This is a genomic window from Psychrobacter sp. 1U1 (genome assembly GCF_051847535.1).
Taxonomy (GTDB): domain Bacteria; phylum Pseudomonadota; class Gammaproteobacteria; order Pseudomonadales; family Moraxellaceae; genus Psychrobacter; species Psychrobacter saeujeotis.
Map to the genome: position 1 here is coordinate 57,672 of NZ_JBPYDD010000004.1, position 370,080 is coordinate 427,751.

General features: G+C 42.7%; 316 protein-coding genes, 2 tRNA genes and 2 pseudogenes (1 of these 320 cut by a window edge). 129 read left to right on the forward strand and 191 right to left on the reverse strand.

The genetic code is table 11. The features are described from left to right. A protein-coding gene (locus ACS8FB_RS06935; protein WP_439261694.1) for a UTRA domain-containing protein crosses the window boundary here: on the reverse strand, positions 1–553 show its 5' portion. Its footprint begins 242 nt before the window's first position; 553 of the gene's 795 nt are visible here — the first part of the coding sequence; it begins with the start codon at positions 551–553; the stop codon falls past the left edge of the window. A 444-nt stretch (positions 554–997) separates the two neighbouring features. On the opposite strand from ACS8FB_RS06935, the gene hutU reads away from it, so the two are divergent. The 5 genes from hutU to hutI all read left to right on the forward strand — a co-directional run bounded on the left by hutU (position 998) and on the right by hutI (position 8,685). Then, positions 998–2,713, forward strand: a complete 1,716-nt coding sequence (hutU, locus tag ACS8FB_RS06940) for a urocanate hydratase (RefSeq protein WP_439262131.1) — start codon at positions 998–1,000, stop codon at positions 2,711–2,713. A 67-nt stretch (positions 2,714–2,780) separates the two neighbouring features. Further along, complete coding sequence (locus tag ACS8FB_RS06945) at positions 2,781–4,172, forward strand: YjiH family protein (protein ID WP_439261695.1); 1,392 nt, start codon at positions 2,781–2,783, stop codon at positions 4,170–4,172. A gap of 138 nt (positions 4,173–4,310) precedes the next feature. After that, positions 4,311–5,873 (forward strand): histidine ammonia-lyase, encoded by a 1,563-nt coding sequence (hutH, locus tag ACS8FB_RS06950; protein WP_439261696.1) that lies wholly within the window; start codon positions 4,311–4,313, stop codon positions 5,871–5,873. A 101-nt stretch (positions 5,874–5,974) separates the two neighbouring features. Next, entirely contained in the window at positions 5,975–7,078 is a 1,104-nt protein-coding gene (locus ACS8FB_RS06955) for a formimidoylglutamase (RefSeq protein ID WP_439261697.1), read from the forward strand. A 290-nt stretch (positions 7,079–7,368) separates the two neighbouring features. After that, positions 7,369–8,685 (forward strand): imidazolonepropionase, encoded by a 1,317-nt coding sequence (hutI, locus tag ACS8FB_RS06960; RefSeq protein WP_439261698.1) that lies wholly within the window; start codon positions 7,369–7,371, stop codon positions 8,683–8,685. A 123-nt stretch (positions 8,686–8,808) separates the two neighbouring features. Here the strand turns inward: hutI and ACS8FB_RS06965 are convergent, their stop codons facing one another. Beyond that, positions 8,809–9,426: a PepSY domain-containing protein gene (locus ACS8FB_RS06965; protein ID WP_439261699.1), complete on the reverse strand. Its 618-nt coding sequence runs from the start codon at positions 9,424–9,426 to the stop codon at positions 8,809–8,811. Between the two features lie 239 nt (positions 9,427–9,665). Between ACS8FB_RS06965 and ACS8FB_RS06970 the strand changes: the two genes are divergently transcribed. Next, the gene (locus tag ACS8FB_RS06970) at positions 9,666–10,499 is read left to right on the forward strand and encodes a hypothetical protein (protein ID WP_439261700.1); all 834 of its coding nucleotides are present in this window, start codon (positions 9,666–9,668) and stop codon (positions 10,497–10,499) included. Positions 10,500–10,676: 177 nt separating this feature from the next. Here ACS8FB_RS06970 and ACS8FB_RS06975 read toward each other — a convergent pair whose 3' ends face one another. The 5 genes from ACS8FB_RS06975 to gdhA form a co-directional block, all read right to left on the reverse strand. Then, a complete protein-coding gene (locus tag ACS8FB_RS06975; RefSeq protein WP_439261701.1) occupies positions 10,677–11,642 on the reverse strand; it encodes a glycosyltransferase family 2 protein in 966 nt (321 codons plus the stop codon). 45 nt (positions 11,643–11,687) lie between these two features. Then, the gene (locus ACS8FB_RS06980; protein WP_439261702.1) at positions 11,688–12,965 is read right to left on the reverse strand and encodes a hypothetical protein; all 1,278 of its coding nucleotides are present in this window, start codon (positions 12,963–12,965) and stop codon (positions 11,688–11,690) included. Positions 12,966–13,160: 195 nt separating this feature from the next. Beyond that, positions 13,161–14,366: a glycosyltransferase gene (locus ACS8FB_RS06985; RefSeq protein WP_439261703.1), complete on the reverse strand. Its 1,206-nt coding sequence runs from the start codon at positions 14,364–14,366 to the stop codon at positions 13,161–13,163. Between the two features lie 107 nt (positions 14,367–14,473). Continuing rightward, the gene (locus ACS8FB_RS06990; protein ID WP_439261704.1) at positions 14,474–16,246 is read right to left on the reverse strand and encodes a glycosyltransferase family 2 protein; all 1,773 of its coding nucleotides are present in this window, start codon (positions 16,244–16,246) and stop codon (positions 14,474–14,476) included. Between the two features lie 709 nt (positions 16,247–16,955). Next, the gene (gene gdhA / locus ACS8FB_RS06995; protein ID WP_439261705.1) at positions 16,956–18,302 is read right to left on the reverse strand and encodes an NADP-specific glutamate dehydrogenase; all 1,347 of its coding nucleotides are present in this window, start codon (positions 18,300–18,302) and stop codon (positions 16,956–16,958) included. Between the two features lie 674 nt (positions 18,303–18,976). Between gdhA and ACS8FB_RS07000 the strand changes: the two genes are divergently transcribed. The 6 genes from ACS8FB_RS07000 (at position 18,977) to ACS8FB_RS07025 (ending at position 23,222) form a co-directional block, all read left to right on the forward strand. After that, positions 18,977–19,339 (forward strand): roadblock/LC7 domain-containing protein, encoded by a 363-nt coding sequence (locus ACS8FB_RS07000; protein WP_058369317.1) that lies wholly within the window; start codon positions 18,977–18,979, stop codon positions 19,337–19,339. A 49-nt stretch (positions 19,340–19,388) separates the two neighbouring features. Continuing rightward, entirely contained in the window at positions 19,389–19,883 is a 495-nt protein-coding gene (locus ACS8FB_RS07005; protein ID WP_439261706.1) for a PAS domain-containing protein, read from the forward strand. 3 nt (positions 19,884–19,886) lie between these two features. Beyond that, the gene (locus tag ACS8FB_RS07010) at positions 19,887–20,642 is read left to right on the forward strand and encodes a phosphate/phosphite/phosphonate ABC transporter substrate-binding protein (protein WP_439261707.1); all 756 of its coding nucleotides are present in this window, start codon (positions 19,887–19,889) and stop codon (positions 20,640–20,642) included. Positions 20,643–20,684: 42 nt separating this feature from the next. Continuing rightward, complete coding sequence (locus ACS8FB_RS07015) at positions 20,685–21,362, forward strand: hypothetical protein (RefSeq protein ID WP_439261708.1); 678 nt, start codon at positions 20,685–20,687, stop codon at positions 21,360–21,362. A 96-nt stretch (positions 21,363–21,458) separates the two neighbouring features. Then, positions 21,459–22,073, forward strand: coding sequence for a hypothetical protein (locus ACS8FB_RS07020; protein ID WP_439261709.1), 615 nt, complete (start codon positions 21,459–21,461; stop codon positions 22,071–22,073). A gap of 483 nt (positions 22,074–22,556) precedes the next feature. Next, positions 22,557–23,222 (forward strand): class I SAM-dependent methyltransferase, encoded by a 666-nt coding sequence (locus ACS8FB_RS07025; protein WP_439261710.1) that lies wholly within the window; start codon positions 22,557–22,559, stop codon positions 23,220–23,222. Between the two features lie 140 nt (positions 23,223–23,362). Here the strand turns inward: ACS8FB_RS07025 and ACS8FB_RS07030 are convergent, their stop codons facing one another. Then, positions 23,363–23,926: a GNAT family N-acetyltransferase gene (locus ACS8FB_RS07030; RefSeq protein WP_439261711.1), complete on the reverse strand. Its 564-nt coding sequence runs from the start codon at positions 23,924–23,926 to the stop codon at positions 23,363–23,365. Between the two features lie 767 nt (positions 23,927–24,693). Here ACS8FB_RS07030 and ACS8FB_RS07035 point away from each other — a divergent pair. From ACS8FB_RS07035 to ACS8FB_RS07045, 3 genes and pseudogenes are all read left to right on the forward strand, one after another. Continuing rightward, positions 24,694–34,620: pseudogene (locus ACS8FB_RS07035) on the forward strand (YadA-like family protein); the annotation flags it as partial. Positions 34,621–34,734: 114 nt separating this feature from the next. Further along, complete coding sequence (locus tag ACS8FB_RS07040; RefSeq protein WP_439261712.1) at positions 34,735–35,190, forward strand: outer membrane protein assembly factor BamE; 456 nt, start codon at positions 34,735–34,737, stop codon at positions 35,188–35,190. A 194-nt stretch (positions 35,191–35,384) separates the two neighbouring features. Further along, positions 35,385–35,624 carry a hypothetical protein gene (locus ACS8FB_RS07045; protein WP_439261713.1) on the forward strand — a complete coding sequence of 80 codons (240 nt, stop codon included), beginning with the start codon at positions 35,385–35,387 and terminating at the stop codon, positions 35,622–35,624. 19 nt (positions 35,625–35,643) lie between these two features. Here the strand turns inward: ACS8FB_RS07045 and ACS8FB_RS07050 are convergent, their stop codons facing one another. Further along, positions 35,644–35,979 carry a GlpM family protein gene (locus ACS8FB_RS07050; protein WP_439261714.1) on the reverse strand — a complete coding sequence of 112 codons (336 nt, stop codon included), beginning with the start codon at positions 35,977–35,979 and terminating at the stop codon, positions 35,644–35,646. 213 nt (positions 35,980–36,192) lie between these two features. After that, positions 36,193–37,044, reverse strand: a complete 852-nt coding sequence (locus ACS8FB_RS07055; protein ID WP_439261715.1) for an SDR family NAD(P)-dependent oxidoreductase — start codon at positions 37,042–37,044, stop codon at positions 36,193–36,195. A gap of 293 nt (positions 37,045–37,337) precedes the next feature. On the opposite strand from ACS8FB_RS07055, the gene ACS8FB_RS07060 reads away from it, so the two are divergent. Next, entirely contained in the window at positions 37,338–37,892 is a 555-nt protein-coding gene (locus tag ACS8FB_RS07060) for a carboxymuconolactone decarboxylase family protein (protein WP_439261716.1), read from the forward strand. A gap of 66 nt (positions 37,893–37,958) precedes the next feature. Next, the gene (locus tag ACS8FB_RS07065; protein ID WP_439261717.1) at positions 37,959–38,627 is read left to right on the forward strand and encodes a DsbA family oxidoreductase; all 669 of its coding nucleotides are present in this window, start codon (positions 37,959–37,961) and stop codon (positions 38,625–38,627) included. Position 38,628: 1 nt separating this feature from the next. Here ACS8FB_RS07065 and ACS8FB_RS07070 read toward each other — a convergent pair whose 3' ends face one another. Further along, the gene (locus ACS8FB_RS07070) at positions 38,629–39,243 is read right to left on the reverse strand and encodes a TetR/AcrR family transcriptional regulator (protein ID WP_439261718.1); all 615 of its coding nucleotides are present in this window, start codon (positions 39,241–39,243) and stop codon (positions 38,629–38,631) included. 156 nt (positions 39,244–39,399) lie between these two features. Between ACS8FB_RS07070 and ACS8FB_RS07075 the strand changes: the two genes are divergently transcribed. Continuing rightward, positions 39,400–40,095, forward strand: coding sequence for a haloacid dehalogenase type II (locus ACS8FB_RS07075; protein ID WP_439261719.1), 696 nt, complete (start codon positions 39,400–39,402; stop codon positions 40,093–40,095). A 184-nt stretch (positions 40,096–40,279) separates the two neighbouring features. On the opposite strand, the gene ACS8FB_RS07080 is transcribed toward ACS8FB_RS07075, so the two are convergent. Continuing rightward, positions 40,280–41,389: an S-(hydroxymethyl)glutathione dehydrogenase/class III alcohol dehydrogenase gene (locus ACS8FB_RS07080; protein WP_439262132.1), complete on the reverse strand. Its 1,110-nt coding sequence runs from the start codon at positions 41,387–41,389 to the stop codon at positions 40,280–40,282. A 210-nt stretch (positions 41,390–41,599) separates the two neighbouring features. On the opposite strand from ACS8FB_RS07080, the gene ACS8FB_RS07085 reads away from it, so the two are divergent. Together ACS8FB_RS07085 and ACS8FB_RS07090 are read left to right on the forward strand one after the other, a co-directional pair. Continuing rightward, positions 41,600–42,496, forward strand: coding sequence for a LysR family transcriptional regulator (locus ACS8FB_RS07085; protein ID WP_439261720.1), 897 nt, complete (start codon positions 41,600–41,602; stop codon positions 42,494–42,496). 183 nt (positions 42,497–42,679) lie between these two features. Next, positions 42,680–43,198, forward strand: a complete 519-nt coding sequence (locus ACS8FB_RS07090) for a DUF302 domain-containing protein (RefSeq protein ID WP_439261721.1) — start codon at positions 42,680–42,682, stop codon at positions 43,196–43,198. Positions 43,199–43,294: 96 nt separating this feature from the next. Here the strand turns inward: ACS8FB_RS07090 and ACS8FB_RS07095 are convergent, their stop codons facing one another. The 17 genes from ACS8FB_RS07095 to ACS8FB_RS07175 form a co-directional block, all read right to left on the reverse strand. After that, positions 43,295–43,585, reverse strand: coding sequence for a DUF4031 domain-containing protein (locus ACS8FB_RS07095; RefSeq protein WP_439261722.1), 291 nt, complete (start codon positions 43,583–43,585; stop codon positions 43,295–43,297). Between the two features lie 75 nt (positions 43,586–43,660). After that, a complete protein-coding gene (locus ACS8FB_RS07100; protein ID WP_439261723.1) occupies positions 43,661–44,752 on the reverse strand; it encodes an NAD(P)-dependent alcohol dehydrogenase in 1,092 nt (363 codons plus the stop codon). Between the two features lie 60 nt (positions 44,753–44,812). After that, positions 44,813–45,676 carry a universal stress protein gene (locus ACS8FB_RS07105; protein ID WP_439261724.1) on the reverse strand — a complete coding sequence of 288 codons (864 nt, stop codon included), beginning with the start codon at positions 45,674–45,676 and terminating at the stop codon, positions 44,813–44,815. A 194-nt stretch (positions 45,677–45,870) separates the two neighbouring features. Next, the gene (gene modB, locus ACS8FB_RS07110; RefSeq protein ID WP_439261725.1) at positions 45,871–46,569 is read right to left on the reverse strand and encodes a molybdate ABC transporter permease subunit; all 699 of its coding nucleotides are present in this window, start codon (positions 46,567–46,569) and stop codon (positions 45,871–45,873) included. Positions 46,570–46,619: 50 nt separating this feature from the next. Continuing rightward, on the reverse strand, positions 46,620–47,447 hold the full coding sequence (gene modA / locus ACS8FB_RS07115; protein WP_439261726.1) for a molybdate ABC transporter substrate-binding protein: 828 nt from the start codon (positions 47,445–47,447) through the stop codon (positions 46,620–46,622). A gap of 31 nt (positions 47,448–47,478) precedes the next feature. Beyond that, complete coding sequence (locus ACS8FB_RS07120; protein ID WP_439261727.1) at positions 47,479–47,970, reverse strand: molybdenum cofactor biosynthesis protein MoaE; 492 nt, start codon at positions 47,968–47,970, stop codon at positions 47,479–47,481. A 52-nt stretch (positions 47,971–48,022) separates the two neighbouring features. Continuing rightward, positions 48,023–48,331, reverse strand: coding sequence for a MoaD/ThiS family protein (locus ACS8FB_RS07125; RefSeq protein WP_439261728.1), 309 nt, complete (start codon positions 48,329–48,331; stop codon positions 48,023–48,025). A gap of 76 nt (positions 48,332–48,407) precedes the next feature. Continuing rightward, positions 48,408–48,929 (reverse strand): cyclic pyranopterin monophosphate synthase MoaC, encoded by a 522-nt coding sequence (gene moaC, locus ACS8FB_RS07130; RefSeq protein ID WP_439261729.1) that lies wholly within the window; start codon positions 48,927–48,929, stop codon positions 48,408–48,410. Between the two features lie 20 nt (positions 48,930–48,949). Continuing rightward, on the reverse strand, positions 48,950–49,747 hold the full coding sequence (mobA, locus tag ACS8FB_RS07135; RefSeq protein WP_439261730.1) for a molybdenum cofactor guanylyltransferase: 798 nt from the start codon (positions 49,745–49,747) through the stop codon (positions 48,950–48,952). A gap of 24 nt (positions 49,748–49,771) precedes the next feature. Then, entirely contained in the window at positions 49,772–50,302 is a 531-nt protein-coding gene (moaB, locus tag ACS8FB_RS07140; RefSeq protein WP_439261731.1) for a molybdenum cofactor biosynthesis protein B, read from the reverse strand. Positions 50,303–50,368: 66 nt separating this feature from the next. Next, on the reverse strand, positions 50,369–51,484 hold the full coding sequence (moaA, locus tag ACS8FB_RS07145; RefSeq protein WP_439261732.1) for a GTP 3',8-cyclase MoaA: 1,116 nt from the start codon (positions 51,482–51,484) through the stop codon (positions 50,369–50,371). Positions 51,485–51,607: 123 nt separating this feature from the next. After that, the gene (locus ACS8FB_RS07150) at positions 51,608–52,903 is read right to left on the reverse strand and encodes a molybdopterin molybdotransferase MoeA (RefSeq protein WP_439261733.1); all 1,296 of its coding nucleotides are present in this window, start codon (positions 52,901–52,903) and stop codon (positions 51,608–51,610) included. Positions 52,904–52,971: 68 nt separating this feature from the next. Further along, a complete protein-coding gene (locus ACS8FB_RS07155) occupies positions 52,972–53,703 on the reverse strand; it encodes an NTP transferase domain-containing protein (protein WP_439261734.1) in 732 nt (243 codons plus the stop codon). Next, positions 53,700–55,037: an XdhC family protein gene (locus ACS8FB_RS07160; protein WP_439261735.1), complete on the reverse strand. Its 1,338-nt coding sequence runs from the start codon at positions 55,035–55,037 to the stop codon at positions 53,700–53,702. The genes ACS8FB_RS07155 and ACS8FB_RS07160 overlap by 4 nt, the downstream gene beginning before the upstream one ends. Before the next feature lie 122 nt (positions 55,038–55,159). Beyond that, positions 55,160–57,655, reverse strand: a complete 2,496-nt coding sequence (locus tag ACS8FB_RS07165; protein ID WP_439261736.1) for a molybdopterin cofactor-binding domain-containing protein — start codon at positions 57,653–57,655, stop codon at positions 55,160–55,162. Positions 57,656–57,657: 2 nt separating this feature from the next. Next, the gene (locus tag ACS8FB_RS07170; RefSeq protein ID WP_439261737.1) at positions 57,658–58,650 is read right to left on the reverse strand and encodes an FAD binding domain-containing protein; all 993 of its coding nucleotides are present in this window, start codon (positions 58,648–58,650) and stop codon (positions 57,658–57,660) included. After that, positions 58,647–59,318 carry a 2Fe-2S iron-sulfur cluster-binding protein gene (locus ACS8FB_RS07175; RefSeq protein WP_439261738.1) on the reverse strand — a complete coding sequence of 224 codons (672 nt, stop codon included), beginning with the start codon at positions 59,316–59,318 and terminating at the stop codon, positions 58,647–58,649. Before ACS8FB_RS07175 ends, ACS8FB_RS07170 begins: the two co-directional genes overlap by 4 nt. Positions 59,319–59,839: 521 nt before the next feature. On the opposite strand from ACS8FB_RS07175, the gene pstS reads away from it, so the two are divergent. From pstS to ACS8FB_RS07205, 6 genes are all read left to right on the forward strand, one after another. Beyond that, complete coding sequence (gene pstS, locus ACS8FB_RS07180; RefSeq protein ID WP_439261739.1) at positions 59,840–61,003, forward strand: phosphate ABC transporter substrate-binding protein PstS; 1,164 nt, start codon at positions 59,840–59,842, stop codon at positions 61,001–61,003. A 207-nt stretch (positions 61,004–61,210) separates the two neighbouring features. Beyond that, positions 61,211–62,164, forward strand: coding sequence for a phosphate ABC transporter permease subunit PstC (gene pstC / locus ACS8FB_RS07185; RefSeq protein ID WP_439261740.1), 954 nt, complete (start codon positions 61,211–61,213; stop codon positions 62,162–62,164). Positions 62,165–62,228: 64 nt separating this feature from the next. Further along, positions 62,229–63,131, forward strand: coding sequence for a phosphate ABC transporter permease PstA (gene pstA / locus ACS8FB_RS07190; protein WP_439261741.1), 903 nt, complete (start codon positions 62,229–62,231; stop codon positions 63,129–63,131). Positions 63,132–63,334: 203 nt separating this feature from the next. After that, positions 63,335–64,255, forward strand: a complete 921-nt coding sequence (pstB, locus tag ACS8FB_RS07195; protein ID WP_439261742.1) for a phosphate ABC transporter ATP-binding protein PstB — start codon at positions 63,335–63,337, stop codon at positions 64,253–64,255. A 241-nt stretch (positions 64,256–64,496) separates the two neighbouring features. Next, positions 64,497–65,282, forward strand: a complete 786-nt coding sequence (gene phoU / locus ACS8FB_RS07200; protein WP_439261743.1) for a phosphate signaling complex protein PhoU — start codon at positions 64,497–64,499, stop codon at positions 65,280–65,282. A 74-nt stretch (positions 65,283–65,356) separates the two neighbouring features. Then, positions 65,357–65,734: an MliC family protein gene (locus ACS8FB_RS07205; RefSeq protein ID WP_439261744.1), complete on the forward strand. Its 378-nt coding sequence runs from the start codon at positions 65,357–65,359 to the stop codon at positions 65,732–65,734. A 174-nt stretch (positions 65,735–65,908) separates the two neighbouring features. On the opposite strand, the gene ACS8FB_RS07210 is transcribed toward ACS8FB_RS07205, so the two are convergent. The 20 genes from ACS8FB_RS07210 to ACS8FB_RS07305 all read right to left on the reverse strand — a co-directional run bounded on the left by ACS8FB_RS07210 (position 65,909) and on the right by ACS8FB_RS07305 (position 88,291). Next, positions 65,909–67,195, reverse strand: a complete 1,287-nt coding sequence (locus ACS8FB_RS07210; RefSeq protein WP_439261745.1) for a RidA family protein — start codon at positions 67,193–67,195, stop codon at positions 65,909–65,911. 206 nt (positions 67,196–67,401) lie between these two features. Beyond that, positions 67,402–68,001, reverse strand: coding sequence for a HupE/UreJ family protein (locus tag ACS8FB_RS07215; RefSeq protein ID WP_439261746.1), 600 nt, complete (start codon positions 67,999–68,001; stop codon positions 67,402–67,404). A gap of 137 nt (positions 68,002–68,138) precedes the next feature. Next, positions 68,139–68,777, reverse strand: a complete 639-nt coding sequence (ureG, locus tag ACS8FB_RS07220) for an urease accessory protein UreG (protein WP_058369267.1) — start codon at positions 68,775–68,777, stop codon at positions 68,139–68,141. A gap of 97 nt (positions 68,778–68,874) precedes the next feature. Continuing rightward, entirely contained in the window at positions 68,875–69,597 is a 723-nt protein-coding gene (locus tag ACS8FB_RS07225; protein ID WP_439261747.1) for an urease accessory protein UreF, read from the reverse strand. Then, complete coding sequence (gene ureE / locus ACS8FB_RS07230; RefSeq protein ID WP_439261748.1) at positions 69,572–70,174, reverse strand: urease accessory protein UreE; 603 nt, start codon at positions 70,172–70,174, stop codon at positions 69,572–69,574. Before ureE ends, ACS8FB_RS07225 begins: the two co-directional genes overlap by 26 nt. 21 nt (positions 70,175–70,195) lie before the next feature. After that, on the reverse strand, positions 70,196–71,899 hold the full coding sequence (ureC, locus tag ACS8FB_RS07235) for an urease subunit alpha (RefSeq protein WP_439261749.1): 1,704 nt from the start codon (positions 71,897–71,899) through the stop codon (positions 70,196–70,198). Next, positions 71,896–72,249, reverse strand: coding sequence for an urease subunit beta (locus ACS8FB_RS07240; RefSeq protein ID WP_439261750.1), 354 nt, complete (start codon positions 72,247–72,249; stop codon positions 71,896–71,898). The genes ureC and ACS8FB_RS07240 overlap by 4 nt, the downstream gene beginning before the upstream one ends. An 11-nt stretch (positions 72,250–72,260) precedes the next feature. Further along, complete coding sequence (gene ureA / locus ACS8FB_RS07245) at positions 72,261–72,563, reverse strand: urease subunit gamma (protein WP_058369263.1); 303 nt, start codon at positions 72,561–72,563, stop codon at positions 72,261–72,263. A gap of 142 nt (positions 72,564–72,705) precedes the next feature. After that, on the reverse strand, positions 72,706–73,614 hold the full coding sequence (locus tag ACS8FB_RS07250) for an urease accessory protein UreD (protein ID WP_439261751.1): 909 nt from the start codon (positions 73,612–73,614) through the stop codon (positions 72,706–72,708). Positions 73,615–74,032: 418 nt separating this feature from the next. Then, complete coding sequence (locus ACS8FB_RS07255) at positions 74,033–74,521, reverse strand: M48 metallopeptidase family protein (protein ID WP_439261752.1); 489 nt, start codon at positions 74,519–74,521, stop codon at positions 74,033–74,035. A gap of 198 nt (positions 74,522–74,719) precedes the next feature. After that, positions 74,720–76,765 carry a choline BCCT transporter BetT gene (betT, locus tag ACS8FB_RS07260; RefSeq protein ID WP_439261753.1) on the reverse strand — a complete coding sequence of 682 codons (2,046 nt, stop codon included), beginning with the start codon at positions 76,763–76,765 and terminating at the stop codon, positions 74,720–74,722. A 330-nt stretch (positions 76,766–77,095) separates the two neighbouring features. Next, complete coding sequence (gene betA, locus ACS8FB_RS07265) at positions 77,096–78,796, reverse strand: choline dehydrogenase (RefSeq protein ID WP_439261754.1); 1,701 nt, start codon at positions 78,794–78,796, stop codon at positions 77,096–77,098. Between the two features lie 117 nt (positions 78,797–78,913). Beyond that, complete coding sequence (gene betB, locus ACS8FB_RS07270; RefSeq protein ID WP_439261755.1) at positions 78,914–80,428, reverse strand: betaine-aldehyde dehydrogenase; 1,515 nt, start codon at positions 80,426–80,428, stop codon at positions 78,914–78,916. Positions 80,429–80,551: 123 nt separating this feature from the next. Further along, positions 80,552–81,133 (reverse strand): TetR/AcrR family transcriptional regulator, encoded by a 582-nt coding sequence (locus tag ACS8FB_RS07275; RefSeq protein ID WP_439261756.1) that lies wholly within the window; start codon positions 81,131–81,133, stop codon positions 80,552–80,554. Between the two features lie 31 nt (positions 81,134–81,164). Then, the gene (locus tag ACS8FB_RS07280) at positions 81,165–81,509 is read right to left on the reverse strand and encodes a DMT family transporter (protein ID WP_439261757.1); all 345 of its coding nucleotides are present in this window, start codon (positions 81,507–81,509) and stop codon (positions 81,165–81,167) included. Positions 81,510–81,853: 344 nt separating this feature from the next. Beyond that, complete coding sequence (locus tag ACS8FB_RS07285) at positions 81,854–83,053, reverse strand: globin domain-containing protein (RefSeq protein WP_439261758.1); 1,200 nt, start codon at positions 83,051–83,053, stop codon at positions 81,854–81,856. Positions 83,054–83,481: 428 nt separating this feature from the next. Beyond that, positions 83,482–84,498 (reverse strand): Csu type fimbrial protein, encoded by a 1,017-nt coding sequence (locus ACS8FB_RS07290; RefSeq protein ID WP_439261759.1) that lies wholly within the window; start codon positions 84,496–84,498, stop codon positions 83,482–83,484. Next, positions 84,498–87,050 carry a fimbria/pilus outer membrane usher protein gene (locus ACS8FB_RS07295; RefSeq protein ID WP_439261760.1) on the reverse strand — a complete coding sequence of 851 codons (2,553 nt, stop codon included), beginning with the start codon at positions 87,048–87,050 and terminating at the stop codon, positions 84,498–84,500. Before ACS8FB_RS07295 ends, ACS8FB_RS07290 begins: the two co-directional genes overlap by 1 nt. Further along, positions 87,001–87,687, reverse strand: coding sequence for a fimbrial biogenesis chaperone (locus tag ACS8FB_RS07300; RefSeq protein WP_439261761.1), 687 nt, complete (start codon positions 87,685–87,687; stop codon positions 87,001–87,003). Before ACS8FB_RS07300 ends, ACS8FB_RS07295 begins: the two co-directional genes overlap by 50 nt. A 79-nt stretch (positions 87,688–87,766) precedes the next feature. After that, complete coding sequence (locus tag ACS8FB_RS07305) at positions 87,767–88,291, reverse strand: spore coat protein U domain-containing protein (RefSeq protein WP_439261762.1); 525 nt, start codon at positions 88,289–88,291, stop codon at positions 87,767–87,769. Positions 88,292–89,092: 801 nt separating this feature from the next. Here ACS8FB_RS07305 and ACS8FB_RS07310 point away from each other — a divergent pair. Further along, positions 89,093–89,866 (forward strand): sulfite exporter TauE/SafE family protein, encoded by a 774-nt coding sequence (locus tag ACS8FB_RS07310; RefSeq protein WP_439261763.1) that lies wholly within the window; start codon positions 89,093–89,095, stop codon positions 89,864–89,866. Positions 89,867–89,985: 119 nt separating this feature from the next. Here ACS8FB_RS07310 and ACS8FB_RS07315 read toward each other — a convergent pair whose 3' ends face one another. Further along, complete coding sequence (locus ACS8FB_RS07315) at positions 89,986–90,711, reverse strand: GntR family transcriptional regulator (protein WP_439261764.1); 726 nt, start codon at positions 90,709–90,711, stop codon at positions 89,986–89,988. A gap of 324 nt (positions 90,712–91,035) precedes the next feature. Between ACS8FB_RS07315 and ACS8FB_RS07320 the strand changes: the two genes are divergently transcribed. The 4 genes from ACS8FB_RS07320 (at position 91,036) to ACS8FB_RS07335 (ending at position 95,717) form a co-directional block, all read left to right on the forward strand. Continuing rightward, positions 91,036–92,325: an SLC13 family permease gene (locus ACS8FB_RS07320; RefSeq protein ID WP_439261765.1), complete on the forward strand. Its 1,290-nt coding sequence runs from the start codon at positions 91,036–91,038 to the stop codon at positions 92,323–92,325. A gap of 299 nt (positions 92,326–92,624) precedes the next feature. Then, a complete protein-coding gene (locus ACS8FB_RS07325; RefSeq protein WP_439261766.1) occupies positions 92,625–93,656 on the forward strand; it encodes a Bug family tripartite tricarboxylate transporter substrate binding protein in 1,032 nt (343 codons plus the stop codon). A gap of 97 nt (positions 93,657–93,753) precedes the next feature. Continuing rightward, entirely contained in the window at positions 93,754–94,209 is a 456-nt protein-coding gene (locus ACS8FB_RS07330) for a tripartite tricarboxylate transporter TctB family protein (protein ID WP_439261767.1), read from the forward strand. 5 nt (positions 94,210–94,214) lie between these two features. Continuing rightward, positions 94,215–95,717, forward strand: a complete 1,503-nt coding sequence (locus tag ACS8FB_RS07335) for a tripartite tricarboxylate transporter permease (protein ID WP_439261768.1) — start codon at positions 94,215–94,217, stop codon at positions 95,715–95,717. A gap of 335 nt (positions 95,718–96,052) precedes the next feature. Here ACS8FB_RS07335 and ACS8FB_RS07340 read toward each other — a convergent pair. The 8 genes from ACS8FB_RS07340 to epmB all read right to left on the reverse strand — a co-directional run bounded on the left by ACS8FB_RS07340 (position 96,053) and on the right by epmB (position 106,906). Further along, positions 96,053–96,129: transfer RNA gene (locus ACS8FB_RS07340), tRNA-Val, on the reverse strand. A gap of 176 nt (positions 96,130–96,305) precedes the next feature. Then, positions 96,306–98,558: a transglutaminase family protein gene (locus ACS8FB_RS07345; RefSeq protein ID WP_439261769.1), complete on the reverse strand. Its 2,253-nt coding sequence runs from the start codon at positions 98,556–98,558 to the stop codon at positions 96,306–96,308. Then, entirely contained in the window at positions 98,555–99,643 is a 1,089-nt protein-coding gene (locus tag ACS8FB_RS07350) for a DUF58 domain-containing protein (protein ID WP_439261770.1), read from the reverse strand. The genes ACS8FB_RS07345 and ACS8FB_RS07350 overlap by 4 nt, the downstream gene beginning before the upstream one ends. A gap of 49 nt (positions 99,644–99,692) precedes the next feature. Then, positions 99,693–100,733, reverse strand: a complete 1,041-nt coding sequence (locus tag ACS8FB_RS07355; protein WP_439261771.1) for an AAA family ATPase — start codon at positions 100,731–100,733, stop codon at positions 99,693–99,695. A gap of 186 nt (positions 100,734–100,919) precedes the next feature. After that, complete coding sequence (locus ACS8FB_RS07360; RefSeq protein WP_439261773.1) at positions 100,920–101,480, reverse strand: c-type cytochrome; 561 nt, start codon at positions 101,478–101,480, stop codon at positions 100,920–100,922. A gap of 313 nt (positions 101,481–101,793) precedes the next feature. Beyond that, positions 101,794–103,878: an EAL domain-containing protein gene (locus ACS8FB_RS07365; protein ID WP_439261775.1), complete on the reverse strand. Its 2,085-nt coding sequence runs from the start codon at positions 103,876–103,878 to the stop codon at positions 101,794–101,796. Positions 103,879–103,987: 109 nt separating this feature from the next. Further along, on the reverse strand, positions 103,988–105,772 hold the full coding sequence (locus ACS8FB_RS07370) for a hypothetical protein (RefSeq protein WP_439261777.1): 1,785 nt from the start codon (positions 105,770–105,772) through the stop codon (positions 103,988–103,990). A 99-nt stretch (positions 105,773–105,871) separates the two neighbouring features. Further along, entirely contained in the window at positions 105,872–106,906 is a 1,035-nt protein-coding gene (epmB, locus tag ACS8FB_RS07375; RefSeq protein WP_439261779.1) for an EF-P beta-lysylation protein EpmB, read from the reverse strand. 231 nt (positions 106,907–107,137) lie between these two features. Here epmB and efp point away from each other — a divergent pair, with 231 nt between their 5' ends. Further along, positions 107,138–107,710, forward strand: a complete 573-nt coding sequence (gene efp, locus ACS8FB_RS07380; RefSeq protein ID WP_299217444.1) for an elongation factor P — start codon at positions 107,138–107,140, stop codon at positions 107,708–107,710. A gap of 111 nt (positions 107,711–107,821) precedes the next feature. Here efp and ACS8FB_RS07385 read toward each other — a convergent pair whose 3' ends face one another. The 10 genes from ACS8FB_RS07385 to ACS8FB_RS07430 all read right to left on the reverse strand — a co-directional run bounded on the left by ACS8FB_RS07385 (position 107,822) and on the right by ACS8FB_RS07430 (position 119,615). Then, positions 107,822–109,591, reverse strand: a complete 1,770-nt coding sequence (locus ACS8FB_RS07385; RefSeq protein ID WP_439261781.1) for a GAF domain-containing hybrid sensor histidine kinase/response regulator — start codon at positions 109,589–109,591, stop codon at positions 107,822–107,824. Positions 109,592–109,622: 31 nt separating this feature from the next. Next, positions 109,623–110,357, reverse strand: coding sequence for a tRNA threonylcarbamoyladenosine dehydratase (locus ACS8FB_RS07390; protein WP_299217996.1), 735 nt, complete (start codon positions 110,355–110,357; stop codon positions 109,623–109,625). Positions 110,358–110,603: 246 nt separating this feature from the next. Further along, the gene (locus tag ACS8FB_RS07395) at positions 110,604–111,617 is read right to left on the reverse strand and encodes a TatD family hydrolase (protein WP_439261783.1); all 1,014 of its coding nucleotides are present in this window, start codon (positions 111,615–111,617) and stop codon (positions 110,604–110,606) included. A gap of 280 nt (positions 111,618–111,897) precedes the next feature. Continuing rightward, positions 111,898–112,074, reverse strand: coding sequence for a hypothetical protein (locus ACS8FB_RS07400; protein ID WP_439261785.1), 177 nt, complete (start codon positions 112,072–112,074; stop codon positions 111,898–111,900). Between the two features lie 76 nt (positions 112,075–112,150). Next, positions 112,151–114,409 carry a type II secretion system secretin GspD gene (gspD, locus tag ACS8FB_RS07405; protein WP_439261787.1) on the reverse strand — a complete coding sequence of 753 codons (2,259 nt, stop codon included), beginning with the start codon at positions 114,407–114,409 and terminating at the stop codon, positions 112,151–112,153. A 132-nt stretch (positions 114,410–114,541) separates the two neighbouring features. Beyond that, positions 114,542–115,510 carry a type II secretion system protein N gene (locus ACS8FB_RS07410; RefSeq protein ID WP_439261789.1) on the reverse strand — a complete coding sequence of 323 codons (969 nt, stop codon included), beginning with the start codon at positions 115,508–115,510 and terminating at the stop codon, positions 114,542–114,544. Next, positions 115,511–116,308, reverse strand: coding sequence for a type II secretion system protein N (gspN, locus tag ACS8FB_RS07415; protein ID WP_439261791.1), 798 nt, complete (start codon positions 116,306–116,308; stop codon positions 115,511–115,513). It lies immediately after the preceding gene. Between the two features lie 228 nt (positions 116,309–116,536). Beyond that, a complete protein-coding gene (locus tag ACS8FB_RS07420) occupies positions 116,537–116,860 on the reverse strand; it encodes an H-NS histone family protein (RefSeq protein ID WP_299217465.1) in 324 nt (107 codons plus the stop codon). Positions 116,861–117,525: 665 nt separating this feature from the next. Then, positions 117,526–118,143: a single-stranded DNA-binding protein gene (ssb, locus tag ACS8FB_RS07425; RefSeq protein WP_439261793.1), complete on the reverse strand. Its 618-nt coding sequence runs from the start codon at positions 118,141–118,143 to the stop codon at positions 117,526–117,528. 107 nt (positions 118,144–118,250) lie between these two features. Continuing rightward, entirely contained in the window at positions 118,251–119,615 is a 1,365-nt protein-coding gene (locus tag ACS8FB_RS07430; RefSeq protein ID WP_299217471.1) for an MFS transporter, read from the reverse strand. A gap of 853 nt (positions 119,616–120,468) precedes the next feature. Here ACS8FB_RS07430 and uvrA point away from each other — a divergent pair. The 3 genes from uvrA to ACS8FB_RS07445 all read left to right on the forward strand — a co-directional run bounded on the left by uvrA (position 120,469) and on the right by ACS8FB_RS07445 (position 125,773). Further along, entirely contained in the window at positions 120,469–123,375 is a 2,907-nt protein-coding gene (gene uvrA / locus ACS8FB_RS07435) for an excinuclease ABC subunit UvrA (protein ID WP_439261796.1), read from the forward strand. A 127-nt stretch (positions 123,376–123,502) separates the two neighbouring features. Further along, positions 123,503–125,347, forward strand: a complete 1,845-nt coding sequence (locus ACS8FB_RS07440; RefSeq protein ID WP_439261798.1) for a P-loop NTPase fold protein — start codon at positions 123,503–123,505, stop codon at positions 125,345–125,347. A gap of 75 nt (positions 125,348–125,422) precedes the next feature. Further along, positions 125,423–125,773 carry a hypothetical protein gene (locus tag ACS8FB_RS07445; protein WP_439261800.1) on the forward strand — a complete coding sequence of 117 codons (351 nt, stop codon included), beginning with the start codon at positions 125,423–125,425 and terminating at the stop codon, positions 125,771–125,773. Positions 125,774–125,864: 91 nt separating this feature from the next. Here ACS8FB_RS07445 and ACS8FB_RS07450 read toward each other — a convergent pair whose 3' ends face one another. Next, positions 125,865–126,146 carry a DUF503 domain-containing protein gene (locus ACS8FB_RS07450; protein ID WP_439261802.1) on the reverse strand — a complete coding sequence of 94 codons (282 nt, stop codon included), beginning with the start codon at positions 126,144–126,146 and terminating at the stop codon, positions 125,865–125,867. 127 nt (positions 126,147–126,273) lie between these two features. Here ACS8FB_RS07450 and ACS8FB_RS07455 point away from each other — a divergent pair, with 127 nt between their 5' ends. The 4 genes from ACS8FB_RS07455 (at position 126,274) to ACS8FB_RS07470 (ending at position 129,658) form a co-directional block, all read left to right on the forward strand. Then, positions 126,274–127,074, forward strand: coding sequence for a threonine/serine exporter family protein (locus ACS8FB_RS07455; protein WP_439261803.1), 801 nt, complete (start codon positions 126,274–126,276; stop codon positions 127,072–127,074). 1 nt (position 127,075) lies between these two features. Continuing rightward, positions 127,076–127,528: a threonine/serine exporter family protein gene (locus ACS8FB_RS07460; RefSeq protein ID WP_010201359.1), complete on the forward strand. Its 453-nt coding sequence runs from the start codon at positions 127,076–127,078 to the stop codon at positions 127,526–127,528. 277 nt (positions 127,529–127,805) lie between these two features. Then, positions 127,806–129,161 carry a glutathione-disulfide reductase gene (gorA, locus tag ACS8FB_RS07465; RefSeq protein ID WP_439261806.1) on the forward strand — a complete coding sequence of 452 codons (1,356 nt, stop codon included), beginning with the start codon at positions 127,806–127,808 and terminating at the stop codon, positions 129,159–129,161. 254 nt (positions 129,162–129,415) lie between these two features. Then, positions 129,416–129,658, forward strand: a complete 243-nt coding sequence (locus tag ACS8FB_RS07470; RefSeq protein ID WP_299217489.1) for a hypothetical protein — start codon at positions 129,416–129,418, stop codon at positions 129,656–129,658. A gap of 29 nt (positions 129,659–129,687) precedes the next feature. On the opposite strand, the gene ACS8FB_RS07475 is transcribed toward ACS8FB_RS07470, so the two are convergent. Both ACS8FB_RS07475 and ACS8FB_RS07480 read right to left on the reverse strand, forming a co-directional pair. Next, complete coding sequence (locus ACS8FB_RS07475; RefSeq protein ID WP_439261808.1) at positions 129,688–130,284, reverse strand: GNAT family N-acetyltransferase; 597 nt, start codon at positions 130,282–130,284, stop codon at positions 129,688–129,690. A 92-nt stretch (positions 130,285–130,376) separates the two neighbouring features. Further along, positions 130,377–132,050 (reverse strand): FAD-dependent oxidoreductase, encoded by a 1,674-nt coding sequence (locus ACS8FB_RS07480; RefSeq protein WP_439261810.1) that lies wholly within the window; start codon positions 132,048–132,050, stop codon positions 130,377–130,379. Between the two features lie 376 nt (positions 132,051–132,426). Here ACS8FB_RS07480 and truD point away from each other — a divergent pair, with 376 nt between their 5' ends. Beyond that, a complete protein-coding gene (gene truD, locus ACS8FB_RS07485) occupies positions 132,427–133,704 on the forward strand; it encodes a tRNA pseudouridine(13) synthase TruD (RefSeq protein ID WP_439261811.1) in 1,278 nt (425 codons plus the stop codon). A 41-nt stretch (positions 133,705–133,745) separates the two neighbouring features. Here truD and ACS8FB_RS07490 read toward each other — a convergent pair whose 3' ends face one another. Together ACS8FB_RS07490 and ACS8FB_RS07495 are read right to left on the reverse strand one after the other, a co-directional pair. Then, positions 133,746–135,272, reverse strand: coding sequence for a GGDEF domain-containing protein (locus ACS8FB_RS07490; protein WP_439261813.1), 1,527 nt, complete (start codon positions 135,270–135,272; stop codon positions 133,746–133,748). Positions 135,273–135,622: 350 nt separating this feature from the next. Beyond that, entirely contained in the window at positions 135,623–136,507 is an 885-nt protein-coding gene (locus ACS8FB_RS07495; protein ID WP_439261815.1) for a PHP domain-containing protein, read from the reverse strand. Positions 136,508–136,696: 189 nt separating this feature from the next. Here ACS8FB_RS07495 and ACS8FB_RS07500 point away from each other — a divergent pair, with 189 nt between their 5' ends. The 6 genes from ACS8FB_RS07500 (at position 136,697) to ACS8FB_RS07525 (ending at position 141,474) form a co-directional block, all read left to right on the forward strand. Next, positions 136,697–137,248, forward strand: coding sequence for an inner membrane-spanning protein YciB (locus tag ACS8FB_RS07500; RefSeq protein WP_299217503.1), 552 nt, complete (start codon positions 136,697–136,699; stop codon positions 137,246–137,248). Positions 137,249–137,343: 95 nt separating this feature from the next. Beyond that, positions 137,344–137,673, forward strand: a complete 330-nt coding sequence (locus ACS8FB_RS07505) for a YciI family protein (protein WP_439261817.1) — start codon at positions 137,344–137,346, stop codon at positions 137,671–137,673. Continuing rightward, positions 137,670–138,098 (forward strand): hypothetical protein, encoded by a 429-nt coding sequence (locus ACS8FB_RS07510; protein ID WP_439261819.1) that lies wholly within the window; start codon positions 137,670–137,672, stop codon positions 138,096–138,098. Before ACS8FB_RS07505 ends, ACS8FB_RS07510 begins: the two co-directional genes overlap by 4 nt. 34 nt (positions 138,099–138,132) lie before the next feature. After that, positions 138,133–140,220 carry an FAD-dependent 5-carboxymethylaminomethyl-2-thiouridine(34) oxidoreductase MnmC gene (gene mnmC / locus ACS8FB_RS07515; protein WP_439261821.1) on the forward strand — a complete coding sequence of 696 codons (2,088 nt, stop codon included), beginning with the start codon at positions 138,133–138,135 and terminating at the stop codon, positions 140,218–140,220. A 103-nt stretch (positions 140,221–140,323) separates the two neighbouring features. Next, positions 140,324–140,761 (forward strand): secondary thiamine-phosphate synthase enzyme YjbQ, encoded by a 438-nt coding sequence (locus ACS8FB_RS07520; RefSeq protein ID WP_439261823.1) that lies wholly within the window; start codon positions 140,324–140,326, stop codon positions 140,759–140,761. A 77-nt stretch (positions 140,762–140,838) separates the two neighbouring features. Beyond that, positions 140,839–141,474 (forward strand): hypothetical protein, encoded by a 636-nt coding sequence (locus tag ACS8FB_RS07525; protein WP_439261824.1) that lies wholly within the window; start codon positions 140,839–140,841, stop codon positions 141,472–141,474. 102 nt (positions 141,475–141,576) lie between these two features. Here ACS8FB_RS07525 and ACS8FB_RS07530 read toward each other — a convergent pair whose 3' ends face one another. From ACS8FB_RS07530 to ffh, 7 genes are all read right to left on the reverse strand, one after another. After that, on the reverse strand, positions 141,577–142,245 hold the full coding sequence (locus ACS8FB_RS07530) for a DUF4112 domain-containing protein (protein ID WP_439261826.1): 669 nt from the start codon (positions 142,243–142,245) through the stop codon (positions 141,577–141,579). Further along, positions 142,238–143,155 carry a 4-hydroxybenzoate octaprenyltransferase gene (gene ubiA / locus ACS8FB_RS07535; RefSeq protein WP_439261828.1) on the reverse strand — a complete coding sequence of 306 codons (918 nt, stop codon included), beginning with the start codon at positions 143,153–143,155 and terminating at the stop codon, positions 142,238–142,240. Before ubiA ends, ACS8FB_RS07530 begins: the two co-directional genes overlap by 8 nt. Positions 143,156–143,213: 58 nt before the next feature. Then, complete coding sequence (locus ACS8FB_RS07540; protein WP_439261830.1) at positions 143,214–143,462, reverse strand: hypothetical protein; 249 nt, start codon at positions 143,460–143,462, stop codon at positions 143,214–143,216. 76 nt (positions 143,463–143,538) lie between these two features. After that, positions 143,539–144,435 carry a class I SAM-dependent methyltransferase gene (locus tag ACS8FB_RS07545; protein WP_439261832.1) on the reverse strand — a complete coding sequence of 299 codons (897 nt, stop codon included), beginning with the start codon at positions 144,433–144,435 and terminating at the stop codon, positions 143,539–143,541. Between the two features lie 49 nt (positions 144,436–144,484). Then, positions 144,485–145,327 carry an undecaprenyl-diphosphate phosphatase gene (locus ACS8FB_RS07550; RefSeq protein ID WP_439261834.1) on the reverse strand — a complete coding sequence of 281 codons (843 nt, stop codon included), beginning with the start codon at positions 145,325–145,327 and terminating at the stop codon, positions 144,485–144,487. 119 nt (positions 145,328–145,446) lie between these two features. Then, positions 145,447–146,148: a tRNA (adenosine(37)-N6)-threonylcarbamoyltransferase complex dimerization subunit type 1 TsaB gene (gene tsaB, locus ACS8FB_RS07555; protein WP_439261836.1), complete on the reverse strand. Its 702-nt coding sequence runs from the start codon at positions 146,146–146,148 to the stop codon at positions 145,447–145,449. Positions 146,149–146,611: 463 nt separating this feature from the next. Continuing rightward, on the reverse strand, positions 146,612–148,159 hold the full coding sequence (ffh, locus tag ACS8FB_RS07560; protein ID WP_439261837.1) for a signal recognition particle protein: 1,548 nt from the start codon (positions 148,157–148,159) through the stop codon (positions 146,612–146,614). Between the two features lie 382 nt (positions 148,160–148,541). On the opposite strand from ffh, the gene ACS8FB_RS07565 reads away from it, so the two are divergent. Further along, positions 148,542–149,306, forward strand: coding sequence for a cytochrome C assembly family protein (locus ACS8FB_RS07565; protein ID WP_439261839.1), 765 nt, complete (start codon positions 148,542–148,544; stop codon positions 149,304–149,306). Between the two features lie 50 nt (positions 149,307–149,356). Here the strand turns inward: ACS8FB_RS07565 and purU are convergent, their stop codons facing one another. Both purU and ACS8FB_RS07575 read right to left on the reverse strand, forming a co-directional pair. After that, positions 149,357–150,286 carry a formyltetrahydrofolate deformylase gene (purU, locus tag ACS8FB_RS07570; protein ID WP_439261841.1) on the reverse strand — a complete coding sequence of 310 codons (930 nt, stop codon included), beginning with the start codon at positions 150,284–150,286 and terminating at the stop codon, positions 149,357–149,359. A gap of 202 nt (positions 150,287–150,488) precedes the next feature. Continuing rightward, the gene (locus ACS8FB_RS07575) at positions 150,489–156,164 is read right to left on the reverse strand and encodes a beta strand repeat-containing protein (protein ID WP_439261842.1); all 5,676 of its coding nucleotides are present in this window, start codon (positions 156,162–156,164) and stop codon (positions 150,489–150,491) included. Between the two features lie 488 nt (positions 156,165–156,652). Here ACS8FB_RS07575 and rpmB point away from each other — a divergent pair, with 488 nt between their 5' ends. Next, complete coding sequence (gene rpmB / locus ACS8FB_RS07580; RefSeq protein WP_075100488.1) at positions 156,653–156,889, forward strand: 50S ribosomal protein L28; 237 nt, start codon at positions 156,653–156,655, stop codon at positions 156,887–156,889. Between the two features lie 38 nt (positions 156,890–156,927). Continuing rightward, positions 156,928–157,083 carry a 50S ribosomal protein L33 gene (gene rpmG / locus ACS8FB_RS07585; protein WP_010201403.1) on the forward strand — a complete coding sequence of 52 codons (156 nt, stop codon included), beginning with the start codon at positions 156,928–156,930 and terminating at the stop codon, positions 157,081–157,083. Positions 157,084–157,215: 132 nt separating this feature from the next. On the opposite strand, the gene ACS8FB_RS07590 is transcribed toward rpmG, so the two are convergent. The 12 genes from ACS8FB_RS07590 to ispH all read right to left on the reverse strand — a co-directional run bounded on the left by ACS8FB_RS07590 (position 157,216) and on the right by ispH (position 169,041). Continuing rightward, a complete protein-coding gene (locus ACS8FB_RS07590; protein ID WP_439261844.1) occupies positions 157,216–157,527 on the reverse strand; it encodes a hypothetical protein in 312 nt (103 codons plus the stop codon). Positions 157,528–157,700: 173 nt separating this feature from the next. Continuing rightward, positions 157,701–158,012 carry a hypothetical protein gene (locus tag ACS8FB_RS07595; protein WP_299217542.1) on the reverse strand — a complete coding sequence of 104 codons (312 nt, stop codon included), beginning with the start codon at positions 158,010–158,012 and terminating at the stop codon, positions 157,701–157,703. A 127-nt stretch (positions 158,013–158,139) separates the two neighbouring features. After that, on the reverse strand, positions 158,140–158,490 hold the full coding sequence (locus ACS8FB_RS07600; RefSeq protein ID WP_439261846.1) for a hypothetical protein: 351 nt from the start codon (positions 158,488–158,490) through the stop codon (positions 158,140–158,142). Positions 158,491–158,541: 51 nt separating this feature from the next. Beyond that, the gene (gene rpe, locus ACS8FB_RS07605) at positions 158,542–159,234 is read right to left on the reverse strand and encodes a ribulose-phosphate 3-epimerase (protein WP_439261848.1); all 693 of its coding nucleotides are present in this window, start codon (positions 159,232–159,234) and stop codon (positions 158,542–158,544) included. A 196-nt stretch (positions 159,235–159,430) separates the two neighbouring features. Then, positions 159,431–159,679, reverse strand: a complete 249-nt coding sequence (locus ACS8FB_RS07610) for a TIGR03643 family protein (protein ID WP_439262134.1) — start codon at positions 159,677–159,679, stop codon at positions 159,431–159,433. Positions 159,680–160,055: 376 nt separating this feature from the next. Continuing rightward, on the reverse strand, positions 160,056–160,946 hold the full coding sequence (gene fghA / locus ACS8FB_RS07615) for an S-formylglutathione hydrolase (RefSeq protein ID WP_439261850.1): 891 nt from the start codon (positions 160,944–160,946) through the stop codon (positions 160,056–160,058). A gap of 216 nt (positions 160,947–161,162) precedes the next feature. Further along, positions 161,163–162,668 (reverse strand): C13 family peptidase, encoded by a 1,506-nt coding sequence (locus ACS8FB_RS07620; RefSeq protein ID WP_439261852.1) that lies wholly within the window; start codon positions 162,666–162,668, stop codon positions 161,163–161,165. A gap of 211 nt (positions 162,669–162,879) precedes the next feature. Continuing rightward, the gene (gene htpG / locus ACS8FB_RS07625) at positions 162,880–164,898 is read right to left on the reverse strand and encodes a molecular chaperone HtpG (protein WP_439261854.1); all 2,019 of its coding nucleotides are present in this window, start codon (positions 164,896–164,898) and stop codon (positions 162,880–162,882) included. Positions 164,899–165,146: 248 nt separating this feature from the next. After that, the gene (locus ACS8FB_RS07630; protein WP_439261855.1) at positions 165,147–166,667 is read right to left on the reverse strand and encodes a catalase; all 1,521 of its coding nucleotides are present in this window, start codon (positions 166,665–166,667) and stop codon (positions 165,147–165,149) included. 240 nt (positions 166,668–166,907) lie between these two features. Next, positions 166,908–167,723 carry a thioesterase family protein gene (locus ACS8FB_RS07635; protein WP_439261857.1) on the reverse strand — a complete coding sequence of 272 codons (816 nt, stop codon included), beginning with the start codon at positions 167,721–167,723 and terminating at the stop codon, positions 166,908–166,910. Between the two features lie 105 nt (positions 167,724–167,828). Next, a complete protein-coding gene (locus tag ACS8FB_RS07640) occupies positions 167,829–168,074 on the reverse strand; it encodes a hypothetical protein (RefSeq protein WP_439261859.1) in 246 nt (81 codons plus the stop codon). Between the two features lie 10 nt (positions 168,075–168,084). Then, positions 168,085–169,041, reverse strand: a complete 957-nt coding sequence (ispH, locus tag ACS8FB_RS07645; protein ID WP_058369368.1) for a 4-hydroxy-3-methylbut-2-enyl diphosphate reductase — start codon at positions 169,039–169,041, stop codon at positions 168,085–168,087. A gap of 303 nt (positions 169,042–169,344) precedes the next feature. Between ispH and gmk the strand changes: the two genes are divergently transcribed. The 8 genes from gmk to ACS8FB_RS07685 all read left to right on the forward strand — a co-directional run bounded on the left by gmk (position 169,345) and on the right by ACS8FB_RS07685 (position 180,429). Further along, positions 169,345–169,974, forward strand: a complete 630-nt coding sequence (gene gmk, locus ACS8FB_RS07650) for a guanylate kinase (protein ID WP_439261861.1) — start codon at positions 169,345–169,347, stop codon at positions 169,972–169,974. Between the two features lie 170 nt (positions 169,975–170,144). After that, entirely contained in the window at positions 170,145–170,405 is a 261-nt protein-coding gene (rpoZ, locus tag ACS8FB_RS07655; protein WP_058369370.1) for a DNA-directed RNA polymerase subunit omega, read from the forward strand. Between the two features lie 464 nt (positions 170,406–170,869). Further along, entirely contained in the window at positions 170,870–173,056 is a 2,187-nt protein-coding gene (locus ACS8FB_RS07660) for a RelA/SpoT family protein (protein WP_439261863.1), read from the forward strand. A gap of 125 nt (positions 173,057–173,181) precedes the next feature. Beyond that, positions 173,182–173,562 carry a RidA family protein gene (locus ACS8FB_RS07665; RefSeq protein ID WP_299217568.1) on the forward strand — a complete coding sequence of 127 codons (381 nt, stop codon included), beginning with the start codon at positions 173,182–173,184 and terminating at the stop codon, positions 173,560–173,562. A 187-nt stretch (positions 173,563–173,749) separates the two neighbouring features. Then, entirely contained in the window at positions 173,750–176,023 is a 2,274-nt protein-coding gene (locus tag ACS8FB_RS07670) for a primosomal protein N' (protein WP_439261865.1), read from the forward strand. Positions 176,024–176,340: 317 nt separating this feature from the next. Further along, on the forward strand, positions 176,341–177,525 hold the full coding sequence (locus ACS8FB_RS07675) for a cation diffusion facilitator family transporter (RefSeq protein ID WP_439261867.1): 1,185 nt from the start codon (positions 176,341–176,343) through the stop codon (positions 177,523–177,525). 247 nt (positions 177,526–177,772) lie between these two features. Beyond that, positions 177,773–178,477, forward strand: a complete 705-nt coding sequence (locus ACS8FB_RS07680) for a hypothetical protein (protein ID WP_439261868.1) — start codon at positions 177,773–177,775, stop codon at positions 178,475–178,477. A 62-nt stretch (positions 178,478–178,539) separates the two neighbouring features. Further along, positions 178,540–180,429 (forward strand): monovalent cation:proton antiporter-2 (CPA2) family protein, encoded by a 1,890-nt coding sequence (locus tag ACS8FB_RS07685; protein WP_439261870.1) that lies wholly within the window; start codon positions 178,540–178,542, stop codon positions 180,427–180,429. Positions 180,430–180,531: 102 nt separating this feature from the next. On the opposite strand, the gene ACS8FB_RS07690 is transcribed toward ACS8FB_RS07685, so the two are convergent. After that, positions 180,532–181,461, reverse strand: coding sequence for a DUF2628 domain-containing protein (locus ACS8FB_RS07690; RefSeq protein ID WP_439261872.1), 930 nt, complete (start codon positions 181,459–181,461; stop codon positions 180,532–180,534). Positions 181,462–181,871: 410 nt separating this feature from the next. On the opposite strand from ACS8FB_RS07690, the gene trmB reads away from it, so the two are divergent. The 3 genes from trmB to ACS8FB_RS07705 all read left to right on the forward strand — a co-directional run bounded on the left by trmB (position 181,872) and on the right by ACS8FB_RS07705 (position 185,864). Further along, on the forward strand, positions 181,872–182,609 hold the full coding sequence (gene trmB, locus ACS8FB_RS07695) for a tRNA (guanosine(46)-N7)-methyltransferase TrmB (RefSeq protein ID WP_439262136.1): 738 nt from the start codon (positions 181,872–181,874) through the stop codon (positions 182,607–182,609). Positions 182,610–183,664: 1,055 nt separating this feature from the next. Continuing rightward, entirely contained in the window at positions 183,665–184,723 is a 1,059-nt protein-coding gene (gene recA / locus ACS8FB_RS07700; RefSeq protein ID WP_439261873.1) for a recombinase RecA, read from the forward strand. Positions 184,724–184,763: 40 nt separating this feature from the next. Next, positions 184,764–185,864, forward strand: coding sequence for a regulatory protein RecX (locus ACS8FB_RS07705; RefSeq protein ID WP_439261875.1), 1,101 nt, complete (start codon positions 184,764–184,766; stop codon positions 185,862–185,864). A gap of 125 nt (positions 185,865–185,989) precedes the next feature. On the opposite strand, the gene ACS8FB_RS07710 is transcribed toward ACS8FB_RS07705, so the two are convergent. The 6 genes from ACS8FB_RS07710 to ACS8FB_RS07735 form a co-directional block, all read right to left on the reverse strand. Then, positions 185,990–186,706 (reverse strand): YidB family protein, encoded by a 717-nt coding sequence (locus ACS8FB_RS07710; protein ID WP_439261877.1) that lies wholly within the window; start codon positions 186,704–186,706, stop codon positions 185,990–185,992. Between the two features lie 217 nt (positions 186,707–186,923). Continuing rightward, positions 186,924–187,400, reverse strand: coding sequence for a hypothetical protein (locus ACS8FB_RS07715; protein WP_439261879.1), 477 nt, complete (start codon positions 187,398–187,400; stop codon positions 186,924–186,926). A 17-nt stretch (positions 187,401–187,417) separates the two neighbouring features. Beyond that, complete coding sequence (locus ACS8FB_RS07720) at positions 187,418–187,699, reverse strand: FAD assembly factor SdhE (RefSeq protein ID WP_439261880.1); 282 nt, start codon at positions 187,697–187,699, stop codon at positions 187,418–187,420. A 68-nt stretch (positions 187,700–187,767) separates the two neighbouring features. Then, positions 187,768–188,673, reverse strand: a complete 906-nt coding sequence (folP, locus tag ACS8FB_RS07725; RefSeq protein ID WP_439261882.1) for a dihydropteroate synthase — start codon at positions 188,671–188,673, stop codon at positions 187,768–187,770. A 219-nt stretch (positions 188,674–188,892) separates the two neighbouring features. Next, positions 188,893–190,785 (reverse strand): ATP-dependent zinc metalloprotease FtsH, encoded by a 1,893-nt coding sequence (gene ftsH / locus ACS8FB_RS07730; protein ID WP_299217600.1) that lies wholly within the window; start codon positions 190,783–190,785, stop codon positions 188,893–188,895. A 270-nt stretch (positions 190,786–191,055) separates the two neighbouring features. Beyond that, positions 191,056–191,688 (reverse strand): RlmE family RNA methyltransferase, encoded by a 633-nt coding sequence (locus ACS8FB_RS07735; protein ID WP_439261884.1) that lies wholly within the window; start codon positions 191,686–191,688, stop codon positions 191,056–191,058. Between the two features lie 460 nt (positions 191,689–192,148). Here ACS8FB_RS07735 and ACS8FB_RS07740 point away from each other — a divergent pair, with 460 nt between their 5' ends. Continuing rightward, positions 192,149–192,460, forward strand: a complete 312-nt coding sequence (locus tag ACS8FB_RS07740) for a YhbY family RNA-binding protein (protein ID WP_439261886.1) — start codon at positions 192,149–192,151, stop codon at positions 192,458–192,460. A 144-nt stretch (positions 192,461–192,604) separates the two neighbouring features. Beyond that, entirely contained in the window at positions 192,605–193,366 is a 762-nt protein-coding gene (locus ACS8FB_RS07745; RefSeq protein WP_439261888.1) for a DOMON domain-containing protein, read from the forward strand. 181 nt (positions 193,367–193,547) lie between these two features. Here ACS8FB_RS07745 and ACS8FB_RS07750 read toward each other — a convergent pair whose 3' ends face one another. Next, positions 193,548–194,276: a CHAP domain-containing protein gene (locus ACS8FB_RS07750; RefSeq protein ID WP_439261890.1), complete on the reverse strand. Its 729-nt coding sequence runs from the start codon at positions 194,274–194,276 to the stop codon at positions 193,548–193,550. Between the two features lie 151 nt (positions 194,277–194,427). Here ACS8FB_RS07750 and ACS8FB_RS07755 point away from each other — a divergent pair, with 151 nt between their 5' ends. Then, positions 194,428–194,943 carry a DciA family protein gene (locus tag ACS8FB_RS07755; protein ID WP_439261892.1) on the forward strand — a complete coding sequence of 172 codons (516 nt, stop codon included), beginning with the start codon at positions 194,428–194,430 and terminating at the stop codon, positions 194,941–194,943. 299 nt (positions 194,944–195,242) lie between these two features. Here the strand turns inward: ACS8FB_RS07755 and lpxC are convergent, their stop codons facing one another. From lpxC to ACS8FB_RS07815, 12 genes are all read right to left on the reverse strand, one after another. Further along, entirely contained in the window at positions 195,243–196,160 is a 918-nt protein-coding gene (gene lpxC, locus ACS8FB_RS07760; RefSeq protein WP_439261894.1) for a UDP-3-O-acyl-N-acetylglucosamine deacetylase, read from the reverse strand. A gap of 349 nt (positions 196,161–196,509) precedes the next feature. Continuing rightward, the gene (gene ftsZ, locus ACS8FB_RS07765) at positions 196,510–197,706 is read right to left on the reverse strand and encodes a cell division protein FtsZ (RefSeq protein ID WP_299217620.1); all 1,197 of its coding nucleotides are present in this window, start codon (positions 197,704–197,706) and stop codon (positions 196,510–196,512) included. 281 nt (positions 197,707–197,987) lie between these two features. After that, complete coding sequence (ftsA, locus tag ACS8FB_RS07770; protein WP_299217622.1) at positions 197,988–199,280, reverse strand: cell division protein FtsA; 1,293 nt, start codon at positions 199,278–199,280, stop codon at positions 197,988–197,990. A gap of 159 nt (positions 199,281–199,439) precedes the next feature. Beyond that, entirely contained in the window at positions 199,440–200,237 is a 798-nt protein-coding gene (locus ACS8FB_RS07775; protein WP_439261896.1) for a cell division protein FtsQ/DivIB, read from the reverse strand. Between the two features lie 400 nt (positions 200,238–200,637). Beyond that, positions 200,638–201,732, reverse strand: coding sequence for a D-alanine--D-alanine ligase (locus tag ACS8FB_RS07780; protein WP_439261898.1), 1,095 nt, complete (start codon positions 201,730–201,732; stop codon positions 200,638–200,640). Positions 201,733–201,761: 29 nt separating this feature from the next. Beyond that, positions 201,762–203,201 (reverse strand): UDP-N-acetylmuramate--L-alanine ligase, encoded by a 1,440-nt coding sequence (gene murC, locus ACS8FB_RS07785; RefSeq protein ID WP_439261900.1) that lies wholly within the window; start codon positions 203,199–203,201, stop codon positions 201,762–201,764. Between the two features lie 90 nt (positions 203,202–203,291). Further along, positions 203,292–204,377, reverse strand: coding sequence for an undecaprenyldiphospho-muramoylpentapeptide beta-N-acetylglucosaminyltransferase (gene murG / locus ACS8FB_RS07790; RefSeq protein ID WP_439261902.1), 1,086 nt, complete (start codon positions 204,375–204,377; stop codon positions 203,292–203,294). A gap of 237 nt (positions 204,378–204,614) precedes the next feature. Beyond that, positions 204,615–205,580 carry a glutathione synthase gene (gshB, locus tag ACS8FB_RS07795; protein WP_439261904.1) on the reverse strand — a complete coding sequence of 322 codons (966 nt, stop codon included), beginning with the start codon at positions 205,578–205,580 and terminating at the stop codon, positions 204,615–204,617. Between the two features lie 152 nt (positions 205,581–205,732). Then, a complete protein-coding gene (gene pyrE, locus ACS8FB_RS07800; protein ID WP_439262138.1) occupies positions 205,733–206,449 on the reverse strand; it encodes an orotate phosphoribosyltransferase in 717 nt (238 codons plus the stop codon). A 76-nt stretch (positions 206,450–206,525) separates the two neighbouring features. Next, positions 206,526–207,563: a hypothetical protein gene (locus ACS8FB_RS07805; RefSeq protein WP_439261906.1), complete on the reverse strand. Its 1,038-nt coding sequence runs from the start codon at positions 207,561–207,563 to the stop codon at positions 206,526–206,528. Positions 207,564–207,726: 163 nt separating this feature from the next. Then, a complete protein-coding gene (locus tag ACS8FB_RS07810) occupies positions 207,727–208,566 on the reverse strand; it encodes an SDR family oxidoreductase (RefSeq protein ID WP_439261908.1) in 840 nt (279 codons plus the stop codon). Between the two features lie 9 nt (positions 208,567–208,575). Then, positions 208,576–210,693 carry an Lnb N-terminal periplasmic domain-containing protein gene (locus ACS8FB_RS07815; RefSeq protein WP_439261909.1) on the reverse strand — a complete coding sequence of 706 codons (2,118 nt, stop codon included), beginning with the start codon at positions 210,691–210,693 and terminating at the stop codon, positions 208,576–208,578. A gap of 207 nt (positions 210,694–210,900) precedes the next feature. On the opposite strand from ACS8FB_RS07815, the gene ampD reads away from it, so the two are divergent. The 3 genes from ampD to ACS8FB_RS07830 all read left to right on the forward strand — a co-directional run bounded on the left by ampD (position 210,901) and on the right by ACS8FB_RS07830 (position 213,996). Next, positions 210,901–211,500: a 1,6-anhydro-N-acetylmuramyl-L-alanine amidase AmpD gene (gene ampD / locus ACS8FB_RS07820; protein ID WP_439261911.1), complete on the forward strand. Its 600-nt coding sequence runs from the start codon at positions 210,901–210,903 to the stop codon at positions 211,498–211,500. A 153-nt stretch (positions 211,501–211,653) separates the two neighbouring features. Continuing rightward, positions 211,654–213,204 (forward strand): murein biosynthesis integral membrane protein MurJ, encoded by a 1,551-nt coding sequence (gene murJ / locus ACS8FB_RS07825; RefSeq protein ID WP_439261913.1) that lies wholly within the window; start codon positions 211,654–211,656, stop codon positions 213,202–213,204. A gap of 147 nt (positions 213,205–213,351) precedes the next feature. Then, positions 213,352–213,996 carry a hypothetical protein gene (locus ACS8FB_RS07830; RefSeq protein WP_439261915.1) on the forward strand — a complete coding sequence of 215 codons (645 nt, stop codon included), beginning with the start codon at positions 213,352–213,354 and terminating at the stop codon, positions 213,994–213,996. 22 nt (positions 213,997–214,018) lie between these two features. Here ACS8FB_RS07830 and ACS8FB_RS07835 read toward each other — a convergent pair whose 3' ends face one another. Then, positions 214,019–214,645: a GNAT family N-acetyltransferase gene (locus ACS8FB_RS07835; protein WP_439261917.1), complete on the reverse strand. Its 627-nt coding sequence runs from the start codon at positions 214,643–214,645 to the stop codon at positions 214,019–214,021. A 203-nt stretch (positions 214,646–214,848) separates the two neighbouring features. On the opposite strand from ACS8FB_RS07835, the gene ribF reads away from it, so the two are divergent. After that, positions 214,849–215,892 (forward strand): riboflavin biosynthesis protein RibF, encoded by a 1,044-nt coding sequence (gene ribF, locus ACS8FB_RS07840; RefSeq protein ID WP_439261919.1) that lies wholly within the window; start codon positions 214,849–214,851, stop codon positions 215,890–215,892. Between the two features lie 78 nt (positions 215,893–215,970). Here the strand turns inward: ribF and ACS8FB_RS07845 are convergent, their stop codons facing one another. The 4 genes from ACS8FB_RS07845 to ACS8FB_RS07860 all read right to left on the reverse strand — a co-directional run bounded on the left by ACS8FB_RS07845 (position 215,971) and on the right by ACS8FB_RS07860 (position 220,812). Further along, the gene (locus tag ACS8FB_RS07845) at positions 215,971–216,210 is read right to left on the reverse strand and encodes a DUF2789 domain-containing protein (protein WP_299217662.1); all 240 of its coding nucleotides are present in this window, start codon (positions 216,208–216,210) and stop codon (positions 215,971–215,973) included. Between the two features lie 208 nt (positions 216,211–216,418). Next, the gene (locus ACS8FB_RS07850; RefSeq protein ID WP_299217665.1) at positions 216,419–217,402 is read right to left on the reverse strand and encodes a malate dehydrogenase; all 984 of its coding nucleotides are present in this window, start codon (positions 217,400–217,402) and stop codon (positions 216,419–216,421) included. A gap of 294 nt (positions 217,403–217,696) precedes the next feature. Beyond that, on the reverse strand, positions 217,697–218,518 hold the full coding sequence (locus tag ACS8FB_RS07855) for a T2 family ribonuclease (protein ID WP_439261921.1): 822 nt from the start codon (positions 218,516–218,518) through the stop codon (positions 217,697–217,699). Between the two features lie 257 nt (positions 218,519–218,775). Beyond that, positions 218,776–220,812 (reverse strand): lytic transglycosylase domain-containing protein, encoded by a 2,037-nt coding sequence (locus ACS8FB_RS07860; RefSeq protein WP_439262140.1) that lies wholly within the window; start codon positions 220,810–220,812, stop codon positions 218,776–218,778. A gap of 628 nt (positions 220,813–221,440) precedes the next feature. Between ACS8FB_RS07860 and miaB the strand changes: the two genes are divergently transcribed. Further along, positions 221,441–222,922: a tRNA (N6-isopentenyl adenosine(37)-C2)-methylthiotransferase MiaB gene (miaB, locus tag ACS8FB_RS07865; RefSeq protein ID WP_439261923.1), complete on the forward strand. Its 1,482-nt coding sequence runs from the start codon at positions 221,441–221,443 to the stop codon at positions 222,920–222,922. 111 nt (positions 222,923–223,033) lie between these two features. Here the strand turns inward: miaB and ACS8FB_RS07870 are convergent, their stop codons facing one another. The 4 genes from ACS8FB_RS07870 to ACS8FB_RS07885 form a co-directional block, all read right to left on the reverse strand. After that, a complete protein-coding gene (locus tag ACS8FB_RS07870; RefSeq protein ID WP_439261925.1) occupies positions 223,034–223,765 on the reverse strand; it encodes a LysE family translocator in 732 nt (243 codons plus the stop codon). 124 nt (positions 223,766–223,889) lie between these two features. Further along, entirely contained in the window at positions 223,890–225,125 is a 1,236-nt protein-coding gene (argE, locus tag ACS8FB_RS07875; protein WP_439261927.1) for an acetylornithine deacetylase, read from the reverse strand. 31 nt (positions 225,126–225,156) lie between these two features. Further along, the gene (locus ACS8FB_RS07880; RefSeq protein WP_439261929.1) at positions 225,157–225,639 is read right to left on the reverse strand and encodes a nucleoside deaminase; all 483 of its coding nucleotides are present in this window, start codon (positions 225,637–225,639) and stop codon (positions 225,157–225,159) included. Between the two features lie 84 nt (positions 225,640–225,723). Then, positions 225,724–226,377 carry a UPF0149 family protein gene (locus ACS8FB_RS07885; RefSeq protein WP_439261930.1) on the reverse strand — a complete coding sequence of 218 codons (654 nt, stop codon included), beginning with the start codon at positions 226,375–226,377 and terminating at the stop codon, positions 225,724–225,726. Between the two features lie 212 nt (positions 226,378–226,589). On the opposite strand from ACS8FB_RS07885, the gene ACS8FB_RS07890 reads away from it, so the two are divergent. Together ACS8FB_RS07890 and ACS8FB_RS07895 are read left to right on the forward strand one after the other, a co-directional pair. Further along, on the forward strand, positions 226,590–227,030 hold the full coding sequence (locus ACS8FB_RS07890) for a hypothetical protein (RefSeq protein WP_439261932.1): 441 nt from the start codon (positions 226,590–226,592) through the stop codon (positions 227,028–227,030). 107 nt (positions 227,031–227,137) lie between these two features. Beyond that, positions 227,138–227,596 carry a cell division protein ZapA gene (locus ACS8FB_RS07895; RefSeq protein ID WP_439261933.1) on the forward strand — a complete coding sequence of 153 codons (459 nt, stop codon included), beginning with the start codon at positions 227,138–227,140 and terminating at the stop codon, positions 227,594–227,596. A gap of 16 nt (positions 227,597–227,612) precedes the next feature. Here ACS8FB_RS07895 and ACS8FB_RS07900 read toward each other — a convergent pair whose 3' ends face one another. The 4 genes from ACS8FB_RS07900 to ACS8FB_RS07915 form a co-directional block, all read right to left on the reverse strand. Continuing rightward, positions 227,613–227,867: a hypothetical protein gene (locus tag ACS8FB_RS07900; protein WP_439262142.1), complete on the reverse strand. Its 255-nt coding sequence runs from the start codon at positions 227,865–227,867 to the stop codon at positions 227,613–227,615. A gap of 270 nt (positions 227,868–228,137) precedes the next feature. Then, on the reverse strand, positions 228,138–230,231 hold the full coding sequence (gene glyS / locus ACS8FB_RS07905) for a glycine--tRNA ligase subunit beta (RefSeq protein WP_439261935.1): 2,094 nt from the start codon (positions 230,229–230,231) through the stop codon (positions 228,138–228,140). A gap of 9 nt (positions 230,232–230,240) precedes the next feature. After that, positions 230,241–231,236: a glycine--tRNA ligase subunit alpha gene (gene glyQ / locus ACS8FB_RS07910; RefSeq protein ID WP_439262144.1), complete on the reverse strand. Its 996-nt coding sequence runs from the start codon at positions 231,234–231,236 to the stop codon at positions 230,241–230,243. A 421-nt stretch (positions 231,237–231,657) separates the two neighbouring features. Beyond that, complete coding sequence (locus ACS8FB_RS07915) at positions 231,658–231,870, reverse strand: PspC domain-containing protein (protein ID WP_299217695.1); 213 nt, start codon at positions 231,868–231,870, stop codon at positions 231,658–231,660. A gap of 605 nt (positions 231,871–232,475) precedes the next feature. Between ACS8FB_RS07915 and nadR the strand changes: the two genes are divergently transcribed. The 3 genes from nadR (at position 232,476) to ACS8FB_RS07930 (ending at position 235,001) form a co-directional block, all read left to right on the forward strand. Further along, positions 232,476–233,531 (forward strand): multifunctional transcriptional regulator/nicotinamide-nucleotide adenylyltransferase/ribosylnicotinamide kinase NadR, encoded by a 1,056-nt coding sequence (gene nadR, locus ACS8FB_RS07920; RefSeq protein WP_439261937.1) that lies wholly within the window; start codon positions 232,476–232,478, stop codon positions 233,529–233,531. 107 nt (positions 233,532–233,638) lie between these two features. After that, positions 233,639–234,382, forward strand: coding sequence for a nicotinamide riboside transporter PnuC (gene pnuC / locus ACS8FB_RS07925; protein WP_439261939.1), 744 nt, complete (start codon positions 233,639–233,641; stop codon positions 234,380–234,382). Positions 234,383–234,554: 172 nt separating this feature from the next. Further along, the gene (locus ACS8FB_RS07930; protein WP_439261940.1) at positions 234,555–235,001 is read left to right on the forward strand and encodes an Mpo1 family 2-hydroxy fatty acid dioxygenase; all 447 of its coding nucleotides are present in this window, start codon (positions 234,555–234,557) and stop codon (positions 234,999–235,001) included. Between the two features lie 152 nt (positions 235,002–235,153). Here ACS8FB_RS07930 and ACS8FB_RS07935 read toward each other — a convergent pair whose 3' ends face one another. From ACS8FB_RS07935 to ACS8FB_RS07945, 3 genes are all read right to left on the reverse strand, one after another. Beyond that, entirely contained in the window at positions 235,154–235,765 is a 612-nt protein-coding gene (locus ACS8FB_RS07935; protein ID WP_439261942.1) for a nitroreductase family protein, read from the reverse strand. Positions 235,766–235,971: 206 nt separating this feature from the next. After that, positions 235,972–236,910, reverse strand: coding sequence for a pirin family protein (locus ACS8FB_RS07940; protein WP_439261944.1), 939 nt, complete (start codon positions 236,908–236,910; stop codon positions 235,972–235,974). Positions 236,911–237,115: 205 nt separating this feature from the next. Next, entirely contained in the window at positions 237,116–237,829 is a 714-nt protein-coding gene (locus ACS8FB_RS07945) for a pirin family protein (protein ID WP_439261946.1), read from the reverse strand. 281 nt (positions 237,830–238,110) lie between these two features. Here ACS8FB_RS07945 and ACS8FB_RS07950 point away from each other — a divergent pair, with 281 nt between their 5' ends. Beyond that, a complete protein-coding gene (locus tag ACS8FB_RS07950; RefSeq protein ID WP_439261948.1) occupies positions 238,111–238,446 on the forward strand; it encodes a GNAT family N-acetyltransferase in 336 nt (111 codons plus the stop codon). A 206-nt stretch (positions 238,447–238,652) separates the two neighbouring features. Here the strand turns inward: ACS8FB_RS07950 and ACS8FB_RS07955 are convergent, their stop codons facing one another. The 3 genes from ACS8FB_RS07955 to ACS8FB_RS07965 all read right to left on the reverse strand — a co-directional run bounded on the left by ACS8FB_RS07955 (position 238,653) and on the right by ACS8FB_RS07965 (position 240,442). Then, positions 238,653–239,450, reverse strand: a complete 798-nt coding sequence (locus ACS8FB_RS07955) for a YoaK family protein (protein ID WP_439261949.1) — start codon at positions 239,448–239,450, stop codon at positions 238,653–238,655. Continuing rightward, on the reverse strand, positions 239,413–239,967 hold the full coding sequence (locus tag ACS8FB_RS07960; RefSeq protein WP_439261951.1) for an NADPH-dependent FMN reductase: 555 nt from the start codon (positions 239,965–239,967) through the stop codon (positions 239,413–239,415). Before ACS8FB_RS07960 ends, ACS8FB_RS07955 begins: the two co-directional genes overlap by 38 nt. A gap of 70 nt (positions 239,968–240,037) precedes the next feature. Beyond that, on the reverse strand, positions 240,038–240,442 hold the full coding sequence (locus ACS8FB_RS07965) for a DoxX family protein (protein ID WP_439261953.1): 405 nt from the start codon (positions 240,440–240,442) through the stop codon (positions 240,038–240,040). Positions 240,443–240,974: 532 nt separating this feature from the next. Here ACS8FB_RS07965 and ACS8FB_RS07970 point away from each other — a divergent pair. The 5 genes from ACS8FB_RS07970 to ACS8FB_RS07990 all read left to right on the forward strand — a co-directional run bounded on the left by ACS8FB_RS07970 (position 240,975) and on the right by ACS8FB_RS07990 (position 246,203). Then, positions 240,975–241,583, forward strand: a complete 609-nt coding sequence (locus ACS8FB_RS07970; protein WP_439261955.1) for a YceI family protein — start codon at positions 240,975–240,977, stop codon at positions 241,581–241,583. 166 nt (positions 241,584–241,749) lie between these two features. Then, entirely contained in the window at positions 241,750–242,655 is a 906-nt protein-coding gene (locus tag ACS8FB_RS07975) for a LysR family transcriptional regulator (RefSeq protein WP_439261957.1), read from the forward strand. Positions 242,656–242,776: 121 nt separating this feature from the next. Beyond that, positions 242,777–243,916: an MBL fold metallo-hydrolase gene (locus ACS8FB_RS07980; protein WP_439261958.1), complete on the forward strand. Its 1,140-nt coding sequence runs from the start codon at positions 242,777–242,779 to the stop codon at positions 243,914–243,916. After that, a complete protein-coding gene (locus ACS8FB_RS07985) occupies positions 243,916–244,719 on the forward strand; it encodes an SDR family NAD(P)-dependent oxidoreductase (protein WP_439261960.1) in 804 nt (267 codons plus the stop codon). The genes ACS8FB_RS07980 and ACS8FB_RS07985 overlap by 1 nt, the downstream gene beginning before the upstream one ends. Positions 244,720–244,946: 227 nt before the next feature. Then, positions 244,947–246,203: an amidohydrolase family protein gene (locus ACS8FB_RS07990; RefSeq protein ID WP_439261962.1), complete on the forward strand. Its 1,257-nt coding sequence runs from the start codon at positions 244,947–244,949 to the stop codon at positions 246,201–246,203. Positions 246,204–246,346: 143 nt separating this feature from the next. Here ACS8FB_RS07990 and ACS8FB_RS07995 read toward each other — a convergent pair whose 3' ends face one another. Then, on the reverse strand, positions 246,347–247,138 hold the full coding sequence (locus ACS8FB_RS07995; protein ID WP_439261964.1) for a glucose 1-dehydrogenase: 792 nt from the start codon (positions 247,136–247,138) through the stop codon (positions 246,347–246,349). Positions 247,139–247,424: 286 nt separating this feature from the next. Then, positions 247,425–247,499: transfer RNA gene (locus ACS8FB_RS08000), tRNA-Gly, on the reverse strand. 424 nt (positions 247,500–247,923) lie between these two features. On the opposite strand from ACS8FB_RS08000, the gene ACS8FB_RS08005 reads away from it, so the two are divergent. From ACS8FB_RS08005 to ACS8FB_RS08020, 4 genes are all read left to right on the forward strand, one after another. Then, the gene (locus ACS8FB_RS08005; protein WP_439261965.1) at positions 247,924–248,736 is read left to right on the forward strand and encodes a M48 family metallopeptidase; all 813 of its coding nucleotides are present in this window, start codon (positions 247,924–247,926) and stop codon (positions 248,734–248,736) included. A gap of 196 nt (positions 248,737–248,932) precedes the next feature. After that, on the forward strand, positions 248,933–249,253 hold the full coding sequence (locus ACS8FB_RS08010; protein WP_439261967.1) for a BolA family protein: 321 nt from the start codon (positions 248,933–248,935) through the stop codon (positions 249,251–249,253). Positions 249,254–249,327: 74 nt separating this feature from the next. Further along, a complete protein-coding gene (locus ACS8FB_RS08015) occupies positions 249,328–249,687 on the forward strand; it encodes a SirB2 family protein (RefSeq protein ID WP_439261968.1) in 360 nt (119 codons plus the stop codon). A gap of 158 nt (positions 249,688–249,845) precedes the next feature. Continuing rightward, positions 249,846–250,247: a hypothetical protein gene (locus tag ACS8FB_RS08020; protein ID WP_439261970.1), complete on the forward strand. Its 402-nt coding sequence runs from the start codon at positions 249,846–249,848 to the stop codon at positions 250,245–250,247. A 118-nt stretch (positions 250,248–250,365) separates the two neighbouring features. Here the strand turns inward: ACS8FB_RS08020 and trxA are convergent, their stop codons facing one another. The 3 genes from trxA to ACS8FB_RS08035 form a co-directional block, all read right to left on the reverse strand. Further along, positions 250,366–250,803 carry a thioredoxin gene (gene trxA, locus ACS8FB_RS08025; protein WP_439261972.1) on the reverse strand — a complete coding sequence of 146 codons (438 nt, stop codon included), beginning with the start codon at positions 250,801–250,803 and terminating at the stop codon, positions 250,366–250,368. Positions 250,804–250,910: 107 nt separating this feature from the next. Beyond that, positions 250,911–251,093, reverse strand: a complete 183-nt coding sequence (locus ACS8FB_RS08030) for a YgaP family membrane protein (protein WP_299217738.1) — start codon at positions 251,091–251,093, stop codon at positions 250,911–250,913. Positions 251,094–251,149: 56 nt separating this feature from the next. Further along, positions 251,150–252,019, reverse strand: a complete 870-nt coding sequence (locus ACS8FB_RS08035; protein WP_439261974.1) for an MBL fold metallo-hydrolase — start codon at positions 252,017–252,019, stop codon at positions 251,150–251,152. Between the two features lie 183 nt (positions 252,020–252,202). Between ACS8FB_RS08035 and ACS8FB_RS08040 the strand changes: the two genes are divergently transcribed. The 5 genes from ACS8FB_RS08040 to ACS8FB_RS08060 all read left to right on the forward strand — a co-directional run bounded on the left by ACS8FB_RS08040 (position 252,203) and on the right by ACS8FB_RS08060 (position 256,551). Then, positions 252,203–252,658 carry an ArsR/SmtB family transcription factor gene (locus ACS8FB_RS08040; RefSeq protein WP_439261976.1) on the forward strand — a complete coding sequence of 152 codons (456 nt, stop codon included), beginning with the start codon at positions 252,203–252,205 and terminating at the stop codon, positions 252,656–252,658. A gap of 84 nt (positions 252,659–252,742) precedes the next feature. Further along, positions 252,743–254,461, forward strand: coding sequence for a SulP family inorganic anion transporter (locus ACS8FB_RS08045; RefSeq protein ID WP_439261978.1), 1,719 nt, complete (start codon positions 252,743–252,745; stop codon positions 254,459–254,461). Between the two features lie 208 nt (positions 254,462–254,669). Continuing rightward, a complete protein-coding gene (locus ACS8FB_RS08050) occupies positions 254,670–254,996 on the forward strand; it encodes a protein tyrosine phosphatase family protein (RefSeq protein WP_299217749.1) in 327 nt (108 codons plus the stop codon). Positions 254,997–255,128: 132 nt separating this feature from the next. Continuing rightward, a complete protein-coding gene (locus tag ACS8FB_RS08055) occupies positions 255,129–255,461 on the forward strand; it encodes a protein tyrosine phosphatase family protein (protein ID WP_439261980.1) in 333 nt (110 codons plus the stop codon). A gap of 229 nt (positions 255,462–255,690) precedes the next feature. Then, entirely contained in the window at positions 255,691–256,551 is an 861-nt protein-coding gene (locus ACS8FB_RS08060) for a bile acid:sodium symporter family protein (RefSeq protein WP_439261982.1), read from the forward strand. A gap of 63 nt (positions 256,552–256,614) precedes the next feature. On the opposite strand, the gene ahpF is transcribed toward ACS8FB_RS08060, so the two are convergent. Continuing rightward, on the reverse strand, positions 256,615–258,192 hold the full coding sequence (gene ahpF / locus ACS8FB_RS08065) for an alkyl hydroperoxide reductase subunit F (protein ID WP_439261984.1): 1,578 nt from the start codon (positions 258,190–258,192) through the stop codon (positions 256,615–256,617). Positions 258,193–258,696: 504 nt separating this feature from the next. On the opposite strand from ahpF, the gene ACS8FB_RS08070 reads away from it, so the two are divergent. Continuing rightward, a complete protein-coding gene (locus tag ACS8FB_RS08070; protein ID WP_439261986.1) occupies positions 258,697–258,945 on the forward strand; it encodes a YdcH family protein in 249 nt (82 codons plus the stop codon). Positions 258,946–259,075: 130 nt separating this feature from the next. Here ACS8FB_RS08070 and ACS8FB_RS08075 read toward each other — a convergent pair whose 3' ends face one another. Next, positions 259,076–259,942 (reverse strand): SDR family oxidoreductase, encoded by an 867-nt coding sequence (locus tag ACS8FB_RS08075; protein ID WP_439261987.1) that lies wholly within the window; start codon positions 259,940–259,942, stop codon positions 259,076–259,078. 268 nt (positions 259,943–260,210) lie between these two features. Then, positions 260,211–260,777, reverse strand: coding sequence for an alkyl hydroperoxide reductase subunit C (gene ahpC, locus ACS8FB_RS08080; protein WP_439261989.1), 567 nt, complete (start codon positions 260,775–260,777; stop codon positions 260,211–260,213). A 293-nt stretch (positions 260,778–261,070) separates the two neighbouring features. Here ahpC and ACS8FB_RS08085 point away from each other — a divergent pair, with 293 nt between their 5' ends. Both ACS8FB_RS08085 and ACS8FB_RS08090 read left to right on the forward strand, forming a co-directional pair. Beyond that, the gene (locus ACS8FB_RS08085; protein WP_299217766.1) at positions 261,071–261,979 is read left to right on the forward strand and encodes a hydrogen peroxide-inducible genes activator; all 909 of its coding nucleotides are present in this window, start codon (positions 261,071–261,073) and stop codon (positions 261,977–261,979) included. Positions 261,980–262,026: 47 nt separating this feature from the next. Beyond that, on the forward strand, positions 262,027–262,695 hold the full coding sequence (locus tag ACS8FB_RS08090; protein WP_439261992.1) for an HD domain-containing protein: 669 nt from the start codon (positions 262,027–262,029) through the stop codon (positions 262,693–262,695). Here the strand turns inward: ACS8FB_RS08090 and ACS8FB_RS08095 are convergent. The 7 genes from ACS8FB_RS08095 to ACS8FB_RS08125 all read right to left on the reverse strand — a co-directional run bounded on the left by ACS8FB_RS08095 (position 262,676) and on the right by ACS8FB_RS08125 (position 271,286). Next, positions 262,676–263,278 (reverse strand): methyltransferase domain-containing protein, encoded by a 603-nt coding sequence (locus ACS8FB_RS08095; RefSeq protein ID WP_439261993.1) that lies wholly within the window; start codon positions 263,276–263,278, stop codon positions 262,676–262,678. The genes ACS8FB_RS08090 and ACS8FB_RS08095 overlap by 20 nt on opposite strands. Positions 263,279–263,386: 108 nt before the next feature. Continuing rightward, the gene (locus ACS8FB_RS08100; protein ID WP_439261995.1) at positions 263,387–263,974 is read right to left on the reverse strand and encodes a M48 family metallopeptidase; all 588 of its coding nucleotides are present in this window, start codon (positions 263,972–263,974) and stop codon (positions 263,387–263,389) included. 197 nt (positions 263,975–264,171) lie between these two features. Continuing rightward, positions 264,172–265,686, reverse strand: coding sequence for a DUF1513 domain-containing protein (locus ACS8FB_RS08105; protein WP_439261997.1), 1,515 nt, complete (start codon positions 265,684–265,686; stop codon positions 264,172–264,174). 3 nt (positions 265,687–265,689) lie between these two features. After that, a complete protein-coding gene (locus tag ACS8FB_RS08110) occupies positions 265,690–266,838 on the reverse strand; it encodes an imelysin family protein (protein ID WP_439261999.1) in 1,149 nt (382 codons plus the stop codon). 135 nt (positions 266,839–266,973) lie between these two features. Beyond that, positions 266,974–268,605, reverse strand: a complete 1,632-nt coding sequence (locus ACS8FB_RS08115) for a di-heme oxidoreductase family protein (protein ID WP_439262001.1) — start codon at positions 268,603–268,605, stop codon at positions 266,974–266,976. 258 nt (positions 268,606–268,863) lie between these two features. Then, positions 268,864–270,315, reverse strand: coding sequence for an imelysin family protein (locus ACS8FB_RS08120; RefSeq protein ID WP_439262003.1), 1,452 nt, complete (start codon positions 270,313–270,315; stop codon positions 268,864–268,866). 314 nt (positions 270,316–270,629) lie between these two features. Next, positions 270,630–271,286: an OmpA family protein gene (locus ACS8FB_RS08125; RefSeq protein ID WP_299217780.1), complete on the reverse strand. Its 657-nt coding sequence runs from the start codon at positions 271,284–271,286 to the stop codon at positions 270,630–270,632. A gap of 666 nt (positions 271,287–271,952) precedes the next feature. Between ACS8FB_RS08125 and ACS8FB_RS08130 the strand changes: the two genes are divergently transcribed. The 5 genes from ACS8FB_RS08130 to minE all read left to right on the forward strand — a co-directional run bounded on the left by ACS8FB_RS08130 (position 271,953) and on the right by minE (position 276,635). Continuing rightward, entirely contained in the window at positions 271,953–272,915 is a 963-nt protein-coding gene (locus ACS8FB_RS08130) for an acyltransferase (protein WP_439262005.1), read from the forward strand. A gap of 39 nt (positions 272,916–272,954) precedes the next feature. Beyond that, the gene (locus tag ACS8FB_RS08135; protein WP_439262007.1) at positions 272,955–274,049 is read left to right on the forward strand and encodes a hypothetical protein; all 1,095 of its coding nucleotides are present in this window, start codon (positions 272,955–272,957) and stop codon (positions 274,047–274,049) included. 218 nt (positions 274,050–274,267) lie between these two features. Then, positions 274,268–275,098: a septum site-determining protein MinC gene (minC, locus tag ACS8FB_RS08140; protein WP_439262009.1), complete on the forward strand. Its 831-nt coding sequence runs from the start codon at positions 274,268–274,270 to the stop codon at positions 275,096–275,098. Between the two features lie 431 nt (positions 275,099–275,529). Further along, complete coding sequence (gene minD / locus ACS8FB_RS08145) at positions 275,530–276,342, forward strand: septum site-determining protein MinD (protein WP_058369466.1); 813 nt, start codon at positions 275,530–275,532, stop codon at positions 276,340–276,342. A gap of 2 nt (positions 276,343–276,344) precedes the next feature. Further along, complete coding sequence (gene minE, locus ACS8FB_RS08150; protein ID WP_299217788.1) at positions 276,345–276,635, forward strand: cell division topological specificity factor MinE; 291 nt, start codon at positions 276,345–276,347, stop codon at positions 276,633–276,635. 118 nt (positions 276,636–276,753) lie between these two features. Here minE and ACS8FB_RS08155 read toward each other — a convergent pair whose 3' ends face one another. From ACS8FB_RS08155 to pilG, 9 genes are all read right to left on the reverse strand, one after another. Beyond that, a complete protein-coding gene (locus tag ACS8FB_RS08155; protein WP_439262012.1) occupies positions 276,754–277,281 on the reverse strand; it encodes a cytochrome b in 528 nt (175 codons plus the stop codon). A 147-nt stretch (positions 277,282–277,428) separates the two neighbouring features. Then, a complete protein-coding gene (locus ACS8FB_RS08160; protein WP_439262014.1) occupies positions 277,429–278,007 on the reverse strand; it encodes a hypothetical protein in 579 nt (192 codons plus the stop codon). After that, positions 278,004–279,005 carry a chemotaxis protein CheB gene (locus ACS8FB_RS08165; protein WP_439262016.1) on the reverse strand — a complete coding sequence of 334 codons (1,002 nt, stop codon included), beginning with the start codon at positions 279,003–279,005 and terminating at the stop codon, positions 278,004–278,006. Before ACS8FB_RS08165 ends, ACS8FB_RS08160 begins: the two co-directional genes overlap by 4 nt. A gap of 7 nt (positions 279,006–279,012) precedes the next feature. Next, on the reverse strand, positions 279,013–286,095 hold the full coding sequence (locus ACS8FB_RS08170) for an Hpt domain-containing protein (RefSeq protein ID WP_439262018.1): 7,083 nt from the start codon (positions 286,093–286,095) through the stop codon (positions 279,013–279,015). An 18-nt stretch (positions 286,096–286,113) separates the two neighbouring features. Continuing rightward, positions 286,114–287,115 carry a CheR family methyltransferase gene (locus tag ACS8FB_RS08175; protein ID WP_439262020.1) on the reverse strand — a complete coding sequence of 334 codons (1,002 nt, stop codon included), beginning with the start codon at positions 287,113–287,115 and terminating at the stop codon, positions 286,114–286,116. Positions 287,116–287,122: 7 nt separating this feature from the next. Further along, entirely contained in the window at positions 287,123–289,225 is a 2,103-nt protein-coding gene (locus ACS8FB_RS08180; RefSeq protein ID WP_439262022.1) for a methyl-accepting chemotaxis protein, read from the reverse strand. A 232-nt stretch (positions 289,226–289,457) separates the two neighbouring features. Continuing rightward, entirely contained in the window at positions 289,458–289,985 is a 528-nt protein-coding gene (locus tag ACS8FB_RS08185; RefSeq protein WP_439262024.1) for a chemotaxis protein CheW, read from the reverse strand. A 3-nt stretch (positions 289,986–289,988) separates the two neighbouring features. Continuing rightward, positions 289,989–290,351 (reverse strand): response regulator, encoded by a 363-nt coding sequence (locus tag ACS8FB_RS08190; protein ID WP_299217801.1) that lies wholly within the window; start codon positions 290,349–290,351, stop codon positions 289,989–289,991. Positions 290,352–290,532: 181 nt separating this feature from the next. Beyond that, a complete protein-coding gene (pilG, locus tag ACS8FB_RS08195) occupies positions 290,533–290,913 on the reverse strand; it encodes a twitching motility response regulator PilG (RefSeq protein ID WP_299217802.1) in 381 nt (126 codons plus the stop codon). 385 nt (positions 290,914–291,298) lie between these two features. Between pilG and ACS8FB_RS08200 the strand changes: the two genes are divergently transcribed. From ACS8FB_RS08200 to ACS8FB_RS08225, 6 genes are all read left to right on the forward strand, one after another. Then, positions 291,299–292,552: an HlyD family efflux transporter periplasmic adaptor subunit gene (locus tag ACS8FB_RS08200; protein ID WP_439262027.1), complete on the forward strand. Its 1,254-nt coding sequence runs from the start codon at positions 291,299–291,301 to the stop codon at positions 292,550–292,552. A 344-nt stretch (positions 292,553–292,896) separates the two neighbouring features. Beyond that, positions 292,897–293,619 carry a response regulator transcription factor gene (locus ACS8FB_RS08205; protein ID WP_299186927.1) on the forward strand — a complete coding sequence of 241 codons (723 nt, stop codon included), beginning with the start codon at positions 292,897–292,899 and terminating at the stop codon, positions 293,617–293,619. 132 nt (positions 293,620–293,751) lie between these two features. Beyond that, positions 293,752–295,857: an ATP-binding protein gene (locus ACS8FB_RS08210; protein WP_439262029.1), complete on the forward strand. Its 2,106-nt coding sequence runs from the start codon at positions 293,752–293,754 to the stop codon at positions 295,855–295,857. Between the two features lie 303 nt (positions 295,858–296,160). Continuing rightward, positions 296,161–296,931 carry a methionine ABC transporter ATP-binding protein gene (locus ACS8FB_RS08215; RefSeq protein WP_439262032.1) on the forward strand — a complete coding sequence of 257 codons (771 nt, stop codon included), beginning with the start codon at positions 296,161–296,163 and terminating at the stop codon, positions 296,929–296,931. Between the two features lie 19 nt (positions 296,932–296,950). Continuing rightward, complete coding sequence (locus tag ACS8FB_RS08220; RefSeq protein WP_420884158.1) at positions 296,951–297,637, forward strand: methionine ABC transporter permease; 687 nt, start codon at positions 296,951–296,953, stop codon at positions 297,635–297,637. A 136-nt stretch (positions 297,638–297,773) separates the two neighbouring features. After that, the gene (locus tag ACS8FB_RS08225; RefSeq protein WP_439262034.1) at positions 297,774–298,736 is read left to right on the forward strand and encodes a MetQ/NlpA family ABC transporter substrate-binding protein; all 963 of its coding nucleotides are present in this window, start codon (positions 297,774–297,776) and stop codon (positions 298,734–298,736) included. 162 nt (positions 298,737–298,898) lie between these two features. Here the strand turns inward: ACS8FB_RS08225 and ACS8FB_RS08230 are convergent, their stop codons facing one another. After that, a complete protein-coding gene (locus ACS8FB_RS08230) occupies positions 298,899–300,155 on the reverse strand; it encodes an amidohydrolase family protein (RefSeq protein ID WP_439262036.1) in 1,257 nt (418 codons plus the stop codon). 337 nt (positions 300,156–300,492) lie between these two features. Here ACS8FB_RS08230 and ACS8FB_RS08235 point away from each other — a divergent pair, with 337 nt between their 5' ends. Then, positions 300,493–301,341 (forward strand): aldo/keto reductase, encoded by an 849-nt coding sequence (locus ACS8FB_RS08235; protein WP_439262038.1) that lies wholly within the window; start codon positions 300,493–300,495, stop codon positions 301,339–301,341. 80 nt (positions 301,342–301,421) lie between these two features. Here the strand turns inward: ACS8FB_RS08235 and ccmE are convergent, their stop codons facing one another. The 5 genes from ccmE to ccmA form a co-directional block, all read right to left on the reverse strand. Further along, the gene (gene ccmE, locus ACS8FB_RS08240) at positions 301,422–301,922 is read right to left on the reverse strand and encodes a cytochrome c maturation protein CcmE (RefSeq protein ID WP_299217813.1); all 501 of its coding nucleotides are present in this window, start codon (positions 301,920–301,922) and stop codon (positions 301,422–301,424) included. A gap of 253 nt (positions 301,923–302,175) precedes the next feature. After that, positions 302,176–302,397, reverse strand: a complete 222-nt coding sequence (ccmD, locus tag ACS8FB_RS08245; RefSeq protein ID WP_439262040.1) for a heme exporter protein CcmD — start codon at positions 302,395–302,397, stop codon at positions 302,176–302,178. 16 nt (positions 302,398–302,413) lie between these two features. Then, on the reverse strand, positions 302,414–303,202 hold the full coding sequence (gene ccmC, locus ACS8FB_RS08250; protein ID WP_439262042.1) for a heme ABC transporter permease CcmC: 789 nt from the start codon (positions 303,200–303,202) through the stop codon (positions 302,414–302,416). Positions 303,203–303,397: 195 nt separating this feature from the next. Beyond that, positions 303,398–304,144, reverse strand: a complete 747-nt coding sequence (locus tag ACS8FB_RS08255; RefSeq protein WP_439262044.1) for a heme exporter protein CcmB — start codon at positions 304,142–304,144, stop codon at positions 303,398–303,400. Positions 304,145–304,174: 30 nt separating this feature from the next. Further along, complete coding sequence (gene ccmA, locus ACS8FB_RS08260) at positions 304,175–304,804, reverse strand: heme ABC exporter ATP-binding protein CcmA (RefSeq protein ID WP_439262046.1); 630 nt, start codon at positions 304,802–304,804, stop codon at positions 304,175–304,177. A 132-nt stretch (positions 304,805–304,936) separates the two neighbouring features. On the opposite strand from ccmA, the gene ACS8FB_RS08265 reads away from it, so the two are divergent. From ACS8FB_RS08265 to ACS8FB_RS08280, 4 genes are all read left to right on the forward strand, one after another. Beyond that, a complete protein-coding gene (locus ACS8FB_RS08265; RefSeq protein ID WP_439262047.1) occupies positions 304,937–306,049 on the forward strand; it encodes a hypothetical protein in 1,113 nt (370 codons plus the stop codon). 64 nt (positions 306,050–306,113) lie between these two features. After that, on the forward strand, positions 306,114–307,022 hold the full coding sequence (locus ACS8FB_RS08270; protein WP_439262049.1) for a YbjN domain-containing protein: 909 nt from the start codon (positions 306,114–306,116) through the stop codon (positions 307,020–307,022). 265 nt (positions 307,023–307,287) lie between these two features. Further along, entirely contained in the window at positions 307,288–308,205 is a 918-nt protein-coding gene (locus ACS8FB_RS08275; protein WP_439262051.1) for a histone deacetylase family protein, read from the forward strand. A 53-nt stretch (positions 308,206–308,258) separates the two neighbouring features. Next, positions 308,259–308,465, forward strand: a complete 207-nt coding sequence (locus ACS8FB_RS08280; protein WP_439262053.1) for a DUF2905 domain-containing protein — start codon at positions 308,259–308,261, stop codon at positions 308,463–308,465. 171 nt (positions 308,466–308,636) lie between these two features. Here ACS8FB_RS08280 and ACS8FB_RS08285 read toward each other — a convergent pair whose 3' ends face one another. Both ACS8FB_RS08285 and coaBC read right to left on the reverse strand, forming a co-directional pair. Then, positions 308,637–309,437, reverse strand: a complete 801-nt coding sequence (locus ACS8FB_RS08285; RefSeq protein WP_439262055.1) for a TSUP family transporter — start codon at positions 309,435–309,437, stop codon at positions 308,637–308,639. 33 nt (positions 309,438–309,470) lie between these two features. Beyond that, entirely contained in the window at positions 309,471–310,892 is a 1,422-nt protein-coding gene (coaBC, locus tag ACS8FB_RS08290; protein ID WP_439262057.1) for a bifunctional phosphopantothenoylcysteine decarboxylase/phosphopantothenate--cysteine ligase CoaBC, read from the reverse strand. 139 nt (positions 310,893–311,031) lie between these two features. Here coaBC and radC point away from each other — a divergent pair, with 139 nt between their 5' ends. The 3 genes from radC to ACS8FB_RS08305 all read left to right on the forward strand — a co-directional run bounded on the left by radC (position 311,032) and on the right by ACS8FB_RS08305 (position 316,898). Then, the gene (gene radC, locus ACS8FB_RS08295) at positions 311,032–311,712 is read left to right on the forward strand and encodes a RadC family protein (RefSeq protein WP_439262059.1); all 681 of its coding nucleotides are present in this window, start codon (positions 311,032–311,034) and stop codon (positions 311,710–311,712) included. Between the two features lie 323 nt (positions 311,713–312,035). Then, positions 312,036–314,945 (forward strand): acyl-CoA dehydrogenase, encoded by a 2,910-nt coding sequence (locus ACS8FB_RS08300; protein ID WP_439262061.1) that lies wholly within the window; start codon positions 312,036–312,038, stop codon positions 314,943–314,945. Positions 314,946–315,521: 576 nt separating this feature from the next. Beyond that, positions 315,522–316,898, forward strand: a complete 1,377-nt coding sequence (locus ACS8FB_RS08305) for a dicarboxylate/amino acid:cation symporter (RefSeq protein ID WP_299217831.1) — start codon at positions 315,522–315,524, stop codon at positions 316,896–316,898. A gap of 164 nt (positions 316,899–317,062) precedes the next feature. Here the strand turns inward: ACS8FB_RS08305 and ACS8FB_RS08310 are convergent, their stop codons facing one another. After that, positions 317,063–317,818 carry a TSUP family transporter gene (locus tag ACS8FB_RS08310; protein ID WP_058369498.1) on the reverse strand — a complete coding sequence of 252 codons (756 nt, stop codon included), beginning with the start codon at positions 317,816–317,818 and terminating at the stop codon, positions 317,063–317,065. Between the two features lie 588 nt (positions 317,819–318,406). On the opposite strand from ACS8FB_RS08310, the gene nhaA reads away from it, so the two are divergent. Together nhaA and ACS8FB_RS08320 are read left to right on the forward strand one after the other, a co-directional pair. Next, complete coding sequence (gene nhaA / locus ACS8FB_RS08315; protein ID WP_439262064.1) at positions 318,407–319,606, forward strand: Na+/H+ antiporter NhaA; 1,200 nt, start codon at positions 318,407–318,409, stop codon at positions 319,604–319,606. Positions 319,607–319,749: 143 nt separating this feature from the next. Next, the gene (locus ACS8FB_RS08320) at positions 319,750–321,105 is read left to right on the forward strand and encodes an oxygenase MpaB family protein (protein ID WP_439262066.1); all 1,356 of its coding nucleotides are present in this window, start codon (positions 319,750–319,752) and stop codon (positions 321,103–321,105) included. A 234-nt stretch (positions 321,106–321,339) separates the two neighbouring features. Here the strand turns inward: ACS8FB_RS08320 and ACS8FB_RS08325 are convergent, their stop codons facing one another. Continuing rightward, positions 321,340–322,077: an NUDIX hydrolase gene (locus ACS8FB_RS08325; protein WP_439262068.1), complete on the reverse strand. Its 738-nt coding sequence runs from the start codon at positions 322,075–322,077 to the stop codon at positions 321,340–321,342. 195 nt (positions 322,078–322,272) lie between these two features. On the opposite strand from ACS8FB_RS08325, the gene ACS8FB_RS08330 reads away from it, so the two are divergent. Both ACS8FB_RS08330 and ACS8FB_RS08335 read left to right on the forward strand, forming a co-directional pair. Then, the gene (locus ACS8FB_RS08330) at positions 322,273–322,788 is read left to right on the forward strand and encodes an HPP family protein (protein ID WP_439262070.1); all 516 of its coding nucleotides are present in this window, start codon (positions 322,273–322,275) and stop codon (positions 322,786–322,788) included. Between the two features lie 393 nt (positions 322,789–323,181). Then, positions 323,182–323,745, forward strand: coding sequence for an NUDIX hydrolase (locus ACS8FB_RS08335; RefSeq protein ID WP_299217841.1), 564 nt, complete (start codon positions 323,182–323,184; stop codon positions 323,743–323,745). Between the two features lie 90 nt (positions 323,746–323,835). Here the strand turns inward: ACS8FB_RS08335 and ACS8FB_RS08340 are convergent, their stop codons facing one another. Continuing rightward, on the reverse strand, positions 323,836–326,913 hold the full coding sequence (locus tag ACS8FB_RS08340; RefSeq protein WP_439262072.1) for an insulinase family protein: 3,078 nt from the start codon (positions 326,911–326,913) through the stop codon (positions 323,836–323,838). 301 nt (positions 326,914–327,214) lie between these two features. Here ACS8FB_RS08340 and ACS8FB_RS08345 point away from each other — a divergent pair, with 301 nt between their 5' ends. Both ACS8FB_RS08345 and ACS8FB_RS08350 read left to right on the forward strand, forming a co-directional pair. Continuing rightward, the gene (locus ACS8FB_RS08345; protein WP_439262074.1) at positions 327,215–327,676 is read left to right on the forward strand and encodes a universal stress protein; all 462 of its coding nucleotides are present in this window, start codon (positions 327,215–327,217) and stop codon (positions 327,674–327,676) included. Between the two features lie 179 nt (positions 327,677–327,855). Further along, positions 327,856–328,323, forward strand: a complete 468-nt coding sequence (locus ACS8FB_RS08350; protein ID WP_299217846.1) for a universal stress protein — start codon at positions 327,856–327,858, stop codon at positions 328,321–328,323. Between the two features lie 119 nt (positions 328,324–328,442). On the opposite strand, the gene ACS8FB_RS08355 is transcribed toward ACS8FB_RS08350, so the two are convergent. Next, on the reverse strand, positions 328,443–329,384 hold the full coding sequence (locus tag ACS8FB_RS08355) for a LysR substrate-binding domain-containing protein (protein ID WP_439262075.1): 942 nt from the start codon (positions 329,382–329,384) through the stop codon (positions 328,443–328,445). Positions 329,385–329,539: 155 nt separating this feature from the next. On the opposite strand from ACS8FB_RS08355, the gene ACS8FB_RS08360 reads away from it, so the two are divergent. Continuing rightward, complete coding sequence (locus ACS8FB_RS08360) at positions 329,540–330,625, forward strand: YeiH family protein (protein WP_439262077.1); 1,086 nt, start codon at positions 329,540–329,542, stop codon at positions 330,623–330,625. Between the two features lie 242 nt (positions 330,626–330,867). Here ACS8FB_RS08360 and cspE read toward each other — a convergent pair whose 3' ends face one another. From cspE to ACS8FB_RS08395, 7 genes are all read right to left on the reverse strand, one after another. Next, positions 330,868–331,077 (reverse strand): transcription antiterminator/RNA stability regulator CspE, encoded by a 210-nt coding sequence (cspE, locus tag ACS8FB_RS08365; RefSeq protein WP_075102704.1) that lies wholly within the window; start codon positions 331,075–331,077, stop codon positions 330,868–330,870. 239 nt (positions 331,078–331,316) lie between these two features. Beyond that, positions 331,317–331,742 (reverse strand): YbaN family protein, encoded by a 426-nt coding sequence (locus ACS8FB_RS08370; RefSeq protein WP_439262079.1) that lies wholly within the window; start codon positions 331,740–331,742, stop codon positions 331,317–331,319. Positions 331,743–331,988: 246 nt separating this feature from the next. Continuing rightward, positions 331,989–332,477, reverse strand: coding sequence for a hypothetical protein (locus ACS8FB_RS08375; protein ID WP_439262081.1), 489 nt, complete (start codon positions 332,475–332,477; stop codon positions 331,989–331,991). A gap of 464 nt (positions 332,478–332,941) precedes the next feature. Further along, entirely contained in the window at positions 332,942–334,243 is a 1,302-nt protein-coding gene (locus ACS8FB_RS08380; protein WP_439262083.1) for a VWA domain-containing protein, read from the reverse strand. Between the two features lie 175 nt (positions 334,244–334,418). Beyond that, the gene (locus ACS8FB_RS08385) at positions 334,419–335,252 is read right to left on the reverse strand and encodes a DUF4435 domain-containing protein (protein ID WP_439262085.1); all 834 of its coding nucleotides are present in this window, start codon (positions 335,250–335,252) and stop codon (positions 334,419–334,421) included. Then, positions 335,249–336,694 carry an AAA family ATPase gene (locus ACS8FB_RS08390; RefSeq protein WP_439262086.1) on the reverse strand — a complete coding sequence of 482 codons (1,446 nt, stop codon included), beginning with the start codon at positions 336,692–336,694 and terminating at the stop codon, positions 335,249–335,251. The genes ACS8FB_RS08385 and ACS8FB_RS08390 overlap by 4 nt, the downstream gene beginning before the upstream one ends. A gap of 261 nt (positions 336,695–336,955) precedes the next feature. Next, positions 336,956–339,913, reverse strand: coding sequence for a valine--tRNA ligase (locus ACS8FB_RS08395; RefSeq protein ID WP_439262088.1), 2,958 nt, complete (start codon positions 339,911–339,913; stop codon positions 336,956–336,958). A 287-nt stretch (positions 339,914–340,200) separates the two neighbouring features. Between ACS8FB_RS08395 and ACS8FB_RS08400 the strand changes: the two genes are divergently transcribed. Then, the gene (locus tag ACS8FB_RS08400) at positions 340,201–341,304 is read left to right on the forward strand and encodes a formate/nitrite transporter family protein (RefSeq protein WP_439262090.1); all 1,104 of its coding nucleotides are present in this window, start codon (positions 340,201–340,203) and stop codon (positions 341,302–341,304) included. On the opposite strand, the gene ACS8FB_RS08405 is transcribed toward ACS8FB_RS08400, so the two are convergent. The 5 genes from ACS8FB_RS08405 to ACS8FB_RS08425 all read right to left on the reverse strand — a co-directional run bounded on the left by ACS8FB_RS08405 (position 341,301) and on the right by ACS8FB_RS08425 (position 345,105). Next, on the reverse strand, positions 341,301–341,780 hold the full coding sequence (locus tag ACS8FB_RS08405; protein WP_439262092.1) for a YbjQ family protein: 480 nt from the start codon (positions 341,778–341,780) through the stop codon (positions 341,301–341,303). The two genes, ACS8FB_RS08400 and ACS8FB_RS08405, sit on opposite strands and share 4 nt — an antisense overlap. 64 nt (positions 341,781–341,844) lie before the next feature. After that, on the reverse strand, positions 341,845–342,288 hold the full coding sequence (locus ACS8FB_RS08410) for a YbjQ family protein (RefSeq protein WP_299217865.1): 444 nt from the start codon (positions 342,286–342,288) through the stop codon (positions 341,845–341,847). Between the two features lie 28 nt (positions 342,289–342,316). Beyond that, a complete protein-coding gene (locus ACS8FB_RS08415; protein ID WP_439262094.1) occupies positions 342,317–342,874 on the reverse strand; it encodes a UPF0149 family protein in 558 nt (185 codons plus the stop codon). A gap of 296 nt (positions 342,875–343,170) precedes the next feature. Continuing rightward, on the reverse strand, positions 343,171–343,413 hold the full coding sequence (locus ACS8FB_RS08420; RefSeq protein WP_299217869.1) for a PA3496 family putative envelope integrity protein: 243 nt from the start codon (positions 343,411–343,413) through the stop codon (positions 343,171–343,173). A gap of 177 nt (positions 343,414–343,590) precedes the next feature. Beyond that, positions 343,591–345,105 (reverse strand): hypothetical protein, encoded by a 1,515-nt coding sequence (locus ACS8FB_RS08425; RefSeq protein WP_439262095.1) that lies wholly within the window; start codon positions 345,103–345,105, stop codon positions 343,591–343,593. 347 nt (positions 345,106–345,452) lie between these two features. Between ACS8FB_RS08425 and serB the strand changes: the two genes are divergently transcribed. The 6 genes from serB to hemJ all read left to right on the forward strand — a co-directional run bounded on the left by serB (position 345,453) and on the right by hemJ (position 351,111). Beyond that, on the forward strand, positions 345,453–346,670 hold the full coding sequence (gene serB, locus ACS8FB_RS08430; RefSeq protein WP_439262097.1) for a phosphoserine phosphatase SerB: 1,218 nt from the start codon (positions 345,453–345,455) through the stop codon (positions 346,668–346,670). Between the two features lie 42 nt (positions 346,671–346,712). Next, positions 346,713–347,753, forward strand: a complete 1,041-nt coding sequence (locus ACS8FB_RS08435) for a DUF368 domain-containing protein (RefSeq protein WP_439262099.1) — start codon at positions 346,713–346,715, stop codon at positions 347,751–347,753. Positions 347,754–347,972: 219 nt separating this feature from the next. Continuing rightward, positions 347,973–348,362, forward strand: coding sequence for an AciT family ciprofloxacin tolerance protein (aciT, locus tag ACS8FB_RS08440; RefSeq protein ID WP_299217874.1), 390 nt, complete (start codon positions 347,973–347,975; stop codon positions 348,360–348,362). 329 nt (positions 348,363–348,691) lie between these two features. Next, on the forward strand, positions 348,692–349,198 hold the full coding sequence (locus ACS8FB_RS08445; protein ID WP_299217876.1) for an SCP2 sterol-binding domain-containing protein: 507 nt from the start codon (positions 348,692–348,694) through the stop codon (positions 349,196–349,198). A gap of 215 nt (positions 349,199–349,413) precedes the next feature. Further along, entirely contained in the window at positions 349,414–350,568 is a 1,155-nt protein-coding gene (gene bioB / locus ACS8FB_RS08450; protein WP_439262102.1) for a biotin synthase BioB, read from the forward strand. Between the two features lie 108 nt (positions 350,569–350,676). Beyond that, positions 350,677–351,111, forward strand: a complete 435-nt coding sequence (gene hemJ / locus ACS8FB_RS08455) for a protoporphyrinogen oxidase HemJ (RefSeq protein WP_439262104.1) — start codon at positions 350,677–350,679, stop codon at positions 351,109–351,111. 134 nt (positions 351,112–351,245) lie between these two features. On the opposite strand, the gene ACS8FB_RS08460 is transcribed toward hemJ, so the two are convergent. The 5 genes from ACS8FB_RS08460 to ACS8FB_RS08480 all read right to left on the reverse strand — a co-directional run bounded on the left by ACS8FB_RS08460 (position 351,246) and on the right by ACS8FB_RS08480 (position 357,957). Beyond that, complete coding sequence (locus tag ACS8FB_RS08460; protein WP_439262106.1) at positions 351,246–352,151, reverse strand: hypothetical protein; 906 nt, start codon at positions 352,149–352,151, stop codon at positions 351,246–351,248. A 255-nt stretch (positions 352,152–352,406) separates the two neighbouring features. Continuing rightward, positions 352,407–352,898 (reverse strand): hypothetical protein, encoded by a 492-nt coding sequence (locus ACS8FB_RS08465; protein WP_439262108.1) that lies wholly within the window; start codon positions 352,896–352,898, stop codon positions 352,407–352,409. 109 nt (positions 352,899–353,007) lie between these two features. Further along, complete coding sequence (rph, locus tag ACS8FB_RS08470) at positions 353,008–353,724, reverse strand: ribonuclease PH (RefSeq protein ID WP_439262110.1); 717 nt, start codon at positions 353,722–353,724, stop codon at positions 353,008–353,010. Positions 353,725–353,991: 267 nt separating this feature from the next. Next, positions 353,992–355,716 (reverse strand): AMP-binding protein, encoded by a 1,725-nt coding sequence (locus ACS8FB_RS08475; RefSeq protein ID WP_439262146.1) that lies wholly within the window; start codon positions 355,714–355,716, stop codon positions 353,992–353,994. Positions 355,717–356,226: 510 nt separating this feature from the next. Then, complete coding sequence (locus tag ACS8FB_RS08480; RefSeq protein ID WP_439262112.1) at positions 356,227–357,957, reverse strand: AMP-binding protein; 1,731 nt, start codon at positions 357,955–357,957, stop codon at positions 356,227–356,229. Positions 357,958–358,427: 470 nt separating this feature from the next. Here ACS8FB_RS08480 and parC point away from each other — a divergent pair, with 470 nt between their 5' ends. Together parC and ACS8FB_RS08490 are read left to right on the forward strand one after the other, a co-directional pair. After that, complete coding sequence (gene parC / locus ACS8FB_RS08485) at positions 358,428–360,719, forward strand: DNA topoisomerase IV subunit A (RefSeq protein ID WP_439262114.1); 2,292 nt, start codon at positions 358,428–358,430, stop codon at positions 360,717–360,719. A gap of 81 nt (positions 360,720–360,800) precedes the next feature. Continuing rightward, positions 360,801–361,919, forward strand: a complete 1,119-nt coding sequence (locus ACS8FB_RS08490) for an SEC-C metal-binding domain-containing protein (protein WP_439262115.1) — start codon at positions 360,801–360,803, stop codon at positions 361,917–361,919. Between the two features lie 35 nt (positions 361,920–361,954). Here the strand turns inward: ACS8FB_RS08490 and ACS8FB_RS08495 are convergent, their stop codons facing one another. Both ACS8FB_RS08495 and ACS8FB_RS08500 read right to left on the reverse strand, forming a co-directional pair. Beyond that, entirely contained in the window at positions 361,955–363,256 is a 1,302-nt protein-coding gene (locus ACS8FB_RS08495) for an MATE family Na+-driven efflux transporter (RefSeq protein WP_439262117.1), read from the reverse strand. Positions 363,257–363,369: 113 nt separating this feature from the next. Beyond that, positions 363,370–364,014, reverse strand: coding sequence for a hemerythrin domain-containing protein (locus ACS8FB_RS08500; RefSeq protein ID WP_439262118.1), 645 nt, complete (start codon positions 364,012–364,014; stop codon positions 363,370–363,372). 376 nt (positions 364,015–364,390) lie between these two features. On the opposite strand from ACS8FB_RS08500, the gene ACS8FB_RS08505 reads away from it, so the two are divergent. Both ACS8FB_RS08505 and ACS8FB_RS08510 read left to right on the forward strand, forming a co-directional pair. Then, positions 364,391–365,245: an HAD family hydrolase gene (locus ACS8FB_RS08505; protein WP_439262120.1), complete on the forward strand. Its 855-nt coding sequence runs from the start codon at positions 364,391–364,393 to the stop codon at positions 365,243–365,245. Positions 365,246–365,329: 84 nt separating this feature from the next. After that, positions 365,330–366,160 carry a Cof-type HAD-IIB family hydrolase gene (locus ACS8FB_RS08510; protein WP_439262121.1) on the forward strand — a complete coding sequence of 277 codons (831 nt, stop codon included), beginning with the start codon at positions 365,330–365,332 and terminating at the stop codon, positions 366,158–366,160. A 146-nt stretch (positions 366,161–366,306) separates the two neighbouring features. Here ACS8FB_RS08510 and ACS8FB_RS08515 read toward each other — a convergent pair whose 3' ends face one another. From ACS8FB_RS08515 to ACS8FB_RS08525, 3 genes are all read right to left on the reverse strand, one after another. Then, positions 366,307–367,926: an AbgT family transporter gene (locus ACS8FB_RS08515; RefSeq protein ID WP_439262123.1), complete on the reverse strand. Its 1,620-nt coding sequence runs from the start codon at positions 367,924–367,926 to the stop codon at positions 366,307–366,309. Positions 367,927–368,233: 307 nt separating this feature from the next. Then, the gene (locus ACS8FB_RS08520; RefSeq protein WP_439262125.1) at positions 368,234–368,497 is read right to left on the reverse strand and encodes a hypothetical protein; all 264 of its coding nucleotides are present in this window, start codon (positions 368,495–368,497) and stop codon (positions 368,234–368,236) included. Positions 368,498–368,659: 162 nt separating this feature from the next. Next, positions 368,660–369,457 (reverse strand): 3-oxoacyl-ACP reductase, encoded by a 798-nt coding sequence (locus tag ACS8FB_RS08525; protein WP_439262127.1) that lies wholly within the window; start codon positions 369,455–369,457, stop codon positions 368,660–368,662. A gap of 263 nt (positions 369,458–369,720) precedes the next feature. On the opposite strand from ACS8FB_RS08525, the pseudogene potD reads away from it, so the two are divergent. After that, positions 369,721–370,080: pseudogene (gene potD, locus ACS8FB_RS08530) on the forward strand (spermidine/putrescine ABC transporter substrate-binding protein PotD); the annotation flags it as partial.

The window sequence follows — 370,080 nt, forward strand, 5'->3', positions numbered from 1 at the left end:
TGAATTCTGGTACTTTTGTCGCATCAACCCAGCGCTCTTCGAACTGTATCGGCTGACCATCCGCAAAGTGAATGATTTTTACTTCATATAAAACAGCTGCCTCAGTGCTATCAGTATTGCTATCAATGCTATATGAGTCAACGTTCTTTGCATTAGTGGCCTTAGAGTTAGAGGGCACGACTGCTTCATCAATACCAAATTTACGGCGCATTTCATCATCTAACATACTCGCGGTAATAGCGCGTTTGCTCACCACTTGTGCCTGATAGTCACGATTGGCCGATTTTAAATCTTGCGCGATATTACGCACTTCCACAAAGGTATGATTGAACTGCTGCTGTGCAACAAACGTCCCTGACCCTTGCCTGCGCTCTAATACTCGCTCCTCGCTTAGCTCTTTTAGCGCGCGGTTGACTGTCATGCGCGATACTTCAAACTCTTCTGCCAACGCCATTTCGGTGGAGATAGCCTCGCCCGCCTGCCACTTTCCAGAATGGATATTATCTAGTATGGCGTTTTTAATCCGCTGATATGCTGGAACTGTTTTTGTCATGTCACGCTTCACCTTTGTCATGCTCGTCTCTAACCGTTGATTCCAACTATAGCCAGTCCAATATGAAAAAGATACAGCGGAACTGGGATGAATTTTTTGCAGCCTCTGTCGGCGTAGGCACAGCAAGCTAGAAAAATTTATACCCGTTTCGCGTTATGAAATAACGTATTCATTTTATTTAGTATCAACTATATGTGACTGTGCAGCTATAAAAGTGCTGACATAATATCACGACAGTTATGACAATCACCATGAGAACACCTTATCTGATGCAGTTACTTCACCCACACCGTAGCTATTTATAAAAAAGTGCTTGCATAAGAAAATAATCTTTGATAATTTGTATATACAACTTATGTTATACCAAATAATGCTACTACTAAAATGTCACCAGCAAACTGTATAGATAATCACAAGGATATGATCATGACTACCGATAATAAAATGAACAACAACGGCACCAGCAACCGCAATGTTTTTACGCGTCGTGATGAGAGCCGCAACATTGCTGCACCGACTGGCAGTACATTAAATTGCAAAAGCTGGCTGACCGAAGCGCCTTATCGCATGATTCAAAACAATCTACACCCTGACGTGGCCGAAAACCCAAAAAGCTTGGTTGTGTATGGCGGTATCGGACGTGCAGCCCGTAACTGGGAAAGCTATGATCAAATACTCGCGTCACTCAAAGAATTAGAAGACGATGAGACCTTATTAGTGCAATCAGGCAAACCAGTTGGCGTCTTTCAAACTCATGAAAATGCGCCACGTGTACTCATTGCCAACTCCAACCTTGTCCCGCGCTGGGCAACGTGGGAGCATTTCAATGAGCTTGATCGCAAAGACCTATTTATGTACGGCCAAATGACTGCCGGTAGCTGGATTTATATCGGCACCCAAGGCATCGTCCAAGGTACTTATGAGACTTTTGTCGAAGCCGGTCGCCAGCATTATGATGGCAGCTGGGCAGGACGTTGGATATTGACTGCAGGTCTTGGCGGTATGGGCGGCGCACAGCCACTAGCGGCAACCTTTGCTGGCGCCACTTCTCTAAACATCGAATGCCAACAGTCGAGCATTGATTTTCGACTGCGTACTGGTTACGTCGACAAGCAAGCTGACAATCTTGACCATGCTTATGAGCTGATTAAACAGCATACCGACGCGGGTGAGGCCGTCTCAATCGCGCTACTTGGTAATGCGGCAGATATCTTGCCTGAAATGGTCAAGCGTGCCAATGCAGGCGAGATAAAACCTGATTTGGTCACTGACCAAACCTCAGCGCACGACTTAATCAATGGCTACTTGCCAAGTGGCTGGAGCGTTGAAGAATGGAGGGCAGCTCAAGAAAACCCAGAGCAACATGCAACATTAACCAAAGATGCCGCCGCGTCTTGTGCCGTACACGTACAGGCGATGCTAGATCTACAAGAAATGGGGGTCCCAACGACTGATTATGGTAATAACATCCGCCAAGTTGCCTTTGATGAAGGGGTAAAAAATGCCTTTAACTTCCCAGGTTTTGTCCCTGCTTATATTCGTCCGCTGTTTTGCCAAGGTAAAGGGCCATTCCGCTGGGTCGCATTATCAGGCGATCCAGAAGATATCTATAAAACCGATCAAAAAATTAAAGAGCTGTTCCCTGAAAATACCCATATTCATCGCTGGCTAGACATGGCAAAAGAGCGCATTCAATTTCAAGGCTTGCCAGCGCGTATCTGCTGGTTAGGTCTTGGTGAACGTGATAAAGCAGGCTTGGCATTTAACGAGATGGTGAAGAATGGCGAGTTAAAAGGCCCTATCGTTATCGGCCGTGACCATTTAGATACTGGTTCTGTTGCCAGCCCAAACCGTGAAACTGAGAGCATGAAAGACGGCTCAGACGCGGTGTCGGATTGGGCGCTATTAAATGGCATGCTCAATGTCGCAGGCGGTGCCACTTGGGTGTCACTCCATCATGGCGGCGGTGTGGGCATGGGCTACTCGCAGCACTCTGGCATGGTCATTGTCGCTGATGGCACAGATGCCGCTGCCAAGCGCTTAGCACGAGTACTGGTCAATGATTGCGGCTCAGGTGTGATGCGTCATGCGGATGCAGGCTATGAGCTGGCCATCAAAACAGCGAAAGACTACGGCTTAAATCTACCAATGATTAAATAGCTTGTCCTTGTCCTTATATGCTCAAGTGGTATAAGGACATTATCAACACTTTATCAAGGACGATAATATGTCTGAACGTGATATTTTGCCCCCAGGTAGCTCTGTGCCTAGAACGCCTCTAGACAGTCCAGCACCTGCTAGCCCGCCGCCTGAAAAGCTGCTGTCCAAACCTGTCGCGCTGATACAGCTAATCGTATTTAGTGCTATTGGTCTGGTGATGTTCTTTGTGCCTTTTACTATTGGTGAAAAGAGCACCATCTTATTTGATCATGGGGCAACTTATCTGGTCACTCAGCAGCACACCCTTGCGGTATTTTTGCTATTTCTACTGATGATTTATGGCGTTGGCAAACCCATTTACGATGGTTCATGGCGTAAAAATATTACCAATATGATATTAACCGCCTTTAAGATTATCAGGCTAGTACTTGCCATCCTGTATATCACTGATATGGCGCCTGCTATCATCATGGAAAAGGACATGTTGCCGTTTTTGTTTGAAAAACTGGCATTACCAGTCGGTATGATTGTCCCTATTGGCGCATTAATCCTCGCTTTTTTGCTCGGTTTTGGCTTGCTGGAGATGTTTGGGGTACTCATGCAGCCTATTATGAAGCCGATTTGGAAAACGCCCGGCTCATCAGCGATTGATGCGGTTGCGTCCTTTGTTGGCAGTTACTCTATTGGGCTACTTATTACCAATCGGGTCTTTCTGCAAAAGCAATATTCGGTCCGTGAAGCCGTCGTTATTGCTACTGGGTTTTCTACGGTATCGGCGGCCTTTATGGTCATCGTTGCTAAGACCTTAAGCTTAATGGCGTTTTGGAATCTGTTCTTTTGGTCGACCCTGATTATTACCTTTATTGTCACTGCCATTACTGCCCGTATTCCGCCTATCCGGGGTTTTGATGATAGTGCCAGCCGTCCAGATTTGGACAACCAACAAGGCAATCGCTTAGCAGCAGCTTATCATTTAGGACTAGCTACCTCACGCCGTGCGACTGACCTCAAACAAATTATGTGGTCGAACTTTCGCGATGGGGTGACGATGGCGGCAGCGATTGTGCCTTCTATCATCGCAGTAGGGTTGACAGGCCTTTTACTAGCCAAATATACGCCCGTCTTTGATGCATTAGGTTTGCTCTTGTATCCATTCACTTGGGTAACCGGTATGCCCGAGCCACTAGTTGCTGCTAAAGGCATGTCAGCGGGATTGGCTGAGATGTTCTTGCCTGCCCTATTGCTAACGGAAGCTGAGGTCTTAACCCGCTATGTGGCAGGCGTGGTTTCGATTAGTAGCGTGCTGTTTTTTTCAGCGATGATTCCTTGTGTATTGGCAACTGAGATTCCGTTGTCAGTCCCTAAGATGGTCATCATTTGGTTTGAGCGCGTAGTACTTAGCATTCTCATCGCCGCACCTTTTGGACATCTAGCGATATATCTAGGCTGGTTCGGTTAGACCGACTGAAACAGGCGGGATTAGTTAAAGAAATTTAGACAGCATAGCTTTTAGCGGTTTATAAACAACAAAGCATAAACTAAAATGTATAGACAAAAAAATACAATTAATATAGCTCATAAAATTAGGATAACTCGCATGACTGATATCAAAAAACTAACCCTACACCCACGCCAATTAAGCTTTGAGATGTTGCGCGATATTTATGAGCGACCTGTCATATTGACGTTACCCGACAGTGCTTATGAAGCGATAGATGCCTCACACGAAGATGTACGTACCATCATTGCGCGTGATAAGAGCGCTTATGGCATCAATACCGGTTTTGGCCTGTTAGCAAAAACCCGTATCAGTGATGATCAGCTTGAGCTACTCCAGCGTAACCTTATCGTTTCTCACTCAGTAGGTACTGGTGAGGCGCTACCAGACAATGTGGTCAGGCTGATTATGGTGATGAAAGTTGCCAGCCTCGCGCAAGGCGTCTCTGGCGTCCGCCGCGCTGTGGTCGATAGCCTACTTGGCTTAATCAACAATCAAATTACCCCAAACATTCCTGCCAAAGGTTCTGTTGGTGCTTCTGGTGACTTAGCACCTTTATCGCATATGACGCTGGCGATGATGGGCGAAGGCGACGTCTATGTTGGCGGCAAAAAAGTACCTGCTGCTGATGCGTTAGCGCAGCATGGTCTTGAACCCATTACCCTAGCAGCCAAAGAAGGTCTTGCTCTTATTAATGGCACCCAAGTATCCACCGCACTGGCATTGCGCGGTTATTTCTTAGCAAGAGATTTATTAGAGACCGCCACCATCGTCGGCTCTATGTCTATCGATGCCGCCAAAGGCTCGGATGCGCCATTTGATGCCCGTATTCATGAAGTGCGTGGCCATCACGGTCAGATACAAATTGCACAAGCCCATCGTCAATTAATTAAAGGCAGTGCTATTCGCGCCTCCCACGATGGCGAGCAAGACGATAGAGTACAAGACCCGTATTGCTTACGTTGTCAGCCGCAAGTCATGGGCGCTTGCCTTGATATCATCAACCAAGCAGGCAAGACTTTATTAATTGAATCTAATGCGGTGACCGATAACCCGCTTATTTTTAACAATGATGACGGCCCAGTAGCTATCTCAGGGGGCAACTTCCATGCCGAGCCAGTGGCATTTGCCGCAGACATTTTAGCCTTAGCGATTGCTGAGATTGGTTCTATGTCTGAGCGCCGTGTGGCTTTATTAATTGATGCAACCTTATCAGGCGGCTTACCACCATTCTTAGTTGACAATGCTGGGGTAAACTCAGGCTTTATGATTGCCCACGTGACCGCAGCGGCGCTAGCCTCAGAGAACAAGTCTATCGCCCATCCTGGCAGTGTCGATAGCATTCCAACCTCTGCCAACCAAGAAGACCATGTATCGATGGCCACTTATAGCGCCCGCCGCCTATATGAAATGGCGCACAACACGGCTACCATCGTTGGCATTGAGCTATTGGCTGCTGGTCAAGGTATCGACTTCCATCGTAATCTTGCTACTTCCGAAGCATTACAGGCCGCGCATCAAAAATTGCGCGAGAAAGTGACTTTTTATGACAAAGATCGCTACCTAGCGCCTGATATTGAAGCCGCAAAGCAAATAGTATTAGATGGTACGCTCACCGAATATTGGCAGTCACTGCGTAGTGATTGGTATGAGTCTAAATAGCAAAATTTTATATATAAAACCCACTCTCAACCATCTAGCTTTATTGGCGTAAGCCATACTAAATTGAGAGTCAGGTTTTATATTATGAAAGGAGGTCAACAATGACAATAGCCGTAAGCCATACTGCAGCTGATATGAGTCGGTGGACAGGACGTGCAGAGCCGTTTGAGTCTGCGCGCGCCCGCTACTGGTATCAAATAGCCCAGCCTTATGCCTTTCATAGCACCAGTCAGCAAAACGGTCAGCGCATTGGACTGGTTGGGTTCGCTTGTGACCAAGGTGTCAGACGTAATCAAGGACGCGTAGGTGCACGAGCTGCGCCGCCTTTGATTCGTCAAGCTTTTGCGGCGCTACCAGTCATCGCTGAGTTACAACAACGCTTTGATGGTCAATTGCCAACCCTACTGGGTGATGCGGGTGATATCCATTGTCATGATAATGATGATTTTGCCGAGCGTACTCTGGAGCAAGCTCAAGTAAAGTATGCCGATAAAATTAGTCATATTATCCAGCAAGGCGGGCTACCTATCGGACTTGGCGGTGGTCATGCCATTGCTTATGGCAGCTTTTTGGGATTGTGGCAAGCGCTGTCATCAGAAACCAACAAACCTACTAATGACGTTAGCACTGTTAAAAGTAATATTGAAAATGATGTTAAAAGCCATGCGAGCACAATGCCTAGCATCGGGGTGATTAATTTTGATGCGCATCTAGATATTCGTCAGTCTGATGTCGCGACGTCTGGTACGCCCTTTCGCCAGATTGCCGAGCACCTTGATGAACAGAGTCAGCCATTTCACTATTGCTGTATCGGCGTCAGCCGGTTTTCCAACACAGCCGCGCTCTTCGACCGTGCTGAGCAGTTAGGCGTACACATTATCAGTGACGAAGATTGCACCAATAAGAAATGGAAAAAAATTGCGGCTCAAATAGAAGAATTTATCAACGACGTTGATGTGGTCTATTTAACCATTGATATGGATTGCTTGCCATCGAGCGTCGTTCCTGGTGTCAGTGCGCCCGCCGCCTATGGTATTGAGCTGAGCTTCGTTGAGCGCGCGGTCAAACGTATTATGGCATCAAACAAAGTAAAAATGGCTGACATTGCCGAGATTAACCCGACCTTTGATGTTGATGGACGCAGCTGTAAAGTCGCGGCTCGCCTCTTAGCAACTATTATCGAGCAGCATTTACTTTTAGTATAAATAAATCGATACAGAATAAAAGTGTTATGAATATTTATACAAGTGACTGGGATGAATTTTGCGAAGCCTTTGTCTCGCTTGCGCACAACAAGCGAGTAAAGTTTGTACCAGTCACGCTATAACATTTTTAAAATAAACCAACCATACAAGGCTACTGAAGTAAATTTTGCACATCCTCTGTCAGCAGCACCACAGCAAGAAGCGTTTTTACCAACGACACAATGTCTATTTTAAAGTGAACGGACTATGGATGGCTGCACTAAATCTATACTAATAAGTAGGAGCACATCATGACTAATACAATAAATTCTACAGACCAAACGCCTATAAACGACTCCGCCCTAATATCATTTGACTACATCATTATCAATGCCAATCTCGCCACCTTTTCAGAGCAATACGGGTTTGATATTTATAGCGAAAACCAAGAAAAAAGCACCTCTTATGGTCAATTAGAAAGTGCCGCTATCGGTATCAAAGACGGCAAAATTGCATGGGTTGGTACGCATGAGCAAATAAAACCGCACCTTACCCATTATAAAAACGATCAAATCAAAGATGTTGATGGCAACTGGGTAACGCCTGGACTCATCGACTGTCATACTCATATCGTTTATGGTGGCAACCGCAGCAATGAGTTCGAAGCGCGATTGCAAGGTGCCAGTTATCAAGATATCGCGGCACAAGGTGGCGGCATTGTCTCAACTGTTAGCGCCACCCGCGCAGCGAATGAGGAAGAATTGTTTGCGCAAAGTGAAAAACGTCTACTCGCGCTCATCAAAGAAGGCGTGACCAGTGTCGAAATCAAATCTGGCTATGGACTGGACTTAGACACTGAACGCAAAATGCTGAAAGTCGCCCGCGCGCTCGGTGACAAACACAATATTCATGTCAGCACCACTTATTTGGCCGCCCATGCCCTACCGCCTGAGTACAAAGACAATGCCGATGACTATATAGAGCAAGTTTGCCAGTGGTTACCAATCTTGCATAGCGATGGTTTGGTCGATGCGGTCGATGGCTTCTGTGAAAACATCGCCTTTACTGCTGAGCAGATTAAGCGCGTCTTTGAAGTCGCTCGTTCATTAGACTTACCAGTGAAGTTGCATTCCGAGCAGCTCTCAAACATAGGTGCTAGTGCTTTGGTAGCAGAATACCAAGGATTATCAAGCGACCATCTTGAGCACTTAGCAGAAGACGATATTAAAAAAATGGCCGCAAGCAACACGGTAGCGGTGCTATTGCCAGGTGCTTTTTATACCTTGCGTGATACCAAGTTGCCACCGATTGAAGCCTTGCGTAAACATCAGGTGCCGATGGCCATTTCAACCGATTGCAATCCTGGTACTTCCCCATTAACCTCGCTGTTATTGGCGATGAACATGGGCTGTACCCTATTTTATCTCACTACTGAAGAAGTGTTGGCAGGGGCGACCGTACATGCAGCGCAAGCGTTAGGTCTCGCCAAAAAAGGTAAAATAGAAGTAGGCTGTGATGCTGATTTGGCATTATGGGACATCGCCCGCCCCGCTGACCTTGCGTATCAAATAGGATTGAACCCTATTGCAGGTATCATGGTACAAGGCAAATGGCGCGAGACAGTATAGCGAATTCATATAGACACTTAGCATAACTAAAGAAAGCCCCAACCATTGAATGATTGGGGCTTTCTTATTGTCTATCGATAGAAGTTAACCAAAATTTAATACAGTAGATAAACTTTAAAAGTGTTATAACTCGACTACCGTCATATCTGGCATAGCGTCTATATCATCAATTGAATTTTCAAACACTGCACCCGTCTCTGCGTCTATATTTAATTCAAATATTTGATTGTCTTTTAACACCTTAACTTCATAATAAGTTGGATGGTCCATCTCATCATCGTCACTCTCAAATTCAATCTCTAGAGTATGACCGTTGGTTTGTTTTTCAGCAATATCAATGGCATCCGTCATGTTTATCTTGGCTTGTTGCTGAACCTTATAATCGTCGATATCCTCTTTATCAAGTTGCTCGGTTTCAGACGTTACAATCTTACCCGTCGTGGCATCGACTTTTATCTCGTAGCTTGTCGTATCAGTACTGAACTCTAATTCGTAGACACTATTACCATTTTGGGCATCGCTATCATTATCGTCCAGCTCTGCGCTGACCAAAGAACCAGCAGCTTCTTTACTTGCTGTAGCAACGGCCTGTTTCAAACTGACTTTAGTTGCTTGAGCCATACTTACTTCATCAGAATAGTTTGCCGCAATAACAGCAGTACTTAATGCCCCTGTCGTCAATGCCAAAGTCAGGCAAGCACCCAATGTCGTTAGTTTAAAACTCTTAAATGTCTTTTTCATAAATTCATCCTTCTAATTATGATTTAGCTGCTCTTATGGTACGGATATATAAAAAAGACTCTAAGGTGAAAAGGTTGCAAAATGTAGCATCTATGTATTACAAAACATTGTCTAATACTCGGTTTTTTACTATATTTATCATAACCTTAGGTGATGTTATTTTAATAGACATACGTTATAATGTTTCTCCGTTTTTTATAATGTTAATTCTTCTTTCTATTTAGGTCATTTAAGCTTCTATGCTACATACGTCCCAGCCAACAGACTCATTGTACGACAACATTTATCACTCTATAGGTGACTTTGATTTCAATATTGCTACCGATGAAAATATGATATCGGCTTTGGCTTTTGCAAGCTTACCGCTTATGATTCAAGAGTCATTATTACAAAGTGAGCGGATCATATTGATAGCTAACAATCCGTCGATAGATACAGCGAGCTTAGAAGCACTATTACAGCCTACTGATATGCTGGTGTTATTCAATGACTTTATTCATGCAGACTTCTTTGTCCATCATCCGCTAGCTAAAGATTTACCAAAGCTACTGTTTTTTAGACAAATCGGTGACAGTAAGCTACATTTTGGCCTGCCGCCGCGTAGTAATAACTTAACAGCGATGCTAGATATGGCAAAGCAAGCGCCACTTGGTATTTTGTTTGGCAACACTGACTATAAGTTCCCATTGCCATCTGATGACCCAAGTCCTCATGATGACCCCATAACGGCTGACCGAGTGTTAGAGATTTCAGAGGCGCTTGATAAACTATTACGCAGTGATGAGTATTGCCGCGTATTGTCAGAACAACATGAAGTAGTAGCAGACTATCCTATCTTTGCTGATATTCATTCATCTGCGCCAACTTCAGGGTTTTTATTATATCGGTTACTTTTATCTGCACGCCTGCATATTCAGCAAAAACAGAAAGCTAAGACGCTGCTATCAATAGTGATGTTAGGTTTTAATAATGATGATAAAACCGCGCATTTTTGGGAAGGTCATAACTGGGCGTTTGAAAGACAAGAACTTGCCACACCGCCTAAAGATGTCGAAATTATTCGTCAATACTAATAGAACACTACTAATAAGATTAAACACTTATAGTTGATTCAGTTTAAAACTGATGTAGCGAGACTGGGATAAATTTCTTGCAGCTTCTGTCTACGCAGGCACAGCACGCAAAAGCAATTTGTACCAGTCTAGCGTATCAATGCCGTATATCTATTTTATTTAGTATCGACTCTATATCTACACATAAGGCGCATCTGGACAATGCGCGGCATTAATCTCCGCTTTACTGGGTTGCCGATCGATAACAATGGGCACTGTCTGCGCCTCCTGCCAATCAATCAATTGCCGCTGTGCAAACTCTACAAGCCAGCCTGCCATCGGCCAATGTTGCCATTTTTCATAAAAACGGTTGGCATTAATCACTATGCTATCGAGATGATTGAGCGGCGGCCGATAGACGCTGTGCTGCTGATGGTAAACCACGTCGTTGGTCAAATAAAAATCAATGTCTAAAGCACGTGCCATAAAAGCAAAATCCGTATCTTCAGCGCCATAACCAACATAATCGGTATCAAAGCCACCTACCCGCTCAAATTGACTGCGCATAATTGCAAAACAAAGACTCCAAAATGCGCCATAATCTTGCGTCTGTTTAATAGATTGACCCTGATGCTGTAAATCAAAGTTATCGCGATAAGGGTTAAATACGGACAGCTCATCTAAAAAGTTGACTGCCAATTTACCTTGTTGTAGCTGATTACCCTCATCATCCGTCAAAGGACGTGTCAGATAACGTGGTTGACCCATTAGTAAGGCATGGGGACGTGCTTGCAGCTTACTATGTAATTGCTCAATAAAAGTTGGCGCGACGATACAATCCACATCCAAGAAAATCATGGCCTCATGTGTGGCACGCGCAGCGCCAAGATTACGATTATGACCAATATCAAACGAGGTGCTACTTGCCAGTCCCTTCTCAGTCGCTGTAGTCGTTGCTATCTTAATAATATTTAAATCGTAGTCTGCCAGACGTTCAGCCTCAGCATCGTCATTAACGATAATAACCTCGCTTGGTTTGACGCTACCCTGCGCCAGGCTACCAAGTAGATTGTAGAGATGCCGATTGCGTCCGTAACAGGTCGTTATTACACTCACGGGAATGGTGTTGTGTGCAGCGTTTGCTACTTGGGGTATGGTAGTCATAAATATCTTCTTTACTTTTATTATTATAAGTTTCTTTGTTACTTCTTATTTCTCAGGTTTTAAGTCCAACTGCGGCAATAGCCATTCTGCAAACCAAGCGTTCACAGAAATATAGTCAGCGATGCTATTCATAAAGTTTTGCGCCGCCATAGTGGGGTTTTTGACCAAAGCAGTCTGCTCATTGCTCATGGTTTTATCGCTCATTGATAAAAAAGACGTTCCATTCTGACTGTCTATATAGGAAGTTTGAGCCATAAACTGTGCCCAACTTAAAGCACGCCCTTGCTCAATTAAGGCTTCTGCCATCACTTCTTGCTCACGATGTGGACGCACATCAGGCAGCACCACAAGCGGCGTTGGGTAATCATAGACTTGCGCGATACCATTGAGACCACAGGCCATCAACAGCAAATTACTATAGGCGATAAATGGCGTCACATCATCCACATGGGCGGCGATATCAACACAATGTCTTACTTCTTCATTAATAGGGCCAAGAGAGACAATTATAGTGTCTGGTAACAGTTGGCGCAGCTCTGGCAGCTTGGCATCAATAGCTTCATGACCACCATAACCTTTAATCACAGTGGCTATATGAGTTTTAACACTGGTTTTTGGATTAGTTTTTGGATTATTTTCAGCATTGGTTTTATCATGATCATAGATTGCTTTATCAGCACTTGAGTGCGAGCATAGCTGTTGTTTAGTAGCGTCATTTTCGCTGAGCGTCATGAGCTTATCTATAAACTCGCTAAAGCTGGGCAGACTTTGGGCTTTGTTTGGCAAAAAATCAAGATATAGTGTTTTTTGGCGTACCCAGTCTGGCGTTGCTGCCGCTTCAAGCATCTTTGGATAAGGGGCTAATAATCCAAGCGCGCCAGCAAAGGCGTTTAAATGCGGTATGTCATCGCGCTCGCCTGCCAGCCTCACATACAAATAAGGTACGCTAACGGTACGGCACAGCATAGCGACTTCGACACTGACATCGACAATCATCAAATCAATCCGGCGCTGATAAATAGCATCAAGCAGCTGCCAACTGCGCTTTTGAATATTTTCATTACCCACTGGCGAATAGTGCAAACTGTTTGGCTGCCAGTATTTTCCAGCGCGCCCTGGTAGTACATCATCTGGCAGCTCATCCTCAGCACTCAAACGTACGATTTGCTCATCAGTTATCGTACTGAAGTGATAAGCGTCATTAGGCAAACTTGTAAACACCGTCACTTTCTGACGCAACTCTGATGGTAGCAAGGCGGCCAGTTTATCTGCTTGGCGGCAGTGCCCCGAGCCATGGTGATGAGCATAATAGCCGATACGCATTATAAAAAGTTCCTAACAGGTTAAGGCAGTCACTGATATAGTTAATCCTAAATAAAAAGAATACAGCTATGCCAGCGTGCTACTGGTATAAATTTTGCGCAGCCTCTGGGTACGCAGCACGCAAGGAAAATTTATACCAGTAGCGCTATGTTTTTTTATAGTGGATCGACTATAGTAACTAGAGAATAAAAAGAACTAGACAAACGCCTCTTGAATGCTGTCGCTATCATCGACCGTTACTGCTTGCTCATATAAGCGCAGATAACCATCGACCATCGCAGCGACTGAACAAAACTGCTCAGCGCGAACGCGACATGCCTTGCGTGATATGTGTTTGATACCATCAAAGGCTTGAATAAAGGCATCTTTATCCATTTTGGGTACGATGACGCCTGTCTTTGGCGTGACAATCTCAGCACTTGCACCAACATCAAAACCAATCACGGGTGTACCACAAGCTAAGCTCTCAGCTAGTGTCAAGCCATAAGGCTCATCCCACGTACTGGTAAATAGCATGGCTGTGACTTGACTTAAGCGCTCATTGATTTGATCTTTACTCAGATGACCGACGTAATCGAATAAAGACTCATCGTTTTTGTCTTCTTCTAGTAGCGGTGCTACATATTCCTCAAAGTATTCCTCATTGCTTTTAGGTCCCGCAATAATAAGACGCTTACCTGCCGCTTTACAGTACTCCATTGCCAAATGCGTGCCTTTCTCAACACAAATGCGCCCGTACCAAAAATATACTTCGTCATCAATTGGGTTTGTATTGGCATTAAATGACTGCACATCGATACCATTATAGACTACATGCGACGGTACAAATTCATCAAACAGCTGCTGCTGATGACCACTAATCGCCGTAAACTGGGTTTGCGTGCCATGACGTAGCGTCAATAATGCCAAACGCAGCTGCGGAAAAATCGGTGTATGAAAGGTGGTAAAGAAGCGTGCACCAAACGTTTGACCCATTGTCATCGGTATATGGTGCAAGCTGTGGTTATGTACCACATCGATCATACCTTGTTCATCACGGCTAATAATATCGCGCATGGCTTGCTGATAAACCAAATACTGATATAGCTCTTCGCGGCTCATCCCTAACGAATCATGTTCGTTGGGATAAACCGTGTTATCAAACTCATCACGAGTCATAAATGGCACCAATGTCGCCCTCGTTTGACTATCGGTATGGGCATAAAGCAATACCTCATGACCTTGAGCCACCAACTCATCACAGATCAGTTGAGTAATCATCTCAAGACCGCCTGCATAAGGCTGTGCAATGGGATATAAAGAATGCGCGATAACCGCAATACGTAGTACGGAAGCATACTTTGGTTTTGCATCACTATCATCAGTAATATTTGTTATATCGACAGTAGGGCTAGATAGCATAACGAGTCCAACATAAGTTAAGGGGCTATAAATCGACTATGGCAGCAGACAAAATCATAGCCATCAAAATTGACAATGTCTAATGGCTAGATGTGAATAAGCTGGCGCTAAAAATTTACAGTATTATCATCTTCAAACGATTTTTTTTCGTTAAGACGGACTATGCGCGAATGAGACAGGTTTTTAGCGAAGGTATTCTTAACCGTTACAGCTTTATTAGTTGCAGAGCGCTTCTCATAACCATAATTGACTAACATGACTTTGGCCGACCATATCTTTAAAATACAAATCACTAGTGCACAGCTAAATAATAGCGGTGAGTACAGCAATGAAAATGGCGATACAATGATAGCTGTGGTTATATTTAGCATTAGTAGCGCTTTGGGCATTGCCATCAGGTTAGCAGCGTAAACGGACGTGCGTGTACGTACAAGCGCTTGCTTAGGTGTACAGATAAAAGGCTTTTTTTGACCCCAAAGCACAGGCCACCACGACAAGGCACCAAGCTCCCAAAAATTCAGATGTAACGCCCAAGCTCGAAGTCGACTGCCTAAGCTTGGTGCCACGCCATCGTCAGTTTGCTGATTAAGCGGAGCATTATCTTGCATATATGCCCATAAGCGCCTACCCAAAAATACTGCATAGCTTGCGTACACCGCATATAAAGGCATAAGCAAAGCATGAATATTGAGACTGGTACTGAACAGTAGCACACCTGTAATGATAAGTAGCGTCAACAACTGCAAGACAATAAATATCCCTGTAAAGTTCACCCATGCGCTCAGTTGTGATACATGTGCACCCATATAGGCTAGGCGCTCACTAAGTTTCTTACTTGTAGATGAGCTTGGTGTAGATGAATTTGATACCGTAGAAAAGTAAGTGTTTAGCACCTGCATATTACCGTAGATCCAACGACGACGCTGACTCATTAAATCATGTAAGGTAGTCGGTAACAGACCTGTGGCAATGACCTCAGGTATAAACCGAGTACGCAAACCGCGACCATGCATCAGCACTCCCATCTGTGCATCTTCGGTAATCGACGCACCTGACCAGCCGCCCATCGCTAGCAGCGCACGACGACGAATAACGGCATAAGTACCTGTCGATAGTGCACGCTGACGGTTAAATGAACGATACAAATGATGGTTGAAATAATGGTTTAATTCGCTATGGACATCTTCTTTTCCCGCATCACGATAAAACTGTGGAAACTGCAATAGCGCATGGTCTGGGTAACGCTCAATGGCCTTTGCAATAGATACACGCGCCTGCGGTAATGCTTGATAGTCACTATCGACTACAACCACATGACTACATTCAGGGTCCATAAGACCCAGTGCTAGGTTAAGCGCACCTGCTTTAAAGCCTGCCACCGCATCGATATGATAAAAATGCACATTGTGATGCGCATCGAGACTGGCACAAAACTGTGCCAAAGGCTCATATAAAGACGTTTGGGTATTGTTGTTATCGACAATTAAGATCTCATCGTCGTCCGCTTTGATTGCCAATAACGACTTAATAGTATCAATAACCATGTTCGCCGGCTCAGCACGAGTCATTAGCTGAAAGCTCAAACGTACTAGAGCATCCGTACTGCTCTGTTTGTTATTATTTAATGCGCCTTTATATATTCGATTATTTTTCTTATTTAAGACGGTCTCTTTATAATTATTATCTCTAAAAACATTACTGTGCTCTTCTCTTGCCTGTTTATTGATCGGTGTTTCAAAGCTATCTGTCTCAAAGCTATCTAATTTATAACCAGTTGAACGATCAATTTTTGATATATTATTCTTAGTTAAATCTAAACCAGTCGCATTTTCTTCTACGTCCCTTATACCAGTATGGCGATTGGCAGCTATTTTTTTCATACCAGCTCTCCTTCTTATATCTTTTGCTATAGCATTCCTCTTTATAGCACTCTGTCTGATGACCTCCTCACTTACAGATAACGGCGTTCTTGTAGCATAGTTTGTATTGTTAATGCTCATGTCTTGTTCCTGTGTTCACCCATCAACTTAAAAAAGATTAAGACAAAAATAGAAACGTTTCGGTCTCTATTGTTGTGGTAATGCATTTACGAGTTAGAGGGTCAACGCCTGTATATATATGTACTTAATTGACACTCAGCTTTTACTGATATATAAATTTTTCTGAGCAATATTTGTAGTTATTCTTACTATTTACTTGTATGAAGTTTTATAATAGTTGAAATAAATAGTAGAGTTTACGTATGAAATGTACATAACAACCTAGTAGTGTAACGTCACGTAATTATTGTAAAAGTCTCGCTTTATTAGCTACTTAGCGTCCATATAAACTCATTTATCGTCTTTATAGTATGGATAGTCTTGTTTGATTATTAGCTTTTATAAACGATAGTAAACGTCGTGTTGAATCTCATACGTTTGATGTTATTAAAAAATATCGTGACGACATTTAATCTGTAGAGAATCCGCTTGGCGGGTTTATTTTGTACAAAAAAATACCGCAACTATCAGACATAGTAGCGGTATCTAGATTTACTGTCGCTTAACCAAACAGAGCTGGTTTGTAGCTCAAGTTAGCTTATCTTATAAATTAGTTTAAAATGCCATACGCCACAAGGGCATCAGCGACGCGTTTAAAGCCTACGATATTGGCTCCTGCCATATAATCAATATAGCCATCATCAGTCTGACCATATTTCTCTGATGCGTCAGCTGCACAATCATGGATGTCTTTCATAATAAGCTTTAGACGCTCATCGATTTGCTCAAAACTCTTATATTGACGGACCGAGTTCTGTGACATCTCAAGCGCTGACACAGCGACTCCTCCCGCATTGGCGGCTTTTCCTGGCGCATAATGTACGCGATGTAGACAAATGTAGTCTGCTGCCTTAGCAGTCAATGGCATATTAGCGCCTTCAACAACATATTTGACGCCATTTTCGACCATAAGTTTGGCATCATCTTCATCAACCTCGTTTTGAGTCGCTGATGGTATCGCAATATCTCCTTTGATACCCCACGGCTTTTGACCCTCGAACCATTCGCCGCCATGGACATCGACATAATCAGCTAGCGGTTTGCTTTGTTCTTTCTGGTTTTTTAGCCAATTAATTTTTTCTTGATCAAAGCCTTTTTCATCATACAAAGTGCCCTTTGAGTCAGACACCGTGATTGCGATGCCTCCGAGCATACAGACTTTTTCAGCGGCATGTAGTGAGACATTGCCCGCGCCTGATATTAATACCTTTTTACCTTTAATATCTTCATTTTGCGCTGTGAGCATATTTTCTAAGAAGTAGACAGCACCATAGCCTGTGGCTTCTGTACGCATTAAGCTACCACCAAAACCCACACCTTTACCAGTCAACACGCCGCCATGCTCATGAGTCAGATTTTTGTACATTGCAAACATGTAGCTCACTTCACGCCCCCCAACACCAATATCACCAGCTGGTACGTCAACGTCTTTATTTACATAGTGATGCAGCTCACGCATAAAGGCATAACAAAACCGGCGAATCTCGCTATCTGATTTTCCTTTAGGATCAAAGTCCGAACCACCTTTACCGCCGCCCATAGGCAAACCAGTTAAAGCATTTTTGAAAATTTGTTCAAAGCCCAAGAACTTCAACACGGATTGGTTGACAGTAGGATGGAACCGTACGCCACCTTTATAAGGGCCTAAGGCATTACTAAACTGTACCCGCCAGCCACGATTGACTTGAACCTCACCTTTGTCGTTCTCCCAATTGATACGAAAAGCGATAACACGATCAGGCTCTACTAGGCGCTCAAATATTTTGAATTTTTCGTATTGAGGATGAGCATCATATAAAGGGGTAATGGTAAGAGCAACTTCCTTAACCGCTTGAATAAATTCAGGTTGATGGGCGTAGCGTGATTCGATTTTTTCGATGACCTGACTAATACTCATATATCTTCCTTAACTATAGAACGTGTGGTCGTGCTGAATTACATCCCTACCATGTCGTCTTTAAAAGACGATCATATTGTAGATACTGATGCAGGATTGGCTTTTTTACAGTAAATAAAAGGCTAGCGGATTTAATAACCCATAAGTTGAGCAACCGATAGGCGTTATGACATTGATAGATTAGATCTACTACATATTATTTTGAGACTACGGTTTGAAAATACTGATTGTGCATAGATAGGATAGATATGACAAAGACAGTAATTATAGTGCGCAGCATATGCGGTCAGAACGATAGATTGCTTGATAGCTCTTATTTAATTTACCTTGCTACTGAAAAAAGTCAATCCCGTATTGCAATATAAATGCTACCAATTATGAATGACTATAATTTTAAACCCACCTGTCACCATATAACTCTTTGATTCTTATATCATATTAAAACAGATAACGGTATCAGCGGTATCAAAAACAAAACAAAAGGTAAAAAAACCGGCTTAATTCTAATAATTCTATATCAATATAAAGAGTATGGGTTTATAATAATCCACATTGCTAGTAGGGTATTATAATCGTTTACCTGAATACATCGTTTACCCGAGTACAAGACTCCTTTTTAACTTTACCAACGAATGGCATATGACCATTTAACTATAAGGGATTGTGAGATATCTATGCGTACAGATACGTTCCAACAAATACTAGAAGACCTTAATAGCTCATCAGCAGATGTCGAAGCGTCTGCTCTAATCTCAAATGATGGCTTGATGATAGCGTCAGCGTTACCGACAGGCATCGATGAAGACCGCGTTGGTGCTATGTCGGCTGCGCTTTTATCACTAGGTGATCGTGCCGGTCGCGAGTTGGCTCGGGGCAGTATTGACCGAATTATGATTCAAGGTGAAAAAGGCTATGTAATCACCACTTCATCAGGTGATGAAGCAGTCCTTACGATCATGGCCAAGCCAAATGCCAAACTGGGATTGATTTTTTTGGATATTAAGCGTGCATCAGAAGCACTAGCAAAGCTCATCTAAACAGACTTAGATAACCAAGAATTTAGAACAGTAAATATAGGAAATACTTATGGGCTCTCCACTTTTAGATGCTGCAAAGCCTGACATGCCAGCTAAAGAAGTTAGCATAACCTATCATGACGGTGTCTCACGCACGATTTATGATTCGGGGATCGAGCGTCCCTACCCTGATGGTAAGCTTATCGTCTCACGTACTGACTTGGATGGTCATCTTACCCATGTAAACGATGCTTTCGTCGAAATCAGTGGCTATACGATAGATGAGCTGATCGGTCAACAGCACTATATCTTGCGCCACCCTGATATGCCAAGTGCCGCCTACCAAGACTTATGGCAGACGGTAAAATCAGGACAAAAATGGCACGGCTACGTCAAAAACCTGTGCAAAGATGGTAGCCACTATTGGGTGTATGCAACGGTCGTTCCTAACATACGCCGCGGACAGACCGTCGGTTATACCTCTGTACGCCGTCAGCCGTCACGTCGCAAGATAGAAGCCGCGATCACGCAATATGCTCAAATGAAACAGAATGAGGAAGGTTAAACCATGAACGAAAAAACCTATAACCTATTAATCGCTCCTGATTTTTCGCCTGATCATTTTGCAGGCTGGCACATGTTTAATACCTTGATTCAAAAGCGTGCTGACATTCACTTGCATCTCAATACGCCCACCTCTCATGCTGAGCAAGAAGAGATGGTCAATGCTGGTAACATACATATTATCTATGCCAACCCCTTTGACGCTGCTGCTTTGATTCGCGAAAAAGGCTATCGCGCCATTGCGCGTCCCATCGGCAAATCAGATGAAATGGTGATTGCAGCGTCCGCCAATAGTGATATTAAGTGCTTAGAGGATTTGACCAAAGGCGCGTCTGTCGCTATGGCAGACAACCGTGATGTAAAGCTTATCGGTCTGCGCTTATTAGAAGCAGTAGATTTAGAAGAGTCTGATCTTATCTGGGAGGTAACCGAAAACTATCAAGCGGCAGCAAGGCAGGTCATCAAAGGTGACGCTCAAGTGGCGTTTTTCTTAGCAGAAATCTTTCACAGCTTCTCACGTTTGACTAAAGCACAACTGTCAGTGCTGATCGAAAGTGATCTGGCAGATATTAGCCATATATTACTGATTAAAGATGACTTCGCTGATGCACAGGCTTTGAGTCAGGCGTTACTGACCTTTCATCAAGATGATAGCGGTAAAGAAGCACTGACCGAGCTTGGTATGCCACAAGGATTTGAAGCAATGAGTGAAGAAGATGGCGAGTTTATGTTAGATCTGATGGAAACCTTGCTCGATTAAGCGTCAAAACCTAACATTCCTTTTTATATTTAGGACACCGTCATGGCTGATTTATCTGCAACTGAAGACTCGTCGTTGTATAAAGATAGCGAGATGACTGCACGTCATACGTATCGTTATTATGCGCGAAAGATCTTTATCGATCCTAGCAACCGCTACTATCACGAACAGCGTATTAATGCTGCGTTGCTACTTAACGAAAAAGAACCGCTACAAGGCGCGGTCGCCGACTTTTTCTTTGGCTGTTGGTATGACATTCCTTACGATGTCAAAGATATCTTTGCCCGTATTCAAGGTCGCCTGCATCCGCAGATAGAACACGCCTTTCATAACTGTATTAACAAGCTCGATTACATCAAGTATAGCAGTGAGTTTGCAACGCGCTGGAGCGTGCTGGTGACACCATCGTTAAACGTACAAACCCATCGTCTACGCATCAGTAGCGACGATGCAAAAGAAATCGCCAAAAACATTACCACTGAGCTTATGAGTGCGCGTGCTGCTGAAGATTGGCATACAATTGAACAAGTTGAACGTGAGTTTTTTGCGCACTGCTTGGCCTGTAATGATCGTTTGGCTTTTTCCATCGTTTGGTTTGGTTTGGGCAAAAGCGATTGGCAGTTTGATGAGCGCTGGTGTGATTGCCAACAGCAATTAGAACAAACTGGCTCTACCGTCCTAAAAAATACGCAAAACTTAGACACTCAATCAAGCGTGTAGCGGTTACTTACCCAACAGTTACCTGCCGCATTGAGCATTGCTGTAGCCACTTACTACTTATTCATTTTTACTTATTCTGTCAACGAGAACGTTTTTATGTCCATTTTTGATAATGCTGACAAAACCTATATTACTCTGACTCCTGCTGGTGTATTCGAGGCTTTTTCCCAACAGCAACCGACCGCACAGCAGCTAGCACTACAAGCGCTCCTATCATATCGCGAGACGATGCTGGTCGCAGGATGGTTAGAGGAGTACTCAGAGCGATGGCTAAATAGCTTCGTTGAGCAAGGGTTTATCGAAAAGCTATCTACCTTTTTGCCCGCACCTAACTTACCACTTGATCAGTTTTTGCCGTATGTGGTCGCAAGCTTGTCTGGCAAGCGCCGTGCTGCTATCGCCTCAGATGAAGGATTTTGCCTAGCGCGCATTGGTTATAGTCAAGAAGAAGCAGATATGCTGAGCGTAGCAGCTGCGGATTTTTCTGGATTTATGCTACGCCAAAAGCAGCGCGGCTGGGCGATTGAAAGCCAAGCGATATCGTTCTTTCAGCAAGTAGATTTATTAATACCTGAGACCAGCTTTGTATTTTTGTGGATCGATGGTGGCGGCTACGCTCTCATTATCGATGGCGAACCACTGACTAACAATCGCGCCTTTGTGGAACTCATCTGGGGAATCAAAACCTCTGGGCTACGATTTGATAACTAAAGCCTTTTATCTCAAAAAACGTCAATGCAAGGGATAACTTTGTATTGAAAACCTCCTGTATTAAAGCAATCGCGCACCTATCTATTTACCAACTCCAACCTAAGTGAACGCTTATAGCCCATTCACTCTAAAAGCCAGACAGTGCTGCTTACTGTAATAAATTTTTGCAGCCTCTGTCATGCTTGCGAACGCAAACAAGAAAAACTTAAGCTCTTACCATATGTCTTATAGAAGACTCCTTTTGATAGCAGGCTCCTTTTAAAAAACTAGCAACATCAGTAAGACTAGTAATATTAATGACCTGCGAAATAACAATAACTCACCAAGCTATCAGGCATAATATTATCTAGTTAATTTTAAATTAGTTAAACCCTACCTCTTTATACAAGCTGTGATTCAGTTTTTCCTACCATTTTTATCCAACTCCCGCCAGTGGCAACCTCTGCCAACCCTTGCACTCTTGCTCATTTTTTAGGACAGTTTATGACTTCGCTTACTACTGTGCGCGTGCGTTATCAAACGATTGAAATTGGCAACACCGATATTCACATTTGTACTTTACGCGACAATCAACAATTCAGTGACCCTGATGATGAGGCGCTCAATTTAGGTATTTGCTCGGCATCTTGGCCGCTGTTCGGGGTGATATGGCCGTCAAGCTTGGTGCTGGCTAATCATATGCTCGATTATGATATCGCGGGCAAGCGTATATTGGAGGTCGGCTGCGGGATGGCACTATCCAGCTTACTACTTAATCATCGGCATGCGGACATTACCGCGACGGACTATCATCCGACGGTCGAGTACTTCCTTGATCGCAATACCACGCTCAATAATAATAAAGAGATTAACTTTGAGCGCTTAGATTGGGCAGAAGACAATAGTCATCTTGGACGCTTCGATATGATCATCGGTAGCGACCTACTCTACGAAGATCAGCATATCGATATATTGGCCGCATTTATTGAGCGCCATGCTAGCCCTAAATGTGAAGTCATCATCGTTGATCCAGGTCGCGGACGCAAAAATAAACTTACAGCAAAAATGATTGAGTCAGGGTTTAGTAGTCAACATATAAAACCTGAAGATACCACTTATTTGGATCTACCGTTTAAAGGGCATATTTTGACGTTTTCTCGAAATGGTTAAGCTTTTTGAAAGATTTTGAAAAAACTGACTTAAAATTATAAAGTTACTTTATTAAATTTCTAACAAAAATGTTTCTAAAGTGTAAACAATATTTCTACTAACCAATATGGTTTGTGTTTTTCACCTTTAGAGTTTGTTCATCAACTATTAATAGCTTCTTGCCATTCCTGCTGCGTAATCTTATATAAGACATGCTCAGCTAGAGGATGGCTAGGATCAAGCATGGGGTGATCAAAGTTGTCTTGTGTATTACTCATACTAATGCGCTGCATAATTAGCTGTGAGTGCGTGTTAACAACGGCAGTAAAGGCAACGACCTCATCAAGCTCTAATTCCTCAAATGCAAACCTCAATGAAGCCCGCGCCGCTTCTGTAGCATAACCCTGCTCCCAATAATCCTTATGCAGTCGCCAACCAATCTCCACACTGGGCGCAAAAGGCATGTCAGCATGTGCTTCATTTAAGCCAACCATCCCAATAAAAGCATCGCTCTCTTTTAGACACACTGCCCAAAACCCCCAGCCATTATCTTCAATAAGCTGCTGGCATTTATGGGCTATTGCATCGCTGAGTGTGGGCGTTAAGAGCTTGGGAAAGTATTTCATAACCTCAGGATCTGCATTCATCTTAGCAAACACGGCCAAATCACTTGGTTGCCATTGCCTAAGAACAAGCCGTTCTGTTGTTAGCACTCTTTGCCTCATGATATTTTGCCTGCTTCATTCAATGTATAACTTTACTGACGTGTAGTACATTCTGCACTATTGATATGTTCTACCATTATACTCTAAATCATACGCCTGATTATCAGTCTCCCATTACAATATCGTATATCTATTTAAAAACTTATCTGAAACGAAATTTACATTTTAATAATTTAATTTATTGCACTTAAAATAAAACCATAAATATACTAATTTTTATGTATTATTAAGATCTTACTTTTTAATTATATTTTAATTAAAATATAATATAATAAATTTTTATATTATATTTTAATGAAATAATTAATATTCTTTAAAAATTTTATATGAAATAAACTTTAAAATAAACTGTTCTCATTTTTATAGTTATAGATTGAGTGACTAGCAGTCACTTAAGACTACCTGCACCCCTCCCTATACAGACTACTACCCTATATTAAAAAACAAAATTCTCGTCATATGTTCTATAACATTTTATATTAAATAACAACTACCATCAATATTCGTTTTAATGAATTTTTATATTCATAAAAATAAATATATAGATGAATGAATATATTCTTTTAAGTTAATATATATCCTGCTTGTTATTTTATAATTATTATTTTTATTAACTTCACTTTTATTTATTTTTGCATTAACATTAATTAAATTTTATTTAATAAACCATAAATTGGTTTTTCGTGATGTCAATTTATTGTCAGCAGGTTTTACTGTTACTAGGCAGGGTTTTGACCAATACAGGATGTTAACTTATGAATCGCAATTATAAAGTTATTTGGAATCAGTCATTAAACTGTTTTATGGCAGTCGCAGAATATGCAAAGAGCCGAGGAAAATCATCAAGTACCGTCGTAAGCTCTAACGCTGCAAATGTCTCCAATGGCACGACAACAGGAGGTGCGCACTTGTTGCGTTTAAGTGCGTTGTGTATTGGACTTGCGAGTGCTGGGTTTAGTATGCATGCGATGGCTGTCGTAGGACCTAATTCAATAGATACTGAAGTTTGTGATGCTACTAGCAATCCTAGTAACGCAGCAGATAGATCTACTGGTGATATCGCTATTGGCTGCGGTAGCGATGCTAGTGGTAGAAACAACATAGCGATAGGCGGCAACGCAATCACTAAAGTAGACGCAGGAGAAACTCAAGGCGCACAGAGCATCGCGATAGGTTATGACTCTCAAACAAAGGGCGATCAGTCTGTAGGGATAGGTGCTAATGTTCGCGCTGGCGGTAGCTCGTCTATTGCTATTGGCGGTGATGACTTAAACTCAGCATCCAGTAGAAATATAGATGGTACATCTAATAACGGTTTAAATAGTGGCGATGTCAATGAAGCCTTTAAAAAGTTTGCCGGTCGCGATTTAGTCTACACAGATGCAAACGGCGCAAACGACCCAAATATTCCAGACGTTAATAGACGTCAGTACATCGGTACAGAAACTGCAGGTCCTGCTTCTGTCGCTATTGGTGTGCAAGCGCAGTCTATTGGCGCTCTATCAACAGCGTTTGGTACTCAAGCAACATCTATTGGTGTGGGTTCTGCCGCTTTTGGGGTATCAGCTACAGCTACAAAGTCAGGTTCTGTAGCATTGGGGGCAGGTGCTCAGACCGATAATGATGCCACGTCCGAAAAAACAGTGGTTATAGGTGGCAAGACTTACAACTTTGCTGGTAGTGTGCTTGACGGTACAGAGGTCAAGACAGGTGCGCAAGTCTCTGTTGGTATGACAGGGCTTGAACGGCAAATAAAGAATGTTGCTGGTGGTAAAATTAGTGCAGACAGCACCGATGCGATTAACGGTAGTCAATTAGCGGCTACCAACTCAGCACTCGAAGCTACTAATAACAACATTGTAGGCTTAACCAATGGCTCCGTAGGCCTTGTTCGTCAAGATACTGGCACTGGTCCAATCACCGTTGGTGCTCAAACGGGCGGTACCAGCGTTGACTTTAGTAACTCAGCAGATAATGACCGTACACTAACCGGCGTAGCTGCAGGTACGGCTGACAATGATGCGGTGAACGTGGGTCAGCTAAACCAAACGGTTGCAGACAATAAAGTCAAGTACTTCAGCGTGAATTCCACAGGTGGTGGTAACGTAAACAATAACGGTGCACAAGGCACCAATGCAATAGCCATTGGTAAAGATGCTAAAGTTGCTGATGGTCATAATAGCTCTATCGCTATGGGGCTTGGGGCGAAGGTTGACAGGGGACCCGATACAGGAGCTGCGCTACCATTCGGTGCAGTTGCTATTGGTAATAAAGCATGGGCTAGGGGGACTAACTCTGTTGCCCTCGGTACTGATGCGACAACATCCGTCTTTGATAGGGGGCTTGCCATTGGTAATAAAGCTGAGTCATTAGGCTCTGATGCAACGGCGATAGGCAGCGAAGCTGTTGCAGCCTCTGTTGGGGTGGCGCTTGGCAATAAAGCTAAGGCACACAATACCCGCAGTATTGCAATTGGTGACAACGCTGTAGCGGGTGTTGTTGGTGGTGATTTTGCTGACGGTGCAAGCTCTTACGGAATTGCTATCGGTCAACGGTCAACAGTCAAGGGTGAAGCTAGTATTGCCATAGGTCGACTGGCAAACACTTCAGGTAAAGATGCATTGGCTATTGGTCGAGAATCTATTGCAGCTGCAAATGGTACTGCTATTGGCGCAGGAGCTAAAGCAAATAAAGCAGGTGGTGTTGCCATTGGTGCAGGCTCTATAGCTAATATAGAAGCAGGTATTAAAGGCTTTGACCCTTCTACGGGTGGCGCAACTACCAAAACATCAAATGTGTGGCAATCTACTCGAGCAGCTGTAGCTTTAGGAGATAGTGATAATGGAGTCACCCGTCAATTAACTGGATTGGCAGCAGGTACCAATGATTCTGATGCGGTAAACGTCGCGCAGCTCAGAGTCACCAATGACAGAGTGACCACCAACACTGATGACATCGCTGACATTAATGCTGGCCGCACCGGTATTGTTCGTCAAGACGCAGGCACAGGCGCGATTACCGTTGGCGCTCAAACGGGCGGTACTAGCGTTGACTTTACCAATTCAGCAGGTGATGACCGTCAACTAACAGGCGTTGCTGCCGGTACGGCTGACAATGATGCGGTGAACGTGGGTCAATTAAATACTACCAATAGCAATGTTGCCACCAATGCCAGCAACATCACTGATAACGATAACCGTTCTACTGGCAACTTAGCTGCCTTGGGCGGTGACGCTGCTTATGATGCGGCAACTGATACCTATACTGCCCCAACCTATACCTTGGATGACGGGACTAATACTGGCTCCAATACCACGGTCAACAACGTTGGTGGCGCTCTTAGTAATTTAGATACTCGTACCACTACGAATACCACTGATATTGCAAAGGGCTTTGATATCAGTGCGGCTGGTGGTACTAATGATAACGTTCAACTTGGTGAAAGCGTCAACTTCACAAATACCGACGGCAACCTAGTTGTGACCAATACTGTCGATAATGGCATTAACTACGACTTAGCAGAGAACATTAGTGTCACCCAAGCAACTATTGGTGATGCCACTAATAATACGGTATTGACCAGCACAGCTACTGGTTTAGATGTAGGCGGTGATAAGATCACTAACTTATCCAACGGCACTGTCGTTGCTGGATCAAGTGATGCAGTGACGGGTGATCAATTAAACACTACCAATCAAAACGTTGCAGCCAACAGAACAGATATTGATACCAACACCAGCGATATCGACGACATCAACGCTGGTCGTACCGGTATCGTCCGTCAAGATGCTGGTACAGGTGCGATCACTGTTGGTGCTGCTACTGGTGGTACCAGCGTTAACTTTACTGGCACTGATGGCGTGCGTACCTTGAGTGGCCTTGCAAATGGTAACGTTGCCACAGGTTCAACCGAAGCGGTGACTGGTGATCAGTTAAATACTACTAATACTAACGTTACTGCTAATAGAACAGACATTGATATCAACGCAGGCAACATTACCGATAACAGCAATCGTTCTACTGGCAATCTAGCTGCTCTAGGTGGCGGCGCAGCTTATAATGCAATAACTGACACTTATACTGCTCCAACCTATACCTTGGATGACGGGACTAATACTGGCTCCAATACCACGGTCAATAACGTTGGTGGCGCGCTAGGTAACTTAGATACTCGTACTACCACCAATACAGCTGACATCAATAAAGGTATTAGCTTTGGGAATGGCACGACAGACAATAATTTTGCGCTAGGCGATACTATTAACGTCACTGGTGACAGTAATATCATTTCTACTACCACCGCTGATGGCGTACAAGTTAGTTTAAATGAGAGCGTTGATCTTGGAGTAAATGGTAGCGTTAGAACAGGTAATACTACCGTCAATAGATCTGGTATTACTTTAACCGGTGGTACAAACCAAACAGTGACTCTAAGCAATGAAGGTCTTAATAACGGTGGCAATCGTATTACTAAAGTTGCCGACGGTATCGTAGCTGATGACGCGGTGAATTTCGGTCAATTAGATGCAGCAGCAGGGGCTGCTGATACCAAGACTGATGCGCTAGGCAATAGTACAGCGAGTAACCTAGGTGGCGGCGCGAACTATAACGCAGCCACTGGCGTAGTTGAAGCGCCCACTTATACCTTAAATAACGGCGATAACGATGGTAACACCACAGGCTATAACGATGTCGATAGCGCACTAGGCAACTTAGATGGTCGCACCACTGCAAACACTTCTGGTCTTGCAGATCTGGCCTCAGGTAAAACTGGTCTGGTTCGTCAAGACACAGGCACAGGCGCGATTACCGTTGGTGCTCAAACGGGTGGTACCAGCGTTGACTTCAGTAATTCAACAAATGAGAACCGTAAACTGACAGGCATTGCTGCCGGAACAGCCGACAATGATGCGGTGAACGTGAGTCAATTAAATACTACCAATAGCAATCTTGCCACTAATGCTAGCAACATCACTGATAACGATAACCGCTCAGCAGGCAACCTAGCTGCATTAGGCGGCGGCGCTGCTTATGATGCAACAACTGATACTTATACTGCTCCAACTTACACCCTAAACAACGGTAATAATGATGCGACCACCACAGACTATAACGATGTCGGTAGCGCGCTAGGTAACTTAGATACTCGTACCACTACGAATACCACTGATATTGCAAAGGGCTTTAACATCAGTGCCGACAATGGCACTCAAGACAACGTGCAGTTAGGCGAAGCGGTTAACTTTACCAATACAGATGGCAACCTAGTTGTGACCAATACTGTCGATAATGGCATTAACTACGACTTAGCAGAGAACATCAGTGTCACCCAAGCGACTATTGGTGATGCCACTAACAATACGGTATTGACCAGCACAGCTAATGGTTTAGATGTAGGCGGTGATAAAATCACTAACCTATCCAACGGCACTATTGCTGCTGGATCAAGTGATGCAGTGACGGGGGATCAATTAAACACTACCAATCAAAACGTTGCAGCCAACAGAACAGACATTGATACCAACACCAGCGATATTGACGACATCAACGCTGGTCGCACCGGTATCGTCCGCCAAGATGCTGGTACAGGTGCGATCACTGTTGGTGCTGCTACTGGTGGTACCAGCGTTAACTTTACTGGCACTGATGGCGTGCGTACCTTAAGTGGTCTTGCAAATGGTAATGTTGCTGCAAATTCTACTGAAGCGGTGACTGGTGATCAGTTAAATACTACTAATACTAACGTTACTGCTAATAGAACAGACATCGATATCAACGCAGGCAACATTACCGACAACAGCAATCGCTCTACTGGCAACCTAGCTGCATTAGGCGGCAATGCTGCTTATGATGCAGCAACTGATACCTATACTGCCCCAACCTATACCTTGGATGACGGGACTAATACTGGCTCCAATACCACGGTCAACAACGTTGGTGGCGCTCTTAGTAATTTAGATACTCGTACCACTACTAATACCGCTGATATTGATAAAGGTATTAGCGTTGGGAATGGTACGACAGATAATAACTTTGCGCTAGGCGATACTATTAATGTCACTGGTGATAGTAATATCACTTCTACTACCACCGCCGATGGCGTACAAGTTAGTTTAAATGAGAGCGTTGATCTTGGTGCAAATGGTAGCTTCACCGCCGGTAACAGTGTCTTAAACAACACCGGTCTGACCATTACGGGTGGACCGAGTATCACCAGTGCTGGTATCAATGCCGCCGGTAATAAAATAACCAACGTCGATGACGGTACGGACGCAGGCGACGCAGTGAATTTCGGTCAGCTAGAAGCATCAAGCAATGCTGCTGATACTAAGACCGATGTCTTGGGCAACAGTACAGCGAGTAACCTAGGTGGCGGCGCGAACTATAACGCAGCCACTGGCGCAGTCAGTGCTCCAAGCTATACTTTAGATGATGGGACTAATGCTAGTGTCAACACTACGGTCAATAACGTGGGCGCTGCCCTCACCAACCTTGATGGTCGTACCACTACTAACACTAGCGATATCGACGATATCAACGCTGGTCGCACCGGTATCGTCCGTCAAGATACTGGCACAGGCGCGATTACGGTTGGCGCTCAGACTGGCGGTACAAGCGTTGACTTTACTGGCAATGATGGCGTGCGTACCTTAAGTGGCCTTTCTAATGGCAACGTTGCCGCAGGTTCAACTGAAGCGGTGACTGGTGATCAATTAAACACTACTAATACCAATGTCACCGACAACAGCAATCGCTCTACTGGCAACTTAGCGGCATTGGGCGGCAATGCTGCTTATGATGCAGCAACTGATACCTATACTGCCCCAACCTATACCTTGGATGACGGTACCAATACGACTACCAATACCACGGTTAACAACGTTGGTGACGCGCTAGGTAACCTAGATATACGCACTACCACTAATACCGCTGATATTGATAAAGGTATCAGCTTTGGGAATGGTACGACAGATAATAACTTTGCGCTAGGCGATACTATTAATGTCACTGGTGACAGTAATATCACTTCTACTACCACCGCAGGCGGTGTACAAGTTACTCTGAACGATAATATTGATGTTAATAGAATCACTGCTGGTAACAGTACATTAAATAATGCTGGTGTTACCATTGTTGATGGTCCTAACAATACTGTTACCCTTAGCGGATCTGGACTCAATAACGGTAATAATAGAATTACCAACCTAGCTGATGGCATTGCACCAAATGACGCAGCAACTTTCGGTCAATTAACAGACACCAATAATATTGCAACAGGGAACTTGTCTGCCCTTGGCGGCGGTGCAACTTATAATGCTGTAACTGATACCTATACCGCGCCGACTTATACACTAGATAATGGTAGCAATATCGGTACCACCAGCGACTTTGATAACGTCGGTAGTGCACTAGGCAACCTAGATGGTCGTACCACTGCGAACACTTCTGGTCTCGCAGATCTGGCCTCAGGTAGAACTGGTCTGGTTCGTCAAGACACAGGTACAAGCGCTATCACCGTTGGCGCTCAGACTGGCGGTACAAGCGTTAACTTTACCAATGTAAGTGGCGATGCTCGTCAACTAACAGGCGTGGCAAGTGCAGGTGATATAAGTTTACCTGCCAATGCAAATACTGCGGTGAATGCTGGTGACGTGAATGCAGCGGTTACAGGCTTGACTAATGCTGGTCTAAACTTCCAAGGCGACGACGGTACATTGATCGATCGCAACCTTGGCGACACACTCAGGGTTACAGGTAGCGCAACTGATAACTTAACCACTGGCAATATCGGTGTGGTAGCAGACGGTACAGATGGTCTAAGCGTCCAGTTGGCTGAGAACATTAACCTTGGTACTGATGGTAGTGTGACGACTGGCAACACCCTAATGAACAATACAGGGCTTTTAGTTAATGATGGCGCAGGCAATGCAACCACCATCACCACCGCTGGCACAAGCGTGGTCGATGCTGATGGTAACAATGCGGGCTACACAGCAGCCGGCTCAAGCTTAAGTGATGACCAAGGCAACACCAATGTCAGCACCGCGACAGGCAATACCATCACCACTGGCAACAACGTCACTACAATAGGCGCAGGTAACATCAGTGTCAGCGGTGTTGACAACACTGACCCTGCAAACCCTGTATCCAACACCTTAGTATTAGATGGCAACACAGGACAGATCAGCGGTGTAGCTGACGCAACTGCAGCTGACCAAGCCATTAACAAAGGTCAACTAGACGCGATAGCAAGTGCAGGTAACACTAAGACAGATGCTCTAGGGAACAGCACAGCAAGCAACCTTGGCGGCGGTGCAAGCTATAACGCTGCAACAGGTGTAGTTAGCGCCCCAACCTACACCTTGGACAATGGCGCTAATACTGGCACCGATACCACGGTTAACAACGTCGGATTGGCACTTGAGAACCTAGATGGTCGCACCACGGCAAACACTTCTGGCCTCGCAGATCTGGCCTCAGGTAAAACTGGTCTGGTTCGTCAAGACACAGGCACAGGCGCGATCACCGTTGGTGCTCAAACGGGCGGTACAAGCGTTAACTTTACCAATGTAGGTGGTGATGCTCGTCAGTTAACAGGTGTGGCTGATGGCACCAATGCCACAGACGCTGTGAATAAAGGTCAGTTAGACGCTATTACTGGCAACATAAGTGCAAGTGGCGTTCAGTATGATCGTAATAATGACAATACAGTAAACTACGATAGAGTTAGCTTTGACGGTACACAGGCTGTTATTGGCAAAGATGATAGTGATAACGATATCGTCGTCAGTGGTGGCACGACGCTTACCAACGTTGCCAATGGTGTCAATGCTTCCGATGCAGTCAATAAAGGTCAGCTCGACAGCGCTACCAAAGTTAAAGTCTTTGATAGCAGCGGGGACGAAGTGACCATTAATGTCGCTGAGCAAGTCGCTAACACTTCTGTAGATAATGATAATTTAGATTCATTGTTCTTAACTTACGATAAAACAGGCCAAGAAGTCACAGACCGCCTAACCATTGGTCAAACCGTACAAAAGATGAACACTGAAGGCGTAAAATTTGCTCACACCAATGCTAGAGATAATGGTGCAGGTGGCGTCGGCATTACCAACGACTCAAGTGCCGGCGGCTTTGATTCAACAGCCATTGGTGTCAATGCCATTATCAAAGAAGGCGCTGATAGCACGGTTGCTCTAGGGCACGACACCGAAGCGACAGAGACGGCTAAAGACTCTGTGGTCATTGGTAAAGGCTCAAAAGTATCAGGCGCCTCCTCTGTTGCCATCGGTGATAACGCTCAAGCCAACGGCACGCAGTCCATTAGTATCGGTACAGGTAACATCGTAAATGGCGATAACTCTGGTGCCTTTGGTGATCCAAGTACGATCAATGGTAATAACAGTTACTCAGTGGGTAATAACAATACGATTAACAGTGATGATACTTTCGTAATCGGTAACGGCATTACAGCAAACCAAAATGGCTCAGTAGTACTAGGTCTTGGCTCTGCAGCTACAACAGGTACTGGTATTGTAGGATTTGGCGCCGCTAGTAATGCCGCTATTGCTGCCACAACCAGCACTACAGGCGCAATTGCTGTAGGCGATGCGGCTAATGACGTATATCGTCAAGTCACTGGTGTTGCCGCTGGTACTGCAGACTCTGACGCCGTCAACGTCTCGCAGCTAAAAGCAGTCAGTGACGCACTTGGTGATAGCAATGCATCTCTCAATAATGCAGCGGTTCAGTATGACAAAAACCCAGATGATACGGTCAATAAAGGCAGCATCACGTTAGGTGGCGGTGCTGAAGGTACCACGATTACTAACGTAGCCAATGGGGTTCAAGCATCAGATGCTGTTAATAAAGGTCAGTTAGATAATCTTGGTAGCGGCGTCGCCGGCATTATCGGCGGCGATGCTAGCTATGATGCTGATGGCAACCTCACTGCTAATAACATCGGCGGTACTGGTCAAGGTAACATTAGTGACGCCATCGCTGCTGTTAACCAAGGCAACGCGCAGGCCAACGAAGATATCCAAGCCAATAACGAGCAGATCACAGACAATACTGGTCGTCTTGACGCAGGTATCAGCTTTGGCGCGGATAACGGTGACAATATCAGTCAGAGCATCGGCGGTAACAATGGCAGCATTCAATTTGAAGGCGGCAATAACATTACCACCAGTACTGCTAACGGTGATATTCAAATTGGCCTAGATGGCAACATCGAAGTCGACAGCGTCACTACTGGCAACACAGTGGTTAGTGACAATGGCGTCACGATCAAAGATGGTCCTAGCATGACAACTGAAGGCTTTAATGCCGCCAACACTGTCATCACTGGAGTTGAAGCTGGCAGAGTTGCAGCGGACAGTACTGATGCGGTTAACGGTGGTCAGCTACATGCTCTTGATAAAAAGCTTGGCGATAGCGTCAACGCCCTAGGCTACAGAATTGGTGAAGTCGAAGATGATGCCAATGCTGGTATCTCAGCGGCGATGGCAATGTCTTCATTGCCACAAGCGTATATCCCAGGTAAGTCGATGGTCGGCGGCGGTATCGCCTCGTACAATGGCGAAAGCGCAGTGGCCGTTGGTGTGTCTAAAGTGTCTGACAACGGTCGCTGGGTAATTAAAGTGAATGGTACAGCGGATACACAAGGGAATGCTGGCGGTGCCATTGGTGCAGGCTTCCATTTCTAGTACAAGCACCTTACCTCATGGCAGCGTTTGTCTATAGATAGCTTTTATAAATAGATAAACGTTGTCAAATGACACACAACATATATTAAGGAATGGATCATGAAAAAATCTGCTTACCGTTACGGCTTGTTAGCCACTACTGCTCTACTATTTGCTATGACTGGCTGTACCCAAAAAAACATAACGCCAACGTGGCATTTGACCCCTGGTGCTCAGCACGGCTCTGTTGATACCGATGACTTGGTGTTCCCAGATCCAAACAAAGCGTGGCAAAAAGGCGGTAGTATCGTCAGTCAGGACGATGTTGCCAAAATCAAGGTGGGTACTACTAAAGATGAAATCTATAAACTAATTGGCACCCCTCATTTTAGTGAGGGCTTTAACGCTCGTGAATGGGATTATATCCTCAAATTTTACAGTACTGATGACAGAGTCGAAACGTGTCAATATAAGATCATCTTTGACGACAGTTATGAAGGTCGTCTACGTGATGATGAATTCGTCGCTACTGAGTTTTATTGGCTACCAGCCTCTTGTGCTAAGTATGGACATTAATTCGTTGATTCAATGAACGGTCTAAGTTAACTAAAAAGCAAGGCAGCTACTGTCTTGCTTTTTTGTATGGAAGCATAAAAAATTACGTTACAAAACGTATTCATCGTACCCTACCTTATGGTATTTCACCTTATATTCGGCTAAAATCATATATTAACATTACCGAATATAAACAAATATACAAGTAGAAAGCTATGATAAATACGGGCGACACACTACTCTGTACGGCTGGCAATACCTTTTTTGCAACAGGTAATACCTATGTTGTAGGCGACTTTGTGAATGAAAAGTATTTTCAAGTGCTTACAGGGTATAACGATGAGCATTGGTATGCGACACTAAATAATGAAAAAATATACGTGCACTTTGATTCTGCTACTGCTGCCTATGACGACGCTTGGTTTGATTGCATGAATAAAAAAAGAAGCGCTTAACGTACTGATTCATTCTTTGTTATATTTGCAGATGTTGCCATGCAAATACCAAAATAGCAGCAGCGATTAACCAGCCTGCAATACCTAGTAATAACGCCTTATACAGCCCAATGTGGCTAAAACTAAAAAACACAATCAGCGTATAAATAAGATGCGGTATCACACCTAGCATACTAAATATCAGTGCAACCTTAAAATCTGTAGCACTACGCTGAGTACTGACTAAAAAATGACTGATCAAAGTAAAAGTCGGAAAAAGTGGCGCAAGTGCAGCCAAATAAAAAAAACGACTTTGAGCGAACAGTTGAATCAATAATACCACCAACGCGCCAACAAGCATTTTTAGCCAAATCATAATGGGTTATCTCCTGTTGGACTCAAACTAGCTACGCTCTTATCGATTTTTAGCTATCATTAAACACTTAATGAATGTGCCTAGCTTATGAAAAATCATGAAGCTTAAGTCGTAAAACTTAAGTCACTTAAACACAGGTCATAAAGATATAAAAGCTAAAGTGATGGATTATATCATTAGATAGAGCTAACAAATTATTCAAAAATCGATAACTTATAGAAAAAGCGTCTGTAATACTACTTGAGTTTGTTGCTCAAGCTCTGCAACGGCTTCTTCATTTAAAGCATCTGCATGCGGTTGTCCGAACTCCCCTCTTGCATCACCATGTGAGCCATCCTTAATATCATTATCAAAGTACTTGCCAGTATCATTAGCGAACTCATCTGAGATGGCAAGCTCGGTTAGGATATTTGCCCCTTTATCCGCCGGTGACCAATATTGACCATAAGCCTTATCGACCATTTTAGTATTTAGTAGCGAGCCTGGATTGACAGCGATGACATTGATATCATCTGCCGCGACTGTGGCAGCTAAATCCATACTCCACATCGTGAGCGCCAGCTTGCTTTGAGCATAGGCGTCTTTATCGGCGAGACGCTCTTGTCCTGCCAATGCTTTGTAGGATATCGACGCTTGCGCCGCCGAACTTAAATTAATGATGCGGGATTCATCCGACTCTTTGAGTAGCGGTAATAAAGCATTGGTTAACTCGTAAGGCGCCAAGTAATTGACCACAAAACGTATGTCCAACCCATCTTTGGTTGTTGCCGATGCGGTGGTATAAATCCCTGCGTTGTTGATGAGTACATCGAGCTTTGGTAGCTTTTCGCTGACTTCTGCTGCCATTTTACGTACCGCATCTAAATCTGAAAAATCAGCCACAAATCCATCAATGTTGTCTACTGCTGCGCCTGTCGCGACAGCGTTGACCTCTGCAATGACACTGGCAAGTTTGTCCGCATTTCTACCATGCAAGTACACTTGATGTCCCGCTTTTGCCAGTTTTAAAGCAGTCAATTTACCAATGCCATCAGTACTGCCAGTAATCAAAATAGTCTTAGCCATGAGCCGTCCTTATTATTTGAGTTGTTATTTACGCTATTACTTAAGTTTTAAATGTGTTCTATTTTATCTGTCATAAAACAGCACATTGTAATGAAAATGTTGTGCTTCAAACAATTGCTCAATCAAACTTGAACGTTCGCTCAAAATGATTTATAGTGATCGTAGTTGAATGACTCGAAAACGCATTACCTATTAATTTGAGCAATCACTCAAATATAGTCAATTTAATATAAAAGCATTCATCACCAAACCATCAACAACTAACTATTAGCACCTATTATAAGGATTCTTATATGACTGACTTTACTCTACATGACAAACAAAGCGCCCCAGAGGATAGCAAAGCGTTGCTGAATAACTCTATCGATGGCTTTGGTATGATTCCAAATCTACATGCTGTCATGGCCGAAGCACCAGGGCTGTTAGAAGGCTATCAACGTTTGCATCAACTGTTTTTAGACAGTAGCTTCGATGATGAAGAGACCACCGTTGTATGGCAAACGATTAACGTTGAGCACGATTGTCATTACTGCGTGCCAGCACATACTGGCATTGCCAAAAGTATGAAAGTAGATGATGCTATCACCGAAGCATTACGTAATGAAACGCCACTACCGACTGATAAGTTGGAAGCGCTACGTAACTTTACCCTCTCTGTCGTCCGTGATCGTGGTAATGTTAACGATGACGCTGTACAAGCATTCTTAAATGCAGGTTTTACTAAGCGTCAAGTTTTGGAAGTCATCCTTGCAGCCGCGCAAAAAGTGATGAGTAACTACACCAATCATCTCGCTAACACGCCAATTGATAAGCCGTTCCAAAAGTTTGAATGGCAAAAGGCTGACTAACTACCTAAGCTAACACGCAGCAGTTTTGGAAGTTAACATTATAAATAATAGCTAACGAGAGGTCATATGGAACATTCAAAGCAGTTATCATCAGATCAGCCGTTGCGCATAGATATTGTATCGGACGTGGTTTGCCCTTGGTGTGTCATCGGCTATCGCCAACTGGCACAAGCGCTTGAGCGAACCGATACCGACTATGAGATACATTGGCATCCGTTTGAGCTGAACCCTAATATGCCAAGCGCTGGTCAAAACTTGCGTGAGCATATCATGGAGAAGTATGGCTCAAGCAAAGCCGAGTCAGATGCGAGCCGCATCAGAATGACTGAAGCTGGTAGTGAGGTGGGCTTTACCTTCAATTTCGATGATGACACACGTATGCACAATACATTTGATTTGCATCAGTTGTTGCATTGGGCGGATCAACAGGGTCGTATGCACGACTTAAAACAAGCTTTGTTCGCCGCGCACTTTACTAATGGTCGCAACATTTCTGACAAAGAAGTACTTGCTGATATCGCAGCGGAGATTGGGTTAGACCGTAGCGAGGCGCTGACAGTGTTAGAAGATCAACGTTTTGCAAAAGAAGTACGAGAGACTGAGCAGCACTGGCAGCAGCAGGGTATTCAAAGCGTACCAGCCATCATTTTTAATGAGCGTCATCTGGTTAGCGGTGCTCAAGGGGTTGAAAACTATACTCAAATTCTAAAGCAACTGGCTGACATGGCTGATTAAATTATATCGATTCTGTGGCGCTATCATTACGCAAGGCTTCTATTGATTGCGCCATATCTTCGGCAAGCTCATGTACGGCAGCACTATCTACATCGCGCTGTGCAAAAGCGCGCAGCCCCATTATCTCCGCTTGCAAACGCCGAGCCAGCCTCACAGGGTCAAGCTCACTATCAAGCTCTCCTATGCGCTGAGCTTCTGTAAAGCAGTCAATAAATCGCGCTTCCATTCCAGCCAGCATTGCCTCAACCTTTTGTAAGGCTGATTGCTCACGAGCGCCAAGCTCCAACAAGCTTTTTACCAGCATACAAGCGCGACTTGGCAGCCCCTTATCGAGAATTCCACCAAGCTGTCGCAAGTAGGCAGCTAGCCCCATCAATGGCGAGCTATGGGTCTTCAAAGTATACTCTAACTCAGCCAATGACAGACGAGCATAGTACTCTAATACTTCTTGGAACAGTCCATCCTTGCTACCAAAAGCGGCATAAATACTCCCCGGTCGCATGTCGAGTGCTTTTTCTAAATCTTTTAAAGACGTCGCATGAAATCCCTTTTGCCAAAAAAGCTGTAAAGCTCGCTCTAAAGAGTCTTGTCGGTTATAAAGCGTCGTACGAGACATATCTAATTCCAATATTCAGTCTGTGCCAAGCTGCAATCAGATGCAGCAAAGTTGTAAAACAATATTAATTTGAGTGATTGCTCAATTTTATCTTGAACAACCTCTCAAGTCTAGTTAAAGTTAGACGGTACTCATAGCTACTAAAAAGGAGTTTTTATGTCCAACAATCTATCACCCTCGATTATCGTCTTCGATGTCAATGAGACACTACTCGACATTACTACTCTTGAACCATTATTTGCGCGCCTGTTCGGTGACAAGCACATGCTAAGAGAATGGTTCGCCCAATTGGTGCTTTATTCGCAGACCATGACTTTGTCAGGACTTTATACGCCTTTTGGTGAGCTTGGCGTCGGTGCGTTACAGATGACAGCTGATATCCATGAAATCACGCTGACAGATGACGATATTAATGAGTTAAAAGAGCGCATGAGCAAAATGCCTGCTCATCCTGATGCAATACTATCCTTGACCAAACTACGTGACGCAGGGTTTCGACTGGTGACATTGACCAATTCAGCCAGTAGTGCTTCTCCTACGCCACTTGAAAAAGCAGGATTGAGTGAGTTCTTTGAGCAGTCTTTTAGCGTTGAGCAGGTTGCAAAGTTCAAGCCTGCGCCTGAAACTTATCAAATGGTCGCTAAAGAGCTGGCTGTTGAAATGTCAGATTTGTGCCTTGTCGCTTGTCATCTTTGGGATACGATTGGCGCGCAAGCTGCTGGCTGCCAAGGGGCATTTCTCACTCGGCCCTATAATGCCATGTTGCCCGCCTCCAATGTACCGACGCCAGACTTTATGGCCTCAGATCTGGTCACGCTTGCAGAGCAGATTATTCTTGACACTCAAGGCTAACCGTTATTTATAACTCTATAGTCAAAATATCCTAAAAACGCTACGGTGTTGCTGATATATCGATATTACTTTTCACTGACTATATTTTTAATGCTAAAAAAATGCCGCTCCTATATAAGGGCGGCATTTTTATAAATACTATGACACGAGACTCATTTTAAAACTGCTATCTACAGATTAACTTCTAAAAATGAATAACGGTACGAATACTCTCACCTTTATGCATCAGATCAAATGCTTCATTGATGTCCTCTAATGGCATAGTGTGAGTGATAAAGTCATTTAATGGGATGTCACCTTGCATATAACGATCAACGTAGCCGGGCAATTCGGTGCGACCTTTGACACCGCCAAATGCGGAACCTTTCCAGACTCGACCGGTCACCAACTGGAATGGACGGGTTGAGATCTCTTGTCCTGCACCAGCAACACCGATGATAACCGACTCGCCCCAACCTTTATGGCAACACTCAAGTGCTGAGCGCATCACATCGACATTACCAATACATTCAAAAGAGTAGTCTACGCCGCCATCCGTCATCTCAACGATGACCTCTTGGATAGGCTTGTCGTAGTCTTTAGAATTGATGCAATCAGTCGCGCCAAGCTTCTTAGCCAACTCAAACTTATCTTCGTTAATATCAACGCCGATAATACGACTGGCTTTGGCCATTTTTGCACCAATAATGGCGGCAAGGCCAATACCACCAAGACCGAAAACAGCGACGGTAGAACCCTCTTCGACTTTAGCCGTATTCATAACTGCGCCCATACCTGTAGTGACGCCGCAGCCAAGTAAACAAACCTTTTCAAGCGGTGCATCAGCGTCAACTTTGGCCAATGAAATCTCTGGTAGGACGGTATACTCAGAGAAAGTTGAGCAGCCCATGTAATGGTAAATCGGCTCACCATCTTTATAAAAACGCGTGGTTCCGTCTGGCATTAAACCTTTACCTTGAGTCTCACGTACCGCAGAGCATAGGTTGGTTTTGCCTGATAAGCAGAATTTACATTCACCGCACTCTGCAGTATATAAAGGAATGACATGATCGCCAACTTGGACGCTGGTCACGCCTTCACCGATTTGCTCAACGATACCGCCACCTTCATGACCTAAGATAGCTGGGAATACACCTTCTGGATCTTCACCAGATAAGGTAAACGCATCGGTATGACACACGCCACTGGCGATGATTTTTACCAATACTTCGCCTTTTTTGGGCAGCATGACATCTACTTCTTCGATAGACAGTGGCTCATTTGCTGCCCAAGCAACAGCGGCTTTCGATTTAATAAATTTATCTGACATAGTATTCTCTCTTTTAACTGGTTTTATCGATTATTGAACACAGACCTACTCATCTTATAGTGCTGACTTAATAGAGGCAAGCTACCGTTGTACCAGTCTGTGAAGCGTTAAACTTTATACTGACCATTATAGTCTTTTCTGGAACGATAACAATGTGCTATATTTGCAAATATCTTTTACATAACGGTAATAATCATGCGTTGGGATGGTATTAGCGAGTTCGTTTATGTGGCGGAGTACGAGAGCTTTACCCGCGCCGCAAAAGAGTTGGGCATCTCAACCGCGCAGGTCAGTCGGCAGATAAGCGCCTTAGAGAAGCGCCTCAGTATTAAATTGCTGTATCGCACAACGCGCAAGGTATCACTGACAGAAGAAGGTCGCGTGTTTTATCAGCACTGCCGCAGCGTGCTCGATGGTTTGGATGCTGCTGAGCAAGCGGTGAGTAACTTACAATCAAAGCCGCAAGGCAGGATCAAACTGACCGCCCCTGTCACTTATGGCGAGCAACAATTATTGCCACTGGTCAATGACTTCATGGTGCAATATAGTGATATCGAAGTGACAGCATTTTTGAGTAATCAAAAAATTGACTTGGTTGATGGCGGTTATGATTTGGCGATTCGTATTGGCAAATTAAGCGATTCGACGATGATGGCAAAAAAACTTAGCCGTCGTACCAACTTCGTCTGTGCCGCACCCGCTTATCTCAAGAAACACGGCATACCGAATACGCTGTCCGATCTAAGCCAACATAACTGTCTGCTTGGCACTCGTGACTATTGGCATTTTATAGATCTTAAAAAAACAGATTCTGGAAAAGATGCTGATAAAGAAAAAAACCTGCGCGTGTCTGGCACTGTGCAATACAACAGTGGACACAGTCTAGTCGATGCTGCGTTAAAAGGTTTAGGTATTGTGCAGCTACCTGATTATTATGTGCAACAATACTTAGCATCAGGTGAGCTTGTCAGCTTATTAGATAACTATAGAGAGCCCGAGGAAAGTATCTGGGCCGTCTATCCGCACAACCGTCATTTATCGCCAAAGATTCGATTGCTCGTAGATTATCTGGCAGAGCGTTTGGCTTTGTAATTGGTTTTGGCTTAGTCATTCTTTAAGAGGTGTTGTCATGCGACCCTTTACTATGCGCAGTTTATTACGCACAATACTATGAAGCACAATGTTATGAAGCACAGTATTATGGTTCACAATGAATATTCGATGTTGTCAGCCATCACTCACTGAATAAACAACCACAATAAAAAAGGAATTTTTATGCTTAAAATTATCTCTATCGCTGCCCTAACTGTGGCCGTATCCTCTTGCGCCAGTGTTGAAAATATTTTAAACGCGCCAGATAAGGTGCAATCGACGCCAGAAACAATGACTGCTATCAATGCTGATAAGGGTTTGGTGACGATGCAAAGTAATCATTCTGTTCAAGATACCGCTGAAAAGCTGGCGGCGATTATCGAAAGCAAAGGTATGAAAGTATTTGCGCGCGTCGATCATCAGAAAAATGCGCAAGGCGCTGATTTAACCTTAAGACCGACGCAAGTGATTATGTTTGGTAATCCAAAAGCGGGTACGCCATTGATGAATTGCGAGCAAAGCGTCGCTATCGATTTGCCGCAAAAAATCCTCATCAGTGAAGACGCTGATAAAAAAGTATGGCTGTCGTACAATAATCCTGAGTATCTAAAAGAGCGTCATAATATCAAAGGTTGTGATACCCAGCTTGCTAATATTGCAAAAGCCCTTGAAGGCGTTAGTAAAGCAGCTATTGCAAAGTAACTATTAATAAACATTGAAAATGGTCATATTTAGAGCAATAAAAAAGGTGGAATGCAAAAGCATGGTCCACCTTTTTTGTCTCTCTACCAGATTCACTTATTGGCGATTCTCAGATCGCGCTATTTGCTCATGCAGCTCCACTTTTAATTTTTTAGCGCACTCGATAATTTTTCGTCTATTAGCAGGTATAGCACCATACTTAATCGCTGTCTCTCGCATCTGTACTGTTACATCATAGTGCGGATAGCTGGCATTACGGTGAAATAGGCGCGCATCTACTTCAATCAATTCGGCAAACTCATGCAGCTCTTGTAGGGTATCGGCCAGCATATGGCACCATTTATAGCCTTTAAATTCTATTTGCATAAAATCCACGTATATCGCCATTAATATGTACCTTTGAAATTTAAAAAATAAACTACTTTTAGGATGATGAAAAACCAATTTAACTTTGCGTTTTGCTTATGATCCTACTCTCAGAATCGGCTTAATGGTAATGCCACTTGCCGAATCTTCAAACGCTTGGGTGATGTCCTCAAAATCGTAAAATTTAACCAGCTTATCAAATGGGAATTGACCCGTTTTAAAGTAAGCAATCAGCTGCGGGATAAATACGCGCGGAATAGAGTCACCTTCAATGACGCCGATCATGCTCTTACCTTCAGCCATCAAATCATTATGGACATCGATATTCATCTCTGGTGTAATACCAACGATTGCCACTGTCCCCAAAGGACGCAAGGCATTTAATGATTGCTTGACTACTATAGGGACGCCTGTGGTCTCTACCGCATAGTGACTGCCACCATCCGTTATCTTTTTGACTTCTGTTACGACATCAACGTTTTCACCATTTAGAGTATGGGTCGCGCCAAGCTTTTTTGCCAGCTCAAGACGACTATTGTGCACATCAACGGCGATGATATGCTGACAGCCAACAATCTTAGCTGCCATCACTGCACTGAGGCCAACGGCGCCAGCGCCATAAATCACGATGCTAGAACCAAACTCTGGCATCAAGCGATTTAACACTGTTCCTGCACCAGTCTGAATACCACATCCTAACGGTCCAAGTAGCGCTAAATCGACTTCTGGATCGACTTTTACGGCGTTTCTAGACTTGGCTATCGCATAAGTGGCAAATGAAGATTGTCCAAAAAAAGTCGCCAGCGTCTCTCCGTTTTGCGCAAGCCTACGGGTGCCATCGTCCATGGCACCGCCAAAGTTCAGCTCATTAAAAGTGTCGCAAACGGTTGGATGACCCGTCAGGCAATGCCCGCAATTACCGCAGTGCGCAAACGATAGCACTACAGGATCACCGACTTGCAAATCAGTTACCCCTGCGCCGACAGCATCCACTATCCCAGACCCTTCATGACCCAGTACGATAGGAAATGGCGCGATGCCCATATCACGCGCGACCACATCAGTATGACAAACGCCTGTCGCAATGACTTTTACTCGTATCTCATCAATCTCAGGCGTGGCAAGCTGTACAGTCTCTAATTCAAAAGCCGCGCCTTGGTTTTGAGTGACTGCTGCTTTAATATCCATTATATCCACCTTGTTTACTAGCAAAATTAAATGTCGTTTATAAAAGGTTATTTCGCTGTTTTAGCGCACTAAAATTACTGGCGACACTGTGCTGGCGATGATTTCTGTAGTAGTGCTACCAAGAAACAAGCGCTGCAATTTAGAATGACCGTAAGCACCGACTACAATAATATCGACACCATTATCTATCTGAAACGACAATAATCCATCAACTGCATCAAGCTCAGGCAGATGATGCGCCTCTACCTCAAAGCCCGCTGACGTTAGATGATCTACAGCATCAGTAAGGCTCTTTTTGGTGGCTTCTTTGTCATTACCTACCATCACGATATAACCTTTTAATCCTCGCAACAGATCGCTCTTTGCTACCATCTGTGTGGCTTTGATGGCTGTTTTACTACCATCAAATGCGACCATGTAGGACTTAGGCGCTTCAAATTCTTCTGAGCAAATTAAAACAGGTATACTTGATGCTCGTGCAACGGTTTCGATTTGGCTACCGATGTTGATGCGGCTGTTCTTATGATCTTCACCGCGACGCCCCATAACGATGGCACGATTTTCTTCTTTAAAGTGTTCGATAGCCGGTAATAGCTTACCGCGGCGTTGATAAATATGGACGTCCACTTCCTTAAAGCTACTTTGCAAATAGCTTTTTGCATCCTGTGTCAATGCATTAGTATAACTATTGACAACCTTGGCTCTTTTTTCATCTAATTCTGTTAACTCTTCTAGCAAAAATTCGCGACTATTGATTCCTATCGCTCCTGATAAGTCGCGTCTGGTCGACGCCGGAACATCGCTGACATGGAGCAGCCCAACCGGCAACCCTAACCTACTGGCATACCATGCTGCATAATCACAAACCGACTTAGTAACCGCTGAGCCATCAATACAGGCTAAAATGTGCTGTTCTGTTTTCATGATTCATCCTTAATTTTTAACGATGGCTGCCACCTTTTTGTGCAGCTCGACTGGTCGATCTACGCCTGTGATTATTACTATGCAGCAACTTAAAAACCTAGAAATCGAAAACTTAGGCGATGATCATACTATTTAGCATATCACCTCTCACAGTGGATAACCGTTTCAAGATGTACTTTTAGGATTGATACAGATTAACGCTGGTTCAGCTTATTTATGCTCGCAATGAGCGCCACCATAATCATCCCTATAATAATAAGAACGCCTGACATCATGTGCGCCGCTTCATAATTGAGCGCCTCGACTTGCTCATATATGGCGATCGATACCACTTTGGTCTCACCTGCGATGCTACCCCCTATCATTAGTACCACGCCAAACTCACCAATGGTATGAGCAAAACTGATAAGACTACCCAAAATGATACCAACTTTTGCTTGTGGTAACGCCACTCTCATAAAGCGCTTAAGACGGCTTGGCTCTAATAACCCTGCCATATCCATCACGCTTTTGGGAATACGTAAAAACTGAGCATAGACAGGCTGAATATAGAACGGTAGGGAGTAAATAATAGAGCCGATGACCAGACCTTCAAAGGTAAAGATTAAGGGGCTAATGTTATGTTCACTAAGCCATTTGCCAATACCCGAGCTAGGGCTTAGCAATAATAATAAGTAAAACCCAATAACAGTAGGTGGCAGTACCAGCGGCATGGCAATAACGCCCATCATTACCACTTTGACACGTGCCACGAAGTGTCCACGACTTGGTTTGGCAAGCCAATATGCCACAGGCGTGGCAAAGAGTAATAAACATAAAGTGGTAATAGTAGCCAGCTTAAGGCTGACTAAGAATGGACTGAGCATGTCGGACATAAAGGATGGGTCTATCATAACGCCGTTGCTCATCATATTAGTAAAGGTGTGTTCTATCCCACCAATCATTATTGAGCGGTTAAATATCCTGCTTGTAAAAAGTGCTGTTGCCCTGCTGTTGATAGCAGATAATCACTAAAGTCTGTCGCCATAGCAGAGTCACCAATGACGATACCATCTTGTAAAATAGCAGGGTAAGACGCTGGTGCTAAAGTAATAAATTGCTCAGGTTTGGCGTTGATAGCAGTGAGTTGTGATTGCGCCACAAAGCCATAATCGACATTGCCCGTATGCACGTATTGAAAGGCCTGACCGATATTTTCTGCTTGTATTAAGCGTTTTTGCTGCTCTAAAGTGTTATATATCTTTTGCGCCTGCAGATAGGATTTTGCCGATGCGCCATAAGGGGCAAGCTTAGGATTAGCGATAGTGATTTTGGCCGTAGTATCGCTCATCAGGCGCTCGGTCAGCGCTGTAGGGCTGCGCTCAGCCAAAGGTTTGGTCACGCTATATAATGCCAGTTGGCCTTGCGCATAAGTAAAAGGCTCATGAAACGTTACGCCTTGCGCGCTTGTATCAGCAAACTTGGCAGGAAATTCTTGATTGGCCGATAAAAATATATCATAAGGCGCGCCTGCTATAATCTGCGCGTATAATTTGCCAGAGGACGCATAAGTGACATCTATGTCATAGATATTTTGCACGGGTAGGTTATTGTCTTTTTTATAGCCTGCTATAATCTTAGGCAATACGTCAGACAAATTGGCAGCAGCAGCGATACGCAGCGTTTGAGCTTGCTCAGTGTCAGCAGCAGATGCTTCACTGACCGTACTCTCTTGCGTACAGGCATTAAGCATCAATATTGCCCCAACTAAAGCCGCTATCTTAACCATCATTACTTGACCATTATCAGTTAGCTATCATTACTTAACCATTATTACTTAACCATTTAGAAGAGTCATCTTCATAATACTCTTGCTTCCACACAGGAATATCTGCCTTAATGGTATCAAGTATCCAGCGACAAGCGTCAAACGCCGGATAACGATGGGCAGAAACCACTCCAACCCATACTGCTACATCACCAATCTCTAATGCGCCGATACGATGAATAGCAATAGCATGGGTAATTTCAAAACGCTGTTTGGCCTCTTCGATAATGGCACGGCCTTGATTGATTGCCAAATCTTCATAACCATAATATGTGAGACGATCCACACTGGTGGCATTATTATGATTGCGCACGCGACCTTCAAAGCAGACAAATGCACCGCAGCCGTCATCATCAAGGGTGCTTTTGAGCCGGTCTTCATCTATGGCGATATCTAATAAGGCAAAGCCATCGCGTTCAGCAATTGTGTATACTTCATCAACGCTGCGTTTGATGGTCATTGAATGGCTATGGACGTTGTCTGTCATCTTTTCTCTCTACTTAATGTTTTTAGCTATATAGCCGCTAACAAATACTTATTTAACCACCAGCAACTGGGGTGATAAACACCACGCTATCGCCATCATGGATTTGTTCTGTCCATTTAGCGAAGTAATCATTAACGGCGACCCGCAGCTCAGCTTGCGGACGACTAAATCCGTGCTTTTGACGCAGCTGATCGTATAGCTCGCTCAATGAGGTTGACTGCACCACGCTAACGATCTCTTGCTGGCGCCCAGCTTCATCGGCAAGGCTAGCAAAGTATAAAACATTGATATCCATAGCGGTATCAACGTTGGTTGCTGTTTTAGTTTCTGGCTCAACGATTTTTGGTTCGATAGTGTTCATCACACTCTCCATTTTTTATCATCTACTAGGCTTTGTGTCTTTGCACTTGCCAACTCTGCAGATAATATTTCTTATCTTAAACGTGGCTATAATCTGACTTACCACCCGTCTTTTTTAGCAAATGTACATTATCAATGACAATATCATGCGATAGCGCTTTGGTCATATCATAGATGGTCAAACAAGCAATACTTACCGCCGTCAAGGCTTCCATCTCGACACCTGTTTTATGCGTGACTTTAACAGTACCGCTGACGGTTATGCTATTGCAGGTATCATCGTACTCAAAAGTTAGGCCAATCTTATCTAATGGCAGCGGATGACACAGCGGAATCAGATCATGGGTGCGCTTAGCCGCCATTATGCCTGCAATATGCGCGGTCTGAGTGATGCTGCCTTTTTTGGTCATGCCATCAGCGGCTTTGATCTGCTCATAAATCTCGCTCGGAAATCGCACTTGTCCCGCCGCATTAGCCTCTCGTGTTGTGGCAGTTTTACCACTGACATCGACCATAGTAATATCGCCGTCGCTGTCTAAATGCGATAAAGTGGATTGGGTGGCAGTAGCTTGGTTATTTACTTGACTGTTGCTGTTCATTTATCCATTCTCTTGCGTTTTTATAAATTACATAATGATGTGCAGGCACGCTCAAAATCTATTGGCGTATTAAAGTTGGTCAAATGCTGCCAGTTACTTGTTAACGGCACAGCGTGCGTCATAGGCTGAATAAAGGCCATCACTCGCCGCTCGCCACTATTAATATAAACCTTTAAATCAGGCTCAATACTCAACTGATAAAGCCCTAACAACGGATACAAATGGCTATTATCGGTTAAGCAAATCACCTTTTTATCAGCTTCTTGATTTTTGTTTATTTGAGTCGTTACAGGCTGCAACTTTTGCCATAACATCGTAGCAGGTATCAGACTATCACAGCTAATCACCATTAACCAAGATGACTGGTTTTCCGCTATAGCCTCTAGCGAGCGAGCCTGTATCACAGTTTGCAGAGCTGACTCGATAGCGACCAATGCACCGCCCGTGTGAATTTGGCTGTTGCTAATCTGACCGTTACTATTTTGGCCAGCGCTATTTTGTCTATCAGCATTCTGGTCATTAATCGTATCAGCGCCATAATCAGCAATATGCATAACAGGCGCTTGTGAGTCGCTATCCATCAGCTCTGAACCAACATGAAAGCCACGCCCATTATCAGCAATCATAATAGGTATGTCTTTGTTATTGCCAGTATGAGCTTGAGCTAAATCCAGCGCATGCCGGACATGATAATCCAGCAGGCACTCCCCTGTTGGTAACATAAGCGCCGCTTTGGCTATGCCCATTCGTTTGGAAGCACCGCCTGCTAAAATAACAATACCAGCCAAGCTGTCTAAGGGTTTCAAACCATTTATCATAGACGCACTTTACTTATCATCATCTCAGTCATGGCTTGGGTTTTGTGCCATAAAGTGTGGTACAAAGTTGCACGGCCGCGTACGGCTATCAAACTGCTCTTTGAGGATGTTCTCCCAGCCTGTACGGCACGCGCCTGATGAGCCTGGCAAACAAAAGATACCCGTGCCGTTTGCCATGCCTGCAACCGCGCGCGACTGTACCGTTGACATGCCAATCTCATCTTTTGAGATCAGACGAAACATCTCACCAAAGCCGTCGATAGATTTATCAAACAATACATTTACTGCCTCTGGCATACTGTCTCTAATAAAAAACCCTGTACCGCCCGTGGTAATGACCGCGTGCACATTTGGATCAGCAATCCAGCCACTAATCACCGCTCGTATCTGATAAATGTCGTCGGTAATCAGCTTGCGATCTGCCAAATGATGACCTGCGTCGGTTAAGCTATCTGCTAAATACTGGCCTGACGTATCTTCTGCCAGCGTCCGACTATCAGAAACGGTCAATACGGCAATATTAAGTGGGGTAAACTTGGTAGCAGGTTTGCTCATAGGGATTCCTCAAAAATACAGTTTTTATAATTTAAATATAGTTTTTATGATTAGAGTACAGTCATGCTAACCACCAATAATCGATAAGTTGTGCATAATGCCGCTATTAGACTCATGCAAATGATGGTGTTCAGGTTTGATCGGCATAAAGCTGTGCAAAGTCTCAACCAAACCTTGTATATCCCCTGTTTGCAGATGCTGACGAATATCGTAGTTGCCTTGATCAAACAAGCACAGATGCACCTTGCCTTGGCTACTGACTCTCAGGCGGTTGCAGGTATCACAAAAATGCGCAGCATAAGGCGCAATCATACCGATGCGACCCACATAGTCTGGATGACTATACTCTACTGCTGGGCCATCGCTACTACCTCTTACGTGTGGCTGCCAGCCATGCTCAGTCAGATAATCGATGATGGTATCGGAATGGGCATGCTGGGCAAAAAACAGATCACTATTATCACTGGTTTGCATAAATTCAATAAATCGGTAAGTGACGGGTCTGTCTTTGACATAGTCGATGGCGTCCATCAAGTTCTCAAAAGCAGTCTCTGCCATCAAAACACTGTTTATTTTAAGCTTGATATCGGTAGTTTCTAATAAGGTATCCATATCAGTAAGCAGTTGCGGTAAGGTATTAAAGCCAGTCATCTTATGAAAGGTGTCGGCATCAAAGCTGTCCATGCTGATATTTAATTGATTTAGGCCAGCTGCTTGCCAATTGGCCAAGTGTTTACCAAGCTTATAACCATTACTGGTCATGGCGACAGTCTCAATGCCCGGTGTCTGTTTAATGGTGTTAATAATCTCGACTACATCACGGCGAATAGAGGGCTCGCCGCCTGTGATTCTTACCTTTTTGGTGCCAACTTGCGCAAACCCGCGAATGAGTGTCGCAATCTCAGGCACACTCAATTCATCATCAGGACGCTTGCCTTGATAACCATTTGGTAGGCAGTATTCACAGCGAAAATTACAAAAGTCAGTAATAGACAGACGCAGATAGGTCAGGCGACGAGAGAAACCGTCAGTTAAAGGCTGATGGGCATCAATCGTACTAGCAGCAGGTGCAGTTACAGATGACGCTCTATAATTATCAAACGTAGTATGTGCTGAGGTAGGCGAATACATCTGAGCACTGCCTATCTGAGCATTACCTATTTTAGTATTGTCATCATTCATAATTTACTGCCATTAGTATTGCTGGTTATCAGCATTACTTTTCTATTCGGATTTATCAACCTATTGTAGCGTTTATTTTGGTTTTTCTTGTAGTCATCTTATAGTAAATTGGCAAGCGCTTAATCAACTATGTAGCCAAGGAAAAGGCTGTACGGTCACGGTACTGTCCGCTGCCACATCGCCGCTATCCTTATCTAATACAATAAAGCAATTGGCATGGCTCAGCTGTTTGATTCTGTGTGATTGCTGACTTAAAAAGCACTTAACTTGATAGCTGCCTGCTGCATTTTGCGACACTACACCGCGCTGAAAGTCTTTGCGACCGACTGATTTTTTCACATCATTCATCAATATCGCTTTGACGTTCAGTTGAATAGGTTGCTCTGACAAACCAGCACCTGACATCTGCCATAGTGCTGGTATCACAAACTGCAGCGCTCCGACAACCGTAGATAATGGATTGCCAGGCAAGCCAAAATATAATACAGGTTTATCAAGGTCTTTATTTAATTCGCCAAACACAAAGGGCTTGCCAGGCTTCATCGCCACCTTATAATGGTTAATTTGCCCTAACTGCTCAATGACGGTGGTTAGAAAATCATAATCTCCCACCGACACGCCAGCGGTTGAGATCAGCACATCACAGTCTTGCATGGCTTCGTTGACAGCCGCAGTCGTCTTGCCTAAATCATCAGCAATGATGCCGTAGTCGCGAATCGTAATCGGTAAGTCTGCGAGCAAGCTTTTGAGGGTTGGGGTATTGGAATTATATATTTGTGCAAGGCTTGTCAGCTCATCACCTACAGCGACAAGCTCGTCGCCGGTTGCCAGCAACCCAACGATAAGCGGCTCAAAGACGCTTACTTCACCGACCCCTAAGTTTGCCAGCAAGCTAATATCAGCAGGATTAATGCGTTTGCCTGTTTTTAGTACCGCTTCACCTGACTCAATCTCTTCACCCTGGCGGCGAATATTGCTATCGATCTCAGCAGTTTGCGATAGCGTAATAGCATAAGGCTTTGATTTATCAAGCGTGTCTTTTATTTCTGCAAAATTGGTATTCTCTTGCATGATAACCGTATCACAGTCACTTGGCACGACTGCCCCAGTAAAAATGCGTACACCCTGTCCCGCTACAAGCTGACCTGTATAAGCGCTGCCCGCTTGCGATTCGCCGACTATTTTGACAGTACTGTCTTTTGATAGCGCACTGCCTTGCGCAATTGCATAGCCATCCATCGCTGACAGGTCTTGTCTTGGTATATCAAAAGGTGAGCTTATATCTTGCGCTAATATTTGATTTTGGCTATCTAGTAGCTTGCAAGTATCAATGACTCTTTGTTGACGCGTAAAGTCGTTATTATTGTAATTGTCTACGCGCAGCTTTATCGCTGACTGCAATTCTTCCATAGTAATCATAAAGGTCTACTCTTTTTATTCACGTTATTTGTAAGATGAAAGGATTGCGACGTAAGAACCCTCTTAACTCAACCATCAATCCATCTTCGTGCTCTAGCATGAGCAAGTTGGCTTGGCGTGTCAATATCATAACTGAGCTGATGATTATTTACGCTACTTATTTGGTGAGACGCCAGCCCTCTAATTAAGTGCCGTAGTCCCTTATCCCCTGTCAGCAAGGCTTGCCATTGTGTCAGTAGCTCATAATCGATTTTTAGAGGCAGGCCAACGATATCATTTCTAAGAGGATCACTAGTGGTTATTTGATTGGTGGTTGTCTCATGAAACGCAGTTTTCTCGCTCAAGTCCTGCTCGTCGCTCCAATTGTTCAAACTACTATATCTACTAGCAACCACATCCTGCGCGCCTGTCATCAACGCGATTAGATGCGACTTATCAAGCAATACTTGATCAATGCCCATGATTAATACGCGACTGACTAAAAGATCATCGCAGTCAATATCATTGCGTAATGCCTCGATACCCAAATACAAACTGTGCGCCATACCAGTTTTGGGAGCTGTATTCATAACCGTATGAATGGCGGCATACTGTGCTGCCAGCTTAGCCACCACATCTGCTATTAATGAATGATCACTAGGAATAACCACGACAATAGCTTGTGGCTGAGTCGCTAATGCTAGCTTAATCATGTAGCCGATCAATGGCTCACCATTTTTATGAAGTAGCTGCTTTGCTTGACCAAGGCGCTGACTGAGACCACTTGCCAAAACAATAACGGTATGATTTTGCGTCATCATGCGTGGCTCATCATAGTTACATCACTATTGGCCAAATCTACACATTGAGCTGATGGCGTTTGTCCATGCATGACTGCATTAATCTGTGCCATGATACTAAGTGCTAAGGCTTCGGGTCCATCGCCGCCTAGCTTATAGCCGATTGGATAATGCAGTTTATTAATCCCTGCATTTAAAACGCTAGGATCAGCTTTGGTCACGCTAATTTCATTAATCAAACGCTCAGTACGATAGCGTGGCCCCAATTGGCCAAGGTACTTATAATGATGAGCATGCTCTAGTAAGGTTGCAAGGCGAATACGGTCTTGCGACAAACTATGTGACATAAGCGCCACTGCCGCATTTTCGCTGAGCGCCAGTAGCTTGTCCGTCGCATCAAGCGGCAACTGCATCACCCTATCTGCCTGAAAAAAACGTGAGCGAGTTGCATATCCTGACCTACTGTCTACAACGGTGACGTGCCAATCTTGCAGCTTTGCCATGGTGACCAGCGCTGACACATCGTCACCTGCCCCGCAAATCAGCAAGCGGATTTGTGGCTGTATACTTTGTACGAGCCACTCGGTTACTAAGTTAGCGTTGTCGTCATTTTCATCATTGTTATCATGTTCATCATCTTTTACAACAATATACTCGGCATTTTTATCGATAAGTGCATGTTGTGCTAATTTTTCAACCGTATCCGCAATCGTATTTGAGGTGTTAGCGCCAGCTTGATTTGACTCGCTATTGATACCGCTGTTATCAGTGCCAATAGTCGTGATTTGTCCCGACTCGGTATAATTATCCAAATCAAGACGCATACTGATTTTAAGTTTAGAGCTTGAATCTTGATGATTAGCAAAACGAATGAGGGTTGCAATTTTTTTTGGCTGCTGAGTTGCACGCACTTGCCGAACGATATCTAATAAAGCCGTAGCCGACGTTAGTCGCTCAAACAGTATGTGTATGCGCCCATTACAACCTAGACCAAAATTTAATTCGTCCATCTCATGATATAAATCGTCATGTGGATCGTCGCTCACATCGTTTTGCGTCAGCTCAATGTCAGGTTTAGCCCTGCCATCCTCAGTATAGCCAATATCGTCGCCGGTTTGGTAAGCTTGCACGCATGCGCCGTGACGAGTGAGCCAAAACCCGCGCTTGATAATATGCGGCTCAAGGCAGCCGCCACTGATCATCCCCACTGAACGCCCATCTTCAAGGATGAGCATCATGGCGCCAGCCCGGCGATATGCTGAGCCTTCAGTACGGACGACCGTTGCGAGTACGGCATCGATTTTTTGCTGTTGAGCCTCGTCTGCCAGTCTAAGAATGTCAGCAATTTGATTCATAATATGCTTCTTATATTAAAGAAATAATCATTTTGAAGAAAGAATAACCCGCTTTAGCCAATATCTAAAGCGGGTTCTTGAGGTGAAAATGATAGGTTTTGATAAAAATCTATCAACAGCCCTTACTCTGGCATTTCAGCAAGCAGCTTATCAAGCGTAATTGGAAAATCATAAACACGCACACCGACCGCATTATAGATAGCATTCGCAATAGCTGCCGCCGATCCTGAAATGGAGGTTTCTCCAATCCCTTTAATATGCATAGGGTTGGTATAAGGGTCATCTTCTTCTAACAAAATCACATCCAACTGCGGTACGTCCGCGTTGACCGGCACATGGTACTCGGCAAGGTCATGGTTACATAAGCGGCCATCGTGCTTGTCATGAATGACCTCCTCCATCAAAGCGGAACCAATGCCAAATATCATACCGCCGTAACACTGTGAAGTTGCAAGCTTATGGTTGAGAATACGGCCCGCTGCATACACGCCAGTCATACGCTTGACGCGAATCTCACCGGTGACTTTATGTACCGCGACTTCAGCGAAGTTGGCCCCAAACGAGGCTTGGCGAAGATTTTTGCCATTTTTGCCCGGCTTGATCTGGCCTTTGGCGCTGATTTCTTGCTCGTCAAACTCAGCGATGATATCGGCTAGTGCATAAGACTGATTATCATCAAAATCATATTGCTCGGTTGCTGTTTTCAGATTTGATGCCGATTCTGGCAGCGGTATACCCGTTTTCTCTGACGCTATATCCATCAAATCTACGGCTTTATCCATCAAGCCTGAGACTTTATTAGCCAATTTTTCATCAACCAGCTCTGTGACTTTTTCTTTACCTGCATCAATGGCTACTTCTACTTTACTAGGCTCGTGCTCACCTGATTTTTTGATTTGACCGTTATCTATACGAATCGTATCGGCATGTAGACCTACCTTTTTGGCTAACATGGTGCGTAGCTGCTCACAAGCCAAATAAACCCCACTACCAGCACTGGCCGCGCCAAAACTACCGCCAGAACCTGAAGCTGGCGGTAAATCACTGTCGCCAAGCTTCATCTCGATATGATCGATAGGCAGACCTAATAAGTCGGCTGCGACTTGAGTAAATACGGTGTAAGAGCCTGTCCCAATATCTGTCATATCCGTTTCGATAATGGCTTTGACGCCAAGCTCTTTTGAGTCATCGACTTGTAGTATCGCCCGCGCTTCAGAAGGTTGTAACGTGTTGCCACGAGAAGTGCCAGACATACCGGTACCTATCCACCAGTCGCCTTCTAGTCGGCTGGCAGGTTTGGGGTTATGCTCGTCCCAACCAAATGCTTCAGCGCCTTTTTCCATACAGGCGACCAGCTGACGCGTGGAGAACGGAATCTCTTCACTAGGGTCTTCTTCAGGTTCGTTACGGCGGCGCAGCTCAATAGGGTCGATCTCAAGCTTGTTCGCCAGCTCATCCATCGCACATTCAACAGCGATCATACCTACCGCTTCACCAGGAGCACGCATAGAGCCTGATAATACGTGATTCATATCTACCATCTGATAGCTGACGCGGCGATTCTCTCCGCGATACAAAAAGTGAGTGGATAACGCTGTTGGTTCAAAGAACGCCTCGCCTGGCAAATTGCTGGTCGTGGTATCGTGAATAAAGGTATTAATAATACCCTCTTCATTACAACCGATAGCGATACGCTGACGGGTATTTGAGCGTCTTACCGTCGCTTCCATCACTTGCGGGCGCGTCATAGTAATCAGTACTGGACGACCGACTTCTTTAGAAGCAATAGCGGCAGCAATAGATTCTGGTGCAATACCAAGCTTACTGCCAAAACCGCCGCCCACATAATAGGAGATCAACTCGACTTGATCTTTATTCAAATCTAATGCGTCCATTACTTGCTGCTTACAAGAGGCGATCATCTGGTTTGAAGTATATAAGACAAGCTTGTCATCTTCCCAATGTGCCAAAGTAACGTGCGGTTCCATTGCAGCGCTATTTTGACTTGGGGTATGGTACATACTATCGAGGGTTACCGCCGAATCCGCAAGGCCTTGCTCTGGATCTCCGTGCTTGGCATTCTTATCCGAGCCTTTTTTCTCATTTACCTCGTGGGCGTTAGGTAGCTCTTTAGTAAAATCCAAAGCCGCTTGATCGGTTTCGTCTTTATAAGTGACTTTAAGGGCCTTGGCGCCTTCGGTCGCCGCTTCAAAAGTTTCAGCGACAACAACAGCGATGGGCTCACCATGATAAAAAACCTCGCTTACGCCCTGAGTCGGTGCTTCGGTCTCACCGCCTTGCTGTGCATTACGTAAGAAGCGCTTAGGATCAGTAACGACTTTAATAATACCTGGAATATGTGCAATCGAGTCGTTATCGATCTTTTCGACTTTTCCTTTAGCAACGGTTGAGCCCACCAAGACACCATACAATTTATTGTCTAGTTGAATCTCTGCCGAATAATGAGCTTGACCGCTAACCTTTAACGAGCCCTCGACGCGGTTAATCGGTTTACCCACCAAATTACTTGCTGTTTTGTCAAATAACGTTTCAACAGGCTCATTCATTTTTTCTTTATTGGTAGGCTCTGACGGTAATACTGAATCTAATAATGACATGATTATGCTCCCTCGCCCGCTAGTGCACGCTTAATGACTTGTTTTAGCAAACGGCGTGTTAGTGGTATTTTAAAATCGTTTTGACCGCTACCTTTGGCATCTTTTAACAACAGATCTGCTGCCTGATTGATAGTGTCATCGTCGCCCTGCGTATCCGTCAATAGATCTTCCACGTCCTCATTGCGCCATGGCTGAGTACCAATTCCGCCAAATGCTAAGCGTACTGTCGCCAAATTACCATTATCATCAGCGTCTATCACAGCTGCACAGGATACAAGCGCAAAAGCGTAAGAGGCGCGGTCACGCACTTTGTCATAAGTGTGCATACCTTTAATAGGTGCTGGCAGCACAACATACGTAATAAGCTCACCGGACTCTAAAACGTTTTCGATATGGGGGGTATCTTTTGGCAGACAATAAAAGTCTTTTACCGGAATCTGCCGAGTCGAGCCATCGGTTTTGGCAGTCTCAATCGTTGCATCAAGCAGACGCATAGCGACCGCCATATCGGATGGGTGCTGAGCAATACAAGATTCGCTGGTACCCAAAATAGCCAAAGAGCGGTTCTCACCATCAATTGCAGGACAGCCAGTGCCCGGTTCACGCTTATTACAAGGGCTATCGGTATGATAAAAGTAGTAGCAGCGCGTACGCTGCAGGAAGTTACCGCCAGTCGTCGCTTTATTGCGCAGCTGACCAGTTGCACCAGCTAATATGGCGCGAGACAATACTGGATAATTGGCAATCACACTAGGATGCGCGGCCAAATCACTATTGCTCACTAAAGTCCCAATACGTAGACCGCCATCAGCAGTGTCTTCAATCTGTTCAAGCTCTAAGCGTGTCACATCAACCAGTTTGGTTGGCGTTTCAATCTCAAACTTCATCAGATCGAGCAAATTGGTACCGCCTGCGATAAATGAGGCCTCTTTAGGAGTAGCAAACATTACCGCTTGCTGCGGTTCGAGGGCACGGATATATTCAAAGCGTTTCATGAGCGGCCTCCTGCTGTGCTACTGGCAGTTTTATTATGGTTTACTGATTGGTTACCAAGTTGGGACTGACTGGGCGGCGGTGACCAAATACCTGTTACGGCCGAGTCTTGCAGCGAACTTGTATTCGTCTTTTCACTAGAAGAAGCCCGCTTACCTGACACTTCGCTTTCAAGCACTTGTGAGATGGCATCAACGATGTTGGGATAAGCAGAACAGCGACAAATATTGCCACTCATGCGCTCAGCGATCTCTTGGACTAATAGCCCATTAGGGTTTTTGAGATCTGTCGTCACATAGCTTGGCCAATTTTGCTTGACCTCTTCTATTAAGGCAGTCGCTGAACAAATTTGCCCCGGGGTACAATACCCACACTGAAAAGCATCGTGATCTTTAAATGCTTGTTGCAAGGCTGATAACGATTCGGGCATACCAATGCCTTCGATTGTCGTGATTTCATCACCGTCGTGCATCACGGCTAAGGTCAAACAGGAATTAATACGCTCACCATTGATGAGCATCGTACAAGCACCGCATTGACCGTGGTCACAGCCTTTCTTGGGTCCAGTGATTTGTAAATGTTGGCGGCAGACATCGAGCAATGTCGTGCGCGGATCGAGATTATCAAGCTGATAATCCTGCTTATTAATCGTTAACGTCAAAGTAGACATGCTGGCTTCTCGCTGGCAGATGATAAGAATTTGCGGATGATTTTTTATCCATCCATCTAGTTATTTAGTATTGATTATTTAATATTAAGACGTATTGGACATTTAGCTTTGACGCTACTACAGACCGTTTTTATGCCTTTAATATGCGCTAATGTCATCATTAATATAGAAAAATACAATCGAAACAATCTATACATTAATATGCTCAGCGAAACTTACGATATTGTTTTTTTGTAGTAGATAGGCAAAAAGTGTTAACGCTCAGGCAAATCTGCCTATTTCTCATTTGCGCATACAGAATTAAAACTCCAACTTACAACTGGTTTAATTCAACCTCTTATATAACCATTTTATATAGTCATTAATTTATAACGACCAATCTAAAATTTCACTGCTAATAAGATAAATTTCCCATTGTCATCAAACTGTCATGAAAGCTTGGCAAACTACGACACATCTTCCAAACAGTTATTTTTGCTTTTTATCAAATTTGCTTTGTTGTCAAACTTTAGGAGTCTTACATGCGTTATTCGTTATTAGCAGTCGCCGTTAGTTGTACCTTATTACTCACCGCTTGTAATAAATCGACTAATACTACAGAGTCGGCTACTGATAGCAGTAGCGCTGTAACAGCGGCTGAAACCACCACTAATACAGCGTCTACTACAGCAACTGATTTTAAATCTGCTGAAAACATCGCCATGAACATCACCGGTGCAGGCGCTTCGTTCCCGCAACCTATCTATGCCAAATGGTCTTATGACTATAATGCCGCGACTGGCGGTCAGGTGAACTACCAATCAATTGGCTCCTCTGGTGGTATCAAACAAATCGAAGCAAAAACTGTAGACTTTGGCGCTTCCGATGCACCGATGACCCCTGAAGAGTTGGACGCAGCAGGACTTATTCAGTTTCCGACCGTCATCGGTGGCGTCGTACCGATTGTCAACATCAATGGCATAGAGCCAGGTCAGCTGAAATTGGACGGCGCAACGTTAGCGGACATCTACTTGGGTAAGATTAGCAACTGGAACGACCCTGCTATTACTAACCTAAACCCAGACTTAACCCTGCCTGATGCTGCTATTACCACCGTATTCCGCTCAGATGGTTCAGGTACGACCTTTAACTTTACCGATTATCTGGCCAAGGTTTCAACTGACTGGAAAGACAGCGTTGGTGTCGATAAAACCGTCAAATGGCCGACCTCTGCGACTGGTGCAGGTGGTAAAGGTAACGAAGGGGTTTCAAGTTACGTCAATCGTATGAAAAACTCTATCGGCTACGTCGAGTACGCTTACGCCAAGCAAAATAACATGTCACATACTGCACTAAAAAATGCGGCTGGCAACTTTGTGCAGCCATCTGCTGAGACCTTTGCAGCGGCAGGTGATATCGACTGGTCACAGCAAGCAGGCTTTTATAAAGTCATCACCAACTCTGAGACTGAGCAAGCATGGCCAATCGCAGCGGCGACCTTTATCTTGGTACATAAGCAGCCAGAAAATCCGCAGCAAGTGGCTGGCGTCTTAAACTTCTTCGACTGGGCTTACGCTCAAGGCGACGATGATGCCTTAGCCCTTGATTATGTGCCGTTTTCTGATACCGCTGTTGCGCTCTTTAAAGCGCAGTGGAATGAAGTCAAAGGCAGCGATGGTCAACCCGTCTACAAACCAGCTCAATAGTATTTAAAAACCAGTAATGATTCTCGAGTCACCCTTTCAAACAGCTATTCTCCGGTAGTTGTTTGAAAGGTTTTATCACAACAAATTTAAAAGTAGCGTTATTAATTACCGTTAGTAGCGCTACTGATTAAAATTTAGTTTGCTGTGATAAGACCTGATTAATCTTTTGAATCTTTTGATTTAACCCTATTTGATGCTGAGACACTTATGAATGACCTAAGGTCCCAACTGGCTAAACAAAAACGTTACGACGCGCTATTCGTTAATGCAACTAAGGCTTTTGCCATCCTCGTTCTCTTATCCTTGGGCGGCATTTTGGTCTCATTAATCATCGAGGCTTGGCCAAGTATTCAAGCATTTGGTCTCGGCTTTTATACCAGTAATAACTGGGATACGGTTGCCAATGAGTACGGTGCGCTAGCGCCTATTTATGGCACGCTTGTCACTTCGTTTATCGCGATTTTAATCGCCGTGCCAGTCAGCTTTGGTATTGCGATATTTCTGACCGAGATGTGCCCGAATTTCTTAAAAAAGCCACTTGGTATCGCCATTGAACTACTGGCAGGTATTCCCTCTATCATTTACGGTATGTGGGGATTGTTTGTATTTGCGCCATTTTTTGGCGATCACATTCAGCCGTGGTTTATCGAACACGTCGGTCCACTGCCTATCATCGGTAAGCTATTTGTGGGTGCACCAATGGGACTCGGTATGTTTACCGCTTCACTGGTACTTGCCATTATGATTATTCCTTTTATCGCGGCCACCATGCGTGATGTCTTTTCCGTGGTGCCGGATTTATTAAAAGAATCGGCTTACGGCATGGGTGCGACGACTTGGGAAGTTATGTTTAAGATTATCTTGCCCTATACCAAAGCGGGCGTCGTAGGCGGTGTCATTTTGGGATTGGGTCGTGCATTGGGTGAAACGATGGCCGTGACCTTCCTCATCGGCAACGCCTTTAATATCAGTCCAAGTCTATTTACTTCTGGGGTCACCATTACCTCTGCCCTTGCCAATGAATTCGCCGAAGCCTCTAGTGAGCTACATCTGGCGTCGTTATTACATTTAGGCTTAATTCTATTTGTCATCACTTTCATTGTGCTGTCTTTGGCTAAGCTCATGCTGATGCGCATGGATCATAAAGCAGGTAATCGATAGTAGCTGGATTTTTGATAGATTTTAATGGTTATTGGTACTGATAAGAATATGGGAAATGAGTGTTATGCCTACTAATGCTATGAATTCAGCGTTACCTGTTAAGACAAGCTTTGAAGATCGTTATAACAAGCGCCTTTATAACAAGCGGCGCTGGGCCAACAAGCTCGGTTTGGGTTTTGCCATGTCAGCGATGGTTTTTGGCTTGATTTGGCTGTTTTGGATATTGGTAACGCTTTTTGTAGAAGGCTTTCAAGGCATGGTGCAAATGCCTATCTTTACCGCCGACACTCCGCCGCCAATGAGCGCAGGTGGTTTACGTAACGCCATTGTCGGTTCCGTGATGTTGGCATTTTCGGGATTGTTTATCGGCGCGCCTATTGGCTTGATGACAGGGATTTATTTGTCTGAGTTCTCTCATGGCAGCATGCTTGGCAAGGTGACGCGCTTCTTAAACGATATTTTGCTCTCTGCACCTTCGATTGTCATTGGTCTCTTTATTTATGCGTTGATGGTAAAAGGCCAAAGCTTTTCTGGTTGGGCCGGCGCACTGGCATTGGCACTCATTGTCATTCCTGTTGTCGTGCGTACGACTGAGAACATGCTTAACTTAGTGCCCAACAGTATTCGTGAAGCGGCCTATGCACTGGGTACGCCTAAATGGAAAATGGTAACGCAAGTCACTATTAAAGCGGCTCGAGCAGGGCTGACCACTGGTGTGCTGTTGGCCTTTGCCAGAATCACGGGTGAGACAGCGCCATTACTATTTACGGCATTAAACAACCAATACTTTAGTACCGATATGAGTCAGCCAATTGCTAACTTGCCTAATACCATTTATCAGTTTGCGATGAGCCCTTATGACAATTGGCATGCACTTGCATGGGCCGCTGCACTGCTCATTACCGCTTCGGTATTGGTCCTAAATGTCTTGGCAAGATTCATCGGTGGTCGCAGCTCCAGCAAATAGCAGACAAACCAAATAAAAGCAGTTACTAAATAAAAATGATGCGTTTTTGACATGTGTTGCTGGAATAAATTTCACTTGCGTGCTGTGCCTACGCCGACAGAGGCCGCGCGAAATATATTCCAACAACACTGGGTCGTTTTTAAAGTAGATCAACTACACCATTTACTTAAATTTATATTCATTAAGCTAGGTTGGATAACATTATGAATGACGTCATAAGCAAAGTCCGTACAACAACTAATACGAATAACTTCAAGACGCCGACAGGCAATCTACTAAATAGGCCAATGTCGACGGCAGCGCAAATGCAGCAGCCAGATGCGGCAAACCTAACTAAGCAAACACTGCATGATATTCCCAAAAACATGCCTGCAGCAAAAATGCAGATTCGTGATTTAAGCTTTTATTATGGTGATTTTCAGGCACTAAAAAACATCAATATCGACATTCCTGATAAAAAGGTCACTGCCTTTATCGGCCCGTCAGGTTGCGGAAAATCGACTCTGCTACGTACTTTTAATCGTATGTATGACTTATATCCCGGCATGCGTGCAGAAGGCAATATCAATCTTGATGGCAAAAACATCTTAGGTAAAGACGTCGATGTCAACCTACTACGCGCGCAAGTGGGCATGGTGTTTCAAAAGCCAACCCCGTTCCCGATGTCCATCTATGACAATGTCGCCTTTGGTGTGCGTCTCTATGAAAAATTAAGCAAAGCTGAGCTCGATAATCGTGTGGAATGGGCGCTAAAAAAATCGGCATTATGGCCAGAAGTAAAAGACAAGCTCAAAGCTTCAGGCTTGTCTTTATCAGGCGGACAGCAGCAACGACTGTGTATCGCTCGTAGTGTCGCTACCAAGCCTGAAGTGCTGTTACTTGATGAGCCAACCTCTGCACTTGACCCACTCTCGACAGGCGCCATTGAGGATTTGATTGAAGACCTAAAAAACGACTACACCATTGCCATCGTTACTCATAACATGCAACAGGCTGCGCGAGTGTCAGACTATACAGTCTATATGTATTTGGGCGATATGATTGAGATGGGCGAGACGGACCAAGTATTTACCACGCCTACGCAAAAAGCGACGGAAGACTACATTACTGGTCGTTATGGTTAACGCTGTGCAAATTAAAAGTACAGCAGACTAAAGCTATTTACACAAATTAAAAAACATATCTCGTTATAGTCGTTTCATTTTAAAAAGATATATGTACTGCTGGGGTGAATTTTGCGAAGCATCTGTCTGGCCTGCGCACAGCAAGCGAGGAAAATTTATCCCAGCAGCACGCCATTAACAGTGCCCTTCTTTTAGGTTGAACTGACTACACTAAAATACAGATATTTAGGAAATACCTCTTATGCAAAGTGACAAGCACATCTCCAAAAGTTTTGATCAAGATTTGGATGAGGCGATTCGTCTGTTTTTAGTGATGGGCGACCATGCAGCTAGCCAAGTTGCCAAAGCCATTCACGCCCTTATCGACAAGGATGACACACTGGCGCAAGAAGTCATCGAGATGGATTTTGAAATCAATCGGCAGGAGGTCGAGCTTGATGAGCATATCTTGTTATTGGTCGCCAAGCGTCAGCCAGCGGCCAGTGATTTGCGCTTGGTAATGTCCATCAGTAAAGGCGTGGTAGATCTGGAGCGCATCGGCGATGAAGCGGTCAAAATCGCCAAAATGGCCAATAAACTTGCAGCACAAGGCAAATCATCATACGGTTACGCTGAGGTTCAACATCTCAGCAATCAGGTTCGTATCATGCTACATAATGCGCTAGAAGCCTTTAGTCAGTCGAATGCTGAGCAGGCATTTGAAGTGATGCGCAATGATGATGTGGTCAATGAGGAATATCAGTCAGCGATTCGTGCCTTGATGACTTATATCATGGAGGACGCGCGCCACGTCTCCAAGGTCATCAATATCGTGTGGGTGTTGCGCGCGCTTGAGCGTATTGGTGATCATGCGCAAAACATCGCTGAGCTGGTTATCAACTATATCAGCGGACAAGATGTACGCCATTCGGACTATGCGCTGGTCGAAAAAGCGGTGCAAGAAGCCAATGATCGGATGGCGGCGCGCCGAACTAACGACGTGCCAGTGGCAGATATCGGCACAACAAATGATAATAGAAGCCAATAAAATAGACACAACTTATTGTAAGATACGTCTCGCATTGCTACCCTTATCAGCCCGTAGTGCTATCGAGAAATATCATGAAAAAATTACTGGTTGTAACCCCTACTATTTTATTATTAGCAGCATGTGCGACTAATGCACCAATAAATAATGGCCATAGTGGGCATAAGCCTCAAATACAAAAATCTTATGCTTTTAGCTGTGAAGATAATAGTAAGGTGACTGCTATTTATTCAGCGAATGGCAAATTCGCTAACTTAAGCTTGACCCTTCCTAAGCTTGGCTTACGCAATAAAAGAGTTAATCTTAAACGAGCAGTATCAGGTTCTGGTGCTCGTTATGTTAAGGAGTCAAGCTCTAAAGCCAGCTACGAATGGCAGACTAAAGCCAATGTTGGCGTCCTGAGTATCCGCTCAGTAAACGATCGTAAATACAGCGTTACTTGCCGACTATAAAAGCCATCATATTATTTTTTAAACCGTTCTCTTTTCAAACAGCTCGCCTTTTTAAATAACATTTTTTCTAAATAAACCCTCTTCATATTACTAGGAAGATCTAAAAAAAGTGCCCGTCGTTGAAATGACTGGCACTTTTTTCTTAAAAAGTCCTGTTATCAACAATTACTATTCTCAAGCTGGTGGCGTACCCTCGGCATTAGATATGACAGTGTCAATCTGTATCAAAGCATCCATAGGAATAGCGGCAACACCAATCACTGTTCTGGCTGGCAAGTCGTTATTGAAGAAGGTCTTATAAATATCATTTACCGCATCGATATCCGTGATGTCTGTAAGTTGGATGGTCATTTTTACCACATCGTCCATAACATGATCGATACTTTCTACAATGGCTTTGATATTTTCTAAGCACTGTTTGGTCTGCGCTTTTATATCACCATCGATTAGTTTGCCGGTTTCAGGATTGATAGGTAATTGACCTGAGAGATGGTTGTAATGAGAGAACGCTACCGTTTGTGTCGATAACGGGTTCTTCGGCGCTTTATCGGTATTGTTAGCCTTAATAGTGATGCTATGTTTATCTTCAGTGGCTTGTGGCGGTGTGCCATTTCCATGAGACACGATAGCATCAATCTGTACCAAAGCATCTAGCTGTAAATCTGACGCTATCACCATCGTCAGTGCCGGTAAATAGGCCGCGCTTCCATCACTGGTTGACTCTGGAAAGAATTCTTTATAAACGTCATTTACCACGTCCACATCGGCAAGACTCTTTAAAAAGATATTTACTTTGACAATTTCTTGAAGAGGAACGTCGATACTTTCTAAAATCGCTTCAATGTTTTGTAGGCATTGCTGCGTCTGCTCTTTGACACCACCAGCGACCAGCTTACCAGTTTCAATATCGACAGGCAGTTGCGCTGAGATATTATTGTAATGGGAAAAAGCGATCGTATGCGGCGATACTGAATCTTTTGGTACTTGTTCATTGTTTTTTGGTACTTTTACCAGCTCAACGGGTGCTTGCGGATACGTACCTTCACCGTTTGAGATAACAGCGTCCATTTGTACCAAAGCATCATCCATGGGTAGTGCTGCTACTGCTATGACCGTCCGTGTCGGCAGATAGCCTTGAAAAAATGCGGGGTAAATCGTATCGATGTCTTTAATGTCTTCGATGTTTTTTAAAAATATATTAATTTTGATCACATCATTCATGTCATGATCGATGCTTGCTACAATGGTTTTGATATTTTTTAGGCACTGCGCGGCTTGGACTTTTATATCGTTCGCAACCAAATCACCGGTAGTAATATTGACAGGTAATTGCGCTGAGATATAGTTGTAATGCGAAAAAGCAACAGTTTGCGTAGACAGTAAATTTTGCGGAGCAATGTCCGTGTTTCTTGATACTTTTATGATAGTGTCATTAATAGCGTGATTAGTAGTGTCATTCATATCGGTATTCCCTATTTGATATGTGTTTTTATATAAATCTCAGTTTGATACAGTTTTATCGTTTTCTATAAAAAGCTAGCTATGGAACAAGACGAGAAAATTAAACTCAAAAAGCCGCAAGAAATCTGTGCGGCTTTTTAGATTTATCATGATAACTGGGTTGCAGCACTAGTAGAGACTAGCTAGTGAAGATCAGCTAGTAGCGATTAGCCAGCAGCCAATACCCCACCAATGATAGCAACCACGCCGCCTAATGCACGAGTAATACGGTTATCGGCTTTGAGCATCATGGTGCCGAGACCGCGACCGACAAAGGTAATGGCTAAGGTTGCGACTACGAAGCCAGCCATATAAAGCAGTAAGCTTGAACCTTGGGTCATCTCAGTTCCGTGAGCATAACCGTGGGCGACCATAAACAGCGCAACCAAAGTGCCACCAACAGCAGTCGGCAGTTTTGCAAGCGTCGCGATTAGTACACCGACTAGCAAGACTGACATGGCAATGCCTGTCTCTATCCCAGCCAAACTAACACCAGCCCATGCGAGGCCTGCGCCCGCTATCATGCCACCGACGACAAATAAAGGCGTGCCACGTTTCATCGTAGTGTTTTGGCGAATACTCCAAAAACCAATCGCACCCATGGCCAATAAGTGGTCAAGACCCATTAATGGATGCAATAAACCACTAAGAAAACCATTGCTCACATGCTCGCCATGGCCAGGATGGGCAACGGCTAAAGTGGCCGTCAGCATCAGCCCGATGGTCATTAATAGTTTCGCCACTGGCAACTTAGTCATTTTATTCATGGTATTCTCCCTCTGTTCTTTTTGTTTATTGTTAACTGGTATATAACTACTTTTTATATCTTGCTTGTACTATAAAGGCGTTTAAGCACTGATAGTTAAGCACTGGCAGTTAAGTATTAATAATTAAGCACTTATTCTTAAGCATCAGCGCTTAGCTTTCCAGGACGACGCTCAGGTAACATGCCCTGCTTTAAAATAAAGCTAATGATTTCTTCTACGCCTACACCGTCATACAAGTTGGTGAATATAAATGGACGCTCGCCGCGCATTTTTTTCGAGTCACGTTCCATCACATCTAGGGAGGCGTGTACATATTCAGCGATATCAATTTTATTGATAATTAGCAAATCTGATTTGGTAATACCGGGGCCGCCTTTACGAGGGATTTTGTCACCAGCAGCGACATCGATGACGTATAGAGTTAAATCAGAAAGCTCTGGGCTAAAGGTCGCGGCTAAGTTATCGCCGCCAGACTCTACTAACACTAGCTCTAGATTAGGATGACGCGTTTGCAAATCATCGATTGCGGCCAGATTCATAGAAGCGTCTTCGCGGATGGCCGTATGCGGACAGCCGCCTGTTTCCACACCAAGAATACGATCAGCAGGCAAGGCGTCGTGCTTAAGTAAAAAGTCAGCATCTTCACGGGTGTAGATATCGTTGGTAACCACGGCAATGTCGTAGTGATCTTTTAAGGCGCTACATAACTGGCGTAATAAGGCCGTTTTGCCAGAACCAACTGGTCCACCGACACCTACTCTTAAACAATGTTTCATGGCTATTTTTCCTTATATATTAGTCAAAATGTATGAGTCAAAGCGGTTATAAAATCGAAGAGGTTATAGCATTAAAGCGATCGTAAATAAAAAACGATTAGCTTCTAAATAATCTTGAATATTGGGTTTCGTGCTGGGCACTACCGAGCGCTAAGCCCGGTAAAATCGGACCTAACTGCTCATCGGTTAAAGCCAGCGCGGTATCAACGGCAGCGACCAGTTGCGGGCGTAGTTGCTCGTTTAAACGCTGTGCGGCAGTATGACCTAATGGCATCGCTTTACAGGCAACCGCCAGTTGGTTTTCCAGCCAGCCCCAAGCAAAGCCGAGTAAACTCTGGCGTATCGGTACTTGTCGCTGATGGGCAGTCCAAGCAAAAACGGTCACGTAACCGGGATCTTCTGGTAACTTCGCATGACCTAAGGCTGTCTGCGGCTGCAACTCTAAACTGTTGAGCAAGCGCATCAGTGCTTGTCCCAAACGTATGTCTTCGTCGCTCAGCTCAGCGGTCTCACGGTTGGCATGTATCCAGTCATTCCAAAAGGCCAGACCTTCACTGTCACCATTCTCCCAGCAGGTTTGCAAGCGTGCCAGTACTGGTAATTCGCAGCGAGACAAGCCATCGTCAAGTACGCCCTCTAACCACTCGCCAAGCTCAGTCTCATTACATACCCAGCCAAGCTCAAATGCACTCTCTAGGCCCTGCGACCAAGCGAATGCACCGATTGGCAATGCAGGGCTAATCAGTTGCATCAGTCCCAGCAGCGCCAGATCGCTGGTTGCTTCTGGCTGTACATCAGTGTGCATGGTTATGGTCGTCATTATGGGAATGTCCATGGGCATGATGGTGTTCGTGAGAGTGGTCATCCGCGTGTTCGTGAGAGTGGTCATCCGCGTGTTCGTGTGAATGAGAATGGGCGTGTGCATGTTCATGGGCATGAGAATGTTCACGGCCAGCTTGCGCATAAGCACCAGACTCTGGATCAAATGGCGCCTGGTGATGGCTCAAGGTAGCTCCCAGCAGAACTGCCAATTCTTCTAACACATGATCTGGCGGGAACCGCACCCAATAACGTCCCTCTTCATCACGACCAAGGGCGAGCGATACATGACGATTACCTAAGTGATAGCCAAGTCGTCCCAATGCCAAACCGCTCTCAACATAAGCGGTAGTAACTGGTTCATCAGCGGCAAACACTTGGACGATCTCACCGCTGCTCGCTTGTAGTAAATTACCATGACGCAGTACCGGACCACGATCAAGGAACAAGCCAACATCGAGGCCACTATCAGTCACTGCTTTTAAGCGGCCACGTATGCGCAGCTCATAAGGTAGCGTTAGGGTGTCGTGTACATCGGCCTGAGTGCTGCCGTCGATTCTTTTTATTAATTCAAGCATATTGATATCCTTACAAGTGCTCTAAAACAAATGATAGCGTTGGGCTAATGGCAATTCTGACAGGGGCTCACACGTTAATAACTCGCCATCTGCGCGAACTTCATAAGTTTGTGGGTCTACTGTCAGCTCTGGGCAGGCATCATTGAGCTTCATATCGCTCTTACGCATTTGGCGAACGTTTTTACATGCAACCAGCCTGCTCTTTAGACCAAGCCGTTCTTCTAAGCCTGTATTCATTGCCGCTTGACTGACAAAAGTGATTCGAGTGGCAGCGGCAGCACGACCAAGTGCACCAAACATACGGCGATAATGCACTGGTTGCGGCGTAGAAATAGCCGCATTGGGATCACCCATTGCAGCGCCCGCTATCATGCCGCCTTTGAGGATAATTGATGGCTTAACGCCAAAAAAGCCCGGCTTCCACAATACCAAATCTGCCAGCTTATCCACTTCGATAGAACCAACTTCATGACCAACGCCATGAGTGATGGCTGGATTTATAGTGTATTTAGCAATGTAGCGCTTCACACGGAAGTTATCCGTCCCGCGTTCCTCATCTTCTGGTAACAGACCACGTTGTAGGCGCATTTTGTGCGCAGTTTGCCAAGTGCGGCACACTACTTCGCCAATACGGCCCATCGCTTGTGAGTCAGATGAAATCATCGAAATCACCCCCATATCATGGAGGATGTCTTCGGCCGCAATAGTCTCGCGGCGGATACGCGAATCGGCAAAGGCGACGTCCTCTGGGATACTTGGGTCTAGATTATGGCACTCCATCAACATATCGAGATGCTCATCAACGGTATTAATCGTATAAGGGCGTGTCGGATTGGTAGATGATGGTAAGACGTTGGGCAGGCTACAAGCGACGATAATATCGGGCGCATGACCACCACCAGCACCTTCAGAATGGTAGGTATGAATACAGCGATCTTTAAACGCCGCTACTGTATCTTCTACAAAGCCTGACTCATTTAAGCTATCGGCATGAATAGCAATCTGTATATCATAGCGATCGGCCACATCTAAGGCATTGCTAATAGAGGCTGGAGTCGCGCCCCAATCTTCATGGATTTTTAGACTCATTGCGCCCGCTTCTACTTGTTGCACCAGCGCTTCTGGCGTGCTAGCACTACCTTTACCAAGAAAACCAATATTAATGGGCAGGTCATCCACGGCTTGCATCATTTTGCCTAGATGCCAGGGACCTGGGGTATGAGTGGTCGCGATTGAGCCAGTCGCTGGTCCCGTACCGCCGCCAATCATAGTCGTTAGGCCACTCATTAATGCTTCGTCCACCTGCTGCGGACAAATATAATGCACATGAGTATCGACAGCACCTGCCGTCAAAATCTGACCTTCACCGGCTATAATTTCGGTACCAGGGCCAATGACGATATCGACATCAGGTTGGGTATCAGGGTTGCCGGCTTTTCCTATAGCAGCGATGTGGCCATTTTTTAGACCCACATCGGCTTTCACGATACCCCACCAGTCGATAATGATAGCATTGGTAATGACGGTATCCATCACGGCATCGTCGCAGCGCTGACTTTGCCCCATACCATCACGAATCACTTTGCCACCACCGAACATAACCTCTTCACCATAATGCGTGTAGTCTTTTTCGATCTCAATCCACAGCTCAGTATCGCCTAAACGAATTCTATCGCCAGTCGTTGGACCATACATATCTGCATAAGCTTGGCGAGTAATTTTCATAAGTTCGCTCCTGAGTCTGAGTTTTGGTTCTGACCCTGATCCTGATCTAAGGGACCCATTACCTCACCACGGAAACCATAAATATGGCGTAAGCCTGAAAAAGGAATTAAGGGTACATCACGGTGTTGACCCGGCTCAAAACGTATCGCCATACCTGCCGCAATTGCCAAGCGGTGCCCGTAAGCTTTTTTTCGGTCGAAATCTAGAGCTGCGTTGGTCTCGGCAAAGTGATAGTGAGAGCCGACTTGGATAGGACGGTCACCCGTGTTTGCGACGTTGATAGTGATAGGTTCACGATCGACACATAACTCAATGTCATCGCTCTTTAGCTGATATTCACCAGGAATCATAGCAAGTCTCCTCAGACAATAGGGTTATGAACGGTCACAAGCTTTGTGCCGTCGGGAAAGGTTGCCTCAACTTGCAGGCTTTCGATCATCTCAGCGATACCATCCATGACGTCATCTCGGGTAAGGATTTCGCGGCCTGCACTCATCATCTCTGCCACGGTACGGCCTTCACGCGCGCCTTCCATAATGGCGCAACTGATCAGCGCTATTGCTTCAGGATAATTCAGTTTGAGGCCTTTAGCTTTGCGGCGCTCAGCAAGTAGCCCTGCGGTAAACAATAGCAATTTATCTTTGTCTCTTGGCGTTAATTCCATCGCTGACTCCTTCTTATATTATGGTTATCGTTATTGTTTTATTAAAAGCCTATGTCATTAGAAGGCTTATGTTATTAATTATTAATAAATAGACAGATAAAAGCGTTTGGCAGCCCCCAAGCAAATGCTTGGGCATCAATCGTTAAGTCAACCAAATTCGTGGTGTGATAGCGTTGTGTCCGGTCAATCGCGGACGTAGCACTTCTCGCGCTTGCTGGAATAACTCCCACGCTTCGTTACGCTCTACGCCTAAATAGCGTAGCAGCAATACGCCGCGACGATAGGTAACTGCCCAGTGATCGGCAGCGGGTATATGCTCACGTAGTGCAGTGATGGCCTCTAACGGATCGTCCATTCCAACCGCCCATAATGTCGCATGCACGGTGGCGCCGCCCTGCCCCCACATGCCAGCGAATCTGGGATGATCTGGATCTATGCATTGGCGCTCTATCCATAATGGACGACCATTACGAGTAAGTTGAAAACGCTGTTCGAGGCGACCACTGACGAAAGGCAGCTTGCTGGCAGGGCGACCAAGACCGAGAATCTCCCACCCCAAGCATTTAGCATTGTCTTCTAAATCAATGATGATGGTCTGCTCGCCGCGAGAGCCATTAAAAGCCAACGTTTCTTGTGGTAGCCATTCTAAAGTAGCGTCATTAGCAATTTTTAGATAGGTATGCTGATTCCAAGCAACGCCATTGCTATCAGCTTTATAAAGCTTATTGGCAGCAGTTGTCGTTAGCAAAGTATGCGCGTTTGACGCTACAGTGACATCGATGTTGAGCGTATCACCGCTAGCGATACCACCTGGTGGATGTAGCAGATAGACATGACAGCAACCATCGCGACCTTCAGGGTAGAATGGTCTTTGGACACGTAAGGGACCATAATGGCGCGCTATATTCATACGAGTGATATGGGTATCACCATCAGCATGAGCCCCAAACCCCAACGTCAAAAATGCTGCCCAATGACGGTTGGCATCGAAGTGGTGTCCTGAGTCTGTAGCGGTTTGTTGTATTGTAGAACTATCGGATAATGTCATCATTCCATCAATTCCCTTTTTATAAACCCAGCGCGACATATATCGCTGAATCGTCACCTAATCGTCCTGATAGGCAGGTAATGAACTTAAGCAAAATGATCAAAATCGTTCACGTGCGCAGGTAAGGTTGACAACACTGGCTTAACAGCCATTAATGAATGTCAAAGTATAGGCATTGATTGCCTCAAAACTGTAAAGTAATAATCGTCAGATCAAACATCAAAATATTAGATATATCCTTTAGTATGTTTTGGCGTTGATTATTCTATGCGTAAAAAACGCTTATGAAATAGCCTATACTCTATAACTCTTATAGGCCATTCGTATAGGCTTGTCAAGATAATACTGGGAATATAGCGAAGGGTAAACTATGGTTGAATCTAAGTCATATCAATGAGTTAAATCGGTACAATTAATCAAATCACAACTCACGCCAGTGCAACCACAAGCGTGTGTCCAACTCAAACTGATGATAATCTGGCTCCATGTGGCAGCATAATTGATAAAAAGCCTTGTTGTGCTCATGCTCTTTAAAATGCGCCAATTCATGAACGACTATCATGCGTAAAAACTCAGGTGGCGCTTCTTTAAATAAGCTCGCTACCGTAATACTGTTATGCGATTTTAGCTTACTGCCTTGTACGCGAGACTGGGTAGTATGAATACCCAGCGCATGCTTAAGAACTTTTAACTTACTGCTATAACTGACATTCGATAATGGGCCAATTTTGCGCATAGATTGGTTTTTTATGTCGTTTATATATTGATACAGCGCCTTATCGCTTTGCACTTGGTGCTGATCAGGGTATTTATTTTCTAGGTACTCTCCTAGCCTGCCCTCACTGATGAGCAGTGCCGCTTGAGTTTGAATTTGCTCAGAGTAATGAGCAATGTACTTGAGTGTGGTCACAAATTTATCCTTTGCTAATGCTTATTTTTCTAATATTTTATTTGCCACTATTTTGCAGTTTCTCTTTATCGATTCTATCTTATATCTCCTATTGACCTATAGCCAGTTCATAAATAAACCCCATAAGCTGCATTCAACTTATGGGGTCATATAAAAGACAATCTCGTCACTACATATAGCCAGTTAACATCTAGCCAATTAACGCTCTAAATGTAGATACTGTAGATGGCACTCGTACTGATGTAGAATATCGACCAGCACTTGCTCCTTGGTGTAGCCAACCAAGTCATACTCTTGCGAACCATCACTCAAGAACACTTCAGCACGGTAGTAAAATTCTGCATGCTTGGTCGAAGTATTCAGCGTAAAGTTAGGACGCTCAGCTTTGATGAGATTAACTTCATACACAAAGTCATCTTCATCGCCATGACCGACACGCAGTTTTACGCCATCTATCTGACCTTCATCTTGACCCTTACCAGCATCTATACTTTCACTGATATTATCAAGATTACGAATATCTAAAGAAGTGTTAAGACCGCCTGCTTTCAGCTCTTTTTCAACCTCGGTCATCGCTGGCATGACAGTATTTTGCAAAAATCTTTCAACTTGTGCGTGCCCTGGGAAGCTGACAATACGTTGCAGACGTGCTTTCCAGCTCTTACCGCTATCTAGCACGTTTGCAGTGCCAAGGGTGCTGGCTTTACGTTTATTACCTTCTTCTTTTAATGAGGTCCACATCGACATCATGTAAAGAACTAAAATAAGCGAGAACGGCAAACCGGCAATCACAGAAACGGACTGTAATGATGCAAAGCCACCTGCGAACAGTAAGCCTAGGGTAATCAAACCCGTTGCCGCCGCCCAAAACAAACGCAGCCATACAGGCGCGTCAGTATCATTGGTCATGCCTCTCGAGCTTAGGTTCGCGAGTACCAAAGCGCCGGAGTCAGCTGAAGTCACAAAGAATATAAGACCAATAACCACGCCAGCAAATGATAAAATATCACTGTAAGGAAAGTACTCAAACAAGGCAAACATGCCCATCGCTGCATCATTGACTGCAATTTCGCCAAGCTCAGTTGCACCATTGGCGACTAGGTCTATGGCTGAATTACCAAAGATAGAGAACCATGCAAAGATGAAACCTAGCGGGATAAACATCACGCCAAATACAAACTCGCGCAAAGTACGACCACGGCTAATACGCGCAATAAATAAGCCTACAAACGGTGCCCAAGCAACCCACCATGCCCAGAAAAATATCGTCCAGCCTGATTTCCAATCGGCACCAGCAGTACCGTCATAAGCATAGACATCGAATGTTTTGAAAACGATGGTTTGGAAATATTGACCGATACTTTGGGTAAAAGTGTTGAGCAAATAAATCGTATTACCCAGCACCAATATGGCAATCAATAGCAAAATTGACGCCAGCATATTGAATTCAGATAGACGGCGTACACCTCGCTCTACACCAGTCATGGCAGAGATAGCGGCAGCAGCGACCACGCCCAAGATAATCAGGCTCTGCACCATTTTGCTCGACTCGATACCGAAGACATGGGTCAAGCCTGCATTGGCCTGCAACACGCCGATACCTAAGCTAGTCGCAATACCCATCAGCGTACAGACGACACCAAAGGTATCAATACCATCGCCCAGCCAGCCCTTGATTAGGCGCTCGCCAAAGACAGGGGTTAGCGGTGAACGTAGCGCTAACGGCATGTTTTTACGATAAGCAAAGTACGCCAATGCCATCCCGATCAAGGCATAAATGCCCCAGCCGTGCAGACCCCAATGTAAAAAAGTCTGCGATAGCGCTTCACGCATAGCCGCCTCACTGGCAGGCTCGAGTCCCGTATGCGGCGTCAAATAATGCATTAATGGCTCAGAGGCACCAAAGAACAATAAATCAATGCCGATACCAGCAGAGAACAGCATTGCCGCCCATGCTAAAAAGGGAAACTGGGCTTTTTCGTGGTCTTGACCTAACTTGATGTCGCCGTATTTTGAAAAACCAACAAACAAGGCAAATATACTATAAGCGGCGACCACTAGCATGTAATACCAGCCAAAGCTCTCTGATACCCATGCCATGCCATTACTTAGTAATGTCTCACTATAATCTGGAAACGCTATCGTCCAAATAATTAATAAAATAGAAACTATTGCTGAGCCCAAAAAAACGGTCTTATTTAGACTCAGAGATTTCGTCGCATCTTCTGATGGCGAACTGTACATAAAAGACCTCAATAGGTAAATGAAACACAGTCTGATATTGCTTTGTCCGTCATAAACTGACGACTCATCGCCACATTATGTCTCCATAAATGCATGACGCACAAAGCAGTACCAATCAATAACAATTTGCTAAGCAATGAAATCCACCCTTAGCAAAACCTCAAAAACTAACAATACAAACTGAAATAACGGTCACGCTATAATCCGGTAAAAATAGGAAAGACAGAAAAGATATAGCGCGAACAGAGTAGCACTGATAAAAAAGACCTTTACTTTGAAAGGCCTTCTTGTTGAAATTATCCAATAGTGTCCAATAGCTTAGACAGTCGTTTAAACAACAGAGCTGTAATCACGCATCGGCTCGGCTCTTAGCGGAGCGCCATTGGCGACATAATAATCTGCCGTCGAGCGCGGTAATTGCTTGCCGCGCATCTTATCAACGATTTTTTCTGCCAGCATAATCGTGGTCGCGTTAAGGTTACCACTAATTATATTTGGCATGATAGAAGCATCAACGACTCGTAAGCCACTAATACCATGCACCAGCCCTTCTCCATTGACTACCGAATCATTGCCTTCGCCCATCGGACAAGTACAAGATGGGTGATACGCCGTCTCACTGTGGTTACGAACGTACTCATCCAACTGCGCATCGGTCACCAAATCATCGGTCGGCGCAATAGCACGTCCGCGATAAGGATCGAGTGCTGGCTGATGCATAATCTCACGAGTGATACGCATCGCAGCGCGGAACTCCTGCCAGTCTTGCTCATGAGACATATAGTTAAATAAGATACTCGGATGAGCGCTTGGATCTTTTGAGGTCAACTTGACGCGGCCACGACTTGGCGAGCGCAATGAACCTACGTGTGCTTGAAAACTATGAGAGTTCACCGCACTGCGGCCATCGTAACGCACCGCTAACGGCAAGAAATGATACTGGATATTAGGATGGGTAAACTTCTCATCAGTACGGATAAAGCCGCCACCTTCAAACTGATTGGAGGCGCCAAGTCCCGTCCCCATAAACAACCATTCAGCACCAATCGCTGGCTTATTCCACCATTTATTGGCAGGTGCGATCGAGACCGGCAACTTACATTCGTACTGCATATACAGCTCTAGATGGTCTTGTAAATTATTACCGACACCCGGTAAATCTAAAATCTCAGTCACGCCTACATCTTTAAGCCATTGACCAGGACCAATACCTGAACGCTGCAACAGTTGCGGTGAAGCAATCGCGCCAGAAGAGACAATCACTTCACGAGATGCGTAAAAGTTTTTGGTTTGACCTTGGTGTTCTACTTTAACGCCTACGGCACGCTTGCCATCGAACAAAATCACATCGGTCAATGCACCAGTTAAAATGGTGATATTGCTACGCGGTTTGGCACGGTCAAGATAACCGCGAGCCGTTGATGCGCGGCGACCATTGGGCGTCACAAAACGATCCATTGGCCCAAAGCCTTCTTGCTGATAACCGTTTAGATCATCTGTGCTTGGATACCCAGCTTGCACGCCCGCTTCAATCATCGCTTCAAACAGCGGATTGACTCCTGGCTTTGAAGTGGTCATCTCAACCGGACCACCGACGCCATGATAATCATTCTCGCCAGCGTCGCAGTTTTCTAGCTTTTTAAAGTAAGGCAGACAGTCTGAATAAGTCCAATCTTCTAAGCCTTTGATTTTCGCCCAATCGTCAAAATCGAGCGCATTACCACGGATATAGCACATACCATTAATCAATGATGAGCCACCAAGCCCTTTACCGCGACCGCAGTCCATCACGCGATTATTCATATTCGGCTCGGGATCGGTTTTGTATCCCCAGTTATAAGTGGTGCCTTGTAACGGCATCGCGAGCGCTGCTGGCATCTGGGTGCGAAAGTCTAGGCGATGGTCTGGACGACCCGCTTCTAACAGCAACACCTTAATGTTGGCATCTTCGGTCAAGCGCGTGGCCAGCACATTTCCGGCTGAGCCTGCACCGACAATGATGTAGTCATATTCAGGTGTGGTTGTTGTCATAAAATGCTCCATAATATTGAAAAATAAATCATTTAATATCAGTAAAATTGAATCAAAAGGACAAATTAGCCCAAATGAATCAATCTTACTGATTAAGAATTTTCTCAATACAGTTTATTAAAATACCGATTCAAACGCACCCAACTCTACTTGGATAGATTTGGTCTGTGTATAGTGCTCAAGGGCTTCAATACCATTCTCACGGCCAATACCCGAATGCTTATAACCACCCACTGGCATTTGCGCAGGTGATTCACCCCACGTATTTAGCCAGCAAATACCCGCTTCAATCTGACCGATTACTCGATGTGCGCGAGTCAAATCAGCGGTCACGACCCCTGCTGCCAAGCCGTACTCGGTATCATTGGCACGGCGAATGACTTCTTCTTCGGTCTCATAAGTCAATATCGACATCACTGGGCCAAAGATTTCCTCGCGTACAATAGTCATATCATCGCTGCAATCGGTGAACACAGTTGGTGCGACAAACGCGCCATTGGCAAGTTCGCCTGAGGTGATACGTTCGCCGCCAGTCAATACACGCGCGCCGCCCTCTTTACCTTGCTCGATATAGCCAAGCACTCTCTCCATGTGCGTAAAGCTGACCATTGGACCCATATTGATGTTCTCGTCCATTGGATCGCCGAGCTTAATACGCTCAACACGCGTTAAGATAGCTTGCTCAAACTTGGCTTGTAGCGCTTTAGGGATAAACACGCGCGTGCCATTGGTACAGACCTGACCACTGCTATAAAAGTTCGCCATCATTGCGATGTCAGCAGCGGTATCGATGTCAGCGTCTTCAAATATGATTAATGGTGACTTACCACCAAGCTCTAAGGTCACGTCTTTAAGCGACGATGATGCTGCGCTCGACATGACTTTTTTACCAGTCGGCACACCGCCCGTAAACGATACTTTGGCGATATCAGGATGCTGGGTTAATGCTTCGCCCACTTCGTAATTACCTTGCACGACGTTAAAAACGCCATCTGGCAAACCCGCTTCGGTAAATATTTCTGCTAGTTTTAAAGCAGTTAATGGCGTGACTTCTGATGGTTTAAAAATCATCGCATTACCTGCGGCCAATGCAGGTGCAGCTTTCCACATGGCGATTTGAATAGGATAGTTCCACGCACCAATACCGGCGACGACGCCGAGTGGCTCCTGACGCGTATAAACAAAGCTGCTATCACGCAGCGGAATCTGACGACCTTCAATCATTGGTGCAAGCCCTGCATAATATTCAACGACATCAGCACCGGTTACGATATCGACATACTTGGTCTCAGAGTAAGCTTTACCCGTGTCTTTGGTCTCAAGTAACGCCAGAACATCATTACGCTCGCGCAATATCTCAACTGCCTTTGACAAAATACGGCCGCGCTCAACTGCTGTCATCGCTGCCCATAGTTTTTGGCCTTGTTGCGCCGCTTTTACCGCTTCATTAATCTGCTCAGCAGTCGTTTGCTGAATGGTCGCCAGCACCTCACCAGTCGCTGGATTAATATCGTCAAAGGTAGTTAACGAGTCGTCGACAGCCAGATAACGACCGTTAATATAAGCGGTCTGCGTTTGTGTTAAATCAATAATGTCTTGTAAATTATTTACGTTTGTCTGAGTAGTTGTCATAAGTTTTCCTTAGGGCGACTGAAGCTTTATAAAAAAGCGTTAAGTAAATCATGCCGTCATGGGTTAAAGGTTAAATTTTCTGCGTGCGTGTTATTGATCAAAGCTGTTTGTCAAAATCAGTTATCAAGGCTGTTTATCAAAGTCTTGCTGCGTCATATTTATCAGGCGCTTACGCAATGAGATTTTGTCCGAGATATCGATACCTGAAAAGTCCGAGAGCCAAATACCATCGGCAACCAGACGCACCATACATAGCGTTTCAGTATTGTCGGTATCAGCGTGCTTTTTTAGCTGCTCATTTGACCACTCAGCCCAACGTTCACGCAGCATCCGATCTCCTAGCATCAGCACATACAGCGTGGCTTGGCTATTAAACTCGGCTTGGCCTTTTTCGCCCAAGCTAATCGTGGCATCGATATAAGCGCGGGTAAAAGAGCCATAGCGGACAGGGTCCTTTGCCATGGCTTGATTAACTTCTGCCTCAAACTTGGCCATCGCGTCATAAAACACCTCCAAGATAAGCGCATCTTTGGTAGCAAAATGATGCATCACTCCGCCTTTGGTCACGCCGACAGCATCCGCCACCGCTTGAAAGGTCACTTTAGATAAACCCTGCTCTAGCGTGATACGTGCTGCCTCATCAAGCAGCGCCCGCCGTACGAGTTCTGGCTGTTTTTTACGTTTATGCGCGTTCTGTATTTCCATTTTTATTTCCATGTTCATTTTCCCCTACCTGTCAGTGCACCACAGAATTAGACAGTAAGTTCATCACCACCACACCACCAACAATCATCGCAATGCCTACCACTGCTGCTGTATCAAGGCTTTGCTTAAAAAATACGATACCAACGAGCGAGGTCAGCACGATACCCAGTCCACCCCACAGCGCATAAGCGATGCCAAGTGGAATGGTCTTGAGGGTTTGGGTCAATAAATAAAACGAGATGGCATAAAGCACACCCATAATCAGGGTTGGCACCAAACGCGTAAATTGCTCTGACTTGACTAAAAACGTCGTGCCAACCACTTCACAAATGATAGCAATCGCGAGATAACCGTAAGCAATAGTGGTAGGACTCATAATTAAATTACCTGTTTTAAATCAAGCATATTCTCTCGATTGAGCGTAAAAGGGCCAATAATAAAATGTATCAATACATTTTAAAGAAACCATACAGACGGTATTTTATACAAATATTCCAGTAATGTGAAGGGTAAGTTTTTATCATTTGTCATTTATACAGCAGATAACGACGTACATTTAAAATGAGCAGAGAAAAATACGCTTCTCAAATATTACGCGAGTTAAACAAAAAATAGAGTCATACCTAAACGTGGATGACTTTAATACCATCCAATAAACCGTTTAAATATCACTCTATTATTTTATATAGTAATGTAATTAGTTATATTTTATCTACAAAACTAAGCCAGCTCTAAGCTCATCTTAGGACCGAATGGCTCATAACGAACATTGTCTACTCCATGCTCGAGTTTCATCAGCCCATCAATCATACTTTCCATAAATGGCATCGACCCGCACACATAAATATCAGCAGGCTTTGGTAGAGTAGCAAGATAACGTTCATCAAGTATTTGTCCCGCGTCAAAATAGAAAATATTTTTTTCAACGTTTGCTGCTGACTCTAAAAGCTTATCAACCTCAATATCAAAGGCGTGATGATGTTTATTTTGGCAAGCATATACCCAAATGATAGGTCGCTGTGAGTTCGCAGTTACTTGCGCCTCTAACATCGATAAGATGGGCGTAACACCAACGCCAGCACTAATCAGTACTAATGGCACATCGTTTTGCTGCACCATATCTTGGTTGAGCTCAAAGTCACCAGCAGGGGCAGATAATAAAATGGTATCGCCGACCTCTACCTCATCATGTAAATGGTTGGAGACCAAACCATAATGCTCATTGCGATTGTCGCGTCTGACGGCAAACTGAATGCCTGTATCAGTGTTGGCAGAATATAAAGAGTAATGACGTAGTGCAACATGATCACTGTCTTTTGGATCTGTTTTTACCGTGATATATTGACCAGCAGTAAGGTTGAGCTTACTTAGGTCAATGTCTTGACTGTCCTCTGCATTATCATTGACAGGAACGACGGTAAAGGCGGCGATATCGGTGGCTGCAGCCACCTTTTCAACGACCTTAAAGGGCGCAAAACCTTCCCACATTTCTTGCTTATACATGCTCTTTTCGAGCTGAATAAAGACGCCAGCAATCTCATCATAAGCTTCAGTCCAAGCGTCGATGATGTCGTCATTAGCCGCCTCCCCTAACACTTCCTTTATCGCGCCAAGTAGATGCTTACCTACGATCGGATAATGCTCTGGCAAGATCTGTAAGGCGCGGTGCTTATGACTGATTTGGGTTACTTGCGGTAGCAAAATAGCCAAGTTTTCAAGGTGCTTGGCAGCGGCCAAAACTGTGGTCGCAAGGGCAGTCTGCTGGCGACCTAGCTTTTGATTGGTCTCGTTAAAAATGTCTAACAGCTCAGGATGCTCTTCAAACATATTATGATAAAACACGGTGGTAATCGCAGTGCCATGCTCTTCAAGCACAGGTACGGTTGCTTTTACAATCTCTATCGTTTTTGGTGACGCCATGATATTTTCCTTGATGTTTCATTATATTGATAAGTTGAGGTACTGACACCGGTAACAGCGCCTAAAGTTTTGAGTATTAATCAAATCTTGTTAGAACGATTACTCAAAGTATAATTCGCCTATTTCTTAAAAGTTCATTTAAAATGAATCTTATATTATTTCTATAAAAATATCAATCTGTATTGCGGTCATGTCTGCTTCTACTTTTACTACAGCTCATGTTTATAGGCATAAAAAAAGCCCCAATCTTTAAAATTAGGGCTTTCGAATCTGGTAGGCGTAACTAGATTCGAGATAGCGACCTCTACTATGTAAAGGTAGGTCAAGTAACCGCTCTTAAATGATAGAATGTTACCTATACTGCTTATAAGCTTCTAGATAACGATATATTGATAATATGTTAATGTACATTAAACCGTAAGTAATGGTTAATAATTTACGTTAATGGTTACTATGTCAGAATAAACATCAGGTTTTACATCGGTATTTGGTACAGTCACGTATACAGTATGTGTTTGGGATGTGCCATTGCCTTGACCTGCGACGCCATTGGTTAAAGTAGCATAAGTGTTACCATTATTGCCCCATACCGTACCACTCTCATTCGATTGAAGTTGATAATGTACCACATCAATATCACCTCTGGTTCCCCTCATGGCTCCAACACCATTATTATTGACTACTCCCTTATACGCAGCAGGCGCTAAACCAATGTTGTAGGATGTCTCATTAGTGCAGTTGACATTGATAAGATTAGATGCTGTTCCTGATATAGGTGTAGTGGTCGCAGCAACTCTACCAAGATTTAAAGCTCCCGTTGTAGTAACAGCACAGTATGCATTAACAGAAGCCTTACTGTCATACGGAAACTCATAGGTTGAAGTTGAGTTGTCTACGGCAATACAATTGGCTGGAGCTCTCCTTCCCTCTATTGAATTGACGGTCATAACCACTTGGTTCTGAAGCGCGTAATTACCTGCAATAAGCTTGGTTTGTCCAGCAACAACCTGAGCATATACCGTAATACTACCAGTAATAGTCGTGTTGTTACTTCTCGTCAATATCAATTGTAGCGGTTCATCATCTGTAATTGGCTTAGTGAAGTTTGGGTCAGAGAATAAACTGAAAGCTAATAATGAATTACTTGGTCCGAGCAGTTCATAATGACGGTTGGAATTTAAAGGTCCAAAAGTGTAGCAAATTCGAGCAGTTGAATCACGTCCCTCACTCCCTTTGCATTCATAATTAAGAGTTGTCGAAGTCGTAGCCGAACTGGATAAAGGATCAACGACACCAAAATTTAAACTGTTGATGTTGTTTACACTACCTGACTGGGTACAACTAACGGGTCCAGAGCCAATATCAGCGAATGTAGTTGCAGGCTTAGCTAGGAAAAATATAACCAATACCATAAGAAGTATGTAATACCATTGCAGTCGTAACATTACTGTACCTTATGGCAGACAAGAGGACCTATGAGCGGAATCTCGCCACCTTGCTTGGTATAACGAAATTTTACTGTGCAAATACCATTAGAAGGCGTAGTAATCTCCAATATATTTTCCTCATCTAAAGTGTCTAGATATACTTCTCCATCAAAACCTATCACTGACGTCTGAGCCTCATCATTAGACAGTATTTTCACTTGACTACCAAGCGCAATCGGCTGATACGCGCTGTCTGTTAAAATGATAGTTGCGGAGCGGACCGGTGCAATATCAAAGGCTACCATCACTCCTGTGCAATCCATCGGCGTTGCTTCAATACTCACTTTATTGATACGCGTATCAGCAGGCAACTGCATAGGGTCAATACCAATTTTATTGTTTTGATAGGCATTAAGTGACGTTACTAGTAAGAGTCCCTGTTTATTGGTAGTACCGACGGGGTTATTTTGTAACAGAACGGGCACATTAGCGATATCTCCTGTAGATACTACGGCAAAACCATTATCTATTTGGCGAGCAGGAAATATACCGCCACCCATCATTACTAATGATCCTATACCACTGGCATAAGTAGCATACTGATTATCAATACTGCTGATTCCACCTTGTACTCGTCCGTATCGTCCAAGATAACTTAACTCAGCCAATGCACTAACACTATTATAATTTTCTATGTTTTTATCTAAAAGTGTAGCAGAGTTGGTAGCTGCGCTACGCCTTACCTGCGCACGCCAGTCAATACCGCCTGATCTTTCGACTGATTTTGAAATATCAGCAATCAAGACGTTATGCTCGTCTGTGTGTTGCATACTACTACTTATCGACATATTGCGATCCAGAGATAAAGAGGCCCCAATGGAAATATTACTATTAGCAGAATGATTAAGATCATGATTGTAATTCATGTTTAGGCTCATGCTCTGACCAAAGGCTTTAGACCAATAGGCACTAACGAATTTTGTAGACTCCATCTCAGCTTGAGCAGTCTGATTATAACTTAACCCAAAACTTCCTAAGGACTGTGAACTATAGCCAGTTGAGATTTGCTCGCTACGTCTTACAGGTGCAGCGCCATACTGTGAGCCCACATCACGGTATACACCATGAGTACCCAATGCGTTAAAACCCATACTAAATCTATTGTTATTCCAGGAATAGTTAGTACTATATTGTATACCGTTCTCTCCCTGACTCTCGCTACCAGCTATCGAAGCAAACAAAATACCACCTGCGCGTCCTAGTAGCCAAGTCCCACCAATACCTGCATTACTAAGTCCATGAACTACCTCGGCATGGGCTTCTGCGGTAAAATTATTGTTTATTCCATAACGCAATGTACCACTGGCAGCAATATTGTCATCATAATCAAAAGAGTCAATCCCATAACTTTCACGAACTGCTCCAAGCTCTAGTGACCAGTCAAGTAATTCTGGTTGTAGCAAACGATGAGTATCATATAAAGAATAATTAAGAGTCGTGCTCTGACCTAGTGCATCTGTCACCACTAGTTGAGCAGTACCGGCACCACTAATGCTAGGTGCAGATTTTAGCTCAAAAGGACCTGCGGGTACTTGGCCGCTATAGTGTTCAAGGCCATTGACATACAATTCCACCTTGGAAGGTAAGGTAGCTGACCCAAAAAATGACGGCAAAGGTGTGGTTGATCGATAGGGTTGTAGATCAAAGTTGGTACCAATCTGCAGACCTCCCAAACGTGTAGAACGCGTCCAAGACAGTGCACCTGTGAGAATATCACCTGCACGAACTGTCAGTAACTTGTCAGGGAACGACTGACTCCAGCTCGTATCCAACCTTACCGTTTGACCTTTCCATTCACCGTCAAGACTGACACTATCAGCAGAACGATTGCCAGTAGTTAAAGCAGTAGAACTAACTACACCGTGGGCATTAAACGCGCGCAATTCAGTATAAGCGCTTAGATTTTTGGCATTTTGATGGTTTTGAGTGGCATGAACATTATAGTTCAATAGAAGACCAGGTGATACGGTTGGTATCGGACGCTTGTTAGTCCGCGTATTACGAATAGTAGTATCTAAATTCAGCATACTAAGAGGCGCAATAAGCTCAAGCGACTGCCGACGCATGTCATAATCAATTTTGAGGTCAGGCAAACTATTAAGTGGAATAGTATCGTCAACATCTTGTGGTAAGATAAAGCCAAGTTGTTGTAGGATAGCAGTAGTTGCCCAAAGGCGATCGTCATGGTAGACAAAGTGAATCAGACCTTTACTTGCACCATTTAGCGTAACGTCCAAATACAAATCCAATCCAGAACTATCGTCAGGGTTATAGTGCTTCGAGTCAGGCTGTACCAGTTTATTATCGTTACTATGTAAATCGTTGGTATTGAAATTTGGGGTGTCTATAGAAGGTTTAGGTGAAAAAGCAGTGTCTTTAACAACACTGCTAGTAGAGATACCTTCAGTTGGAATTGCAGCGTGAATAGTAGAAACTGCATTACTCTGTAAAAAAAGGATTTTAGCGAGCAGTATTATCCAATGTGACGTCGGGTGTCGTCTTTTTACCATTCAGTATAACCTTGAATGTACCCTCTGAGGTTAGAACAGAGGGTGATATTTTCAGTGTCCAATACATAGTTGCACCGGGTAACACATACCCTAGCAAACCTTGATGGAGATCAAGGCTATTGCCAGCTGTATCAACAAAACTCAGACCAGACAGTTTTGCATGCCCATTACCAAGATTACTAACACGTATTTTAATCTGCTCGTTATCCGGCTGCGGATGCATACTCCACTGCAACTGCGGACTCGTCTTGTTAATTCCCAAGGGCTGTACAAACACTGGTAGTGAGTAGCTTAAAGCAAACTGTAGGCCACTCGTTTGTTCTGGTAATTTGACTGGTATCTCATTAATCAAAATCCGATAAGAACCCTCTACAGCATCTGTACCTTGTGGCGGTGCTTTGGCACGGATAATACGCACCAACTGCTGCTCACCTGGTTTTAGCTCTGTCATAGGTGGACTCACTAATAACTCTCGCGAAGGAACGAGTTGATCACCTGTATCGTCTTGCATCCATCGATGTATCCGCACTTGTGCGTTTATCACATGATTACTAGAGTTACTTAGTGTCAAACCACTAGCATTCTCTCGAGCTTGTAAGCTTAAAGAGATAGGAGAGACTTGAAGACCAGCTGCCATTGCCATACCAGAATAAAGTATGGCTCCTGCAAACAGAGTTGGGCGTACTATACGACATAACCGAAGAGCTAACATGGTATTAATAGGCTACTGATACGTTAATAGTGTCACTATAAACACCAGGTATTACGTCAGCGTCATCAGTCACTGTTAGATATATAGTGCTAGTAATACCAGTCTTGTAGTCAGTCGCTGCAGCAGTGGTAAGTGTATTACCAGTACCTCCCCAAGCAGCGCCTTCAGCTGAGCCAGAAGTCAACTTATAAGCAATTAGTTCTCCTGCAAGTTCTGAATTTCCTAAATTACCAGTACCATTGACGCTATTAGTTGATGATGGTATTAAGCTAATAGTAGCAGAGTCACCTTTAGAACAATTTACAGTTAAATCAGTAGATTGTGTTACTGCGGCAGTCGCTTGACCCGCTTCAGTATTATTAAGCGTAACAGCTAGAGGTGCTGCACTTATAGTACATATAGACTCAACCTCCATGTTAACGTCAAAGCTACTGGTTGCAGGGCTGGAAGCAGCATTCGCACTAGTAATAGCAGCTACGCTACCGAATAGAAATAAAGTTGCAGTTTTTGCAAATTTCTTAAATTGCATGGTAAATCTCCAGATATTATAAATCTTGTGGTATAAAAATAATATATAAAAACAAATAATTGTTTATTATATTCATTTACAATCGTAATTTACTTTTTATCTTACTGTAACCTTATAGTACAATTAATATACTTTAAAAGTACAAATAACATATATTTAGTTTAATAAATATACAAAAAAGCATTATATCTTGCTATTTGTGTCTATATTGTAACGTACTCTGTATACACTTGCATACTGAAATTTTCAGTTATTATTCGTCTTTTGTTTATAGTAGATTATTAGCATGATTAATATCATAAATAATGACCAGAAAACAATTTGAATATATTTTTGACAATAATACCCCTCATATACCCTTTATCTTTTATATATAACTAAACCGATGCACCTGAAATTTGAATTCGCTGAGAAAACTGCAAAGATAAATTTGTAGGTTAATTGCTTATTTAGGTTTTTGTCATGAGTAAGAAAACAAAATATTGTAAAAAGGAGTTTTTAATGGGATTTGCAGGTAGCGATATTAATGTAAGGAATGCTGTTGTATAACTAAGGTATGCAGTACAAAGTATTATTTAACTTTTTAGATGTCTTAAAGATAAATAAATTTTTATTATCATAGAGTGTCACGAAAGAACTTTCCGCTACAACCCATATTTTACAGACAAAAAAAGCCCCAATTATAAAGATTAGGGCTTTCGAATTTGGTAGGTCAAGCAACTACTCTTAAACAACATAATGCCGTACATTGATTATATTAAAAATCATCAATTGGTGTAATGCTTGAAATAGGATTTCATAGTGTCTATCGTTTTGAATATATTACAGACTATACCAAACTGGCACTTAGTAGGCTTATTTGCCGCTGGTATGATTGCTTTTATCATCTCTACTGTATCTGGTGGTGGCGGTGCCATTTTGCTGATACCAGTTACCTCTTCGATGATAGGGACAGCAGTTGCGCCCCCTGTCATTAATTTGGCTACCCTTATTAGTAACGCCTCACGGCTTTATTTATTCTGGAATGATATCGATTGGTCGTTGACCAAATACTATGTACCAAGTGCCATCGTAGGAGCATGGCTGGCAGCACTGGTCTTTAGTCGTTTAGATGCTGACTGGATTCAGTTATTGGTTGGGGTATTTTTAGTATCTACTATCTTCCAATATAAATTTGGTAAAGTAGATAAAACTTTTGATATGCCAAAAGTAGGCTTTATACCGTTGGGCTTTATCATTGCTTTTATGAGCACGTTAGTAGGTGGTCTTGGACCTATACTTAACCCTTTTTATATGAATGCTGGGCTGGAAAAAGAGAAGTTGATTGCCACCAAAACTACTAATTCCTTTTTTGTAGGTATCGTACAAATCGGTAGCTACGCTTTTTTTGGCGTATTTACTGTCAAACTTTGGGTGTATGGTCTCGTATTAGGACTAGGTGCGGTCGTTGGTAATATCATTGGCAAACGCTTTTTAACAGGAATGAGTATTAGTCAGTTTAGGATAATGCTGCTCATGCTAATGGTAATCAGTGGTCTCATCATGATTATAAGAAACATTAATGTGCTGTTCTAATAAATAATCTAAACCTAGGGGAAGCGTCTTCATCAGCTGTGAGTTAGCTCTTCACTTATTGAGTACTGCCCATTGAGCATCCTATGTTGCTTAGCTTAACTGATGACACACCATAACTATCAAATGATATTGATCTCATAACTGAACTTTTCTGCCAGTCCAAATGACTCTCTATACTCAATAGGATCACCTTCTAAATTCTTAGCAATACGGCATACCTTCACTAAGTTTTCTTGCTTAGTATTGTCCAAATAAGGGTCGATGTGATTGGTTATAAAAAACAAGGTCTCAACGGCAGATGACACAAACTGACCACATTTTGTATAGTAAAACGGATAAAGAAGGTTCTCAAAATCTTCGGGCTCTAAGGTTACAAAAGCTTCGTAACGACTTTTAGGTAGCCAAATTTTTTCACTCAGTAACACGTCATCTTCGACAACACGAACGCGCTCTATATAAATTAGCGCTTTATTTTTACCTATATCTAGTTTTTGATTAATATCATCGATAGCCTCTATCACCATGATTTTTTTGATGATACCGGTCGGCGTTACATAACCAGATTCTTTGTCACGGAACTTAAAAAACCTTAATAATGAACTTCCAAAATCTGGGCGTTTTAAAAAAGTCCCTCTACCTTGCTGCTTTATCAAAACCCCTTCGTCGACAAGTTTTTCAACCGCTTTACGCACGGTTCCTACCGATACTTGGTACTTATCAGCGAATTCTTGTTCACTAGGTAAAGGAGTGTTTTCGTCCCATTTACTCTCTGTTAGTAACGTTTGTATGTGCCATCTTACCTGCTCATATCGTGGCATTTTAAAATTCTTGAAATTATCTATCATTTATTCACCATTATGGAATTTTTATTAAATTTCTCAACTCTTCAAAACATTTTTATTACTTTAAAAAGAAGAATGTGCGCAGTTATTTTTTAAGCTCTAAACCATTTTCATGTTAATCACTTTGATATTAGCGCTAAGCTAAATTTTTCAGTCAATCTTATCTAATTCACGTTACCTTTTTTGTTATCATTCTATGCGATTAGATATGATTCTGAAGATGGACGGTTTTCTAGTGTAGAAAGCTATTTGCCCATACTTGGTCATGTTCTTTAATCTACAAACTGTATATAGCTCTACATCTACTGTTAGGACCAAGGAAAAGCCGTGACTCTCTATATTCTAGCAGCCATAGTGATATGTATTATTTTGGGCTATACCACTAAGATCAATATTGGTCTGTTTGCTATTGCATTTTCCTACCTGATCGGTTGTTTTGGTATGGGACTGAAAGCTTATGAGATTATTGAGCTATGGCCACTCAAAATCTTCTTTGTGATCTTTGCTGTGACCCTCTTTTATAACTTTCCTCTTGCTAACGGCGCTTTAGAAAAGCTGTCTAGTCATCTAATTTATAGGTGTCGCCATTTTCCAGAATTCTTGCCTTTAGTTATATTCTTTGTTGCTACGATCGTGGCAGGCTTAGGCGCCGGTTATTACACTGTCTTGGCCACGATGGCACCTATGATTCTGCTATTGTCTAAACGCACTAACTTAAACCTTGTCATTGCGACCTTATCTGTGAATTATGGCGCGCTCGCTGGTGCTAACTTTATCACTTCACAAAGTGGGGTTATCTTCAGGGAGCTGATGCGCGATGCAGGGGTTGCCAATGACAATAGCTTTACTTATGTTTTAGGAGTGTTTGCCGCTACTTTTGTAATACCTGTGATTCTACTGGGCGGCTATAGCTTGTTCAATGCCAAAAATAGCAAAATCGCGATTCAAACGACGGTGCCAGAGCCTTTTGATAGTAAACAAAAAAAATCTATTGTGCTTATTTTTATCATGATAGCTACTGTGCTTATTGTGCCCATTCTCAATCTACTCATGCCGCAAGTATCGGCGATTGAGTTTTTGAATGCTCGGATTGATATTGGTTTTATCGCTGTTATTTTTGCTTTGATCAGCCTATTTTTAAAGTTGGGTGATGAAAAAGCAGTGATTGCACTCATACCTTGGAACACGCTCATTATGATTTGTGGCGTCGGTATGCTAATTCGCCTCGGCGTAGAAGTCGGTGTCATTTACGAACTGACAGAATGGCTCAGTACCAACGTTCCTATCTGGTTAATACCGATGTTGGTCTTCGTTATCAGCGCTATTATGTCGGTATTTGCTAGTACACTTGGCGTCGTTGCTCCTACTCTATTTCCTATAGTGCTTCCCTTAGCCGTTGCCTCTGGGCTCAGTCCCTTATTGCTGTTTACCTGTATTGTTGTGGGCGCACAAAGCTCATCACTTTCTCCTTTCTCATCAGGAGGTAGTCTAATGTTAGGCGCCTCGCAAGTCGTTATAGAAAAAAACAAGCTTTTTAGTTCCCTACTATTTAAGGCTGTACCTCTAGATATTAGCGTTGGAATAATAGCCATTTTAGTAATCCAGCTTATATTCTAAAGGCTTATAAACAAGAACACCTATCAAAATTTTTTCTATATCTGACTGCAAGGTATTAATAAAAACGATGGTAAGTAGTTTTACGCCTCTCTATAATACAATAAAATTCATACAGACATACATATGTTTCTTGTCATTTCTAAAGTATTCTGTTACTTTTATGCAGTGTTAGAAAAACATATTTTGATGAAGTCTAGTAACTTTTCTAATCTGATCATAATTTCAAGCGTTAATAATTGATTATTTTGATCAGAATTCTATTGAATTTTGAGTGTGCAAATACACACAAGGAGTGTCGTGTGAAAAAGCTTTCCTATCTGGCTCTTGGCCTATCTATTCTATCTCTGACTGCCTGTAACAATGCAAACGAAACGGCTAGTACAGATGCAGCTGCGACAGATGGCTCGGGCGAGTTTACTGGGCCTTCACGTCCAGAGTGTATTGCCCCAGCAAAACCAGGTGGCGGTTTTGATTTGACTTGTAAGCTTGCTCAAGCAGGCTTAAAAGAGACTGGCATTCTAGAAGATCCTATGCGCGTGACCTATATGCCAGGCGGCGTAGGCGCTGTTGCGTATAATAAGATTGTGGCTAATGATCGCGACAATGAAGATGCCATTATTGCCTTCTCTACTGGTTCTATTCTGAATTTATCGCAAGGTAAATTTGGTAAATTTACGGAAAAAGACGTGAAATGGCTTGCAGGTGTTGGTACCGATTATGGCGCTGTTGCTGTAAATGCTGACTCAGACATCAAGTCTTTAGACGATTTGGTTGAAGTTCTAAAAACAGATCCAAAGTCAGTCAGCTTCGGTGCAGGCGGTAGTGTTGGTGGTCAGGACTGGATGCAAACTGCTATGTTAGCCAAAGCAGTTGGGGTCAATCCTAGTGATATGACTTATGTCGCAATGGAAGGTGGCGGTGAGGCAATTACAGCGGTCATGGGTAATCATATCACTGCGGTTAGTGCCGGTATTGCAGAGCTAATGCCACAAGCTAGTGCTGGTAAACTACGCGTGTTGGCTGTGTTTGCAGATGAGAGACTAGATGGCAGTATGAGCGATATTGCTACTGCCAAAGAGCAAGGCTACGATGTCACTTGGCCGGTGGTTCGTGGTTACTATATGGGTCCGGATGTGAGCCCTAGCGCTTATAACTGGTGGAAAGAGACTTTTGATAATGTCCTTGCTGATCCAAAATTTGCTGAAATACGCGAGCAGCAAGAGTTACTACCATTCTCTATGACTGGTGAGGAACTACAAGAGTACGTATACAAGCGTACTGGTGAGCTGCGCGAGTTGTCGGCTGAATACGGTCTTGTTGAAGCCCAATAACCATGGACTAAATACTAAGCATTTATAGTATTTTTCAAAGGCTAACAATGTATGCAGTTGTTAGCCTTTTTGCCTCAAAACGCAAGGAGTGTTCCTTATGACGATGGAACGTTTATTTTCTGGGCTAATGGCATTATTTAGCTTATTTTTAATCTATTTGGCTATGAGTTATGTTGCCCCTATCGCTTATGATCCTATAGGACCTCGCCCTTATCCTATTCTGATTTTCTCCCTTATGGCGTTTCTGACTTTAGTGATTGCTTTTCGCCCCGCTCGTTTTACCAAAAAAATTATTTTAGGTTACGACAAAACCGTTATTAGAAATCTAATTTTGTGCATCATTGCATTGACTGTTTATAGTCTGATATTTGAATTTTTAGGTTTTATCCTTGCAACTATACTCATGTGTTTCGCAGTCGGTCTATTATTTGCTGGTAATCCTATTAAGAGCCTGATTTTTTCAATTGTGATCAGTATCGCCTTATACGTTTTGTTCGACATGGTATTAGATGTCGTGTTACCACTTGGATTATTATCAGGGATAATGGGATAGCTATTATGGAAACCTTTAATTTTTTAATGCATGGCTTCGCTGTCGCCTCTACACCCGAAAACTTGATGATAGCCCTGGTCGGTGCTTTTATAGGTACCGTGGTCGGTATGTTGCCTGGACTTGGTCCTATTAATGGCGTGGCGATATTACTTCCCTTTGCCTTTGCGCTTGGCTTACCTCCAGAGAGTGCGCTAATTTTGCTATCGGCAGTGTATCTTGGTTGTGAATATGGGGGGCGTATTTCTGCGATTTTGCTAAACGTTCCAGGATCTGCTGCTGCTGTCATGACCTCATTGGATGGTAACCCTCTGGCTTTACAAGGTAAAGCAGGCATTGCGTTATCAATATCAGCCGTGGCTTCATTCGTTGGGGCTACTATTGCTACTATCGGTGTAGTGCTGTTTGCACCACTATTAGCTAACTGGGCAGTATCTTTTGGTCCTGCTGAATATTTTGTACTCATGGTATTTGCCATCACTTGCTTGAGTGGCTTAGTTGGCGATCAACCTATTAAGACAGCCGTTTCAGCGCTCATTGGTTTGGGTCTTGCTACGGTTGGTGTTGACGCGGTGACTGGCGTGTACCGTTTCACTTTTGACTCGGTGAATCTGTCTGATGGTATTCAATTTACCACGATTGTGATTGGCTTTTTTAGTGTCAGTGAGATTCTAATCTTGCTTGAAAGAACCTCTACTGGGCAAAAAGTTGTCGAGCAAGGTAAGCGTAGTTTATTTAACTTAAAAGAGCTGTTATTCAGCTTAGGTGCGATGTTGCGTAGTGGTGTTATGGGCTTTGTTGTTGGTATTCTGCCAGGCGCAGGCGCGACTATCGCTAGTGCTATGACTTATACCAGTGAACGTAAAATTGCTGGCGAAACTGGTAAATTTGGTGAAGGTGATCTTCGAGGTTTGGCATCTCCAGAGGCTGCGAACAATGCTTCAGCCTGTGGTTCATTTGTACCGATGCTGACTTTGGGTGTGCCAGGTTCTGGTACGACAGCCGTTATGATGGGTGCACTAACCTTATATAATATTACGCCAGGTCCACAGTTATTTACTGAGCAGCCTGATATCGTTTGGGGCTTAATTGCCTCTTTATTTATCTGTAACGTTATTTTGCTCGTAATGAACATCCCTTTAGTACGCTTTTTTGCCAAACTACTTGATGTGCCAAACTATATATTGATACCGTCTATCGCAGCGGTTAGTTTCATTGGTGTTTATTCTATCAACAGCACAACTTTCGACCTAGTATTTATGGTAGCGCTAGGCGTGTTCGGTTACTTTTTACGCAAAACAAACTTCCCATTGTCAGCGCTTATTTTGGGCTATGTACTAGGCGAGTTGATGGAAGATAATCTAAGACGCGCTTTGTCTATATCTCAAGGCGAGCTGAGTATCCTATGGAGTAGTAATATTTCGATAGTGCTATGGATATTGGCTATCTTGATGGTATTTATGCCAATAATACGTAAACTCTATCGCAGAAAATTTAGACCAGCCGTTTAGGTTTTGCTACTTTTCTTGAAATATTTTGCTATGGTGGTTGTACTTTTAGTATGGCCATCATTTTTCTAGGCTGAGTTATTGTATATCTTATAAATAACATATCCCTAATATAACCACTGTATGGCCTTAAGAAGGGACAATCGTCTCCCAATTATCAAATCCAGCAATGTAAGTACAACAGCAAACGACACTATATTGGTAACTTTATTCTTATCAAGATTGCGTTAGCCGTAGCACCATACATTATCTTCTTTATAAAAGTAGAAGCTCTCCCACTACACCCCATATTTTACAGACAAAAAAAGTCCCAATCATAAGATTGGGACTTTCGAATTTGGTAGGCATAAGCAGATTCGAACTGCTGACCTCTACCATGTCAAGGTAGCGCTCTAACCAACTGAGCTATACGCCTATTTAGGTTGAGCATTTTAGCAAGTTTTTGAGACTTTGCAAGTGTTTTCTCTCTAAACCAGAAGTTATTTTTAAATAAGCACTATTTCATCGTCAAATTCTTTTTATGGTTCTTAGTTCTGTATCTAAAACCATAGCAATTATGGGAAACTCCATTAGGGAGCGCACTACTCATATTTATGACAATCTGCGCGTATTCTCTTTAAGCTTTTTAAGTACTTGCTGATATTTAGCATGACTTACATCAAGCGTACTCAGTCGCCCATAACGTAGTTGCCGATAGTCCTGTTTAATATCGTTGACATACTGTTGAGTTAGTTTGAGATTGTCGGTGACAAGCCGACTATCAGTCTCTGTAAGGCTATCTACTAGCCGCTCAAGCCACGCTAGTTGTCCTTCATTATCATGGCGAGCGAGTGCCTTATCCTTTTTACCTAGTCGTTTAGATAACTTGATTAAAGGCAAGTCTGCTGAATGCCAACGCTTACGTCGTCGTTGCCATAGTATAAATGTCACTATAGATATCACTGTGATGGCACCAGCAGCTAACCAAACGATTTGTTGCATAACTGAGCTGATGTTGAACCATTTTAATAATGAGCCTACTTGCTTGTCTTGATCATAGCCGACGATGTCTTTTTGCCAGTAATAACTGGCTTGGTCAGAAAACCGCCTCAACGTTTGTAACATCTGATACTGCTGATAGCTAATCTGCGCCCCTGCTCCATCGCCAAACAACGCTGCTCCTTGAGATTGAGACAGTGCGTCCATTCCTTGCTCGACACGCTCTGGTGCCACAAATGCAGTCGGATCAATACGTACCCATCCTTGTCCCTCAAGCCACACTTCAGTCCATGCATGAGCATCCATCTGACGTACTTCCCACACGTCACCGCTGCGACTTGGTTCGCCGCCTTGATAACCAGCCACAATGCGCGCAGGAATGCCAGCCGCCCGCATCATAAAAGCAAAGCTTGAAGAATAATGCTCACAAAACCCAGCTTTGGTATCAAACAAAAACTCGTCGATGCGGTTATCATTTAGCCGTGGCGGCGATAATGTATAACGAAAATCTGTTTGATTAATCCAGCGCTCAAGTGCTTGCATATAGCGCACAGGATCTGAACCCGATTGCGCAAACAGCTGCTGAGCAAGTGCACGTGCTTGTGGGTTGCCATCTTTAGGTAGTGTCACGTTAATACGACGTGAATCCTCATCAAGTACAGGATCGATACGCATGGGTGCAAAACGCAGGACGTTGTAACGTAGCTGCTGGGTCACCGGACTGTCTTTTAATAAAGTAAATTCCGATGTGATACTGACATCTGTACGCTGGGTAAATGGATAATCAAGCCCAAATAGCCAGTTTTGCTGGGTTGGCTCTAAAAGTATCTCATACTTATCGGGTGCAAGCTGCACACTATTAGGAACAGTAGCAATCGCACGCTCAATCCATACAGGAATTTGTCGCGCTGGCTGCCACTGCTGCCGGCTACTACGATTCGGTTGCCATGTCACACCGTCAAAATCGCTAAATACCAAGCCGCGCCAATACAGATCGCTTTGCGGTGGACGTTTATCTGCAAATTCAACTCTAAAAGCCAGTGCAGTGGATTGGCTCAGACTGGCAAAATCGCCAGGTGACATGCTGTCTGAGACACCAGTAGTTGCTTGTTGTCCTGATAATTGCACTGACCATAGTGGCGGCAGACGCGGAAAGAACAAAAACAGCACCACTAATAACGGTAATGCCCCTACCCCTAATATACCAAGTGTACGCAGGCGTCCATCACCGCGTATATTGCCGTCATCATTGAGCGCAATAAATGCTAGCAAGATGACAATCGTACCTATGATGACCTCTAAAGTAGTGACCAATCCTTGATCCATTAAAAATAGTGCAGCAAGCACAAACAATGATAAATTCAACACTACATAAGCATCACGGCGTTTATACAATTCCCAAAGCTTACTAATCAAGCACAGCACTAAAAAAGCCACACCCATATTCAGACCAAAGCTTGTGTTATAGGTCAACCACAAGCCTACCAATCCTAATAAAAACCCAAGCATTTGTATGCTTTGATACATGCGTTTGAGATGGCGAAGCTGCTTAAACCTCTGTCTAAACTTGGCTTTAATGTGAGGCAATTGGGCAATGATAGTGATTAAAGCAAAGAGCATTAACCATAACGGCAGATGAACAGCATGGGGAAATATAACGAGAATTTGAGTCAGCAACACCCAATAATAAGCCGGTAGCGCTAGCAGTTTGCTGTACCATTTTCTGTTTGGGTCATGGCTATTGTTAGCAGTATTTCCCAATGCCAGATTCTCAAAACTTGCAGGCGAGGTTACCGCTGCAAAAGCAGATGAGTTAGGCAAAGATAGGCTAGAAGAAGGGTTGCGAGCGTGCTTAGAGTCAATCATGATGACTGTGCCAATCGTAGTAAACACGCCTGCGCAAAAGCCTCACTGTGTCCAATCGTTGACTCTGTATGGCTCTCGTTAGGCAGTTGCATGGTAAAGGGCACTCCAAGACTGCCAAGCGTGATCGCGCCATGAGCCAGTTGCGCAAGCTTTTGTTCATGATAGGCAGCTGGCATATCGGCATAATTGAGGCTCTGCTCATGACCGATAGAATCGGCAAAATGCTTGGTAAGCATCCCCTGCCCACGTGCCACATGCGCCCACGAGACTCTGGCTAGTGATTCACCTTCAATATAACTATCAAGACGTTCAAAATCGTCTTGGCCTTGAATGTGCTGACTATATTGCCCACCTGTCGGCAAGTCGTCTAAACTTGCAGTTACATATTGCGTCTGCCAGTCAAAAGCCAATGGTTTTGGATAGACCCAAGCAGTACGCGCAAAATAGATGTACGACCAGGCACGCATAATACCAAGTGGATAAACCGTACTGACTGTTAATTTAGGAAGCTCAAGCTGACCACGTTTATAGGTCATAATAGGTAAACGAATAATTTGTTCATCTTGTACGCGTGGTAGCAGTACCTGCAGCTTGGGATCGTTGTTGAGCAATTTACGGCTACGCTTGCTGTTGCGCTTATATTCATGCTCGCTATTTTCTTGATTGTCCAATTGATGTTGCTCAAACCTAAACATCAATTGTCGTCTTGGTTGGCGACTCTCACTACGCACTTGCAGGGTCACCCAGACTGGCGCCCCTACTTCTGCCATAGTGACTTCTAACAATTGAACATGCAGGCCAGATATGTGCAAAAAGGTCACATGAAAGCTAATCAGCCATATACTAATAAGGTAAAAACAAAGCCCCAAAACCAAGTTATTACCGTAATTGATACCAGCAATAAAGGTAATTATCAATAGTATGGCAAAAAGTAGCCCTTCACGTCGGAAAAAAATATAGACGTTGCGCAAATTAAGAGTAGCACTGTCACTTTTAGGAGCACGTTTGGCAAACCAGCGCGCCAAGGCTTGCGTTATTGGCTGAGTCAAAGTACGTGGTAATAAGGTACGTGGTAATAAAGTCATAACTGTCTTATCATTATGGTTACACTATAGCGTGCGCTCAAACCTTAGTTTAAACAATTACTGGTACCTCATGCATAATTCGCTGAGCAATAGTCTGTGAGCCTTGCCCGCCAACGATGTGCGATGGCACAAATCGTTGGCCTAACCTATGATCTGTAACCGCAGCAAAAACAGCTTGAATGTCCTCTGGTGTGACCTCTTGGTGACCTGAGACATAGGCATGAGCCTGAGCGGCACGCTGTAGCGACAATACACCGCGAGGTGACAGTCCATGGTATTCTTGGCTAACTCGAGTCTTTGCAACCAATCGCTGTAGATAATCCAATACGACATCTGCTACATATACCTGTTGAACACTTTGGCGTGCAAGTAATACAGCATCTGTCTCAAGCACCGCCTGTAAGCTTGCAAGTAACTTACGACGATCTTGGCCCCGTAGTAACTCTCGCTCGGCAGCTGGTGAAGGATACCCAAGCGATAGGCACATCAAAAATCGGTCCAACTGGGACTCAGGTAAAGGATAGACACCTGCTTGTTGCATGGGATTTTGGGTAGCTATGACGAAGAACGGTTGAGGTAAACGGTAAGTCTGCCCATCTTGGGTGACTTGATGCTCTTCCATTGCTTCTAGTAACGCACTTTGGGTCTTTGGACTAGAGCGGTTGATTTCATCAGCAAGTAATAGCTGAGTGAAAATTGCCCCTTTACGAAACTCAAAGCTTTGAGTAATTTGATTATAAATGCTCATACCCAGAATATCGGCTGGCAGCATATCATTGGTAAACTGCACACGATTGTATGACAAGCCCAGTAACTGTGCCAGCCCTTGAGCCAAGGTGGTTTTGCCCATACCAGGTAGATCTTGTAAGAGCAGGTGTCCACCTGCCAGCACACAGCTCAGTGCCAGCTTGACCACTTGCGGCTTATCAAGCACGATTTGATTTAATTGAACAAGCAATTGTGCCACTTGACGCTGATTGGCTAAATAATCGCCAGTAACATCGTTTGAATCCTTTAAGACAGCGTCTGACTCTAATGGAGATACAGTATCTGTGTGAGATGCGACATCGTAAGCATGGCTTTGGTGCATAATAAACTACCGACTGTATTAGTGCGTACTGAAATATTGACACATTGACTCGTTTGGAGTGGTCAGTAATAGCCAATACACCTATTTTAATAAGATAAAAACGACAAGTAAAAACGCTCTATTAAATATAGTAACTATAAAAAGCAATAAAGTTGAAAACAAACCAAGCTTGAATAATTGCTGTGATTAGAAACTGGCTGCAGGTTGATTTTCTACGCCGTCTTCTATCTCAACTGGCTCATCACTCATTTGTGTATGCTCAGTATCTATGGGTTTTCCATCGCTATCGATAGCAGGAGCAGCCATACGCAAAGTAGATAGGTAAGCGATAATATCAGCGCGTTCACTAGCATCTGGCATCGGGTCTGACAGCATTTTTGACTCCGGCATTGCTTTTTGAGCATCAGCAATATAAGGGTCTAAAGTTTTTGCATCCCATACCCAGCCTGATTTAGTTAGCGCTGCACCGTAGTCATAGTCTTCTAGTTCAGCTGCTGGTGCCCCATATATATTCATCAATTGTGGGCCTTTTTTATTGCTTCCTGGACTTAACTGATGGCATTGGCCGCAAGCTTCTTCATAGATGATAGCACCATTATCAGCGTCTCCTGCGCTATACACTGGCATGGTAACAGGATCACGATAATCAGGCGGGGTGCGCTCACAAGCAGTAATCACTGTCAGGATCGTCAATACAAGCACTGCAATTAATGTACCACTGAATGAAATATTGGCGTTGATCGGCATGTTTATATATTCTTTATGTCTATGGATTGGAAAGGTTTGGTCAGCCTAACGAAATAATAGCAGATGTACGATGGTATTTTAGAAATGGTGGTATGCTTACAAGCGTAGATTGATACATTACATGAGTACTTAATTACTGAGTAATAAGCCATCCTCGATTTATTTTAAAATCGATATAGTGCGGCTAGGATACATTCTTTGCAAAGCTATGATAGCAGTAAGGTAAAAAAGTTTATCTCAAAAAAGATCTTTGTTGAACATACCGCCGTTATCTTAAGCAAATGGCAAATAGCTTAAGATACATAGAGAGCTTTTAGACGACATTCATTGCTTTACTTGGCATTTCTAGATAATACCCTTGCAAATAACGCGCACCGACACTCCAAGATACCGACATCGTAGCAGCCTCCTCAATATAAGGCATCAATACATCAATATTAAGCTCATTAGTGCGTACGATTAAAGATTTAATCGCCTCTAAATTATCAGGTTTATTAATCTCATTTACATAATCGCGTGCAAGGCGCGTCATATCAGGCGCTACAAATTCAGCAATCTCAATCGATTTTGCAGAAGTACCAAAGTTATGAATACCTATTTTGCAACCTATATCGCTTAAAGCAGCAAACTGAGATTTGGCAATCGTCAGATGATTGGCCACATCTTGCTCATTAAACTGTAGTGTCAATGCCCCAGATACGCCCCCCACCGCTTTTATCAACTGGCCAGCCACACTTGGCAGCTTTTTATCAACTAATGACGCGCTGGTCAATTGTATCAACACGCGCGCTTCAGGATGAGTCTTGCGCACCTCATTTAATTGTTTGCAGGCATTGATTAATATCCAGCGATCTATTTTTTCGCGTAAGTGGTGCGTCTTGGCGACTGTCATAAACTTGTCAGGTGTCAGTACCGTATTTTCAGCATCGGCTAATGGTAGACGCAGGTAAACTTCAAAGAAGTCACTACGATCTTGATTAATATCATAGATTGGCTGAAAAAATAGCTCAAAGCGATTGTGGGTGATCGCGCTGACTAGATATTCAGCTAAAGCGCTATCATCACTGTTTGCATGCTCACTTGGATCATACAAGTGATAAGCGTTGCCCTGATTTGCCGTTTCAACTCTGATATGGTTGATCGCATCAACTGCACGATCAAACAAGACTTGCGGTTCAGCGGCATTGGATTCTATTTTGACGATACCAATACTCACAGTCGTACTGGTTGTGCGTTTATCGACTTCGATGAGCATATCGCTGATATGCCGGCGGATACTCTCAGCAAGATCGACCAGCGCTTTAGATGATAAATCTTCAATTAACACTGTAAATGCTGTGTCACTAAAGCGGCTAATGTGCCCCTCTGCTACCGTTTGCTCAAGCATACGAGCCACTTGCTGAATGGTCGTATCCACCCCTTGCAAGCCTAAGCTACTACTGATTTTACCGATATTATCTAGCTGTATATATAATAAGGCTGCGTGCGCTTTGCCTGCTACTACCGATTGGTGCAAGGCTTCAAAACGCTCTTCAAAGCCGCGGCGGTTGTATAGTCCTGTCAAGCTGTCCTGACGCTCGGCTGCGGCCAAACGCTTGGCAATCTCAGCGCTGTTATTATTGTTTTGTTGAATGATAATCTGGGTGACTGGTTCACCATCTAGCGTAGCGACAGCGAGTTGTAGCTTTGCTTCAAAAGTACTACCGTCCATACGCTTACTGTCAAAGTTAAATTCAACTTGCTCACGGTGACCTTTATCGAACTGACGTAAAAACTCCTTAAAACCTTTGACATTATCTTTACCGGCAATAAAGTCAATAACTGGCAGACCAATAATATCGTCCATCGACTCAAAGTTAAACAACTTTAAATAGGGCTCGTTGGCAAAAATATGAATGCCTTGATCGATATAAGCAACCGCACTCTTAGAGTTTTTGATTAAAATATTGGCACGCTGCTCGGCTTCGGAGAGTACATGACGCAAGCTATTAAGCTGTCGTAGGCTACGCAAATTGGCATGTTGTAGGCAGATTGCCATTACCACTTGTACTTCTTTATCTGCGAGTAAAGCCTTTACCATCACTCCATCTATGACTGAGGGCAAACCATCGTCATTACGACCAGTACTCGCCATCTCATCACTCATCAGACCAATGATGGGGAGATCAAGGTTTTGCTCTTGCACGATACCAACGACATCGGTGAAGCTTAAGTCATAGGCGCGCCCAAATACCAAGACGTCCCACTGTTGACGTAGTGACTTTAATAGCTCCTCTCTATCATCCAAAAACCCAAGATTAACTTCATCGTAGTAAGCAGATAATAAGCTGACTAAACGCTCGGCATAAAGCTGATCTTCGTCTATAACTAGGAGATTTAGGACAGATTTGGTACGCATAATAGGCCTTTTTATTCTTATAACCGTCGTGACAGTATACTAGATTATGATTGGACTTGAGCAATGCTTAATTTTGTATAAAAGTATTGATTGTAGCAATCTTATCCAGCTAAATCTGTATCACTTTATACTGACTAAACTCTTCACTATTTAGTAAACATTGCTGTAAACAGAGTGTTTTTTGTTTGTCATTGATACGCAGCATGACTTTGTCATTGGTTTGGAAATGATGAGAAGGCACTATAATGCTAAACTCTGTCTGTAAGCTCTCATCGCCAGCCACCATGAAAGCTGGCATAAAGCTTTGGCCACGATGGTCTCTAATATCCAAACGTAAAGCGCAAGCTGTCAGTACATGCCCAAGTACCTGCCATTCAACCTCAATAGGTTTATTATCAAGATTGAGCCAGCGTACCATACCCATTGACCATTTACACTTGCTGTCATTATGTGAATATTGCAACAATAACAGACTCATAAAACTAAGTGGTGGCGGTGCTATATTAAGTGTGTCGCTACTGTCCGTCTCGGCGTCTAATATGTCTGCTTTGGGCAAGCTTGATCGTTGTCCTTTCGCCTCATCATCTGTCTTTGACAGTGGCACCACTAAATCTTCTGGAGACAATAAATGTAAGACTCTCATCTGTGATGCTATGTCTGTGCTATCAATTACCTCTACTTCAAGGACACCCTGTGTATCGCCCTTCTTGGGCTGTGTATCATAGCGTGGCAGCTGCTCAACTGCCAACTCTCTGGCAGCTATCAAGTCTACTAAGCTCTTTGCACCAGCCACTTTATAATGAATGTTATTAAAACCACCAATGACAGTTGCACGCTGTCTTGTATGATACTTGGTCGGTAATGTCATTGCTCGCTCGACATAACGATGTTTCATGGCCATTAATACTTTATTAACCAGCTGATATTCAATCGCAGCGTTATTACTATCAACCAACGCCTGCTTGCGCTGCTGTAAGTATGTTATCAATGGTCCAAGTTCGATAAATAAACAACGATGGTGCGCTTCATAGGGATTGATAGCGGAGCTGGCAGTGAGATAATCAGGCGGACTGCCGCTTTGTAAGTCTACAAAGATACGCGTCTCAGTCTGCGGCTCGATAGCAGCATGGACATGAGTTGCCCATAACGGTAGTAGACGCTGGATTAATAGCATATTGGAGCGGCGCATGGCACGGACATTCAATAAACTCTGCAAGCAAATCTGTACATATAAGCCGTGAATACTGTGTGCCTGCTTGGCAATTACTTGCGTGCTCAAATCAGTATGTGCCACATTTATCTGACAAGCTAGGTCATATAGCTCATTAAACGCAGCCCATAAGTGTGGTGGTGATGGTTGGTAAGATACGTCGTGCTCACTCAATAATTTTTGATAAATGGTGAGTGACTGGTAAATAGCAGCAGCCAAAACAAGCGGTGATGTTTTAGCTAACGTCAAAAAACGCGTCCAACCTCGGCCTGTTGTTGGACCTCGCTGATTAGTTAAAGTCAGACTCTTGCGTTGTATGATATTGTCGTAGGCCAGTATGGTCGAGTAGTATAGTGATTTGACTTGATCCACATATACTCGCTGCGTCTTGCTAAGCGCTCCTAACTCATAATGATAATGCTTGTGCAAAGAGGTGATCAAGCGCTCGGATGCACAAGCAACAATAGTCAAAAGCTTAAGACGTAGTTTGTCATCTAAGTCTGCTGCGGCAAGCTCAGTCAACACCTGCTCTATTTGCACGGCCTGCTGAGCTTCAGTTTGTGTTGGTAAACTTGCTGCCCATCGACCCAGCTGCTGTTCTTGTCCATCCCCATATTTACGCGAAGAGTGTTTTAGTGGTGCTTTATGTGATAGATGATCCTGAAAATCTGACAACGTTATCATAAGCCCTCTTTAGTAAAACCTCTATTCTCAAATGAACAGTCGCGATATTACTTGTGTGTATGTGCGTTACAGAGCGCTACTAATGTTCAGCAAAACATATTACCACAACTTACTATCCTGCATACCTTGACTGTCTTTATAAATATCAATTGGCACCTTAAATGGTCTGTTTGGCAACTCTTTTACCAATTTTGGCACAAGATACCCAGGAAGCTTAGCCAACAACGACCAATATAAGTCAACAGCGGACTGCTCATCGTTATCAAAATGAGCGGCGCCTAAGACCTTATCGAGTACGTGTAAGTAATAAGGCAAAACACCTGCTGCAAACAAACGCTGACTGAGGGCAGTTTGAGTTTCGACACTGTCATTGATACCCTTTAATAATACGGCTTGGTTTAACAGCACAATACCAGCGACCCGTGCACGCTGCAAATATTGAGCCGTGTTCGTATCAATTTCATTGGCATGGTTGCAATGAACAACCAGCACGATGTTGCAGCGACTTTGACTAAAGCGATCTAGCAAAGCATCATCTAAGCGCTCAGGAATTACTAACGGCAAGCGTGTATGCAAGCGAATAGTGGTCAGTTGCGGTATCGCCTCTAAGGTATCAAGCCAGGCAAATAGTCGCCGATTAGAAACACTCAATGGGTCGCCACCACTTAAGATAACCTCATTGACCTCAGGGTGCTCTTTAATGTAGGAGGCAATCGCTAAGTGTTCGGTGGAAGTTGGCATATTGGCGTTATAATCAAAGTGCTGACGAAAGCAGTAACGACAATGGATGGCGCACGCACCCGTCACAGTTAATAGTATCCTAGATTGATACTTATGTAGCAGACCTTTAATTGGATTTTGGTCGTTTTCAGCCAAGGGGTCAGTGATATAACCTGTCACAGCGATTTGTTCTTGTCTGTCTGGTAACACTTGCTTTAATAAAGGATCATGCGCATCACCCACCGCCATTTTGGCGACAAAGGCACGCGGGACACGTAAAGGAAAGTGCGCTGGAGCATAAACTTGCGCTTTCATCGTCTCAAGGTTGAGTATCTCTAGTAACTCATCTATCGATGTGATTGCTTCAGATAGTTGTGTTTGCCAGTTTTTTTGTGTGATTAAATGGTTTATCATGACAACCTAATGCGTGTGCCTAAAAACCGACATTATACGCTGTAAATCAGCGTACTATCAAAGCATGCCAAGCAAACATTATGGTTTATACCTATTTACCCTTGCCATTCATAGACTTTGGCCCATATGATAGGTATTCCAGTATAAGTAACACCGTGTCAGGTTTGGCAACGCGTCGATAATCAATCAGTAACCTATCAATATAATTACTACAACCCTTAGGAGTCTCTTGTGGCAAGTTTTTCTACCAATGAATTTAAAGCCGGTTTAAAAGTCATGCTTGATGGCAACCCTTGTGCCATTCTTGAAAATGAGTTTGTCAAACCTGGTAAAGGCCAAGCTTTTAACCGCGTTAGACTGCGCAACCTTCGTAGTGGTAAAGTACTCGAGCAAACCTTTAAATCAGGTGATAGCTTAGAAGCGGCCGACGTGTTGGATACTGAAATGAACTATCTATATAATGATGGTGAGTTTTGGCATTTTATGCACCCTGAAAGCTTTGAGCAGCTACAAGCGGACAAAGCGGCTATTGGCGATGCGCCAAAATGGTTAAAAGACAACAGTAACGAGCTTTGCGTGATTACCTTGTTTAATGGGGTGCCATTGTCAGTCACACCGCCAAACTTCGTTGAATTGCAGATTACCGAAACCGATCCTGGTGTACGCGGTGATACTTCAGGCGGCGGTGGTAAGCCTGCAACTTTAGAGACAGGTGCAGTCGTACGTGTACCATTATTCGTCCAGCAAGGTGAAATCGTTCGCGTTGATACGCGCACAGGTGACTATCAAACTCGAGTTAGCTGATACCGTCAGACCTATAAAAAAAGCTCGACCATCATAACAATGGTCGAGCTTTTTTATTATTACTATCAGATTTTTACTTGCTATTCGATACTTGATACCGGCAGCTATCTGCTATGATGACTCTTTTAGGTCTCTACTACTGACCTGTTTTTTTGTTGCTTGTTGGTGCATAAGCCAATACTGTACCAACGCGTTGAGCTGTTCTTTTTTAAAAGGTTTGGTGCAATAGTCTTGCATGCCAACTTTCAGATATTTTTCGCGCTCGCCATCCATAGCATTTGCCGTTAGCGCAATGATTGGTGGTAGTGTTTCTGGGTCATAAATCTCATGCAGCTTGATCGTTGCTTGTATCCCATCCATGATCGGCATATGGTGATCCATAAGTATCACATCAAAGCGCCGCGGGTGTGCTGAAAACTGATCAATGGCTTTTTGTCCGTCAGTCACGTGAGTGACCTTGTGCCCATTATTACACAATGCTTTTTTGGCAATCATAGCGTTAACATTATCATCTTCAACCAATAATATATGACCAGAATACTCAGAATTGGGACTAATCTCTATGATGTTTGAGCGTTGCCAGTCATCATACTTTTCTTGGCTTATAGACCTTAGAGGTAACAATACCTTAAACGTCGTTCCCTCTCCCACGACACTGTTTGCCCAAACATGTCCGCCCATCAAATTAACCAAAGACTTGCAAACAGACAGACCCAGACCTGTACCACCGTATAAGCGATGGGTAGATTTGTCTGCTTGGTTATAAGCGTCGAAAATAGCATCCAGTGATTCAGGCTTAATACCAACGCCTGTATCTTTGATATCAATACAGACCGTCATATCATGGCAAATGATCTCATCTGTTTTTGCACCTAAGCTTCTACACCCACCCTTTTTACAATGCGGCGCATGAGTGACATTAATACTGACATGCCCACCTTCACGAGTGAACTTAATCGCATTATTAACTAGATTAGCCAAAATCTGTTTTAGCCTTACAGGATCACCTTGCATATAAGGCGATAGTTTTTCACTATAATTGTAGTCCAGTATGAGTCCACGCTGACGAGCTTTGACCGCAAATAAACTGACAACTTCATCACATAATAATGACAAGTCCATAGGTATGTCATCAACAGTCATCTTGCCTGACTCAACTTTAGATAAGTCTAGGATGCCATTAATAATCGCAAGCAAATGCTCTGTTGACAGTTTTATGTTGTCGACATAGACTTTTTGCTCAACGTTCAAATCAGTATCGTCAAGCATCTCAACCATACCAATAATACCATTCATGGGAGTGCGTATTTCATGGCTCATGTTTGCCAAAAATTCAGACTTCATTTGATTGGCATGTTTGGCGCGATGTTGATTCTTTTGTAACTGCAATGCATCTGCCGCCATTTCAGCGAACTGTAAAAGCAGTCTAGCCTTATCGTCATCAAATGTATTGTTGGGCTTGGTATCGAACAAACAAAGTGATCCTAAATGATACGTCTTGTTCTCCTCTGTTAGAGTAATTGGCGCGCCTGCATAGAAACGTAGATGAGGGTCTTCTGTCACTAATGGATTGTCGACGAAACGCTCATCAAGTGATAGATCTGGTATAGTAAAAACACTATTAGATAATACTGTGTAATTACAAATCGCCACGCCGCGCTTGGTCGTACATAAATCACCGAATCCATGCGGCGATTTTAGATACTGTACGTGTTCATCCATGAAAGTAATAGCCACCATGGGCACACCAAAGAACAATTTAACCAGTTCAGTCAAACGCGAAAATGCAGGCTCATTACAAGTGTTAAGCACGTCGTATTCATGTAGCTTAGCGATACGTAAATGCTCATCTAACGCCAGCGGATAAGTATGAATAGACAAAACCGTCTCCAAGTTAATAAGAAGTAATGGGTCAGACCCCAGCTTGTTTGCTCAGCATTTGTAATGCCTCACTAACCATAATCATTGCCACTACAGAGGTTACCGCAACTGCAGAGCCATAGCCGCCACATTGTAACCCGCCTGTCTGACAGCTTTTGTCTACGCGCGGCGGCTCAGTTGAGTATACGCACCTAATACCGAATTTATCTTTTAGAGCGCTATTGATGCCTTTTTCATGGCGCAGCTTGTTACGTAACCGCGCTAACAATGGATCTTGATAACTGTCCTTTAGATCGCTGACTGTAATCTGAGAAGGGTCTATCTTGCCCCCTGCCCCACCTGCACAAACGAGCTTTAGCTTATTAAAACGGCAATGTAATGCAATAGCCAGTTTGGCACTCATATCATCTACGCAGTCCAATATCACAATCGGCCTTTGCTCAGCTGCGGCAGCTTTTGCCTCACTCCGATTGGGTAATAATGTAGAGACATTCTCAACTGTTAAAAAGTCATCTACCAAGTGCAAAGTGAGCTTTGGGTTAATCTCTTGCAAACGTGCGCCCAGTGCTGCTATCTTACTTTGCCCAAAGGTACTATCAAGCGCAGGTAGCTGCCGATTGACATTGGAAGCCACCAATACATCTAAATCAACTAACGTAATATTGCCTACTGCGGTACGCGCTAATGCTTCAGCAGCCCAAGAGCCTACGCCGCCCACTCCAATCACATAAACATGTGCTGCAGCAAAGACATCGAATGCTGCCATACCATACAATGTCTGCGTCCCCTGAAAGCGTCGCTCATATTGTAAATCTGTATTGACAACCTCACTTACTGTATGAGTCGTTGCATTTAGTGTGCCATGTTCTAAAGTCGATTCAGTATTGGCCGATTTTTGCTCGGTTTTTGTGAGTTGCATTTGTTGATTCATAATGAATGAGAAGCTCTGATGATTGATGACACTATGGTCAATAGTCTTTTGATATTCTTGACGTTTTTAATTGCTCATGTCTTATTTAGGGTAAGGCCAAGAAGTTTGCAAGGCATTGCAACTATTTTGCCACAATTGAGGTGCAAGTACTGCAAGTTCTACAGAAAGCAACTCACTTAGACCTTTCAATACCCAAGGCAAATTAGCAGGTACGTTACGATTGTGTCCGTCTGCGCCGTACCATTCGTTATCTGGACTTTGTCCCGCTGTTGATTGATTGGCTGATTGACTGTCTAGTTGAGTGTCTTTTGCTTTTTGACACATCATAGGCATCATATCAGGACAATCAGTCTCTAGAACTAAACACTCTATGCCATAACTATCAACAGCAGCTTTGATAGCACGGCGTAGCTTTTTGGCGTTATGGTTGGTAATTTGACCAGTAATACCAAGCTTAAAACCCAATTTAACAAAAGCTTTGGCCTCTTGCTCGCCGCCACTAAAGCTATGAGCAATACCGCCTAATTTATGCGCATCATAGCTATGTGCCTTTAATAACGCCAATGCCTCTGCATGAGCCTTACGAATGTGCAGCATGACAGGAAGCTTATGTAGCACAGCAATATCCAGTTGCGCTGTAAAAAAACGCGCTTGCTTAGCAAAAATCTCAGGTTGTTTCATGGCATCCGTATAAGTATCCAACCCTATCTCACCAATTGCTAACGGGCGCCGCTCTTGGACCATTTGCGCCATGCTAGATAGATGCGCGTCGGTATGCTGTTCGATATAAAAAGGATGTAAGCCAAGTGCAATGTGCGCTACAGGATACACGTCTCTACGATCAGTTTTATCCTTATCCTTAGACAGATGCATCTGCTCGATTGTCTGCTGCGTATCATAGAGTCTAGAAAAATATCGCTGCAAATAACCCACCAACACCAAGTGCCGAACACCCTGCATATAAGCCTGCTGCGTCTGTGACTGTCTATCACCATCAAAGACTGGCGCATCAAAATGAGTATGAGTATCGATCAGAGGATATATAGCAGGCAGTGGGGTATGATCTAGCGCTAGATGTGAATTTGTATGAAACATAATCCGTCTTTATAGTTGATTCTTAATGGTTGGTAAATATGTGCTGCGTAAGCAGTTAGGTGATTATGATAATAGAGTATTTTAATTTTGAATGTTTAGCAGCTTTGTATCTATATGCTGATACAAAACTGTAATACAGCGTGTGATATACCGCTTTGGTGAAGTATGCTGCGCCGCTAAACTGTCTATTAGGTGCATTATATTGAGCATAATATGCAAGTATAAAGAGCGTGCAAGTATCAAAATCGTACAAGTATAAAAGTTGTTTCTTAACCCTTTATTAATCCTTGTCACAGTTTTGATATTGCAGGTCTGTATGCTGAGGATTGATGTTTTTTGAGTGGTCTTTTTTTGACAATTCTTTAGCATGGGGAGTCTGTTGCCAGCTGCTACGTCTTGGTAATAGCAATAAAGCCGTCCCGACAATGCCTAATGTCAGCCATTTTTGTTTATTCATCGTTTTTACTCCCGCCACTTTTATATCTGTCTATCACAGTTGTAGATCGCCAAACGACAAACTTAACCGCTATATTCTAACGCTTTAACGGATATGTCTTAATGCCTGCACTTGGAGCATCTACCTTAGTAAACCCTTGCGCTGTAGGTTTTGACTTTTGATCGCGCTTGGGTACAAGTGGGTTTAGTGGCATCAATTCATAGTTAGCATCAACCTTACCATCCCAGCCTTCAGTGCCGCTAAGTGGCAGCTGTTTGATCGTCCCATTTTTATCGATGACCAACTGTAGTACGCGCATCTGATTGTATTTGCGCTCAGTGACACTTGCAACTGCACCACCATCACGTAGGATAGTTGGCTGTAAAAATATAATCAAATTGCTCTTTTGAGTGCTATCACTATCAGAGCGGAATAGCCGCCCGATAATAGGCACGTTACCTAAACCTGGGACTTTTTGTTGGTTGCTGGTCGTGTTGTCGCGCATCAAACCCCCAAGCGCGATGGTCTGTTGATCATCCGCTAAAATAGTGGTGTTGATTAAACTTTTATTGGTGATAAGCCCACTGGCATTACCGACACTACCGGGTACGACCGAAGATACTTCTTGCGAGACTTCCAAGCGTACCGTGCCATTGTCACCAATATGTGGAATGACATTAAGATTGATACCAATATCTTGGCGGTCGATGGTTTGAAATGGATTTTCAGACGAGTTACCGCTGGTTGTATAAGAGCCTGTTACAAATGGTACGTTTTGACCAACCAAAATACTGGCCTTTTCATTATCCAAAGTCAAAATAGAAGGCATGGACAATAAGTTAGCACTGGTAGAAGAGTCTAATGCTTGTAAAATAGCACCGTAGAACTGTGTATTTCCATCACTGTCTGTACTACTATCCCCAATACCAAGTAACGCACCAGCAATAGAGCCTGCCGCAGAGCTAATACCTGACGCGCCTCCAGACAGTACCGCGCCTGCAAGTGATGCCGCGCTTGCGCCAACGTTATTGAAGTTCACCACTCCATAGCCGCTGTTCGCATTGCCAAGCGCCCACTGTACACCGAGTTGGGCGGCATCATCCCCTGAGACCTCAACGATAGCCGCTTGAATAAGCACTTGCGCACGGCGATTATCGAGCTGATTGACGGCCGTCTCAATCTCAAACATAAGCTCGGGAGCTGCATTGACAATAACGGAGTTTTGCGTCTCATCAGCGATAATGCTAAAGGGTCGACCGCCAGTACTGGTGCCTGTCCCGCCTGAGCTGGACGCAGAAGCTGACACCGAGTTATTAGCTCCAGTTGAACTATTGCCATTTAATGTATCATTGCTATTATTGCCCAGCGTACTACCTGTACTGCTAGCACTATCTAGTGAGGCTGACTCTAAGGTCGATGTCGCCCCAGTACTATTAATAGACTGATTGGCAAGTAAGCCGCGTAACATCTCTGCGATATGACCAGCACTTGCATACTTTAAGCGAAAGACTCGTAAGCCACTTAAGCGACGTGACGGCGTGGTATCAAGCTGATTGACCATTTCTTGCACTTTAGCAATCATCTCAGGACTACCTTTGACCAGCAGTCTGTCACTAGAAGTATCAGCGATCACTTTGAGCTGATTGCCGCCTCCTTGTGCCTGTTCACCTGCACTTAAAACCAAAGCACTGATGAGATCCATCATACGCTCAGCATCTACATGGCGCAGTGGTATGACTTGTAAGCTATCATTGACATTGTTGTCCAAATCACGAATTAGGGTGGTTAACTGATTCAAACTATCAGCGCGATCAGATAATACCAGTGCATTGACACCAGGCACGGCAGCCGCATGAGCAGACTGCGGCATCAGTGGTCGAATAACGCCTAGTACTTCAGCGGCCTGCGTGTTGGTCAAATAAATAACGCGAGTTGCCAAGGCTTCACCCACGCTATCACCACGCAGATCAACTTCGACACCAGACTGCTTTGCGATATTATCAGGAACGAGCTTGATCGTTGTTCCTGAGTCGATCGCTGCAATACCATTGACCTGCATGACACTCAAAAATAGCTGATAAATCTCATCACGAGACAACGCCTTGTTAGAAATCACAGTGACGTTGCCATTGATACGCGGATCAAGGACAAAGTTTTGATCGGTAATCGTTGCCACTTCGTTAATAAAAGCTTTAATGTCTGCGTCTTGCAAATTTACCTTCCAGCTTTCAGCACTGGCAAACCCAAACGTTGCCGCCCATAACGGCAGTGCTAGACACAATGGCCGACATATATACAGCAAACGCTGCAGTGAATGACGTAGAGGTGTTACTGAAAATTTATAAAAACTTATCATGGTTATCATTACCCATTGTGATATCACTCACTGTAAACTGAAACGTTGCTAATATAGCGCTAACAATATTGTTATATGGTCGAGATAATGGTGGTTAGAGCAAACCGTATTATTTAAATACCATCAAATCCCTTAGAACTGCTGACGAATCGTAATCACTTGCTCTCCACGTTTTACTTCAATCTGAGCTTCGCCTGATTGTTGTACTTGCTTTAACAAACCAGCGTCTTGTGTAGGATCACTACCGATGTTTTGGCCATTTACCTTAAGTACTCGATCGCCCGGCTCTAACCCCAATCGATTACGTATTCCAGCTGGCATTGCAGCGGTGACTTGATAGCCTTCACCAGCTGCCATCACCCCCATGCGACTCAAATAACTGGCTGGACTGTCTTGTAATGCAGTGACAGCTTCATCAATAGCTGAGCTTGAGCTGGCTGCACCATTGCTATCATTTGTAGAATCACTGTCTGTTGAGTCATTGTCAGAGCCATCATTGGAGCTAGTAGCCGCATTGACAACATTGTCATTCGGTATTGCATTAGGTAATGGCATCGGCTGCAAGTCATCGACCGGTTCATTACTTGGCAAGCGCTGATTACTTACATTCCCTGCTATCATATCGCTTTGATCAAGTGGCATAGAGTCCGCCATGCTAATGACTGTCTCCCTGCCACTAGCATCAGCAATAACGACAGCGTTCCAATCGACAGCAACCAGTATATACCCGCTGTCTTGCAAGCTTTCATTAATACGGTAATTTTTAACTTCGCCCTCTACATCCAATAATGCAGATGACATACTCTCTGGTATCGCCAATAGCACCCCTTTTAAATTTACATTAGGCGGCGGCTTTGTAGCAGCGACAACAGGCTCAGGATCGGCAAATATTGCAAACAAACTGCTGTTATCGATATTGGATGCGGCATTATTCTGCAATGGCTGTACCTGCAATGCAGGCGCAGTAGGTGGCGCTAATATCAACCATAATAGGCGCGCGGCAGTCCAAGCTAGCCAACCAAGTGCCAATAATAGTAGCCATACCGAAAATCGGTTTAAGTTATCTACCACTGGTTTTAGGCGTGCTGGAATACTTGTCATTTAACGCGCCCCCAAACCTGTCAGAAGTGGTTGGCGAACACTTACTACCGCTGTATCTTTTGGTGCTTGCCCTTGGTATTCAGGCATATTTTCTAACAATCGCTGCGTCAGGCTCACATCTAGCATATTATCACCATCGAGATATAGATCCCCTAAGCGCTTATCTTGATTGTCTAATAGGTTAATATGCAGCAAATTTTTATCGTTTTTCTGTTCTGTATTTAGCTCAGCACGTGTTGCTGGCATCGTAATATAAAACACCTTGCCACCACTTGGATAACCAACTTCGCCGCCTACCCAAGTGAGCTGACCATCTGCTGTTGTAAAGCCAGTCATTTTTGAGCTTGATTGGCGGTGCAATGAGACGGCATTTACTTGAATGGGCGTATTTGGCAGCTGCCAATCAACCACACTAGATAGCGTATCAGAAGCAATCTTGCCGCTCATATCATCAACCTGCCAAGAGTGACGCCCTATGTTGACTTGGCCATCAAGACGGGTTTGTCCCGTAGTAATATTAACATCAGCGCCTATTTTACCCAGTAACAGTTGCCACGGCTGCCAAGACCACTTAGCAGACCCCGTCAGTGGCACAGTCGCTACTGGTAGTTGCCAAATGGCTGAACCTTGCCACAGATTACCTGAAACATGTTGTACATAAGTTGAATCAGGAGCGTACTTCTCAACGACCCAAGATGCTGGCATTTGCAACAACGCAAATAGAGCAAACAAAACAAATCCAACCAGCCACCACAGCTTACGGGGACGCTTATGAGACGAAGCAGATGCTTTGGACACAGTTAGATTACTCTTCTTGGAGGTAAAAATGATATTATGATAACAAACTATTACCTATAGATGACAGCAAAAAAACCAGTATCTTTAAGCAAAGATACTGGTTTTTAGAATCTAATCAGCTGAGTGGTATTATCGCTCTATTATATAACTCGTTTATAAATAGCTCGTACAACTAATGCAATATAATAATCACATTCACTATAAACACATGGTCAGATTAAAGTAGATTTATACAGCAAAATCTTCAAGATCACGACCCGCTGCCAATGCATCCACCAACCATGTAGGCTTACGACCACGGCCAGTCCAAGTTTCTTGATGATTGTCAGTATTACGATATTTAATACTACGTTTCTTTTCTAACTTCTCACCAGCTTTTAAGATTTCTTCAATTGTACTATTACTATCTTCCGCGATTTTTTCAAACTGCATATACGCATCATATAAACGCTGATGCTGTTTTTGGGTAATAAGTTGTTGGGCATTCTCAGTGATAGCACGTAGCTCGTCTACATCTAGATTATCTAAATCAATTGTCTTGTTCTTATTCATAATAACCTCAGTCTTAAAAATAGAGATAAGCTCAATATGGTTTTACAACCTATTAAGCGAAGGATAGGTATTTAGCAATACTGCTTTAACACTATTATTGTCTTTTGAAATTACCCATCAAACCAGAAATAAAATAGATCGATTTGATTTATGTGATAATTTTCGCTGTCTGATTAACTAGCGATAGCAACTGTGCGAGATTAACATAATTTTATTGTTTAATGAATAAATAAATATCAATAATATTGTTCAAGTTTTTTAATAGTTAGGTATGACATTGTCATGAAGACATGAAAAGTCGTATTTTTATACAATAACTATATCTTACATAAAAAATTTTTTATAGACATAAGTTTATTTAGGATAGTAATTCTGTATTCTTACTATTTTTCATATAAACAGTGAGTTTTGATATCAGGTTTAAACGATTGGTTTGAGGTAAGGCGATGCGTTAGACATTTAATCATTTAGTCATGATATTTTATTTGTATTATTTTTTCTTAGCTAATCTATACCTTACACTTCTTTATGATATAAAAACTTCATTTAAGAGACACTATTTTCTTTTAAAATTGAAACACCTATAAAAAACATTGCACATTAAAAAGAGCCTATCGATATAGGCTCTTTTTAATGTTTTTCTACCCTATTAGTTCAGGTATATCCTAGAATGGAATGTCATCATCGACAGGACCATCTGGCATTGCGGTAGGTTTTTGTGTTGGCGCTTGATTTGGTTGATTAAACTGGTTTTGCTGAGCAGGTGCGCTTTGGTTGTTAAAACTGTTTTGTTGGCCACCTTGAGCTGCTACGCCGCCCGCCTGATTATAACCACCTTGTTGATTATTGGCTTGTTGACCAAAGTTGTTTTGGTTGTTTTGTCCGCCTTGATTACCATAGCCGCCACCTTGGTTTTGACCACCAAAGTTATTGTTATCTTGACCACCACTTGCGCCATCTAGCATTTGCATTTGTTCAGCACGAATTTCAGTAATGTAGCGATCTTGGCCATTTTGATCTTGATATTTACGCGTACGCAAACTGCCCTCAATATAGACCTTACTGCCTTTACGAAGATATTGCGCGGCAATCTCTCCTAAACGGTTAAATAAAGCAATACGGTGCCACTCTGTCGCTTCTCTTTTTTCACCGCTTTGTTTGTCTGTCCATTGCTCTGACGTTGCAACCGAAATATTGGTCACGCTACCGCCATTGTTAAATTGACGTGCCTCAGGGTCTGCTCCAAGGTTACCGATAATGATAACTTTATTAACTCCGCGCATGATACCGTCCTTTTACTTATGAATAATTTAATGAATCGTACAAGCTATTATTGATTGAAACCAATTCATACTATCAGTAATTTGATTTTACTTTAACCAATTTTTGTTTAAATATCTAGGGGGCTTTGTGCCAAATGCGACAGCTCTTGTCGCGAAGTATCTGTCAGCTGGGTCTTGTCTAGCTTAAGATACGCTACTTGCTCCTTTGCCATCACGACCAGCTCATCGACACCATCTACTGCCAACACCTGCCGCGACCAATTTTGTATGTCGATATTTTTGGGGATGGTGACGGTCGTACTCGACAAGTAAGGCGGCTGCGCAATCGGAATAATGATCAGCAGAGCTGCGCCCATAATAAGTGCTAGTATGCCCCACGCCAATAAATTTGGCTGTGTCAATAGTAAGCCGCCCATGGCCCCGCCAACAAAAGCTCCAAAAAACTGACTGGACGAATTAAGTCCCATTGCCGTCGCTTTATTTGCCACTGGCGCGCGCTTAGATATCCAAGACGGAATGGTAGCCTCAAGTAAATTAAAACCCATGAAGTAGAACAACAAACCTAGGATAATCCCGACTCCCAGTTGACTGCCCAAGGCCAATAATGCAAGCGCCGCCGTCATCAAGACAATCGCGCCCAAAAATACTTGACGCATTTTGCGTTTCTTTTCGGCGATGATAATAAAGGGAATGGCCACGGCAAAGCCGATAAATAATAGCGGTAAATACACCAAGCCCTGCTGACGTACTGATAGACCTAATACGTCAGAGAGCTGGTGCGGTAAAATCACAAAGATCGCTGTCATGGTCAGATGTAGGGCAAAGATACCGATATGCAAACGGTTTAAATCGCCAATTTTTAACACGCTTACCAACTGCTGACCAATCGATTTATTGTCTAAATTATGCTTGAGCACACGTAGCGGCGTCGGTACGACAAAAAGTAGCATCATTGCTAAAACCGCAAAACCCGATGTCAGCCAAAACAGGCCTGAAATACCAAGCGAACCCACCAGTAGTGGGCCAAAGGCAAAAGCGAGCATAATGGAGGTGGCGATGGTCAATCCCATCGTTGCCATTGCTTTAGTGCGCATCTCTTCTCGTGTCACATCAGCTAACAATGCCATCAGCACCGCCGAGACCGCACCGCTCCCTGCCAGCGCCCGGCCGATAATAACCTCATAAATATCTGTCGCGTTGGCCGCGATGATACCGCCCAAAGCAAATAATATCAGACCCAAAAAGATAATCGGCTTACGCGGGAATTTATCGGCAGCAAGGCTCATCGGTATCTGAAAAATCGCTTGCCCAAGCCCATAAATACCAACGGCCAAACCAATCAAAAACGGCGTGGCATGGGCATAGTTGTCACCATATACAGAGAAAACAGGCACAATCATAAACAAGCCAATCATCCGCAAGGCAAATATACCACCGACCCCGAGAATTGCCCGTTTTTCTACGCTATTCATACTTGCCTCACTGATATTATCATCGCTGATCTGACCTTTTTGTCTGACTGTCGATTATATAGCGCCATCGATACAGGCTCATGCGATCAGCTTCACTTGTCAATCAAGCCCCACAGTATAAAACATTCGCTACTTGGTTGCCGAAACTTTTACCTTTTCAATAACGTGCCCTATAGTTAACCCTCTTCAAAAGACAATCAACCATAGGCTGCTATTTGCAACTTGCTTATTTTACTAGACAGTTTTGTTACTAAGTGCATCTAATGCGCAGTCATACCTTGAATAATGTCATCTGAATGACAATAAAGTAAAACGTCATACAAAATATGATAAAAAACTCTCTAAATAGAAAAACCTCATATATGTAAGCAATGTTATCGTAATCTGTATTGCCCAGCGCTTAAAAAGGCTTAAAAACATAGATGCGATCTACTGATGAAAGAATTTACTCATATATCTTTAACGCAAGTCTATCTTTTTAAAATATTAACTGGTTACCTGATACTGATTTTAAAACTGACATAAATATCAGAAAACAACAAAAACTTAGCCAACAAGTAACTGTTTCACTAATTCTATTTAATCTAGACTTTTGTTAATTTTTAACATTAACGGTTTTATAAATAGAATGACATAATATGTGAATGCACAGTTGATACAGCTGTTTTTATGAACACCACTATAAAACTTTATAACTTATCATTAAACGTATCGTATTTAAATGAAGTAGCCTATGGCTATTAACATACCGATTTCATTTAAAGCTTACTATATATCACTTACTTTAGGTTTTATAACCATACGCACATAGTTTTTTTAATAACGCTTTTAGAAAATAGGAAACCTGTAACCGATGGCAAATGACCACATTGCAATACGCGGCGCACGCACTCACAATCTAAAAAACGTTGATCTCGATATTCCACGTGACAAATTCGTGGTAATTACTGGCTTATCTGGCTCAGGAAAGTCATCTTTGGCTTTTGATACGCTATATGCTGAAGGACAGCGTCGCTATGTCGAGAGTCTGTCCGCCTACGCCCGTCAGTTCCTCTCACAAATGGAAAAACCAGAAGTCGATAGCATTGAGGGTCTCTCTCCTGCTATTGCCATTGAGCAAAAATCAACCAACCATAACCCACGCTCAACAGTCGGTACGATTACTGAGATCTACGATTATCTACGCCTGCTCTATGCGCGTATCGGTACGCCATACTGTCCTGAACATGGTGAGCCGATGGTCGCACAATCGGTGACAGAAATGGTTGATCAGGTGATGGCATTGCCTGTTGATACCAAGCTAATGATTCTGGCACCAGTGGTTCGTGAGCGTAAAGGCGAGCATACCGTATTGCTTGAGCAGCTGATTGGGCAAGGTTTTGTGCGCGTGCGCGTCGATGGTGATGTCTATGATACAGACGAGCTACCAACGCTTGATAAAAAGAAAAAACATACTATTGAGGTTGTGGTTGATCGCTTTAAAGTCCGTGATGACTTAGGTAACCGCGTCGCTGAAAGTCTCGAGACTGCTCTGCGCTTGGGTCAAGGTTTGGTTACGCTGCACTTTATGGATGGCAATCCAAAAGAAGGTGGCGATGAAAACCAAGTCATGTCGTCCAAGCACTCATGCCCTGTCTGTGATCGAGCAGTGCCTGAGCTTGAGCCGCGGATGTTTAGTTTTAACAATCCATACGGTGCTTGCCCAAGCTGTGATGGTTTGGGTAAACGTCAATATTTTGCCGCTGAAAAACTGATTACCCATCATGAAAAATCGCTCAACCAAGGTGCGATCAACGGTTGGGACAAGCGTCATGCCTATTATTTTGGCCTGCTCTCTACTGTCTGCAAGCACTTTGACATTGATATGGATACGCCTTGGCAAGACCTGAGCAAAGCGCAACAGGACCTTATTATGCATGGTTCAGGTAAAGAAAAGCTCTCCTTTAACTTTACCGATGAGCGTGGTCGTAAGACCAACAAGACGGTACCATTTGAAGGCGTATTGCCCTATCTTGAGCGTCGTTATGCCAAGACCCAAAGTAACCTTGTGCGTGATGAGCTGGCAAAGTATCTGGCTGACACTACCTGTAATGTCTGCGATGGCGCGCGTCTCAATGAAATCTCACGCAACGTGCGTGTCGATGAGCAAACCATCGCTGAGATCGTTAAGCTATCTATCGGTGATGCTGCTGATTATTATAAGACCTTAAAGATTGGCGGTCATAAAGGCGAAGTCGCAGAAAAAATCTTTAAAGAGATTAATGAGCGCTTAAACTTCCTCGTCAGTGTCGGGCTAGATTATCTGACCCTTGCTCGCTCTGCCGAGACGTTATCAGGCGGTGAAGCGCAGCGTATCCGTCTTGCCAGCCAAATCGGAGCGGGGCTGATGGGCGTGATGTATGTACTCGATGAGCCGTCAATCGGTCTGCATCAGCGTGACAATGATCGCTTGCTCAAAACCTTAACTCGTTTGCGAGATTTGGGCAATACTGTCCTTGTCGTCGAGCACGACGAAGACGCCATACGTCAAGCCGATCACGTCATCGATATCGGTGTCGGTGCGGGCGTACACGGCGGTCACATCATCGCGCAAGGTACGATCGATGAGATCATGGCGACCCCAGACTCGCTGACCGGACAATATATGTCTGGTGAGAAAAAAATTGAAATTCCTACCATTCGTCATAAGGCTAAAACAGTAGAAGTTGAAGCTAAAGGTAAAGCCAAACCCAAAAAAGTACCAATGACGATTGAGCTAAAAGGCGCATCCGGCAATAACCTACATGATGTAGATTTGACCATACCCGTTGGCATCATGACTTGTGTCACTGGTGTCTCAGGCTCAGGCAAATCAACTTTGATCAACCGTACCTTGATGCCGATCGCCGCCACGCAGTTAAATAATGCTTCTACCCTTATTGCAGATAAGCATGAAAGTATCAGTGGCCTTGAGCACTTGGATAAAATGGTCGATATCGATCAAAGCCCAATCGGTCGTACGCCGCGCTCAAACCCTGCAACTTATACAGGCGTCTTTACCCCTGTACGTGAAATGTTCGCCCAAACACAAGAAGCCCGCGCGCGTGGTTATAAGCCAGGTCGCTTTAGCTTCAATGTAAAAGGCGGACGCTGTGAGATGTGCCAAGGCGATGGCCTCATCAAAGTTGAGATGCACTTTTTGCCTGATATGTATGTGCCGTGTGATACCTGCGAAGGCAAACGCTATAATCGCGAAACCTTAGAGATTCATTATAAAGGCAAAAGCATCGCTGAAGTGCTCGATATGACCGTTGAAGATGCCACTGATTTCTTCTCAGCGATCCCAGCGATCTATCGCCGTCTACAAGCACTCATGGATGTCGGTCTTGGTTATATTCGCTTGGGTCAGTCTGCGCCGACGCTGTCTGGCGGTGAAGCACAGCGGGTCAAACTGGCGCGTGAGCTTGCCAAACGCGATACCGGACAGACGCTGTATATCTTGGACGAGCCGACCACGGGTCTGCATTTTCATGATATCGATAAGCTGCTCAATATCTTGCATGCGCTACGTGATAAAGGTAATACTATCGTGGTCATCGAGCACAATCTTGACGTTATCAAAACGGCGGATTGGGTGATTGATCTAGGCCCTGAAGGCGGTAAAGGTGGCGGACTCATCATCGCGAAAGGCACACCTGAAGAAGTGGCAGAAGTGAAAGGCTCGTATACGGGTGAGTTCTTAAAGCCGATGCTAAAGCAAGCGATGAAAGAAGTGAGTTAATTAGGTAATAGTTAGAGAATGATTGAAAGGCTACTCCTTCGGGAGTGGCCTTTTTTTTGTTGGGTGGGGTTTTAGATTTAGTGCTAATATAATTATTATTCTAAGAACATCTGTAAGGTTATCAGCAATGGCAAATGTCGAAAATATCGAGAAGAGAATTTTAAAATTAGTTGATACTGACAGTCCTTGTGCTATTGCGTTAACTGGTGAATGGGGAGTTGGTAAAACGCACTTATGGAAAAAAATTCGTGATGAAAATAAAAAAGTCTTTGCTGGAAAAAAGTATGCTTACATTTCTTTGTTTGGTTTAGATTCGCTAGAGAGTCTCAAATTAGCCATTGCTACTGAAGTGCATATAGAAGCAGCTGATGACTCACTGTTAAACGTTGATGTCTCAAAACATCTTAAGAAGTTATTTGGCTTTGTTGGTGGAGGAAGTGCTGGTACCTCAGGCGATATGCGCTTTGGTATTAATATTGGCAATAAACTCGTTACCAATATCATTATGTCTCATCTAAAAAATACATTAGTTTGCTTAGATGATATAGAAAGGAAGTCAGATAGTTTACCAATTTCAGAAATATTGGGTTTGGTTAATTATTTAAGAAATGAGCGTAAATGCCAAGTATTGATGATAGCGCATGACGAAGAGTCAGAAGATAAAAAGTATTTTGACAAATATAAAGAAAAGGTATTTGATGAAGTCCTAACTTTAGATGACTCGTTATCAATTATTAAAGATCCAATTAGTAATGTCGAGACATTCCCTATCTACGAAAAATTCTATCAGACTATGGGCGTCAAGAACTTGCGTTTTTATCAGACCGTACAAGACAATTACGAGCAAATAACTAAGCATTCTAATTCTTTATCGCAGCTGAGTAAGGAAGAAATACTTAAACAGTTATTAATTATAACATCTGTACATGATATGCCTGATTTACTCGGTATTGACATGGAGCTATTTCAAACATACTTCTCTAGTTATAATTTAGACAAGCGTTTTGAGGCCAGAAGATTTAGTAGTAAAGAAGAGGTGTTAGAATTAGAAAATAGAATTGAGAAAGCACAGAAAACTATAGAAAAGTTTCATAAAAAATTTAGACTAGAAAGCTGGGCTAATGTTGTTATTGATGCACTTACAAACTTAAGTATAGATGAAGATATTTTTGGAAGGCTAGCAGAAAGAGATTTGTTAGAACATACTAGACTAGATATAGAAAGACGGCTGTTTGATTTAGACGTTGAATTCCGAAGTTTAGTACCTAAAACCGACTATAATCAACGGCTTTTTCAAGCGGTAAAAGACGGTATATATACGCAAAATTTAAATACCTTAAGTCGTCATTGTAATGCGTTGAGATATAACGGTGAACCAGCTCTATCAGATGAACTGATTGACTTAGTAAAAACCTTCATCCACTCTAAAGTCTCCCAAGACGCTAACAATTACAACGAATCTTACTGGTATCCATCAGGAGTCGATAATGATGATATTTTTTATGACCATCTTAGTAAAGCTTTATCATCTTGCTCTTCTAATATAGACAATAAAAATAAATATTATAGATTGTTCGATGATTATTTCCATAATAAAATTTATGATGAGAAATCTTTTGACCACGATCTTTTAAATATAAACAAATCAGAACTCAAGGATATCCTATGGAAATCACTAAGCGATGAGAGAGATCGAAAGTCATATATTGCTCATGTTTTACGTTATCCATTATTTAGACACCGTGTGATTTCTTTAGATTTTAAAGTAGATTTGAGTACCCTACCATGGAAGTATTCAAACAAGCATATAAGCTTGGTAATTATTCTCAGCATTCCCATTTATGTCATCAAGAAAGATATACTACGCCGATGGATATTAGAGTTGCTACAAGAGAAAATAGAAGAAAACCCTAATAGTCGTGCGCCAATTGAAATGTGGTTGAAAGCCACAGATAACTTAAATATTATCTAGCAGCTGACCATACAGTTTTTTAATTTGTGTTAATTGTCATGTAATTCATTCAACATACATAATATAGAGGTTAGAATGGGTCCTGACCCAAGTGACGGTATCATCACTAACATCGATAGAACATTAGGTATCGTCTACGTTCAAGATACATACGAAGATACAATGTTCCACTATGAATTATGTAGTTATAGAGGCAAGGATATCTTATTGGTAGGCACTAAAGTCGCGTACTATAAACTTTATAACGAAACCCCAATAGCAGTTGCATTATTTACTACAAAAGAATTAGATAATACTGAAACATTTGAGAGCCATGATGAAAAATACCATGATTTAAGTCGTTTTAAGATTTCCAAGTATAAATTTTTATTCTTTGGAATATGTTTTCTATTAGGTATTATTTTAGGATTACTCGAATTATTTTAAATTTTACAAGTAAGCTGAGGATGAATAAATAAGAAAATATAGATCAATCGTAATGCTTAATTAATAATATTAATCTCAAATCCCACTTAATTTAGATAAACTCCCGCTCAACATTCATCATTCGCGCATCTACCATACGTTCTATTTTCTCCTCGATTTGACTACACTGCGATTCGACCTCTCGTTTGGACAGTCCAACGATCACAAACGTCCACTCGCTGGCATCATGCCGATCACGCTCGCCGCTCTCACAGACCGCCACGCTTGGCGTATTGCCAAATCGTGCATGTAACCCGCCCATCCGTTGGCGTTTTTCTTTGAGTGAGCTACAGCCAGGTAGCGCAAAAGTCAGCGTTAAGATAGCGATATGCATTTTATGCTCCTTACCAAAAAAGTTTATACTTTATAGTAGCATCAAATATAATGTCCGATAATGCCTGCGCGTCATCTAGACCCTTTATAATAGCGTACCAATACCAACCAACATACGTATCTCGCCCATGACCTCTATCAGCTACGTACAGCAGCAGCGCATCACTCGACTATGCGTGCGCTGCGGATTACTTCTTATGCAGTACGGCGCTGAGTCTGCCGTGGTGGTGGACTTGTCTAAACGTTTGGGATTTGCTTTGGGGATGAGCAGCGTAGAATGTTCGCTTAACTTTAATGCCATTACCTTGACGACCATCTGTAATGAGCGCTGTATCACCACTACCAGAGACACCATCAATCAAAGCATTAATGTCAATTTGCTGGTACAAATCCAGCAGATCGTTAATAAAACCGAAGCCGATAGAAATACTGACAAGCTAAAGTCTGAGCTGACTGACCGCACCACCCATGCCTTTGATGAGTTAGATAAAACGGTTTATCCAACATGGCTAGTAGGCATATTTGTTGGTGCATCTTGTGCCGCGTTTGCCAATCTTAATGGTGGCAGCTTATCGATTACCGCCGTGACCTTTATCGCGGGCATGGTAGCGATGTTTACGCGCATTTATTTAGCCAAGCATCATTTTAATCCTTTTATTACCGTCATTGTGACGGCTTTTATCGCCTCTTTAATTGGCGCGACAACCTATTATTTTGATATTGGTAATAATGCCGATATTGCGGTTGCCTCTAGCGTTTTGCTACTGGTGCCAAGCTTTCCTTTGATTAATTCTTTCTCAGACATTCTAAAGGGCTATGTCAATATCGGCGTTGGACGTGCCGTGTTTACGTATATGTTGACTTTGTCAGCGTGCGTTGGCATCGTGATGGCACTGGTTTTATTGCAAATACAGCACTGGGGGTTTTGACATGTGGTTCATTGAAACCGTGGTGCTGTCATGTATTATTACCCTTGGTTGGACGCTGATGTTTAGCGTACCCAAACGCTACATTTTGCCGTGTTTGCTGATGACTGCGTTTGGCTTTGGGCTAAAAACAGCGCTTGTCTATCAGCACGTACATCTGGTGGTTGCCAGCTTTTTTGGCGCGATGCTTGCCAGCTTTTTGGGTGTTTATTTTTCTAAAAAATATACCCTACCACCCAAGGCTCTTATTTCGCCAAGCGTCATCTGTATGATGCCAGGCATCGCCGCTTATAAGGCGATGGTCAGTATGGTACAGATCGGTTATTTTGGCTTCTCAGACGAGTTATTTAGCCAAATGATGGTGTATTTGTTTGAGGCCCTGTTTGTGACCTCAGGATTGGTACTGGGCTTGTCTATTCCCGGACTGTTATTTTATAGACGGCGCGCCATTGTCTAAATAGATTTAAATGGTGTCTATTTTACTTAAAGACTTTTATAAATTGAGCCTTAGCTCTCAACTTGGGTGAAATGTTGGGCTAAAACCCAGCCTACGCCAATAAAAATAAGAAAAATAAATAATTGAGATTGGATTATTAATGCTACTTGGCACGCCTTAAGCATGAAAAAACTTGTAAGATGTATTCTCATACCCATTACAGTAAAGTTCACAATAAAACTAAAAAACAATCGCGTTCATACTATTCATCGCAAGCATTGATTAAAGAGACTTAACCATGACAAAACATTATGACTATACCGCCATTGGTGGCGGTAGCGGCGGCATTGCCTCAATCAACCGCGCGGCAAGCTATGGCAAAAAATGCGCTATTATCGAAGCGGAGCAGTTAGGCGGTACTTGCGTCAATTGGGGCTGTGTGCCCAAAAAGGTCATGTGGTACGGCGCGCAAGTGGCCGAAGCCATCGAAAAATATGCGCCTGATTACGGTTTTGATGTCGAGTTAAAGGGCTTTGATTTTCAAAAGCTAGTCAACAGTCGCCAACAATATATCCAAAACATTCACCGCGCTTATGATAATAACTTGGCCAAAAATGGCGTGGAAGTGATAAAAGGCTTTGCCAAGTTTGTCGATACCAATACGGTCGAAGTCAATGGCGAGCATATCACGGCTGATCATATTTTGATCGCAACGGGCGGTCATCCTATTAAACCAAATATTAAAGGTGCAGAATACGGTATTGATTCTGACGGTTTTTTTGCCTTAAATGCTTTGCCAAAACGGGTAGCCATCGTCGGGGCAGGATATATCGCCGTTGAAATCGCTGGCGTGCTCAACAGCTTGGGTGCTGAGGTGCATCTGTATGTCCGTCAACACTCGCCGCTACGCTCCTTTGACCATACCATCGTGGAGACCTTGCTGATAGAGATGGAGCAGGATGGCATTCAATTGCACACCGATACCACACTAACGGAAGTCCATAAAAAAGAAGATGGCTGTTTAGAGTTATTTACCAAAGACGGCGCTCTTGATACCGTAGATTGTTTGATTTGGGCGATTGGTCGCGCGCCTTCTACTGACGGTATTAACTTGGAAGTGACAGGTGTAGAGACGACTGATAACGGTAAAATCAAAGTCGATAAGTTCCAAAATACCAACGTTGAGGGCATTTACGCAGTCGGTGACATTATCGAAAACAGCATTGATTTGACCCCTGTTGCTATCGCGGCGGGTCGTAGACTATCTGAGCGCTTGTTTAATGACAAAACCGATGAGCATTTGGTTTATGACTTGATACCGACGGTTATCTTTACCCATCCGCCTATTGGCACGATTGGCTTGTCTGAGATTGATGCGGTCAATCACTTTGGTAAAGACAACATTAAATGCTATACCTCAACATTTACTTCTATGTATAGCGCCGTGACTCAGCACCGCCAAAAGTGCGTGATGAAACTGGTGTGCTTAGGCGAAGATGAAAAAGTCATCGGCTTGCACGGCATTGGCTTTGGTGTCGATGAGATGATTCAAGGCTTTGCGGTGGCGATCAAGATGGGCGCGACCAAGGCTGACTTTGACAATACGGTCGCTATTCATCCTACTGGTTCAGAAGAGTTTGTGACGATGCGTTAATTTGTTAGATATAATCAATCCACTATAAAATAAATACAGTGTTACTGGGATAAATTTTGCGCAGCCTCTGTCAGCGTAGACACAGCAAGCAAGTAAAATTTATATCAGTGACACGTTATAATGTTTGGACTCTTTTTATTTAAGACTAATGATAGTAATAGCAAAAAGGCTGTTCTTTATAGAATAGCCTTTTTTATTGCCTATTTTTGATTTAGCGTAGCGTCAGATACAGACAGCACAATCATGATACTGCTATGATGCGCTTAATAGAAGCCGTTTGTGAGATGACTGTGTGGCAAGTATACCTCTATATTTTACCAATTGGCCTTGGGATTATGACGTTGGCAGCAAGCTTACTGTGCTTGTTTGCATACCTCATGTCGGATGACAATGCCACGCGTCTGCCAGCTTTTAACTGGTTTAAGCGTTTAATTATTGTGGCATTTATTCTACTAAGCGTTGGGCTGTTTATGACCTTTGGGCATTTTTGGGGTTAGCTCAAGTCTGTTACAATTAAAGCCAACCTTTATGAGCTAACGATTTTCTCTAATTCTAATAATGCTAAGTCTTGACGCTTCGGTTCGCCATTATTGCCGTCATCTGGGAACGGCATCTCGTTACCATTCAACTGATAGCCGCGGCGCTGATAATAAGCCAATAGCTCGGGGCGATGACTTAAAATAGACATGGTCAGACGACTTGGTTGATCATTACCTTGTAGATGCCGCTCTGCAAAAGTCTCAGCTGCCTCTAATATCACATTTCCCACACCGCACCCTTGCAAGTCTGGATGTACCGCAAACATACCAATATAGGCTTTTTCATTTGCGTCAGCGTCGATTTTCATGTCAACGGCAATACAACCCAACAGCTCGTCAGTTTCATCGCCATCCTGAGCGCCAGTCGTCGTTTTTGGATAAACGAACAGATAATGTTGTGGGTTATCAATAATGCTCGCCAGCTCAGACTGAGTAATACGAATGCCACCGACCAAGTCGGCTTCATTGGTCCAGCCTGCTGTTTCTCGATAACAGCGATTTAACAACTGCTCAATTGCGCCAATATCATCCGCTTTTGCTTGCCGTAAAAACACAGCGTCTTTGTTTAGAAGGTTATTATTCATCTTATAAGGTGTCCTTTTATTATTGCTATATAAAAAAGCTGACTTGGATAACCAAGCCAGCTTTAATAGTAAACCTTATGTGCCTTTAAATGCTAGCGCGATAATGCTTGGGCCTGCTCGATAATATCGAATCCAGTATTGATCTGCGCGCGCGTCGGCGCGTGACCACGACGCAGCAGCTCACTAAAAGCGACCAACTCTTTATCACGCCCTAAAGTACTTGCAGCACTTGCACGAGTATCTTCTCCCTCATCATCGAAGTAGTACTCGATATAATCGAGCGTGTCAGGCGAGCCAAGTAAGATATTATTATCTGGTGAGGCTGCATGTCCGCTGTAGCGTAGGCTCTTGCCATATTGCATCGTCCAGAAGAAAGGAATGCGCGCTTCTAACGAATTGACATTATCATCGTTTAATATCGCTGCCGCTGTGACCATGCCATGCTGTAAAGCCACGCGCCAATGTTCGATACGCATACGTCCCATCTGACCGGATGCTTTTGCAATGTCGCCAAGCGCATAAACCCCATCGCGCAGCTGCAGATGACTGTCGACTTGCACACCATCTGGATCATTCACCTCGTTTAAAACCTCTGTACGCGGTGCCACGCCCGTACCCAAAATCACAATATCGGTATCGATATGCTCGCCATTGGCAAGCGTCACACCGCCTACTTGTGAAAAGGTTTTATCATGTTTAGGATGCTCAGCCTTACTTTCAACTTTAGTGATTTTATTGACAGTGGCATTAAACACAAAGTTTATGCCGTTGTCTTTATGCAGCTTAATCAACGCATTGCTTACGGTTTTTGATACGATATTGCCCATTACCCGATCGTCCTGTCCAATCACCGTGATCGAAGCGGTCGTACCTGCTTGTGCCAATGCAGAAGCAACCTCCATACCGATAAAGCCTGTACCCACAATCACCACACGCTGATCATGACTGGCCGCTTTAATCAACTTGGCATCCTCCATGCTACGCAAGGTATAAACGCCATCCAAATCAGCTCCTGTGATAGGCGGTATGTTTGGCTCAGCACCTGTCGCTACCACTAAAAAATCTGCAGTCTGTCGCTCACTATTGCCGCTATCATTGGTGATAACGACGGTAGACTCATTGGGTAGTACTTCGCTAACCGTTTGATTGAGGCGTAAATCGATATCGTTATCACTGGCCCACTTTGCACCGCATAGTAACAGCTTGTCTTCCTCCATATTCCCCGCTAAAAAGGCTTTTGATAATAAAGGACGATTATAAGGGGCTTTATTTTCTTTGCTGATCAAGGTAATCTTGCCACCATAGCCCGTATGACGCAGCTGATTGGCCGTCATAAACCCTGCACCGCCACCACCAACGATAATAGTATGAGTATCGATCAGCTTGTCATTGTCCAAGTTTTGATTCATTTTTGCTGAGGTATCGACGCTCAAGCTCTCGCCCTCATCTGTCAGCTGATATTGAGTCAATCCGCGCATGGCAACTGGCTCTAATAGCGTCCCATCACGATTGTCAAAAGTTGCATGATGCCAAGGACAGACGACTCGACTACCGCAGCGCAACCCTGTGCCCAAATCTGCGCCAGCATGCGGACACTTGCCATCAAAGGCAAAAAACTCATCCTCATCGCGAGTGATTAAAATGATACTATCATCATCTTGTTTATATGATTTCATGCCACCATTTGGAATATCAGATTTATTGATGGTCACGATATTCTCGGTATGAATGTTATTATCGGCTAGGTTGTTATTCATCTGGCTCATAGGTCATCCTTAACAGTTATAATTATGTTCTGTATAAAACGTACCGTAATGGTCGATATACTTTAAAAGAGACAAGGTTACTGCGAACTACCGAGCGTGACTAAGATGATTTTTACAAAGCTTCTGTCAGCGTAGGCACAACAAGTGAGGAAAATTTGTACCAGTAACGCACTATAATATCCTGTATCCATTTTAGTTTGTATCGACTATACATTTAAAAAACAGCTCTATTGATAGTAACAAGCCCACTTAACGTACGCTGTTTATTTGTACGTTCGCTGCGTTGCAAAACGTAACTGATTAATATTTACTAGCTCTAATTAATTGGCCTTACCCTTTCAACCCAAAACTTACCATTAAAATACAAGACCACTTTATGACTTCTCAAGATAACTATAAAAAAACGACAGATAACTTTAATGCTCAATCTGCCTTAGCTCAATCTGACTTAGACAGTCAGCCAACTCATAACGAGCAGCTTGATATCGCAAGCTTTGATATCGCAAGTTTCGATATCAAAGCGGCGACAGATACCGAGCAGCTCCCTCAGCCCATACTGCCACCTTTAAAGCAGGCAACCTACAAAACATATAACACAGACTTTATCGTTAACGAGATATTGCCGATTGACTTCACTGGCGAAGGCGAGCATCTATGGTTACATATCAAAAAGTCCGGTGTAAATACTGCTTATTTAGCCAAATTACTGTCCGAGTGGGCAGAGATTCCATTACGTGATGTTGGTTATTCAGGACTCAAAGACCGCCATGCACTGACAACGCAGTGGTTTAGCCTGCGGATACCCAAAAAGCAATTGCCAGAGACTAAATTTGCACCAATAGATATCGGTGACAACGAATCAGTCACCATCCTTACGCAGCACTGGCACAATAAAAAGCTTAATCGCGGTACACATAGGGCTAATCAATTTATTATCACCTTGCGAGATATTGAATTGGAAGATAACGATAAGTCGTCTGTAGAGCAGCATTTGCAAAATATCAGCGCAACTGGCGTACCCAATTACTTTGGTCCGCAGCGTTTTGGATGGCATGGTAATAATATAACAGAGGCGTTAAGGCTGTTCGCACGCCCAGCACCAAAAGATCGTCCGCAAACAAAAAAGAGTAAACGTAAACGTGCGCCGCGTGAGCAACACACGATGGAGTTGTCTGCCGCGCGTAGTTTACTATTCAATGAGATATTGGCAGCCAGAGTACGCGACGGCAGTTGGAATACCGGACTTACCGGTGAAGTATTTAACTTAGATGGCTCAGGCTCGATATTTGCTAGTGAAGAGGTAGACGAGTCGCTACGTGCGCGTGTTGCCAGTGGGGATATTCATCCAACTGGTGTGCTGTGGGGCGTAGGTAACGATAAAGTCAGCGGCATAGCAGCCCAGCTCGAAAACGATATAGTACAGTGCAATCCATTATTAGCACAGCTAGCAGTGGGTCTAGAAAAACGCGACGTCAAAGCCCAACGACGAGCACTACGATTACCCGTTGAAGCGATGCGTTGGACGTGGCAAGAGGAACAAACAGATGGTAAGCAAACGCTCGTATTAAATTTTACTTTGACGACTGGCAGCTTTGCTACTAGTGTACTGGCAGGTTTGGTACAACAGCTAAGCAGCTCATCATCGAAGGTGTAAGGCTTTGTAGCTTTGTACTAAGTTATCCTGTTCATAACCGATTATGCATCTGTTTTTTGGCCGCTGGTTTTTTGACTGCTGTATAACTGCCCAATGCTGTCTTTTGCTACTGTCATCTCGTTGGCACTGACCACTTGATTGCGACCACGATCTTTGGCTTCGTACAATGCTTTGTCTGCGACTCTAATCAAACGCTGACAAATATCACTAGGCAACTGAGCATATCGCAGCTCTGACACTGGTATAGATGCGCGTTTGCTCTTACGAGACTTAATTGTCGGCAGCTTCGATAATGATGATGTCGCCACTGTTTCTTTGGATTTTATGGATGCATATCTTTGTCTGATGCAGGCGCGCTCAGCATGAGTCAAGGTATAAAGCCCTAGACTCGCCGTTATCTTAAAGCTTAGATTATGGTCTATTTGAAACACATGGGTAGCAATATCGCAACGCAGCTGTTCGGCAATAGCCATCGCTAGATCATGCGCTATATCAGGCAGAACAATTAAAAATTCCTCACCTCCATAACGACTGACAATATCAGTCTCAGTGAGCTTGTCTGTCAATATATTTGCAACTTCTTTTAATACATGATCGCCGACATCATGACCGTAATTGTCATTGATGTCTTTAAACAAATCTAAATCGAGTAAGATAACAGTATAGTCTTGGCTTTTAGTGAGTTTAGCGAGCGTTTGACGCATTTTAGTGAGGCCGCAGCGGCGGTTTTTCAGACCTGTCAGCTCATCATGATTGGCATGCTGCACGATTTGTTTTTTGCTATTGTCCAAAATTAGTAGCAGCGTACTAAAAATATATACCATAAAAATGGCTTTGGGCAACGCTAAATACATATGCGTCACACGCCAAAAGAATACTGAGGAGCGCCGAATCTCATTGATACTATCCCAGCTAAGCGTACCATCTTGAAAAATAGTGGCTTCTATCGCATTCTCAATACTTGTCATCTCGCTATAGGTTTGATAACTGTACGTACCAAGCGGTAATGAGGGGATATTTAGTTGGCGCATGCTAGGTAAAGTCACACCCAAATAAGGCAAAATCGCCATCAGGACAATCAAATAAACTTGAATCAAGAACGCATACCAAATGTAACGCCGGCGTACTAGCATCATCGCAAGCATCGTACCGCCAACGAGCGATACACCTGAGACTAAACTGCTGTGACCCATTACCAAAACGACAACGGCAATATATAACCCATATACACAAATGAGTACGATTTGCCAATTATGTAGGCGCTTAGAGTCGTCTCTAATATGAGATAAGTGACCTACCATCCAGCAAAAAAATATCCCTATGAGCGTTATAACAGCCCATATGGGATACAAGAGAGCCATGTCCACATAGCCCTCTAGTGCCTCTTGTCGTAACCAAACAAACAGACACCATAACCAATGCATGGTGATTTCCATCACGATGAATATGGCTAACAATGATGCTCTATCCGCAGCTTGCCACTCAAAAATCATCTGAGAGAGTTTTTTGTAGCCTGCCCGGTATATCGGTGTAACCATATACGCGTTACCACGTGCATATTTGTTCATTCTGTCATCAAGACCAATACAAACGTTGTGGTTTGTAAATAGGTGCTAACAGACTGATAGATGAGTTTAAAGTAACAAAGGTCTTGTGCCTTGATTACTACATTAGTACTGAACTTAGGATATGGCAGATGACGATACTTATTGGTTTAAATCTTAAACGTTTGATATGCATTACAATTTTAAATAAGCCGTCGATTGACGCAGCACTATACTCGTTTTTGTGAACGTAATTCTTACCTATATAATTCTAGTATGTTTATTATTGATTTTGGCAACTTTCAAATCATTTGGCAATATTATTGTTGTCAATGGTCTCTATATACGACATATGGTTAATAACTGTCCAATAATCAATGATTGCTATGTTGAAAAAGTTGCCAAACGCCACGCTGTTCAGTTGACAGGGTTGGCACGTCTCCAATACGGCGCCATGGCATATTGCTACCGTGAAAGTCGCTGCCAATTGAAGCCATAAGTCCATGTTCAGCGATACTACGATCAACCATTCTTCGGGTACTGATAGGCTCACTAGTTGCTGGCAACTCACAAGCATCGCCGCCAAGCTCAGCGAACTCAGCGATAAGCTTACGTACGCGCGTGGCTGACAGTTGATAGCGCGTTGGATGTGCAAGAACTGCTTTACCGCCGCATGCATGAATCAGCTCAATACCTCTCGCCATACTAAGTGCGTCAATCGCGACGTAAGCGGCTTTATTGTCGGCCAAATATTTATCAAAGGCTTTTTGTACGGTCTTGACATCACCGCGCTCAAACAACACCTGACCAATATGCGCTCTTCCAACCGCTTGCGAGTTACCACCTGCTTTATCGAGTATCGCTTGCCATAGCTCCTCATAGTCGGTATCTAATAGTTCACTCAGCTTTTCGGTAATTCGTTGACCACGAGTGGCACGGCTGTCTTGTAGCTGCTGTAGCGTTGCATGCATTCTATCTAAATCGGTAAAATCAAGCCCGACGATGTGAATGATCTTGTTGGTCGATTTATTTTTGCCATAACCGCCAGTTAGCGTATGTTCGCAGCTGATTTCAACACCATTAATAAGTGTCATTCCGCACGCTGTGGCTGTCGCTCTAGCTTCATCAATACCTAGTAGCGTATCGTGATCCGTCAATGCCAACACATCGACACCAGCTGCGTGCGCACGCTGTACAACATCTGCTGGAGCATAAGTACCGTCTGAACAGGTACTGTGACAATGTAAGTCGATTTTCATAACGTTAACCTTAGATGTTGATCAAATATATGGGTTTATAAAGGGCCAATAATGGCTTAATAGAAAACAATAACAAGATTGTCTAGCACTTATACTTATTATCAATATGTTTATGATGTTGATTGCTTTTTTTTGCCTCAGTAGACGTGTAAACTACTCACTACGTTTTTGTTGGACATTCCACTTGTTATGAAAGCATTACTAGACTTCATTCCTTTGATTGCTTTTTTTGTTACTGCTCGTCAAAGTGGTATTTTGGCAGCAGCAGGCGCTTTGCTTATTGCAACTATCGTTGTTTATGCTATTCACTTTGTGCGTCAAAAAGGCAAATTTGATAAACAGCAATGGGTTGTATTAATACTGACCATTTTATTTTGTGGGGGTACGCTACTTTTGCGTGATGATATTTATCTGCGTTGGAAATCGCCGATTATCAACGGTATCTTTGCGTTAACGCTGATTATCAGTGCTGCGATTAATAAACCCTTGATGCAGCTTGCCATGAAAGAGGTCTTTTCGCTTACTATGAGTGGCTGGAAAAAGCTTACTATCGCTTGGGCACTGTTCTTCGCCTTTATGGGCTTTTTACATTATATCACGGCATTCACGATGTCTGATGAGGCATGGATTAACTTTAAGACCTATGGCTGGATTCCGATTATGCTGGTGTTTGTTGTCGCTCAATTTGCGGTATTAAAAAAGCATTTAAATCCAGCTTTAACTGATAAGTCTGCAAAATAAAAAAGTATTGCGATAATAACCAACCCTTATTGTCAAATTGACATTATCATTATAAATCATCATTTTTTATTTTTACTATTCATAAAGGAAGGGTCATGTCCTTATTTGCCATCATCGGTCACGACGTCGCCAATAGTACAGCACAGCGTCAAATCACCCGCGCTGAACATGTTGAGCGCTTACAGCGGTTAATTCAAGAAAACCGTCTTATTATCGCAGGCCCTACGCCTATCGAGCACGGTTTAGAGGCGATGTCAGGTAGCCTAATTATCGCTGACTTTGACTCTTTAGAAGCAGCGCAAGCATGGGCAAACGATGAGCCGTATTTACGGGATGGCGTATACAGTCACGTAGATATCAGACCCTTTATCCATACCTTACCAAAAGCAGATGATAACGCCTCGAATAAAGTAGTAAAGTCGTGAATCAGCGAATATCCTTATCAAAAAATCGCCGCTATCAACATGGCCTGGCTAGTACGTTTTTGCTCATCGCCATGTCAGCGCATGCGGCGCCATCAGTGAGCAATACTGATTCCGTAGCAACGTCGTCTGCCACCAATCAAAACACTTCTGTCCAGTCAACATCAGACCAAACATTGTCAGCTAGCAATACTTTAGCCGCACAAATTCAGCCTTCAGATAAAGCCTTATCTGAGGCCAATCAAGCGCTACTTAGTCGCAATGCGCAACTGCAAAGACAAGTAAATGATTTGCAGACACAAGTAAACGTTTTGGTTTATGAGAGCAAAGGTCAATTGTTTTTATACGGTGCGTTTACTGTTTTGATGAGCTTGCTTGTCGGTATTTTTATCTCATGGCTGGTGTTTGTCCGCCGTGAGCGCTGGTAGCTCTTTGTTATTGCCTTCTCTAATGTGATCGCCTATGTCTAACGCCTCTTCAAAAAATAGTAGCGCTGCCACGATACCTATGCAGCACCCTACCACACCGAATATCCACGCATCAGCTATCACACCTGCCAAGATCAACTGGCAGATGGACGATACGGGTAATAAAGTGCCGGTATCAGGTGAGTTTGATGATGTGTATTTTTCGCATGCCGATGGCCTTGCAGAGTCGCGTTATGTGTTTTTGGCACACAATCAGTTGGTTGAGCGACTGACTAATCTTGCGCCAAGGCAATGCTTTAGCATCGCAGAATTGGGCTTGGGTACTGGGCTAAATTTGTTGGCAACGTGGCAGCTATGGCGAGAGCTGCGTCATGCCCATCCACACTTGGCAACAGCGAAGCTACACTTTATTACCACAGAAAAACATCCGATACCGCTCACAGATCTTACCCAAATCTTAGCTTTATGGGCACAGCGTGCGCCTGAGCTGTCTGTGCTGACTGCGCAGTTTTTAGCGGCTTATCCGCCTCTGATCGCAGGATGTCATCGTCTAAACTTCCTCGATGATAATTTGACTGTCGATATGTGGTTTGGTGACGCAGCTGATAGTTTGTCCAAATTGGCATTAGACGCCTCTATCAAGCCAGCACCCTACATTGACGCATGGTATCTGGATGGCTTTGCCCCTTCTTGTAATAGTACATTGTGGGCTGAAAACATCTTCGCACAAGTACAGCGTCTCTCCTACCTTGGCACGACCGCAGCTACTTATAGCTGCGCAGGTATCGTCAAACGCGCACTAAAAGACTGCGGCTTTGAGATCAAAAAAGTTAAAGGCTTTGGCCGTAAACGTGAGATGCTCACCGCCATCATGGCTGAGTCTACCGATTTGTCAGATAACCGTAGTGATGCTCATGACTATCCTGATAATCAAGCTATTAATAGCGCCCATAGTATTGTCATTGGCGCTGGTGTCTCAGGCTTAATGACAGCATGGTCGCTAGCCAATCGCGGTATTAATGTCACTTTGCTAGATAAATCAGCGCCTCTAGCAGGTGCATCAGGCAATCCTCGCGCCCTACTCGCGCCTAAGATGACACCGATTCATCATGTTGATGAGCATTTGCATAGCATCGGTTATCTCTATAGCAGCCGTCTATATCGACAGCTTAATAAAAAGGCTGCAAAGCAAAATACAGCGCCCGTACTTGAGTTAACTGGCGCACTAGATTTGCTGATAAAAGCCAATATCGGCACAGAACAAATTGCAGACTATCCGAACGAGATGGCAACCACGCTATCGCTTGCGCAAGCACAAGAGACTACCGGATTAAAAACGCAAAATTTATCAGAGAATTTGTACTTACCACAATCCGGTTTGGTCAACCCTCAAGCATTAAAAAATATAATACTGACCCATCCGCTCATCTGCTTTCAGCAATTAGACGTTAGCAATATTAACGAGATGGAAAGCTGTGTTCGTATTGAAGGCAGTAATCAGGACAAAGGCGTGATGACTATTAGTGCCGATAATGTGGTGGTTTGCGCCGCTTATGAGAGTCACAAAATAGATCAGCGTATTTTTGATTGTCGTAAAATTCGTGGTCAGCTTTCGTGGTTCACGCCAACCACCAAACAGCTCACAAACCTACCTAAAATACCGCTTAAATATAGCGGCTACTGTGCCGTCTTTACCGCGCAAGCTGATGATAAAGAGTTGAATGATGTGGTAGAAGGTGCAGCGCATCTATTATTAGGCGCTAGCTTTATACGCAATGATACAGACACTGATATTCGTAATGAAGAGCACCATATTAGTCGTGAAAAGCTCGTCTCTGCCATTCCTGAGATGGAATCGGTTATTCCAGCCGATAGCAGTCTATGGCAGGGGCGCGCCGGCGTTCGAACTCAAACCCCTGATTATCATCCTATCGTAGGACGATTAGCACAAAGCCGGCGTACTTGGGTTATGAGTGCGATGGGCGCTAAAGGCTATGCGTTAGCGCCCATATGCGCTGAAACGCTTGCAGATATGATGCTAGGATCTTTTGCACCATTGTCAGCAGCGATGCGCGCGCGCCTGTCGCCCAATCGTACGCGCTTACAGACGCCGCTTAGTTAACATTCAAACCTGGTTTCAGCTTTGTTATGACTGAGCTTTTCACATTCTTGGCTATTTTATAGTATGAAGCTATAAAGTTGTTTCTAATAACGAGAGGTATGTAATGCCCTACCACCAAACCACGCTGACCCTGCCTGCCTATGCGCGCGGCATTCATATCATAACGCCAATGATTGAAGATGCGATTCGTAAGCTAATACCTAATTCATCTCAAGTAGGTCTAGTGCACCTATTTTTACAGCATACCTCTGCCAGTCTCGCGATTAACGAAAATGCTGACCCAGATGTCAGACTAGATACTGAAGATTGGCTGAATAAAATTGCGCCTGCTAATCAACCCGAGTACCGTCATACATTAGAAGGTTCGGATGACTTGCCAGCCCATTTTAAAAGTATAATGCTTGGGGTCAGTTTAACCATCCCACTTAGCAATGGCGTATTGGGACTTGGCAGGTGGCAAGGCGTATATTTATGCGAGCATCGAGATAACCTTGATAAGTATGGCGGACAGCGACAGCTCGTTATTACCGTAAGTACTTAGCAATATGTTGTTATCCAACAGCAGATGACAGCTCACTATGCTCAAATAAACCCTTTTAATGGAATAATAACCTTACTATGAAAGCCCTTGCTATAGCGTCACTAAAATCCAAGTCCTACTTGCGTGTTTTTCCCGCCTTTCTTTTTAGTGGGCTGATACTGACTGCTTGCCAAAAGACACCAGAACCTGAAGCAGCTAATGAGCCACAAGCTGAAACGACCACCGTTCAAACTACGTCTGTTAATAATGACAGTGATAGCAATGACAATAGTGCACCTATAGACAGCTCTCAAAACTCGGTTGATTCCACCGAAAAGTCAAAGAACGATGTTAGCGTAAACGAGCTTGAAAACGATATCGAAACCGTAGAAGTAGAACCAAATACAGCAGACCTGACTCCTAATCCAGAACAAGCTATTAAAGGCGCACAAATCACTGATGTCATTTACAAAAACGCGGCAGGTGAAACGTTATCCGTCGTCTTTGAGACCTCAGCAGCAGGCGTACTCAATGCCCTTGTCACTTTGCCTAACAAACCGACTATGATGCTCAGCGCACCCGAAGGCCAAGGCAATAATCCAACTTATCGTTCTACAGATGGTCATATGCAGCTGGTCACTCACGCAGGTGGTGGTAGCATCGACCTTATTAAAAACAATAATGTCACAAGCTTCGATGCTATCAGCGCTGATGCTGAAGTCGTCACTGAGTAAATTGTGAAAAGACACATAGCTTAAGCCTCTTAAAAATAATATTTTAAGCAATAAAAAGGCGGCACACGTTACTATCGTGTACCGCCTTTTTATTGCTTTCTTTTAGCCAAAACCCGTTGTTTTACCAAACATAGCGACCAGCCAGCTCATCACGGCCCACAATCCCCAAACAACAAATATCAAAACGACTAGCCCTAATATGTCAGGTATATGCAGATAGAGCCAAGCCACGATAGGATTGCGCCAAAAGCGACTTTGCCGCTGCTTGTCTTCTAATGATTGATGTAAAAATGGCCGATCCATATGCATGGTTTCAGTGATGCCATACTCATCTTGTAGGTGCTGATGTACGATGCCCAAGGTCTTACGACTAGGACGTATAAAGATATCCAGCAGCGTCCCAATACCAGGTACAATGCCAACCACCATATCAATTAGCGCCAGTCTGACTGCTGGCGTCATCTTATGTGCTGGGACGCCTAGCTGACGACCTAATATAAAAGCATAGCTGGTCAACGCGAGTCCCGCCAAATCTCCTGCTAGTGGAATGGTCGAAAGCGCCGCATCAGCGCCCATCCCTTGCTTAGTAAACGGCACGCGCACGAGCGAATCCATAGTGTTGGCAAACTTCGCCAATTTACGTTCGGTAGCAATGACTTGCTCGCGAGTCAAACCATGCTCAGCCAGCTTTGCCTGATAATCGACGCTTGGACCATTGAGGTCAACCCGCTTTCTCGCTTTTGACTTTGAGAGCTTCTTGAATTTATCCATTAAAAGTCGTCCATAAACAAGCAATTGCGATAAGCGCAAAGACGTAGCGCCCGACCCATATATTGGCTAAAAATGCCTGAAAGCAAGACATCGCATGACGAGTGGCACAGGCGCTGTTTTGCTTAGCAAACATCATTGCGACCAACGCTAGTCCAAATACTGGAGTGATGCCCAGCGATGTCGGCGCAAAATAATGCCACATTACCACGCCCATAATGAGCAAAAACAACATTTGCAGTAACGAGATGATAACGACATCATAGCGGCCAAAGAGTATTGCCGTAGATTTGACTCCAATCTTTAAATCATCCTCACGATCCGCCATGGCATACTGGGTATCATAAGCCACCGTCCAACACATATAAGCTATAAACAACAACCAGCACCAAATGTCAGGCGCACCTTGCACCGCTACATACGCCATTGGTATCGCCCAGCCAAACGCTGCAGCCAAAAACACTTGCGGTAAGTGCGTAAAACGTTTCATAAACGGGTAAATAAAGGCCAGTATGACTGCTCCTAAAGACCAATAAAATACTTCGATGGGCAAGAAAAACAATAGACTGGCACTCAATAATACCAACACTAAAAATGCAGCAATGGCCTCTTTAGCAGATAAACGTCCATCTGCTAAAGGGCGACCTTTAGTACGACTGACATGACCATCGACTTTACGATCGGCAAAGTCATTAATCGCACAACCTGCCGCCCGCATAAAAATCGCGCCCAGTGCAAATAATATAAATACCTTTAGGCTGGGCAGACCTGCCGTTGCCCCTTGCTGCTGCGCATGGCCCATAGCAGCCAGCATCACGCCCCAAAGTGTGGGCCAAAGTAGCAGCTCTATACCGACTGGCTTATCAAAGCGTGTCAGCTGCAAATAGGCGTGTAGTTTGTCTGAAAATGTCATGGTATTTTAATTATCATCAATAAAAAGTTATGTATGCGGCTTATGTTTTTGGTTAAGATTACTGGACTTGCTGCCATAATTTATTGGCTTCAATCAATGATAGCTCAGGGTATTTTTTACGCAGCGCCTTGATGGCTGCCACTTTATTATTTTGCGTTGTTTGAGCTTGCTTATGCAGATAAGTTAAATACTCTTGTGAGCCTCTTAGTGCTTTAAGAGACGCTTCAAGCCGGAGAATCCGAGTACGCAGTATGATATTTATCAATAATAACCCTGCTCCCATCACCCATATGATTAACGTCGACATTCCTTGCTCCTAAATCCATGAGTCCTAAATATATTCCAGCAGCACGGTAACGTTCTAAAACTGGATTGCCTAGATATCAAACAAAATAACCATCAAAACGTACCGCTTCATTATGCCAACTCTCACTTGGTTGTTGATTGGCAAGTGGCGGTGCAAGCTGTGGCCGTTTTACCACCACGCGGCCTTGTTTGTCGCTATTTCTGACGATAGCTTGCGCACTTTGTAGTAGTTGACACTCTTCGTCCATTGTCGGCGGACGAGCCAATTGGTGTAAGGCTTGCATATGCTTGCCGACTTTGGCGCCTTTGCCCGTCTTACTATCTTGATAGCTGTCTTCTGGAAACATCGGATCCAAATATACAACGTCAATTGACTGTTGACTGGCGGCTGTCATCTCTGCATTTGACTGCGTAAAATAACTTAGCGCATCGGTATTGATGATTTGCAGACGGCTCATCAGCTTTTGCCAATTCGGTAGTGCATTCATACGCTGCTGCTCTACTAGTAGTAGCAACGCCATTAAAGGTTGCTGCTCAAGCATAGTGACTTGAGCACCGGTGCTGGCCAATATCAAGCTGTCGTGACCAAAGCCTGCTGTTGCATCGATAACGCGGCTGTCCGATGTAACTTTAGCCGCTTGCAGCAACAGCTCAGACTTACGTCCAGCGCTTACCACACGGCGCTGCAATTTATCCCATTCTGGGGTAACGCTCAATCCATCACTCAACCACGACAGCTTGTCTTTTTCATCCAATAATAAAATGGGTAAAGTGGACATTTGACTTAATTGCTTGCGACGTTTTTGATTGAGCTTTTCGGCAAACAATTTAGTCATTAGGCTGATGGGGAGTTGATGCTGTTCTATCAGGACGTGCAGGCGCTCAATCTGGGCTTGCTGATGCTCGCTGACATAAAGCAGTTGGCAATGACTTTGCGCACTAAGATTGTTAGCTGCTGGTAGCGACGCGCTCATGACTGCCCTTCTCTTAACGATTGATAAGACCATAAATCATAGTGCATGTTTAACCTGCCATTTGATAACCAAACAACCAAGACGCCAACAATACTACCACCCCAGTAATAATACGTAACCATGCAAAAATCGTAAAGTCACGGCGGCTTACCCAAGCGACAAGCCAGCGAATACAAAGTAGCGCTACAATAAAAGATACTACTGTGCCTACGCCTAACACCAGCCAATCTTCGCTACTGGTCAACACATTGCCATGCTTAAGCAAATCTAGTAATGCGGCACCAACGATGACCGGAATCCCCAAAAAGAATGAAAATTCTGCTGAAGCTTTACGTGAAACGCCAAGCCAGAGCGCACCAATGATAGTCGCACCTGAACGTGATGTACCTGGTATCAGCGCCAGACACTGAAACAAACCAATCATCAACGCTGTCTTTAGACTGACGTCTTCGGCCTCACGAGCAATGATCGTTTTGGGACGTTTTTCAACATAAAATATCAGCAGACCACCGATGATGAGCATGATAGCAACAGTAATAGGATTAAATAAGTAGGTTTTGATCTCATCAGCAAAAGTAAAGCCTACAAGCATCACAGGAACAGTAGCGACAATCAAGCTCAGCCCCAGCTGTCTTGGGTTACTCATACCGTCAGCTTTGCCCGTCAGCAGACCCATCAACGCTTGCCACAGCCTACCCCAATAGTCATAAATGACTGCCAAAATAGCACCAAGCTGTACCACCACCACAAACAAATCGACTTTATCTTTAGTCCAAAAATTCATTAAATCGGCAGATAGAATTAAATAACCCGTGCTAGAAATGGGTAAGAATTCAGTAATGCCTTCAACGATACCCATGATGACAGCTTGAATTAACAAGAGTATATCCACAATTATTTTCCTAAAAACAGACCTATTGGCCGTCCTATATTGTCGTTGCTTTTATAATAAGTTACACATAGCTACTATTGCCCATCTATATGCATTCTCTTAAATGAATATATTAAGAGCTATGCTTTACCTTGCTCTTTTAAGGTTTTCCATGCCTGATTGCGCAGATACTCTGGTAGCGCTTGCGCAGCCTCTGTACCGCCAGTACTCATAAATTGAGCAATACCTAATTGACCAATCACCACTGCAGTAGGCCAGACATCATCATGACATACTTGTCCATCATACAGTGTTAAGAGCGGTGCACCATTACCAACGATAGCAAGATTAAGCGCTGTCTGACTGTCATAATCCAGCAACCGCTCAGTACTATCGCTATTATCGACTGACACCGGCTGCATTATGGCAACGGGGTATTGCTCTGTTTCTTCTATTTTATATTGGCCAAAATAGACTTGTTGCATACGTGCGTCGAGGGCACTATATACGTGCGTCACGCCGTACTGCTGATACGCACACTGGGCTATGGCTTGTAAGCTAGACACACCTACACAAGGCAAATCATGTGCCACAGATAATGCTTGTACCACTGCAGTATTAATTCGAATACCGCTGAATGCACCAGGGCCACGGTTAAAGATTAATGCTTGTAGGTCAGCAAGATTGAGATTTGACTCAGACAGCGCTGCATCAATCATCGGCAAGATTTGCTGGGTCTGCTGACGTTTACCCGTCTCTGTATGGCTCGACAGCACTTGCCCACTCGCATCTAAGATGGCGATCGAACATTGATCAAACACGGTATCCATTGCTAAAAACATTGTAACCTCGGTTTATACTTTTGGCACTATAGTCAGTCCGCTATAAGATATTATAGCGTCTCGTTTGCAGTATTACCTCTACACTCGGTTGCTTTATAACAGTTTAAACTTATACTACTTCTATAAAAAATCAACTATAATCGATTAGATCTAAGAATAGATTAGCGCTGCTGGGATGAATTTTGCGCCACCTCTGAGACAACAGTACGCAAGTAAAATTTATACCAGTAGCACGTTTAAACTTATAACAATTTCACTTTGGACGACTATATCAAAAACACCCAAATAAAATTGGGCCTATCATAGCATTTAGAATAAGCCATTTTATGACTTTCTACGTTTTTCATACTTTATTCATCAAAAAATTTGCCTACAGTTTTCATAAAAAAAACCCAAAACTGCCTTAGCTTTGGGTTTTCATCAAAAAGAAAACTTACAATAACAGAAACTTGTCACTGGTCTATTAAAAACGCTTTTTAAAATTCTTAGGCGTCTGGTTTTGCAGCTCTTGCATCTGTTTTTGCATCTCTTCGGTGCTAGGCATATTATTGGGATCAAGGCCCATTTGCTTCGCCATTTGTTGCGGGTTCACATCTTTGGGACCGCCCTGCTGACCGCCACCGCCAAATAGAGGACCACCGCCCCCAGCTCCGCCGCCACCGCCCATTAATCCTTGCATCGACTTCATCATCTTACTGATACCTTCAGGCTTTGAGATCATTTTCATCATTTTTGCCATTTGTTTATGTTGCTTTAGCAAACGGTTGACGTCTTGAATCTCACGGCCAGAGCCTGCGGCGATACGGCGCTTACGGCTTGGATTGATCTTATCTGGATTTTTACGTTCAAATGGCGTCATAGAATTAATCAACGCTTCCATTTCACGTACCTTTTCCTCAGGCTTAGCGTCTTCGACTGCCTTTTGCATGTCTGATCCACCCATACCAGGCATCTTATCAAGAAAGCCCGACATACCGCCCATATTTTTCATTTGTTGAAACTGAGTCAGTAGATCCTCAAGGTCGAAATCACCGCCCTTTTGCATCTTTTTCGCCATTTTTTCGGCTTTGTCGCGGTCGATTTTTTGCTCGACTTCTTCAACCAAACTTAGTACGTCACCCATACCAAGGATACGCTGGGCTATACGCTCAGGATGAAAAAGATCTAATGCGTCTAGTTTTTCGCCGCGACCTAAGAACTTAATCGGTTTACCTGTAATCGCACGGACAGAAAGTGCAGCACCGCCACGTGCATCACCGTCGGTCTTGGTGAGGACCACACCAGTTAATGGCAATGCGTCGTTAAAGGCTTTGGCAGTATTGGCCGCATCTTGACCCGTCATCGCATCGACCACAAACAAGGTCTCAGATGGATTAACCGCCGCCGTCAGCGCCTTAATCTCATCCATCATAGTGTCGTCAATGTGCAAACGACCAGCCGTATCGATGATTAAGATGTCTTGATACTGGATCTTGGCTTCTTCAATGGCGCGCTTAGCAATATCAATAGGGTTTTCATCAATGCTTGAATTGACAAACTTGGCATTTACTTGACCGGCGACCTGCTCAAGCTGTTTGATCGCTGCTGGACGATATACGTCCGCTGAGACTAACATGACTTTTTTCTTTTGGCGCTCTTGTAGATATTTGGCTAATTTACCTGCAGTAGTGGTTTTACCTGCACCTTGCAAACCTGCCAGCAAGTAGACTACAGGCGGTTTACCTGTCATCTCAAGCTGCTGATTAGCGCTGCCCATCATCTCGGTCAGCTCATCATGGACAATCTTTACAAAGGCTTGTCCTGGTGCTAGCTCTTTGAGTACTTCCGCTCCGAGCGCTTGCTCTTTGACGCGTTTGACAAAATCACGGGTTACTGGCAAGGCGACGTCAGCCTCTAACAGTGCCATGCGCACTTCGCGCAAGGTGTCTTTAATGTTGTCTTCAGTCAGTTGTCCTGTGCCAACGATATTGCGTAGGCTTGACGACAGACGTTCTGTTAAGGTATCAAACATAAATAACTCTCAGTTAAACAGTTAAAATATTTTTATCAAAAGGCTTTTTATCAAAATATATACAGCCAAAAAGCACTTTATTAATGAGGGACTAAATAAAATAGTTTGGAATACTACTCACTTAATTTGTGTACAATTTATCCAAAAACCACCACTTATTGATACTAGCGTATAATTTACGCTTTTAGCATTTGTAGGTTTGGTAACAACTGCCTTAATAGTCATAAAGAATAATGAAGATGATTCTCAATTAGCCTTCATTTTATGATAAATTGAACGATTATTCTAATAATACCACTTTAGCAATAAATTGAGCGGCGATTTTGCGCTCATTATGGGATGAGGTTTTTTACCAGTGCACCTTGTGTTTATCGTTGCCAGTATGGCTTATATATTGGTCAGTATCCATATCAGTTGGGCACTGACAAAAAATCACCTTATACATAAGGGTTTAAGCCTAGGTTTATTAACCGTTGGTATGCTTGCCCATGCCGCGCTATTGTACCCGTATGTCGTTACGTTATATGGATTAAATTTTAACCTATTTAATATAATCAGTCTCATCAGTCTATTTTTCTTATTCTTTTACGTACTCTTTTGCCTGTATCGCCCTATTCTTAGTCTCGGTATTTTAGCGGCGCCGTCGGCACTTATCGGCATGACGATAGGCTATGTTGGCCGCGCACCCTATCAACCGTTAACTGATGTAAGCATCGGACTTGAAGCACATATTTTATTGTCACTGGCCGCCTATTGTGTCCTGCTAATGGCTGCCCTACAAGCGCTATTTTTACGTCTGCAGATCCGTGAACTTAAACACCACACCATTCATCGCTTTTGGGTGAACAAACTACCGCCTCTACAAAGCATGGAAAGCCTATTGTTCGATATGATATTGGTAGGCTTTATCATACTAAGCATTGCGCTAGGCATTGGCTTTATCTACGTACAAGATTTAATGGCACAGCACATTGTACATAAAACAGTCTTTAGCTTGCTGTCATGGATATTGTTTGGCGTACTATTGATAGGTCATTGGCGCGCAGGCTGGCGTGGCAAGCGAGCGGCTAACATTACCTTTTATGCTTTTATCTTATTAGCAGTGGGCTTCGTTGGTAGCAAGTTTGTTTTAGAGCTGGTGTTATAAAACACTCTCTTTATCAAAACTATTTAATCACCAATTACCGACAATCTTTTTTAATTAAAAACCACTGTTTTATTACCTGTCACTATAACTCGGTTTTGCACATGCCAATTTACAGCGCGAGCCAATACATTGCGTTCAATATCACGGCCAATAGCACGTAACTCTATCACACTTTGGCGATGAGTCACACGGTGCACATCTTGCTCAATAATGGGTCCTTGATCAAGCTCCGCAGTGACATAATGCGCAGTCGCTCCAATCAGCTTAACGCCTTTTTCATAAGCCTGACGATATGGGTCAGCCCCCACAAATGCGGGCAAAAACGAATGATGAATATTGATAACCTGCATCGGCCAGCGTTCGATAAAGTCAGATGATAATATCTGCATATAACGCGCCAATACTAACAAATCATTACCTGCCATCAATGTATGAATCTGCTCTTCTGCCTCTACCTTATTATCTTTAGTCACTGGTACATGATGAAACGGTATACCGAAGTTTTCGACCGCTTGGCGCAAGTCAGGATGGTTACTCACTATCGAGGTAATCTGACAATCGAGCAAACCTCGCTGATGACGCCATAACAAATCTAATAATGCATGATCAAACTTCGATACCAAGATACCAACTTTCGTCTTAATTGCATTGTCATGTAGACGCCAAGTCATGTTGTGGCGCTTGGCAACAGTATGTGCAAAGCTGGCCTCAAAGTTTTCAATAATCTCACTTAAACCTGCTAATGCAAACTCCAGACGCATAAAGTATTGCCCGCCTTCATGAGCGGTAGAGTATTGGTCAAGGGAGATAATATTGCCGCCATAGCGATGAATGAATTCTGATACTGCCTGTACAATGCCTGCTTGATCGCGGCACTTAATCAATAATGTAGCGGTATCAATAGCATCGAGAGGGAATGATGCATTAGACACAGCGTGCGATAAAGCACTTGATGAAGTCGTCGTTTCAGTATCTGACATAGAGCACCCAACCTAAAATAGAATAATTGCTTTTTGTATTTTAATAACCACTAAGAGCGTAGCAAATTCACTATTCTAATTGTTTTTACCACTTTTTGCTGAATGTATTTCGTTATTGAGATTATGTATGAATGTAAAAACCCCCAACGCGAGGTTGGGGGTTTTATTAAATGTTAATTACTTGAACAATATTTGTTAACTACTAATCAACTTTAAGCACTCTTGAGAAACTAAAACCATTATTACTAACATCAATTGTAGAGCCTATATCAAATGCTTGATCAAAATCTACAAAGAAGGATTCAGTACTTGTGCTTGGAGGATTACTAGGCACACCGTTAATGGAAACGGCGTAGCCTGGTTGATAAGGGGATAAAGATACGGTGGTTTTGTTAGTCTGATCGTTAACGCTTACGCTCATACTGTTAACACAAGTAGCTCCGCCAGTGCCAAATGGACTGCTACCACCTATCCAAGGGTTAAACAAGTTCGATCCTTCAACTCTCAGATCGTCTGCTAGATATGGCAAACCATAATTAATACTTTGTGTGTTTTCACTACCGTTTAAGAATGTAGAGGCATCAAAACGTACTTTCACCCAGTTCGAGTAGCGAATAGGATAGCGAATCTGAAAATCAGCACGACCTTCTTTATCAGTGATAAACGAATAACCATCGTCTGATACTTGACCACCAATGATAGCGACTGGATTAATGGTCTCTAGACTTTCATTATTGTTGATATCATCATCTTTATCTAAGGTATAGTTATAGTCAGGATCCTCTGTAGGCTTCCAGCTAGATTCAAATATAATCGGTACTTGTTCAGTAAAGGTACTGTTTATAAAACCTAAGTCTGTATAAGAAATATTGCTATCTAATAGACATACTCTGCCTTGTGCATATTCGATAGCATAAGACTTAATCGATACTTCGGTATCAGTGACCGCACGGCCCGAACCATCCATAACAGAGATTGAGCCCTGTACTGTGTAATAGATATTGTCAGAAGATAACTTATTACTGAACGCTAGGGTAGTATAGACCGCCTCTTCTGAGACCGTAATCTTCGCCTCTTTGGTACCAATTCCTGCATTGTCATTCAATAAGCGCGCATTGACTATAACGCCGCCAATAGGTGAGCTGGCGTTTGCTAGATACACCACACGCGCCTCACCTTTGCTATCAGTCACTGCTGTAGCTGCAGATAGACGACCAGCTGATAAGTCAGCAGCCCGGCTAAAGACGACCGTTTGACCTTCTACAGGAACATCATTTCTATCCTTAACCGTAGCAACAACTTCAGTGCTACCGCCTGGGGTAATAACGGATTTTACTGCTTGGAACAGCATTTTTGCAGGCGTTGTCGCTCTAAAACGAGTATCTACTGTTGTTTGGTACTTTAGCCCGCCGCTAGTACCATTACTAAATATATTTAGCACTCTTGCTTGCAGTACAGCCGTACCTGCAAATTGCGACTCTAAAGTGACAGGAACTGTAATGATATTGCCGTTGATATTACTAGTTGTAATGTTTTTAGTAGTAATAACGGTATTATTAGTAAACTTGCCTAATGTTGTTTGCACCTCTACTGCTTCACCGATAAGAGCTGCCGCTTGTTCTGCAGTATCAGTACGGACTTGAATGCTGACCGTCTGAGGCTCATTTACGTCGTAAAACTCTTTGATATCGACAAAACTGATACCTGCACGTGAGATTTTGACGAGGTCGATACTGTTGGCGCTACGCTGCGTAATTAATTGACGCTCGCCTACTGCCCTAGCAAATACTCGCAGATTACCATTATTATCAAAGCTTAAAGCAGTTTCCCGAACGTTGAAGCTGGCTTCTCCGTTAGCATTAGTAATAGTAGCATTAGTAATAACTTCTCCATCACTATTTACTAGCTCCATATTAGCATTGCCAATGGGCAAGCCTGCTCCGTCTATTAACGTAGTAGTGATAACTGTACTACCACCATCTGCAAGCTGAGTTGCTGACGCAGCAAGCGTAATCTCTGTGCCAACTGCTGATAAGCTTAACGACTTCTCCTCACGCACTTGCATACTAACATTACCATCCTCGTCATATTGCGGCGTGACGATTTTGGCGTTAATCACGACACTATGGTTAAGGCGTGCATTGACATTATTAGCCGTTAGTAACACACCAACATTTATCAAACCGCTAGCATCAGTGGTTACCATGCTTGGCGTAGATAGAGCAGCGCCGCTAGCTGCTAAGTTTTCTATACTTAATTGAACTGGCACCCCTACTAAGATACCACCACTGCTATCGGTTACGCGGAAAGTGGCGCTAGTTTGATCGCCACCGGTGTTTAAAGTAGGTTTGTCAGAAGAAGCTAGAATTTGATAGCTATCAATACTAGTAGAATCTACAGCTACAATGTAGTTTTGCTCCAACTCAACTTTTTCAACAGTTGTTGTCTTGGCAGTTAAGCGAATACCAGCTTCTTCTAAAATAGCTTGGTTGACGCTAGCACCGTCTGTGAGTGTAAGATCAAAACTAGCGACGCCATCGTTGTTAGTCGTGGCTTTGCCATTAGCAATGCTCACGCCAGTCTTAATAGGATCATCGACATTTAAGCGCACTTCACGTCCTGCGATACTACCTTTTTTATCAGTCACGCGTACAAAGACTTTGAACGTATCCCCTTGAGTGTTAACTACTTTGTTTGCACCAATGCTCAAGCTCTCTTTGGTACCCGTTGGTGTAACGGTGTTAACGGTAACGGTTTGCGTAGCGATATTACTACTAGAGTCAGCAGCTGATAATCCCACGACGAAGCTACTACCAATAGCCGCCTTTTGCTCAGTGGTTAAGTCGTTGGGTACAGCAATGCTAAATGTCGCTTTGCCTGAGTTGTCAGTGGTCTGGTTACCACCAGAGACCAAAGCAACTCCTTGACGAACAATAGAGGCTGGAAGAGCAAGGAATACTTTTTGTCCATCTACAATATTGCCTTTACTATCCTTTGCAATAACCTCAATCTGACTCTCACCGCCATTTAAATTAAGTGGTTTTAATGCACTGCCTAGTAAAGAGATAGCGGCGGTCATAGATTGTACTTTAATTTTGACCTGCTGCTGCTTTCCAGTTAATGTTTCTGTTAAGGTAGCAGTTAATACTGTTTTGCTAAGCGCCTCTTTTTCTGCATCTGTTAATCCGCCTCCTACCACAACATTAAAATCAACCAATCCATTGTTATCTGTATTAGCAACAATATTTGATGAGCCAGTTTGATTATTGATGGTTAATAAACTTGCCAACGACTTATCGTCGAGGGTAAGTTTGACTGGTTGATTGGCTACTTGTTCGCCAGATGACTGGTTATTGAGCTGAGCCTGTATTTTAGCAACACTACCAGCATTATTAAGAATATAGCCTGCTTGGTTATCAATATTATTTGTTGCATTCAAAATGTTTAGAGAAACGGTAGGAGTAACGATATTAACTTTCTGTATTTCAGACTTATAAGTAATATTATTTTCAACATAAAATAGTTGATAATTGATTCCAACACTTTTGAGATCAGCGCGCTGCTTGGCAGTTAGGTCATCTGGTATTTGAACGGCGAAAGTTGCATCACCGTTGAAATCTGTGGTCGCCGTCTCTTGAGCAATAGTGACACCATAAGTTTGTGCTTTAGCGCCTAGTTGAATATTAACTTTTTGGTTTGCAACGGCCTGCGTTTTATTGCCTTTAGACGTCAGCCTAATATTAATATTACCGTTACCACCAAGCTCGCTAATCGTTGGGGTAGTAATAGAGGCGAACTCAATACTGGTGTCTGGTTGTTCAACCTTGATGGCCTGAGTAATTTTGGCTTGAGTACCATCTTCATCAGTTAAGACAGCAGTATAACTGATGCCAGACTTTATCAATTGGTCACGCTGAGCGGCTGTCAAGCTTTGATCAATTTTGACCGTGAATGTCGCTACGCCAGCATCGTTAGTATCCTGCTGATTACCAACGATAGTTACGCCTGCGCCTTTATTGATAATTAGCTTTACTGAGCGAGCATTTGCAGCGCTACCATCTTTACGTTTACCAATAACCTGTAGCTTAAACTGCTCATCTAAGACGCTAACGATCGCTGGTACGCTTTTGGCTGTCAATGTTATATCACTTTGTCCAATGTCCGAGCCAATAGTAATGCTTTTACTACTTGCCGTACTGCTAACGCCAGAATCTTCCACAGCGTTAATACTTAAGACAAAGCTTGCCGCTTTTTCTAATGATAATTTTTGTGCTTCATTCAGTCCTGAAGGTACACGCACTATATAGCTTACAATACCCTTATCATTAGTAGCTTGTTCAGCACTACCGTCAATAGTCAATAAGCCTTTACTAGTCAAAGCCGTTGGTAGAGTCGCTGAAACCAATTGATTGGCTACTGCTCCTCCATTTTTACTATTGACTCTAAAACTAATCACTGCACTACCACCAGAGCTTGAGATTTGTTTTTTGTCACTTCCTTCAAAACTCACTACGTTCTTTGCAACTGGTATTTCAACTGAACTTTTAAATGTTTTAGGAGTGATTGAACGATTGGGTTCCGACAATGTCACTGTATAGCTGATGCCATCTTCAGCGAGCATTTTTCGTATAGACTCCTTAAGGTTAGGTGCTATCGTCAACGCAACAGTCGCTTGACCTTTATCATCTAAAGTCAGCTGATTGGTTGCCAGATTCACACCATTAGGTGCATCATTAAGCTTGACAGTGACTTTAGCGCCGTTAATATTGGTTGATACGCTACTATTTTTTGGCTTAGCAGTAAAAGTCAGCTGTTGTGTATCACCATAAGCACTAAGTGGCTCTGCGCTATTGGTCATGCTTAACTCATAGTCAGATACAGGCAACGCTATAGGTAAATAGCCTGTATCTTGTTTGGTAGCACCATTTTGCTCTTGGATACTGATAGCATATGCAATTCCTTCACCTTCGAGCAATGCAGTAAGCTCTTCTTGCAATGCCTCAAGCTTATCCGCATCTTCATCTGTCCAAATATTCTCTTCTATTTTAATATTAAAGGTTGCCATGCCATTAGCATCAGTAACTTTACCATTACCCCCTACGATAGATATACCCTTAATACTATCAATACCGAGTCCAACTTTTACATCTTGAACACGAGCACCATTGTTGTTTTTAGCAATGACAGTCAGCTGGGCATTATCTCCATAAGGGTTTAGAGTATTATTAGAAACTGAAATTGTGCTTAATGAAGAGGTGATTTCAAGCTTACTTTCAGTGACTTGTGTACCATCGCCACTGCCTTCTTTGCTTACTGAAACCTTCAACTCTTGCGGTGCAACAGCTGTACCATCTGCTTTCTCAGCAGTAGCCAATAAAGTAAAGCCTTTATTTATCAGTTCGTCTTTGTCATCAACTGCTTGCGGATTGAGCTTGAGCGTATATACAGCATTACCGTCATTATCGGTAGCTTGAGTACTCTGACCTTCGATAGTAATGCCGTTGGTTTCAGAGTCATTTACTTTTAAAGTAACTGCTTTGCCAACCATTGCTCCACCAGAGTTTTTCTCAACGGCTTTAACAGTAACAGTAAAGAGAGTTTCTTCATCCGATAGCTCAATAATGGATGGTAAGGTAGTAAGCTTTTGCAAAAAGAAATCAGGTTCAGTATCTGGAACTTGTTCGCCCCCACCATTATTCCCATTACCCCCGTTACTACCACCTGATCCTGGCTGCTCAATACCTAAATCAGGTGCAGGTGCAACAGAATCTACTGTGTCACCATCACCCCCTCCACCACAACCTGCTAATGCCAATGCACAAGTCAAAGAAGTAAGTTGAAACAGCTTAGAAGTAAAAGGTAGCGAGCTATGTGACATGTTTTGGACTCCGAATCCGAATCAGCTAAGATATGTTCAAAAATACGAGCAAGAATCGTACCCAATCTATAAATGCATAATAAAAATAGATAAAGTTACATTCTGTTTACTCTATATATATAATGTATTAAAATTATAACGGTAACCTTACTGACTTTTGTTGTAACTTACAACTAAAAATTATACCTATAAGTTAAGTAATCAATCACATAGCAGTGTCAATTCAAGGTATAATGACGCTTCTATAAGACGATGTTTATCGTAAAATGATTTGAGTATTTAATGATTTTATGGTATAAATGTCGGCTTTAAAATTTTCTGAATTGGTCACTCTGTTATTTGCCTTTATATGACAGTAAAACCAGCTCAACCTTCATATAGTTTTGTTTGGTGCAAAGCTGCTGCTTGCTGTGTCCATGCCGCAAATACGCGCAACTTGCCCAGACTGGTATGAGAATCCCTCATACCGCATAGATTAGGAGTTCGCCATGTCTAGAGTTTGCCAAGTGACTGGAAAGCGCCCTATGGTGGGTAATAATGTTTCGCACGCAAACAACAAAACCCGTCGTCGCTTTCTACCAAACCTTCATAACCATCGTTTTTGGGTAGAGTCAGAAAACCGTTTTGTTCGTCTACGTGTGTCTACCAAAGGTATGCGCATCATCGACAAAGTTGGTATTGATAAAGTGTTAGCAGATTTGCGCGCACAAGGTCAAAAAGTTTAAGCCACGCGCTTATCACCACCATCTAAAGGAAAGCTATCATGAGAGATAAAATCAAGTTGGTATCGACTGCTGGTACTGGGTATTACTACACTACCACCAAAAACAAGCGCACAATGCCTGGCAAAATGGAGATCAAAAAGTTTGATCCTAAAGTACGTCAGCACGTGATCTTTAAAGAAGCAAAAATCAAGTAATAGTGATTGCCTTATTATTTGACCATAAAAAAGGGTTTATCAATTGATAAACCCTTTTTTATGGTCTGTAATTTAGCTTTTTATGAATAAACTGCTTTAATTTCGTTCATGGCGCATTTAATAATCTAAACCCTAACTATAATGCGTGGGTTCTTTATCATAAACATGCGCATGCCATTGACTCATCTGTTTTTGCATGATGACCTGAATCGCAGCATGAATCATATGTTGACCGATCGCTTGAGTATCACTACCGAGCAGCTCTTTGAGCTTGTCCGAAAAATCAATCGTCATCAATGGGATGTCGTCCTGCTCAGCATCACGTAACAACAATCTGCCGTCATCACTTTCTACCAATTCAAGAGTCGTTTCTTTACCAAATCCTGCAAACTTATCTTGGTTGTCGTTGTCTACTTCTATCTCATTATCGATATCGTATGGCATTTAATATGTCCTCAATTATACTGTCTCATCGTTGCATAGAATTTTTCGTCTCAGGACAATATGAGTAAATGTATCATACTCATACAATGGACGCTTCGACGCTATAATTCAAGGGCAATAATGCAACTCCTGTGCAATAACAAACATTCAAAGGGATTATACTAGCCCACTAATTAACGCCAATAGCGTAACTTTGCTAAGGTAAATAGCAAAGCGACAAACATACCAAGGTAATACATCAGCTTAAGCTCTAACGCTGGATCACGGTATTTGAAAGGTAAAGCAATGGTGGCAGTAGCAGTAGGTATAATAATGAGCATCAATAGCCAGCTTTCAAAAACGTGTAACCAGCCTTGCAACCCTGTACCATGACTTAACGACGCCAATCCTAATAATAGACAAGCAATGATAAGACTGGTAAACAAAACGTTGGGCAGATCTTTTGGGTAAATAATATTCGCAATACGGGTGGGCATAATTTGCATATAAAATTCCAGTCAAGACTAGGGTATATCCTCAATCTGAACGAGTGAACCTCTGATAAGCTAAAAATGAGGACCCGCCCTAAGATCATGACTTAACAATGATAAAAACCTATAAATGGTATGAAATCTAACTATAAGTACCCATCAACCATAACATTGCAATACAGGAAGTCAGATAACCTAGACTTATCGCATTCCAGCCTGCAATGTCAGTACCATTAACCTTGTTAAATACACGCGCGCCAAGCCAAAAAAGTAACGGAATACCAACTACAAAAGCAGGGACTATCACCGCAGCATGGCGTAACACGTCTCCGACATCATCCCCCACCATTAAGCGAAAACCATATCCAGCAAGGCTTAGTATCAACGAAAATACTGCTAGGCCAATGGTGATTCCTTTGGGTACTAAACTGCGTTTTTGTTGCTTGTCAGGCGAATTCTTATCGCTTGTTACTGGTGAAGTTGGCTTATCCATAATATACCCTTATGTGAGGTAAAAATATTCTTACCAGTATCTTTATGACGGCTAGTTTGCGCTATTTACTAAAGACAACTCTTGACGCATGGCCGTGATAGCAGCTTGATAATCATCTTGATTAAAGATAGCAGAACCTGCCACAAACATATCCGCACCAGCTTCAGCGATAGCACGAATATTGCTCGCTTTAATACCACCATCGACCTCTAATCTAATATCATGGCCGCTCGCATCAATACGCTGACGGACTTCGCGCACCTTATCTAGTGTGCTTTCAATAAACGACTGCCCACCAAATCCAGGATTGACGCTCATCAGTAAAATTTGGTCGACTTTATCCATCACATAATCTAAATAATGCAGTGGCGTAGCCGGGTTTAGTACCAAACCACATTTCGCGCCGCCATCTTTGATTAGTTGCAAGGAGCGATCAACATGCCCACTAGCTTCTGGATGAAAAGTAATAACGCTAGCGCCCGCCTCCAAGAACTGCTCAATCATACCATCGACTGGGCTAACCATCAGATGTACATCAATGGGTGCATCAATACCATAATCACGCAACGCCTTACAAATCATACTACCAAAGGTCAGGTTCGGTACGTAATGGTTATCCATTACATCAAAATGTATGACGTCGGCTCCCGCTTTTAAGACAGTATCCACTTCTTCGCCCAAACGCGCAAAGTCAGCAGATAGTATTGAAGGGGCGATTAGATATTGTTTAGACGGGCTAATCATAATTGAGCTACCTAGTTAATGTTTTGATGAATTGATAAGTTTGGTAAATTGATAAAAACGAGAAGGCTTACCTCAACATTATTAATGCTAGATAAACCGATAAACTTTCTATTCTAAAAAATAATGTCTTGAAAGCTTATGCTTTGAAAACTATACCTCTAAAACTGATGACTTTAAAATTGCTGTCTTAAAACTACTATCGTGGCTTGTATTGGGTTTTACAATAGGCACGGCCTACTTCAAAAGATCGTTTTGCTTCATGCTTAGTGGCGCGACCGGTTACACGTTGACGCCATAAACGAAAAGATGAGGGTTTTAGCTGTTGACGCATCAACTTGATAACATTAGCTTCACTAAGTCCATAAGTGTGCTCTATAGCGCCAAAAGGCGTTCTATCTTCCCATGCCATCTCTATCACACGTGATATTTGCGCGGCATCCAGTATTTTATCAACCGCTAGAGTATCTGATCTTGACTGCAACTGATCTGAGCTCACAATATCTAATCTAAGCGTGTCTTTGGCCTTATTATTGGTTGCTTGTTTTTTTCGTAAAGCTGTATCTATGTCAGCCTGCATAGTAGCAAGTGATGATTGAACATGCTGCTGATTATTTAAGCGCTCACCTATGGATGACGCTTGATGATATACCATAAACTCTTACCTTTTATGCATGAAGCATTTATTTAACCAAGCTCTATTTTACATCAATAATGGAGCTTGGTTGAACTATCCGCTAAGCCATCTATCTACAGTACAGTCACAAAAACTGCTTTATAAATAATAGTTTAGAGTAAATTTAGAGATAAAGGTAAGTAAGTAACTAACTCAGCTGCGCCATGCGCCAATGATGTTCAATATGATCATTGATTACGGTTTGGATAAAGTAATAGCTGTGATCGTGACCTGCTTGATAGCGTAGTGTTAACGGCTGTTTGGCCTCTTCACAAGCTTCTTGTAGCTTAGGCGTTTGTAGCTGCCCTTCTGCTAAGAAGTTATCAGCGGCACCTTGGTCAACTAAGAGACTTGAATACTTACGACCGACGCTTTTGATCGTTTGCGTTGCATCAGCTTGCGTCCACTGCGCTTTGTCATCGCCAAAGTATTCTGTATAAGCGGCCTCCCCCCATGCTGACTCACTGGCCGCGCTTACTGGAGACAATGCCGACACACTGACAAACTTACTTGGAAATTTAAAACCGAGTAATAATGCGCCATGACCACCCATAGAATGGCCTGTGACACCGATACTGCTAATAGGAAACTCAGAACGAAGCAGATCATATAACTCATCAACGATATAACTTTGCATGTTAAAGTTTTTAGCCCATGGCGCACAAGTTGCATCGACATAATAGCTTGCGCCTTGACCAACAAAATAACGCTCATCGTTTGGCACGTCATCATCTTCGCTACTTCTAGGAGAAGTGTCTGGCGCGATAAATATCATGCCAAGCTCGCTACATCTTTGTTGAAAATGCGCTTTATGAGTGACGTTGTCAGCATTACAAGTCAAACCTGATAGATATAAGATGGCAGGACAATCCTTTCCTGCTAGCGCCTCATCTGGCAAATAGATACTAAACGTCATTGACGTTTTGGTCGCTGTCGATTGATGACTGTAATAATGCTGTTCGCCATCAAAGCAGCGATTCACGCTTTTTTGTGTGAGCTGAGTATTAGTAGATAAACTGTTGTTATAAGAATTGTTCATAATGACTATCCTTTTTTATTGAACTTAAAATAAATCATGCTTTATCGCGTCAACCAATAAGACAATGATAACATTTTCAGAAATGACGGACGTAGTGATAAGTAAAACGAAAGATACGTCATTGTGAGCAAAATCAAACGCGCGATCACATAAGATGATAATAGTGGCGAGCATAGTAGATCGCTACTATGACTTAAACAAAATGACGCTTATTCATTACTTTGCGCCGGACATAGCAGTGCTTTTATTACTATTGATAGCATCATCATTGATGGCATTATTATTAATAGTATCTTCAAGCATTGCGCCGCTGGCTTCCGTATTATTAGTAAGATGCTCTACCGAGGAGCGCGTTTTATCAAACAATACTTTTTCAAACGCTGGTAATGCTGTCTCCATCAAACTACCGACGACCATTTGCGGGTCTGATGACTCAAAGCCCATAAAGTTTTCGCGCTCGCTAACACGTAGACGCGCATCCTTAAAGGCTGCAGCAAAACTGGTGTTTTCACGTAAACTTTCTGCAAAAAATGCTTGACCAAAGTAGGTCATCTCAGCCGTATTGGTACAGCCAAACGACATCTTATCAGCAGCTGAGGCAGTAATTATCACGGTAGTTGGCGAAGCCAACTCATTAATAAACGAACCAGAGTAGCAAGCGGACACTACAATCACACGCCAGCGAATACCCGAAGCGTCAAGCGCCTCTCGTAGCCACGTAGCATCTAAATTATCCATCTCAAGTGGCGGGTTAGATAAATGAATAAAGTCTTGGTCACCATGTGAAGATAACGCCATGAATAGAACATCTTCGTCAGCATCCATTTGCTGACCGATTGTTTTTAATCCCTGTAAAATACTAGTCTTAGTCGCGACTGGCTCGTCCAGCCAGCTATAAGTATTGTTGATGAGCGCCAATGATTGACCACTAGTGCCAAAGCGCACATCAAACAATTCTCGCACCTTATTTATTTCAGAACGAAAAACGTTTTGCTCAGAGAACCCTGCCACTCCCATAAAGTACCAGTCATTCTTGCCAGCTACATTTGGATCAATACTTGTTAATGCTTGTTGTAATAGACGTGGCTGCTCATACAGTGCTGCCTCCTCTAACACAGGCTGTATGGGTATCTGCTTAAAAATAGGTTGATCTGCGACATTACGCTGCCAAATGGTTAGTAATGCTACCGCTCCCAATAAAATAGTAATGCGCTCCCACCAGGGGGTACGCTGTCTTCGGGCAAATATCCATAACAATGCTAATGTTTGCCACAAGAACAACACTAAAAACAATATCGGTAGAAAAGAATAGCTCCAATCCGGTAACCACCCATGACTACCCAAAACCTGTACGATGCTCTGCAGCAGCGCAGATAATGTGTCAGCTACCAACCATAGCACCACTGGTACAAACACCAAGGTATGATTACCAGAACGCCGCGCCAGAACGATACCGACCAAAGAGATAATAGCAGGCCAAATTAGATAACTGACCAATCCTTGCTCATTAAAGACACTACCAGCTTCAGCAGCCAACCAAGAAAATAAAACGTTGCTGCCTAACGCTAATAAGGCAAATAGCACAAATTGTATAAATGTTGGCTTTACCCAAGAAAACGCACGCGTTGACCCTACCAACATCCAAAGAGCAGCAATAATATTGGCAGCGAAGTTGAGTGAAAAGCGCTGAAGGGAAACGGTTTTTAGCGACGAGAGTGGCAAAGACTTAGACCTCTATCTAGTCGAGACAAATGGTTACCATCATATTGATAACATAACCTCATAGTTTATCTTGCTAATCTATCGCGATTGTAACGGATTGTCAGCTAAGACGATAAGCATGATTTGTAAAATACCCTATAAAATACTGAATTAAAAATCAAACAAAAAAAGGCCTTGAAACCAAGACCTTTTTTAATTCAATTAATAGATATTATTTCATCAATAGCTCATTGACGCGTTTAAGATAAGCCGCTGGATCTTCAAGCTGACCGCCATCTGCTAATAACGCTTGATCAAAGATCACTTGCGCAAGGTCATCAAATTGCTCGCTGCTCTCAAGCTTTTTGATTAGCGGGTGCTCAGGGTTCACCTCAAGCGTGGGCTTGCTCTCTGGTACTTCCTGCCCCATTTGCTGCAGCATTTGAATCATTTGTGGCGACAACTCACCCTCACCTACGACCAAACAAGCTGGACTATCGACCAGACGCGTCGATACTTTGACATCCTTAGCTCGATCACCAAGCGTCGTTTTTAACTTATCGACAACTGGCTTCATGGTTTCTTGTGCCTTCTCAGCCTCTGCTTTTTCTTCATCGTCCTGCAAGTCGCCTAAATCTACCGCACCTTTTGCAATGTTCTGCAATGGTGTTTCATCAAACTGCGTCAAGAAGTTCATCGCCCATTCATCAACGCGGCTGGTCATCAAAATAACTTCGATGCCTTTTTTCTTAAATAGCTCAAGTTGTGGGCTATTTTTTGCAGCAGACAAATTGTCGGCTGTTAGATAGTAGATGGCTTTTTGTCCATCTTTCATACGCGCTTTGTAGTCCTCAAAGCTGGTCGCAACCTTATCGTCAGTGCTGGTTGCATAACGCAGCAATTTAGCAATACGCTCTTGGTTACCCATGTCTTCGCCAAGACCTTCTTTGATCACATCGCCAAACTCACTATAGAACTGGGCGAACTTTTCTTGCTTGTCATTATCTTCGCTATTGGCAAGGCTTGCGAGCATGGTGAGGATTCGGCGCGCGTTACCATCACGGATAGATTTTACATCACGCGACTCTTGTAGCAGCTCACGGCTGACGTTCAATGGTAGGTCTGCTGAGTCGATAACCCCTTTCACAAAACGCAAGTACATCGGTAGCAACTGCTCAGCATCATCCATAATAAAGACGCGTTTGACATACAGCTTAAGACCATGCTGCTGCTCACGCGTATACAAATTCATCGGCGCTTTTTTGGGAATATAAAGCAGTTGCGTGTACTGTACACGGCCTTCAACGCGGTTATGCGTCCAAGTTAGTGGCTCATCCATGTCATAGGTGATGTTCTTATAGAAATCGACGTACTCATCATCTTCAATCTCAGATGCTGAGCGCGTCCATAGTGCACTAGCCTTGTTGATGGTTTCCCACTCATCAGTAAGTACCATTTCACCGCCAGCAGGTGCGCTGTTTTCTTCTGAATCGTCACTGTCATCAGCGACATCTTCTTGCCAAACTTCTTTACGCATCTGAATGGGCAAGCTGATATGATCTGAGTATTTATTGACCAAACGCTTGATTTTACCGCGATCAAGGTAATTGTCTTCGCCTGCGCTATATTCTTCTTTTAAGTGCAAAGTGATGGCAGTGCCACGCTGTGCTTTGTTGATTGTCTCAACGGTAAAGCTACCAGTACCGTCTGATATCCAGCGCACACCTTTATCCGCAGGCTCACCTGCTTTACGTGATTCAACGCTAATCTTATCTGCCACGATAAAGCCTGAGTAAAAACCAACACCGAACTGTCCGATCAATTGACCATCTTGCTTTTGCGACTCAGACAGCTTATCTAAAAATGCTTTGGTACCCGACTTGGCAATCGTTCCTAAGTTTTCGATGGCATCGGTTTCATTCATACCAATACCGTTATCAGTAAAGGTAATGGTTTTAGCATCGGTATCGACTGCGATACGGATTTTTAATTCCCCATCGTCTTCATAAAGGCTGTCATCATTGGTTGCTTCAAAACGCAACTTATCACAAGCATCAGAGGCGTTTGAGACCAGTTCACGCACAAAGATGTCGGCATTAGAATACAGCGAATGGGTCACCAAATGTAGTAACTGCGCCACTTCTGCTTCAAAAGTATGTTTTTTTAATTCAGGGGTACTTTCAGTAGCGGTACTGCTATTAGCATTAAGATTATCCGTATTTTTATTATCCGCTTGGGCCTGCTCACTCATAAAAACTCCTATTATTTATACCAAAAATGCTGTAGCCAGCATAGATTAATCACAAGAACATCAAGTACCAGCAGATGAGCGCAACTTATGCACAAAACTGCGCGGTAAATACTGCTAGGCTGATTAATCAAATAGGGGCATGGGCAAAAATTTCAAGTTCAAATAACCTAAAAACAATTATTAGTCGTAAAAAAACCGCCCTAGTTTTCTAAGGCGGTACTTTTAGATAAATTCATACAATTTGCAGTCTATAGACAACTAGGCAGATGACGTGCAGGATCTGTATCCCGCGCTGCCATCGCATCTTCGACGGTCATGCCCAGCGCCTTGGCCACGCCTTCGCCATAAGCAGGATCACACCAGTTACAGTTGCGAATGTGCCGATACTTAATAAAGTCTAGAGCATCACCCATTGCTCTTGCAGTATTGTCGAACAACATCTGTTTTTTCTCATCATTCATGAGGTTAAACAATGCGCGTGGTTGACTAAAGTAGTCGCTGTCGTCTTCACGAAAATCGTAATGCTTGGCATAACCATCAATCTTGAGTGGTGGTTCAGCATAGTCAGGCTGATCTTGCCACTGTCTAAAGCTGTTAGGCTCGTAGTGCGGTAGGCTACCATAGTTGTCATTGGCACGGCCTTGGCCATCTCGCTGGTTACTTGTCACAGGACAACGTGGTTTGTTCACTGGAATTTGCTTGTGATTGACGCCCAAACGATAGCGCTGAGCATCGGCGTAGCTAAATAAGCGAGCTTGTAGCATGCGATCTGGTGAAGCGCTGATACCTGGTACAAGATTATTAGGTGCAAAAGCCGCTTGCTCTACATCTGCAAAATAGTTGGCAGAGTTTTTATTTAATTCAAACTCACCCACTTCTATTAGTGGATAATCGCCTTTTGGCCATACTTTAGTCAAATCAAAAGGATGGTAAGGCGCTTGATCCGCCTCTACCTCTGGCATGATTTGCACATACATTTTCCATCTTGGAAAGTCGCCGTTATCGATAGCATTGAGCAAATCTTCTTGATGGCTTTCGCGGTTGCTTGCGATGATATCAGCGGCCTCAGCATCGGTTAAGTTCTTGATACCTTGCTGAGTGACAAAGTGAAACTTCACCCAAAAGCGCTCATTATCACGATTGATAAAGCTATAAGTGTGCGAGCCAAAGCCGTGCATATGCCTATACGAAGCTGGCAAGCCGCGATCACTCATCGTAATAGTCACTTGGTGCAAAGACTCGGGCAATAGTGTCCAAAAATCCCAATTATTGGTCGCAGAACGCATATTGGTACGTGGGTCGCGCTTTACCGCTTTGTTTAAATCTGCAAACTTGCGCGGGTCACGGACAAAGAATACTGGGGTATTGTTACCTACCATATCCCAAACACCCTCTTCGGTATAAAACTTTAGCGCAAAGCCACGAATATCACGCTCAGCATCGGCTGCCCCGCGCTCACCTGCAACGGTACTAAAACGCGCAAACATCTCAGTCTGCTTGCCAACTTCGCTAAAAACTTTGGCCCGAGTATATTTAGTAATATCGTTGGTAACAGTGAAAGTACCGAACGCACCAGAGCCTTTAGCGTGCATACGACGTTCTGGAATCACCTCACGATTGAGATCAGCCAGCTTTTCATTAAGCCATAAATCTTGTGCCAGTAATGGACCACGCTTACCTGCGGTCATACTATTTTGGTTATCTACCACTGGGGCACCATTGCTCATGGTGAGCTGGGTAGGATCATAAGGGCATCTTTTATCGCTCATTGTAGGGCTCCTTTAAGGAATAAATTAGAGACTGACATCCATCATTGCATCTTATATATGACTTATATATGACTTATTGTCTTACTAATTCCTATTAGAACCGATTTTCAACTATTAGTATAATAAATTAAACGCATGTTTCCGTTTTGATTTTTAGAACATAAATTGGCTCTTAACATAAAATGGGTCCTTCATGGTACTCAATTTGAGTCAAGTCGACCAACTACATGTCAGTTATAATTAGTGCGGCATTGGGCGAATCGTCAAAATCTGCTCACTGCGACCAAAAGGCCCATGTACATCATGCAATACTGCACTGGTCAGTCCTATCCCATCATCGCCGTACTGTTGCACCGCTTCGATACCAAGCCAGCGACCTTTCGGTGCGCGATGCATATGAATTTGCAAATCAGTATTTGGGAACATCCATTGAGCAGCTGACAGTTCTATGCCAAGTCGAGGTACGACGCCATTAGCCGTGTCAACCATACCCAAAAGATGGACCAAGTCATCAGTGGGTTCACCTGCTACCATTTCGATATCATTGGTTATCCAGACCATACCCTTGCCTGGCCGACGCTCTGGAGCAGCGACCAACCGCACGCTTTCAATAAAACCGCCCGGCCAACCTTTCATATCTCCCCAAACAGGCAGCTCGTCTGGCTGATGCAAGGCCTTCTGATCTTCTAGTCCTGCGACAGCACTGGTATCTTGAGTCATCAAACGCCAAGCGCGCGCAATAATACAATTACGACCACGACTACTCATGACTGCTTCTATTAATTCAATAGTCTTGCCTGGACGAATACAACGGGTAGTAACAGTAAACTCATCAAGTGGAATCAGTCCCAAGATATCAAGACTAATACGAGCAACTCGCATATTGGCTTGCGGTACAAACTTTTCCAATTCGACAGTCAATAACCCAGTCGCTGGCGCCATATGCTGCTCATGCTCGTTCCAAGCGCCTTGTGCATGCTTGGTTGGTTGATAGTGTGCCACGCAACTACCATCGGCTTGTTGCTCGCGGTTTATAAATTTATAGTAAGCTGACATAACCATCCTTAGTTTTTGAATGTAGTATTTTTAGATATAGTGTTTTTAGATGTCGTAAGGTTGTGTAACCTATAGAATACTCGAGCGTTGATCTATTTTTACGCCCTATTTAGTAAACTCTTGTTTTTTCATCCTAAGAATCTTGCGGCTCTTTATCATCAAGAACAATAAGAAAATGACAGTGGCGATTAGAAGTCCGTAAAAAAGATTGTATTCTTTTATAAAGTGCACTGTGTTTAGACCAAGCAACATGACCAGCAGCCCAATGACAAACATATTAACTGTTAATTGTCTGTTAATCTCATCAAGTGTCGCCTCTGACAATACAAATCTTTTTTTCTGTTTTTTCATGTCCCTTGGCCTATTTACCTACTTGGGTAACTGGGATACGTAACGCTTTTGGCAAACTAAACGTCACGTTTTCTTCGATACCTGACAACTCACTGGGCAAATCACCACCCCAGTCTTGAAGCTGTTGTAGTACTTCTTGAATTAACACTTCAGGTGCAGACGCGCCAGCAGTCACCCCAACACTTTCAATCCCCTCAAACCATTGACGATTCATCTCACTGGCATTATCGATCAAATAAGCGCGGCAGCTCATACGTTCTGCCAATTCACGCAGACGATTAGAGTTCGATGAGTTTGGTGAGCCTACCACCAAGACGACTTCGCAGCGTCCAGCCAAATCTTTGACCGCGTCTTGTCGGTTTTGAGTGGCATAGCAGATATCATCTTTGCGTGGCCCTTGAATACTAGGAAATTTGTCGCGTAATGCATCGATGACACGCGCGGTATCATCCATTGACAGCGTGGTTTGGGTAACAAACGCTAAACGTTCGGCATCTTGTACCGTCAATTCTTTGACATCGCCCTCGTTTTCGACCAGATGTATTTGCCCGCCATGACGACGGTTAAAGCGTCCCATTGTACCTTCAACTTCAGGATGACCGGCATGGCCGATCAGCACTGCATCCATACCATCCTGCGCAAATCTTGCAACCTCAATATGTACCTTAGTGACTAGTGGACAAGTGGCATCAAATACGGTCAAATCACGGCGTGTTGCCTCATCTTCAACGGCTTTTGAGACACCGTGCGCTGAGAAAATAACGATTGAGCCATCTGGCACTTCATTGAGCTCCTCAACGAATACAGCACCGCGATTGGCTAAGTCTGAAACCACAAACTTGTTATGTACAACTTCGTGACGTACATAAATAGGGGGCTCAAAACGCGTTAATGCTTCGTTAACAATCGCAATTGCGCGGTCCACACCAGCACAAAATCCGCGTGGATTGGCAAGATAAATTTGCATAAGACGGCCTATCATTAGATAATTTAGATTCTAAACTTGAATTCAAAAAATTAGAGTGGAACAATACGCTACTTTAGCATAATTTGCTTTTATTGCCTTCTAAAATACCATAGTCGCAATCGTCATAACTTTGACAGGATTACTCATCAATACGATGATATCAAAAGCAATTTATAACTATTAAAGTAGACGTAATTGTTATTAGTCGTACTTGCTATCGTTTTACATGATGGCATTTTCTTTTTTTACCAGTCTTTATCTGCTTACTTATTTGATTACTCATTTATTACTAGGACACACTGTATGACAGGTTCATTGTTTATTATTACTGCAGCCTCTGGTACTGGCAAGACCTCACTGGTCAAACAGTTACTTGCTACCACCAACGATCTGACTGTCAGTGTCTCTCATACTACCCGTCAGCCGCGACCTGGGGAAATTGACGGTCATCATTATCACTTTACTAGTGTCGATGTTTTTACTAAAGCTATCGCTGAAGGTCAGTTTTTAGAGCATGCAGAAGTCTTTGGCAACTACTACGGCACCTCAGAGCAAAGTGTACGTTCGCAACTAGAAGCAGGCGTTGATGTTATTTTGGAGATTGATTGGCAAGGGGCGCTGCAAGTCAAAAAGATATTTGCTGAAGCAATCATGGTGTTTATCTTACCGCCAAGTGTGGCGACATTGCGTCAACGTCTATCGACACGTGCGACAGACAGCACCGACGTCATCGAACAGCGCTTAGCAGGTTCAGTGAACGAGATGTCGCAATATGTACATGCCGACTATGTGGTGATTAACGACAATTTTGAGGTGGCGTTAACAGAGCTAAAATCTATCATCGTAGCAGATAGACAAACGCTAAGACGTCAACAGCAACGCTATAGTCGCGTCATTACAAACCTATTGTCAGACCCAGCTGACCAATCATAAGTCGATTGATTAGTGCTGTGGTATTTAGAATATAAGGTATAAAAAGCAACTGCGCGTTTGAGTAAATAAATGCTATAATAGCCAATTATTGACCCTTATATTTTTGATACTATTTTTATTAAGTGGCGAGCTATATTCGTTACTGATAAAAACAACCGAGGTAGCTATTTATGGCACGAGTAACGATTGAAGATTGCTTAGAGAATGTTGATAATCGCTTTGAATTGGTATTGGTTGCCAGCAAACGTGCTCGTCAGCTTGCAAAAGGCATTGCCGAGCCGTTAGTAGAAGTCGACAACGATAAGCCGACTGTATTGGCATTGCGTGAAATTGCCGCTGGTAAGATTACTCGCGATATCCTAAATCAGCCAGAGCACAACTTTGCCACAAGCTCACTAGATTTAGCCTTGTCAGGCGATCATAGCTTCTAGCGTGATATAGTCTTGTTTTTGTTTGAGCGGTCGCCATATATTCTATATGACAGCTTAGATAAAAACACTACAACATAGATTGCAGTAATAAAAACCACAGTGTCATGCTGTGGTTTTTGCCGTTTATATCTGCTGTATTTTTCTAAACGATTGTTAATCATTTATGTTCACGGACAGCTTATATCAATGATTGTAGTTTTAAGATATTTAAAGTGTCTATGCGCTTAGTAGTTGACATTTAACGCAATTTACGATTAATTAGAGGGTGGCGTCGCAGTAATAAAAATAGAAAGACTTTGTAGCTGAGCTATCTTTACAAGCATAATTTTCATGGCGACAACCGTACAACTCATATCCATATAGAATTAGCATTAGCATTAGCATTAGCATTAAGCCATCAGATGTATAAAAACTGGTTGAGTAATAATTCCCAGTCATGTCACGAACAATAGGATCGCCACTCTATGAGCCAAACCTTACCCAAACTCAGTCACCATCTGGTTGATGAAGCTCAGTATAACTTACTGCGTTCGGTTGGGTATTTATGTGCAGCCGAGCGTCGCGACATTATAGATGCTTGTGCCTTTGGTGATGTTGCGCACATAAAAGACCGGCGCAAATCAGGTGAGCCTTATATTACTCATCCTATAGCGGTCGCTGAAATATTGGCCGGCTTTCGGCTAGATCGAGATACGATCATCGCAGCAATCTTGCATGATACGGTCGAAGATACAGAGGTTAGTGATGAGCAGATTGAACAGCGCTATGGCAAAATTGTCGCAAGACTGGTCGATGGCGTCACCAAGCTCAAATCCTCTACTCACAACAAGCAGCAAAACAAAGCCGCTACTTTTCACAAAATCCTCACTGCAACTTTAAATGATCCACGCGTGCTAATCATTAAGCTTGCCGATCGTCTGCACAATATGTCAACGCTTGATGCGGTTCGTCCTGAAAAGCAGCGCGCTACCGCCCAAGAGACCTTGGATTTTTATGTGCCATTTGCACGCTTGATGGGTCTCAACGATATTGCTGATTACATTGAAGTCTTATGTTATCGCAATCTTAACTCTGATATGTACAACAAGTTATCTGACAAACTGTTGCAGCATGGTCTTGGACGTAATTTTCAAAGAGAAGCTATTCATCGTTATCTGACCATAGTTCTTAATAACTTGGGGCTTGGTGGTCATGTAAAGGTGTTAGATAATCGCGTGGCTATATATCGACAGTTCTTCCGTAATCGCGGTGAAATCAATGCCCTACTTCGCCATTATGCATTTGAGATTGTGCTGGATAATATTGAAGCTTGTGACAAGCTGGCATATTATTTGATTAAAAAGTATCAAATCGATGACTCACATATTGAAGACAATATTCGCAGACCTCTGCCCGGCGGCAATCAATCGCTCACCCTGATTTATGAACGTGATAACGATTTTGTGAAAGTCACTATCTTGACCAAACAGATGCAAAATGCAGCCAGGCTTGGGGTTATCGGTGCAGAACATGCGTCTGACGTGAGTCAATCCGTCATTCAAGCTTCATTACGCAATATGAAAGACTTGGTTGATGAGGATACTTTAGATGAGAACAGCCCTGACTTCACCGCGGCCGTCTCTACCATTAACGAGCTGATGGACTATCTGCATTCTAGCAAAATCATCTGTTATAGTCCGCAGGGACGTGCTTATGAGTTACCACAGGGGGCAACAGCGCTAGACTTCGCTTACGCTGTCGGGCCTATGGTCGGTAACGTAGCGGTTGGGGCCAATATTGAGGGTAAAAAAGCCAAGCTGGGTACGGTAGTCAAAAACGGCCAATTGGTCGGAATCGAAGTCAATAGTCACTCAGAGCCAAAAGCTGAATGGCTTGGGTTTGTCGTGACCAACAAAGCCCGTGAAGAGATTTTACGGTGGTTTAAAGACTTATCAGCGGCTGATAAACAGCATCATGGGCAGCAAGCTTTGGATCGCGCATTAAAGACCTACCAAAAGAACCTCGACGACTTGACGGATAATGATTGGCAAAATCTTATCGAATGGCGCGGCTTACCAGAGAAAAGCGCGCTTTTTGAACAAATAAGCTCTGGCACCTTGCTACCACAGCTTGTAGTGTCACGTTTGTTCAGTGATGAAGTCAGCAATTTACAGGCTCAACGACCCCACAATGGTATGGTACAACCGCAGCAACTGATTGCAAATGCCACCGGTGTTGAGATTGATTTTGCTAATTGTTGTCATCCTATCTATGGTGACCCTATCGTTGGACATCTCTCACGTCATGGCTTGGTTGTTCATCGTCATAAGTGCTTCTCGCTTGATGATATCCGTAAAGACAATCCTTATCAGGTCATACAGTTACGCTGGCGTAGTGATAAAGCGATCAAACAAAGTGAAGAAGATGAGCAAAATGGAAAGATTCGTTTTCCAGCTTACCTAAAACTGTCGATTGCCCTTAGCGATGAACAAATCAGTGAAGTTATCTACCACTTGCGTCAGCTTAATATCGGCGTCGAAACTGTCGATGTACGTAGCAGCGACACCATCGTTCACGTCATTGTCCGTAGCCGTGATCATTTGGCGCAAGGTATTCGTGAACTGCGCTCTTTACTCGGCTTTCCTAATATCGTACGCCTATATCAGCTATAAGCGTACAAGCGCGCGTTACTCTTTGTATGAATTTAAAAAAATCCAAAATAGTGCTAGACTCTCCTGCTAACTTTTAGCAAAAACTCTTGCAAACTAAACCAGTAAAAATAAGACAAGGATACAACATGAGCCGTCAAACCATCCAAACTGATAAAGCGCCAGCAGCTGTTGGTACCTATTCACAAGCCGTAAAAGTTGGTAATACCGTATATATCTCAGGCCAGCTTGGTTTTGACCCTGAAACGATGGAATTACGTGACGGATTTGAAGCGCAAGCCAAGCAAGTATTTGCTAACCTAAAGGCCGTTTGTGAAGCTGCTGGTGGTAGCTTAAGCGATGTGGTGAAGTTTAACGTATCCTTGACTGATTTAAGTGACTTTGCTGTTTTAAATGAGGTCTTTGTCGAAAACTTAAGCGAGCCGTACCCGGCCCGTGCTGCCGTACAGGTTGCTGCGCTACCAAAGGGTGGCGTCGTTGAGATTGAAGCCATTTTATATATTGAATAAACTGTTATATCATTCGACTTAATGCTTAAATGATTAAGTCAAAAAATATACTTTTTAAAAGATAACTATAGAGTAAGCCCAAATATGTTTATTTGGGCTTATTGCTATCTCTCTTTTTAATACAATAATCTAAATATCCAAATATCTAATCTAAAAGCTATATATCAAAAAGCTAAGGGTGCATTTTATGTTGGTACAAGTTGCTCTACCCGTGCCCCTTTATCGGGTATTTGACTATAGCGTATCAACTGATAACAACATCTCATCAAACGTCTCTTTACCTCAGATTGGTAGCCGTGTCGAGGTATCATTCGGTCATCAAACCCTAATCGGTATTGTAATTGCTCATATCGCTAGAGCCGATAGCAATGTACCTAGCGGTAAGCTTAAACCTATTAATAAATGCTTAGATGCTGAGCCTATTTTAAATGCCAGTATGTTAAAACTTGCCTATTGGCTTGCGCGTTATTACCACTATCCGCTCGGTGATGTTCTAGCCGTTATCTTGCCAAGCCTAGTGCGCCAAGGCAAGCCGTTGGACTTACTGATTACACATTGGCGAATTTTGCCGCATGTAAGCGAAGATGACTTTCATGCCAATGCAAAAAAACAAAAGCAGCAGTTTGATATGCTCAAACTACATGGCGCGCGCGGTGCTAGTGAAGATGTACTGTTATTAGAAGGTATGGAGCGCGCCTTTTTAAAGACTTTAGAAGAAAAAGGTCTGATTGAGCGCTATATTGAGCCAAAACAAGTGCCGTCTCCTGTCACGTTAGCGAAAATGCCCCTTGATCTAAACGAAGAACAGCAGCAGGCGGTCAGCGCTATCATCGCTACTCATCAAGCTCAGCGCTACACAGGTTTTTTATTAAATGGCATTACTGGCAGTGGTAAGACCGAAGTTTACTTGCAAACGATGCAAGCGGTACTTGAAGCTGGCAAGCAAGTTTTGATTTTGGTGCCAGAAATTGGCTTAACACCGCAGACGCGCGCCCGTTTTGCCAGTCGGTTTGCCGCTCATATTGTGTTGTTGCATTCTGGTATGAACAATACTCACCGCTTGCAAGGCTGGCAAGACTGCCGCACAGGACACGCTCAAATCATCATCGGCACGCGATCAGCAGTGCTCTACCCTTTTGCTAACTTGGGGCTGATCGTCGTTGATGAGGCCCATGACGGCTCGTATAAACAACAAGATACACTGCGTTACCATGCTGCTGACGTCGCACTCTACCGCGGTGTACAATACAATATCCCAGTCATACTTGGTACCGCTACTCCTTCTCTTGAACATCTAAAACTGGTCGATGATGACAAACTGGTAGAGTACCAGTTACGGACACGGCCAGGTAATGCCAAACCTGCGCCCATGCAGCTTATTGATGCGCGCTTGCAAAGTACCCATCAGCAGACGACGGACGATGGCGCACGCTACGATACAGGACTGACAGACGCCATGATTGGGGCAATACGACAAACGCTAGAGGCTGGCGATCAAGTATTGGTGTTCCTAAACCGGCGCGGCTATGCACCTGTCTTATTATGCGAAGCTTGCGGCTGGCAAGCAGATTGTCCGCGCTGCGATGCCCATCTGACCGTTCATTACAATAGTCAGTCTCAATATAGCTCATATCTAAAATGCCACCACTGTGACTGGCAAGCTTATATTCCAACCATTTGCCCTGATTGTGGCAGTCAAAACTTGGATGCCAAAGGTATAGGTACGACAAGGCTAAGCGAAAATTTGCACGCGATTTTTGCCAACCCGCAAACCAGCAAAGAGCTGTACCCTATTATTCAAATCGATCGTGATACTACACGGCGCAAAGACAGCTGGGAAAATATTTATCAGCGTATCAATCAAGGCAATCCTGCTATATTGGTTGGCACGCAAATGGTCGCCAAAGGTCATCATTTTCCAAACGTTACCTTGGTTTGCTTACCCAATGCCGATCGCGGCTTTTTGTCTGCGGACTTTCGCTCGCCTGAGCATACAGCGCAGTTAATGATTCAGGTAGCAGGACGGTCAGGACGTGGCAATAAAGCAGGACGCGTGCTGATTCAAACATTGCAACCAGACAACGATTTGCTATTAAAACTGGTAAAAGACGGTTATTTATCATTTGCGCGTGAGCTATTGCAAGAGCGCAAAATGATGGGATTGCCGCCTTATACCCATGCCGCGTTGATTCGCTGCGAAGGAAAAACTCTCGTCAGCACTAGGCAAGCACTCAAAGATGCCATATCTATTCTTCCAAATGCACACAACTTGGCAGTATTAGGCCCCATCGATGCACCTATGAGTAAAAAAAATAGTCGCTACCATGCGCAGCTGTTATTACTTGCCAAAGAGCGCCAGCAGCTCCACCATGTATTAAGTCACTGGTGGCAACCAGTACTGGCGCTACCCAGCGCTAAATACCTAAAACTGACTTTAGATATTGATCCCATTGGCTGGTAGGCTTACACCTCAAACTTATCACAGTTTACTCTTATTATTCTTAGGCTACTAAACGTATAGTCAATTCAAAATAACATGATTATAAATGGTTATAAATTGAAGAGTGCTACTGGAATGAATTTTGCGCAGCCTCTGTGATAACAGCACGCAAGGAAAATTTATACCAGTAGCACTATGTCATTTTTACAGTGAATCGACTATAGCTTACTGGCTTCATTTTTACCTCGTCGTTACAGCTTCTAATACCCGACTATGTTAGATTTATTATCAGTCATCAGAGTTATTTGTTATAAATTTTAATAAGTTTGAGTATCGTTATGAGTCAAGAAAATCCCAATCATAAGCAAAAAAAGCACTTGCCTCCAAGTGAGCATATTGATGTGTATAAAAAGGACGATAGTAACTATACTCCCGACAATCAAGACACCCATGATCATGATGAACATTTAGAGCAGACTACCGCACCGCGAGATACCAAAGGCTATCAGCGCACATTACTTATTAGCTTTATCATTATTACTGGTTACATGTTTATCGAAGCAATTGGTGGGTTGCTGACTGGAAGTTTGGCGCTACTCTCTGATGCAGGACACATGCTAAGCGATGCCATTGCCCTTGGTGCGACCTTGATGGCATTTAAAATCGGCGAAAAAACAGCCACGCATCAAAAGACCTTTGGGTATAAACGCTTTGAGATTATCGTAGCCACAGTTAATGGTGCGACGCTGGTAATTATCGCCTTAATGATTTTTTATGAAGCGATCAAACGCTTTAACTCGCCGCCAGAGATTGCTACCCAAGGTATGCTGATCGTCGCGACCATCGGTATGCTAGTCAATATTTTAGTTGCTTGGCTGATGCATCGTGGTAGTAGCGGTGGCGATGGGCACGCGCACAGTCATGGATCAAATAAAGATAAAGCAAATAAAGACAGGGTAAAAATCGGAAGCTCTGACACAAAAGAGCCTGTTAATCTCAATATGCAAAGTGCTTACTTGCATGTACTAAGTGATTTAATGGGATCCATTGCTGCTATTGTTGCCGCGCTATTAATGATGGGATTTGGTTGGGTTTGGGCGGATGCAGCAGCGTCTGTCATTGTCGCCATACTTATCTTAGTGAGTGGCTACCGCGTCGTACGTGATTCGGTACATATCTTGATGGAAGGCACACCAAAAGGCATCTCACTGGTCGATGTTGAAGACAAACTGCTTGCCCATCCACAAGTAAAACAAGTCCATGACCTGCATGTCTGGAGCATCACCAGCGGGCTAAATGCGCTATCTTGCCATGTGATGGTCGATGGAGATATGAAAATCTCGGATGCCAGCGTATTGATTGCCAATCTTGAACAAGGTTTGTTAGCGATTGGTATACATCATGCTACCATTCAGGTTGAAAGCTTATCGCACCCGCAGACCGAAACCCATAGTGATGCGCTGGTTTGTGATGTCTCAGAACGTCCTATAGATAGTAATAGTCATATTGGGCATAGTCATTAACAATAAGTCTTGAGCATTGCTGTGATTTATTTCATTCTATAATAAAGAACTTCTTCGTTTATTACTTATGTTCAGACTAATTCGGTAGTTTTTTTCAAAACCTTAGTTGTACGATTTAAAAAAATAAGCTTTAAAGGGGGTTATATGGTTATAATATCGATATAAATCCTCTATTTAGTATACTGATTGACATTGGTAAGCAGACTTATTAGTATTTTTTTAACCTACTTATTGACGATATAATCCTATGTCTAGACGCTCGGCGCCCTTTGTCGCCCCAGACTATATTGACAACCCTACGTCAAAAGATGGCAAAAAACACGCCAAGGTTTTGCTATCAACGCTGCAAGAAGACATTGCTAAGTTCCGTGACGAGCAGTTTCCGCCTGACATTTTACGTCAAATTCGCGACATGCCCATCTATGAAGGCAACTTAGCAGAAGTCCAAGCATACCAACAACGTTGGCAAACTTTGCTTGAGCGTGCGATGGCGTTTTATCCTGCAGCCAACCTACCACCCGACTATCTACCACTGCCAGCCAGCCTTGAGATTCCCCAGTTTATCTATCATGTTCAGCGCCTACATCTCACTAAAACTCATGCCAAGGAGTCTAAAAGTTTTGGTTCGGTCGGCGCACTGACTGATAAATGCGGCGATTATAGTGCTGAGGATATTGCGCGTATGGCAGCAGTATTTGATAACGACGATGAGGCACGTTTAGTCGCTCACCGTGAGTTTATTGATCTGCGTGCGTATGTATTTTGCCGTGACAGAAAAGGTGAGATGTTAGAGCCTGAGCGTGTACGCTTCTATCGTACGGGGCTTATCGTTCATGCTTTGCCTGAGTTTAAAGTAATTGATAGCAGACAGACACCACGTAAACGTCGTAACGATGCCTATAGTAACCCGATAGCAGACAATGGCGTTTGGAAGATTTATCGTAAAAAATAACTGTATTGTTTTATTTACTATGTCGTTGATTATGTTTTTAAATTGATTGCTAAGGATTTTATATGTTCGCTGCCGCTGCCGGCTCTCCAAACTTGATGCTACAAGCCACCATATTTTTGGGTGCAGCGCTGCTTTTTGTCCCTCTCGGTAAACGCTTCGGTATAGCCACTGTCCTCGGTTACTTGATTACAGGACTAATATTAGGTCCAAGCGCGCTAGATGTGGCAGGTGATGCTGAAAGCTTGCTACACTTTTCTGAGTTTGGCGTGGTCATGCTGTTGTTCATCATTGGTCTTGAGCTGCAACCATCGCGTCTGTGGGCATTACGACGTTCTATATTTGTCCTTGGCGGCTTGCAAGTTGGGCTTACTGGCACATTATTAATGGTCATCTTGTATCATTTTTTCTCTTTACGATTGGATACCGCTTTTATCGTCGGCTTTGGTCTAGCCCTGTCATCTACCGCCTTTGTATTACAGATACTAACCGAAAAGCAGCAACTCTCTAGTACCCATGGTCGCGAAGCATTTACCATCTTATTATTTCAAGATATTGCCGTCATTCCATTACTAGCAGTAATTCCATTTTTGTCAGGTGTGCGCGAACAAAGCTACGATTTGATTTATTTTGCCAAAGTTTTTGCCGTCTTTGGTGGTCTTATCCTCGCTAGCCGTTATGTTATTCGACCATTTTTTAAATTTGTCGCATCTAGTGGTGCGTCAGAGCTACTGACTGCTGTGGCCCTATTTATCGTTATGGGCGTGTCTATTTTGATGGGACAAATCGGCCTATCGATGGCATTGGGGGCGTTTTTGACTGGTGTACTCTTAGCAGATTCTGAATATCGTCATGAGCTAGAAGCCAGTATTGAGCCCTTTAAAGGTTTACTGCTCGGTCTATTTTTTATGTCAGTAGGCATGCTGACTGATATTAAGCTCATCATGGCACATCCTGTATTTATCATAAGTTGTGCCGTGGCGTTAATGTTCATCAAATTCGCTGTAATTACCACTATTGCAAAGGTACTAGGCAATCGCTGGCCGACCAGTATCCGTCTTGGCGTGACCTTAGCTCAAGGTGGTGAATTTGCATTTGTATTATTTAACGTCGCTGCAACCCAAAACGTATTAGCGCCCGAAATGGAGAACACGCTAAATTTAATCGTGACCATTTCTATGGCACTCACCCCGCTTGCCTTCTTATTATTAGACAAAGTCGGTGAGCCTTTATTTGCTAAAAGTAAGCCTAGTCGCGAGCACGACACCATTCCCGATCATGAGCATCCTGTCATTATTGCAGGTTTTGGACGCGTCGGGCAGATTATCGGCCGTGTGCTACGTATGCATAATATCGAATTTACGGCCATCGAACGCTCGGCAAACCGAGTGGATTTTGTACGTAAATTTGGTAACCAAGTCTATTATGGCGACCCAAAAAACCCTGAGATTTTGCGGGCGGCTGGTATCAGTAAAGCCCGTATTTTTATTATCGCTGTTGATGATTTAGAGCGCTCTATCACCACTGCTGAGTATCTGCGCAAAAACTATCCTGATTTGGTTGTATTGGCGCGCGCCCGTGACCGTCAGCATTATTACCGTTTACGTGAGGTTGGCGTCCGTCATATCTGGCGTGAGACCTACTTGTCCTCGTTAGATATGTCACGCGAGTCCCTACAGCTGCTTGGTATATCACCTGAAAAAGCCCGCGATACGATTCAGACTTTCCGCGACTATGACGATGATTTGATTGAACGTCAGCAAGCTATCTATGATGATGAAGCAAGGATGATTGAATCAGCACAATCTGCAATGGCAGAGCTTGAAAGCTTGTTTGACGAAGATATTGGTAAAGCGCGCAAGATGGACTTAGGGGATTTTTATGAAGTACTTAAGAAACAAGCAACTCCAGTTGACGATGCCTCAAACAATGTTGCTACTGACCCCAAAGCCTAGCGGTTGTTGCAAACTTATCTAGGGTCTGCATATTATCGTTATATTACGTTCAGCTTTATACAATCTTAGCTATCAATAGTCCTAATGTGTGCATGTTCATTTTTAATTAGTTATACAGCGCTTAGGAGCCTGTTTTTCGTTAAGTGAACTTATACAGCTCCAGCTATCAGTATCTGGATTGTGGTGAAATACTAGCGTTTGATCATTTAGATAGCGTATAGGAAACTTGACGTTTTGAACGGTCGCCACGACTGCGCAGTCAGTCGCAGCTACCCCTTCTACTTGCGTAGTAACATGCATACGTACTTGCTGAGCATCGGTACTAAGTGGCAAGTTGGTCGGGCACACTCCTGTTTGCTGATAAATTAGCGCGACTCGATTTTGTGCATTTTTGGTGATGTCATACGCATCAAACAACACCTCGTTTTCTTTTTGCTTGGCAATGATTGGTAAAAACTGCACATTGATCACCATGAGCGCAAAAGCAAAGAACCCAAAGCCCAGTCCTAAACCAAATAAGCTTACCCCGCCCTCACGGCGTAGATGTGCTTGCTGTGCAGCTTCATCGCGCGGATGGTCATTGATAGCATCAGCAATCTCACGTCGCGCCATCCGGTAATAATAAGCATCGGTCCAGCGCGCCACCATAAATGACCAAAACAGCCAAATTATCCCAGCAATGCCAATACGTGTTGCCATCTGATAGGCATCTGGAATATAAGGCATCGCTACAAACTCAAACGTGACTAGCGCGATGACGATATTAAGTTGGATAAATGACCAGCCAGCCACACTATATACAAGCGCATCCATGTAACGTTTGCGATACAAGAGCCAAGGTAGAGTGATAAAAAATGCCGCCCAATGCCACTTAGGTGATAGGTATCCTTGCTGATCAAACTGTGCAAAACGCTTAAGGTAATAACCTTGCGTACGATGACCAATAAACCATTGGTCAAGCTGTTTACGTTTGAGAGGGCTCAGCTGTTCTTGATAAAACGGTGGTGGCGAATCCGTCTCAATAAATAACATAGCAGTAGGCTCTATTGACTGTTAAGGGTTTACGATTACTTGGTGTTTAGGTCGCTAAATAGCAGTGTGACGATAAATGCCCTTTATTATATGACAATAGAAAAGCAGATACGATGTACTTTAGTATAGGTCAACAAAATGATGTGGCGTCTATTAAAGCCTGCATGAAATACTTCAAACCAGATGATAGACCATCGGAAAAGACATGTATAACGGTTTAATCATAAATAAGTTAGTTGAGCATTCAAATATTGCACGTTCACACACAAGAGTATTTAACTTATAATACGCTCATACTCGCTACCCAATCGAATTTTACTGCTCCTATGAATGAACATTCTCACAACGATAGTCTCATCAAGCATGATACCGATGTATCAGCTAATACCGACACACAGACCAACGAGTCTATGACATCTGATACTGAAGCGCCTGATAACAAACATAAACGTATCGTCAATACCTTTATGAAACGCCGCACTCATATGAATAAAAATGCTGAGCTGGCCCTAACTGATCCAGAATTTACTCAGTATTTGGTCAATAATAGTTTCGGTGACGGCAATCTTGAAGGCATAAACGATCTGCGTTCATTATTTAGCGATAAGCCCAATGGCAGTGATGCGCCCCTTACCCTAGAAATTGGTTTTGGGCTGGGTGATTCGTTCATTGAGATGGCAGCGGCCGATCCTACACGTAACTTTGTTGGCGTTGAGGTACATGAGCCTGGTATTGGTAAGTGCGCTTATATGGCCGGTACGCAGAATTTAACCAATGTTAAAATCATCAATGGTGATGCCATTCAGCTACTAAAGCAGCTGCCAGAAGATCACATTGATCGTATCCAGCTTTATTTCCCTGATCCATGGCAAAAAAAGCGCCATTATAAGCGCCGTTTTGTGAGTCCTGAACGCATGGCTATTGTCACTCGTAGTTTAACGCAAGGTGGCTGGTTTCATACCGCAACTGACTGGGAGCATTATGCGTTTTGGATGGTTGATGTCCTAGACAATTTCGCTGGGCTTAGAAATCAAGCTGGTAAAGGTAATTTTACGGCGCGTCCTAGCTTTCGTCCAATGACCAAGTTTGAACGTCGTGGCCTAGAGCGCGGTCACGGCGTATGGGACTTAATATATATTAAGGACTAGATTCTTATACTTTCTTTGATGGTTTATATACAGCGGCTAATTAACTTAGCCGCTTTTTTGTAATGATTCGATTGATTCTAATGCTAAGCTTTATTGTATATTTATTCGCGATAACATCGCATTATTCTCTACGTGACTCTTAAGCACATTCTCATGATAAAAATAATGATAAAAACCCTTGCTATTTCTAGCGATTATTTTTAATAAAAGTATTTTTTACTATTTTAATATTTTGACAAATAAAGACTGTATTTGTCAGAATATGTTATGTTCTTTAGCGACGTGAAACATAGACATAAAAACAGAAAAATTAAAGCAATTTTCAAATATATTGTTCTTGAAAAAAAGGACTAGGAGGGTTAGACAACTTTTAGTATTAGCGCAAACATTGATAGCATAAGGGTTTGCTGAGTTTTCCCCATTCCCTGTGGATAAGTATGTGGATAAGTCACTACTTGACACGTATTTGACTTGATAAACTAATGGTTTAGGTAAAATTGGTTAATTTTTATACAATTTAAATAGATATATAAATCAATAACTTACATCTCAATAAAAGTAAAATTGACTTTTTATGAATTAATTTAAAAAATTTTGAATACCAATCGATGTTTCACAAACTCGACTCTGAAGCCTATTGTTTCCTGTGGACAACTCAATATTCTTGTTGACATCCTTCATTGTTAATGATTCTAATTTATCATAATAATGACAAGTTTTTCTACCCATTTAGACAATTAAATTACACTCTATCTCACACGACAGCTGTTGTCGTTTGATACCTTTCCTATCATGATGTTGCACCTAGATTTTGTTATAATCACTGCATCAACTCACACACCTACCAATCTTTTACTCTAAACTTCATTCTACTTCTATTGCTAGTATTATTTACTGTATAGTGGAACGAGATGTTTATATTGCATTTATTTAGACAACTACGATCTTAAAGATATGTTAAGACAGATGATCTAATAGGATATTTTCTGCACTTACCATTATACCTTCGAATTTTTAATTACTCTTTTATGAAAATTTATGACAAGGACTCCATTATGGACGACAACAAAGCCAAAGCACTTAAAGCGGCACTAGGTCAAATTGAAAAGCAATTTGGCAAAAATACTATCATGCATCTAGGTGATGATTCGGCAGCGCTTGATGTAGACGTTGTATCAACTGGCTCATTAGGTTTGGATATCGCTCTTGGAATTGGTGGTCTGCCTAAAGGACGTATTGTTGAGATTTATGGTCCAGAGAGCTCAGGTAAAACGACTATGACGCTGCAAGCAATTGCAGAGTGTCAAAAGCAAGGTGGTACTTGTGCTTTTATTGATGCAGAACATGCTCTTGATCCTGTCTATGCGCGCAGACTTGGCGTAAATACGGATGATCTATTGGTTTCTCAACCTGACAATGGTGAGCAAGCGCTAGAGATTACGGATATGTTGGTACGCTCAGGGGCAGTCGATATGATTGTCGTTGACTCCGTTGCTGCTTTGACACCGCGTGCAGAGATCGAAGGCGAAATGGGCGACTCTCATATGGGTTTGCAAGCACGTTTGATGAGTCAAGCTTTACGTAAGATTACCGGTAATGCCAAGCGCTCTAACTGTATGGTGGTATTTATTAACCAAATTCGTATGAAAATTGGTGTTATGTTTGGTAGCCCTGAGACTACCACAGGCGGTAATGCTCTTAAGTTTTATGCTTCAGTACGTATGGATATTCGCCGTATTGGTGCGGTCAAAAACGGTGATGAAATCATCGGTAACCAGACTCGTGTTAAAGTCATTAAGAACAAAATGGCGCCTCCATTCCGTCAGGCTGAGTTTGAAATCACCTATGGTGAAGGTACCAACCATTTAGCTGAAGTCATTGACCTAGGCGTTGAAGTTGGTGCTGTTGGTAAAGCTGGAGCATGGTATAGCTATGGCGATGAAAAAATCGGTCAAGGTAAAGCCAATTCAGTCATCTTCTTGAAGGAAAATCCTGAAATTGCTCAAGCTATTGAAGCGAAGATACGTGTCGAAAAACTTGGTGTTGTTGACAACAATGATGCATCAGACGCGGATGATGTGGATGAAAAATCAGACGCAGCGCCAGTTCAATAGTTATTGCATATATATTTTATTGATTAGCTGATTAATAGTTATGAAAATTAAAACATTAGCTGAAATTCTAGCTGAATCGCAGGCCGATTCAGCTAGTACACCTGCCTCAAAGTCAAAAACAGCCACTCAAAAATATCTGTCTAAAAATCCTGCCAAAAATAGAAGCTCTATCGTCAAGTCCAAATTTGCAAAATTCGGTCCTGAGCCTTCTTTATCAGTCAATGAGACGTTTGATGGTTTTAATGAATCTGACAACAAACTCCTACCCTCCTCTCATGGTCATACTGCTAAAACCAAATCCAAAAAGCGTAAGAAGCGTTTTCATCCAGCGGCTAACTTTGAACCTGAACCTAATACAGTACCTACCTATCAGCCGCCTAAAGCGCAAAGTATTAAAGAGATACTGGCAGAGGTTAAAAGTGATGTTCATGAAACTAATATAGACGATAAGTCTGACATAGAAGCCAAGTCAGCTGTAAATTACAGTAGTGACGATACAATTAATCATAATAACGAAGACAGCAAAGTAGATAGTCAAGCGGATAACTTACCATCTGCGTTAAAAGCCTACTTACGCACGCCTGAGCAGCGACAAGCAGATATCGATGCCATCAAAGCTGAGAGCCGCTTACGCTGGTTGGCCTTCTATTATCTCTCACGCCGCGAATATGGCAAAGCTGAGTTAAAGCAAAAGCTACTGGATAAAGAGCAAGATCCTGACAAAATCGATGCGCTGCTTGATGAGTTTGAGGAAAAAGGCTATCAAAGTGATTATCGTACGACCTTAATGCTAATTCGAGAAAGCATTCGTAAAGGTCGTGGACGCGGACGTATCAAGCAAGAGTTTTATCGTAAAAAAGTTGAGATGCCAAGCAATATAGATGAGCTTATTGATATGGCAAATGCAGAGTCTGATGAGTTCAGTGAGTTTATAGATGATAGTGCAGACAATTTGGTTGAAGGCGTGGATTGGCTAAAGCTAGCAGTGGTCGCTCGTACCAAAAAGTATGGTAATAACATCCCTACTGAACAAAAAGACAAGGCACGCCAACTACGGTTTTTGCAGTATCGTGGATTTAAGAGCGACATCTGCTTTGCCGCGCTCAACTATACGCTAGAAACGTTAGATGAACGCTTTTAACTGGCTTTTGTAGTCAACTTACTACTTATTGTTTGAAACAAAAACGGTCAAAAAAAAGAGCACGTTATTAAATGTACTCTTTTTTAGACTAAAACATGGCGTATTAAAACTGGAAAATACTTGTCTTATTTCAACGTGCCAAGACGACTAGATAATTGGCTAACAATCTGGTCTATCTCTTGATTGGCCTCTGATTCATTATCTAAGTTGCCATGCGGTGTTAATTGATTAAAAACCTCTGGTAACAGCTCAGCCAGACCTTGACGTACTTCTACATCATTAGCACCAGTATGCGCAGCGACTTGTTGAATTTCTTTTTCATCAAATAAACGATTGATGTCATTAGGGTCTAAATTATCATTAAGCTCGTGGTTACTCATCCAAGAGCGCGCTTGGTTGTCATAACCCATACCTGTAACTTTAGATAGCGCGCCACTAAGTCCACCATTACGTTGAATCCAGCTAAGCACCATAGGCATAAGAGCTGCAACTAACATACCCTTACCACCAAAGCCGCCTCTAGTACGCTGACCGCCTAACACACCACCTAATATATCACCCAGCCCACCTGCACCAGAAGTGATACCGCCGCGCTGACCACCACCAGTCAAGCCGCCTAAGATATCATCTAAACCCAAACCATTATCTGACTGACGGTCATATTGTTGCGGATTATACTCACGTGTTTGGTTGCGACTACCCGTTAATACGCCGCCCAAAATATCGCCAAGACCACCGGTACGGCGCGGATTAATGTTTTGATTAACTGGATTACGTTTAGAATCTTCTGGATCCATTGCGCTGCGAGCAACTTGTGTAATTAAATTTCCTAATAAACTCATAATATTTACCTCTCCTTATTTTAATCATATTGTCGTACATGACATCATAACTATTTATAGTATGGATAGTCTTGTTAGACAATATAACAAACCGTGTTAACCATCGGCATAGGTATTTTGTTATCACACGTAGTGCTTCGTAAGGTTGCCACCCAACGACCAATAAGAAGAGTCTTTATAAAATTATATAGCAATATAGGTTTTTTAAACCTTAACATTAACCGTGCTTCTTATTTACTATAGTGGCTAAGATATTTAATTGTTGCCAATGATCAAGGCTGACTTGATCACGATAGATAGTAATGGTCAAAGAGCGCTTAAAAGGTTCAGTAGTAACAAATTGGAAATTTAATAGCCATTGATAACGATGAACATTGTTGAGATCAGCTCGCCATAATTCATCGTTGCGACCAGTACGCATAAGCAACTGCCACTCTTTATTTAGATGATTGTGTAAGGGAGGCTGACTTAAATGTAGTAGTATTGGCCTTGATAAAGCCAAATAACCTATCACTGCTGCACTCACTATCAAAATTAAAGCGTGCTGCCACCATGACAGCTTGGCAAGCCAAGATAATAAAACGATTGAGATTGACAATCCAGTATACATTAACGTACGAAGTCGACTGCCATATTTAATAGCAGTATCGATACGTAGATTTGTAGGCAACTGAACCGCAGTAGAATCATACATCGGTTAAAACCAATCCGTTATGACAAATCTTTCCCATGACGCCACATTTTAATTTTCTTGACCAGCGTCCATATTGCCTCATCATCTGGGCGCGCCTGATTGGTAAAATAATCTAATAGATCAGGATCTTCATAAGTAAGCATGTTTGCAAAAGCTGCTTGTTCAGCAGAATCTGCTGTCAAGTAAAGCTCTTTAACATACGGATCGATATAAAAATCCAACTCTTTTAAGCCGCGGCGTGCTTGATAAATAATCCGGCGCTGTTCGTTGGTAGGCTCTGGCTGGCTTTTGACTGTCATAATTTTGATCTCATTGAAGATACGTCTAAATAAAAATACGTTATAGCATTATAGAATAGTCATTGTCGTTATTGGACTCTATTTTGCTCGTAAGCAGATAACTGATTCCATAATGCCACCGCTTGCTGCATCATAGGGACATTATGCGTACGAATAATACAGGCTCCTTGTTGCAGCGCAAACAAACCAGCTGCAACTCCTACTGTATCGCGATCAGGGGCTTTAGTTGTCGCAAGCTGTTCAAGGCCACTGTTAGCCAATACTTCAGCTAAAAAGCGCTTACGCGACACGCCAAACATCAGCGGTAATCCAAGCGCTTTTAAGCTATCAAGTTGGGTCAATAGTGCACAGTGATGTTCATAGTTTTTAGCAAATCCAAAGCCAGGATCTATGATTATTTTATCACGCTCAACGCCGAAAGCTATTACCTCATCGATACGAGTCGTCAACTCAGCACTCACTTCACTGACTATATCATCATAATGCGCCAAACTACCCATCGTCGTTGGCTCACCACGCATGTGCATAAGCATTACAGGAACATCAAGTTTGGCTGCCATTGTAATTGCACCTTCGCGTTTTAAAGCACGTACGTCGTTCCAAATATCTGCGCCTGCCTCAACAGCGGCTTGTATAACTATAGGATTACTGGTATCAATAGATAGCCAGGCTTCCTCGCCAAGTTGTTGCCTTATTGCCTCAACGACTGGGACCACACGCGATACTTCTTCAGTAGTCGCCACAGAGTCGGCATTTGGACGAGTAGATTCGCCTCCTATGTCAATGATGGTTGCTCCTGATTCAAGCATATACTGACAATGTTCAACTGCTTTATCAATAGCATTAAACTGGCCACCGTCCGAAAACGAGTCCGGCGTCACATTTAAAATACCCATGATATGGGGCTGAGATAAATCTAGCTTTTTCGTAGGACCATATAGCGTATAAGCTGGTAAAGGGTCGAATAATGACATAACTCATCCATCAATGATTATATTTTATAAATAATATATTCTGTCATATAAAAGATCATAATTATATCTAATAGTAGAACAAACACATAATCTAGCGAGATGTCTGTCGCTTATAGTACTAATGATTAGTATTGCTAGTCGCTACCAAAAATTTTAAACCATTAAAAAAGCCCTTTATGAAAAGGGCTTTTTTATAATAACTATGGTTTCGATTTTGACTTACATTGCTGGTAATGGTGGCGGTGTTAAACCGGTTGGTTTAACGTTACCTTTACCCAAATTGACACCATGCTGATAAACCTTAGGTGGACGTGGTTCTTCACCTGCTAAAATATCTTGCAACTGGTCACGGTCAATCGTTTCCCATTTCATCAATGCATCGACCATTGCATGCATCTTATCTTGGTTGCCTTCAATTAGCTCACGAGCAATGTCATACTGCTCCTCTAACATACGGCGCACTTCTTCATCTACTTTTTGCTGTGTGGCTTCTGAGATAGTACGATTGCTAGAACCAAAATAGCCTTGTGAACTATCGTCATCCTCGTATACCATAATACCAAGTGCATCGGACATGCCATACTTAGTAACCATAGCACGAGCCATTTTTGTGGCACGTTCAAAGTCATTAGAAGCACCTGTTGACATCTGATTAATGAACACTTCTTCTGCAATACGTCCACCAAACAAAATAGCAATATCGCTGAGCATTTTTGACTTATACATACTGGTCTGGTCATGCTCAGGTAATTGCCATGTTACGCCAAGTGCAAATCCACGCGGCATAATTGTTACCTTATGAACAGGATCAGTACCCGGTAGTAGTTCAGCAACCAAAGCATGGCCTGATTCGTGATAAGCAGTTGCACGGCGCTCTTCTTCACGTATCACCATAGATTTTCGTTCAGGACCCATGTATAGCTTATCTTTAGCATCTTCAAAGTCGTTCATATCGACGCTAGTTTTGTTGCGACGAGCTGCAAACAATGCTGCTTCGTTTACTAGGTTAGCCAGTTGTGCACCGCTAAATCCAGGTGTACCACGAGCAAGAGCATTTGCATCGACAGCGACTGTATTGGGAAGTTTCTTTAAATGCACTTTCAATATCTGCTCGCGACCTTTGATATCTGGCAACCCTACTTGTACTTGACGGTCAAAACGACCCGGACGCAATAACGCTTTGTCGAGTACATCTGCACGGTTAGTCGCTGCAATGACGATAACGCCCTCGTTACCTTCAAAACCATCCATCTCAACCAACAACTGGTTAAGCGTTTGCTCACGCTCGTCGTTACCGCCGCCCATACCAGAGCCACGATGACGTCCAACAGCATCAATCTCATCAATAAAGATAATACATGGCGCACTTTTCTTCGCTTGCTCAAACATATCACGAACACGAGACGCACCAACACCGACGAACATTTCTACAAAATCAGAACCTGAGATTGAGAAGAAAGGCACTTTGGCTTCACCAGCAATGGCTCTTGCCAATAGTGTCTTACCTGTACCAGGTGGACCTACCATCAAGATACCACGTGGAATGGTTGCGCCAAGCTTAGTGAACTTATCAGGATCACGTAAGAAATCAACGACTTCAACGACTTCTTCTTTAGCCTCTTCACAACCAGCAACGTCTTCAAAATTGACGTTAATTTGGTCTTCAGTCAGCATCTTAGCTTTAGACTTACCAAAGCTCATCGGACCGCCGCCTTTACCGCCAGCGCCGCCCTGCATGTTGCGCATAAAGAACAAAAATAAACCAATAATCAATAAGATTGGGAAACTGGCTATTAGCAATTGCATCAGCACGCTTTGACGTTTAGGCGCAGTCCCTTGGACTTCGACTTGGTTTTCACGTAATAGAGGCATCAACTGCTCATCAGTCACAGCTGGCCTAATGGTCTCAAAAGATGAACCATTTTTCTTTTCGCCGATGATTTGCTCGCCGTCGATCTCAACACTGGCTACTTGGTTTTCAGACACTGCGGTCACAAACTCAGAGTAGTTAAGGTTATCTGGCTCAGATGATTGATCAAAGCCGCTAAACACCAGTACCAAAACGCCGATTACCACCAGCCACAATAAGGTATTTTTTACCATGTCGCTCACTAGTTATTCCCATCCCTTACTTATTGGTGTGTTTACTAGACACGTAACGCCTATATAAAAATGTAATATAAATTCATCATACATTATCAGACGACTTTGCTTGAAACAAAACAAAGTTAATATATCATGATATGTGGTTTTAACCTGCACAATTCAAGCAAAAGCTGCGTTTATTCAGTTAGCAATTGTAGCGGTTTTACACGTAATATGACGTACTTTATAAAATCAATCATAAACTATTTATTAGATACAACCTATTGAAATAACAAGTTATTTTATTGCTATCCAAAACATCTCTTTAGACCGTGGTCTTGATGCTGCAGGTTTGATACTACGAATCTTACTAAATTTGGACTGCATCTGCTTACGTAATTCCTGTGACCCTTCGCCCTGAAACACTTTCATAATAAGCGCGCCACCTTTAGGTAAGGTCTCCAAAGCAAAGTCCACTGCAAGCTCGCATAAATATATCATTCGCGGTTGATCGACAGCACTGTTTCCGGCTGTATTAGGAGCCATATCAGACAATACCACATTTACTTGTCTGTCACCGACCTCAGTCATAATTTTGTCAAAAACATCTGCTTCTCTAAAGTCCCCTTGAATAAAGGTTACATCTGCTAGAGCGTCCATAGGCAAAATATCAGAGGCGATCAATGTACCGCTTTCACCGACCAGTTGACCGGCGACTTGTGACCAACTACCAGGTGCACTACCCAAATCTACTACTGTCATTCCAGACGATATTAATTTAGCCTTTTCATTGATCTCAAGCAGCTTGTATGCAGCACGCGCACGATAGCCATCTTTTTGCGCTCTTTTTACATAATGATCATCAATATGTTCTTTCATCCAAGCACGGCTACTTTTTGATAAACCTTTATTTTCAATGCGCGTGGCCAAAATACCTGCTCCTATTACTTTATGGTGTCATATACTTTACGATGTCATAATTTTTAACAGCCGACTGACTAAATTTCTATCAATTAAAGATGATCTCATTTTTTATTTAGTATCGACTATATTGTGCTAATAAACCCATTCGATAATACCCATTAAAGATAATTTTATTTTTATAAATAAATTTAAAGGCATTATTAACGATTTAGCAGCTTTATGATCCAGCAGCGTTTATAATGCAACAAGTTATTCAGTTTAACATTTTCATCACGTAAAATCGTGCAAAATGGTACTGATATCATGCAAGATAGTCATAGATTATTTATAATGAATATTAACTTTTTTAATAACATGGTTTTGGTCATGTCGTTTAGATAACATTGCTTCTTATTTATTATGACTTATTATGACAATTCAACCATTTTAGAACTGTTTTTTATTTTTACTAAAATTTAGGAATACTATGCAACTTGATAACGCTACGATTAAACGCTTAAAAGGTATTGGTCATGAGCTCAAACCCATTGTTATGATCGGTAACAATGGCATTACTCCCGCTATCACCGAAGAGATTGATCGCGCTTTGACCGATCATGAACTTATTAAAGTAAAATTACCAGCTGGCAGTAAGCATGACCGTGACGTAGTCGCCACTGAGCTTGCAACCGCAGCCAAAGCCAATGTGATTCATACTATTGGACGTATGGCGTTATTGCTACGTCAGAATCCAAATGCTAATCCTAAGTTATCAAACTTAGCACGTCATGCTCAATAATTAGTATCTATGAAGCGTATAAAATAGATTGAAAGAACAGCCAAGATTATAGAAGCTGCGTTGCATCATTGCTCGTGGCTTTTATTTTATCCCTCATTTTATCAAATCTACATTGACGATCTTTTCTATAATGAATCAAGTACTATGAGCCAGCTATTTACCTTACGATTGGCAACCGACACATTATCGGCTGATGCAGAGCAAATCGGTGTATCGATTAAAGAGCTACAAAAAATACGCATTAACGTAGAAGCCTCGATTGTGCTGTCGACACGCCAACTTTGGTTGAGCTACCAAATACAGCTACCATCCGTTAGGCTAGCTGCGCAGCTAGATTGGACAGCATGGCAACAATCAAAAGTCCGTTTTACCGACTATTTATGGGAGCGTACTTGTCTTGAATGTTTTGTCAGTAGTGAAGTTTTTGATACAACAGCTAACTATATAGAAATCAATGTTAATCCAAACGGACAATATGCTCTTTACAAATTTGATGAATATCGTACACCATCGACACTGCCTCCAGTACCATTGATGCAAGCAAACTGTACTACAAAAGCGAACGTCACTTGGGCTAAGAACGCCTCAAACCAGCAGGCAGAACCAATAAACCGTCTAAAACCACATCCCGCACTGGCAAACCACTTTGTGGACTCAACCATCACCAAATTTACTCCGTACTATCAATATCGACGCTGCTTTGGATTGTCTTTAGAACAGCTCTCGCTCAATACTCATAACCACGACTTATCCGGCGATATCAGCATAAAGCTATTACATCCATGCGTCATTCTACAGTTTGGTAAAACAAACCTGTACTTTGCCCCAGCTCACGCTACCCCGCCTGACTTTCATCAACACTGTTATTGGACAGTGCTGGATTTGCAAGCTGCACTAACGAAATAGTTTTTATAACGTCAAGCAACGTTTAATGGCTGGTTGGTCTTTTGAATAGATCATAGCTCATAGCAGATAGCTTTGATAGTTGAACGATGATAGAAATAAAAAAACTCAGTAATGTCATAAAGAGCATTACTGAGTTAGGAGAAAACGCTAAAATAATAAGTTTAAGCAATTTACTTATGTTTTATTTATCAGCCATAGCTAGGTAGATACCACGATCCGATGCATCATCAACATATTGCGAATCACGCCATGTGGTATAGCTATGTACACCGCTATACGGGCTAATACTGTTCTGGCGGAAGTCAGACACCCAATCTGAACCATCAAAAATCTGTATATGACCATGTGGGCGTTTTGAGCTACGGTCATAGACTATGACATCTCCAACTTGAGGCGCCATGTCGTTGCTGATTTTAGTAAAACCAGCATTGGCAAGTGTACCACGGGAGGCGTACTGATAAGCTGAAGGGTTTGGAGTGAACTCATAACCAGCTGATTGCAAAGCTTTACGCACATAGCGGGCACAATAACCAGAGCTTCTAGAAAGAGCAACTCTTGACGCACGAGCAGCTGCAATAGCAGGGGCAGAGTTACTATCTGGTATTCTGCTGCTTGCTTGCTGCTGACGCTCATAAGATAAGCGACTGGTTAATGAGGCTAATTTATACTCTTTTTGTTTGGCATGAGCACTTAAGTTGTCAATAGCTTGGCTAATTTCATCATTACTAAAAACATGCGCGCCACTATTAGTGCTATAGATATTACGACTAGAACCGTAGTTCTGAGATACTGAAATATTTGTAATGGTATGACTCAAGGTATTATTTGGCTGAAAGGTGGTTTCGGCAGCACCACTCGTTTGTGCTAAACCCATTCCCAATACTGACAAAATTAATAAAGCTTGTTTCATAAATTTACTACCTATTGTTAATACAAGATTGCTTGTCATCCATGACAAAACATTAATTAATTTAGAAGACGTATCACTAAGTAACCGTGATAAAATTCAACATACTCAATTTATTTATCGACCTTTATCACCCAATGGATGAGTAAACATAATGTCGAAGAAACAGCCTAATCAGCTAGCTAAACTTATTGATCATCAGGCATTTGCTGGTAGCGCCCTACCTCAAGCTTTAACTGAAAATATGCAGTTTTATGCACAGATGACTCATGAACTAAAAACACTTCTAATTGATTGTCTACCTGAAGAAATACTTGCCAATTGCTGGGTCGTTGGTTTGAGCTCTGAGCAACTAACATTAAGTGTAGGCTCTGCTACTGCAGCCAATCATATTCGTTATCTACAAAGTGCCTATCTACAAGTATTAACAGAACAATCGATTACATTTAAACAACTTAAGAAAATAAAGGTCATCGTTTCAAAAACGAGTTCAAATAAATTGTTAAATGAAAAGAATTTATCGTCAATAACAAGTGACCTAAACTCTCATAAAATTGGTAAAAATCAGGCTCTTAGCCAAAACACAAAGCGGACTATAGCACAGGCTGCAGAGCATGTCACGACAGATAAAAACCTCAAAAAAGCCCTTTTACGGCTGGTAAATGAGTAAAAAACTCTCTTTTACAATGTAAACTTATGTAAATAAACAAGAGAAAATAAGCTGTTAACGCTGCGTTTTTGTAATTCTACAAACAAAAAAAATCATCTGTTAGTCAGAACCCAATCGAGAGTTTTGACTAACAGATGATTTTTAGAAAACCTTGAGCTTTTGAATACTCTAGGCTTCAGCTACCCAATCAAACAATATAAAATCATATATTCGCTAATGTGGTTATAATTTGAGCATTATTTTGCTTAAACTATGTAATCTTACGTAAGTGTTGCGATACTTCCTGTATATTCCTGTATTTATCCTTCAACTATTAAGCCTGTTAAAGGTAAATATTCGATTGGACAAGTTACGTTGTCATCAAATGTTACAATTTCAAAGTTATTCTCGTCTGATAAAATTTCTCGGACTAGCATATTGTTCAATGCGTGTCCTGACTTATAGGCATTAAAACGACCTATAATGGGATAGCCAATCAGATATAAATCGCCTAAAGCATCTAATATTTTGTGACGAACAAACTCATCAGCAAAACGTAGCCCTTCAACATTCAAAATGCGAGCATCATCGATAACGATGGCATTATCCATACTACCGCCTAATGCTAAGTTATTTTGTCTTAGAGTCTCAATATCTTGTAAAAAACCGAAGGTACGGGCTTCACTTAGTTGTTCGATAAAATTCTGTGTTGAAAAATCTAATTGAGCATGTTGAAAGTCTTTATCAAATGCTGGATGATCAAAGTCAATTTCAAAATTTAACTCATATCCTTCATATGGATGCAGCTCTGCCCATTTGTCATCAACTTCGACACGCACAGGTTTGACGATTTTCAAAAACTTTTTTAGCGCTTCTTGCTCAACAAAACCTGCTTGCAATAATAGACCGACAAAAGGCGATGCACTGCCATCCATAATTGGTATCTCGCTTGCTGATACCTTTATTAATAGGTTATCTACTCCAAGCCCAGCGATTGCACTTAATAAATGCTCTACTGTACCAACACGCGTCCCACCGAAAACAAGATTTGATGACATCATAGTATCTTGTACCAAAAAAGCACTGGCTGGTATTGGCGCACTACCAACGATGTCAGAACGCTCGAAAACTATTCCAGTGTTAACTGGTTGCGGATGAAACTCCAAATCGACAGGCTGACCACTATGCAAACCAATGCCTGTGATAGCTATCGCTTTTCCTATGGTTCGTTGATTCATGGCTGTTTTCTCACATACTTTGTTACAATTGTCATAGTGTACCATTAGCAGGCCTTAATTCGCTACAGTTATGGCACCGTAATCTTCTTATACCCATGATTTATATATTAAATAACCATATAAGTATCAATCTATAATACTTATAAAGGTTCCTAAAAGTACTGATGTCAGCTTAGACTCTTACAAAACGAAGGGTATATGTACCTTTTTTTAGTATAAATGCAAAAAAACCAGCACTATTGTGCTGGTTTTTTATGTTTAATATATTGTTGGTGATATGTTTAAGAACTATATAAAAAACAAATGTAAAAATATATACATTACAAATAGTATAGTTATCTAAAACATACTATTTGTTCTGTTGACGTTTTAGATAATCTTGAATGCTATTGGTTTTAGTTTGCGGTTGTTCTTGAGTAGATGTAGAACGTACGCCATTATCTTGATACGTCTGATTTTGCGAATGCTTTTGACTGTTTAATGCACTGGTATGTAAGTTTGGATCTACTGATTGGGTACTAGTGACAGAAGGTACTGGCTGTTGGACTTGAGGCGCTTTCTCCATCTTTTCATCCAATGTTAGACCTGTGGCTATCACAGTAACATGCAAGTCATCACCCATCTCTTCATCAACAACTGAACCATAGAAAATGTTTGCTTCATCAGTATCCGTTATACCTTCAACAATCTCGCTGATTTGACTAAACTCATCTAGCGATAAAGTTTCAGAAGAAATAACGTTGACCAATAGACCTTTCGCGTTTTCTAAGCACAGATCATCCAACAAAGGTGACTTAATTGCTTTTTCAGTTGCTTGACGCGCACGATCATCGCCGCTCGCACGTCCAACACCCATCATCGCATGACCTTTAGCCGTCATTGCCGTACGTATATCGTTAAAGTCAATGTTGACAAGACCTGAACGAGCAATAGTTTCAGCGATACCTTGTACTGCATGCAATAAGACGTCATCCGCTTTTTTGAATGCATCTTTCATTGAAATATTGCCGTACACACTCATAAGTTTATCATTAGGAATAGTAATAATAGAGTCAACGAAGTTTGTTAATTGCTCAATTCCTGCTTTAGCAGATTTATTACGCTTACCACCTTCAAACTTAAATGGTGTCGTAACGACTGCCACTGTCAACACTTCCATCTCTTTAGCAATACGCGCGATAACAGGCGCTGCACCCGTACCTGTACCACCGCCCATACCAGCTGTGATAAATACCATGTCTGAGTTTTCAAGTAGCGTTCGAATCGCTTCTTCTTCGCTTTCTGCTGCTTCGCGTCCGACTTCTGGATTGGCACCCGCCCCTAGACCACGATTACTTTTAGCGCCAAGTTGCAGTTTATGCGGTACGGTTAGACGATCAAGGGCTTGTCTATCAGTATTGGCACAGATAAACGTCACGCCTTTGATACCTTGCTGTACCATATGTTCTACAGCATTACCGCCACCGCCGCCTACACCGAATACGGTAAAACGAGCTTGGCCGTTGCTTTGAGACTGGTTATCATCTGGCATGGTGTATTTTGACATAAAAAAGGTTCTCCAGTTGCAGATAGCGTGATGGTCGATACGTGACAACGCACTCGTATAAAGTACTATCGACTTACTATATATAAATACATACAAATAAAATAATAAAGATGAGGTTCAATCAATGTGTGTTAAACCTCTATTAAAACATGTTACGCTGATAATATAATCATACAGTACTACGATAGTCTCAAAACACGTATATCAAACGCCTACTTTCAATCGTCCATGACAAATATGGGTTAAAAATACTTAAGATTTTTGTGTATCACCTCAAAATCTCAAAGTATTTTTTTCAGAACACTAGTAAAACGTTGACCGACATTTTGGAAGGTCCCTTTTATACGACCTCTTTTAATGGCATCGGGTTCACTTTGCTCACTATGACGAAATTGCTCACTTTGACTATAGAGCAAAGTACCAAATGCCGTTTGATAAGCACGATTATTTACCTGCATACTTAACTGCTTAAACGATTCCTCATTATCGAAATGGTTATAAGCACTAATAGCAGGATGAGTGTTGGATAACACTACAGGCATTTTTAATAGCCTTTTAGCAAAAGGTATCATACCTTTAATAGTACTACCACCACCGTTAAGCACAATACCTCGATCAATATATCCTAATAACTCGGCTTCATGAAGTTGTCGTACGACTTCAGTAAATATCTGTACATAACGTGCCTCAATAATGCGCGCTAGATTATAAAGACTAACATTAACTTCGTCACCTGAACCTTGCGGTTTAAAGATAAAGAACGAGCTTGGATCCATACTATTTATATCTACTGTGCCATGTGATTTTTTGAGCTTTTCAGCTTCTATCATAGAAATACCGATATCGGCTGAGATATCCATGGTTACTTCATGACTACCACTGGCTATACAGTGAGTAAAAATAAGTTTATTTTCTTTATATACACAAATACTAGTGGTACTCGCGCCTATATCTACTAGACAGACACCTTGCTGGCGCTCTTCACTCATTAGGCTATATTCAGCACTTGTTACTGCATCAAAAACAATATGATCGATACCAACATCACAACCTTGTAATAGCTTTTGAATATTTTGACGGCTAGAGACTGGCATCATCATCATGTGATACATAACCGTGATGTTTTTTGCGATCATCTCAATCGCATCATCAACCATAGTATCCTGCTCATCAATGTAAATACCTTGCTGACAACAATGCATTAAATAATAATCAGAGGGTAAGTCTTGAGATTTGGCATTAGATAATGCTTGTACCATATCCCTAGCACGTACTACTTCTTCTTCAACTGCAACGTTACCGATACTATTTTTACTAGATAACTCAGGCGTCGCAAGTGTTAGCCATACACTATGCACACGGCAATTTGCCATATCTTCAGCATCTTGAATGGCTTGTTTGATTGCACCCTGTAAACGTTCGCGATGCTTGATTTGGCCTTGATAAAAATCACTATTTTTGACTTGTCCAACACCCATGATACGTATGTCTTTTGCAGAGACAACGCTACCAATCACCACATAAACTGCAGTGGCACTTAGATGGACAACAACCAGATTTTCAGTATTTTTCATGTTACCAAACAAATTATCACTAAATAGAAGACTATCTGCTGTCTCTATTGAATCATTAGAACAGTACTATTTGATTCACTCTATCATTTATAGTACAAAAATTGTGCAACTATCCTACTCATATAACCAGACCACAAAGCATAAACCCTATGTTACAGACTAGCTCGTCGGAGACTCTGCCGACGACTCTTTTACTTTCCACGCTATTGTAAAACCATTTTTATAACGTAAATCTATCGATTGTATATTGTCGCGACGATCAGCCAATTGATTGTTCAAAAGTTGACTCAAATTGAGCAGTTTTTGAGCAGTATTTTCGTTATCAACAATGACCCGTAGACCGTTATCAAAACGTACCAGCCACGTCATTCGAGGTGTTAAAATAATATCCTCTACTCGCATATCAAGCGGAACATACCAATCATTGATTTGTTGCATTTGTTGCATAATCACAGGTGCTTGGTCTACTTCACCTTGCAATGTAGCAAACTGCGGCTGAATCAACGCTTCACTATCAGCTGGCACGAATACTGCACCTTTTGCATCAACCAGTCGTTCCGTACCAAAATTGGCTATTGCTTGTTTAGGTAGTGCAGTAATGACAATACCTTGTTGCCAATCTCGAGTCACACTAATTTCATCAACCCAAGCAAGACTCATGGCAATATCTCGTAACGCTTGTAAATCAGTTGTAAAAAAACTGCTTACTTTCTGCTGGTTCATGGTCTGTTGCAGTACTTGATGCTGAGCAGTAGATAAGTCTTGTGTATCAACATGAATAGCCGCTGGCGGTGCATCACGTAAAGCTTTACCACCCATTAATAGTATTAACAACAATAACCCTATTACCAGAGTCGTAAAAATGTACTTTACCCATAAAGGTATTTGTAAGCTAGATCCTGGGCGACGGACGTCATTACTCATCAAGTCAGTTGTTCCATTGACAGTTTGAGCCATAGCCGCATTTGCCCCTATACTTTTTATATGTTGTTAACTTAATAAATATTTGATTGAATAACTGTTATTCCAATAAACACCTTTTATCATAGCTTTATCATTCTGTATAACAGAAAATGCTTAAAATGAGCTGAATATCATCAACATAAGCCAATCATAACAATCTTAACGTATTTTGATGGTAAACAATAGCCTAACCCATGCTGTAGCCAGTGATTTTACACAAGTTTACATGAAGCTGGGATATAGCAGGGCTAGTGATACAATATGAAGTGGCATTATATCCGTTTTGTTCAATATAGTACTAGAAAAATTACCTATTTAGTTTGATAAACCGTAATAAAATTCACTTTATGTAAAATAAGCGATGACAATCAGTCTCTACTTATCCTTTTATCTATTAAAGTGTCTGTGCCAATATATGCCAGCACAACATATCAAAATCCATACCGTAAGCCTTAGCCGCCATGGGCACTAAACTATGACTGGTCATACCCGGGACAGTATTGATCTCAAGTAGCCAAAAGTTGCCCGCCTCATCTTGCATCGCATCAATACGTCCCCAACCTTTTGCATCAACCGCGCGGAATGCTGCAAGGCTCAACGCTTGCAAATGCTTTTCGTCAGCATCGCTCAAACCACACGGAATATAATAACTGGTATCGTTACGGTTGTATTTTGCTTCGAAGTCATAAAAATTGGTAATGTCGGCAGGCTCAAGACGTATCACTGGATAAGCTTCGTCATCGATAACAACAATCGTAAACTCGCGTCCAGTAATCCAGCGTTCCGCCATTACTGCATCACCGCACTGTACTGCCGTTGCGTATGCTGCAGGCAACTCGTCAAGGTTATTGACTTTCGTCATGCCAATACTTGAACCTTCATGAACGGGCTTAATAATCAAAGGTAGCCCTAGCATGTTGACGACTTGCTGCCAGTCAGTATTAGCCGTTAGTAATGAGAATGGCGCTGTCGATAAGCCGCAGCCCTGCCACAATTGCTTGGTACGTACTTTATCCATGCCAAGTGCCGATGCTAAAATTCCTGAACCTGTCTGCGGGATATCAAACCATTGCAACACGCCTTGTAACAATCCATCTTCGCCGCCGCGACCATGCAACACGTTAAACACTCGATCATAATCACGTAGCTCGGTAATATCTTGATGCTTAGGATCAAAGTGTATGGCATCAACACCTTGGTTTTGTAATGCTTGCAAGACTGCTGCGCCACTGTCTAATGATACGCTGCGCTCATTGCTACTACCGCCATAAATGACAGCGACTTTACCAAACTCACTGGCATCTTTGACTTTGCTCGTCGCAACACTCAATGATGAGGCTTGGCTTGGCTGGTTATTTTCTATACCATCTTTCTCTGCTTGAGCAGCTGCTGCTAAAGCTGACTCTGGATTGGTGATAAGTGTTTCATTATCAGCACCATCGTTGACACTATTGAGAAGATTTGTGTGTTGATTGTCATTAATAGTCATGAGTACGATTTCCAAAAATCTTTTAAAACTTATTTAAGATATAAATCATTTGCAGCTAAATCGATTGCAATTTGACCAATGTTACCAGCGCCTTGGGTCAAGAGCATGTCATTAGCTTCTAGAAGACGCTGCATAACGGGCGCAAGATTGTCTTTATCAACAATCGTAGGTTCAACGGCGCCGCGAAGACGAATACTACGTGCCAAGGCCTTAGTATCAGCACCCGCAATAGGACTTTCGCCCGCTGAATATACATCTAATAATAGCAATTCATCAACATTTGAGAGCACTTCAACGAAATCGTCAAAGCAATCACGCGTACGGCTATAACGATGCGGCTGAAACAGCATCACTAAACGACGATCTGGGAAGCTTTGGCGCGCCGCTTTAATCGTGGCATCGACTTCTTTTGGATGATGCCCATAATCATCAATGAGTAAGACATCACCTTCATCAACACTGACAGAAGCATGCTGCTCAAAGCGGCGTCCGACACCTTCAAATTTTTGTAAAGCACGCTCAATAGCGTCATCATTTACCCCTTCATCAGTTGCCATGGTGATAGCAGCAAGGGCATTATAGACGTTATGAATACCTGGGATATTTAACGTTAAACGTAGTGGCTCGCGGTCACGGCGCAGTACCGTAAAGTGAGTCTTAGTGCCTTCACTAACCACGTCAATCGCTTGCACATCATTGAACGGCTCAAGTCCGAAAGTTAGTACTGGACGGCCAATATCATCAATCATTGCATATAGCTCTGGATCGTCACCACATACCACAGCCAAGCCATAAAACGGCATGTTTTGTAAAAACTGAATATAAGCGGCTTTTAATTTATCAAAGCTGTTTTCATAAGTTTCCATATGATCTTGATCGATATTGGTGACAATCGCTGCCATTGGATGCAATGACAAGAACGATGCATCAGACTCATCCGCTTCGGCAACTAGATAGCGACTGCTACCAAGCGCAGCATTTTTACCAGATGCATTTAGCTTACCGCCGATCACATAGGTCGGATCGAGCTGCCCTTCTGCCATCATAGTAGTCAGCAAACTAGTCGTTGTAGTCTTGCCATGCGCGCCCGCAACGGCAATACCATGACGATAACGCATTAATTCGCCAAGCATATCAGCGCGGCGTACCACTGGTAGACGCGCCTCTAACGCCGCTTTTACTTCAGGATTGCTACGATCAATTGCTGAGGATACAACGATGACATCTGCATTCGCGATATTCTTGGAATCATGACCAATTGATATCTCAATACCAATCTGCTGTAGACGCCGAGTTACCACGCTATCAGCAATATCAGAGCCACTAACTTGGTAGCCTTGATTATTCATAACCTCAGCGATTCCGCACATTCCCGAGCCACCAATACCAATAAAATGCAAATGCTGGATACGGCGCATTTCTGGTATTTCAATCAAACGCTTGGGTAGAGCTTTCGCGGAGGTAGACATAAAAGGTTCTCTTTATTAAAGGCCAGTAAATTTATTGAATTAGTTGTAGAAACAACCAGTTATGGAAACAGTAGCTTCTGAAGATATAGGCTACAAGGCTTGCCAAACAATATCAGCAACTTGGCTAGTGGCGCTACGATTGGCAAGGGCATGGCCTTTTTTTGCCATCTCCAAGCAAGTGTGGCGATCAAGCGCTGCAAGCTCATTACTCAGACGCTGCGCTGTTAGCTCAGACTGCGGTAATAAAATCGCAGCATCGTGTGACGTCAAGGTGCGTGCATTAGCAGTCTGATGGTCATCAACTGCATGAGGTAGCGGTACAAAAATCGCGGCAATACCGACATTTTGAATTTCGGTAACTGTCAACGCGCCTGCTCGACAAACGATAATATCTGCCCAGTTGTACGCCGCTGCCATATCGTCAATAAATGGCTGTACAGTGAACTTATGAGCGCTTAAATCCTCGCTATCATAAGCTATTTTTGTCGCTTGCTCATTATTACGACCGCACTGATGCTGTACCTCAAAAGGACGGCCTATTAACGCAAGTGCCTTAGGTACGGTATCGTTTAACACTTGCGCGCCCAATGAGCCACCAACGACTAATAGCTTTAAAGGTGAACGATCACTGATATCGTAGCGCTTAATCGGTTCAGCGACACCCGAAATCGCATTACGTACTGGATTACCAACGCTTTCAAGCTTTGCATCTTGTGTACTATCAGCAAAGGTATGATCAAACGCTTGTAGTACCTTAGTTGCAATCTTCGCCAAATAACGATTGCTCATACCAGCGATGGCATTTTGCTCATGAATAATTAGTGGCGTATTGGTCATACGTGCTGCAATACCGCCGGGTGCTGTGACATAACCGCCAAAACCCACCACCATATCAATCTGATTGCTACGAATAATTTTGACTGTAGCCATCGTCGCTGATAGTAAGGTAAAAGGTAACTTGGCTAGGCGCGTGATACCTTTACCACGCAATCCCTGCATCGCAATAGGATGAAAATCATAGCCAGCTGGTTTGACCAAACCATTTTCCATACCGTTTGGCGTACCTAGCCAGTGAATGACGGCACCGCGTTGGGTCAATTCCTCAGCAACTGCCAGAGCTGGGAATACATGGCCACCCGTACCAGCGGCCATCATCATTATGTGCGGTGTTTTCATTAACGCCTGCCTTTCTTATCTTTACTGAAACAAATATTAAGTAGTAGCCACTCATATATTAATAATAATAATTCACTATAAAAGCTCATACACTAAAGACCGCATAGTATAGAGGAATTTATGCTCATTTATATAGCACTTTATCGCTTAAATAATGGGTTGAAACACTTTAATGCCAAACAATAAAAATGAGAGATATCAAAAAATTAATAACCGCTCATCTTCAAAATACAATCCTTAACAACGAGCTTCTATCGCTATCATAAAGTCTGTCGCAATGTCCGTACCACACTGATCATCAATCTCACGGACGCAAGTGGGACTGGTGACATTAATTTCTGTAATCCGGCCACCGATTAAGTCTAAACCAACGAACATGAGACCTTTTTCTTTGACAATAGGAGCGACTACTTCTGCCACTTGACGTTCAATATCGGTGAGCGGCATGGCCACACCGCTACCACCTGCAGCTAGATTACCACGGGTCTCGCCCTTGACTGGAATACGTGCCAAACTATAATCAACCACTACCCCATCGACGATCAACACACGCTTATCACCCTCAATAATCTCAGGTAGATAACGCTGTGCCATAATTGGCAAGGTCTCAAGTTCAGTCAAGATCTCCAGCGTTACGCCGATATTGGCACTGTCGGCGGTCAGACGAAAGATACCAGTTCCGCCCATCCCATCTAATGGCTTGACGATTACGTCTTGTTGCTCAGCGATAAACTTGCGAATGTGGGCCTGTTTACTGGTCACAATCGTTGGGCTCATATACTCGCTAAACCAAGTCGCAAACAGCTTCTCATTACAGTCGCGAATCGCTTGCGGGTCATTGACCACTAACACGCCTGCCGCTTTGGCATGATCGAGCAGGTAGGTTGCATAAATAAAGCGCATGTCGAACGGTGGATCCTTACGCATCAAAATCACGTTATAGTCACTGACCGGACCTGTCGCTTTATCACCTAACGTATAGAAGTTTTCAGGATCACGCTTTACCGTTACTGGCTGTGTATCGACCATCAACTGCCCACGATCCAACCATAGATCATGAATCTGACAATAACCAAGCGTATGACCGCGGTCTTGAGCGGCCCACATCATTGCCAAACTGGTATCTTTTTTATAGTTAACCTGCTCGATAGGATCCATGATAACGAGTATTTTTAGAGATTTTTTTTGATTTTCTTGGCTCATGATAAGGCTCACTTACGTTATATTATAAATAGGCAGTTATTAAAATTGACAGACACTTAATCTATAGGCAGGTATTTATAAACCCTTATTTATAAGTACCTGCAATATACTAACGCTTGAATACAGCTCAAGAACAGCATCCTAACAACAAACTATACGCCGTACTGCTCGCGGTAATGCTGCATCTTTGCAAGTTGGGTCGCGTCTTTATACTGGCCGCTTTGTGCACCATGGTCGTCTGCTAAATAACTAATTAAATCATCAATATTAACGAGAGCATGTACAGGCACTTCTAGCGTCGCGGTAAGCTCTTGTATAGCAGAATGATCATTTTGGCCTTTTTCTTTGCGATCAAGAGCAACAATAATACCCGCCACACTTGCACCCGATTGCTCTAAAATCTCGACCACTTCGCGCATCGCTGTACCCGCAGTAATAACATCGTCAAGCACCCAGACAGCTTTGCCACTGACATCAGCACCCACTAAGTTACCACCTTCGCCATGAGTTTTGGCTTCTTTACGATTATAACCCCATTTAGCATTGATGCCATGATGCAGCCATAACGCTTGCGCGGTTGCGGCCACAAATGGAATACCTTTATAAGCCGCGCCAAAAATAACCAGCTCTTGCTGCTCTGCACCGTTATTGCTAGCTGCCATCTGTTCAGCCAAAGCATCTGCATAACCGCGCGCTAGTAACGATAACATCTCACCTGTCGCTAGCAAGCCAGCATTAAAAAAATATGGGCTGATACGACCAGACTTAAGCACAAACTCACCAAACTTTAAAACTTGATTGTCTAAAGCGAGCTGAATAAATTGATGCGATGAGAAAGAAACGTTTTGGGCAGGTTGAGCATTAGTCATTGAGGCATTGAGCATTATGGCATTCCTATCAGCAAAATAAAGGGCAAAAAATTTGCATTATTGTACGCATTATTGGTCAGCTTGACCAACCATTGATGTCGTAATCTTGCATATTCGGATAACGAGTCAGTAGGCCATTACGCGATGAGAGATTAAAATAGCATTGACCATCATGGCTCACTTGTATGTCCCAGCCTAAATGATAAGCCGCAACAATAATATGTCCTGCAAATAGTCGCACTTGACGATACTGATAACGCTGTGCTGGTTCAAGATCAAGCTGGCTAAGCAAATAGCTACGGACATGCTGACAGATTTGCGCCGCGCTATAGCTATGATTGATAGTTTTGCGCGTACTACATTGCTTTAAAGCATGAAGAGCGACGCTACACGCCATAATATCTGTAGCCAAACTGCCCTCGCCTGTCTCAAACTGCTGCGGCTGCAAAATCACTTGCCAGTCATCAGCATAAAGGCTGTTGAGTAACTCATCAGGATTATAACGTTTGGTCAAAGCACGTAACGAGGCAGAAGACGCTTTGGTATCTTTTTTATTAAAATCGTTATTAGAGACATTGTTGTTAGAGCCACCGTCATTTTTATTAATTTTTACTGGGCTATCAGCAAGCGCAAAACCATAACGATTCAGTTTTGGATGAGCGCGAATTGCCTGCTGAATATCCGACATATCTAATAGAGTCATGTCACTTAGTGGCGATAATAACGGCTGCTCGCTATGATTTTGATAAAAATTATCAGGAAACTCGACAAGCTTTGCCGCATTTAATAATGACAAATGCTCAGCCAATGCCTCTGACGCAACCAGCTCCCATTTCGATAAGCTGTCTTCATTAGGCTGATAAAACCGCGCAGAATTTCCATAGAGCCGTCGCAATTGACCATTTAGGCGTCGAGCAGGCTCTGGGATATCACTTAAAGGCCGTGCAGGATCAAGTGGCGATTGGCTCGGATCAAAGTTAGGGTGCACGATCGCAGGCTGCTTACTATCAGCCAATGTAGACGACAGATCAGCATTGCCTTCTGCCAGTTTATCGCTTATTACTGCACGTTCAGCACTGGATAAGCGATTATCAGAAGTAGAAGGCTGGGTCATGAAATCTCCATAAACTATAAAACATAAAATCAATTCTAATTAAATCAAACTGTCATCTTATGCCTTTCACAAAAGTTAGAGTAGCAAGGAAAACAAGTGTAAGTACTACATATTGTAGACTAAACGAGTTTGACACCGCTAATCATACTTTTTGGATTTGGCATTACTCTTGATGACTCAAAATATCACGATAACCTGCTTGCCAGTCAGGATAATTGAGCCAAGCTAACGGAATGTTGCTATGTAAGCGTTTCCCCGTAACCGCTGTTTTTTTATTATCAATAGCAGGAGGCGTCTCTCCTATCTGCTCACTTAACCAAACGCCTAGCTCAAAAGTTGTGACTGGCGCATAGTCAGTGGCGATATAAAGGGGCTTCGGCGCATCTGTAATCAGTACATTGGCGATAATATTGACCAAATCACGATCCATAATACGATTGCTCCAGTGCGCGGCTGCCACGGGCTTTTTCTGTGGCTCGCGGGCTTTACGTAGGCGCATGAGACGCTCACGTCCGTAAATTCCGCTCGGACGAATGACAATGGTTTTATGACCAAAACCTTGTTGCAGCGCTTGTTCTGCTTGGAGTATCACTTTGGAAGCTGCGCGCTCAGGAGTAACAGGCGCAGTATCTTCATCAATCCATTCGCCACTATCCTGCCCATAAATACCCGTTGAGGAAATAAAAACCACGCGCACAAGGTTGGTTAGCGTGTCCGCAAGCTCTGCTAAATGTTGATTAATCGCCAAGTAACTATCGTGATAACCGCTGGTCGAATATTCATCGGGAGTGACGATAACTGCCATATGAGTAAAGTCTTGGAGCTGCTCAGCGCTAAGTGTCAACGCATCAGCTTGCATAAACTTTGCATTACTATCTAAATCATAATGTTCGCGTTTACTGCGGGCAAGACCCGTGACCGATAAACCGTCCTCAGCAAGTTTATTGGTGACTGGCAGTCCGATATCACCTTGTCCGATAATCAGTAAATTTTGCGTACTCATTTTATATCCTTAAAAATAGCGTCTGTATGACAATTGCACATCGTCATTGGCATCGACGCGATCTTGCCAGTCGTAGTTGGCATTGATGCGTAATGCTTGTTTTTTATCGATATCGTATTGCAGACCTAAGCTTGAGATCGGCTGCCAATAATGACCGCGAGTGTTAGAGTCGTCGCTGCTGCCATGATACCAATATGGCAATTGCAATTCAGCCTGCGCGCGTAACTGATTGTTAATCTGATAACGGCAGCCAGCATTTACGCCTGCGCCTACGCGAAAACCTTTATTAATCCCGCGCCCGGCTTGCCCTTTCCCTGATAATAGGGCATAGCATAACTGTGGCGGCATCTCACCAGTACCAGCACTAGGTGTACCGAACGCCCACGACCAGCCAGTTTCATAGCCAACGCTCCCAACTAGATGATCCCGACCCTCGGCTTGCGAGCCATCGTTCACACGCGTTGCTTCGACACTTGCGCCCCAAGTCTTGCCTTGCTTGGCAGTATTGACCGGATTAAAAGAGCGTCCGCGCAGCACGGTAAAGTTTTCTAATACCACGCTATCAGGTTCATTGTCCTTACTGCTATCAGTATCATAAAAGCGCAGCGTAGTGGCGAGCGCTTCTAAATTAAAGAACTGTGAAAATCCTGACGCCCGATCAAGGGTGTCATGAAAGCCTAGACGTAACCCAACATCAACATAGCTGTTGTCACCGCGCTGCCCAATACCAATTTGAGCCACTTGCAAAGGATGCCTGTCGATAGGGTTATTATCTGAGGCGACAATGCCATGATCTATAATCGTTTTTGGGTCAGCATCACCAGCAGATATACTTGATGCCAAATTGCGCTCTGCTGATTTAATATCAAGAGCGTCATCTTTAGACAGTTTCTGATAACCAAGCGCTGCTGCTTTGGCTTTATTCAGCTCAGCTTGACGTACGGTACTGTCAGCTGGTGTGTAACGGGCATTTGCTAATATGGCTTCTTTATTTAGCAGTTGAATCACGTCGGAAGGAATAACGACATAGGGCAATTGACTGAGCAAATCCTGCTCAGGGCGCACGACATCAATCAACCGTAAAATCTCAGAAGCACAGTTATCTGTGGTGAAATAATAAAGAATATCTAAATCCTTGGTTTCCCATACATGCAATATAATTTGCTGCACTTCTGCGGGTGTCAAATCCAACTGATACGTCCAAGCGTCACGCTCATCGTCTTTGAGATACTTGGCCAGCTTCTCTGGATAAGGGTCAATCTCAATCCTATTATCATAGCCGCCACTGGTAGCCTTGATAGCATAAACAGCAAAAGCATCATCAGGATTACCATCGACGGTATCGTTGAGCGCGTAAGCATGATGAATTTGGCTAGGATTTGCCGCGCTTGCTGGCGAGTCAATACGCAGCAAGGTGTGAGCAAAAGCGGAGATAGGATTGTCCAAATACTCCTCAGCAAACATAATCGACAGCTGCTCGGGGTTCAGCATAGCCATCCACTCTTTAAGCTCTGGGCAGTCAGCTTGCAAGCTCGAACTATTAATGCCCAAAGTCTCAGTAAGCCAGTGCGTGCGCGCTGGAAAACGACAAATGGCTGAGTTTGAGTTATTGGTAGACTGTATGGTTTGAGAGGTTGCGATTTGATTGGCAAATGCCACAAGCATCGCATCAAGCTCAGCACTGGCATCTTGTTGTCCGTTAGCACTGAGAAAAAACTCTGGACTATCGATTAAGCTTTTGGGCGCATCTCTATTAAAGAACGACTTTTTATCATCCAAAAAATATAATAACCGTCGCCATGTTGTATGCTCAGCAAGATTGTCTGCTTGCACCTGCTTACGCCATGTGGCTAATAGTTGTTCGGCTTGTAGTGAATGAGCTTGATTGTTTTGCACACTCTTGTCACTATCCAAATTCACCGCTTTTGCTTGAGGCGCAGAACTTATATCAGGCGCTAATTCTCCTGTCGTCACTACTGACAATGGCGTTGGCAAAAAGGCCTGCGCATTTGCAGAGAGTAGTAGCCCAGCAATAACAAGTGACAAACGTGCTCGATGACTGCAAGCTCGCAGGGTAATTGCGCTTAAGGTACAATCTACAGATATAGAAGACGGCTTTATAGACATAAGGTAAAATCTCGCACGTTAATATTGATAGGCTGGTAGCGCTGCTAAGGTCTGGTCAACAAGTTCTGCTAGGTTGTTGACTTAAATATTTCAAAAACTATCCTTGAGCTAAACTATTTAATTATTTGGTTCTTAAGCATATAAATTATGTTTGTTGCTACTTTACGAAAACTTATTAATACCACTATATAAGATAAAGAGAACATTATGCTCAGTTCAGCTACCCCATCGTCAATGACTATCAAAGACGGCCTATTATCCGACGCGACGTGGGTTGCATCACCGAATTATAATAAACGACCTGACAATACGACTATTGATACTATCGTCATCCATAATATTAGCCTACCACCGAATGAGTTTGGCACCTGTGGTACTGACGGCGTACATTATGTAAAAGCGCTATTTACCAATCAATTAGACTGGGACGCACATCCTTATTTTCAGACGATTGAAGGCGCAGAAGTTTCAGCGCACCTATTTATCGAACGTGATGGCTCTATTACTCAATTTGTAAATTTCGATGAACGCGCGTGGCATGCGGGTAGATCAAGCTACCTTGGCCGACCTGAATGTAACGATTATAGCATTGGCATCGAGCTTGAAGGGTCAGATTTTGTGACCTTCACCATCGCTCAATACGACACGCTTGCAGCAGTAGTCGCCGCTATATACGCCGCCTATCCAAAAACCCGCCGACACCTAACCGGACACAGTGATATTGCACCGGGACGTAAGACAGATCCTGGTGATTATTTTGAATGGGCGAAGTTGCGTGAGCTGGTGGCCGAGAAATTATGTAAGTAGCGATTACTCATAATAACAGCAGCAGTCAATTCCACATTCAATTCATTTATCTATGCTAGAGATATGCCATGAAAGTGCTATAATCCGTCAGTTTTTTGACAACACTACATCAGCAAACAACCATCAGTAAACAATTTGGCAAAATAGGTTCTCATGGCAAAAAGTCGGTTATTTCGTTCAACCATGGTGGTCAGTAGCATGACCATGCTGTCGCGTATTTTAGGTCTAGTGCGCGATATCGTACTATTAGGTGTCTTTGGCGCAGGTGGCCTGATGGATGCTTTTTTGGTCGCCTTTAAGATACCAAACTTTTTGCGGCGTCTGTTTGCGGAAGGTGCGTTTAGCCAAGCTTTCGTTCCTGTACTGTCCGAATATAAAGAAAAATACAGTCTGCAACAGGTACAGGTTTTAGTCAGTCGTACCTCAGGGGCGCTGTTGCTAGTTTTATCCATGCTGACAGTCGTTGTCATTTTAATCGCGCCTTGGGTGGTGACATTATTTGCGCCTGGCTTTGCCGATCAGCCCGACAAATTTGCCATTACCGCTGAGCTGCTCCGTCTTACCTTCCCTTACTTACTGTTTATTTCTATGACCGCTTTTGCCAGCGGTATCTTGCAAAGTTACGGGCGTTTTGCTGCGCCAGCCTTTGCACCAGTATTATTAAACTTATGTATGATTGGCGCTGCGCTAATATTTGCTCCAATGTTCGATACGCCGATTATGGCGCTCGGTTATGCGGTCGCTATCGCTGGTTTGTTGCAGTTTTTAATACAGCTGCCACAGCTATGGCAACAAAAACTGCTGGTCGCACCTAAAGTTGATTTCAAACACGAAGGCGTTAGACGCATCTTAAAACTTATGCTGCCGGCTATCTTTGGCGTCTCTGTCACTCAGATTAATCTGCTGCTCAATACTGTCTTCGCCTCTCTTATGATTGGTGGTTCAGTCTCTTGGTTGTATGCTGCCGAACGTATGAGCGAGCTACCACTAGGACTAATCGGTGTCGCTATCGGTACGGTTATTCTGCCAAGCTTGTCAAAAAGTGAGGCGCAAAAAGATGATGTTAGCTTTAAAAAGACCATTGATTGGGCAGCGCGGCTAATCATTTTGGTTGGTGTTCCAGCATCAGCAGCTCTGTTTATACTGGCCGATACGTTGATGCAGGCGCTGTTCTTACGTGGTGAATTTACCTTACGTGATGCGCAGATGAGTGCGCTGGCGTTACGCAGTATGGCAGGTGGTATTTTAGGATTTATGCTGATTAAAATATTCGCGCCAGCATTTTTTGCCCGCCAAGATACTAGAACACCGGTAAAAATCGGTATCGTTTCCGTTTTTGCCAATATGGTGTTTAGTGTCATATTTATCGGCATATTTTACTTCTTTGACATGCCGCTGCATGGCGGCTTGGCATTAGCAACGACGGGGGCAGCCTTTGTAAACGCAGGCTTGTTGTATTATTTCTTACATAAGCGTGAGATATTCCGTTTTGGCAGTCACTGGAAAAAGCTTTTTGCTCAATTTGCGATTTCTACAAGCGCCATGGTCGCCGTCCTTTATATCATGCTGCCCTACTTTCCAACGGATGACGCTCAATGGCGACGTATAGCAGCTTTGCTCATTATGTGTGCGGTTGGTGCGGTAGTTTATGGCGTGGTATTGTTAGCAACAGGCTTCCGTCCTCGTCAGCTAAAACACGGTTAAAACTAAGTGTTGAAAACTCAGTGTTGAAAACTCAGTGGCGTACAAGATTACGAAACCAAAACAAGCTTAGTATGAGAATTGATAGTGAATGACGCTGATAGTTGCCATAATTGTTTTTTAATGAATAAATGACTATTGAGGACTATTATGATAACTAAAAATTCAACGTTACAATTTTCACGACCTAGACTATTACGCTTGCCAACCATACTAACTGTCGGCGTACTAAGCACTGGACTACTTTTAACTGGTTGTAGCGATAATGACAATGTAAAAACAGAGACAGCAGACAGTGATACTCAAAACACCGCAGCTGTCGTTGAGACCTCTGAGGATGAGGCAGCTGAAGCAGAATTAACTAATGCTGACAATGCTGTTGAAAGTGAACAGATAGCAGCAGATAGCGTTGAAGAGGAAACTGCTATTGATAGTGATAATATCAATCCAGTTACCTCCTCTGCCAAGCAGAAAAGTCTAGTCACCAATCCTACTGAAGCTGGTACACCAGAAGATACTGTTAAAAAAGCGCTAAACAGCTTGTACTATGATGATGCAAAAAAATCTGCCTCTTATTATGAAGTAGATATGGCAAACTTTGAAGAGGAGCTGGCCAATACGCAGTTGGCTTTTCAGCAAACGGTCGAAGGCGTCACTATTACTGATACTACATATAATGATGATAAAACGCGTGCCACTATCACCGGTGAGCTCATGCTGAAAGACCAAAGTGAGCCTGCGCCACTGACCTATGAGCTGCAAAAGATAGATGGCCAATGGAAAATTTTAGGCTAGAACATTTAGGGTCTGTTATTAATTATGCGTTATCGGCCTTTGTTTGTTCAACTACCACGGTTTTACCAAGCATTACAACATCCGCGATAAACCCCTGCATATCACATACTTTTGGCATATAACCCCACTGCTCAAAACCAAGCTTACGAAACAGTCCTAAGCTTGGTTTATTGTGGGCAAAGACAAGCGCGACGACATTTTGAATTCCAAGATTTGGCGCTTGCGCCAGCATCCAGCGTGCGAGCAAACTGCCCAAGCCTTTTCCTTGGTAGCCTTGATGCAGGTAGATGCTAATCTCAGTGCTAATATGGTAAGCCGTACGAGCATACAAATCACTAAAGCTGCCCCATGCAACGATTGGTGACTTTGTTTGTGTGACAATCTTATCATCATCTGCTGATATAACCGCTGCTCTAACTACATAAATGGGACGCGTTGGACTATTTAGATGTTCATCAAACCACTCTGCACGCTCTTCACAAGTCACCGGCGTCAAGTTTGCTGTCGCTTGCTTGCCGGCAATACTTTGATTATAAATTGCCAAAATCTCTGGTAAATCCTGTTTATTGGCAAGATGCACCATAAACTGCTCGTCAAGATTGTATATTGATGAATTAGGCGGTATAGCATTCAAAGTAATGTTAGTCATAGAGTTTCCATAGCTAATGGCATAGTAAATAATGAGGCGATGTAACGTTTTTATAGTAGATTGACTATACTTGTATTATCAGCAGACTATAGATGTTAGTGTGACTATTTTACTTTATAATAGCTGGTTTTAGACACATCGTTTTTTAGTACAGGTGTGTTTTTTGTTTTTTTATTTGGTCTTATCTATCATAGCTGAAATTTATGAACACCTATTTTCTTGAGCAACTGATTGCATCACCAAGCACTTTGCCTGCAGATACCAGTCCTGTAGATTTGGCACCTTGCGTGCTTACTATTGGCAACTTCGACGGTGTACATTTAGGTCATCAAGCGATGTTAGCGCAAGTGCGTGACATCGCTAACACGCAAAACCTCCATTCTGCCGTCATGATATTTGAACCCCAACCGCGCGAGTTTTTTGCACCAGCCAAGGCTCCAGCGCGCTTGACCAATCTAGTAGAAAAGCAAGCCTTATTAGCCGAGCATGGAGTCGACACTTTAATCGTTGCAAGCTTTGATGATGAGTTTCGTTCGCTATCAGCGCAGGCGTTCGCTGATCTGTTGGCACTGCGCCTAAATGTCAAAGCTTTGGTATTAGGTGATGACTTTAAATTTGGTCATGATCGTACTGGTGACAGTCAGTTTTTACGAGATTATGGATTAAATGTGACCAATCTACATACGGTCACCGATGATAGCAGTAAAGCGGCCCGCATTAGCTCCACACGTGTTCGTGACTTATTGTTAGCAGGGGATATCGACTCGGCCAATGTTTTACTTGGTCGCGACTATACTATGACAGGATCGGTTGTCAGCGGAGATAAAATCGGTCGAACGATGGACTTTCCCACCGCTAATATAAATCTGGATCGTTTAAAGCCTGCACTTCATGGTATTTTTGCTGTTGATGTGGTCAGTCTTGATGATAAAGGCAGAATAATACCCCATGGCTTGGCAAAACTGGCTACGGGTAAGAAAACAGGTGTGGTAGGCCTACGTCCGCATAGCTTGTTTGGTACTGCAAATATCGGTATCAGACCTTCTATTAATAAAGCACATAACTGGCGCTTGGAAGTGCATTTTCCAGAGTTTGAAGGCGATTTGTACGATCTAACCTTACAAGTACGCTTTTTGCATTTTTTGCATGGTGAACGGCGCTACGAGAGTTTAGAAGACCTTAAAGCAGGTATTCATCAAGATGTTAAAGAATTACTTGAATGGCGAGAGCATCAACAAATAAGTTAAAGAGCGCAACTTGTTTGCAGATAAAAAGCCCACAAGCTGTAAGGTTGTGGGCTTTTTTAATTCATCTGTTGTTTTACTCTAAGCGTCTGGATGCAAGCGTACATTTAATTCATCAATCGTCTCAACCCACACTGCATCTTTTTGCCATTCTTCTTGCAAAAACATACGCTGATTATCATTCCAAATATGAGCATCGATCAGCTCTTCTTCTTTTGCTAATTGGTTCTTTTCGATAAACTCATCAATCGCTTCATCCGAGCTATCTAGCCCCAACTGAGCAAATAGCTCATTCATATTATATTCAGGTTCACCCAACATATTGTCTCTCCTTAAATAATGCAAGTTTGATTGTACTTATTATTTCAACGAACGCATTTATTGTAGCAAGCTTTTTTTTATTCGCTGTTAATCAACGTGTATCTAACGTTATCAATTGTATTGATGTACGCTTAAAACCCAAAAAGCCCTCTATATAAGAGGGCTTCTTCTAGATTACTTTGTACAATGGGTTTAGCAAATTTACGACCTATGGAAGCAGGTGTGCAACCGCATCACGCTCTTCGCTAAGTTCTTGTTCTGTAGCTGCCATCTTCTCTTTTGAGAAATCTGATGACACGTCAACGCCGTCTACGATAGACCAATCGCCGTTGCTACATGTACATGGGAATGAGTAAATCAAACCCTCAGCGATACCGTATTCGCCGTTTGAATAAACACCCATTGATACCCAATCGTTTTCATCAGTACCGAGTGCCCATGTACGCATATGAGCGATGGCAGCATTGGCAGCAGAGGCCGCAGATGATGCACCGCGCGCTTTGATGATTGCTGCACCGCGCTGTTGTACTTCTGGAATATAAGTATTTTCGTACCAGTCGCGATCTACCAAATCTAATGCTGGCTTACCATTTACCGTACAAGCGGTTAGATCTGGATACTGAGTTGATGAGTGATTGCCCCAGATAGTCATGTTTTTAATGTCATTAACAGTGCTGTCAGTCTTTTGAGCCAACTGTGCCATCGCACGATTGTGATCTAGACGAGTCATGGCAGTAAAGTTACGTGGATCAAGATCTGGCGCATTACGCTGGGCGATTAGCGCGTTGGTGTTGGCAGGGTTGCCGACGACCAATACTTTTACATCACGGCTGGCCACTTCGTTTAATGCTTTACCTTGTGCTGAGAAGATCGCAGCGTTGGCTTCTAGCAAGTCTTTGCGCTCCATACCTGGGCCACGCGGACGTGCACCTACTAGTAACGCATAATCGATATCTTTGAATGCAACATTGGCATCATCAGTCTGGACAATACCTGCCAACAATGGGAATGCACAGTCTTCTAATTCCATGACCACGCCCTTTAAAGCATCAAGCGCTGGTGTGATTTCAAGCAATTGTAAAATAACTGGTTGATCTTTACCAAGCATCTCACCAGATGCAATACGAAATAGCATCGCGTAGCTGATATTACCAGCGGCACCAGTCACGGCAATACGTAAAGGCTGTTTCATAGAATACTCCCTAATTAATTATTAGATAATGTCGTCATCATTATACAGACAAGCATAATAGATATGGACTTGCGCAATGAGATATAGACTTGCTCAATGGTAGCGGTCACAAACCGAAAGCTAGTGTAGCACTTCATTTAGTAAACCGTCTAGGGACAACGATGTGCTTACTGATGTCTATATTGTTACATTTTATACGTACAAAAGTTTGTCAGCAAAAACCATCATGCACATAAGAAAGGGCTGTACAGTAAGAGAACTGCTTTAATTGATTTGTCTCATCAATAGTTATGGCTACTTACCACCCGAAATAATAAAGTTACTGCCGCAACTATTTATTACTTCGTTGCATTTACCAAACTGGCCACCGTCGTAGCAAACATGTATGTCAGTCAGTACAGACTGACGACGATTACCAGCTTGACAGATCAAATCAACACTAGCAGAAGACATTCCACTATTGAGGCGAGTCATTTGACTAATAAAACGAGACTTTGAAACCGTATAACTATTACCTGTATTCAATTCGCTAGGTAGTTTTAAAACGCCGGCATAGTTGGTAATTTGGCGAAAATAGCTGCTGGCGCTCAGCGGACTACAAGCACCATGATGCTGCCATGCTTGGCTACGTACGGTCGTATCAGGCATAATACGATTAACAACTTTTAGCTGCAACGGCGTTAAACGTGGATCACTACCGCGACCACAGCGCTCTCCATATCCCATATCCAGCCCAGATACCGTCAAGGAATAACCTTCTAAACATTGACGCATGCGTGCGCGTGAAGGTTGCAAATTACACAGCGCTGGTGTCATCTCAATCATTAGTACCCTTTGATTAGATTGAATAGCATTTGCTGCCTGTGCTGGTAGTAAAAATATGCCTTGTAGTAGGATTAGACCTACAATATTCAAGGTTAGATAATGATTTTTATTAGGGACATTATTTTCAAGTTTGTTCGACCAATATCTTTGTGACCCATCTCTTTTTATATCACTTCGCCGTAATTTAGCTATTGAAACAAATACCCGCACAAACTGGCGCGCACGCTTTCGAGCAGATAACTGAAATCTGGTGAACGTATGCGCAAGCCGGATGGGGGCATTGTTTATCATAAATAAAAAAATACTCAATAGTTATTAAACATGGACAGCAGCATTTAGGCAACATCATACAGTAAAATGCAGCTAAGTTCTGAACGTAAAATGCTAATAATTTAAGCAACAGTTTTAAATGAACCGTTTAGTAAAACTTTGTAAAGAATGACAATTATAACAGAGGTAGCAAAGCGCTTTCACATCGTCCTTACTACCACTTACAAAAACTTTAATTTTATAATACCGACATAGGAAAAATCAGATCGCTGTTAAATCTAAAGCGCTGCTGGCACTGTGCCCATACGTTCACTAATCGACTTAGTACGACCCAACAAACTACTATAAACAGTCGCGTTCTCCATTACATGCTTCACATAATTACGAGTCTCAGGATAGGCTATCGATTCAACATACTGATCTGCGGCAAGCGGACCATAAGTAGGTTGCCAGCGTTTGGCATTGTTAGGACCAGCATTGTAACCTGCCGTTGCCAGTACAGGCTGATAGTTCAGCTTACTCAAGATATCACTCATATACCATGTGCCATAGCGAATATTAGTGTCTCCACTATTGGCACGGCTGGCACTATACGACTCACCTAGGTTACGTGCGATATATTTTGCTGTACCTGGCATGATTTGCATAAGTCCACTAGCGCCAACGTTAGAACGTGCTGACGTCACAAAGCGGCTTTCTTGACGCATAATGCCATAAGCCCATGCTGGATCAATACCGGCCGACTGACTATAACGTACCACCGCATCTTGATGCGGCATTGGATGCGATAATGCCAAACTGTTTATCCTATTAGTATTGTCGGCAGCATAAATAGCACGATCAAGCCAGCCCATATCATGCGCTTGACGAGCCGCTGCAATAATTAAGCCATCATCACGATTATCGCGTGCCTGCTTTACAGCCCAGTTCCATTCACGGTTGGCATAGGCACGGCTAGCGTCAGCATTATATAAAGCAAAAGCGCGTGCAAAGTGTTGGTCTTGTAGAACACGAGCTTTATCAGCAGTACTTACATTTGGCAGGTTGCTACCACCTAAGCTCCTAGCATCGAAACGCTGTCCGACTTTGTCTTTAGCCATCAAACCATAATAATCATTACTTTTGGCCAAATATTGATACATTTTCTTAGCCGTATTGCGCTTGCTGCTGTTATTTGACTGTTCGTATGCACGTGCTAACCAATATTGCCACTGATTCAGTTTTTGGGTTTCAGCATCCATCTGCGAGATAGATTCGATCACATCATCCCAACGGCTAAAACGGATAGCCGCCTTGGCATAATCTTCAGCTTCTTCAAAGTTAAAATCATCGTCTAAGCTGTTGCGAAACCAGTCGATAGCCTCAGCGCTAAAACCATCATCAGTGGTGTGGTTCATACGCTCTACCCCTAGAATACGGTAAGCGTAGCGACGTGTATCATCATTCAATAATTTGGCTGAACGCTGATTGTCTTGTTTGATATCAAAATCTAACTGCAGAGCAGCTTCACGGTATGACTTTTCAGCGAGTCGTCCTATAGCATATAGATATAAATACTGGTTGGTTTGGTTATTAGGCTGCATGCTAAAGCGACCAAAATAAGCACTTGGATTAAGCTGAATCTCGCTTAACGTAGAATAAGGAATCGGCGTACCAAGACGTGATGATAATGCCATAATATCGCCTGTCTTGCCTTTACGTAACATACGTTTGAGACGAGCGGCGCGGTCTTGATTACTAATAAGCGTATTATTATTAAGCTCAGTGGCAAGCTGATCACACAGTGCAGGCTGCTTAAGCGTGTTCAACCAAACATCTGACTTTTCTGCCAGCGCACGCATCGTATCACCGCCACTATTAAATCCAAGAGCAACAGCACAGCGCTCACTACGATCGCCATTTGTCACTAAATTAGCAACTTGACGTACCGAAGCGTGGTCACCTGAAGCGGCTTTTGTTTCGGCAAAATCAGCAACCAATTTTTCAGCCATTACCGTATTAGGATACTGACGAACGAACTGCGATACGGCGGCAGAGGTTTGTGCCTCTAAATCTAGATTCATACGCCAGTAGGTCGGATACATGGCAAACAATCCGCCACTCATCAATTGCTCATAATTAAACAAGGCATTAACGTCCCCGCGGTCTGCCGCTTGTGCAGCTAATGTAAAGTAATCCACACTGTTGTCTTGCTGGTAACTATTACCATAAGAGGTTGTAGGCTGTGCACAAGCAACCTGTGACAACCCAGCTGCACTCATTGCGGTGACTAGACTTAGCGCCCCAATACGTAATGATCGGGCTTGCACGCCCATAACAGTTATATGGCGTTTAGGTTTAGACATAGCAAAATCACTAGCTTGGCTGTTATTTTGAATGTGATTGGCAGCTGACTGCTTTCTCATACTTTCTCTCTTTGTATTTTAATCATCATTTACTGCCAAAACCCTTTATGCTGTTTTAGCTCTCTTATCTGTGCTCATTTCCTGTACTAACTTTATGAACGTCATTCTAATATTTGACAAATACTCTTTATTAACATCGACTATCTGTTCATTCATACCATGATAGGCTCACTACTTATTAAAATGAGTAGAGATCAGTCAAAATAAGTAAAGACTAGAACAATGTACTGTATTGGTAGTATCACACTTATCATACTACATTCATCTGACCTTCAACCAGCGCCCTTACTATTCGTTAATAAATAAGAGAGTGGCGCGTAACACAGAGATGATATAGCGCCGACTCTGCTATATTCGTCAAACACCTATAAAAATCATGATAAGCAATTGATAGTATTATAAATAATTTATAACAATAATGGCCAATACTATACGGTTACTTTTCACATTAGTAGATGGTTATGATAAAATACGCCACGCATTAATGGCCTATCGTTGCCATGTTTTGATAATTTTTGATAATTATGGATTTTAACTTATGAGTGTTTCTGTATTCGACCCCCGCATCACTGACGCTAGTGCTAAAACTGATGTCACTGCGCCTGCTATCAATGCACTCGTAGAGACAAATCCAGAAATTGCTTCAGCCGCTACTAAGAAAGTATTTATCACGACTCAAGGCTGTCAGATGAACGTTTATGACTCTGATAAAATGCTTGATGTGCTGGGTGATTCGCACGGCATGGTGGTGACACAAGATATTGATGAGGCGGATGTGCTTTTAATGAATACCTGCTCTATCCGCGAAAAAGCCCAAGAAAAAGTCTTTTCAGAATTGGGCCGTTGGCGCAAATTGAAAGAGAAACGTCCAGACTTGGTTATTGGAGTCGGTGGCTGCGTGGCCTCGCAAGAAGGGGACAATATCCAAAAACGCGCGCCTTACGTTGATATGATATTTGGGCCGCAGACCTTGCACCGTCTGCCAGAACTATATGATCAATCAAGCGAGCAACGCAATATCGCTCCCAAAAATCGTATTGGCACCATTGACATCTCTTTTCCTAGTATCGAAAAGTTTGACTTTTTGCCTGAGCCCAAGGTAGAGGGTTATAAGGCCTTTGTTTCTATTATGGAAGGCTGCTCAAAGTATTGCTCATTTTGCGTCGTACCCTATACACGCGGCGAAGAGCTGTCACGTCCATTAGACGATGTATTGGCTGAGATTGACAGTTTGGCGGCGCAAGGTATTCGTGAAATCAACCTACTCGGTCAAAACGTCAATGGTTATCGCGGTGAAAAGGATGATGGCAGTATTTGCCGTTTCGCTGAGCTGCTGCATTATGTATCACATATCGATGGCGTTGAGCGTATTCGCTATACTACAAGCCATCCGCTAGAGTTTACTGATGATATCATTGATGCTTATGCGCAATTACCAGAGCTGGTATCGCACCTGCATCTACCTGTACAAAGTGGCTCAAACAACATCCTTGCAGCGATGAAACGCAATCATACGATCGATGTTTATATCAATCAGATTAATAAACTCAAAGCTATTCGTCCTGACATTTACCTGTCGAGCGACTTTATCATTGGCTTCCCTGGTGAAACCGATCAAGACTTCCAAGATACATTGAACCTGGCAAAAGAGTTAAACTTCGATCACTCTTATAGCTTTATCTATTCTAAGCGCCCAGGTACGCCAGCAGCAGAGCTGCCTGACAATGTGAGCTTTACGACCAAAAAAGAGCGTTTAGCAGAGTTTCAGCAAGTCATTATTGACTCAACACTTGCTAAAACTCATGAAATGGTCGGCACGACGACTCGCGTATTGGTTGAACAAGTGGCAGATCGTCACCCAGATTGCCTAATCGGCACGGCGGACAATACCCGTACTGTTATGTTCCCTTATGATATGGAACAAATAGATCAGCTACTCGGTAAAATCGTCAATGTGCGCGTAACGGATTTTGTGAGTCCGCATATGGTTAAGGGTGAGCTTGAAGCTGTTTTAGCCTAAATCTATTTAGTCTAAATATCTAAATACAAACAAAAAAAGGCGCTTACTATTTGCTAGTAAGCGACTTTTTTATGACGCAATGATAAGTTTTTAAATAACAAACGGCTTATTTTAAGCAATAAAGCTATTCAACACTTCAGCCAATAGCGCCGCTGCAATTAATATAAATATAACCCCGCAACCACGATTGAGCCATCCCAAACGGTTGCCAACATCGAGCCAGCTTGCAAGCTTTGTACCACCTAGGGTATAAACGATTTGCCAAATTGTCTCACTCAAAAACAATCCTATAGTCAATACCACATATTGTGGCCACAATGGCGCACTAAAATTAATGAACTTAGGAAAGAGCGCAGCAAAGAACAAGATGGCTTTTGGGTTAGACAGTGATACCCAAATACCAGTACGAAATAAGGTTGTGTTGCTCGGAGACATCTTAACTGCTGCACTAGATAGCGAGCGTGGTCTGGGCATATCAGCCATAGGTTGCATAGTAGTGGGATAGTCAGCTACCACCTCTTCACCTATCTCACAAGCATCACTCATTAAGCTGCCTTCACTAGCATCGCGCCACGAGCTGATACCCAAATAGATAAGATATGCTGCGCCGACTGCTTTAATAACCGTAAGCAACCAAGGGGACTGGCGACTGATGACATCCAATCCAAGCAATGTCGATAATAGCAGTATAAACAAACCAAGGCTTAACCCCGCCAGCGTCCAGATTGTCCGCTTGACTCCATAGTTCATCCCATACTGGAACGCTAATAACATATTGGGACCAGGGGTCGCTGAAATAAAAAACGTACTTGCAAAAAATACCGCAAACAGATGCCAAGACATCAACCAACCCCTACTCTTTTATTTAAAATAAATGGCATAAACGCAAAAGACGCAAAAAATAAATACCGCCATAAAGACGGTATATTTTATGCTACTTCATAACAAAAAAGAACTGCTTACTGCCTTAACTAACCGCACAGCTCTTAAGCAATTTTTGTAAAAACTCATCACAGCGCGCAATCTCACTCAATGCCACGAACTCATCGGCTTTATGCGCCTGCTCAATGCTGCCGGGGCCACAAATAATGGTCGGAATGCCAGAATTGGTAAACTGCCCGCCTTCGGTGGCATAAGCCACTTTATGGCGCTCATTATCGCCCGTTAATGCCGCTATCAGCGTTTGTAGCTCATCATTATTATTATCGTTCATTGCGGGTACGCCCTCTTCCTGTATCAGCTCGATACCGGTTTCAGGAGACCGCGCTTGCATCTGCGCGTTTAGCTCGGCAATTTTAGCTTGGATGGGCGCTACAATATTCTCTTGCGTCATATGCGGTAGATTACGATAGTCAAAGGTGAACTCGCACAGATTGGGTACGATATTGGTCGCTGTGCCGCCTTTTATTGTACCCACTGACATGGTTGAAAAAGGCACATCAAACATGTCATCGTTGTCATCACGCTGGCTAATCTCTTCCGCCAACTCATCGACATAGCCGATTAGACGACTGGCATAGCTGATGGCATTGACGCCCTGTTTGGTCAATGATGAATGCACAGACTTGCCATGGACGCGGCAGCGATAAACAGCAATGCCTTTATGTGCCACAACCACCGTCATATTGGTTGGCTCACCGACGATACAATAATCAGGAGTGATACCGCGCGCCTCAATATCCGCTAAAATCAGCGGCGCACCCAAACAGCCCACCTCTTCATCAAAGGATAGTGCCAGATGCAGCGGACGGCTCAGCTTACCCGCTTTAGATAATTCTACTGCTTTAGGTAGCACCGTTAAGCTACAGGCAATAAAGCCTTTCATGTCACAAGCACCGCGCCCATATAGCTTGTCACCACGAATGGTCGCGGTGAATGGCTCCGATGCCCACTCTTGTCCATCAACTGGCACTACATCCGTATGACCAGACAACACAAGGCCACGGTTCACCTCATCAGCGTTGGCTCCTGCTGGGACGGTGACAAATAAATTGGCTTTATTTTTAGCCTCATTAAAAGTCAAATCCACCGATAAGCCCAATTGCTCACAATAGGCTTGTACATCTTCGATCAACGCTAAATTGGAATGGCGACTGACCGTATCAAAGCCTATCAGACGCTCTAGCCAATCGATACTTTGCGCAGGATACGTCACATGAGACAAGGTTTGATTATCATCATCGTTACTACTACTCATAGCCATAGAACATCCTCATTACGATATAAAACAAACATTAGTCTTTCTGGATTGAGCGCCGGTGTAACTCTTTTACCTTGTTGTCTAAATCTGTAACTGGGCCCTCTACTGGTATGTTCGGAGCCACTTCCTGAATCGACAAGGTATTGATAGGAGAAGAAGATTTAATGCCCATCTCCTCCATCCATTCGCCCAACTGTTTCGATGAGCTAACGTAAACAATACGCCCCAATCCTGCCCAAGCATGCGCAGCAGAACACATAGCACAGTGCTCGCCTGAGGTATAGACCACTGCTTTTGCACGCGCATCAGGGTCCATGTTTTGAGCCGCCCATTTGGCGACAGCAATCTCAGGGTGATAAGTCGCATCAACCGTATTGGCACGGTTACGATCTTCATGTAATACATGACCCTCGCTATCCACTAATACGCTACCGAATGGCTCATCGCCCGCTTCCAAAGCTTCGGCGGCAAGCTCAACGCAGCGACGCAGATGTTGCATGTCTTTGTCCGTTATCATCACAGTCTCCTTTTTAATCGCTTATAGCTTATAAGCTTACTGTCAACCAGCACTCCTATCACACTGCTTATTATAACGATTCAATTATGACGGATTGTTTTGATTCATGATATCTATCACTGGTGGCATCGGTTTCGGCAGCTTACCTTCTGCTTGTAACTCTTTGGTCGTTTTAGCATCAATGGCCAGTCCAGAAATCAGGGCGATATCTTTGACAGGTTTACGCTTACGGGTGGCAAAGCTTACAGGTATCATACGCGCAAACTCATAAATATAAAGGTAAGACTCTTCACCGCCCTCATATTCTTCATCTTCTTCAAGGCGGATAGCCCCAATTTTGGCCAAATCTGAAAGCATCTCATTTTCTTCAGCAGTCAGACCACAATCAGTAACCCCAAACCCTGTCATAAAACCATTCGCCCACTGTTTCAAAGCAATGACACGTTCGTATAAGCTATGTTCGTCATCAGGGACAAGTGGCATATATGCATAGGCATCGTCTTTGTCTTTTAGCTGAAATACTGTATCTTCGCCCTCCTCTGCCAATAAGGTTAGCGCCGCGTCTGGCAATGGTGCAAAACTTAGCTCTGCAAGGACAGTCGCCCATTCTTGCTCACTAGGAGCATTGCATGCTGTCATCAAGCCTGTCATCAAACCATGTAGCTCACTAATGCTAACATCAGTCCAATCTTCAATGGTATTTGACCAAGTATTCCAGCCTGAGATGTTGTCATTCATAACTATCGTCCTATCAATTAGTCGGTACTTATTCATTTAAAATAGCTGTAATTTCATACTATTTATAAGATTACAGCCAATAAAAGCAAAAAATGGAGCACAATACGTGCAATTACTTTGTTGATATAGATATTATGCGGTCACCTATGGCATTATTAAACGTAACGAAGAAAATTCCTCCACACATTACTTGTTAAGGATAATAACTGACTATGTACGATCAACTCAAAAACTTAGAAAAAATGATACTCGATATAAAAAAGCAGTATCAGCTCGTCAGTAGCGAACTTAGCAGCCTCAAACAAAAGCCAAATAGCGACCCAAAAGAACTAGCAGCGCTTAAAACCCAGCTAAACAGCTTTAAATCTGAAAACGATAATGCCAAAAAACAGTTGGGCGATCTGGATAAACGCTATCAAAGCCTCGCTGAAGCACATCATATGATTGGCGAAGAACAAGACCAACTGCATAAACAGATAAATGATTTGCAGCATAAGAATAATGAGCTACAACAGCACAACAATGAACTCAAACAACAAAATAGCGATATCAAAAAGCAAAATCATGACTTACAAGAAAAAAATCAGCTCGCCGCTGAACGTACGCAAGTCGTACTAAAACGATTGACGCGTATTGATCAAATGGAAGGCTAAGCATAGTTTTTTATATACTTTAATTTAATAATGCTGCGGTGCATCATGTATTAATGATGTCTGGGCTAATGATACTATTTTAACGACGTTAACTTGTAGGATTCTCTATGACTGATAACAATAGCAACGCCACTCAAAAAGACAAACTGCAATCTCAGCAAAACCAAAATGAAGCATCAAAACAGCGCGCTGACAATGCAAACTTGACTTCTAACAACTCAGCTTCTAGGAGCTCTGCCTCTAATACAAGCGCAAAACCTGCGACTTTGGAACCAGAAATGAAAAAAGTAGACATTGTCATCGCTGGTGTGACCTATCAAATTTATTGCCCTGCAAATGAAGAAGCGGAGCTACGCTCAGCAGTATATTATATCAATGACTTTTTGCTCAATATCAAAAAAGATGCGCCGAACTTAAGTCAAGAAAACTTACTCGTACTATGCTGCTTGAACCTTTATGAAAAAATTCATGCTCATAAAAAATCAGATGACGAGACTGCTCAAGCATCTAAACAAGCTGAAGCACTGCTTAGCAAAATTATGAAAGATGCACAGTCTATTTTGTAAGCTCATAAATGACAGACTACCCTTCTGGCTGATAATGCTTACCAGCATGAAAGTCTGCTTGATGCTCATAATTACAAAAAAATAGTTCTTTATTGGCTACAGTATGCCCATCGCTATCTGTGGCCAAATTAGGCTGGCTTTCGAGGACGCCGCGATATTCAGCCAAGCTGTGCCCACAAAAATCGCAATTGCGCGGTGTGGTCACATCCCCTTCTTTTGGCATCATACTTTTGGGTGCTCGTGGGTACATGAACTTATAAAACCCCCACATTGAGACCCAAATAAGAATGATTATAATAATAGCAGCAGCCACGGTCATGCTCCTTAGATAGATAATTTATATACTATAGGTACGGTATGAAGTGTACTGTAAGCACAATCTTTGCTCTGTTTGTTTACTGTCATATTAATTGTTACCAAGCGCTTAGCACTTTTTAAAAACGCTTTTTAAAGAGAATAAAAAACTGACTCATTAGGGTCAGTTTTTTATTATTAGTGCACTACTTTGCAAAAACAATTTAAGCGAGCTTAAACCATAAGGTTATAGTTGTAGCTCGCTGATGTCAGCCACGGTTAAGAACAAGGCTCGTACTTGTTTGAGCAAGGCTAAGCGGTTGTTTTTAAGCGCTGCATCGTCACTATTGACCATCACGTTATCAAAGAACTGCGTCAATGGCCCATCTAAGCTGGCGAGCGTTTGCAATATTTGCGTATAATCAGCTTGCTCAAGTAGCGGTTCTACAGCCTCTTGTGCTTGCTGAACAGCTTGATACAGATTCTGTTCGGCCGCTTCGCTCAGTAATGCTTCATCGACATTGTCAGCAACGGTTATTTCTGACTTGGCTAAAATATTAGCCACCCGTTTGTTAGAGTCGGCTAACATCGAAGCTTGAGGCAACTCGCTAAACGCTTGTACTGCGCGAATACGCTGATCAAAATCTAGTGGCATATGCGGATTAATCGCTTGTACTGCTTGGATGGTATCGACGCTCACTCCTTGCTCTGTATACATCGCTCGATAACGCGAATTTAAGAACGCCATCACTTGGGTGAAAGTATCACCCATCTTAGTGATTTTGCTGCCATCGCTTGTGCTGTAGCCTTTGATCGCTTGCTCAACCAATGCTACCAAATTAATCGGTAGCTGTTTTTCAATTAAAATCCGCAAGATACCAATAGCAGAGCGACGCAGGCTAAACGGATCTTTTGAACCAGTTGGCGCTTGATCGATTGCAAAGATACCGACGAGCGTATCTAAGCGATCAGCTAGCGCTAAGCAGATACCAATCTGCGTCTGCGGTAATATATCGCCGCTAAATTTAGGCAAATACTGCTCTTGCAGGCTTGTAGCGACGGCTTCTGGCTCATCATTTAAACGCGCATAATAAGTACCAGCGATACCTTGCAATTCAGGATACTCACCAACAAGCGAGCTTGCCAAGTCCGCCTTGGACAACATAGCCGCGCGTACTGTTTCATCAACACTAATATCACGATCTTGCTGTTGCATCAAGGTAGCAATAAAGGCAGCAAGCTTAGCAATACGCTCAGACTTTTCCCAAATCGTACCCAGCTTGTCTTGAAACACACGGGTTTTGAGGCTTTCAGTTAGTGCAAACAATGGCTGCTTTTGATCTTGTAAGAAGAAAAACTCGGCATCAGCCAGACGTGGTCGCACCACTTTCTCATTACCCTCGATGATTTGATTGGGGTCTTTTGACTCGATATTAGTAATAAAAATAAAGTACGGTTGCAACTTACCTGCTTTATCAGTCAAGCAAAAGTACTTTTGATCCGCTTGCATGGTGGAGATTAGCGCTTCTTGTGGCACTTGCAAAAAGCGCGGCTCAAAGCTTGCACGTAATGCAATAGGGTAATCGACCAACGCCGTCACTTCATCAAGCAAGTCTTGCGGCACGATCGCATCAGCATTGACTTCATCCGCCAATGCTTTGACTTGGTTTTTGATCATTGTTTGACGCTTATCAAAATCGGCCACAACTTTTAGGTCAGTAAGGAGCTCCTCATAATCATTGGCGTGAGCAATATTATGATAGTCAGGACTGTGGAAGCGGTGACCGCGGGTTTGATTGCTGGTCTGATGTCCCTGAATCGTCGCATCAATGACAGCATCATCTTGCATTAATACTGTCCACTGTACTGGACGCACGAACTCATCACGACTTGCACCTGTACGCATGCGTTTGGCAATTGGCAAATTATCTAGCGCTGCCTGAAAAATAGTAGGCAGTAACTCAGTCGTTGCCTGACCATGAATGGTCTGCTCGTAGCCAACATAATCGCCTTTGTCGGTGTTGATAGTGACAAGCTCGCTGGCATCGATGCCTAAGCCTTTGGCAAAGCCCATTGCTGCGCGCGTCGGGTTACCATCAGCGTCAAATGCCGCTTTAATCGCAGGGCCACGCTTTTGTTCCATGCGGTCTGGCTGCTTATCGCTGATCCCTTGAATCTGAAGTGCCAAACGACGCGGTGCAGCAAAAGCTTTAATACTATCAAAACTAATATTAAATTCGTTTAATTGTTCGATGACACTGGCTTGCATGGCATCACGTAGTGGTTTTAGGCTTTTTGGAGGCAGCTCTTCACACCCCAATTCAAATAATATCGTACTCATGGGATGCTCCTATTTATTATTAGTCGTTTGATGATTGTCGTTAGACTGGTTTTTGTCCGCTATTTCAGCTGCCGTCTCAGGCTCTTCTTTTGGCAAATACTTATCAAGCGCCGCTTGACGGTGATCGTCATCTGCCAATGGAAAACCAAGCTTGGCACGCGCTTCGACATAACTAAGAGCCACTTTACGCGCTAGCGTTCGCACACGTAAAATGAAGCGCTGACGTTCAGTAACCGAAATAGCACCGCGTGCATCGAGCAAATTGAAAGCATGTGAGGCTTTTAGCACCATCTCATACGCTGGTAATGGCAAGCCTTCGGCAACCAATTTATCCGCTTGCGCTTCATAAAAATCAAAAAACTCACCCATCTTTGGCACATCAGCGTGCTCAAAGTTATAGGTTGATTGTTCAACTTCGTTTTGATGAAAGACATCGCCATAGGTGACACGGCCAAACTCACCATCTGTCCAAACCAAGTCATAAACACTATCGACGCCTTGTACATACATCGCCAAGCGTTCAAGACCATAAGTAATCTCGCCTGTGACTGGGAAGCATTCAATACCGCCGACTTGCTGAAAATAAGTGAACTGCGTCACCTCCATACCGTTGAGCCAAATCTCCCAACCAAGCCCCCAAGCGCCAAGCGTAGGTGATTCCCAATTATCCTCAACGAAACGCACATCATGCACTAAAGGATCAATACCAATGGCTCTTAATGAGTCTAAATATAACTCTTGGATATTGGGCGGGTTGGGTTTTAGCACTACTTGAAACTGATAGTAATGCTGTAGACGGTTGGGGTTATCGCCGTAACGGCCATCAGTTGGACGACGTGATGGCTGCACATAAGCGGCGTTCCAACACTCAGGACCAAGTGAGCGCAAAAAAGTCGCCGTATGAAAGGTACCCGCGCCAACTTCCATATCATAAGGTTGCAAGACCACACAGCCTTTGTCAGCCCAATAATTCTGTAAGGTTAAGATTAAATCTTGAAAAGTCATCGGTTGAGAATTCATAAGAAAATCACTATGGAATTAAGAAGGTTAGACCGAACGTAACAAACATCTATGCTAACTGTTCGTGTAGCGCATTTGGCTACATATCTATTTGCCTGCTCACCTTACTAAAAAACGGATATTTTATCCATATTTACCGCAACTAAATTTATCTTGCTAGTAAGTCATATCGAATAATAAAATGGTATCTAGACATTCATAAACGTCATGATCATCAAGTAGCGTAAAACCAGACAACAAAAAAATACCCAGATGAATTAACATCTGGGCAGGAGGAAAGCTGTATGGCTGCTATTGATTTATGCTTAAGGCTTGTGCACTTTATAAGCAACCTTTGTAGCATGTTACTGTTATTATTATTCGTTTATTAAGTTTGATAATGCTGTACAACTGACTATAAATTATATTACTGATAAGACTGATTTGAGGCTTTAGGCATAACGATCCATAAGATAACGTAAATTAATATGCCAGGTACTGCTGCACTCAACGTAGAGATTATTACAAATAAAAGGCGTACCCAAGTTGGTGACCAACCTACATACTCTGCAATACCTCCCATCACACCAGCGATCATACGGCTATTTTGTGAACGATGTAATTTTGCTAATTTACCCAAAATCCATACCTCTTCTTTTTTTACTTTCAATTAGCGTTATTATTATAAAATGCGTGAAAATCATGCTTTGAACAACTATTAGAAAACCAAACCGTTATTAACTCAACTTTCAGTAAAAATTCTAATAGTGTTTGTTTGCGCATTTGTTATTTTTTGACTTGAGATAATTATAGCAATGATTTACTTACCATCTGTTATTCATATAGGTATGCTTTGTGAATTTATGCTACTTAAACTTACCCTAATATATCGATGACCACCTCTAACTACCTGATTTTAAATAGGTATTTCAAAATGTTTCAGAATAAACTTTGTTACGCTTATCTTTCTCTTATTCTACTGGTAGTTTGCTCTGTTACTTTTGATATAAAAGTATGGTTAGTCAATAATGGATAATTTTATCGTTTGATATAGTGACGTATTGAAATAGACTCACAAAAACCAAGCAGTAGTTTACAATAAGGTACCTGCATCAGAGCGAAAAGCTTTATATAGTCTGTGCTAAGTAATGCTTTGTGTCATATAATCCATAATAAATAACAGATAAAAATTTGAGCAATAAAACATTTGATAAGTCACTTTTAGAGAACAACTTAGGGAACAATATGTACGATAACGGCTTGATGATTGGACACTTTGAACCGCTACACTTAGGGCAAATGCGTAGTATTTTAGACGCTGCAGGACAAGCAAAATCGTTACACATCATCATTACCGCTCACCCGTCACCGCATCCAGACTTCACTATTACGCTACAAGATAAAGCCCGCTGGCTCCAGATGGCTTGTGCAGATCTGCCGTTTATCCACATTCACACCACTCATGAGATTGAGCTACCACTTCATGATAGCTTTGATGATATCAAGATTGATGTCCCAGCCAGCAATGCTAGACTGCAACGTTTAATCGCTGCGCTCAACTTACCCGCAGAAGCGGTTTTATTCGTCGCGGATAATCATCCATTGGCGCAGAGCGACATTCATGAGCAATTACTGATGACAGTGGTCACTACCCCACTTCAGCCTGAATTTGACTCTTATGCTATCGCTTGTGATCCCATCGCCCATTGGTCAGCGATTCATCCACAAGCACGCGGTGATTACACAAAGACGGTCGCTATCGTTGGCGGTGAAAGCTCAGGGAAGACCACTTTAGTCCATAAGCTTGCTAACTATTATGGGGCGAGTTTTGCGTTAGAGATGGGACGCTTGTACGTAGGGACGGACTTAGGCGGTAGTGAAATTGGTCTACAATACAGTGATTATGGGCCTATTGCGCTTGATCATGCACAGGCCATTCGAGATGCTACTGCTGTAGCAACCGCCCCTGTTACTATTGTTGATACAGATTTTGTGACCACACAAGCATTTTGTGAAGAGTATGAAGGTCGTACTCACCCATTTGTCACTGCCAGTATTGACGAGTTTCGCTTAGACCATACGATCATGCTAGATAACAACACACCATGGGTTGACGATGGCATGCGCTCATTGGGAGACCCTAATGCACGTGGACGTTTTGAGCAGCGTCTTATCGATATATTTGCACGGCATGATATAGCACCATATTTGATCGATGAACCTGACTACGACGCTCGCTATCAGCAAGCGTTACGATTTATCGATCAGTATATTTATGGTAAAAACATACCAAAATCATAGTTTAAAGTTTCACCATAATCCGAAGTTTCGGAGATTCACGAATACCACATTTATAATAATATCATTTTTGTCAGTACCTCCCTGATATATTTTTAGGAAAACAAGTTATGCGCATTCAGCTATTAGATAACATTACTGGAAAATGGTCCATGCAATGGATTGTTATCTGGTTCATTTGCGGTGTGGTTGCACTATCTACAGGCTTTTGGCTCACTACAGAACACACAACCCTTGACATGTTTTATTTGGGAGTCTCTTTTGTCGGCTTGATCTGTGTGGTGTCGCTGTCATTTCGCAAAAACGTCATGGGTAACGGTCTTGGTATGGCGGCGACCGCTGGTGAGGTGGTCGTACAAGCAACGTCTGGTGCAGTGGGCTTGATGCTTGCGCCATTATTTAACTTTTTTACCCATGTTTATGGATTGTTTTATTGGTCCAAGCACACCGACCTCGATGGGGACATGGTACCTAAATCAGCCAGTAAATGGGTTTGGCTTATCACCGCCACCTTTATTGTCATTGGTTTAGCACTATTTCCGACAGTCAACGACATACTAGCAAGCTATGGTTATGCTGTTGTAGAAGATGATAATAGTAAGTTTTTGGGCGTTATTTCTTTTTTTTGGATCAACGTCTTAGCCTTTGTACTGTCTATTACCGCACAGGCTGCTATGGTTCTGCGCTATTCGTTTAACTGGTGGCTGTGGATTATCGTCAACTTCGTTTGGTTAATCGTAAACTTGATGTCTGGCAACTATATTTTTGCTATTCAAACCATGGTTTATCAAGTCAATGCCTTTATCGGCTTGTACGAATGGCATCGTAGCGAGCAAGATGCAGTAGAAGTTTAAAGTTAATAAGAATATTAGATAGTTAAATGGCGAATAACGCTACCAAAACAAGGCCTTATGACTGCATGGTCTAGCTAATAATATGGTAGATTGTCTTAGATAGTGTTAAAACTGATGGTTCAGTAATGACTTAACTACTCGTAAGCACTCAAACACTAACAAGGAGGTTAGTATGTCGCGTATCAATCGTACAGGTATGTCCAAACGTACACTCGAACAATGGCTCAGTGAGTACTCTGTCAGCCACCAAAACTTAGTCAATAAGAAAATTCATTGGCTTTGCGTCCCGACTATCTTTGTCAGCCTTTTAGGGATGGGAATGTCGCTCTCAGTCTGGTTTACTCTGGTACTTAGTGCTTTGGTATTACTATTTTATATGCAACTCTCTACGCCACTATTTATGGCGATGGGAATTTTCATTCTTATTTGTCTGTCAGTGATGAGCTTGCTGCCATGGGGATTTAAGATTTGGGCAGGTATTTTTATTGTCGCTTGGATTGGACAGTTTATCGGTCATAAAATTGAAGGCAAAAAACCATCGTTTTTTGAAGACTTACAGTTTTTATTGATTGGCCCTGCTTGGGTGGCCAACAGCCTTATGGGTGGCAAAAACAGCTAATAACCACCGTTTAACAGCGCAACGCTTTATGTTTAGCGCGCTATGTAGCCATAACTTACGTATTGATAATTTTTATACCTAAAAAAGCGCCACCCCTTAACTGGATGGCGCTTTTTTTAGCTCTTCATCTTTTATATTACTGAGCTTTGGTATTATTTACCAAATACTTTCATACGCTCTTCTACTGGCTTAAACTCTTTGTCGCCAGCTGGCTGCTCGATCGCACCAAACACCATTTGTGCATTCAACTCCCAGTCATCAGCGATATTCCAAGTATCGGCAACTTGCTGGTCAATTACTGGATTATAATGTTGCAAGTTTGCGCCAACATCGATACTTGCCAATGCCGTCCAAATCACATACTGATGCATGGCGTTGGTTTGGTGTGCCCAAATTGGGAATTTGTCCGCATATAAAGGCGCTGCTTCTTGCATGTTTCTGACCACGCCTTTGTCTTCAAAGAACAATATCGTACCGGCGCCTGCTTTAAAGCCTGCGATTTTATCTTTCGTACCTTGGAACTTCTCATCATCGCCAACTATAACCTTCAAGGTCTCTTCAGTGATATCCCACAGCTTTTGATGATCGTCACCGAATAATACAACGATACGCGTTGATTGTGAGTTAAACGCTGATGGCGTGTGCAAAATAGCATGCTCAACCAGTTTAATGACCTCATCACTAGACACTGGCAGCTTATTGCTTAGTGCATAGATAGAACGACGTTTTTCAGCCAATTGTTGTAGATCTTTTAGGTCTGACATAGATTTTCTCCAAATTATTAATGTGTATTGATTAAAATAAACGCTAGATGAGTATGATTAAAAAGTCATATCTGATAACCATCCACTAGATTAATTTCATTTATTATAAAGAAAACTGGATTAAATCCTTATTTCCTTTTTGTAAAAAAACTTAATTATGAATCTTCTTTAAAAAGATAATTTAACAAATCGTCTTTGTTATCAAATTAGCCTTTAAAGCCTTCAGGTAATTCTGGCGCTACCAACCGCTTCATATCAGAATCAACATCGCCAAAGCGCTCATGACCATTGTTCCAGTCAATAATTGATTGCTCAATCTCTTCTTTATTATCAGCGACGAAGTTCCACCATAGTAGTACTTGATTATTCAAAGGCTCACCGCCGATAAACATCACACGAGTACCCTTTTTAGCGACCAGCTTGATGCTCTCATTGTTAGCGACATCGCTATCGTGGAAGCGTAGTAGCTGATCTTGCGGACAGACTTTGCCTTCAGACTCAATCTCCCCTTCTGTGACTAAGATACCATATTCAAAACCTGGCTCTAGGTTCAGCGTGACTTCACCATCTTCAATGAAATATGCATCGATACCGACCATTTTTGAATACTGTATCGTAGGCGCCTCATAGCGCTCCCCTGTGATACTGTTATAGCTACCGGTCGTCAGAATCATCTCAACGCTATCTTCCGTCCACGTTGGTAGCTCTGGATAATGGTGGAAGCCAGGCTCAATCTCTTGGTCGGTTGGTAGTGCGATCCATAGTTGCACCATGCTTAGCGCACGTGCCGCATCTGGTGAGCCGCCCGTATCTGGAAAGACACTTTGCTCAGTATGGCTGATACCGCGATTAAGGCCTGTCCCTGCAGTCATGACATTGACTTGGTTTTTGGTAATAACTTGCTCGTTACCCAAGCTGTCTTTATGCAATACTTCGCCACTTAACATCCAGCTAAAAGTTTGCAGATTAGTATGCGGATGACGGCCGACTTGCATGCCTGAGTCATCTTCATCGAATTCGGCAGGGCCTGCATGATCCAAAAAGCACCAAGCACCAATAGGCTCTTTGCCTTTATTTGGTAAAAGACGGGCAATTGGAATACCGCCAACATCTGCCAAACGCGGTTCTAGGGTTTCGATACTCATGGTTCACCTCTTATTATCTATTATGTGACAGTCAATGTAATGAAAATGATACGGCCTGACATACGGTATGTAAAAATAAAAGTAACGCTAAAACATAGATGTTATAAATATCTCACCACGCTACTTTTAATTATCGTATTTTATAATCTTAACATCTTCTAAATATTATCATTTAAAAAGACGTATCTTATAAGCTCAAAGTGGCTTATAAACTCATCGGTACTTCCATTAGTAGTACTTTAGCGTCTTCTTCTACATCCATTGTGAAGTTCTTAGTATCCCAAACACCAAGGCCATCACGAGTATCCAAAGTGTGACCGTTTACAGTGACCTTACCTTCAAGAACCAATATATAAACACCGTTATTGGCATCGTTTAGCTGATAGGTCTGAGTGACGCCTTTATCAAAATCGCCCATGCTGAACCAAGCATTTTGATGAATCCACACGCCAGCATCGTCAGGATTAGGTGACAGTACTTGGGTGAACTCATTATGCTGCATGATATCGTCCATGCGTACTTGCTGATAACGAGGCTCTACATTCATTTTGTTTGGAATGACCCAGATCTGTAGAAACTTTACATCTTCTTCATTGTCGCCATTCATCTCACTATGCGTGATACCAGTACCGGCTGACATGACTTGGATTTCACCCGTTTCGATGATGCCGTTGTTACCAATATTATCGCCATGACCAAGCTTACCCGATAATGGAATACTAATGATTTCCATATCACGGTGCGAATGCTTACCAAAACCTTGACCTGCGCTCACATGGTCATCGTTGATTACGCGTAGTGCGCCAAAGCCCATACGTTCTGGATTGTGGTAGTTTGCAAAGCTAAAGGTGTGCTTGCTTTTGAGCCAGCCATGGTTTGCATCACCACGAGAATCTGCTGCATGATAGATAGTTTTCATAATTTATCCTTATTTATTGAGTAGTTAAACATGTCTGAAAATTTATAATTAACGAACTTGTCTAAACAATGGAGCTATTATAATTGTTGTTGGTTGAGAGATAAACAAGGTAAATAGCAAATAACTATTCTTATTTCAAGAACAATATAAAAACCTAAATAGAGTAATATATTCATAACAGAACAATCAGCATAAGCTGTTAATATTATTAATGTTAACTAAATTGCGTTAAATTTATAAAACGTTAAACACATAATATTAACTAATAAGGAAAGCTAAACATGTCTAATGAATCAAACAAACAGCCTCTAGATTATGAGGTCATTGACAATACTGAACAAAAACGTTTTGAGATCCATATTGATGATCAAATTGCATTAGAGGACTACGAGTTTTTTACTACCAGTCAGGGTGAAAAAGGCATCGAGTATAAACATACTGAAGTGCCAGAAGCGCTTGGTGGTCAGGGTATCGCCGGTTACTTAGTGAAATACATCTTAGATGATGCAGCGGCAAAGGGTTTAAGAGTTAAACCGACTTGTCCTTACGTCAAATCCTACATCGACAAGCATCCTGAGTATCAAGACAACTCTGTCTTTCATAACGCTACGCCGTAACTCACATTTTGAACATCAGATTTTAAAGACAAAAAAACGCCATGCTAAAAAGCGTGGCGTTTTTGATTTAACGATAAACTATTTAACCTTTTTCAAAAATCTTTACCTTTGATGGTTTACTCATTGAAGATTAGACTGTCGTAATTGAATAGCCCTACTTTAACAAATAATAAATTAACAGAGCGACTTAACAACACAAAAAGCTCTTAACCAATATTTTGTAAAAAGTCTTTGTCTCTGGCCAAAAATGACAAATAGAGTACAGGCAGCACAAACAAACCAACAGCCCAATAGCTTAATTTGACGTATAGTACAGCGCCTAACAGCGCGCCTATCACAAAGCTTATGACCAGTGCTGAGCTATGCCCTAACTTTTTGGCATTCTCAGACGTTCTATTGGATAAGTAGTCTGATAGACCTATCCCTAACTGCGTCGTATTGCCTGTCATTAGTACCGTTGGGCTCATGTGCTTGATAACTGTTTTGCTAGCAGTATTACGAATCGCCAACGCAGTTAAACCCAAACCTCCAGTTATGGCAACGGTAATAGCGCCTGCATCGATAAAAGGTTGAAAAGACAAGCCTGCAATCATAAATGCGGTCAAAAATACCGCTTCAGCGAATAATAAATGACTTAATATCAGCTGCTGTTTTTTACTTTTATCTATATATATCTTCGTTACTACCACCGTCAAAATAAACAGCGGTACAGATGCAAGCTTAATCCATAGTCCATCTTCGCCTTTTACCAGACCGCTACCTGCCAATACTAAGTTACCAGTCACATGAGCGGTAAAAAACCCAAATAACGTTATAAAGCCAATGGTATCAATGGCACCGCCAACGACTGTGAGTAACACTGGCGCTTGATAACGTTGCCAAAAGCTTGGCGAATTATTATTTCGAGCGCCGCCCTTATTATTCTTAGTTGAAGTATCGTTAGACTCAGTATCGTGAGAGGCGCTGTTATGCACCAGTATTTCCAGCAAACACGACAAACTCATCCACAAACTTTTGCAGGAATTTTTGCGTGCGCTCACTGACACTACCATCTTCATTTAGGCTATCAGTCGCATGGCCTAGGTATACTTCAGGGCTAATCATCATTTGAGCCGATAGCATCTGCATGCTTTTGCGTACATCGAGACCGCTAACTCTACCCCCATAAGTGCCTGGTGATGCTGTCACTACTGCTACTTTTTTGCCTTCCCACACACTCTCTTTATAAGGACGAGAGGCGATGTCGATGACGTTTTTTAAAGCAGCAGGCATGGTACGGTTATGCTCTGGTGTGACGATTAGTACTGCTTCAGCACTCTTTAACTGCTGACGAACGCGTTCGTAACTATCAATCGCTTGGTCATCATAATCTTGATTATAAAGAGGCAAGTCTGCGATATGCACTTCTGTCGCTGTGACGTTGTCAGGTAACTGCGACACTATAAATTCTGCAAACTTACGGTTAATCGACGCCTCTCGCAAGCTGCCAATAATAAGGGCTACATTTGTCGATGCGCTCATAATGATCTCCTTCGTACCGTAACATTAATTGTTTTAGTAATATTTAATAAACCGTTACTTATAATTTTTATTAGTGTAACGTTGTTCTTCTTGGTGCAGGGTCTTTATCGACTGAGTAAGCGCCTGAACCATGAGCAAATATCATTAAAAAACCACCCGCCATCGCGATGTTTTTCATAAATGGGTTCATCTGTGATTCATCATTCCAAAATTGATGGAAAAGAAGTGCAGAAACGATGTTGAAACCGACAAACAGCAACGATATTAGACGTGCTTTAAAGCCAATCAAGATAGCGATACCGCCCAATAACTCAAGTGCAATCACTAATGGTAGCAAGATACCTGGTACGCCCACCGATTCCATATAGCCTGCTGTCGCCGCATAACCTGTAATCTTACTAAACCCTGAAAAAATAAAAATCATTGATAAAAACAGACGACCGATAGGGGCGCTTATGTCTTGTAATTTATCCATTGCCACTCTCCATAAAAGTGTAAATTAAAATATTTATGAAAATAAATATATTTAAGTATTGTTGATTCAGTTCTTTAATGCACTCATTGTAGACATTGACTATACTTAGATAAACAGCAATAATCTCAAATATATGTTCTTTTTATCAGAACAATAACTAGACATTTATCAACTTATTGCTCACAAAAGAACTTTTATAAGTGAATCATTTACGAAAAACGTCCTATGTAAGGTGGTTAAAACCTATTCACTTGTATAGCAGAGTTTAGTTATGGAAGTATTAAAGACTCTATAAAAAGTACAAAAAAATAACGGAATTACACATCTCTTGATAGTGTTTGGCTTTAAATAAAGTAGTTCTTTGCTAAACTTATTACTTCTATGTATAAGCAGTAATTAATAATATAGTTTCGGATTCAATCAGTTTTATGCTGACGACCAAAGGAAATACTATATTTACTAAACCCCTTACTTACCTATACGTACAAACTTAAATGTAATTAATTTACTTATCTAAAAAGGATTATTTATAATGACTTTAAAATCTATCAAACAAGCGAATCGTGCCATGACTTTTGCAGCCATTAGTGCGCTTGGTATGCTTAGCACATTAGGTCATGCAGCGACTTACGAGCTTGATCCCAAACATACCGCAGTACGCTTCTATGTAGATCACTTCGGTACCACGACCAATGCTGGTGGCTTTCATAATCTATCGGGTACTCTTGAGTACGCACCTGAAGAGCAAAAAGGTTTTATCGGCATTACAATCCCCATGGGCAGTTTAAGTACCGGGCTCAAAGCTTTTGATGGGCATCTAAAATCTGATGATTTTTTCAATGTAGAAAAATACCCAACCGCTTATTTTAAATCTACTGATTGGGTATTTGATGGCGATGAAGTCAAATCAGTGAAAGGTGACTTAACCTTACTTGATGAGACTCATCCTGTGACTTTAACAGCCACTAAATTTAACTGCTACGACAGCCCTCTATTAAATGCTGAAGCTTGTGGTGGTGATTTTGAAACCACTATCGACAGAACCAAATGGGGTATCGATACCTATACAGACGGCGGTATGATGAAAGATGTCAAATTGGTCATTCAGGTAGAAGGCAGTAAACAAGCAGATTTAAAGTAAGCAGACCTTAAACAATAATGGCTCGTCCACTTAAGACAATCTGTACTACAATGAAGCTGGGTTTTTTAACCCGGCTTTTTTTATTTTATAAAAGTGTTCATGGGAGTTTTATGCAGACAATCTCCCTTATAAAGCGATAAGTTAAGATAACAATAGGACAGCTAAAATGGGACAGCTAGAAGATATGGCAATGTTTGTACGCATTGTCGAAGCCGGTAGTATTACTAAAGCCGCTGAGCAATTGGATGTTGCTAAGTCGGCTGTAAGTAGGCGACTAAAAGATTTAGAGTCTCGCTTGGGCAACCAGTTGATAAGTCGGACCACACGGCAGTCTAACTTGACCGAGGCTGGTGAGCATTATTATCGACAGGCGAACAATATCCTCAGTGAAGTTGACGCACTTAATGAGCAGACCAGTGGTGCACCTACACGCATTGAAGGCACGCTCAAAATGACAGCGCCCCTGTCATTTGGGCTTATGCATTTAAATGATGTGATCGATGAGTACGCCAATCAACATCCCAATTTAAGCTTTGATTTGGATTTTTCTGATCGACATGTTGACTTAATTGAAGAGGGTTTTGAGTTAGCCATTCGTATTAGAGAGCTGCAAGACTCTAGCTATCAGGCAAAACGTTTAGCGCTGATTCGTTATGCGCTCTGTGCCAGCCCTGAGTATTTAGAAAAGATGGGAACGCCTGAAACGCTCGAAGACTTAAAAGAACATGAGTTTTTGCAGTATGGCCTTAGTAAAACAAGCAACCTACAGCTGACTGATGCACAAGGAAAAAAGCATAACCATACAATAAACGCAAAAATCAAAGCGACTAATGGTGAGTTCTTAGTAGATTTGGCAGTGAAAAATCATGGTATTACTTTTATACCAACTTTTATTGCTTACCAAAGATTGGCCAAAGGTGAGCTAGTCCCTATTCTTGAGCAATATCAATTGCCCACGCTCAATGCCTATGCGGTTTACCCTAAGAATCGCTTCCTATCACAGCGCTGTCGCTATTTGATCGATTTTATTGCAGAGCGTTTTGGTGACAACCCTTACTGGGATGACTTCTAATAAAAAAACACAAGCAAGCCTAATTTAATAAGACTCAACAGTTTTCTAAAGTCGCTATAAACCCCAAAACAATGTTGCTAGTATTGTGTCAAGATATCCATCAATCATAAGGAGATGCATTATGGATTTGCAAGCACTAGGCATGAAAGCGATTAATGACTTTGATAACATACGCCAAAGTCCACTACCACAAGAGCGTTTAAACGCAGCTCGCAAGCAGGCAAGCGCATTCAGAGAACGCTTTATGGATGAGCCACCTGTTCAATTTTATCAAAGCGCCGACATGGTTAGAGTGCCCTACCCAACGTGGTACGCCTACAGCGGTGTCTATACGCAAAGCACTTATAAATTTCCCTACCTTCATATCCTAAACCGCATTTTTATCATTCAGTATCATGACTTTTTAGGCGAATTAAAAACCTTGCTGTTCTCTCCTTCTGATATCGAAGCGGATCGCGAAACGCCATTTTTCAAGCGCTTAACGGACAAGATGCCCAACTGGTCGCCGCTTGAAAGCGTGGTTGCACCTATTATCCGTGATGTGACTGGCGCATTAGCCGAAGTCGGTTTAGCTCCAGAAGATGTCGATTACATCAGCTACGATCATCTACATACCCAAGATATACGTCGTTGGCTTGGTACCAAAGATCAAACCGCCTACTTCCCTAATGCCAAGATTTTAGTTCATGAACAAGAATGGCTAAGCACCACTGCTTTGCTACCAGTACAAGCGGATTGGTATTGCCCCAATGGCATCGAAGGCGTCGACCCTGATAAAGTTATTAAATTTACTGGTAGCATCCAATTAGGCACAGGCTTAGCACTGGTGCATACTCCAGGCCATACCGAGGGCAACCATTCACTAGTCGCGCGCGTACCAGATGGGATAAGAGTCACCTCAGAAAATGGCGTCGGCGCTGATGCTTATGCGCCTATGAACTCAAAAGTGAATGCCATCCATCGTTATGCTAAAGAAACAGGCATGGAGGTGATCCTAAACGGCAATACGTTAGAAGGTAGTAATGAGCAATATATCTCAATGGTCGTCGAAAAAACCATCGCCGGTCCCTCTAAAAATTCTGACTTTCCTAACTGCGCTTCAAGCAGCGAAGCGACTCCTTATTGGCTGATTCCCGGTCATAAAGTCAGCCATCTTATCGGTGAAGCAAAGTTTGGCAGCTTACAGAAAAAATCGGCAGAAAGTCGCTCAGCACAAACAAGTGCCCCGAAAAATAGCGCATTGCAAAAGGAAAGTGCCTAATGAGTTATTTTACCAATAAGACGGTTTATATCACTGGCGCAGCCTCTGGTATTGGTCTTGAGACTGCTAGACAGCTCATCAAGCAAGATTCCAACTTAGTATTGTTTGACGTACAACCTCTTGATGAGGTGCTATCAAGCTTGCAAGCTATGAATAAAAATGACGCTTCAATTGCAACCTATCAGTTGGATGTGACCGATGCGGATATGACCACTCAGCAAATCGCTACGGCTGCCGAAAGCTTATCGCCAGACATTTTAATGCATTTTGTTGGGATTACAGGGCCTTGGACTTTTGATGATATGAGCCAAGAGCAGTTTGAGCGAGTGATGAATATCAATCTATTTGGTACGCGCAACGTACTGGCTGCCGTGCGTCCGTTTTTATCACGTGGCAAGCAAGTCATGGTTACCGCTTCCATGTCATCCTTCACTGGTAGTTATGGCTACAGCTCTTATAGCGCGTCGAAGTTTGCCATTTGGGGCATGATGCAGTCGATAAGCTTTGAGTGGAAGCCATTGGGTATCGATATCACCGTTTTTGCGCCGCCACCGATAGATACACCACTGACGCAATCTGAAGTCGGCGTCATGTCGCAAGCTGGCGTCGGTATGAAAAAGCTAGCAGGTGAGCTAAAGATTGAGAGAGCGGTTAAATCCATGTTAAAAGGTGTGGAAAACCGAGAACTCCTAGTCGTACCAGGTGTAATGGCAAACTTAATAAGATTACAGCTGCGCTTCTTCCCAGTGAAATGGGTGAATTGGATAGGTAATAAGACCGTGGCATTGTCTATGAAAAAGTAATTTGCTATGAAGACGTAATTTGCTCATCAACTTGTAGATATAAGCCAAGCATATTGCTTGGCTTTTTTATGGCTAATAACACCTTTCACTATCGCATCTACATAATTCCCACCGAACTAAGACAGTAACGGATGGTAGATGTTTTTTCGATACTCTACTCTATCTAATCATCAAAACAGTCTTGCAAAGTATAATAAGCGCATACTACCTAAAATAGGATAATAACAATGACGGATTTAACAATAAAAAATGCCAGACTAATGGATTATCAGTACCCTGTCGATATTCACATAAAAGATGGACATATTGCTAATATAGACGTTGTAGAAGACTATATCACTGATAACGAATCGGACAAAAAGTCTAAAACTTCCAAAAACGTTTACGATGCTAAAGGCAGCTTTGTGTGCTCAGGGTTTTTTGAGAGTCACATTCATCTTGATAAAGCCTGCATTTTAGATCGGTGTAGCGTACAAGAAGGCACACTTAAGGAAGCGGTTGAAGAGACAGGTAAAGCCAAAGAACACTTTACTGAAACCGATGTGTTTGAGCGTGCCTCAAAAGTCATTGAGATGGCAATAAAAAAAGGCACAGTAAGTCTACGTACCTTTGTAGAGACTGATGAGAAGACAGAATTACGTAGCTTTGAGGCGATAAAAAGAGCGCAAGATAGGTACGCTTTTGCTATCGATATTGAAATCTGCGCGTTTGCTCAGTCGGGCCTAACCACTAAACCCAAAACTCATGAGCTGTTGCAACAGGCGCTTGAGCAAGGCGCTAATCTAATTGGAGGTTGTCCGTATAAAGATGACAATCCAGACCAGCACATCGAGATGATATTTGATTTGGCTGAGCAGTTTGATGTCAATGTCGACTTTCATTTAGATTTTGATTTAGATCCACAAGGTTCAAGCATTCCAAAAGTAGTAGAAGAGACTATTAAGCGTGGCTATCAAGGCCGCGTCTCTATCGGTCACGTTACCAAACTGTCAGCTATGGATAAAATGAAGCGCGGTGAGATGGCAGGATTGCTCAAACAAGCAGACATCACCTTGATTGTACTACCAGCTACTGATATCTATATCAACGGTAGCAACTATGAAGCCCTGATACCTAGAGGCACAGTCAATGCGAATCAATTTGCAGCGTTGGGACTTAATACAACAATCTCTAGCAATAATATTTTGAACGCCTTTACGCCTTATGGTGATGCGTCATTAATTAGAATGGCTAACATGTATGCCAATATTGCACAACTATCTACGGATGATGAGCTTACCGATACCTTTGATATGATTACCAAAAATGCTGCTAAATTATTAGCGGTTAAGAGCGATATCATCGTTGGTGCGCCGGCAACGCTCATCGTATTAGAAGCCAAGAGTGCCGTAGAAGCGATCCGCACCAATGCACAAGCGCTCGCGGGTTTTAAAAATGGCAAGCAGACTTTTTGCAATGAAGCGGCTTATATTTGCTTTGAATAAACATCCTTAAGTCTTTGTACTGATGGAAATACTTAAATCTCTACTATAATGTATCAACGTTAGAATAAAAAAAGCATCATCTAGTCAAAAGTCAGATGATGCTTTTATTTTAATACTTTGATTTTGCAGTAATCGCGCAAATCTTAATCCAAGGTTTGTACACCACCACCATTTACAAAGATAGTTTGACCACTGACCCAAGTCGATATAGGCGCAGCAAAATACAATATAGCACCGGCGATATCATCGGCTTCACCTAGGCGTTTAATAGGCGTATTTGCGAGCATTTTCTTCTCAATCTCAGGTGTCAATACACTCTCTAACGCAGCCGTGCGCGTCGCGCCAGGACCAACTGCGTTAATACGTACTTCAGGGCCAAAATCATGTGCCAAGTTTGCCACCATATGATTGACAGCGGCTTTTGATCCTGCATAACCACTCATATTTGGGCTTTTATTCACACTCGACATGGAAGTGGTAAACACAATGGAACCATAACCTGACTCTTTCATGTATGGCACGCACAACTGACACAGACGCCAGCCACTAAAAACGTTTAGCTCAAAGTCGCGGCGGATATCATCTACTGAGATTTTAGTAGGATCTTCTTTACCACCGCCGCCACCGCCAGCGTTATTGATTAAGATGTTAACCGCTCCAAACTCTGTCACTACTTGATCAACCATAGCGACTAAATCATCATCTTTTAGGATATTGCACTCGACCGCTAAACCTTTGACCCCTAGTGCTTCAATATCTTTAATAGCAGCTTTAGCATCTTCTAACTTTAGATCAGCAATAGCGATATTAGCGCCCGCCTCTGCTAAGCGCATTGCGGTTGCTTTACCAATACCATTTGCGCCGCCTGTGACGATAGCCACTTTACCTGACAAATCAAATAGTTCATTAAATGCTTTATGTTGAAATTTCTGCATACTTATCCCTTATAATTATTATTTATATAATTGTTAGATGGTTATCTATGATTTGATTGTCACTCTTGTTCGAATGACAGTAATAAGTATGCGCCTATTAATTTGACTTAATGTGACAGATTGACCGTCTTTTGTAACGATTATCTATAAGTTAATTTTGTTTAGATAAATGATATAAATTTGGAACTATAAGATAAAAAAATCAAAAAACTAAATAATAAAAATTTTACACATAAAAAAAGCCTCACTATAAAGTGAGGCTTTAGTGCTCTTAAAGAGCCATATTTGGAGCGGGATAAGAGATTCGAACTCTCGACCCCAACCTTGGCAAGGTTATGCTCTACCACTGAGCTAATCCCGCTAAATATCAAACCATACCGTTATTAATAACGACTACGTCTCGATAGGCTGGCTATTTTAGCAAAAATCCTGAGCGTGTCAATATCTTTTTTAAAGTTTATGAGTAATATTATTAAATCCAGTACTAGACAACGTTAAGCATCCATATAACCTATTGATGTAGCAAAAGTTTTCATTAACTCACAATAAAAAATAATAAGACTATCCGTCATCGCCTTAGTTACAGGGATACTTTATTTTGTTACTTTTTCCACCTTTGTTTTTCATTATTAACATTATTATACTTATGTTTAACAAAAGTTCGGGTAAAATTTATTGGTAGCGTAGGTAAGCTGACAAACAATATGAAAATTTAAATAATAGTCTGTTTATTTACTAGATTAGCTTTGATCAACTTTTTACTATTTATAATGAGGATATTTATTATGAGAAAAATGCTTACCACCACAGTGATGGCAGCTTCGTTGTCGGCACTCACTTTAACAGGTTGTACGAGCACAACCAATAGCGGTGCCGTTGGTGTTGATCGTCAACAGTTCTTATTGGTTTCTAGTGAACAGGTACAACAGCTATCAGCTCAGAGTTATAATAAAAACCTACAAGAAGCTCGCAAGCGCGGTCTGCTCGACACTAACAAGGCACAACTGAATCGCCTAAAAAACATCTCTAATCGTTTAATTGGTCAAGTTGGTACATATCGTCCAGACGCTGCTAAATGGCAATGGGAAGTACATACGATAAAGTCTGATCAGCTTAACGCCTTTGTTATGCCAGGCGGTAAAATCATGTTCTATTCAGGTATTATCGATCGCCTGAATTTAACTGATGATGAGATCGCTGCAATTATGGGTCATGAGATGTCTCATGCACTTCGTGAGCATTCTCGCGAGCGCCTTTCACGTGAGTATGCAACTCAAACAGGCATCGGTGTCGCCGCGAGCATCTTTGGTCTATCGCAAGGACAGGCCGAGCTTGCAAACGTCGCTGGTGATCTCGGTCTGAGTCGTCCGCATAGCCGCACTCAAGAAGCAGAAGCTGATCAAATCGGTTTAGAGCTAATGGCACGCGCAGGCTACAACCCACAAGCTGCGATTACCTTATGGCAAAAAATGCAACGTGCCAGCCAAGGCGAGCCACCGCAATTTTTGAGCACTCACCCAACCAGTAGCAATCGCATTGCACAATTGCAATCATTGATGCCCAAAGTCATGCCACTCTACCAAAGAACACGTCGTTAATTGTGTATTTTTGGATGGGGTATAAAGCAGAGTACAAACCATGGTTTGCACTCTGCTTTTTTACTGCTGTCGTTACAAGCTTAATGTCTATTGAATGACAAAGTATCATTGGTAGTGTCTGCTATAATAGCGATCATAAATCACCGAAAGGTGCTAATACGTAATAGACGTTGACACGATATAAAAAAGGACTGCTATGAGTACTACCCCTACCGCTGATGCGCTAAATGCTGAGCTAAAATCATTACAACCGCAGTATATTGAGCTAATCAATGAATCAATGAACCACGCTGGTTATTTTGAAGGCAAAGAAAGCCATTTTAAACTTACCATCGTAAGCGATGCTTTTGAGAGTAAGCGTTTGGTTGCTCGTCATCAACTGGTTTATGGTCTAGTCGCGCCCCTACTTACTTCTCAAGGCGGCTTGGTGCATGCACTGGCTATTCATGCCTATACGCCAACAGAATGGCAAGGTCAAAGTCCAGACAGCCCATTGTGTGCTGGACAAAACAAATAATAAACCCTACTTGAACAATCATCAGACACAAATAATAAGTCTAATTGCCGTAACCTTAGAGGAGACGATACTCAATGAAACACTTGCATATGCTAATGGCAGTATTGGTAATTGTATTGTTCTTATATCAAAGCTATCTAGTATTAAGTGCCAACAGACGCGCGCCAAAGATGGTAAAAGTAGCCAATCATATTGTTTATGCTTTAGTTATTTTCTCAGGGGCTTTAATGTTGATGCAATTAATGAGTGCAAACGCCTCTATACAATGGGTATTTGCCAAAATTATTTTACTTGTTGCTGCCATCAGTGCAAGCATAAAAGCCTTTCACAATCATGCAACACCTATTCAAAGAAAGACAGGGATTTTAATTTCAGCGATTGCGTATATCGGTATTGTAATACTTGCATTCACAAAACCTGCAAACTTGTTTTGATATTGAAGTAATATTAATTTAATACACAATATTTACGTATAAATGAGCCTATAAAAGATCATTTAATAATCAGCGTACTTTAAATGTTAGTGATTGAAAGTATGTTCATTAAGAGTACAATAATAGCAATTACAACAACTTAGCCTTATGGAGCCATTATGAACATTCTTACCGCCGCAACCCTAGTGGCAACAGTTGGCGCTTTTGGTCTTGTTGGCTGCGCCTCAACTGGTAATATTACCCCGCAATATGTGCCACCAAGTACCTATCAAAATTATGACTGCCAAGCACTTAGTCAAGAATATAACCGTATAAACCGTTACGTTGAATCGGCTCGTAATCAGCAATCAACGTTGTCTGCTTCAGGGGTAGGTGTTGGTGTCTCTGCTGGGCGCTGGGGTATCTCGCCTAATATCAGCTTTGGTGTAGGTAAAAGCAACAATACCAAAGCCCGCGATGCTAAACTTTCACGGCTCTACGGCGAACGTGATGCGATAGTCCAATCTGCTCGTATCCAGCGCTGTAGCTTCGTCAATGGCATCAAAATTTATGGCGAATAAGTTAAAATAATTTGCATACAGTACTGATAAAATACTGTCTTTAAGTCACTAAAAAAAGCCAATACGCCATCAACGTATTGGCTTTTTTGGTTTGCAAAAAACAAATTTAAACCAGTTGTTATGTTTGTAAGCTTTGTACCCATTGGGCGATCTGCTGGCTTGGCAGCGCGCCCGACTGTCGCGCGATCTCTTTGCCGCCTCTAAAAGCCACCATCGTCGGTAAGCTACGAATATTATAGGGCGCGGCAGCTTGCTCATATTTGTCCGTTTGGACTTTAGCAAAGACTACTTGTGGCAGCTGATTGGCAGCCGCTTTAAACTGCGGTGCCATCATAATACAAGGCTGACACCAACTCGCCCAAAAATCAACGATAGTCAGCACATCATTTTTTTGAATGACTTTACTAGCCGTTTGTGCGTTTAGCTCATGTGGGCTGCCAGTTAATAATGGTTGACTGCATTTACCACAATTTGGTGCAGCACTAAGCCGTGCGGCTGGCACGCGATTGGTCACTTGACAATGTGGACAGACAAGATGGCAATTTTGCCCATTCATTATAGAACTCCTATACAAATACAAATAGCAAAGACAATTATTGATAGCATTGTAGGTCTTTATTTCTTATGTCTTCATTTATTCATGCTGAGACTTGTAGTAGTAGCTTAACGCTTGCAAGTGTTCATGCCAAGCATTCTGTACAAAGGGCAAAAACGAAATAATCCTGTTAGCAAAGGTATTAACCCAAGCACACCCCATAAGCTTTGATAATACACTCCCAGCCCAATAATGATCAACCCAGCTATAATACGTAACGTTCTCTCAGTACTTCCGACATTTGCCTTCATTTCTGACTCCTTAAGCTTTATCACTTAGTATTTTAAAAACAAGTTAGCCAGTAGCTTTATCCCAATGCGTTAATCGGTACCTTTAGATAGCGAATACCATTGTCTTCTGGCGACGGTAAATGACCAGCATCAATATTGACTTGTACCGCTGGAATGATCAGACGCGGCATCGCAAGAGTGGCATCACGGCGCTCGCGCATTTGCACAAATTCTGCCTCATTAATACCCTCTTTTACATGGATATTACCCATTTTTTGCGCTGCAACTGTAGTAGTCGGACAATGCTTGCGACCCTTACTTGGATAGTCGTGACATAGATACATGATGGTATCCTCAGGAAGTGCCAACAGTTTTTGGATAGACTGATACAGTGCTTTAGCATCACCACCTGGAAAGTCACAGCGCGCTGTACCTACATCAGGGGCAAACAAAGTATCACCGACAAACACCACGGTATTTTCTTTATCAGCAGCGATATAGGCCATGTCAGCACGCGTATGACCTGGCACATACATCGCCGTAATAGTAATGCTCCCAAGCTCTAATATCTCACCATCATCCATCAAGATATCAAACTGACTGGCATCGGTACGAAAACGGGTATCAAAGTTAAAGATTTGTTTAAAGGTTTTTTGTACTTCAGTGATATGCTGACCTATCACTAACTGACCGCCAAGCATTTCTTTGACATGAATGGCCGCTGATATATGATCGGCGTGGGCGTGCGTTTCGATAACATAGACCAGCTCCCAGCCTTGCTCGCGGACAAACGCAATGACTTCATCGATGCTGCTGGTGGCAGTGTGGCCAGATTTGGCATCAAAGTCTAATACCGGGTCAATGATGGCACATAACTTTTGCTCAACATCAGCGAGTACGTGTGTGTACGTTTCAGTATCGTTATGTAAGAAAGAATGAACTTGCATGCCAACCTCGCTATAAGAATGTTTGAAACTTTAAATAACACTTAAGTATGATATTGAATCGTATATAATATTTGACATACCGACTACTTATCTATGTCTAACAATATAACAATGATCATACAATTTATCAATTTATATAATGTAAATAATGATAACTTGATATAATTGGTGATATCATTGATAATGAACCATATATTGTTAGATAATAATCCAAAACATATTGCTATCTTATTTAAGGAGCTCATTCTGACTACTTCTATTTCAGCACTGGGTACATCTACTCACAGTATAGATGACGATGCATCGTCTAATTCAGCAGACTTTGCCCCTATCGATCTTGCCAAACAAATGCAGCAAGCATCCATGCAAGCCAGCCAACTACTAAAATCGCTCTCACATCCTGATCGCCTGCTATTATTGTGTCAGCTAACTCAAGGTGAATACTGCGTCGGCGAGCTTGAAAGCTTGGTCGGTGTCGGGCAGCCAAGTCTGTCACAACAGCTAGGGATATTGCGTAAAGATGATCTAGTCGCTACTCGCCGTGAGGGCAAGCAAATCTACTACAGTATCGCAAGCGATGATGCTTTAGCGGTACTAGAGTTACTGTATCAACGTTTTTGTGCCAAGGCAGAGCAATAATATAGTGCTGCATTTAAACACTTGAACTTAGTATAAAAATGCTATCCATTGTGATAACGATTTTTGATGTGATGACGTACTGACATGCCTACTATCGCTGCTCGCTTGATTCCTACATGGCTGCGTCAATACCAGCTTACGACCTTACCAACTGATGTCATCGCTGGATTGGTCGTAGGGGTACTCGTCATTCCGCAGAGCCTTGGCTATGCTGTACTGGCAGGGTTACCGCCCGTTTATGGTCTATATGCAGCGATTGTACCCGTCATCGTCTATGCCTGGCTTGGTTCTAGTAATGTACAAGCGGTCGGTCCCGTCGCCATCACTGCGATCATGACGGCCAGTAGCCTACTACCTTATGCCGATAAGGGTGCTGAGCAGTATGCGCTGATGGCAAGCCTTCTTGCATTTATGATAGGAGCGCTGCTATGGATAGCTGGGCGTCTTAAGCTTGGCTGGATCATGCAGTTTATCAGTCGCGGGGTCTCAGCAGGGTTCGTGAGCGGAGCCGCTGTTCTAATTTTTATCAGCCAGCTTAAATATTTAACCGATATCCCCATCTCTGGTAGCAGCTTAATCAGCTATTTGTCGAGTATGCAGTTGTATGCCCGTCAGCTACATCCGTTGACGCTACTTATTGGTACTGTCGCCTTCGCGCTTTTGGTAACAAATCGCTATGCGAGCAGATGGGTATGGCGCACATGGCTATCATCGTCTTATACCAAATGGGCGGAGCGCTTGTTCCCACTTATCTTACTTGGTATCGCAATTTTGCTGAGTATGGCATTGCACTGGAATGCGCTAGGAGTGGCAACCATCGGTAGTATTCCGCAAGGATTGCCAAGCTTTACGGTACCTCATGTGCCAGATGTTCAAGAAGCGCTTAGACTGCTACCAACAGCAGGACTGATGGCGCTTATTATATTTGTGTCCAGCAGCTCAGTTGCTAGCACTTATGCCCGGCTACGCGGTGAAAACTTCGATGCCAACCGTGAGCTGACTGGACTTGGACTTGCCAATCTATCTGGCGGACTGTTTCAAAGTTTTGCGGTCGCTGGTGGCTTTTCACGTACTGCTATCAACGTTGATTCAGGCGCTAAAACTCCGGTGGCCAGTCTGGTTACGGTGTTAGTGATGATTGCCGCACTGATCGCTTTTGGTCATGTACTTGCTCCACTACCTTATGCTTTGCTTGGTGCAACTATCATGGCCTCCATTATTGGACTGATTGACATTGACACGTTAAAGTCTGCGTGGCAGCGAGATCGATTGGATGCAGCAAATTTTATCGCCGCGTTTGCAGGCGTGCTAATATTCGGATTGAATATTGGACTGGTTATCGGTTTGATGGTATCGTTCGCCAGCCTTATCTGGCAATCGAGTAAGCCGCATGTTGCCATCGTTGGACAGTTAAACGGTACAGGACACTTTCGCAATATCAACCGTCATAATGTAGTGACCTTTAATAATTTATTACTATTGCGTATTGATGAGAGTCTATTCTTTGGTAATAGTGAGTCAGTACACCTGCGTATTTTAAACGCTTTGCAGCGCTACCCAGACGCGAATGAACTTATCTTAATCATGTCCGCAGTCAATCATATTGACCTGACTGCGCAAGAAATGCTCAGCACACTTAATGATGAGCTAGCGCTGCAAAATAAACGCCTGCATTTTAGCTTTGTAAAAGGGCCAGTCATGGATGTCATTGGTCATACTTCACTGATTACCAAGCTATCAGGGCAGGTGTATCTAAGCACTTTAGATGCCGTCAACGCATTAAAAGAATGCACTAAAAGATAGCGAGCGATGACTGGGTTTTTACGACATAGCATCAATTGCTGGTGTCGTCTGTCACAAAATATCGTTATGATAGAGTACGTATTATGCTATCTTGTTGTATAGACAAATTGGTTGAAATAGACTCTATTAGCTTCCATATCTTTACTGGTTTAATACGCTACAATCTTCTTTGATAACCCTACTTTAACAAACTCAATTGAATACAGTTATGACCAATGATATAACCATTTATAGACAAATTTATCCAAGCCAATGTATCAAAATCGCCGAGCTTGGCTATCGCTCAGTGCTCAATATACGTCCTGATGCTGAGGTTGATACGCAGCCTAATAGCTGTGATTTGGCCACAGCTACCGAGCAAGCAAACCTAACTTATCATCATCTACCTTTTGATGATGAGCGTTTGAGTATGATGACTGTGCAGCAATTTGCTGATTTTTATCGTACCGCACCCAAACCTATATTGATGTTTTGCGGGACTGGGGCACGCGCCAAGCTACTGTACCAAAGTGCGTTGATGCAAGGTTTGTTATAACGTTTATATATATTTAGCTTAAAACAATGGGTCTCAAAAACCGTATCTGTTAAGAAATAACGTATCTGAGAAAGTAACGTCTTAAACAGACACTAACTACATTTAATAAATCATTCTAAAAAAGGAGCTCTTATGAGCCATCAAGTTAGTATTACTGGACAAATCACCCCTGATCAAATCCCTATGATTGCTGAGAATGGCTTTAAGACCATTATTAATAATCGTCCCGATGGCGAAGAGCCAGGCCAGCCAACCAGTGCTGATATTGAAGCGGCTGCTACCGATGCAGGTCTTGCTTATAAAGAAGTATCATTTGCAGGTAGTGATCTCAATCAAAATCACGTCGAAGAATTTGCAGATTTTTTTAATCAAGCCGAGCAGCCAATGCTCATATTCTGCCGTACGGGCAATCGCTCGACAGGTATTTATGAAGCTGCTAAGCGTATGGATTTATTAGACGACTGATCTATCCAATTTAGGATAGATAATGCAATTCAAAACCGATGTAATACTAATGAGATAAATCCTGACAGTCAAAACTTAGCGAAATAACTAAAAGCTCATATAAATATATGGGCTTTTATTGTATCTGTAAGTATGTTTTAGGGTATATTTATAATGTTATTGCCACAAGGATTGTGGGCTATTTAAAGAGTCATTCTGATATGACTGTTAATTTTACAAGGAACGTTTCATGAGTAATACCGCATTGGCGCTACTTCCTCTGGCACTCGCCTATATCATGTTTACCTTAGGAACAGGGCTAAAACCTAGCGACTTTAAAATTATTATTACCTATCCCAAAGCCTTTTTTGTAGGCTTAATGAATCAAGTCGTTTTGGTCCCTTTAATTGCTTTAGCAGTTGTCTTAGTAATGGCACCGCCACCAGAAATTGCCTTTGGTATTATGCTGATTAGTTTTTGCCCAGGCGGCGTGACCAGTAATATGCTTACTTATTATGCTAAAGGTAATGTTGCACTTTCTGTTGCGCTCACTGGTGTGGTCAGTTTGTTATCAGTCGTCACCTTGCCTATCTTGATCACTCTGGCTTTTAATCATTTTATGAAAGGGCAAGCAGGCTCTATTAGTGCTATCAAAATTGGTCTTGTCATGTTTTTATTGACCACCCTACCTGTGACCCTCGGCATGCTCGCTCGCCGTAAATTCACTCGCTTTATGGTGCGTAGGAGCAGCATTCTAAATAGCTTGGCCAGTATCTTTTTTGTGTTGATTGTTTTTGCAGCCATCGCTTCTAACTGGGAACTACTAAAGTCACAGTTAACATCGATGGGACTTGAGCTAGTTCTTATTATTATGGCGTTGTTTGTATTAAGCATTTTAACGTCTAAGGTGTCAAAACTTAGCTGGTTTGACACCAAAACGATTTCGATAGAGACCAGTATTCAAAACAGTACGACCGCTATTACTTTAGCGCCTATTATTATGGGCACCGCAACCGGTTTGCCTGCGATCGCCTTACCTGCTGCGGTATATGGGGTGCTCATGTATGTGATTGCGCTACCGATTATTGCTTTGATTCGAAATAAGAACTGATTATATCTGACAAAAAAACCACCTCAAAAGAGGTGGCTTCTTAATTCAAGACTAAAAATGCGCTTACTGCATAACCAAGTATTCAAACGCTGACAATGCCGCTTTAGAACCCTCGCCCATTGCAATGTTAATCTGCTTAAAGGGTACAGTCGTCACGTCTCCACAAGCAAAGATACCTTTTCGGTCAGTGCGGCAACGCTCATCAATCTCAATCTCACCAAAACGGTTTAAATCGACAAAGCCTTTGATAAATCCAGTATTTGGCACTAAGCCAATCTGTACGAACACCCCTGCTAAGTCACGCTCATGGGTCTCACCTGAGCTGCGATCTTGATACACGATAGAAGTCACTTTGCCATCAGTCGCTTTAATCTCTTGCGTCGCTGCACCAGTGATAAATTCGATATTGTCTTTTTCTTTAGCTTTATTAATCAATACTTGATCCGCTTTTAATTCATCAGCGAACTCGAGTACCGTTACATGCTTCACAATACCTGCAAGATCTAACGCCGCTTCCACACCTGAGTTGCCGCCGCCAATGACTGAAATATCTTTACCTTTGAAAAAAGGACCGTCACAATGCGCACAGTAAGCAACACCTTTACCGACATTTTCTTCTTCACCTGGTACGCCAAGCTTACGCCATTGGGCACCAGTTGCTAGAATAATACTGCGAGTCTCAAACGTCTCACCCGTGTTAAGATGGATGCTATAATTTTCGTCTTTGGTCTCGCCAATCTCTTTAACACTGACATGCTCTTTTGACGTAATATTATATTCATGTAGGTGTTTCACAAAATTGGTCGATAAGTCAGTGCCGTTAGTTAAGGGTACAGAAATCAGGTTTTCGATATCCTGTGTGTCTTTTACCTGTCCACCAATACGGTCAGCGACCATCGTCACTTTAAGACCTTTGCGCGCAGTATAAATCGCTGCCGCTACCCCAGCAGGTCCCGCACCGATGATAGTAACATCCTGCTGCTCTAACTGCTCTTCGTCACCACCCTCTTCTGCTAATAAATCAGGAAACTGCTCTTGTAGCTTTTCGATCAGCTTAGCGGTATCAATCAAACCATTGGCAAATGGCTTACCGTTTAAGAAAACGGCTGGTACACCTTGGATATTATTCGCCTCGACCTGCTCTTGAAACAGTGCACCGTCGATCATCTCATTGCTAATATCATCATTTAAGAGTGCGAATTGGTTCAACGCCTGCACAACTTCTGGGCAACTGTGGCAAGACAACGATACGTAGGTTTGGAACTGTAATGGTTTATTAAAACGCTTAATGAGCTTTTGAATGCCTTCATCCAGCTTTAATGTATGTCCACCAGCCTGAAGAATTGCTAAGATAAGCGACGTAAATTCGTGACCGCCTGGGATACCGCTAAATACAATGCCTGTATCGGTAGGTGTCTCATCAATATGACTACGAACCGCAAAGCTGATTGGGCTTGGCAAGCTGTCGTCATTTATTTGTGCATCGAAGTTAATCTTATCGGTGGTACCAGCAATTTTGGTCAAAAAATCAACCAACTCGTCACGTTTTTCATGCTCACCACTACCCAATACAAAGGTAATCGGACGAGTCATGTTTTCACTATAGCTTTTGACAGCATCTAATAAGCTTTGATCTATCATATTTGTTCCTTATCATTATTGGTTATGTAACGGCAATGCGCCTATTGTACGTTTGAATACAAATTTTTTAGTACTAACAATTTTGTTTAATATCTTATATACAATAGGCTGATACCCTTTAATGTCCCTATTATCATAGGTTTCATGATTTTGAGCAAGCTGGTAAACTCAAACTTTATGTTTTATAAAACCAATCATAAATACATTTAATTAATTAAATATAAACTTATGGACGAATAATAACCATGGTATAGCCGTGATTTTTTCGCTACAATCAAATGAAGCGAATAGGAAGAGTTCCTATTTGTCTAGTGGCAGATTCGCTTTTATGCTGGTTTATCGAAAGACATTTCTGCTGATATTAAGCTTTATCACTATTGAATCAAACCTCAACTAGGTTCAATAAAACCTAAGACTTACAATCAGAGCAATGCATCATGACAACCTTTAAGACAAGACACTGATGCTTATTGCAGGGTTGTGTTTTATAACAAGGATGACAATATGAGAAAGACTGATACGTTACAAGACAATAGAGACATTATTGCCGAACTTAAGCAGAAAGATAGCCATTTTGCCAGTATTTTTGATGAACACACAGCGCTTGATCAGCAAATCAATCAGCTTGATAAAGATATGGTTACACATGCAAGTAGAGATGACGAAATCGAAAAAATGAAGCGACGAAAGCTATATTTAAAAGATGAGATTTATAAAATAATTGATAAAAATAAACTACAATCTCAGGCTTAGCGCTTCATATCTTATTAGTGCAAAAATACAAACATTTTTTAATAGTATAAAACCCCTATCAACTTTTACTGATAGGGGTTTTATTTCATAGCACAACTAACGAATCGCTTTGAATATTTATCAATAATTATTAACCGCCTATGATTTCGCCGCCATTGACATGTATCACTTGGCCTGTCACATAGCTTGCATCATCGCTTGCTAAGTACAAGTAAGCAGGCGCGACCTCGTTCGGTTGACCCGCCCGTCCCATCGGCGAGCTTTGACCAAATTTTTCGACCTCATTGGGCGTGAATGATGCCACGATAAGCGGTGTCCAGATCGGTCCTGGTGCAACACCATTAACTCGAATACCTTTGTCATTACCCATCAAATTGTTGGAGAGCGCACGGGTAAAGGACAAGATAGCGCCCTTGGTCGCTGCATAATCAATGAGATGATCGCTACCTCGGTAGGCGGTGATAGAGGTAGTATTGATGATACTACTGCCCACCTGCATATGTGGCAGGGCATATTTACTCAGCCAAAAATGCGGATAAAAATTGGTATGAATTGTCTCGTTGAGCTGCTCGGTGCTGATATCCGTTAGCGTTTGCTGCTCGACTTGTCGGCCCGCATTATTGACCAAAATATCGATACGGCCGAACTCAGTGAGCGTTTTGTCTATCAGCTCTTTACAGTTAGCCTCCTTTGACAAGTCAGAGGCAACCAATAGGCAGCGGCGCTCATAAGACTCAATATGCTTTTTAGTCACTTTGGCATCTTCATCTTCACAAAGGTAGCTTACCACCACGTCTGCGCCTTCTTTGGCAAACAAAATAGCTACCGCTTGGCCAATACCGCTATCGGATCCCGTCACAATCGCCACTTTTCCAGCCAGCTTGCCGTTCGGATAGTCGCGCGGCAATACTTCAGGATTTGGGTGTTGTTGTTTTTGCGAGCCTGGCAAAGACTGCTCTTGCTGAGGAAAATCTTTATTTTCTGATTGATTACTCATGATTTTACTCCTTTATTATCATATTCATTCTTATAGTAGTCGTGATTAAACGAGCTTTTGAATAACCTACCGCTTCTTATCGTTTAAAGCTTGTTATCAGCTTAAAGAATCTAAAATAAGGATTAGGTAAAATCTGGTGTCAGCCTGTAGACGAGATGTAAAAAAAGACTCTATCAACATCTGCTGATAGAGTCTTTGTCTATGTTACTAGCTCTAAACGTACTTAGTAGCCAGTCCTATAGAAGTATCTAAATAATAAATCGACTACTTAGATTTTACCAACCAAATCAAGGCTTGGTTTTAGCGTTGCTTGACCTTGTTCCCAAGCTGCTGGACATACTTCACCGTCGTTGTCACGCACATACTGGGCCGCTTTTACTTTACGAACCATGTCTTTTGCGCTACGGCCAATGCCTAAGTCATGAATTTCAGCAACTTTGATTAGGCCATCTGGATCTACTAAGAAAGTACCACGAAGCGCAGCGTTGTCTTCTTCGATCATGATGTTAAAGCCACGAGTAATTTTACCAGTACCGTCGCCTAGCATTGGATACTGTACTTTACCAATCGCTTCTGAAGAATCATGCCATGCTTTGTGTACGAAATGCGTGTCAGTTGATACTGCGTATACTTCAACGCCGAGGCCCTTTAGCTCTTCATAATGGTTGGCCATGTCTTCTAATTCAGTTGGGCAAACAAAGGTAAAGTCATGTGGGTAGAACATAAAGATCGCCCAGCTGCCTTTTACGTCTTCTGAAGTAATTGTTTTAAACTCACCATTTACAAAAGCTTCTGTTGAGAATTCTGGAATTTCTTGATTGATAATAGCTGCCATGATTGGCTCCTTTTTTGATTGAATGTTCTTAAAATAAATTTTGGTCATATATTTGACTATTTCTGCTAAGCCTTTAACTCTCTTGGCTACCAGACAAACTATACGCGAATTTTATGGTTAATCCAGTTAAAAGTTTTTAATGTGATGTTTTGTTTTATTAAACTTGTTAAACTATTATCTCTAATTTTTATCATCAGTGTTTTATAGGTAAATCACCACCTTGTGTCAAATTATTGTCTCGGTTAAATTACTATAATAAATTGTGTTAACAAGCTCGTTAATAGAGAGGTTTTATGATTACTTTACGTCAACTTGAATTTGCCTTAGCCGTTGCGAAACACCGTCACTTTAAACGCGCAGCTGAAGAGTGTAACATTTCACAATCTGCGCTCAGCCTCGGTATCGCTGAGTTAGAAAAGCAGCTTGATACGCAGATTTTTGAGCGTAATAACAAGCAAGTGCTTATCACCCCGATTGGACAAGATATTTTGACGCGAGCGCAGCGGGTGTTCTCTGAAGTCAGTGATCTGACCACGCGCGCGCATAGCCATCAGACGCCACTTGCTTATCCGATGACGGTCGGGATTATTCCAACGATTGCGCCATACTTACTTCCCAAAGTATTGCCCGCACTGCGACAGCATTATCCTGAGTTTCGTATGACCATCGTTGAGCAACAAACCGAGCGCCTACTCGAACAGGTCCGCTACGGACATATCGATACTGCCATTATTGCCCTACCATATGCCGTCGATGGGCTGCATAGTTTTGAGTTTTGGAGTGAGGACTTTTTTGCTGTATTTCCCAAAGATGATAACCATGCCAAGCTTGAAACCATCAATGCTGATGAGCTCGCGACAGCCAATTTGATGCTACTTGGTGAAGGACATTGCTTGACTGATCAAACATTATCGGTCTGTCACTTTGATCGTGAGCAAATGAAATCGAGCTTTTCCGATGCCAGTTTAAATACCTTGATACAGATGGCACTTGCCAATATGGGGACGACGTTAGTACCAGAAATGGCGTTAGATCAGCTGCATCTAGAAAATCAAAATGCAGTCGCTGTACCGCTAGCAGAGGAAGGGCCCCATCGTCATATCGCCTTTGTAACTCGACTAAACTATGCGCGCGTCGATGATGTTAACTTGCTCGGTAAAGTGTTTAAACAAGCGTTTGAAGAAGCTGCTGACAAAGAGTAATAGGGCGGTATAGTGTATTAGCTCATTAACCGTCATAAAGGTAAAATATGGACGATTTGTCGCAAACAGAAGCTGCGCTTGGTCTTGGTTTTGCAAGGCACTTATCTGCGATTGATAGTGATATCAAGTCGGCGGAGGTTAATGCGCTTTGGCAAGATATCGCTACTCGCTATAATGAAGCAACACGTGCTTATCATACTCTACGCCACCTTCAGCAATTGTTTGCACAGTTTGAACAGGTTAAGCATAAGCTTTATGAGCCACATATCATTGCATTAGCGCTTTATTATCATGATGTGATATACAATCCAACAAGCACTAATAACGAACAAAAAAGTGCAGAACATGCTGTAGAAGCGTTAAGTCACTACCTAAGCGTTGAACAATGCCAGTATATCTCAGCGCTTATCATGATGACCGCTAACCATCAGCTTGATGAGTTGGCAAACCCTAACAAAATCAGTGATGCCTCTTATTTACTAGATATGGATTTGAGTGTTTTGGGTGCGTCTTGGCCTGAGTATAAACAATATACAAAAGCCGTACGCCAAGAATATAGTCACGTTCCGCTGACGGATTATTGTACGGGACGAATGGCTGTATTAAACGGACTCTTAGCGCATCCTAAACTTTATCTGACCAACTATTACTATGAGCGGCTTGAGATGCAAGCACGGGATAATATCAAACGCGAACTTACTTTACTTGCAGCTTAATAAATAATTCACTGCCCTGCCGTGCAGGATGTGAATTATAGCTCGTTTCCATTATTTCAATATCGAAATGCTTCTCGAAACGTTGTTGGTACTCTTCTTTTGTACCGCCAAAAGGTGGTTCTTGACGTCCAAAATCGACGTTAAATAATAAGCCAACTAACTTGCCTTGCGGTTTTAGTAGCGCTGCCATTTGCTGGACATATTCATCACGGCGTGACGGATTTATCGCACAAAAAAACGTCTGCTCAAGTATCCAATCAAACTGATACTGCTCAGCAGACAATTCAAAAAAGTCAGCACAGATTAAATGTTCAGTCGGAAAGTCAGGATAGCGCTCGGCAAAGTCATTAATTGGCGCTGGGGCAAAGTCCACCAACGTGACATTAGTAAAGCCTTGCTCGTGCAGATAGCCAACCTCGTAAGCATTACCTGCCCCTGGCACTAAAATGGCCTGCTGCTTAGCAGATTCAGGCAATTGATCTATATAAGCTTTGAGCGGCGGTGATACCTGCCCCATATCCCATTGTATGCTGCCCGTCTTATAACGTTGCTGCCAAAACTCGGCTTGACTGACGTTTTCCATATGATATTTATCCTTGCTTACTTGTTTTAAGTAATACGCTTTGTACCATTATGGGCTATCATATCAGTATTATGCATGTTAATTGACTCTATTATTAATATACCATCTCTAATCCAACTGCCCTGTCCTACCTGCCAGCATATCATGCCAGTGCCGATAATCTGGCATCGCTGTCGCCACCGTTTGCCAAAAAGCATGGCTATGATTGGCGTGATGTAAGTGACACAGCTCATGAACGATGACGTATTCAGTACACTCAATCGGATAGGCTGGCAAATATATAGACAGCCAAATTCGCCGCGCTCGCGTATTGCAGCTGCCCCAGCGCGTATGCATTTTTTTTAGGCGTATTTCATTGGCATAAGCACCGATCACTGGTTGCCACTTTTCAAACAGCGATGGCATGATAGAAGCGAGATGTTGCCGATAATAGGCGAGTTTTTCATCATGGCTGAGGGTGATAGATTGCTCGGTACCCCAAAGCAAAACAGGGCTGTCAGCGGTTGAAAATTGTGCTGAATGGATTTGTTTACGCTGGTGCTGCTCTAAAACTTGGGCATGATTGGCAAGCGCCCAAGGTATGCGCTTGGCAACAGCTTGCTCAATTTGCGCTGTACTGATAAATACTGGGACAGACACCATCAAAGCATAGGGTTTCAAGCGAAAATTGATATTTTTGACGCGTTTTTTGGTCACGTATAGCTCAATGCCGGCCTGCGCAAGATGTTGTCTAATCGTATGTAAACTGATGCCACATCTCCTTGCTTAGTCATCGTTAGAGTTGCGCCACTGAAAAATAAGGGCTACTAAATAAAAGCTACGAAGATAAGCTTTTCGCAGCACATAAGGACGATTATGCCCATCGACCATTATTATGATTTTTTATTTAGCACTTACCCCAGTTGCAGTGCTTGCAAATGATTGTCAAAAGACATCTGATGCACCTGACTGTCTTTGATAATACGCTGAACTCTTTCAATCTTACGCGTGTCGATTGCGCCTGACGCTAACGTATCTTGTATTTCTAACGTCGTTAACTGCCCTTGTCCATCACTAACGATAAAGCCTGATTTTTCGCTGCCACTCTTTTTAGAAGTTTGCTCTTTAAATGCTTGACTGGCTAACATAGAAGCTCCAGCACAATCTGGCAAACTGACATCATCAATTAGCTGCCGCGTATCTAAATCGTAAATCGCCGCACAGCCGCCGATGGGCGTGGTGACACACAATAAATCACACTCGCTATCGACAGCGACACTGGCGATATACTGGTGAAAGCGCTGCCACTGATCATGAGGCATGATGAGCGGTTCAAAATTAGCATCACCGCGCCTATGCGTCAGTACCAGTGGTACATTGATATGTTTATCCCCTTGAAACTGAATGCCAATCATCACTGTACCATCGTCATGCATAGCGAGATGACGCACACTCATCTGATTGTGCGCTGGGATAACTTGCTCCAGCAATGCGCCAGTATGACGATTGAGATACACAAGCGAAGGGCGCATGCTATCGAGGTTTAGCTCTTCTCGAGACGCGCGCTCGGTTTTGATACCGCCATTGGCGATCACTAGTGTGTTGCCGTCAGAATGCATAATCAGCTCATGAGGGCCGATACCATAAGCGTCATATTCTGCGATTTTCTTATAGCCATCAGCAGCGTCATAGATACCGATTTTACCATCTAGGCTTACTGTATCATTTTCAGTCACATATAAAAGCTTTCCATCTAAGCTATAGCAAGCATGACCATAAAAATGCCGCTGGCTTACCGCTTTGATAGCGTTCGTGACTTGTCCACTAGCGGTGTCTAGCACCCAAAACCTCTCACTAGGGCGACGACCCATCACCACGACATCACGGCAAGGAGGCTGATTTTTCACGCTATCTTGAGTAACATGCGGCATACCACATAAATCATCAACAGATGGCTGCACAACGATATCGTGCACACGCTCAGGCATGGTGGTCTGCCAGACGATCTGTCTATCAGCATCGATACCGACGACACCAAAGTCGCTGTCAAGCTGCCTGTTAGAGCTATTAGCACCAGTAATATTCTTTGGCATAGATGCCACACCGCTTACCCAGCTTACGGGACGTGCCACCATGGTGGTGGTATGCAAAGCAGTAAAATCAGGAGCATTTGTTGTCTCTTGATAATACTGCTGATACGCTTGCTGCCATGCCTGCCACTGTGCGCGGACACCAGTCACGTAATCTTGCAAGCTTGCATCGGGCTGGTGCCGCTTTCGATAATAATGATGGATGCCGACCAGTGCTGCCGTGCCTGTGATACTAGCGAGCGCTGTCAGCACAGATGACGTTAATAACCTCTGACTGGGCTGATCGCTAATATCAAGCGCCAACATGCCAGTCTTCGTTTCATTAATACGTTTATGCATTGCTTAATCACCATCAGTACTATTAAAGCCCACACGAATACCGAGTGTCGGAATCATCTGGCGCTTCATAATACGGGTAATGGTAGTCAGATGATCATATAATTCTTGCTGCACGGCCTTATCAGCTGTAGCAATATCTTCTGGCATTTGTGCCAACAGAGTGGTGGCGTCTACAAGTGCCGTTGATAAATTATCAGCGACTTCGTTTTCGCTATTACTGCCGAGGATAGCGGTTAAGACAGGATCAGTCAGCGCTTCATTTAACGTGGCTAATTTGGTATTGATGATGGCGCGGCTTTGACCCGCTGTCGCGGCTGGTAGATGACCTTTGGCTTTACCCGTCAGTCCCAAAGGCTGATCAACGGCGTTAGATTTCATGGTCTCAACCAACGACAACAAAGAATTAAACCATTGGTTCAAGCCTTGATCGCTATCTACCGTCTTATCAATTGCCAAAAGCTCAGTGGCATTCTTTTGCCAATGGTTTTCGATATCTTGTAAGCGCGTACTCAAGGCATGACTTGCGCTTATCACGTAAGCACACTGGCCAGCATCCAAACTCTCGTTAGCATAAAGTGCCTCTTCCAACCCTGGCACTCCTTGTACAATGGCACTTTCGTTAGCGAGCTGCTCAGCGCTTAGGTTTGGATTGGCAGCGATAAGATCTGCCACACCACTATGTACCAGTCCACGCTCATCAGGATAATAATTGATATATAAGTTGCTCATACTGGCGGTCGCAGGGCCAAAATTGATCATCTCAGCGCGCGCCCACGCTTGGGCTAACACCAGCCATTGATCACGCAGCGCTTGTAGCTCATCACCGCTGACTGCTCCTGACTGACAATGCTTTTGCGCCAGTTTATGCATCAGCTCGCTTTGCTCTACAGCATCAGCATAGGCGGGAATAACGATATCATTTGCCACGTGAGTCAGATAGGTTTTTTCTGTCTCAGCACTAATATCGACAGCGACAATTTTCTCTATACTATTATTTTTATCGTTTACAGAAGACGTAGTAGCGCTATCTTGTACGACTTTTTGGCTATCAGTCTCTGGCGTTTTGTTTTCATCTGCAGGTTTGACACAGCTGATCAGTAGCCCAGCACTCAAAGCAGAGAGCGTCATCGCTAAAGCATGGTTTATTTTCATAAGTTTCTCGGTATTTGTATGAACATGATGGCTGAAAAGTTGATAAAAGCAATCACAGTAATATCAATATATTCAGTCATTAAAATTGTAGCCGTTAACGATCAACGCTGATCCGCGCTTTTATAACGGCTCTTTTTATAACGATTGTAAGAACGCTGTCAATTCAGCGCGTCCTTGCTTATCTAGCTGTAGTACTTTTTGCTTTTGTTTTTCTGCCTCACCGCCATGCCAAAGTACAGCTTCCATCAATGTACGAGCGCGGCCATCGTGTAGAAACGTCGCTTGTGGATCGACCGTTTGCGCAAGGCCAATCCCCCATAAAGCTGGCGTTCGCCATTCATAGGAATTGGCTAAAAACTCTACTTGCGTGTCTTTTGGCGGCAGCTTACCAGCGGCCGTCCGATCGGCAAGCTCGTCGCCCATGTCATGCAGCAGCAAATCAGTATAAGGATAGATCACTTGTCCATGCTGCTCAAGATGGTCATCGTCGGTTTTTGGCAACTGATATCTTGGCGTATGACAGCTTTGGCAACCCATATCATAAAAGCGTTTTTTGCCCGCAAGTACTAGTTTATCGTCGGCATTGCGGCGATGCGGGACGGCAAGATTGCGCGTATAAAATTCGACAAACTTGGCCACTTCATCATTGACTTCCACAGGCGGCTTGCCATTGACCTGCTCATCAGCGCCCGTGGTCGCGTTGACACACGCTGTCTGCGTTGGCATACAGGATTCATGAGGACGGATGTTAGAGGTCAACCCCATATCTTCATTAAAGGCGCTTTGGTTTTGTGTTAAAAGCTTAGTCTGGCCGGCCTTCCAACCAAAGCGTCCCAATGCAGTTTTACCTGTTTGTGGATCCATAACCCAGTTAAACTTACCGCTGATATCGTCACTGTTATTTTCCACTACTTGTTTTTTAATGTCGTCGTCAGGTATTTGCTCCAGCAGCCCAAGCCCTATCATCGGTAGAGCAACGCGCGGCGACACCATTAGTTCGTCATCAAACGCGCCATAACCTGGGCGTGTCAGATCAAAGGTTGGCGCGCGCAGGGTCTCAACGTGACCATCAGCAAAAGTAACGGGCTTGTCGGTCCACTGCACACTAATACGTGCTTCAGCGGGCACGCCCTGAATACCGCGATCTTGCAGTTGGCCGCCATACATTGGATGGACGACTTTTTCGATCAGCGAGTCTTGCAGCTGCTGACGCTCCTCAGCTGTAGTCGCAGGCATCGCTAGACGAATCAGCAAGCTGTCGGCATCGTCCTCACTACTCATCGGCGCATGACCACGGCCGTCTTTGATGTGACAAGACTGGCAGGCAGCGACGTTAAATAACGCGCCCAAACCATCACGGCTATCGGTACTGGCAGGGGCGACGACCCATGGCTGGCGAAAGAACGCATTACCAATAAAAAAGCTACCCTTACGTGAGGCCGATAGATTGGAGGACGGTTTAGAGTAACTCTCGCTACTCGTAATGCTAATACCAGTATCACCGCCTTGCTTGATCTCTTGCGGGTCAAATGTCGCAAGCTGCGTCATTGGCACGCCCGCCAGCGCTTCAATATCTTGAGCACGCTTAGGTGTGACCGCTTGTGCCTCTGCGCTATCCGCTACCTCGTTTTTATTTTCAGATACACTATCAGTCGGTTGACAAGCGCTGATCGCCACTGCGCCTATGAGTGTTAGCGTCAGTTTATAGATAGTACGTTGGAGAATTAAAGCAGGGATAGCAGAGGGTTTGGCAGAAGTGACGCTCATAGAAGTTGCCTTAGTTCACAAGTAGAACCATTAAAATCAGATGCTATACGGTTTTAATCAGTCTGTTGACTGATATACTGGTACACACTGGCCTATCGGCTTATTTTAATGCTCAAAAATACGCTGCCAACCATTGCCAGCAACGTATATATTATATCTGATTGACGCTTTTATCAGGACTTGTCTTACAAACTTATAATGACTCAACAGACATGACAAGCAGTATAAACCAATCTATTTAAACAGATAAGCGTCAACTTAAAACTGAGAGCCTGCATCGGCATCTAAGTTGTCGATACCGACCGCTTTTGCTGCATTTTCGATACCAGCAGTCAGTTCTTGTAAGCTAGTAATGCTACTCTCAATCCAGCCACGACGCGTGTTTTGCTCTTCAGCCGAGATACCTTGTTTACTCACTTGACCTGCTGTAGCAATCATTTGATCAACCTTAATGCCTTCTTCTTCGCCTTTTTTAACGATGAAATTAAAAGCATCTTCTACTTTGATAAAGTCAATGGCCAATTTATCAGCGGCGTCTGAGTGTCCGTTATCAATAAGATACTGATGAATACCGTAACCCCCAACGGTTTCGCCAGTGACTGTTTGATAGCTACCACTGAATACATTTTGGATACCACGTGCATTATTGGCATAACTTAAGTGAGTCAAATCACTAAAGCATTCGTGCTCGTCTTCTGTTGACCCAGTCACAAACGCTACCTGTATGCGCTCAGAAGCCAGCTCACCCAGTGCTAAGCTGCCCATTTGATACATGATTTGACGTAAAGCATTATCATTTTTACGCGCTATAAGATCACTACGTAAAGTATTTTCGCTATCAGGTTGCCACTCAGCTTCCATCGCTGTTAAGTCATCAACCAATAGCTGAGTCGCCGCCTTTAAAAAATTACCGCGACGTTCACATATACTGGCGTCATCATTGACGATATCACCACTGGTACATTGCCCAGCTTCAGTGGCATAGTCAGTCACTGGACGATCTCCTGCACCTGCGCTCACACCATTGGTATCTTGACCCCATAGCATAAACTCAATTGCATGATAGCCTGTTGTGACATTGGCTTCACTACCACCGATCTCATTCATTTCTGCTAGTAGCTCAGGGGTAATTTCGCTGGTATCTTGTTTAATACTGCCAACCGTAATACTATCGCTATTGATAATATTGTCCTGGCTATTGTACTCACCTTCATAGCTATCACTGACATAATCAATCAACGCTTCATCAAGTGGCCATGCATTTATTTGACCTTCCCACCCATCGACGCTGCCGATGGCACGCTCGTCATTAGCCGTGACAAAACCTTCATCAAAACGGAACACTTCGGTTTGTGAATAGGGCTGACGCGCCGCTTTATAAGCAGCTTTTGCAGCATCTAGGTTAGCTTTAGTTGGTGTTGCTACGTAGGTTTCGACCGCAGTTTGTAGGGCTTTTGCTGTGTCTAGTGAGTCTTTATAGGCAGCATGTGCCATATTGGCATAGCTACTTACCAGTCGATCAATGTGAGCTTGCTCGGCAGCTGAGCGCTGTCCATCATCAGATGTTTCTGCGCTTTGCACTTCTGTCTGTGTAACAGTAGTGTCCTCTTCTGTCTGTTTGGTACAACCCGACACCATTAGTATCGCGGTAAGTGCAGTAGCTAAAGTAGTTGGTAAAATCTTGCGGCTCGTTACTGTGGTAAATGTCATACACATCCTCAAAAATTTTTGCAAAAGAATTTATCAATTTTGACCAAAGCGCACTTATCTTTATATGACGACTCTTTTTAGTCATACATCTAATTATGCATAATAAAAATGTTAGCGTTACAGCCATAATAAATACTAATGAAGTATAAAGTTATTGATAATCATTATCAATATTTAATTTAATATTAATATTTTTTCAATAACTACTCTCTACCTTTCATAAATTTACAGCAAAAAAAAGAGCCAGCAAAGTGCCAGCTCTTTTTTTTCGTTATTCAATAAAATGTTATTCGATACAAATACGTATTTGGTGCTTAGTTTATGCTTTGTGGTGAGTTGATAGTCAACTCTACGCGGCGGTTTTGCTGACGACCATAATCTGTACCATTATCAGCAACTGGACGAGACTCGCCATATGCAACCACATTGATACGGTTGGAAGATACGCCACGTGCAGTCAAATAGTTAGCGACTGAGTAAGCGCGGTCACGCGATAGACGCATGTTATAAGCATCCGAACCTTTGCTATCAGTGTGGCCTGCAATATTTACTGTCGTTTTATTATATTGGTTCATTGTTGATGCAAGCTTATCTAATGTTGGCTTGAAAGAAGAACTCAATGTTGCATCGTCAAATGAGAAAGTAATATTACCTGGCATAACCAAGTCAATGTTACCCGTATTCGGATTTTGCTCGACCGTGACGCCCGTGCCAGCCATTTGTTGCTCAAGCTGCTTTGCTTGACGTTCCATATAGTAACCAACGCCAGCACCTAGCGCCGCACCGATAGCAGCATCACGACCAGTCTTATCGCCACCAGTAGCCTTTGAGATTGTCGCACCACCTGCTGCACCAACTAAAGTACCCAAAGCCGTTTTATTCAAACGCTGTTGTCCAGTGTTTGGATCAGTGGTACAACCGCTCAATGCTAGACCTGATGCTACTGCTGCAATCATTAATTTATTACGCATAATATTCCCTCTTAAGTTAAATTTATTCATTGTACTCTGTTGTATTCTAGAATTTTTCCTCTAAAAACACGCTATTAATATGATTGATATGCGACATATTAGGGTTTAGTACAGTTAACGATTATAACGTTTTTGTAAAGAATCAAAAGCAGTTATATCTGACAGTCGTATAAGTTCACAAGATACCAAACATTAAACAGCTTGTTAGGTGTTATTCACACTCGTCATTATTATCGCAAGCAAGTTCTGTCTATGTGTAATATTTTGTCACATCTATGTATAAGAAGTGCATGAGACCTTACACACACTGTTATCGATACGATTATATAAAGGCAGTAAATACTGTAAAACGTCCTCAATATATACTTTTTTCTAAATAGTAAAAATATTATTATTCAAAATATTCTCGATTTTAGCCAATAGTTATAACCGTAAATATAACGAAATATTTGTAGTATTTGCTACCGAAAGTGATGTTAACACTCGTACACTGTTATTGCTTTCTGCTAAACTCGTGCCTGCTTAGTACTATAAATTTATCGTTTTATTTAAATTTATATGGCTCACGTTGCTATATCTATATAAACCACTTGTATTTTCTCTATAGTATTAGCAGCCCTTATAACATTAGCAACGATTACTACGACAAATAAAAAAGGACTTATCGTGCAATTGACTTCTACTATTCAAAAACTGCATGAGCGCGCTCCCAGACTCGGCAAAGCCCTCTCTCTTGCGACGGCTACGGGTGTTATTACTGGGAATAGTATCGGCGCGAGCATACCTATATGGTTTATGGGCGCTGCCAAAACCATTACTGGCGCGAAAATTGCTGATGATACTGTCATTAAAGTGACCAATTATTGGATAAATAGCAATAATGCTTTGATTGATAATATTTTACCTAATAAAGATTGGCGTATTAACCTACCTGATGACGTGCATTCGAAGGGTAAATACTTGCTGATTAGTAATCATCAATCATGGGTCGATACCAGTATCGTACAGTATGTTAGCGAAAAGCGCTTACCATTAACGCGTTTTTTTACCAAGTTTGAGCTGATCTATATTCCTGTCATTGGACAAGCCTTTTATTTTTTAGACTTTCCTATGATGCGCCGGCATTCAAAAGAAGCGGTAGCGAAAAACCCAGCTCTACAAGGTAAGGATATAGAGGAGGCCAAACGTGCTTGTGCTTTGTTAAAAAGCAAACCTTTTACCCTATTAAACTACTTAGAGGGTACGCGTTTTACTAAAGCCAAACACACTAAGCAGCAATCGCCTTATAGTCATTTACTCAAGCCTCGTGCAGGCGGTCTTGCACTCGCTATTAATGCTTTGGGTGAGGATATCGATGGTATTTTAGACATGACCATCGTTTATCCTGATGGCATACCAAGCTATAGCGATTTGTGGAAAGGCAACATCAAACGCTTGGGAGTCGATGTCCGCTATATCGAGATGCCTGACACGCTGTTCACTGCTATCCAAAAAGGTGGTTACGAAAAAGATGAATCGATTAAAGCTGAGATGTTTGATTGGGTTGGGGACGTATGGCAACAAAAAAATGAACGTATCGATACTATGCTCGCTGAGTTTGTCTCCAACTCTGAACCTAACAATGCTTAAGACTAAATTGCTCTAATATAACCATCGACGATATAAGGTATGATTGTGTCCGCCTCTACTACTCCTTTTGTTACAGATACCAAGCCGCTGCCCAATCAGCTAAAAACCTCGTTGTCAAAACCAGAGCCTCCTAGGCGTCCACAGCCGAACCGGCTAAAGTTGGCTTATGATATTGTGATGCTTATCGCTATTAGTATTGACCTACTATTTATTAGCATCGATGCAATTTTGATGAGTAACTTTAGTAGCCATGTGGCAGGATGGTTGGCGATTAGTGATGGACTTAGCTGGTATCAGACCAGCTTGCACGATCCGCTACGTACCATAGGTGGGTTCTTTACCATATTTTTGATTATTGAGCTGCTGGTACGTTGGGCAATTGCTATTAAAGATAAGGTCTATTATCGATGGTTTTTCTTTCCATTTGTCCATTGGTATGAAGTACTTGGCTGCTTCCCGCAGCTACGTGCACTACGTCTGTTTCGAGCTGTGATAATCGGTCGACGCTTGCATCAGCTTGGTTATCAGGTACTACCGCAACCCTGGATCAACCGTATCAAGTTTTATATCGATGTGTTACTAGAAGAATTGTCTGATCGTGTCATTTTGACGACTATCTATAACTTTCGGCAACAGCTTACTGACTCTAACGCTCATAAATCGCTGATTAAATCGACTATTGAGCGCAATCGCGAGCAGATCGAGGCGATGTTGTTATCGTTGTTACGTCAAGAGCTTGCGCCCATGCTTCAAAAGCTTACTGATAAATCAGAAGGTGGTCAGATGATAGCAAACGAGGTTGGTAATGCCATTCAAGACGGACTCGCTAACACTCCTGAGCTGCGGCGTTACCTGCGTCTGATTCCGATTGCAGGTAGCCTCATTGAATCACAACTTCAACATATTGGGCATAATATTGGAGAAAATGTCGTCTACTCTCTCAACGAGCGTCTGCTGAAAGCTGAGCATATTGACGCATTGATGGTAAATATTGCCCATAGTATTGTAAATATTGATATCAATAATGCAGCACTGGAGGCGTTGCTTGCAAGTATCATCAATGATAGCTTGAGCGAATTTGAAGCACAAATCAAAATTCAGCAATGGAAACATCAAGATATGCTCAATTTATAACTTCTATGACCTAGGTACTGCTAAAAACAGGCCTTTATGATGATCGGATTTCAATTTTTATGTAACTATTTATGTCAATTTTTGTATGACTAGGGGCTTGTTAAATACCAGCAACCCTTAGTACACTGCTCGTTGATAGCGAACAAACTAACGATTTATTTATAGTAACAACTGCGCCGTGATCGCAGCGTTATTAGTATCTTTTAAGGATTTGCATTATGACGACTTCGAATACAGGCCAGCATGATGATATGACATCTCAACCTGCGATAACCTTTTATGGAAAGATGCTGACGTTTTCACGCCTGCAACTGAGAACCAATGATTTAACCGCTATTGAAGCACATTTATCAGACATGTTAAGCAACAAGAGCAGTCAGATTCCTGTCATCATCGACAGTAGCGTTGAACAAGATTTGTCCGCTTTGATTGAGCTTTTGTGGTCGTGGGGTTTACAGCCTATCGGTGTCGTAACAGGATTGCTTGATAGGCAAGCGCAGGCTCAAAGACTGGCGATATTCCCAGCAGATGGCAAACGCATAGAACGTATTGTGTCTAGTAAAAAATCAGTCACTCAGTTGAGCCAAACCAACGCTGAAAAAACAGCAGATTTACAAGCTAAAGCAGACAGCAGTGCTGACGATACAGTCGTAAACAAAGATAATAGCACTGCAGATATTTCGGCTGAGACCTTGCTCAGTAGTGAGCACATCACCAGTATGATTTACGATCAACTGCTACGTTCAGGCCAAAGTATAAACCATGTTGGTGGTGATTTAATCCTAACCAATAGTGTCAATAGTGGTGCTGAAGCCATCACAGATAATAGCTTACATGTTTACGGGCGCGCCCAAGGTCGTCTAGTTGCGGGAGCTACGGGCGACAAAGACGCGCGTATATTTTGTCAGGTATTTAATCCATCCCTAGTCTCTGTCGCTGGCACTTATTGCTTGCGTGACAACCTGCCTGAAAATACTATCGACAAACCAGTACAAGTGCGTTTTGTAGAAGGGGAAGGCTTGGTGTTTACCGTCATGGAAAGCACTTAATATGCAACTATGTTATGTAAAAATAGCCAAACTATTTGATAGTTAAGGCTGTTTTTTATTTTGGCGAAAGTTAAAAAGTACTTACATAAGACTTCGTTAATATTCAAGTAAGGTAATTTAACAAAACTATCCTACTATAAATCTGTAAGTCAGCCACTATCTACAAGATTAGTAAACAATTATATAAAATAGGGTTTATCTCAACAGGTTTTTAGTGTTTGTTATAGACAAGCTATAAATTTTTGTTGATTTATGCTAGGCTTACGCTCGCAGATAGTAGTCGTATTATGCTTGTTATGTTTAACGACACATAATTATTATTAAATACTGAATCATAGATATCCAGTGCTGTAAGCATCAACATTATATTCACGTTTATTAAACGATTTTTAACTATCGAATATCCCATTGAATTATAGGAGTGTGCCATTGTGGCGAAGATTGTTGTAATCACTTCAGGTAAAGGCGGCGTGGGCAAAACCACGACCAGTGCCTCTTTTGCCGCAGGTTTAGCATTGCGTGGCTATAAGACGGTTGTTATTGATTTTGATGTGGGTTTACGTAATCTAGATTTGATTATGGGCTGTGAAAATCGCATCGTATATGACTTCGTTGACGTCATCAACGGTAATGCTCGTCTATCGCAAGCATTAGTCAAAGACAAGCAATTAGAGAATCTATATATTTTGCCTGCTAGTCAGACACGTGACAAAGATGCTTTGACAGATGAAGGTGTAACGGAAGTTATATCTGAGTTATCTAAGCAGTTTGACTACATTATTTGTGACTCTCCAGCTGGTATCGAGCGCGGTGCGCAGCTAGCGATGTATCATGCTGATGAAGCCATTATTGTTACTAACCCTGAAATCTCTTCAGTACGTGACTCTGATCGTATTATTGGTATCTTACAAAGCCGTACTAAAAAGGTAGAAGAAAACCAAGGTTCTATACGTGAGCATTTGATTATCACGCGCTACAATGCTGAGCGTGCGGCAGCCAATGAGATGATGGACATTGATACCATCTCTAATGATATTTTAAAAGTACCACTACTTGGTGTTATTCCTGAAAGTCATTCAGTGCTTGAAGCGTCTAACCACGGTGAGCCGGTAATTCACTATACCGATTCGGTCGCTGGTCAGTGCTATGACGATATCGTTGCCCGTTTCTTAGGGGAAGAGCGTCCATTACGTCATCTCGACGTGAAGAAAAAGAGTCTATTACAGCGCTGGTTTGGGGGTTAATAATGAGTAAAAAGAAAGGATTTTGGAGTAGTCTGTTTGGTACCGATGATAACAGTCATGCAGGTAGTGCCAATATGGCCACCGAGCGCTTAAAGGTCATTGTTGCAAGTGAAAATCGGTTAAACAATCGATTGACCACTGATCGTATCGAAAAGATGAAACGTGAAATATTAGAAGTAGTCAATAAGTACGTTAATGGCGTACAAATTGACGACGTCAATATCAATCATCGCTCTGAGGATACACTTGATGTCCTTGAAATGAATATCAGTTTGCCTGAACATAAAAAGTAAATCGGATAGATAAATGCTTGATTTGCATTAAATCTCAAAACCATCTATCACTAAAAAAGCCCTCAGTAAATTACTGGGGGCTTTTTATTTAACTATCTGTATATAACTTAATCTGTCGTTATTTCATGCGTGCTATCAGTCCGTCTTTTTTGATAAATTGATGATGCAAAGCCGCTCCAATATGAACTAATGTAAAGGCAATAATCATCGGCCATATAATGTCGGTATGTAGATCGTTATAAAAACGTGCTAGGCCTCGATCTGGATTAACAAACACTGGAATCTGAAACAGCCCGAAAATGTCGACAGGTCGACCACCATAGACAGACATAAGTAGCCCTGCAATCGGCATCGCAATCAACAGTGTATAGAGCGCAAAGTGTGACAATTGCGACATCAGTAACTGCCATTTTGGCATTGGTACTGGCGGTGGCGCTTTGGTAAGCAGTCGATTGATCACTCGTGCAATCATCCAAAACAATAAGCTAACGCCAAAGGCTTTATGTAGTCCAATATATAGATTACTATCAGAATTGTTATATAAAAACATCATTGTCCAAGTTACTAGCAGTAAAATGGCGCTAATCCAATGGAATATGCGACTACTAACTGACCATTTTTTTACGTTTGAATTATTACTATCCATAAAACATTCCATGCCGTTTGATTCTGACACTACTGACCTATTAAGATCACTTTAGTAAATAGTTCAAACCATACCTCTAAAATATATTTTGCACAACCATTTATGCAAATCAGTTCAACGTTTTCAAAAAAAGCTATGAGTTGTCTTTCAATCTGAGGTAGCTGAGCGTGGCGTATCTAGTAGAGCTTCATCACTTAAACCGATCAGTTGATGAGCAATCTTATCCAAATCTGGTATTAAGTAAAGGGTATCATTGATAGTGACTACTTGAAACATATAAGAGGTAATGACATTTTCTTTAAATTGAGCGCTTACTGTCTCCTCCTCTTTCTCACTACTGGTAGGGATATTATTATTATCGTCTACAGGGACTTGTATATGATGTTCGGGCAACTCAGCATCCTTAACTTCTGAAATACTGACTTTCATTTGATGTAAATCCCCTGCTGTTTGTAAAGCAAATCGATGCGCATTGGTATTGCCTTCTAACACAATGGTTTTATCAATAGGCTGATCATGGGGTAACAAGTGAAATACCGCAACTTTTGTCTGTTCCCACTCATATACCCATACACGTTCATTATGGTCATCAACACTTAGAATCAAACTGCTTGGAATAATCCAATCTGGCTGATTTGCAGCAGGAATAATAGTAACCTCTAGCATGCCATTATCAGTCGTCAATAGACTGACAGCTTCAAATGAATGTTTTATAATTTGGCTCATACATCGCTCACAGTAAATGAAGGTGAAATGATACTCGCTGTCATCTCACTAATATAATTGGTAAGTTTTTGGGCAAGTAATTCAGGACTACCAATAAATTGACAGTGACCAGAATCAATAATGGCTTGTGGCTGACTAGGACAAACACTTGTACTTGGATTCTGCGCCCATAGCTGACTGTTATTATCTTGAATTAAATCTATGTATTGAGCACCATCCTTGCCCATACCAGAAAATATAATGCTCACAAGATCACTACCGTAAACATCACTGGTATTTTGGAGCAGCTGTCCAATACCAGGCTTGTACTCTCCTGACCATGTTTGTTCTGTTAATATGACTCGACCATCTGAGTCACATATAATCTGTCGATCAATGGGTGCGATTAGACAATGTCCTGTTCGCAAGCGCTGAGTTGTCGTAATCACTTGACAACGCCAATCGTTATGGCGATTTAATATTCGAGGTAAGGTCTCTATCATATTTTGGTTAAAATGGTGCGCGAGTAAGATACAGATAGGTAGCGTAGGCGATAAGTTGTCTAAGAACGTTTTTACTGCATGCGGACCACCCATAGATGCTCCTAAAAACACGACATAACGCCAAGGCGCAGGATTGTTGTCGATCGGTGGATTGTCTAACAATGCTGGCTTGTTTAGCAGCTTAGCCAGTTTACGCTTTAATTTGCGCTGCCATTTTGCATAATGTTGCATCTCATTTAGGTACGGTGCTGGGCTAAACCCTACCAGCACTGCACTAGATTGAGATGCCATAATAAAACTGGCTATGCTGTCGTCATAATCGCCATCAATCAACCAAATATCGACTTGAACGCCATATAACTTACTCTTATCTTGCAACTGTTGCCGCGATAAGCAATCGATTAGCATAAATCCTAAACTGCGTACGGTATCAGTGAAAGCCAAACGCTGATGTTGATGTTCTGCAATTACTAGTACTCTGATGTCTTTGTTATCTTTATCAATAACATTGGACATATAGGTTTTATCCATCATGACTCAAGCTTATCTTTTGACCAAGTAACATCTGCATTCTATTTAGTAATTCAGTTTCTTGGAAGGGTTTACCCATATAATCGTTTACCCCAATATCTAATGCGCGTTCGCGATGTTTTTCACCAGTACGTGACGTTATCATAATGATTGGAATATCTCGTAAGCGCTTATCGAACCTTACTTGTGTTGCCACTTCAAAACCATCCATACGTGGCATTTCTATATCCAATAAGATCAAGTCAGGTATGGTCTCTTGTAAAATCTCAATGGCATCAACACCATCTTTTGCAAGAGCTACATTGATACCTTGACGCTCAAGTAAACGTGACGTGACTTTTCGAACCGTCACAGAGTCATCAACTACAAGCACAGTCACTTGTGTTTCCACTCCACTACGTTCAGGCTTTGGTATTTGAACCATGTTTTGCGTCGATGCATTACGCATTAGCGCGATAAGGTCTAAGATCAACATAACCGATCCATCACCCATAATAGTCGCAGCCGAAATACCTGCCAAATGTGATAACTGACGACCAAGTGGCTTTAACACCACTTCAATACGAGAGCCTGCAATTTGGTCCACTTGCAGGGCCATTTTTTGACCAGCACGGTTTTTAATGACGATAAGCGGTAAGCTAGTATTGGTACTGACCATCAGCTCATTCAGCTTACTACCAGATAAGATTTCATTTAGGTAACGGACTCGGTAATCCTCATCTTCGATATGTAAAGTGGTAGCACCAGATGCATAATAATCATATAGCCTTTCTGGATTGACTCGTATTACTCGCTCAATCTGTACCAAAGGTATGGCGTAGTAACGATCCGCTGCACGTACTACCAAAGCATCAGATACCGCCACTGTTAATGGTAAACGGATGGTAAAGCGCGATCCTTTACCTTCCTCAGATGTGACGGTTACCATACCGCCTAACTGACGAATTTCACTGATAACCACATCCATTCCTACCCCGCGTCCTGAGATTTGGGTGACTTGCTGGGTAGTCGTAAGACCGGCATTAAAAATATACTGAATAATGTCTAAATCAGTCAGACTGTTATCGCTTGCATCGATAAGCCCTTGAGCAATTGCTTTATTTCTGACTGCCTCAACATTGATACCGCGACCGTCATCACTAAGGTTGATGACAACTTCACTGCCTTCACGTAGGACTTCTAAAGTGATATGACCGCTACGGTTTTTACCAGCTGTTAGACGAGTTTGAACATTTTCAATACCGTGATCGACTGCGTTACGCAACATATGCTCTAATGGCGAGGTAATGCGCTCTAGAATGGTTCTATCCATTTCGTCATCAGCATTGATAATTGTCAATTCTACCGACTTATTAAGCTCATTAGCAGTTTGACGTACAATACGCTCAAGACGCGGTGTCACACGTGTGAATGGCACCATACGCGAATTCATTAAGCCATCTTGCAGTTCAGTTTGGGTACGCGATAGTTGCAGCAGCAAACCCTCACTATCACGTGTCTTTTCTAACATAGTGCTGTTGATTTCGATCAAATCAGAAGCGGACTCTGTGAGCGATTTAGATAGCTGATTTAATGAAGAGTACTGATCCATCTCTAATGGGTCAAAGTCCTCGTTATTCACCAATTCATCATCATCAATTTGCGATAAGATTTGCGCTTCAAGCTCAATCTCCATTCGGCGTAGCTGATCCGCTAAGCGTTGAACGGTAGTGCCCATTTCTTCAATACTATTGGTTAAGCTACTTATACCCATATCAATACGTGCACGGTTGATTGCAGACTCACCCGATAGGTTAATCATATGTTCAACCAAACCACCAGAGATACGAATCATCTCGTTACTACTGGTGCTTTGCTCTTGCTCTGCAAAGCTACCTGCCATAGATGGCATCTCTTTTAAATTTTCGACTACCCGACCTGACTGTTGTAGCATTTTGGCTGCTAAAATCGTACTACGCTGAGCTTGCAACGTTTCATTAGGAATATGTTTTAAGTCATCAGGGTTTTTACTAAACTGCTTTAGCGCCAAGATTAATGCGTTGGGTGTTGATGGATTGACCTGCTGTTTTAGGATAAACACCGCATCAGCCAACCAATCATGACAGTCTGTTAGCAGCTGTGAGATCATTTTGGTCGCAGGCTTTCGCAGAATAGCCAACTCTTCGTATACTGTCTCCATCTCATGCGCAAGATCAGCAATACCATTCGCCGCCACCATACGTGCGCCGCCTTTAATGGTGTGCAGATCTCGTTGCAGTGCTTGCAATGCTGCCACGTCACTGACGTTGCCTAAAAACAGCTGCAAATACTTGTTACTACTAACAACTATCTCATCTGCTTCTTCTAAAAAGACTTCTAAAATATCAGGATCCGGTAGACCATCTGTCCAAGACTCAGCAATGATGCTATCCAAACTGGCGGTATCAGAAGCTTGCTCGCTCTCTTGATGACTGTCTTGCGTCTCATTTGAATCATTATTATGGTTTTGGAGCGCTGGTAAAACCAAAGTAATAACTCTTGGTAGCTGATCGCTGCGTTCAAATTCTTGCAACTGCTCAATAAGATCATCAGCAAAAAATGCTTCTTGGTAGCGCACAACATAATCAATCTGTAAAGACAGAGTATCTTGTACCATTTGCATAATGGTCAGCCACTGCGCTGTTGGGTGCAATCGTTGTTCAACAAACGCTTCATAAATACTTTCAGCCTCGTGCGTCAGGTCGCCGATACTACGGATACCTGCCATGCGCGCACCACCTTTGATGGTGTGCAGATGACGCTGTAGTACTTTTAACGCTGCCATATTGCCACTATCAGCACGCCACTTGCTAAAGGACTGAGCGATAGCACTATCAAGCTCTTGTGCTTCTTCTAAAAATATCTCCAACAACTCAATATCGGTATCGATTGCTTCAAGTTGTAAGGTATTGGCCTGTATGCTTTTTACCGTCGTTGACTCATCACCCTCGGCCTCTTCTGTTTCCTGATATACTATTAGATTATCATCTGAAACATTTGAGCTGCTTCCAATATCTGCTGTACCAATTGCAGATAAGTCGTCTAGTACTTGCTGATCCACTTTTAAAGACATGCTACCTGCCAAAGCATCGAACAAGCCCACTAACTGGCGGTGACCTGCAAACAATACTGTCTGTATTTTTGCGTCGTAAGCTACTTCAATATTGCTATTAAGATAGCTATACGCTGAGTTTAAAGCTGCTAATAACGAGGTAAATTTTGGCGACTCTTTAGTCTGGCCTGCCAACTGATTGATTTGTTCAACTTGTTTTTGAACATAGTTTTGGACATGTTCAATACGGCCATCGTTTAATGCTTCACCCAGCTCCCATTCAGCATTTAATAGGGTATCAACGTCTGTTTCTAGTAGCTTCGCCACGCTTAGTTTATTGTCTGCTGATGTATGCGCTGCATTGGATTCATTCAGTATTTTTTGCAAAGACATAAGGTCTTCTTCATTATGTAGACTCTCATCAGTTAAATCTTGCTCCAAACTTTGCTGATAGGCGTCCAGGTACCCTTCAATTAATCTCACTGATTGCGCTAACGCTTGTAAGTGATGATCACTCATCGGTGTATCATTATTTTGTAGTTGCTCTAGGCTATGCTCTATAGTTGCACTAATTTCACTAATTGAGATGAGTGCACTAGAGCCAGAAGCTGCTCGCAAAGTATGGAAGGCGCGTACAATCTCATCAGTGACTTCAATGTGTTCAGCGCCATCATGAGCTTTGACAAACTTATTGATGTCCTGTAATAGTGAATGCGCCTCTTCAACGAAGATTTTGTAAAAAGTTTGTTCTTCAGCACTTTGCGGTGTTATTACCACTGGTGCGTCTGCCATCATCTCATTGATAGAATGAATGGTCTCTAGCATGTTGTCGCTACTGTCGTCTCCATGCTTTTTATCATCATCATCAGCGAATTTACTATCATACATACCAATATTATTTTGGTTGTCTAAACTGTTTTTGTTATCTAAGGACCATACTTTACGTAGGCTAACATAACTAAATTTATCGCCCTGCTTTTTACTATACGCATTAGCACAGGCGACCCATAAGGGTACTACCGCTGGGTAGTCCGCATCGTGACCCTCGCTATTACTAGCAAATATTTTCACTAAATCTGGGTAAGTGGCTAGGACATCAGCTACCAGTTGTACGATATCTGCAGACACTATAATAGTATGGTCTAAGATACGATTAAGCATATCTTCGACAGCCCAAGCAAGCTCACCTGTATAGTAAGCGCCAACCATACGTCCTGAACCTTTCAAAGTATGAAAACCTCGACGTATTTCTTTTAGTCCCGTTAAGTCAGAAGGCGCTAGACGCCATTGCTCATATTTTGGTGTAATTTCATCCAATACCTCTTCTGCTTCTTCGATAAAGATCTCTTTAATTTCTGGATCACTATCTTGAGCATCAACAGGTAATTGTTGAGCTTGTTGTATAAAAGGTTCAAGCACGATAGGAATGTTTGGTTTGTTTGTTTGAGGATTGTTTGTTTGAGCATTGTTTGTTTGGGCAGCGCTGTCCAATATAGCGTCTTGGGACTTGGAAGTAGAGTTAGTTGCTGCAGTGTTATGTTGGCCTACCATGTTTTGCGCGTCAGTTGGCGCGACCTGAATCTCTTTTGAATACTCAGATGTCAATAAACCTGACTCTACAGATGTATCCAAACCAGCCAATAATGACTTTCCTGCTAGTAGGTTGTTACTTTGCAAAATAGTAATAGCAGGATCGATACTAGGCTCTTGTAATGCTGCAAAATCTGCGACCAGCACTGATAGATGCGTAGTTGTTTGAGTCACTAACGTGACCACGTCTTCTGTGACGGCTAACGTCTTATCTAAAACTCGGTTTAATAGATTCTCAATTGCCCATGCCATCTCACCAACAGTAAAGGCCCCTACCATACGTCCCGATCCTTTCAACGTATGAAAACCGCGGCGCACTTCGGTCAATGGTGACAAATCTTGAATATCTTGCTGCCAGATAGGTAAAAAGTCTTTTAAATCAGTAAGTACATCGTCTGCTTCTTCGATAAAAATATCGCGAATCTCTTCATCTATATCAAAATTATCAGGTTTTACTTGCGTACGTGCAGCTTGTAGCTCTTTGCTGTCTCGACTGGTAGCATCTACTTTTTTTGCAGCGCTTACTTGGACACCAGCATCATCATCTAATACGTTTTTATTTAACGCCTCGTCAGTAGGCACGATCTCACCACTGTCGTCATAGCGAACAACATCGGATAACATTGTCTCATTTGCTATAAAAGCAGGCACTACTTTATCAGGCGCTGCTATCAATGCATCTACCAATCTTTGCGCCTGCTCTATATGCTCATTGGCTTGCTGCAATAAAGAACGATCAAATACTTGCTGGACTAAATAATCTAGCAATAGCTCAAGCGCTGTCACACTCTCCGCTAAAGATTGCGTTAGATTCCAGCTGATATTTTTTACTTTGTGGGTTTCTAATTTAGCAAACACTTTTGCAAGCTTGTCACTAACTGTCTGTACTGACGTCAAACCCATCTCTTCAAAAGCATTACCGATCTCATCAAAAGCAGTGGCTGTTGGCAAAAGGTAGGTTTGTTGCTGATACACATAATCGTTAAAATTATGTTTTAGGTCTTCAACTGCAATACGTAGCTGGCGTAAATTATCATTGGTAAAGGTGGTAGGATTTAGGGCATTCTCATCAATAGCGGTATCATCGGAAGCAGCTAAAGTCACAAAAGACGCTTTATCGCCAATTTTGGTATGAATAGACTGTTCAGTGTTGTAAATGGCACTATATAACTCTTCAAGCTGACGTTCAATCTGCTCACTTACTTCTGCAAATGACGACTCTGATATCATGTTATTGTCAATGTCGAGCAAGATTTGTGTTACTTGTGCTTCGTAGCGAGACCAACCACGACATTCAAGCTGTCTTTGGAGTTGCTGCAAAGGAGCTATAACTGTTTGTGGGTTATTGAGACCTAAAATTATAGACTCAAGCTCAACCAATATACGTGGTAAAAAACGTAATGTAGATTCGGTCGATTTTAATAAATGACTCAATAAACCGTGTGTCTGTTGATCAATATTCTCAAGACCGCTTATTTGTATATAGATATCAGCTATTAAACCTTCGATATCTTCATGAGCTATTTGTTTATTCTCATTTGTTTTAGCAGTTATTAGATTAGAATCTATACTACTGCTTGATGAGTTATTTGGCTGCTTACTTACATCGATAGCCTGCTGATACCGGCTAGCTAAGACCTCGTCTAACTGTGATAGTAGCTGCGCATAGATAGCTGGTAGTGGTAATGAATTGTCTGCTAGGTTACTCAACCAAAGCTCTGTTAGAAACCATAAACGCTGTTGAGCGTCGGCATTATTTGTATGCTGTAAGCTGACAGCTTGCCATAAATAGTGACTAACCTTTTTTAAGCTCAGTAGGACAGTTGCATCATTGTTATTGATGACCAACAACTGCTGGACTTGTTGACGCCATACCAGTAACAACTGTTTATATTGCTCAGGTAATAGGGGTGATAAAAAAGAGCCACTCGTCTTTGTAGCGTTGGGTATTACTACATCAATTGTTTGGGTGGAAAAGTTATAATCGTCATCAGCTAAGGTGTCTTTTAACGATAAATTATTATCTGTTGCTACATCTTGCTGCGGTAACAGATGTATAAGTTTATTAATCGTTCTATCAATAAGCGCACTTCGATAACTTCCCGTATGAACATATTGAGTCAGCTCATATTGCAACAATTGATGAGCAAATCGCCCTACCCGGAAATACTGAGCAGTTAATAGTGTACCATCACTCTTACTATAGGCTAATAAGCTAAGCTTTGTAGCCAAAGTAGCCAGTTGGGGCAAGTTAGCCATTATTAATGCACCACTGATCTCGTGGTAATCTCTTCCTATACGCTTAAAATCAGGATAAGTATCTAACTGCCAGTCCTCAGACACTAGTGATAACTGCTGATCAAAAAGTGGGAGAAGCCATTCTAGCGTCACCATTTCATTTGGCTGGTTTTTCATAGGATTATCCTAACTCGTTTAGGCACTAATTTTTTGCCATGCATTAACCTGTGGATGGGCAATGCGGCGCATATTTGAAGGTCGCCAAAACAGCGCCTCTCCTGGAGCCAATATGATATAACCGCCTATCGCACACTGTGCAGACAGTCTTGTCAAAATATCGCGCTGATCAAACTGTCGAAAATATATCAACACGTTCTGACATACAATCACTTGCTGCAGATGCAAGGTCGCTAGACCCTGAGTAAAAATGTTGTGCCAGATAAAACTGACTTGTTCATGCAACTCTGGCACTACTCGCCAATATACTGAATTTTCGTTTTGGTCGGTAGCGGCTAATGGTTGCGTAAAGTGCTGATACTCTGACGGAATAAGTCGTCGTTGTCGCTGATCATATTGTCCTTTACGTGCCTTAGTGAGCGCTTTTTGACTAACATCTGAGCCCAATAACACATAATTTGAGGTGTTTTTTGCAGCTAGACTCATCGCCAACGACCACACTTCTTGGCCTGTAGCACAGCCGACGCTCCATATACGAAAGAGCCTTGTACTACTACCGTTACTACTACTAATGCTATCGTTAGCATAGTCTTCAATAATATTTTGTGATAGCCGAGCACTGTACTGACTTGCCAGCGATGTTATAAACGCTATTGAAGGTTCGTGCCGAAAAAAACGACTTTCAGGAATAAGTACGGTATCAAGTAACTGCTGGTTCAGTTTGTTATCTTTTTTTATAGCTTCCCAAAGCTCTGCTACAGACATTTCATTTTCTGTGGCAGTGGTTTCAATCGCATTCAACAACCACTGAGACTGCTCACTTGGCAAGACAAAACCAATTTCTTGTTCTATATAGCGTTGCCACTGAACAACTGCAATTGGCCTGTCTTTTAAGCGAAAAAGGGTCGGCTCATTTATTTTTAGATGGTTGCGTCTCAAATGATTGAGCTTAAACTTACTGGATCTTAAGCCATTTACCTTGTGTATATCCGTACCCACGTTAGATGTATTAAATGACATTTTTTATCTACGCCATAGCGGAAGTATGATCTTGAAAGTCTTCTTCGTAATCATGCAACTGCTCATCATCATCAGATAATTTAAAGCCTGTTACTGACTCTTGAAGCGCTGCTGCCATTTCGCTCAACTCACCAACTGAACGCGCAGTTGCCATTGTTCCTGATGAGGTTTGCGACGTAATATCTTGAATAATATTCATCGCATTAGAAATATGACCGGCAGACTCTGCCTGTTGCTGCGCCGCATTTGAGATGTTTTGAATCAAATCAGCCAACGTATTAGAAACGCTTTGCACTTCTTCTAGCGCCTCTCCAGCGTCTTTTGCTAAACGTGCCCCGCGTACAACTTCTGAAGTCGTTGTTTCCATTGACATAACTGCTTCACTAGTATCTGCCTGAATGGTCTTAACCAAGGTTTCAATCTGCTTGGTGGCATTTGCTGAACGCTCTGCTAGACGCTGAACTTCATCAGCAACTACCGCAAAACCACGACCAGCGTCGCCCGCCATGGATGCCTGAATAGCAGCGTTCAATGCCAAAACGTTGGTCTGATCTGCAATGTCATTGATAAGGCTTACAATATCACCAATCTCTTGTGATGATTCACCCAGACGTTTGATACGTTTTGAGGTTTCTTGAATCTGATCACGAATTACGTTCATACCTTCGATAGAGCGCTGTACCACGTCGCCCCCATTATGGGCAATGGCAACTGAGCGCTGTGCAACTGATGCAGATTCGGTCGCATTGGTTGATACTTGATCAATCGATATTGCCATCTCATTAATCGCAGCAGAGACACTAGCAATCTCTTGCGCCTGATGCTCAGAAGCTTCGGCAAGTTCAACGGCATTCATCTGGGTCTGTTCAGAAGATTGAGAGACTTTTTCAGCGGTGCTGTTAATAACCAATACCAGCTGACGCAATTGGTCAATGGCGAAGTTTACTGAGTCAGCAATCGCACCAGTAAAATCTTCAGACACCGTTGCATTAACAGTCAAATCACCTTCCGCTAAGTCACCTAGCTCATCAAGCAAACGTAAAATAGCCATCTGGTTACGTTCGTTTTCTTCTTGAATTTGGCGTGCACGCTCAGATTCAGTTTCTGCTTCTTGCCGACGACGTAGGGTTTCTTTTTCAATCAATACTCGCTCAGTACCACCTTGTTGTTTTAATAGTTGGGAGAGCGCGTATATAACACCAAGCAAACCTAGTAAGAATATAAGCGCAGGCCACATCACACCAGTACGTGTCAAGATATCACGATCTATACTAGCCAACTGTGCTTGAGTATTAGTAGCAAGCTCGCCTAGAGCACGCGCGTTCTCGCGAGACTCGATAGCAGGACTATTTAATGAAGCAAGCTCTTGTACCACAGGGGCAACAGCAGTATTAAAGGTTTCAGATATACTTTGTAAGGCGGGTAACGACTCACCATAGTTTTGCTGTTGTACGTCTAACGTTTGAGCAAATAGTTCTGCTTGCTCTGCAAATTCTGCTGGCGTACCATCAATACTACGAGTCAGCTTATCCATCTCAGTATGCAAACGCTCAGCGCGTAAGCTCTGAGTCTGCATATCACTGATGGCTGCAACAGGTATGTTGGCTGCGACCGCCTGTTCTATAACTTGACTATAGTCGCTTTGCATCTGTTTAGTAGCCGTAGCGACGTTATCTTTTATGTCTTGTAGTGCATTGACATCGTTGCGATGATTGAGGACGTAATCAATCTTCTCTTTATTGGCTTGCCATTCGGTCTTAAGCTCACCAAAGACCGCTCTATGATCAGTGGCGTTTTGTTGAGCTGAGATTAATGCTACTTGATAACGTTGCACATTATTTTGTAAGGCGTCATAAGCATTAGCGCTTACATCAGCGTCACGCGAAAAAGTGGCATCATTAACGTTTTTTACAATGTTAGCTGCACTGACTTCTAACTGATTGACGTTACTTAAGTAGTTACTTACTGTCGATAGCGTATTAATAAGCAGAATCAAACAAGCCACACTTGCTAAGGTGAAAATCCCTAATAGAATCTTCCATATATTATTGTTAGGGCCTGATGTTTGTTGATTGCTACCAGTCGTAAGGTTTTCTATAACATCACTCATTGCGCTCGTTCCTTTCAAACAGTCGTTTAAGTCATATCGTGACTGACGTTGTTAATGATCATCGTCCAATGATAGTTTCTAGCGATCATTGGCAAAATTTCTATTAATAAAATCTTTTGTAATGCTGACATATCATCTTTAATGTCAGTCTTTATAACTTTTATGCTCTTGCCTAAGTTCTACAAACTTAGTGGCAGATATTGAGTGGTTACGATTACCTACAAATACTGATTTATATCGCAGCATCAATATAGTCTAAATCTCGTGCTAGCATACTCGGCATAAAAATATACCAGTCTTGACTATCTTTGGAGAACTTGCCATGGTTATAAGCTGCAAATGGCGAGTCACTATCAATGGCTTCAGCGCGATATTGATCACGAGTAAACTGTTCGATACCAATGACTCTATCAACCAATAAACCTGAAAACACTGAGCTATGATCGATAACTATTACCTTACGATGGCTTCTCTGCTGCTGACTAGGAATTTGCAAGAATTGCGCCAAGTCAGTGATTGGTAGCAGGCGTCCTCGGACGTTGGCAATGCCAAGCATCCAAGGCTTTACTAATGGCATACTGGTATATTCAGGCATAGCTAACACCTCAGACACCTCTCCCATGGGCGCAACCAGACGCTGACCACCGATTTCAAAGACTATGCCACGCCAATCATACACCTGCCCGCCTTGACGACCACTACTACGGGCACGGGCAAGATCAGCTAAGCGTAGAAGCTCGATAAATCCTTTGGAAGCCACAACTTACTCCGTTACTGTACGGATAATACGTACAAGCTCATTTTCGTCGACTGGCTTGACTAGGTACTCTCTAGCCCCCTGACGTTTGCCCCATACCCGATCAGTCTCCTGGTTTTTAGTGCTTACGATTACGACAGGGATATGAGCCGTTGTCTTACCACGGGTAATTTTGCGAGTTGCTTGAAAACCATTCATTTCAGGCATCACCACATCCATTAACACCACATCTGGCAAATATTCAGCAGCCATTGAGCAGCCTTTTTCGCCATTACTGGCTTCTAGTATTTGAAAGTTGTTCTTCGTTAGAATGTCGCGAAATTTTGCCATTTCAGATGGCGAATCGTCTATGACCAACACAGTTGTCATGGTTATTCCTTTTATTGTCGTTTTTATCCATTTGGATAAATTATCAAAGCCATTAAGTAATGCGTTCAGTGAGGTATTGCCTCTTTTTCAAAACATCTGAATAAGCGATCACTCGTTGTTGGCTATCATTGGTCGTTACATATTTAGGTTCGATATCTTTTAAAATGTGTCGATATATAAGCTAGGTACGGTACTGGTTAATAGTCTCAAACAGCTCATCTTTACTAAATGGCTTGGTGAGATACTCATCAGAACCCACAATGCGTCCTCGCGCCTTATCAAACAGTCCATCTTTAGAAGACAGCATAATGACGGGGGTACTTGCATAGTCAGAGTTGTTTTTTATCAGGGCGCAGGTCTGATAACCGTCAAGACGTGGCATCATAATATCAACAAAAATGATGTCAGGATTATTGTCAACAATCTTTGCAAGTGCATCGAAACCATCAATTGCAGTGACGACTTCACAGCCAGCTTTTTGTAGTAAAGTCTCAGCGGTACGACGAATGGTTTTTGAGTCATCAATGACCATGACCTTTAACCCTTCAAAATTATTTTCCATTATTACTTTCCTATGAATAGATATTTATTCTTGACATGGTTGCTACTTACTGTTTGACAAACCCTTACAAAACAAGAGTTTCATTAAGCAGTCTCAGTAATTTTTCGACCAATATTTAAGTCTGTTTTGTAACTATATTGTATAAACAAAATACCTTAGGCCCGTTTTGTCATAGTTCACTCAAACTTTTAATGGCTCAGACCACGCATACAACAATTGGGATAATTGATATGATCGCTCTGTTTTGCCTTACATTGCCCGCATCACTCTATGATTCTGTCTCATAGACGTCATTAATAACTGTTATCTAGATAGATACTAGTTATCGCACCTTTCATTCTTTATCTATATAATAAAATGACGTTCACCATAATGATTAATGACGATGCGTATAAGACTTTCTAACAACTGCAAGAACTGTGCCTTCTTGTTAAGTAGCTTACTTATAATTGCCTGCCAGCCTCCAGCACCTGTAGACAATCAACCGCTTAACGAAAAAGATGTACAGGCAGACTCTCCTATTATCGCTAGTGCCGATAGCGTCACTATGGCGTCTGATTATATTTTGAATATCAAACCCTCTCGCTATCAGCCAAGTCTTGGCTTGCAAGGAGTAATCGAACCTACTAAGCAGTCACGTTTTGTCGCAGTGCATGACATCATTGTGCAAAAAGTATTGGTTTCAGAGGGGCAATGGATAGAGGAAGGTACCCCACTACTAATAGTAAAGCGTCAAGTGTCTGTTGATAAAGTCAGTGCAACTTCTGCAGCTACTGAAGACGTTGAACAAAAAGAAAAGAGTGTTGCTAGCAAAGTGAAACCCGCTACTAACATGCCAAAAGAAGGAGCTACAGATAGTAATGATGAAGAATCGAATAATAATGTAGCGTCGATAGAGAAAGTCTTGACCAATCGTGATGTAACAGATGACAAGGTAGATAGCAGTATAGATAATAAAAAATCTAACAATGACCAAGATACAGCCACTGTAGAGCAAACCATACCGACCAATTTATCAGCACAGTCTATTGTAGTACGAGCAAGCTTTTCTGGACGTATTGATAAATTACACGTAAAAAATACTCAACCAGTTACTGCTCGCACGCCTTTATTACGTTTAAGCGATGATAAAAACTTGCAGTTTATTGCCACGCTTCCTTTAAAAATGAAACCGCAACTGTCAGTTGGACAAACTGTAAATTTTACAGCCGAGAATTCATCAGAGAAGTTTGTTGGACAGATTGGAAAGTTAGCCATAAGTAATCAGCCTGGCAAGCTACAGGTTTATGTTCATGTCGTCAAAAACGAAGCCAGTCGGGATAAGCTCAGACCTGATATGCTCGTTTCTGGACGGGTTGATTATGGACAGATAGAAGTCGGTACCATTGTGCCTGAATATGGTATCCATGATGCTGATCTGTCGGTACTAAAAAAGCCCCCTTATCAGTCGCTTATGCCAATCACTGCTAACGTTTGGATAATCAAGCAAGATCAACGCTTAACTCGCTTGTCAGTAGAAGTAATCAAATATGATCCCAGCACTGAACAATATCTGGTTGCTGGTATTAGTAATGATAGCCTTATTTGCTTAGCAGATTTGCCCATAGAGTCAGTAGGCAAAAAGGTAATTGTTTCATAATGTTGTTCCATCTAATACTCAAACTTCACTTTAGAATTTTCAGAACAAAATATCATTCATTTTATCTGTTTTTTACGTTGTACTCTTATTTAGGCTGACTAAAATAGCGACCTCATAAAATATATTAGCGATGTCGCGAGTTACATTGTGTAGAAATATTAACAAAGCGCATCTTGTGTGGTAAGGCCTAAGTTAGGCAAAATAGACCCAGTAACATTTGTATTGCTCGTTTTTCTGTTGCTATGGATACGATATAGTACTATGTATCTTAGAAAACTCAGAAAAATAACCATGACGACTAAAACAACAATTATTGAATAATAGCCATTACTAAAGGACAGCTCATGAGTAAACAGATCCTATTAATTGAAGACGATCCAGATTTGGCTGAATTGATCAGCGATTACCTGACAATGAACTATTACGATGTTCATCATGCAGGGCTAGGTCAAGAAGGTTTGGATATTTTAGACACTAAAGAGCGTGACATTGATCTGGTCGTACTAGATTTGATGCTACCTGATATGGATGGTATGCAGGTTTGTCAAAAGATACGTGGCAACAAAAACAACATGACTAATAAAGTGCCCATCATTATGTTGACTGCGAAAGGGGATACAACTGATCGGGTGCTGGGTCTCGAGATGGGTGCTGATGACTATATCGCCAAACCCTTTGAACCGCGAGAATTACTAGCCCGCATACGTGCTGTGGTTCGTCGTCATGAGCAGCCTAACCAAGCAGACAGTCAGTCTGATAGTTTAACTTTTGGGCGTTTGAGCGTGTTTCCTGATAGTCATGAAGTGACCATTGATGAGCAGCCAGTACGTCTAACCACTCATCAGTTCCAACTATTACATTACTTTGCAACTCATTCTGGTAAAGTGCTCAATCGTGAGCAGTTATGGCAGGCAATGCCAAACGATGATAGCTCTGATAACATTGACCGCGCAATTGATGTACATATTTCACGCTTACGTGCCTTAATTGAAGACAATCCGCGTCAGCCAAAACGCATTATTACTGTGCGCGGTGTTGGTTATCAATTTGCAACTGATCAAGTTTGACGATTTATCTGATGCGTCAAATCGGTTTGAATAAATTATTGAAGTAATGACCAAATAAAAATAGCCATCACGTCAACCGCGATGGCTATTTGTTAGTCATTGATATGAGCATTCGTTAATAGAGAGCATATAATGCAGCAGTTGGGTTTTCGCTCCGTATTTGCCAAACTATTTGCTAGTGTGATGCTGGCACTTGTTTTGTTCGCAGTCGCTATGGTGTTATTGACACAGCTCGTTCATGATAAAAATGCTGGTATTCGCTCTGAGGTGGTGGCAACTCAAATACTTGGACAAATTGATCCTTTTTTGCATGAACTAAATACGGCCGTTAGTAAGAATAACCGTTTGCAATCGCGTTTTATGTTAGCCGTGGTCAAAAAAAGCTTTGATATCTTTGATGAATCACTGCAAGCTAAAATGGGACTGTATGACAGTAAAGGTCGTCTGCTCATGCAAACCGACAACAGTGATCTGCCCTTAGAGCTACCTGCAACGCCTTCGTTATTAACCATTATATTCCCCTCTTTTTCAGAAACGCCTCCTACTCAACAAGCTCAGGTCTATAGTAGTACAGGCTATACATTGCTGTATGAGTCACGACTATCGCCCAAAAAACCAGCTTTATCTGCGGCGCTAAACTTGTTCACCGGCACCCTACTCTTACTTATGATTATGGCAGGCGTACTATGGTGGATTGCACGTTCAATGACATGGCGTATCAATCACATGAGTCAGCAGATGAGTCAACTTGGTGACGGTGACTTTACTGTACGTGTCAATAGTCGTGGTAATGATGAAATTGCTTTTCTTGCTCGTGGATTCAACCAAGCAGCGCAAAAAATCGAACACCTAATTGATGCCAATAATTTGTTGTTGGCCCATGCATCACATGAGCTACGCACACCCATTACCCGTATTCGTCTGCAGATAGAGATGATGGATATGTTGGCAGGTTCGATGCCAAGCGATACAAAGGCAAAGTTTGATAAACGTGCCCAAGCGATCAATCGTGATTTATCAGGGCTTAACGATTTGGTGGAAAGTATCTTGTTAGTGAGTCGACTTGATGCAGGTCATGCGATGCAGCAGGTTGAACGTGTGGACTTATATGACTTAGTGAATCAAGAGCGTCAGCATTATCCAGAAGCAACATTGATTGGCGAACATATTGTAATCGATGGCCAACCGCCGATGTTGACTCATCTTATTCGCAACCTACTAAATAACGCTATGTTGCATGGTGTTCCTCCAGTAACTGTTTTGTTATATGGCGCACAAACCCTTGCAGAAGCAGATACCCTACCTGAATATTTGTTAGATTCGCTCGTATGTAGTAGCTTTGCTGACTATGGTCATTCAAACTATGGCCACCCAACTTATGACAAACCTATCGATATAATAGAACAGTCTAAAGACGATCAAGAAGACAGCCCTACCTCTATCCAGTATGTTGAACAGACCTCATCCGATGCATCAGAACAGCCTGACATCATACCAGCACCGGTTATTTTTAAAAATGGCGAAACGCTTGTTAGTCATGATGAAGAAAACGATAAAAACAGTCACGATCATAATGAGACCGATCAGTTAAGAGACATATCTGATAATAACTATAATAACCAGGGTCAAAAACAGACAGCGGATATCCTAGCTTCCAATGACAATAGTAAGACACTTCGTAATGACCACTATAAACTTGCTTCTGATTTAACCAATAGAATCAAAAAAGTCGTTTGGAATATCGTCCCAGAATCGCAAGAACAACATCTAAAGACTGGCGAGCTGAGTGATGCTCTAGTCAAACCTGTCACTCACAAGCGAGTAATTGAAAAGGCAAATACTGCTGACCATAAAGACAATTCAACCAAAGACAGTAATGCTAGCAACAGCAACGTTAATAGCGATGGCAATAACACACCACGTAAAGAAAGCCTATTTAAGAAACATCTTAAAAAAGTCAAATCTGAAGATGCACGCCCTTTACCAAAATATGCAGTACTTGCAGTCATTGATGAAGGTACTGGTATCCCAAAAGACAAGCGCGAAGAAATCTTTAGCCCGTTTGTGCGCTTACAGCAAAAAAACAAAGGTTCGGGTCTAGGTTTATCACTGGTATCACAAATCGTCACGGCTCATCAAGGCCAAATAATTACTGATACTATTAATGGACATACCAGGTTTTTGGTTGTCATTCCAGTCAAGCATAATCCACATAAAAATCACGATAACCGTGATTAGGTATGGCCAATCTAGTTATTGATATAAGCTAAACAATTCTGTTTTTCGACCTAATACTTGTTTGTATCTATCCACTACTGTATCTCAAGACTCTATGAATATCCTTTATACGTCGAGTACTGCATAAGGCTAATATCCATATCGTTATAAGCGGTTCTCGAATGTTCATATCCAAAACGTCTAGAAATATGCTATATTACTGCCCCTTATCATATAGCCATTGATATAGATTTGACGCTATCATCTTGCAATAGTATATCGACATTATCACCGCTACCTTATTTACTAAACTTCGAGCATTCCATGAGCGATATGATCGTCCTAAATGACGTGACCAAAAGCTTTTTAAGCGACCGATCCATAAAAGACAAAGATGGTAAGCCGCATTGGTTTACTGCGGTTGAACCGACGTCCCTGTCTGTTCGACAAGGTGAAATCTTTGGTTTGATGGGCTATTCAGGTGCTGGTAAATCTACCTTATTACGATTAATCAATATGCTTGAGCGTCCTGATGGCGGTCAAGTCATCATTGATGGTACTGACTTGACGACGTTGTCCGCCAGTGACCTACGTGTTGCGCGTCACAATATTGGTATGATTTTCCAGCAGTTCAATTTGATGGCCAATCGCACCGTCTTTGACAATGTGGCGTTTAACTTAACAGTGTCAGGTTATCCTAGTCGCGATGTACGCAAACGTGTCATGGATTGTCTTGAGATTGTGGATCTAACTGATCGTGCAGGTCATTATCCTGCACAGCTTTCAGGTGGACAAAAGCAGCGTGTCGGTATCGCACGCGCGATTGCCCCAAGTCCAAAGGTTTTGTTAGCAGATGAGCCGACCAGTGCGCTTGACCCTGCAACGACTCGCAGTTTGCTGACCTGTTTGCGTGATATCAATGACCAGCTTGGCGTAACCATCGTGATTGTCACTCATGAGATGAGCGTGATTCGTAGACTCTGTGATCGAGCAGCACTACTTCATCAAGGAAAATTGCTTGAAGTTGCAGCAGTAAAAGAAGGTCTGATTCAAGCAACCACTCCGATTGGCAAAGGCTTAGTCGTTGAAGATTAATGAGGTAAAATAAACAGATATGTTAACTGGTACTGAACTATCCGCCTCAGTAGATAAGCTGTATGCGCTGCGTAAAGAGATTTGGCAAGCATCGTTTGATACCTTTGTCATGCTTGGTATCTCGACCGCTGCTGCTGTTACGATTGGCGGGCTATTTGGGATATTCTTATTTTTGTCCAGCGATCGGCAGTTTTTACAGAATAAAGGATTGTATGCAATCTTAGGCGGTATCACCAACTTTATGCGTGCCTTCCCTTTTGTCATTTTGATGATTGCCATGAGTCCATTTACCAAGGCGATTGTCGGCACAGGTATTGGTCCTATTGCTGCCTCTTTGGTTCTAGCAATTGCCGGCTCGTTCTACTTTGCGCGTTTGGTCGAGCAAAATCTGCGTGAAGTACCACGTGGTATTATCGAGGCAACCGAATCGATGGGCGCACGTCCTTTTACGATCATTAAAGTATTGCTTAATGAGGCGCGATCAGGACTGGTGTTATCCGTCACTATTTTATGTATCAGCCTACTTTCTTATTCAGCGGCGGCTGGTATGATCGGTGGGGGCGGCCTTGGTGATCTGGCGATTCGTTATGGTTATTACCGTTATCAAACAGAAGTCATGATTTTTATTGTCATTATGCTATCAATCATGGTCATCTCAATTCAAGCTTTTGGTAATTGGCTGGCGACTCGCTTGGATAAACGCTAAACCACTTTGTAGAATACTTGACATTGTAGCCGACTAGGTTTAATTTGACCGTCATCCGATTTTTTGTAGAGGCAGCATTACTATCCATAATGTTGCTTTTTTAATGGTTACTTTATTATTTATTTGAGGAAATATTATGAAATTAACAGATATTAGCCGTCAGTTGGCGACTGCATTTGCCGCTGTTGGTGTATCAAGCCTAGTGTTGGTCGGTTGTAATAACTCATCTGCACCAGAAGCAAATAAAGAAGCGGTTACTGAGGGTTCAACAGCTCAAACTGCTGCTAGCGATATCGATCCTGAACACACTAAAATTGTCATCGGTACGACCGAAGGCGACTTTGCTGATATGGTACGTAATCAAGTTAAAGCCTCACTAGAAGAGCAAGGTTATGAAGTTGAGTTAGTACCTTTTACTGACTATGTACGCCCTAACCTTGCACTGGCTGAAGGTGATTTGGACATCAATATCTTCCAGCATAAGCCTTATCTTGATACCTTCAAAAAAGAAAATAACCTTGATTTGGTCGAAGTTTTCCAAGTACCAACCGCGCCGCTCGGTATCTATTCAGGCAAAAAAAGCACTCTTGATGATGTCTACAAAGGCATGAGCGTCTCTGCACCGAATGATCCAAGTAACTTTGCCCGTGCCTTGGTAATGATGGACGATCTGGGCTGGATCACACTAAAAGACAATATTGATCCATTGACTGCTTCAAAAACTGATATCGCTGATAACAGTAAGTATGACATCGACATCATTGAACTAGAAGCGGCTCAATTACCACGCGCTCGTGACGAAGTCGACTTTGCTGTTATCAATGGCAACTATGCAACAGATGCTGGTATTGAGCTAACCGAAGCGTTGTTCCAAGAGCCAAGCTTTGCTTATGTTAACTGGTCAGCGGTCAAATCTGCTGATGCTGGTAAAAAATGGGTTGAAGACGTCACCAACGCTTATAACTCAGAAGCCTTCAAAAAGTATGCTCATAATACTTTTCCAGGCTACAAATATCCAAAAATCTGGGGTGGTAACACTGCACCAGCTACCGAAACTACTGCAAGCACTGCTCCTGTAGAAGCAGAAGCAGCTCAGTAATCAAGAGCTTAATGGCTAAAAGTTTTAGACCATTAAATACTGCTAATTTGAATTAATTAACAGTGCTAATAAGACAAGTCGTAAACACAAAAATGCCCACTACTTATGAGTAATGGGCATTTTTTACGTTCTAAATTTTATATTTAGCTTTTGTACTAATCGTTAGATAGTGCTTCTAAACAAGTCCAGCTCAATATCATAACTAGGCTCAGGTTTTTTAAACAAGTACTTACCATTACGAATTGAGGCCAGTACATCCGCGCGTTGGCGCACCGCTTCAAATGGACTTGTCGCATCCAATACTAGGAAGTTTGCTGCCTTACCCACCTCAATACCGTACTCTTCTTCGATATTTAGAGTCTTAGCACCATTAAAAGTAATGAAGTCAAGACAGACGTCGAGCTGCGGTAATGACATGGTTTGTGCTAAATGAATACCATTATCCAAGATATTCATCATGTTACCGTTGCCCGCTGGATACCAAGGGTCGTTGATAGAATCTTGACCAAAAGAGATGTTGATACCATTTTCCCAAAATTCCTTCACTCGCGTTAAACCACGACGCTTGGGATAAGTATCTTGGCGACCTTGCAAATAAGCGTTCTCAGTAGGCAGCGCAATGAAGTTCATACCCGATTGCTCAAACAGTCCCATCATGCGAAACGCATAAGCATCGTCTGCGGAACCAAATGAACAAGTATGGCTAGCCGCCGTACGCGTACCGATACTTTCAATCATCACCAAAGCATTTAATAATTGAACGTGGCGACTCATTGGGTCATCGGTTTCATCACAATGCACGTCGATGAGCTTGTCATACTTCAGCGCAAGCTCAACCGTCTTACGCACAGAATCTTGACCGAACTCGTATGCCCATTCAAAATGTGGAATACCGCCGACGCAATCCGCGCCCATCTTTAGCGCTTCTTCTATTAGCCCAACAGCACCTTTGTAGGCGTACATGCCCTCTTGCGGGAAAGCGACAATCTGAATAGTCACGTTGTCTTTTAACTCTTCGCGCAGCTCCAGCATCGCTTTGAGCCCAGTCAGATCAGGATCACAAACGTCAATATGGGTACGAATATATTGCACCCCTTTGGAGACTTCTTCTTGAATACCTTTTAGCATCCGCGATTTAGCATCTTCGAAAGTTTGCGTCTTTTTGACATCGTGCCAGCGAGCAATACCTTCGAACAAGGTACCTGAGGCGTTCTTTGCATCATCACCGCCGCCCGTATAAACATAATCAAGATGCAGATGTGAGTCCACATAAGGCGGTACCACCAAACAGCCCTTTAAATCAATCTCCTCCGTAGCGGCAGGCAAGCCTCTACCAATCTGCTCAATGATTCCGTCCTTGACTAAAATCTCATTAGCTTCGCTATTGCGATAGATATTTGCATTAGTAAATTTGATCATGACAAACTCCTGTTATTGACTAATAAGTGATTAAGAAATAGAAACTAAATACCTTCAAAATCGATATCGTACTGTACTATTGCAATGCTTTTTTAAAACATATAATGACGTTACAGCCTGTTTGCCCTTTGTAGAAAACCGTCACTTACTCTTTCACTTTTTTCTATTTTTTTCTATAGTAGCTGGGTTGCTTAGTCATTCTATCAGGCTAGGTTTTATAATTAATACTAGGATATAACGATTGTTAACTCAGGTTTAGAAGCTACTAACTCAGATCGTATCATGAATTATTTAAAAAGCTGTAAAACCACAAATAACACATAATAAGGATAATAATATGAGTACCAAAACTTATAAAATTCGTACCGCAGGCAAAGCCAATATTCCCGTATTAGGACTTGGTACCTGGCAATCAACAGGACAAGACTGTATTGATGTCGTCAGTCAAGCACTAAAAATGGGTTATGAGCATATTGATACTGCGCAAGCTTATGATAATGAAGTCGAAGTCGGAAAAGGTATCAAACAATCAGGCGTGGCTCGTGATAAGTTCTTTTTGACCACGAAGATTTTCCCTGATGATATGAAGTTTGAGCCAGAAAAGTTAATCGCAGCGGCCAAACGTTCTTTAGAAAATCTCGATACCGATTATGTCGACCTATTGCTATTACACTGGCCAGATTCCCGTGTACCGTTATCTGAGACCATTCCTGCATTGTGCGAGTTGCAAAAACAAGGCTTAACACGCAATATCGGCGTCTCTAACTTTAATATCGCCAATATTATTGAAGCAAAGAAACATGCTGATGTCCCTATTGTCGTCAACCAAGTCGAGTTTCATCCATTTATCAAACAAAACACCTTGCAGTCTTTTTTGAATAATCACCATATTTTATTGGAAGCTTACTCACCACTCGCACGCGGTGACGTGTTTAATAATGACGTTATCAAAGAGATTGCAGACAAGCATAACGTGACCCCAGCCCAAATATCATTGGCTTGGATACTATCGGATAAAGACCGTGTGGCTATTCCAAAGACTTCTAATCCTGATCATTTACAAGGTAACTTGGATGCTATCGAAGTCCAGCTTAGCGCCGATGAATTAGAAAAAATTGGCAACTTGGCTCGTAGCGATGGCCGTAAAATCGAACATCCTGATTATACTCCTGTATGGGATGACTAACTTTTATATCAACACCCATATATAAAAAGCGCCGTTAATAAAATATTAGCGGCGCTTTTGCTGTCAGTAGATGTTTAAGACTACTGTTGCAACGTTTTGGACTCGTGGATTGGCTCTGCTGGATTGTACTGCTCAGAAGTCGGTGTCAATCCATTGCGGTTATTCGCTTTCATAGACTTGGCAACCTCAGGTGGCATATAGTTTTCGTCATGCTTGGCTAGCACTTCACCGGCCACAAAAGTCTCGCCCTGCATTTTACCAGTGGCGACCACGCCTGAATTTTCAGCAAATAAATCCGGCAAGATACCTTGATAAGTGACCGGAACCGTTGATTCAAAATCTGTAATCGCGAACTCAACATTTAATGGATTGTCTGGCGCCCGCTGTACGCTACCAGCAACGACCATACCACCTGCACGAATACGCTTATCTTGGGGTGCTTCGCCCTCGGCAATAGCGGTCGCATCAAAATAATAGTCAGTCTGCTGGCCAATAGCATAAATGACCAGTACCACGGCAATTGCTGCTCCTGCTAACGTAAACATTACCCACATCAGTTTTTTGCGACGAACTGCATTCATACTATTACCTCATTAATGAGTCTTTGCCTTACAAGATATAGGCAATACCATCTAAATCTATAAAACAGAAAATATTAAAGAAACTACGATTAGAAAAATTTTTTAAAATATTTTTCTAATCGTAGTTTTCTAATGGTTATATGGTAGCATTTTTCAAACAAATCAATAAGCCTTTAGACACTAATAAGCTTATGTTTTCATCATTTAAAAAAATGTAATAGTATATGCTAAGGCAATGATATTAAAATATTTTTTATAACGTTTGCTCAGGTACAGAATTGGGGTTTTTAGTAGTACGCTGAGCTTGACGCGCTTGCTGAATGGTCAGCTGTTTGATAAGTGTTTGTCGCTGCTTACGGCTATAAATAATAAAAGCCAGCATCACGCCCACCGTAATTGCCCAACACGACCAGACAAACACGCCATGCTTACCCATGGCGATAAACTCAGATATGCTATAAAAGTAAGGCTGCATAATCAGCTCCTAGCCATTATTTGTCTTGTCCACGAATATATTCTTTGACCCACGCTTTACCTTGATCTCGGTACAAAATGAGGGTGTTAGTACGATAAATCGTTAATGTCGCGACTAGTAAGTAACTACCGATAATCATAAGTAGCAATGGCATCCACATATCGGCTGACATTTTTGGTGCGGCGGTTAAGGTAAAAGTTGAGCCTTGATGTAAGGTATTCCACCACTGTACCGAATATTTAATAATAGGTAGATTCACTGCGCCGACAATGGATAAAATGGCCGCCGCTTTACCTCGATTAGCGGTATGCTCAAACGCTGCAAACAACGCCATCACGCCTGCATATAAAAACGCCAAAATCAGCATAGACGTTAAACGCGCATCCCAAACCCAGTAAGTACCCCAAGTAGGTTTTGCCCAAATAGAGCCGGTGATTAAGCTAATCACGCAGAGCAAAAAGCCCAATGGAGCAAGCGCCTGCGCCACCAGACTGGCCGTCTTGATTTTCCAAACAAGGAAGATAACCCCTAATACGGCGAGGGCAAAATAGATAGAAATAGCGATACTGGCCGCTGGCACGTGAATAAAAATAATGCGGTAGCTATTACCTTGTAAATAGTCAGGCGGCGCAAAAGCGAGACCCCAAACACTACCGATCAGTAGAAAAATGCTGGCTAATATTGCCAACCACTTAACCCAAGGCGCAAAGATGCGAAAAAACTGCTTGGTACCCACAGTGGTCAAGAAGCCTTGCCAGATGCGCTGCCATAGGCTAGGAGATGAGACATTATTCAGGTTGGGCATGGGAATAAACCTATTTGCACAGCATATTGGTTATACAGATACTGCATCATGAACTTACTACATCATAAACGCTACTATCTGCTAACCTGCTGGCGTTAAACACTGGATAGAATCTACAAGTGACTTGTTATGGATTTAATTGGCTATTATAGCAAAGTTGCCCGTTTTCAACATGCTGTTAATATAAAGGTTTTTTCAATTTAGCCACGCCATTTTTAGGGTCATAGCAATCACCCATGGCATCACGAGTACCGAGATAATACTACCTGCCAATAATAAAGCCAATATCGGCAAACCATTAAGACCAGTAGCAAATAAGTCAACTGCTCCTGTCGCAAAAATCAGTACTGGCAACTGCATTGGCAAAGCAATCAAAGGCACTAGCACCGCGCCATTCTTTAATGACAGCGTCAAGCTACTGGCGACCGCTGACAACATCAACAGCATCGGACTACCTGTCACAATAGAAGCCATCAATATCCACGCTTCAAACCAGCTAAGTTGAAACAATGGCACGGCAAGTAAACTGAGCACGGCCACAATACCACTACTAAAAATCCAATGGATAACCAAGCGGATAAGTACCCATAACGGTAGCGACGCTTTGGCGACGACCAACTGCGCGAGCGTGCCATTATCGAGAGCAGGTTTAAATAAGCCATCAACGCCCATCACCAGTGACAACAGAGCAGCAATCCACACAGCTGAGACCCCAAGACGCTGCAACAGCGCAGGCTCGCTACCTACGGCTAGCGGAAATAAGGTAATAATTACCAAAAACAGTACCAAAGGGTATAACCACTGCACGGCACCTTGCTGCTTCACGTGCCATTCGCGCCGCCATAACTGTCTAAAACTGATACCACGCGCAGCTAATGCGCTAACGTTTGAGCTTTTATTCGCTACTTGTACTGGACTATCTCGTAATGGACTGTCTGTCATTATTCGTCCTTTCACTTATATTTGTCGCGCTTATACCATGTAATCTGACAAATTGAGCACCTGATTGGCGACGCCGACAGTTTGATGACTGGTCATCAATATGGCACCACCAGTATGGGAAAATTCGCGCAACCTGTCTTCCATTCGTGCCACCATATCGACATCGAGTGCCGTAAAAGGCTCATCCAGTAACCATAATGGTGTCACGTCCGGCGTCAACAAATATAATCTTGCAAGGGTGATGCGACGCGTTTGCCCCGCGGATAAATGGCTTGAGCTAATCGTCTCAAAGCCTTGCAATCCCACCCAAGCGAGGGCATCGTCAATATCAGCGATACTTGGGGTGATTCCATATAAATTCAGCAGAAAGGTTAGATTTTGCGCGACCGTCAGATTGGGATGAATACCTAACTGATGCGAGACATATAAAGGCTGAATAGGCAGACTTGCTACGCCTTGGTAGTGAACCTCACCCGTCAGCACCGGCAACAATCCAGCCAGTTGCATCAGTAGCGTCGTTTTACCGGTGCCATTGGCACCAACTAAATGACAGATGCTACCAGCAGGTAAGTTGAGCGTGACCCTTTCACATAAAGGTATTTCACCGCGCTGAACCGTCAGCTCATCAAGCGCAAGTAAGGGTACATCTACAGCCGTCATCAAATCTCTCATTAATTATCAAGCGCTAAGCAATATTCATCACAAACGAATACATGGTTCATGGCATAATACTTTATGCTCACTATATCCACACAGTATAACAAATTGTCGATTACTATGACCTCAAAACCTATGCAGACTTCAAAAGATAACCAAACTCTAAACACTCAAGCATCAGACACTCAAATTCCAACGCCTCATACAGGTGCTGCAACTGCTCATCCTAGCGCAAGCTTATCAGCTGCTAGCCTAACTATGGATAGCTTAATCGATGCTCAAGTTGCCTTTATGCAGCAGTGGTTACAGCAGCAAGCAGAGCCGATGGCTCTAGAGGCTTGGCAGTGGTTAGGCGCGCAGCCACTACATAAATACGTTAGCGCCGATGATTTGCAGCACCTGATTAATGACTGGCTACTGAGCCAACCGATGAGCGATGTCATGCGCACCGATATCCGCGATATCTTGCATACGGTCATTTATCATCCAGTCAACGACAACGTACCTTTATCTGAGCTAGTGGATGATACTCAGGTTGAAACTCTTGCCAATTACATAGGTAGCCATGACGAGCAGCGTAATGCCTTGATTCATACGCTAGTCGGCAATGAAACCTTTGCAGACTTGTTGACGCAAACACTATATCACGCTATCAACGACTTTATGGAAACCACGCTGGATAAAGCAGGCGGTGTTGGTAAGCTCATGAAGCTTGGACGCAGCTCATTTGAGAAGGCAACCAACAGAAACCTGGATGAAAAGTTACAGACGTACTTGCATCGCAATATTAAAGACTTAACTCGCCGAGCAGAGGCGAATGCGCAAGCACACTTATCAAATGAAGAAGTCGCTCGGCTCTTGATAACAGGTTGGGGACGCATCAAAGACCAACCGATTAGCCAGCTACAAACCTACTTAAACGATGAGCCTGACCATAGCAGTATTGATCATATCGAAGCCAGTATCCAACAAAGCTATAACCGTCTGCGCTTGTCGCCTTACTTGCGCAGCCTTGTCTCAGCTAGCGTCGACACTTGGTACACTAATCATCAGTCGGATACGATTGCGAGCGTAGCAGCGAGCTCATATATTGATGAAGAGGCCATGACGCAATTAAGTAGCGCCCTACTTCCTGTCGTGCATGACGCTCTTGAAAGTACATGGCTTACCACTCATATCTATAACATGTTACAAGCATTTTATGCGCAACCTAACATCAAAGATGGTTTCGTATTCAGCAAAAATTAATTCGAGGTTTTAGCTTATTTATCAGCTTTTAATATTATTCATTTATTAAGTTAGTACAACAACTATGAGTCAACATAATAAACTCAGCTTATGGCAAAAACTCAAACGGTTCCTGACTGCTTCAGCACCGCAGGCTGTTGCTGATGACGTGAAATTGTCGCAGCAATCGTTGTCACTTAAAGCTGAATTTAGCGTTGATAACGATACTGATATTAATAAAGATATTAATGTTAATAAAGATACTGCTACTGATACTTTACAAGCTGGAGCTTATAGTGCCAAGGCTAATAAAAAGCCTAGTGATAACAAGACCAATGATAAAAATGCTAGTAGCATAGGCTTTGCTAAAACAGACACGAACGGCGACATCAGTAATAATAAAAAAGATAGCGAGAATGCTAAAGCAGATACACCGAATCAGACTGCCGAACAAGGCCGTAATACTGACATAGCTATTGTCGATTATCTTAAGCAGTATTTTAATGACAAACAATGGCACTACACCCATTATCGGCCAAGAACCAATGACAGCCAGCAATCGCACCATTTATCCTTAAGAATGCGCAATAAACAACTAGAATGTGGCTATCTGTTCCGCGTGCAGGAGAAAAACAATCTGCTAGCAGTCTATGGGATCTTACCGTTCTTAGTGCCAGAGAGTCATCAAAACGCAGCAATGTTACTTATTACCCAAATTAATTATGACATGCTGATTGGCAATTTAGAGATGGATGTGAATGATGGCGAAATACGCTACAAACATGCTATCGATGTCGAAGCAGTTGGCATTAATGATCATATCATTGAGCATCTGCTACAAAGCGTGATTGCCATGACTACGGTCGCTTACGAGATATTTGATGATTTAATCAATACTCAAGACCCTGCTGAAGATATGCAAACGTTACTTATAGAGCTACGTCAGCAAGCAGACTCTAGAACCTTCTTTCTTCCGACTCAATTTGTTCAATAAAGATGCTCAATTTAAAAAAGTAACACAACAAACTTACTTTGAAAATCTTAAAGCGAGGCTGATAGAAATTTTCGTAGCCTCTGTCTGCGTAGGCACAGCAAGCAAGAAAATTTTTATCAGCCTCGTATGCAGATGAGATGTATAACACTTTTATTTAGTAGAGACTATAATCCTATCTTTTATAACCTCTAAACTATTAAAGATAATAAAAAATGCTTTCACAAACTCCTTATCACCCTCTTAAACACCGACACAATTAAACATTATGCTAAAAATTGCTTACTCTGAAGTCTTCCGTTATTCCATACCCGACAAGCATCGTTTTCCCATGCAAAAATATACGATGATTCCTGAGCGCTTGCTTAACGAAGGGACTATCACGACCGATAACTTTTTTGCACCGAAGCGTCTAACAGAAAATGAGATATTAACCACTCATACTGAGGACTATTGGCATAAGCTTAAAACCCAAACGCTGCCACGCAAAGAAGCGCGCCCTATCGGTTTTGAGATGACCGAAGCGTTAGTAGATCGTGGTCGCCATATTGCCCATGCCACTTATGAATGTGCGTTATATGCCCAGCAATACGGTGTAGCGATGAATGTCGCAGGCGGCACCCATCATGCGTTTGCCGATCATGGCGAGGGATTTTGCGTCTTTAACGATGTTTGTATCGCCAGTAATTTATTATTAGACCGTGGACAGGCGCAAAAGATTTTAATCGTTGATTTGGATGTCCATCAAGGCAATGGTAACGCTAGCATTATGGCGGATGAGCCGCGCGTTTTTGTGTTTAGTATGCACGGCGCTAAGAACTATCCGTTTCGTAAAGAAATATCCGACTTAGATATTGAGCTGGATAACGATACGGGTGATGCAGAATATTTACAGATTTTGATGGATACGCTGCCACGTTTAATTAGCGACGTCGCACCAGATATGATTTTTTATCAATCTGCAGTCGATGTGCTCGCGACCGATAAGCTAGGTAAACTTGGCTTAACGCAAGATGGTTGTAAGGCACGCGATGAGTACGTCTTGCAGCAAGCAAAAGCCGCTAGCATTCCAGTTGCTGTCGTCATGGGCGGTGGCTATTCAGAAGATGTTGAAGATGTGGTTGAAGCGCACTGTAATACCTTTCGGATCGCCCAGCAGCTGTATTTTGGTGCGATGGCCGGCTAAATAGCATATAGAAAATCGAGACAAAACAACGTAAAGCGACTAGCGAGATTTATATGGCAAAAATATTGATAATTATAGGCATTGTGCTGGTTATTATTGGCGTTATTTGGCTACTGTTTCCAAGCGCGTTTTCGTGGATAGGCAATCTGCCAGGCGATATCAAACACACTTCAGGCAATACACGGGTTTATTTTCCAGTGGTCACGATGATAGTCATCAGTGTCATCGCTACTATTGTGTTAAATTTATTCAATCGCTAGTCATATTTTACGTTAACTTGAAAAGCACTCCCTATAGTCAACTCACTTTAAAACAGAGTCAGTGCTACTGGAATGAATTTTGCGCAGCCTCTGTATCAGCAGCACGCAAGGAAAATTTATACCAGTAGCACGTAATTATTGATGGCTCGATTCTATTTGGTACTGACTATACTACAAAAATGCCGTAATTCCCTGCCAGCCTACACGTATACCAAGTAGCGTGAGAATCAATAAAATAAGCTGACGAAAGCGTGCTTGCGGTAAGTAACGACGCAGGCGGATACCGGCTAAAAGGGCGGCAATAGACAGAACACTCAGCAGAGTAATCAGCGGCCATTCACCACTGCTAAGCGCCATGATAGGTTCACGCAATACGATGATTTGGGCAATTTTACCCAAGAAATAACACATGTTGCCGACTTTAGCGATGGTGTTCTTATCGTTACTGGCAGACAATAAGTACATCATTAGTATGGTCGACATCGCGTTGGTCGCGCCGCCAATAATGCCTGCACTAAAGCCAACGATAATCAGCACAGGCTTGGTATCAGGCAGACGTATTTGCTTACCGAGTAATGCACTTATCACATAAAAGCCAATCACAGCCGCTAATACTAATAAAATATAAGCGCTATCTACCCACAGCAGTAGCTTTGCACCCAAAATACTACCGAGCAAGCTGGTCAACGCGAGCAGCCAATAGCGTCTGCCGTAATAAATAAAGTTTTGCCAGATACTACGACCGCCACCAGCCAGCCAAGTCATCGCATTAAGCAATAACGACGGGAATATCACCAAGACAATGGCATGTGGCAGCGGGTACATGCTAGCAAGCGCAGTCGTCGTTACAAGCGTTACGCCCAGCCCACTAATGCCATGCAGTAGTGATGCCAGTGCAAAAATCGCAATCAGCAATAACGTTTGGGTGCTATCGCTATCAGCTATATCCATCACAGTAGATCTAACCGACATATCATTTGCGTCTTAATGCTAATAACTAAGTAATTAACCATTAAGACGTTGCATCAGGGTCTCGCCGATAATAGTAGCGAGCTGCTCAGCAATCCTATCCTTACTTGCTTTTTCTAATGTCACCGTATCATGAGTATAGCGCTGAGAGAAAAACACCTGCATCGCATTGTCATCGCTGGCAAAACCAATGTCTGAGCGTGACACATCGTTACAAGCAATCAAGTCTAAATCTTTAGCAGCTAGCTTACCGCGTGCATAGTGCTCTACATCTTGCGTCTCTGCTGCAAAACCGACGACAAACATATCAGGATAGGCATGTGAAATAGTCGCTAAGATGTCAGGGTTCTTGACCAAATTTAGTGCCATAGCATCTTGGGTTTTTTTGATTTTTTGCGGGGCAGCTTCTTCAGTACGATAATCGGCGACGGCTGCCGTGGCAATAAAGATATCAGCATGGCGCAAGTTATCTAAGGGCAATGTATCCAAATTACTGTTTAACGTTATACTTCCTAACGACATACTTTGCTGCTCTATCTGATCGTCCGGCTCATGGCAGTCACAGTCGCCATGTTCGTGTTCATGGCTGTGCGTATGGTAGTGCTCATGACTATCATGTTGTTCATTTTCAGTCAGGGACAATAAAGCAGGATGCGTACCAGCAACACATTGCTGGGCAGTCGTTAACATCTCTGCGGCAGACAATACATCAATACGAGTGACTCCAAGCGGCGTTGGTAGCGCGACTTTCCCGCCAGCGATGAGCGTCACTTGCGCGCCTGCTTCTACGCAAGCCTGTGCCAATGCAAAACCCATTTTTCCTGAAGAATGATTAGATAAGTAGCGCACCGGATCGATTGCTTCAACAGTGGGTCCTGCGGTAATAACGACCGTTTTACCAAATAGATGCTGTGGGATGGTTTGCTGCGCACTAAATAAGCGCACCTCTGCTAACAATTGCTCAGGCTCAGGCAAACGCCCTGCCCCTACATCACCGCACGCCTGCTCACCGCTGGCAGGCTCAATAATATGATAATTCATATCAGCTAGCGTCTGCACATTTAAGCTTACTGCTGGATGCGCCCACATTTGCTGATTCATCGCTGGGGCAACCAATACTGGTGCGGTAGTTGCAAGGCATACTGTAGTCAATAGGTCATCAGCCATTCCCATTGCCAACCGAGCCAAGGTATTGGCTGAAGCTGGGGCAATGACTATTAAGTCTGCCCACTTGGCAAGCTCAATATGACCCATGCCAGCCTCAGCGCGCTCATCAAGCAATGAGATGTGTACCTCGTTACCAGTCAAGGCTTGTAGAGTGAGCGGCGTGATAAAGGCTTGCGCGCCTGTCGTCATAATGACACGCACATCAAACCTCGCTTTAATCAATAAACGGGCAAAAACAGCAGATTTATAAGCAGCAATACCACCAGTAATAGCAAGCACAACATTAGACATAGGCATAACATCAATAAAAGGTTAGAAGATAAAATTGCGTTTATAGTAACAATTATGCGATAAATTGGGGAAAGTTTTCTCTTCCAATTTTGTTTGCTTTTTCAATTAATTAAAATCAACCCATATTTAAGGAAAAATAGTGGCTATAAAAGATTGGCACGAAGACGACAGACCACGCGAAAAGCTGCTAAAATTTGGTGCAGCGCATTTAACTGATGCAGAAGTTCTGGCAATATTTTTGCGTACTGGTACTCAATCACAGTCCGCTATCGAGCTTGCTCGTCATCTGATTGAGCAATTCGGTAGCCTCGCTGAGCTTCTAGCGGCACCGCAAGAGACGGTACTTGCCTGCCATGGTATCGGACCTGCCAAATATACACAAATATTAGCCTCGCTTGAGATGGGTACACGCTATCTGGACAGTCAGCTCAAGACTGGTCAAGCGCTTGGGCGCTCACAAGCAGTCAAAGACTATATCAGTACGCAATTACGCGGCGAGCATCGTGAGGTCTTTGCCGTACTTTGTCTCGATAATGCTCTGAACCTATTGAACTTTGAGATACTCTTCACTGGTGGCATCTCTTCTTGTTCAGTATGCATCAAGCACGTACTGCGTCATGCCTTAAGCCATGCAACCAGTCAGTTAATCGTGGCTCATAACCATCCTCATACTGATGCACAGCCATCGACAGCAGATAACCTGTTAACTTATGAGCTAAAAAAAGCCTGTGATTTACTTGATATCACTTTTATAGACCATATTATCGTTGGTCGTAACGACACCTTATCTTACGCTGAAAACTGTTTGTCTCCCTTTTAATTCAAATATCACAAAATTTTTTCGTTTTATTTAAAAAAACTAAAAAAAGAAGATAGACTGATACATATTGTCGACATAGCGTAGCATTTTGTCTATTGATAGTTTACGAGAACTATTTCATATTGGTAGATAAAATTGTCTTTATAGCCTGTTTTAATAAACGATTAGATTTAATCAGGCTCTCAAGCAAGGATAAAAGAACAAGCTCAGAAATAATATAAATAAGATGTATGACGATTGGCTCACTATCGACTCTGATTACTAATACTACTTGATATTTTTTATTTCCCGATTCTCACCCACGTTTTGCCAAGGAGACAGTCATGGCGATTGGCTTATTTATTTTAGCAGTAATCATTCAGTTAGCCGTTGTCCTGGCCATATTTTTACTGTCTTTATCTCGTGTCACTGGTAGTATCGTTGCCATTATCACTGTCATAGTTACTGCGTTTATAAGCCCATGGTCGCTCATATTGGGGGTTCCGATAGCGCTTTTGTGTTTGATGTTGTTGATTGCTCCCATACGCCAAGCGCTTATTACCAAGCCTGTTTATAAAGCTTTAAGCGGTGCCATGCCAAGTATGAGTGATACTGAACGCGAAGCGCTTGATGCGGGTACTAGCTGGTGGGAAAAAGAGTTGTTTATGGGTGCACCAAACTGGGACACCTTTGCCAACTACCCTTACCCTAAGCTGTCTGAACGCGAACAAAGCTTCATCGACAATGAGGTTGAGACGCTATGTGCCATGCTTGATGAATGGGAGATTACTCAAGATTATAAAGACCTAACCCCGCAGACTTGGCAGTTTATTAAAGCCAATGGCTTTTTGGGTTTGATCATTCCTGAGGAATATGGCGGTTTAGAGTTTAGCTCTTATGCTCAAAGTCGCGTAATGAGTAAAATCGCTTCACGCTCTTCAACGGCTGCGGTCAGCTGTATGGTGCCAAACTCACTTGGTCCTGGTGAGCTGCTCATGCACTATGGTACCGATGAGCAAAAACAGCGCTGGCTACCTGGACTGGCTATAGGCGAAGAAGTGCCTTGCTTTGGCTTGACAGGGCCTGAGGCGGGCTCTGATGCTGGCGCTATCCCTGATACAGGGGTGGTTTGCTACGGTACCCATGAAGGCGAGCATATGCTTGGTCTGCGCATGAACTTTTCTAAGCGCTGGATTACGCTTGCGCCTATCGCAACTGTCGTGGGACTGGCATTTAAAATGCATGATCCAGAAGGCTTGCTTGGCGATCCTAGTAAGACCGACTACGGTATTACTTGTGCTTTAATACCTGCTAACCATGAAGGCGTCATCGTGGGGCCACGCCATTATCCGAGTGGCTCACCATTTATGAATGGTACGGTTGACGGTACAGATGTCTTTATTCCACTAGATTATATTATCGGCGGCGTCGAAAATGCTGGTCGCGGCTGGCGTATGCTGATGGAATGTCTTGGGGTTGGGCGCGGCATCTCCTTGCCAGCGCTTTCGACGTCAGCGAGCGAGATGAGTTACTTATCAGTCAGTGCCTTCTCAAAAGTTCGTGAGCAATTTAAAATATCGGTTGGTAAGTTTGAAGGTGTCCAAGATGCCACCAGTCGTATAGCCAGTAATACCTATATGTTAGAGGCGTTTCGACATCTGGTTACTTGCGGTCTTAACCAAGGTGGTACGCCATCGGTGATGACGGCCATGGCGAAATACTATGCAACCGAGACTATGCGTGAAGTCGTCAATGATGGTATGGATGTCGTTGGTGGTCGTGCTATTCAAATGGGACCGCGTAACTTTTTAGCCTCCCTTTATCAAGCTATTCCAGTCTCTATCACGGTTGAGGGTGCAAATATTCTGACACGCTCGCTTATGATCTTTGGTCAAGGCGCTATGCGTTGTCATCCATATCTTTTCGATGAGTTGCAATTATTGCAAAGTGAAGATAAAAAAGATGCGCTAAAGCAGTTTGATAATTTATTCTTTAAGCATTTAGGTTACACCTTTAACCGCGGAGCAAAAGCCTTCGTTGCAGGATATGTTGGGGGTAGCAATAATGCGCCAAGCTTTGCAGACGGTTTCACTCGCCCCTACTACAAGCATATCAACCGTTTGAGCGCTGGTTTCGCTCTTACTGCCGATATGGCCTTAGGCCTACTCGCTGGAGACTTAAAGCGTAAAGAGATGCTGTCGGGACGCTTGGCTGATATTCATGGTCATCTATTTATTGCCACCGCTATTTTGCAGTTTTACGAGCATGGTACTAAGTCAGAAGCAGAACGTTTACACGCAGAGGTCGCCTTACAAAATAGCCTATATACTATTCAAGAAGCCTTTGTTGCATTTTTTGCCAACTTCCCTAATCGGATGGCGGCCAATGTGGTTAGCTTTGTGACATTCCCAAGTGGACGTATCTTTACGCCCGCTAGTGATGAGCTAAAAGCCAAATTGGGTGATACCTTTATGGATGATCATGAAGCCAACCCATTCCGTGATTATCTCAAGACCATGGTGTACTACAATACTGATCCTGATGATGTTACTGGACGTATGGAACACGCTTATCAAACCTTGCTCGAAGTTGAACCGTTATGGCAAAAGTTTAAAAAAGCAGAACATGATGATAGCTTTGAGGGCTTAACCTTTGAAGATCACGTAGTCCATGCCAGCCAAAGTGGTGTTATTACTGAAAGTGAGGCTGAGCAATTAATTAAATACAACGCACTACGCTTTGATTCGCTACTTACCGATGTACTTGATGAGCATCTATTACATGTACAAGAGCGCTTTAATCCGCATAGTTTAGAGAATGCGGTACATCAGCTGACGGATTATGCTGAACTCAAAAGCGCAGCTCAAGCTAAAAATGGTATATCAGCTAGTCATGATACAACCAAAGATACTGAGTCTACTGGCGATGACAATCCAGCTCATGGTTATGAGTCAGATGGCGATGTCAAAATGGCTGGCGAACAAAGTATGGCCGAGGAAGTCACTGCACAGACTGACTTTGAGGAAGCGAACCCTGAAGCTGAAGCACTTGATCATCGTAGTCGTGACGCTGAGTCGACGCTTAGCGAACGCATGAGTTACAATCATAGTAGAGGTATTAATACTCAACTAGACACAGATGATGGGCATCTAAATGACCACAATGGTCATGAGAGTAGCGAGGGAGAAAACGTTTCTACGCAAGGCTCTAAATGGCAAGACGGGCTACGTCGTGAAGAAGACGATAAGGCATGATGAAAGCGTAGTTAATGTCCTTTAAGTAACTGGGCAAGCTACAAAAATAAAAACATTAAAAGCAAGATTGTCAAACTATGGCAGTCTTGCTTTTTTTGACTGCGCCACTATCAAATTTTTGTATGTTAGGACAATTATATTAAACCACTAATAACATAAGCATATATGGTACAAGGCCTAGCCTTGTCTGAAAATGTATTGGTGAGGTTTATGTACTTAAGAGATGTTCAACCCATAATGGATATATCAAACTGATCAGCGATTTGCTGAGTGAGAGTAAGTAAAAAAATTTGTTTCCATAACGAAAACAAAATGTTTAGAATAAATGACAGCTATTCTTTGGGCACATAGCTTTTGTAGGCAGTCATATCAATGATTAAATATGACTTAGATGAGAAAAAAATCTTGCAGTGCCCCTAACAATTCTTTTATATTGTCCACCGAAACACGAGACTAAAAAGAATTTAGGCGTAACAGGGCTTTTAATGTGATTGATAATGATGACTATGATATTAGTCATACTGATTTAATCATTAGTTTTATTGCCAAAAGTTACGTATACCAAGGATATAAGTTATGTGGAAAAATATGGGACTGACAGGCAAGATTATTGTTGCCATGGTACTCGGTATTATACTGGGTTTATTTTTGAACTATTCCGGACTCAACGCTGAAGGCAGCTTTGTTAATACCTATGTGACCAATGGCTTTTTTGCCATTATTGGTAAGCTGTTCGTCAACTCGCTAAAAATGCTGGTGGTACCTTTAGTATTAATCTCACTTATTTGCGGTGTTTGCGGTATTGGTGATATTCGCTTACTTGGCCGTATTGGTACCAAAACTTTTCTTATTTATATGATGACGACAGCCTTAGCGATTGCGACTGCGATTGGGCTTGGTATTTTGTTTGGCATCGGTAAAGGGATGGATATCGAAACCGAAGCTGCTTTTGAAGCCAAATCTGCGCCGCCACTACTGGATGTATTCTCCAACATCATCCCATCAAATCCCATCAGCGCGATGGCAAACGGGGATATGTTGTCTATTATCTTCTTTGCTATTTTGATTGGTATTAGTATTTTGATGGTTGGTAAACCTGCTAAAGGCTTGGTGCAAAGCTTAGAGCTTATAAATGAAGTCATCTTAAAGATGGTCACCATCATTATGAACCTTGCCCCTTATGGTGTATTTGCACTTTTAACGAAGGCCATGGCTGAGCTTGGTTTGGATCTTATTTGGTCATTGCTCGGTTATGTCGCTGTACTGGTAGGCTCTCTTGCTTTCCATTTTTTCATTACAATGATGATTGTACTCAAGCTATTCTCAGGTTTATCAATCAAGACCTTCTTAGCCAAGATGCGCGAAGTACAGATTTTTGCATTTAGTACCTCAAGCTCAAACGCCACCATTCCTATTACCTTACGCACCGTGACCAAGCGTATGGGGGTCAATAACTCAGTTGCATCGTTTACTGTGCCTTTTGGGGCGACCATCAATATGGATGGTACAGCGATCATGCAAGGTACTGCGACTATTTTTATTGCCAATATTTATGGGGTTGATTTGGGCATTACCGAATATCTGACTGTTATTTTGATGTCAGTATTGGCCTCTGTTGGCACAGCAGGTGTACCAGGGGTAGGTCTAATCATGCTATCAATGGTATTTGCTCAAGTAGGCTTACCTATTGAAGGTATTGGTCTGATCTTAGGTGTGGATCGTATCTTAGACATGTTGCGTACTGCAGTGAACGTTGGCGGTGATGCAGCGGTGACAACAATTGTGGCAAAGTCAGAAAACAAAATGGATCTTGCCATCTATAATGACCCTCATGCTGGTGCAAAAGATGTATTTGATGGTCATATTGATGAAGATAATGAGCGTGAATTTTCGCAGGTCTTTAGCGATGGATTGATGGGTAGTGAGTACGATGATGTCGATCGTCGCAAATAACTACTCATAAATTACTCGTAAAAAAATGACACGCAATAGTAGGACAACTTGATATTCTAAAATATAAAAAACCCCAGACTAATTAGTTTGGGGTTTTTTTATATCTTGGTTTTTGTAGCTGTTTTATAGTATCTGTAGAGCATTGGCGGTTATTGGCTATCAGCCTAACCGAATACGTATTTAGTCAACATCGCCAAGCACACCAATACAATCACTGGTCGAATCAGCTTACTACCGCCTTTGACCACCATATGCGAGCCAAAATAGGCGCCTATTGTTTGACCGACCATCATAGCCAGCCCCACTTTCCAAAGCACATTACCACCTAAAATAAAAAATATCAGTGAGCCAATATTGGTAGATAAGTTCAATACCTTGGCAGCTCCAGTCGCTTCAATAATCTGCCGACCTCGCAAAGCGACATTACCTAGCGCAAAGAACATACCCGTACCTGGTCCTATATAACCATCATAAAATCCAATCAATGGCGCCACGACTTTTTGCCACTTACTTTCTGAAATACGCGGTGCAGCCTCTACTTCACCGAGTCTAGGCGCAAACAAAGTATAGATTCCAATAGCGGCAATCAAAAATGGAATCAGCCTTTCTAACAGATCAGGTGGTGATAGTTGTACAGCGATAGTGCCAATAACTGAACCGATAAAAGCGGCAATAATGGCGATCTTTATACGCTGGGGTTTGACCACCCCCTTTTTAACCATGGTAATGGAGGCCGCTAAGGCGCCTGAGGCAGCCTGTAACTTGTTGGTGCCTAAAGTGAGCACTGGTGGTATATTGGCCAGTAGCATTGCTGGTATAGTAAGCAGTCCACCACCACCTGCGATAGCATCGATAAAACCGGCGAGCGCCGCCACTGCAGTGAGCATTAAAATGATTTCTAGGGTTAAAGATACGTCCATAGAGATGGCCTTGTTATAAAATTCTCATAAAAACAGCCAAAAACACTAGACCGCTAGCCAAGCGGCCTTTAATATCAACATAAATATTAAAATAGAATAGTGGATGGGTTGAGGTATTGGTTGAAAAGCGACTTATTATAAAGTTAAAACTGTAAAAAAACCAAAAACGCAACAAAGTCTGTTGGTTTTTTTTGTCACGATTATAGGCGTACTTAACGGTAAACACTATCATGTCGTAACATTATAATTTATGATAACGCTCGCAAATCTGTCTAAGACAACTGCATCTTATGTATAACGGTTGTCAGTATCTATCATAAAACATAGAATACTTTTTAGTAATGAAAAAACATCAAAAAAGAAGATAGACTTAAGGTATTTATTAGGTCGTAATAGCGTTATCAATCTTATTATCGTTTTTATATCGCCTGTCATAATAAGATGCGATAAGCTGATATATGTTGTTTAACGCATTTTATTGTTTATATTGATGAAATTATGAGAAACTAAAGCGAGCTATCAGCGGTATTATAAAGCTATCAGATAGACGTTTACGTTTATAGTATGTATTTAACAAATGAGGATGATATGGCAATACAAAAAGTTAGGGCATTTTTTAACCTCGATGCTTCAGGTGGTATTGTATTAGCTTTGGCGGCTATCGCAGCCATGATCGTCGCCAATAGTCCTCTCAATGTTTGGTACGAATCTTTTATTCACGCACCTGTTGCCATTCAAATAGGCGATTTTGGAATTGCCAAAGATGCTCATCATTGGATAAATGATGGTTTGATGGCAGTTTTCTTTTTTTTAGTTGGGCTTGAGCTCAAACGCGAAGTGCTTATTGGCGAGTTGTCCAATGTTAAACAGATTATCCTACCAGCTGGAGCCGCAATAGGCGGCATGATTGTGCCAGCTATTGTGTATCTACTTTTTAATTACAATGAACCTGAGTTTTGGAAAGGCTGGGCTATTCCAGCTGCAACCGATATTGCCTTTGCTCTTGGTATCTTAAGTCTGCTTGGTAACCGCGTACCTAACTCCTTAAAAGTATTTTTAGTATCTATTGCTATCTTTGATGATATCGGTGCTATTTTAATCATTGCTTTATTTTATACGAGCGAGTTATCGTTAAGCTCACTAGCCGTCGCAGGCTTGTGTCTGCCATTTTTATATTTACTTAATCGCCGAAATATCACTAGTCTCACGCCCTATTTACTTATTGGCGTTATCATGTGGATAGCCGTACTCAAATCTGGTATTCATGCAACGCTAGCAGGTGTCGTTTTAGCGTTATTCATTCCATTGTTTGACCGTACGGACCCTGAACATTCGCCGCTTGAGGAGCTTGAACACGATCTACAAAACACGGTTTCTTATGGTATTTTGCCACTGTTTGCGTTTGCCAATTCAGGCATCTCACTCAAAGGTGCAGGGCTTGCTGAGCTATTCCATTCAGTACCCCTTGGTATCGCCGCAGGACTGTTTATCGGTAAGCAAGTAGGTGTCATGGTCATGTGCTGGCTCATCTTTAAACTTGGTATATCGACGATGCCAAGAGGCATGGATTATAAGCAGATTTATGGTGCAGCCTTATTATGCGGCGTTGGTTTTACGATGAGTTTGTTTATTGGAGGTCTGGCATTTGCAGGCGACACCTCGTTATTTGATGAGCGTTTAGGTATTATTATGGGCTCGATCGTATCTGGTGTTGCCGGTTATATCATGCTCAAATTAAGCTTAAAAGACAGCGTTAGCGGTACATCAGTAGATTTAACACGCCATTGATATTTAAGCCAACGGTTTAGATACCATCAGCACGACTATGAGTCTTCTGTTATAAAGAAAGACTCATTAGGTGCCAACGGTTTATGACGGCTGTTATGGCCACTGATTACCATTAGCAGCCGTCATGATGGTACATTATAATTATGAAACCCAAAAACTCCTTTATAAATGACCCTACTACGCCTAGTGATCCGCTAGTATCAGACAAAGCATCTGTACAGAGCTATCAACGTCATGGGCGTACTACTGCGATTACAGATCATAGCGATTTACAAGTTCTGCGCCGTATCAGACGTTATCTGCTACCTAAAGACTTTACTGTCTCACAAAATCTATTAGACGAGATGGTAGCAGGCTACGACATTGGGGACCCACTAGCAGATGCCTTAGCAACTGACGGTGTGCGTTTTGCAAAACCTTTACAAAAACTTATCATCGATGACCAGTCAAACGTCAATCTTGCAACCAACCCTTCATTTGGCTTGTTAACCGAGCAATTTAGTAGCCACCCTGATTGGTTTGATCCCAAGCTTGCACAGATTGGGGCAGTCGCCTACCGCCGTTATCCGTTAATGCTCATCTGGCTACTGCGTAATGTTGCGCTCATGGCAGGCTATAGTATCCCTGCTCTCTCCTTACCGCTCATCCAGACTGGCGCTTTGATGCACGATGCATTGCCACGCTTAATGCGTACCTATGCTTATATATTGGCTGTATCTGAACACCCGCAACTAGATTCTAGCGCGCGCAATAACCGCAAGCCTATTGATCAGGTGTTGGCGATTGGATCTGAGGGCTGGCGACAGTCTATCAATGTCCGCCAAATTCATACCTTGGTACGGCAAAACTTACTCAAAGGCAAAGGCAACGCGGCCAAAGGTGTTATACCAAATGCTGATCAGCATCATAATCCTGATGGAACTTGGAATACGGCCTATTGGGGCGTCCCCATCAATCAGACAGACATGATCGCTACCCATTTGCAATTTTCGTTATTGATTATGCGCGGACTGCAGTTATTGGGGGCGCGTATCAGTAAAGAAGAAGCTGAAGGTATCTTACATCTGTGGAATCTTGCCAGTTATTGGATGGGGGTTGACTTACAGCGCCTACCAAAAGATGAGTCTGCGTGCTGGGAGTGGCTATACACCTACTTATCTATTCAACAGCTTGACTTTAAGATGGGTCGGCCACTTGCCAAAGCTTTGCACGACTTGCCACGTCAGCTAATGGGCGAGGACAATCGACGTGGACGCTTCGTTGAGATGGTGAATGCCAGTGTGACCCGCACCTTAGTCGGTGATGATATCGGCGATGGACTAGATCTACCCAGATCAAAGATACGTTTTGGGGTATTGTCCTCAGTGCCTATTTTGTTTGCGCTTGATACAGCCCGCCAGCATAACAGTGGCATCGCTGATAAGCTTGAGCAGTTTCGCGCTAAACGCCAAGACAATATGAACTGGTGGCTCAAGAAAAACGATGATTATTATCAATAAAAAGTGCCAGCTGACAAACAGCAAGTAAGTAAAATTTGTACCAATCACGCATCATGGAGCCTTGTAACCACTTTATTTAATATCGATTATAGGTCGCGAATATTATTAGTAGTAAATAGAATATCTAAAAGCATTATCAACAAGGCGAACAGTAACTATAATAAATCCACAAAAAACCTAAGTAATGCTTTTTTATTAGATAAATATACGTAAGCGCTTATAAGCTGACAACTTTTATAGTCTACTATCTTGTATGCGGTAGTACCATTCAAGCTGCCGATCGAACCCAGTTTCTAGTAGACTTGCGATAACGCGTCCTGTTAGCCCCCATACTGTCTCACCGTCTACTTGCCAGCTGGGTGTCAGCATCGTCGCCACTTGATCTTGTATCGCATACTCTACTGCATATTCTACAGTTGGCTGAGTAAGTAAGGTTTCAAAATCTGCCCAAAAGATGCGTGATATCTCTCCCATCTCAGGCACCAATACCAAACCTGGAGCAATGAGCGCCACGATTGGACGCACACTCATGCCGCTTTTAGAGGTTTGAATAGGTAATTGCCCCAGTAGCTGCACTTTATTTGGTGGTAGCGCTGTCTCCTCGCAAGCTTCACGTAAGGCTGTGACAACGTTGTTGCCATCACCTACTTCATACTTACCACCAGCACAGGAGACCTCCCCTGCGTGACTGTTCATGTGCGCGGCGCGACGTGTCAAGAGTAGCTTAGGATGACGCTCATGAGTGATGGCCACCAATATCGACGCATCAGCGATTGGCGTTTGGTATAGACTGTCCAAAATACGGGCACTACGGGAGGTACTGTAAGAATGATATACCGCAGGACTGGTGACAGCATTTAAAGTCTCATGCTGTACTCGCTCAGCCAATGTTCTAAGCGTAGGGTGACGAATAAACGTGGGGACAGCGACTGACAGTTTATCAAATTGTGCAGACTGCGAAGGTATTAACATTATTATTGGCCTATATCTTTATCAGTGTTCAGTGTTCAGTGTTCAGTGTTCAGTGTTCAGTGTTCAGTGTTCAGTGTTCAGTGTTCAGTGTTCAGTGTCATTAAGCTAGGTTATCTATAAAAAATTCTCAAAAATAATAAGACTTATCATCAATCAAGTCGCTAAATTTATCAGTATATTATTTAGGAAACGCTAGTGAATAAGATTTTTTCGTTAAATAAGATGCAGGGCAGAATAGATGATTGCCCGCAAAGACTGCCTTTAGTTATCATTGGACTGGCTTGGCTAGGCGGTACATTGGCAACCGCAGCGCTGGCCCTAATTGGTAATTGGCAAAATGTTGCTATGATTTTGGGCTCATTTGGCGCCAGTTGCTTGCTTATTTTTGCTTATCCAGAAAGCCCATTTGCTCAGCCAAGAAATATTGTTGGCGGTCATTTTATTACCACTTTTACTGGTTTAGCATTTATGACGATATTTGGTATTGAGTGGTGGAGCTTGGCACTCGCTGTCGGTACTGCCATTGCGCTTATGCTATTGTTTCGGGTACCGCACCCGCCCGCAGGCTCAAACCCACTAATTGTCATGCTTGGAGGTGTTAAATGGCATTTTTTGGTCACTCCAACACTGGTAGGTGCGCTCGCCTTGGTTGTCGTTGCCCTGATTTATAACAACATCGGTAGAGGCAGACACTATCCAAGATATTGGTAATGTCGCTAAGACATACTAAGCCACATCCTTCTTTGTAGTTTAGATTAGCCCAATCTGGTCATCACTACCCCACTTTTACGTGACTGGCTATTCTTAATCAAGCCCGTCATATCTTATAAGGGTAAATAACTGGCGTAACATCGGAGTCATATTTGCTCTATTGCAGATAAATGACGTGTTCATGTTACCATTATTCAGCATTGCCTTGTTTTGTGCTATCTTAAAACAACGTTTACATTTACGACAACATTTAAACTCAAAATAATGTTTAGACCTAGAGTTATACCTGTTGGCTATACTTATAAAAGCTAAAAACATGACGTCAGTAAAAACATTCTAAAAATTAAACATCTTTTACCACTCTTTTTATCTCATCAAAATAAGGCAGTTGATATGCGCTATTGTCTAGCATGTGGTCATGAAGCGGAACGCAAGATACCAGCGACTGATAATGTACCGCGTCTGGTATGCCCAAACTGTGGTTACATTCACTACGAAAACCCAAAGGTAATTTGTGGCTCTTTAGTAGTACACAAAGACAGAGTGCTGCTATGTCGCCGTGCTATCGAGCCTCAATATGGTTTATGGACCATACCAGCAGGTTTTATGGAAAATGGTGAAACCATGGCTGAAGGTGCCGCACGAGAAAGCTTTGAAGAAGCCGACGCCGTTGTCCTCAATCCTCATTTGTACTGTATTTATGACATTCCAGATATTGGCCAAATCTATAGTATTTATTTGACTGATCTAAAGGATGGCGCCTACGGTATTGGTTCTGAGAGCTTGGACTGTGCTTTGTTTAGTGAAGAGGACATTCCATGGGACAAAATTGCCTTTGAGGCGGTACGCCGTACATTGACCAGCTATTTTGCAGATCGTAAGCAGTTCGATGATTTGTCTGACTTTCCTATTCATCAAGACCTTATCGGTAAGGATCAAAGTATCAAGCGCTATTGAATCAGAGGCAAAATAACAAAAAGCCAAGCGTAATGCTTGGCTTTTTGTATGCTATTTACTGTCTTTTACTACCTTATAGCCTCTACTGCTCTAGCTTTTAATTTTGCAAACTTTAAAGCCCAAATCTTTGACACTGTCTTCTTTATCATAGGGCGCGAGTACGGCACGTACATGCTTTTGGCCCTGCAAGTACTGCTTGGCCACACGCTGTAAGTCCTCGACCGTCACGGCCAAAATGGCGGCTCGCATCTTACGTTGCCAGTCTGCACTGCGCTGATGAAGATCAGCAAAACAGGCTTTAATCGCTTCACCTGCTGGCGAGCCTGGTTTATCCATCCCTGAGATAATTCCTAAGATGGCTTCTTCTAGCTGTTCAGCCGTTTGCGGCTCGTTTAACAACCACTCAATACTGGCATCAAAGTGCGCAAAGGTTTCGGCACAATGCGGATCACGGTAGCTAAAGAACTTAAATGCGCAAGCATTGGCATCGTAACCAGCTCCGCCACCATAAGCACCGCCGCGCTCGCGAATAGCACTATGCAAGTACCCATTACGTAAGTAAGGTGCTAATACCATAAGCGCTGCCGTATCTGGATGGTCAGCGGCCGGAGCGGTATAAGCGCTAGCATTATGATAGACGTTGGTCGGCACTAGCCAAGCTAAGTCTTCAACATCGGCAGTAGTACCGCTTTCTATAGCTCTCACCGCGTCTTGTCCGCCATTTAATGCCGGATCAAGTTGCAAGTCTGCAAACTCGCTTGGGATATTATCTTCAATGCCAGCATCAGAACCTTGCAACTTTTCGGCTAGCTTTTGGGCACTGCTGTCTTGCCAGCTATCGACAATCAGGTTGCTTAAGCGTTCGGTTTGCTCCGCTTCACAGATGATAACCGCGTGCTTAGGCAAACTAATCAAACGCTGATGCAAGTCCATCAAGCTACTTGCCAACTTGTCCCACTGCGCCTCATCGGTACTTGCCTGCGTCAAAAACGCTTTCAGCGCATTGAGTGCTGGCAGACCACTGCGCACATATTCTAGCTGCGCTTGGCGACTCATACCACGACTGGCAGTTTGCATGGCATAAGCATGGCCTGATCCTGCAAGGTTCGATTGCCAGCTGGCTTGACGCTGCTGCAAGATCTCTTTGATTCGGTCATGCTCGGTAAAGACGCTATGCTCCATCACTTCTTTGAGCAAGTCAATCGCTTCAGGTTTACGGTTTAGCGCACGCGTTGCGACGACAAAATAACTACTGATAGATTGGCTATCATCAATATTGGTGCGTTGACTAATACGCGCCGTTACTCCTGAGGAATGTGCAGCTTGTTTCGCTTGCAGCTCATGAGCACTTAAGGAGTCCGTACCCAGCTCAGATAATAAACTTAGATAAATAGGCAGCAGTGGGTGATTAATCACTTCATTAACCGGTAATTCATCATGGTTATGCTCACCGATCGCATCAGTCAACGGCACAATTACTTGATAATAATAGAGGCCATTGGTACCTGCCTCATACTCAAACAAGGTACTGTCTTGCCCGCTTAAACGCACAGGCTTTTGCGTGCCTTTTTTAAAGCTGATATCTGCTGGTACGTCTTCTAGGCCAACTTTTGGCAAGAGGCTGACATCATCGGGTGCAGTTTGACGCGCTGCTAGATCCAGCGCCTGCTTGTGCAAGATATCTTTATCATCAGCGGTCAAATCCATAGCGATGGTATCAAGACGAGTCTGCTCAGCTGCTGCCAGACGGGCTGATTTTTCACTATCTGGCGTTAATGTCACGCGGACACGATGCTGATTATCAAGTAAATGCTGTTTAATTAAATTAGGTAGCCACTGCTTATCTTTTACCTGTTCACGTAGCCATTGCAAATGCTCATCGACCTCCCAGACATCAATAGGGTTGCCATCGTGAATGGCGGTGCTAAAGCCTTCTAGCATTAAATTTAGACCGTAAGGAATGCTATCACCGCCGATATGGCGCTGATCGATCTCGATTTGGTGCAAGATGGTTTCAATGGTGTCATCATCGATTGGATTGCTTGCAACTTCAGTCAGCAAATCAATAATACCCTGCTCTACCGCTTCGGCATGCTCGGGGTTTGAACCACGTAGACCGGTATAAAACACCATCTCGTAATGACTGTCATCAAGTCCCAATAGCGGACTTGGTGCCTTGCCCAGTGGATGACTGTCTAGATACGCACGTAATGGAGAACCTGAGTGTTCGACCAACACGCCTTCTAATAAGCGCAGAGCCAAACGCTGCTTGGGATCGGTAATCGATGGCAGTAACCACGCCACCACGTGATGGGTCTGATCAGGACCGGCTTCGTCAGCGGTATAAGTATCGACAGCGCTAATGGGTGCAGACAAACGCTGCTCTGGACGTGACACATGCTTTTTACCTGCTTCAAATTGGCTCAAGGCATCGTCGTGGATTTTCGCTTGCGTCTCAGCTACTGGAATATTACCAAAGCTCATAATGACGCTGTTTGATGGGTGATAATGACTGCGGTGAAACTCAACCAGTTCAGGATGGGTCAAGTCTGGAATATCAGCAGGATCGCCGCCTGAATTATAATGATACGTCGTCGTTGGGAACAAATGATGCGCGACCGTATGATATAACTGATCAATCTCACCGCTCATCGCGCCCTTCATCTCATTAAAGACAATGCCCTTAAACTGCGGCTTATCATTTTCGTCAAGCTCTACGCGGATGCCTTCTTGAGCAAAATCAAGCGGATGAATATTGGGAAAAAACGACGCATCAAGATAGACAGCAAGCAAGTTAAAATAGTCATTTTTATTTTGAGTGGCGTACGGGTACGCTGTCCAATCAGCCGCGGTCATTGCATTCATAAACGTATTTAATGAGCGCTTAATCATCGAAAAGAACGGATCACGTACCGGGAACTTCTCAGAACCACACAAGGCCACGTGCTCTAAGATATGCGCTTCACCTTTTGAATCCATAGGCTGGGTGCGAAAGCCCACCAAAAACGCATTTTCATCACTTGGATGCGCTAAATGATAATGCATCGCGCCAGTTTTGATGTGCTGACTGATCAGCACATCCATTGATAGTGCTTCAACATGGCGATGCTCAATCAGCTCAAATGCTGGATGCAACGTTAAGTCAGCGGTAAACGGTGTGTCAGTCATAGTTATCCTTATAGCTTATAATATAATGTAGATAGCGCTCAATGAGCTGGGTAAATATGAGAGTCTAGCCTCAAAATTGTGCCAAATATTTTTAATATTTAGTGATTAAACGTTGATTGTCAGTGAATTATTTAAAAACTAACTTAGCGCTTATAGATGGGGCTAATGCATTGATAAGTCAAGTCTGTCGACGCCAAACCACCATCAACGTAACAATAACCACAATTAAAATATGGCTTTATCCCTTAACAAAGATGCCCAGTACTGCTAGTATTAAATTATCCATCAATAGGAGCACATTATGAGCTATCAACATGTTTTATTGGTTACTGACTTGTTATCTGATGCTGATATAGTCGCCCAAAAAGCCAAACGTATCCTAGCAGGCTCTCCTAAAGCCAAATTATCGGTCTTACATATCGTTGAAGATGATATGGTGCGTTTTGGCTATGAGCTGGTACCAGCGTCTAGCCTATCAGGAGATAATGATGGTGAGCACTGGCAAAAGGCCCGAGCCAAGCTTGCGCTCTTTCTTAAGCGTAATAATTTACAGGCGGTCAATTCTGAAGTGACTGCTGCTATCTCCAATGACAAAGGCATCATCAATTATTGTCATGAAAAAAACGTTGATTTATTGATTATCGGGCGTCATGAACGACATGGTATCGCTGCGTGGCTGGTTGGGGCAACAGCAGATAATATCTTGCCTAACACGCCTTGTGATAGCTTGGTGGTCAAGCTTAATCAGCCAGTACTTGAGTAAGGTCATCGTAACCATATGACCGTTTGCTTAAAATATTGCAGCCAATTAAATGCTGTTAAATAGGCTAATAAGTAATTTAAACGGTGCCTTTAAAGAATATAATAAAGAGTGCAACTCACTACTTAACAGCAGTCATCAGTAGTGCTATAGTTAAAACTACTTGCTACGAGGAGACCCTCATGAGTTACCAACATATTTTACTAGTCACTGACTTATTGGCTGATGCCGACATAGTTGCTCAAAAAGCCAAACGCATCGTTGATAACCGTCCTGGCTCCAAGCTATCAGTATTACATATCGTCAAGGATACCATGGTTGGCTTTGGTTATGAATTGGTACCTGCCTCAAGCCTATATGATGAGATTGATGATGAGCGCTGCCAAGAAGCACGGGCAAAACTGGCCCAATTTTTGGAGCGTAATGATTTAAATGCGGTAAACTCTGAAGTGACGACTGCCATCTCTAACAGTGAAGGCATCGTTAATTACTGCCATAAAAATGAGGTTGATCTATTGGTCATTGGTCGTCATGAACGCCATGGTATTGCTGCATGGATTAGCGGTGCGACCGCAGATAACATTCTGCCAAATGTACCCTGTGACAGTTTAGTCGTCAGGCTTGATAAACCAGTATCAAAACGCAGCTAATAGAGTTGATATAGGTCTTGTTTATTAATAAATAAAATAAGCGCACCGTAGCTACTTGTCTACGGTGCGCTTTTTGCATATTTCTGCATGACAATCTTACCTACCTAATGCATTTATATCTAAGTGTATTGCTCTTGAATAATATCTATAAATGCTTGCCAGATTGGGCTTTTATGGCGGGCTTTGTGCCAGACCAACCACCAAGTCCGCGACAGATCAATACCCGTTACCTTCACTTGTACCAATTTTTGCGCTGTCAACTCTGCTTCAATCACATGCTGCGACAAACAGCCAAGCCCAATATCGGCACTGACCATATTTTTAATCGCCTCTGACTGCTGAATCGCCATAACGACTTCGACATCTGGTAAATGCTTAAGCAATTGCTCGTCGATAATTTGCCGCGTGCCCGAGCCTGCCTCACGTACCAACAACGGTAATTTTGCCAGCTGCGTTACAGTCAATTTATAACACTGCTCAGCTGCACTATACTCAGCCCAATCGGTTAGCCATTTACTATCGTGTTTAGCAAATATTACTAAGGTATCTGTACGCCATTCTTGCTGCTCGATGACTTTTATGTCTGTCGGACGCGGCATGCCTTCGACTAAAGCGATATCAATATTTAACTGTTCAACTTCATGAATGACTTCTTGGGTGTTGGCAATATACATGTCGACGTTAGCGTCTGGTAGTGCTTTATACAGCTGGGCTAATAGTGGTGGTAACACATAATTGCCGATAGTCGTACTAGCACCAATATGAATCTGTCCTGCTTGATACTGATGATACTGCTCAAGTGTCAAAGACTGGCTTAATAGTGCTTGCGCCTGTACATAAACCGGATGCGCATTTGGATGTTGATTAAGCCTGCGCCCTACTCGTTCAAATAAAGGCATTTGTAAGCGCGCTTCTAGCTCGGTCAGTGCGCTACTGACTGCTGACTGTGATAGATGCAGCGCTTCGCTGGCAAGGCTGGTACTACCTGTCTGATAAACACTAACAAATACTGCCAGTTGCCGCAAAGTGATCTTTGGTACAGTCTGAACGGTCTTCTTCATCAATCGCTATTGCCTTTTATCTAGATACTCTACTAACCTAAAATTTCGATAGGTTATACCTTATTAATCTGTTTTTATTATAAAACAACTTATCTTATACTGTCTATTCATAAGCTTATGCTTATTTTGATTATCGACAATAGGATGCGTCCCTTATGCACGCTTTTGCCCAATCAGTGAATCATTATTTTCCAAACAACCGTCACTTAGCAGGATTGGTTGTCGTGCTGATCGGTAGCTTATTTTGCCTATGGCTTAATAACAGTTTGAATACTTGGTCGAATGGACATATCGTTGGTCTGTCATCTTTGACATTAGCTATCTTGCTTGGAATGATCCTTGGTAATACGATTTATCCTAATTTCGCTGAGCGCTTAAATGCTGGCGTGGTCTTTGCTAAGGGTCAGATTTTACGTCTTGCCATTATGTTTTATGGTTTTAAACTGACAATAACACAAGTTGCAAGCGTTGGCATGCCAGCGGTTATGACAGATGCACTAGTACTGACATCGACTTTTTTATTGACATATTGGCTAGGCACAAGATGGTTAAAGGTCGATAAGAAAACCACTTTATTGATTGGTTCAGGCGCTAGTATTTGCGGTGCAGCGGCGGTCATAGCAGCAGAGCCAGTGGTCAAAGCTGAGGCGCACAAGGTTACGATTGCAGTAGCGACAGTGGTCGTGTTCGGCACTATAGCCATGCTACTTTATCCTTTTTTGTATCACCTTGGTTGGTTACAGCCTTGGCTTAGTGCCGAGCAATACGGCGTCTATACTGGCTCAACTGTCCATGAAGTGGCACAGGTTGTTGTCGCTGGTAATGCAGTGAACACTGAGGTTGGTAATACTGCAGTTGTCACCAAGATGATACGTGTCATGATGCTCGCGCCATTTTTACTGGTTTTATCATTTGCCTTGACCAAGGGCGATGGTCAAAACAGCGATAAAAAATTATCGTTTATAGCGCGTATTAGACAGGTCAGCGTACCTTGGTTTGCTTTTATCTTTATTGCTATTGTCATACTACATACATGGCTGCCAATGTCTAAAAGCTTTGAGCAAAACATGATTTTACTAGACGATGTGTTACTGACGATGGCTATGTTTGCACTGGGTCTAACCACTCATCTGAGCGCGATCAAGCAAGCTGGCATTAGACCGCTTATTTTAGGTGCAATTATGTTTGGCTGGTTAATACTAGGCGGTGGCCTTATTAATATTGGCATTAGCTTTATCTAGTAGTTTGCCTGTCCATTCTTGAATGCTCATCTCACTACTTAACGTAAAAGGCCTCCAACTACATATAGTCGGAGGCCTTTGTATGTTTATCATCTAATTTAGTATGATTGACTAAAACCTTTTAAGGAAAACGATTACTACATCTACTATCAGTGCTTTAAATACCAAATCATAGACGAAAAAAAACGAACCCGAAGGTCCGCTTTTCTACATCTATTCATCTAGCTGTCTATAAAGACAAATTAGATAGCAACGATGTTATGTGCTTGTGGGCCTTTTTGGCCTTGAGTTACAGTGAACTCAACTTCTTGGCCTTCAGCCAAAGTTTTGAAGCCAGAACCACTGATTTCGCTGTAATGAGCAAAAACGTCTGCGCCGTTTTCTGGAGCGATGAAACCAAAGCCTTTAGCTTCGTTGAACCACTTAACTGTACCTTTTTGAGTATCTGACATGTCGATAATCCTACTTTTAAATTTATTAATGGTCTAGTGACCGGTAACGCTTGCAAATAGCTACTGAACGATAAATATTAAAACGAAGGATTATAACTAATACTACGAGGTAATGATTTGGTGCAGAACTGCTTTTAAGCTTGGACGTATTATAAGACGTGCAAGCCTATATGGCAAGCTTTATCTTATATTTCATGTAACCGGATATACAATCATATTTTTTAGTCGTCGATTTGCGCTTATTTGGCATTGGGTAAGCGAAACAAATATATCGCCACTCCGCTACATACAAGGGCTACCGCCCATGCAACCCATAGCATATCTGCTGGCAGCCGATAAAATAACATTGCCGTTGAAAATCCCATCATCACTGTTGCAAGCCATTTAGCATACCGAGGAACAGCATGGTTTTCTTCCCAATCGCGGACATACTTGCCAAAATACTTGTGATTGATCAGCCAAAAGTGAAAGCGGCGCGAGCTTCTTGCCCAGCAGGCAGCTGCCAATAGTACAAAAGGCGCGGTCGGCATTACTGGCAATAAGATACCGATAATACCCAACACAAAAAACAACCAGCCAAGCGTCACAAACGTCCAGCGTATCGTTGGACTGCTGGATTGATTGGTCTTTGGTCGATAGTAAAAGGATTTTTTATTGTCAGTCATAAATATGATTTCGATACACGATAAAAGACAGATATCACTATGAACTTATAAGGCGAGAACGCAGCTTAAAAAGTAAAGCTCAGCTATCTATATAATTGTGTAAGCATGCTATAACGTTTAGAACGACACAAGTCTATTTTTGCGACATTTTACTATCATTAAGTATATCTGGATAAATTTGACCAACAAAAACCGCTCATAACTTGAATCATGAGCGGTTTTGATTAAACATGCGTTGAAAAAACTTTAAACCAGTATTAACGCAATAATTGGGAATATCAAAAAATATCCAAAGACGGCCAAAATTGCGTACTTGGTTTCGATACCTTTACCATTAAACTGCATTCTAGCCAGCGTATCGCCAAGCTTCAAAATCGAGATACTATAAAAATAAAAGGCAAATAAGAGAAGTACAATGCTAATAGTAAATATCGCGATGGAAGATAGCGCGCCAAAGAGGACAACCGTTCCTGGGAATAAAATCTCACCTTTGATAATTAGGACCAATAAAACGATCGCGGCACCTGATGCAGAGGCATGGAAAAATATAATATCGTGTAAGGTGGCATCAGCTTTATAAAAGCTGGTTTCGATATTTAGCTTATCGCTACTCAGTGCCCTTGGCATCGAGTCTCTATCAACGATTGATTTATGACCCTTTATATTACTCATGGTCACAAGAAAGGTGAAAAATGTCAGGGCGACCCAAAAGACTACATGTATATTTATCATCATTATTATTCCTAAATCCACTAAAACATGATTTAAAAATATCTTGTACACCGACCCAATTCAATAATCTGCTTCTATTTGTTTAAACCTAACTTTTGGAGAAGTCAGTGCGCTTACATTTATACTATCAGCCTTATCGCTTTGATTTGTAATAAAATGTCTAAGACTTAATTTTGCTGTACTGATGCTATATTCCGTCCTAAATAAAATAAGTATAAATATCATAACGCGCTACTGGAACAAATTTTTCTTTGCTTGCTGTGCCTACGCAGACAGAGGCTGCAAAAAATTTATCCCTATAGCGCTGTATTTCTTTTATGGTGGATCGAGTATAGCTTATAGCAGACAGGTTATCGTGTTTGGTAAATCGTATGGACGTAGTGTCTAATTCGGTTTTGTTTTGGCGTAAAAAAACCGCTCACAGTTTTGTGGGCGGTTTTATTTTTAATGATATTATTTTGGCTTACTTATTTCGATATCAATCCTATCTTTCGTGCTTCTTTGAGCCAGCTTGGAAACTCTTCTAGCATGTTTTCATACAACGCTTCTTCGCTGATATCATCCAAATCATCGAGTTCAAAAAAGTCGCAATTATCAATCATGCGCCCTGCCATGTCATCTAGTTTTTTGAGGATGCCATAACCACGACCACCCAAGCCCACAAACTGCCAAAATATCGGCAGTTTCGCCGCATCCGTCATGACTCTTGTGATACCGCGATTGTCATTCACCCCGCCATCACTGATAAATAGCACGTAGATAGGCACATCTAAACCGTCCTTTTGGTAAAACTCCGTCACGGCTTTCATGACTTCGGCTTCATTATTAATGCGCGGGCCAAGTGCCCATTTGCGCCAGCCGCCATGAGCGTTGTTAATGAAACCATCGTAGTTGCTCAGCCCAATCTCGCCCAAATACTGCGGATCTCGGGCAAACGCCCAGCAGTCTAGTGCTTGGTCGTCATCGAAGCTCACTGCCAATGGCAATATGCGGTTGACCACTTCTTGCACGCGGCCTTTTTTATACTGCCTATTCATTGAGCCTGAGGCATCTAGCACCAGTGCTACCTTTGCGGTTAGCTGCTGCAATTGGCGTTTCTCAAGCGATATGGTGGCTTTTTTGGCCAGATTGACCAGTTTTGGTGCTTTGTCTAGCATGACCTTTTCTAATGATGCTTTTGCTTGAACTGGCGTTGCCGTTGCCGTTACGGCTGCTGCTGTCGAACTTTCTTCTTCTACATCGCCACCGAAATGCTGCACGATGGCGGCAAGTCCACCATTAAAGCCTTGCGCGACGTTAGATACCCGCCAAACGCCACTCTTACGATACAGCTGCATCAACATACTGGCTTGCTGCTGGGCAAAGTCTGCTGCTTGATATTCTGCTTGCGCCTTTTGCGATTGTTGCCAAATGCCAATCTCTAACGATTGAATTTGATTCAGCGGTGTGTCGGCTGATAATACAAAAAACAGGCTGTCTATATTAGCATCCAGTTTAGACAAGTTAACTTCAAACTCGGCTTGGATGCCTTTATTTGCTGTTGGCTGCGACTCGTAATGGGTGAGCTTGATTTGCCCGCAAGGAGAGGTTGGCTGATTATAAAACACCATGTAATCATCGTTGATCAGTTTGCCCGCTGCATCTAAGGCAAAGCAGCTGATGTCCATCTCTATCGGGCTTTGGCGAGTGAGTTTAAGCGTGATGGGTGCGGTATCGTCAATAGCAAGGTTGCTTAGAGGTGCGCGTTGTCCGACGGTGAGATGGTTCATGGTGTTCCTTACGTTAGATTTTTATTCCTTTAGAAATAATAGACTAATTACTGATATTAAAAAACCGCTACAGTGTTTGCTGTGGCGGTTTTTTATTCAATGACAAGAGAATGCCTAGGTTGTTTTCACTTTGTCCAAAATTAGTGAACTTCTAACTATATTAGAAATAACATAGTTATGAGGCAAGCCGCATAATATTATTAAATATAGAGTATTTAGCATGCTCATTAAAAGCTAGCATTAAATCTTTTTCGACCCTATCTCTATTAAATTTATTACCTTGGATATTATCAGATTTACGCAAGTAAACTGCTAAGACGTTACTGCAATCATGGCCACAACACAATTGTTCAACATCATGATTTAAAGAAGAATACTGATTATATAAATTTATTAAAATTTGTTTTGTAGCAGACGTAGAAGATGAAGCAAGTAGTTCATCCAATAAAGCATCCACATCTATTGATAAACATTTATTTTCAAAAATAATAAACTCGTTAAATGTTAACGCTTTGAATCTCAAACCAAAATTATTATCTAAGTTAATCAGCCTAAAAATCCCTATAACTTTACAAGCATCAATAATTTCTCTCAACATCTTATCAGAAAAACCAGTGTTATTATTTATAGCTTTTTGATTAATGATTTTTCTAAAAGCCGAAGAAAATAACATCATAACTTCTATGTCATGATAATCAGTAACTAAAACCCCATATGCTAGACGATTTTGAGCCTTCCCCTTAATATGATCAAAATCAGCATCGCATACAGCACATACTCTATCAGAGTAATCACTATATAAACCTTTCATGACATCAATCACATTTCTTTTACCCTCAAGTGGTATCAACTTTACAACATCTTCATTTATTAAATTTCTAAACAGCATTACATCACTTTGCCCTTCTACATATAAGGTTATTTTCTCGTATTGAGGATGTGAAACACTCATTTTAAAATCATTTATAACCGTCAAAGGGTCTGAGGAAAAGTATTGCAAAAGGCTCATATACTTTCTACCTGCTTTCTTCTCAAATCTTCTAAATCTATAGTACTATCCCATTTATTTCCTACTATCTGAGGTGAATGGGTAGCTATAATAGATTTACTATTATTAATTTCAGATATTTTGACTAAGTCAGCCATGAACTGTTTTTGCCACACTATATGCAAAGATATTTCTGGCTCATCGATTAATACTAAGGTTGTCGAATCACTATTGAATATTAATTGATACAAGAGTATAACCTGATGTTGTTCACCTGAAGAAAGCTTAGACAAGCTTAACACTTTCTCTTTTTTACCCAAATCTTCATTTTCTTTAATATCTCTAACAAAATAAAATCCACGTTTAGAATCAACTTTAACTTTTTTAAAAATTAATTTGCTATTCAGTATTTCTACAAATGTATTGATTTTTTCATAGATGTCGTCGAAAGTAGATAGCTTTTCATTAGTATCTTTAACATATAGCTTAAGCACCTTAACATCATTGTCTTCAATATGAGTTATTTCCATCTCATTATCAAAAATATTACCTTGTGAAAGAATGTCATACTTCATTAATTCTTTTCTTTTATCCTGTATATTATCTAATTCATTTATTAAGCTCACTTTATCAAGATTATTATATATCTCTCTATTATTAACTAGCCTTTGTGGAAACGTTGAGTCAAGCTCTTGAGATTTTATAGAAACCTGAAGACTCGAACTATTTATCTTAGACTTTAACTTTGCAGAATATCTTTCGATAGCATTAGTATGAAATACCTCACGACCTCTCATGTTACTTTCTTTCAATACTAACCTTTGATCTTGTACAAAATAAGTTTTCTGCTTTTTAGAGAAATTTATTAACCAATCTTCCAGCTCCAACTTGCTTGCATCAACATTAGGGAGGTCAAAATTTTCTAAAATATCTTCTAAGCTAAAATCAGCTCTGATCCTAGACCTTCTATCTATCCATCTATCATGCTCCATCCTTCTCAAGAATGGAAAAAACTCTTCTATCTTTTCTCTATACATACTTTGGTAGTTCTTAAAATCAATAGTGCAACTATTTTCAGATTCGCCATCATATAATGTTATTTCGATAACATTATACTCTTTACCTTCTTTTTCTTTATAGCTATCAAAAATAGCATCTTCTTCATCTTCATTTAGAATATAATTTTCATCGAATAGGCTTAGATTTTTAGATTGAACTGAATTTTCTACTGATGTGTGTTTCCTAATAGAAAAATATCCCATATCTGTTACTAATGATATTCTCTTGAAATCTAGACTAGAAAAATACACAAAGTTTAAGGAAAATATAGAGTGTATAATTTTTAGACATATTGTTTTCCCGTAACCATTTGGCGCTGTTATGATTGTTATATCTTTACTCAAATCAAGAGAGTAATTAAATATACCAAACATATTTTCAATCTCTAATCTCTGAAGAACCATAAATTATTTCCTTATACATTTCTAATGTAAATTTTTAATTAATCTCATACAAATGACTGAATTTATTTTTTACTTATAATAAAGTCATGATGTCCATTTAAATAAATTAGTATTACTCATAAATCACTCTGAATAATAGCACACAAATATTCAGTTACATGATGAAATTGAGTATAAGTTAGAGAGCTAAGCAGTAGACAATAAAAAACGCCATCACAATTGTGACAACGTTCTTTGCTAATACAGATATCTACTTTTAAATTACAACGCCTTTAACTGCTCCATCTGCGCCGTCATCGCGGTCAACTGCCCTTCTAGCTCAGCCAGTTTTGCTTTCTCCGCATCGACCACTTCCACAGGCGCTTTGCTAACAAAGCCTTCATTACCCAGCTTACGTGAGATGCCTTCGGCTTGCTTTTGTAGCTTCTCGTAGGATTTACCTAGGCGATTTAGCTCAGCGGTGGGATCGATTAGCCCTTTCATTGGTACGAGTACACGTAGTTGACTGACCATACTTGATGATGACAATGGTACTTCATCGCCTTCTTGTAATATATCCAAGCTCTCTACTTTGGCAAGCGCTTTAAACTGATTTTTGATACGTGATAGACGCGCGTCTTCGTCGCTAGAGACGTTTTGTAGTAGCACTGGCAGACGTACCGCATTACCGAGTTTCATCTCACCACGGATGTTACGCACGCTCGCGATTAGCTCTTGTAGCCATGCCATATCAGACTCGATTTGCTCACTGATTAGCTCGCTATCGGTTTGCGGGTAGTCCGCAATGACGATACTGTCAGTATTTTTACGATTTAATAGTGGCGCGACGGTCTGCCAAATCTCTTCAGTCAGATACGGCATGATAGGATGGCTAAAACGTAGCGCAGTCTCGAGCACATGCAAGAGTACGTAGCGGATTTGCGCTTTACGCTCATCTGTCACCGAGTCATCATTTAGACTGGCTTTGGCGAGCTCAACGTACCAATCACAGTACTCATTCCAGATGAACTCATAGATATCTTGGCTGACCATATCGAGACGATACTGAGCAAAATGCTGATGAATGTCTTTGATACTGGAGTTTAGACGGCTCATAATCCACTTTTCAGGTAACTCCCATACGTCAGGATTCGCCATTTGGTCGATAGGCTTGGCACTGCCCTCGCTATCAACACAGTTCATCAATACAAAACGGCTGGCGTTCCAGATCTTATTACAGAAGTTACGATAGCCCTCGACACGCTTTAGATCAAAGTTGATATCGCGACCAGTACTGGCAAGTGAGGTAAAGGTAAAGCGCAATGCATCCGTACCATAAGCTGGGATGCCTTCTGGGAACTCTTTACGCGTTTGCTTCTCAATTTTGGCCGCGTCTTTTGGATTCATCATGTTGCTGGTGCGTTTTTCTACCAATGCTTCAAGCTCAATACCGTCGATAAGGTCAATCGGATCTAAGACATTACCTTTTGACTTGGACATCTTTTGACCATTGCCATCACGGACTAGACCATGCACATAGACAGTCTTAAACGGTACTTGCGGCGTGCCATCTTCGTTTTTCACGAAATGCAGGGTCATCATGATCATGCGGGCCACCCAAAAGAAGATAATATCAAAACCTGTCACGAGCACGCTGGTCGGGTGGAAAGTCTCTAACACACGCGGATCAGCAGTAGGGTCTGCCCAGTCAAGCGTACTAAACGTCCACAGACCCGAGCTAAACCAGGTATCAAGCACATCATCGTCTTGGCGCAGTTTTACATCGTCGCTTAGGTTGTACTTGCTACGCACTTCGGCTTCGTCACGGGCGACATAGGTCTCACCTGTTGCATCGTCATACCATGCAGGGATACGATGACCCCACCAGAGCTGACGGCTGATGCACCAGTCTTGTAGATCCGTCATCCACGCCATATACATGTTTTTATACTGTGCAGGGACAAACTCAATGCTGCCATCTTCTACCGCATCAATCGCAGGGCCAGCCAGCTTTTTAACCGCGACGTACCACTGATCGGTCAACCACGGCTCAACGATCGTGCCGCCACGCTCAGCACGCGGAGCTTTGAGTGCGTAGTCTTCGATATCTTCTAGCCAGCCTTGCTCGCCTGCTTGCGCTACAAGGAACTTACGCGCGGCAAAACGCTCAAGTCCTGCATACTCGCTAGGCGTGGTTTCTAATTCTGGCTCACGCGTCTGCAAGTCAGGATAGACTTCCATCGCTGGCAAAATGTTAGCGCGCTCATCAAGTATATTAATCAATGGCAAGCTATGACGACGACCCAATTCATAATCATTAAAATCATGCGCTGGAGTGATTTTGACACAACCCGTCCCAAAGTCGCTCTCGACATAATCATCAGCGACGATGGGCACGATGCGACCTGTAATTGGCAAAGTAATGGTTTTTCCGACTAAGTGCGCATAACGCTCGTCACTTGGGTTAACGGCAACTGCAGTATCCCCAAGTAAGGTTTCAGGACGCGTGGTCGCTACCACCAAATAGTTTTTGCCATCTTGCGTGGTCAGCTCTGTATCCGTGAAATGATAGCGGAAATGCCACAAGCTGCCTTTTTCATCATGGTTTTCGACTTCTAGATCAGATAGTGCGGTTTGGAACTTAGGGTCCCAGTTGACCAGACGCTTACCGCGATAAATTAAGCCATCATCGAACAGACGCACGAATACTTCTTTTACCGCATTGGACAGACCATCGTCCATGGTAAAGCGCTCGCGTGACCAATCAACTGAGCTGCCCAAACGGCGGATTTGGTTGGTGATATTGCCGCCAGACTCTTCTTTCCATTCCCACACTTTATCGACGAAGTCTTCACGCGTCATATCACGGCGCTTGAGTCCTTGCGCCTCCAAACGACGTTCAACGACCATCTGGGTGGCGATACCGGCATGATCCGTACCTGGTTGCCACAGCGTATTGTCACCATCCATGCGGTGGAAACGTGTGAGCGCATCCATAATCGCGTTATTAAACCCATGACCCATATGCAGCGAGCCTGTGACGTTTGGCGGTGGCAGCGCGATAGAGAACGACTCGTCTTTATCAAAAGTCGGCTGAAAATAGCCGCTGTTCTCCCAGCTTTGATACATACCCGCTTCGACATCCTTGGGATTGTAGGCGTTTTCTAGTTGGCTTAAGGCGGCTTGAATAGATTGGGTCAGGTTGGTATTAGTATTGGTGTGATTCTCAGGATTGCTCATAATAGGATTGTCTTTTATTAAAAATGAATGTGGCCAAAAAATATGTCGAAAAATAGGCGAAATAAGTAATAGAGTGATTTTAACGCAGATGGCAAGATTTTGTTAGATGATGAGCAAATTTATCAGGTTTGAGTGAGCGTATTAAACCATTAACAACAGCAATCAGCGCAATGCTAAATATGATAGGCTATAGTCATACCATAGAATATAACGCATCTTATATATCAGACGTTGCCTTCTACTAGTCCATGCAGCGAAATCATTATCCCATAATCAGCGAGCTTACTGTGCCCCAAGATACCGAGCGTAAAGACGATTCTCAGACTGACCCATCAAACGATATGCATTTAGCCGATAACAATGATGATGATACCAATGATACAGATGAGCAAAATAACAACAATATTGAGGACAGTCAGCATCAAAAAGACGAGCAACAAGACAGCGAAACAAAAGCCACTGAAAACCTTAAGGATGAAGACTTCCCTGAACAAATCAGTGATGAAGACAAAGAAACCATCAAAAAAGTCGCCAGCGATGACAATTTAAGTCAAGCAAAGAGCTACGCCAGTATTTTGGTTGAGCAGGTCATCCATGCCAAAGAAACGTTTGATCGCTCTTTAGGTTCTTTATTTACCAGTGCTTTTACTGCTGGGCTTGAGATCGGCATTAGCTTTTTTATAATTTTAGCAGCTTTTTCACTGCTTAGCGGAGTGATGCCCAATCAATATGCAATGGTGCTATCTTCATTGCTATATCCGATAGGTTTTATCATCGTCGTGATCGGCCAGTCGTTGTTGTTCACTGAGCAGACCTCACTGCTTAGCTTACCTGTGTTAAATAAGATAGAGCCGTTACACAAGCTGCTGCGTCTGTGGGGTATTGTTATCACTGGCAATATCGTTGGCGGCTGTATATTTGCCGCCTTAATGATAGGGCTAGGTTTGAATATGCATCTGTTTAGTGTCAGTGATATCGATGCTTATGCAGCGCATGTATTAGGGTTTAAATGGTGGGTTATCTTCGGTAGCGCCGTATTAGCAGGCTGGATGATGGGCGTTGCAGCATGGCTTGTCACCTCAGCACGCGATACGATCAGTCGCATTGTACTGGTCACTCTCATCACTGGTAGTATCGGCTTTTTGGGCCTGCATCATAGTATCGTTGGTAATATTGAAGTGTTTGCCGCTCTTATGTACGGCACAACTGTAAGTATCTTAGGTTACTTGTTGTTTTTGGCTGTGGTACTGGCAGGAAATACCGTTGGGGGTGTGGTGTTTGTGGCGGTACTAAAAAATCGTACGTTCTTATTTGAAGTTGAAAGAGTAAAACAAGAGGCAAGGAATGATAGAAAAAACAGGTTAGCTCGAATGGGGATACGCCGTCGTTAACGTGTTTTGGCATCGTCAGTGCTAACGACCGCGGTGCCATAAGCAATGGCTTCAACCATACTACCCAGCTGGTTAATATTACTGACCTCCAAGCGCAAGCCATAGATGTGATTGTAGCCCTTGGCTTGTGCTTGCGTACGCATACGTACTAAAGCCTCACGGCGAGAGCGGTCTAATAATGTCTCATAAGTGGTGAGATTTTTACCAAACAAACTTAAAACCCGCGCGATGACCATTTTAAAATAATCTTGGGCGATAACGACACTACCGAGCACCAGCTCCCCTTCACTATTGGCTGTCAGATTGGGGCGATAAAAACGCTCACTAGAGACAATGATATGAGCCAGCTCTTTTTCTGCTATTGTCAGCTGCGCTAAATGCTGACGTTCATGACGCATGCCAAAAAACCACCCGACCACAAATAACAAAACAAATGGCCCATAGTTAATGAGTATTTGAGTCATAGAATCATTCATGGCACGTCTCTTATCTTAAAAGCAAAGGCGAAGTTGCAAGAGTTTTGCAGTTGGTTCACTATCATTAACCAAAAGGATTAAAACGTGGTAACTCATCAGTTGGGGTTTGCGCGGTGCTTGATGATTCGTTGGACTGATAATCGTTAGAAGGATAATGCGGTGGTTGAGACGACATATTCGGTTGCATACGTATCGCTTTAACAGCCGTACCATAAACAAACAGCTCTGAGGCTCCTTGTGCAATACTCGATGTCGAAAAACGTAAACCGACGATCGCATCTGCGCCTAATGCTTCTGCCTTGACCACCATACGATCAATCGCTTCTTGACGTGACTCTTCTAGCAGCTCAGTATAAGCTGTCAGCTCGCCGCCAACGATATTTTTAAATCCAGCAAACAAGTCTTTGCCGACATGTTTTGAGCGTACCGTACTACCATAAACGACATCTAAGCGTTCAGTGATTTGATAGTTGGGTAAGTGCTCAAGATTGGAGAGTTGCATAGCCATGGTATTACCTTAGCAGTGACTTATAAAATTAATCATTAGTATGGAACAATAAAAACAACTCGGTTAAGTTACCTTCAATACTGTTTACCATCTGTACCATTTTGTCTTGGTCAGCGCGCATGTCGGCAAGCTCGGGATCTTCATCATCGATACCGCTTAGCACGATCATAGGTAGGGTTAGTACGGCAACATCCTCAGCTGTATCTTCATCTTCAAACCAATTACTGGCTTCATCACCATACATAGCATCTACAAACCCAATCGACCATGCCACGATATCTGACTCATCTGAAAAGTCGACGGCGACTTCTTCATTGCCCGCATCTTCACCAAAAGGCAGCTCGATAGGTGTCTCGTTTTTTAGCTCAGCCATGATAGAGTCGCGCCAGCGACGTATACCATCGACTACGTTGTCTGGCACTTCACTGGCGTGTCCTTCAAACAACGCATCTATCCAGTTTGGTAGCGGACGCCCTATCACGGTAGCAGTCAAAAAACCATGGGTGGCGACACTGTCGAGCACAAACTGGCTTTCTTGATTGTCTAAGAAGTCTAACAGCTCATCAAAGCTTAATTGATTACTCATGGAATACTTATCCTTGAATCGGTAATTGAGGTGACAACGCACATAAAAAATTGGATTATCTCTAATGAGGGATAATCGACCTGACAATTGATCAGCACACTATTTGCAAAAGACTATGCTACTAAAGACCATATTGGCTTTTATGAATAACAGTCATAACAGTCATAACAGTCAGTAAAATAGGTTCAGCTTAGCACGGTTAGCTGTCGATAGATTGTTACGCTTACTATGTAACCTCGTTAATGATTTTTGCTTTCTGCTTATTGATCGATCTATAGTCAAAGGTCTAAAAATGCTTAAAGGTCATCATCATCCCAATCATCATCGAAGTCATCGTCGTCATCATCACCTAGATCATCTAGCTCATCTTTTAGTGCTTTGGCCAGACGCTTTTCTTCTAATAAGTTATCAATCAAACGACGTTTTTCAAGGCTACTTAGACGGGTGCGAACACTGGTCTCTGCTTCTTCGACCATTTTTGCATCATCGTCATCGGCAAATTCGCCATCAAAATCATCATCGATATCAGTATCACTCATGACAAACTCCTATTATTTGGGCAATAAATTCAAAACACATCGATATACTTATGCCTTATAAAGTTTCGCTCGCCTCTTGTCAATCCTTTTTACGCCTATTGCTGATTATAAAGGAACATCTTTGGTTACGAGTTGGTTTAATTTATATTTTTTTGATAAACAGTAGTCTATTAAAAATTAATTGGTAACGCTTTGCTCTTCTTCTTCGACACCTGACATTAACACTGCATTACGGACAGTCGCTAACCGTTGTATCATGGCGTCATTACCACCATCAAAGACCGCACATTCACGCTCATATACCGTTGTTGGACGCTTTAAGCTTTGTACCTGAACATGGCTACCGATTTGTTTGAGTCCAGCATTGGGTAATAGAATAAGCATTTGTTCCTTTCTACCAACGCTATTGAGTAGTTGTCTCATTGCTTGTGCTTGGTCTTCGTCACTGACACCCACTTTAGCTGGCAACGCAAATCTTGACAGCTCAATATGCTTTTCATGAATGATTTTATTGAGCATTAAATACAACTTCCCTAGCATGACGCCAGCTAGAGCAGCTTTTGCATGACTGTTATCAGCTTTAAGTATTGCACATGCTCCACTTTCATCAAAATGTGGCTCATTCACCGCACTGACGCCAAGCAGTAGTGGCTGCCTGAGTAGCTCTGTCATTGCTTGATTTAATAACTGCGTGCATAACGCCAAATAAGGCATTCTCATCTCAGGAGCAAGGCGCTCTAGCATGTTGTATTCATCGTGAAACATAATTTGCACACTGACTGTATCAAAAGTGCGTGTCGCAGACAGCTTTGATGAGCTGCTGGTAAATTTATGAGTGTGACTACTGTCGACACCTGCGCTAGTCTGCACATCGTCTGTATGCTGAACTGTGCTGTCAGCGTTGTTTGACTGTCTGCCTTGCGCGGCGTCAGTTGATGCGTTAGAGCTTGTTTGCTGATCAGCAGTATTGGCTTGCTGCGACTTTAGATACGCGTTGAGCTCATTATGGATACCAGCAGTGTTCACTTTGCCAGTTTTAGCCGTCTCATAATCGCTTGTATCGGCAGTATGATGAACATCATCGCCCATGGCATCTCTTTTTTCAGCATAATTTTCATTAGGCGCACGCCCATAGCTCAATTGACCAGATTGAATATATTGTTCGCGGTGCAAATCTTGAATATCTCGGCTCAATGCATTGATTTGCTCTTTGGTTGGACGAGCCACATAACCATACAGCAGCCACAAGAAAAGATGCAATACCAGCGAGCCGATGACAAATGGCCATTGCATCGCGATAATCTCACCCTTACTGATGTCTTTTAGGGTCAACGCGACACTACCAATAACGGCATCACCTTTGGTTGCCATCTGGCTGATGGTATCGCCTTGCTGCATCGGAGCATTGCCGACTGGTACTAAAATCTCATCATTGCTATCTTTGATGACGATGCGCGCCACGTCCTGCTCGCTAGTATAGCGATTGGCGATGACACTTAAGCTTACGCGGTCTTCGTTTTCTAAAGACAAACGCGCCTCATCGATCAGCTGGGCGACCATTTGCTCACCCTTTTGCTCACGACTGGTCGTCAGCTGCTGATCGGTGCTGATGACCAGCAGTAAAGTCTGCAAACAAAAACTGACTAGAATGATAATGGCAAACAACCCTTGCCGCGGCGCTAAATACGTCATGATATGTTAAACTTTTTTGAATGGGAGAAGTTAAAAAAACGAGACTGTTGCTCATTTTTTGGAAAAGTATGCTACTAATCATTTTAACTCAAACGAGTCTTATTTAACCGCACTACCGACTATCATACAAGCAGTCGACCAACTGGTATTGTCTATAATATCACCATAATGGTCATCATAGGTTTATCTATCAGTATACATTTAATCATTTACGATATTCGGTCAATATACTCAAGATAATAGCATTATTATTCAACTGTTATACTTTGTGCGTCATGTATAGGCGATACACGGTAAAACTGTTATTATTCCTAATCTTAACTGCGCACACAAGGGACAATTGAGACATGCCAAAAAATACGCCTTACTCGTTACCAAAAGACAGCAAAGCATGGCAACAAGCTGTAGATTCTGTCGCGTCACTATTGCCTGACGATACCAATCTGCTAGACTTCGATACGCTCCAATCTCTCCCTGTATTTGCATTGATTGTCGTATTACCAGCGCATATGCACGCGCTTGATATTCATCAATATGTACAGTCTTGGGTCGATGAGCAGCCAAGCTGGCATTTGGTAACAGTGGCAGAAGATACGGAGGCAAGCTTTGTAGATATTACCATTCCTAAAGCTGCTGCTGACACCGACTCTGTCTTTGGCATCGACGATGATACCAAACAGCCGTTTGTCCCCGCTCAAGTATTTCGTTATTTATTGGTTCCTGTCACTGATACGCTCATGCATCCTGGCAAGAAAACAGCCGCCGCTCACATCATTGATGATCAGCTGACGACTCGTCTGCGTCACGACTTAGCAGAGAACTATCTAGCGAAAGAGGATAGTGGTGTCCAAAATCTGGGCATTGACAGCATGAATGTAGTCGACTGCCACATCTTATCTATTGGTCATATGCTGCGCACGCATAAGCTTGTCTGCTTCGATATGGACTCAACCTTGATCGAACAAGAAGTCATCGTTGAGCTGGCAAAGACTGCTGGTGTTGGTGAGCAAGTAGAAACCATCACAGAAGCCGCTATGCGTGGTGAAATTGATTTTGATGAATCCTTTGTGCAGCGCGTCTCATTACTAGAAGGCATCTCTACTACAGTATTGGATGATATTTGTGCGCGGCTGACTTTATCGACAGGTGCTCGTACCACTATCAGTGCTTTTAAAGCACTGGGCTACCACACGGTACTGCTCTCTGGTGGTTTTACTTATTTTGCCCGTTATGTCGCTGAACAATTGGGGATTGACGAAGTCCATGCCAACAACTTAGATATCGAAGAGGACGAAGTGACTGGTCATGTGCAGATGCCTATCGTCAATGGTGCCAAAAAAGCGTCTATTGTTGCGCATATTGCTGAGCGTATGGGCATAGAGATGTCACAAGTGGTCTGCGTTGGTGACGGTGCAAATGACTTACCCATGATGGCCAATGCCGATTTGGGTGTTGCTTATCATGCAAAATCTATTGTCCAAGCCCGTGCTGATGCAGCGGTAAACGTCACAGGTCTTGAAGGCGTACTCTATGCACTTGGGTATCCTGCACTCCTCTCAAACTAGTAGCCGATTAACACTTATTTTTATTTTTAGAAAGGAATGTCCATGACGGCATCACAAACTCCGCGGCCAGACACGCCGTCATCAAGCGCGAAGACTGATGCAGCGCCATTATCAGATCTGTCAGCTACCCCATCTGCCAACCTATCCGGTGCAGACAATCCAAAGCAGTTGGTGGCGGTCTACATTAAAGGTATGGCAATGGGCGCAGCTGATATCGTACCTGGTGTATCGGGCGGTACTATCGCTCTGATTGCAGGTATCTATGAGCGCCTAATTAATGCATTGGGTAGTATTGGCCCAAGCCTTTGGCAAGTATTTCGTCAGCATGGCGGTATCAAAGGTTTACTTGCCGTCTGGCGACAAGTCGATGCGACATTTTTGCTATTTTTGCTATTAGGTATTGCCACAAGCTTTGCCACTTTAGCAGGTCTAATCAAGCATTTACTGGACAATCAGCCTTTGCTTATCTGGTCGTTCTTCTTTGGTTTAGTGATTGCGACTGTCGTTATTTTATTGAGTGAAATAAAACGGTGGAATGCGGCACGGGCGGGGTTATTTGTCATTGGTATTGTGACAGCGGTTGTGATCAGCAACTTACCCCTGCTCGCTACGGCGCCAAGCTTACCGTATCTATTCCTTGCAGGTGCAATTGCCATTTGTGCGATGATACTTCCTGGTATTTCAGGGTCATTTATCTTGTTGCTGATGGGCGCTTACGATACGGTATTGGAAGCCGTCCATACGTTTAATCTGACGGTTATTCTTACCTTAATGGCAGGAATGGCAACTGGGCTACTCATCTTCACGCGTGTGCTTAAATGGTTATTGTCGCGATATTATCAAGGAACATTAGCACTGCTTACTGGCTTTATTGCCGGCTCACTGGTCAAGGTATGGCCATGGAAAGTAGATGCTTTAGGTACTTTAAATAATGAGGCGATCAATAACGTTGCCCCGTGGCAATATCCTGCAGGCGCACACTGGCTGACGACATTAGGACTAATGTTACTTGGGGCAATATTGGTATCAGCACTGTCGTGGTGGGGCAATCGTACCAAGCGCGTACAACCGATCAAGCAATAATCCCAACCATTTAATATGGCTTGATTTTTTATAATACTTTATTGTAAGCGCCTAATCATAAGGCGCTCACTTTTTATATTAAACCTTCTTAGTCTATAAAACAGCCACCATAAATCAGACGACAACCGTTGTCGTAAAGTCGCCTCTACCCCATTCAGCTTTTTACGGTAAACCAGCATAATAGTCTTATTGAAATTCACCTTATGAATAGCGAGATGAATGATGTTTTTGACTATATTTTCAGTTGCTGGTATAGATACGTTAGACGGTAGTGCGCTACTTGGCTATGGTCTATTGGCAAGCTTTATTATAGCGATTGCTTTAACTTCGCAGCGTTGGCTACTATGGTATGTGCTCGGTGGTATGATATATTGGCTAAGTGTTGAGATGTTACATAGCGCATTGATGAGTGGTTTTGGCTTATCTGATTGGCATAGTTATGTTGCAGCATTTGGTATCAGTTGGCTGCCACTAGCTGGTTGGGTGTTATATCGCGCGCTACGTTATGATGATGTGAGCCGTACCGTGCAGCAAGAGCGTGAACGAGCTGCTGCACGCTACGTTGAACATACGCCGATCTATGATGATCATTATCAGCCGCGTTTTTAGTAGTGCCTTTTGAGATATATGACTTATTTTAATCATTGCGCCCAATATAGGCGCATTTTTTAGCGCGACTGTTTTTAATATAAGCAACTTTGTCTGTCAATATGGTATGTACCAACCTGTTCATTAATAAAGTTACTTTTGATTCAAGGTATTGTTACACGATATCTAATGCCTTCTACGCAACTACTAAAGTATTAAGGGTAGAAGATAGTTTATACTCTACCTACAAATTGTAGTACAAACCAATATAAAGCTACTTTATAAAGTTACTTTTATTGTAATCCTACATTTTTTACACTTATTGTTATACTTATTTTAGGAGACTGACTATGTTTACTATTCCTGTATTAGATATCAAATCTGACCCTTTAGACGTGATGTTGGCTGTGGTTGGCTATCGCTTGTCTATGCTTGCTGACAGTGATGATGAAGATATCAAAAAGCTTTTGGCTGACCGTAAAGTTACCATCGAAATCGCTAGTGTGGAAGCAAACGTTGCGCGTCATTTTGACTTTGATAATGGGACGTTTAGTCAGCGTAGTGGTCATGCTGACGCGCCAGATTTGACGATTAACTTTAAAGACTCAATGACCGGGGTTAAACTGTTATCTAAAGGCAATCTGCCCGCCTTTATGACAGCAGTTCAAGAAGGTAACTTAAGTATAGAAGGTGATTACAGCTTAATGATGTGGTTCAATAAGCTTGCCAAACACATCGTCCCTACTATTCCAGAAGACTATAAACCTTACATCCAAAAAGCAAAACCTTATGCTTATAAAGCGCAGCAATTTGCCAATCATTGGATTGGTGTCGCTAAGCACAAAGTCGGTAAATAATACATGGTACCGTTAAAAAGACAGTCTGTATTTACAAGGTTATGGCCATTAGCCTGTCTTTAAACGCTATCTGTTAATGTTGTTAATAGCGTTCTGATTTTATGAAAAGGTTGCGGTATACTACGGTTATCGCAACCTTTTTTATTGTCTTATTATCAGATGACTATTCTAGCTTATCTGATTTTGTCTCATCTTATCTTGAAAGGACTTAACCCATGGCAGGACTGCTTTCTATCCAAGAACCTAACCATCAAACCAACAATAATACTAACATTGACTCGCATTCCACATCCAGCTTACGGTCGGCGGGCAGCGCAACCACAGCAACAAATACCTCGGCAGTCAAATACAGTCGTGAACACATTGCGCAGCTGTTTGATCTACCCCTGATGGATCTATTATTACAAGCACAAACCATCCACCGTCAAAACTTCGAGGCTAATGAAGTGCAAATTAGCACCTTATTATCCATTAAGACAGGCAACTGTCCTGAAGATTGTGGCTATTGTTCGCAGTCAGGTCACCATCGGGATAAAACCAAACTTCAAGCAGAAAAACGCTTAGAAGTTGATAAGGTGATTGCAGCGGCCAAACGCGCTAAAGCCAGTGGCTCATCGCGGTTTTGTATGGGTGCTGCATGGAAGCATCCGAGTGCCAAAGACATGCCTTATGTGGTCGAGCTGGTCAAAGAAGTCAAAAGCTTGGGCCTTGAGACTTGTATGACGCTTGGTATGCTAAACCCTGATCAAGCCGCTCGATTGGCTGATGCAGGATTGGATTATTATAATCACAATCTAGACACCTCGCGCCGTTACTACGAAGAAGTAGTCAGTACGCGTAGCTATGATGAGCGGCTCGATACACTAACGCACGTACGCGACTCGGGTATCAATGTCTGTAGCGGCAATATTGTGGGTATGGGTGAGAGCCGTGATGATCGCATAGATTGGGTACATGAGTTACTTAAAATGCCCAAAGCACCCGAATCTATTCCTGTTAACTTGCTCGTCCCGATCGCAGGCACTCCAATCGGTGATAAAGTACTGGCAGAGGGTGAGCTATCGGTGCTGGAATGGATTCGCACGATTGCGGTAACACGTATCTGCTGTCCGAGCAGCTATGTACGTCTATCTGCTGGACGCGAAAGCTTATCCGACGCTGAGCAGGCTTTGGCCTTTATGGCAGGTGCCAATTCATTCTTTTATGGTGATAAGCTATTAACGACAGGCAATGCTAGCCAGTCTAATGATAACAGGCTTATGCGAGAGCTTGGCTTGACTGCACAAATTGCAGCACCAAGAGCACCTAAGCAAGTGCCTGTTATGGATGCGATGAGTGGACATCAATCGCAAGTGGTGCTGGCAGAATAGAGCTTGTCTTTACGATGTGCTGCTACCATTACCCATTAATCTGCGTTAAGCTTGCCCGCGTTTATATATGACGTATAAAAGTATTGACGAGAGAACAAGAGAAAAACTATGCCAGATTATTTTAATTGGATTAAAGCGGCACATATTGTTGCAATGGTCTGCTGGTTTGCAGCGATTTTTTATCTGCCAAGGCTTTTTGTCTATCATGCTATGAGTGATGATTTGATCAGTCAAGAGCGTTTTATTGTGATGGAGCGTAAGCTATATCGCGGTATCATGACCCCATCAATGATAGCGACGTGGATTTTGGGTCTATGGATGGTAGCGCTTGGCTGGGAAGTATATAAAACCCAAGGCTGGCTACATGTGAAGATTTTTTTGGTGATTTTATTGTCAGCCTACCACGGCGCATGTGGTTTTTATCGAAAAAAACTGATTGGTAACCCCCACTACAAAACCCATAAATTTTGGCGCTGGTTTAACGAGATACCAGTCTTTGCCTTGGTCATTATCGTCATCTTAGTGGTCGTCAAACCGTTCTAGGCTTATTTATAAATTTTAGTCAAATGAACAGCGCTTTTTACTAAACGCTAAAAAACGTCCGTAACCTCTATCAGTCACGGGCGTTTTTTAGTATTTGAAAGATATTGCATGTACTACTTAGATAGTTGGGCTACTTAGATAGTTGGACGCATGATTTGATATACATTACTCAAATCATAAACACGGTAGCGCGCAGGTTCGCGGCGATTTTCCCCAGCATAACTGAGTATCAGCGCTTGCTTGGCCGCTTCATCGACCCAGCCGACAAACAGCCCGCTATGTTCGACCCCGTTGTAGCCATGATTGATATAATAAAGCCAATCACCAATCTCAATCTCATTACTATTGGCATAAGGGCCTTGTCTATAAGCGCCTTTATGTACAGTGTCACGGGTGACCCCTGCTCGCTTAAATACCTCATTTAGATAATCCCAGCAGCCGCCTTGAATGATAGCACGCTCGTTCAGTGCCATCTTACGTGCCGTACTAATCACCTCTCGTGCAGCCGTACTGCTCTGATTTTCAGCACTGCTCAGCAGTGGCAGATACTCACTATCGACGTTATCGTAATTACCTGATAAAAATGCAGGCAAGACAGCAGGTACTTGCCGTTGTATTTTCGGATAGCGATAAAATGACTTTGATCCGGATGTATTTTGCGGCGGCTGATTGTAGGCATGCGTATTGGGTGTCGGCTGAGCGTTAAAGCGACTCGTGTTGTTAATGGTTGAATAGTTGGTACGAGTACGCTGGATGGTCGAGCGTGTATTTATTTTAGCACTCGGTACTGCCAGATTAGGTTGAGCTGTCTTTTGTGCGATAAGATCGCTCATACTATCGGCATGCACGTAACTTGCACTACTCAACAGTAACAACAGCGCGCTAATAGAGGTTCTTTTTATGAAAGAAGGCCCTATAGGAAACTTTTTAACAGTGCTGGCTTGAGTAGACAACACTTGATACCACAATGCTTTATACAATGACATTTTAGCTTTATATAAATTTATTTTATCTGAGGTAATAACCGACGATAGCGGCATGACCAGCTCCTTTTAAGACAGCAATAGTGTTGATGAATATTCAACACGCCTTAGTTTTTAGTTATAAACCATTTAGGTAAGAGGCTGCAAGCTTTATTCAACACTTTTAAATGATGAAAGGTACAAAAAGCAAGATAAAAGGTAGATTGGAAATGGTCTGTAAAAAAATAATAAAGAAAAAGCCATCTATTTACAGATGGCTTTTTTTAAAAATCGCTGATTAAAAATCATTTGATAAATCGTTTAATAAAAGGCTTAATCCCCGTTCATTTTAATATTAACATGACGCTTATTGAGGGCTTGTCCTTCTAATATCGCTTTGGTCGCTTGCGCTTCTTGGACAGTATCGAAGCCACTGATATGGTATTTACGTACGTTATCTGTATCAACAATTTGGAGCTGCTCGCCAAACAAGGTAACTTTATCACCATCGCTTAGAGTAATATGGTCGCGTCGACCGTTATTATCGTGTACCAGCTCGCCTACACGTACCCATAAGACACCGCTACTGATATTGCCGCTCATAGATTTTTTACGCTGTTGTCGTTTTCGATTAAAGATAAAACTGCCTACAATCAAAAAAGCCAGCGCGCCAATCGCTAGGCGCTCCGGCAATATACTCATTGCCAATGCCACTGCTACGGCACCAATTAATAACGCTGACCCAAACCAAAACAGTCCATTATCCCCTGCGGGTGGCTGGCCGTGTAAGGTAATCTTGGCACCGTCATTGGTTAGCTTTAACATGCATTATTACCTATCGATTGCTACCCATTGACGAATAAACACATCAGTTATTTATATATTGAGTTGAACAGTTGCTTATAATTTATATTAGATACTTCTTATAAAAAATCTACCAGCCAAGCGCCGTTTGCTGCATTTTGATAAGCTCAGCAATACCTTTTTCAGCCAGTATTAACATATCATCAGCTTGTGCACGGGTAAACGGCTTTTCTTCAGCAGTACCTTGCAGCTCAATGAACTCACCCTTTTGCGTCATGACGACGTTTAGATCCGTATCACAGCTGGCATCTTCTTCGTAGTTTAGATCTAGATAAGCTTCGCCATTTTTCATACCGACAGAGATTGCAGCGACTAGACCAATCAATGGATCTGCTTTTAGCTTTTTGGTCTTTTGAATGCTCTCAAGCGCATCGATTAGAGCAATAGCAGCACCAGTCACACTAGCCGTGCGCGTGCCACCATCAGCTTGCAAGACATCACAATCAAGATAAATGGTGTTTTCGCCAAGCTTACTAAGATCAATCATGGCACGTAGGCTACGACCGATGAGACGCTGAATCTCTTGAGTACGACCAGACTGCTTACCGCGGGCGGCTTCACGCTGATTGCGAGTGTTGGTTGCGCGCGGTAACATGCCGTATTCAGCGGTAATCCAACCTTTACCTTTGCCTTTTAACCAACGTGGAACCCCTGATTCGACGCTTGCCGTACACAACACTTTGGTATCGCCAAAACTAACCAATACTGACCCTTCGGCATGTTTGGTATAGTGGCGCTCAAAGCTGATCGAGCGAAGTTGGTCAAGCTCACGGTTATCAATACGCATAAAATTCCCTAAGACGATGTTATAAAAGCAGTGGTATAAAATAAGTATAGCGGTCTGCTAATGACTTTTTGGTTGGTTGGCTGTGCTTAGTAACCCATCAAAAAGTACTCAACAATCAGATAAGATGCAAAGTAGCAGACCTAAAACTTGAGATATCCTAACGTGACAGCCACGCAATAGCAATATAAGTACTTGTTATTACGTGGTGATTTTGACAAAAAACACAGTGAGAGTAAAGTGAGTACTACCACCAATGCTCATTTTACTCTATTCTAGCCCTTCCATTTTACGTAACTCTTTACGCAAAATTTTACCAACGTTTGATTTTGGCAGCTCATCGACGAACTGTATATGACGCGGACGCTTATAGCCAGTTAACTGCTTTTTACCGAAGTCGAGCAGCTCTTTTTCAGTGACATCACCTTTTTTGACCACAAATAATTTGGGATCTTCACCGCGCTCATCACTCGGTATGCCAATGGCACCGCACTCTACAATGTCTGGGTGCTCACTCATGGCCTCTTCAATCTCGTTCGGATAGACGTTAAAGCCTGAGACAATGATCATGTCTTTTTTACGATCGACAATCTTGATAAAGCCTTTTTCGTCCATGATACCGATATCACCTGTTTTTAGGTAACCGGTTTTTGTGAAGGTGTTGGCTGTCTCATCAGGACGATTTTGGTAGCCGATCATCACCTGTGGCCCCTTGACACAAATCTCACCGCGCTCACCAATAGCGACTTCGTTTTCTTCTTCATCAATTAGTACAATATCAGTACTAGATGCTGGAATACCAATCTTGCCTGTAAACTCTGCAATAGTCATCGGGTTAAAAGCGACCACGGGCGAGGTTTCCGATAGACCATAACCTTCTACAATAGGCAGACCTGTGATTTTATGCCACTCTTTTGCCACGCTTGGCAATACTGACATACCGCCGCCAATAGCTGCTTTAAGATTGGAAAAATCTAATTTGGCAAAGCTGTCTTTATGCACCAAGCCATTAAACAAGGTATTTACAGCAGGAATAAATGATGGTTTATATTTATCCATCTCTTTGATCAAACCGTCTAAATCGCGCGGATTCGGTATTAATAGGCCTGTAAAACCTTGATACATGCCATACATGCCGCAGACCATAAATGAGAACACATGATACAACGGTAAAGCGGTCAAGATCACATCGTCGCTATTGATGTCATCTTCAAAAGCACTATTGATAAGCACGCTGATCTGTAGCATGTTGGCAACTAAGTTACCATGTGACAGCATAGCACCCTTCGCCACACCTGTCGTACCGCCAGTATATTGTAACAACGCCACATCATCCAATGATAAGTCGGGACGCTTATATTTGCTGGCAGATACCGCTCCTAGCGCTTGTTTAAAGCTTGTGCTATTAGGCAAATTATACGCTGGAATCATCTTTTTGATATGGCGTGCAACTAGATTGACCACCCTCCCTTTGACTGAGCCCAGCATGTCACCAATCTTACAGACAATCACATGCTCTACTTGGCCTTTATCTTCAGCGTCTTGATAAGTTTTGGCAAAATTTTCAACGATGAATAATGCTTTGGCCCCGCTATCATGTAGCTGATGTGATAGCTCGCGACTGGTATATAGTGGATTGACATTGACCAATACCATACCGGCACGAATGATACCGAGCATAACGATCGGATACTGCAAAATGTTTGGCATCATGACGCCAACTTTATCGCCTTTATCCAATCCCAATGATTGTAAGTAGCTTGCGATTTGGCGGCTATAAAGATCCAATTGTTTGAAGGTAATGGATGCGCCCATACAGAGGTAAGCAGTTTTTTGTCCATAACGACGAAAGTTACGTTCAAACACTTCAAGCAAAGAGGTCTCATCATCAGGCATATCGATAGTTGCATCGATACCATAACGCTCATAAGCGTCAAGCCATGGTCTATCACTTGGAATGGTTGGCATCGTAGGAAACGCTGTCATATCCGACATCATTTGTTCGTTTTTATGCGCATGGTCATTACCATCAGTGACAGACGCTTGGTCTGGCGCGTTTTTATTAGTACCGCTGTTGTTGGCATGGTCAGTCATAACTTTTCCTAAGTACTACAATTAAAAACGTAGAATAATATAATAATGATAAAAGTATTGGGTTTATAAATCATTATTTGTGAACACAAAGTCACTAAAAACCAGACAATAATAACCAATGTCCACCTGATTGTATGCGTCCGTACTATAACAGTTTTGCAAAAAACTCTCTATAAGTGTGTATAGAAGGCGCTTATATCCCTTTATTAGAATATTTCTCGTGATAGTGGCTTATAAATAACAGCGACTCATAATGCGCTCATTATTGTGCATACTGCAACTAGTTCTCAATAAAAATGGTGAGACCGTCTCTATACAGTCTCACCATTATCCATACAAATAGTCTTGTTTAAACATCCGCTATCTATTCTATGACAGCCAAATCCTCAAACCGCATTCAAATATCGAATATTAAGATGCCTGATTTGCTTCTTCAAGCTTACGCAAGTCTTTATGCAAAATTTTACCAACGTTCGATTTTGGTAGCTCATCAATAAATTCAACATGACGTGGGCGTTTATAGCCAGTCAAATGCTCTTTAGCGTAGGCAAGAACATCTTCTTTAGTAAGGCTATCATCTTGGCGTACGACGAATATTTTTGGAACTTCGCCACTCTTCTCATCCTCAACACCAATGACACCGCACTCTAAAATCTTTGGATGACCAGCCATCACTTCTTCGACTTCATTCGGATAAACATTAAAGCCTGAAACCAAAATCATGTTCTTTTTACGATCAACGATGGTGACATAGCCTTCTTCATCCATAATCCCAATATCGCCAGTACGAAAAAAGCCATCATCGGTCATCACTTCACGAGTCGCATCATCGCGATTCCAGTAGCCTTTCATAACCTGCGGGCCACGAACGCTAATCTCGCCGCGCTCACCCAGCTCAAGCTCATTACCCGCTTCATCTAAAATAGCAACGTCAGTACCTGGCATCGGTACGCCAATGTTGCCTGTGAACGTAGCACTATTATGTGGATTGGCCGTTGCAACTGGTGACGTCTCAGACAACCCGTAACCTTGAACGATAATATTGCCCGTCACCTGACGCCATTTTTCTGCCGTTGAGCTAAGGACTGCCATTCCGCCGCCCATCGACGTGCGCAGCTTACTATGATCCATCGACTTGAACTCATCGTTGTTAGCCAGTGCGTTAAACAAAGTATTTACTGCTGGAAAAAATGCCGGCGGGTTGTTTTTATAAGCTTTTAATAAACTATCAATGTCACGTGGATTGGGTACCAGTAAGCCAATACAACCGCGATAAATCCCAAACATACCGCATACAGTAAAAGAGAAAATATGATATAGCGGTAAAGCGGTCATGATGACAGGCTGCTCGTTACTACTCTCAAACTCATCAAAAGCACTACCTAAAAAGGTATCAGACTGAATAAGATTGGCCACTAAGTTTTTGTGCGTTAGCATGGCACCTTTAGCCACGCCAGTTGTACCGCCGGTATACTGTAATACAGCCACGTCGCTAAGACTAATATTGTTTGGTCGCTGATACTTACCTGCCGAGCTTTGCTTGAGCATGTTTTTAAACTCAACACTGTTGGCAATTTGGTATGGCGGTACCATTTTTTTGACATGACGCACGACTGTGTTGACCATCAGGCCTTTTAATGTGCCCATCAGATCGCCCATGCCAGTGATGACGACATGATCCACTACTTTGCGACCAATATCTTGATAGGTTTTGGCAAAATTTTCGACCAAGATAAGGGCTTTAGACTCAGAGTCGGTCAGCTGGTGCTCAAGCTCTTTTGTGGTATATAGTGGATTGACATTGACTAAGGTGAGACCTGCTCGCAGTACGCCAATGACGGTAACGGGCAGCTGTAAAATATTGGGCATCATGACTGCAACTTTATCGCCTTTGACCAGCCCAAGTAATTGTAAATAAGCGGCAACTTGACGGCTATATAAGTCTACTTCTTTAAAACTGATCGAAGAACCCATGCAAACGAATGCCGTCTTATCGCCGTGCTTAAGAAAGCTTTGCTCAAAGATATCAATCAGTGAGGTGTCATCGCTTGGCATGTCAATATCGTACGTTAGCCCAAGCGCTTCATAAGTTTTGAGCCAGACTTTGTCGTTACGACGGGTTAAATTGACTTGATCATCCATAATCTTGTTTCTCCTAATGAATTGACGCATTCAGTGGTAAATACCCCTTTGTTCTTTAACATACACACTTTATACACACTACTCAATACAAAATATTGGCACCAGAGTTCGCAAAGTTACTTGACGTTTATTATTCTCTATTAAATCAATAGTATTCATGATAAATTTGAGCGTTTTTTACATCGATTTTTAGCATAAAATAGCGAGTTACTCTCCTATAATGTTACTCGAATATTACTACATGACGACGTATGCATCGTAAGCTCGTATATAGTGGGCACTACTATATCAGCCTATATCAGCACGTCATGACCTGTCGTCTATTCTAGATTATCCCTTTTTAATTGATGTAATATCCTTTAGGATAACGCTACCTTATTCTTATATTAATTTTGCGCCAATGCAGTGCGGCACATAATATGTGCTATACAAACCATACTAATTAAAAACACAGAAGCGAAACCTACTTTATGTCCGATGTTATTGATAATACGATTGCTCCCATTCTCCCAAGTGAGCCAATGGATACCCGTTCAGTGGCGGAATTCACTGAACAAGCTTACCTAAACTATGCCATGTACGTCATCATGGATCGTGCACTGCCAAATATTGCCGATGGCCTCAAACCTGTCCAGCGCCGCATCGTCTATGCTATGAGTGAGCTTGGCCTAAAGTCCTCTGCCAAAGCCAAAAAATCTGCACGTACCGTCGGTGATGTGCTGGGTAAATATCATCCACATGGCGATAGCGCCTGTTATGAGGCCATGGTACTGATGGCGCAGCCGTTTAGTTATCGCTATCCGCTCATCACGGGTCAAGGCAACTGGGGTAGCCCTGATGATCCCAAATCCTTTGCAGCCATGCGTTATACCGAAGCCAAAATGTCTGCTTATGCTAATACCCTGCTGACAGAGCTCGGTCAAGGGACGGTCGATTGGCAAGACAATTTCGATGGCACCATGCAAGAACCCGTTACTCTGCCCGCTCGCCTGCCTAATATTTTATTAAACGGTACGACTGGTATCGCCGTCGGTATGGCAACAGACATCCCGCCGCACAACCTTAATGAAGTGGTACGTGCAGCCATTCGTTTGCTGAAAAACCCAGATCTGTCTGTTAAACAATTAACCCAATCGATACCAGCACCTGATTTGCCAACGCCTGCTGAAATCATCACCAGTAAAAAAGACTTACAGGCGATGTATGAAAGCGGTCGTGGCAGCTATAAAATGCGCGCAACCTATCATATCGATAGCAAAGAGAAAAATCTTGTCATTATCGATGCACTGCCCTACCAAGTCTCAGGCAACAAAATCCAAGAGCAAATCGCTAAGCTCATGATGGACAAAAAACTGCCTTGGATTACCGATATTCGTGATGAATCAGACCATGAAAACGCTTGCCGTATCGTCCTAGAGCTAAAATCTACCCGCGTCGATGTCGAGCGCGTCATGAGTCATTTGTTTGCCAGTACTGATCTAGAAAGCAATTACCGCGTCAATATGAACATGATCGGCCTAAATGGTAAACCGCAGGTGAAAAACCTCAAAGAGATTTTAGACGAATGGCTAGTCTGTCGTCGCTCAGTGATCACCCGCCGCTTGCAATATCGTCTCGATAAAATCGATAAGCGCTTGCATATCCTCGCGGGATTATTGATTGCTTATCTCAATATCGATGAAGTGATTCGTATTATTCGTGAAGAAGACGATCCAAAATTATCGTTAATGCAAGGCTATGATCTGACTGACATACAAGCCAATGCTATCTTGGATATACGTCTGCGTCAGCTGGCAAGGCTAGAAGAGATTGAGCTACGCCGCGAGCAAGACGAGCTAGCAGCTGAGCGCGCCACTATTCAAGAGTACTTGGACAATCCAGACAGCTTGACCAATCTGATGATTGAAGAGCTTACCGCTGACATGAAAGAACACGGCAACGATCGTATGTCATCATTGGCAGAACGCGAAGAGGCACAAGCGTTAAAAGAGTCAGATCTGGTGCCAAGTGAGCCTATTACTGCCATACTATCAAAAGCTGGCTGGATTCGCGCTGCCAAAGGTCATGACGTCGATGCTACTGGTATGAGTTATCGCTCAGGTGACAGCTATCAAGCGTATGCACGTGGCAAGTCTAACGAAAAGATCTACGTGCTTGATAGCACCGGTCGCAGCTATAGTATTGATGCGCACAACCTTGCTTCTGCTCGTGGTCAAGGGGATCCGCTGACCAGTGTGCTAAAACCCCCAGCAGGTGCTAGCTTCGAGCAGCTATTAACGGGCGCTAATGACCAGCGCATCGTCCTTGCCAGCTCGCAAGGTTATGGGTTTGTCAATATGCTTGGCAATCTTGATAGCAATCAGAAAGCTGGTAAGAAAATTATCACTCTATCAGCGAATAGTAAGCTGTTACCTGTTGCACGGATTGATACTGATGTACAAGCCAATGGTAGCGCAGCGCCAACCACTACTCCTGATCACATCGCTGTGGTGACCAATGCGGGATATCTACTCATCTTTGCCTTAGATGATTTACCAGAACAGGCACGTGGAAAGGGCAATAAAATGATTACGCTAAAAGATGATGAAGAAGTACTTGCTATCACGCCACTTAGTTTGCAGGACAGCTTAGTTATTACAGCAGGTAAGCGTCATGTGACGCTAAAACCGATGGATCTTGCCAACTATACGGGCAGTCGTGGAAATCGTGGTGGACAGTTGCCACGAGGCTTTCAGAATGTTAGTTCGGTTGCGGTTGGGTGAATGGTTGTTGGGCTTTGAATGCTGGGCTGAAAAATCAGCCTGCGCTAGCCTTATCAGTAAACTTAAAAAGAATAGGAATTTATGAAAATAGGGCGTAACAAAAAGTGTTGGTGTGGCTCAGGAAAGAAATTTAAACATTGTCATTATGGGCGAGAGAATGAGACTCCTGTGAGCCAAGGCGAAGCTATTAGCTATAGTCAGAAAAACGCTTCACGAAAGTGCTGTTATGCCCCTGCTGATTTAAAACATGAGTGTAGTAAAAAAATCATTAATGCTCATACTGTTTCAAAAAGTAGTAGTCTGAAAGAAATTGCAGATGAAAGTAACCATGTTTTTGGACTAAAAATAAACCTAGCAAACATAATAAAAAATGAAGGAAAGCTAATTCCTGAAAAAATAGGCATTAATCAAGCATCCACATTTAAGGGGTTCTGTTCAAAACATGATAAGTCTCTTTTTTCTTGTATTGAAGATAGAGAGTTTGTTGGAGATGACGAGCAGTGCTTAGCCCTAATGTATCGCTCAGTAGCGAAAGAGCTTTATGCTAAAGAAGGTGGACTTAATAACTCCGAGTTTGCTAAAAATGGTGATAAGGGTAAGCATTTATTAGGTCAACTATCTATTCAAAATTTTGTTGCAGATCAACAGAAAGCGATCAATGCTGCTCTCTCAGAATTATCGGAGCTTAAATCTGAACTTGATGATCAGCTCCTAGGAAAATCAGTTGGCAATTTAAGCCATCTTATTATTGATTCAACATCACCTATGCCTGTCGCTGTTTCTTCAATTGTTTCCCCTATAAATGACTTTAATGGAAATTTAATCCAAGATTTAAGCGACTTAAGTATTGTTGCTGAGCACTTAGTTTTTAATTCATTTTCTAGTGATGGTAAAGGGTATGTGGTTTTCAGTTGGTCAAAAAACTCTACCAAAGTGTTAAGCTTTATTAACTCATTATTAGCTTTAGAACCAAACAAAATTTTCAGTGCGTTGATTCGTTTCTTCTTTGGAGTTGCTGAAAATACATTTACTTCACCTGTGTGGTGGAGCGGTATATCGGATGAACAAAAAGATAAAATAAAGAGCCTCATCATGTCAGGAGTAAATCCATTCAAACCTAATGATAACAATTTACTGGTTGATGATGGTATTAATTTTTCGGGGTGGGAAATCGGTAATATTAGGAAAATAAATTTTTGAGTAGGGTGCGTTCCTCGCACCAATAAAAGACAAAATCACCATATTACTTTAATGCCTTTTTCACGCAACGCTTTCTTATACAAGATAATAGTCGGAATTAGGTCTATCAATATACCAAACCCAAACATCAAGCATATATTTAATAGCGTCGGTGTGAATACGCCTAGTTTATATAAGACAAACATTGTGCCATAGTAGCCAATGTTGACCCAAAGCGACTGAAAGAACATATAGTTCGTTTTACCTAAACCATATAAAGTCGCGTCTAAAATACTATTATTAAATATAAATACAAAATAAAATACTGTCTGTATTCCAACAATATACATCACCGTTTTTATGTCCTGAACATTCATAACATTAGCAAGAAAGCTTTGCCAGTATGGAATAGTAATACACCATATAGCGACAAATATTAGCCCTAGTGAGAAATAGCCTTTTGTGTTTCTGGCTATGTTATTTACGTCTGTACCAACGTCTCTTTTTACCAGCTCGGATAATGCCAAAGCAGGTAATAACAACCAGCCCCAAATAAAGCTATTAGCTACCCAATAATTACCTTGCTCCTCAACCATGTTAATCATTTTTATGATCATGACTATGAAAGCAATATTTCTGACTAGCGATTCTAATCCTGAAAATACACCTGTCGTCCACCACTCTTTCATCCATGTAAATGACATCTGATTGACTGATAAAAGCTTCAATCCATATTGTCGCATAGAGATATAGGTGGCTAATAAAATAGCTACATTGACAATAATATTTGTCAAAGCAATACCGATAACACCCATATTTAGACTATACTTAAGAGGCCCAAAAAATAAGCTGTCTAGTAATATGGACAGCGCCATCTGCACCGCTAGCAAGCCATAAATGTACTTATCTTTGTTTAAGCTGATAATAACGACTGTCATATATTTGACTAGCGTTGCAAACATGATAGCTATAGTTTCTAATCGAATATACCGAGTCGTTTCTTCAACAATCTGTCTAGACTGCTCCATAAAAATCACAATATTTTGTGAATAGATGAATAAAATTGCAGATAAAAAAGACATAAAGCAAAAAATAACGATAAACCCTGTTTGAACTTTATTTTCAAACTCGTTTTTATCAGATAGAGATTTACCGAAAAGGTAAAATAAGGGTAATATCAATGCTTCCTGAGCTATCTCGTAAATTAAACTTAGCCACAATATTTGACTGGCAATATTAATTCCTGCGTCACTAGGTAACTCGCCGAGAAAATTTACTCTAACGGTTTGATAGAGTGATGGTATTACCATCATTGAGATAAGAGCAATTAACAGTCTAATATTGATGTTTTTGAACATGATTCTTTATCAGAATTAAGACATTTGAAGTAGAGTACGTTATGAAGACCTTTAATAACAATAGTTTTTAAAAAAGGTGCATGGAAAGCACCTTACAAGTGATAAAACCAATCCTAACCCTGCCTTAACCCCAAAATCGGAATGACCAGATCTTCTTCATCGGTCAAATGCTGCGAAAGTAAGTCGGTTGCATCTACCAAGGTTTGATGCAATTGCTCTGCCAGCACTTTATCTTCAACCTCACTTCTCGCCAGCGTATCATTTTGTACTTGCAGCTTATCGAGTAGCGCATCCAAGCGCACATGGTCGCGACCCAATATCTCAAACCCTGCCTGTAGCTGTGGATACATCCTAATAAACTTAGGGAAAAACCCCTCGTCCTCAACGCCATGATGTTGGTGCAGTTTGAGCACGTGCATATTGATACGTTTCAGTATCTGTGAGCGATACTCTGACCAGTCGTACTCGCCAGATTGATAACCTTCACTAATCTGTGTCAAGATGCGTTGACGCTTGCGTATGTTAGTATGTACTTTTAGCCAGCCTGATGTTTTGTAGGCATAATCTGCGCTAAACCACTGATCTGGCGGTAGCTTATTGAATAAGAACAACCAATCCGCCTCAAGCCGACTATCGGGATGACGCGGTGACAAGCTAAACAAATCCTCATCTGCAACTGTTTTGACAGCACTATCTTCGTCAGCTATATTTTTGACAGCAACATTCTTAATAGTAATGTTCTGAGGTGACTTATCCATTGCCTTATCCTTGTGAATTACGTTTACCAGTTACGTTTGCTCAATTAATGCTTTTATTATCCAAACAGGCATTTACCAAAAAACGTAAAAGCTCATTAGAAATACTTAAATTATTCAAATAAATATGTAGAATATAAATATAGTCTAACAGCTAAAAATCAATGCCATGCTCGAGTCTGCAAACCTTGAATATGCATATACAGCCCCTACAAATAATAAAATAATCAACATGTTACATAACTTGGTCAGAACCTATGTACTGCCGTACTACTTACCATGTAGAATGAAACGCATAATGAAAAACACCCTTATAGAAGCAGTATCAAGCGATATATGGTCACCATTCATAGTAGTGTTTAAAATATAAAGGATAATCATGTTTATTGTAGATAAAGCTGTGAATGCTGATAGGCATAACACTATCCCCACCCCAAAAATGATCTTTTTTGATATCGATGACACCCTAAGCCGTAACGGTGAGTTTGCCCCGCATAACAAAGCCACGCTTGAAGCGCTCGCCAAATCAAACTTAGGTATTAAACTGGTCATCTCAACGGGACGCTCAAAAGCGATCTTGCCCCTTGATATCTTAGCCTTACTCGAGGCGGATGTTTTGGATGCGGTTATCTGTATGAATGGACAATATAGCTTCAATAATCAATACATAATCAGCGATTATCCATTATCAAGCGAACAAGCTACAACCATTGCAGAGCTATGCCAACAAAGCAATTTGGTTTATAAGTTTGATGCCGAATCGCAGATTGTGTGGTCGGATGAGCACGAGTGGCAAGACAGATATCACGACAAAATCAAAAGCTGTAGCATTATTGACCCTGAATATTGCAAATATAACACTGTCTATCAGTGCTCGGTATTTTTCGACAATCAAGACGACAAAATGCAAAACGTCAACTTTGCTGAGCAGAATTTAAAGCTAGTACACTGGCATGAGATTGTCGGTGATATCTTACCTATTGACGCCTCAAAAGCACGTGGAATTTTAGACGTCTGCCAGTATTTTGGTATTGATGCGGCCGACTGTATAGCATTTGGTGATGGGTTAAATGATTTAGAAATGTTTGATTTGGTTGGCTTTGCGGTAGCAATGGGTGATGGTAAAGACGAGTTAAAGGCGCGCGCTGATTTCATCACTGGCACTATCGAAGAGCAAGGTATTCAGACAGTATTGAACCCTATTCTACAGGCTCAAACAGGTAAAGCAGTATAATAGTGTTTAAGATGATATTCTGTAAAAAAAGCCAAATGACATAAGCTAGACGATAGAGAAAAAATACAAAAACCAAGGATAACCATGTTTACTGAATACAAAGCGAGCGGCGCACGGCCCGATACTGAAGTACCCACCCCCAAAATTATTTTTTTTGATATCGATGATACGCTCAGTCGCAAAGGCATTATTGCCGAACATAACAAAGCAACCCTTGAAGCACTTGCAAAGACCGATATCAAATTGGTCATCTCGACAGGACGTTCTAAAGCGATCTTACCTCCTGATATCTTAGCCTTACTTGATGCCGACGTGTTGGACGCTATTATCTGTATGAATGGACAATACAGCTTTAACAAAGACAGTATCATCAGTCATTATCCGTTATCAGATGCGCAGACTGACAAGATTGTATTACTGTGCCAAAAAAGTGAACTTATTCATAAATTTGACTCAGCGACTCACATTGCCTGGTCACATGAAAATGAGCGTTTGCGTGAATACAATGCTATAACGCCCAACTCTATCCTTGATCCGGAGTATTATAAGTCAAACACGGTCTATCAATGTTCGGTATTTTTTAACAATCAACAAGACCAAATGCAAGAGATCGACTTTGCTCAGGATGAATTAAAATTGGTACATTGGCATCATATTGGCGCAGACATACTACCAGTCAATGCATCCAAGGCAAGGGGCATCACAGATCTGTGCCAGCATTTTGCTATTGACGCGCGCGATTGTATGGCGTTCGGTGATGGATTTAATGATTTAGAGATGTTTGACTTGGTCGGCTATGCGGTAGCAATGGGCGATGCGCAGCCTGCTCTGATTGAGCGTGCAGATTTCGTCACTGGTACGATTGAAGAGCACGGAATACAAGCGGTGATTAAACAGCTTAAGATAGCATCGTAAATAGAACGGAATCAGACCAAACCGTTGCGATAGCTTTTTTAATGGCTAAACAAAAGCCCTTATCAGACACTGATAAGGGCTTTTTAATTTCAAAACAACATTAAGTTTTAATGATTATTTAGCAGCTATATAGCCTTTAAATCTATTCATTGAGCAGGATAAAATGTCTCTGCACCCGGCCCTACAGGCAGACCCAGTACAAATACCCAAACAGAGAACAAGATTGTCCAACCAATCAAAAAGGCCATCGAGTATGGCAACATCATTGCCATCAAAGTCCCGACCCCAGTGTCTCTTTTATAGCGCATAGCCACGGCCAAAATAAGACCGAAATAGCTCATCATAGGCGTGATAATGTTGGTGGTCGAATCACCGATACGATAGGCTGCCTGAATCATCTCTGGCGCATAACCTGTGAGCATCAACATGGGCACAAAGATAGGTGCGGTCACCGCCCACTGTGCTGATGCCGAGCCGAGCATGAGGTTGACCAAACCACAGATTAGGATAAAACCAACCAGCAGCAAAGGTCCAGTTAGGCCAATATCGCTCAAAAAAGTCGCGCCAGATACCGCCATTACTGAGCCCAAGTTTGACCATTTGAAGAACGCGGTAAACTGTGCTGCAAAAAATACCAAAACGATATAAATACTCAATGAGCTCATGGCGTTACTCATGGCATCGACGACGTCTTGATTGCTTTTGATGCTGCCAGTGATCTTCCCGTAAATATAACCTGGTATCGCAAAGAATACAAAAATAAAGACCACAATACCTTTTAAGAATGGCGATCCTGATACCAGACCAGTTTCCGCATTTCGCAAGATGCCATCGGCAGGCACTACTGTCCACGCCAGCAATAAGCAAAATACGAGCATGCTGATACCGGCCCACAGTAGACCCTTTTTCTCAAGCGCCGATACTTTTTCGATTTGCGTCTCAAGTACCGAGGCATCATCAGCATCTTTGGGGTTATACTCCCCTAAGCTTGGCTCAACGATTTTTTCAGTGACAAAGTAACCCAGACCACTGATTAAAAAGGTACTGGCGATCATAAAGTACCAGTTGGCCTCTGCACCAACGATATAAGCCGGATCGATGATACGCGCCGCTTCTTGGGTAATCCCTGATAATAAAGGATCTACTGTGCCTAGTAACAAGTTGGCACTATAACCGCCCGATACCCCAGCAAACGCTGCTGCTAGACCTGCCAAAGGGTGTCTACCTAGCGAGTGGAAAATCACTGCCGCCAGTGGTATTAATACCACATAACCCAGCTCAGCTGCCGTGTTTGACATGATGCCAGCAAACACGATAGTAAAGGTGACCATCTTTTTAGGGGCATTCATGACTAGACCGCGTAGCGCAGCTGAGATCATGCCAGAGTGTTCAGCAATACCAACACCGAGCAAGGCGACCAGTACCGTACCAAGCGGCACAAAGCCAGTAAAGTTGGTCACAAGATTTTCAACAATGCGAGCCAAGCCCTCACCGTTCAATAAGTTGACGACTTCAATCATGCCATCAGCGCTACGTCCGCTGGTACCCTCTGGTCTTGGGTCAATCACTGACACGCCAAAGTATGACATGACCGCTGAGAGCACCAACAACAGCACCGACATCCAAACGAATAAAATAACAGGGTGCGGTAATAAATTACCGAGCCACTCGACGCCCCTCAAAAACTTTTGCATACGAGAGTTTTGTTCTGCTGCATCAAAATCATTGGGTGGCGGACTGCCATTTGGCGAATTACTTCCTTGCATAGCGCATTGCTCCATTCAAAAGTTAGATACTGTTGAGATAGTTTAAAGTGTATGAAAACATCGATAAAAGGTTGCGATTGAAACATAATTGAGAAACAGAAACAAACAGTTTTGGCCTATAAAACAAATTTTTTGCAATATTTGGTAATACCAAAATTACAGCTAATCAAAACTTGTTATTAAAAATAAAAAAAGCGATAGATTAGAATATCTCTAACCTATCGCCAATCAATAATATGTAAGGGTTAATTAAGTACCGTCATTTCACAATAATAGAGATACATTGAAGACAATACTACGCCAGCACCTAACGTTTACGGGTTATCAAACTATATATCCAACCACCAATTTTATAAAACCCTGCCACTATTAATATAAGCACCAGCGCTGCCAGTACATAGGCCAACCAATTAGGTACGCTACTTAACCAACCAATGGTAAAGGCCAAGCCCATATAAGTTTCAACTGGCCAGTCCACAATAGAGGTCGGCGAGCCTGCATTAAACATCGCCATAAAGCCTACTAGACCAATCAATGCAGCAATAATCCCAGCACGCTTACGGTTATTCATGTCATTTCTCTTTCAAATTCAATCAAGTTACTTATTAAGTGGTTCATCTGCTCATTTTTAAAGCTTTATATATAGTCGATACCAGATAAAATCGATACGTTGTAACGTGATGCGCAACTGGTATAAAGCCGCAAATCACAGCCTAAAAGTTTCGGAGCATTATTAAGGCATTGTCAAACCACCATCGACAGCAATGGACTGTCCGGTAATAGCTAAGCTCAAATCAGATGACATAAGCAACACTGAATTGGCAAAATCAGCCACTGAAGTCGCTTGACGTAATGGCGTCGTGGTGGCGATATAGTCAAACACCTCTTCGGTCGTTAAACTACTGGCATCAGTGGTTTTGAGTAGTCCGCCTGCCAGCAAGTTGACCCGAATACCATACTGTCCAAGCTCACTTGCAAGGTTGCGCGTTAAGCCTATCAGTGCCGATTTAGCCGTGGTGTAATCATAGTAAGTAACCACTGGATTGTAGACAAGGTTGGTTGAGATATTGATAATCTTACCCATCTGCTGAGTTTTCATCTGTGGCAATACTGCTTGCGTCGTATTAACCGCGCCTTGCACGATACCATCCATTTGCTGCGAAAAATGTGTCCATTTAACCGTTTCAATACTGGTATAGTCAGCACTTGGATCAAACTGGTAGCTTGGCAAGGCGTTATTAACCAACACATCAATACGTCCATAACGCTTAATGACTTCGGCTGCCATGGCCTGCATTTGAGCCAAATCCGTGACATCGCCTTGATACGCAAATGCTTGTCCACCTGCCTTTTCGATATCGGCTACTACCTGTTCAGCAGCGTCTTTACTATCGAGATAGTTTACGCAAACCACTGCGCCAGCTGCTGCCATTTGTTGCGCAATCTGAGCGCCAAGGCCACGGCTTGCCCCCGTGACAATAGCGACTTTATCAGTGAGCAGATGAGGAATAGCGGTTTGAGCCTGAGTCATTATCTTATCCTTTATTGTTTTATAGTCCTTGATAGCTATCAATCGTCGAACCGTCATTTATGGTTGAATAAAGGCTAACAATCATAGCATAATTCACAAGCCATTTTTATAGCGCTACTTTCACTCAACTCGCTATGCTGCGATGAGTCATTAACAAAAGTCACTAATTTTATAGTCCCTCTTTAAATACCCCCAAATCATGACCATAAAGATATAAATATGCTTGTTTATACTGATTTATATTACCTTTTAGGAGAAATATTTTGACCCGATTATCATCTGAATCAGCAGCGAAAAATGTGATACGACCTGCCACAAAAGTGATGCCAAAAGTGTTATTAACGGCTGCGATCGGTTTCGCTCTTGCCAGCTGTAGCAACTCTGACAATGCAGTAGATGGTAGCGCTGCGGCGAGTAACGAGACGCTGAACCTGTATAACTGGTCAGAGTATATGCCACAAGAGATTCTTGATGGTTTTGAGGAAGAGACAGGTATTTCTGTTAATTACACCACCTTTGACTCCAATGAGGCAATGTATGCCAAGCTCAAACTGCTTGACGACTCTAGTCAGTACGACCTAGCAGTACCTTCTACTTATTATGTCGAAAAAATGGCCAATGAA

Excerpts from the sequence above, each read along its gene's own strand:
- hutU (WP_439262131.1), top strand. The coding sequence starts at position 998 with ATGAACAACAACGGCACCAGCAACCGCAATGTTTTTACGCGTCGTGAT.
- ACS8FB_RS06945 (WP_439261695.1), top strand. The coding sequence starts at position 2,781 with ATGTCTGAACGTGATATTTTGCCCCCAGGTAGCTCTGTGCCTAGAACG.
- hutH (WP_439261696.1), top strand. The coding sequence starts at position 4,311 with ATGACTGATATCAAAAAACTAACCCTACACCCACGCCAATTAAGCTTT.
- ACS8FB_RS06955 (WP_439261697.1), top strand. The coding sequence starts at position 5,975 with ATGACAATAGCCGTAAGCCATACTGCAGCTGATATGAGTCGGTGGACA.
- hutI (WP_439261698.1), top strand. The coding sequence starts at position 7,369 with ATGACTAATACAATAAATTCTACAGACCAAACGCCTATAAACGACTCC.
- ACS8FB_RS06965 (WP_439261699.1), bottom strand. The coding sequence starts at position 9,426 with ATGAAAAAGACATTTAAGAGTTTTAAACTAACGACATTGGGTGCTTGC.
- ACS8FB_RS06970 (WP_439261700.1), top strand. The coding sequence starts at position 9,666 with ATGCTACATACGTCCCAGCCAACAGACTCATTGTACGACAACATTTAT.
- ACS8FB_RS06975 (WP_439261701.1), bottom strand. The coding sequence starts at position 11,642 with ATGACTACCATACCCCAAGTAGCAAACGCTGCACACAACACCATTCCC.
- ACS8FB_RS06980 (WP_439261702.1), bottom strand. The coding sequence starts at position 12,965 with ATGCGTATCGGCTATTATGCTCATCACCATGGCTCGGGGCACTGCCGC.
- ACS8FB_RS06985 (WP_439261703.1), bottom strand. The coding sequence starts at position 14,366 with ATGCTATCTAGCCCTACTGTCGATATAACAAATATTACTGATGATAGT.
- ACS8FB_RS06990 (WP_439261704.1), bottom strand. The coding sequence starts at position 16,246 with ATGAAAAAAATAGCTGCCAATCGCCATACTGGTATAAGGGACGTAGAA.
- gdhA (WP_439261705.1), bottom strand. The coding sequence starts at position 18,302 with ATGAGTATTAGTCAGGTCATCGAAAAAATCGAATCACGCTACGCCCAT.
- ACS8FB_RS07000 (WP_058369317.1), top strand. The coding sequence starts at position 18,977 with ATGCGTACAGATACGTTCCAACAAATACTAGAAGACCTTAATAGCTCA.
- ACS8FB_RS07005 (WP_439261706.1), top strand. The coding sequence starts at position 19,389 with ATGGGCTCTCCACTTTTAGATGCTGCAAAGCCTGACATGCCAGCTAAA.
- ACS8FB_RS07010 (WP_439261707.1), top strand. The coding sequence starts at position 19,887 with ATGAACGAAAAAACCTATAACCTATTAATCGCTCCTGATTTTTCGCCT.
- ACS8FB_RS07015 (WP_439261708.1), top strand. The coding sequence starts at position 20,685 with ATGGCTGATTTATCTGCAACTGAAGACTCGTCGTTGTATAAAGATAGC.
- ACS8FB_RS07020 (WP_439261709.1), top strand. The coding sequence starts at position 21,459 with ATGTCCATTTTTGATAATGCTGACAAAACCTATATTACTCTGACTCCT.
- ACS8FB_RS07025 (WP_439261710.1), top strand. The coding sequence starts at position 22,557 with ATGACTTCGCTTACTACTGTGCGCGTGCGTTATCAAACGATTGAAATT.
- ACS8FB_RS07030 (WP_439261711.1), bottom strand. The coding sequence starts at position 23,926 with ATGAGGCAAAGAGTGCTAACAACAGAACGGCTTGTTCTTAGGCAATGG.
- ACS8FB_RS07040 (WP_439261712.1), top strand. The coding sequence starts at position 34,735 with ATGAAAAAATCTGCTTACCGTTACGGCTTGTTAGCCACTACTGCTCTA.
- ACS8FB_RS07045 (WP_439261713.1), top strand. The coding sequence starts at position 35,385 with ATGATAAATACGGGCGACACACTACTCTGTACGGCTGGCAATACCTTT.
- ACS8FB_RS07050 (WP_439261714.1), bottom strand. The coding sequence starts at position 35,979 with ATGATTTGGCTAAAAATGCTTGTTGGCGCGTTGGTGGTATTATTGATT.
- ACS8FB_RS07055 (WP_439261715.1), bottom strand. The coding sequence starts at position 37,044 with ATGGCTAAGACTATTTTGATTACTGGCAGTACTGATGGCATTGGTAAA.
- ACS8FB_RS07060 (WP_439261716.1), top strand. The coding sequence starts at position 37,338 with ATGACTGACTTTACTCTACATGACAAACAAAGCGCCCCAGAGGATAGC.
- ACS8FB_RS07065 (WP_439261717.1), top strand. The coding sequence starts at position 37,959 with ATGGAACATTCAAAGCAGTTATCATCAGATCAGCCGTTGCGCATAGAT.
- ACS8FB_RS07070 (WP_439261718.1), bottom strand. The coding sequence starts at position 39,243 with ATGTCTCGTACGACGCTTTATAACCGACAAGACTCTTTAGAGCGAGCT.
- ACS8FB_RS07075 (WP_439261719.1), top strand. The coding sequence starts at position 39,400 with ATGTCCAACAATCTATCACCCTCGATTATCGTCTTCGATGTCAATGAG.
- ACS8FB_RS07085 (WP_439261720.1), top strand. The coding sequence starts at position 41,600 with ATGCGTTGGGATGGTATTAGCGAGTTCGTTTATGTGGCGGAGTACGAG.
- ACS8FB_RS07090 (WP_439261721.1), top strand. The coding sequence starts at position 42,680 with ATGCTTAAAATTATCTCTATCGCTGCCCTAACTGTGGCCGTATCCTCT.
- ACS8FB_RS07095 (WP_439261722.1), bottom strand. The coding sequence starts at position 43,585 with ATGGCGATATACGTGGATTTTATGCAAATAGAATTTAAAGGCTATAAA.
- ACS8FB_RS07100 (WP_439261723.1), bottom strand. The coding sequence starts at position 44,752 with ATGGATATTAAAGCAGCAGTCACTCAAAACCAAGGCGCGGCTTTTGAA.
- ACS8FB_RS07105 (WP_439261724.1), bottom strand. The coding sequence starts at position 45,676 with ATGAAAACAGAACAGCACATTTTAGCCTGTATTGATGGCTCAGCGGTT.
- modB (WP_439261725.1), bottom strand. The coding sequence starts at position 46,569 with ATGATAGACCCATCCTTTATGTCCGACATGCTCAGTCCATTCTTAGTC.
- modA (WP_439261726.1), bottom strand. The coding sequence starts at position 47,447 with ATGATGGTTAAGATAGCGGCTTTAGTTGGGGCAATATTGATGCTTAAT.
- ACS8FB_RS07120 (WP_439261727.1), bottom strand. The coding sequence starts at position 47,970 with ATGACAGACAACGTCCATAGCCATTCAATGACCATCAAACGCAGCGTT.
- ACS8FB_RS07125 (WP_439261728.1), bottom strand. The coding sequence starts at position 48,331 with ATGAACACTATCGAACCAAAAATCGTTGAGCCAGAAACTAAAACAGCA.
- moaC (WP_439261729.1), bottom strand. The coding sequence starts at position 48,929 with ATGAACAGCAACAGTCAAGTAAATAACCAAGCTACTGCCACCCAATCC.
- mobA (WP_439261730.1), bottom strand. The coding sequence starts at position 49,747 with ATGATAAATGGTTTGAAACCCTTAGACAGCTTGGCTGGTATTGTTATT.
- moaB (WP_439261731.1), bottom strand. The coding sequence starts at position 50,302 with ATGAGCAAACCTGCTACCAAGTTTACCCCACTTAATATTGCCGTATTG.
- moaA (WP_439261732.1), bottom strand. The coding sequence starts at position 51,484 with ATGAATGATGACAATACTAAAATAGGTAATGCTCAGATAGGCAGTGCT.
- ACS8FB_RS07150 (WP_439261733.1), bottom strand. The coding sequence starts at position 52,903 with ATGATTACTATGGAAGAATTGCAGTCAGCGATAAAGCTGCGCGTAGAC.
- ACS8FB_RS07155 (WP_439261734.1), bottom strand. The coding sequence starts at position 53,703 with ATGATGACGCAAAATCATACCGTTATTGTTTTGGCAAGTGGTCTCAGT.
- ACS8FB_RS07160 (WP_439261735.1), bottom strand. The coding sequence starts at position 55,037 with ATGAATCAAATTGCTGACATTCTTAGACTGGCAGACGAGGCTCAACAG.
- ACS8FB_RS07165 (WP_439261736.1), bottom strand. The coding sequence starts at position 57,655 with ATGTCATTATTAGATTCAGTATTACCGTCAGAGCCTACCAATAAAGAA.
- ACS8FB_RS07170 (WP_439261737.1), bottom strand. The coding sequence starts at position 58,650 with ATGAAACGCTTTGAATATATCCGTGCCCTCGAACCGCAGCAAGCGGTA.
- ACS8FB_RS07175 (WP_439261738.1), bottom strand. The coding sequence starts at position 59,318 with ATGTCTACTTTGACGTTAACGATTAATAAGCAGGATTATCAGCTTGAT.
- pstS (WP_439261739.1), top strand. The coding sequence starts at position 59,840 with ATGCGTTATTCGTTATTAGCAGTCGCCGTTAGTTGTACCTTATTACTC.
- pstC (WP_439261740.1), top strand. The coding sequence starts at position 61,211 with ATGAATGACCTAAGGTCCCAACTGGCTAAACAAAAACGTTACGACGCG.
- pstA (WP_439261741.1), top strand. The coding sequence starts at position 62,229 with ATGCCTACTAATGCTATGAATTCAGCGTTACCTGTTAAGACAAGCTTT.
- pstB (WP_439261742.1), top strand. The coding sequence starts at position 63,335 with ATGAATGACGTCATAAGCAAAGTCCGTACAACAACTAATACGAATAAC.
- phoU (WP_439261743.1), top strand. The coding sequence starts at position 64,497 with ATGCAAAGTGACAAGCACATCTCCAAAAGTTTTGATCAAGATTTGGAT.
- ACS8FB_RS07205 (WP_439261744.1), top strand. The coding sequence starts at position 65,357 with ATGAAAAAATTACTGGTTGTAACCCCTACTATTTTATTATTAGCAGCA.
- ACS8FB_RS07210 (WP_439261745.1), bottom strand. The coding sequence starts at position 67,195 with ATGAATGACACTACTAATCACGCTATTAATGACACTATCATAAAAGTA.
- ACS8FB_RS07215 (WP_439261746.1), bottom strand. The coding sequence starts at position 68,001 with ATGAATAAAATGACTAAGTTGCCAGTGGCGAAACTATTAATGACCATC.
- ureG (WP_058369267.1), bottom strand. The coding sequence starts at position 68,777 with ATGAAACATTGTTTAAGAGTAGGTGTCGGTGGACCAGTTGGTTCTGGC.
- ACS8FB_RS07225 (WP_439261747.1), bottom strand. The coding sequence starts at position 69,597 with ATGACGACCATAACCATGCACACTGATGTACAGCCAGAAGCAACCAGC.
- ureE (WP_439261748.1), bottom strand. The coding sequence starts at position 70,174 with ATGCTTGAATTAATAAAAAGAATCGACGGCAGCACTCAGGCCGATGTA.
- ureC (WP_439261749.1), bottom strand. The coding sequence starts at position 71,899 with ATGAAAATTACTCGCCAAGCTTATGCAGATATGTATGGTCCAACGACT.
- ACS8FB_RS07240 (WP_439261750.1), bottom strand. The coding sequence starts at position 72,249 with ATGATTCCTGGTGAATATCAGCTAAAGAGCGATGACATTGAGTTATGT.
- ureA (WP_058369263.1), bottom strand. The coding sequence starts at position 72,563 with ATGGAATTAACGCCAAGAGACAAAGATAAATTGCTATTGTTTACCGCA.
- ACS8FB_RS07250 (WP_439261751.1), bottom strand. The coding sequence starts at position 73,614 with ATGATGACATTATCCGATAGTTCTACAATACAACAAACCGCTACAGAC.
- betT (WP_439261753.1), bottom strand. The coding sequence starts at position 76,765 with ATGTACAGTTCGCCATCAGAAGATGCGACGAAATCTCTGAGTCTAAAT.
- betA (WP_439261754.1), bottom strand. The coding sequence starts at position 78,796 with ATGACAACAACCACACCTGAATATGACTACATCATTGTCGGTGCAGGC.
- betB (WP_439261755.1), bottom strand. The coding sequence starts at position 80,428 with ATGACAACTACTCAGACAAACGTAAATAATTTACAAGACATTATTGAT.
- ACS8FB_RS07275 (WP_439261756.1), bottom strand. The coding sequence starts at position 81,133 with ATGGAAATACAGAACGCGCATAAACGTAAAAAACAGCCAGAACTCGTA.
- ACS8FB_RS07280 (WP_439261757.1), bottom strand. The coding sequence starts at position 81,509 with ATGAGTCCTACCACTATTGCTTACGGTTATCTCGCGATTGCTATCATT.
- ACS8FB_RS07285 (WP_439261758.1), bottom strand. The coding sequence starts at position 83,053 with ATGGCGTCACCAAAAACGATAGAGATTGTAAAAGCAACCGTACCTGTG.
- ACS8FB_RS07290 (WP_439261759.1), bottom strand. The coding sequence starts at position 84,498 with ATGTTACGACTGCAATGGTATTACATACTTCTTATGGTATTGGTTATA.
- ACS8FB_RS07295 (WP_439261760.1), bottom strand. The coding sequence starts at position 87,050 with ATGGTAAAAAGACGACACCCGACGTCACATTGGATAATACTGCTCGCT.
- ACS8FB_RS07300 (WP_439261761.1), bottom strand. The coding sequence starts at position 87,687 with ATGGCAGCTGGTCTTCAAGTCTCTCCTATCTCTTTAAGCTTACAAGCT.
- ACS8FB_RS07305 (WP_439261762.1), bottom strand. The coding sequence starts at position 88,291 with ATGCAATTTAAGAAATTTGCAAAAACTGCAACTTTATTTCTATTCGGT.
- ACS8FB_RS07315 (WP_439261764.1), bottom strand. The coding sequence starts at position 90,711 with ATGATAGATAATTTCAAGAATTTTAAAATGCCACGATATGAGCAGGTA.
- ACS8FB_RS07330 (WP_439261767.1), top strand. The coding sequence starts at position 93,754 with ATGACGATGGAACGTTTATTTTCTGGGCTAATGGCATTATTTAGCTTA.
- ACS8FB_RS07335 (WP_439261768.1), top strand. The coding sequence starts at position 94,215 with ATGGAAACCTTTAATTTTTTAATGCATGGCTTCGCTGTCGCCTCTACA.
- ACS8FB_RS07345 (WP_439261769.1), bottom strand. The coding sequence starts at position 98,558 with ATGATTGACTCTAAGCACGCTCGCAACCCTTCTTCTAGCCTATCTTTG.
- ACS8FB_RS07350 (WP_439261770.1), bottom strand. The coding sequence starts at position 99,643 with ATGACTTTATTACCACGTACCTTATTACCACGTACTTTGACTCAGCCA.
- ACS8FB_RS07355 (WP_439261771.1), bottom strand. The coding sequence starts at position 100,733 with ATGCACCAAAGCCATGCTTACGATGTCGCATCTCACACAGATACTGTA.
- ACS8FB_RS07360 (WP_439261773.1), bottom strand. The coding sequence starts at position 101,480 with ATGCCGATCAACGCCAATATTTCATTCAGTGGTACATTAATTGCAGTG.
- ACS8FB_RS07365 (WP_439261775.1), bottom strand. The coding sequence starts at position 103,878 with ATGCGTACCAAATCTGTCCTAAATCTCCTAGTTATAGACGAAGATCAG.
- ACS8FB_RS07370 (WP_439261777.1), bottom strand. The coding sequence starts at position 105,772 with ATGATAACGTTGTCAGATTTTCAGGATCATCTATCACATAAAGCACCA.
- epmB (WP_439261779.1), bottom strand. The coding sequence starts at position 106,906 with ATGATAAACCATTTAATCACACAAAAAAACTGGCAAACACAACTATCT.
- ACS8FB_RS07390 (WP_299217996.1), bottom strand. The coding sequence starts at position 110,357 with ATGGCAGCATTCGATGTCTTTGCTGCAGCACATGTTTATGTGATTGGA.
- ACS8FB_RS07395 (WP_439261783.1), bottom strand. The coding sequence starts at position 111,617 with ATGTTTCATACAAATTCACATCTAGCGCTAGATCATACCCCACTGCCT.
- ACS8FB_RS07400 (WP_439261785.1), bottom strand. The coding sequence starts at position 112,074 with ATGAATAAACAAAAATGGCTGACATTAGGCATTGTCGGGACGGCTTTA.
- gspD (WP_439261787.1), bottom strand. The coding sequence starts at position 114,409 with ATGATAAGTTTTTATAAATTTTCAGTAACACCTCTACGTCATTCACTG.
- ACS8FB_RS07410 (WP_439261789.1), bottom strand. The coding sequence starts at position 115,510 with ATGACAAGTATTCCAGCACGCCTAAAACCAGTGGTAGATAACTTAAAC.
- ACS8FB_RS07420 (WP_299217465.1), bottom strand. The coding sequence starts at position 116,860 with ATGAATAAGAACAAGACAATTGATTTAGATAATCTAGATGTAGACGAG.
- ssb (WP_439261793.1), bottom strand. The coding sequence starts at position 118,143 with ATGCGCGGAGTTAATAAAGTTATCATTATCGGTAACCTTGGAGCAGAC.
- ACS8FB_RS07430 (WP_299217471.1), bottom strand. The coding sequence starts at position 119,615 with ATGAATAGCGTAGAAAAACGGGCAATTCTCGGGGTCGGTGGTATATTT.
- uvrA (WP_439261796.1), top strand. The coding sequence starts at position 120,469 with ATGGCAAATGACCACATTGCAATACGCGGCGCACGCACTCACAATCTA.
- ACS8FB_RS07440 (WP_439261798.1), top strand. The coding sequence starts at position 123,503 with ATGGCAAATGTCGAAAATATCGAGAAGAGAATTTTAAAATTAGTTGAT.
- ACS8FB_RS07445 (WP_439261800.1), top strand. The coding sequence starts at position 125,423 with ATGGGTCCTGACCCAAGTGACGGTATCATCACTAACATCGATAGAACA.
- ACS8FB_RS07450 (WP_439261802.1), bottom strand. The coding sequence starts at position 126,146 with ATGCATATCGCTATCTTAACGCTGACTTTTGCGCTACCTGGCTGTAGC.
- ACS8FB_RS07455 (WP_439261803.1), top strand. The coding sequence starts at position 126,274 with ATGACCTCTATCAGCTACGTACAGCAGCAGCGCATCACTCGACTATGC.
- ACS8FB_RS07460 (WP_010201359.1), top strand. The coding sequence starts at position 127,076 with ATGTGGTTCATTGAAACCGTGGTGCTGTCATGTATTATTACCCTTGGT.
- gorA (WP_439261806.1), top strand. The coding sequence starts at position 127,806 with ATGACAAAACATTATGACTATACCGCCATTGGTGGCGGTAGCGGCGGC.
- ACS8FB_RS07470 (WP_299217489.1), top strand. The coding sequence starts at position 129,416 with ATGATGCGCTTAATAGAAGCCGTTTGTGAGATGACTGTGTGGCAAGTA.
- ACS8FB_RS07475 (WP_439261808.1), bottom strand. The coding sequence starts at position 130,284 with ATGAATAATAACCTTCTAAACAAAGACGCTGTGTTTTTACGGCAAGCA.
- ACS8FB_RS07480 (WP_439261810.1), bottom strand. The coding sequence starts at position 132,050 with ATGAGCCAGATGAATAACAACCTAGCCGATAATAACATTCATACCGAG.
- truD (WP_439261811.1), top strand. The coding sequence starts at position 132,427 with ATGACTTCTCAAGATAACTATAAAAAAACGACAGATAACTTTAATGCT.
- ACS8FB_RS07490 (WP_439261813.1), bottom strand. The coding sequence starts at position 135,272 with ATGAACAAATATGCACGTGGTAACGCGTATATGGTTACACCGATATAC.
- ACS8FB_RS07495 (WP_439261815.1), bottom strand. The coding sequence starts at position 136,507 with ATGAAAATCGACTTACATTGTCACAGTACCTGTTCAGACGGTACTTAT.
- ACS8FB_RS07500 (WP_299217503.1), top strand. The coding sequence starts at position 136,697 with ATGAAAGCATTACTAGACTTCATTCCTTTGATTGCTTTTTTTGTTACT.
- ACS8FB_RS07505 (WP_439261817.1), top strand. The coding sequence starts at position 137,344 with ATGTCCTTATTTGCCATCATCGGTCACGACGTCGCCAATAGTACAGCA.
- mnmC (WP_439261821.1), top strand. The coding sequence starts at position 138,133 with ATGTCTAACGCCTCTTCAAAAAATAGTAGCGCTGCCACGATACCTATG.
- ACS8FB_RS07520 (WP_439261823.1), top strand. The coding sequence starts at position 140,324 with ATGCCCTACCACCAAACCACGCTGACCCTGCCTGCCTATGCGCGCGGC.
- ACS8FB_RS07525 (WP_439261824.1), top strand. The coding sequence starts at position 140,839 with ATGAAAGCCCTTGCTATAGCGTCACTAAAATCCAAGTCCTACTTGCGT.
- ACS8FB_RS07530 (WP_439261826.1), bottom strand. The coding sequence starts at position 142,245 with ATGGATAAATTCAAGAAGCTCTCAAAGTCAAAAGCGAGAAAGCGGGTT.
- ubiA (WP_439261828.1), bottom strand. The coding sequence starts at position 143,155 with ATGACATTTTCAGACAAACTACACGCCTATTTGCAGCTGACACGCTTT.
- ACS8FB_RS07540 (WP_439261830.1), bottom strand. The coding sequence starts at position 143,462 with ATGTCGACGTTAATCATATGGGTGATGGGAGCAGGGTTATTATTGATA.
- ACS8FB_RS07545 (WP_439261832.1), bottom strand. The coding sequence starts at position 144,435 with ATGAGCGCGTCGCTACCAGCAGCTAACAATCTTAGTGCGCAAAGTCAT.
- tsaB (WP_439261836.1), bottom strand. The coding sequence starts at position 146,148 with ATGTTTTTAGCAATGGATACCGTGTTTGATCAATGTTCGATCGCCATC.
- ffh (WP_439261837.1), bottom strand. The coding sequence starts at position 148,159 with ATGTTTGATACCTTAACAGAACGTCTGTCGTCAAGCCTACGCAATATC.
- ACS8FB_RS07565 (WP_439261839.1), top strand. The coding sequence starts at position 148,542 with ATGGCTTATATATTGGTCAGTATCCATATCAGTTGGGCACTGACAAAA.
- purU (WP_439261841.1), bottom strand. The coding sequence starts at position 150,286 with ATGTCAGATACTGAAACGACGACTTCATCAAGTGCTTTATCGCACGCT.
- ACS8FB_RS07575 (WP_439261842.1), bottom strand. The coding sequence starts at position 156,164 with ATGTCACATAGCTCGCTACCTTTTACTTCTAAGCTGTTTCAACTTACT.
- rpmB (WP_075100488.1), top strand. The coding sequence starts at position 156,653 with ATGTCTAGAGTTTGCCAAGTGACTGGAAAGCGCCCTATGGTGGGTAAT.
- rpmG (WP_010201403.1), top strand. The coding sequence starts at position 156,928 with ATGAGAGATAAAATCAAGTTGGTATCGACTGCTGGTACTGGGTATTAC.
- ACS8FB_RS07590 (WP_439261844.1), bottom strand. The coding sequence starts at position 157,527 with ATGCCATACGATATCGATAATGAGATAGAAGTAGACAACGACAACCAA.
- ACS8FB_RS07595 (WP_299217542.1), bottom strand. The coding sequence starts at position 158,012 with ATGCAAATTATGCCCACCCGTATTGCGAATATTATTTACCCAAAAGAT.
- ACS8FB_RS07600 (WP_439261846.1), bottom strand. The coding sequence starts at position 158,490 with ATGGATAAGCCAACTTCACCAGTAACAAGCGATAAGAATTCGCCTGAC.
- rpe (WP_439261848.1), bottom strand. The coding sequence starts at position 159,234 with ATGATTAGCCCGTCTAAACAATATCTAATCGCCCCTTCAATACTATCT.
- fghA (WP_439261850.1), bottom strand. The coding sequence starts at position 160,946 with ATGAACAATTCTTATAACAACAGTTTATCTACTAATACTCAGCTCACA.
- htpG (WP_439261854.1), bottom strand. The coding sequence starts at position 164,898 with ATGAGTGAGCAGGCCCAAGCGGATAATAAAAATACGGATAATCTTAAT.
- ACS8FB_RS07630 (WP_439261855.1), bottom strand. The coding sequence starts at position 166,667 with ATGAGCGATAAAAGATGCCCTTATGATCCTACCCAGCTCACCATGAGC.
- ACS8FB_RS07635 (WP_439261857.1), bottom strand. The coding sequence starts at position 167,723 with ATGTCAGCTTACTATAAATTTATAAACCGCGAGCAACAAGCCGATGGT.
- ACS8FB_RS07640 (WP_439261859.1), bottom strand. The coding sequence starts at position 168,074 with ATGAAAAAACAGAAAAAAAGATTTGTATTGTCAGAGGCGACACTTGAT.
- ispH (WP_058369368.1), bottom strand. The coding sequence starts at position 169,041 with ATGCAAATTTATCTTGCCAATCCACGCGGATTTTGTGCTGGTGTGGAC.
- gmk (WP_439261861.1), top strand. The coding sequence starts at position 169,345 with ATGACAGGTTCATTGTTTATTATTACTGCAGCCTCTGGTACTGGCAAG.
- rpoZ (WP_058369370.1), top strand. The coding sequence starts at position 170,145 with ATGGCACGAGTAACGATTGAAGATTGCTTAGAGAATGTTGATAATCGC.
- ACS8FB_RS07660 (WP_439261863.1), top strand. The coding sequence starts at position 170,870 with ATGAGCCAAACCTTACCCAAACTCAGTCACCATCTGGTTGATGAAGCT.
- ACS8FB_RS07665 (WP_299217568.1), top strand. The coding sequence starts at position 173,182 with ATGAGCCGTCAAACCATCCAAACTGATAAAGCGCCAGCAGCTGTTGGT.
- ACS8FB_RS07670 (WP_439261865.1), top strand. The coding sequence starts at position 173,750 with ATGTTGGTACAAGTTGCTCTACCCGTGCCCCTTTATCGGGTATTTGAC.
- ACS8FB_RS07675 (WP_439261867.1), top strand. The coding sequence starts at position 176,341 with ATGAGTCAAGAAAATCCCAATCATAAGCAAAAAAAGCACTTGCCTCCA.
- ACS8FB_RS07680 (WP_439261868.1), top strand. The coding sequence starts at position 177,773 with ATGTCTAGACGCTCGGCGCCCTTTGTCGCCCCAGACTATATTGACAAC.
- ACS8FB_RS07685 (WP_439261870.1), top strand. The coding sequence starts at position 178,540 with ATGTTCGCTGCCGCTGCCGGCTCTCCAAACTTGATGCTACAAGCCACC.
- ACS8FB_RS07690 (WP_439261872.1), bottom strand. The coding sequence starts at position 181,461 with ATGTTATTTATTGAGACGGATTCGCCACCACCGTTTTATCAAGAACAG.
- trmB (WP_439262136.1), top strand. The coding sequence starts at position 181,872 with ATGACATCTGATACTGAAGCGCCTGATAACAAACATAAACGTATCGTC.
- recA (WP_439261873.1), top strand. The coding sequence starts at position 183,665 with ATGGACGACAACAAAGCCAAAGCACTTAAAGCGGCACTAGGTCAAATT.
- ACS8FB_RS07705 (WP_439261875.1), top strand. The coding sequence starts at position 184,764 with ATGAAAATTAAAACATTAGCTGAAATTCTAGCTGAATCGCAGGCCGAT.
- ACS8FB_RS07710 (WP_439261877.1), bottom strand. The coding sequence starts at position 186,706 with ATGAGTTTATTAGGAAATTTAATTACACAAGTTGCTCGCAGCGCAATG.
- ACS8FB_RS07715 (WP_439261879.1), bottom strand. The coding sequence starts at position 187,400 with ATGTATGATTCTACTGCGGTTCAGTTGCCTACAAATCTACGTATCGAT.
- ACS8FB_RS07720 (WP_439261880.1), bottom strand. The coding sequence starts at position 187,699 with ATGACAGTCAAAAGCCAGCCAGAGCCTACCAACGAACAGCGCCGGATT.
- folP (WP_439261882.1), bottom strand. The coding sequence starts at position 188,673 with ATGTCATTATTCGACCCTTTACCAGCTTATACGCTATATGGTCCTACG.
- ACS8FB_RS07740 (WP_439261886.1), top strand. The coding sequence starts at position 192,149 with ATGCAACTTGATAACGCTACGATTAAACGCTTAAAAGGTATTGGTCAT.
- ACS8FB_RS07745 (WP_439261888.1), top strand. The coding sequence starts at position 192,605 with ATGAGCCAGCTATTTACCTTACGATTGGCAACCGACACATTATCGGCT.
- ACS8FB_RS07750 (WP_439261890.1), bottom strand. The coding sequence starts at position 194,276 with ATGAAACAAGCTTTATTAATTTTGTCAGTATTGGGAATGGGTTTAGCA.
- ACS8FB_RS07755 (WP_439261892.1), top strand. The coding sequence starts at position 194,428 with ATGTCGAAGAAACAGCCTAATCAGCTAGCTAAACTTATTGATCATCAG.
- lpxC (WP_439261894.1), bottom strand. The coding sequence starts at position 196,160 with ATGAATCAACGAACCATAGGAAAAGCGATAGCTATCACAGGCATTGGT.
- ftsZ (WP_299217620.1), bottom strand. The coding sequence starts at position 197,706 with ATGTCAAAATACACCATGCCAGATGATAACCAGTCTCAAAGCAACGGC.
- ftsA (WP_299217622.1), bottom strand. The coding sequence starts at position 199,280 with ATGAAAAATACTGAAAATCTGGTTGTTGTCCATCTAAGTGCCACTGCA.
- ACS8FB_RS07775 (WP_439261896.1), bottom strand. The coding sequence starts at position 200,237 with ATGGCTCAAACTGTCAATGGAACAACTGACTTGATGAGTAATGACGTC.
- ACS8FB_RS07780 (WP_439261898.1), bottom strand. The coding sequence starts at position 201,732 with ATGACTATTAATGACAATCAACACACAAATCTTCTCAATAGTGTCAAC.
- murC (WP_439261900.1), bottom strand. The coding sequence starts at position 203,201 with ATGTCTACCTCCGCGAAAGCTCTACCCAAGCGTTTGATTGAAATACCA.
- murG (WP_439261902.1), bottom strand. The coding sequence starts at position 204,377 with ATGAAAACACCGCACATAATGATGATGGCCGCTGGTACGGGTGGCCAT.
- gshB (WP_439261904.1), bottom strand. The coding sequence starts at position 205,580 with ATGAGCCAAGAAAATCAAAAAAAATCTCTAAAAATACTCGTTATCATG.
- pyrE (WP_439262138.1), bottom strand. The coding sequence starts at position 206,449 with ATGACTAATGCTCAACCTGCCCAAAACGTTTCTTTCTCATCGCATCAA.
- ACS8FB_RS07805 (WP_439261906.1), bottom strand. The coding sequence starts at position 207,563 with ATGACCCAGCCTTCTACTTCTGATAATCGCTTATCCAGTGCTGAACGT.
- ACS8FB_RS07810 (WP_439261908.1), bottom strand. The coding sequence starts at position 208,566 with ATGAGTACGCAAAATTTACTGATTATCGGACAAGGTGATATCGGACTG.
- ACS8FB_RS07815 (WP_439261909.1), bottom strand. The coding sequence starts at position 210,693 with ATGTCTATAAAGCCGTCTTCTATATCTGTAGATTGTACCTTAAGCGCA.
- ampD (WP_439261911.1), top strand. The coding sequence starts at position 210,901 with ATGCTCAGTTCAGCTACCCCATCGTCAATGACTATCAAAGACGGCCTA.
- murJ (WP_439261913.1), top strand. The coding sequence starts at position 211,654 with ATGGCAAAAAGTCGGTTATTTCGTTCAACCATGGTGGTCAGTAGCATG.
- ACS8FB_RS07830 (WP_439261915.1), top strand. The coding sequence starts at position 213,352 with ATGATAACTAAAAATTCAACGTTACAATTTTCACGACCTAGACTATTA.
- ACS8FB_RS07835 (WP_439261917.1), bottom strand. The coding sequence starts at position 214,645 with ATGACTAACATTACTTTGAATGCTATACCGCCTAATTCATCAATATAC.
- ribF (WP_439261919.1), top strand. The coding sequence starts at position 214,849 with ATGAACACCTATTTTCTTGAGCAACTGATTGCATCACCAAGCACTTTG.
- ACS8FB_RS07845 (WP_299217662.1), bottom strand. The coding sequence starts at position 216,210 with ATGTTGGGTGAACCTGAATATAATATGAATGAGCTATTTGCTCAGTTG.
- ACS8FB_RS07850 (WP_299217665.1), bottom strand. The coding sequence starts at position 217,402 with ATGAAACAGCCTTTACGTATTGCCGTGACTGGTGCCGCTGGTAATATC.
- ACS8FB_RS07855 (WP_439261921.1), bottom strand. The coding sequence starts at position 218,518 with ATGATAAACAATGCCCCCATCCGGCTTGCGCATACGTTCACCAGATTT.
- ACS8FB_RS07860 (WP_439262140.1), bottom strand. The coding sequence starts at position 220,812 with ATGGGCGTGCAAGCCCGATCATTACGTATTGGGGCGCTAAGTCTAGTC.
- miaB (WP_439261923.1), top strand. The coding sequence starts at position 221,441 with ATGAGTGTTTCTGTATTCGACCCCCGCATCACTGACGCTAGTGCTAAA.
- ACS8FB_RS07870 (WP_439261925.1), bottom strand. The coding sequence starts at position 223,765 with ATGTCTTGGCATCTGTTTGCGGTATTTTTTGCAAGTACGTTTTTTATT.
- argE (WP_439261927.1), bottom strand. The coding sequence starts at position 225,125 with ATGGCTATGAGTAGTAGTAACGATGATGATAATCAAACCTTGTCTCAT.
- ACS8FB_RS07880 (WP_439261929.1), bottom strand. The coding sequence starts at position 225,639 with ATGATAACGGACAAAGACATGCAACATCTGCGTCGCTGCGTTGAGCTT.
- ACS8FB_RS07885 (WP_439261930.1), bottom strand. The coding sequence starts at position 226,377 with ATGAATGACAACATCTCAGGCTGGAATACTTGGTCAAATACCATTGAA.
- ACS8FB_RS07890 (WP_439261932.1), top strand. The coding sequence starts at position 226,590 with ATGTACGATCAACTCAAAAACTTAGAAAAAATGATACTCGATATAAAA.
- ACS8FB_RS07895 (WP_439261933.1), top strand. The coding sequence starts at position 227,138 with ATGACTGATAACAATAGCAACGCCACTCAAAAAGACAAACTGCAATCT.
- ACS8FB_RS07900 (WP_439262142.1), bottom strand. The coding sequence starts at position 227,867 with ATGTGGGGGTTTTATAAGTTCATGTACCCACGAGCACCCAAAAGTATG.
- glyS (WP_439261935.1), bottom strand. The coding sequence starts at position 230,231 with ATGAGTACGATATTATTTGAATTGGGGTGTGAAGAGCTGCCTCCAAAA.
- glyQ (WP_439262144.1), bottom strand. The coding sequence starts at position 231,236 with ATGACTTTTCAAGATTTAATCTTAACCTTACAGAATTATTGGGCTGAC.
- nadR (WP_439261937.1), top strand. The coding sequence starts at position 232,476 with ATGTACGATAACGGCTTGATGATTGGACACTTTGAACCGCTACACTTA.
- pnuC (WP_439261939.1), top strand. The coding sequence starts at position 233,639 with ATGCGCATTCAGCTATTAGATAACATTACTGGAAAATGGTCCATGCAA.
- ACS8FB_RS07930 (WP_439261940.1), top strand. The coding sequence starts at position 234,555 with ATGTCGCGTATCAATCGTACAGGTATGTCCAAACGTACACTCGAACAA.
- ACS8FB_RS07935 (WP_439261942.1), bottom strand. The coding sequence starts at position 235,765 with ATGTCAGACCTAAAAGATCTACAACAATTGGCTGAAAAACGTCGTTCT.
- ACS8FB_RS07940 (WP_439261944.1), bottom strand. The coding sequence starts at position 236,910 with ATGAGTATCGAAACCCTAGAACCGCGTTTGGCAGATGTTGGCGGTATT.
- ACS8FB_RS07945 (WP_439261946.1), bottom strand. The coding sequence starts at position 237,829 with ATGAAAACTATCTATCATGCAGCAGATTCTCGTGGTGATGCAAACCAT.
- ACS8FB_RS07950 (WP_439261948.1), top strand. The coding sequence starts at position 238,111 with ATGTCTAATGAATCAAACAAACAGCCTCTAGATTATGAGGTCATTGAC.
- ACS8FB_RS07955 (WP_439261949.1), bottom strand. The coding sequence starts at position 239,450 with ATGAGTTTGTCGTGTTTGCTGGAAATACTGGTGCATAACAGCGCCTCT.
- ACS8FB_RS07960 (WP_439261951.1), bottom strand. The coding sequence starts at position 239,967 with ATGAGCGCATCGACAAATGTAGCCCTTATTATTGGCAGCTTGCGAGAG.
- ACS8FB_RS07965 (WP_439261953.1), bottom strand. The coding sequence starts at position 240,442 with ATGGATAAATTACAAGACATAAGCGCCCCTATCGGTCGTCTGTTTTTA.
- ACS8FB_RS07970 (WP_439261955.1), top strand. The coding sequence starts at position 240,975 with ATGACTTTAAAATCTATCAAACAAGCGAATCGTGCCATGACTTTTGCA.
- ACS8FB_RS07975 (WP_439261957.1), top strand. The coding sequence starts at position 241,750 with ATGGGACAGCTAGAAGATATGGCAATGTTTGTACGCATTGTCGAAGCC.
- ACS8FB_RS07980 (WP_439261958.1), top strand. The coding sequence starts at position 242,777 with ATGGATTTGCAAGCACTAGGCATGAAAGCGATTAATGACTTTGATAAC.
- ACS8FB_RS07985 (WP_439261960.1), top strand. The coding sequence starts at position 243,916 with ATGAGTTATTTTACCAATAAGACGGTTTATATCACTGGCGCAGCCTCT.
- ACS8FB_RS07990 (WP_439261962.1), top strand. The coding sequence starts at position 244,947 with ATGACGGATTTAACAATAAAAAATGCCAGACTAATGGATTATCAGTAC.
- ACS8FB_RS07995 (WP_439261964.1), bottom strand. The coding sequence starts at position 247,138 with ATGCAGAAATTTCAACATAAAGCATTTAATGAACTATTTGATTTGTCA.
- ACS8FB_RS08005 (WP_439261965.1), top strand. The coding sequence starts at position 247,924 with ATGAGAAAAATGCTTACCACCACAGTGATGGCAGCTTCGTTGTCGGCA.
- ACS8FB_RS08010 (WP_439261967.1), top strand. The coding sequence starts at position 248,933 with ATGAGTACTACCCCTACCGCTGATGCGCTAAATGCTGAGCTAAAATCA.
- ACS8FB_RS08015 (WP_439261968.1), top strand. The coding sequence starts at position 249,328 with ATGAAACACTTGCATATGCTAATGGCAGTATTGGTAATTGTATTGTTC.
- ACS8FB_RS08020 (WP_439261970.1), top strand. The coding sequence starts at position 249,846 with ATGAACATTCTTACCGCCGCAACCCTAGTGGCAACAGTTGGCGCTTTT.
- trxA (WP_439261972.1), bottom strand. The coding sequence starts at position 250,803 with ATGAATGGGCAAAATTGCCATCTTGTCTGTCCACATTGTCAAGTGACC.
- ACS8FB_RS08030 (WP_299217738.1), bottom strand. The coding sequence starts at position 251,093 with ATGAAGGCAAATGTCGGAAGTACTGAGAGAACGTTACGTATTATAGCT.
- ACS8FB_RS08035 (WP_439261974.1), bottom strand. The coding sequence starts at position 252,019 with ATGCAAGTTCATTCTTTCTTACATAACGATACTGAAACGTACACACAC.
- ACS8FB_RS08040 (WP_439261976.1), top strand. The coding sequence starts at position 252,203 with ATGAACCATATATTGTTAGATAATAATCCAAAACATATTGCTATCTTA.
- ACS8FB_RS08045 (WP_439261978.1), top strand. The coding sequence starts at position 252,743 with ATGCCTACTATCGCTGCTCGCTTGATTCCTACATGGCTGCGTCAATAC.
- ACS8FB_RS08050 (WP_299217749.1), top strand. The coding sequence starts at position 254,670 with ATGACCAATGATATAACCATTTATAGACAAATTTATCCAAGCCAATGT.
- ACS8FB_RS08055 (WP_439261980.1), top strand. The coding sequence starts at position 255,129 with ATGAGCCATCAAGTTAGTATTACTGGACAAATCACCCCTGATCAAATC.
- ACS8FB_RS08060 (WP_439261982.1), top strand. The coding sequence starts at position 255,691 with ATGAGTAATACCGCATTGGCGCTACTTCCTCTGGCACTCGCCTATATC.
- ahpF (WP_439261984.1), bottom strand. The coding sequence starts at position 258,192 with ATGATAGATCAAAGCTTATTAGATGCTGTCAAAAGCTATAGTGAAAAC.
- ACS8FB_RS08070 (WP_439261986.1), top strand. The coding sequence starts at position 258,697 with ATGAGAAAGACTGATACGTTACAAGACAATAGAGACATTATTGCCGAA.
- ACS8FB_RS08075 (WP_439261987.1), bottom strand. The coding sequence starts at position 259,942 with ATGAGTAATCAATCAGAAAATAAAGATTTTCCTCAGCAAGAGCAGTCT.
- ahpC (WP_439261989.1), bottom strand. The coding sequence starts at position 260,777 with ATGGCAGCTATTATCAATCAAGAAATTCCAGAATTCTCAACAGAAGCT.
- ACS8FB_RS08085 (WP_299217766.1), top strand. The coding sequence starts at position 261,071 with ATGATTACTTTACGTCAACTTGAATTTGCCTTAGCCGTTGCGAAACAC.
- ACS8FB_RS08090 (WP_439261992.1), top strand. The coding sequence starts at position 262,027 with ATGGACGATTTGTCGCAAACAGAAGCTGCGCTTGGTCTTGGTTTTGCA.
- ACS8FB_RS08095 (WP_439261993.1), bottom strand. The coding sequence starts at position 263,278 with ATGGAAAACGTCAGTCAAGCCGAGTTTTGGCAGCAACGTTATAAGACG.
- ACS8FB_RS08105 (WP_439261997.1), bottom strand. The coding sequence starts at position 265,686 with ATGCATAAACGTATTAATGAAACGAAGACTGGCATGTTGGCGCTTGAT.
- ACS8FB_RS08110 (WP_439261999.1), bottom strand. The coding sequence starts at position 266,838 with ATGAAAATAAACCATGCTTTAGCGATGACGCTCTCTGCTTTGAGTGCT.
- ACS8FB_RS08115 (WP_439262001.1), bottom strand. The coding sequence starts at position 268,605 with ATGAGCGTCACTTCTGCCAAACCCTCTGCTATCCCTGCTTTAATTCTC.
- ACS8FB_RS08120 (WP_439262003.1), bottom strand. The coding sequence starts at position 270,315 with ATGACATTTACCACAGTAACGAGCCGCAAGATTTTACCAACTACTTTA.
- ACS8FB_RS08125 (WP_299217780.1), bottom strand. The coding sequence starts at position 271,286 with ATGCGTAATAAATTAATGATTGCAGCAGTAGCATCAGGTCTAGCATTG.
- ACS8FB_RS08135 (WP_439262007.1), top strand. The coding sequence starts at position 272,955 with ATGATTGTGTCCGCCTCTACTACTCCTTTTGTTACAGATACCAAGCCG.
- minC (WP_439262009.1), top strand. The coding sequence starts at position 274,268 with ATGACGACTTCGAATACAGGCCAGCATGATGATATGACATCTCAACCT.
- minE (WP_299217788.1), top strand. The coding sequence starts at position 276,345 with ATGAGTAAAAAGAAAGGATTTTGGAGTAGTCTGTTTGGTACCGATGAT.
- ACS8FB_RS08155 (WP_439262012.1), bottom strand. The coding sequence starts at position 277,281 with ATGGATAGTAATAATTCAAACGTAAAAAAATGGTCAGTTAGTAGTCGC.
- ACS8FB_RS08160 (WP_439262014.1), bottom strand. The coding sequence starts at position 278,007 with ATGAGCCAAATTATAAAACATTCATTTGAAGCTGTCAGTCTATTGACG.
- ACS8FB_RS08165 (WP_439262016.1), bottom strand. The coding sequence starts at position 279,005 with ATGTCCAATGTTATTGATAAAGATAACAAAGACATCAGAGTACTAGTA.
- ACS8FB_RS08170 (WP_439262018.1), bottom strand. The coding sequence starts at position 286,095 with ATGAAAAACCAGCCAAATGAAATGGTGACGCTAGAATGGCTTCTCCCA.
- ACS8FB_RS08175 (WP_439262020.1), bottom strand. The coding sequence starts at position 287,115 with ATGTCATTTAATACATCTAACGTGGGTACGGATATACACAAGGTAAAT.
- ACS8FB_RS08180 (WP_439262022.1), bottom strand. The coding sequence starts at position 289,225 with ATGAGTGATGTTATAGAAAACCTTACGACTGGTAGCAATCAACAAACA.
- ACS8FB_RS08190 (WP_299217801.1), bottom strand. The coding sequence starts at position 290,351 with ATGACAACTGTGTTGGTCATAGACGATTCGCCATCTGAAATGGCAAAA.
- pilG (WP_299217802.1), bottom strand. The coding sequence starts at position 290,913 with ATGGAAAATAATTTTGAAGGGTTAAAGGTCATGGTCATTGATGACTCA.
- ACS8FB_RS08200 (WP_439262027.1), top strand. The coding sequence starts at position 291,299 with ATGCGTATAAGACTTTCTAACAACTGCAAGAACTGTGCCTTCTTGTTA.
- ACS8FB_RS08205 (WP_299186927.1), top strand. The coding sequence starts at position 292,897 with ATGAGTAAACAGATCCTATTAATTGAAGACGATCCAGATTTGGCTGAA.
- ACS8FB_RS08210 (WP_439262029.1), top strand. The coding sequence starts at position 293,752 with ATGCAGCAGTTGGGTTTTCGCTCCGTATTTGCCAAACTATTTGCTAGT.
- ACS8FB_RS08215 (WP_439262032.1), top strand. The coding sequence starts at position 296,161 with ATGAGCGATATGATCGTCCTAAATGACGTGACCAAAAGCTTTTTAAGC.
- ACS8FB_RS08220 (WP_420884158.1), top strand. The coding sequence starts at position 296,951 with ATGTTAACTGGTACTGAACTATCCGCCTCAGTAGATAAGCTGTATGCG.
- ACS8FB_RS08225 (WP_439262034.1), top strand. The coding sequence starts at position 297,774 with ATGAAATTAACAGATATTAGCCGTCAGTTGGCGACTGCATTTGCCGCT.
- ACS8FB_RS08230 (WP_439262036.1), bottom strand. The coding sequence starts at position 300,155 with ATGATCAAATTTACTAATGCAAATATCTATCGCAATAGCGAAGCTAAT.
- ACS8FB_RS08235 (WP_439262038.1), top strand. The coding sequence starts at position 300,493 with ATGAGTACCAAAACTTATAAAATTCGTACCGCAGGCAAAGCCAATATT.
- ccmE (WP_299217813.1), bottom strand. The coding sequence starts at position 301,922 with ATGAATGCAGTTCGTCGCAAAAAACTGATGTGGGTAATGTTTACGTTA.
- ccmD (WP_439262040.1), bottom strand. The coding sequence starts at position 302,397 with ATGCAGCCTTACTTTTATAGCATATCTGAGTTTATCGCCATGGGTAAG.
- ccmC (WP_439262042.1), bottom strand. The coding sequence starts at position 303,202 with ATGCCCAACCTGAATAATGTCTCATCTCCTAGCCTATGGCAGCGCATC.
- ACS8FB_RS08255 (WP_439262044.1), bottom strand. The coding sequence starts at position 304,144 with ATGACAGACAGTCCATTACGAGATAGTCCAGTACAAGTAGCGAATAAA.
- ccmA (WP_439262046.1), bottom strand. The coding sequence starts at position 304,804 with ATGACGGCTGTAGATGTACCCTTACTTGCGCTTGATGAGCTGACGGTT.
- ACS8FB_RS08265 (WP_439262047.1), top strand. The coding sequence starts at position 304,937 with ATGCAGACTTCAAAAGATAACCAAACTCTAAACACTCAAGCATCAGAC.
- ACS8FB_RS08270 (WP_439262049.1), top strand. The coding sequence starts at position 306,114 with ATGAGTCAACATAATAAACTCAGCTTATGGCAAAAACTCAAACGGTTC.
- ACS8FB_RS08275 (WP_439262051.1), top strand. The coding sequence starts at position 307,288 with ATGCTAAAAATTGCTTACTCTGAAGTCTTCCGTTATTCCATACCCGAC.
- ACS8FB_RS08280 (WP_439262053.1), top strand. The coding sequence starts at position 308,259 with ATGGCAAAAATATTGATAATTATAGGCATTGTGCTGGTTATTATTGGC.
- ACS8FB_RS08285 (WP_439262055.1), bottom strand. The coding sequence starts at position 309,437 with ATGTCGGTTAGATCTACTGTGATGGATATAGCTGATAGCGATAGCACC.
- coaBC (WP_439262057.1), bottom strand. The coding sequence starts at position 310,892 with ATGTCTAATGTTGTGCTTGCTATTACTGGTGGTATTGCTGCTTATAAA.
- ACS8FB_RS08300 (WP_439262061.1), top strand. The coding sequence starts at position 312,036 with ATGGCGATTGGCTTATTTATTTTAGCAGTAATCATTCAGTTAGCCGTT.
- ACS8FB_RS08305 (WP_299217831.1), top strand. The coding sequence starts at position 315,522 with ATGTGGAAAAATATGGGACTGACAGGCAAGATTATTGTTGCCATGGTA.
- ACS8FB_RS08310 (WP_058369498.1), bottom strand. The coding sequence starts at position 317,818 with ATGGACGTATCTTTAACCCTAGAAATCATTTTAATGCTCACTGCAGTG.
- nhaA (WP_439262064.1), top strand. The coding sequence starts at position 318,407 with ATGGCAATACAAAAAGTTAGGGCATTTTTTAACCTCGATGCTTCAGGT.
- ACS8FB_RS08320 (WP_439262066.1), top strand. The coding sequence starts at position 319,750 with ATGAAACCCAAAAACTCCTTTATAAATGACCCTACTACGCCTAGTGAT.
- ACS8FB_RS08325 (WP_439262068.1), bottom strand. The coding sequence starts at position 322,077 with ATGTTAATACCTTCGCAGTCTGCACAATTTGATAAACTGTCAGTCGCT.
- ACS8FB_RS08335 (WP_299217841.1), top strand. The coding sequence starts at position 323,182 with ATGCGCTATTGTCTAGCATGTGGTCATGAAGCGGAACGCAAGATACCA.
- ACS8FB_RS08340 (WP_439262072.1), bottom strand. The coding sequence starts at position 326,913 with ATGACTGACACACCGTTTACCGCTGACTTAACGTTGCATCCAGCATTT.
- ACS8FB_RS08345 (WP_439262074.1), top strand. The coding sequence starts at position 327,215 with ATGAGCTATCAACATGTTTTATTGGTTACTGACTTGTTATCTGATGCT.
- ACS8FB_RS08350 (WP_299217846.1), top strand. The coding sequence starts at position 327,856 with ATGAGTTACCAACATATTTTACTAGTCACTGACTTATTGGCTGATGCC.
- ACS8FB_RS08355 (WP_439262075.1), bottom strand. The coding sequence starts at position 329,384 with ATGAAGAAGACCGTTCAGACTGTACCAAAGATCACTTTGCGGCAACTG.
- ACS8FB_RS08360 (WP_439262077.1), top strand. The coding sequence starts at position 329,540 with ATGCACGCTTTTGCCCAATCAGTGAATCATTATTTTCCAAACAACCGT.
- cspE (WP_075102704.1), bottom strand. The coding sequence starts at position 331,077 with ATGTCAGATACTCAAAAAGGTACAGTTAAGTGGTTCAACGAAGCTAAA.
- ACS8FB_RS08370 (WP_439262079.1), bottom strand. The coding sequence starts at position 331,742 with ATGACTGACAATAAAAAATCCTTTTACTATCGACCAAAGACCAATCAA.
- ACS8FB_RS08375 (WP_439262081.1), bottom strand. The coding sequence starts at position 332,477 with ATGATGATAAATATACATGTAGTCTTTTGGGTCGCCCTGACATTTTTC.
- ACS8FB_RS08380 (WP_439262083.1), bottom strand. The coding sequence starts at position 334,243 with ATGAACCATCTCACCGTCGGACAACGCGCACCTCTAAGCAACCTTGCT.
- ACS8FB_RS08385 (WP_439262085.1), bottom strand. The coding sequence starts at position 335,252 with ATGAGCCTTTTGCAATACTTTTCCTCAGACCCTTTGACGGTTATAAAT.
- ACS8FB_RS08390 (WP_439262086.1), bottom strand. The coding sequence starts at position 336,694 with ATGGTTCTTCAGAGATTAGAGATTGAAAATATGTTTGGTATATTTAAT.
- ACS8FB_RS08395 (WP_439262088.1), bottom strand. The coding sequence starts at position 339,913 with ATGAGCAATCCTGAGAATCACACCAATACTAATACCAACCTGACCCAA.
- ACS8FB_RS08405 (WP_439262092.1), bottom strand. The coding sequence starts at position 341,780 with ATGAATGATTCTATGACTCAAATACTCATTAACTATGGGCCATTTGTT.
- ACS8FB_RS08410 (WP_299217865.1), bottom strand. The coding sequence starts at position 342,288 with ATGGCTATGCAACTCTCCAATCTTGAGCACTTACCCAACTATCAAATC.
- ACS8FB_RS08415 (WP_439262094.1), bottom strand. The coding sequence starts at position 342,874 with ATGAGTAATCAATTAAGCTTTGATGAGCTGTTAGACTTCTTAGACAAT.
- ACS8FB_RS08420 (WP_299217869.1), bottom strand. The coding sequence starts at position 343,413 with ATGAGTGATACTGATATCGATGATGATTTTGATGGCGAATTTGCCGAT.
- ACS8FB_RS08425 (WP_439262095.1), bottom strand. The coding sequence starts at position 345,105 with ATGACGTATTTAGCGCCGCGGCAAGGGTTGTTTGCCATTATCATTCTA.
- serB (WP_439262097.1), top strand. The coding sequence starts at position 345,453 with ATGCCAAAAAATACGCCTTACTCGTTACCAAAAGACAGCAAAGCATGG.
- ACS8FB_RS08435 (WP_439262099.1), top strand. The coding sequence starts at position 346,713 with ATGACGGCATCACAAACTCCGCGGCCAGACACGCCGTCATCAAGCGCG.
- aciT (WP_299217874.1), top strand. The coding sequence starts at position 347,973 with ATGATGTTTTTGACTATATTTTCAGTTGCTGGTATAGATACGTTAGAC.
- ACS8FB_RS08445 (WP_299217876.1), top strand. The coding sequence starts at position 348,692 with ATGTTTACTATTCCTGTATTAGATATCAAATCTGACCCTTTAGACGTG.
- bioB (WP_439262102.1), top strand. The coding sequence starts at position 349,414 with ATGGCAGGACTGCTTTCTATCCAAGAACCTAACCATCAAACCAACAAT.
- hemJ (WP_439262104.1), top strand. The coding sequence starts at position 350,677 with ATGCCAGATTATTTTAATTGGATTAAAGCGGCACATATTGTTGCAATG.
- ACS8FB_RS08460 (WP_439262106.1), bottom strand. The coding sequence starts at position 352,151 with ATGCCGCTATCGTCGGTTATTACCTCAGATAAAATAAATTTATATAAA.
- ACS8FB_RS08465 (WP_439262108.1), bottom strand. The coding sequence starts at position 352,898 with ATGTTAAAGCTAACCAATGACGGTGCCAAGATTACCTTACACGGCCAG.
- rph (WP_439262110.1), bottom strand. The coding sequence starts at position 353,724 with ATGCGTATTGATAACCGTGAGCTTGACCAACTTCGCTCGATCAGCTTT.
- ACS8FB_RS08475 (WP_439262146.1), bottom strand. The coding sequence starts at position 355,716 with ATGTCGGATATGACAGCGTTTCCTACGATGCCAACCATTCCAAGTGAT.
- ACS8FB_RS08480 (WP_439262112.1), bottom strand. The coding sequence starts at position 357,957 with ATGGATGATCAAGTCAATTTAACCCGTCGTAACGACAAAGTCTGGCTC.
- parC (WP_439262114.1), top strand. The coding sequence starts at position 358,428 with ATGTCCGATGTTATTGATAATACGATTGCTCCCATTCTCCCAAGTGAG.
- ACS8FB_RS08490 (WP_439262115.1), top strand. The coding sequence starts at position 360,801 with ATGAAAATAGGGCGTAACAAAAAGTGTTGGTGTGGCTCAGGAAAGAAA.
- ACS8FB_RS08495 (WP_439262117.1), bottom strand. The coding sequence starts at position 363,256 with ATGTTCAAAAACATCAATATTAGACTGTTAATTGCTCTTATCTCAATG.
- ACS8FB_RS08500 (WP_439262118.1), bottom strand. The coding sequence starts at position 364,014 with ATGGATAAGTCACCTCAGAACATTACTATTAAGAATGTTGCTGTCAAA.
- ACS8FB_RS08505 (WP_439262120.1), top strand. The coding sequence starts at position 364,391 with ATGTTTATTGTAGATAAAGCTGTGAATGCTGATAGGCATAACACTATC.
- ACS8FB_RS08510 (WP_439262121.1), top strand. The coding sequence starts at position 365,330 with ATGTTTACTGAATACAAAGCGAGCGGCGCACGGCCCGATACTGAAGTA.
- ACS8FB_RS08515 (WP_439262123.1), bottom strand. The coding sequence starts at position 367,926 with ATGCAAGGAAGTAATTCGCCAAATGGCAGTCCGCCACCCAATGATTTT.
- ACS8FB_RS08520 (WP_439262125.1), bottom strand. The coding sequence starts at position 368,497 with ATGAATAACCGTAAGCGTGCTGGGATTATTGCTGCATTGATTGGTCTA.
- ACS8FB_RS08525 (WP_439262127.1), bottom strand. The coding sequence starts at position 369,457 with ATGACTCAGGCTCAAACCGCTATTCCTCATCTGCTCACTGATAAAGTC.